Origin of the sequence: Vibrio atlanticus (genome assembly GCF_024347315.1) — a bacterium.
Classification (GTDB): Bacteria; Pseudomonadota; Gammaproteobacteria; order Enterobacterales; family Vibrionaceae; genus Vibrio; species Vibrio atlanticus.
The window spans coordinates 692059-1153431 of sequence record NZ_AP025460.1 but is presented as its reverse complement, the minus strand read 5'-3'; the positions used below and the strand labels follow the sequence as shown (position 1 = coordinate 1153431).

Here is a 461373-nt window from a genome sequence, read left to right as displayed (position 1 = left end):
TCACAAATAACAAACAAGTTTTTGTAGAACTCCATGGCTAAACGACGAGCTTCTGGGTTAGAGAAGTAGTAGCTGCCAACACGGTCGTACAACTTACGAACACCATTGAAGATCAGGCCATAAATTTGGTTACCTGAATGGAATGCTAAACGTTGGAAAAGCATGTAATCGTAGAAGTTAAAAGTTTTAGCAATTAAGATCGTTTGACGCTTCGCTTCATCTTTTTCTACGTCTTCTTTCACCGATTGTTTGATCTTGTCAGCATATGGCGACGATTCTAAGAATTCATCCCAAGTAGGTGCCGCAAGTAAAGATTCACAAGATTCAATCACGTTAGTAATCGTACGCTCTGAAGCCTCTTTATTTGCTTTGAATGCATAACGCATAAAGATAGGGCTGATGTTAGTACGAGCAGCAAGCAGGTCTTCTACCATTTTGCTTGCGTTATCAACGTCCAACGTCATTAATGTATCAAGGATATGAAGACCTGAGGTTTCCATAAACTGATTAACTTTAGTTGGCTTACCGTGTTGGATTGTCAACCAACCATCACGAGCAAGACGCTGAAGTACTTCACGAAGCGTAGTACGTGTAACACCAATCAGCTCAGAAAGCTCACGCTCTGCGGGCAAGATAGAACCTGGAGCGAAACGGCCATTCCAAATACTTTCAATGATATACTTTTCTGCAAATCCTGCCGGGCTCTTTGCCTTAATGACCATCTACACTTCAATCCAATTTAATTATTTTGTTCTAATTTACTCATCATACCACTAGTTAACACCCTGCGGAAATACCCCCAAAAAATTTTACGCACTCAAAACCCAAGTAGAGTTAAAACTCTAAAGTTCAGCACACGTTTGCACTCAAGGTTTGGATAGCAAGCGACTACAAATCATCATTTAAACAAACCATTAACACAACAAATTCTTTTTAAAATCAATGAGATTGGTCATATTTTTAAATCTATTAATTTGCAATATTAAGTTGTAATAATCATATATAAGCCGTCGTTATTCTGTAAATTTTAATCATTTCGCTGAAATATTGATTCTAGTCGGTTTTTATCACATTTTAAGTGGTATGCTTGCGCTACTTTGATCGCGTTTCTCAACAAAAAAGAGGTATTTTTAGTGCTACAGGGGTTTTCCTGTTGACTAAATGTTATCTAAGAGTAGAGTTGCGCTCAAAAATAAGCAGTGCTTGAGTTTCTAAGGGAGTGACTTGGCAAGACCACAGAACATTACATGGAATGTAGTTTTTCTAAGTCACTGTTAGTTATAGGTTTTAACTAAACCTACAGCTCGATTCTCAAAATGTTGTATTGCTTGTCTATTCATAATCAACATAAAAGAGTATTAACATGCCGATGTCTCTCGGAAACGCTTTTATCAAAAACTTCCTTGGTAAAGCTCCTGATTGGTATAAACTTGCCATCATTTCCTTTTTAATCATCAACCCGTTTGTTTTTTTCCTAGTTGACCCATTTGTTGCGGGCTGGCTATTAGTGGTTGAGTTTATTTTCACTCTAGCTATGGCTCTAAAGTGCTACCCTCTCCAACCCGGTGGCTTATTGGCAATTCAAGCCGTCGCCATTGGCATGACTAAACCAGAAATGGTTTATCATGAGCTACAAGCAAACCTACCAGTATTACTCTTACTAGTATTCATGGTTGCTGGCATCTACTTCATGAAAGAACTACTTCTGTTCATTTTTACGAAGATCCTGCTCGGTATCCAATCCAAAATTCTACTCTCTGTCGCTTTCTGTGTCGCCGCAGCATTCTTGTCTGCCTTCCTAGATGCGCTGACAGTAATCGCCGTAGTCATTAGCGTTGCAGTGGGCTTCTACTCTATCTACCACAAGGTTGCATCAGGCAAGGGCACAACGTCTGCGCACGATCATACTCATGATGAAGAGATCTCTGAGCTAACTCGTGATGACCTTGAAAACTACCGCGCATTCCTACGTTCACTACTTATGCACGCCGGTGTTGGTACTGCTCTGGGTGGTGTAATGACCATGGTAGGTGAACCACAAAACTTAGTAATTGCTAAGCAAGCGGGTTGGGAGTTCGGTGAATTTATTATCCGCATGCTGCCAGTTACACTGCCTGTTTTCTTCTGTGGTATTTTAACTTGTGCACTTGTCGAGAAATTCAAAGTGTTTGGCTACGGTGCAGAGCTGCCAAATAACGTTCGCCAAATCTTAGTTGAATTTGACAACAAAGAACGCGCAAACCGTACAAAACAAGATGTAGCTAAACTATGGGTTCAGAGTGCAATCGCAGTTTGGCTTATTGTTGGCCTTGCGCTTCACGTCGCTGAAGTCGGTTTGATTGGCCTTTCAGTGATCATCTTAGCTACAGCGTTTACAGGTGTAATTGAAGAGCACTCGATGGGTAAAGCTTTTGAAGAAGCACTGCCATTTACCGCACTTCTTGCCGTCTTTTTTGCTGTTGTTGCTGTAATCATCGACCAGGCTCTATTTAAGCCAGTAATCGATGCTGTACTTCACGTTGAAGATAAAGGCGCACAGCTCGCACTCTTCTACGTAGCCAACGGTATCTTGTCGATGGTTTCTGACAACGTATTCGTCGGTACGGTTTACATCAACGAAGTTAAAACAGCTCTGGTTGAAGGCGTCATCACTCGCGACCAATTTGATCTGCTTGCTGTTGCTATCAACACAGGTACCAACCTACCTTCTGTTGCTACGCCAAACGGCCAAGCTGCATTCCTATTCCTATTAACGTCAGCACTTGCTCCGTTAATTCGACTGTCTTACGGCCGCATGGTCATCATGGCTTTGCCATATACTCTCGTATTAGCACTTGTTGGCCTTGCCAGTATTGTGTTCTTCGTAGAACCGATGACAGCATGGTTCTATGATGCAGGTTGGATCATTCACCGTACGGGTGAAGTGGTAGCTCCAGTTATCTCCGGTGGCCACTAACCCGGATTTCTATCGCTAAACACAATAGGTGCATCTAACTAATCAAAAATATTAGTTGATTAGGAAACTTATCCAAGATAAAAAGCTCTGAGTAATCAGGGCTTTTTTATTTTATTGACAGGATTAAATTCGTGAACTTTTTTGCAATGCTCAAAGACTTCTCTAAGGGACGTTTATCTTGGCTTTTACTGCTGGCTTTTATTGTCTTTTTTGAAGCATGTGCTCTTTTCTTTCAGCACGTGATGATGCTTGGCCCTTGCGTAATGTGTATCTACGAGCGCGTTGCTATGCTCGCTATCGGCATCGCAGCAATGATTGGTGCTATTGCCCCGCATAATCCGATATCACGTTGGCTAGGTCTAGTTGGTTGGGGGTTAGGTGCGTATAAAGGGTTGATGCTTGCTTTAGAGCACGTTGACTACCAGTTTAACCCGTCTCCTTTCGCTACCTGTGACCTGTTCGTGACCTTCCCTAGCTGGGCACCTCTAAACCAATGGGCTCCGTGGATGTTTGAGGCCTACGGCGACTGCAGCAAGGTAGTATGGCAGTTCTTAGAACTTTCAATGCCTCAATGGCTAGTGATTATCTTCGCGGGTAACTTGGTTGCTTTCGGTTTTGTAGTGATTTCTCAATTCGTTAAATCGAAGAATGACTAACAATTAGCACATAATGTTCAGAAACGAAAAAGTCGACCACGAGGTCGACTTTTTATTATCTATAAACAATGCAATTAAGCTTTTTTACCACAGCACTGTTTAAACTTTTTACCACTTTCACACGGGCAAACATCATTTCGGCCGATGCCCTTAAACGGATTCACACTTTGAGATTTATTTCCGAGCATCGCTTCATCCGCTGCTAGCGCAACTTCTGTCACCATCAAATCGACTTGCCCGACTAGATCATTCAAAGTTGGCGGGGTTTCTAATCCAGCCGCTTTCATTTGCTCGATTGTCTGTTCTTCATCAATCGCCAGCATGAATGTTGTTAACATTGCTTGTAGCATGCGTAATGTGCCATCTGCGATTGACGTTTCCTGCCACTGTTCTTCAATCGTCGGCCAGACCATCATAAAACCTTCAGAAAAATCGGCTAGCTGTTCAGCAAAGTTATCTGCATCAAGCACTTCTGTAAGCAAATATTCACTTCGCTGAATGAGGTTATGTTGGCGATTAATTTGCTCGGTGACTTGAGGAACAAAGTCCTGACCAGTTTCAGGAGTAGCTATAGGTAACCAAGCCTCTGGGTCAAGAGGTTTAGTTGCAAGGTTAGATGCAAATATAGCACCTTCTACAAACTGGGCTGTTACGTCGTTAATTGAGTCAGGAAGACTCAATAATTGATACTTCATATTACTTCACTAGTCAGTCAATTCTGTTGTCTCCATTATACCCACAAGGCTAACAATTAGTAATTATTCGTATAGCTCTATGATTAATTACACCTACCAGTAGCCACACAAACATTATCTTTAGTTCCATTAAGCAAACTAAACTTATTTCATTTTGAAAATTTAAGTTTGAAGTGTAAAAGAGTCGTTGAAATATTTAGTTACATATAGAATGCATTATGAAACAACACCAAAATGGTTTTACTTTGATAGAGCTGGTCTCTGTCGTCGTTATTTTAGGCATACTTACCGTTACCGCAGCTCCTCGCTTTCTAAATTACCAACGCGATAGCCATGAAGCCATAGCTCAAGGTGCTTTTTCTTCTTTTCGAACTGCGGTTAACCTTTACCACTCACAGTGGCTTGTTGATGGAGAGCCTGATTTTAATCAAGATGTCGATTATGGTGAAGGCAGCGTTTATCCTTCATCGACTGGTTTTCCAATCGCTGTTGATCAACTACCGATTAATTCGGGGACTGCAATTAGAGGGAGTGACTGCGCAAGGCTTTGGCGGGCGCTCATGAATACTGACCTCACCGTTAGAGATCACGGTAGCTCAGTATTCCCTTCAGAAGAACCTATCGTTGCTTGGTATACATCAGATCCAAGCTGCTATTACTACTACACTGATGGTTACTCGCTAGGCGAAGATTTACCAAGGCTCAACTACTTCCCTCTAACCGGTGAAATAACTGTTACGTCAGATTCACCTAGCTCATAGTGACAAGCTTTTAACTTGCCCGTACAATCACGCGTCTTAATTTTCGATCCACTCAGTTTCGGTAAAGCAAATGCGAGTAATACTTGGCCCTATGGAGGGCGTTTTAGACCATCTAATGCGTGAAATTCTCACAGAGATCAATGATTACGATCTCTGTGTGACGGAATTTGTGCGCGTAGTTGATCAACTTCTTCCTCCGCATGTTTTTCACCGTATTTGCCCTGAATTACATCAAGGCTCTCAAACCATGGCTGGTGTTCCAATCCATCTCCAGCTTCTAGGACAACACCCAAATTGGATGGCCGAGAATGCTTTTCAAGCTGCTAGTTTAGGCGCTAAAGGCATTGATCTTAATTTTGGTTGCCCTGCAAAAGCGGTAAATAAAAGTAATGGTGGTGCGTCACTGCTAAAAGAACCTGAACTCATCTATCAAGTGGTGAAGTCTTGTCGAGATGCGGTGCCAGCACACATTCCCGTATCTGCGAAAATTCGATTGGGTTGGGAACGCCCGGAAGAGTGCTTTGAAATTGTCGACGCTATCGAACAAGCAAAGGCAGACGAACTCACTGTGCATGCAAGAACCAAAGTTGGCGGCTATAAAGCCAGCGAAATCAAATGGGATTACATCAACCAAATAAGAGAGAAGACCTCTCTGCCGTTGATTGCGAATGGGGAAATTTGGAACTATCAAGATGGCCAAGATTGTATTGAGGCAACGGGCGTCGATTCATTGATGGTCTGCCGCGGCGCTTTTAATATTCCAAACCTTGGTAATGTCGTTAAACACAACCATCAGAAAATGCCGTGGAATAAGGTCATCGAACTTTTGCTACGCTATTCAGAGTTTCAAATAAAAGGGGACAAAGGCATGTACTACCCCAATAGAGTGAAGCAGTGGTTTGTTTATCTAAGTAAAGGCTACCCTGAAGCAAACGAACTATTTAAAGAAATTCGTACTTTCAAGAAAGCGCCACCTATTGTAGAGCGCCTTCAGCGTTATCAAGAGGAACATCGCCAAACTGTGTGAGTTAGTTGCCCTTCTTCTCTAGCATAGAAGTTCAATAGCGTGGTTAAAATACGATGCGGTCTTTACCAGTCGTCTTAGCCACGTACAACTTTTCATCCGCGTGTTTGAATATCTCTTCAAAGCTTAGGTTGTTATGCTCAGCTTCAGTAATACAAACACCACCAGAGACAGTAAAACCATTAGGTACAATGTTAGCTGAGTTCGCACAGACAGCATTTTTAACACGCTCTAATGTCCTCATTAACGTTTCACGATCATCACCTTTTAGATAAACGACAAACTCTTCACCACCAAATCTTGCTGCGACATCACTACTTCGAATGCTATTACTTATCTGGCGGGACATGTAGCGAATAACATCATCCCCTTTGTCATGCCCAAAGGTATCATTAATCAACTTGAAATTATCAATGTCAAATACAGTCAAGGCGAATAACTGGTCATGCTCCACACTGCGCCAAAAAGCTTCCAGTCCCCTGCGATTTAACAGCCCGGTCATCGGGTCTTTTGCTGCCAGCTCTTTGAAGTAACCTCGTTCAATATTGGAGTTAACGAAGAAAAAGAGCGTAACAGAAAATAGATATACGATGATAGCGACAATCAGACTGTCTTTCTCGTAGACAAAAAAGTGTTCCACCTCTTTGGCAAAATCAAATTCGTAGTACATCGCGTGATGAGAAGTGACTCCTTCCAGTTGTATCGCGTGATAGAAAGTAGCGTTATCAACCGGATTAACCAAGGTGGTATCAATAATATCGATTCTACCGGCCAAGTGCTCATTCGAACTCGCAAGCAATTTACTTGCGTCAATCTCAACAGAAAGCATTCCTTGATGTATCCCCTTATGAAACACCGGAATCGTCATGCTTATCATACGGTCAAGAGAGTCAAATCGATACGCAGGACCCGTTAAAGTCAATTGTTCTGGATTGTTGGCGGTTCTTTGCCAATACGGGCGGCTTTTTATGGTCGAAAGTAGCTCTTTCCCTAGCTCTTTAGCAAAGTCTTCAGGCGAAGAGATCACATAACCACGAGTATCTATAAAGTGTACGCCGTTGTGATATTCATCAAGCTGGGACAAAAATGAAAGAATTGGCGCGAGAGCAATTTTCTCTGACGCACTTTTATAGCTATCACTGGTTTCATTACAAAGGGATTCTTGACCAACCAACATATAGTCGATATCGACAGAGGGGATATCTGCGGTTTTTCCGTCAGCAAGAAGTAATACGTCGATAGGCCAAATACGGCAGATACCGTCAACCACCTGCTTATTGTGATCAAGGAAAAGAGGGTTTCCTGATTTGTAGTAATTAGAGAAACTGTAGTCTAGAGCGGTAACAATTTTGGTCGTTCGTTTAAACACTTCTTCTATACGCTGAAACTCACTGCTGATGTCTTTTTCAACCGCATCAAAATGATTTTTTCCTATCAGCCCAAGTAACATGGTCGCGATCACAGCGGGAAAGCCGAAGACAAAGGTAAGGCTAAAGTGCCTATTTACTTTCATAGAATGTGCTCTTAGCGCTCAGTTATTTTCATTGGTTCCATTAATATTATGACATTAATCGACAGCCCTCTCGATGTAAAAAAATGTAAATTGATATTAACGATGTACCTGACGGGGAAATAACTACTTAAAGATGAATAAAGTAGATCGCAGCTAATGGTGAGAGTCGACTAATGTTGTTCATTGTGATGGTTTAAATTCCTGTTAACAAAATGACTTATTGAGCATTGGTTTTTTGATGTCAATACTAATCAACGGCTGACTATAGCGCGATCAACCACAGACTTAGGTAGCGTCAAACCAAGCTCACGAGCGGCATCTAGGTTAACTACCAACTGAGAGCTTTGAGCCGTTTTAACACTCAACTTCCCTGGTTTTTGTCCGTTCAAAATAGCGGCCACATAATCAGCGGTCTGCACCCCGACGTCATAGTAATCTAGACCTAATCCAGCGATTGCTCCCTTGCCAACATAAGACGTTGCTCCTGCAACCACGGGTGTGCCAGCTTGGTTTGCAGCATTTATAAGTCCTTCGATACCGCTTGCCACCGTGTTATCAGTTAGTGCGTAGATAACATCAGATTTCTTAGCCACGGATGCTGTTTTTTCTTCTACATCATCGATGGTCAACGCTTTTTCAGTATGCAAAGTAAAGCCAAAGTCTCGTGTTGCCTGCTTTAACAGCCCTACTAAAGCAACAGCATTTGCCTCTGCTGGGTTATAAACCACACCGACTGAAACTGCATTGGGGAGTAGCTCTTTAATAAGAGATACATGTTGGGAAATAGGTGATAAGTCTGAAAGGCCTGTGACATTTCGTCCCGGCTGTTCCAATTGCTTAACAAGCCTTGCGCCAATAGGGTCTGTTACCGCAGTAAACACAATCGGGATCGTTCGAGTCGCTGAAACCAACGCTTGCGAGGTCGGTGTCGCGATGCCAACTAATACATGAGGGTTCTCACTAACTAACTCTCTGGCTATTTTTGCTGCCTGAACGGGATTGCCACCAGCCATTTCATAAGAAAACTCTAAATTTTTACCCGGTTCGTAACCTTTTGCTCTCAATCCTTCAAGAAGTCCTAGACGTGTTGCATTCAGATCTGGATGGTCAACAACTTGTGAAACCGAAACTTTGGCAACGTTCGCCATGACATTGCTTGTCCATAGCAACAACAGACAACTTACGACCGCTGCCAATACCTTTTTTACAGAACTCATTATCGCTCCCTGAATCAAGCTCTACTCATTATTGCTCGCTCAAAGAGAACAACATCACTATTGATACTATTACCAGTAACCATTGATGACTTGAAGTTATATTTAACAAAAACACAACAAGGCTCGAAAAATGCGTGAAATAGTGAAAGGCAGAATTTGAAAAGTAAGAAACTACATGAGTAGTAAGAGAAAAAAGGAATGAGGGGGAGATAGGTGAATAAAAGCGAAGCGAAAATAATAAAAATCAAACCTGAGAACAAACCATCAATGATGAATAGTTGCTCTCAGACAAGAGGGAGAGTTGAAACTCACTAGAACCAACGTTCCATTGAGGATTTATCTAGCTGACGAAATGCGCGATTTAAAATGATCGCCAATTCTTTATAACGAGGACGCGATTTCATTGGCTCTAACGCGAAACCCGTTTCAGTGATCTTCTCGTGAAGTTCGCGATACCATGAGACTAGCGCAGGTGGAAGTTTTGTGTTTGAGCGATTACCTAACCACCACATGCCTTGAAGCGGTAAGCTGATTGCAAACAAAGCCATGACCACAGCTTGTGGCATCGCTTGATAATTATTAAAGACCATTTGTGTAAGAACACTAATAGCAGCTATCGCTGGCATCACTTTCACGCCAAAACGCGTCGCTTTGATAATGCGCTGCTCAGGGAAGATCGAGTTTAACTCTTTGCGGACGGGCCAGAGATCCATGTACTTTTGGCCATCTTTTAAACTACTCGCTAAACCAACTCTATTGCTCATATGAGTCTCCCATTAAAAAAAAGTTGAAACCATCAACTAAAAACACAAAAATTTGACGAAAAATAATATTCTTTCAAATTTTTTTGTTATATTTGCACAATATCGCTATTATTTGCAGACCTCAATCTCATTGTTGCCCTTATTTACAATTTAAGCAACTTTGAGAAGACTTCTGCAAGGAATGCACAAGCCTCTTTTTGATAAAGAGTGCTTTCACTTTATACGGAAATTAACGTTTTTTTGACCAAGGTTAGTACGCAAGCCCATGTGCTTCGACTATTCTTGAGATTAATTTTCATCCTTAACTGATTTCGATCAGAAAAATAAACAGGTAGTCATTAATGTCTAAGCTAGTTTTAGTTTTAAACTGTGGTAGTTCTTCTCTTAAATTCGCTGTTGTTGATGCAGAATCAGGTGCAGAGCACCTAACTGGTCTTGCTGAGTGTCTAGGTCTTCCAGAAGCACGTATGAAATGGAAACTTGATGGCAAGCATGAAGCACAACTAGGCGCGGGCGCAGCTCACGTAGAAGCACTATCTTTCATGGTAGAAACTATTCTTGCTTCTAAGCCTGAGCTTAAAGCTAACCTTGGCGCTATCGGTCACCGTATCGTACACGGCGGCGAGCAGTTCACTTCTTCTGCTCTTATCACTGATGAAGTTCTTAAGGGTATTCAAGACGCTGCGACTTTTGCACCTCTTCACAACCCTGCTCACCTTATCGGTATCGAAGCGGCTCAAAAGAACTTCCCTGGTCTACAAAACGTTGCTGTATTTGACACTGCGTTCCACCAAACAATGCCTTCTGAGTCTTACCTATACGCTCTACCGTACAACCTGTACAAAGAGCACGGCATCCGTCGTTACGGCATGCACGGTACTTCTCACCTATTCATCACTCGTGAAGTTGCAGGCCTACTAAACAAGCCAGTTGAAGAAGTTAACATCATCAACTGTCACCTAGGTAACGGCGCTTCTGTATGTGCAATCAAGAACGGTCAATCTGTAGATACTTCTATGGGTCTTACTCCTCTTGAAGGTCTTGTAATGGGTACACGTTGTGGTGACCTAGATCCTGCAATCATCTTCCACCTACACGACGCTCTTGGTTACTCTGTTGAAGAAATCAACAACATGCTAACTAAAGAATCTGGTCTTGCTGGTCTAACTGAAGTGACTTCTGACTGTCGTTTCGTTGAAGACAACTACGGCGAGAAAGAAGAAGCAACTCGTGCAATGGACGTGTTCTGTCACCGTCTAGCTAAGTACGTTGCTGGTTACACTGCAACTCTAGAAGGTCGTCTAGACGCAATCACTTTCACTGGCGGCATCGGCGAGAACTCTGGCCCAATCCGTGAAATGGTTCTTAACCGCCTAGGCATCTTCGGCATCGAAGTTGACGGTGAAGCTAACCTTAAAGCTCGTTTCGGCGGCGAAGGTACTATCACTACAGCTAACAGCCGTATCCCTGCAATGGTTATCTCGACTAACGAAGAGCTAGTAATTGCTGAAGACACTGCGAAACTAGCAGGTCTTTAATTGATTTTCCTGACTAGCTTCACTCGAAGCTAGTCAGTTTTTCATATCAAGAAAATGGGGCTCAACTTCTATTCCTACCCCAATATGTTTATCGGTGGGAATAGCGGTTGAGCTTTTTTATTTCCAATAGTCAAAGGTGTTCGTCAATGTCACGTACTATTATGCTTATCCCTACAAGCGCTGGTGTTGGTCTTACTAGTGTTAGCATGGGTGTTCTTCGCGCTATGGAGCGTAAGGGCGTAAGTGTTTCTTTCTACAAGCCAATCGCTCAACCTCGTAGCGGTGGTAACCAGCCAGATTTAACCTCTACTATCATCAGCGCGAACAGCGACATTAAGATTGGTGAGCCAATCGCAATGACAAAAGCTGAAGCTTTGATCGGTAGCGAGAAAACGGATGAGCTTCTTGAATCTGTTGTTGAGCAATACAACAAAATCAACAAAGACGCTGAAGTAACGCTAATCGAAGGCCTAGTCCCTACTCGTAAGCACCCGTTTGCAAACCAAGTGAACGCAGAAATCGCGAAAACGCTTGGCGCAGAGATCGTATTCGTTGCGACTCCTGGTACTGACAACCCTACGCAACTTAAAGAGCGTATCGAAGTAGCATGTTCTAACTTCGGCGGAACTAAGAACAAGAATATCAAAGGCGTAATCATTAACAAGCTTAACGCTCCTGTTGATGAAGCTGGTCGTACTCGCCCTGACCTATCTGAAATCTTTGATGATGCAGACAGCGCTCAGCAAGCGAACCTTGAAGTAATGCAAATCTTCAACTCTAGCCCTATCCGTGTTCTTGGCTGTGTGCCGTGGAGCATCGACCTAATCGCAACTCGTGCGGTTGATATGGCTAAGCACCTTAACGCTGAAATCGTTAACGAAGGTGAAATCTCAACTCGTCGTATTAAGAGCATCACTTTCTGTGCACGTTCTCTACCGCACATGATTGAGCACTTCAAGCCAGGTTCACTGCTAGTAACTTCCGCAGACCGCCCTGACGTTATCGTTGCTGCGGCTCTTGCTGCGAAAAACGGTGTTGAGATTGGCGCAATCCTGCTTACTGGCGGTTACGACATTCCAGAAAGCATTGCTAACCTTTGCGCACCAGCATTCGCTTCAGGTCTACCGATCTTCAAAGCTCAAGGTAACACTTGGCAGACGTCTCTAAACCTACAGAGCTTCAACCTAGAAGTTCCTGCAGACGATAAAGAGCGTATCGAGTTCGTTAACGATCACGTTGCAAGCCACATTGATGGCCCTTGGATTGATTCTCTATCTGAAGGTACTCAAGGCATCCGTCGTCTAAGCCCACCAGCATTCCGTTACCAGCTAACTGAATTTGCTCGTAAAGCGGCTAAGCGCATCGTTCTTCCTGAAGGTGACGAGCCACGTACAGTTAAAGCTGCGGCTATCTGTGCTGAGCGCGGTATCGCAACGTGTGTACTTCTAGGTAACCCTGAAGAAATCCGTCGTGTTGCTGCACAGCAAGGTGTGGAGCTTGGCGCTGGCGTTGAGATCATCGACTCTGCATCAGTTCGCGAAAACTACGTAGCTCGTCTAGTAGAACTTCGTGGCGCTAAAGGTATGACTGAAGTTGTTGCTCGTGAGAAGCTAGAAGACTCAGTATTCCTAGGTACTATGATGCTTGAAGCTGGTGAAGTTGACGGCCTAGTTTCTGGTGCTGTTCACACAACGGCGAACACTATCGTTCCTCCGTTCCAGATCATCAAGACTGCTCCTGATGCTTCTATCGTATCTTCAATCTTCTTCATGCTTCTGCCTGATCAAGTGCTTGTATACGGTGACTGTGCGATCAACCCAGATCCAACAGCTGAACAGCTTGCTGAAATCGCTATCCAATCTGCAGATTCTGCTGCGGCATTCGGTATCGACCCACGCGTTGCTATGATCTCTTACTCTACTGGTGAATCTGGTAAAGGTGCAGACGTAGATAAAGTGCGTGAAGCAACCAAACTTGCTCAAGCGAAACGTCCTGATCTAGTGATCGACGGTCCTCTTCAGTACGACGCAGCAATCATGGAAAACGTAGCCGCTTCTAAAGCTCCTAACTCTCCAGTTGCAGGTAAAGCGACAGTATTCGTATTCCCAGACCTAAACACGGGTAACACGACTTACAAAGCTGTACAGCGTTCAGCAGATCTAGTATCTATCGGTCCAATGCTTCAAGGTATGCGCAAGCCAGTAAATGACTTGTCTCGTGGCGCTCTAGTAGACGACATCGTTTACACAGTAGCTCTAACGGCTATCCAAGCAGACCAAGCAGCTCAAGCTGAAGAAAAAGTAATTAACTAATTTTTCTTTTGTAGAAAGCAAAAAACCCTAGATTCTTATCTAGGGTTTTTTTATATCTAACGCTTAAGGTTACTTGATGCTCTTAAGATTAATCTAACCTCGCCCATGGACTGATTCTAAGTCTAGCGCAGGTCCTTTCGGCACAACTTGGGTTGGGTTTATACCTGTATGGCTGTAATAGTAGTGACGCTTGATGTGATAAAAGTCGGTCGTCTCTTTGATGCCTTCGATCTGGTAGAGCTCTTTTAAGTAACCTTGAATATGGACGTAGTCTGAAATTCGCTGCTTATTACACTTAAAGTGCCCAACATAAACGGCATCAAATCGAACCAGAGTGGTAAACAAGCGCCAATCCGCTTCTGTAATCTCGTTACCCGCTAAATAGCGATGTTCGCTAAGGTGAGCGTCTACTTTGTCTAAGGCTTCAAATAACGCATCATACGCTTCTTCGTAGGCTTCTTGTGTCGTTGCAAAGCCCGTTCGGTACACACCGTTGTTAATGTTTGGGTAGATATAGTCATTCCACTCATCAATCTTCTTTGCCAGTTCCCACGGATAGTAATCATCGGTGTTGCCTGTCAGTTCATTAAACTCTGAGTTAAACATACGGATAATCTCAGACGACTCGTTACTCACAATGGTGTTAGTCTTTTTATCCCACAACACAGGCACCGTCACTCTACCCGAGTAGTCAGGTTTGGCTTGAGTGTAGATTTGATGCATGCGCGTATGGCCGAACAGAGGTTCAGGTAACCCCATTTGCCAACCATCACTCATCATGTCTGGGCAAACCACCGTCACGTCAATGTGATCGGTTAGGTCTTTAAGCTCTCGGAAGATAAGGGTGCGGTGCGCCCAAGGGCAAGCCAATGATACGTACAAGTGATAACGGCCGCTTTCAGGCTGAAACTGCGCGGACGCTTTATTCTCTACCCAGTGACGAAAGCCTGCATCTTCACGAACAAACTTGCCACCGCTTTCTTTGGTGTCGTACCAAACATCATGCCAAACACCTTCAACTAACTTGCCCATATCCAAACCTCTGTCATCCATACTTTTCTCTAGTATAAAAAAAGCCAACTTTTTCTAAACTAGAAGAAGTTGGCTTAGTTGTTCAAATTATTTGATGAAGCTTATTTAATATGGAACTTTAGACACAAAAAAAGCGCGACTCTAATAACTAGTCGCGCTTAAGCCTGTCACAGGCTGAACCGTTTTAAATAGGCTCTAGACTTGTACGTGCAAGCAAGATACTGCGTGTACGTCATCGCCTTGAATGGTTGGCTTGGTTTTCGCACAGGCCTCAGTTGCTTCAGGGCAACGAGTACGGAACACACAACCCGATGGTGGATTAATTGGCGATGGTAAATCACCTTCCAGCATCTGAATCGTTTTGCTGCGCTCTAAACGAGGGTCTGGAATCGGAACTGCAGACATCAATGCTTTGGTATATGGGTGTTTAGGATCTGAGAACAAGGCATCTGATTCACCTAGTTCAACAGCATTGCCTAAGTACATCACCAATACACGGTCAGAAATGTGTTTAACAACCGACAAATCGTGCGCGATGAATACCAAAGACAAACCTAACTCTTTCTGTAGTTCCATAAGAAGGTTTACTACTTGAGCTTGGATAGATACATCCAGAGCAGAAACAGGTTCATCACAGATGATCATCTTAGGCTTCAAGATAAGTGCACGTGCGATACCGATACGTTGACACTGACCACCAGAGAATTCATGTGGGTAACGGTTGATTACGTTTGGAAGTAGACCAACTTTTGCCATCATCTCTTTAACTCGATCTTTCACTTCCTGTTTAGAAAGCTCAGGATAAAAAGTCTCTAGAGGCTCAGCAATGATGTCGCCTACTGACATACGCGGGTTAAGCGATGCTAATGGGTCTTGGAAGATCATCTGAATCTCTTTACGAGTCTCACGACGTTTCACTTCTTGCATCTTGGTCAGGTCCTGACCTAGCCACATCACTTGACCTTCAGTCGCTTCAACCAAACCGATAATTGCGCGAGCAAAAGTCGACTTACCACAACCAGACTCACCTACCACACCTAGCGTTTCGCCTTCGTAAAGATGAACATCAACACCATCAACTGCTTTAAGGTTTGATGGTTTCGCCCAAGGCCAAGCAGACTTAGCCGCAATGCTAAAATGAACTTTTAGGTCTTTAATATCTAATAGTAATTCTTTACTCATTTTGTCCAAGTCTCCCAGTCTGAAAAACAAGCACGCTGACGGTCTTTAGCAAACGGCTGTAGAATCGGTGCTTCTTGCTTACAACGGTCCATTACACGGTGACAACGGTCTTGGTAAGGACAACCTGTTGGTAGGCGAAGTAAGTTAGGTGGGTTACCTGGAATCGTCGGTAGAATTTCACCTTCGGTATCCAAACGAGGAATTGCTTTAAGCAGGCCTTCCGCATAAGGGTGGCTTGGCTCGTAGAAGATTTCATCGACCGTGCCATATTCCATTGTACGACCTGCGTACATCACCAGTACTTTGTCACATGAGCCAGCAACAACACCCAAATCATGGGTGATCATGATGATTGCCGTATTGAACTCATCTTTAAGTTCGTTCAGCAATTCCATGATTTGCGCTTGAATGGTTACATCCAGTGCCGTTGTTGGTTCATCAGCGATAAGCAATTTAGGACGACACAGCAGTGCCATTGCGATCATCACACGCTGACGCATACCGCCCGAAAACTCGTGTGGGTACATAGTGATACGCTTGCGTGCTTCAGGGATTTTCACCGCTTCCAGCATACGTACTGATTCTTCAAATGCGTCTGCTTTACCCATGCCTTTATGCAGCATAAGTACTTCCATCAACTGATCACTTACTTTCATGTAAGGGTTCAGTGAGGTCATTGGATCTTGGAAGATCATCGCGATCTGTTCAGCGCGAACTTTGTTCAGCTCTTTTTCTGGCAGGTTAAGAATTTCATTGCCTTCAAACTTTGCGCTACCTGAGATGATGCCGTTCTTAGCCAGCAGCCCCATCAGTGCAAATACCGTTTGTGATTTACCTGAACCCGACTCACCAACAATACCCAGCGTTTCGCCTTGGTTAAGTGAGAAGTTCAAGTCGTTTACTGCGGTTACGATACCATCTTGCGTGGTAAATTCGACGCGCAGATCTTTGACATCTAATAAGCTCATCATTGCTTCCTTCAATCTTTTATAGCTTTTGTATTTTTATTTGCTATTTCTTTATCTGTCTTTTGGATCAAGCGCGTCGCGCAGACCATCACCTACGTAGTTAAAGCAGAACAGCGTAACTACCATGAATGCCGCTGGGAATGCCAGTTGCCAAATAGCAACTTCCATTGTTTGCGAGCCTTCTTGTAATAGCGCGCCCCAACTTGTCATAGGCTCTTGAACACCAAGACCAAGGAAAGATAAGAATGATTCAGTAAGGATCATGCTCGGAATAAGTAGCGTCGAGTAAACCGCAACAATACCCAATACGTTCGGTACGATATGACGTGTAATGATCTTCCATTTACTTACACCACATACGTGAGCAGCCTCGATGAATTCTTTGCTACGTAGACTCAACGTTTGACCACGTACGATTCGTGCCATATCGAGCCAAGCAATAGCACCGATAGCAACAAAGATAAGTACAATATTACGACCAAAGAATGTTACCAGTACGATCACAAGGAACATGAATGGCACCGCGTATAAGATCTCTAGGATACGCATCATCACTCGGTCAGTACGACCACCAATGAAGCCTGAAGCAGCACCGTAAAGCGTACCAATCAGTACCGCTACGAATGCACCCATCACACCCACCATAAGAGAGATACGGCCACCAATCATCGTACGAACGTATAGGTCACGACCTAAGCTGTCGGTACCAAACCAGTGATCAGCATTTGGACCTACGTGCATTGCGTACCAATCAGTGTCATCGTAAGCATGCTGTGCCAGCATCGGTAAAAAGATTACCGATAACACCATAATCGTTAGAATGAACAGACTGATCATTGCAGCTTTATTTCGCATAAAACGAATACGCGCATCCTGCCACAAACTACGACCTTCAATTTCCAAATTCTCAGAGAATTTTTCGATCGCTTCTAAGTTTTCTTTTTTCTTCAACATAACCATGCGTCCCTGTTAGTAGCGAATTTTCGGGTCAATAAGCGCTAGTAAAATATCAACGATAGCGTTGAACAAGATGAATAGGAAACCAATCAAAATGGTTACACCCATTACTAACGAGTAGTCACGGTTAAACGCGGCGTTAACAAACAGCTTACCGATACCCGGTAGGCCGAAGATGGTTTCAACAACAACTGAACCTGTGATGATACCTACGAAAGCAGGCCCCATATATGAAACAACAGGTAGCATTGCTGGCTTAAGCGCATGTTTAAGAACGATATAACGGTAACTTAGGCCTTTAGCACGAGCAGTACGGATAAAGTTACTGTTTAGAGTTTCAATCATGCTACCGCGAGTGATACGAGCAAAGGTCGCTACATATAGAAGAGACATCGCAATAACAGGTAGCACGATGTACACGAAGGTGCCGCCATGCCAACCACCTGCTGGGAATATATTCCAGTGCAGGGAGAAAAGGTAAATAAGCGCTGGTGCCAACACGAAGGATGGCATCACCACCCCGAGCATGGCAGTCGACATTATGGTGTAGTCGACCCAGGTATTGTGCTTCAATGCGGCTATAGTACCGACGGTGACCCCCATAATTAGCGTAAAGATAAAGGCAACGAAGCCTACCTTCGCAGATACTGGAAGTGCTACAGCAATCAGCTCATTTACTGTGTAATCTTGATATTTGAAAGATGGACCAAAATCACCCTGAAGGATGTTGGTTAAGTACGTGGTGTACTGTTCAAATACTGGTTTATCTAAGCCGTATTTAGCTTCGATGTTAGCCATAACTTCTGGCGGTAATGGACGCTCGCTTGAAAACGGGTTACCCGGTGCGAAACGCATGAGAAAGAAAGATATAGTGATCAACACCAACATCGTTGGAATCGCTTCAAATATCCTTTTCATAATGAATTTAAGCATAAACTCACTCTTTCAGTCTGTGACAATTAAAATTAGAAAGACGCTACATGCGCGTGTTACGCATGTAGTGTCTGTATCGTTATAGTTATATTAACTTTTTAGAATCGAAGCTTATTGAGCCTTGATGTATAAGTCTTTCGAGAAGATCTTATCTTCCGCGTTGTTCGTAGGGAAGCCACCAACGTGCGGATTTAGTAGACGTGATTTCACGTATTGATAGATAGGTGCGATAGGCATATCGTTAGCCATTAGCGCCTCAGCTTCAAGATAAAGTGCTTTACGCTCTTCTTCTGAAGTCGAGTTCAGTGCTTTATCAATGATTTGATCGTAAGCCGCGCTGTCGTAGTGAACACCACCGGTAGTGTTGTTACTCTTCATTAGCGTTAGGAATGACGATGCTTCATTGTAGTCACCACACCAAGCAGCACGAGCTACTTCGAAGTCACCAGAATCTTTAGAAGATAGGTAAGTTTTCCACTCTTGGTTTTCAAGTGTAACTTTAAGACCCAGTGTTTTCTTCCACATAGAACCTAGTGCTACAGCAATCTTCTTGTGGTTTTCAGAAGTGTTGTAAAGTAGGTTGAAGTTTAGTGGATTGTCTTTACCGTAACCCGCTTCTTCAAGAAGACGTGCCGCTTCTACGTTACGTTCTTTTTGAGACATTGTACCGTACTGAGGAAGCTCAGGATCGAAGCCCGCTGTGATTTCAGGCGTCAGGAAATATGCTGGTTTTTGACCTTGCGCTAAGATAGCGCCAGTCACGATGTCACGGTCAATTGCGTAAGAGATAGCCTTACGTACGCGAACATCATCAAATGGAGCTTTCTTCGTGTTGAAGATGTAGTAGTAAGTACACAAGTTACCTGCTACAGATACGTCTTCTGCGTGCTCTTTCTTCAGACGCTTGAAGTGCTCAGTTGGAAGTTCATTTGTGAAGTCGATTTCACCAGATAGGAAACGGTTCATTTCCGCAACTTGGTTTTCGATTGGTAGGAAGGTTACTTTGTTTAGAACAGTTTTGTCGTTGTTCCAGTATTGGTCGTTACGCTTTAGAACTAGACGTTCGTTAACAACCCACTTATCAACAGAGAATGCGCCGTTACCTACGAAGTTACCCGGCTTGGTCCATTGGTCACCGAATTTTTCAACAGTTGCTTTGTGTACTGGCTTCACTGTTGTATGGCCCATCATCATTACGAAGTATGGTACCGCTGTTTCTAATTCAACAACAAGCGTGTATTCATCTACAGCTTTAACGCCGAGTTCACTCTTGTCTTTCTTACCCGCTACGATGTCTTTCGCGTTCACCATCTTGGTATATTCCATGTACCAAGCATATGGAGAAGCAGTGGCAGGATCGACTGCACGTTGCCAGCTGTAAACGAAATCTTCAGCTGTTACAGGATCGCCGTTAGACCATTTTGCATCTTTACGTAGGTGGAAAGTGAATGTTTTGTTGTCCGTCGTTTCCCAGCTTTCGGCTACACCTGGGATTGTATTACCTTCGCCATCTTGGTTCACTAGACCTTCTAGAAGATCACGAATTACGTGAGATTCTGGTACACCTTGAGATTTGTGTGGGTCGATAGTCGCAACTTCAGTACCGTTACCGCGAACAAGTTCCTGAACTTTTGCTAGTTCTGTGCCTGCTGGAACTTCAGCAGCGATAGAAAGAGTAGAAGTGGCAGCCACTGCCAAACCAGCACCTAGAAGAAGGGCCTGAGTGATTTTATTCTTGTACATTTAATAAACTCCAAGTTTTACGTATTGCATCCATGACTTCTTTGCTAAGTTCACTGAACGGCAGTGATTTAGATTTATTTAGCTCAAAATTTAAGCATAAAAATCTAAAACCTTACAAAGATTGAGGCACACACTATCAACCATTGAACTAATTTGCCATAAACAAGTCGCAAAAAATCGGATAATTCTCCGAATTACTCAAGGTCACAGTGTAAATCTCTAATAAAAACCTAATGAATAGTTAATTACACATAGGAATTAATTAAAAAACAGCCTTTAGTGTTGATGTATCTGAATTGATACTTTTATTTAGCATCTTATGCTAGAACACTGTCGGCAAATTAACATTAATGCCACATGAAATCTAATTGCACATCACATATCCCCTAAATAGACTCCACTATTTGTGAGGATTATCACTTTATACAAAACAGCATAAAGCACTGCACCAAAACAGATTTGGAAATGCACCAAGACAGACTAAATCACGCGTTGAATTCATATGCAACTTGACTGCTTAACCATTTATTAAAGAACCTTTTATTTATAAATCACTTTGTAGCACGCACAAAAAAACCGACGTCAAACGTCGGCTTTCTTACTATCTACGTCCCAACCTGAAATACACTTTCACGTTAAGAGCGAAACACGCTAGGGAGTGGATTATTTCTCCCAACGCTCCGCTGCTTTGGTATCAGAGTCTCGAGAGTCAACCCAACGAGTCGCCTCAGTAGTACGTTCTTTTTTCCAAAACGGCGCTTTGGTTTTCAGAAAATCCATAACAAACTCACACGCTTCGAAGGCAGCGCCACGATGTGCACTGGATACACCAACGTAAACAATCTGGTCACCGATATCTAGGTCACCAACGCGGTGAATCACTCGCATCTTCTGAATAGGCCAGCGCGCTTCAGCTTGATCACAGATCTCGCTCAGCGACTTCTCTGTCATACCCGGATAGTGCTCTAGAGACAAACCAATCACGTTGTCGCCAAGGTTCATGTCGCGAACTTTACCAACAAACGTCACTACCGCTCCTGCAGCTGTGCCTTGAGCTAGATAATCGTATTCGTCACCCACAGAAAAATCTTCTGCAGTAACTAGTACTCTTGGATCAATAACTCGAGAGTCGTTCATGGCTAACCTCCAGTAACCGGTGGGAAGAAAGCCACTTCATCGCCGTCTTTCACTTCAGTTGTCAAAGGTACGATTGATTGGTTAAGTGCAGCCAGAAGTTTGCCCTCTTCCAATGCGATATCCCATTTGCCTTCTTGTGTTACAAGGTGGCTGCGAATCGCTTCAATAGTATTGAATTGTACATCGACTTCTAGGCTATCGACACCGACAAGTTCACGAGTTTGAGCAAAGAACAGTACAGTAATCATGATTCCACCTTGAAGTGACCAGATTTACCACCCGTCTTCTCTAACAGGCGTACATTTTCGATAACAATGTCTTTTTGAACAGCTTTACACATATCGTAAATCGTTAGCGCAGCAACGGAAGCAGCCGTAAGCGCTTCCATCTCAACGCCCGTCTTACCCGCAAGTTTACAAACAGATTCAATGCGAACCTTGTTTTCAGACTCGATAGCTTCTAGCTGCACTTCGACTTTAGTTAGTAGTAGAGGGTGACACAGTGGAATCAAGTCCCACGTTTTCTTAGCCGCTTGGATGCCAGCAATACGTGCCGTCGCAAAAACATCACCCTTATGGTGGCTACCAGAAACAATCAGTTCTAGCGTTTCTGCTGACATTTGAACGAAAGCTTCCGCTCTCGCTTCGCGTACAGTTTCCGCTTTAGCCGACACATCGACCATGTTCGCTTCACCAGACGCGTTAATGTGGGTAAATTGGCTCATGCTCAAACCACCTTATACAGAAAGATGTGGCATGAAGTTACAAGGACGGTGGCTAGCATCCATCTGTTGTTTGATGATCTTAGTCCAACCTGTACGGCACGCACCTGTAGAACCTGGCATCGCAAAGATAACCGTGTGGTTAGCAAAACCCGCGATTGCACGCGATTGAATCGTCGACGTACCGATCTCTTCGTAAGACACTTGGCGGAATAGCTCACCAAAGCCTTCTACTTCTTTGTCGAACAATGGCTTAAGTGCTTCTGGGGTGCTGTCACGAGAAGTGAAACCCGTACCACCAGTGATCATGATCGCTTGGACGCTGTCATCAGCAATCCACTGAGATACGATCGCACGGATCTTGTACATGTCGTCAATAACGATTTGCTTATCAACCACGTTGTGACCCGCTTCTTTAGCATGCTCTGCTAGGTAGCCGCCTGACGTATCGTTTTCTTCTGTACGAGTATCTGAAACCGTTAGTACTGCGATGTTTGCTGCTTGGAATTTGCTTTCTGCGTGACCCATTTGTTCACCTATATAAATTTTTCAATTATTAGACTTATTCGCCCAGCTTAAAGAAGTTGAGCGATAAAATGCTTTAGAGTATATAGCGGGTTAACCGCCGATTGACGCCAAATTTGGAGTCATGCCGCTGTTGCCATCATGTAAGAAGTGACTAACGGACTTGGTTTGAAGCTGAGCCTGAATTCGATCAATGAGCTCTTGCTCTTGTTGATCTTCTTGAATCAGATCTCTCAGTTCAACACCATGGTCGCCAAACAGACATAAGTGAAGTTTACCGGTCGCAGAAACACGCAGTCGGTTACAACTCTCACAAAAGTCTTTCTCGTAAGGCATGATCAAACCGATTTCACCCTGGTAGTCTGGGTGGACAAACACTTGCGCAGGGCCATCATTAACGGCTTTGACTTTTAACAGCCAACCATTAGCAATAAGCTGGTTGCGAATCGCAACGCCGGACACATGGTGTTTATCGAACAACTCGTCCATCTCGCCGGTTTTCATCAGCTCGATAAAACGTAATTGAATAGGTTTGTCTTTGATCCAATTAAGGAAGGCTGGTAATTCCTGACTGTTGAGGTCTTTCATTAATACAACGTTGACTTTGACTTGTTCAAAGCCAACCTCAAACGCTTTATCAATACCTCGCATAACCTCAGTAAACTTATTCTCACCAGTGATCTGATGGAACATGCGCGAATCTAAGCTATCCACGCTCACGTTTATATGGGTTAAACCAGCATCACGCCATTGCCCTACTTGTTTCTCCATGCGGTAGCCATTCGTTGTGGTGGCTACTTTTTCGATGCCTGGAGTAGAAGCAACGGTATGTATGATTTCAGGAAAGTCTTTACGCAGACTCGGCTCTCCGCCAGTAATGCGGATCTTTGAGGTACCACAATCAGCAAACGCTTTAACAACGCGTTTGATCTCAGGAACACTTAAAAAAGACGAGTTTTTTTGCCCTGACGGTTTATAACCATCTGGCAAGCAGTAAGTACATTTAAAGTTACAGACGTCTGTAACCGACAAGCGCAAGTAATAAAACTTGCGATGGAATCTATCTTCGAATTGTTGCGCCACGGAACACCTTTCCAAACACGGGAGGCATAATCATTTCCAATTAAGCCCTTGTGACAACATGTCACTGGCTCTTGATGCGTATCGGTACAGCAAATACCACTGTGCGACTTAGCATGCGAGAGCTCGGAGTTATGGCAACTGCGCTTTATATTCACACGCGCAGTAGCTGAGTAATAAAATACTTAATATTTGTACGTGAATCTAGCTTTGATGACAAAAAACGAGTCACATCGGCAAAAAAAACGTATCAAACCCTCAAAATAACTCTTGTTGAGTATCTGACGAGAAGCATTTAACCTAAATTATAGTTGGTAATAATCTAACAAGAACAAAAAATGAATATTTACTCTTCAAAGAAAGTGGTCGCAATTGGTGGTGGTCACGGCTTAGGCCGTATGCTTGCAGCATTAAAAGACTTTGGTAGCAACGCGACAGGCATTGTTGCAACCACAGATAACGGTGGATCAACCGGGCGTATTCGAGATTGCCAAGGTGGCATCGCTTGGGGAGATACTCGTAACTGTATCAACCAACTAATCACCGAGCCTTCGATCAGTTCGATGATGTTCGAATACCGCTTTCGCGGTCAAGGTGAACTCGATGGTCACAACCTCGGTAACCTAATGCTGACTGCACTAGACAACCTTTCTGTTCGCCCATTGGAAGCCATCAACCTGATCAGAAACATGTTAAAGGTCGATGTGAATATTGTACCAATGACGGAACATCCTTCCGATCTCACTGCTTTGTCAATGGACGGCCGTTGGGTTACGGGCGAAACCAACGTTGACGACATGACAGAAAAACTGCGCATGATGGACTTGTCTCCAGAAGTGCCTGCGACCAGAGAAGCCGTTGCAGCTGTCGAACAAGCAGACTGTATCGTGCTTGGTCCGGGAAGTTTTCTAACCAGTGTTATGCCCCCCCTTCTACTACCAGAGATTGGTAAAGCGATCGCAGATAATACTAAAGCCAAGGTTATCTTCGTTGAAAACCTGTCGCCAGAGCATGGACCTGCAGGGAAAATGACGCTACAAGAGCAATTGGAGTGGTGTGAACGTACCTGCAAGACAAGAAAGATCGACATTGTATTGGGTAACGCGCCCCATCCGGAACTTGAAGGGCTATGGAATTGCGTGACGACTGACCTTGCCTCTCCAAATAGAGATTGGAGACACGACCGCGTAAAACTCCAACAAGCAATTAGGGATCAGTTGATTTAACTCGGTTTTCTGAATCTATTTACCAAACAAAAAGGAGCACGATGCTCCTTTTTAAGTTCATTGATGACTTACCACTTAAGTGATAATTGACCGCGTTAAAGCTCTGTCATTAACTGCTGGTACTCTTGGTAGGTGGATAATAAAACATCCTGCATACCTTGAAAGTCGACCTCTGTCATTGGCAGCGCTTGTTTCACTTTTGCATCTAGGCTAATCGCGAAACTACACAAAGAGTCCGCACCAAAGCTCGCAGCACTACTCTTAAGTGCATGGCTAATATCCGCTAAATACTTAGATGTGTCTGACTCTTTATTTAGCTCTAAATGTTCGTAGTATCCCTTCAGTTCACCTAAAAATATTTCCAGTAACACTGGGACATTCTCTTGCCCTATTTCACCGGCAAGCTCATCAACTTTTTGCTGATTTAATATTATCATCATTGCTCTTTTCTTATTATTTGGTGATTACTGCTTCGCATTCCATGTTTGCAATTTTCGGTATATCGTCGATGGACTGACATCCAAGAAACCTGCCGCACGGGGAATGTTGCCGTCACACGCTTTGATGGCCTGTTCGATAGCCGTTTTCTCAGTGATCCACAATGGGAAAATATCTTTTACCGTGATGTCTTCGTTCTGCTTCTCTTTTAAACGGAGACTGTTTTCAATTGGTTGGTTCAATGGCGGTGGAAGCATATTGAGAGTAATCTCTTTACCATTATTCAGTACCACTACATTTCGCAACACATTTTGTAACTGACGAACGTTCCCCGGCCACTCATATTGATTAAAGCGATCGAGTACTTCTTCAGCAAAACGTACGAACGCCTTGCCTTCTTCGACAGACATATAACCCAGCAATGAATATGCAATTTCGATGACATCTTCACCACGCTCACGCAATGGCGGCAAATGCAGTGGAATCACATATAAACGGTAGTATAAATCTTCTCTAAAGCGACCTTCTTGAACTTCCTTCCAAGGGTCGCGGTTCGTTGCACATACGAAACGAACATCCACACTCTTCATCTTCGAAGAGCCGACTTTTTGAAAGGTACCAGTTTGAATGAAGCGGAGTAGCTTAGTTTGCAGCTCTAAGTCCATTTCGCACAATTCATCGAGGAACAGGGTTCCACCATCTGCAAGTTCAGCTGCGCCTTGTCGATCCGTTGCCGCTCCAGTAAAGGCCCCTTTAACGTGACCAAACAATTCACTCTCAATCAAATCTTTAGGAATCGCTGCACAGTTAATTGCGATAAATGGCTTATCGCCACGCTTACTCGCAGCGTGAATGGCTTCAGCACATACCTCTTTACCGGTACCACTTTCACCTGTGATGAAAATACTGGCTTTGCTCGATGCGGCAGAATCGATCGTTCGGTAAACCTGCTGCATGGTTTGACTACTGCCAATAAAGCCTTGATAGTTCTGATTTCCTGGATGTTCCGAGCTATTTTTAAGTTTAGTGGCTTTGCGGATCGCGTTGTTCACCGTAATACGAAGTCGGTCGGCTTCACACGGCTTGATAAGGAAATCTTGGGAGCCATGTCGCATGGCTTCTACTGCGGTATCAATAGAGCCGTGAGCAGTCATGAAAATAACGGGAACTTCCGGATATTTTTGTTTTACAGCAAACAGTACATCCATACCCGTCATATCGGGCAGGCGTAGATCTAATAAAATGAGGTCTGGGATTCGATGGTTCAAACTCTCGATTGCATCGCGGCCAGTACCAACAATGTTAATATCAATTTCGAGCGGTGTAAGATACGATCGATATAACGCTGCTACCGACGCGGTATCTTCTACCATTAACAAATACTTCGATTTGTTATCTAACGTTTTTGATTGCATATCCTAGCCATTTATAATTTGCATTTCTTATTATAATCGCATTCCGCTTTGCATTATGCAAATTAACCGCACTATTTATACTGTGTTCGTTTGCTTGCTTCAAACAATCAATGTGTTATCTATATGGCACGAACGATGCAGTTATCTAACTGACCTTCGGGTCACCTAGCCAACTGACGTTGTTAGTGGACAGAGTGTTCACAAACGTAAGCCAGTAGAACATTTACTACTGGCTGTTTTTTGCCTGAAACACTCTCAATTCTTGTATTGAGGGGAACAATTCTTCGAATGGAAAGTGAGATTAGCTGTTGGTAATAAACTGCTTTCTTAGCTGCTCAATTTCATCACGCTTTTGAGCGGCCAATTCAAATTCTAGATTCTGAGCATGCTGATACATCGCAGCTTCTAGCTTGCTGATCTCTTTCTCAAGCTGTTGTGGAGTCAGTACGGCATAACTTTCAGAAGGCTCTGCCACCTTAGATAGAGGAACTTGCTTCGATTGGCGCTGCTGCTTCGACTTGGTTAGATCACCCAACTCCATAATGTCTTTGATATTACGTTTAAGCGCTTGCGGCGTAATACCTTGCTCTTCGTTATAGGCCTGCTGTTTCTCACGACGACGATCGGTTTCATCAATCGCCTTTCTCATTGACTTAGTAATCGAGTCACCATATAGAATTGCTCGACCTTCCAAATTACGAGCTGCACGGCCAATGGTCTGTATCAAAGAACGCTCAGAACGTAAGAAGCCCTCTTTATCAGCATCAAGAATCGCCACCAGCGATACTTCCGGCATATCCAAACCTTCTCGAAGTAAGTTAATGCCCACTAACACGTCAAACTCGCCCAAACGTAGGTCTCTGATAATTTCTACGCGTTCAACGGTATCGATATCAGAGTGCAAGTAACGAACTTTAACGCCATGCTCACTCAGGTATTCAGTTAAGTCCTCTGCCATTCGCTTAGTTAGCGTCGTGACAAGTACACGCTCTTCTTTCACTGAACGTATTCTGATTTCAGACAATAGGTCATCAACCTGAGTCGCGACAGGCCTTACTTCGATAATTGGGTCTAACAAACCAGTAGGACGCACCACTTGATCAGCAATCTCACCATCTGATTTCTCGATTTCGTAATTGCCTGGCGTGGCCGACACAAAAATCGTTTGCGGGGCTATAGACTCAAATTCTTCAAACTTCATTGGACGGTTATCCAATGCCGAAGGCAGACGGAAACCAAACTCAACTAGAGTTTCCTTACGCGAACGGTCACCTTTATACATGGCGCCAATTTGCGGCACGGTCACGTGTGACTCATCGATAATCAACAGACCATCATCAGGCAAGTAATCAAATAACGTCGGAGGCGCTTCCCCTTCAGCACGGCCACTCAAGTATCGTGAATAGTTTTCGATACCAGAACAGAAGCCAAGCTCGGTCATCATCTCGATATCAAACTGAGTTCTTTGAGAGATACGCTGTTCTTCTAGAAGCTTATTATTGTCTTTTAAATATTGAGCTCTATCACGCAACTCATCCTTAATCTTCTCAATCGCTTCAAGGATTTTCTCTCGTGGAGTGACATAGTGCGTTTTTGGATAAACCGTAAAGCGAGGCAGGTCTCTTTGCTTAACCGCACCAGTTAGTGGGTCAAAGATACTGATGCAATCCACTTCATCATCGAACATTTCAATTCGCACGGCATCTTGGTCAGATTCAGCCGGGAAGATATCAATCACTTCACCACGCACGCGGAATTGACCTCGTTCAAATGCGACGTCGTTTCTTGAATATTGTAGCTCCGCCAAACGGCGCAAAATATCACGCTGATCCATGACCTCACCACGACTCAAGTGAAGCATCATTTTCAAATACGATTTAGGATCACCAAGACCATAGATAGCCGATACAGAAGCCACAATGATGGCGTCTTTTCGCTCTAATAAGGCCTTGGTCGCCGAAAGTCTCATCTGCTCGATATGAGCATTCACCGACGCATCTTTCTCAATGAACGTATCCGTGGTTGGTACATACGCTTCAGGCTGGTAGTAATCGTAGTAAGATACGAAGTACTCAACGGCATTATTTGGAAAGAAGGATTTCATCTCACCATAAAGTTGAGCAGCCAACGTCTTATTCGGTGCTAACAGAATGGCAGGTCTTTGTGATTGGGAAATGACATTGGCAAGCGTAAAGGTTTTACCTGAGCCCGTTACCCCTAATAGAGTTTGATGTGCTAAACCAGAATCTAGTCCATCTAATAATTTGGTAATTGCCGTCGGCTGGTCACCGGACGGACTGTAGTCCGATACCAAGTCAAAGAGTTTACTCATAGGTCGCCATTTCCATACTGTTTATTTAATCAGGTCATTGTCACTCTAGGAGGAGTGTCGTTGCAACTATTATCTAGAGAAATGCATCTTAAGATTAGATATCAGTTATAGCTTTTATTTTTGGAACTTGGTATTATCCGTGCCCCTGCAAGATCTCTTCAGCTAAATTACTCGATTTTTAATCCACTACTTTTCCCCAAAAAATCTAAAAATAGCACTTGTTTTACTGTTTATTTTATAATCTTAAAAAGTTATACAATCGTAATGTTTCGATATAAAACTTTTAAATACATCACGTTACCGCAGATTTTAACATTTTCAGATTTATCCCAATTATTGTTGTTAAAGTTTCACGCACATACTTATCCACAATTTTGGTGGATAACTAAAGCAAAGCTAAATCTGATAAGGCGTTCAAGAAAGTAAAGTTTTTTATCTTATTTTTTTCTGCTATTTTTTATTGACAGAAAATAGGAGTCTTATTAGAATTCGCGTCGCTAACAAGCAATTCCCCTTTAGTTCAGTTGGTAGAACGGCGGACTGTTAATCCGTATGTCGCAAGTTCAAGTCTTGCAAGGGGAGCCAAATTCAGAAAAAAGCTCAATCGAAAGATTGGGCTTTTTTCGTATATAACTGCGACTAACTTGTTCCAAGTTAATGTCACAAACCTAGCCGCCCGCGTTCAAGTCTCGACAAGGGGGCCAAATTTAAAGAAGCCGCATCACTCGATGCGGCTTTTTGCGTTTTAACGTACTCACTTTCCTAAAAGCCCTCTAAGCAACCGAGCAACAGCCTTGAGTTAGCAACAATCAATTGACTCAAAAGTTCGCTATTTACTTCAACCAATTTCGACCTTTTGGCCGAAGACAAAAGTGAAATCACTGAGTACTCAAATGATCAGACAAAGATCATTGTGATATACCGCTGCACGCTCACACCATCAAAATCTATGTCTATACTTACTGCAGCTTTGGTAATCAATCGATTACCTGATGTTTTTTTCACCAAGTGTCTAAATCCCTAGTGATCCTTGGTTGTTATTAGGTGAGCAAAACAGGATAATATCGGGATCGGAATCTCAAGAATTAATCCATTATGACCGAATACCTTTTGTTGTTGGTTGGCACAGTGCTGGTCAATAACTTTGTGCTAGTGAAGTTTTTAGGGCTATGTCCATTTATGGGCGTCTCCAAGAAGTTGGAGACTGCTATTGGCATGGGCCTCGCGACGACTTTCGTTCTAACGTTAGCGTCGGTATCTGCATACCTAGTAGAAACCTACATCCTTACCCCTCTGGGTATTGAATACCTGCGTACCATGAGTTTCATCTTGGTTATTGCGGTGGTTGTTCAATTTACGGAAATGGTCGTTCACAAAACCAGCCCGACTCTATATCGCCTGTTGGGTATCTTCTTGCCTCTTATCACCACCAACTGCGCGGTGTTAGGTGTGGCACTTTTGAACATCAATGAAAACCACAACTTCATTCAGTCGATCATCTATGGTTTCGGCGCGGCTGTTGGTTTCTCTCTTGTTCTGATCCTATTTGCTGCGATGCGTGAGCGTATTGCGGTTGCTGATGTTCCTATGCCATTCAAAGGCGCCTCGATTGCGATGATCACAGCAGGCCTAATGTCTCTGGCATTTATGGGCTTTACTGGGTTGGTGAAGTAAGAATGAGTACCATCTTAATTGCAATCTTTGCACTCGCCGTTTTAGCCGCTGTTTTTGGCGCTATCTTAGGCTTTGCTTCTATCCGCTTTAAAGTAGAAGCCGATCCGATCGTTGATCAAATCGACACCATTTTACCGCAAACCCAATGTGGCCAGTGTGGTTACCCTGGTTGTCGCCCATACGCAGAGGCGATCGCTAACGGAGACAAGATCAACAAATGCCCTCCTGGCGGCCAAGCAACCATTGAAAAGCTAGCAGATTTAATGGGCGTAGAAGTTGAAGACTCCGCTCATGACTTAGATAACAAAGTAAAAACCGTTGCCTTCATTCATGAAGATATGTGTATTGGCTGCACCAAATGCATTCAAGCCTGCCCTGTCGACGCTATTGTTGGTGGCACCAAGGCACTCCACACAGTAATCAAAGATGAATGTACAGGTTGTGATCTATGTGTCGCACCGTGCCCTACTGACTGTATCGAAATGATTCCAGTGGCAACAACGACTGAAAATTGGAAATGGCAGATGAACATCATTCCTGTTACGGATATCACTAACCAAGCAACTGATGTGACCGCGTCAGAGCCTAAGGCATAGGGTTAGTATGATCTCTTTAATTGAACAAATTCGCACGGGCTCTATTTGGAACTTCCCGGGCGGTGTGCACCCTGCTGAAAACAAGAAACAGTCGAATACTACTGATATCGTGCATGCAAGGCTCCCAGAAGAAATCGTTCTTCCAGTGAAACAGCACATCGGTAAGCCTGGTAACTTATTGGTTGCTGTCGGTGATGCCGTACTCAAAGGTCAACAACTGACGGCCTTAGAGACTGGTTTTACTTTGCCAGTACATGCACCAACATCGGGTGTGATTACCGCTATCGAACCACGAACCACCGCTCACCCTTCAGGCTTGAGCGACGTGTGCGTGGTTATTAAATCTGATGGCTTAGACGCTTGGATTGAAAAAAATCCAGTTGAAGATTTCTCGACAAAGACTTCTGACGAACTGCTTGATGTGATTCGCCAAGCTGGTATTTCAGGCATGGGTGGCGCAGGCTTCCCTACGGCTAAGAAGCTTCAATCAGGTCTAGGTCGCACCGACATTTTAATAGTCAACGCTGCTGAGTGTGAACCTTACATCACCTCAGATGACAAGTTACTTCAAGAACATGCCGACGAAGTATTAAAAGGCATCGAAGTGGTTGAACACATTCTTCAACCAAAGCTGACGGTTATCGGCATTGAAGACAACAAACCAGACGCGATAAAAGCACTTGAGATTGCAGCAAAAAACAAAGACATCGTCATTCGCGTTATCCCAACCAAATACCCTTCTGGTGGTGAGAAACAGCTGATAAAGATCCTCACCAATAAAGAGGTTCCAGCTGGCGGCATTCCTGCAGACATAGGTGTTTTGGTTCAAAACGTCGGCTCGCTTTATTCAATTAAGAGAGCGGTAATCGACGGTGAACCAGTAGTTAACCGCGTGGTGACTTTAACCGGTAAAACCTTTAAGCAACCTCGTAACGTGTGGGCACTATTAGGTACACCAGTACACGAGTTACTTGAAGAGTTTGGCTACAAAGCCGATAAAAAACTGCCGCGTTTAATTTTGGGCGGCCCGATGATGGGCTTTACCTTGCCGCATGCCAATGTGCCAATCACTAAAACGTCGAACTGTATTTTAGCGCCAACGCGTCGTGAGATCTCTCCAAGCACTTACGAGATGGAATGTATTCGTTGTAGCGCGTGTGCCGAGGCTTGCCCCGCATCACTTCTTCCTCAACAACTGCAATGGCATGCGAAAGCCAACGAGTTGGATAAGTGTGAAGAACTGAATATTAAAGACTGTATTGAATGCGGTGCTTGTGCATTTGTCTGCCCAAGTGAAATTCCTCTTGTTCAGTACTACCGCCAAGCAAAAGCTGAGATCAAAACTCGAAAAGATGAAGCCGCTGCAGCAGAGCGCGCCAAGATTCGTTTCGAAGAGAAAAACGCTCGTATGGAGCGTGACAAAGCAGAACGTGAAAACCGCTTTAAGAAAGCAGCTGACAACCGTCGTAAAGATATGAAATCTGCGGATGGTGATGATGCGATTGCAGCTGCGATTGCTCGCGTTAAAGCGCAAAAATCCGCGGCAGACCAAGCTCCTAATGCGGAACCAGCGGTGAAACCTGCGGTTGCTGCTGCGATTGCCAAGGCAAAAGCAAAACAAGCTGCGGCTCAGAAAGCGGATAGCGCTGAACCAGACAATTCTGAAATGTCGAAACTGCGTGAAGAACGTAAACGACAAGCTCGAGAGCGCAAGGCACAACAAGCAGCAACTGATGCTCCTGCAGAAAGCTCTGGTGATGGCAAAAAAGACGCTGTTGCTGCAGCTACCGCTCGTGCTAAAGCCAAGAAAGCTCAACAAGCGGAATCGGCTTCTGACGCTCCGGCTGAAAATACTGGCGATGCCAAGAAAGACGCTGTTGCTGCAGCTACCGCTCGTGCTAAAGCCAAGAAAGCTCAACAAGCGGAATCGGCTTCTGACGCTCCGGCTGAAAATACTGGCGATGCCAAGAAAGATGCTGTCGCTGCAGCTATAGCTCGCGCTAAAGCCAAGAAAGCACAGCAAGTGGAATCGGATTCTGAAGCTCCGATTGAAAAAGCAAGCGACGCTAAGAAAGACGCTGTCGCTGCAGCCATTGCCCGTGCTAAAGCGAAAAAAGCACAGCAAGCAGAGTCAGCTTCTGATGCACCAACTGAAAGTACTGGTGATGCCAAGAAAGATGCTGTTGCTGCGGCCATTGCTCGCGCTAAAGCCAAGAAAGCTCAACAAGCAGAATCGGCTTCTGACGCTCCGGCTGAAAGTACTGGCGATTCCAAGAAAGACGCTGTCGCTGCCGCTATCGCTCGTGCTAAAGCGAAGAAAGCTCAACAAGCGGAATCGGCTTCTGACGCTCCGGCTGAAAGTACTGGCGATGCCAAGAAAGATGCTGTCGCTGCGGCTATTGCTCGCGCTAAAGCCAAGAAGGCTCAACAAGCGGAATCTTCTACTCCAACAGCAAGCGAAGCTCCGGTTAAAAGTTCTGGCGATGCTAAGAAAGATGCTGTCGCTGCGGCCATTGCTCGCGCTAAAGCCAAGAAAGCACAACAAGCTGAATCTTCTACTCAAACAGAAAGCGAAGCTTCAGCTGAAAGCTCTGGTGATGCCAAAAAAGATGCAGTCGCTGCCGCTATTGCTCGCGCCAAAGCGAAGAAAGCACAGCAAGCTAAGCAAGACCAAACAGCAGAAACTCCTGAGCCAGTGATTGAAGTTGAAGCTGAAATTCAATCAGAGCCCGTCGATCCTAAAAAAGCGGCCGTTGCCGCTGCAATAGCTCGCGCTAAAGCAAGAAAGGCACAACAAGCGAAACAGGAAGAGTCAGCAGAAACACCTGAATCTGTGGTTGAACCTATAGTTGAATTAAAGACTGAGACTCAACAAGAACCAGTCGACCCTAAAAAAGCAGCGGTTGCTGCAGCGATTGCTCGTGCTAAAGCAAGAAAGGCGCAGCAAGAGCAAGACAAAAAGAATAATGAGGAGAAAGAGTAGTGGCCTTCTTTATCGCCAGCTCACCGCACGCGCACAATCGTAGAAGCACCCCAGATCTGATGAAATGGGTGACTATTTGTGCATTGCCAGGTCTACTAGCTCAAACCTACTTCTTTGGGTGGGGTACGCTCATCCAGTTAGTATTTGCTATCGCACTTGCTGTTACCTTTGAAGCAGCCGTAATGCTGCTAAGAAAACGCCCACCAGTGATGGCATTGCGTGATTACAGTGCGGTTGTGACCGCTTGGCTGTTAAGTGTCGCGATTCCCCCACACTCCCCGTGGTGGATTCTAGTCATAGGTATGTTCTTCGCTATTATTATTGCGAAACACCTATATGGCGGCCTTGGACAAAACCCATTTAACCCAGCGATGGTGGCTTACGTTGTTTTGCTGATCTCATTCCCAGTTCAAATGACCAGCTGGAATGCGCCGACCAGTTTAACTGCTGAAGCTACGAGCTTTGTTGACTCCTTCTTGATGATCTTTACTGGTTTCAATAATGAAGGCTTGTCTTTACAACAAGCACGCCTTGGTATTGATGGCACCACTATGGCGACGCCACTCGATGCCTTCAAAACCGCACTAACGGCAGGCAACACGGCTTCTGAAGCTCTGTCTCAACCTCAATTTAGCTGGTTAGCTGGTGTAGGCTGGGAATGGGTAAACCTTGCTTACCTTATTGGTGGCTTAGTGCTTATCAAGCAACGCGTGATTCAATGGCATATCCCAGTAGCGTTTCTGGGAAGCTTGACCCTATTTAGCCTAGTATTCTTGATGTTCACTCCCGGTGAAACCGCATCACCGACCATTCATCTACTGTCTGGCGCAACCATGCTTGGTGCGTTCTTCATTGCAACCGATCCGGTTTCAGCTTCGACGACAGTAAAGGGTCGCTTAGTATTTGGTGCTCTGATTGGCGGGTTGGTGTTTATTATCCGCAGTTGGGGTGGTTTCCCTGATGGCGTGGCGTTTGCTGTATTGTTAGCCAACATGTGTGTTCCACTGATTGACTACTACACCAAACCTCGTACATACGGTCACTAAGGAGCAGATGCCATGCTAAATGCAATTAAGAAAAACGGCCTTGTACTTGCGATCTTTGCGTGTGTTTCAACAGGTTTGGTCGCGGTAACTCACTACCTGACCAAAGATCAGATTAAGCAGCAAGAACAGGCTCAATTACTGTCCGTGCTTAACCAAGTGATCCCGCACGATCTGCACGAAAATGAACTGTTTTCAGCCTGTACTCTGGTTCAAGCAGAAGAGCTGGGGACTGAACAAGCGATGCCAGCTTACATTGCTAAACTCAATGGTGAGCCAAGTGCGATTGCGATCGAAGCGATTGCACCCGATGGCTACAACGGCGCAATTAAGGTCATTGTTGGAATGAAAATTGACGGTACGATTTTAGGTACTCGCGTGCTTTCTCACCAAGAAACTCCAGGTTTGGGTGATAAGATTGATTTGCGTGTGAGTGATTGGATTCTCTCATTTGCTGGTAAGCAAGTGACGAATTCTAATCTTGACCGTTGGAAGGTTCGTAAAGATGGTGGTGACTTTGACCAGTTCACTGGCGCAACCATTACGCCAAGAGCTGTCGTTAAGTCAGTGAAGCAAGCGGTGCAGTACGTTAACCAAAACAACCAAGCATTGCTTGCTCAACCTCTAAATTGTGGTGGTGAATAATGAGTGATCATAAAACACTAATTAAAAATGGCATGTGGTCCAACAACCCTGCCCTAGTGCAACTCCTTGGCTTATGTCCGCTGTTGGCTGTCTCTTCAACTGTGACTAATGCTCTTGGATTAGGTATCGCTACCTTGCTTGTATTAGTCGGGTCGAACGTGTCTGTTTCTCTGGTTCGAAACCATGTGCCAAAAGAAGTGCGTATTCCAGTATTCGTGATGATCATTGCTTCACTGGTAACCTGTGTTCAACTTCTGATGAACGCCTACGCGTATGGCCTTTACCTCTCTTTGGGTATCTTTATCCCGCTGATCGTAACCAACTGTATCATCATTGGCCGAGCGGAAGCCTTCGCGTCTAAAAACGAAGTTTTACCTGCTGCTCAAGATGGGTTTTGGATGGGTCTTGGCATGACATCAGTACTGGTTGTATTGGGTGCAATGCGTGAGGTTATTGGTAACGGGACCCTATTTGATGGCGCAGACCTACTCCTTGGTGATTGGGCTTCGGTGTTACGAATCCAGATATTCCAATTTGATAACAGCTTCTTGTTAGCCCTGCTACCACCCGGCGCCTTTATTGGTGTTGGTTTCTTGATTGCTTTGAAAAACATCATCGACAACCAAGCTAAATCTAGACAGCCAAAACAAGAAAAACCAGCTATTGAACGCGCTCGCGTTACCAATGCCTGATAAGTTACAGTAGCTTAAATCCTGCTGAGTAGCTCAACCGCTCAGCAGGTAAATAGATTGACCAAGTACACATAATAATGACGCTCATAAGAGCGCGTAACCGATGATAAAGCCTGAACCATTGCGAAACTTGTTATTTTAAAACGAGTAAGTTTGAAAGAACTTCGCCGGAACTCAAGCCCTAACTATTTGAAAGTAATGTCGCTATGAACAATGTAAAACGAGTAGAAATACTTGAGCGTTTAAGAGAAAACAATCCAAAGCCAGAAACCGAGCTTAATTGGAACAGCCCTTTCGAGTTGCTGATCGCAGTGCTCTTATCTGCGCAGGCAACCGATGTCAGCGTCAACAAAGCCACTGATAAGCTGTACCCTGTGGCTAATACTCCACAGGCTATTTTCGACCTAGGTGTCGACGGCCTAAAAGAGTACATCAAGACCATCGGCCTATTTAATTCGAAAGCAGAAAACACCATCAAAACGTGTCGTATGCTGCTTGACCTACATAATGGTGAAGTACCGGAAGATCGTGCTGCGTTAGAAGCCCTTCCAGGTGTAGGCCGCAAAACAGCAAACGTAGTGTTAAATACTGCATTCGGTTGGCCAACCATTGCCGTTGATACTCACATCTATCGTGTATCAAACCGCACTAAGTTAGCAATGGGTAAAACGGTCGATGATGTTGAAGCTAAGCTGCTTAAAGTCATTCCAAAAGAATTCAAACTGGATGTCCACCACTGGCTCATTCTTCATGGACGTTACACCTGTGTGGCGCGTAAACCACGCTGTGGCAGCTGTATCATTGAAGACTTGTGTGAGTTCAAGGAAAAAACCGACGTCTAGGCTAGCTCTAAGCGAATGAAGCTAAGAAGCTAAGAAGCTAAGAAGCTAAACAGTGCCGCATTTTTCTAGCGGCATAAAACAGAATTACAAAAACGTATACATAATTAAAGCTAGGAGCAAATCATGTCAAACGGTCGTATTTTACACACTATGCTACGCGTTGGTGATCTAGACAAGTCTATCGAGTTCTACACCAATGTAATGGGCATGCAGCTATTACGTAAGAACGAAAACAAAGAGTACGAATACACACTGGCTTTCGTTGGCTTTGGTGACGAATCTCAAGGCGCTGTGATTGAGCTGACTTACAACTGGGGCACGACTGAATATGACCTTGGCTCAGCTTTTGGTCACGTTGCTATCGGTGTTGATGACATCTACACAACATGCGACGCGATTAAAGCAGCAGGCGGTAATGTGACACGTGAAGCGGGCCCTGTAAAAGGCGGCTCTACTCACATCGCATTCGTTAAAGATCCTGACGGCTACATGATTGAGCTTATTCAGAACAAACAAGCAAGTGCTGGTCTAGAAGGTTAACCCTTCGTAGCCTCTGCAATATTTGGCTATGGAATAAACACTATAAGCGAGCATAAAGCTCGCTTTTTTTGTAGCTCTATTAATAATCGATATTCTTTACTAATTATTACAACATTCTCACTGATGAAACTTTACATGATAATAATTATCATTTAAATTAAGTCCCCTATTGATTAGTGAGGTAACACAATGATTAGCGAATGGGAAAAACACACGTTACTTGCCGATACGGCATTGCAGCTCGACGATCCTGTACAAAGTATTCTTCACTATCAGCAAGCATTGAGTTTAAGCGAAAAAATTACTGAACGTACCGATATCCAAGCGGACGAGCGCTTACTTATCTCTGTGATTTCTTGTCACAACCTCGCTCAGTTTTGGCGATGGGCCGGCGATACTGAATATGAACTCAAGTATCTCCAATTGGCTTCAGAAAAAGTACTGACACTGATCCCGCAATGTCCCAATACGCAATGTTCAAGCTTCATTGACTCAATTGGTTGCTGTAAGAAAGCCCTTATCGATTTCATGAAACGCCATCCCAACCCTAAAATTGCTTCTATGGTGGAAAAGATCGATACCGCGACCAACTGTGAAATGATCGCACGCTTCCGCTTGAACTAAACAAATTACGTTTAAACAACGACTCAAATTTAAAATATAAAAAAGCCCGTCATCAGTGAAAACGGGCTTTGTCATTTCAAAACGAGCTATTATTCAGCTTACACCTGTGTGCGACCTAAAGAGATAACAACACGTCGGTTTTTGTCTTTACCAATTGGCGAGTTGTTGTCAGCAATTGGACGACGCTTACCATAACCTTGTACTTGAATACGGTCTTCTGGCAAGCCTAGAGATTTAAAGTACTCTCTTAATGATTCCGCTCTGCGCTCTGAAAGATTCTGGCTAATACCTTTGCTATCGACGGAATCGGTGTATGTAGCCACCAGCACAAGGTCGATGTCTTGGTTATAGCGAACATAGTCGGCAATCTGGCTGAGTCTCTTACGTGAAGACTTATTCAACTGATCGCTGTTACGATCGTAGTGCAAGATAGTAAAAGAGATATCTTCGAAGCTGTAAGGCAATAAGTTGGCGATACAGTCACTGAACACATTATACTTTTCTTGGAATAATACCGATGATAGTGCAACTTCGATTCGCTGATCTCGGCTCTGCCACTCTTGATAGCTGAATGTCGGGTAACGCCCTTTCTCCAACTCACTCAAAATACCCCAAGCGGTTTGACCACCAACATAGCCATCAAATTGTTGGAAGAACTTAATGGTCGTCATGCGGTCAGCACTTTCGCCCGGACGCCAAGCTGGCGGCATAGAGATCAAGCTTACATTGCGTGTCGCACCCATTGGGCGACGCATTTTAAGCTCAAAATCCAAAATGATTTTTTTACTCGCGCGAGATGAAAACTCAGCATCACCGAAGTTGGGGATAGGGTGAACCAAGCGACATTCTAGTGGCGTGTTAGCCACCATCTCCCACGTCGACTGTAGAGGAGATGCTCCGTAACGCTTTGCTTGTGCCAATACCGATGACGACATAAGTAGCGAAAATAGCATTGAACCTGTTATGAGTTGTTTCTTCATAAAGTGGAGTATCTCTTAAGCAATTCGTTTAACAATGCAGCCAATTGCCGCATTTTTCCATCACGTTTGAATATGCAATTATCAAGCCGAAATAGGTCGGCTAATTTATGATTTATTGCCCTTCCCTAGTTTTTATCACTGCTATTATCTGCAATAATGCTGCCTTAATCACACATATTTGGGCTAACATGACTGTAGAAAACGAAGCTCTGACCCTTAAAAAACGCTTTCGTGGCTATTTCCCAGTGGTCATCGACGTGGAAACCGCAGGGTTTAACGCTGAAACCGATGCATTATTAGAAATCTGTGCCATTACACTAAGAATGGATGAGAACGGAGATCTGCACCCTGCATCAACGCTTCATTTTCACATTGAGCCTTTTGAAGGCGCAAATATAGAGCAGGCAGCATTAGACTTTAACGGAATTAAAGACCCATTTAGCCCATTACGTGGTGCTGTGTCGGAACAAGAAGCCCTTAAAGAAATCTACAAGCTGGTGAGAAAAGAACAAAAAGCTTCAGATTGCAGTCGCGCAATCATGGTCGCTCACAATGCTACGTTCGATTTAAACTTCGTTAATGCAGCAAGTGAGCGTTGTAAGCTTAAACGCGTCCCTTTCCATCCATTTGCAACTTTTGACACTGCAGCCCTTAGTGGTCTTGCCTACGGTCAAACCGTTTTGGCTAAAGCTTGCCGCACTGCGGGGATGGAATTTGACAACAAAGAAGCACACTCTGCTTTGTATGATACGCAAAAAACCACAGAGTTATTTTGCGGCATAGTAAACAAATGGAAAGCCCTTGGTGGTTGGCCTCTTGTTGACGAAGAATAACAAATAGAGTCGGTAAACGTTCACTCGTATTGCCTTCATAAAAAACACAACATCCCGAGAATAATATGAATCCTGTTGTAATTTCAGTTTGCATCATGCTTGTTTTAGCTTTGATGCGCGTAAACGTTGTCGTGGCTCTCACGTTCAGCGCAATTATCGGTGGCGTAACCTCTGGTATGAGTGTGAACGATGCTGTAGCAGCGTTCGAAAGTGGATTAGGTGGCGGTGCAACTATCGCACTTAGCTACGCAATGCTTGGTACCTTTGCTGTTGCTATCTCTCGTTCTGGTATCACAGATCTACTTGCTCAAAGCGTGATTAAGCGCATTCACGGCAAAGAGAACAGTGCGGCATCTAATGGTCTAAAATACGGCATCCTTGCGTCTTTGATCTTAGTGACCATGTCTTCGCAAAACGTGATTCCTGTGCATATCGCCTTCATCCCAATTTTAATCCCACCTCTATTAGGCGTATTCGCAAAAATGAACCTAGATCGTCGTCTGGTTGCGTGTGTACTTACTTTTGGCCTGATTACTCCGTATATGGTTCTACCTATCGGTTTTGGTGGCATCTTCCTAAACAACATCCTGCTTAAAAACCTTCACGACAACGGTCTTGAAAACGTAGTAGCAAGCCAAGTACCAATGGCGATGTTGTTACCGGCTGCAGGCATGATCTTCGGCCTTCTTACGGCTGTATTCTTTACTTACCGTAAGCCTCGCCAATACAAAGAAACGTCTCATACTGTTGTTTCAACCGAAGTGAAAGAGATCAACAAGAAGCACATCCTAGTGGCTGCTGCGGGTATTGTTGCTGCACTAACGGTTCAACTATCGACAGGTTCTATGATCATCGGTGCTTTGGCTGGTTTCATGGTATTCACCTTCGGTGGTGTAATCGCCTGGAAAGAGACACACGATGTCTTCACTAAGGGCGTTCACATGATGGCAATGATCGGTTTCATCATGATTGCAGCGGCAGGTTTTGCAGCGGTAATGAAGCAAACTGGTGGCGTTGAATCTTTGGTTGAAGCGCTTTCAACCAGCATCGGTGACAACAAGCCTCTAGCGGCACTGCTTATGCTAATTGTTGGTCTATTGGTAACTATGGGTATTGGTTCTTCATTCTCTACGATTCCAATCCTTGCAACTATCTACGTTCCACTAGCAGCAGCATTTGGCTTCTCTCCTATGGCAACGATCGCTCTAGTAGGTACAGCTGCAGCGCTTGGTGATGCTGGCTCTCCAGCTTCTGACTCAACCTTAGGTCCAACATCGGGTCTTAATGCTGATGGTCAACACGAGCACGTATGGGAAACCGTAGTACCGACGTTCCTACACTACAACATCCCACTGATCGTATTCGGTTGGATTGCAGCCATGGTTCTGTAATTAGGTTCTGTAGTTAAAGAGTCCTACGCTAACTTTTATAAAGACCGCCTCGTGCGGTCTTTTTTGTTCCTGGGATTCATTCCACTCTTCCTTCCTCTTCCTCTCACTCCCAATGAACCGGCGACGCCAAACAAAAAAGGCTTACTCTTATGAGTAAGCCTTAGAGGTTATTGCGTCAATACAGACAGCTCTCGCTGGATTATGCAGCGGGAGCGTTATTCACTAGAATTTCGCGAATAGACTTAAGTGTCGCTTCAGTTGAATGGTAATCCAATTCAACTTCACTAAAGATACCGTTTACCTCAAGCATTAAGGTTGGGTAAGAATGCACACCCATCGCTTCTTTAAAACCTAACTGGTCATCTAACTCGCTTTCCAATAGCTTACTAGAAAGGTCATTTTCAAACTGTTGTACATTCATCCCTAGCTCTTGGGCTAACTGCAAATGCGTTTCTTGGCTATGAGGCAGCATCGCACGAAGGTAGTAAGCGTGTTGGATCGCTTCAAGCATTGCTTCGTAGTGATCTTGAAAACCAGCAGCGATCACTGCACGACACGCAGGGTAAGTGCTGCGAACTGGTTGGCATTCCGTCCAAAACTCATGATTAAATTCCGTACCCAGCTTAGCTTCAATCTGCTTCCAAATCGCTTGAAGCTTGCCTTTCATCTCTTCTGACATCGGCTCTTCAGAATCCGGAGCCAAACCACCGACTACGTAGCTAAACTCAATGCTCGCTGGCAATTGTTGTTTTAATAACTCAAGCGTTGGCTTGTAGCCCCAACACCAGCTGCACATTGGATCATGCACATAATGAAGTTTTACGTTCATTGTTCATTCCTTATCGAGTCTTTGTTGAACCATTCAAACGAAAAAAGGAGCCTAATTAAGGCCCCTTCCATTCAATATTTAAGCACCAAGGCCTAAAGCTTACTCAGCGTCGTCGCCAGCTACTTTAGCAGCGGCTTCTTTAACGATTGGCTGAAGCTCACCCTTTTGGAACATCTCAAGAATGATATCACAACCACCGATTAGCTCACCTTCAACCCAAAGTTGTGGGAAGGTTGGCCATTGTGCGTAAGCTGGAAGCTCTGCACGGATATCAGGGTTTTGTAGGATATCTACGTAAGCAAATTTTTCACCACATGCCATTAGCGCTTGAGACGCTTGAGAAGAGAAACCACAGCTAGGTAGCTTAGGAGAACCTTTCATGTACAGTAGAATAGTGTTTTCTTCAATTTGCTGTTTGATTTTATCGATAGTTTCCATTGCTTCCTCGTTAATGGATTACGGCTTTCATTGCCTTTATTCTACCCCAAACCAAAAGAATAAAAACCATATAAAAAAAGAGGTTAACCAGTTAAGCTAACAATTCACACAAAAGTGATGAATTAAGCTTTTAATAAAGTAAAAACTTGCTAAACTATATCGCAAGTCAGCAAATTGACCGTGGTTGGCAATATAGCGAGCCATGAATAATAATATCACTGGAAGCAATCGAAAGAGTTAACTCTTTCATATCAATGGAGAATTGAGCAATGGCATTTGAACTACCGGCTCTTCCTTACGCGAAAGACGCGCTAGAACCACACATCTCAGCAGAAACACTAGATTTCCACCACGGTAAGCACCACAACACTTACGTTGTTAAGCTAAACGGTCTTATCCCAGGTACTGAGTTTGAAGGCAAAACACTAGAAGAAATCGTTAAGACTTCTACTGGTGGTGTTTTCAATAACGCAGCTCAAATCTGGAACCACACGTTCTACTGGCACTGTCTTGCTCCTAAAGCAGGCGGCGAACCAACAGGCGCGGTTGCAGAAGCGATCAACGCTGCATTCGGTTCTTTCGAAGAATTCAAAGCGAAATTCACTGATTCAGCAATCAACAACTTCGGTTCTTCTTGGACTTGGTTAGTTAAGAAAGCTGACGGTTCTCTAGACATCGTTAACACTTCTAACGCTGCGACTCCTCTAACAGAAGAAGGTGTTACTCCACTTCTAACTGTTGACCTATGGGAACACGCTTACTACATCGATTTCCGCAATGTTCGCCCTGACTACATGGCTGCATTCTGGAACCTAGTAAACTGGTCTTTCGTAGAAGAGAACCTAGCTAAGTAATTATTACTTACGCTGCGCTATTTATAGCGAGTTATCTATTGAAAGCTCATGCCTCGGCGTGAGCTTTTTTGTATCTGTCGTATTCTAATCAATGCGAACATTGCGAAACGAACTAGCAGATCAAGCCTACTTTTCAACCTATTCTTACCTTTCTCAATCGCCCTACATAAATTCGTTATTTGCCTGTAATTTAACTCTAAAGTTTGCCAACTCCATGCCGTTAAAGGTGTATCCAATGAGAGGCAGCATGCAAATACATACTTTAGACAAAGCAGGAATCATCAACGAACTGAAGTTCGGCATCGGGATCAGCCAAGCGGTTGAGCAAGGTCGCCGTGCAGATTTTGCGTTGCTGTTATCTATGTTTTCTAATGATGTTCGCGACTGTACTCCCATCGACACCATTGACGTCACTAAAACGACTGAAGATCGCCTACGTAAGCAATTTGGCGTAGCAGAACCGCAACAACTGCGTTCAAACCAATCGTCGTATGAAATTTCAGCGCAACAATCGAATCACTTTCATCAAGCTAGCCTTGCCAGCGCCAAGCTAAGCCACTACTTGAAGCCTGAAGCACTTGCTTTCATGCCAGAAGATACCGCCGACTTCCCTGAAGAGGTTTACCAAAACCTTTCTGGTCATGACCGGCGTAAACTGGCAAGTAAACAGTTACCTGATTTACCAAATGCGACGCTCTACAACGAGCTGTCGACAGCTCAACGTCAGTATCAGATTCAGGCGCAAGTATAGCCGCCGCCTAGCCTTCCTCTTTCTCGCTCAATATTCGCGACTACTCTTTGTTCGATCTCGCTTTTTTAATTATTGATGCAGGCAATATGAACCATCACCTTTGGTCATCATCAAAACCGGAGATGTCGGTTAACACTTGAAGTTACTGCAAAATGTGACCTGCCACAAAGTTCATAAAAAGTTATCAATGGGTACACCTTAGTTTGAGCCAATTCACACCCGCTGTATGAAATTTAACCCATCCTTATCCAACATGGACGATTTGCTTAGGTACTGGGATGGAAATAAAAAGCTCAATTATATTGGTAACATCTGCCGGCTCGCGATTGGGAGGAACGATTGCGAATCACTTTGTTAACCTTGGAGCCACTGTCATCCTTTGTGATAAAGACGCAAAAGCACTTCAGGCGACTTATTTACAATGCGCCCGCTTCTCCGACTCTGTTTACCATTACACGCTCGAGGGGAATGACAGCCAAGCTATTCTCAGCGTATTTGATTTTATTCAAGCCACCTTTAACACTACACCCGATGTTCTGGTCAATAATTGGATAAGTTCCCCAATGCCTAGTCTAATTGGCGATCAGCCTGTCAGTAGCTTTATCAATGATCTGTCTGCTATGGCATCGACCCTTTTCGCATTTGGGCAAATCAGTGCAGAGAGGTTACGAGAGCAAGACAAAGAAGGCGTGATTGTGAATGTGATATCTCACGATGACTTTCATGATGTGTCAGGCTTAGAGAGCGCAAACTCCATGATTACCGGCTTTACCCATAGCTGGGCGAAAGAACTGACGCCATTTGGTATTCGAGTCGGCGGTGTTGTCCCTGCCGTTCATAACTCCGAAGGCAAGCTCAATGGGTGTCACTGGGCACAACTGCAAGACGAACTGACCAGAACAACGGAATACATTGTCTCTAATGATTACTTTAGTGGACGGGTTGTAGCTGCAGAGGTGTAAGCGTCTGCGGAGGTGTAAATGGATAATAAAAAATAAGCCTATTTCAATTCACATAAAAAAAGCCCCAACCTTTCGGTTGGGGCTTTGAATTTCCCGATAGATAAGTATCGTGCTAGCGAAAACCTATCTCAAACTAATGCTTACTTATTATGCGTTAGCTTTTTCTTTTTTAGCTTTTGGTGCTGCTTTTTCTTCAGCTGGCTTTTGGTCAGCTTTCTTCAAAATTACAGTCGTACCTTCAAAAGTTTCACCTTCAACGTATGCTTTACCGAAGTAAGACGTTGTTAGAACTTCTTTAAGCTCAGTAATTAGAGGGTAACGTGGGTTAGCACCTGTACACTGGTCATCGAACGCTTCAACAGCTAGCTCGTCTAGTTTAGCGATGAAGTCAGACTCGTTAACACCCGCAGCTTGGATAGACAGTGGGATGTCTAGGTCAACTTTAAGCTCTTCTAACCAAGTCAGTAGACGTTCAATCTTCTGAGCAGTACGGTCACCAGCTTGGCTTAGGCCTAGGTGGTCAGCAACTTCAGCGTAACGACGACGTGCTTGTGGGCGGTCGTACTGAGAGAATGCAGTCTGCTTAGTTGGGTTATCGTTCGCGTTGTAACGTACAACGTTTGAGATAAGTAGTGCGTTTGCAAGACCGTGTGGTAGGTGGAACTCAGCACCAATTTTGTGAGCCATTGAGTGACATACACCTAGGAATGCGTTCGCAAAGGCAATACCAGCAATCGTTGCAGCGTTGTGTACTTTCTCACGAGCGATTGGGTCTGCTGAACCGTTTTTGTAGCTTGATGGTAGGTATTCTTTAAGCATCTTAAGAGCTTGTAGAGCTTGACCATCTGAGTATTCGTTCGCAAGAACTGATACGTAAGCTTCAAGAGCGTGAGTTACTGCATCGTAACCACCGAACGCTGTTAGAGACTTAGGCATGTTCATTACTAGGTTAGCATCAACAACAGCCATGTTTGGCGTGATTTCGTAATCTGCTAGTGGGTACTTAGCACCTGTTTTGTCGTCAGTAACAACCGCGAATGGCGTAACTTCTGAACCCGTACCTGAAGTAGTAGTGATACATACTAGCTCAGCTTTTTTACCCATTTTAGGGAACTTGTAGATACGTTTACGGATATCCATAAAGCGCATTGCTAGTTCTTCGAAGTGAGTTTCTGGATGCTCGTACATAACCCACATGATCTTAGCTGCATCCATTGGAGAACCGCCACCTAGAGCAAGGATTACGTCAGGTTGGAAGCTCTTCATTGCTTCAGCGCCTTTCTCAACAACAGACAGTGTTGGATCCGCTTCTACATCGAAGAATACTTGAACTTCAATACCTTGCGCTTTCAGAATTTGTACTACATCGTCTGCGTAACCGTTGTTGAATAGGAAACGGTCCGTTACTAGGAATGCGCGTTTCTTACCTTCTAGGTCGCTCATAGCGATTGGAAGGCTGCCACGACGGAAGTAGATAGACTTAGGTAGTTTGTGCCACAACATGTTTTCAGCTCGCTTCGCTACAGTTTTCTTGTTGATAAGGTGCTTAGGACCTACGTTCTCAGAGATAGAGTTACCACCCCATGAACCACAACCTAGAGTTAGAGAAGGTGCAACGTTGAAGTTGTAAAGGTCACCGATACCACCGTGAGTAGTCGGGATGTTGATTAGGATACGAGCCGTCTTCATCTTGTCACCGAAGTAACGGATGCGGTCTGCGTTTACGTCTTGGTTAGTGTAAAGGCCAGATGTGTGACCGATACCACCGATTTCAACCATAGTTACTGCTTGAGCAACAGCGTCTTCGAAATCGTCTGCGCGGAATAGACCTAAAGTTGGAGACAGTTTCTCGTGAGCAAATTCGTCATCGTAAGAAACTTTACCAAGGCCTTCACCTACAAGTACTTTTGTATCAGCAGGAACTTTAACACCTGCCATTTCAGCGATTGCTGGAGCAGGTTGACCTACGATTTTAGCGTTTAGGTTGCCGTCGATAAGAAGAACTTTACGTACTTTATCTGCGTCAGCTTTAGATAAAACGTGAGCTTTGTGAGAAGCAAAACGCTCTTTAACTTCGTCATATACTTCGCTAACTACGATTGCAGCTTGCTCAGAAGCACATACAACACCGTTATCGAATGTTTTAGACATAAGGATAGATGCTACTGCACGTTTGATGTCAGCTGTTTCATCGATAACTACAGGAACGTTACCAGCACCAACACCGATAGCAGGCTTACCAGAAGAGTATGCTGCTTTAACCATGCCTGGACCACCAGTAGCAAGGATAAGTGCGATACCGTCGTGCTTCATCAGCGCGTTAGAAAGCTCTACAGATGGTTGGTCGATCCAACCGATGATGTCTTTTGGTGCACCCGCTGCTACAGCTGCGTCTAGAACAAGCTTCGCTGCGTCGTTAGTTGAGTTCTTTGCACGTGGGTGTGGCGAGAAGATGATGCCGTTACGTGTTTTAAGAGAGATTAGAGATTTGAAGATTGCTGTAGAAGTTGGGTTCGTTGTTGGAACGATACCACAGATGATACCTACAGGCTCAGCGATAGTCATTGTGCCTAGGCTTTCATCTTCATCAAGAATGCCACATGTTTTTTCGTCTTTGTATTTGTTGTAGATAAATTCAGATGCAAAGTGGTTTTTGATAACCTTATCTTCAACAATACCCATTCCAGATTCAGCAACTGCTTGTTGTGCAAGTGGGATACGAGCGTGGTTAGCAGCAAGAGAAGCTGCGCGGAAGATTGCGTCTACTTTCTCTTGAGAGAATGTTGCAAACTCTTCTTGTGCTGCTTTAACGCGTGCTACTAGAGCATCAAGTTCCGCTAAGTTAGTTACAGGCATGGTGGATCTCCTAAAATAATAAATATTAAAAACTTTTTATTAATTTCGCTGCTTGCTTTTAACCTCAAACAACAACGTTCTTAGTAAATTGCTTTCAGGACTGAGTATATTATTTCACAGTGTGAAAAAAATTGACCCAGATCAGTTACCCAAAAAGAATTAACCAAAAAGTAGTAAGGCAATCGCAAAAACACACTTAAGATGATGATTTATATAGATTAAAATCACACTTTTCGTTAGTTCAAAAAACAAGCAAACAGACAAACTTTTTCTACATAGAGTCATAAACTGTAAAAAAGTTTCATTTTTAGTCAGTTAAATTACATGTATACAGCCATATTCGTGCTACTGAGAGTATATCCATACCGTTGCACGGGCTAGATTTTGACATAATTTTTATTAAATTCGTGCGGCAGTTAACAGTTACTCGATAATAAATTACAAAATGAAACACTAACAACCAACTCGCAACACCGCCAATACAAAAGTGATATTCAATTAGTTTTTCTAAAAATAATCCCCTATTTCAGGTTAGTTTTTTTCATTCGTGCAAATCCGATTTGTCCCTTACATTACGCGCTCAGACTATTCACCGAATCAAACCTTCAACCTTAAAATTCGCTAACTGGAGATCGCTCTCATGCAAGGCTTAGAACTCGCAATTTTTATGCAATTCTTCCTTGGGCTTGTTGCTGCCGTAAACCCAATCGGCATCATGCCTGTTTTTGTTTCCCTTACTGCACATATGCCGCCAGAAGAGAGGAACAGGACCGCATTACAAGCCAACATTGCTGTTGCCGTTATCCTGATTGTGTCGCTTGTCGCGGGGCAAATGCTGCTTGATATGTTTAGCATCTCGCTGGATTCATTTCGTGTTGCAGGTGGTTTGCTATTATTGAGCATCGCATTTTCGATGATGAGCGGTAAGCTCGGTGAAGATAAGCAGAATAAACAAGAGAAATCTGAATACATCAGCAAAGAGCAAATCGGTGTTGTTCCTCTTGCGATGCCATTAATGGCGGGCCCTGGGGCAATCAGCTCGACCATTGTTTACGGATCTCGTTACCCTGCTGCTATTGATACGGTCGGCATCGGTATTAGTATCATTGCGTTTGCAACCTGCTCTTGGCTTTTGTTCCGTTCAGCACCAGTTATCGTTCGCTTTTTAGGTCAAACGGGTATCAACGTGATCACGCGTATCATGGGCTTGATTCTTGGCGCATTGGGCATCGAGTTCATCGCCAATGGCCTACGTAATTTGTTCCCAGGTTTGGCATAACGTTTAACGGTAATCCGTTGCTCTATAAAGGGCAACAATATTGCAATATAGATGAGGCGAGTAAAGCAATTGGGCTTTCACTCGCCTCGTTATTATGAAGCTTGTATAATGACTGTTAATGCATTTAACAAAAGATGAATCTCTCCTTATGTCACGCAAGCCACTCAAGCATCATTTGTACGTCATTATCTTTGGTACTCACACGCCAGCCGGACGTGCATTTGATATTTCTCTGATCGTTGCAATCTTGGCTTCGCTATTGGTTCTGATCTTAGAGTCCATCCCTAATGTCATGACCGAATGGTCACAGCAGCTGCGTTATATTGAATACACTTTTACTGCTCTCTTCACTCTTGAGTATTTGTTAAGGCTCTATTGTTCTCCGAAACCAAAATCTTATGCCACCAGCTTTTATGGTGTCGTGGACCTATTGGCGATTCTTCCGACCTACCTAGCGATCATCTTCCCAGGCGCTTCATTTATGGGTGTGGTGAGACTGCTGCGAGTGATGCGTATCTTCCGAATCCTAAAACTGGTTCGCTACCTGCAAGATTCAAACATTCTGTTACGTTCACTGTTAATGGCAAGACGAAAGATACTGATCTTTTTCAGCACAGTTGGCATCTTAGTTGTTATCTTCGGCGCGCTTATCTTTGTTATTGAAGGGCCAGAAAATGGCTTTACAAGTATTCCCCACAGTATTTATTGGGCAATCGTAACCATTACGACGGTTGGCTACGGTGACATGATCCCTCAAACCGCATTAGGTAAAGCGATCGCTTCTCTGACCATGCTATTGGGTTACTCTATTTTAGCGGTACCTACAGGGATTATTACTGCAGAGCTGAGCAATGAGATGAACTCGCACAAAGAGTTGGTAAAGTGTCCGAACTGTAACCGCGCCGGCCATGATTCGGATGCTATGTATTGCAAACACTGTGCGAGTGAATTGGCAGACCCCGACAAGCGTGTCGTTACTGAAGAGAAATAAAAGCAGACACGAGATGCGAAGAGATTTAAGGGCCGTTTCGAGGGCCGAATAACGAGATATCAATAAACTAAAAAGGGTTGACGTTTATCGTCAACCCTTTCGGTTTATCAGCTAATAGAATTTAAGCAATCTTGCCGATTACGCTTTCTCAGCAAGGATAATGCGCAAAGTACGACGTAGTGGTTCTGCAGCACCCCAAAGTAATTGGTCACCGACAGTGAACGCGTTCAGGAAGTCGTTACCCATAGACATCTTACGCAGACGACCGACTGGTACAGACATAGTGCCTGTTACTTTCGCTGGTGTTAGCTCCTGCGCAGTGATGTCTCGGTCATTAGGAACCACTTTAACCCAATCATTGTGCGTCGCGATGATCTCTTCGATCTCGTCCATAGGCACGTCTTGCTTAAGCTTAATCGTTAGTGCTTGAGCATGACAACGCATTGCACCGATTCGTACACAAGTGCCATCAATTGGGATTGGCTGACCATCTAGGCCAAGAATCTTGTTCGCTTCAACGCCGGCTTTCCACTCTTCTTTGCTTTGACCGTTTTCACGCTTCACATCGATCCAAGGAATCAGTGAGCCCGCAAGCGGAGCACCGAACTGATCGGTTGGAAATGAAGATGAACGAATGGTATCAGCGACTTTCTTATCGATATCAAGAATTGAACTTGAAGGGTTCGCTAACTCAGAACTTACGCTGTCGTTGATCACACCCATTTGTGAGATCAGTTCACGCATGTTCTTAGCGCCCGCACCTGAAGCGGCTTGGTAAGTCATGGCACTCATCCACTCAACCATGCCTTTCTCGTATAGACCACCCAAAGCCATAAGCATTAAGCTCACAGTACAGTTACCGCCTACGAAAGTGTTAGTCCCGCCGTGGATGCCTTGTTGGATTTGAGCCAAATTAACAGGATCAAGAGTGATGATTGAATCCGCGTCCATACGTAAGGTAGAAGCCGCATCAATCCAGTAGCCTTTCCAACCTGCTTGACGCAGTGCTGGGTATACTTTTGAGGTGTAGTCTCCGCCTTGACAGGTAATCACCGCATCAAGCTGTTTTAGGCTATCAATATCAAAAGCGTCTTGAAGTAGACCCGCATCTTTACCACCCAAAACAGGGGCAGGAATACCAATCAGAGACGTACTGTAATAAACCGGTTCAATCAAGTCGAAATCTTTCTCTTCAACCATACGTTGCATCAATACAGAACCAACCATACCGCGCCAACCAACTAGACCTACTCTCATCGCTCACTCTCCATGTATAAATTAAAAATTACTCTCCCCCATCTATAAGTTTTTCAGAAACAGAACTCAAGTGCTTTTTGTCAAAAAGTGTAACTTTTTCGTTTCTTTTAAGTGAACGCAATGAATCGTGCAGTTATCCCTGTATCGACATTTAATATCCACCTCATTGATAAAACGCCCATTACCCTCAAATTCAAACATTTGCATCGCCAAAGCAGCTTAATCCCACTCGCGTCACAAACAGTAAATCCCTCTTTTTAATCAATACTATCCAGAATAATACTTCACAAAACGAAAACAACGTGCGACAAGTTTCAACATGTAACAACCATGAATTTAACAACATTTCAGATAATGAAACCATGATTAACTGCGTTAGCAGTCAAATATCACAACTTGGACGTATTTTTTCGATATAATAAACTAATTACTGTAGTGTCCGTTTTGCACCACACACCATAACGAAGCACTATAAATGCTCGAAATCACAAGAGGCTTTTATGAAGCAGAGTAAAACTCGCCTACCGAACCTATTGCAGGTATTCATCGCGTTAGGATTATTTCTATCCCTTGCTTTTTCCTTTACTGCAAAGCTTGACCTTCCAATTCAACTTGCCTTGTATATTGGCTGGTTCATTATCATGGTTCTCGGTATTCGCCTTGGCCACGAATACAAAGACTTAGAAAAAGCGGCACTCAAAGGAATATCCAATGGCTTAGGCGCGGTTTTAATACTTTTAGCCGTTGGCGCTCTTGTTGGTACTTGGATCTCAGGCGGGATCGTACCTACTATCATTTACTATGGTCTGAAAGCAATCCACCCTTCTATCTTCCTTTTAGCGACCATGATTATCTGTTCTCTAACCGCATTGGCAACTGGTACTTCTTGGGGCGCCGCGGGTACAGCAGGTATCGCGATGATGGGCATAGGCCAAGGTCTAGGTGTTCCAGCACCGATTACTGCAGGTGCAGTACTGTCAGGCTGTTACTTCGGTGACAAGATGTCTCCACTTTCGGATTCAGTGATTCTGGCTTCTTCAATGTCTGGTGTTGAAGTGGTTGAGCACATCAAGGGCATGCTGCCAGTTGCGTTAATCAGTTACGTGATTACTGGCATCATGTTTACTGCGTTTGGTTTCCACTACGCGGGCAACGTTGACATGAGCCAAGTAGATTCTGTAATCAAAGCAATGGAAGTTCAGTTCTACATCACGCCTTACTCATTTGTCCCAGTACTGATCGTGCTTGGTCTGTTGGCTTTCCGCATGCCTTCATTCCCGGTAATCAGCTTCGGTTCTCTGCTAGGTATTATCTGGGCAGTCATGATCCAAGATATCGATTTCCTAACGGCATTCAATACTGCTTGGGCACCGTTCTCTATCTCCTCTGGCGTAGAGTTTATTGACTCGATTCTTAACCGTGGCGGCATGTCTTCAATGCTTGGTTCGGTAGCGGTAATTGTGTTTGGTTTAGGTTTTGGTGGCTTACTGGATAAAGTGGGCGTATTAGAGACGATTGCTAAGGTGTTCGAGCGCCGAGTAAATAGCGCAGGCTCTCTAGCAACAAGCACGATCGGTACGGCCTTCATGGGTAACGTATTCGGTTCTGCAATGTACGTATCGTTAATCCTAACGCCAAAAATCTGTGCGAAAAACTACGACCGTTTAGGTTACCAACGTAAAAATCTATCTCGTAACGCTGAGTTCGGTGGCACGTTAACTTCAGGCATGGTTCCTTGGAGTGACAACGGCATCTACATGGCAAGTATTCTTGGTGTCGCAACGCTCTCTTACGCTCCGTTCATGTGGTTGAGCTTCATCTGTATCCTCGTGACTATCGTAACGTCTTACATGGGTTGGTTCGTTGATAAATGTGAACCAACAGCACCAGCGCTTGAAACTGAAGAAGCCGTTGAACTGAGCAAGCAACAAGCTTAAGCTAATGTTTTGATACTTTAATGCTTTAGTGCGTCAGCACAAAAATGTTGATGATATAAATGCCAAAAGAGCGCTCTAGAGCGCTCTTTTTTGATCTACTTAATTACTGAATTTATTTTTTGGCGGTTCGTTTACCCAACCAGTAACCGATGCCTAACGGTGCAAAGAACACCACTAAGATAAACAGGATGAAGTAAATAATCACACCTTTGATTAACTCCATCAGTTTATCAATCGCGAGTACCACCACCTCTTGAGAGACTCGATCAAGGTCTTGCGTAAACAATTCTCTTTCTGAAGTCACAATGCCGGCAATCTCAATGCGCTCTTTCGCAATCATATCTACCAGTGCTTCTCTCTCTCGTGTCACCATTTTTTCCAACGCCACACGCTCTTCAGTGAGCATCGCCAACTTTTGATCTGTCTTATCACTTAGGTCGTTGAGTAAAGGCTGCATTTCTGTCGACATAATAGAAGCCAATGTTTGCATGTACTCAGGGTTATTCTCAATGAAGTCCTGCATGCTTGCTGATGTTTGACGAAGGCTTTCCAGCGTCATCGATAGGTCCTCACCCGTTAGCGAGCTATTCATCGCCACCAACTCAGCTTTCCACGTCATCAATTTCGGCGTTTGGTCAGCCATTAGGCTTAAGCGGTCTGATGCATCGCCCATCGCCTCCGGCATGGTACCTAGGCTTTGAACGATTTGAGATTCGTCTTTACCAAGGTAACTTAGCCATTCACGGTAAGCGGGTGTGCTTCTGAAGGTAAGATCTTTAAAAGGATTGCTCGCGGCGAACTCTGCGACGAACGCTTTGCTGCTCTTGAAATCACTCGAGCTCAATACACCCTTTGCCAGTTTCTCTGCTTCTTGGTCAAGAGAACGAGCAGTCTCTACCGCATTATCCGTCACGAACAGATCCGCGCCATCGCCTTGGCTATAAAACTGATTCATTTGGGCTGTGAAAACCCATGAGTCAATTAATGCTGACATTGGGGAAGTTTGGTACGCCGCTTGTTGTAAGCCCTGCTCAGCATGGATCTTCCAAAGCAACACATAAGATTGATGTAAGGTGTCATCAGCAGGGTAAGATTGCGCAATGAGATCGGCCGAGTCTTCTACTCGTGTAAAAAACATCTTGGCGTATTCACGCGTCATGATCCGAGCCTGTAACTCTTGCTGAGTAAGAGGCGTCGTTTGACTATCTAGCTTAACTTCCAGGAGAGAACAACCACTTAGCACAATGCTAAGCACCAACACTATCCAATTTCGACTCGAAACTCGTGACATATAAACCTCTGACAAAGACTAAGGGCGCGGATTGTATGAGCGCTTCGTCAGAGTATTGTCAAAAAACCTGTAAAAGTTAACGTTGGGTATTTAAATAGTCATGAGCAGAATCTACAGAGGCTTTTATCGCCATCTCTAGTTCGGCTAAATCGTGCTCGCTGATGGCTCTGGACTGCTTCATTGTCATTTCAATAGTCGCTGCAATGATCGCTAGTCGAGACGCTTTGATGCTGCCAGCCACACCTTTTAAGCTGTGCACAATGCGAGCAGCAGAGGTTTCATCCTTGGTGAGCAGAGATTTGAATCTGGTATAGTCATCTGCGTGATCTTCGACAAAGACCCCTAGCAACAATTCAACAGACTCGGTATCGCCATCAAGAGTCTCTAGCATCTCTTCAATATCAATCGCTGGCTTTGAATCCGTCACACTGGCAATGTGCTTCTCTGGCTCTTGCACTTGTTCTGGTGTTCGCTGAGTTGGGGGTTGCTGAGTAGAGTTTTGCTGAACCGGAACTTGTGGAATAGGTTCTTGCAAAATCGGTTCTTGTGAAATAGCTTGCGGGCTTGTCGCACAAACACTCTGCTGAGATTGAGCATCAGAATGTTGACTCGCTGGCGTAATATCTAATACTGATGGGGGATTACTTGGTGGCGTCACCGCGGAAGAAGCAGTATCGCTGTGAGAAACAGTATCGTTACAAGAAGCCGTATCTTTGCTGGAAGTAGAGAGAGCATCTTCCTGACTTGAATCGATGACTGGTTCTGGTCTAAGTTCTATCCTTGCTTCTTTAATGAATTTGGAGGGTCTAACGCTCCACAACACTAACGCAATCATTGCCATTAAGCTTAAACCTAGCATGACCAATAATAGGGTGTACTGACGCCCATGGAACTCATCTTCAAGTTTAATGATCTGGTCGTTTACTGAATTCTTCTTGATTTTATCGACTAAATAATTGAGCTGAGCGTAATCACTCAGTAATGCTGAAGCATCAGCCAGTAATTGTTGGAGTGCATCTTGCTCTTCGGTCTTTAATGAATAAGACTTTTCAAGAATGGAATCAAAAGCGCGATAAGTCGCTGATGAACTTTGGTTATCGGAATACATCGCTTCTAAAACGACGACACCAAATTCGTTGAGTAGCGACTTTAACTTAGAGGAACGTTCAGTATCTATGCGCAACACTTTGATGTTATCGACGATATCTTGCACCTGGCTCTCTATCGAAATGAATTCATCAAATTTTTCTAAAAATTGATCGGCAACGTAAAGCAGTTGGTTCACATCAGGGCGAAACAAGGCGTGTTGGAAATCAGATTCAATCTGCAGTCGGATCGAATAAACCAACTGAGCATCGAGTGCTAGATCATTAATACGAGAGACTCGCAGCGGCTCAGAGAAATAAAGCGACTGCCTCAATTCATTAACGCGAATACCGAGTTCTTCAATTTGAGCGAGCGAGTGAGAGTAAGAACGGCTTAGATTAAGGAGAGCCAGTGAAGGAAGTAGCCACAGAGCCAAGAGTGCAACCAAAAAAGTGGCTGGTCTTTTAAAGCGATTGGGCTTTATTACTGATTGTTCCATCGATATTCCTTGTTCATGCGAACTCTAAACCACTATGTTGCTAAACATAAACAAGCGACAACAACCTGCTGTCGCTTACTACCTAATAACTTCGGACTATGACTTATTGCGAGTCAGTTGATCACGTAAGTTCGGTGGCGTCCCTTTAATGGTTAGCGTGTCTGTCTCTGGATCGTAGAAGATACGCTCACCTAAAAGCAGACTATCAAAACTAACATTCAAACCGCCACCAGCACCAACAAATTTTGTTAGTTTACGCATAGTTGCGCGGTCTGCTGGGAAGCTGTCTTCTAACTCATAGCCTTGTTCACTAGTATAGTCAAAGAAGCTTGTACCATCAGTGCTTGCTGGCAACTCTCCAGAAAGTTCACGAACTTGAACTTCATCACCCGCTTTAAGCTGTTCGTTACAGTAATCCGCAACTTGTTTTTTATAGCTGATCGCTTCTTCTTTCTCTAACTTAGAATCAGAAACAAAGTCTTCTACCGCTTGCATCAATACTTGGTTTTGCTGCTTAGCATCCAAGCCTACTTCTGCTTGAAGGAAGTCTAAGAAGAAGTCAGCGACTTTACGACCAACGCGCCCTTTAATATAAGTAAGGTAACGGTTTGACTCTTTGTCTGTGTCGTATGTTGAAAGATCAAGGCGCGCAACAATATCCATCTTCGAGATATCCAGGTAATCCGTCGCACTAATATCTAGCCCTTCGGTCACTTTCAAACTTTGGTTAGAAGGCAGTAGTCCGATGAAAAGGTAGTCTGTCGCCAGTGATTGATATTCAGCCAGTACCAAAGTGCCTTCATCAGCAAAAGGGTACTTTGAAAGCTCATCTTTTAGACGTAGCGCACTTTTTTGAGAGAAATCATAAAAACTTTGTTCTCCAGCTCGAAATTCATGCAACGACTGCTGGAATTCGCTGTCGGATTTGAAAGAACCAAATCCTTTACCTGCTTTTGAATTAAAAACTCGGTGAAGTTCAGCGACTAGGTTTTCAGATGCAGTATCGTTTTCTAGAGATTCAGCACGATAGTTAACAATCAGCTCTTCCTGATCGTTCTTGCTTAGCTGGTGTAAAATTACGTTGGAAAGGTGAAGGTTCATAGTGAAAATATTACCGTTCAGGTTTCAGTTGTTGTGCATAGTAGGTTATCATAAGCCGCTTTTACTATCATTATTAGAGTCCTTATGCCGATTATATCTAAATACACAGATGATCAAGTTGAAAAAATCCTAGCTGAAGTAGGTGCTGTACTGACTAAGCACAAAGCTTCACCTGAGCTTTCATTGATGATCGCTGGAAATATCGCAACCAATGTCTTAAATCAGAACGTTGCTGCTTCACAACGCAAAGGAATTGCTGAAAAATTTGCCGAAGCTTTAATTTCTTCTCTTGAAGATAAAAAGTCTCACTAAGTTTGATTGACGGAAAAAGAATTATAAATGGTAGACAGCGCAAACTCATATAGCGATCGTGTATCTCGACTGGTAGGTTGGGGCCACTGGTTTGCATTTTTCAACATCATTGCTGCGATGTTGATTGGTACTCGTTATATTACTCAATCTGCTTGGCCGGAAACCCTATTGGGTCAATTCTATTTGGCTGCATCATGGGTTGGTCATTTTGGATTTTTGGTGTTCGCGCTCTATCTATTAGTGCTGTTCCCACTCACTTTTATTCTTCCGTCGAGGAAGTTATTACGTTTGGTTGCCGTTATCTTCGCAACCATAGGTTTAACTGTCCTACTGATTGATACCCAAACGTATCAAAATATAAACCTCCACCTGACACCTGTCGTGTGGGAGGTTTTATTCAGTGGAGAGGAGTCTGCACTCACTTCTGATTTGCAGCACCTCTTCATTGTAATGCCACTAATTTTCTTATTGCAGTTAGGTCTGTCTGAGTGGGTTTGGCGTAAGCAACGTAAACTGTCTCATAAACACATTGGCCGTCCTATTACTGCCGTCTTCTTCTTGTGTTTCATCAGCAGCCACTTGACCTACATGTGGGCTGATGCGTATTTCTACAACCCAATTACAAGCCAGAAAGCGAATTTCCCACTGTCTTATCCTATGACAGCAAAAAGCTTTATGGAAAAGCATGGTCTATTAGACCGTGAAGAGTATTTACAGCGTTTAGAAGCGAACCAAGAGAACGTAAATTTAGTTAGCTACCCGTTAGAAAAAATTCAATACAACCGCCGCAGTGCTGATCTTAATATTCTGCTAGTGAGTGTGAATAATCTTCGCGCTGATGCACTCAATAGCACTGCGATGCCAAGCAGCTATGCCTATGCACAACAATCGATCAACTTCACCAATCACTACAGTTCAAGTAACGACATGTTTGGTATTTTCGGATTGTTCTATGGCCTTCCTAGCAGCTACGCAAGCAGCATCAAAGCGCAAGGCTCGAGCGCAGTACTGCTCGATGTGCTAGATCATCACAATTATACACTTGCCGCTTTTAGCGGTGATGACTTTGACGACGCCCTTTACCCGGAAGTCATCTTCCGAGGCCGTGATGCGCTCCCAGAGCAAGCAACAGATGATGACCAAAGCGCAATACAAGCTTGGTCTGAATGGGTTCAATCACCACAAGCAAAAAGCCCTTGGTTTAACTTTATTGAGCTAACAACGCTCGATAACTTCTCTAGTTACGAAACAGATGTAACGTTGACTACCGCTGAACGTTTTACTGCAGACTACCAAAAATCGACTCAAGCGGCTGATGTTCAGTTAGCGAAAATCTACGCAGAGTTGGAGCGCCTAGATCTTCAAGACAACACAGTGGTTATCATTACCTCTAACCATGGTACTGAATTTAACGAGACGAAAACCAACAGTTGGGGTGCAAACTCCAATTACAGTCGTTACCAACTACAAGTGCCTCTGTTCATCAAATGGCCAGGTAAGTCGGCATCTGAATATACTCACCGTTCTAGTCACCTAGATGTATCTGTCACGCTAATGCAAGAGCTATTAGGTGTATCTTCGAACCCGACAGACTTCAGTAGCGGTCGTAGCCTGTTTGATGAGCGTAGAAGAAAATGGATTCTCGCAGGAGACTCACGTGAACTTGCTCTTGTTACTGACCAACAAACAACGGTGTTAGATAAGTTTGGTAACTACAAATTGTACGATCAGAATTACAAACGTCTGAAAGACGTAAGCCCTCGCTTGCCAGTGTTGATGCAAGGCCTTACTGAGTTACAGCGGTTCTATACCAAAAATGACTAAATGATCATCAAAAAGAAAAGGGAAGCCAATGGCTTCCCTTTTTTATTGCCGTGAATGATTAGGGCGTGTTGATCTTTGCTGTACATTTTGTGTTCAACAATACATCGGTAGCCACATTAACATGAATGCCAGCGATAACATGCTGGCATAATTCCTTTCTAGCTTGTCATATCTACTTGAAATAGCTCGATAATGCTTAATTCTCCCAAAGGCATTTTCGACCAAGTGACGATACTTGTATAGACACCAATCCATACTGTCTTTGTCTATATCTTGTCCGTAATTGCGTTTAGCAATTACCGTTTCTCCGCCACGTTCCTTAACAAAAGTACGGAAAGGTTCGCTGTCATATCCTTTATCACAAACGATAGTATTAACTTCATCGAGTTGTTCAACTAAGCTTTCGGCATGCACTATATCGTGGCGTTGTCCTTCTGATAAATCAAAGCAAATCGGCAGACCACCACTATCTACGGCTAAGTGAATTTTGGTTGAGTTGCCCCCGCGACTTTTTCCTATTTGCTCTGAGCTTTCAGTAGCTGCACCTGTACTATGCTGATGCGCTCGAACTATAGAGCCATCAAGAAAGACCCATTCAAAATCAGCCATGCTAGATAAGCTTTTGAAAAGTTTATCTAAAATCCCTTTCTTTGACCAAAGATTAAATCGTCTGTAAACGGTACTCCACTCTCCGAACTCAGAGGGTAGATCTCGCCAAGGAATACCTGTTCTCATTCGATAAAGTATTCCTTCAAATGTCATTCGATGTTCAGTTTTATCGTAAATACGACCTGTACTTTTCATAACTTGGAGTAGCAGTTCCCAGCGAATATCAGTTAGCATTGTTCTTGGCATGGTATTGGTTATGGTTTTACTTTTGGCGAAGCAAATTATAACTCTTTACCATGCTGTTCAAAAAACACTCACGAAAGATCAACACGCCCTAGAAAACAAGCAACAAAACAAAATTATGAAAATTAAGGGTTTACAAGATCCTCTGCCCCTTATATTATTCACGCCACTGGAGGGATGGCTGAGTGGTCGAAAGCACCGGTCTTGAAAACCGGCAACCGTTAATAGCGGTTCTAGGGTTCAAATCCCTATCCCTCCACCACTTTAAAAATGAAAAAAGCCGTTGATTATCAACGGCTTTTTTCATATCTGAAGGGTACTAAGTTCAACCGCAAGGATTGACTGAGACAATGTACCTTTTAAAAACTGCTAGCCATAACTACTACACTCGTATTTGCCTACCTAAAAGTTGTCGTGATCGTGGGTTCCCTTTTGACCTAAAAGTATCACTGTTAACCAAAAATCGTCGAATTGCCTCACTACGTAACTTAAACGTTGCCATCGAGCTCAAACAGCTTATTGACAGCATTACAATTCAGACTCACCCCGCAGACTTCAATATTGCTGCAAATAAGCTTATCAATGAGCTTAGAAGCGACTTTGACGATAATGACAGTACTTTCGTTACTAAACCAATACCAGTACGCAATACTTCGATACAGATACAACCAGTGCCCTTAACACGACAAGCTACATCACTTGCTTCCTTGAAATGTACACTGGTAAAATTTATCGACTCTAAAAAGCTCCAATCAATCCGACCGCTTACAATCCATCAGCTAGAATCACGTATTAACGATTTCATTCAATTTGCGCCAGTAGATAGAGTTGCCAATATAACAACGGCTCATGCCTTACTGTACCGAGACCATTTGTTGAAAAAAGGTCGAAGCGCTAAAACGGATAAAGAATACCTTGCAGCTTGTTTTCAGTTCTTTAAATACTGCAAACTGATGAACCACACAGGGTTCAATGCTTTTGAGGACGTTAAAATCCAGAAGAAGGCAATTAAGCGCCAAGATGAACAACGGGAACGCTGGCTATTGAAGGATATGAAGAAGTTTTTCGGCACACGCCTATTTAAAGAAAAAGATGAAGAGTTTCAGTGGATTTCGAAAATCCTACCTCTATCTGGTATGCGTCCATCGGAAGCTTGCCAATTGCGAGTTGCTGATATCAAGCAAGAAAACGGTATTTACTACTTCTCAATTACAGAAAGTGAGGACGGTAAATATGTAAAAAACGCTAACAGTATCCGTGAGGTTCCCATTCACAATCACCTGATCAATATGGGCATTCTAGACTATGTTGCTAAGGTGAAGGCTGCGGGTAGAAGACAGTTATTTAGCTATAGCCCAGGAAATCAGTTTGATGATTGGTCTAAATCATATTGCATAAAGATCGGTAAATACCAAACGTTGATAGGTATGAAACCCCGCCAGAGACCTACCGCTTACGGGTTCCGACACACTTTCATAGACGAATTGAAGCAACAAGGTGTTCCTGAGCACATCACCGCTCAGCTCGTTGGGCATGGAAATAATAGTATGACTTACGGGCGGTATGGAAAGCGGTTGCCACTGAGCCAGTTAGCAGAAGTTGTTAATGGGATCAGCTATGAGCCAATAGGAGACTAAAGTTAAAACATTAATCCCGCAAGTCGCTGGCAACTAGTAACAAATCCTTACCAGTTGCCTGAATTGCTTTTGCCCCGAAATGAGTTACAAGCACTTAAGAACTTGCTTCCTGATTTGTAAAATGGCTAAGTTTTCCTAATGCTTGCAACCACAATTAAACGTACTCAATAGACTAACCCTTGTCTAACGGATCAAGAGTACTCAAAAGAAAAGGTATAGAGTCCTTTCTCATAGGTTGTACGTCTAGTGGGAAGCCGTACCTATCACACAGGTCTTCGATACTTTCATGCAATTTTTGTAAATCTATTTTTTCGACTTTTGCTTCCATGACTCCTTAGTATGCATGGAGAACTCGTCAAGAATACGGTTGAGATAAACTCGAACAATGGTTTCTTCTTGTACTGTTTTAAGGGTGGTCGATGGCAGATCTTTAATATATTTAGATAACCACACATCTTCAACGTCTTGTGCTGTATAGGCTGTGTTTTTGGGGAGTCTATCAAGGCATGTGTTCTGTTTAGAAGTGATACTGGCTTGCAGAACTTCTAGTTGCAATGCAGTTTGGGAATAAAGAACTTGTTGAAAAGTCCCAAATAACGCGGGACTGTAGCGGTTGAGCGCTTCATCAGATTGAGTTAAACGATCTAGCGTATGATATATGTCAGTAAGATTAACCAAGTGTTGAGTTGTGCTGTGCATTAAAAACCTCGTATTTTATTGAATGCACAATCCATTTTGCACATAAAAATATAGAATGCAAAAGTGCGTTTGATTCGCCACTCTATCTTCGTTTTGCACTTCTATTGCAATAAGTCACTCGGTATTAGCAAAGTTACTGATTCAGTATGCCCAACAATAATCTTAGCCAAAACAAATCTCAGCCAAAATAATCTGGGGTGCTTCTGTCGGGTGGACGACACTTGTTACCAAGTGCCGTCTCCCTAAGAACCGTACGTGCAACTTTCACTGCATACGGCTCAAGCCTCCACAAAGGCATCAAATGATACCCAGCAACTTATAAAGCAGTCGGAGCAGGTTCGTTCCAAGAGTTACGAGCTAGCCTTTTGGATTTTCTCTTCACCAAGTATTCTTGGTAAAGAGGGTCAAAGGGTGTCGCTGCACTTCAGATTTTCACATGTCTTTCTATAGGCACTTTAGCTATTTGGAAGAGATTGAACTGGCAATCCATATCCATGATCTTCTGCCAACCGTGAAACTGCCATTGGCCTTTTCGGTTGATGAAGTATTTTAGGGCGATCCAAGTTTTAGACTTTGTTGGATGACGCCTTTTAGCCCAGTGCCATAACGTATGGAATAGCTTGTGACCAACATATCCGAATACCTGCTTAGCTACGCAGTGCCGATAATAGTTCGACCATCCCCTGAGTTTCGGATTTATCAGTTTGATAAGATCATTCACTGGAAGGGTTACGTGCTTTTTGATGAGTTCACGCAGATTACCTAAGAACATCAACGTATTGGATTTGCTCGGCTTAATGAGCAGTTTCCCTTTGTACTTCCTATGGTTGAACCCAAGGAAGTCAAAGCCATCGTTAATGTGGGTGATATGCGTTTTCTCTTCGGATAATGTCAAGCCTCTTTCTGCTAAGAAGTCAGCAATCAACGGTTTGATATCGTTCTCTAGCACTTCTTTTGAAGCGCAAGTGACGACGAAATCGTCGGCGTAACCAATAAAGTTGGCTCTAGCGCCCTTTTTGAGTGCGGTGGACTTTATCTGCTGTTCAAGGCCTGCGAGAGTCATTAGCATCAAGGTCGGAGATATAATCCCACCTTGTGGTGTGCCTTCATCAGTGCGATAGAACAGCCCTTTGTCTACAAAGCCAGACTTTAGCCATTGTTCCAACATACGCTTATCAACGGCAACATTGTCCATCAGCCCTTGATGCCCGATCTTGTCGAAACAGGCCTTTATATCGCCTTCAAGAACCCATTTAGCTGACTTCTTTAGAGCCAAACATTTGAAGCACTGAGCGACTGCGTCAGCCGTGCTGCGGTTTGGTCTAAATCCATAGCTATTAGGATCGGCAAGCGTCTCCGATATAGGCTCTAGTGCCGTAAGGTAGAGTGCTTGCTGCGCTCTGTCTATCATGCACGGGATGCCCAGTGGTCGAAGTTTGCCATTCTTTTTGGGAATATAGATACGCTTGAGTGGTTTGGCTTGATATGCCTTTCTACTCAATTGATTGACTGCTTTCATGCGGCGTGTATCTGTATTCCAGATAACACCATCTATTCCAGGCGTTTTACTGCCTTTGTTTTGTGATACTCGCTTAACAGCAAGAAGTTTTGCTGAACGAGAATGAGTCAGTAACCACTGCAACGCTTTCACTTTGCCGTGTTTACCTTCTCGAGTTGCCTTTGCGATACGCATCTGAAGCTTGAATACATGCGACTCAACGGATTTCCAGTCGATCGACTGCCATTGAGCGCTGTCAGGAGAGGCACTAATCTCTTTTGAAATCATCATTTGCATTTCTCCTTGAATAAAGTTCTTCAAATTCTCTCGCAACGGGAGACCAGTTGGAAGTGGGCTCACTTTCGTGACCAGACACAAGTCTGTATCTGCATCGTTACAATGCAGCCTTCGCTTTTTCCAACCTCCTATACCTGCATCACTATCGGCCACATAGGCTTTCCCAGAGGGAGTGATACAGGCTTACCGTGTTCCGTATGTCACGCAATGTCAGTTTAGATGCCCGCTATGGTGCGGAGAGTTCAATGACCACGAAAGAGCATGGGGCAATCTCTTTCCGACTCTCTTGCCTTTTGGCTACAGCGTATTAACCACTTCCGCTGTTTGCAAACATAACGCACCTTCCGCGGATTCACTTATGTTCGTCATACTGACTACCTAGCACTCACCCGATTTGTGGTTATCAGGAGGATCGTCCTCTCACGATTCAAATCCCGAATGGTCATAACCATTCTTCATTACATTGTCAGGCTCGCTACTTTATTCAGAGCCCTAGGTTCATCTGGTGATACAGATGGTTCACACGTTAAGCGGTGAACAGCGCTTCATACGACCTCACGTCGCACGCCCCTTTCTTTGTTACGATTAGTTAATGTTTCACAATATTAGACAGTCATTTGAGCTAAATTTTGTAATGCCTGTATGATACTGAATGCATCCATCAGCTTTAGCGTAGGGAAGAAAAGCTTTGACTACTAAGTATCCGGCGTTTTTCAAGGTAGTTGTCATCATTCGCTTGTTTACTAAGCAGCTTCTCTTTCTGGATTTAGGTGAATGTCACCAACAGGTTCACAGTTTCTGATATCACCTGGCCAGCGTTCAGGGTTTAGCTCTTTTGCTGCGAGTAATACCTTTGCTCGGCGCTTCAAGATCTCTTTATCTTTTCCATTGTGACGCTCTGAAGGCGTGACGTAATTTAGCTTACTGTGCTTATGCTCGGTGTTGTACCAGCGTACGAAGGCTTCAACCCAACTTCGACTACTGTTGATACTTTCAAAGCCCTTTGTTGGCCAGCTTGGCATGTACTTTACCGTGCGGAACAATGATTCGACATACGGGTTATCATCGCTGACTCTTGGGCGGCTATACGATGAGGTAATACCTAACTCTTCCATTTTTGCTTTAAACGTCAGCGACTTCATCGGTGCACCATTATCTGAGTGAAGAACCAGCGCTTGATTGAAGCATTGCTCTCGCATCAACGTTCGTTGCAGAAGTTGTGACGCCAGCTCACCGCATTCACGCTCATACACTTCATAACCAACGATTTTTCGACTGTAGATGTCCTCGATGACATACAGGTAATAGTGTTGGCCTCGAACTTTTGAAGGTAAGTAAGTGATATCCCATGTATAGACTTGGTTCGAATCTGTCGCTGTGTAACTTGATGGCTTCGCTTGCTTCTGCCTACTTCTTTGACGACCTCGTCTGTGGAGTTGTCCCTGTGCACTCAGCACCCGATAGTAACTCGATTCAGAGGCGATATACTCACCTCGGTCAAGCAGTGTCGGGACGATTTGAGTCGGAGGTAAGCTTGCGAACTCAGAGCGGTTACACACCTCGATAATCGCATCACGCTCTTGCTGAGAGAGCTTGTTAGCAGGCTCTGGCCTGATGCATATCGGCCTTTTGTCAGCTTGAACTTCACCTTGCTGATACCAGCGACGATACGTTCTCAAGTCGATTTGAACTTCATGGCAAGCTGGCTCTAAACGGCATCCGCATTGCTTCGCTTCAAGGATAAGAGTCACTATGGTCTGCCTTTCATCGGTTGAGGTTAATCGTCCTCTGGCTCTTCCCCGTAAAAGGCTCTCAGCTTTTTTCTTAGTACCAAGAGGGCGGCCGTTTCAGCGAGTGCTTTTTCTTTGAGTCGTAAATCTTTCTTCAACTCTTTGATTTCAAGTTTGTCAGCTTTAGCCTGCTTCTTTGCTTCAGCTTCCTGCTCTTTACTCGACTTAAACCCTTGCATACATTCGCTGCGCCAACTTTGGATTTGTTCAGGGAAAAGACCTTTTTCACGACAATATTGGCTGAGTTCACTTTCGGTCATCGAGTAAGACTCGGCAACAATGGCGAGTTTAGTTTGAGCAGACCACTGCTCTGATGAAGTGTTGCTATTTGGCACGGCGGCTCCTGAACGTCTGAGTTGCTGGCGCCAATGATACAGGGTCGCAGTGCTAATTCCTTCCTCTTCCGACACTTCTTTAACTGACATCGAATAGGGAGGCAACAGCTTCTTCAATATAGCTTCTTTTCTTTCTACTGAGATACGAGACACAATTACTCTTTATCGCCCAAACTGGTTAAATTTTAACAGTGACAACTATCCTGCCAGAGGGGGTATCTGTATCAATATCGCACGTTCACATCTAACGAAAATAGGCATGTGAACAATCTGGTAAATAACGAGCTGTCATTTTCCATAGGTGAAACCTTTAATGACCCATTTGATGCGACACTTCTCTTCCCCTCAATCTTTGCTACAGACGTTACGTTGGCACGATACATTGATGAGAACTTTCAACATATTGTTAATATCAGATCGCAAACTGAGAGTAGACATCCTGAACAGATTAAGCAGGAACTCATGCAAAAGCTGGCTAAACCCAATGGACAGAAAATATTCCTAGAAACATATCGAGATCCGATACAAGAAAGGATGTGTAATTCATACATATCATGCCTCTCTACAAGCTCAAGAAATCCGCTTCTCTGGGCACATTATGGGGATAACCATCGTGGTTTCTGTTTAAGGTATAACATGGAAAAACTGGTAGCCTCTTTGCCGTTACGGTTTCACAAAGAAGTGAATTACACAGATGTCCCAATGAACTTTCTTGATATTGTTAGTAGTCATGATATCAAAGAACAAGTGGATAGACTTTTAATCCAAAAATCAAAACACTGGAATTACGAGAAGGAGTATCGTTTGATACTCGAAAATTGTCGGACAAAGTTACCTGAGAAGCATTCAATTCAATCGTTTAATCCTGAAGCTGTTGATATGGTGTTTTTCGGGCTAAAAGCTTCCTCTGAGCATAAGAGTTGCTTGTTCTCAAAGTTGGAAGGTAGAGGTATTTTATTTAAAGAAATGTTCGCTGATAGCAAGGGGTTTGAGTTATTTGCAGATACAGGAACATATTCGCCATCATGATGCTTATACCCATTGGTATGATATTGTGACCGAGGTTATCTTGGATATACCCCTAAACGCGTTAACCTACTTTGAGGTCACACTTAACTAATCCACCAATTGACCAGATTTTCCCAATGAATGTAAGCTGTTAGAAGTGTGATGTGGTTATCACACGGACTAACTCTCAACATTAGAAAAGGATTTGGCATGAAAAAATTAGGAGTTTTTATAGCCTTTCTTATCGCAGGTTGCTCAACCACGTCTGGTTTAGAGCCAAGCGTGTCACATAGCGGCTTTGATAATGCAACCATTATATCAATAGAGCCACACGGCAATGCATGTGATTCTATGGTTTGTACAGGGATTGGTGCTCAATGGAGTTCATCAAAGCCAGAGCAAGTAATACTCATAATGTCCATTTTTAACGAATACTCTGGTATTACTGACGTTCAACTGAACATTGACGGTAAAAAAATTCAGTTACAACCAACAAGAACAATTACAGACTTGAACAATAACTCGGCTATCAAAACATCCACAAAAGCTTTTGTAGCTGATCTTCAGTTAATAGATAGTATTCTATCGTCTCAAAGAACTTGGGTTAGGGTGCATACACCTACAGGCTACTTAGAAGATGCGGTCATAGATAATGGGAAAGATAGTAAATCATACCATGCATTGTCTAGATTTATGAGAGATGTACGTTCCAACTGAACCCCAGCTTATTTAATGCCAGAACGCAATTATGCTACGACTTCATAGTATAAGTAGCTAGGTTTGTCTGTAAATTAGTTAGATGCTTTAGACGTGGTAATTATGCGATTATTTCTAAGTGTTGTTATTGTCACAATTTTACTTGTTCTTAATGTACTTCTCCTCTTATTAGACAAACTAACTGGCACTGATTTTGTACTGTTCTTTACTGTAAGTGTTGTTGTGGGCTTTGTGGTGTGGTTCCAAGGAAAGATCACTGAATTATCTTTCAAAGGTTATGCTGTGAAGATGCAACAGGAAAATCAGAAAGCAGAACAACTAATTAGCGAGCTAGAGGTTCTGGCAAAAGACTCCTTCAAAGCACACATGAATCAATTTAGTATCAATCATGCACGATTCACCCGAAGAATTAGCATTGCGCCATGCTAAAAAGTTTGTTGAATACTGTGAGTTATACATAAAGTACCAAAATGTTCTCCACCTAGAAGCAGACCAAGATCTACCACTAATCATTGAGAGTGAGGTAAGGAAGTACTTGATAGGGGCATCAATTTACTCTGATGTACGGTATCTATACGGAACAGAACGTATATTAATACCGTCCCCTGAAGACCTCGTACGAAAATGGGGTAAAAACGACAATCGATTTGATAGCTCTCCTTATTACACGTTTTATAAGGAAGAGCTATATCCCTTGTACATTAAGCACCAAGATCATTCTGGCGCTGCATTATTACCTACTAATAAACCACCAGAGCTGGTTAATGATGACAAGTGACTATCCTTAAGTTGAAGGCGTTTAGGATACTGAACTAATTCGATTGGTTTCGATTTCACCAAGTTCCCTAAGAAGCTTTTGTCCAGGTTTGAGCTAGCTTAGAACTGCACAGAAAATCTTTTGCTAAAAATCGTTCCATTACACACTATACCAGTCAAATCTCATACTCACAGATGCGAAAAACGTCAGAGTAACTCACCCGTTTGGGAAAAACGTCAGAGTAACTCGCCCATTTGGGAAAAATATCAGATTAACCCATCATTGAGGAAACGAGGAAAGCCTCATGTCTGATAACTAACTTCAAATGTTAGAAATTATTCGATAAATCAAAAAATCCTCAAACATTTTTCGGATCTGCCATCTCCTAGATAGCTCTTATCAGTGATGCTGGGTGCAAATCCTATCTGTAGCTTTATCTGCCAACCACTTTGAAAAATTAAAAAACAACAACTCATTGATAAAAAAAGACAAGGTGAAGTTTTTTCCATAACCTGCTAAAAATATTAGCATTTTCATATTGAAATTCATTTTTTCTGCTTATAAGCTGCTCTCAAATAGAAGAGCAGCAGCTAGCTGTCTAAGTGCAATAAACGTGGAAAACAGCAATCCGACATTAGTTAATGTCGTCATAGATAAATTCATTGAAAGCCGTGTACATACTGTCGCGCCGTCTACACTCAGATCGGACAGAAGTAAGTCGGGAAAACTCAAAAATCACTTCAAGAAACGTTTGATAAAAGATGTTAATCATAGTGACATCCATGATCTTATCATTTCGTTTCATTACCGCTACAGCAACAAGTCGATCAATGAGTTCCTCACTATACTCAGGGCGGTATTCAAACGAGCCCAACGAGACGGTGCGATTGAGCGCAACCCCGTAGATGGTATTGAAAACCTAGCTGTTACGAACAAAGAACCAAAACCTCTCAGCAAAGCCGAAATCAAAAAACTGAATGACACTACTGCTGAATGCCTTAACGGAAAAAATGTTGTACTTCTGAACGTACTAACAGGACTTCGTATCAGTGAGTTACTGGCGCTCGCTTGGGAAGACATCAATTGGCAGCGTAAAGAATTATATGTTCGTCGTGCAAGAGTATTAAACGATTATAAAACGCCAAAAACCACTGGATCAGTTAGAACGGTAGAACTCAATGAATTGGCGATAACGCTTCTGAAAGAACAGTTTGAGCTTACTGGCTCAAAACGGATGCGCACTATCTCTGTTTTACAAGCGGACAGTAAAACATGGATTAAAGATACAGTGCGTTTTGTCTTTTATAACAGTAAAACGAATCTACCGTTCCTGAATGCCAAGCAATTCAACAAAACCTTCTTCACTCCTTTTCTGAAAAAAGCTGAAGTTCAGCACCGTGGTGTCGGTCAGTTACGCCATACTTATGCGAGTCAAAATCTTACTGCTGGAATTAGTAAAGACTGGATTTCACGTCAGATGGGGCACACTGGCACAAATATGATAGATAAACATTATGGTCGCTGGATGCGTTCAGATGCTCCTGACTTTGCCAATGTCGCAGCTAATCATCTTGCAGATGCACTCGGACATTCTGAGGCTATACCCGTTGAAGTATCTTCTGAAGTACCATCAGATGTATTAGCGTTGGTGAGTGCTCTGCAAGAGAGGCCTGAGCTTAAAGCGCTAATCCAAGGTGTTATCGGAGGTGCTTTATGAGTATTCTCCGCCCCGCCATGTGTGGCATTGTCAGTGCCACACATGGCAATACCGTTGCCAAATTTGGCACTAACCGTGCCAAAGTCGCTCACTTGAAAAGTGGGACGCGACAGCAACCCGCTGCGCTCCCGTCACACTTTTGCTTCGCAAAAGATGCACGTGAGCTGCGGGCAAGAGATATCTCTCTTGACTCTCTAAATACCTGGCCTCTGGAGAGGCCAGAATGAACAAGGACATTCGTTATTTTTATCGCAAGTTTAACTTCACATCTCAGTCGGTGAGTCGGCTTAAATGTGAGGCATCGCTGAAGCATTCGCTCAGGATAACCTCCACTCTCGCAGATTCAAAGGCGAGGACTAAATCGACTAAAAAGCTGGAATGGAATGACGCGTTGTCAGCTAACAATCTTATCTGGTGTAACGGTAGATTATCACAATTAGATACGTGGTCAGAAGAGACGCGTATGGAGCTGCTATATCGAATCGCGCCAGTTCCACGCATCCACAACCAGAAAAAACTCCAGACTCAACATCGGCAATACAAGAATAAAATGAAAACGGCGATTGCCAGTGAAACCAAAAAAGGAAATAGAGAGGCAGCGGAATTTCTTCAGGCTGTACTTGATACCGAAGGGCATGTTTCGTACTCCAAGATAGCGAAATTTGGAAAACTTAACATGCAGCGTAAAAGGCAGCGCATAAAAATGCTGGAGACCTATCTTAACGCGCACAATCAGGTTCATCGCCGTGCACCAACAAATTCTGTTTATTTACAGGAAGGTATCTTCAAAGTGCCCCATCAATGGCAAGTGGGCTCAGATACCGTCAGTCTGAAAGAGTACATTGAATTAACGCGCAAGTTCCTGACTTACCATTTCCCTCAGTACCCCATTGAAGCGATTATCGGTCACGATGATGAGCGTAGCGTGGAGCAAGATACAGGTTGTCACCCGCACTACTTTCTATCTGGACGCAATAGTGAAACAGGTGAGTTCGACTTGCACAAACGGCAAATACAAGTGGTGAATGAGTACATCCATCGAGTGTACTCAGTGAAAAACTTCTTCCCGAAAAACGGAAAGCTTACTCGTGAAGAATCACAAGACTTTGGGCGATTTTTCCAAAAGATGGTAAAGGACTTTGCCAATGAGCACCTGTTTCATGCCAAAGGTCTCAATGTAGTGTTTGCGCCTGAAACCGAACGGAGATCTAAGCGACGCAAGAAGATGAACAGAGAGGCTCGTATTCCTAAAACTGAGCGTAGTCATAACTATCACACGCATCAGTTAGAGCTGATTCAAGACAAGATTGAGCTGACAGTAAAGAAACACGAGAGTTTGTTAGGTGAACAAGCAAAAGTCGAGCAACAACTTGTTCAGCTAACAGAGGATACTGCTCAGGCACAGGTACAGCTAAGTCAGTTACAGGTTGAGCGAGATATCATGCAGGTAGAGGTGTCAGACCTGAAAGTGGAATCATCGCGACTGACCACGCTCACACAGAACTTAACGCAGGCGATAGTGCCAAAACTGGTTGATATATTTAGGAAAGTGCTGCTTTCTATTAATGCCAAAGATAAAGGTGTGATGAAGAAACAGAGTGAATATCTGGCCTCCGCTCTGAATTCCACGTTAGATCTGCCACCTGAGTTGGCAGACAAAATTACAGGTGAGATTACTTTGCTGCAAGAGTCCGATAACCAGTTAGCGAACCAGAGCATTGATAACCCCCCAAAATAAGTAAGTTAGTTAACTGGCTTACTTACTTTACTAACTAACCTTGATAATAATTACAATAAAGGTAAACAACATGGCTAGACCAAAATCCTATACAGATGAAGACATTATAGATATTGCTACTCAACTGTGCTCCAAAGGCAGAAAGCCTACGGGATGGTACATTAAAGAAATCCTCGGTCGAGGAAAAATCGCTTCAATTCAAGCTGACCTTGACCGATTAACTAAAAGCGGAAAAGTTCCCGAAATACCAGAGCCAAATAACGATAAAGATGATTTAGGTGGGCAGCCTTTACGGGCTTCTTTTGAACTGCCGATTGAGATTCAGGAAATGCTGTCCATCAGAGAGCAGGAAGTTTGCAAATCGCTTCGAAACATGACTATCGGATTGAATAATAAGGCACAACTTCATTATGAAGCGCTGATGGATGCTCGCGTTAGAGAGTTAGATATTAAATCCGATGCCGCAATAAAAGCCAAAGAGATAGCAGAGGAAGACGGCCTTGATTTAGAAGCGCGTCTACAAAAACAAGTCGAACACAATGAGTTGCTTGAAGAACAAATCGAAATACTGGAAGTGGAGCTTGCGCAGTCAAAGCAGGAAATATCCGAACTGGTTCAAAATAATGGTCAATTGACGCTCTCTCTCAGCAAGGCAGCGGAAAACATAGAGGCTCAACAAAACACCATCACGGGACTGACAGCTAAATTGTCGACAATGGAAACAACGCATGCATCAATAATGACAAGGTTTGATTGTGCTACGAATGAGCTAGAGGCACTTCGAATACACCATTCTGCATTGTCAGAACAGCATGAAGAAGCGAAAGAACGACTTATTGAAACATCGACTCAACTACAATCCACCCAAGACTTGTTGAATAAATATGATAATCAATTGGATACGCTCAGAAATGAGAAAAGTGAACTTTCAGTTAACCACCGTCTTCTAGAGAAGAATCTTAGCGATTCTGAAGGTAAGGTTGCTTTGCTCACTCAGGAAAATCAGCGGCTGGAAGCGCAGTTAGCAGCACCAGTGGACAGAGCAGCCCCGCTGCATACAGAGTAGTCAATTTCTCGGTTATTTCACCAGAATGGTGGAATTCTTAAAATTTCGTCCGTTTTTTAAGAATTCTTAAATCGGTTAAGAATTGCTAAGAATTCAAAAAAAGCATTCACTCTGTGAATTTAAATGTCGATATTGCACATGTTTAGAGCATCTAAATTAATACTTGACCTAAAACAACCTATTACACATATCGTTAGTTATTGTTCTTACCCTAAAAACGCGCATGTAAATTGGTTGGACAATAAATTGATAAATAAAAAAACAAATCAGCATTTGGCTATCTCTATGTTCATTATCTCACTTTTGGGCTGTGGTAGCGGTGGTGGCGATAGCGGCTCAGCAAATGCTGCGGATCTTTACCCGAATATCTCTGTAAGCTCTGCAAGCATTTCAATGAATAGCAATACTAACTGCTCAGGAACGAGTTCATCATTTCGTACAACTGACTTTATTGTGGGTTCACCGAATTCAATTAGTGATGCAAAACTAAAAGAAATCGCTCGCATCTCTCAAAATGCATTTAATACTGATGCTTCACGATTTAACTGGAACATGGTTTCTGAATTTGATGTTGATTCATCTTCTCCTTTAGAAGTTTGTGTCCTATCCAGTGAAGGCAGTAATGGTGCAGGTGATTACTATGGCTTCACTATCGGCCCTGATTCTTCTGGCACCGCTCTGGATGAGCTAATTAAGCACGAAATCAAGCACACTTATCAGTCCCGCTTCGTTGGCGAAATGGGATTAGGTCACTCTCATGTATGGTATAATGAGGGCGTTGCGGTGCGATTGACTACAAATGATTCATACAATGCGTCAATGCTAAATACGTTTAACTCACAGATTTCTTGGGCTCCAACTCAGATTACCGCTGATTCAGTTCAAGATGCTGTCCAAATCTTGCTGACCCCTGCTTATTACGAGTATCCAGCTTACAATGCGTCAGTTAGCTATCTACTAGACCAAGGCGTTAGCGTAGTCGATTTATGGGAAGTTTTTAAAACCATTAATGTAATTGAGCAAAGTTGTCGAGCAGATCATCAGACAGCAATTGATAACGGAGAAACAGTTGTTGCAATCAATGATTTGTACACATCATGTACTGGATACTCTGATGTTTACGCTTCTGGCGCAACAACATGGAATGGTCAGATTATTTCTGACACATTGCAAACGCCAGGGGTTTCATCTAGTCAGCCAGGTGTATCCAAATTCGTTGCTGCATTTAACTATGTAATGAATTCTTACGGCATATCTTATGAAAGCATCGATTCTATCTCAGAGTTCCAAGCCACTGTGATGTCAAACATGTAATTTAGAACCGTCACACTGTTTGATTCGTTCACCTTTGAGAAAGGTGAACGATGGCGACCTAGTGAACAAGGCATGTCACAGCTTTTCCTTGAACTATTCCAAGAAAAAGCGTAATGTCAATTGATGCACTAAATTGATAACCAACGCTTAGTCACCCCTTCGCAAGTTATTGATAATAAACGGTAAATTTTCATTTTTTTGTTGCGGGCGTTTGGTTCAAATCCCTATCCCTCCACCACATTAAAGAAAGCCGCTGAGAAATCAGCGGCTTTTTTGCATCTGAAGCTTTTTAAAATATAAAGCTCATCTAACAAGACTCTATCCACTCTCATTTTCAAACCCATTCACTTGATACCTACTCTTAAATTCCGGTCTCAGAGTTCTAAACTAAAAGTTCATGCGCCTAAGCCACTTCCCTCATAACTTTACCTGCAAGCCAAATACATACTTTCTTTTTAATGGCACGGAAACACTTCGCGTATAACGAAAGTTAAGAATTCTTGGCTTATTGAATATAAGGTTTGGTCTGCTTCTTAATAAACCGAGCGAAAAACAACCACCCAGAACAAAAACACACAAACTTGTTCATAAAAAAAGCAGTCAGTTAATAAGGGTATTTACAAGCGAATCACACCACTATATTATTCGCGGCACTGGAGGGATGGCTGAGTGGTCGAAAGCACCGGTCTTGAAAACCGGCAACCGTTAATAGCGGTTCTAGGGTTCAAATCCCTATCCCTCCACCACTCTTAAAGATTAAACCGCTGTTTTTACAGCGGTTTTTTCGTATCTAAAGCCTCGAAAATCATCTTGCACAGAAAGGTAGCACAGATGTACTTATTGAGACTTCCAAATAGCGTATACTACACACGCATCGCCACCCCACTTTCACTACGTAGCAGTGGTTATCCCAAAGAGTTTAAATTCTCTCTTCTAACTCGTGAACGTAAAGTCGCTTACCTGAGAAATATCGAACAGGTTCAATTACTCCATGCTCTTTTCGACAGAGCCAAAATCACGGCATTAAGTTTTACTGAATTCAAAGCAGAGCTTGCTCATAGTATTAATCAGTTACGTCAAAATTATCATTCTCAACCAGAAACAACGACGAATGCACCAATACTGCGACCTGCTGTAGAAGCAAAGGCAACATCGCCGAGAGTGAGTGTGGGAAAAGAGGCGCTGGCTCAGTTCATTGAATCTAAGCAGCTTGAGAGCGTGACTCAATTGACGATTAAACAGCTACAGCAGCGTTGTAGTGATTTTCTAAACTATCTATCAAGCCAAGGAAAAGAAAAGCCAAGTAACAGCCTTGCCATGGCTTACAGAGATGAACTGATCCAGCGTAAGCTTAGCCATAAGAGCTTAAAAGACTATCTGGCCGCAAATAGGCAGTTCTTTAATTGGTGTGTGGCAAAAGAATTGATAGCAACTAATCCATTTATGGTGGTGAAGCTACCAAAGAATACAAATAGCTCAACTCAGCGCAGGCGTTGGAAAGTGATAGAGCTGAAGAAACTATTCTCTAGTCATGCCTATAGTGAGCAAGGTGAGCAATTTGACTGGATAACCAAGTTACAGATGCATCAAGGCTGCCGCCCTTCAGAGGCTTGTCAACTTCGCATCAAGGACATCACGTTAGGTCATACCCCTTGTATCCACTTTTCCGATGATGCGGAAAACCAACACCTAAAAAATGCGGCTTCCAACAGAGTTGTGCCAATACACCAGAAGTTGCTTCAATCACGCTTTCTTGATTATGTAGAGCAACGAAAACAACAAGGTGCTATTCAGCTTTTTGACCTAGTTCCCCGTGGAGACGACTTGGATTGGTCAAAAGATTACCGTGACGTTTTTGGTGATGTTCTTGATGCCTGTCATTTCAAAGCGGGACAACGCCCAACCGCCTATTCATTCCGTCATACCGTTGTTGATGAACTGCAAAAGGCGGGCATCGAAGAGCATGTGGTCGCTCAGATAATTGGTCATAAACACAATACGATGACCTACGGACATTATGCGAAACCGCTATCCCCAGAAGAGTTGGTTGATGCTGTGAATAGCTTTCAGTTGAGCACATCTCAGTAAAATAAGCTTGGCGGTAAACCGCCAAAAACCGTCTCTAAAAAAGTGAGACGGTATAGCAACCCGTTGCGCTCCCGTCACACTTTTGCTTCGCAAAAGATGAACGTGAGCTGCGGGTAAGAGGCGAGCCTCTTAACTCCCTACCATGGCTAGCCATGAACACCAACATGAAATTAACCAACCCAACAGACAACCCTGACTCAGAAATGCCCCATTGTTCGGTAAATCCTTTACTTGTTCGCATGCTGTAAATTAAGCTGATATGAATCTCGTTGCGCCAAGAAAGATAATGAATAATACTTTGCCGTCTAATCAGCTTTAGCTGTTTTCTGAAGTTTAACGGTTTATCGTGCTCATAAACGAATATATTGAAATATAAGGGGTGTTCATGGAAGGTGTTGTAGTAGAAAAAAGTAAGATCGGTGAGATTACATATTTGCTCTATTGTAAAAAAGAGTCGGTAAATAATCCTTTAGTCATCGTCTGTCACGGTTGGAGCAATGATAAATATGAAGGCTCTAATCTAGCTTTAAATTTGGCTCTTCAGAGTTATTCGGTTATCTGCTTTGATGCAGATAAACACGGCGAAAGAGATGATGGTAATGCTCGAAACGTTAGTAGTCATTCGAGATTTATCAAAAGAATGTCGGGGGTGATCAAGCAGAATTCAGATGACATAAATACACTCATTGAGCATTATCAGAAAGACGTTAGGATTGATCCATCGAGGATTGCGGTTGTGGGTATCTCTATGGGCGCAATGTCCACATTTTATTCTTTGACCAAAAATAAACGGATTAAAGTTGCGGTATCAATTATCGGCTCTCCTGATTTTGTCGGCTTGGAGAAGTTCGCCTTAGAAGCCGATTCAGTTAATAAGACTCTTAGTGATGATGAGAAGTTAGCTATTAGGTATATGGCAGAGATTGATCCATGTTTGTACCTTATAGAAAATGAAAGTCGCCCTATGCTGATCATAAATGGTGAGAAAGATGATTGGGTTCCTGCCAATTTCGCGAAGGACTTTTATGAAAAAGTGAAGAGTAAATACGATAGAAACAATACTGAAATTGAGTTCAATTTAGTTGAGGAATCTCATTACTTTTCCAACGATATGCGAGATCACACGGTGAAATGGTTGAATAAAAATTTGTAAGCTAAAAAGTACATCTGTAGAAATAAACAGCCATACACAATTTAATGTTCCAAGGTACTTTTTCTTATCTGATCGAAACGGTTTGGAGCAACACACCTGAAATACATTTGTCCAAAGATTTCATTTGCTGAGATCTCACGCACAATGATGGGCACCAGAGTACGCCTCCATACCGATGAGGCAAGGCGGAAACTTAGCTAATGTATTTAAGATTTTGTTTCTTTAGATATTTTTGCGCAGGACACACTTGCCATATGCATCGACACAGTGAATACTGAACATATTCTTGGTGAGGTCACGCCAATAGTTTGAATGGTAGACATAGTAACCTCCAGTTCTTCAGCGTGTACTGAGTAAGTATGGCGCGCTGAGTATCAGGTAGAGGTAGTCCATATCATTTGTTATGCGTTACTCCAACTTGAGAAGGTAGTACAAGTGGAAAGTAGAGTTAAAAAATCAGTTCAGTACCTTGCCTTGGGTATTCTTATATATCCGTTTCTTTATATGCTACTCAATTTTATTATCCCGATACTAATGGCGACTTTGGGTGAAGGTGGTAGCTCATTGGTTGAAATTTTTGAGTATTTCACCTGGTTTATAATGCCTTTTTTTTCGGTGCTCTACTTGTTAGCTTTCCACCATTTTTCGCCAGTGTTAGGTAAATGGCATCAACGGATTGGGTATACTTTGGTTTTAGCCGCTGTGCTAATCGAAATAGCGACGCCTTGGATGGAAACTGGTCTGGTGTTTAAGGCGGCATCTTTTCTATGTCAGCTTTTTGAGTTAGGTATTTTAGTTAGTTGTATGTTCGTTTTTAGTAGTAAGTTGGGGCCAGATTCTGAGCTTGGAAGAAATGCATAACAAATTAGGATTAAGCGCTGCGTAGTCAGCGTTAAGTCCCGAGAGTTGACAGGCCGAGCCTCTCTATAAGTAAATTTTGTGTTTTGCTCTAGAAGGATGTATGCCTGAGTGTTTTTCTCCAAGTAAGGGCAACGTTAATAACGTTCCGCCCTAACTTACTAACATATCAATCTGATATATCTTGACGCTAAACGGTGAAGTAAGGTTTAATCTGTACAAGACAAACGATTAAAATGATTTTCGATAGATCAATTAAATAATTGTAAAATAAGCATTTAATTTTTTGGTGGTTGGGTTCAAATCCCTATCCCTCCACCACATTTAAGAAAGCCGCTGAGAAATCAGCGGCTTTTTTGTATCTGGAGATCACACAAGCTCACCACTCAACTGCTGACAGTAAATGCGGCCTTCAATAACTGCATGTGAATCGGCACCAGATCTTGATGTTCAGTTCGATATCCGCCACCGACTACACACGCCATTGGAATAGACTCTGATTTCGCTAATTCAATCATGAAACAGTCGCGTTCAAATATCCCTTTTGTCGAAACATTCAAATAACCCAGTTCATCGTCTTGATGGATGTCGATCCCCGCGTCATAAATAATGAGATCAGGTTGGTGATGCGCAATCGCCAACTTGGTGACTTGTTCAAAACAACGTAAGAACTCTTCATCTTCTGTTTCACGACTTAATGGCACATCTAAATCAGATAACGGTTTACGCGCAGGGAAGTTCTTATCGCAGTGGAATGACAAAGTAACAATCTCATCGCTCTCTTGGCAAAGTGTCGCTGTACCATCGCCATGGTGAACATCACTGTCGACGATCAGCACTTTATCTATATGCTCAAAGGTTAATGCGTGCTTGGCCGCCAAGACCAGATCATTCAACAAACAGAAGCCACTGCCAAAATCTCGGTGCGCATGATGATAGCCACCGCTGAGATGAATCGCTAAACCACTCTCGATGGCCATTTCAGCGGCCAAGCAGGTTCCACCACTTGAATAGAGTGTCCTTTCTATAAGCTGTTCACTCCACGGAAAGCCGATACGTCTCATTTTTGCTGCTGGCAAATTTCCAGAAACTAGCAAATCGACATATTCACCATCGTGTACCTGCTTTACTTGTTCTACCGAAACAGGCATTGGCTGGAACATTTCGAATGCATTACCCCATTTTGGATCGCTATCCATGTGGTGCGTCACAGCACTGTGCAACAGTTGATATTTATTGATTGGATAACGATGCCCTTCTGGTAAAGGCAACTGAGAATAAATTGGATGGTAAATTAAAGGAGTCATAGATCGGGCGTATTACGTATCAATCTCAAAATCATAACAGTCTCAGACTTGGCGACAACCTTAATTAATGGTAATAATTATCACTACACTTACTTTTTACAAGAGACAGCAATGAAAAACGTAATACTCATCTGTGGGGTGATCTGCGGCTCGACAGCAGCAGTAATGATTTTTATAGGAATGCTAATGGCCAGTTGGTGGAGCGTTGATTTTCTCGTGTTAAGCCATCAAACTTAACTAATTGAACGGAAAAGGAATCACCATGAGCGTTATTTTTATTACTGGAGCGAACCGCGGCATTGGCTTAAGCCTGACTCGACAATACTTGGAAGATAACCACAAGGTGTACGCGACTTATCGTGATACACATTCAGCAAAAGAACTGCTCTCACTCGCAGAACACAACACCAATCTGACCTGCATTCAATTAGAAATAACCGATTATCAAGCAGTAGAACAACTCCCCTCGCAAATAGAGTCGATTGATATCTTGATCAACAACGCTGGCTACTATGGCCCTAAAGGTTACGGTCTGGGTAATACCGATGTAGAAGAGTGGCGTCGTGTATTTGAAATCAACACAATTGCTCCATTGAAGCTTGTCGAGACTCTATTACCTCTTATAGAAAGTAGTGACGTCAAAAAGATCGCCTGTCTTTCATCTAGAGTGGGTAGCATGTCTGAAAACACATCAGGCGGAGGCTACATCTATCGTTCATCTAAAGCGGCTCTAAACTCCGTGGTGAAGAGCCTAAGCAACGACTTAACCGAGAATGGCTTTACGGTGTTAGCACTGCATCCAGGTTGGGTACAGACTGAAATGGGCGGGCCCAATGCTCTGATCGACACCGACACTTCAGCTTCCGGCCTTATTAAAGTCATCGAGTCAGCGAATACCGAAGTAAGTGGTCACTTCTTCAATTTCGATGGCAGCGAAATAGACTGGTAATCCACAGATGAATTTAGGCCCTCTCTCAAACCTAGTTAAGCACTCAACGCTGTTTTGTCTGACGGTGATGCTAGCTGGCTGTTTCAGTGATGGCCCCGGCGACTTGTTCGACGACTATCAAACCAAGATAGCCAGAGTACAAGATGCTGACGAGATAAAAGAGGAATGGGAATTTGAAAGCCTACCGAGAAAACGAGAACTGCTGCTTGACGTGCCCTCGCTTTCTATCGGTCTCATCGACAGTTACCAGCTTCGTCAGTGTGGATTGTTCAATCTGATTGCAGAAAGAAATTCGGTTCTTGGGAAAGTCGCGGATGAGTTTCGTAATTACGATTATCAAGTCGCCCTACTTGCAGGTGTCGGGAGATGCTTATCCGGTAGCGAATTAGACCCTGAGGTCGTAGAGCTACTGAAAGAAATCGAGCAGCAGAAGCTCGCACAGTTTCCGCGGCACCAGTGGAATCTAATCTATGCCAGCGATGCGATGCAGTCTCAGATGCGTGGTAGTCGGTGGTTACACGCTGATATCGGCGATCAGGTACGACAAACCAGTGGCGCCTTAGAACATCTCAACCAAGCGTTAAACGCGCCGCTCGTTTCCGGCAAAACCACTGAGGTACAAGAAGTATTAGAGAAGAGCTCTACGCTCGGGGATTTATACTACTCGCTGGCTCGTGCTTCGGCAGAACTGGATACCATCACCAAGCAGCTGACAAATTTTGATGACAACATCATCTGTGGTAAGCAGCGAGACACAACTAAGTTTCGTTATCTCAACAATGTGTTCGAACAACAATACATTGGTAAGGTGCAGCCCTACATGGCGCAGCTAGATGGCTACTATCAGCAGTTAGCCCCTCAACTAGGGATGTTTGACGCGCAACCTGAACTGCACAATTATTACTTTCCCATCCAAGATGCACATCAAGCTTTTCGATCATCAACTCGTCGCCATGTCGACTATTGGCAACAGTTGTTTAAGCGTTGTGGCCACAAGGTCGGACGTTGATCCTAATGTCAATAAGTCTTAGCTTTTCGCGCCCTTCTTAGCATAGGTACCTTTCTTGGCATAAGACTTCTTCGCGCCACCGCCCTTACGACGTTTAAACGCTGGTCTTTCGACTTTAGGAAGGTGGCGGAGTGATTCAGGAACTTCTCCCGTTTTTACCTTGCCCATCAAACCATCAATCTTACTTTCTAGCGCTTGCATGAAAGGTTGATACGCTTGATTTCGTTCTGCCATACCTTGCAACTGGTGCTCCCAGTGTGCCGTCATGTCGGGGAAGGTCGAGTCCTCAGGTAAAGCATGAATCAAGCCTCTGCCCGCAGGGCTACTATGAATACTCTTACCTTGACGCGTTAGCAACTGCCTTTTAAATAGAGTATCTAGAATGCCAGCACGAGTCGCCTCTGTTCCAAGGCCGTCGGTCTCTTTCAAAATGGCTTTGAGGTCTTTATTTGCCACAAAGCGCGCGATACCAGTCATCGCTTGTAGCAAGGTCGCTTCCGTGAAGTGCTTTGGTGGTTCGGTTTTCTTATCGCCAATAATGCCTTCACGACACGTCAACACCGTACCTTTATCCAATGGAGGTACCGTATCCGTGCCATCACCTTTTTCTTCAGTGTCCGTTTTCCCCATCAACACTTTCCAGCCCGGGTTGATAAGCTGACGCCCTTTTGCGATGAACACGCCACCAGCGATATCAAACACAAGCTTGGCATCAGCAAAAATGGCCGGCGGATAAAACTGCATCAGATACTGACGAGCAATTTGCTGATAGATTTTCATCTCGTTGGCAGACAGGCCATTCACCGATGATTTCTTCGGTGTTGGGATTATCGCGTGGTGAGCGTCGACCTTGCTGTCGTTCCATGCTTTTGATTTAAGAGAAAGATCCGCACCTTGAGCACCACTTTGCAGCTCTTTCGCATTGTTAGCGATAGCATCCACGACCGACTCTCTTTGTGAGTAGTGATCTTTAGGTAGATAGCGGCTATCAGAACGCGGGTAAGTGATGAGTTTGTGTTTCTCGTACAACGACTGACAAGTGTCTAACACCTGCTGAGCACTCATACCAAAACGCTTAGACGCATCAATCTGCAGTGCTGACAGCGAATAAGGCAGTGGCGCAGCTTGTTTACTTTGCTTTTGCTCTGATTCCGTCACCGTCGCGGGTTGATTCGCAATTCGCTGAGCCACGTTCTCAACCAGTTTTCGATTGAGCACCCGGCCTTCTTCATCTTGCCATGGCTTACATGCTTCGCTTGGTTTCCAACGCGCTCGAATATCAAAGCTCTGCCCGTTGTTTTGGTAAGGGATCAGCGCATGCAGAGTGAAGTAATCTTTCGGAATGAAATTTTCGATCTCTTCATCACGCCTTACGACCAAACCAAGTACAGGCGTTTGCACTCGCCCTACCGACAATACCCCTTGGTAACCTGCCTTTTGACCAAGCAAGGTATACGCGCGAGTCATATTCATGCCATACAGCCAATCGGCTCTAGAGCGCGCCAATGCAGAAATAGAAAGTGGAATAAAATCGCGGTTACTCCGCATCTGAGAGAGCGCACGCTTCACGGCTGGCAAGTTCAAGTCACTAATAAGTAGCCTGTCCATCGACTCTTTCTTAGCCTTGGATACTTTGCAGTAATCAATCACTTCATCAACCAGCAACTGCCCTTCTCTATCCGGGTCTCCCGCATGGACAATTTGGGTCGCGTCCTTCAATAGCTTTCGGATCACCGTGAGCTGTTTGCTTGACGTCTTACGCGGTCTTAGCTGCCATTGCTCCGGCACGATAGGAAGATCGGCTAAGTTCCATTTCTTATAACGGTCATCATAAGCGTCTGGCTCAACTTGCTCCAATAAGTGTCCAATACACCAAGTCACCACATCCCCATTGCCACATTTGATAAACCCTTGGTCTTTCTTTTGTGGATTAGGTAGTGCGGCGGCGATCGCGCGGCCTAGGCTTGGTTTTTCAGCAATAATAAGGCGAGACATGTTTTTCCAGATGCTACAAACAATTAGGGCCACATTATCTAATGTGGCCCTAATAAATCAAGGAAAACTGGTTGTTTATACAGTTAGCATTCAACAATTCGTTGTGTGGCTATTTTCCTGACGAGATCTACAAGAACTCAACGAACTTTGAGAAGTCACGCTCTGGCGCTTTCATTGGCGTACAGCCCGGAGTACCTAGGTATAGGAAGCCAACAATTTCATCGTCGCCTTCTAGGCCGAAAGCTTGGTGCACTTCAGGGTGGAACATCCATTTACCTGAACGCCAAAAACCTTGGAAGCCTTGTGCAACTGCGGCCATTTGCATTGCTTGCGCAGCACAACCCGCAGACAGGTGTTGTTCGAACGCAGGCACTTTCTCGTGCTCAGTTACCTTTGCGATGATAGTGATCACCATTGGAGCTCGGAACGGCGCTTTCTTTACTTTCTCGATAACCGCTTCTTCGCTTTCATCCGCTTCAGCGGCACGCACCAAGATGTCTGAAAGTTTCTGTAACCCTGAACCTTGTGCGATAACAAAGCGCCACGGTGTCAATGCGCCATGGTCTGGAGCTCGTAAACCCGCTTTGATGATGTTTTCTAACGCTACACCTTCAGGTGCCGGATCAGAGAGTTTTGCGATAGAGCGTCTGTTGAGCAATAGATCCAAAGCATCCATTTGAAGTCCTTACTAATTTTTATTGTTTGTATAGTTGAACTGTAGCACAGAATACAAACGATAATAAATCTCAACGGCTGTCCAATTGACACAATAGTTCAAACAACACTTGAAACAATAAAGGCTCCTAAATCTATGACTTAGGAGCCTTATTTATCTGTCTAGTCCAAGCTTAGTTACCCGTCTAGTTCAGCTTATTGAACTTTCTGATTCAAACTTATCAAACGAGAACATTCTGTTTGTTGTTAGAGCTTAATCGCCAGCTCAACACCTTGTCGAATCGCACGCACGGCATCCAGTTCACCTGCGTAATCGGCACCGCCTATCACGTGTAGTTTGCCACCAAACTCTTGCCACATGTCTTCGAATGGACGAACTGAAACCTGACCCGCACACACGATAACGGAATCGGCATCGAGTACCTGATCTTTCTTACCAACGCTGATATGTAGACCTTGGTCGTCAATCTTGTTGTAGCTCACGCCACCAAGTAAGTTCACACCACGTTTTTCTAATGTGCGTTTATGAATCCAACCTGTAGTCTTACCCGGGCCTTTACCGACACGACCCGCTTTACGCTGCATCACCCAAACCGTTTTGTCACTGAACGAATCAGGGTAAGGATAAAGTCCACCAGGGTGTTCCATATTTTTATCAATGCCCCACTCATGCAGCCAGTCATCCAAGCTGTGAGAAGTCGGCTCTGTCAGCATAGTTGCCACATCAATACCGATACCACCGGCACCAACAATCGCGACTTTTTCGCCTACTGGTGTCTTTTCACGAATCAAGGTTTGGTAGTCGACTACGTTTTCTTGATCTATCCCTTCAATATCAAGCTTTCTGGGTTCAACACCAGCAGCCATCACGACTTCATCGTACTTCAACAACATCTCAAACGTCGCTTCAGTATCCAGTTTTAAGTTCACGCCTGATGCATCTATTTGGTTAGCAAAGTAACGAATCGTTTCTCTGAACTCTTCTTTACCCGGAATCTGCATTGCCAATCTAAATTGTCCACCGATGCGGTCATTTTTCTCTATCAGATCAACCTTATGCCCACGCTGTGCCAACGTTGTTGCACAAGCTAAACCTGCTGGCCCAGCACCGACGACGGCAATGGTTTTGGTTGCTTGAGCGGGTTGCACAACAATTTCAGTTTCGTAACAAGCGCGAGGGTTCACCAAGCAGCTCGCTCGTTTGCCTTTGAATACGTTATCAAGACACGCTTGGTTACAACCGATACAGGTGTTAATGAACTGCGCTTGGTCTTGAGCGGCTTTATTAACAAAGTCAGGGTCAGCCAAGAATGGACGAGCCATTGATACCATGTCGGCCTGTCCTGAACTGAGGATACGTTCGGCCTCTTCTGGCGTGTTGATTCGGTTACACGTCACCACTGGGATCGACACGTATGGTTTTACTTTTTCCGTCACCCAAGAGAATGCCCCTCTTGGAACTTGTGTCGCAATAGTTGGGACACGAGCTTCATGCCAACCAATACCGGTATTAATAATGGTCACGCCCGCTTCTTCTAGCTTCTGAGCCAGAAGTACAACATCTTCGAATGTGCTGCCTTGCTCAACCAAATCCAGCATCGATAAACGGAAAATAATGATGAAATCTTTACCCACCGCTTCGCGAATCGATTTAACGATCTCTAGCGGGAAACGCATACGCTTCTCATAAGAACCGCCCCATTCGTCATAACGCATGTTGGTACGTTTACAGATAAATTGGTTAATCAAGTAACCTTCGGAGCCCATGATCTCTATGCCGTCATAGCCAGCAACCTGAGCTAGCTCTGCACTGTTGGCAAAAGCACCGATGGTCTTTTTAATTTGACGAGGGCTCATCTCACTCGGTGCAAACTTAGCGATTGGCGCTTTGATGCCCGAAGCACTTTGCGCGAATGGGTGCATGGCATAGCGGCCAGCATGTAGCAACTGAAGGGCAATTTTACCTCCATGCTTATGCACGGCCTCGGTAACAACTTGGTGAGCTTTAGCGTGCTTAACTTTACTGAACTCAGCACTAAATGGGGTCAATCTGCCACGTAAATTAGGAGAGAAACCACCGGTAACAATAAGGCCAACGCCTCCTTTTGCTCGCTCTTCATAAAACGCGGCAAGCTTGTGGAGGCCTTCTTTATTTTCTTCTAAACCCGTGTGCATTGATCCCATCAATACACGGTTACGTAACTGAGTAAATCCAAGATCGAGTGGTTCGAGTAAATGTGGGTACATGGCAGACATCACTTCTATTATTATATCCTTGTGGTCAGACCACAATATAACTCAATCACCAAAAGTTCAAACAACCGTTTACATTTTTGTAACACCGATCATAATGCAGGACGTATTAATCGTTCAGAAACCCCTAATATGACTACACTTAATGAGAATATATATCGATTAGCAATTCTTGGTGTAGTTTGAGCTAGGGAATTATCGTAGGATATCAAGCAGTTCATATTATTGAGATTAATGGTACTACAGCTTGTTAAAGCGACGTGATCTCACTGCGGAGACAGAATGAAAAAAATATTCAAATTTATAGGCATGATCTTTAAAGGGATTTGGAAGCTCATCACGTTTGTGCGTCTTGCGCTGGTTAACCTTTTCTTTTTACTCAGTATCGCCATCATCTACTTTGTATACTTCCACTCAGACACAACTCAACCCACTGTTCCACAGGAATCGGCTTTAGTACTTAACCTGTCTGGCCCTATCGTGGAGCAAAGTCGCTATATCAATCCGATGGATTCGGTCACGGGTTCACTGCTTGGCAAAGACCTTCCAAAAGAAAATGTCCTGTTTGATATTGTTGAAACGATTCGCTACGCCAAAGACGATGACAAGGTAACTGGTATCGTTTTAGCACTCAAAGAACTGCCAGAAACCAATCTGACCAAGCTTCGCTACATTGCTAAAGCGCTCAACGAGTTCAAAGCAACTGGCAAACCAATTTATGCGGTGGGTGACTTTTACAACCAAAGCCAATACTACCTAGCCAGCTACGCAACTAAAGTCTTCCTATCACCAGATGGTGGGGTTCTTCTTAAAGGCTACAGTGCTTACTCGCTATTCTACAAAACGTTATTAGAGAAGCTTGACGTAAATACACATGTATTCCGCGTCGGTACTTATAAGTCTGCAATCGAACCTTTCATTCGCGACGATATGTCAGACGCAGCGAAAGAGTCAGCTTCTCGTTGGTTAGGTCAACTGTGGGGAGCATACGTTGATGACGTAAGCAACAACCGCCAGATCGATGCTAAAACCTTGAACCCAAGCATGGACTCTTTCTTAAAAGACCTTGAGTCGGTTGATGGCGATATCGCAAAACTGGCAGAGAAGCTTGGTTTAGTTGACGAACTGGCAACTCGCCAACAAGTTCGTCTAGAGCTCGCAGACGTCTTCGGCAGTGACGGTCAAGACAGCTATAACGCGTTGGGGTACTACGAGTACCGTACAACCATGCTTCCTGACCTAACAAGTGAATCGCACGATGTCGCTGTAATTGTCGCTAGCGGCGCAATTATGGATGGCAAGCAGCCACGTGGCACCGTTGGTGGTGATACCACGGCCGCCCTACTTCGCCAAGCGCGCAACGACGACAAAGTAAAAGCGGTTGTACTTCGTGTAGACAGCCCAGGTGGTAGCGCATTTGCTTCAGAAGTTATCCGCAATGAAATAGAAGCGATCAAGCAAGCTGGTAAACCTGTTGTGGTTTCTATGTCTAGCCTGGCTGCTTCTGGTGGTTATTGGATCTCGATGGGCGCAGACAAGATTTTGGCTCAACCAACCACACTAACAGGCTCGATCGGTATCTTCAGTGTTATCACGACCTTTGAGAAAGGCTTGAACGATATCGGCGTTTACACCGATGGCGTTGGTACGTCGCCTTTCTCTGGTCTTGGTATTACAACTGGACTAAGCGAAGGTGCGAAAGACGCTTTCCAAATGGGCATTGAAAACGGTTACCGCCGATTCATCAGCCTAGTTGGAGAAAACCGTGGCATGGAAGTCGATGCTGTAGACAAGATTGCTCAAGGCCGAGTATGGACAGGCCAAGATGCAATCGAGAAAGGTCTAGTCGATGAAATTGGTGATTTTGATGATGCGATTACAGCTGCGGCTTCACTTGCAGAGCTTGAAACCTACAATATCTACTGGGTAGAAGAGCCTCTTTCAGCCACTGAACTATTTATTCAAGAATTTATGAACAAAGTTCAGATGTCGATAGGCCTTGATATTCAGTCAATGATTCCAAGCAGTTTACAGCCTGTTACTCAACAGTTAGCTCAAGATAGCCAACTGTTAGGTAACTTTAACGACCCACAAGGCCGATATGCTTTTTGCTTAAACTGCCAAGTTCAATAAGATAAGCTCAACGCTTTGTTATCAAGAGGCGCCTCTGTGTGAGGCGCCTCTTTTTATTGCATGATAATTCGCTATAATCGCCCCCCTGTTCCCTATATCACACTAAGTATTAATCGCCATGGAAAGAAAACACATCTATATCGCGTATACCGGCGGCACAATTGGCATGCAGAAGTCTTTGGACCACGGCTATGTCCCAGTCGCAGGTTTTATGGATAAGCAGCTAGCTGGCATGCCTGAATTCCATCGCCCAGAAATGCCTGAGTACACCATTCATGAATACTCTCCATTAATGGACTCTTCAGATATGACGCCACTTGATTGGCAGACTATCGCTGATGATATTCGCGCGAACTACGATAAGTACGATGGTTTCGTTATCCTGCACGGTACAGACACTATGGCTTACACCGCCTCAGCTCTGTCATTCATGTTAGAAAACCTCGGCAAACCTGTGATTGTTACGGGCTCTCAGATCCCATTAGCAGAATTACGTTCAGACGGACAAGCAAACCTGTTAAATGCTCTGCACATTGCAGCGAACTACCCGATCAACGAAGTGACACTGTTCTTCAACAACAAGTTGATGCGCGGTAACCGCAGTACAAAATCACACGCTGATGGCTTCAATGCGTTTACCTCTCCAAACCTAACTCCATTGCTAGAAGCGGGTATCAATATCCAGATCAGCAATAACGTTAAGGTAAACGAACAACCTGAAGGTGCTTTCAAGGTTCATAACATTACTCCGCAACCCATCGGTGTAATTACAATGTACCCAGGAATCTCGCATGAGGTGATTCGCAACACGCTACTACAGCCTGTAAATGCAATGATTCTGCTTACTTTTGGTGTTGGTAACGCACCGCAAAATCAAGAACTACTTCAACACTTAAAAGATGCCTCAGAACGAGGTGTGATTGTGGTGAACCTAACTCAGTGTTTGGCAGGTAAAGTCAACATGGGTGGTTACGCGACGGGTTGTGCACTAGCAGAATCGGGCGTTATCAGTGGTTACGATATGACACCAGAAGCAGCACTGGCGAAATTACATTATCTATTGAGCCAAGATTTAAGCTACGAAGAAGTGAAGGCTCAAATGCAACAAGTGTTACGCGGTGAGATGAGCTTATAAGCCTATCCTGCGATTCGTTTAGCCAAGGGCTTACCTTTAATCAAGCCCCCTCACGTAAACCTGAACTAAATCGTATTATTGTTTATAAATAAACAGCTTAACAGTAAAAAAGGGGTGGCACAGTGCCACCCCTTTGTTGTAATTTAAGCCTAATGATTAGGATTAACTCTAACAATATCTTCTTGGTCGGACTTAAACTGCTTCTTTAGTTCAGACTTTGATTTAAAGCTAATTTCTCCGCCGGCTGCAATTGTCATATGTTGAGCTTCAGAGTTATGTTTCGATTGATACAACATAACCGCCTGCATACACGAGTCGCGCTGTTCTTTAGAGAGCGCCGTTCCTTCTGGCCATTTCCCCGTTTCAACTGCATAGTTTAAACGTTCGTAGACCTCGGGGGTCATTGCGCTAAGAAGTTGTTCTGCATCCATGGTAAGGCCTTAGTTTTAACAATTTTCACCAGAAAATAACCCGTATCAGAATTGAGTCAAGAACCTGACTGAAAATAAGTGTATTTGATCACAAGTGAAGGAATATGAAAATTATGAAATGGTTGGTACTAAGCCTATTGCCTTTCACTCTGGTTGGGTGTTTTGACGGGAACAAAAATACCGCTCAATTGTGCGAAAGCAACCCGTGGCTTCAGTGTGAAAAGTTAAATATGAATGACGGACAGTGCCGTGTCGCACGTACCGACCTCGTCTGGCATCGATTTGAAGCAAAAGAAAAACCCAGCGATACCAATAAGATTAAAGAGTTCGAATTAGTCTCTGCCTACAAAAAGTGTTTAGAACTTGCAGCACAAATTGAAACGATTGATCAATCCAAACTTCAAGAACGTCGCTTCATCTCCTTAATGAATAGTATCGAAGAGTCTGAGCGTATTGTTGATGAACTCTCGCGATCAAATACCCCGGAAACGCTTTATTTTATGTGGTCACAAACTGGGGATACCAACGCAAGACGCAGTTTCCTGCAATTAGAAGGGACAGAAGCATTAAACACAGCAGAGATGCAATATGCGCTAGCCACTTTTTATACTACCCGTGACCATGAAAAAACGCTTAAGCTACTCAACAATGCGTTAACGCTTTCTAATGGTTCGAAGGTCAACACCGAGATCTTCAAATCGATGGCGAGTATCAACCACAGCCTTGGGCATATGGAAAAGGCGTACGTGTGGGCCATGGTAGCGAAAGAGTTTGATGTACCTATTGCTTCGGAAGCAGAACTTACCGTGTTGTACCGTTTCGATGAGTCAACATACGAACAACTGAATCAAGACGCGGACAATATAGTAGAAGCTATTGAAGATGAGGTTTACAGCTCTTCAATCGTCCCTCGTTACTGATCGCACTGTTCTCGTTTTCTAGTCCAAACGTTCTATTCACGAGCTTTCAAAAAAAACAGCTACCATCATGGTAGCTGTTTTTATTTGTGCTAGAAATAACTCTGAAATACTGAGCTATTGGGCAGTTCAGTACCACTCAACCAACAAATACGCCTGTAAGGATTAGACAATTGTGACAAGTTATTTGGTAGTTTCGTCATTTTTGTTGAAAATTAACGACACAGAATTAACACAGAACCGTTCACCGGTTGTCTTCGGACCATCAGGAAAAACGTGACCTAAATGGCTATCACAAACAGTACAACGGATCTCTACACGCTTCATTCCGTGACTTAGATCTTCTATATAGCGTACTGCTTCATCATTCACAGGGGCATCAAAGCTTGGCCAACCGCACCCTGAATCATATTTGTTATCCGACAGAAACAAAGGGCTTTCACAGCATGTGCAGCTGTAGACACCCGTCTTATGGTTGTGCAGTAACTTACCGCTATATGGGGCTTCGGTACCACGTTGACGACACACAGAAAATTCATCGTCCGTTAGGCGTTCACGCCAGTATTCATCAGGCTTTATCATATCTCCTCCCTTTTGAATCACGTTAATATCTCTCCACATTATCAGTTATTATATTTACTTTTTTCTATAAAGGCTTGCATATGAGTCGTTTTGTAGCACATACTTTCTCACCAGGAAACATTGTACATATACACTCATAAGTGAATCATCATTTAGAGGTATTTTACCCAACTGGAAGGGTACAGAGCCACTCGCAATGGTCAATTTTCAACCACTTACACCCAATTGTTAAGAAAAGCGTCGCTTTTTTTTGACATTAAACAAGTTAAGTCGGATTATCTATTGCAGATGTATACTGGATTCTGTAATTTTACTACCAGTTATCTTTAATCAGAAATTAAGTTGTGGAGCAACTACAATGACTATCAAAGTAGGTATTAACGGTTTTGGCCGTATCGGCCGTTTCGTATTCCGCGCAGCTCAAGAGCGTGCAGACATCGAAGTAGTAGGTATTAACGATCTAATCGACGTAGAGTACATGGCATACATGCTTAAGTACGACTCAACTCACGGCCGTTTCAACGGTACTGTTGAAGTTGAAGGCGGTAACCTAATCGTTAACGGTAAAACTGTACGTGTTACAGCTGAGCGTAACCCAGAAGACCTTAAGTGGGATGCTATCGAAGTAGACGTAGTTGCTGAAGCAACTGGTCTTTTCCTAACTGACGAGACTGCACGTAAGCACATCACTGCTGGCGCTAAGAAAGTAGTTCTTACTGGTCCTTCTAAAGATGCAACTCCAATGTTCGTAATGGGCGTTAACCAAGCATCTTACGCTGGTCAAGACATCGTTTCTAACGCTTCTTGTACTACTAACTGTCTTGCACCTATCGCTAAAGTACTTAACGATAAGTGGGGCATTGAGTCTGGTCTTATGACTACAGTTCACGCTACTACAGCAACTCAAAAAACTGTAGATGGCCCTTCTGCTAAAGACTGGCGCGGTGGCCGTGGTGCTTCTCAAAACATCATCCCATCTTCAACTGGTGCAGCTAAAGCTGTAGGCGTTGTTCTTCCAGAACTAAACGGCCTTCTAACTGGTATGGCTTTCCGTGTACCAACTGCTAACGTATCTGTAGTTGACCTAACTGTTAACCTAAAAGAAGCTGCATCTTACGAAGCAATTTGTGCTGCAATGAAAGAAGCTTCTGAAGGCGAAATGGCTGGCGTTCTTGGTTACACTGAAGACCAAGTAGTATCACAAGATTTCATCGGTGAAGTTCAAACTTCAGTATTCGATGCTAAAGCTGGTGTTGCTCTAACTGACAAATTCGTTAAAGTTGTATCTTGGTACGACAACGAAATCGGTTACTCAAACAAAGTTCTAGACCTAATCGCTCACATCTCTAAGTAATTTCTTTTTAGAAATAGCTTTAGATAAGCATTAACGAAGACTGCTTTGAGCAGACTTTGAAAAAGGCGACCTTAGTGTCGCCTTTTTAATACCTGCTATCTTTTAAACCGCGCCTGTCTAAGCTCATCAAGATAGCCCAAACGTAAAATTCAATTCTAATACTGATTCTGCTTGTTACTCATGAAAAATCAAGCATCACTCTAGTCAGCATTTGAATTCAATTTCCTTAGAAGGATTATGTAATGGATTTATCTACTCTACCTGCACTGTCGGTACTTTCTGACAACGTCACTATCGTTGAGCACGAAGGTGTAAAACTGGTTCGTGTTATCCACGATAAAGCAAACGCAGCGATTTCGTTGTTTGGCGGTCATGTCGTGTCATTCCAACCGCAAGGTCAAGAAGACCTAATTTGGATGAGCCAACAAGCTAAATTCGATGGCAAAACGGCTCTGCGTGGTGGTATTCCAGTATGTTGGCCTTGGTTTGGTCGCATTGCAGCACCAGCACATGGTTTTGCACGTTCAAGCGAATGGCAATTGGTTGAGCACCGTGAAAGCGAAGCTGGCGTGATTGTTAGCTTAGGTCTGAAGCCAAGCGAAGAGACGCTAGCAGTATGGCCTAATCAGTTTGATGCACGTTTGAATGTTGAGATCGGCGAGCAGCTAAAAGTAACGCTGGACGTGAAGAACACTGATTCTCAGCCATGGACTTTCTCTGGTGCACTGCACACTTACCTAAACGTTGGCGATATTCACAACACAACCACAACGGGTATGGGTGCTGAGTACATTGATAGCCTACAAGGTGGCAAGATCTGCCAAGGTGGTGCTGAACTGGTACTGACTGACACGATTGACCGCGTTTACACGCAACCAGAAGCGCAAATCTTTGTTGCTGACAAAAAGCTGGATCGCACGCTAACAGTTGAAAACCACGGTCATAACTCCGCAGTACTTTGGAACCCGTGGGCGGAAGGGGCTGCAGGTATGGGCGACATGCAAGACGATGGTTATCTAACCATGATGTGTGTAGAGTCAACACTGCACGCACCAAGCTTAGAAGCAGGCAAAACGTTACAGCCTGGTGAAAGCCACCAGCTGATTACGGTGATTGCTTCGAAATAAGCTTAAAGCTACGCCAATTAGATACGAAAATGCAGCCCATGAGCTGCATTTTTATTGCCCCTAACCCTCTCTATCTCCATCTCTATTCCCATGACCAGTTTGTAATTTAACGCAGACAAAGTTTACCTACTCAGATTCAAATACATTCCAAATTACATTTCATATCTCATACACCATAATTTATAAATATAACTATCAATTCATTAATTCTTATCAATTACTGCCTATAAATAAGTTCTTATGATAGGAGGCTCAATAACAAACTTATCTAAAACCACTTAACAACACCTCAATGAAGACAGGATAGTGAATTCATGTTCGAGAAATACAAAAATCAAAGTGTTGGCTTCCAACTTAAGTTGGTCATTTTGCTGTGCTTACTTATCGCCTTTGGCTCTATCGCAACGCTCGTGTATCGCAATGCCTCACAAGTATTATTAGACAACACGTTAAGGGAACACCAATCCAAAGTAGAAGCGATGGCCAAAACCATATCTGGCCAATTCGATGCCTACCTGCATACCGCCAAAGTTTTAGAATCCACCTTTCGTAACGGTTATCTAGCAGGTGTTTATGTTGAGAATTACGACGTTGAGTTCAACGGTCATTCCATTCCTAACCTGACTCAATATGGTGAGAGCCTAATCAACGACACTAAACTCGTTGATAGCTTTACTCGCGACACCGGCGCTGTAGCAACCCTATTTGCCCCATTTGGCGATGACTTTATTCGCGTGTCTACTTCTCTTAAAAAACCGTCAGGGGAACGTGTGGTTGCCACAACGTTAGGCAAGGATCATCCTGGCTATAACAAACTCAAAAATGGCGAAGCTTATTACGCGCAAGTGAAGCTCTTCGGCCAACGCTACATTACCTACTACGCACCTTTAACGAATGCGCAAGGCAAAGTTAACGGTGTCTCTTTCATTGGTCTACCCGTAGAAGAGGCGACACAAAACCTGTTCGAGTCATTGCGTTCTGTCTCATGGGGCGATACTGGCTATACCATCATCGTTGACAATGAAGAAGAGCATCAAGGCCAGTACTTACTGCACCCTACTAATGCTGGAGGTGATAAATCTATTGTGGATGTTGCCGACTACGACGGTAACAAACCTTTCTATCAGCTCTTTGAGCAGCCATCCGGCTTGATTCTCTACCCTTTTGAGTATCAAGGAACAGTGGGCGAAAAATACCTCGTCTATACCAAAGTCCCGGGGTGGAATTGGAAACTACTTGGCGGCACATTTATTAATGAAGTCACTAAAGGCAGTGACGAACTGCTGAAACTTATCGCGATAATCGCGACCTTGATTGCCGCCGCTACCATCGTCGTGTTAACGCTCGTATTGAACCGTACCTTGACGCCGTTAACGACTTTAAACGAATACATGATGCGCTTAGGAAAAGGCGAAGTCAGCTTACATATTCCAAACAACGGCAAACAGACTAAGAATGAAATCAGCAACCTAAATACCGGCGTTGCGAATATGGCTGCTCAATTGAATACACTCGTTGGAGAAATTCGTACGACCAGTGATCAAGTACAAAACAGCTCTAGCAGTGTGTCACAGGATGCTAGCCACAATCTGAGCCAATCTGACCGCCAACAAGCACAGGTTGAGCAAGTCGTTACCGCAATTGAAGAGATGGCTACCTCGGCAGAATCTGTAGCGCAGCAAGTGAATAGCATTGCTGAAAATGTTCGCCTTGCCAATGAAGACAGTCAGAAAGGTTTAGAAGTCGTTGAAGGTGTGTGTATTGATGTTGCCCAGCTAAATGATCAATTAGACAAATCAGCATCGGCCATCGAGCAAGTGAGTTCTGATAGCGAAAGCATTCAAACCGTCACCAAAATGATTGATGACATCGCAGAACAAACCAACTTACTTGCGTTGAACGCTGCAATAGAAGCAGCGCGAGCGGGTGATCAGGGTCGTGGTTTTGCCGTGGTCGCTGACGAAGTAAGAACATTGGCTCATCGTACACAAACGTCAGTACAAGACGTAGTGAGCATCATCGAGAAGTTGAAATCTTCAACTAACAATGCCGTGAACCTGATGACACAAAGCCAATCGAATGCCAACCAAGTACTTGATAAAGCGCAAGAAGCAGGCACAGCCTTAGAGTCGATTGCCTCTCAAGTTGAATCTATTGCTTCTCAAGCTGAAACCATTGCTGCGACATCAGAAGAGCAAGCTCAGGTTTCTCAAGAAATAGCAGCGAACGCGCATGCGATCAGCGATTTGAACCAGCAAAGCCGTGAAACCAGCGCTAAGACCTCTCACAGTGCTGATGAACTTCAAAAACAAGCTGAGTCGTTAAAGAACCAAGTTAACTTCTTTAGCTAAAAGCCGAGTTCACTGTTTCTATCAGTGACTTGCTCATAACCAATAGAGCCAACCATACGTTGGCTCTATCTCTTCACTGACAGCCTCTGTATCTTCACTAATTGCCGTAAACCAAGACAGCTGCGTTTATTCTAGCGCCCCACAATGCTTCCTGTTAAAATTTTGGACTTGAAATTTCTACCTCGAGTTCGCAATGACTTACCAATGCCCTTTGTGTCACCAACCTTTATCTCAAAACGATCGTACGTTTAAGTGTGAAAAGAACCATCAGTTCGACCTAGCGAAAGAAGGCTATGTTAATTTGATGCCAGCACACCACAAACGCTCAAAAGATCCAGGTGACAACAAAGAGATGATGCAGGCTCGCCGCCGCTTCCTTGAAGGCAACCACTACGATCCAATGCGTCAAGCCGTTGTTGGTTTATGCGCGAGCTATCTGCCAGCAACCGCCCCTAGCCTATTAGATATCGGTTGTGGTGAAGGTTATTACACCAATGAAATTGCGGTAAACCTTCAAGAAAAGAATGGTGCGACTTTTGGCCTAGACATTTCTAAGATTGCTATCAAATACGCAGCTAAACGCTACCCTGCTGTCGACTTCTCAGTCGCTTCGAGCCATCGCCTGCCCTTTGCGGAAAACAGCTTAGACGGCATTCTACGCATTTATGCGCCTTGCAAGGCTGAAGAGCTGCAGCGCACCATCAAAGACAATGGCGTGGTAATCACCGTGACACCTGCTAGCCGACACCTGTATCAGCTGCGTGATGCAATTTATGATGGTGTTCGCTTGCACGACGAAGATCCAGAAATGATTGAAGGTTTTACTCTTGATCACCAAGAGCAACTAAACTATATGATGGAACTATCGGGGTCAGACGCATTCGACCTGCTACAGATGACGCCGTTTGCTTGGAAAGCGAGTGAAGAGTTTAAACAACAACTCATTGATGCTGAGCAATTCAACTGTGAAGCGGACTTTATGCTGCGAGTGTACCGCAAACAGATTTAATTGATATTGATTATCGTTTGCATTGAAATATCATCTTGCCTCCTTTAGTATGCGTGTTCTTCAAGGAGGCATTTCATGCAACGTATTATTCTTATCGGATTAGCAACCCTGCTCACGGCTTGTACTAATCAACCTTCAAACAACACTTCTCAAAAAGTGGCTAACACGCAAACGGAAACCGTTTCCACATTCTATGATTACCAGTTTGCTTCTCCACAAGGCGAAACGCTGTCTCTCGATGCATTACCTAAACAGCTGATTGACGCTGATGTGGTTCTTATTGGCGAATGGCACACTCACTCGGCAATCCATCGCTTCCAAACCGATTTCTTAAAAGCACGTCGCAACGCCACATCAAACATCGCGCTTTCAATGGAACAATTCACTCGAGAACATCAGGACACATTAAACCAATATCTCAATGATGAAATTGGCGAACAAATTCTTATGTCTCAAGCGGCTGCTTGGCCAAACTACGAAAGTGATTATCGCGCTTTAGTTGAGTTCGCTAAAACCAATGACGTCGATATCATCGCGGCAAACGCACCAAAACCCTTCGTACAATGCATTGGCCGTAAGGGATTAGCCTACCTAGATCAGCTAACGACGGAACAACGTCAATGGATTGCTTCAGAAGTGGATACCGGCGATAGCCCTTACAAAGAAAAATTCATGGCTTCGATGCATCACGGTACGCCAGAGCAAACAGAAAAACAGTTTGCCGCTCAAGTAACATGGGATGAAACCATGGCGGAGTCGATTGTCGGTTACCTAACATCAAACCCAGATCAGCAAGTGATTCATGTTGCTGGCAAGTTCCACACAGAAGATGGTTTAGGCACAGCTGCATCGATTCTACGTCGTAATCCCGATCTGAAAATTGCGATTATCAGCCCAGTAAAGGAAATATCTTCAGATAGCAGTGACTACCAGCTAAAAGTGCTTTCTCCACCCGCTCGCTTTGTTAAAAAAGAGAACAGAATGAAGGCATACAAACACCTATCTAAGCGCGGCGCTAGCCTAGAGTGCGACTAAACCATTCTTATCCATTCTTATAAGAGAACGAAACGATGGGCTAATTCTAGATAACTAGCCCATCGACAGAGCTTCATTGGATCCTATCATCCACTCTAACTCTATATAACATTCAAATTCCTTATCGGCACAAGATTTGCTTAATAACTAGACGGTTTGACTAAGCAGACGAAAAAACAATGTGCGAATAAAAAAACATCACCACGGTGATTAAATGCACAAGTTTTTCACACCTCTGCCGATACTATATTTAAGGATAGGTAAGGAGAGCGATATGACACCAGTAGGAACGAATAATACTCAGCTGTATTCACCTGCGAAAATGAACGCACAGAATAAAAGCATCGAGGCTGAAAAGCCTGCTCCACTCAAGGTGGAACAAAATACCGTTAAGCTTTCCGATGAAGGAAAAGCGCTATTATCTGCTCTTAAACAAATCGATAAAGAATCCAAAAAATTCGAAGCGGAAAATGCAACCGTTACCGATAAAGTTGAATCGTTCGCTCATGGCGCTTTAGGTATGGATCACCCAGATAAGATTGAAGAAGAGGACGATGGTTCTTATTCAGCTGGGCAATACTTATCCGCAGCGGCAACCGTTGGTGGCATTCTACTTGCCTTAATCTAACTTTCCCCTCTGTTACTGCACTTTCCTCTCTGCATTAAAGCGATTTGTCGTCACGACAACAGACCCGATTTGGTCTAAAAAACGAGTTCATTCCATAATTCCGCTCTCATTTTAATGGAATAATACTCGTGAAAAACACTTTTGAGCTTATTGATAAGCCTACTTTCTTTGGTGCGATTGCACTCCTACTCACGATAGTTTTCCCGCTCATTTTGTTCCCTGCACAGGGCGCAGACTGGATTGCGGTTGCGAAAACATTCATGACGGATCAACTTGGATTTCTATATCTTGCTCTAGGCCTAGCTGCTTGTGCCTTCATGGTTTACGTTGTGTTCAGTGATATGGGACAAATTAAACTGGGTGAAGCTGATGAAGAACCTGAGTTCAAAACTGCATCATGGGCAGCAATGCTTTTCTGTGGTGGTATCGGCGCAAGTATCTTGTACTGGGGCTGTATTGAGTGGGCTTACTACTACCAATCACCGCCTTTCCAACTAGAACCCGGAAGTGAAGAAGCGGTTCGTTGGGCGGCAACTTATGGTTTGTTTCACTGGGGACCAATCGCTTGGTCTATCTACCTGATCCCAGCGATTCCTATCGCTTACTTCTTTTATGTGCGTAAACAGCCTGTTCTAAAGATCTCTAGTGCGTTAATGCCTGTTCTTGGTGAACACCGCAGTAAAGGCGTACCTGGAAAGATCGTCGATATCCTATTCATTTTCGGTCTACTGGGTGGCGCTGCGACAACACTAGGTTTAGCAGCACCTCTCATCACTGAAGGCCTGAACCACCTATTCGGCCTACCTAAAAATAACCTTACGCAAGCAATGGTACTTTTAGTTTGTACGGCAATTTTTGCTTACTCTTCTTATGCTGGCTTGGAAAAAGGCATCAAGATCCTGAGTAACATCAATTTCTGGGGTGCAATGGGTCTACTGACTTTCGTTCTGATTGCTGGCCCGACGATCTTTATGCTTGAAACAGGCCTAGACTCGATTGGTCGCCTATTGTCTAACTTCTTCGTGATGGCAACGTGGGCTGAACCATTTGGTGGTTACGGTACCTTTGAGAACACGCACTTCCCACAAGACTGGACCATTTTCTACTGGGCATGGTGGCTAGTATTTGCACCAAGTATGGGCCTGTTTGTTGCGCGTATCTCTCGCGGAAGAACCATCAAACAAATGGTGTCAGGTTCAATTTTCTTTGGCTCTCTAGGTTGTTTCTTGTTCTTCATGATCTTAGGTAACTATGGCCTATCACTGCAACTTTCTGGTGAACTGGATGTAGTAGCGATTTTGAATGCAGAAGGCGCTACCAAAGCTATCTTCTCGATGCTTGCGCAACTGCCAATGAGTACGCTGGTTATCGCGGTATTTACGCTGCTGTGTATCATTTTCACTGCAACTACATTTGACTCAATCTCATACATCCTAGCGTCTGTTGTGCAAAACAACGTAACCGAAGAGCCAATGCGTTGGAACCGTATGTTCTGGGCATTCACTCTGTCGTTCTTGCCAACGATTCTGATGTTCTTGGGTGGCCTAAGTACGCTACAAACGGCAGCAATAGTTGGTGGCTTACCGCTACTGGTGATCTCTGTGATGCTGATGATTTCAGCGGTTCGTGCAACGAGCCTCGACCTACGCCATCAAGACGCGTACATCGAGCCAACGATCAACATCGAAGAACTACCAGATATGGACCCTTGGTCTGCAGAAGGTATGGCGCTGGCTCAATTTGAGAAAGAAAAAGATGCTGCACAAGAGGCCGCAGAACTTGAGCGAGTTGCCTACACAGAACTTGCCGCAGTGAAAAAAGAAATTCGCGCTTATGTGTTAGAACAAGGTTCACAAATGGAAACTCACGAGTTACCAGAGAACCTACAACAAGCACTTGAGCAGGCCGAGAGTAATCTTAGTGCCGCACAAGCGAAAAAAATCGAGTTATCTGAGCAAGCTCAGAATGCTCGTATCACGTTCAACCAGGTGGTTGCAGACTTACCGCTTGCTTGACATTAGCCATGACGCAGTCCATTGATTTGGACCCTCCTAAATACGACAAAGGCTCACAGAAATGTGAGCCTTTTTTTATGCTTTTCAAAAAATTGGAGTTATTGCTCAATTTCACATTGATGAAATAAATATGAAACGACTTTGACACAAATCGATGTTCTAATCATCCCGCTTATATAAAAAGGGATAACCAATGAAGCACATTATAAAACCAATCATTGCCGCAGTGGCAACCTCAACACTTTCATTCAACGTACTTTCAGCAGAAATCAAAAACGTCATTCTGATGATTGGCGATGGAATGGGACCTCAACAAGTTGGCCTGTTAGAAACCTACGCAAACCAAGCACCAAACTCGATCTATAAAGGGAACAAAACCGCCCTTTATCAACTTGCTCAAGAAGGGGTTATTGGTTCATCCCTGACTCACCCAGAAGATGCAATTGTGGTCGATTCTGCTTGTTCAGCCACCATGCTTGCAACCGGTATCTACAGTGGTTCAGAAGTGATTGGCATTGATTCTCAGGGCAATCATGTTGAGACGGTTCTTGAGAAAGCTAAAAAGGCAGGTAAAGCAACGGGACTCGTGTCCGATACACGCTTAACTCACGCCACGCCTGCTGCATTTGCTGCTCACCAACCTCACCGTTCGCTAGAAAACCAAATTGCTAACGACATGCTAGAAACTGGTGTTGATGTAATGCTTTCGGGAGGGCTACGTCATTGGATCCCTAAATCGACCAACGACAAAGGTGAAACCTATAAGCAACTTGAAAAACTGACTCAAGGTGATGTTTACCTAAAATCAAAACGTAAAGACGACCGTAACCTTCTTGCAGAGGCAGAGAAAGACGGCTACCAACTGGCATTTAACCGCAGCATGTTAGAAGATGCTAAAAGCGATAAGCTACTTGGCCTGTTCGCCTACTCAGGCATGGATGACGGCATCGCTTACAGCAACAAGGAAAAAAGTGACGAACGAACTCAGCCAAGCCTGAAAGAGATGACACAAAAAGCGCTCAACATCCTATCCAAAGATGAAGACGGCTTTTTCCTAATGGTCGAAGGTGGCCAAATAGATTGGGCAGGCCACAGTAACGATGCCGGCACTATGCTGCATGAACTGCTCAAGTTTGATGAAGCGATCCAAACTGTGTATGAATGGGCAAAAGATCGTGAAGACACGATCGTGATTGTGACCGCAGACCACGAAACAGGATCTTTTGGATTCAGCTACTCTTCTAACGACCTACCAAAACCACAAAAACGTTCTGGTGAAGCCTTCGCCGACCGCGACTATGCACCTAACTTCAACTTTGGCGCATTCGATATTCTTGATGGTTTATATAATCAAAAGCAAAGCTACTACGGCATGATCAGCGAATTTCAGAAGCTGGATAAAGCGCAGCAAACACCTGAAAAACTGGCTGAGATCGTCAACAAGAATAGTGAGTTCCCTATTACAGCTGAACAAGCGAAAAACGTATTAGCGAGTAAGCCGAACCCATACCGATTGGCTCAACACAAATACTTATCGGCAGAAGAAGTGCCTGCTATCAACGATTTCGATGCATTCTTCCCTTATAACGACCGCGGTAACTTGCTTGCTCGTGAACAGGCAACAAGTCAAAACATCGTTTGGGGTACAGGTACACATACTCACACACCAGTGAACGTGTTTGCTTGGGGCCCAACAGAGAAAATACTGCCCGTTTCAAAAATCATGCACCACTCAGAACTGGGTGAGTACATTAAACAACAAGTAAACTAGCCTGAATCTTTTTTACTCGTTTTACTTAGCGCCCTACGGGGCGTTTTTTGTTTTAAGCCTTTAAGTTAAGTAATTAAGTAAATTTAGGCGACGCCAAATAGCAAAACAGCCGCTCAAGAGCGGCTGTTTTTAGAATAACTAGCGATTTGGGTGATTCAAGATGTGGTCTTCCCAATCGACAACATCGATTTCGTATACCACTTTGTTACGAACGCTTTCACCAGCAGCATGCATCTCTGATTTAGAGCCCGTGATCAATGGGTGCCACTCTGGAATCGGCTTAGATTCTGATAGAAGACGGTAAGCACAAGTATCTGGTAGCCAATGGAATTCATGAATCTTGTCACGAGTTAGCTTCAAACACTCTTCACCTGAAGTAAAGCGGTTCGGGTAGTCTTTACACGAACATGTTTTGTCGTTTAACCAGCTGCACGCCACGTTGGTGTAGTAAACTTCATCGCTATCTTCATCCATTAGTTTGTGTAGGCAACACTTACCACAACCGTCACACAGTGATTCCCACTCGTTCTCGGTCATTTGCTCTAGTGTCTTTTCTTGCCAAAATGGAATCGTCATAGGATTACTTCTTACTCTTTTACTGGGGTGCGTGTTATACCGCTAGCCCATAAAAAGTTCAAGGATAATAATTGTTCATTCTTTGATTCAATCAACAGCTGTCACTCTCATCATTTTTTGCTACTATCGCGCACCCTGTTATTTAGTGAGTTTAATTTGATGGAATGTCGCCTAGGTTGTGGAGCTTGTTGTATCGCTCCAAGTATTACATCTGCTATTCCTGGAATGCCTAATGGCAAGCCTGCTGGCGTACGCTGCATTCAATTAAATGAGCAAGATCTATGCAAATTATTTGGTCAACCTTCACGCCCGAAGGTATGTCACCAATTCAAAGCCTGCCCTGTCATCTGTGGCAAAACAGATCAAGAAGCCCTTGATAACCTGATCGAATTAGAAGCCATTACCTAAAAGATTATCTGACCTTTTCTTCCTCCTATATGCCCAAGATTTCACAAAGTTGCGAAATCTAAACTATCTTGTTGATACTGGTACAGATTAATAAGGATCGTTATGAATAGGTATATCGCAGAAATGTTTGGTACGTTTTGGTTGGTGTTGGGGGGGTGTGGTAGTGCCGTCTTAGCCGCTGCTTTCCCTGATGTGGGGATTGGATTGCTCGGAGTATCTCTTGCCTTTGGTTTAACCGTGCTCACCATGGCTTTCGCTATTGGTCACATATCCGGTTGCCACCTCAACCCAGCGGTCACTATCGGCCTTTGGAGTGGCGGACGCTTTGATGCCAAAGATGTCGCACCTTATATTATTGCCCAAGTGATTGGCGGTATTATCGCAGGTGGCGTGTTATTTGTGATTGCTTCAGGCCAAGCTGGCTTTGATGCAGCAGCCTCTGGCTTTGCTTCCAATGGTTACGGTGAACACTCTCCAGGCGGCTATTCACTTACCGCAGCACTCGTGTGTGAGGTCGTCATGACCATGGTGTTCCTGTTCGTGATTATGGGCGCGACAGATTCGAAAGCACCTGCTGGATTTGCACCTATCGCAATTGGTCTCTGTTTAACCCTAATTCACCTTATCAGCATTCCTGTAACCAACACCTCAGTGAACCCCGCTCGAAGTACTGGCGTAGCTGTGTTTGTCGGTGATTGGGCTGTTTCTCAGTTATGGCTATTCTGGATTGCACCGATTATTGGTGCCGTGATTGGCGCAATGATATACAAAGCGGTGAGAGGTTCAGATTAAGCTCAGAGAAGTGTTTTGGAATAGAAACCTTTAAGAACCATAAAAGAAAAAGCCGCTTGGTGATGGTTCACCAAGCGGCTTTTTTAGATTTTATGACGACCGAGTAACGAGTGTGAAAGCGTGGTGCCATCCACCAGCTCGAGCTCACCACCAACAGGAACACCATGGGCGATACGGCTAGCGTTCACTTCATGGGCATTACATAGCTCAGCAATGTAATGTGCTGTCGCCTCCCCTTCTACTGTCGGGTTAGTCGCTAAAATAACTTCAGTGATATCACCACGACGTAAGCGGTAATCCAAGACATCAAGACCGATGTCACTTGGACCAATACCATCAAGTGGTGAAAGATGTCCCATAAGCACAAAGTAACGACCGGAATATTGACCCGTTGCTTCAATGGCTGCAATGTCTGCAGGGCTCTCTACTACACAAATTTGACCGTTATCCTGACGTTTAGGATTGGTACAAATGTGGCAGGTCTCTTCTTCGGTAAAAGTACGGCACTCATTACAATGACCAATTTCTGTCATTGCTTGGCTAAGAGCTTCAGCCAACTGTAGGCCGCCTTTTCTATCGCGCTGTAACAAATGAAAGGCCATACGCTGCGCCGACTTGGGGCCAACCCCAGGTAGACAACGTAAGGCCTCCATCAAATGCTCCAGCATATGACTGGTACGCATATATAACCGTTCTGATTTTCAAGTAATGGCCAGTTCAACACAAGCTACTACGAGAATTAACCTTTAAGAATGAGTTACTTAGAAAGGCATCTTCATACCTGGTGGAAGTTGCATTCCGCCAGTTACGCCAGCCATTTTCTCTTTTTGAGTTTCTTCAACGCGACGAGCCGCATCGTTGAAAGCAGCAGCGATAAGATCTTCAAGCATCTCTTTATCGTCTTCCATTAGGCTTTCATCGATATCAACACGGCGAACGCTGTGGCTACCAGTGATCGTTACTTTTACAAGGCCAGCACCTGACTCACCTGTAACTTCCATATTTGCGATTTCTTCTTGAAGCTTTTGCATGCGCTCTTGCATTTGCTGGGCTTGCTTCATCATGTTGCCCATACCGCCTTTACCAAACATGTTAATACTCTCTGGTCTAATTGGTTTATTAAAATTAATTAAGCTATACGTGCTTAAATGGGGGTTAAAACAGTGTGATTCAACCCCTCGGTGTTCAGTTCTCAGATTTGCTTATCTGGGATGATACGCCGGTCACTAAACGTGAAAAAGTTCTAGATAGGACGAACGCTGTCTCTGTCGAGTTCTGCAGCAAAACGTCTTTCAATAAACTGTACGTTGGCATCGTTTTCCAAAGCGGTAAACGCGTCTTTCAACTTACCTTGATACAATCTTTCTCGTAGTTCTAGTGGCGTTTCTCCACCATCGCCGATTTCAACACTCAAATGACACTCTTCTCCCAACACGGTATTGAGCGACTGTAATAGTTCGCTCTGTGCGCGATCCGTATTCAAGTGAGCTTGGCTCGCTCTTAACGTTAAAGTGATTGATGTGTCGTTTTTAGCAAACACTGAGTTCAATGCTAACTGTTCAACAAGCTTGGCTGTCTCTAGCTTTTGAATCGTGGCAGACCATTCATCTTGAGCAATCGACTCTTGAAGCAATTTATCGACCATTTCTGGTGTCTTAATATGCTCTAACGCACGCTTGATCTGAGTAGGTGTAAGCTCTTTGCTCACCTCTTTCACTACAGGTTTAGACGGTTTCCAGCGATAAGGTTCATTATCATTGGTTACCTTTTCAGTAGAAGAGGCTGATAAAGAAGCTGGCGACACCCGCTCAGAACCACCGTGTTGCTGAGCAACTCGGTCAAGAACTGAAGTTTTAGCTGGTGTCGCTTTAGCCTTTTTTGGCGTTGAGCCTTTGTTATCTGTTGCCGCGCTGCCTCTGCGTTGAGAGCGCAATTGGTGGCGTAAACCACTCACCGGTGAAGTTGCACGCGCGGGTTGCTCTTGCGAAACAGGAGGAGTAGAAGGCGCAGCGCTTGGCTGTTGAACCGGACTCTGGCTCTGATAATTCGTTTGTTGCTGCTGAGGCTGATCTGCACCGTAACTTGGACGCTCATCATAAGCAGGTGGTACATCATACTGGCTGTGCGGGTAATCCTGTTCTGGATAACCTTGGTTGCCTGAATGATCAGCGTAACCTTGCGAATCTGAATATTGTGCCGGGTTCTGTTGTTGCTGTTGCACAGGCTGCTGAACAGGAGCTTGTTGCTGTACTTGAGGCTGTGAACCCACAGGAGCCTGAACTTGCTGTCTCGGCTCTGGCACAGGTTGACTCATTGACTGAGCAACACCCTGAACCTGGTTCTGAACCGGATTCTGAGCTGCAGGAGCTGGCGCTGGGCTTGTCGACTGAGTCGAGATTGCCGTAGCAACAGTTTGCTCAGCAGGCCTAAATGCCAACATACGCAGAACCACCATCTCAATACCAACACGAGCGGTTGGCGATAATGGTAAGTCTTGACGACCTTTTAGCACTATCTGGTAGTAGAGTTGGATGTCTTGAGGGCTTAACGTTTTGCTCAGCAGTTCCAGCCTTTCAGCATCAGGCTGGGCCTTGTCTAAAGTAGACGGCAGAGCTTGATACATCGCCAAACGGTGTAATTGAGTCGCAAGTTGACTCAGCAATCCATCCCACTCAACGCCATTTTCAGCAAGAGCTTGAATACAAGCCATCGCTTGCTGAGGCTGTTTACTGCTAATCGCTTCAAGTAGGTGAATCGCTTGGTCTGTATCCAGCGTTCCAAGCATATGAGCAACAGTGTCTGTTACGACATTACCGTTACCTAATGCGATAGCTTGGTCACTCAGGCTTAGCGCATCACGCATACTGCCATCAGCAGCATGAGCAATCATCCCAAGCGCACGAGGTTCAGATGTCACATTTTCTTGTTCAAGAATATGCTCGAGCTGCTCGTGGATATTATCGACACTGATCGGCTTAAGATGGAACTGCAAACAACGCGACAAGATAGTCACTGGAAGCTTCTGTGGATCGGTCGTTGCAAGCAAGAACTTCACATACTCAGGCGGCTCTTCTAAGGTCTTTAGAAGCGCGTTAAAACTGTGCCTAGACAGCATGTGTACTTCATCGATTAGGTAAACCTTGAAGCGACCACGTGCAGGCTTGTACTGAACATTGTCCAGAAGCTCGCGGGTATCTTCTACCTTTGTACGTGAGGCAGCATCGATCTCGAGCAGGTCAACAAAACGACCTTCATCGATCTCTTTACAGGTTGCACACTCACCACAAGGGGTTGAAGTAATGCCTGTTTCACAGTTGAGTCCCTTCGCAAACAAACGGCCGATGGTCGTTTTACCGACACCTCGTGTACCGCTGAATAGGTAAGCGTGATGCAACCTATTTTGGCTAAGGGCATTCTCTAATGCTGTTAAAACATGGGCTTGACCAACCACTTCTTTGAATTTGGTTGGTCGCCATTTTCGCGCTAACGCAAGATAGCTCATGAATAATTCCGAAAAGGATTAGTGACCGTCGAATTCGCAGATGCTAAACACTTCTAGACCTAAGCCTTGTAAGCGCTTATCACCACCGATTTCTGGAAGGTTAATAACAAATGCAGCGTGTTCTACCACACCACCAAGCTGACGAATCAGCTTCGTTGTCGCTTCAATCGTACCACCTGTTGCTAACAAGTCATCAACCATCAGCACTTTATCGCCTTCAACGATAGCATCGGTATGAATTTCTAGCGTATCAGTGCCGTACTCAAGCTCATAAGATTGTGCCACAGTTTGACGAGGCAACTTGCCCGGCTTACGAACAGGGATAAAGCCGACACCTAACTCAAGAGCAAGAGGCGCACCAAATAGGAAACCACGAGCTTCAGTACCAACGATCTTAGTAAAGCCCATGCCCTTGTATGTGTCCACCAACAGATCGATTGTCGCTTTATAAGCGGCAGGATCTTCCATCAAGCTTGTTACGTCACGGAACAAAATACCCGCTTTTGGGTAATCAGGAATGCTTTTGATGCTTGCTTTGATCAGAGAGATTTTTTCTGTGTTCATAATCTTATGCACTTCATTAGGCCGCTTTCCAAACTCTCGTTAACGAATCAAACATCAACGCTCGGAATTAAGGAAAGGTACGATTGGACTTCATTGCAACGAGAGTCATAACTCAAATTGCTGAAATAATAAACGCCCGCTATACAAGCAGGCACACTGGCTTAATGGTAGTGATTTTCTTTGCTGTCAGCAACCAACTCATGGGTTGGAAGTCGCATAAACCATGTGAGAAGAATAACAAGTACACAAATTAGGAAAGCCTTGACCCAAATGATCGGGGCAAAGTAGATCGATAACGCAAAACTTAACAAGATAAAGAACACGCCACGCGTTTTTACTTGCTTGGTAACGGCACCATGTTGATACCAATTGTTCAATAACGGGCCGAGCGTTTTATGCTCATGCATCCATTTGTGAACTTTGGGGTTGCTTCGCATGAAACATGCACTGGCAAGAAGGAGGAAAGGCGTGGTTGGCAGTACGGGTAAAGCTATCCCTAAAACTGCGAGAAATATGCAAAGGCCACCAGCAATATTGAGGCTTAAAACTCGAACGCTAATTGTGGCCTCCTTGAGTTAGCTATCACCAATCGGCGACGATAACTTAACTAGAATGTTGCGTAACCATTGAATACACGGATCAACGTAAGTGTTGCTGGTAATAATGGAATCACTAAAAATGCGGCTAAAAATCCTAAAAAGTAGAATACATTAAACGGGTCTTGAAAGTCTTTGTTATCTGCCATGATTGCTTCTTGTTTTTGTTAGTAAAGGTAAGTATCTGGCGAACCAAACCCGCTTTGCTAAATCGACATTTAACAAAAAAGGCATAGCCACACCATTTGCGCAACTATACCTTAATCAATTATTCACAAAAACCGAGGAAATATAGGGTTAATCGGTGGACCCTTGGTGTATGTCTAAACTAAAACTGGCCGATCCAAGCAGGCTTAATGATAACTGGCAGCCTTGTTCAATCGGAAGATCCCGTGTAATGAAGTTCTTCTTACAATTCTCACCCAAGCGCTCGCCCGCCGCAATATGTTGATTCAATTCGCCATTCGACCATTGTCCATCTAAACCCGCAGGTAAAATAGAGATAGTTCCCACAGCAAGGTCAGCAACACCAAACAAAGCATTCACAGGGGTTGAACATTTAGAGCAACGAATCCCCTTCTCCAAAATTTCCGCAATATCTTTGAGATCAACGTTAAAATCTTTTCTATTTCTGATGTAATCGTGGAATAACGCTCTCACCAACAATGTGGCCGCTGAGCCGCCGTTATCAGAAGACGACGAATCGACGAGGTAGAAAGCAAACTGCCCGTTCATCATCCACGCATAGTCGAACACAAGTGGCATCATCTCTGTTGATTGTAGTAGGCGGTAACTACAACGCCATGAGCCTTGTCGTGTGTCTTTGTCAGGAAGCAGCGCGTGCAATAAGTCTCTTGCCGCACTAGGGTTATCTTGCAAGTGATTTAGGTGCCAATGCAGCTCTTGGTCTTCAGGGATCTCTCCGCCGTCATCAACGCAAAACCATTGGCTTGAAAAATCTCGTTGGTCTGAAATGTTATCGAACGAATCTGTTAATGTATTCGCAATCGCACTGCCTAAATGACCGTGATCCTCCAGAGGTTTGACTAAAAAGTCTTTGATACCAAATCGTAATGCTTTCGCCACATCAGACATATCATCGGTGCCAGACACAACGATCATAGGCAGTGACGGATACTCTAAGCTGAGCTCTTCTACAAGCTCAATGCCATCCAGAATAGGCATTGATAAGTCACACACAATTAAATCTGGCGCTGAGTCTCTAAGCTTTTGCAGAGCGTCCAGCCCATTTTCAGCCTCAACCACTTTATAACCAATCTTGTCTAAATACGCGCTGGTTATCCGGCGAAAAATAGGATCATCATCAACCAACATAACGCATTTTTGATTGAGAACTTCCTGAGCCGAGGTCATAACTGGCTGACTGTGAGTTTTGTACATAATCTCTAACCTCACAAAACTAAGTCGAATTATTATTGTTATCTGTTCCAAGAACTAATATAAAACTTAGTAACAAATTGCTAAATACACAAATACGTACTCTTTACTGGAAATTCGTGACAAGGGTTGGAATACTGGTAAATAGTGCAACGAATTGACGTAACGCAAACATTGATCTCACTATTACGTATAAATTAGATGAGATTGTAAACAAATGTGTCTGGATTTATGAAATTAGATGATTTAAACCTCTTTCGACTTGTCGTTGAAAATGGGAGCTACACCGCAACATCACGCAAGACTATGATTCCGGTTGCGACCATTACACGACGCATCCAAGCCTTAGAAGATTCACTAAACCTAAGACTTCTCAATAGACACGCGCGTAAACTCTCTTTAACAGAGGCAGGCGAACGTTTCTTCAACGAATGCTCTCCATTACTGCAACGTCTATCTTCTACTGCAGAAGAACTGACTGACGTTTGTAAAGGAGCTTCCGGTAAGATTCGCATTACGGCACCCTCAAACCTGACCAAGCGCATGATGATGCCGATGTTCAGTGAATTCATGACTCAATATCCTGATATTAATATTGAGCTGATGATGAACAACCAAGCCGATCAGCTTGATCCAACCGAGTGGGACGTGATTTTCAGAGTAGGTCCACAACGTGATTCAAGTCTAATCGCTCGAAAAATCAGTGAAGTAAAAGATATTCTTATCGCAAGTCCTGACTACTTAGCGAAGAACCCGGCACCAAGTCATGCAGAAGAGCTCGCGAATCATTCGCTACTTAAAGGCTATCCGCTGATTAAGTGGCAGCTGAGTAATTCGAATGAAGAGACGGTGGTGAATAGCGAGAAAGGCCGTTTCAACGCGAATGCGCTCAATGTCGTGAGACAAGCATGTTCAGAAGGCCTAGGTATCACCCTAATGCCCGACGTTATGATCCGCGAATACATTGAAGATGGCAGCTTAGTGCAAGTCTTAGAGGACTGGAGCGCTAACCCTCGTGATATTTACATGCTTTACAACCACAAAGACCACCTGCCAGAGAAGGTTAGATTGTTTATCGATTTTGTGATCGCATACCACATTCACTAAGATTCAATCCCCTTCCCAGCAAACAAAAAAACCAGAGTCGATGCTCTGGTTTTTTATTACTCATTTTTATGAGTACGCTAAGCGCCTTCGTTATGTAGCTCTAAGTTAGCCAAATCTTGTTGGATCTCACGCTCAACCTTTGAATCGTCATTACGTAAAGAGTCTAGGAAATCTAGGTACGCTTGGTCGATATCGCCCGTTACATACTCACCGTTGAATACGGAGGTATCAAAACGAGAGATGTCTTGATTACCCATACCTACTGCAGAGATTAAGTCTGGTAGTGTTTGGAAAATCAATGCGTCTGCGCCAATCTGCTTACAAATCGTTTCGTTATCACGACCATGAGCAATCAGCTCTGTCGCGCTCGGCATATCAATACCGTAGACGTTAGGGAAGCGAACCTCCGGAGCGGCAGAAACCATGAAGACTTTGTTTGCGCCAGAATCACGAGCCATCTCAATGATCTGCTCTGATGTTGTACCACGAACAATCGAGTCATCAACCAGTAGAACGTTCTTACCTTTAAACTCAGAACGAATCGCGTTGAGTTTACGGCGAACCGACTTCTTACGTTGTTGCTGACCAGGCATGATAAACGTGCGGCCAACGTAACGGTTTTTCACGAAACCTTGACGATATGGCTTATCAATCGCTTGAGCAATTCGTAGAGCAATATCATTTGATGTTTCAGGAATTGGAATAACCACGTCAATGTCTAGGTCTGCGTACTCTTCTTTAATACGCTTACCTAACATCTCACCCATCTCAACGCGTGCGCTGTAAACCGAAATTTTATCGATGAATGAATCGGGACGAGCAAAGTAAACAAACTCAAAAATACATGGGTTTAGTTGTGGGTTGTCTGCACATTGTTTAGTGAAAAGCTCACCATCGAATGTTGCGTAGATAGCTTCACCAGGAGCAACATCGCGCATAAAATCAAAACCAACAGCGTCTAACGCTACTGACTCAGACGCAACCATGTACTCTGTTTTACCGTTAATTTCACGCTTACCAAGACACAGTGGACGAATACCATGCGGGTCACGGAATGCGATCATGCCGTGGCCGATGATCATCGCTGTCACTGCGTAAGCACCACGAATAGTGCGGTGCACGTTTGCAACTGCGCGGAAAACGTCGTCTGAAGTCACGTTCCCTTTTACGGTATCGATCTCATGAGCCAATACGTTTAGTAGAACTTCAGAGTCAGAGGTTGTGTTGACATGACGGCGGTCTTTTTCGAACAACTTCTCACGAACTTCACTTGCATTCGTTAGGTTACCGTTGTGCGCCAGCGTGATGCCAAATGGAGAGTTTACGTAGAAAGGTTGAGCTTCAGAAGCACTAGAACTTCCCGCTGTAGGATAACGAACATGACCAATACCCACGTTGCCTTGGAGGCGTTGCATGTGTTTTGCTTCAAAAACATCTTTAACTAAACCGTTCGCCTTACGCAGACGGAAACGATTGCTTTCTATGGTACAAATACCAGCGGCATCTTGGCCACGATGCTGCAATACCGTTAAAGCGTCATAAATAGACTGGTTTACAGGTGTTGAACCCACGATTCCAACAATACCACACATGTCCTAATCCTCGATTTTCGACATTAACTGGCGCTAAAGCGCGCCAGATAAGAAACTAGATGTTGCTTGTAAATGCTCGAAGAACGGCGCAATGATTCGGCTAAACTCCGGAACCAATTGCGAATTCTTCCACCACTCAGAACTTGGGAATGCAGTAAACGCATCCATGAAAAACAACACTGCAGAAACAATCAAAACACCACGTAAGCCACCAAAGACGACACCGAGGATTCTGTCTGTACCCGACAGGCCTGTTTTCTGAACTAGCTGCCCGATGACATAGTTAACTAAGGCACCAACAACTAACGTTGCAACAAACAATGCTGCTATCGCAGTTCCGTTTCGAAACATCTCATCTTCAATATTGGTGAAGTACATTGCTAATTTAGCGTAGTACTGGCTAGCAATAAAAAATGCTCCAAACCAAATAACAAGTGACAACGCTTCTTTAGCGAAACCGCGAACTAAACTGATCACGGCAGAGAAGCCGATCACGCCTAAAATGACAAAATCTAACCAATTCATGAATTCTTCATCTTAAGTTGGCGCGCATTTTAACAGAAAAAATGCTGACGCAAACGTTTTCTTATGGATTTAACGGTTTAAATTTGAGCAATTGGCCTTTTGAACCCGTAATTTTTTCTAATTCCTTAATTTGTCGCTCAAGTTTGGATTTAGAAACATCCGGGCCAATAATTACTCGCGTAAATGTTTTTTCTTGCTTGGTATGAGCCTGATAACCACGCTTCTGTAAATCCTTAACAACGTTTTTTGCGTTGTCAGCATTCTTCAAAGCCATCAATTGAATAATCCAAGCACTGTCTTGGTATTCATTTTTTTCAGGTACCGGCTTAACCACCACCGCCACTTTATCCGCTTCTTTGTTACTGGAAGCCGACGCAGTTTGCGTATTTGAATTATCAGTACGACCACTTTCAACCACTTGCTCAACCGGAGAGTCCGGCAGTGCAATCTGATCTTCAACAGGATCGAGTACTTCAAACACTTCAACATTACTATCAAGCTCAGGCTTAATCGGAATGCTTGCAAACTCTTCTTTATAGTGGAGCTTCTTACCATCCAGCACATCGGGCAATACAATCACGCCAATGGCCACTAAAATGATGGTGCCGACTAATCGGCTTTGGAATTTACTTGCCATTTAGTTTCCTTTTTTCTGCCAATGCTCCAACACTTCACCCACGGTATGAAAAGAACCGACAACCAACACAACATCGTCATCTATAACAGAAGCTAAAGCCGCTTCAAACGCTACAACAGGGTTTGAATACTGCTCTACACCTTCAGGTAAGCTTTGACACAATTCAGCGGCTGTTGCGGCTCGTGGGCCTTTCAGCGAAGCTGGGTACCAATGTGTTGTTATTGGAGCTAATACTTCCAATGTCGCGGGGATATCTTTGTCATGAAGCATGGCGACTACAACGTGTAAATTTTTGCCTGCATACTTCTTCGCGACTTGCTGCGCAAAGTACTCAGCAGAATGCGGGTTGTGTGCTACATCAAGCACAATCACCGGTTGTTCGCTAATTTGCTGCATACGCCCAGGAAGCTGCGCATTCTTCATACCGTTAACAACGTTCACATCACTAATGCTTAGTTCTGAAGTACCTAATGCCATCAGTGCGGTGGCTGCGTTCGGCAGCGGTAAGCTTGGGATAGGTAGCGATTCTAACTGGAATGCGCCACTGCGCCAGTTCCAAGTATCACCATCTACATCATAGGTGTATTGAATCCCTACTTGGTAGAACTCAGCGTTAATATCATCAGCGTGTGCCGCAACCGTAGCTGGTGGCTTGGGTTGACCACAGATAGCGGGTTTACCGCTACGATAAATGCCCGCTTTCTCAAAACCGATCACATTAATGTCATCACCTAGCCAGTCAACATGGTCGACAGCCAAACTAGTAATCACAGAAACGTCATGTTCAACGATATTGGTCGCGTCTAAACGTCCGCCTAGACCCACTTCTAACAATACAACGTCAACCGCTTCGGTTTGAAAAGCACGTAACGCTGCTAAAGTGCCATATTCAAAAAAGCTAAGGCTGATTTCACCACGTTCTTTCTCAATGAAATCGAAAGACTGAACCATCTTTTGATCAGACAGATCTTTGCCATTGATACGAACACGTTCGTTATAGCGAATTAAGTGAGGGGAGCTGTAGACACCAACAGAGTAACCAGCATCCAATAGAATAGCTTCCATGAGTGCACATGTTGAGCCCTTGCCGTTGGTTCCAGCAACAGTAATAACATGTTGAGCAGGTTTGGTGAGGTTTGCCTTAGAGGCGACAGCTTGAACTCGGTCTAAACCAAGATCAATAGCGCTTGCGTGGATGTTTGATAAATAATCAAGCCACATCTCCAAAGAGGATGTGGCTTGAGGAATAGGTTGTTGACTCATCTAACTCATAACCATAATTAAGTAGGTTTGTTAGAAGGTACTTTACCCTTTTTCTGGCGCTTCTGGTACTTCATAAGCAGCTTCATTCGGTGAATCGTTCACAGAAACTACTAATGGTGAAGGCTGATTGGTCATTTTAGCAACAAGGCTTGCAACGCGCTGACGCATCTCACGACGGTCAACGATCATGTCGATAGCACCGTGGTCTAGTAGGAACTCACTGCGTTGGAAACCTTCAGGAAGATCTTCACGTACAGTTTGCTCGATTACACGACGTCCAGCAAAACCGATAAGCGCTTTTGGTTCACCGATATTGATATCGCCAAGCATTGCTAAACTTGCAGAAACGCCACCCATTGTTGGATCAGTCATTACTGAAACAAACGGTAGGCCTTTCGCAGATAGACGCTCTAGAGCAGCACTGGTTTTTGCCATTTGCATGAGAGACATCAATGCCTCTTGCATACGAGCACCACCACTTGCAGAGAAACAAACTAAACCACAGTTGTTCTCAATAGCTGCATCTACCGCTTTCACAAAACGAGCACCAACAACAGAACCCATTGAGCCGCCCATAAATGAGAACTCAAACGCACACGCAACGATAGGTAAACCAAGCAGTTCGCCTTTCATTGCAACTAATGCGTCTGTTTCACCACTGTTCTTTTGAGCAACAGAGATACGTTCTTTGTAACGCTTAGAGTCTTTAAACTTCAGTTTGTCTTGTGGCTCAAGATCAGTACCTAGTTCAACACGCTCACCTTTGTCTAGGAATGTATCCAGACGGCGACGTGCTTTCATACGCATGTGATGGTCACATTTTGGACATACTTCTAGGTTACGCTCTAGTTCAGCATGGTAAAGAACCTGCTCACAAGAAGTACATTTAGTCCAAACACCCTCAGGGATTGACGCTTTACGAGATGTTACGATGTTGCTTTTTTCTAAAATCTTTTCAAGCCAACTCATGGAAGACCTTTTTGTTTCGATTCCTCCGCTTGATTGCGAAAGAAATAAATTTGGGAATTATGCCGGGAATTAAAGCACATAAAACAGCGACTGTAGATAAAAAACTGGTTGTACCTATTTTCCGTGACTATTTTACGCACGAAACCGTAATATTTTTTGAACCTAAGTCTCACATTTAGTTCAAATTATCCGGCAAAAATAGAGGGCCAATAGGCTCTCTTGGTAGTCCAAAATGTTCAGGATAATCAACATCGACTAAGTATAAGCCTTCCGCTTTCGCTGTCGCGCCTGCCACTTTTCGATCTTTAGCCTCTAAAAGCCACTGAATCCACTCTGGTTTTTGATCACCTTTACCTACCGCAATTAGGCTACCAGTAATATTCCTCACCATATGGTGAACAAACGCATTCGCTTTAATATCGATCACTATGTAATGCCCATGACGAGTCACGTTTAAGTGAATCATGTTTCTCCATGGGCTACGAGATTGACAATGTGTTGCCCTGAACGAAGTAAAGTCATTCTCACCAAGTAAGTACTGACCCGCTTCATGCATCTTTTTCTCATCAAGGTGACCATGATAATGGCTCACACCTGAATTCAAAATGCCAGGACGTAGAGCATGGTTAAAGATAATGTAGCGATAACGGCGTGCTGTTGCAGAAAAACGAGCATGGAAATCCTCATTCACTTCTGTTGCCCAACGAACGGCAATATCTTTTGGCATGTTGGCATTTGCGCCCATTGTCCATGCAACCATTTTACGATCGACATTAGTTTCAAAGTGAACGACTTGTCCCGTACCGTGAACACCGGCATCTGTGCGACCAGCACACATAACTTCTACAGGGTGATTCGCGACAACTGAAAGAGCCTTTTCCAATTCTTCTTGGACACTTTTCACGTCTCGTTGGCGCTGCCAACCAAAGTAGTGGGTACCGTTATATTCAATACCTAAAGCAATTTTCATGTTCTTGTTCTCTTTGAAAATGGGCGAGAAGTATATACGGAAATGAGTGCTAGCCCAAATAGGATGGGGCTAAAACTTCAATAAACAATCACTACCGCCTAGACGGTGGTTTTAGCAAGCTAAATAAAATAGACGCTAACTGTATCGCCCTAAAATAAAGGGTAGCCAACGCTACCCTTTATAATTTTTTGAATTTATCGACCGTTTAACGTATCGATAAGATTCTTTGCCTCTCGACGAATATCATCACTGCCGTCAACGATAGCCTCTTCTAGAAGCTTAATTGCACCTTGTGAGTCACTCATCTCGATGTAGATTTTAGCCAAATCGAGCTTACCAGCGGCTTCTGCGTTGCTGTCGACATCGTAATTACCAATGTCACCGATAACGTCTGGGAATTCATTTAGGCCAACATCTAGCTTCAACTCTTCGTCATCTGGATTAATCGCGTCTTCGCCTTCTTGCTCAACTTGAGCCATCAGCTCATCAATCGTCATGTATTGCTTATCACGACCTTTGTCTGACTCGGTTAGGTTGTCTTGTTGAGCCCAATTCTCTTGTTTGATTTTTGGTTCAGCTTGTTGATCTGCCGACGCCCAAATCTCCTGTTGATCATCAGGCACATCATTACGCGTGCTAGATTGCTGCTCAGGAGCTAGGTTGAAGCCTTTCCAGTCTTCGCCGCCAACTTCAAGCATAGCGTCAATATCGAGCCCTGCACTATCAATCGATGTAGCATCCAGTGGCTTGTCGAACATGCTGTCGACAGAGTCTTGAACATCTTCAGAAAGTAATTCAGCTAATGCTGTCTCATCAAAATCCTCAAAACCTTCTAACAAATCGTCTTGAACTGTTGTAGGCACTGAGCTTAACTCAGAAGGTACTGGGCTTAATTCTGACGGAGAATCGAGTGATTCATCAGGTTGTGTAAAACTAGCCAAATCAGGCTCTTCTGCACCTGGGAAGCCTTCTGCGTCTGAGAAATCTTCTGTATCCGAGAAGTCATCACCATGACTAAAACTCTGCGAGTTTGAAAATAAATCATGCAGCGCATCTTGTTCTTCACCCTGTGGGCTGAAAGAAGTCAGTGGCGTTGGTTTCTCAGCAAACGCATCAGAGATAGCTTCGTCTTCACCGTATTCCGGCAAATCAAACTCATCGAGCTCTACGCCTTGCTCTTCTGCTACAGGCTCAGCACTGCTTTGTTCGATGTCATCTAAGACTGAATCCGCTTTTGCGCTCTCTTCATCGTATTCAGGCAGGTCAAGGTCATCGAACTCAAACTTTTCGGACTCTGGAGCAAGATCTTGCTCTAACTGCGCTTCATCCGGTTCGCTAACCACTTCCGCCAACGCATCTTCTTCGCCAAACTCTGGAAGCTCTAAATCATCAAACGAGAACTCATCTTCGCCTTCTTGCCCTAGAAATTCAGCTTGTCCCTTAGCTTCAACTTGCGGTGCCGATTCTGCTTGAGGTTCAGCATCTAGTTGAGAATCAACAGTAGGAGCAACTGGTTCTGGTATTACTTCAGCTTCCGCCAATGCATCTTCTTCACCAAACTCTGGAAGATCAAAATCATCAATCGAGAACTCGTCTTCGCCTTCTTGCTCTACCGCTTCAGCTTGTTCCGTTGCTTCTACTTGAGGTTCGGTTTCAACTTGTTGTGCAGCTTCAACTTGCGGCTCATGGTCTAACTGAGGTTCAGTATCTAACTGAGACTCAACAGCAGGAACCACCGGCTCTTCCGCTACTTCATCAACTTGTGCCAATGTTTCTTGTTGAGCCGTGTCATCTTCAATCAGCCAATCATCGTCTTCTGGCACACCGAATTCATTTGGAACGATCTCTGGCATATGTGCAGCACGAACTGGCTCTGGCTCTGGCTCTGGCTCTGGCTCTGGCTCTGGCTCTGGCTCTGGCTCTGGCTCTGGCTCTGGCAAGGATTCAACGACATCTTCAAACTGATCGCTACCTTGGATTTTCGGTTCAAAGTCAAAATCAGAGGCAACATTCGCAGGCGACTCTACATCGTCTATAGCTTCGGCTAACCAGTCTTCAACCGTCTCTTCATCATCTTCAGAGATATCATTTAAAGACGATGGCGATACTTGCTCTTCATAACTAGCAGCGATGTCTTCACGCTGTTCTTGGGCGTCGGCTTCTTTCGGCTCTGGTTCAATCGTATTTTCAATTAATGACTCAACAGGCTCTTCTGCCGCTGGCAATAAATCATTGTCATCAGAAGTCATTAACTCATCAATCAATGCTTCGTCTGTTGTTTCTAGCGAGTCATCAAGTAACGCATCTGTTGCCGGCGCGACACCGAATAAATCATCGATAAAGTCATCACGATTAAAGGCTTCATCATTTTCTGGCTTAACGTCAGCACTGTCTTGAATCATTTCCGAATCTAACGATCCATCACTAACGACTTCAGCTTGTGGTGTTGCATTAATGTCCGATGCTTGCTCAGACTCAACTTCAGGTGTTTCTGAGGTTAACGGAGTAAGCTCGACGTCTGAATCCTTTTCGGACTCATCGCTGGCGTTGTCAAAACCAAAGGCTTCGTCTAACTCTTTATCAAACGCCTTCCCTTCAGGTTCAAGCTCGTCTTCAATGCCACTTGTCAGTAGATCATCAAATGGGTCTAAAGAGTCTGAATCTTGTTCATCGGTTTCACCGACTGATAGATCATTACCTAGCAGTTCATCTAACGTCTCGTCACCTTCGACGGTAAGTTGAGCATCATTGGCGTCATCGTCTAGAAAATCATCTAGTAAGTCTGTGCTCTCGGCATCGAGTTCAAAGTCATCATCAGAATCATCAATCAACTCATCCAAGGTTTCAGTACTGTCTTCCGAAATATCTAGCTCATCATCGGTCGACAAGCCTGAGAGTTCTTCGAGTTCAGATAATGAGTCAAAACCTAGAGGATCACTCTCAGACTCATCATCCGATTCATCTTCCAACATATCATCTAGGAGATCTGTTGAATTACTGAGATCAACATCATCCCCTGTCAATTGCTCATCGAGCAGGTCGACACTGCCTTGATTTTCTTCACTTTCGGTTGGCAGATCAAACTGAGAAAGGATGTTATCGATATCATCATCAGACGCCAAAGCGCTGTTTAGATTCTCAGCAACCTCGTCATCATTATCGAGATTCATTGGCTCATTGACTTGATCGTTCTGAGCCGCAACCTGAGCGAAGATGTCATCAATATCATCTTCTACACTAGGAGATGAAGGTTGTGACGTCTGCTGCTCTGAGATCAACGAATCGATATCAAATTCATCGTTGCTCACACCCGCAGGTGCAGTATCGCTCTGTTGCTCAGAGATAAGCGCATCAATGTCAAAATCATCGGTTGCTGATGTTTCGGTATTAGAAATTGAATCACTTTGCTCTTCTGAGATTAAAGCATCAATATCGAAGCTATCATCATCTTCATCATCAAGCGCAAATAGATCGTCTAATAGAGATTGGTCTAGTTCGTTAGAGCCTAGATCTTCAGTCTCAGAATCCTGTGATAGTAGCGATTCAATATCTTCATTCGACATTGAGTTATCATCCGAAAGATCAAAGTCGGCCTCATCAGAACCGAGTTCGCTTTCTGATGTTTTATCAAGTGCGCGCTCCATCTCTTCAAGACCAAGCGCCTTGTCATCGCCATTGACACTAATGCCGTTACTGCTGTCTAACTCCAGATCATCGAAGTTAGTGTCTAAGTCACCATTTTCGCCAATACTCGCAAATGGATCATCATCGTCATCATCGAGATTAAAATCGAGATCAGAATCATCTAAACCTGCAAATACATCTTCTTCAGGCGATGCTTGGTCATCAAATAACTTATCAGCATCATCTTCATTGCCAAATTGTTCATCGTCTAAAGACAATTCATTATCAAAGTCGTCCATCTCGTCGCCTAAAGCGATAGGCGCGACGCTACTTGCATCTGATTGAATTGGTTGGTCTTGTGTCGGCTGCTGCTCATCATTTTTAGACCGGCGCCCCAACAAAATCACTATGATAAGACCAAGTAGAAGGCCTGGAATAACCGCAAGAGCAGTAACTAGCCAACCATTTGATAACAATTGATCCATGGCACTTGGAGCCATTTTTGCAATCTCAGCGTTCTTTCTACGCTCTTCATCAAGCAGCTTTTCCACTTCGCTACGAATGCGATCTTCATCACTAAGTTCTGTTTTTAGCTCATCTACTTCCAATTGAACATTCGACAACATCAGACGAAGTTGATGGTTTTTCTCTTCAAGTGACAATAGCTCAGTTTCTGAAAGCTCTAGCTGTTTCTCTAGCTTGTTCATCTCTCGGGTTGGAGCCGATTGAGCTAGAGATGATTGAGTTGGAGACAATGGTTTTTTAGCGGCTTCAGCAGTGCTTACTTGCTTTGCAGGAACAACATTGTTTGAGCTTGCATCAGGACGGCTTGACCCTTGCGCTGGTTTTGGCTTTGACACTGCGGGTTTAGTCACAGGAGCATCGAGCTTAGCAAGGTGCGCATTCATGATGTTAACGGCTTGCTGTGTAGAACTTGCACGAGCTTGCTCTAAAGAAGGCACTCGTAAATTACTGGCAGGCAGCAAGCTGTGGATATTCTGGTTTTCAAACGCTTGTGGATTTAGACGATAAATAGCCAACAAGGTTTGCTGAACTGAAACGGAATTATCAGGGCGTAACTTTGAGGCAATTGACCACAATGTTTCCGACCCCAAAGTTGGGCCGTAAAAACGAGAAGGCCCAGCACGATTCAACTGTGCTCTTTGAAGAGGTTCGGAAAACGTAGGCGCTGATTGTATCTGGCCATTAGGCCCTACAACTCGAATGGAATCTGCACGAACAACGGAAATCTGAGTCGCCATGAGAATGGCAAAAGGCATTAACCACGGCTTGAAAAATTGAAACATAAAAGGCTCAGCTAGGTGCTTAAATTCGAATAAATTGATGAACTGTTAAATATATCGGATAAACGACGTAAAGCTATAGAGATGAAAACAAAAAATGTGTTGCAGCGACAATATTCGCAGCAATTTCACACAATTTGACTAACAATATTTTCAATCGATTAAAAAAGCCCCACTAAAAGAGTGAGGCTTGTTTATCAAAGCAGTGAAGCTTAGAAGTAATCGCGAATCAGAACTTCAGCGATTTGAACTGCGTTTGTTGCTGCGCCTTTACGAACGTTATCAGCGACAACCCACATGTTCACACCGCTGTGATGGCTGATGTCGTTACGAATACGACCAACCATTACGTGGTCTTTACCACCAGCATCACGAACCTGAGTTGGGAAGTCTAGAGCTTGGAAAACTTCAACGCCTTCCGTGTTCTCTAGAAGCTGAATAACTTGCTCAGCACCGATTGGCGCGCGAGTTTCAATGTGTAGAGATTCAGCGTGACCATAGAACACAGGAACACGAACACAAGTCGGGTTCACCGTGATTGATGAATCAGCAAAGATCTTTTGAGTTTCCCAAACCATCTTCATTTCTTCACGTGTGTAGCCGTTCTCTGTAAATTCATCGATTTGAGGAATACAGTTGAACGCGATCTGCTGTGAGAACGCTGACTTGTCAGCTGGCATACCGTTAAGAAGCTTAGCCGTTTGACCTGCTAGCTCATCGATACCCGGCTTACCTGCACCAGACACAGATTGGTAAGTTGAAACGTTAATACGCTCAAGGCCCACTTCATCGTGAATCGGTTTAAGTGCTACTACCATCTGAATAGTAGAACAGTTCGGGTTCGCAATGATATTGCGGTTACGGAACTCAGCAATCGCTTCAGGATTCACTTCAGGCACAACCAGAGGAACATCGTATTCGTAACGGAAACGTGAGGTGTTATCGATAACAACCACACCTTCGTCAGCGGCGATTGGAGCCCAACGTTCTGAAAGCTCGCTACCTGCAGAGAAAAACGCAATATGTACTTGAGACCAGTCGAAGTCTTCTACATTTTGTACTTGTATTGTTTTGCCGTTAAAACGGGAAGTTTTGCCTTCACTACGTTCACTTGCTAGTAAGTGCATTTCACCGACAGGGAATTTACGCTCTTTAAGTACTTCAAGAATGGTTTCACCAACCGCACCAGTCGCACCTAAAATAGCAATATTAAATTCTTGGCTCATTGTTTCTCTCTTTTATAAAGTTGGCTTTACCATAAAACCGAGTTTAGATAACGGCGTTAAATTACAAGATTCGTCGCCCGTTAACTCGACTGCACTGTACTCTCTGCGGTCCCAATATTCTTTACGCATCTTGTCAAAAGAACCCGGCGTAGAGATATTGCGACGGAATAAGGCGTCGTCTTTGCGCACATCATAGATCAACTGAGTCAAATTGTGCAGTGTTGCTTCATCCCAAGCTCTATCTAATTTCATTTGAGGCACTGGTGCTGTCGGCAGAAGGTCGCTTGCATAAGCACGCTGTTCAGTACCTAAAAACTCACAATAACTGTTGAAGATCATCGTGGTACCACGTGCTTTACCCTCTAAACCGTAGCCCGCTACGTGAGGAGTTGCAAAAGCAAGCAGTGGAAGTAGCTCAAAATCGACTTCAGGTTCAAACTCAAACACATCAAGAACGGCAGTGAAACCATCGGCTTTTTGCAAGCGAGCTTTTAACGCTTGGTTATCAACAACTGGGCCACGAGCCGCATTAATCAGAATTTGGTCAGCACGTAAATTGTTCAGTACTTGCTCATTGATCAAATGATGCGTTGGGAACTCACCTGTCTTAGTGATTGGCGTATGCAGAGTGATGACGTCTGACTGCTCAAGCAGAGTATCTAATTCAGTAAACTCGCGAGCATCACCCTCTTGTTGTTTTAGAGGATCGTTCAGCAATACTTTAATGCCAATGCCTTCAAGGCATTTCGCTAAATAACTACCCACTTGTCCACAGCCGATAATACCGACCGTTTTTTCGAATACAGAGAAACCTTGTTGCTGAGCCAACACCATCATCGCGCTGAACGCATACTCAGCCACACCCACCTTGTTACAGCCTGGGGCTGCGGTGAAGAAAATGCCACGCTCTTTCATCAATTCTTGGTCAACGTGATCCATACCAGCTGTTGCGGTTCCAACAAACTTAAGCTTGTTGGCTTTACTGATCAATGACTCGTTCACCTTGGTGACAGAGCGAATCATCAAAGCGTCTACGTCAACTAGGTCGTCAGCAGTTAATGTGCGACCGGACTTCATTGTCACTTCACCTAGCTGGCTAAAAAGCGCTTCAGCATAAGGCATATTTTCATCGATTAAGATTTTCATTGGGAAGGTACTTTCGTTGGGGTCTGTCGACCTTAAATGTGAATTGAAATGATTGTGCAAAATTCCACACACGGTGTCGAGTCGCAATTGGAATACATTATAAATAAAGGGCTGAATCGCCTAGTCTGCACAAACAAGAACAGAAATAATAACCAAGACCTAAAATCAAAAAGCAAAAGTCAGAAGACTAAAACGAAAAATGCCCGATTGAATAAACAATCGGGCAAACATCCAGAACAAAAGGATCCTATCTCGCTCTCCAGGAGACAGAGTCTTGCGTCTGTTCAACCAGTACTAACCAAAGCCAGTACTGATCAAGCTCTGGAAACCTTTCAATTTCTAAACTCAAATTTAAAAAACTATTTTCTAAAGCGAAGCTTATAAAGCTAGGGTTAAAAAACACGTTTGAAAATCTATGTTTAAAAAGCTTTGTTCTGTTGGTCAGGATTAATGAGCGACCTGTGCGTGTTGAATCAGCACTCACATCACCCACTAACGATTAACCTTTTATTAATTGAACCTCAGCTTCAATTAGCCTTGGTATTTTTTGATTACTAGCGTTGCGTTCGTACCGCCGAAACCAAAGCTGTTAGACATAACCGTTGTTAGCTCTTGTTCACGAGCTTCGGTTACGATGTCTAGGCCTTCGCCCGCTTCGTCTAGGTTTGCAACGTTAATGCTTGGTGCGATGAAGCCGTTATCAAGCATTAGCGTTGAGTAAATTGCTTCGTGTACACCAGCCGCACCTAGAGCGTGACCTGTCATCGCTTTAGTTGCTGAGATTGCAGGGCTGTTGCCGCCAAAGACTTCTTGGATTGCGCCAAGTTCTTTAACGTCACCTACAGGAGTTGAAGTACCGTGAGTGTTCACGTAGTCAACGCCATCAACGTTTTGCATTGCCATCTTCATACAACGAACCGCGCCTTCACCAGAAGGAGCAACCATGTCGTAGCCATCTGAAGTTGCGCCGTAACCCACGATCTCACCGTAAATTTTTGCGCCACGAGCAACAGCGTGCTCAAGTTCTTCGATAACTAGCATACCGCCGCCACCAGAGATAACGAAACCGTCACGGTCAGCATCGTAAGTACGAGAAGCCAATTCTGGCGTGTCGTTGTACTTAGTAGAAAGTGCGCCCATTGCGTCGAACATCATAGTCAGAGACCAATCTAGTTCTTCACCGCCACCAGCGAATACTACGTCTTGCTTACCAAGTTGGATAAGCTCCATTGCGTGACCGATACAGTGTGCAGATGTTGCACATGCAGAACTCATAGAGTAGTTCACACCACGGATTTTGAAAGGTGTTGCTAGACAAGCAGAAACCGTAGAAGCCATTGTACGTGGAACCATGTATGGGCCAACGCGCTTCACGCCTTTTTCACGGATGATGTCTACTGCGTTTACTTGGTTTAGAGATGAAGCACCACCTGAACCCGCTACGATACCCGTGCGGTCATTAGATACTTGATCTTCAGTTAAACCAGAGTCAGCAATTGCTTGCTCCATTGAAAGATAAGCGAATGCCGCTGCATCACCCATAAAGCGCATTTTTTTGCGATCGATATGGTCAGCAGGGTTCATTTTTAGGTTACCCCATACTTGAGAGCGCAAGCCATTTTCCTTGAACTGCTCTGAAGCGGTAATACCTGATTTACCCTCTTTCAGTGATGCTAAAACTTCTTCGACGTTGTTACCGATACTTGAAACAATACCCATACCGGTGATTACGACTCGTTTCATGTGACATTCCTATAATTCTAAATTCAGCTAGATGATAACTAAGAAGCCTAACAAAAGTGGTCAGCTTTCCTAGAAATTCGTACAATCCCTACCAACATATCGCTTCAAATCACAAAATGATAGATTTTATGACTTCAATTACTAATGCAGAACTGGAATGGAATGAGTCTGGCACGCCAGTTTCAGACCAATTTGACGACGTTTACTTCTCTAATGTTAACGGTTTAGAAGAAACTCGCTACGTCTTTTTAAAACAAAACCACCTTCCAGAGCGTTGGGTTGAACATCAACAACGCCGTTTTGTGATTGCTGAAACCGGTTTTGGTACAGGTTTAAACTTTCTCGCAGTCTGGCAATGGTTCGATGCTTTTCTTAAAGATAACCCACAAGCTATGACCAAAGAGTTACATTTCATCAGTTTTGAAAAATATCCTTTAAATAAAGATGATCTGATCAAAGCGCACCAATCGTGGCCAGATTTAGCGGAGTATGCGACACAACTCCAAGAACACTACCCGATTGCCCTGCCCGAATGTCACCGCATTGTGTTGGGCGATGGTGCTATCACGCTTGATTTGTGGTTTGGTGATATTAAAGATTGTATGCCAAACGTGCCTACTCCACAGGAAGGTTTGGTTGACGCTTGGTTCTTAGATGGCTTTGCGCCAAGCAAAAACCCTGAAATGTGGAATCAAAACCTATTCAACGGCATGGCCAAACTGGCAAAACAAGATTGCAGTTGTGCAACGTTTACCGCTGCCGGTTTTGTTCGCCGCGGTTTAATCGAAGCTGGCTTTGCGATGAAAAAAGTTAAAGGCTTTGGTACTAAGCGGGAAATGATTGCCGGCCGACTTGACGAAAAGCACGCTCATACCAACATCAAACCTTGGTATGGCCTAGCTCAATACAGTGGTTCACAAGATATCGCCATTATCGGTGGTGGTGTTGCCAGCGCTGCGCTAGCAAAAACGTTAAGCCGACGTGGTAAAAACATCACCCTTTATTGTGAACACCCACAAGCTGCAGGCAATGCCTCAGGTAACAACCAAGGTGCCATTTATCCGCTACTCAGCGAAGCGACATCTAATGTTTCAAGAATATTTGGTCCGGGCTTATTGTTTGCCCGCCAATTTATTAATCAAGCAGCACAATCAGTAAACTTCGATCACAATTGGTGTGGCGTGAACATTTTGATGTGGGATGAAGGCTCCACTAAAAAGCTCAATCGCATGTTAGAAGGCAATTTCCACACAGATCTGATTCAGCGTTTGACGCCAGAGCAAGCCAATGAAAAGATTGGCTTACCAGTCGATAAAGAGAGTGTCTACTTTCCACTGGGAGGTTGGTTAAGCCCTCTCCAACTGACTCAAAGTTTGATTGGTAAGTTAGAAGAAACCAACCAAGTGAGCGCGCACTATCAACACCAAGTAACTAAACTTGAGTGGCTCGAAGCTGAACAACAATGGCTGCTGACACTTGAGACACCTCAAGGTGAGATTCAAACCAAACACGACCAAGTAGTTGTCGCGAACGGACACAAATTCACTCAGTTTGAACAAACTCGCCCTGTACCTCTGACGCCAGTTAAAGGGCAAGTGAGTCATATTCCGACTACAGAAAACCTCAGTCAACTAAAAACGGTGTTGTGTTTTGATGGTTACTTGACGCCACAGAATCCAAATAATGGTCACCACTGTATTGGCGCGAACTACGACAAGACCAATATCGACCAAGAGTTTGATATTGAGGTTCAGCAACATAATGGTGAGCGCCTACATGGGTCGCTACCAGATCAAGCATGGACAAAAGATGTCGACACCAGTGACAATTTAGCGCGCCAAGGTATCCGAAGCGTAAGCCGTGACCACCTTCCGTTTGTCGGAAACGTTGGCGATTTTGAATCAATCAAAGAACAGTACCAAGACCTGCATAACTTCAACCCGCAACGTCACTCTGTTGATGATATTCAAACGGTAGCAAGCTTCCCTAACCTATACTGCTTTATCGGGCTAGGCTCACGTGGCTTGAGCTCTGCGCCATTATTAGCTGAAGTGTTAGCATCGCAAATTTGTGGCGATCCGCTTCCCTTACCTGTCGATGTGCTTGAGGCAATTCACCCAAGCAGAATGTGGGTGCGCAGACTGCGTAAAGGCAAAGCATTAACGGCTGGATGGGTTGCAGACAAGCACTCTAAATCAAATTCATAGTTTCTAGTTCAGCTATTCTGAACATCTGAAGTTTCTGAATATCAGAAATATCTAAAACTAAAGGCTAAAAGCTAGAAAGCCCGAGCGACATTATGTCACTCGGGCTTCTTGTTGTTCGTGTTGATCTAAACTGATGTTCTAAACGGAGCAGTATTTACAGCTTAGCAACCGCGTCTTTAATCTGTTGGGCGATCTCTTCGTTGCTGATAGCACCAGACTCAAAATCAAAGTTATCGTAGAAGCTAGGCACTGAAAGCGATGCTTTAACGTTACCACCAAAGTACGGAGCCGAACCAGTTGCTGCGCCAAGTACTGTTTGTGCGCCACCAGGGCCTGGTGATGTCGCTAAGTAAACCGCAGGTTTCTCGCCAAATACTGAACGCTCAATGCGTGTCGCCCAGTCAAATAGGTTTTTGTACGCCGCTGAGTAGTGGCCGTTGTGCTCAGCGAAAGAGATAACAAATGCGTCAGCTTCTGCTAGGTCACGTAAGAATGCTTGAGCACCTTCCGCTTGGCCAATCTCTTTTTCAGTGTCTTCACTGAACATAGGAACGTTGTAATCGTTGATGTTTAGAACTTTGACTTCAGCACCTTCAATCAAGTTAGCTGCGTAAGTTGCTAGAGTTTTGTTGATAGAGGTAGAGCTGGTGCTTGCGCCGAATGCGATAACTTTCATGATGTGACCTTTTCTGTGATTCCGTTAAGTGGGATTAGAATAACGTAGTCAGAAAATGGAACCATCACAAGGATTGAACGGACTCATTCAAAAAATTCGAATGAGTCTCAAATTATTGGTTCGCTCAAAAATGAGGAGGGAGAATTGTGAGCGAATAGCGCTAGACGAATAATGCTAAACGACTAAAATTAAGCTTGGTTTTGCAGCTCAACCCAAAGGTCATTAACGATCGTACGATCGGCTGGCGTCAATTCAGAACGTGCGTCTTCTAGGCTCTTCTCAATACGCAATTTAACTTCTGCTACGTCTTCAATGCCGTCTTCTTCACATGAAGCTACTGAAAGAGAAATATGACCACGTAAGTAACCACCAGCAAACAGTTCATCATCTGATGCGTTTTCAATGCGAGCATCAATTAATTCAAGTAGTTTTTCTTCAAATTCGATAATCATAATATTCTCTTATTTCACAATAAATTGGCTAGTACATAAAGGTTCTACATCGTAGAAGCTGCGTAATGCTTCAGAGAGCATTTTCACGCGAGGCGGCAGACCAGCTTCAAAGATACCCATGACTTCGCTGTGTACTTTGTTCATAAAAGCCAAACGATCTGGCTCAAAATCGCCGTGTAGATTGTCACAGCTAACATTAAAAGGAAAGCCTGCGCTGGTCGCAATGATCCATTCATACGCTTGTGGGCGAATTTCCACTTTTTCAAACTCAGCTTGAACCGACTCAGTTCGGCCATCAGGCTCATACCAGTAACCAAAATCTTCCAATAAGCGACGCTCAGGACCAGCCACACACCAGTGCGCTATCTCGTGAAGTGCTGAAGCATAAAAGCCACGAGCAAAAACGATACGGTGATGAGGAATCTCCTCATCGGCTGGCAGGTAAATGGGCTCGTCCGCTCCCAGTTCTAGCTTAGTATTGAAGCTCTCGAAAAAGGTTTGATTGAAAATGTCGATGATGTCTGGGTATTGGTGTGTCATAAGATCAAATTTAAGTAAAAAGAACTGGGGCATTTTGCGTTTTTTTAAGCACTCGGTAAAGCCCTATCACTGGCAATGACATTAGGTTCATCATAATACTTTACGATGACAATCGATTGCTGATCCCAGATTACACCACTTTGAGGTGAATGATTAGTTTAGCTAATCTGAAATGCCTATTCACGGTACAAATATTCATTCGTCAATCTGCGTTTTTACTACTACACTCGCGCTTCATTTTTATATCCCTATGGCCTATAAGACTCCAATTTATAGACCTAAATTATAGAGCTACAGCAATGCTACTAAGTGTTTTGTATATCATTGGCATCACGGCAGAAGCCATGACCGGTGCTCTCAGTGCTGGCAAACAAAAAATGGATTGGTTTGGTGTAATGCTGGTTGCGAGTGCAACGGCAATTGGCGGAGGTACAGTAAGAGATATTTTACTCGGCCATTACCCTTTAGGCTGGGTTGAAAACCCCCAGTATCTGGCGATCACTTGTATTGCTGGTGTTATCACAACGGGATTAGCCAAATGGGTAATCAAGCTAAAAGGCTTGTTCATTCGTTTGGATGCGTTGGGGCTTATCGTATTTAGTATCATTGGTACTAAGGTAGCGATGACCATGGGTCTGCACCCAATGATTTGTATGGTGTCTGCATTAGTGACTGGCGTGTTTGGTGGCCTGCTGCGCGATCTTATCTGTCGTCAAACGCCACTAGTCTTGCATGAAGAGTTGTACGCATCTGTCGCCCTTGTCGCTTCAGGCTTGTACTTAGGTCTTCTTGAACTAGGCATAAACGATGTGACCGCGACGATCGTGACATTGGTTGTAGGCTATTTACTGCGCATGGCAGCAGTGAGATTCAAATGGCGCTTGCCTTCGTTCCAGCTTGATCCGGAAAGCTCTGTGCATTAGGTAATACCAATCGTAGTAAATAACTGGTCACCCTAGCTTGCTAAAACGTTCGATAACTGCGTTAGAATTTTTGATTGTAGAATAACTACTTATCGAAAAATTCTGCCTTGTTCTCAAGCCTTTTCCCTGCGCTATTTTTGATCACTTACTTACTGTGATTGGTATAATATATTCTCAATGACGCAGAATATAAAAAGGGTTGCTTCATTACGAAGCAACCCTTTTTGATTTCTCTCAAATCAGTTTCAAATCTGTTCTGAATAAAACGAAGCAGAACTAGATTTTTGGCGTTTCTGTTGTCACACCAAAGTTTTGACCACGGTGACGTAGTAAGTGATCAAGCAACACGATAGCCAGCATCGCTTCAGCAATAGGCACCGCACGGATACCAACACATGGATCGTGACGACCTTTAGTAATTAGCTGCGTTGCTTCACCGTCTTTGGTGATAGTGTCACCAGGAACGGTAATACTTGATGTTGGCTTAAGTGCAATACTTGCCACAATATCTTGGCCAGTAGAAATACCACCTAAGATACCGCCAGCATGGTTGCTGCTGAAGCCTTCTGGAGTTAATGGATCACGGTGTTCACTGCCGCGTTGATTAACCACATCGAAGCCATCACCAATCTCAACACCTTTCACCGCATTGATGCTCATTAGAGCGTGCGCGATGTCTGCATCTAGACGATCAAAGATTGGCTCACCAAGGCCTACAGGCACTTTAGTCGCAACTACTTGAATCTTCGCACCGATCGAGTTGCCTTCTTTTAGCAAATCACGAATCAGTTGGTCAAATTCAGGTACTTTGTCGGCATCAGGACAGAAGAAAGCGTTGTTTTCGATCTCGTTCCAATCCACTTTATCAATTGAGATACCACCCATTTGAGAAAGATAAGCTTGGATTTCAACACCAAATTCTTGCTTAAGGTATTTCTTCGCAATCGCACCTGCCGCAACACGCATTGCCGTTTCACGAGCAGAAGAGCGACCACCACCTCGGTAATCACGCACACCGTACTTTTGATGGTAGGTATAATCAGCGTGGCCAGGGCGGAACTTGTCTTTAATTTCGGAATAGTCTTTAGAGCGTTGGTCTGTATTTTCAATCAATAGACCAATAGAAGTACCCGTAGTTTGGCCTTCAAATACACCTGATAAGATTTTTACTTCATCCGCTTCACGGCGAGCCGTTGTATAACGAGAAGTACCTGGGCGACGACGATCCAAATCTCTTTGAAGGTCTGCTTCGGTAATTTCTAATCCTGGTGGGCACCCATCTACGATACATCCTAGTGCGATACCGTGACTTTCTCCGAACGTAGTCACGCGGAAATGTTGTCCGATACTGTTTCCTGCCATTACTTCCTCTAAATCAGCCATTGAGCAGAAGGTTTGATTCCTAAACCTACGGGTTAACAGCTTTACTTGTCTATTCTTCGTGAATTCATATTGGCTTTATTACCAAATGATGTAAACCCCAAAAAACCAACAATTTTAACTTTCTATTACATGAGCCGAATGAAATGAATAACGAGGGGAAATGAGTGGTGCTTTAAAGTGGTGATTTTGAATAGTTTCATGGCCAGTTAACAAAGGTTAATGAACTCGGTTTGAATACTATCTATGTTGTAGCCCAAAATAATAAGGAGAAAAGTGATGATCGAGTGGAGAGTTAAAAAGTTTTCGGAGCTGTCAGTTCAAGAGCTCTATGATTTCTTACAGCAAAGAGTCGATATTTTTATCGTCGATATGAACACACCCTATAGTGATCTAGACGGCAAAGATAGCCATCCAGAAACCTATCACGTCATGGGTTATGAGAACGGGCAACTAGTAGCTTACAGTCGAATTATGGCTCAGAAGCTTGGATACCCCGTAGATGTTCTCCCTCTGCTCGATTCTGATGCAGATGATGTTTGTATCGGGCGAGTGATCGTAGCAAAGGATTATCGAGGTAAACAGATTGGTAATCAGCTGATGCAAGTAAGCTTTGATGCAACCCGCGAGGCGTACCCTGACTGTTCAATTTTTATTTCGGCACAAGCACATCTCAAAGACTACTATGGTAAATTCGGATTCAACGTTGTCACCGACGGTTATTTGGAAGATGGGTGCAGTATGTTAGGTCTTAGATATACCCCACAGCTAGTGGCCGTTTAGCAAAAGACAAAAGACAGAGGCATCGAAATACAAAACATGGTTTTGATCGATTAAGTCGTTCTGAAATGCAAAAAACCCGACAACTCAGAGAGTTATCGGGTTTCTTTAAATAGTGGTACGCCCTGAAGGATTCGAACCTTCGACCACCTCCTTAGAAGGGAGGTGCTCTATCCAGCTGAGCTAAGGGCGCGCTACAGGGAAGGATTATACGAATTCGAATCAGTAAAGCAACGGCTTTATGTAACATTCTGATCCAAGTGAGTAAAAAAAGTGCAATAGAATTATAAGTGTTGGAAAATAGAACAAAGCAAACGTTTGCTTGATGGTAATCAAAAAGATTTTCTGGAATAATGCGCCAAAAACATCAGCCACTAACTTGAATATCAATACTAAGGAAATTCATGACTGCTCAAAATATTGATGGAAAGCTAATTTCTCAAACGGTTCGCTCTGAAGTTGCGGCTCGTGTAAAAGCTCGCACTCAAGCTGGATTACGCGCTCCGGGCCTAGCGGTTGTTTTAGTGGGTGAAGACCCTGCTTCTCAGGTTTACGTAGGAAGTAAACGTAAAGCATGTGAAGAAGTTGGCTTCGTATCTAAATCTTACGACTTGCCAGCCACTGCTACAGAAGACGAATTATTAACACTGGTAGACCAACTGAACGAAGACCCGGAGATTGACGGTATTCTTGTTCAACTTCCCCTACCAGCTGGTATTGATAGCACTCAAGTTCTTGAGCGCATCACGCCGGAAAAAGACGTTGATGGCTTCCACCCATACAACGTAGGTCGTTTGGCTCAGCGTATGCCTAAGCTTCGCTCTTGTACGCCTAAAGGCATCATTACGCTGCTTGACCGTTATAACATCGACTTACGTGGCAAACACGCGGTTGTGGTTGGCGCATCAAACATCGTAGGTCGCCCAATGACGTTAGAGCTTCTTCTAGCCGGTTGTACAACGACAACATGTCACCGCTTCACCAAAGACCTTGAGGGTCATGTACGTCAAGCAGATGTTGTTGTTGTAGCAGTTGGTAAGCCTAACTTCATTCCTGGTGCTTGGATTAAGAAAGGTGCTGTTGTGGTCGATGTAGGCATCAACCGTTTGGAATCTGGCAAACTCGTTGGCGACGTTGAATACGATGTCGCGAAAGAGAGCGCAAGCTTCATCACACCAGTTCCGGGTGGTGTTGGTCCAATGACTGTAGCAAGCCTAATTGAGAACACAATGATCGCTTGTGAGCAGTTTCACTCGAAATAGTCCGCAATGACAGCTTCGATAGTAATACCGTTGGCATGAATTGCCTCGCCCTAGAGTAAAACAAGCTAGAGCAGAATTAGAAAGCCGCAACGTGATGAACGTTGCGGCTTTTTTGATACTTAGCTATTCGTTTTTGAATCAGGCAATTCGCTTCTGATGCAGTGCTCGTTGCTACTTATCTGGTATCTCGACTTTTTCCGTCTGTTCAGAAGGCGGCAATAAACTAATGATCGCACACTCCGTTGATATGAGTTTTTCCAAATCAGAACCTTGTGTTACTAAACGGAAATCACCACCAGTCATCACACCGAGTGGAATCGCTTTAGGATACAGCGCGTTAAACTCATTAAGGTCAAACGCATCGGTCAATCCCGTGCTCTTAATTTGGCTGCCTTGAGCCATCAAGGAATTAAGCTTGGAATAGGTAATTCCTTCCGAAAACAGGCTTCTGTTACCATCTCGACTCACTGAATGCCTTTCGTGTTTAGTTTCTGTCGATTCAAGCTCAAACACCTTGTTTTCACCAAACTCATCTTGATAATGCATACTGACTAATGGGTTGGTTTGACGATAAGGCGAGACGATCATCGCGCGCCCTATCCCATCCAATTCCAGATTATTTTCTGCGTGATTTGAGGCTGGGTTACCAAAATAAACATTCAGATTATCCATACGCGCTAAGCGAATGCTCTCCCAGTTTGTATCAGCAAGCACACTGTTGATGTTGTGTGTCGCCAGCACTTTGGCAAACTGGCGTGAAAAATGAGTCGCACCAAAGAAGATAACCCCTTGCGCTTTCTCTTGAGTCACACCCAACCTTCTCGCCCACCAACTTGCGGTAAGGCTTTGAATCACAACCGTACCGATGATGACCAAGAACACCATTGGCACCAGTAGATCAGCCCCTTCAATCAATTGCTTCTCTTGAAGTTTGATAGCAAACAGAGAAGAAACTGCGGCAGCAACGATCCCGCGAGGTGCCATCCAGCTCAAAAACCATTTATCTGCTGAAGTAAGATCCGTGCCGATCCCGCTGATCCACACGCTCAAAGGACGAGCCACCAGCATGACGACCGCTAATAAGCCAATACCGCCCCAACCTATCGAAAGGAAAGTCCCAGAATCAAGTCTACTCGCCAGTAAGATAAACAAGGCAGAAATGAGTAACACGGTTAAGGTCTCTTTGAACTCAATAATATCTTCAAGATCCAAGCCTTTCACGTTGGCGAGCCAGATACCCATGATGGTCACGGTTAATAGGCCAGACTCTTCACTCAGATCATTAGAAAAAGAGAACGCCGCCAACATCAACGTTAGGACTGCCACGTTACGCAAATAATGCGGAACCCAATGCCCTTTCAGCATCTTGGCAATCAAATAGCCACCGATGAACCCTAAGCCTAAACCGATGGCTAGAGTCAGCCCCAAAGCCGACAGTACATGGCTTGTAGGATCGGCTGAAGAAACAATGTATTCGTAAACGAGAACGGCAAACAGAGCGCCAATCGGATCAATCACTATCCCTTCCCAGCGCAAGATGCTGCCTAACGAAGATTTGGGCTGAATGCTGCGCAGCATGGGAACAATAACGGTTGGACCCGTCACCACCACTAAGGCAGCAAACAGAGCGGCTAATGGCCAACTGAAGTCCACAAAGTAATAAGCACCCACCACGATACACGCCCAAGTAATCAGCATGCCGAAACTCACGAGGTGTGTCACCATGCGACCATGGCCTCTGATTTCTTTGAAATTCAGGGTCAATGCACCTTCAAACAGAATAATAGCGACACCTAATGAAATCAGCGGAAATAGCACGTCACCAAAAATGGCATCGGGATTAAGGATGTTAAGACCGGGACCTAAAAGTAGGCCGACAATAAGAAGAGGAAGAATAGCAGGAAGACGTAAGCGCCAGCCTAACAATTGACACGTTAAAGACAGCAGTCCAATTAATGCCAAAGAAGAAGTAATCGACAAATCCATTTGTGCCCCTAAAAAATTCGTACCACACCTTGTGATACAAACCTATTTGCTGAAACAAGAAAGCCTATGTCATTAAACTATAGGCTCTCTTTTTCATGCTAACCGAATATTAGTGTGATTAATCAGTCACTTTACTATAGGGGAAATAAAGTGACTGACTCATCCACTCTGTACTTATCATCTATCTACAGAGAAAGCACCACGCCAGCGATCGCAGCGCTCATTAAGTTGGCAAGCACACCCGCACAAATCGCTTTGAAGCCATATTGTGAGATGAAAGAACGACGCTCTGGAACTAAGCTACCCAAACCACCAATCAGAATGGCCATCGTAGAGATGTTGGCAAAACCACATAGTGCAAAAGTAACGATCGCTTTTGAGTGCTCACTCAGTGCGTCTTTCACGTCCATTAACTGGATGAAAGCCACAAACTCGTTCACAACGATTTTGTTACCGATCAGCGAGCCTGCAACAACAGCCTCAGACCACGGTACACCGATCAGCCATGCAACGGGTGCGAACACATAACCTAGGATAAGTTCGAAGCTTAGGTTTACGCCAAACCAGCCACCAACAATACCTAACAAACCATTCAGCATCGCAATCACACTGATAAAGGCTAGAAGTGTCGCACCCACCGCAACGGCAATACGAAGTCCAGACATAGCCCCATCTGCCATTGCCTCAACTACGTTTGTTGCTCGTGGAATCTCTACACCAGACTCAATATTTTCTTGAACATCCTCTGGGCTGCCTGGTACTAAGATTTTAGCCATCAATAGACCAGCTGGTGCCGACATGAATGCCGCAGCGATCAGATAGTTTAGGTCAACACCCAGCGATGCATAACCCACTAGCGTGCCGCCAGCAACAGAAGCCAAACCACATACCATCACAGCAAACAGTTGTGAGTCCGTCATATGTTTTAGGTAAGGCTTAACCACCAATGGCGCTTCGATCATGCCAACAAAAATGTTTGCCGTTGCAGACAGTGACTCCGCACGACCTGTGCCTAGAAACTTCTGCAAAGCACCGCCGATTATGTTGATCACCTTTGGCATAAAGCCGATGTGATACAAACCTGAAATCAATGCAGAGAAAAAGATAATGATGCCGAGAACGTTAATAGCGAAAACAAATCCGTTATTCGTTAGGCCACCGAATAGGAAGTTAATCCCCTCTTGACCGTAGTTGATCAAGCTAGACACCGCACCAGTAGCTGCATTCAGCGCTTCTTTACCCATTGGCACATAAAGAACCAATAGCGCGAATGAGATTTGCAGTAAGAAAGCCAAAGAGACAGTTCTTAGCGGGATATTTTTTCTGTCCGTAGATAGTAACCAAGCGGCTACTAAAATAGTGATAATTCCAAGTAGGGAAGCCATATGCGTCAACCTAAAAGTTGTAGGTAGGAAAGGCGACGCATTGTATAGAGGAAATCGTTTGCGGCAAGGTGCGGTTGTTAATGTGATGTTGGGATTATCAGCAACTTGCCCAAGATTAGATTAAAGCATTGAATTTTAATGGATTAACTTGTTCAAAAAGCATACTTTTTCCATATGGAAATTATATTTATGAATTAGGAAACAATTAACGATGCAGCTCAACGCAAGTTTTGAGGTTTTTGTCCCAATACGTCGGCGAACCAACATGCTGTTTGATGAACTCAATCACTGCTGAAAGCTTCTTTGGCATGTTCTTTCTACTCGGATACACAGCGTAAAATGGCATCAACTGACTGGCTCTCCATTCTGGTAATACTTGGATTAACTTGCCTGTTCTAAACTCCTCTTTGACTAAATAAGTCGCCAAATAAGCAACACCCCACCCAGATACAGCTGCGTCTCGTACCGCCTCAGCCAAATCCACCGAGTAATCGCCCGCCACTTTGACACTGAGGTTTTCTTGCCCGTTATCAAACGCCCATGACGTGTAGTCTCGTTCACGGCTGCGATAGATAAGACAGTTATGGTCAATCAGATCAGATGGCACATGAGGAGTACCAGCTTTAATCAGATAATCCGGTGATGCGGCTACCACAAATTGGCTGTCGGCTAAACGCTGCGCAATATAACCTTCTGGCAGGTCTTCATTATTGGTGATCCAAAGATCCAAGCGCTCCTCAATCATATCCACTTTGTAATCGAACAAATGCACTTCAATTCTCAGCTGCGGATAGAGCTGTCTGAGCTGATCAATCGCTGGAATGATATGCAGTGTGCCAAATGACTGAGACAAGCCTATGCGGAATATTCCAGAAATGTCGTCACGCTGGCTATCCATATCCATTTGAGCCGCTTTCACCGTATTGAACAGCTGCTCACAATGCTGATAGAACACTTCCCCTGCTTCAGTTAGTGTCAGGCTGCGTGTGGTTCTTTGCACCAGCTTGATACCTATCGAATCCTCGAGCAAAGCAACTTGCTTACTGATGTGAGACACTGAAACATTCAAACTTTTTGCTGCACTGGTAAAGCCTTCATGCTTGATTAACGCATGGAATATCACCATCTGTGCGGCTCTATCTGTTAGCACAAGGCCACCTTTAAAAATCTCTGAAATATAAAAGAAAAAGGACTCCGAAGAGTCCTTTAGTTCGTTCTGCCTATGGTAGGCCAAATGCTATTCAAAGCGACCTAAATCTGTTAACCAAATTAGTTCTAATAACCAAATTAAGGCCATTAATCAAATTAGGTCGATTAATCAAACTTAATTCTGTCTGCTAGGTGGCTAACTGCCAACGCAAAGTAGTAAGAACGATTCCACTTCATTAACACATTGTAGTTGTTGTAAATGAGGTAAGAACGGCCAGTTTCATCGTCTGGCATAATTAGCCAAGCTTTAATATCTTCATCAAGCGTTGGTAGTGGGCGATCGTCAAAGCGCTTAATACCGAGTTCAGACCACTCTTTTAAGTATTTCGCTTTGTCTTCGCCTCGGCCTTGCATTTCAATAGACACAGTCGACGGTACGTGAACCTGACGGCCCCAAGTATATTTGTCATCCCAACCCGATTGGCTGAGATAATTCGCCGCTGAAGCAAATACATCTTCTTCAGTACCCCAAATATCTTTCTTGCCATCGCCGTTACCGTCAGCGGCATAAGCTAAGAATGAGCTTGGCATAAACTGAGGTTGTCCCATCGCACCAGCCCAAGAGCCTTTCATCTCTTGTGGTGCAATATGGCCTTGATCAAGAATCTTCAACGCCGCCATCGCTTCGCTACGGAAGAAGGCTTCTCTACGTCCTTCATAGGCCATAGTCGTGAGAGCATCAATAACACTGTAGTTACCCGTGAACTTACCAAAGTTACTCTCAACACCCCATAGCGCGACAATGAATCTTGGTTGAACACCATATTCATCACCAATGCGCTTCAACGCTGAATAATGCTTCTTATAAAGCGATCTCGCCTGCTTCACTTTCCAATCTGGAACCGCGCGTGGAATGTATTCATCCAGAGTCAGTTTTTTCTCAGGTTGATTCTTATCGGCTTTCACCGCTCTTGGCTTAAACGTCACACCATCAAAGGCCTGATCAATGATCGTTTCAGAGATGCCTTCTGCACGGCCTTGTTGCTTTAGTTTCTCTACATATTGCTCAAAGCTCAGCTCTTCAGCCTGAACGGAACCAATCGTCAGGCTATTACCTAATAGTAATGCCGACACAGCCAATATGGTTTTCGAAAATTTACTCAACGATCACTCCTCCCTGAATTAAGGTAGCTATCACTCTTCGTCTTGAACGTTTTGCTGAGCTTTACGCTCTTTATGAAGTTCAAGTTCATTAACCGGTGGTGGCGGAACCTGCAAAAAGAAACCATCGGTGTTCAGTGATTCTCTCACTTTATCGATGTTCACTTGCGCCAGTTTACGGCCATCCATTTTAATTACCATTACAAAACTAGGTTTACCAAACATTTGCATCAATGCGTCAGGAACTTGTGAGAAATCATCCTTCTTAGGGATATAAAGGTATGTTCCTTCTTTCTTTGAACTTTTATATATAGAACACAGCATGACAAACCTTTTTATTGTTTATGACTACAAAACTCTCACTTACGAGATCAATAGTTTATGTTAAGGGAAATATTGGGAACAAAACGTTCATTTGACAACAAGATTACTTGCTGTGCTTGGTTTGGGAATATAACATGATAAACCAAGTTTCAGGCAACGCCCTTTATTTTATTGATAAAGAAATTGTACCAATCCGCTATTGAGGTCCTGTAGTTTTCGATGTCTAGTAATCCAGATCTAAAAGGTAGCAGTTTTACGCTATCTGTTTTGCACTTATCCGATGATCAAGTCGAAAATGCGGTGTCTTTTCTTCAAGAAAAAGTAAACCAAGCTCCCACTTTTTTCGCTGCTGCGCCTGTTGTTATCAATATTAGCAAAGTCGCGGGTGATATCGATTTTGTGCATCTGAAAGAAGGTATATCTCAAGCGGGCATGATCCCAGTAGGTGTGGCTGGTTGTTCGGATAAACGTATGCAGAATCTAGCGAAAGGAGCTGGTTTTGCAGTGATGACAGCCAGTAAATCTCCTTCTCAAGCTCCAGCGAAGATGGCTCCGATAAAAGTGGTGAGAACGCCTATTCGTTCTGGTCAGCAAGTGTATGCAAAAGATGGCGATCTATTGATCCTCAGCCATGTGAGTGCCGGCGCAGAAGTCATAGCCGATGGCAGCATCCATATCCATGGTACTTTACGCGGTCGTGCAATTGCAGGCGCGAGTGGTCAAACTGAAGCAAAAATAATTTGTAATGATTTACAAGCCGAGCTGGTTTCCATTGCTGGAAATTACTGGCTCAGCGATCAAATTGAAAGCGAGTACTGGCAGAAGAAAACCATGTTCAGTATGGCAAACGATGTATTACACGTTGATGTCCTCGCAATATAAGAGAAATAAAAAGGAAAACAAAATGGCACGCATTATCGTTGTAACGTCAGGTAAAGGCGGGGTAGGCAAAACGACCTCCAGTGCAGCTATTGCCTCAGGCTTAGCTTTAAAAGGGAAGAAAACCGCAGTTATCGACTTTGATATCGGTCTGCGTAACCTAGATTTAATCATGGGTTGTGAGCGTCGTGTTGTGTACGACTTCGTTAATGTTATCAATGGCGAAGCGACACTGAACCAAGCGATGATCAAAGACAAGCGCACAGAGAATCTATTCATTCTTCCGGCTTCTCAAACTCGTGATAAAGATGCACTAACAAAAGATGGTGTTCGTCGTGTATTTGATGAACTAGATGAAATGGGCTTTGATTTCATCATCTGTGATTCTCCTGCAGGTATCGAGCAAGGCGCTCTGATGGCGCTTTACTTTGCTGATGAAGCGATTGTTACAACTAACCCAGAAGTTTCTTCTGTACGCGATTCAGACCGTATTCTCGGTATTCTCGATTCTAAGTCTCGTCGTTCAGAAGATGGCTTAGAACCAGTGAAAACGCACCTTTTACTGACTCGCTACAACCCAGCACGTGTAACTCAAGGTGAGATGCTAAGTGTTGAAGACGTTGAAGAGATTCTTCACATCTCTCTACTGGGTGTCATCCCAGAGAGCCAAGCAGTACTGAACGCGTCGAACAAGGGTGTTCCAGTTATTTTTGACGAAGCAACCGATGCCGGTATGGCTTACAATGATACTGTAGAACGACTACTGGGTAGCCAAGTGGACTTCCGTTTCTTAACGGAACAGAAGAAAGGCATCTTCAAAAGACTGTTCGGGGGCTAATTCGCAATGTCATTACTAGAGTTTTTTAGACCACAAAAAAAGACAACCGCAAACCTAGCTAAAGAGCGTTTGCAGATCATTGTTGCCGAGCGACGCAGCCATGACGACCCAGCGCCGTCTTATCTGCCGCAACTAAAAGAAGACATCTTGAAGTGTATTGCGAAGTACGTTGACGTCGATCCATCAATGGTTGATCTGACTTTCGAACACAAAGATGACGACATCTCAGTATTAGAGCTGAACGTCAAACTTCCAGAAGAAGACCGCTAAGCAGAGCTCGAGCGGCGCTTATCACGATTCAATAAAAAAGAGAGCCTAGGCTCTCTTTTTTGGTATTTTAACTTGTGTCTAAACGCTATAAAAGATTAAGAATTCTGCATACGCTTTTTCAGTCGAGCTAAGTCAATTTCACTAGAGCGAACGGTCAACTTAATGCACTCGTAATCGTACTCTTCTTTAACCACACTCATGTTTGAGCGAATCTCACCGATGATGCCTTGGCCAGAATAAGGGATAGTGATCTCTTCTTCGATCATGCCTTCTTCAGCAACACCAACGATGTACTTGTGTAGCTTCGTGATATCTAGAGGATCACGAGTCGACGTTAGCATCGCATCTGGGAATTCTTCGATCAGCTCTAATTGCTGTTCTTCAGTCAATCTATCGCACTTATTCAGCACTAATAGTTTTTCGCTGCCTTCTACACCCACTTGAGCTAATACGTCGTGTACCACATCAAGTTGTGCGCGGAATGAAACGTCAGAAGCATCAACGACATAAAGCAGCAATGAAGCATCATGCGCTTCTGCTAGCGTTGAGTGGAATGATGCAACCAGATCGTGTGGCAATTTCTTGATGAAACCCACCGTATCTGAAACAAGAATACGCGGTTGAGTGATTGGCTGAAGCGCACGAACCGTAGTGTCTAGCGTTGCGAACAGTTTATCTTCACCCACCACTTCGGTTGCGGTCATTGCACGCATCATCGAAGATTTACCGGCATTGGTGTAGCCAACTAAAGCAACAGTGAAAAGCTCCGCACGCCTTGTGCGTCGGGTCTTCATTTCATCTTGTACGCTTACTAGCTCACGCTTAAGCGCAGCAATTTGGTCACGTACGTTACGACGGTCTAGCTCAAGTGAAGTTTCACCGGCGCCCTGACCCATTTGGCGTTCTTTATCGCCTTCAGCCGTTTCACGTAGTCGTGGCACTAAGTAGTTTAGACGAGCGATATCAACTTGCAGACGAGCAGTACGAGTACGAGCGTGACGGCTAAAGATTTCTATGATGATGCCAGTGCGGTCAAATACTTCCACACCCAAACTCGCCTCAACAGTACGCATTTGAGATGGACTTAAATCACAGTCAAATACCACAACATCAGCGGCACCGTATTGGAAGTTGCCCGTTGGAAGATCATCAAAATCTAGCTCATCGATTTCAGCATTAAAATCAAACGACTCATCAATAAAGTCTTCATCTTCTGCCTCTTCAATAGAGCCTTGGTAACCAGTTAGGTGTGCAATTTCAGCAAGCTTACCTGCACCCAACACATTCTGTCTTTGAGATGAACTGTGGTGTTGCGATTGCGTACCGACGACTTTAAACCCTAGGGTTGTCACTAAGCGAGCAAGTTCGGCAAGAGACTCTTTTGCTTCGTCACCTTTAAAATCCGGTGTCGTAATAGAAATAAGTAAAGCGTTATTCGCCGCTGGTTTTGCTGTTAGTTTCATGTATTCTTCTGTTTATGCACCAAGGTGCAGCCTAGTTTCTGGTCTAAAGTAGTGTGATCCTACGCGTTTCTACGTCAGCTTTATAGAGCTAAGGGATACTAAATCACGATATTATTGCAGTAGAAGCATATATATCGTTTATCCCTCTGTTTTTATAAGGGATAAAAAGCAAGTATAGACAACGAAAAAGGCAGCATCACGTTACTTATTAGTAGTTGGTGATACTGCCTTTGATTTAGACATGAACTTTGATTGTTAAACTAACTCAGCAACTAGAAGTTAGAATTCGATTCTCGCTTCAGTCCGAGCATCAAAAAATACGGCTTTCGATAAGTCAAAATGAAGCGGTGCCATTTGCCCAACCGACACTTCAAACTCTGGTGACAAACGACACGCGACTTCTTGGTCGTTCACTTTAACCATTGCGATGGTATCTGGCCCTGTTGGTTCTAATACTTCCAATTGCAGGTCTAGCTTTGTGGTTGCCGACACATCATCACCTTCTTGCTCAGTAATGTGTTCAGGACGTAACCCTATTACCAACTCCTTGCCATCTTGGTCACGCATACTCTGAGGCAAACGAATGTGGTGCTCTTGCTCAGCCGTGCCAGTTACTTTGATGATCGGGTTTTGTTCCTCATCCAAATCCACCATGGTTTTAATGAAGTTCATTGACGGTGAGCCCATAAAGCCCGCTACGAACATATTGTTGGGTTTGGTATAGATCTCTTGTGGTGTGCCTAACTGCTGCAGTTCACCGTCTTTCATTACTGCGATGCGATCCGCAAGAGTCATAGCTTCGATCTGATCATGGGTCACATAAACAATCGTGGTATTCAGCTTCTGATGCAGACGTTTAATCTGATGGCGCATTTCAACACGCAGCTTGGCATCCAAGTTAGAAAGCGGCTCATCAAATAGATAAAGCTTAGGACGGCGAGCCAAAGCACGGCCCATCGCGACACGTTGACGCTGGCCACCAGAAAGTTGCGACGGTTTTCGATCAAGCAATTGTTCAATTTGCAGCATTTCTGCCACTCGATTGACTTCAGCATCGATCTCTTGCTGCGGCATCTTACGAATCTTCAAACCGAAAGCGATATTGCCACGCACCGTCATGTTTGGATACAAGGCGTACGACTGGAATACCATCGCAATGTCGCGGTCTTTCGGCTCAACCTGCGCCACATCGACACCATCAATCACGATTTCACCCGAGCTAATATTTTCGAGCCCAGCAATGGTGTTCATTAGGGTGGATTTTCCACACCCCGAAGGGCCGACAAGTATCAAAAATTCCCCCGAATCGATACTAATGTCGATGCCCTTTAACGTTTCGTTGTCCGCGTTACGATAGGTTTTACGGATCTGTTTTAAATCTAATGTTGCCATGGGTATTATCCTTTTACTGATCCTGCCGTTAGGCCACGAACAAAATATTTTCCTGCGAAGACATACACCAACAGCGTTGGCAGTGCGGCGATGATCGCGGCAGCCATATCGACGTTATATTCTTTAACGCCTGTGCTAGTGTTGACTAGGTTGTTTAATGCCACGGTAATTGGCTGAGTTTCTGAGCCCGAATACACCACCCCGAACAAGAAATCATTCCAGATTGCAGTGAACTGCCAGATCACCGTCACCATGATGATAGGTGTAGAGATCGGTAATAAGATCTTAAAGAAAATGGTAAAGAAGCCTGCGCCATCCAGTTTTGCCGCTTTGATCAATTCATCAGGAATCGAGATGTAGAAGTTACGGAAAAACAGAGTAGTAAACGCCATGCCGTAGATAACGTGCACAATCACCAAGCCGATAGTTGTGTTCGCCAAACCCATTTTTCCTAACATGGTTGCCATTGGAAGCAACACCACTTGGAATGGAATAAAGCAGCCAAACAACAACAAGCTAAAGAACAGGTTTGAACCTCTGAATTGCCATTTCGTCACCACATAACCATTGAATGCACCGAGTAATGTTGAAATCGCAACCGCAGGAATCACCATTTGGAAAGAGTTCCAGAAGTAACCTTTGATGCCTTCACATTTCACGCCCGTACAAGCGGTGTCCCACGCTTTATACCAAGCGTCAAACACCCACTCTTTCGGTAAGCTCATCAAGTTACCTGCCTTTATGTCTGGCAAGGTTTTGAATGACGTCAGCGCCATGACGAACAATGGCATCAAATACACCAAGCAGAAGAAAAGCAGTGCTGAATAAATAAAGATTCGAGCAAAATTGATGTTATTCATCATGACTTTTTCTCCCTAAGTTCAGAGTAAAGATAAGGCACGAGAATCGCTAAGATACCGGCAAGCATCATCATGGCACTGGCAGCACCAAGGCCGATTTGTCCACGGGTAAAAGAGTGTGCGTACATGAATAGCGCTGGAAGATCCGATGAATAACCCGGACCGCCTGCCGTCATTGCCGTCACAAGGTCAAAGCTCTTAATTGCAATGTGTGAGGTGATGATCACCGCACTGAAAACCACAGGGCGCAAGCAAGGTAGAATGATTTTGAGATAGATGGTAGGCAAGCTTGCACCATCGATTTGAGCCGCTTTGATGATTGAAGAATCGATGCCACGCAGACCTGCTAAGAACATCGCCATCACGAATCCAGAAGACTGCCAAAGTGCTGCAATCACTAAGGTGTAAACCGACATTTCAGAATTGACGAGCCAGTCAAATTTGAAGTCAGTAAATCCCCAGTCTTGCATCAGCTTTTCAATGCCAAGACCCGGGTTAAGAATCCATTTCCACGCCGTACCCGTCACGATGAATGACAACGCCATTGGGTAGAGATAGATAGTACGAATCGCGCCTTCTTGACGGATGTTCTGGTCAAGCAATACCGCTAAACCAACACCAAGCAAGATGGCAATCGCCATAAATAGAAAACCAAACACACCGAGGTTGGTGATTGAGGTAATCCAGCGATCGTTATCCATCAGCTTTTCATATTGGGTTAAACCAACGAAATTAAAGCTCGGCAGAAATCGAGAGTTGGTGAACGACAACGCTGCCGTCCAAAATATGTAGCCGTAGATACACACCACGGTCACTAACGCAGTCGGCGCCAGTACAATTTTAGGTAACCAATGTTGCAACCTGTCAGCAAAACTCGGTTTCGGTGCAGGCTGGCTCCTTGTGGGTTTTGGAGTCGACTCAGTCAAAACATGCTCCATAACTTATCCTTGTTGCACAATCGAGCCAATGGCTTACCTTTCGGCACCACATCAGCATCACGCATATCAGAATTGGGAGTGAAGAGCAGATAGGCTCCCTACGAGCCTACCCACCCTGGGGGTTCGATAAAGCAACACAGCCCGTCACTCACGTGCGTTGTGTGTCACTTATCAAGTTAGATTAGATAGCCGCTTTCACTGCTTTTGCTAACTTAGCTGCCGCTTGTTTAGGATCGGCATCTTTCTCGTTGAAGAAGTTGGTCACTACGTCATAGATAGCGCCTTGAGCATAGCTTGTTGTCGCTAGGCCATGAGCCATACTCGGAACAAGATCGCCCGATTCAGCACTCGCTTTGAAGGTAGCCATTGAATCCAACGCACATTGGTCGAATTTAGACATGTCCATATCTAGACGTACAGGGATAGAACCTTTGTTAAGGTTGAAGACTTCTTGGAAATCTTTGGTAAGAATGGTTTTCGCTAGGTCTTGCTGCGCTTTTTGGTTCTCTTGGTCGCTTAACTCAAAGAACGCAAAGCTATCGATATTGAAAGTAAATTGGCCGGCAGTACCTGGAGCTGGTGCACAGATGTAATCTTTACCCGGCACTTTGCCTGCCGCAGTAAATTCACCTTTCGCCCAGTCACCCATGATCTGCATCGCTGCTTCACCATTGATAACCATTGAGGTTGCTACATTCCAATCACGACCAGGAGAGTTGCTGTCGATGTAATCACGCATCTTTTTGAACTTGGTGAACACTTCCACCATTTTGTCGCCAGATAATACGTCCATATCAAGATCAACGAACGCTTTGTTGTAGTCTTCACTGCCTAGTACATCAAGTGCCACGGCTTCGAATACGGTCGCGTCTTGCCAAGGCTGACCACCGTGAGCTAATGGAATGAAGCCAGCCGCTTTAATCTTGTCTGCAGCAACAAAGAACTCATCTAATGTCGTTGGAACTGTCACACCCGATTTTTCTAAAACAACAGGGTTTGCCCAAAGCCAGTTAACACGGTGAACGTTGACAGGAACTGCCACATATTCACCATCCCACTTCATCACTTTAGTCACTACTTCTGGAAGTAGTTCATCCCATTGTTCTTGTTTAGCAGTCGCATCGAGAGACGTTAGAAAACCTAAACCACCCCACTCCTGAATATCATGACCTTTAATCTGCGCTGCAGAAGGTGGATTGCCCGATACTGCTCGCGTTTTCAAAACAGTCATCGCACTTTCACCGCCGCCACCAGCAACTGCAAAGTCTTTCCAAGTATGGCCTTGTTGTTCAATCATCTCTTTCAGTACGGCAGCGGATTTCGCTTCGCCACCGGCAGTCCACCAGTGGAGCACTTCCACTTCACCAGCTTGAGAAAATGTTGAGGCAGCAAGAAGAGATAGAGTAAGTAGGGTTTTATTGATTTTCATTATTATCTTCCATGTTTAGCGGACTCGACGTCCGGTTCATTAAAGAGTCTACTTATTCTGATTGATAAGATTGAAACAAAAGGTAAGCCCTATGTAACACAATTGTTACATTACACTTCTAAGCCTCTTGGTATATAGACTTTGGCTTCTAAGCCACCTTGAGAGGAGTTGCGAATAATGAGATCTCCGCCGTGTCCATGCAGGATGTTTCGGCAGATCCCGAGCCCTAAACCGTGTCCTTGGTCGTCGGTTGCCAGCCTAAAGTAGGGTTCAAAAACCAACTCTAACTTGTCTTCAGGTATACCTTTGCCATGATCCTGAATCGTCACAATGACCCACACTGAATCACTGCTGATATCGACTTCGGCGGATTGTCCATATTTCACAGCATTGTCGATAAGATTGGTGAGCACACGTTTAATCGCTAAAGGTTTAGCTACCAAAGGCTCAATCACAGCAGGTTCAAACTCGACCTGAGTTTGGTATTGATTGTGTAATTCAATCACGGAGAGCATCATCTCGTTGAGATCGATAATGGCATTATTCTCGTGTAGATCGGTGTCTCTTACCGCTTGCAAAGCACCTTTAACCATCATCTCAAGCTCATCGAGATCTTTATTAAATTTGTCTTTCTTTACTTCACTCTCCAACAACTCTGCACGTAATCTAAGACGTGTGATTGGTGTCTTTAAGTCATGGGAGATCGCAGAGAAAAGGTGCTCTCGGTCTGCCACATAGCGACGAATCCGTTGCTGCATTCGATTAAATGCTCGGGTGGCAGTGACCAGTTCCGTTGCCCCTTCTTCGTTAAGCGGAGGCTGCTGAATATCCATGCTCATCTCATTAGCCGCTCTTGCTAACTTTTTAAGAGGACGCACTTGGCGACGAATCATCAAATAAGTCAAAACCAATAGAATGAGTGTCGAGGAAACTAAGAAAATTACTTGCTCACGACCGAGAATCGTATCGTCGAGTTTTACATATGGCGCTGGCAACAACGCAGCGATATATACCCATTCGTGGCTGGTTAATTCTATTTGAACAACCAGAATTGGCGGATTAAGAGGCTCTAACGTTAAAGTATGATGTGCCCACGATCGCGGGAGATCGCTCAAATAGATGTCATTTTTGAGCAAGCGAAGGTGTTCAGGTCGAGAAAAATCTACCCGAACTGATTCGACTTTATTGAGCTTGCTACTTAAAACACTTTCTATCGCTTCTATCGATGCGGTTTTTAAGCGGGTGTCAGGGATAGGCTCAACGATCAAAGCCTCTTTATTGAAAGAAACAAAGAAGCGCGTACCGCCCATATTCCGTATTTGATCCAGCACGATATGACGATATTTAACGGGTAGAGATTGGAAAAAAGTCACCGTTGAAGCAAACATGTTCGCCATGCTCGACGAGGCAGAACGAATTCCTTCCAGCTCTTTGTGTTTTGATTCGCTATACCATATAGACGTTGCGATGCCTTGAGCAATCACAACGGCTAACAACGTCAGCAACAATGTTCTTGCGACCAAAGAGTTTGGTTTTAATCGACTCAACCAGTTCATAGGAAATACTTCATTGGCAAGGTGTTCATTAACAGCACTTGATTATCAATGTTCATACTGAACCGGCACAGCAAGAATGTAGCCATTACCGCGCATGGTTTTGATGTAGTGAGGATATTTACCACTGTCGCCCAATCGGCTTCTCAGGCGGCTAAGCTGTACGTCAATGCCACGTTCAAAAGGCAGCGCTTCACGGCCTCTGGTAGCGAAAGATATTGTGTCACGGTCGAGAACTTCGTTAGGACGAGTTAAGAACAACATCAACAAAGAAAAGTCACTGCCCGACAAGTCCATCTCTTCTGAGTTTTCGTTGTGATAGATTCGGTGCGCGAGCGTATCGAGCGTCCAATCACCAAAAATAATCTGCTTTGGCAATGCATCACTTGGCTTGTCGTCCACCACTTGTACACGGCGTAATAGCGCTTTGATTCGAGCCATTAACTGACGAGGGCTAAACGGCTTCGCGATGTAATCATCTGCACCAATTTCTAAGCCGATAATCTGATCGGTTTCATCCGATACCGCTGTCAGCATAATGATAGGCACATTGGATTGTTTTCGGACTCGCTGACACAAGGTAAAACCGTCGTCACCGGGTAGCATCACATCAAGCAGAATCAGGTCTGGATAACCATTGTTTTGCAGATGAGTTTCGAGTTCAACACCATCTCCCACCGAAGAAACATCGAAACCCGATTTTGTGAGGTACTCTTCCAGCAGCTCGCAGATTTCTTGATCATCATCCACCACGAGAATTCGAGTATTTGTAGGCATCGCCCAAACCTATTAAATTTACAACTTATTCACATAGTGTATAGGCTGGCCGATTATTTGATTATTGACATGTTTGTAAAGTTAGACGAACAAACAGATAAAGATCACATCTTAGTGACCTCTACCTGTACTTAGCGACTCAAAGAATCATAGGAGGTTAAGAGGAGCAGCTGATTTCCATGGCTTTGCCCCACTCAGGCGGCAAGGCAGCAAGATGTTCGTAGTCAGGATGTTCCGCATAAGGGTCTGCCAGCACTACTATAAGTGCATCAATATCGCTGCTATCACCGCGCTCAGCTTTATCTATCGCAAGTTGGGCTAGGTAGTTTCTGAGGATGTATTTCGGGTTTACTTGTCGCATCTTTTCACAGCGATCGGCCACTGAGCTCTCTTCCAATTCACAGCGTTGCAAGTAGTTATCCACCCATAGCTTTGCGGCCTCGCGGTCGATAACCAAATCAATCACGTCTTGCGGCAGCAATGTATCTAGGTTCGATAGCGTTCTAAAGAATCTTGGGTAATCGACTTTGTTTTGCGACATCAGCTCGAACATAGATTCAAACAAGCGACTGTCGCCTTCGTGTTTCGAAAGCAATCCTAACTTACGGCGCATCAGCTGACTGAAATAACCGTTCATTTGTGGTTCGTACTGTTCTAACGCGACCTCTAAATCGGCTTTATCCACCAGCGGCGAAAGCGAGTGAGCCAGTGCCGACAAATTCCATAATCCAATTCTAGGCTGCTGATTAAAGGCATAACGACCTTGATAGTCGGAGTGATTACAGATCAAGCGAGGGTCATATTCATCTAAGAAGGCGAACGGGCCATAATCGAAGGTTTGCCCTATGACCGACATGTTATCGGTGTTCATCACCCCATGAGCAAAACCATTCGCTTGCCACAGCGCGACCATTTCCGCAGTGCGATCAACAATCTGATTAAACATAGCAGCGTAGGGTTTGTCGTCATCCAGGCATTCCGGGAAGTGCCATTCGATGACTTTATCGGCCAATAATTTATGTTCTGCCAACTGATTGGTATAAAACAGATGTTCAAAGTGACCGAAACGGATGTGTGACTCAGCAGCACGCACCAGCAATGCGCCCCACTCTTGCTTCTCTCGATATACGGGTGTGTCGCTGGTCATCATCGCCAACGCACGTGTGGTTGGGATATTAAGCCCTGCCATCGCTTCGCTACATAGATACTCACGAACCGTTGAGCGAATAACCGCACGACCATCGCCCATACGAGAATAGGGAGTTTTACCCGCACCTTTAAGGTGTAAGTCGAACGTTTCACCACTTTTCGCGACAACTTGAGCTAATAACAGCCCTCTTCCATCACCTAAATCGGGGTTATAAGAGCCAAACTGATGACCTGCGTATTTCATTGCTACTGGCGAGAATTGCTCAGGTTCAACATTGCCCGACAACGTCTCAAGCAATTCCTCTGAGGCATCTTCAAATAGCGGAAATCCGAGTTCATCCGCAAGGTTATGGTTCCATGCGAGCCATTGAACATTGTTTAGCGGTGTAGGTTGAATTGGGGTATAGAACAATCGAGGTAATGCAGTAAATCGATTGTTAAATGAAATAGAATCCCAGACAGACATGAGAGATACACTGTAGATAAATGATAACTTAAGATTATCACAGTTTGATAACAACTTCAGATCAGGTTATGCAGTGAGTCTATTGAGATAAAGAGTTAATCAGACAAAGAGATTCGTCAGAGAAAAAGGTTCCTGAGAGGAAGGTACAGCTAAGAAAAGGTTAAGTGGCTAGCCTGATGAGAAGAGCCACATTTAAGAGAAGAAGAGTTCTGACTTTGAAGACTTTTTAACAAGTGTGTTCATAATAAAACTGAAAATATAGAGCCATAAAGCTGACTACATTAGAGCAAGAATACCCAGAAGAGAAAGGGTAGAGAAAATCCAAGTACGACTGATTACGCCAAAATTACTGTGTTGAATCATTTCTTGATGCTGCATATATCTCTCCTGAGAATGTGATGGTGTAACACCAATATATCGACTTTATGCCGACATCAGCAAGCACATTAATATTAACCTTTTATTACAGCCTGAATAATTTTCTGTAACTATTCAGGCCTGTGATAAATTGGAAATTACGCTCTGCTTGTCGTAGAAAGCAGCGCCCCAGCACCGATAAAGACACCACCAGTCACACGATTAAAAACCTTAGCTCTACCTTTAGCAAACAACCAATTTGATGATTTCGCACCTAGGTAGGCATAAACCAGTAACCAAGACAATTCCATCACAACGAAGGTCAAAGCGAACACCACAAATTGAGGAAATAGCGCTATCGATGGGTCAATAAACTGAGGAAAAAGTGCGGTAAAGAACAGGATAGCTTTTGGGTTACTCGCACCAACAATAAAGCCACTGACATAATACTGTGCAGCGCTTTCTTTAACAGGTTGAGAGCCTGCTTGTTGATTCGATAGCTTGTCATAATCTTGCTGACTCGATCGTAACGACTTCCAACCGAGATAAATAAGGTAAGCAGCCCCCGTCCACTTAATGATATTAAACACCACTTCTGACGAAGCAATGATCACCCCTAAACCGGTAAAAGATAACGTAAGGATTCCGGTAATGGCAGTCACGCTACCCAAGGCGGTAAATATCGATAACTTAAAGCCTGATTGCACACCCTTAGTCATGCACAACAAAGAGCTTGGCCCTGGTGATGCCGTTAAGATCAACACCGCTAGAAAATAATAAATCCATGTATCAAAGGTCATCGCGAATTCTCCTTAACTCACTAAAACGACTAAATATTGAGCACCAATATGTGGTAGCTATTCATATTAAGCAACTAAATATTGAGCACGTTCACTCTGTGTTGCTTACTTATCCATTAAATTTCGGCAATAAAAAACGCCATGCATTACTGCATGGCGTTTGAATTCAAACGTTTTAAATAGAACGTCTTACCAAGTACTAAGCTAAAAACTAGCCGTTATTACCTAGTCTTTGTAGATAGAGAATTCGTCAGCGCAAGCAACAAGCTGCTCACGAGTGATCATGAATACGCCATGACCACCGTTAGAGAATTCAATCCAAGTGAATGGAATCTCTGGGTACTGATCCATCATGTGAACCATTGAGTTGCCCACTTCACAGATAAGAATACCGTCGTCAGTTAGGTAGTCTGGTGCGTTAGCTAAGATGCGACGAACCAATTTCAGACCGTCAGTACCCGCTGCTAGGCCAAGTTCTGGCTCGTGAGTAAACTCATCTGGCAGGCTGTTCATATCTTCTTCGTCCACGTAAGGTGGGTTAGATACGATCAGGTTGTATTTCTCTTTTGGCAAGTCACGGAAAAGATCTGAACGGATTGGGAACACTTGCTGCTCCATGCCGTGATCTTGAACGTTCTGCTCTGCAACTTGCAGTGCGTCTGTAGAGATATCAATCGCATCTACTTCTGCGTCAGGGAATGCATGAGCACAAGCAATAGCAATACAACCACTACCCGTACACATATCCATGATGCGAGTTGGCTCTTCAATTAACCAAGGTTGGAATTGAGCTTCGATCAGCTCACCAATTGGAGAGCGAGGCACAAGAACGCGCTCATCAACGAAGAACTCAAGGCCACAGAACCAAGCTTTATTGGTTAAGTAAGCCGTTGGTGTACGCTCATTGATACGCTTGATTACGCGCTCAACAATACGCAGACGTTCGCTACTCGTTAGACGAGAGTTCATCACATGCGAAGGAACATCAATCGGCAGATAAAGAGTAGGTAAAATTAGTTGTACCGCCTCATCCCACGCGTTATCAGTGCCGTGACCATAAAATAGGCCCGCTGCGTTAAAGCGACTAACAGTCCAACGAATCACATCTTGAAGCGTGTGTAGTTCTGATACCGCTTCTTCTACAAAAATCTTATCCAAAATTGTCTCCGAAAAGCGCTACAATACTGCTAATTACGTTTCTAATTAGAATTCATAACCTGATGAGCAAAAAAGACACCGACTTCGATGACGATTTCGCCCTATTCAACGATGCAGTAAAGGGCGTTAAAAAGTTGCAACAGGATACCATAGTCCAGCAACCAAAAAGAAATGCCAAGCAAAAAGAAATTACTCGCACGGCAAGACAAGCCAGTGATAGCGAGTTTTATTTCTCGGATGAGTTCATTCCGCATCTTAGCGAAGAGGGGCCTACACGTTATGCACGCGATGATGTCTCTAAATATGAGGTGAAGCGCTTACGTCGTGGGGTCTATGTGCCCGACGTGTATCTCGATATGCATGGTATGACTCAGCAAGAAGCCAAACGTGAGCTTGGGGCTATGATTGCACACTGTATTAAAGAAAGTGTGGCATGTGCCTGTGTACAGCATGGCATCGGTAAACACATCCTTAAACAGAAAGTGCCTTTATGGTTAGCACAGCACCCAGACGTAATGGCCTTTCACCAAGCGCCTTTAGAGTTTGGTGGCCATGGGGCGCTACTGGTTTTACTTGCTATCCCAGATAAATAGCCATCGACTTGCTCTTTATTCTAAAAAGTACGTCCAGCACCTTGTCGTTTGGTCGAGATAATCCGTTAGAAACAACAAAGGGCATCTCAATAATCATGAGGTGCCCTTAAATTTATCTTGAGAAAACGGTCTCAGCTATGGATTAATGTTCCAAAGCAACTCGCCTTTTTGTTTTTCAAGGTCGAATTCAATACACGCGAGCCCTGAGGTTGGGAACATAGGTGGCGCCATGCCCGTCGCAAATTCAGCCGTTAAATAGCCCACTAGAGGTAAATGAGAAACAAATAAAATGGTCTCTAGCTTTTCTACTTCAGCCATTGCTATGGTCAAATCAAACACATCGTCAGACATTCCGTAAGGCGTAATGTCATCACAGGTTTCTACTTTCTTTCCAGAAAACGCTTGAGAGATTTCTAACCACGTTTCTTGTGCCCTCAAGTATGGGCTCACAAGCACTTTATCGAACTGGCTAAACCCTTGCTCATTTGCAGCTTGTGCTACCGCAAGAGACGCCATTTTACCGCGCTTCGTTAACGCACGTTCTGCATCCGAGTTAGCAAAATGTTCTGCTTCACCGTGGCGCATTATGAATATTTTCATGTTCAGTCCTGTCTACGTAACATTTCGAAAGTCGATATATCCCATATCAGCGATACGCTACTTAGCGTTTGGCTCTCAAACTAGAGAAACCGCAGTCTATATAAATAATTATATCAAGTCACTTGCTAAAGACTTCGACTTTCTTAACAATCTTATTAAAAGAAAATAAATCACTGATAAAAATCGATAAAAGTGATTTAGAAGTCGCCAAAAAGCACTTCATATCCCAAAATATGATCGCGAGGTTTGCACCTTAAATCATCGCGTACATAATTTAAAAACCACCTTCTCTGGAGATGCATCTGTGCATTTAAGCCCTAATGATGAACATCAATACCGTTACATAACATTGGATAACGGGTTGAGAGTACTGTTAGTTCACGATCAGAACGCTCAAAAAGCTGCAGCCGCACTCGCCGTTAATGTCGGGCATTTTGATGACCCTACAGACCGAGAGGGTTTAGCTCACTACTTAGAGCATATGCTATTTTTGGGAACTGAAAAGTATCCAAAGGTCGGAGAGTTCCAAAGTTTTATCAGCCAGCATGGCGGTAGCAACAACGCTTGGACAGGAACCGAACACACCTGCTTCTTTTTTGATGTTGAATTGAATGCCTTTGAAAATGCACTCGATCGCTTCAGCCAATTTTTTACTGCCCCCCTGTTCAACGAAGAAGCCTTAGACAAAGAACGCCAAGCCGTTGATTCAGAGTATAAAATGAAACTCAACGACGACTCGCGACGCTTGTACCAAGTGACCAAAGAGCTAGTGAATAACAATCACCCATTCTCGAAGTTTTCTGTCGGTAATATCGATACGTTGGGTGACCGAAACGGCGAGACGATTCGACAAGAGATCTTGGCTTTCCACCAGCAGCAGTACTCTTCAGACTTAATGACATTGACACTGTCTGGCAATCAATCACTGGACGAGATGCAAAGTTGGGTTGAGGAGCGTTTTAGCTCAATTACCAACCACCAACTACAAGGCAAAAAGGTTGAAGTGCCGATTGTTGGCGAATTAAGCACGGGCGTACAAGTACACGTTAAACCGATCAAAGAAGTGCGCAAACTTATCTTAACCTTCCCAATGCCAAGCATGGATGAACACTACGGTCTTAAACCATTATCGTTCTTTGCACACCTTATCGGTTACGAAGGCGAAGGCAGTTTGATGATGCAACTCAAAGAGAAAGGCTGGATTACTTCCCTCTCAGCAGGTGGCGGCGCAAGTGGCAGTAACTATCGTGATTTCACGGTCAGTTGCTCATTAACCATCGAAGGTTTAACCAAAACCGATAACATCATCCAAGCGGTGTTCCAGTACATTAAGTTGATTGAACAACAAGGTATTGAAGAGTGGCGTTACCTCGAAAAACGGGCTGTTTTGGAATCAGCCTTCCGCTTTCAAGAGCCCTCAAGACCACTTGATGTCGTCAGCCATCTCGTTATCAACATGCAGCATTACCAAGAGCAAGATGTGGTGTATGGCGATTACAAAATGTCGCACTTCGACGAAGAGTTACAACGTTCTCTGCTTCCTTACTTAACCGTCGACAACATGCGGGTCACCGTTGTTGCTCAAGGATTCGAATATGACAGAGAAGCGAAATGGTACTTTACGCCCTATTCGCTCACACCATTTAGCGCTGAGCAAATTCAATGCTTTACATGCATCAACCCCGGCTGGCAGTTTGAGCTCCCAAGCAAAAACCCGTTTATTTGCTACGACTTAGACCCTGCTGAACTCGAAGGTAACGCTAAGCACCCACAACTGTTAGAAGAGCTGGACGGCTTTAAGTTATGGCACCTCCAAGACCATCAATTTCGAGTTCCTAAAGGTGTGGTGTATATCGCTATAGATAGCCCACACTCAGTTGCCACCCCGAGAAACATCGTTAAAACACGCTTGTGTGTAGAGATGTTCTTAGACTCGCTTGAAAAAGATACGTATCAAGCTGAGATTGCTGGCATGGGCTACAACATGTATACCCATCAAGGTGGTGTCACACTTACTCTGTCTGGATTTAGCGAAAAACAGCCACAGCTGCTCAATATGATTCTTGAACGTTTCCAAGCACGCGACTTTAGTTCAACACGATTCGAAACGATTAAGCATCAATTGCTCAGAAACTGGAATAACGCATCGCAAGACCGTCCTATTTCTCAGCTATTCAATGCGATGACGGGAATCTTACAGCCAAATAACCCGCCCTATTCCGTTTTAATTGAAGCGCTGGAAACAATAGAAGTCGACGAGCTTTCTTCTTTTGTTCAAGCTATTTTGGCTGAACTGCATGTCGAAATGTTTGTGTATGGTGACTGGAAAAAAGCCGATGCGAACAAGATGGCTGAAACGCTAAAAGATGCATTGCGTGTTCAAGATCAGTCTTACGAAGAGTCACTACGCCCTTTAATCATGCTGGGTGATAACGGTAGTTTCCAACGCGAAGTGGTCTGTAATCAAGATGATTCAGCCATCGTGGTTTACTACCAATGTTCAGATATATCACCTACAAATATTGCACTGTATTCATTGGCCAACCACTTGATGTCAGCCACATTCTTCCACGAGATTCGTACTAAGCAGCAGCTAGGCTATATGGTTGGCACTGGTAATATGCCATTGAACCGACACCCAGGTATTGTGTTGTATGTGCAATCGCCTAATGCAGCCCCAGCAGATCTGTTGGCTTCCATAGACGAGTTCCTCAATGCCTTTTACATGGTATTGCTAGAGCTTAACGACTATCAATGGCACAGCAGTAAACGCGGTCTTTGGAATCAAATTTCAACGCCAGATACCACCTTGCGTGGTCGTGCTCAACGCTTATGGGTTGCGATAGGCAATAAGGATTTGGAATTCAATCAGAGGGATCGTGTATTAGAAGAGCTCAAAGGTCTAACTCGCTCAGACATGATGCGCTTTGTGGTTAGCCAACTTAAACCTCGTACAGCGAATCGTCTGATTATGCATGCGCACGGCAACGCTCATAATGAAGAAGAGAAGTTGTCGGTAGGTGTTGAGATAGGCTCAATTGATGAGTTCCAGTTGCGTCCTAAAGACTGTGAGCTTGGTTAGTCGTTCTTAGTAAAAAGATCAGAAGGTTGATGTGAAAGCATCAACCTTTTTTATTGAATGCAGCACAAGAGCAAATCTCCTATTACGCTCCTTCGTCGCTTTAGGAGATGACGGTAGTTTTGATTGAGGTGTGTTGACCACCTTCCGAATCAACACAATAGCTTACTTGTTACATCTCAATCGTCATTCCAAAAAAGGAGGAACGACTGAATCGGGAATCTCCTTCTTTTGCATACTCCCATAAAAATGAAGCCCGCATCAATTGCTTGATACGGGCTTTATAATCAAAGTGCTAGAAAGTAACTAATAGAAAGAGTTACTTGTAGAAAGACTCATCCAACCCTGCACGTGTCAGTAGGCCATCACATGGCGCGAAACGATCACCGTACTTTTTAGCGAAATCATTCATCATCTCTACCAGTGACTTAATACCAATTTGATCCATATAGCGGAACGGACCACCTAGGAATGGCGGGAAGCCGATACCGAAAATAGCACCAATATCGCCATCTCGCGGGCTACGGATAATGCCATCATCCAAACAACGAACCGCTTCGTTGAGCATCGGTAACACACAACGCATTGCGATGTCGTTATCGCTTAACTTAGGTTCAGGTTGCAGCTTAAGCAGTTTGTATACTGACTTATCGACTTCCTTCTTTTTACCTTTGTAAGTGTAGAAACCTTTGCCACTCTTACGGCCTTTACGGTTGTCATTCAAAAGAATGTCGAACACATCAGGACCTTGGAAACGCTCGCCTAATTCATTAACCAGAATCGGGATGATCTTCGCACCGATATCAACACCCACCTCGTCTAACAAAGTAATTGGGCCTACCGGGAAACCGAAATCCAACAATGTGCTGTCGAGCTTTTCAATCGGCTCATTTGCCAATAACAGATGCGCCGCTTCATTCATGTACGGAGCAAGGATACGGTTCACGTAGAAACCTGCCGTGTCTTTAACAACAATCGGCGTTTTACCTTGCTTCTTCGCTAATGCAACCACCGTCGAAATCGTCTCTTCTGACGTTGTTTCATGAGGGATGACTTCTACTAGTGGCATTTTTTCTGCCGGGCTGAAGTAGTGAAGACCGACCACGTTTTCTGGTCGCTGCGCCTTCTCTGCAATTTTGTGGATTGGCAATGAAGATGTGTTGGTCGCAAAGATAGTCTCTGACTTGGCATTGGCTTCAATGTCTGCAACCATTGATTGCTTAAGGTCGAGATCTTCAAATACCGCTTCAATCACAACATCAGTATGGTTAAAGCTTGTAAAGTCGATGCCACCAGAAAGCTGAAGCATCTTACTTTCAAGGCCAGCTCGGCTCAGAATACGACGTTTACGCTGCTTATCGAACAACTTGTAGTTGTAGTTAAGCGCATTGAGCACACCTTCATTAGACACATCTTTAATACGAACCGGGACTTTCGCTTTAGCAACACTGACGTGGCTGATACCAGCGCCCATAAGACCACCGCCCAATACACCAACACGCTTAACCGCTTTTGGTTCTGCGTCCGCACCGTGCTCTTTTTTCATTTCAGTCGTTGCAAAGAAAATCGAACGAAGGGCTTTGGATTCTGCGGTCATCACCAATTCAGAGAAACGCTTCGCTTCGTACTGAAGACCTTTATCAAAGCCGTTCTCTAAGCCATAACGAATCACATCAAGAATCGCATCAGCGGCTGGGTAATTGCCGCGTGTTTTCTGATTGGTCTTCTTTGAAGCCTGTTCAAAAATAACCTTGCGACCAAGACCCGTACGTGAAATTAGTTTTTCTTTGGCCGAAGCTTGGCTTTTAGACGCCAAGCGCTTACCTTTTTTCCCGCCTGAGTTCTTTTCAACAAAGCTCTTAGCAACTTCCAGCAAGATAGTTTCTGGCACACAAGCATCCACGACACCTAGCGATTTCGCTTTTTTAGCGCGCAGTTGCTTACCCGTAAGAATAAGGTCAAGAGAAGGCAGTAAACCGATAAGACGAGGAAGACGTTGCGTACCACCAGAGCCGGGTAACAGACCAAGCTGAACTTCTGGCAGACCTAAGCGAGTCTTATCTGAATCAGTACATACGCGGTAATCACACGATAGTGCCAGCTCTAAGCCACCACCTAAACATGGGCCGTGAATCGCTGCGACTACAGGATAAGGCAAATCAGAAAGCGCTTGGAACATCTCTTGCCCCTGACGAGCGAGAGATTGTGCTTCATCAGCCGTTTTGCAGGCATCAAGCATTCGAACATCAGCGCCAGCAATAAAATTATCTGGCTTCAATGAATGAACGATTAAGCCTTTAACTCGGCTTTGCTTTTCCTTCAACTGCTCGAAGATTGCTTTCATTTCTTCGGCAAACGCCGCTTGTAGCGTGTTCATTTTTTCGTTTGGTACATCGATCGCAAGCCATGCAATATCTTGGTCATCGATAGTTAAAGAAAACGCGGTCGCCAGTTTTACGGCTTCATCGTTTGAAACCGTCTTGTCACTTTTAGATACAGTCACTGGCTTTGAATCCGTTTTTTTGACTGCTTTCTTTTCTTTTTTCACATCAAGAGTCGTAGACATTATTCCACCTCCAAGATCATTGCTGCACCTAAGCCACCAGCCGCACAAGCAGTATTCAATGCTAGGCCACCACCACGACGTTTAAGTTCACGCAGTGTTTGAGTCATCATGCGTGCACCAGTCGCAGCAAACGGGTGTCCGTAAGCAATTGAGCTACCCAACACGTTGAATTTCTCCATATCAATCTCACCGATCGCTTTGTCACGGCCAAGATTCTTCTGAGCAAATTCATCGCTTGCGAACATTTTGACGTTAGCCAGAACTTGAGCTGCAAACGCTTCGTGCATCTCGATAAGTGTTAGATCTGATAATTCTAGTCCTGTGTTCTTCAATACTTGAGAGGTCGCGTACGTCGGCCCCATCAGCATATCCGTTTCAACACCAATCGCTGAGAACGCGTAACCACGAATGTAACCAAGCACTTCTAAGCCTAGCTCTTTCGCTTTTCCTTCGCGCATCAACATCACTGCGGCACCGCCATCGGTGAGAGGCGTGGCATTGGCTGCCGTTACACTGCCGTATTGTCTGTCGAATGCAGGGCGCAATTTAGCGTAACCTTCAACCGTCGAGTCGTGGCGAATGTTGTTGTCTTCTGCTAGGTACTTTTTATAAGGCGCGGGGAATGCCGTCATCACTTCGTCTTTAATCTTGCCTTCTTTCCATGCTTGAGAAGCCAAAGAGTGAGAACGGTGAGCAAGTGCATCTTGAGCTTCGCGAGTAATACCATGTGTCTTAGCCATCTGCTCAGCAGTTTGTCCCATAGACAAACCTGTCGAGTATTCTGCGACTGCTGGTGGTACTGGCATCAAATCTTTGACTGAAAATGTTTTAAGAATCTTCAGTTTTTGACCTATGGTTTTCGTTTTACTCAGTGCTAATAAGTTCGCCGCTAACTTTTTCGAAACACCGATTGGCAATACAGAAGAAGAATCCGCGCCGCCCGCAATACCAACATCAATCGTGCCAGCCATAATGCTCTCGGTCACGTTGACTGCAGCTTGGAAGCTAGTCGCACATGCTCGCGTCACACTGTAGGCATCAGTATTAATGTCCATACCTGTACCCAGCACGATTTCACGTGCAATGTTCGGTGCTTCTGGCATTTGCACTACTTGGCCGAACACGACTTGTTCGATAAGCGCAGGATCGACATCAGTTCTTGCAAGCATTTCGTTCACCACCATTTTGCCTAGGTCAACCGCAGGCACTTGGCTAAATTCTGTGCTCTGACGAGCGAATGGGGTTCGTAGTCCAGCGACAACGGCAACACGTTCTCCAGAACGCGTTTTGACTTCCTGTTTGCCCATGGTTTCTCCTTAAGGTTAAGAGGTCTGACCTGAAGCATTGTAAACAAGTTGTTAATTAAATCAAACGGGCGTTTAAATAAACGTGATACGAGTATCCCACTGCTTGAAAATCTAACTGAACATTCAGGCGAACCTTTTTGAGGGAAAGGTTGTCGTAAGATACTAAACTATTGCAAGCAAAGCTGTTATCGCTATGTAAGGAATGGTTTTATTGAGGCAAAAAAAAACCACACAAAACTGTGTGGTCGGAATGTATATAAAGCAATTAACTTAACGCCAATTGAAATAATCAGTTTCCTGATTAGGAGAAAGTAAAGTCAGCCTTCAAAAGGAAGTGTCGTCTTGCTCAACATGCTAGCCACGAATGACTAACTAGACGACAAGGTGTACTATAGCGTTTTCGAGGGCTTAAATTTTGAAGTAGATCAATTTTAATGTGATTTTACGACTTCCTGCCGACGTTAGCCCTAAAAACGAAACAGCATATATAACGAAGCACAACGTATAGAAGACAGCTATACGCAGAGCAATTATGGAGGCTCGTGTGTCAATAATAAAAATGTTTGGAAAGAAAACAGCCAAGCGTCCGGTCAACTCTGATATGGACAAACAAAGAAAATACGAAGCACTCGTGCGCGCCTATCATCGTGACCTCTTTCGCTATGCCTATTGGCTATGCAAAGACAAAAGCATTGCCGAAGATTTAGTTCAAGAAACTTGCCTTCGTGCATGGAAGTCACTCGATAGCCTACAAGATGAAAAAGCCGCAAAGTCATGGCTGATTACTATCTTGCGCCGCGAGAATGCTCGACGTTTTGAACGCAAACAATTTGATCTAGTTGATATCGACGATCATGGTAACGATGCTAGCATCAGTGATGACCCACATCATCAACACCAATGGTTGCAAGCGCAGATCATGAAACTTGAAATCGAATACCGTGAACCCCTCTTCTTACAAGTGATTGGTGGTTTTAGTGGTGATGAGATCGCCGATATTCTCGATCTTAACAAAAATACGGTGATGACACGTTTATTCAGAGCTCGAAATCAGTTGAAAGAGATGCTGGATACAGAAGAGGCAGAGAGGGGGCAACATAATGGATGATTTGGAATTTCGTCGTCGTGTATTGTCGGAACCTAAGCAACGTACACAAGACATTATTGATGCAGCAGCGAATAGTGAAGCCAATAGTAATTTCTTAGACGATGTACTATCGCTTGATAAACAGATCCATTCAGCATTGAATGTGGATGTACCAGACGATCTGGCAGATCGTATCCTGTTCAATCAGACCTCAAGCGAAGAGAGCAAAGTAGTAAGGCCTACGTTTGCTCGACGAGCGATGGCAATGGCTGCTTCTGTGGCATTTGTTGCAGGTTTATTGGTTGGTCAAGTCAACTGGGGCAACGCGTTGGTATCTCCAGCTCAAGCAAGCTTGGCGGATACTGCAATGAAACATGTTGTTGATGAAAAGAGCTTCGTTAGTGCACTTGATGAAAATGTATCATCTCAACAAATCAACGCAAAAATGAACCCGTTTGCTTTTCAGTTTGATGAAGCCTTCCCTTACCACGTCTATTACCTGAACCACTGTGGTTTTGGCAAATCCAACGCAATGCACATGGTTTTCCAAGGCGAAAAAGGCAAAGTCACGCTGTTTTTAACTGGCATTCCGACTGACAAGTCTATCGACTTTGATGAAAAAGGCATGTCAGGCTCGGTAACACCGATCGATGGCAGCAGTTTGATCCTCGTTGGGGAAGATGGTGAGGATGTCTCTAACATCGCCGAAAAGCTGACAAAAATGATCAAACCAATGAGCTAATTTGCTCTCAAAGCCCCGTAACAAAAGGCCCAGCAAGTATACTACTGATATTGCTGGGCTTTGTTTATCAAAAATCCATAAAACCATTCACCACGCCAATACCTCTAGAGTTAAAACTCTAAAAAACAGCATTTCTCTCCATTTTCGTGCCAGATAGGCGTCATTTCCATAATTTTACCCTCAAAATTTCCAATGGTCGGATTTGTATATCGTATACTTCCGAATAGGATCAGCCACCATTGAGCAATTGCTCAAATTAATCGCCCTGTAGAGGCGGATATATAAAGGAATAAATGAATGACTACCAACAACACGCGTCTGTTTAAAAAGTCTCTTTTAGCAGTAACAATTACACTGGCGTCTTCGCAAGCGATGGCAGCAGGTTTCCAACTTAACGCACAATCAGCAACCGGCATCGGCCGTGCTTTTGCTGGTGATGCAGTAATCGCAGATAACGCGTCAGTAATGGCACGTAACCCTGCAGCAATGGCACTATTTGATAAAACTGAGCTATCTCTTGGTTTTGAAAGCATCACTTCCATGATTGAAGTCAGCGACGTTAACTACGTTGGTGGTGCAGTTCCAGTAGGCGATACTGACGATGTAGGTGATACGTCAATCGCGCCTAACATCCACCTTATCGTTCCGGTAAATGATAAATTTGCTTGGGGTATCAATGCCTACTCAAACTTCGGTACTAAAACAGAGTTTGACGACAACTACCCGGCAGCTGAATACGGCGGCTTAACAGACGTTAAGAGCATCAACTTTGGTCTTGCTGGTTCTTACCGACTAAACGACCAATGGAGCTTCGGTGCAGGTTTAGACCTCATTTATGGTCAAGGCACGATGAAACGCAGCTCTGGTGTAGGCATGCAAGCTGGCAAGGTTCCTCTAGGCACCTCTTTATTAAATGTAGACAAAGCTGATGGCTGGGCTGTTGGTTTTAATGTTGGTACCGTTTACGAATTAGATGAAAACAACCGTTTTGGTCTAGCGTACCGTTATAGCCCTGAAATCACCGCTAAAGATGACAAAGGCCAAGAGATCACGCTACCACTACCAGACATCGCTGAATTCTCTGGTTTCCATAAAATTGAAGATACTAAATTCGCAGTTCACTACTCTGTACAGTGGATCGGTTGGGGTGACTTCGACCAGATCGAATTCCAAAACCTATCTCAAGGTGCGATCAAAGGTGCTTACAATAAAGAATACAAATGGCAAGATGGCTGGCACTACGCAATTGGTGGTACCTACTACCTAAACGATACATGGACACTACGTACCGGTTACATGTATGACACCAGTGCACAAGACGAACTGACGTCTATTTCTGTACCAGATTCTGACCGTCAGTGGTTCTCTGCTGGTTTCACTTACCACATTGACACCGCTTCAAATGTAGACTTCGGCTTTACATACTTGTTAGGTGACGATGTGAAAGTTTCAGAAAATTCTTCAAAGACACCATTAACAGCGACGACACATGCTGATGCAATCCTACTAGGCCTTCAGTACAGCCGTAGCTTCTAGTAGCTTCTAATATAATCGAAGTTAACTATCCCAAAGGGTCGCATTACGCGACCCTTTTTTGTTGCCTAAACCACTGACTGACATCGATTTAGGCTTACACCTGTAGCCTGCAAAGGCAAAATACGCCTACAGGTGTACGCTCAACTTTCGCAACACAGCCGAAACATTCAGACTATTTACCTAGTAATTAGTCACATTTTGTCATTAAATCCCTAAAACACTGTTTTATTCGAATTTCATTTTTAAAGTAATAACTCTAAACGTAGAATCACGCCACTAAATACTTATGATTCAGCGAACATAATAATGAAAATGAATAAGACTCTTCTATCTGCTGCAGTGGCAGTTGGACTACTTTCGACTTCTACCGTAACTCAAGCGGCCGGTTTTCAACTAGCAGAATACTCAGCAACAGGCTTAGGCCGTGCATACGCTGGTGAAGCTGCAATGGCTGACGGTGCAGACGCGCAATGGCGTAACCCTGCTATGCTGACTTACCTAGAAGGCACACAGGTTTCTGTGGGTGGTATCTACGTTAACCCTAACATTGATGTTAAAGGTGAAGTAAACCACGCTCACCCTGCTATAGGTACAAGCCAAGCATCTTCAAACGATTTCGCAGATGACGCTATTATCCCGAATCTTTACATTTCTCACCGTTATAATGAAAAGTTCGCTGTCGGTTTTGCATTTGGCACAAACTACGGCATGGAAACTAATCTAGGAGATGATTTCAATGCTTCTCATTTCGGTAACGAAGCAAGCGTAATCACTAAAGAAGCTAACCTAAACTTTGCTTACCAAATTGTTGAGCAAGTTAGCATTGGTGGTGGCATTCGTTACGTTATGGGTGAAGGTAGCTTTGGCGCAACAGCACCAGCAAAAAACGCAGTCGCACTAGACTCAAATAAAATGCCAATCTCCGTTCCTGCTGGTACTACATTGAAATATATGGAAGGCGATGATACAGCTTGGGGTTGGCAAGTAGGTACAGCGTGGCAGATCAACGAAGACCACCGCATCGGTTTTGCTTACAAGTCTGAGGTTGAACTAAAATTAGAAGGTCACGCAGAAGGCATTGGTTTTGGCATGACACCAGGTCAACGTGACAACGGCCATATGATGTTAGCACTTCCTGCAACAGCAGAACTTGCAAGTTTCCATCAACTAACAAAAGCATTGGCAGTTCACGCTAGTTTCAACTGGACTGATTGGAGCTCTTTCGAGAAGCTTCAAGCAGAACTGAACACATATGGCAGCCATACAGTTAAAGTTGAAAACTGGGAAGATAACTACCGCCTTGCTTTAGGTGCAACTTACCAAGTTGACCCAAAACTAGCACTACGTACTGGTGTAGCTTACGATACTTCTGCAGTTAGCGACAAAAACCGTACTATCACTATTCCAGAAACTGATCGCACATGGTTAAGTGTTGGTGCTGGTTACCAATGGTCTGAACAGCTTTCATTGGATGCTGGCTTTACTTACATCATTGCTAAAGATGCTCCAATCACAGAATCTCGTGGTTACGCATCTGACGATGCAGCCGAAGCTGTTGGCGGTCAATTTATCGGCACAACGACTGGTAATGTTTGGCTAGTAGGTATCCAAGCTAACTACCGTTTCTAATCTGGTTACATAATCTAAAGTAGCAAATATAAAAAAGGCTCGATGTTATTTTCAACATCGAGCCTTTCTTTTATCAGTTGTTCAAAATCTTATATCTAGTAATCTTCTAGGTATCCGTCAATGAAATCTTCTTCTTCCAGATCGACTTCTTCCGGTTCGATTTCGGCTTTAAAGTCACGACGCTGAATGTAAACTTCACGAGTCAGAGCATATGGATCTGGCGAGTCATCCAACAGAGCTTCTTGAGAAACTAACTGAGCACGAGTTTCCATGCCTTCGAACGCCCACTTTCCGAGGCTCGCCCAGAAGCTAATTAATGATAAAGGTACATACAGACTATCCACTTGCTCCGTCACTTCACGAGTCGTAATAGGACCATAACCCGGCACCATAAAGTACGGCCCATTCCCTACTCCATAATGACCAATCGCATCAGAAAACGACTTTTCGTCATATTTGGTGATCCCCGCTTCGCTAGCAATATCAATCAGACCAAGAAGACCAAAGGTAGAGTTAATCCAAAAACGATTGAAATGATCAAGCGCTTTCCCACCATTCCCCATAATGAGATTGTTGAGCATACTTGATGGCTCATCTAAGTTGGCTAAAAAATTGGAAATACCAGAGCGAATTGGTACAGGGGTATAGTCAACATAGGCAAGAGAAACAGGTCGAACCAAATAAGGGTCGAGATACTCGTAGTTGATATCCCACATCGCTCGGTTGAAACCTTCGAAAGGGTCGTTCGGATGGGACTCTTCGACATATTCAGAGGTTTCGAGGTTATCACCGCCATTGCTTTCATCTGGTACGCTCGAACAACCTACCGTTAAGCTTGCGATGAAGAGTAAACTCGAAAGTCTTAAAACACTGATAGACATATCACCTTTTCCATAAGGAATAATAAAAAAGGCCAGCAATCGCTGGCCTCAATTGGTTGCGTAAGTCTATACCGTTTTTTAATAAATCGGAATAGCTAACACCTATGCAAAGTAATGATTAATATTGCTTATTGATATCAATGGTAACTGGGGCACCCAGTTCAACCACTTCACTTTCACCGTACCAATCACCGTCTCGAGTTGAAACGTTACCATCTGTATCAAGCCTAGCTCTAACCATTAGAGTTTCAAGGCTGGACAGTTTCTGTCCTTCCAACATGCTGTTGCCATCATCAAGAACGACAGTACGAGGAAAAGTTCCTAGCGGATAACGAGCCGCAGCAATCGGCATTGGTGAGCCGTCTGCTCTATGCACTGATACAACTAACACTGAACTAGGGGCAGCATTTACATCACTAGATAACTCAAGCGTTACAGCAACAGTTTTACCTTGGTCAACGCCCATAGCCTTGCCCATTTTCTTCTGTGCACTTTCGATACTGCGCGATAACATTTCATAGCGACTGTCTTGTGGACCAATCATCTGTTGCATGATGCTCCAGTACTTAACAGCACCTGGGTAGTCTTGACGCTCAAACGCATCAAACGCTAGCAACGAGAACACACGAAGATCAACATAGTCGTTTTGAATCAAACGGCTCAAAATTAAACGAGCTTGGTTTTGATCCGCATCATCAGGTGAAAGCATCAATGCTTGTGCATAACCTAGCTGAACATCTTCATTCTTTGGCTCAAGCTTGTAAGCTCTTTGCATCGAATCTTTCGCAGTTTCCGCGTCGCGGTTAGCCAATGCAATACGACCTAATAGTAACCAACCTGTCGAATCTTTTGGTTGATAGTGCAGACGAGTACGAAGTGCCAGAGTCAAATCTTCTAGTTCATCATCCGTTAATGCACCACCTTCCGATGACATTAGCTTTTTAGACAACTCAGGAAGGTTTGAACTCACTTCTTGCCAGTGTTGGACTTTATCCAGAGCACCAAACTGAAAGTACATACCATATGTAACAACCACGACTAGGACAATAGATGGTACTACGACGCCCAATGTTGAGATTTGGGTCTTCTTCATCTCTTTCTGCGCAGGTACATCATCAAGTAGAGACTGTTTCAAATCAGCGATCAGCTCTTGTTGGTTATCAACAAGGCCTTCTTCTGCTTCTACTTCGAGCTCAACGAGACGATCTTTATAGAATGCTTTGTTCAACTCGTCGCGAAGCATTTCATCATTGTTCGCCTTCTTATTTATGAAGGGCAGAACAATTAAGAAAATTGCTGCTAGCGAAAGGATAATGGTAGAAATCCAAAATAGAGTCATTACTTCTTATCTCCGTCGTTCTCTTCATCGAGTAACGCTTTTAAACGAGCTTCTTTGTCTGCATCCCAGTCTTTATCTGACTCTACTGCTTTCGACTTTGACTTTCGGCTTCGTAAAATGATCAAACCGAAACCAAACACGACTACCGCAAACGGACCAACCCAAAGGATTGATGTAGCTAATGTGAGTGGTGGGTTGTAAGTAACAAAGTTACCGTAGCGAGCAATCATATAATCAATGATGTCTTGCTTCGACTTGCCATCTTTTGTCATTTCATACACTTTTTGGCGTAAATCAACCGCAAGCTCTGCGTTCGAATCACCAATGGTGTTGTTCTGACATTTAGGACAACGCAGCGTGTTGCTTAGCTCTTTGAACTGCTGCTCTTGATCAACGGTATCAAATTCATGAAATTCGATAGGCGCAGCAGAAACAGTCGCCGAAATAGCAAATGTAGCGAATAGAGCAATCAGTGTCTTCTTAATCATTTCGCTTCCTCCAACAACTCTTGGTACATCGGCTCAAGCGTCGATGCCCAGTTAGTTGGGTTCACGTCACCCACATGGCGGTAACGAACTACGCCGTTAGCATCAATGAGGAAAGTCTCTGGAGCGCCATACACACCAAGGTCAAGACCTAGCATGCCGTTACCATCGAATAAGCTGATCAAGTATGGATTGCCCAGCTCTTTTAACCAACCTACCGCTTTATTGCGATCATCTTTGTAGTTAAGGCCAATAATCTTAACGCCTTGACCCGCTAACTTATTCAAGTAAGAGTGCTCTGCATAACAAGTAGGACACCAAGTCGCCCACACATTAAGAAGCAGTGGCTCTCCTTTAAAGATAGCTTGATCATGAAACTTACCCGGTTGCTCTAAGTCTTCTAAACCGAACTCAGGTACTGGCTTACCAATCAATACAGATTCAAGTTTAGTCGGGTCATCACCCGACTGGTTACGCATCAATTGAGTCGCAAAGATTCCAGCTAGAACCATGAACGCAATCAATGGAATGAATAAAATCTTCTTGTTCATTCGAATTAAGCCTCCTGCTCTTTAGTAGACTTTTTCGTTGGCTTACGGAAGCGGTAACGACGGTCACTGATAGCAATAACACCACCAATCGACATAATCAGAGAACCAGCCCAGATCCAACGTACAAATGGTTTGAAGTAGATACGCACAGCCCAAGATTTATTGTCGTCTAAACGCTCGCCCATTGCGATATAAAGGTCGCGCGTTACGCCACGATCAATCGCCGCTTCTGTCATCATCGACTTAGCGGTTGTGTAGAAACGTTTTTCAGCGTGAAGCGTGTTGATGTATTTGCCTTCTTTGGTAATTTCAAAGTCAGCAATGTAACCATCGTAGTTAGGGCCATCTTTGTCACGAACTCCTGTAAACAAGAAGCTGTACTCTTCAAGTTGGTAGCTTTCACCTGGTGCTAAGCGTACGTCACGTTCGATGCTGTAGTTTTGCACCATCGCAATACCAATCACTGTCACGGCCAAACCAATGTGACCACACATCATCGCCCAGTGGCTACGAGGTAGCTTAGTCAGGCCTTTCAGGAATGTATGACGGTGTGTCGCACGTTCATGAAGCTCAAAGCCATGCATGAAGATAATCCAGAATGCCATTACCCAACCGGCAAAAGCGGTACCGCTGAAACGGTCAGCCAAAATCGTAACCATTAGCGCACTTAAGCCCAGTGAGAATGCACCTGAGATCAGCATAGGTTTAACGAGCTTAGATAGGTTGTCACGTTTCCAACGGATCAGTGGACCGATACCTAATAGGAACGAGAACGGGATCATTAACCAGAAGAACAACATATCAAAGAATGGTGCACCGATAGATACCGAGCCCAAGCCTAACTGTTTATGAACTAATGGCAGCAAGGTACCGACTAACACAACCACAAGTGCAGCAATCAATAGGATGTTGTTGCCGAGTAGCGCGTTTTCACGAGAAACCAAATCGAAGTTACCACGTACACGAACCGATGCGCCTTTAACAGCAAACAACAACAGTGAACCACCGATAACGAACACTAAGAAACCTAGAATAAACATACCACGGGCAGGATCCGACGCGAATGCGTGAACCGATACCAATATGCCCGAACGAACTAAGAATGTACCTAGTAAGCTTAGTGAGAATGCAGAGATAGCCAGCAAGACTGTCCAAGCTTTAAATGTGCCACGCTTTTCGGTTACCGCTAGTGAGTGCATTAGAGCAGTACCAGCTAACCAAGGCATGAATGAAGCGTTTTCTACTGGATCCCAGAACCACCAGCCACCCCAGCCAAGTTCGTAGTAAGCCCACCATGAACCTAGAGCGATACCTACTGTTAGGAATAACCAAGCAGCGATTGTCCAAGGACGAGACCAACGAGCCCATGCCGTATCTAAACGACCGCTCATTAGGGAAGCGATTGCAAAAGAGAACGCTACCGAGAAACCGACATAACCCATGTAAAGCATTGGCGGGTGAATAATCAAACCCGGATCTTGCAGTAGTGGGTTCAAGTCACGGCCATCAACGGGGAAGAAAGGCAGTGTACGTAGGAACGGGTTAGACGTTACGATAATGAACAGCAAGAAGCCGACAGTAATCAAACCCATAATCGCCAGTACGCGAGCCACAGACTCTTGAGGCATACCACGACTAAACGTAGCAACTGCTACCGTCCAACCCGCTTGGATTAGAACCCAAAGCAGTAGTGAGCCTTCATGAGCCCCCCAAACCGCGGTAATTCGGTAGTACCAAGGCAGTTGGCTATTCGAGTTACTTGCTACGTATTGAATCGTAAAATCATTAGTGTAGAACGCGTAACACAAGATAAAGAACGAAATCGCAAGGAATCCGAACATACCCCACGACAGCGGTCGTGCACTGTTCATCAATAATGTGTTATTTCGAGCGGCTCCATACAGTGGGAGCACGCTTAGCAGCAGTGCAAGTCCCAAAGACAGGATCATCGCAAAATGGCCGATCTCGGCTATCATTGAGCATTTCCTTCTTTTTGTTCAGTCGTGTATTGCAAAGGCTCATGAGTTTTCTTCATTGCTTCAGCAACTTCAGAAGGCATATATTCTTCATCGTGCTTTGCCAACACCTCAAACGCTTCAATTGTCGTTGCATCCTTAAGGACACCTTGAGCAACAATACCTTGGCCTTCACGGAAAAGATCAGGAAGGATGCCATCATATAGAATCGTCACTTTAGGGCCTACATCTGCTAAATCGAAACTTACACGCAATGATTCATTGTCACGGCTTACAGAGCCGACTACAACCATGCCACCAATACGTAAGCGTTGACCCACTTCAGGTTTTTTACCATCTTTGCCGTTGACGAGCTCAGTTGGCGTGTAGAACAGATCCATGTTCTGGTTAAGTGCATAAACCATCAATCCAACAGTTGCACTGACACCAACAAAGATCGCTAAGATAATGCCTAGCCTCTTTTTGCGTCTTGGGTTCATAGAGTGTTCTCCATATTTTTTGCTGCATCAATACGAGCTTGACGGTCAATCTTAGCTTGTACTTCATTTAATAATTGCTTACCACGACGAACGCTTACGACAAGTAAAATGATCATCGCGAGGAATGTGATTCCAAATGCACTCCATACATATGAGGCGTAGCCACCCATGGCAAAGAAATCACTCAGAGATTCAAAATACATAATTACCTACCCTACTACGCTTTATTAGCCGCTAGCTTGCGAACCCATGGACGGTGACTCTCTTTACTGATGATTTCGTTTCTAAAACGAACCATAGTCACAGCACCAAAGAAAAAGGCAAAACCGAAGATGTTAAGAAGAAGCGGCCATAGCATGTCACTTGAAATAGAAGGCTTATCAAACTTAGTAATTGTTGCGCCTTGGTGGAGTGTGTTCCACCACTCTACTGAAAAGTGAATGATAGGTAGGTTGATGACACCAACGATGGCCAAAATACCGGCTGCTTTTGCTGCGGTTTTTTGGTCGTCAAACGCATGGTGCAGTGCAATAACACCTAAATATAGGAATAGAAGAATCAGCTCTGAGGTTAAACGTGCATCCCAAACCCACCAAGCACCCCACATTGGTTTACCCCAAACAGCGCCAGTTAGTAACGCAATAAAGGTAAATACAGCACCGATAGGCGCCATAGCCAACGCAGCCATGTCTGACAGCCTTACCTGCCATACCAAACCGATAAAGGCGGCAATTGCCATCGACATGTATACACCCATAGACCAAATTGCAGACGGAACATGGATATAGATAATTCGGAAGCTATCGCCTTGCTGGTAATCAGAAGGGGCAAATGCAAGCCCCCATACAGTACCGGCGGATAGACACAATAGCGCTAGGATCGAAAACCATGGCAGAAGTTTACCAGCAAGCTGATAAGAGGTTTCTGCTTTGGCGTAGGGATGGAGCCATTTCCACATGTTGTAATCTCACTCTTACTTCATATTGCTTACAGCTATCACAGCTATAATTATTATAATTTATTTGGCTTACAGCTTCTTTCAGTGACTCTAGGAGTTTGAAGGCTTTAAATAGTTCACTTTGAACATGCAAAGTGCTAGTGAGTGCGTAGTTAATCTTAACCAGGTAATTAACTAGTTAACACTCACTCTCAGTGCTGCACTGATGGCAAATGGGGTGAGCGTCATCGCGCCCATTAACATTGCCCCTAACACCGCTAATTGTCCGTTATACGCAACGCCTAACGCTGCGGCATCAATCGCTGATGTAGCAAATATAAGAATTGGGATATACAACGGCAAAATAAGCAGACTTAACAGCACACCACCTTTTTGTAACCCAACCGTTAAAGCCACACCAATCGCACCAATAAAGCTTAATGCAGGCGTACCGACCGATAACGTTAAGACTACCGATAACCAAGTATCGAAATCCAAGGACAGCAGTACCGCCAACAACGGACTGATCAATATTAATGGTAACCCTGTCAATAACCAGTGCGCTATGACCTTGGACAAGACTACCAACTGCAACGGGATGGGCATCAACATCATCTGCTCAAGCGCGCCATCTTGAAAATCATCACGAAACAAACGCTCTAAAGAGAGCAATGCAGAAAGCAAAGCCGCTACCCAAACAATACCTGCAGCAATACGTGCAAGTAGGTTTGGCTCAGGGCCGATACTCAATGGGAAAAGGGTGATGACAATAATAAAAAACCACAGAGGGTTAAAGATATCGGCTTGGCGACGAAATGCGATCAATAGCTCACGTCGGATGATCGTTGTCATTGAAGAGATCATATTACTCACCCAACTTTATTTTTCTTAGTTTCGGGCTATCAGCAAACATATCTTGGTGTGTGGTTAATAACACAATGCCACCGTTATCTGCATGCTGAGAAAAAAGAGACTCCAAAACCTTAACACCCTGCTTGTCTATTGCAGTCAGCGGTTCGTCTAGAATCCATAACATTTGCTTACTCAACCAAAGACGAGCCAATGCCACACGGCGCTGTTGCCCCGCTGAAAGTTGCCCTGCTGGTACGTCTTCTCTACCAGCAAGCCCCACTTGAGCCAATGCATTGTAAAGTTCTTCCTTACTCGTTCCACTGCTGTGAATCGATTGATAGAAGCTCAGATTTTCATAGGCACTGAGCTCGCGTTTCACGCCAGTTTGGTGACCAAGAAAAAGCAAATTTTGGTGATACATATCTCGGTTCGACTCAATAGATTCGCCATCCCAAGAAATAGTGCCGTCATCGCGGTCGCCTAGCCCGGTGATAATCCTAAGGAGTGTCGTTTTCCCAGTACCGTTACGACCTTCAACTTGAACCAGTTCACCGGGTTTCAATTGAAAAGACAACGATTCAAACAGAACCCTGTCGTCACGAATAGCAGTTAAATTTGAGACTTCTAGCATAGGTAAATTTAGTCGAGTAATGAGAGGGCTATAGTAGCACACCAATAAGGTGACAAAACAGGACTAGGCGTTTTCGAAAGAACAAACTCCGTAAGAAACTGTTACCACCGCATCACAATTTACACATTTTCATCAACAAACAATATATTGCATTAGATACAAACACTTATAAACATCGTTCTATATAGGTATACCAGACACAAAAAAAGAAGCCGAAGCTTCTTTTTAAGAGGTATGCGTGATGAACATCAATTGCTCATTACGCAGTAAGCGCTAAATTTAACGACGTCGAGTCGGGTCTCTGCGATCACGAGAGGATGCAGGTTGTTCATCATACGATGAAGGATTACTTCTTAACGAAGGGATTTTTTCCTTACCTGCGAGCTTATTCTGCAGAGACATCATCAGCTCAGCTTCTGCCTTAGGTAATTCACACTCTTCGATCAGTTCGTTTATCCCAGCACCGAGCTGAACCATTTTAGTTGCGCGTGTATACAAACGCCCATCGGTGTCCGCATGTTCCAACTCAACAATACGTTCATTCAAGTGTTTTATCAGATCTTGCTGTTCCGTCACTTTCTGACCAAGGCCAACCACAACAGAGCGAACTTCAAGTAATTGCTTACTCGATTTTTGAAGCTCTTTATCCAAGTTACGAACTTGCAGGCGTGACGTATCGATCTGCTTTTGAATTGCACTTTTTACTTTGCTAATCAAAATCACGATGAATAACGTAAAAACCCCAACTCCGACTATCAGAGCAATAGGGTTTAAAGGAAGCGCTTCAAACATTACAGGTGAGCCATCTCATCCCATTCGTCTTCACTTAACAGCTTGTTCAGATCGACTAAGATAAGAAGCTTGCCATCACGGTTACTAACACCTTGGATGAACTTAGCACTTTCATCAGTACCAACACTTGGTGTCGTGTCGATTTCAGAAGAACGCAGGTAAACAACTTCAGCAACGCTATCTACTAAAATGCCAATAACTTGACGCTCAGACTCAATAACGATAATACGTGTGTTATCAGTGATTTCACCTTGCATCAAACCAAAACGAGAACGAGTGTCAATAACAGTAACAACGTTACCACGCAGGTTAATAATACCTAAAACGTAGTCTGGAGCACCCGGTACTGGAGCAATCTCGCTGTAACGCAATACTTCACGTACTTGCATTACATTGATGCCGTAAGTTTCTTCTTCTAGTTGAAATGTCACCCATTGAAGTACTTCATCATTTGTTTGATCTTTTCTTACTTCAACTTCACTCATATGAGACATAGATAATCCTCTTGCCGTCGTTACCGACCACTGTTGTTAACTTGATGCTTATATTGTACCAATCGTAGTACTAGCCCAATGCTTTTACGTCTAGCCCTGCATTTAGCATGGCGGTTAATGCTTCAACATGGATCAAAGCACACATTTTTTCTTTTACCATACCAGCGAGCCATGGCCGTTTCCCTGCCGTTTCTCGCCAGCGTACTTTATCTGTATTAAGCAGCTCGGTACCTTTAAGCTCTGTGCTCGCAAGCCCCCACAAGCTTTCGCCAAGCATGACTATATATTGATAATTTTCTTTATAATCATCACATAATAGCTTTTCAGGCATCACCCATTTGGCGGTATCAACCACGTCTAGCTTACTATCTCGATTAGTTTGCAACCCCAAATACCAAGCAGGTTTGCCAATAATATGACTTAACTCTTCAAGGCGATGAATACCCCCGAGCTCATCAAGTGGCACAGCAAACGTCACACCGTTCACATCAAAATACAGCACTTGAAAATCTTCAGTTCTAGCCGTCGTTTCCCATGATGTAAACTGATCTGCTCCACCGGCTTGAGTTTCAAGTTCGGTAACTGGCTCAATTTGAGGAGATTCAAGATCGGGTTCAGTAGCCTTAACTTCAATGTGCTCAGTTACGAGCGCTTCCGTTTCGACCACTTCAGTTTCGACCGCTTCGGCGAGTAGTTCACTTTCAACGGCTAATTCTGGTTCTGGAAGATCCCAATCTTGAATTTCAGGATCTACAGACACTTGAACAGACTCGACTGCAGCGTCAAACATTTGTATGTCTGCCTGCTGAGCAATTTGCTGCGTGTTCTGATCCATCAACTCATCTAGATTCAGCTCATCGACAACATTAGTTGCTTCTAAACGACTCAGAAGTTTCTGAACATCCTCAAGATTCGGCACTTCAAATTCTGCAGCGCGTATTTCGGCGTAGCTTGAATAATGACTTGTCGTTAATTGTGGCTCTGGCTCTGGCTCTGGCTCTGGCTCTGGCTCTGGCTCTGGCTCTGGCTCTGGCTCTGGCTTTTTAGTTTGTGATTCGTCGCTAGTCTCGTCAACAAGAAAAGCATCAGATTCAAAGTTTTCATCGCCTAACAGCGCAGTAAAGTAATCATCGATTGCTTGTTCACTCGATAAACTTGGTTGCGTCAATGTCGATTCGTTATTCGCGCTCATTTATCGCTAACCTCTCGAGATAAATAAGCAGCTGTTTATAAGCAAATACACCACGGCTACCCGATGCGAAATGAGATGCTGGCAAACGTTTTAGACTGGCATCGCGAAACTTGGTATCAATCGGCACAGCAGAGGTCCAAACTTGGTTTGGATAGTCATCTTTAAGCTGAGTCAATGTTTGCAATGATGCTTTCGTTCGCTTGTCGTACATCGTCGGGACAATCGTCACCTTAAACGGTGTTTTGCGAGACTTCTGCATAATGGTTAGAGTGCGAATCATGCGCTCTAAACCCTTCATCGCCAAAAATTCAGTCTGTACCGGAATCAAGATACGATCACTGGCAGCCAACGCATTCACCATCATCACACCAAGAATAGGCGGACAATCGATAAGCACGTAGTCATAGTCATCTTTCAAAGCGGCTAAAGCACGCTTTAAGATCAAGCCCATACCACTTCGATTTCCCATTACACGGTCTAATGTCGCCAATGACATGTGTGCGGGAATAATATCGATACCTTCAATTTCGGTCTGTATAGTCAACGCTCTCACAGCTTGCGTAGAAAACTCACGCAGCTGGAACAGATCAAACAGGCTCGATTCCACCGTATCTGAGTCGTAACCCAGATAGGTGGTTAGTGATGCATGTGGGTCAGTATCAACCAACAACACACGATGACCCTTTAAGGCAAGTAAGCCAGCTAGGGTCACTGTCGTCGTCGTTTTCCCAACTCCACCTTTTTGGTTTGCAACACTCCAAACAATCATGTCGATTTACCTAAGCTAACCCAACTTCGACCAAAATCCGTTCCGCAACGCGGTCTAGAGGTAGGTCTTCAGTAGAAATGCCAGCTTTTGCTACAGCTTGAGGCATACCATATACAACACAACTATCTTCGTCTTGCGCCCAAATGGTCGAACCCGCTGTTTTTAACATGCGAGAACCTTCTCGACCATCAGCCCCCATACCGGTCAGTATCATAGACAACACTTTATCGCCGTAGATCTTAGCTGCAGAACCAAAAGTGACATCCACACAAGGCTTGTAGTTCATTCGGTCACCACCATCGATAATCTTCAGACGCGCCGAACCCGGGCGACCATCAATCATCATTTGCTTTCCGCCTGGAGCAAGATAAGCCACCCCAGGTTTCAACAGGTCTCCGTCTTGAGCTTCACGAACTTCAATCTTACACAAGGTATTCAAGCGGCTAGCAAAAGCAGCGGTGAACGTTGCTGGCATATGCTGCACTAACACAATCGGATGCGGGTAGCTGGCAGGGATGCGTGTCAAAATTTTCTGTAGTGCAACTGGCCCACCAGTAGAAGTACCAATTGCAGTTAATTGATACTTTTTACCAGAAGCTCTGAATTTCGCGGTTGAAGCAACCGCTGGTTTAGCAGCAGGGGCTGTTGCTGAAATAGATTGGCGCAATGGCGCTGATGTTGACGCCGTAGCTGTTGCGGTAGCTCTTGGCGCAACAGGAGTGCGTCGCATAAACGCGCGTTTTGCAGCAATCTGAATCACGCGCTGTTGAAGCAATGCGACAGCGTCGTCACGGTTACGAGCGATGTCTTCAAATTTCTTAGGTAAGAAATCTAGAGCACCCGCGTCTAACGCATCTAACGTTGCTCTTGCACCATCATGCGTTAACGATGAAAACATCAAAATAGGCGTTGGAGACGCAGCCATAATTTCACGAACGGCAGTAATACCGTCCATGACAGGCATCTCGATGTCCATGGTAATTACGTCAGGTCTTAGCTTTTTCGCTTTCTCAACCGCTTCTTTACCGTTTACTGCTACATCGATGACTTCTAGGCGAGCCTCCGAGTTGATGATCTCGCTTACTCTACGACGAAAGAAGCTCGAATCATCAACGACTAATACTTTAATCGCCATATTTATCCTTAAGTTAAATTCTTGATGCAGCTGCGTACTGCTTCAACAAGTCCGGCACATCTAAAATCAATGCTATGTGACCGTCACTTGTAATTGTCGCACCTGCCATTCCTGGCGTGCCTTGAAGAAGCTTATCAAGTGGCTTAATAACCACTTCTTCTTGGCCGATAAGCGCATCGACAACAAAACCAACACGTTGACTACCAAGTTGCACAATAACAACATGACCATGACCTTGACGCCCTTCAACAAGACCTTCTTTAGGTGTAAGCCAATTTTGTAGGTAGAACAGTGGAATAGACTTATCGCGAACGATAATAGTCAGCTGACCATCAACCACGTTTGTGCGGCTTAGGTCTAAGTGGAAGATTTCATTTACAGAAGCCAGTGGCAATGCGAACGGGTGACCCGCAACACCGACCATTAAGGTTGGTAGGATCGCAAGTGTCAACGGAACCTTAATGGTAATCTTGGTGCCTTGGCCCATCTCTGAGTCGATATCAATTGAACCATTCAGTGTGTTGATCGCTGTTTTCACAACGTCCATACCTACACCACGGCCAGAGATATCTGAGATCTTTTCTTTACTTGAAAAGCCAGGAGCAAAGATTAGATTGAAACACTCTTTATTTGTTAGGCGAGACGCTGCATCATCATCCATCAGACCGCGCTTAACCGCGATAGCACGAAGCTTATCAGGGTCCATACCGCCGCCATCATCAACGATAGCCAGTTCAATGTGGTCGCCTTCTTGAGAGGCAGACAGAATCACTTTACCGGTTTTAGATTTACCCGCAGCAACACGGTCGTCCGGCATTTCGATACCATGATCGACAGAGTTTCTCACCAAGTGAATCAGGGGATCAGCAAGTGCTTCTACTAAGTTTTTATCAAGATCCGTTTCTTCGCCACGCATTTCAAGAACAATGTCTTTCTTCAAGGTACGAGCAAGGTCACGGACAACGCGAGGGAAGCGACCAAATACTTTCTTAATCGGCTGCATACGCGTCTTCATTACTGCACCTTGTAGGTCAGCAGTAACAACGTCTAAGTTAGAGACAGCTTTCGACATTTCTTCGTCGTTGCTGTTTAAACCTAAGCTAACAAGGCGGTTACGAACCAATACTAGCTCACCCACCATGTTCATGATGGTATCCAGTGTTGAGGTATCAACACGAACTGTGGCTTCAGCTTGCTGCTTCTTCGCAGGCGCTTTAACTTCAGCTTTTGCTGGTACGCTAGGCTTAGGCTCAGTTTTTACAGCAACAGGAGCAGGCTGTGGTTTAGGAGCGACTTTCGGCGCAACAGGCTCGGGCTTCGCTTGTACAGGCTTAGTCGCAGCATCCAACTCTTCAATTGAAGGGCCATTACCTGAGCCGTGTAACTGATCAAGTAAACTCTCAAACTCAGCATCAGTCATTAGGTCATCGCCTTCAGACGTTACTGGTGCTTTGGCTACCGGAGCAACTGGCGGAGGAGGAGGCGTTGAGTTTGCAGCTGTCGGGCTTTGACCCGCACCATGCAACTCATCTAACAACTTTTCAAATTCGTCGTCAGTAATGTCACCACTCGCAGCAACTGGCTGAGGTGCCACGGGTGCCGGCACTGGTGTGTCTACAGATGATGTCGTTGGTGAACCACCCTTACCGTGAAGTTCATCCAGTAAACGCTCAAATTCATCTTCAGAAATATCATCCACGGAAGATGCACTGATGTTTGTAGTTTCAGCAGTAGATTCCGGAGCAATAACAGGTTCAGGAGCTGCAACGATAGGTTCAGGGATAACCGGTGCTGGAGCTTCTACTGGTGCCACTTCATCTTCAGACTCTGGCTTACAGAGGCGATGAAGTTCATCCAGTAAAGATTGGTCTGCTGGTACTAAAGCTTCCTCATCTTGCACGGCTTTAAACTGTACATTGACTGTATCTAAAGCCTGTAGCATCGTATCCATTAGACCTGATGTTACACTGCGTTGGCCATTTCTTAGAATGTCGAACACATTCTCAGCACCATGACAAGTATCCACCAGCTCGGTCAATGCTAGGAAACCAGCACCACCTTTTACTGTATGGAAACCACGGAAAATAGCGTTTAGTAGTTCTTTGTCGTCAGGGTTATTCTCTAGCTCTACCAGTTGTTCTGATAGGAGTTCAAGGATCTCCCCGGCTTCGACTAAAAAGTCCTGAAGAATATCTTCGTCTAAATCGTAGCTCATACGTTACCTTTAAAATCCAAGACTGGATAACAAATCGTCGACTTCATCTTGAGATGCAACAGCATCTTCACGAGCTTCTGGGTTCATGATCGGCCCCTCAGGAGCAATAGATGCTTTCTTATCTGTCTCTGGTGTGGGTTCTATTTGATTCGCACCGAATACGGTGAGAATCTCTACCAGACGTCCTTCAACCTCATTCACCAAGGTAATAACTTTGCTAATAATCTGCCCAGTTAAATCTTGGAAATCCTGAGCCATCAAGATTTCAGTCAGTTGTCCACGTAGTTCAGTACTATCGCCTTCTACTTGGACAAGTAATCCATCAATGCGGTGGCATAAAGCTTTGAATGTTACTAGCTCAATGCGGCCATGCATCAGTTCATTCCATTGAGGCCTTACTTGAAGTAAACACTCGTGTAAATTAGTTGCAATTGGCATACAGCGATCGACAGCGTCCATCGTTTTGTTCGCCGCAACTTCCGTTTTATCAATGACATATTGAAGGCGATCCCTGGCGTCAGGGATTTCATCCTTTGCGATAACGTTAATACGCTCGTCAAAGTTGAATTGTGTCAAAGAATCATGGAGGTCACGAGTCAGACTGCCTATTTCTTGAAGCATTGGGTTATCTTGAAGATTAAAATTATCTTCATAAATGCTTCTAACAAGAGAATCAGCACCTTGCTGCTCATCGTTTTCAAGCAGCTCTACTAATTTTTTTGCTTGTTCTAATGAAATCATCCTGAGTCCGGCCTTACTCCGCATAGTTTGTGACGCTTCAGCTTTAGAGATAAACGGGAAACAAAAAAGTTAATGTCTCTCTATGAAGCGCCTGAAACAGGTTCTTATGAGTGCTTATAAACGCTCAAAAATCTTGTCGAGTTTCTCTTTTAGAGTTGCGGCAGTGAACGGCTTCACAATGTAACCATTAACACCCGCTTGCGCTGCTTCAATGATCTGCTCACGCTTAGCTTCTGCTGTGATCATAAGCACTGGAAGGTGCTTAAGTTCTGCATCTGCACGAACATGTTTTAGAAGATCAATACCTTGCATACCCGGCATGTTCCAGTCAGTTACCACGAAATCAAATTCGCCTTTTTTCAGCATAGGTAACGCGGTCAAGCCATCGTCTGCTTCTTGAGTGTTGTTGAAACCTAAATCGCGAAGTAGGTTTTTAACAATTCGGCGCATCGTTGAAAAATCATCAACAATGAGAATTTTCATGTTTTTGTTCAAATTAGCCTCCACTGAATAAAATCAGTGTTGTTAGTCGTTCTGTGTCCAAGCACTTAACTTAGTGCGTAAACGCTGCATAGATTGGCTTAGTATTTGGCTGACACGAGATTCGCTGACACCTAATACTTCCCCAATCTCTTTTAAATTGAGTTCTTCGTCGTAATAAAGCGAAAGCACGAGGCCTTCCCTTTCCGGAAGTTGTTTTATCGAGTCGATCAAAGCTTGGCGGAATGATTCATCTGCAACCCCTTGAAAAGGCGTATTATCTTGAGAATCTTCATTCGGAGATATTACATCATCAGAGACACCTAAGTCTTCTATCCCTACCAATTTTGAGCAATTAATATCAGTTAAAGCACTGTGATACTGGTCTAAACTCAGCCCCATGTGCTTTGCCACCTCAGCATCACTGGGATCGCGATTGAGAGTGCCCTCTAATTCCGCGATTGCACTACTGATTTCTCGATTGTTTTTATGAACCGATCTCGGGACCCAATCCCCGCGGCGAATGTCATCCAACATTGCCCCACGAATTCGAATACCTGCGTACGTCTCAAAGCTTGCGCCTTTAGTACCATCATAGTTCTGCTGTGCTTCAATCAGGCCAATCATGCCGGCTTGAATCAAGTCATCAACTAATACATTAGGCGGTAATCGCCCCAACAAATGATGAGCGATACGCTTAACCAACACAGAGTACTTCTCAAAAAAAGCCTGCTGGCTATTGTGATTAGCATGTTGATCGTAAGTAAGCGCTTTATTCACCAAATGGTTCCTCTATAAATTCAGTACGGTTCAGCAGCCTTTCAACAAAAAACTCCAAGTGTCCGCTTGGTGTTTTTGGTATTGGCCAGGTCAATGCCTTATTAGCCAAAGAGCTGATTGCCAATGCAGCTGGAGAGCGAGGAAACGCATCGACTACGATTTTCTGTCTCTTAACTGATTGACGTACTTTATCATCTAAAGGAATACATGCTACGAGTTCGAGGCTCACATTCAAGAAGCGCTCTGTGACCAAAGTCAACTTTGCAAATAATTCTCGGCCTTCGCGATAGCTTCTGACCATATTTGCAACAATTTTGAATCGCTGTACTTGGTGCTCTCGACTCAACAGCTTAATCAATGCATATGCATCAGTAATCGACGTTGGTTCATCACAAACCACCACAACCACATCCTGCGCAGCTCTTGAAAAGCTGATGACCATATCGGATATACCCGCTGCGGTATCAACCAATAAGATATCCATCTCGTCTTCAAGCGAACCAAAAGCACGAATCAACCCGGCGTGTTGAGCGTGTGAAAGTTCAGTCATGCTTTGTGTGCCTGATGTCGCTGGAATAATTTTAATTCCGTGCGGCCCTTCGACAATCGCATCCTTAAGTTCACACTCGCCAGCCAACACATGCCCAAGATTTCGTTTAGAACGAATGCCGAGCATGATGTCTACGTTAGCTAATCCTAAATCGGCATCCAGCACCATGACTTTCTTGCCTTGGCGAGCCATACAAATAGCCATACCTAACGTTACATTCGATTTACCCACGCCTCCCTTGCCACCCGTTACAGCGATAACTTTTGTGAGTGAAGGCTGGGTTAAGCGACGGAGGCCGCTAGCTTGATCGTGTATCATATTCTCATTCATATTTATCCGCCGCCTAGAGCCCTTCAGAATCGCTATTCCAGTAATGAGGTTCATTCTCTGTCGATTTTTCTAATAACTCATTGGCCTTAGCAATCATGTACTTTGGCTGAGCAATAACGATATCTTCAGGAACTCGTTGACCATTTGCTATATAAGCAACTGGCAATGCATTTTGTATTACCACACTGATGAACTCACCCAAACTAAGCGATTCGTCCAGCTTCGTCAGGATACATCCCGACAGCGGGATTCTTCTAAAGTGTTCAATGGTTTCTTGTAGTACTTTGCGTTGCGCGGTTGCGGGTAACACAAGGTAACTATTGATAACGGAACCACTCTCTTGCATCAATGTGTCTAACTGCTCAGATAGGCGAACATCTCGCTGCCCCATACCTGCAGTATCGACTAGAATCAGGCGACGATTACGTAACTGATATATTACATCGGCCAATTCACTAGAATCTTTAGCAACTCTTACAGGACAACCCATAATTCGACCATAAATCGATAACTGCTCATGTGCACCTATGCGATATGTGTCCGTTGTCACAAGCGCTACGTTGTCTGCACCGTACTCCATTGCTGCGCGGGCTGCGAGCTTAGCAACGGTTGTTGTTTTACCTACGCCAGTCGGGCCAAGTAAGGCCACAATACCGCCGCGTTTTAAAATATCTTTTTGTGTTACTGAGATTTGATCAGCGACCAGAGCAAGCAAGGCTTTCCATGCTCGTGCTGGTTTTGTGTCTTCTGGAATGTAACAGGCCATTTGATCGGCGAGTTCTGCCGAAACACCCATACGTTCTAGGCGCTTGATAAGCATCGCTCGCAAAGGTTCGCGACGTTCGACTTCTTGCCACATGAGTCCAGAGACTTGATGCTCTAACAAACGACGAATTGAAGTCATCTCGTCGCGCATCGTTTCCATTTCAGTATCTGAACCTTTGGATTGAGCATTCTCACGACCACGATCATAACGGGTAGGATCTAAGCGAGGTGCTGGACGCTCTACTCTGCGATCTTCGGCAATCAATTTAGATAAACCCGTTTCACGAGCAAAGGCCGAGTCAAGGGTGCCGCTAGAATGCTGGCTACTCTGAGGTTGATGACCGTTACTTGACTGGCGATTGAGCAATGCTGATAACGAGTCTTCATTTTCAGCGCGATGTTGTTGCTCATCGTCGGCGCCATGACTGTATTGCTTTAGCATATTCGCAAAGCGCTTGGTCATTGAGCGTCCACCTTCTGCATTCGGCTGGATGCTAACCTTGTCATCATCTAATTGACGACGCCCAGTTGGCAATTTGGGCTCAGACATTTGAGTGTACTGGCTTTGCGTAGGCTGCTGAGGTTTATTGAGTCTGGGACTTGCTGTCGACGGGCTGGAATCGCCATCAATAGCGGCAACAATTTCCACACCACCTGCGACCTTTTTGTTAGACATGATCACCGCTTCTGAGCCAAGTTCTTCTTTAACTTGGAGCAGAGCTGTTCGCATATCTTTTGCAAAAAATCGTTTAATTTTCAATTCGATCGTCCGTTCTAATTAGGCGGCTTAATTACCAACAGCTTGTACTATACGTATCTGCTTTTCGTCTGGTATCTCTTGGTAAGATAATACTCTCAAGCTTGGGATCGTGTTTTTCACGAACTTAGCCAAAGTCGAACGTAAAACACCAGAGGTCAATAACACCGCTGGCTCACCTTTCAGTTCTTGCTCTTGTGTCGCGTTACTGAGTGAGGTCTGTAAACGTTCGGCTAAACCTGGTTCAATACCAGCAGATTCTCCGCCGGATGCCTGCATGGTTTGATGCAAGATTTGTTCCAACTCAGGAATCAAGGTTATAACTGGTAATTCTGGTTCTATACCATTGATTTCTTGAACAATTAGTCGTTTTAGTGAGATGCGAACAGCTGCAGTTAATATGTCAGGTTCTTGACTCTTAGAAGAGTACTCCGACAAAGTTTGGACAATGGTTCGAATATCACGAATTGGAATCGCTTCATTCAGTAGGTTTTGCAGAACTTTCACAACCACACCAAGCTGTAATTGATCCGGAACAAAACCTTCTACCAGCTTAGGTGTTGATCGGCTAAGCATCTCAAGTAAGTTTTGAACTTCTTCGTGGCCAATCAACTGTGAAGCGTTATTCGTTAACTGCTGGCTAAGGTGTGTGGCAAGTACGGTTGAAGAGTCTACAACCGTATAACCTAAGGCTTGTGCGTGTTCACGCTGCTCTTCACGAATCCAGACCGCTTCAAGGCCAAAGGCAGGGTCAATCGTCGGCTCTCCATCTATCATCCCATAGACTTGGCCAGGGTTAATCGCGAGCTCCATGTCCGGTTTGATCTCAGCCTCACCAACCGCTACCCCCATCAGGGTAATTCGATAGCTGTTTGGTGTCAGTTCCAGATTATCGCGAATGTGTACTGCTGGAATCAAGAAACCAAAATCTTGAGACAGCTTTTTCCGTACACCTTTCACGCGCTCAAGCAATTCACCACCTTGGTCTCTATCGACCAAAGGAATCAAGCGGTACCCCACTTCGAGACCAATAATATCTACCGGTTGAACATCATCCCAAGACAGTTCTTTTTGCGATGCGGGCTTATCACCATTGGCATTAGCGGTTGCAGGTAGATTTTTCTCTTCTACCTTTGCCTTATTCTTTTTATCGATAAAGTAAGCCCCAGCCCCAGCAACCACAGCAAGGCTCAAGAAAGAGAAATGTGGCATACCAGGAACAATACCCATGATGCCGAGGATAGCGGCGGTGATCATTAGGGCTTTAGGATTATCGAACATTTGGAAGACAAGTTGTTCGCCCATGTCTTCATCAGTATTTTGACGCGTTACCATCATCGCCGCAGCAATAGAAAGTAACAGCGATGGAATTTGTGCAACCAGACCATCACCGATAGTCAGTAGCGTATAGATTTCGATGGCTTCACCAAAACCAAGGTCAAACTGAGCCATACCGATACTCAAGCCGCCAATGATGTTGATAAACAATATCAAGATACCGGCTATTGCATCGCCTTTAACAAACTTAGACGCACCGTCCATCGAGCCGTAAAAGTCAGCCTCTTTGGTCACTTCAAAACGTCGAGTACGAGCCTGATCTTGGTCGATCAAACCCGCATTCAAGTCGGCATCGATTGCCATCTGTTTACCCGGTAGGGCATCTAGGGTGAAACGCGCACTTACTTCCGAAATACGACCCGCACCTTTGGTTACAACCATGAAGTTGATGATCATCAAAATCAAGAACACCACTAGACCTACCGCGTAGTTGCCGCCGATAACCACGTTACCGAAGGCTTCGATAACGTTACCGGCCGCGTCACCACCTTCGTGACCATGAAGCAATACCACACGTGTCGAAGCAACGTTCAAAGCTAATCGAAGTAGAGTCGCAATCAAAAGTACGGTCGGGAATGCAGCGAAGTCCAAAGGCCTGCGGGTATAAACCGAAACCAGTAACACAACCATGGACAGTGCAATGTTGAAAGTGAAGAACATGTCCAACAAGAAGGCTGGTATTGGCAACACCACCATAGCGAGCGTCGCAAGTACCATAACGGGCGCGCCAATTGCAGGCATCGCACGATTAGGGATTTTAGGCAGCTTGTCCGCAAAAGGCAGGGAGAATTTCATAAGTCTAGACAGTTTCGCTATGTTGTAGCCATCTCACTAAGCTATTTGAGGCTCAGGTCTAAGCTATGTTGCTATGGTTTATAGTGCATAGGTTCAAATGCACAGGTTTAATAATACTAAGATTTATACTGATCGGGTTTATAACACTCGGATTTACAATGCTAAGGTTATTAATGATCGGCTAATAATATTCGGGGTTGATATAGCAAACACTGTACCAACACTTTTCGTCAAATTATTGCCATCGCCTCTTTAAAAAGAGGATTAGCTAGCCCGCTATTATCAGGGTTCATCAAGCAGAGCTCAAGCAATTGATCTAATGTCGTAAATCAGGTGGGATCGGCATATTAGAATCTTGGAGTTTTGGCCTCTCTCCGCCTCGTTTTCGGTACTGTTTCAGCTGAAACACATATGCAAGCACTTGAGCAACCGCTGTAAACAGACCGTCAGGAATTTGTTGTTCTAGTTCGGTAGTGTGATAAAGCGCCCTAGCCAATGGTGGAGCAGGAACAATATAGATGTCATTTTCACGGGCAATTTCACGGATCTTCATTGCCATATGATCAACACCTTTAGCCACTACAACGGGGGCTTTGTCTTGATTCTGTTTATAGCGTAGAGCCACCGAGAAGTGCTCCGGGTTGGTCACAATCACATCCGCTTGAGGTACGTCAGCCATCATACGGCGCTGGGCAGCTTCTCTTTGTAACATACGAATGCGGCCCTTAACTTCAGGCTTACCTTCAGTATCTTTGTGTTCATCTTTAATTTCTTGTTTGGTCATCTTCAGCTGATCGGCGTGTTGCCAAATCTGGAACGGGATATCAATCGCCACCACGATAAGTAAAGAGCAGCTGATCAGCAGAATAAAATTAAGCAAGATATCTAAAGCGTGGAAGATATTCTGTGGGTATACCTCCATGCTCAGTTGCATTAAATCGTGTTGAGAAGCTTGAATAAGATAGATGGCCATTCCCGAAACAAGTGCCACTTTCAAGATAGATTTCAACAGTTCAACCCAACTCTGCAGGCCAAACATACGCTTAATACCACTAAGTGGGTTTAGCTTAGACGCCTTAGGCATCGCCGCCTGCATAGAGAAATTAATCCCCCCGACACCCGCCGCACCAATGACGGCAGCAACAAATAAGGTTATCAGGATTAAGAACAGCGGGAACAACAGGTTCACTAATGCGCCACCCGCAATTTCGAGGAGTTTTGTGGTATCAAAAACTTCTTCCCGACTCAGAGAAAACAGACGTTGCATTGTTTCGAACAAAGCTTTCGCCATCGATTCACCAAACCACATTAAAGCAATCGCACCAACAATAAGTACCGACGCCGACGCTAATTCTTTTGACCTTGCAACCTGCCCTTTCTCTTTGGCCTGTTGCAAGCGTTTGGGCGTGGCGTCTTCCGTGCGTTCTTGACCGTCTGACTCTGCCATTTTAGTCTCCTAGCACTCTAACCTGATTAGACGACATATCTGTTGTTCGGTTTGTATCCAGAATAACTCATAGTGACTAAACAAGCCGCCAAGGATATACCAACAAAGCAATAGGCCCACGAGTAGCGCAAATGAGAAACCCAAAGAAAAGATATTTAGTTGAGGCGCCGCACGCGTCATTACACCAAACGAAAGGTTAATCGTCAGCAGCGCAATAATACCAGACAATGACATTGCTAATGCTGTTTTGAACATGATACCCAACCACAGAGCAAGCTCTCTATAATCAACAGAGGTCAAACTTCCACTGCCAATGGGTAAAGTCTTAAAGCTGAACACCACCAGCTGCAGCATTTTCAAGTGACCGTCTGTCTCCAAAAAAAACATGGTCGCTAGCAACATAAATAACTGGCCCAGTACTGGCGTGTTTTGCCCGTTAGCCGGATCCACCATAGAAGCGAAACCCAAGCTTGATTGCATACCCAAGATCTGGCCGAGCATTACGAAAGTTTGAATCATGAATTGGGTGACAAACCCCATGGCAACACCAATCACGATTTGTTCAAATACCGTCAAGAACCCTTGGAAAGAGAGCAGTTCAATCTCTTTAGGAACAGCGGGAATCGCTGGCATCACCGCAAAGGTGATCGCTAAACCTAAATACAGACGAATACGCGGCGACACAAAGCGTGCACCGGTTACCGTCATCACCATCAGCATGGCTGAGATGCGAGTGTAGGGCCAAAAATAATTGGCTAACCACTCTAGTACAAGGCTCGTTGGGTATTCCATATCGGTTTAATACAGGACTTGTGGCAAGCGTTCGATGAGTTCGAAAAAGAACTCCATCATCATTTGAGTCATCCAATGTGCAAACATCATCAACGCTAATAACGTCACGATCAAACGCGGTAGGAAACTTAAAGTCTGTTCATTGATCGAAGTAGCCGCTTGGAAAACAGCCACAACCAAACCAATCAGCAGGCTAGGAATAATTATGGCGCAAACCATAATTAGTACCATCCAAAGGGCATCTTGGAATAAATCTACGAATATTTCAGGATTCATGCTTCCCCCAGCTACAAGGCAAAACTGCCGGCGAGAGTGGAGAGTATCAAATTCCAACCATCAACAAGGACGAACAACATCAACTTAAACGGCAACGATACAATCATTGGTGACAACATCATCATACCCATGGCCATCAAAACTGATGCCACCACCAAGTCGATAATTAGGAACGGCAAGAACAACATAAAGCCTATCTGGAAAGCTGTTTTCAATTCAGACGTGATAAACGCAGGAATCAGAACCGCCATTGAAACATCTTCTGGGTTGGTTACTTGCGCACCGGATATCTCAACAAAAGTTTCAAGATCTTTGATTCGAGTCTGTTTAAGCATAAAAGACTTAATCGGCCCTTGGGCAACATCAAACGCCTGTCGCGCTGATATCTGTTCATTCAAATAAGGCTGAACAGCTTGTTCATTGACCTGACTGATTACTGGCGACATGATGAAGAAGGTCAGAAATATCGCAATGCCAATAATCACTTGGTTCGAAGGTGTTTGTTGAAGACCCATTGCCTGACGCAAAATAGACATCACAACCACAATGCGGGTGAACGATGTCATCAAAATAACCATCGCCGGCAAGAAGCCAAGCATGGTCATTAACGCAAGAATTTGCAGGTTAATCGAGTAGTCTTCACCGCCATTGGCATTGGTGGTCATGGTAAAGGCAGGTATGCCGCCACCATTACCGGTTAAGCTACCAGTGGTCATAGTCTTCGATTTGGCTTGATCTTGCTGCATCGTACTGATGGTGACCGACTCAGATCCAGCGGTATTCGCAGGAATGACAGTGCCATCTTCAACCTGTGCAAATACTGACACGCTAAATACGAGAGAGCAGAATATAATGAGCTGAACCAACCACACTTTCACCGTACGGAAAAATCCGGCATGGCAAAAGTAAAATGGATTCAAAAATCCGTTACTTGTTTGCATCTTTTTTTATTAGCTGGGAAAGCTGACTTGAAAATGTACTTTTTTCCAGCATCTCCTGAGTAAGAGGTTTATCGAGCTTAGAGATCAGCTGAATCGATTGTGTGGTAATGCCTACCAAGAACTGTTCATCACCCGCTTGTACAATAGCGATACGTTCTTTTGTGCCTACCGGAATTTGCCTAATAATAGCCAAACCTTGTTGATTCGACATCGCAGGCACTTGCATTCGCTTCAGTAGCCAAGCAATAAATAAAATGAAGGCTATAACGAAAATTAGCGACCCAAAGGTGGTCGCCAAATCGAGAGAAGGAGGCGTTGCCGCAAAGGCAATAGAAGGAGTAGCAAGTAGCCCTACTCCCAAGACTCTGCGAGAAAAACCTGTCATTCCGAGAGAAGAGCCCGCCAGTCTTTGAGACAAAAAGCTCATTAACGCAACTTCTTAATTCGTTCTGTTTGACTAATAACGTCTGTCAAACGAATACCAAATTTGTCATTCACCACAACCACTTCTCCATGAGCAATCAGAGTGCCGTTAACCATCACGTCAAGTGACTCACCAGCAATTCTATCTAGCTCAACAACCGAACCTTGGTTCAATTGAAGTAAGTTACGGATACTAATTTGAGAGCGGCCGACTTCCATTGAGATAGTCACTGGGATATCCATAATGGTATCCAGCTTACGACGCTCATCTTCTGAAATTGGAGACGATGAGTCGGTTAACTCATCAAGTGGTGCCGCGAGAACATCATCAACATCGATTGACGGTGCTGAAGGGTCTTCACCAAGTGCTGCAGCCCATTCGTCTGCTAGCTTTTGATCTTCACTAGGTTCCATTACCAATTCCTATACTTTTATCTACTTTGCTATTCTTCATCTTCGCTATTTTCCAACTCAGACATTAAGTCTTTGCCAAGAAAGGCGAGATCGGTTTTGACCACATGAGGTCTTTCAATTTTTTCAGAAATCTGTACCGCGAGCTTCTCTCCAGAACGACCCATTTTCACACGATAGGTCGGCAGTTCTTCAACAAACATGGTTGCATGCTCAGGCATATTCATCGGGATAACATCCCCAGGACGAAGTTCCATCAAATCACGCAAAGAGATATCTTGCTCGAGCAAATTGACACGGAAGTTGACTGGCACATCCATGATTTCATCACGCAATGCTGAACTCCAACGAACGTCGGTTTCCATTTTATCTGATTGGACACCAGCATCCAGCAGTTCACGAATCGGCTCAACCATTGAGTAAGGCATAACCACATGGAAATCACCTCCGCCGCCATCGACTTCAATGTGAAATGAACTCACAACAATCACTTCGGTTGGACTCACAATGTTAGCCATACTTGGGTTTACTTCAGAGTCCAAGTATTCAAACTCAACGCCCATCACGGGAGACCAAGCTTCTTTGTAATCTTCAAAAACAATTTTCAGTAGTAACTGAATAATTCGTCTTTCTGTTGGTGTAAATTCGCGACCTTCAATCTTGGCATGAAAACGACCATCACCACCAAAAAAGTTCTCTACGAGAATGAAAACTAGCCGAGCTTCCATCGTAATTAGCGCAGTACCTTTTAACGGGCGGAAGCGAACCATGTTTAAACTTGTGGGTACATAGAGTGTGTTCTGGTACTCACCAAATTTCATCATCTGTACGCCGTTGATCGACACTTCAGCCGTCTTACGCAACATATTAAACAAGCTAATACGCATATGGCGTGCGAAACGCTCGTTAATAAGTTCAAGGGTCGGCATTCGACCACGAACGATTCGATCTTGTGATGAGAAATCAAAATTGACCGTATTGTCACTTTCGGTTTCTAAGACATCTTCAACGTCTTCAACATCATCAACGCCATGTAATAGCGCATCAATTTCGTCTTGGCTTAATAAATCGGTCACATATTACCTATTGAATTACAAAGTCAGTGAATAACACTTTTTCAATTACCGGCTGGCCAACAGCTTGAGTTAAGCTTGCTTTAATATCTTCAGTCGCCTTGTTCCGCAGTTCAACTCTGCCGGCAGGAGATCGTAATTGATCGACCGTCGCCGAAGCAAATGTAGCAAGTAGTGCGCTTTCAACAAGTGGAGAGTGGTATCGAGCGAGAACTTCATTCTTCATACCACGTACCATCAGCTGTACCTTTATCTGAACTAAGCGATCTTTCTTATCGCCCGTAACGTTAAATAAGAAAGCTTGAGGCACATTAACATAGACCACTGGATCTGCACCCATGAGTTGAACCTCAGCTGACGACCCAGCACCCTCAGCCTTATCATCGGAACCCATTAAGAAAAATGCGGCACCACCACCTCCAAGTAACAGCACAACAACCGCGATAGCGATAATGAGGAGCTTACTCTTTCCTTTCGGTGTTTCTTGTTCTTCTGCCATATTCAGCTCTAACTTCCTGTTCTTTCTATTAACTAACTGTTCTTTCTATTAGCTAAGTGTTCTTTCTATTAGCTAAGTGTTTTAGCCTGATACTAGGCATAATAACTAATTCCATCACGCTTTGACGTGACATTCAATTCAAGATTGCTGTTGCTATCAAGGTTTTCATCACCTTGACCATCATTTATACGGTTAGAGCCTGATTGTTGCTCGCCATTATTGTACCTGTCTTGCCCCTGACCAGTATTCTGTTGCTGAACTGAAGACTCAGCAAGCTGCATCCCTTGTTGAGCGAGCATCTCCCTCAAACGAGGTAAGGTTTGTTCAATAACCTCTCTCGCTTGTTGGCTACCGACAGTAAAGTGCACGTTCGCCACATCATTATTCATGGTCATGCGAATTTTCATCTGCCCCAACTCTGGTGGGTCAAGACGGATATCCAAGCTCTTGAGGTTCTTAGACATCATCATTTGGACTTTTTCCGCCACCTGGTCGTTCGCTAACTCTTTAGTGAGTTGCAAAGGTGCCTGTTGAGCCGCTTGAATTTCAGCTCGCGTAGGTGCTGAACCCACCGTAGCTGTACCTTGCGCGCCAGCCGCAGAGGCTATCTGCTGAGCAAAGGTCGAATCTTTAGAATCTTCTTTAGCACCGGCTTTGCCCAAACCAGACAATGCCGCGGCACCTGCGCCCGCTTTAAGAAGCGCATCAGTAGAGCCTGCTTTTGTAGTGACTGGCGCTGCATTCATCGCGATCCCTTGCGCGGTTAAAGCTGGATCCAACGTTGCTTGCTGCTGAGGTGAAGCAACATTAGCTTGTTGAGCGGCTGCATGTGCATTGTTGGCGTGCAGCATTGCTGCCTTATCCGTAAGAGCATTGTTTGTTGATTGAGAAGCGGCCTGCGCTGACACTTGTTGTGCAGCCGTCGCTACAGCTGCTGTTGATGCCGCCGCAGCTAAAGCTTTAGTTTCGCTTGAATCCGTATTATCCCAATCAATAGCAGCGGGTTCACCGGACACACTGTTCGCAGCCGGAGCTTGATTTAGCAAAGCCGTTGCTTGTTGTTGAACGTTAGCAAGCTGTTGATTCAACAGGTCTAAGTTAGAGGTCGCTTTAGCCAAAGCGGCTTGCTCATCAACCGTCAACTTAGCACCACTTTGTTGCTTCTTAAGCAAGCTATCGACAACAGACTGTTCTGATTCGATTTGTCCATTCAATTGTTTTAGTGCTTTGGTATGGGCATCAACCTGCTTGGCGAGTTCAATATCCGCAGCTGAGATCGCTTGGCTCTGTTCGGCCACCGCGGCGCTAGCCGCATTCTTTTGACTCAGCTCTCGGTTCATACTGGCTTCAATTTGTTCTGGAGTGACGCCTTTATCCATCAACTGTCGGATTTCATCATCAGTCAGCTGAGACACAGCCTTACCTCCGGTAAGAACAGCGATTTCAGAATCCACCTCAAGACTATTCTCTTTGATTGCTGCATTCGTGTGTTGTGTCGCCTCATCCGTAACGGAGGCTACTGCAACTGAAGCACCGGAGATATTACCTTGGGCGTTATCTACCTTACCTTGCTGAGGCAAGCCTTTGCCGTTTGGCGCTTGATTTAGAGTTTTGTTTGCCTCATCCAATTGACCAAGCAATTTATTGCCTTCATTCATCGCTGCATTAGCTTGCGATGCTTGCGTAGAGCCATCTACAGCTGATGTACCCTGAGTTTGGGATTGAGCAACCTGTTCTTTAGAATCATTCGTCGTAACCTGCGCATCTTTACCATCCGCCTTATCTGCGACAGTTTTATCAGCGACAGTGCTATCAGTACCCGAATTGGCGTTGAGCTTAGCCTCAGATCCAGACGCAGCCTCTGCAGATGTTTCCTCCGCAGCTTTCTCGCCTTCTACTTCTGAAGCTGCTTGCTTGCTTTGCGCTTCGCTTACTTCGTCAGTAGCCTTTGATTCAGCTGAATCACCTTTGTTCGCTTCGGCTGACGCTTCACCTTCGGTAGAGGCCTGTTTAGCATCAGGTTTCGCGGTGCTTTCTGTGTCTTTTGCTGCGACTTTACTGTCACTTTCTTCAAAGCCTAGTGCTTCTTTGAAAGACTCAAAGAAGCCTTTAGAGTCTCCAGTATCTTCTACCTTTGAAGAGGCAGAACCGGAGTCCAACAACGATGACGTTTTGTTGGTCGCTGAATTTGAGGAAAGACTAACATTCATATATACAAGCTCTATCTACTAGCTTTGCTGCCATGAATCAGACAACAAAAAGAAAGTCGGGTGCTTTTTATGCCTTTGGTGAGCATAACTCGCAATTTGATATAAAACAGAGCAAGAAACATGCCTATAAGTTTTAAGTCTGCCATCTGCAGAGCAACACTTGCGTCATTCGTGAATTAGGTTCAAATCTTCTTTCGGCTATATAACAGAGTCGAGAACTCATCCATTTGCTTTTGCTCTCTTTGATCTTGCAGCTTTGCTTTTTCTTTCTGCTTTTTCTCCATCAACCATTCGTAGGATTTACGCTTTTTTCGTAACTCCATCCAATAGTTTTGGCAGTTATCGACCTGGTTTTTAAAGTGATGCTCCGCTTCTCTCTGCTTAGAGAGCGTTTCATCTAATTGCGTTAAGAAACGGTTTAAGTGACCATATTGGCTAGCCGTTAATCCGGCCTTACCTCGGTCAACAAGTTGCTGGCAGTAATCAAGTCGATATTTTTCAATCTGTTCGACCTGTTCGTAGTAACCCTGCAGCTCGACATTCGCTTGATTCAGCGCCAATACAGCTTGGTTCTCTTGGTCTTTCGCTTGATCGAGAAGAAATTCTAACGCGTTATCCATGATTGACCTTATTCAACACGACCTAACCGCCTAACACATGCTTTAACATGTTGACGCACATGTCATAGGGAACCGTTTCTTTCATTTTCTGTTGTAAGTACTCGTCCAATCTCGGTTTCAAAGTAAAAGCACTGTCGATTGCAGGGTCTGTTCCCGGCTTGTAAGCACCAATCGAGACCAAATCTTGATTTTTCCGGCATATAGACAGCACTTGTCTAACGGCTTTCGACATCAAGACATGTTCTTCGGTGGTGATTTGAGGCATAACACGACTGACGGATTTCTCAACATCAATCGCGGGATAGTGACCAGCATCAGCCATCTCACGAGATAAAACAATGTGACCATCAAGAATCGCTCGCGATGCATCGGCAATAGGGTCTTGTAAATCATCACCTTCTGTTAACACGGTAAAGAAAGCAGTGATAGAACCTTGTTCATCGTTACCATTACCTGCTCTCTCCACCAGCGCAGGAAGCTTGGCAAACACAGACGGCGGATAGCCTTTGGTTGCTGGCGGCTCACCCACAGACAGAGCGATTTCACGCTGCGCCTGAGCGAAACGAGTCAATGAGTCCATCAGTAGTAAAACATCTAGACCTTGGTCTCGGAAATACTCGGCTACAGCCAGTGCGGTTTGACAGCCTTTTAAACGCATCAATGGAGACGAATCCGCAGGAGCGGCGACCACAACAGAACGCTTACGACCATCTTCGCCAAGGATCTCTTCAATAAATTCTTTTACTTCTCGTCCACGCTCACCAATCAACCCCACCACGACCACTTGCGCGGTTGTACCACGAGTCATCATCCCAAGCGTAACCGACTTACCCACACCGGAACCAGCAAACAGACCAATACGCTGACCTTTACCTACCGTCAGCAAGCCGTTTATGGCCTTCAAGCCGACATCGAGCGGTTCAGAAATCGGTTTTCGAGCTAAAGGGTTGATTGGCTCAGCATTAAAGGAAGCGCGTTGTTCGGTATAGATTGGGCCTAGCCCATCAAGTGGATTACCCACCCCGTCGATCACTCGGCCAAGCAATTCCATTCCGACAGGGATACCGCTTTCAGTGGTCACGGGGGTCACACGAGCGCCAGGTAGTATCCCGGTGATTTGTTCACTCGGCATCAAAAACAGGTTATCGCCAGAGAAGCCGACGACTTCGGCTTCCATCTGACCAGACATGGTCTCTACTAAACACAGGCTGCCGATGGGTGCTTTACAGCCGGTCGCTTCAAGCGTTAAGCCAATAACGCGTACTAACTTACCAGAGGCAATTGGTCGCGATTTTAGCCCCTCGACTTTGTATTGGCTAAGACGGTTCGCTAACTCAAGCATTACTCATGACCTTGATGACGGTTTACACCACAGAAGCTTTGAATGACGTTCTTCACGCGCTCTTCCATACGGTAGTTAACACTCGATTCACCCGCTTCAATTTGTACGTCGCCGCGATTGAGTGCAGGCTCTGATACCAACGTCCAATTACGAGAGTCCAATTCCGTTTCGCCATACGCTGAGCGTATTATTGCAACGTCTTCAGGGTTTAGCTTCAATGTGATCGCGTGACCTGAAATTGGCAATGACTCTACCGATTCTTTCACGGTATCTAGTATGATTTGTGGGTTGGTTTGCACTTCAACATGAACCACTTCTTTGACCATAGTCAGCACCATGTCCACCAGTTGCTTCTCTACCTGAGCATTCATCAGCTCTAATGGCTGAGCGAACTGGTTGGCTAGCCCCATAAAGATGGCGACTTGCTGCTGAATGTACTCTTGACCAGCAGTAACGCCTTCAAGTTTGCCGGCTTCGTTACCCTCTTCGTGACCTGCGGCAAACCCTTCTTCTTTACCTTTTTCATAGCCTTGTTTGAAGCCGGCTTCTTGACCTTGGTGCAACCCTTCTTGATAAGCGCCCTGCTTGATCAGGTCGATTTGCTCTTCCGTTAGAACCAGCTCTTCGTCTTCAATGGCTTCTTCAACCGTTGGCATCCAGCCAGGATCGTAGTTAAAAGCCGTTTCTTTAGCTTGTTTGTTCACATCAGAGGTATAGTCAGGCAGCCCCCATTTCTGAGGTTGGGCAACCGTATTATCTTCTTCAGGGCGAAGGAAACCGCGTTTTCTATCACCTGACATATCAGTACCTATCTATGAGTTCGTCCAACTGCGTTGTAGATTCAAGCAATTACACGGTAGTTAATCTGTGGTTTGAGGTTGGATAAAGAAAAGCCCCAACAATGTGGGACTCTTGAGGTTTCTGTATTAAAGGAACTCGTCGGCGCCACCAGACAGCATAATCTCGCCACTGTCTGCCATCTTCCTCGCAATACCCAAGATCTCTTTCTGAGCCGCTTCTACATCAGAGACTTTAACTGGCGGCATCGCCTCAATATCGTCTCTCATCATATCAGCTGCACGCGTAGACATATTCTTGAAGATCTTCTCACGTAGGCTTTCATCAGCACCTTTAAGCGCTTTCTGTAGAACGTCTTGTGGAACATCACGCAGCAATCGCTGAACACCTTGGTCATCAACTTCAATAAGGTTTTCAAAGACAAACATAAGATCTTGGATCTGTGTTGCCATGTCTTCGTCTTGATCTCGAATTTGCCCCATCAAGATGCCTTCTACATTATTGTCCATGTAGTTCATAATCTCAGCAGCGGCTTTCAGGCCACCAATTTTGGCAGCTTGAGCACCCGCTTGACCCGCAAACTGTTTCTCCATGATTTCATTCAATTCAGCGAGAGCTGAAGGCTGAACTTCTTCAAGGTTAGCAATACGCATCATCAAATCAAGACGAACACGCTCAGGGAATTGAGACAAGATCTCCGCAGACTGATCCGATTCCAAGTAAGAAAGTACGATCGTTTGAATCTGTGGGTGCTCGTTAATGATGATGCTTGCCACCTGACGAGGGTCCATCCACTTAAGAGAATCCAAACCTTTGGAACCGGTACCCAGAAGGATTTGATCAACAAGGTTATTCGCCTTATCTTCACCTAGAGCAGCCACCAACGCATTACGCATGAAGTCTTCACTGCCCATACCGATGTTGGTGTACTTCTGAATATCATCTAAGAAAGCGCGGTGCACAGCACCTACTTTTTCTTGAGACCAATCCGTTGAACGTGCCATTGCACTACCAACACGCTGAACCTGTTTAGGTTCTAGATGGCGAATGATACCCGCAGCATCTTCTTCACTTAAACTTAGCAACAAGATCGCAGCGCGCTCTTCGCCTGAGATAGACTCGATATCGACACTTGCGACATCAAGCTCACCACCTTCTGCTTGTTGTGGAACAATTTCGTTAGCCATCTGCCACCCAATTCTTAACTACTTGAGCTGCTAGCTCTGGTTCATTCGCTACAAGTGCACGTACTGCTTTCAGTACGTCCTCATCTTTGTGAAGGTTAGGTAGGTCGATACTTGAACCAAATTCAAATAACTCACCACCTTCAATATCACCACCAATTAAACTGGTTTCGCCGTCAGCACCAATTGGCATGCCGTCGGGTCCGTACATTTGATCGTCATCGTCTGCTGCTGGGTTAAGCAGTTTTTTCATTGCAGGGCGAACCAGCACCAATACGACAACAATAATAACCAACGCACTCGCAAACCAGCGAACCCAATCATTAAAGTGTTGATGCTCCCAAATTGGTACGTCAGCAACAATATCCGTTACTTGAGGTGCAAATTGCATGCTTAAAACATTGAGTAAATCACCGCGGTTTTCATCAAAACCCACAGTTCCAATCAATACCTGACGTATCGCGTTAATTTCGCTTGCTGGAATTGGGGTGTGAACCACTTCTCCCGTATCAGGGTTCAATGATTGGCGATCTTTGATTGCAACAGATACGGTCTGACGATTAACCGTGCCGCTCTGTTTTCGCTCATGACTAATGGTAGTATCCAGCTCAAAGTTGCGCGTCGCTTCTTTGTGAACCGAACCTTGCCCCATCATCGTACCATCTTTCATCTGAGCCACATCCTGAGGAATCGAAGCATCAGCAGGAGGCTGGTTACTCAAAGCCCCTGGAATACCAGCCACAACGTTGCCGTTATTATAATCTTCTAATGTGTATTCACTTCGGGTTGCTGGAGTATTCGGATCAAAACGCTTTCTTGTTTGTTCCACAGCACTAAAGTCGAGTTGAATATCAACCTGAGCCGTGTAGTTACCAAAGCCAAGAATCGGAATCAAAATAGAGTCAATTTTTTCACGTAGCGCTTGCTCTTGATTACGCTCTAACTCGTGCTCTTTTCGGCGTGCCGCTGACATCGGATCCTGAGATCCAGAGCTCAAAAGTCGGCCATGCTGGTCGGTCACCGTAATTCGCGAAGTTTTCATCCCCGGAACGGCACTGGCCACCATGTCCACAACAGAATCAACTTCTTGCTGCTTGAGGTTCGTCCCCGTTTTAAGTGTCAGGAATACTGAGGCAGAGGCTTCTTGATTGTGACGAACAAAGACACTTTGCTTAGGTAAGGCAAGTAAAACTTGAGCTTTACGTACCTGCTTCATCTGTTCAATAGCTTTAGCAAGCTGTCTTTCACGGCTTAGTTTCAGGCGCTCTTTCTCTAAACGTTGTGATACACCGAAACCCATGTCTTGCATGAGGATATCATCACCGGTGTTTCGCTCTTGGTTCAAACCCGCTCGAACCATATTTAGCTTTAATGAGTTATATTCACTCGCTGGTACCGAGATGGTATTCCCTTCAAGAGAGTACTCAATCTTCTGCGTATCCAAATAATCAAGAACCGGGATCAACTCTTCTGTTTCGTAAGCCCCTAATGGACGCATTTCTGGCTCTTTCACCCAGAAAAACAGCATTACAATAAGCGCTACACAGATCGAGATAGAAAGAACTAAGACGACTTGACGAAGCAAATCGAGATCACCGACGGCCATATCAAACTTAGATGAACTGCGCTCACCTAAATCGGTATTTTGCCCTTCGCCATCTAGATCAGAACTTGCAATAAGTGCGTGGTCGTTGCTATCGCTTACGGTTAAATCTGTTGTTTGACTGTTATCTGCCACTATCTACTACCCAACTTATACCGGCATGTTCATCAGCTCTTTGTACGATTCGACCAATTTATTTCTAATTTGGATCGTCGCTTCAAAAGCCACACTAGATTTATTACGAGCAATCATCACGTCAGATAAAGACACGCTTTGATCGCCACTGTCAAAACGAGTTTGAAGATTACCAGAGGTCTTTTGTAATGAGTTCACATTATTGATGGCATTAGTCAGCATGTTGCCAAAATCTGCACCAACCGCTTGGCCCGTTGCAGCAGGACGCGTGCTGGCAGCTTCAACCATCATTGCCTGCATTTCGCCTTGTAAACCATCTATTCTCATTTACTACCTCAGGAGTCAAAATTATGACTATCTATTTAGCTTTATTATTGACAGAGCAATTAACGTGCCATGCATCAATTTGACTAGCTATCGTAATACACTAGTCAGAAAGCTGACACTACTAATTTATGTTCAATTTGGAATATCTATTCCAGCATCACGCATTTTCGCTAATTTGTAACGCAATGTACGAGGGCTAATGCCTAGCTTTTCAGCCATATCTTTACGTCGACCATGACAAGCAATCAATGTTTCGAGAATGATCGCATACTCTTGATCTCTAAGTTCATTTCCAAGCCCTTCGCTACCTGCCACGACTTTATTGATAGGATTCGCTTCAGCAATCGGCTTAATTTCTGGCGCTGCAACACTGTTCCCTTCAACGATCTGTTGTAGTCCAGTTGCGTCTTGCCAGTCAACACCTTCAAGTAAAATATGTTCGCCTGAAATATTTTCTTGCTCACTCAAAATTAGAGCGCGCTGCACGACATTATCCAGTTCACGTACATTTCCCGGCCACGGATAATTGACGAGTTTACTAATGGCTTGCTCAGACAGAACAGGAACAGGCATTCCTAGTTTGGTGCAATGACGTTCCACCAAATGTTTCGCAAGCGGCGCAATATCGCCTTTACGTTCACACAGCGCTGGCCAAGTAATTGGAAATACATTCAGTCGGTAGTATAAATCTTCACGGAAATTCCCTTCAGAAACATACTGTTTTAGGTCGCGGTTACTGGTTGCTAGAACACGGACATCCAATTTGATGCTCTTACGGCTACCAAGACGTTCAACTTCGCGCTCTTGCAACACTCGCAGCAGTTTCGCTTGTAGGCTGAGATCCATTTCGCTGATCTCATCCAACAAAATAGTACCGCCTTGAGCTTGCTCAAATTTACCCGGACAAGCTTGAATCGCACCGGTGAACGCACCTTTATCGTAGCCAAACAGTGTTGCTTCCAACATATTGTCTGGAATCGCGGCACAGTTAATCGCAACAAACGGACCGTCTTTACGGCTCGAAGCGTTATGAATATAGCGAGACATGACCTCTTTACCAGAGCCACTTGGCCCTAGCACCATCACGTTGGCATCGGTTTTAGCCACCTTGTCAGCCAGCATCATTAGTTTGATACTTTTCTCATCGGCAACAATAGCATCGCCATTGTCATCCGACTTTACGGGAGCGTAACGGCTCACCATGTTTAACAGCACTTCTGGCGCAAATGGCTTTGCCATGTAGTCGATAGCGCCTTCTTTCATTGCCGCGACCGCATCTTCAATGTTGGCATAGGCCGTCATCAATAGAACCGGAAGATTTGGCCAATGCTGCTTGATGTTTCTTAGCAATGCTAAACCGCCCATACCGGCCATCTGAACATCAGAGACAACGATATCAACAGAGTTTGATTTCAATTTTACCAGAGCATCTTCCGCACAATCCGCTTCCAGCCATTCGTAACCAGCAAGCGCGAGTGTATCGACAAGGGCTTCGCGTAGACCTTCATCATCTTCGACGATTAACACTTTGCTTTGAGCCATAGGATTCTCCAGTGTAAATTCAGTTAAAACTTATTAGCCTTCAGAAGAAGAGCTTCTTTCCAACGGTAGACACATGGTAAAGCATGCGCCATCACCCTCTTCTGATATCAATTCCAGTCGACCTTCATGTGCCCGGCATACCATTTGTACAACCGCTAAACCTAGACCTGTGCCTTGAGAACGAGTGGTAAAGAAGGGTTCCATAATTTTACCTTGAAGTTCTTTAGGCACACCGGGGCCACTGTCTTGTACTGATATCTTAAGTTCACCGTTTACGGGTCTAAAAAACACATCAATCTGCGATTTCTTACCAGCAATTTGAACCGCGTTCAAAACTAGGTTACTTAAAGCAGAAGCGATAGCATTGGCGTTACCAAACATTTGAGTCTTTTCATCTTCAACTTCCTGACAATAGTCAATCTGGTTGCTTTTTAACGCCGCCTCCACCATAGGATGAAACTCAATGATGAGTTCCGCGATAGTGAATGGCTTAACCACCTTATTGTCGCCACCTTTGGCAAACAACAGCATGTCATTCACTTGTTTCTCTAGATCATGCAACCTATCCATCAGCTTAGATTGAAAACGCGTTTTTGTTGCCGGCGGCAAATTTGGCGCGGCAAGGTTTGATGCATACAGCATCGCACTAGAAAGCGGCGTGCGAACCTGATGGGCAAGCGAAGCGACCATTCTACCAAGTGAAGATAAGCGCTGAAGATCGCTCACACGAGACTGCAGCAGGCGAGTTTCTGTCAGGTCTGTAATCAAAATAAGCTGACCTGTAGTCGAGGCTGAAATCGCTAAGCGCACTTTTCGCCCATTCTTCAATGAGATCTCATGCCCATCATCGTCCCTTGGTTCAAAGGCATTTTGTATTACCGAAAACCATTTCTCGCCAACCAGCTCAACCCCGAGAATACGGTGTGCTTCAGGATTCGCTTCTCTCACTTCACCATGCGTATCTAACAAGATAACCCCCGCAGGCATAACATCGAGCACTTGCTTATAGCGCTCAACCTGTTGCTCAACAGAATCTAGATGTGATTGATTTTCTGGTTCGTTAGATAGATGCATGTCAAAAATTTGCCTCAAATACTAAAACAGCCTGACATGTACAACACAAGTCAGGCTATTTGCTATATTTATCACATAGTTAAGCAAGCAACAACTCGACTATGGTTTATCTGTTCGTTTAGCTAAAGTTGCTAAAAAGCTAAAAAGCTAAAAAGCTAAAGTGTGTGCTAGTTTTCGTTTTCATCGAAATAGGCACTAACGCTGCAAGTTATATTTACGCATTTTTTCGACCAGAGTGGTTCTGCGCATTCCAAGCATATCAGCAGCGCGAGCAACAATACCGCCCTGAGCCTCCAACGCTTGATTGATCATATTCACTTCCATATCAGCGAGTAGTTCTTTCAAGTTAACCCCTTCAGCGGGTAAATCTTGAGGTGCGTTCGCATTGTCAGCAAGCTCATCGTGCTGCTCAAAACTGAAGTCTTCCGAGAACAAGTCAGAAAGAGCATCTCGCTCTTGCTCTTCCTCTGATGCAAAATTATTAAACTCTGGCTGAAACTCTGGGATATCACTGTATCTATATTTAGTTGGTAGATGATTCACATCAACCAAGCTATTTGGATATAAAATAACCATTCGCTCAACTAAATTAGCTAACTCACGTACGTTGCCCGGCCAGCAATGCTCCATCAAAGAGTTGATTGCACGGGGAGTAAAACAGATTGGCATGCCACCTTCAGCTTCCATTCTGGTCATCAACTCCTGAAGCAATAGGGGAACATCTTCTTTTCGCTCCTGAAGCGATGGCATTTCAATTGGGAAAACGTTCAAGCGATAGTAAAGATCTTCACGGAACAAATCATCTTCGATCATATTTTCAAGATTGCGGTGTGTTGCCGCAATCACTCGAACATCAGCTTGAATGGTACTATTGCCACCTACACGTTCAAAACTGCGTTCTTGTAAAACGCGAAGCAACTTAACTTGCATCGCCATTGGCATATCACCAATTTCATCCAGAAACAGTGTACCACCTTCAGCCAACTCAAAACGGCCTTTACGTGCGGTAATTGCACCAGTAAACGCGCCCTTCTCATGACCAAACAGTTCACTTTCGAGCAAGTCTGGCGGTATAGCGCCACAGTTTACGGGAACGAAAGGTCCTGAACGACGTTTAGAATGATAGTGAACATTACGTGCTACAACTTCTTTGCCCGTGCCTGACTCACCAAGAATCAATACGTTTGCTTCAGTAGAAGAGACTTGTTCAATCAAGTGACGAACTTCTTGGATACCAACACTCTGCCCAACTAGACTACGAAAAAGCGTGTTCTTACGCGCTGAAGGTAAAATTTGAACGCCTTTACGGCCTAAGAAGTCTTTACAGTGTCTCAGTGCATCACTTAATTGCGGGTAGTTAAGAGGAAGTTCGAGTTCACCAACAAAGTTAGTAAGTTCCTCAACCGGGTAATCGTTTTTGCCAATCACCAGTAAAGGGATGTGATTAACATGAACAAGCTTTTCATTCAGTAATGCGAAGCCTTTGGCTTTAATTGAACCAATGATGCAACCGGCCCACTGTAGGGACCAGTCAACTTTGTGTGCTTGTTCAGAGCTGATTACTTCGCAGCTCTCTCCTACAAACTCTAATATTGTGCTTAAATTGTGACGATTTTGAGCGTTATCATCGACGACAAGCAGTTTTGCCAAACCTTGCATAAGTAGGAATTATTGCCTTTATTTTGGTGCGATGCGGAAATTGGTAAGCGACGTAAGAGACAAAACAGAGAAAATATCAATGATTATGATCTACGTGGACAAATCTAGGAAACCAGCAACGAAAAAAGCCATTAGGCTATCTAATGGCTTCTATTTTATTTGATTATAAAAATAAGGCAACCAAGCAATTCAGAGATATGCGATTGGTTTAAACTGGGATGTTTCTTTAAATACCAACATCCGCAGACGTTAAATTGTGATATTCATTCGGAATTTGGTCCCAAGCGCTCTTAATTTCGCGGATAATATCGATAACATCATCAATTGGCTGAGGATCATTTTTGTGATTTGCAGCAGAAATTTGCGTGATCATAAACTCATAAAGTTGATCTAGATTTTTCGCAATGTCGCCACCATCGGACATTGATAGGCAACTACGCAGGCTAATAATGATATCTAGAGCCTTACTCAGTCGCTCACCTTTCACCGGGATGTTGCCCGCTTGCATTGCCGCTTTACCTTGAATTAAGCGCTCGATAGCACCAGCCATTAGCATCTGAACAATTTTATGCGGTGAGGCAGCTGTTAGCTGGCTATCCACTGATACCTTTTTATATGCCTGTAAAGAACCGCGCATAGTAAACCTCTTCTATAAAAACTTTTTGTATTGTTGAACTGATTTGGCACCATGTCGGTATTTATGTAAGCTTTTACCTACTAGACCAGTCTCAGACTGCATCAGTTCGACCAATTGTCTTGTTCTCGAAATGGCTTCAAACCACTCGGAGCTTTGCTTAACGTCGGGATATGAATCGATTAATTGAAGCACGTTTTGCAATAACTGTTCTCTGTTATCGACAAGATGCACGATTTCTTCAGCATTAATTTCACTAAATTCGAGCTTAGACATAATTAATTGATCGAGCTCACAAAGCTCTTGAAGCAGTTTGCTCATCTATTAGCCCATTGCACTCATCATGCTGCCTAACTGAGATTGCATCTTGCTGGTCGCATCCTGCATAGCAGTGAACTTGGAGTGCGTGCGATTCTGCAGGCTATCCATACGGCGATCGAGTGCGACTTGGTCATCAACCAACCGATAGTTTTGTTCGACCAAGCTCTTCTCTCTCGTACGGATAGAACCGGTAACACCAGTAATCCCTTGAATCGCATCTTCGACTTTTTTAGCGAAGCCATTGTTACCACCAAAGAACTCACCCAACTTATCAAAGTGATTGTTGAGTTGACGGTCAAGCATATCGTAATTGATTTCTAACGAGCCTTGTCTTGTGGTGGTGATGCCAAATTCAGTCAAAGACTTTAGATTGTCTGGCGCGTCTTCAATACTTGATGAGAACACACCTTTCAATCGTGAATCTGCACTACGTACTGTACTGTCGCCAGAGAGAGGGCCTTTTTGACCAGTCAGTGGATCTACGCCCGCTAAATCTTTAGATACTTGGTAAAACTGATTATAAGAGTTAACAAAAGCTTCAATATCTTCACGAACACGATTACGGTCGTACTCAACACCAATCTCTGCTGGCGGCTTATCTTGAGGGGTTTTACCTTTAACCGTAATATCAATACCTTCAACGGCATCTTCAATCACATTGTTATTGCTAGAGAGCTGAGCAATGCCGTCTAGAACAACCATAGAATTTTGTCCTGCTTGCACTTCAGTCATACCGCTGTATTGGTCAAAAGACTGTTGAGCTAGCGCAAGGTCAGCTTGAGCTTTATCAACCTTCTCTAAGTGTGCTCGTTCTGCTGGAGATAATTTAGCTCTCTCTAATTGCTGAGCCTGCAGTGGGGTTAGTTCACCTCTTTCAACTCTCTTCGCTAACTCAGAACGTTCATCAACCAATTTACTTTCTATTCTGGCTTTCTCGGCATCGAGTTTCTGCTGTGCCTCTTTGGGAGTAACATAAGAATCCGTCAACGTACCAGCGGCAGTATTTGACCACCCTGGAATATCAGCTGCTTTCTCTATGGCTTTTTCGTCAAGCTCAAGTTCAGGCCTAAAAAAAGAATCGAGTAATGTACCTGAAGCGGTATTGTTCCACCCAGGGATTGTATCTTCTGGCATCCCTGAAGCCGCTAAAGCTGCCGCATCTAGCGCCTTCTGACCAGCCATTGCCGCAGCTTGACCATAAGTTAAATTGTCACGGTCAAATTCAGCGAAAGGATCTTCGGGTTCAACGACGGGTTCCGATTTTCTTTCATAAATAGGATTACCGTTTACATCAAATATAGTGTTTCCGTTAGCGTCTCGCAGAGGAACAGCGAAGCCGTCTGGAATAGGGTTACCGTCGGCATCCAATTTGGGAGGGGCATCAGCCAAGACGCCTTGCGCTACTGAGCGAGCATCTTCTAAGGCTTTCAGTCTTTCCGATAGGGTTTTATATTCTAATTTTTTTAGAGGGTTGTTATCTTCAGAGTCAACGTGGAGTTTTATTTGATTGTCTTCACCAGACATATTTGAAGCGAGGACTAACCGTGGTCCTTCTTTATCATTAATAATAGAAGCTCGAACACCCGGATTATCCCCGGCACTGTTAATTGCTCTAACAACATCACGCAGTTTTGAGTTAGCACTAACTTGTGTCTCGAAGCTCTCTTTACCAAGCGAAACCTGCAGCTTACCTGGGCCAAATTTCATGTCCTCTGATAGTACATCAGAAGCCACTTTATGGCTCTGGGCAAGCTGCAACACATCGATGGCATATTTGCCAGCGATCGCTTCGGTAGTCGCGGTTGCAGAGACAAGACCTTCATCAGAGCTTTCTACTGTTCGCACAGCGAAAGCTTTGTCCTGGCGAAAGCTTGTCATCAGATTTTTCATCGAATCAAGGGACTCTCTGAGTCTTCCATAGGCACTAATGCTGGTGTCGATTCGCGTTCGTTCATTGTTGATTTGTTGCTGTTTAGGCACACGCTCCGAATCAACAATTTTGCTGACCATGGAATTGATATCCATGCCAGACGAAATCCCCATTGGGCCAAAACTCATTAAACCACCTCAATAATACGACTTAAACCTTAGCCTCCAATATTCCACTATTCGAGGTTTGGGCTGCTAGGCGCCTTAGAATTTCGAGCATTTCTTCATCGGGAATTTGGCGAATAATATCGCCCGTTGTGGTCTCATAAATGGTAACCACATCTCTCCCAGTCTCTTCATCAACCTTAAAAGCAACACCCTTGTTGAGAGAAGATATAAATTCGTTTACCTTCTCCACCATTTTGACTCGCTCCGCATCATTTAACTCTTGTCTATGTTGAGCTAATTTAATCGCCGCTTCGGTAGCCATCTCTTTCGATTTTTCTACCTTGTCATAAGATGTTGTTTCTTTCGGTTGTAAAGTACTCGACGCACTACTACCTTTATCGCTTGCAAATTTAATGCCATTAGGTGAGCCATAAGGCTGGATGTTCGATGCGTTAGATAATATTTCCATAACACTCTCCCTCCCAACTTTATGAGCCTAACAGTAAAACTCTACCTACAGTAGAGTTTACCGTTACTTACTGAAGTAAGTTTAGCCCAATAAGCTTAAAGCTGCTGATGGTGATTGTTTTGCTTGAGCTAAAATAGAAGTACTCGCTTGTTGTAAGATTTGAGACTTCGTCATTGCCGTTGTTTCTTTTGCGTAATCAGTATCTTTGATTCGGCTCTTAGACGCATTAACGTTTTCGTTAATATTTTCTAAGTTGCTGATTGCGTGGTCAAAACGGTTTTGGAATGCACCAAGAGAGGCACGATTACTGTCTACTGCCTTTAAGGCACCGTCAATAATAGATACAGCGTTGTTTGAACCTGCAACAGAAGTTACATCAATGTCGTTAACAGTAACATCCGTTACAATAGCCTTGCTGCTGCCAGGAATCTCTTTACCTTCTGCATCTTTACCAGAGCCAAGACCTAGCTCTTCAGCAAGAGAGCCGCCAAACTCAACATTACCATCAACTTTTTGGCTTGAAGCGAAGAGTTGCAATTTACCGCCTTCACCTACCGAAGCTTGAACATCCGGGCTTTGACCGTTTAGGTAAGTGGCAAGTTCTTCCATGTCATTACCTTTTTTCGCAGTAATCGACAGATCTTGAACGTCACCAAACTGATCTTGGTACTTCATCGTTAGGACAGAATCTTCACCTACGCGCCAAGACGTATCTTTCCCCTCAGCAACGCTATAACTCTTACCGCCCATCGCTTCAGTATCTGTACGCATATTATTCATTGTCAGCATTACTGCTTCACCAGAATCTGCACCAATTTGGAAAGATTGACTACCGAAAGTTCCGTTCAAAAGCTTATTACCACCAAAAGAGGTCGTTTCAGCAATACGGTTAAGCTCAGTGTTTAGAGCAGAGACTTCTTCTTGAATTGCAACACGTTCAGATTTCGTGTTTGAACCATTTGAAGATTGAAGAGAAAGGTCACGCATTCGTTGCAGGATATTGGTTGACTCATTCATTGCACCTTCAGCTGTCTGTGCAATAGAGATACCATCGTTCGCGTTTTTTACAGCCATATCTAGGCCACGACTTTGCGACGTTAAGCGGTTAGAGATTTGTAGGCCTGCAGCATCATCTTTTGCGCTATTGATTTTATAGCCAGAAGACAAACGCTCCATTGATTTTTGAGTACCTTCAGCCGCACTATTTAGGTAGCGCTGAGCCGTCATTGCAGACACATTTGTGCTTACATTAATCGCCATAGTTGATCTCCTTTAGGCATTTTTTCATGCACTTATGTGACTCTCACCTCACAAAAACACATGTTATTTTGTTTTATATACCAGTGTCTCTCTCACCTTACATTGGTACATATCATTTCTCTCAATCCCTTTAACGGCCCCTTAACTAGAAGCTTTAATAAAAAATGCATTTTTTTTCGTATTATTTTCAATGTTAAAAAAAACGTGAAGTAGATCAATTAATCTCACGACATCTTTTAAAGCCGAATTTATACCAATCACAGTAAGTAAGTGAGTAGAAATAGCGCAGAAAAAAGGCTGAGAAAAGGTAGGTTTTTTCGATAAGTAGTTATTCTACAATCAAAAATTCTAACGTCGTTATCGAGTTTTTTAGCAAGCTAGGGTGATAAGTTATTTACTACGATCGGTATTAACACTATGTGTATCAATATCCATCAGAACATTGATATAAGAAAAGATTCCTGATACCTCGCTCTGCTCGGTTCTGGAATGACGAAAGGCTACTTCGCTACAATAAGCGATAAGCGCTTAAATCAGCATTTCCCGACTCGGTCATTCCCTACAGTGAGGAACGAACGTGATAGAGGGTCTCGCGTTTTTGCTCTTTTAAGCATTACGGCACTTTTTCCAAATTCACCCTAGCCAAATAGCAGGCAATAAAAAACCCAGCCGAAGCTGGGTTTATTTAGCGCTCATCTCTCACCACGAGCTAATTTGTGGAAGCCTAACATTGACGATTATAAACAATAATGCACATGGTCAATGTGGCCTTTCAACCGATTAACCTAGTAGGCTAAGTGCCGAGTTCGGAGCTTGCTTCGCTTGAGCAAGAATCGAGCTTGAAGCTTGAGAAAGGATCTGAGATTTAGTCATCTGAGTCGTTTCTTTAGCGAAATCGGTATCTTTGATACGGCTCTTAGATGCATTAACGTTTTCGTTGATGTTGTCTAAGTTGTTAATTGCGTGGTCGAAACGGTTTTGGAAAGCACCAAGCTCAGAACGGTGGCTATCTACATATTTAAGTGCAGCATCGATAACAGCGACAGATTCTTGAGCGCCACCAACAGACGTTACGTCGATACTATCAACCGTAACTTGCTTAGCCTCTAGCGTTTTTGGGTCTTCAGGTTTAGCACCTGCTGTCATACCTAGTTCATCTGATAAAGCACCAGAAAATGCAATTTCCCCATCAACTTTGTTGTTACCAGCGAAGATTTGCAGTTTACCTTCTTCATCAATTGACGCTTTTACTAGGTCTTGTTGACCGTTAATGTAAGTCGCTAGCTCTTCGATATCATCGCCTGCTTTAGCAGAGATGTTGATTTCTCGTTGGTCACCGAAGCTATCTTTTAATGACATGGTTAAGTCATTAGCACCAGCTGTTACACCCCAATCTTTACCTTTAGCTTCTGTAAATTGGTAGCTGTTGCCGCCCATTTGGTCGTTATCAGAACGCATGTCTTTCAGCTGAAGCATTACTGCCTCACCATTGTCTGCACCAATTTGGAATGACTTAGTACCGTGAGTACCGTTAAGCAGCTTGTTGCCACCAAAAGAGGTAGTTTCAGCGATACGATTCAATTCATCGTTAAGCGCCGTTACTTCTTCTTGGATTGCTACACGGTCAGCTTTTGTATTTGAACCGTTTGTTGATTGCAGAGACAAATCACGCATACGTTGTAGAATGTTTGATGTTTCATTCATCGCACCTTCTGCCGTTTGAGCGATAGAGATACCATCGTTCGCGTTACGTACAGCAACATCAAGACCACGACTCTGAACGTTCAAACGGTTCGAAATTTGTAGGCCAGCAGCGTCATCTTTTGCGCTGTTGATTTTAGAGCCTGAAGATAGGCGTTCCATTGATGTTTGTTGAGCGCTGTTTGCACTGTTTAGGTAACGTTGTGCTGTCATTGCTGAAACGTTAGTATTTACATTCACTGCCATGGTGATTTCTCCAATTGATTTTCCGGTATAGCGGTTTCCGACGTCTCGGAAAACCAAGTAGTTATCTCTAAGTTACTTTTAATAACGGCTCAAAATTCAGAAGCTTTAGAAAAACTTTCAAAAAACCACAAATTAAATATTAAAATCATATTTATCATACACTTAAAATATAACACTTTCTATAACAGTGGCAGTCTTCAATTGAGAATGCATTTAAAAAGTGTTTAAAAAACACACTAATCACTATTTGAGTTACCCAATGTCGAGAAATGAATAGTCGCCAAAGAGTTCAGATTGGTATGCTTCTTATACAAAGAGTTGAGTTGTTTGTCGTGAAACAGGTAAGTGAGATCGAGGTTTTACGGATTTGAAAGGTAAACTAGACGATCTAAAAGAAAAAAGTGTAGAAATAGAAAGGAAAAAGCCCCTTTTCCTGTGAAGGAACCGGGGCTAGTTGGCGTGTCAGAGCCTGTGCGGAGATCATCGAGAAATGAACACATTTCCGACGCGCCGTTGCATTCTTACCGTAAAAATGGATAGCAGGTGAGAGATGAGAGAGCTAAACACCCAATAGTAAGTATGCTTGCCAGTATCCCTCGCTAAGCGGTTCACGTCTGAACACGAATAGCGAGTTCAACCAATAACTATTGCAATAGTGATATTGCAGAGTTAGGCAACTGTTTTGCTTGAGCAAGTATTGATGTACCAGCTTGTTGCAGAATTTGAGCTTTGGTCATTTGCGTTGTCTCTTTCGCAAAGTCCGTATCTTTGATTCGGCTGTTTGAAGCGTCTACGTTCTCTTGAACGTTTGCCAAGTTATTAATACTGTGGCTTAGACGGTTTTGTTTCGCACCCAAATCAGCACGCTGTGAATCAACGTACTGCATTGCAGAGTCGATGACACTGATTGCGTTTTGTGAACCTGCTACAGTATTCAAATCGATATCTTGAACTAATGTCGTTCGACCTACAGCAGGAGCAGGTACAACTTTGCCATCCGCCGTAGTTGTGGTTTCCTGGCCTTCAGGAGCATCAATTTTGAAACCAAGTTCGGAAGCTAAACCACCCGAGATTCTCATCTCACCATCTAAATCTGGCTCAGCAACAAATACCTGCAGGCGTCCTTCATCGGTAACCGACGCATTAATCAAATCAGATTGACCATTTATGTAGGTGGCTAGTTCTTCGATATCGTCGCCTGCTTTAGCGCTTATATCTATAGCAACCTCTTCACCCGCTTTGGTTTTGAATTCAAACTTAAGATCTTTGGCTTCTAGTGGTACTTCCCAGCTTTTATCTTTAGCGTTTTCAGTGTCGAATGTTGTTCCACCCATACGGAAATCATCCGCTCGGATACTCGTCAGCGCCATGATCATCGCTTCACCAGAATTTGAACCAATCTGGAATGAAGCTTCACCAAATGAGCCATTCAACAAACGGCGGCCACCGAAAGCCGTGGTCTCTGCGATACGGTTAAGCTCATCTTGAAGAGCCATAGTCTCTTCGTTTAGTGCTTGACGCTCTGCCGGAGAGTTGGTGCCGTTTGATGACTGAATCGCTAGATCACGCATACGTTGTAGTATGTTCGTTGATTCGTTCATCGCGCCTTCTGCTGTTTGAGCAATAGAAATGCCATCATTTGCATTACGCATTGCTACATCAAGACCACGAGATTGGGCTGTCAAACGGTTTGAAATTTGCAGACCAGCCGCATCATCTTTTGCACTATTGATCTTGTGACCTGATGACAAGCGCTCCATAGAAGTCGCTAGTTCATTAGATGATTTATTCAAGTATCGTTGTGCTGTCATAGCAGATACGTTAGTGCTTACATTAATAGCCATATTGCTCTCCTTATGAGTTCGCAAACTTTCTGCGAAGCGGCCAGCTTTACTCTCATATGGATAAGCACTGACCGTGTATTACGCGATAAACCCTAGATAAGGTTTAAGATCTGTATTAATCATTTATGACAAATACAAAAGCATGTTATGTGCCAACTTTTTAAACCAATCACAATAATTTAAAAAATCACAATAAAACAGAGACTTAATTACAAGCCACCATAAGTAACAATTGAATTAAGTCGAGAATATAAGAGATTAATATCTCTCGTTGCCGTTTTTTGCCGCTATTTTTAAAACATGCCACTTTGAATAAAAAAGCGGCAATCCATAGGATTATTCGCACGTATGGCATAGCACATACGGCAGAGAACTAACCCCAGATTAACGACTGTTCACAGCTAAATATAATTAAACAAGGTCAGGTCTTTGGTCTTGCCAAACGCTTGTTGTGAAGCTTGTAACGCTCGAGAGTTTTCATTGAATTCAATGATGGCTTTCGAATAATCCAAGTCTTCAAAGTTGCTTTTTGCTTTCGCTAAAGACAACTTAAAATCTTCATGTTGCTGCTCTTGAATATCCAACGTACTCAAACGTGCACCGACATCCGTTCTCGCCTTAGTCAAATGAATAAACGCGGCATGAAATTCTTCTGTCATTTGGTGCAGTTTTGCCGTTGCCGATGCATCCGATACTGGATTTTCAGCCTGTTCGGCGGTCTCTTTGAATGTATCAAAAATAGAAAATGTCTTTCTCGGCTCTAAAGTGATCGAGTCACCCTTCGTGATCTGCCCCTTGAATTGGATATTCAGACCTTCATAGACAACACCTTTCGAAGGATCAAAATCTTCCGAGGCAACCACTTCGCCATCTTTTTCAAGCTGGTAAGCGAACTTGCCTGTTTGCATATCAACAAAAGTTACTTTATAAGTAGAACCATCTTCAGATTTATTGGTTGCGCGCCCTAGTAATAACTCAGAGGCCGGTTCAAGATCATACTGAGGCTCGTAGTCACCAAACGGGTTATCTATTTCCATAAACAACTTACTGCCCGGATCGTTCATTGCCATTTCAAAGCTAGTTGCTACTCGCATCTTTCTTTGATAGTCATCACCTTGATAAGAAACATTTCCTTCATTATCTTGAAAAAATGGCTGGCTCTTGGGCTTGGTTCCTGAAAATGTGTAGTTACCTGACTCATCTTGAGTATTAGCTAAATGTAGAAGATTATTCGATAACTCTTGAATTTCACGCTTCTTCGCTAAGCGGTCTTCCGGTGAAAGTGCACCGTTAATCATTTCCATCACGGTTCGTTTTGCTTCATCCGCGAACCCTTCCGAGTTGGCGACCATGACTTCATGATGTTCAAGCCGGTTTCTAATTAGAGTGATCGCATCGACATACTGTTTAAGTTGCTCAGATTGCTGGCCTATGTTTTGTAAATAATGCGTCGCCAAAGGATCATCACTCGCCGACTGTAATTTCTTACCGGAAGCCAGTTGTGCTTGATTATGATGCACCTTGTTTTCTTGGCGGCGAAAGTCATTTTGTACTGACTGATAATTATGAAAGCTAGAAATACGAGTCAACATTTATATCTCCTACCTCAAAGCCAAAATAGTATTAAACGTATCATTGGCGGCTTGCATGATGCGTGAAGAAGCCATGTACGCTTGCTGAAATTTCATCATATTTGCCGCTTCTTCATCTAGGTTCACCCCAGAGACTGAAGCAATACGTTCTTGAGCTGACTCTTTTTCTAGCCTAGCAATATCACTCAAGCGATTTGCCGTTGAAGATTTCAAGCCCGTATTGGTATTCAAGTTGTGGTAAAGATCTAAAATCGTAGACTCATCATCATCCAGGACTTTGCCTGTTTGGAGATCTTGCAATTTACGCAAGTTGCCATTGTCACCTTCTGATGGGACAAGGTTTGCCGTAAATTTATCGTTTGCCACCGCGCCCGGTGTAAGTTCAAACGTTGTGCCATTAATTGTCACTGGGCCTTGTGGTGGATACGGTTGAGGCTGCATAAGTATGTTGCCCTTAGGATCGGTAACCGCAAACTGTTCGCCCTTTGGTGACACGATCACTTCAAACTCTCGTAATTGACCTGCCGCCAAAATTTTGAAACCTGCAGTGCCTTTGGCAAAGGTAGTTGATGCCTCATAGCTTTGTGCCGCAATATCTTTAGGGTCTTTGGTTTCCATCTGAATCTGCGCGGCAAAGTTGCGGGTTGGGCGTAGTAATAGCTTCTCACCCAGTTCAGGTGGATTGCGAACTTCCACTCGCATGCCATCTAAATAAAAGGCATTGCCGGTTGAATTGGTGCTAACTTTTACCGTTTCACCATCTGGCTTAATCACCACATAATCGCTGCCATCGTATTTCAGACCATACTCGCCGCCTTTCAGAGCAGAAGTATCATCAATATAAACCGCGACATCCGCTTTTGACTGTCCGTGAGCAGTAACACGAGACTTAGCCACTAACTCAGAGTTCACATCGGTAAACAGGTTTTTACCTACATTGCCATTGAGATCCAAACCTTGCGATTGCAGTGCATTGACCTCGTACGAAAACGCGGTAGCCAAACGACCAAGCTCATCCATAACTGCAGGAATATGTTCATCACGCATGTCTAACATCGCGCCGATTTGTCCATCAATATCGCGGTTAGTAATCGCCTTTAATGACTTTCCTTCTACGATAGCAAGACGACGCTGATGTGCATCTGGTACGCCATCGATCATTTTCAGTTGGCTCGCTTCTGTACCAGAAACTAAGGTATGACCATTACCGATATGGACATTAAACCCTTCATTATTAGCTCGTGGTGTCACCGTCACTTTAGTGTAACCAGAAAGCTCATTAACTAGCTGTTCGTGCTGATCTTGTAGATCATTATGAGGTCCGGGAGTTCGTACCATTAATCGCTGAAGATCACGGATCTCGTATGCAATTTGGTTAACTCGCTCGATACCCATGTCTAATTTCTTATTCGCAGAATCAGACTGTTGACGAACGGTTTCATGAAATTCATTTAACGTTTTACTTAATAACCCAGCTTTTTCTATGACGACTTTTCGTGTACCCACATCATTCGGGGTATCAGCGAGCGTCTTAACAGAATCAAACCACTCATTAAGGTTCTCTGGGATCTTCTTCGAAACAACCGATGACAACATGCTTGACAGCATATCCAGGTTAGCTTCGGTATCCGCTTTGTTAGCGGCATTGGTTGTTGATAAGTTAAGTTCCTTGACGGCAAATTGGTCCCACGAGCGGCGAACATTTTCCACATGCACACCCATGCCGTAGGTTTGACCACCGTACTGGCGCGGGTCATTCACACCTTGAACCACAGACTGGCGGCTATAGCCTTCTGTGTTGGCGTTAGAAATGTTATGACCTGTGGTGTTTAGCTGTCTCTGAGCAGTAAGAACACTTTGTGCTCCTACATTCAGAAGATCCGACGCCATAATGCCCCCAAAAAACTTAACAAAATCAGCATGAACTGATTAACTACTACAGCTTATTATTAAGATAATTAGCAATATATGTGCCAATAGAAATAACGAAGAGTTAAAAGACAATAATTTGTTGAAGTGTAAGGAGAAAACTATGGATGGCGGGTAAGACTGAAGGAGCGGATAAGAAAAGAGCCTGCCGGTGGCAAGCTCTCGAGTGCATTCAATAACGCTATTTCATCTCATCAATCTTAGCTTTAACTCGTAAAACCTTGTCGGCATAGTTAGGGTCGGTTGCGTAACCCGCCTGGTGAATGCCTTTGATGAAACTCTCAGAGTTACCTTGATGCTGCAATGCCGTTTCGTATCTTGGATTTTCGTTCAAGAACTTCACGTAATCATCAAAGCTATCTTCGAAATTAGAGTAAGAACGGAAAGAAGCAGACTCTTTAACGGCTGTTTTACCATGGAACTCTAGAGTTTGAGTAGCAACCTTATCGCCCTTCCAACTTCTATCGGCTTTGATATTGAATAGGTTGTTGCTGTTGCCCAAAGAGTTCTTAATCATCTTAGAACCCCAACCTGTTTCAAGTGCCGCTTGTGCCAATAGCAGTGATGAATCGACACCGAGCGCACTCGCTGCTTTTTCAGCGTAAGGCTTCATTGAGGCAACAAACGATTCTGGAGAATCGAAGGAAGCTCGTTGTTTGGCTGCTGACACGTCTGTTGCTGACATAGCTTGCGCAGATTGAACTTCAGGTGATTTATCTTCTGAACGACCAGAGTACTGCGGTCTTTGCAGAGAGGTATCAAAGCCTTCATTGCGAACCTTATCTTCAGTTGCATCATTTGCTTGGCCAGCGCTTAACTGAGCTACGATCATGTCCGCAAGACCGAGCGAACCTGACGCACTGAGTTCACTCGCCATTTGGTCATCTTGCATCTGACGATAAAACTGTTCATTCTGGCTGTTCAACATATCTGACTTAAAGCTCGAGTTTGCATCACGCATCGACTTAAACAACATCGAGGTAAAAATAGATTCAAACTGTTTTGCTGCAGCGGTTAGCGCTTCTTTTTCACTGCCTTCTTCACCGCTTACCGCTTGTTGACGAAGACGGTCTAGGCTACCAATATCGTGAATAAAGCCGATGTCATTGTTATTTTTAATCATGCTTTATCCCTTAAATAATGATCAACTGACCTTCAATTGCACCCGCTTGTTTCAGTGCTTGAAGGATTGCCATTAAATCAGAAGGTGCGGCGCCGACTTCATTGACAGCGCGTACCAAATCATCGAGCGTTAAACCGGGTTCGAACTTGAACATTTTACCATCGGCTTCGGTTACTTCGATGTCCGAATCAGGAACGACTACCGTTTGACCACCAGAGAATGCGTTAGGTTGACTTACGTTTAGATTTTCTTTGATTGCGACTGTCATGCCGCCGTGGGTTACTGCTGCTGCTTTTAAGCGCACATGCTTACCAACAACAATAGTACCGGTACGAGAGTTAACAATGATTTTTGCAGAGCCCTCTGCAGGGTCAAATTCGATGTTTTCGATGGCAGACAAGAAAGCCACACGTTGGCTGATTTCACGTGGAGCACGAACTTTTACAGAAGTCGCATCTACCGCAGACGCCATTTGAGGGCCTAGGAAATTATTAACCGCATCAGCTAAACGCTGAGCCGTAGTAAAATCAGATTGGATTAAGTTGAAAGTGATGTAGTCACCACGACCAAATGGGGTTGGGATTTCTTGCTCTACCGTCGCACCGCTAGAGATGATACCGACGTTAGGGTTGTTACCAACGAGCTTAGAACCATCGTTGCCTTGAGCACTAAAACCACTCACCACCAAATTACCTTGTGCCACAGCGTACACTTGACCGTCTAGACCTTTAAGAAAAGTCTGCAGCAAAGTACCACCACGAAGGCTTTTTGCTGAACCAATAGACGACACCGTTACGTCTACTTCCTGACCTTGCTTAGAGAATGCCGGAAGTTCAGCGGTAACGATTACCGCCGCTACGTTTTTGGTTTTTGGCTTAGTGCCAGGCGGCAATTGAATGCCAAAATTTTGCAGCATTGCGTTAAACGTTTGATCAGTAAAGGGAGTTGTCTCACCGGTACCCGGCAAACCCGTCACCAAACCATAACCGACAAGTTGGTTACTACGAACACCCGCTACTTTTGCCACGTCTTTTATACGCGCGGCATGAGCACTGGAGGCAAGAAATAGCATGCCGAAAAGTACGAGTGTTAGTTTTTTCATTGAGTAACCTGTCTGTATTGCTTTAATTTATAATGAGTTAGCTTGAAATTAGATAGTTCTTAAAATGTCAGTATGTCGACACAGTCTCAAGCTCTACAAAGATACATTAAAGAATCGTGCCAAGAACCCAGGTTCTTGCATATCTTTCTGCACACCCGTACCTGAGTACTGAATTCGTGCATTCGAGACACGGTTCGAAGCAATGGTATTCTCAAAGTCGATATCATCAGGGCGGATGGTGCCACTTAAGCGAATGTACTCATCACCCGTATTCAACGTCATCCATTTTTCACCGCGAACCACTAGGTTGCCATTAGCTAATACTTCAATAACTTCAACGGTAATGTAACCGCTAATGCTGTTACTTTGGTTAGCTGATGCATCTCCAGCAAAGGTGTTGGTGTTACTCAGATCGTAAGAAAAGTTGTATTTACCAAGTTCTAGATTTTCACCACCTACAGCTAACGGTTCCATCGATGCATCGTTCGATTTAGACATATCTGCATTAGCTTTTTTAGTCGCTCGCGTATTCTCATCTAACGCAACTGTAATAATGTCACCAATACCGCGAGGTTTTGAGTCGTCATACATGCTACCAATGTGGTTAGCATTGAACAGTGAGCCTGTTGCTGCCGCATAATGCTCTTGTTTTTTCTTCGGGTTAATTGGCGCCCATGCAGGATCACCAGCAATAGGGTCAGTTCTATCTCGAAGTGTGTCGATAATGCCAGAGCTTTCCTGGGCAGCCTTGTCGCCTTCTACAGCATCAACCACAGTCGTTGCGTTCTCTTGCGCCGGAGTTTCAATTGGCTCCAGTGTGGTACAGCCCGTCATAGATAAAAACAGAGCTAAACAAACAATACGTTTCATGGCGATGTACTCTCAGCAGACAATAGTAAACAGAACGATTAAAAGAAATAAGTAAACAGCTTCGTTAACCAGCTACAGTTGTTGGTTAACGAAGCTCATCATCTTATCTACCGCCGAGATAACTTTTGAGTTCATTTCGTATACACGTTGAGCTTCAATCATGTTAACCAACTCTTCAGTTACGTTTACATTGGATGCTTCAAGCATAGACTGACGAACATTACCTAAGCCGTTCAACCCTGGAACCCCCTCTTGCGGGTCACCACTTGCACCTGTAGGCAAGTAAAGGTTTTGGCCAATGGGCTCTAAACCACCTGGGTTTACGAAATCAGTAATGGTGATTTGACCTACCACAACGTTGTCTTGCTGACCACGTAGACGAACCGACACCTCACCATCGTTACCAACCGTTACCGAGATCGCGTCTTCAGGAATAACGATTTCGGGTTGTAGGGCATAACCTTGACCCGATGTTACGATCGCGCCATCACCGTTCAGTGTGAATTGACCATTTCGGCTGTAGCCTGTTTCACCATCTGGCATTTCAACTTGGAAGAAACCGTCACCTTCGATCATCATATCTAAGCTGTTCGAGGTTGTTTGTGCATTACCGTGTGTGTGCACCTTTTGAGTTGCTACTACCTTAGAACCAGCACCCAACATCAAACCACTTGGCAACTCAGTGTTCTGAGACGATTGGCCACCCGGTTGGTTGATATTCTGATAGAACAGATCTTCAAACACCGCGCGGCTCTTTTTAAAACCAATGGTTGAGGCGTTGGCAAGGTTGTTTGAAATTGTTGAAATATTGGTTTGTTGGGCGTCTAAACCGGTTTTACTTACCCATAATGCTGGATGCATAGCAATTTCCTTAAAATTCTATTAGCTCATACGAAGCAGTGAATCAGACGACTTGTCCATTTCCTCTGCTGTGCTCATCATCTTGACCTGCATTTCAAACTGACGTTGTAAGTCAATTAAGCTGGTCATTTCACCTACGGCATTTACGTTACTGCCTTCGATAGCACCTTTAAGCAACGTTACCGCTGCATCTGCTTCGTATGCCTGATCTGGGTTTTTCGAACGGAATAGGCCATTCGTATCTTTAAACAAGCTTTGGTTATCTGGACGCACAAGCTTAATACGATCAACTACGGCTAATTCTTCAGCTGGAGCGCCTTGAGGAATCACCGAAATCGTACCATCAGTACCAATTTCTACTTTACTTATTGGGATTGGGAGCGTGATTGGTGCGTCGTTTTCACCAAGCACTAAATGGCCACTTGCGTTGGTAAGTAAACCGTTTTGGTCAACCCTCAGGTTACCGTTACGGGTTAAACCTTCACGGCCAGTATTGTCCATTACTGAAATCCAACCATCACCTTGAATGGTGACGTCTAGATCTCGGCCAGTAGTAACCACACTACCCTGAGCAAAATTATGACCCGGACGCTCTGTCATGCTGAAAACACGAGTAGGCATGCCTTCACCATACGCTTGCATTGAACGTGCCTGTGCTAAATCAGCACGGAAACCCGTTGTACTTACATTGGCAAGGTTGTTTGAACGCAGCTGCAAAGCCTGCATATTTTGCTTAGCGCCGCTCATGGCAAGAAACAGTGCGCGATCCATAATTTTGCTCCAAAAATCATTTTCTGGAACTAACAAAGCAAACACTATGCCAATATTTTTAACTGTTACTTATCAAAAACTTAAATGAAAAAACAACAAAAAAGGCTGATCGTAAAGGATCATTGAGGAAGAATTGTTGCCAGAGGCATTACCGGGCGGCAATAGGGGCGGCAAATAGAAAAGCAAACAGCCATACGTAATTCATCAACAATACCCAATTCAATAACATTGAATTGGGTATTCGCAGATGATTCAAACGCTCGAAACGATTAACGAATCTGAAGAATATTCTGTTGTAGTTGGTTGTGTACTTCTAGAGAACGAGAGTTCGCTTGGAAGTTACGTTGAGCAGAAATCAAATCAACCAATTCTTGAGTCATGTCGATATTCGACTGCTCTAGTGAGCCATTGTTGATACTACCAAATGAACCTTTATTTGATTCACCCCAGATTTTATCACCTGAAGCGTTAGTAGAATCCCATTGAGTGCCGCCTTTCTTATCTAGACCATGCTCATTAGGTACACGAACTAAACCTACGCGGCCTAGTATCACATTTTCACCGTTTGAGTAACTGCCTAGAACACTGCCGTACTCATCGAAATCGATTTTCGTTAAGAAACCAGTTGTCGCGCCATCTTCATCAAACCTAGACAGTTCGAATGGAGCGGCAAACTGAGTTGAAGAATCCAGACCAAAGTTAAGTACCTGTGTCGGATCTGCACCGTTCAAATCAATTGCGTTCTCACCAGCGCCGATAGGATCAGATAGAATTGGCTGACCACTGTTAAGGCTTGCTAAGGTACCGTCATTGTTGAATTTCATGGTGTGACCAACATGACCTGCTGAATTCGTCGCGTCGCCACCAGTAATATTTACCGGCTTCTCGCCCGTTTCATCTGACATGGTGTAGTACGTTTGCCAAGTATTCGGTTGAGTCTGATCTTTTAGGTAGTAAGTCGTTAACTTGTAAGACTGTCCCATAGAATCGTAGACCGTCGAAGACGTTGCACGGTTATAGGTATCTGGATCTTTGAAGTCAAATGTTGCCGGGTCTTTAAGATCACCGTTCGCAGGAAGGTTAACCCCTACTTCAATGTTTTCTGTCTGTTTAGGCTTACCAAACTCAGCTGGAATGTCGAGAGGCTTTGGTGCGTAAGAAAGAACTTCACCGGTATTTGGATCAACATCATAGCCTAAAAGAAACTCATCATTGGCCGTAACCATGTAGTTGTCTTTGTTTAGGTGAAATGCACCATTACGCGTTAGTTCATTGATCTCTGGCACCATACGGTCTTTCGATACTGCAAAGAAACCTGTACCACTTACACGCAAGTCCATTGGGTTATTCGTATAGATACTTGAACCTTCATGGAACTGTTGTGCCACTTGGCTAGCTTGCGCACCGCCTCCTGGCGTCGTTTTTGCGTTAGTGAACAACGAGCTTGAGTAAACATCCCCGAACTCCGCACGAGACTCTTTAAAGCCAAATGTGTTTGCGTTCGCAATGTTGTTACTGGTTGTATTCAGGTCTAATTGTGCAGCGGATAGACCGCTTAAAGATACATATGACATTCCAATATTCTCCTAATCTAGCTAGCATAATCACTCTAAAAAGAGCTACGCTTTACCAACTTCTAGTACTTCAGCAAGTCGTACTGGCGATGTAAAACCAGCCAGATTGAGTAGTACGTTGCCATCACCTTTACCAAGAAGCACACTGTTCACGTTCGCATAACTCGACACTTGGAACTCTGTGTTCTCACCTTCCAATAAACCCGACGCTTTCACGTTGTATTTACCGGCCGGCAATGGATTACCGTCTTCGTCTTTTCCGTCCCACTCAACACGCGTGTCACCAGATGGTTTTGACCCGATATCAAAAGTGCGAACCAATTGGCCAACTTCATTCTCAACACGGACCATTACATTGTCCATTGCCTGAGGAAGCTTAACCATTGACGCCATACCGCCATCACCTTGTTTCACACCTGCCGCTCCAGGAACCAATACATCGCGGCCAACCAAAGAAGATGCCTGCAGTGCTTGGTTAGAGGTCATTGATGAATTCAAGCTTTCAAACTGTGTATTCATTTTGCCAATGCCATCTACGGTCGCAAATGAAGCCATTTGCGCAATCATCTGGTCATTGCTAACCGGCTTAAAAGGGTCTTGTTGTGCAAGTTGCTTAGTCAACAACGATAAGAAGTCATCTTGTTTAAGATCTTGCTTACCTGTTGTTTCATCGGGCTTCTTAGCACCATCTTGAAGACTCTTCAGCTGGTCAACATAGGACAAGCCGCTTTGACCAACATTGTTGATTCCAGCCATTTGCTACCTCCTTATCCTTATTGACCCATCTGCAGCGTACGCAGCAGCATTTGTTTACTCGAGTCAGCAACCTGTACGTTTGTTTGATACGCACGTGATGCTGAAATCATGTTTGCCATTTCTTCCATAACGTTCACGTTAGGCTTATAGATGTAGCCTTCGTTGTTCGCTAACGGGTGATCTGGGTTGTACTCCGCATTCAGCGGTTTATCGCTTTCTACGATACCTAATACTTTTACTGGCACAGTGTGACCACTATTACGTGCCTGATTTAACTCAGCGCCAAACACTGCGTGACGAGCCTTGTAAGTGTCTTTAGCAGAGCTACTTACACTGTCTGCGTTAGCAAGGTTACTTGAGGTAGTATTTAGACGAACAGATTCAGCACTCATCGCAGAACCAGTCACATTGAATACATTAAATAAGCTCATCTAGTTATTCCCCTTTTATCGCTTTAGTTAAATTCTTGAACTTACTTCCTAAGAAGTCGAGAGAGGCTTGATGCCTAATTTGGTTTTGCATGAAAAGATTTCGTTCCAAATCCAAATCAACCGTATTGCCATCTCCAGTATCAGGTTGCGTAGGAATTCGATACTTCGTTTCCCCATTCACCGTTGTTGAGGCAGAAATATGCCGACCGTCTGTTCGGCTAAGACCAATGCTTGCCCCAGAACTTGCCGCCTGCAGTGATTTATTAAAGTCTAATCCCTTTGCTTTATACCCAGGCGTGTTAGCTTGCGCGATATTGGTGGAAAGCACCTCAGCGTTACGCTCACGTACACCAACTGTGTGCTGGTGAATGCCTAAAGCATTGTCAAAAGAAATAGCCATGTAAACCTCAACTCAAGAACTGACTGTTATGAAATAACCTAAGCAATATATATACCAACTTTAAAAACAAAGTGGCCAACCATTACTTTTACAGGTTACTCGTGGGTAAACTTGCAATATACAAGCCAACAAATAGAGTAAATTGGAATGTCACTCTGACTTAAAGATATAGATTAAATGAGAAAAAGAAAACCCAGCACTTGGCTGGGTTTTAAATTTAGACAGTAATATTGCACCTTAAAGTGGTGACACTAATTACTTTAATTTGTAGATGATGCCTGGATTACAGCGAACCATTTCAAAACGATCCGTTAAGCCAGTTAACGATTCAGACGCACCCAATAACAGGTAACCACCAGGATTCAGGCTATTTGCCATCTGGTTAAGTACTTTTGACTTCATATCCGGAGAGAAATAAATCAACACGTTACGACAAAAGATAATGTCGAATTTGCCTAACAGTGCATAACTCTCCATCAAGTTCTGAGGGCGGAAGTTTACCATTCGCTTAACGTTGTCTTTCACTTTCATACGACCATCGCCAGCATCTTCAAAGAAAGTGCGACGGCGCTCAGGAGAGAGTCCTCGGCCCAAGGCAAGGTTGTCATAAGCGCCGGTGCGGCACATATCCAACATACTTGCTGAAATATCAGTAGCAGTAATCGATACATTTGGCAACATACCCGGCTTACGTGCTTGGGTCTCAAGTATCGTCATAGCCATTGAGTATGGTTCTTGGCCTGAAGAGCTTGCCGCAGACCAAATCTTGATAGGACGTTTATTTGCCGCTATTTCCGGTAGAAGTTTATCCGCTAGTACAGCAAACGGATAAGTATCTCGGAACCAAAGTGTCTCGTTAGTCGTCATAGCATCCACTGCCGCCACTCTCAACTCACGGTTTCGACCTGTCACTACATCTCTTAGCAAATCAGACAATGAAGCTACATTAAACTTCGTTACTAATGGGCTTAGACGACTGCGCACTAAATACTGCTTACTGTCACCTAATACAATGCCACATTGAGATTCTAAGAAACGGCTGAAATCGCGATACTCTTGATCACTTATTGTTATAGCAGTCATTAATGTCTCTTTTAGTTAGTTAACGCAGCTTTAACCGCGCCACCAAGCTCATCAGGATTGAATTTCGCAATGAAGGAGTTAGCCCCTACACGCTCAACCATGGCTTGGTTAAATACACCACTCAATGATGAGTGCAAAATTACGTATAAATCTTTTAGTTCAGCGTGACGACGAATCTCAGCCGTCAGCGTGTATCCGTCCATTTCTGGCATTTCGATGTCTGAAATCACCAATGAAATTTGATCGTAAATACTGCCTTCCGATGCCATTTTCATCAGAGTCTCATAGGCTTCTTTACCATCTTTGACAGCAATGACCTCAAAACCAATAGATTCTATAGCACGTTGAACCTGCTTACGAGCAACCGTCGAGTCATCAGCAATCAAGATTCGGCGAACCAATTCTTTCTCTTGTTCAACTTCTGCAATTTCCTCTGCGATTCTGCTATCCATGGTCTCATCAACAGGTGAGATCTCAGCAAGGATCTTTTCAACATCCAGAATTTCAACCAATTCATTATCGATGTTGGTTACCGCTGTTAGGTAATTATCTTTACCTGAACCATCTGGTGGTGGAAGAATAGCTTCCCAGTGCATATTAACAATTCTATCTACAGAGCTTACGAGGAATGCTTGGATAGTACGGTTAAATTCAGCAATCACCACAAAGCACTTATCGATATCAGATGTAGGACGTCCGCCTACCGCTAGGCTCAAATCAATGACAGAAACTGTCTGACCACGAATATGAGCCACACCTTTTACGAGATGATGTAAATTTGGCATTAAAGTCAGACGAGGGCATTGTAAAACCTCTTTCACTTTAAATACATTAATACCGTAACGCTGACGCCCCATTAGGCGAAAGGTTAGTAATTCTAATCGGTTTTGACCGACGAGTTGCGTACGCTGATTCACTGAATCAAGAATACCCGTCATGAGCTCATCTCCATATCAAACTTTTTGGATAGAAAGTGTTAGTCTACTGCAGGCTACGAACCACTAGAGAAATAAAATGACATATCATAAAGCAAACATATATCTTTTTTCCATAGCTATGTGTAGAACTATTTTTAAAACTGTCGCTAAGTTTATCGGCATTCTAACAATATTGTTTAGTTTTTTTACACACGCGGCAACGCCGGAACAAATTGACATGATCCAATCAGCGGCTGAGCAACACATCCTTGACTCGGTGGAGCAACCGCGAGGCGGTGAACTTTTTGTTAATTCCGCTAATGTAGACTCTAGAATCAAAGCCACAAATTGTCCTATCCCCCTCGAGACTAGTGCCTCAACAACAACCAACACCCGTAGCAGCATTACTGTTTTAGTTCGTTGTGTTCCTGATGAATGGCGTGTTTACGTGCCAGTGCGCCTTTCAATGTCAGTACCACTTGTCACAACGACTCGCTCACTGGCGAGAGGCGAAATTGTCGGTCAATACGACGTCACGACTGCGATGATTTCTCTCAACAAATTTCGTCGCCAAGGCTTTACCACTCCACAACAAGTCATCGGAGCTAAGGTAAAAAAGAACCTTAGACCCGGTGATGTTGTCGAAAGAGGCGATATTTGTGTCGTATGCCGAAATGAGAAGGTTATCATACAGGCAGTAAAAGGTGGCATGACCATCACCACCAAAGGTACTGCACTTACCGATGGCTCAATGGGTGATCAAGTTAGAGTGAAAAATGACAAATCACAGCGTATAATCGAAGGTATTGTTACCAGCATGTCTGAAGTCACGGTTTACTTTTAACACTTCACTTTAAAGTGTCGGTATCGTTAGCGCTTTTATTCTCAACTCTAACATCCAATTATAACGGTTGAGGTGTTTGGTTCGTTTTCGACTATTGAGCTAAAAATTGCTAAAGTATTCTCACCCATGGTCGATATTGACTGTACAGGTTCCCATTTTGAAGAAAAAGGCTTAACTATGGCAGGTATTGATAATATTCGTTCAGGGCAAACCCTAGCGAGCACTAACCGATCAGCAGTGCGCTCTGATTCTAAGTCTGAGGCATCAAGATCTGATGCATCACCTAAATCACCCGCAAGCAAAGATGCGGTTTCACTAAGCCAACAAGGCAAGGCGATTGGTCAACTCCATCAAGAGATGGCAGCACAACCAAGTTTCGATTCAGTGAAAGTCGCGGCAATAAAAGAAGCGATCGCAAATGGTTCATACACTGTTGATCCAGAAAAATTGGCCGACAACATGATGAAATTTGAAAACGAATTAAAAGGTCTTTAAGCAAACATTAGCTTTTAAATAAAGTTATTATCTTAAAGTACACGAGGTTATTAGTAGGTTACATTATGGCGGCACTAGCAGATTTAGTTAATTTCCAACTTCAAAATGCCAAAGCCTTATCTGAATTGTTGAGTTCAGAGAAAATCGCTATTACAAGCCGACAATCAAGCGATATTGAGCGAATAGCCAAAGAGAAAGTGGTTCTTGTTGAACAACTAAGATCAACCGATCAACGAATCGCTGCCCATACTAATATATCTGAACTGACCGAGAACCCTGAACTTGCTCAGTTAGTCGCAACCATCAAATCCATAGTGCACGACTGCCATCAAGCGAACCTAGTAAATGGCGAAGCCTTGAATCGAGCACACCTTAGCTTCAAAAAACTCAGCAATATGATGCAGCAAAGTCACGGTAAAATTGGCATGACCTACAATGCCGGAGGCCAAACGCATACAATTTCTACGCTAGGAACCAACGTTAAAGCCTAGTAGGTAAACCACCTCCCTCTCATATCTGTATCTGTATCTGTATCTGTATCTGTATCTGTATCTCAGCCAACCCTTCTCGTTACACTAGTCAAATCTCCCACTAAACCTGTGAATGTACTCCCCAAGCCGATAAACAAAAAAGCGGCAAGTACTTTAATACTTGCCGCTTTCTTATTCATAGCCGTTACTGGTTGTCGTTACGCCATCTGGAAAGCGAATAGCAGCCAATATAACAGGAGAAACCTATGACTAGACGATCCTTAAACTAGAACAACGTTTGTTGTCTCTTCTCAGGCACTGGTTGAACTTCGCCATAATTACGCAGTTGTTCCATTTTTTGGATATCTAACCGCAGTTCAGTCACATAGCTGTCGCCAACAGGGTAACTGCGCACCACTTCGGCACCACGGATAACACCATCAACCGCGCCTGAAGTTCTCTCAGTACCAAGACGCTGATCTTCAAGCTCAGCTCGACCACTCACGCGCATACCATACACTTGCTCGGCAAGTTCACGATACGCATCAATTTTAGAGGCTCTCATTGCTCGAATACGTTTCTCTTCGTCATTACGACCTTTCTGCTCGCTGACACTCGCGTAGCCAACCGCAACCAAAAAGTCATTAGGTCTCATGCTTTGTAATGGTTGACAGCCGACAAGCAATAAAGCGGCAACAACAAATATTAACTTCTTCATCACGAACTCCTAAGGGCGAAGAATAACAGTATGAGGCTGACTGATCGTTGGATCAGAACGAATAATAACCCCGTCTTGAGTTCGAATACTGTTCAGAGTATCTAAGTCACGACCAATACGGTCTGCAGGTAAAAAGCCTTGTGCGGAAGCAACAACGATGCGAGTTTGCATTCCGACCACACGAGCATTTACTAGAACACCGCCTTCTTGACGAAGCATAGTTCCAGTCAAAACATACTGGACGTCTTGCTCTTGGGCTAAGTCTTTCCAATCGCGGCTAATAGCAAAATCCCCCTGGTGGGTCACTTGGATAGAGCCTGTGGTTTTAAAATCAACCACTTTAAAACCTCGACGCTGAAACTGATGAATGAAACCTTCTGATACCGAGTTTCCTAACCAACTGGTTGTGTCCATGTGTTGCAGATCGACAAACGAGGTAATGGCAATGGGTGTTCTGGCTGAAATACTCGTATTCGACAAGATCAAATCTTCGGTCATGCTTTCCACGAAAAAATCCATGGTATGACGCGGGCTGTCCATCAACATAAACGGACTGCCTGAATACTCAGATTTACCGTTATAGATTGGCGAATAAGCGCATGATGTCATTAACATGACACTCATTACTACGAGCCATTTTTTCATTCTCTTATCTCCAGATATATTTAGTGCTTGCTGTTCCAATATGTTCTCGCCATGACTCTTTTCAATGGATTACAATGTTGGAACAATCTTTGCTTTTCATTAATGGTTCAGATTATGAAAAACGCACTTGAGTCAGCTTTAAGCTTATAGATATTTGTTAAGCAATATTTATACCCAACTGGTAACGAATAGATGAAAAAAATAATTTATTACTTATTTTCAATAAGTTTACTGACAACCATCAGCTTCAGTACTCATGCCTCTTGGTATGAAGTTACCGGTACTGCAACCATCGTATCGTCAGAGGATGCGGCAAGGATTCATGCCCTAGAGGATGCCGTTTACAAAGCCATACAGTTCTCTGGCGCTGACATCGGCAGTATTGCAAACCTCACCCCCTACTTAGATGCAAAAAAGAAAGAATTTCAATTTACCAATCATGAAGTGCGCTACATCTTAGTAGAAAAAGAGAAGAAACGCGGTGGCAATATAATGGTCACTGCAAGGATAGACATCTACCCTTCGGCAAGTGCTTGCCATGAAAGCCAATATAAGAAGACGTTTTTGGTCGGTAATATTGATGTGAGCTCTCCACAACAAGCTGTGATGGGCCGAATCTATAACATTGGTGATGATTTTGGCCATGTCGTTAACCGACAACTGGCGCAAGAATCTCGCAGTTTTGTCTCGGTTGGCACAACAAATTACGACATAGACAAGCGTCGACCGGAAGTGATCAAAATGATCGCACAAGATACGGGGGCACAGTACATCATAGGTGGTGATATCACCGACTTAACCGCCACCATCGAATCGAAGCTTTTGAAAGACGACATTATCAATCGCCAATTTGCGTTAGAAATGCAGGTGTTCGATGGTAAAACAGGTCATCAGGTTTACAACCGAAGCTATCGTGAAGTAGCAAAATGGCCATTTGCGAAGACCAGTGAAATCGACACCCGCAGTGCTCGTTTCTGGGCATCAACCTATGGCAGCATGATGCTTCGTGTCAGTCGTAATATTATGTTGGATTTAGAATCGGAAGTATCTTGTAAAATCACGCTTCCTGAAGTTGCTGCTGTGTTTGGGAATATGGTGACCATTGATTTAGGCCGAATACACGGTGTACAACAAGGTGACAAGCTTCAGCTTTGGCACACAGGTTCATTTATCGACCAAAGAGGCTTGCCACGCAATAAGGTCTCTCAAAGCGATATCACCCTGACTGTTTCTCGCGTTTATGAAAACGAAGCTGAACTCACCATTGATCAACCAAGCCTTGCGGGAAGCATTCAAATTGGTGATGTAATGCAGAAAATCATGTAGTTAGCAGCACCATCAACTCATATTTCCTAATAAAGCCTTAGCACTTTTGTTAAGGCTTTATTTTTTTCATGAGGATTAGTTTCGGTTTCGCGGTATTTGTCGTAATCTTATTAATAACATAATCATCATTTAGCGAACTATGAGCCAGAATAATCTAATTGGTGCTACCGGTTACCGCTTTATCTCGAAAGGTAAGACCGCTTTTAAGATCCACATTCATACACCCGACGATACGGTATTACATCGTTCAGTTGGCTTTGTTCGTATGGGGGAAGACAAAGCACTCAAGAAAACCATCAAATTAAGAGATGAGCTAGGTAGACAGCTTTGGGGCAAGTTTTGGCCAAAGGTCCTCAAAGAACCCTATCTCATGACACGTCTGCCTCATAGTTTAGAGCCTAAAATTGTATTTAAGCCCAATCCAACGCAGAGTGACCCTGAACATCGCGACGAGTGCTACATAGCGAAATGGCGTGTTTTCTCTGAGAATGGTGATTACAAATACAGAACGAAAGTATGTTCTATACGGAAACACGGTCGACTCGCAGCCTACAGCCAAACCAAACGAGCACTGCTTGAAGCTCACAAAGATGTGATTGAGCTGCTTATCTTTATGGGACGATTGAACAGCATTGATCTGAAGTAGTATCAACCTCGATAACTTCGTTAGAAATTTGGGATTCTGACTTACTGGCGTTGGTATTCGCTCTGAGAGGCTGATTATCAGATACAAAAACAGCCGCGCATTGCGGCTGTTTTGATTTATGGCTAACCATAGTGACCATTTAGCGTGCTATTACATATTAAATAGACCATCTAGCTTCGGCATATCTCTGCCAGCGTCTTCAATCGACGTTTTGACTCGTTTACATAGGGGTTGCTTTGATCCCATGCGTAGCCCGCCAAAATCGAACATACCATTTGCTTTATCTTCGGGTTTGGTTCTTGATAGAAAATCACATCCTGAAGAGCCCCCGAGTACCACCCTTCAACATACGTTCTAAAAGTATTTACCCCAATCATCAATGGTTCAGCGTATTCACGATCCCAGTCGACTTTCTCGCCATTGAGTTGTTTTTCCACACACTCAACCACAAACTGAGCCGACTTCATCGCAATAGTCACTCCCGATGAAAATACAGGGTCAAGAAATTCCCCCGCATTACCCAGTAATGCATACTTATCGGTTGCAAGATGTTTAACGTTGACAGAATAACCACCAATTTCGCCTGCGGGATTTGGATACTCCGCATTTGCCAAAATCTCGGCCAAGCCCGACTCTTCTGTTGCCAGTTGCTTAATCGCCGAAATTTTGTCTTCTGGGTATGATTCAAAGAATTCAGGCTCCCCTACCACACCGAATGAAGAGACTCCGTTACTGAAGGGAATCAACCAATACCAAACATCAGGATTGGTTGGATGTACCGAGACCAAAATTTTACTACGATCGTATTCAAGATCAGTATCCGTTGCTGAGATATGATCATTAATATGTGTGAAGATAGCTTTGCGCGGAGGAAGTCGTGATGGCTCTTCTAAATCGAGCATCTTGGGTAACACTCGACCAAAACCACTACCATCAAGGACGTATTGAGCCTCTAGCTGATAACGCTCTCCACCCTGTATTTGTACATCTAGTACAGTACGGTCTTCAGTGAAGTTAATGCCGATCAGTTCATGTTGGTAATCAATGGTAACACCCTGCGCTTCAGCACAGTCTGCCATTACCTTATCAAAAGTACCTCGTTGAACCTGAAACGTCGTTCCCGGCCCAGAAGAGAACTTATCTTCAAAATTAAACGCCGTATAAACACCATTTTTACGAAAAGCCGCGCCATCTTTAAATTGGAAGTTAGCATTAGTCACAGCTTCGCTCATGCCCGCTTGTTCGATCACTTCCATGCACGCTGGTAACAGACTTTCACCAATAGAAAAACGGGGGAAAAGGCTTTTTTCAATCACTCGAACATCGATGCCTTTTTTATGAAGCAAAGACGCAGCAATAGCCCCTGATGGGCCAGCTCCGATGATCACTACTTGAGTTGACAGTTTTTTCATTAATTTAAGCCATGTTTACCATGATTATTTCGCGCTAGCTTTCAGCTCCAGAAGCGTATGCCCAAGACCGATATCGTCGGTACGAGTCACCACATCAAAGCCAGCCTCTTCCACTATCTCTAGGAAATCTTCACTGCGGTAAAAGCGGCTGTTGCCGTTGGCCAAGCAAGTGAAGTAGAGAGACGTCGCATTTAAGCTATAAGAAGCCGCATCGTATTTCTGTGCATCCCAAAACAGTTCAAGGATATAAACAGTCGCGTCTTCTGACATATGAGAGCGAACACGCTTTAATATGCTAAGAATTTCCATTGGCGAGAAACAATCAAGGAACTGACTCATCCACCACACATCCGTACCTGTCGGCAGCGCTTGCTGTTTATCAAGCATGTTAGCGGGGAATGGAGTCACTCGGTCTTGATGACCGTGCTGTGTTGCGTTTGCCATTGCCATTTCTAATTGTTGCGGCAAATCGACAATCGTCACCTCGACATCAGAGTCGTAGTTACAACATTGCATTGCCCACTTACCTGTATTACCGCCAATATCCACCAACGATTTAGGCTTCTTACTGAAAACTTTCTCAAGCAACACGGGGAACGAACGATCTGAGTAGAAATGATCAAACTTAAACCAGCTCTCTTTTGCTTTTTCTGGTAATTGAGACAAACCTTGGTAAATCGTTTCCCAATCACCCAGCTCTTTCAGGCCTGCAGGTGTACCTTCTTCTATTGCTTCGGTTAAATGCATCATCGCGGCATAACAAACATCAGCCGTGAAATCCATATTTGCGTTGGTCATGCCATCGTGCAATAGATAAAAACCTAGGTTAGCCATTTTATAATGAGGCTTATCCCAAGTAACGATGTGAGCACTCAACGCCATATCAAGCAGAACTTTGACACCGTATTCGGATACACCCGTTGCTTGAGAAATAGTTTCAGCGGGTAAACCATCATTGCCCGCGTCATCTAACGCTTTCAAGATACCTAAATCACGAAGTGTACGAGCTGTATGAAAAACAATAGGAGCAAAAGACAATTTTTGCGCTTCTGTTTTTGCTTCCAATGCGTTAAATGGATCTAATTTATATTCCGACACGAAAAACCTAACTTTAAAATAATAGAGAGCTACATAGCAGCCATTTGTGCAAGCTTGCGTTTAATATCAACGTTCAAGTTATTAACCCAACGGTTGTAATTACGGTGTATTTCACCATCGTCGTACTTCAAATTCTCTGATTCGACGTAAAGAATAGAGTAAAACTTATCATTATATAGAATATCAACCACAGCATGATGTGAACGGACATACAGTTCAGCACGGATTAGGCCTGGCTTAATTTCTGAAACCAACCAACCTCGGTTCTCAGCAGACTCATAAATCGCTGATTTCACCTGTTTACTTTGAAGATTCAAAGCAACTGGAGTATCCTCAACATTCATTACAGGTTGGACACGTCCACAGCCTGCAAGAACGAGTATAAATAACATTGAAACGGCTATTTTTAGTAATTTCATTTAAACTCCTTACCCGTGTTTATTTATAAGCATGCATAGTATTAGTTAGACCCAAAGTAAATCAATACTCTATGTCAAATCAATCCCAATTAATGTCGTTTAATATTGAAAAATGGTCAGCAAATTCGCCAGGCCTCTATTCCGTTGCCGAGTGGCAAACGTGGAGCACTCATTTAGATTGGCCACAAAATGGCTCAACCGAATTTAAAGCCATCCCTCCTATGATGCGCCGCCGAATGAGCCTGCAAAGCAAACTGGCCGTCCAAACCGCATTAACCCTATTAAAAGATACCTCGATTGATTATCTGGTTTTTGCCAGTCGGCATGGTGAGCTCCACCGAACAGCCACTTTAATTCAATCAATATTAGAAGGTGACGACGCCTCTCCAATGGCGTTTTCCCAATCGGTACACAACACCGCTGCAGGTCTAACAACGATTGCTGCAAAAGCACCGATTCCACTGACCTCTATCGCTGCTGGGCAAGATACCTTTCACAACGCCCTGATTGAAGCTTATCTTTACCTACATCAGTATCCGTCACATCGTGTACTCGTCATTGACTTCGACCAACCTCTGCCTGATGTATATCGAGAATACGAAAATCAGCACTATGCTGACTACGCTCTAGGTTTAGTACTCACGGCAGGCAGTGACTACTCAGTTTCGAGAGCAGTAACAAGTAAACCAATCGCTAGCGCCCCCAAAGTTAGAGACAGCTCAGCCGCTGATTTACCACAAGGCCTACAAACGCTACAACATATCCTATTGGGAACACAGCATTGGACTATTGCTGGTAAGCACCAAAACTGGTCCTGGGTCAATAACGCCCAAGCAGGTGCACAGAAATGAGCAAAGTAGGCCAATGTTGGCGAGTATTCGCGACGGGGCTCTGCTTTACCATCTTTGGTTTGGGAGGCTTAGTCTTAAGCTTCTTAATCTTACCTTCGATCGCCCTAACGACTCGCAACGTCATAGAAAGAGAGCTCAAAGCACAACGATTAATCCGTTTCTCATTCAATGCATTCTGCCAAATAATGAAGTTCACAGGCGCGATTGATTACCAAATTGATGGCGCCGAACTGCTCCGCGAAGATCGCAACTGCATCATTGTCGCCAATCACCCTAGCTTGATTGACTATGTACTGATCGCCTCTCAACTTCCTCAATGTGATTGTCTTGTTAAAGCGGCAATATGGGAAAACCCGTTTATGAAGAGGATTGTCAAAGCAGCGGGATACATACCCAACCAAACCCCTGACGATCTTTTAGAACGCTGTGAAGAACGCTTTTCGCGTGGAAATGTATTGTTAGTTTTCCCTGAAGGAACTCGCACAACGCCAGGAATTGAACCATCCTTACAACGTGGTGCGGCACAAATTGCCACTCGAACACAAACCGACTTACGCGTGATTCATATTACAGTTTCTCCGACATTCTTAACAAAAGAGAAAAAATGGTATCAAGTTCCTGCCACTAAACCCTTTTTTCATATCGCAGTGAAAGGTAAAATAGACGTCGCACCCTTTATTGAGAATTCAAACAACTTAACTTCGGCAGCAAGGCGCCTCAATCAACACCTTGCACAGACTATTTTTCCTTCCGAAGAGAATATTTAGCTCATCAATAAAACAACTGGTGATATCAGCGTTTCGAAAATACATCACATAATGTAGAATCGCCCCCCTTGAAGTAGCATTTAGATAAAGTACTAAGTAGGCCTAAGTGGAAACATTACACAACGAACTAAAACAACTGATTATCGACGCACTGAATCTTGAAGATATGAGCATTGATGAAATTGAAACGGAAGCACCACTGTTTGGTGATGGACTTGGATTAGATTCTATCGATGCCCTTGAGCTCGGCCTTGCTATCAAGAAAAAGTACAACATTGTTATCGATGCCGACGATTCAAACACTCGCCAGCATTTTGCATCGGTTGAAAACCTAGCTAACTACATTTCATCTAAAACAAACAACTAGACAGATCTTTATGACACAAGCTAACCAACAAGAAGTATTCAACCAGGTTAAAGATGCGCTTATCGAGCTGTTTGAGCTTGATGCTGAAGATATCACTCCAGAAGCACACCTTTATCTCGACCTCGATCTCGACAGCATTGATGCCGTTGATTTGGTCGTTCACTTACAGAACGTTACAGGTAAGAAGATCAAGCCTGAAGAGTTCAAAGCAGTACGCACCGTTAATGACGTTGTCGAGTCTGTGGTTGAACTATTGAAGGACGCATAATGCGTCCTCTGCTGACTTTACTGTCGGCAATCATACTTTTCACTTATCCAATAGCGGTTTACTTTGGACTCAACAAGTTTGGCCTACAAACCGTTGGTATCGTCTTAGCCGCTATTTTTGCTGTCCGCATTTTCACCGGTGGTCAGGCTAAAATCAAAGAGCTAAAACACCTAGCTTGGATCAGCGGAAGTGCCGGAATTGTTCTGCTGGTATTAGGGTTAACCTTCAAACAGCACGGCTGGCTAACTTATTACCCCGTCATCGTTAATGTTTGTATGCTGGTTGTGTTCGCCTTGAGCCTATGGCAACCGCAAACGATTATCGAGCGGCTTGCTCGCCTCCAAGAGCCAGAACTTCCACAAAGTGGCGTTGATTACACACGAACAGTCACCAAAGTTTGGTGTCTGTTCTTTGTTATCAATGGCTCTATCGCCCTTTACACCTGCTTCCAACCTCTTGAAATATGGACCCTATACAATGGCTTACTCAGCTATGTATTTGCAGGGTTGCTCTTTGCAGGAGAGTGGGTAGTAAGACAGCGCATTCGTCAGAGTTAAATTGTTATGACCCAAACCGTCTCTTACACTTCCTTGTCTGAACTTCTCAATCAGAACAGATCGCCTGATTGTATTGTCTGCTTTGACAACAATAGCGAGATTACGTGGCAAACATTTAACGACGACTTATCTCAACTCGTACAGCTTTTATCTGCATCCCCTTTTCAACGAGTTGCGATTTGCACCCAAGACAGCTACCTATTTTCGGTGGCCTTTTTAGCGTGCGCAGTCAGCAACAAACACATCATCTTGCCAGGTAACTATCAACCGTGTGCGCTTGCCGAGCTGAGTGAGCATTTTGACTGTCTGTTAGTCGATGATGCGATTGGCAAAGTAGAAGTAAACGAGGTTTGCAACGTCCAAGCAGTGTTGGACTCAAACATAGAAGTACCCACTCTTCTAGCAAATGACCAAACGACAATTGATTTAGCCGCTACCCCATTGACCCTGTTTACTTCAGGTTCAAGCGGTACGCCGAAGGCAATCAATAAAACACTAGAACACCTAGATATTGAAATCGCTCAGCTAGATAAAAACTGGGGCGCCTTGCTTAAAGACAACCAAATCCACAGCACCGTATCACACCAACATATCTATGGTCTGTTGTTTCGAATCTTATGGCCACTTTGTTCTGGAGTTCCATTTTCTCGAAACAATCTCGAATACCCGGAACAGATCCTGTCTCACGCTAACAAGCAGAGCGTGTTGATCAGCAGCCCTGCGCTACTCAAACGATTAAAACACGAGACAAAGTCTACGCATCTAGCGGGGGTGTTCTCTTCTGGTGGCCCTTTACCTACCGAGTCGGCTCATCAATCACGAGATCTGCTTGGGCATTTACCTATCGAGGTGTTTGGCAGCACAGAAACCGGCGGCATCGCGTTTCGTCAGCAACAGAGCGTTCAAACACCTTGGCAGCTTTTTGACTGTATTAAGGCTAGTCTTAATAGTGAGAATTGCATTAAGTTATTGTCGCCGTACATCGACAAAAACAACTGGTATCAAACCGCAGATGAGTGCGAAATGGTCTCAGAGAATCAATTTATATTGAAAGGCCGAACCGACCGAGTGATCAAGATAGAAGAAAAACGAGTATCACTGGTTGAAGTTGAAAAGCGACTGGAGCAACTACCTTGGATAAGCGAGTGTGTGGTCATTCCCTTTGAAGAGCCTGAACGCTTAATTTTAGCATCGGTTTTGGTATTATCAGAGGAAGGCCAAGTGACTCTCGCAACCATGAGTAAAGGTAAATTCTGGTTAATGTTACGTTCAGAACTCAGAAAATGGTTAGAGCCAATCGCTATTCCAAGAAAGTATCGTGTTGTTGATGAGATCCCCCTCAACAGCCAAGGCAAGCGACTAACCTCTCACATAGAGCAGCTCGTCAAATCATAAAAATCACTGGTCGCATTTTATACTGAGATTATCTTTTATATTTTTGTCAGAAGACCCATTTTAGCCCAAGGATTCTAAGCACACGCTATGGATAAGAGAAAACCAAACGTCATTGCTGTTGACACTGTAGAGAAAGAATCGACCCTGACACTCCATGTTACCGGAGACATCACCGATTTTAAGGGGCACTTTAAGAGCTTCCCTATTCTTCCCGGTGTGACACAAATTGACTGGGCACTTCACTATGCTGTCCAAGAGTTAAATGTCCCTGGTTACTTTAAAGGTATGGAGGTCATCAAATTCCAAGAGCCTATCCTTCCTGACGCCACAATCCAGCTATCACTCAAATGGGATGCTGACAAAGACAAGCTGAGCTTCAGCTACACCTCAAACAACGGTGAACAGACCCACTCTTCAGGAAAAATGAAGCTGGGAGAGAAAAGTGAATAGCGCTCCTGCTGAGGCTGCTTCTCAACACGTAACAAAAGAAAGCAACTACAAAGCTTGCTTCCTAATCCCGTGCTTTAACCACGGCGAAACCATGCCTGTAGTGGTGTCGTCACTCCATCATTTTGAGTTGCCGATCATCATCGTTGACGATGGCAGTGAACTCACCACGAAACAGTTTCTGGCTCCCTTAGTAGAGAATTCAAACGTAACCTTGGTGACGCTTGAGCAGAACCAAGGCAAAGGCGGTGCCGTAAAGGCTGGCATCAAGCGAGCACAGGAGCTCGGCTTTAGTCATGCCATTCAGATTGATGCTGACGGTCAACATGACCTAGACGCCCTACCCGCATTAATCGAAGCGTCACAAGCTAAGCCCCAGCGCCTGATCTCAGGTCAGCCTGTCTATGACGATAGCGTACCGAAGGCAAGGCTCTACGGGCGCTACGCGACACATATTTGGGTGTGGATAGAAACTCTATCTCTCTCGATTAAAGACAGTATGTGTGGCTTTAGAGCGTATCCAATCGATAAGACACAAACTGTACTGAATAAATACGATGTCGGTTCGAGAATGGATTTCGATATCGAGATTCTGGTTCGCTTATACTGGGAAGGTTGCGACATTGACTTCATTGAGACGCGAGTCATCTACCCTGAAAATGGTGTCTCTCATTTCGATGCGCTGTGGGACAACGTAAAAATCAGTTGGATGCATACTCGACTGTTCTTCGGCATGCTGCCAAGAGCCCCTAAGCTGATTGCTCGTCACTTCAAATCAGATTCTGAAGATCACCTAACAAGTTCGACACAATTTTCAGAAAGCAATCAGGCGCAGCAGATACCAAATAGCACTGAACAGCCTCATTGGTCCAGAACTCAAGAGCGCGGCACAGTTCTCGGTATCAAACTGTTGTTAGCTGTGTACTCACTATTAGGCCGAGGTGTATTCAACCTAATTTTGCGCGGTGTGATGCGTTACTACCATTTGACAGGCAAGCGCGCGCGAAACGCTTCAGAGCAATACCTATTCCAGCTTAAGACATACGCAGAGCAACAGAATATTGAGTTACCCGCTGAATTAACCAGTTATAACCACCTGCTTTCGTTTGGCCACACCATGCTAGACAAATTAGCCGCATGGAAAGGTGATTTTTCAGTCGATAACCTGACTATTCATGGTCAAGAGCAATTCGAAAGTATGGTGGAAAACCAGCAAGGTGTGCTAATCCTAGGTTCTCACCTTGGTAATATCGAATTGTGCCGCGCTTTGGGACGTCGACACTCACACATCAAAATCAATGCGCTGGTCTTCACAGAGCACGCCGAACGCTTTAATTCGGTGATGAAAGCGGTAAACCCACAGTCTGATTTAAACCTGATTCAGGTGACATCGATGGGCCCTGATACCGCCATCTTGTTGCAACAAAAATTGGAGCAAGGTGAATGGATTGTGATCGTTGGCGATAGAACCTCCACCAGCAAAGAGAGTCGCTCAGTATGGGCAGAGTTCTTGGGTAAAGAAGCTCCCTTCCCTCAAGGGCCATTTATGTTAGCCTCTGTTCTCAAAGCGCCAGTATTCTTACTGTTTGGCCTACGAGATGACTCTCAAACCAAACCGCATTTTAATGTCTATTTTGAGCATTTCAGCGACAAGATAGAGCTACCTAGGAAGACTCGCGAACAATCTTTACAGCAAGTCGTGCAGAAATACGCAGACCGACTTCAGCACTACACACTGAAAGCACCGCTTCAGTGGTACAACTTTTTTAACTTTTGGACATTGAGCAAGCACCATGACGAAAAAAAATCCAAATAGCATCACCTTTGGTGCCGAACGCCTCACGATTGAGGATGTTGTCGCTATTTCACAAGGCGCAAAAGCCTCGATGAACTCAAGTAATGAGTTCACATCAAAGATCGACCGCGGTGTCGCTTTTTTAGAACGCCTATTGAAAGAAGAAGGCGTGATCTATGGTGTGACAACGGGCTACGGTGACTCATGTACCGTTGCGATTCCGCCAAACCTTGTTGATGAATTACCACTGCATCTAACGCGCTTTCATGGCTGTGGTTTAGGCGAAATACTGTCTCACGAACAATCTCGTGCAGTATTAGCGACACGTCTTTGTTCATTGTCACAAGGTGTCTCTGGTGTGACTCACGATTTGCTCAACCAGATCGTCACTCTGATCAACCAAGATATCTCGCCGCGCATTCCTCAAGAAGGATCGGTTGGTGCCAGTGGTGATTTAACGCCGCTGTCTTATCTGGCAGCTGCACTGATTGGTGAGCGCGATGTCATCTACAAAGGTGAAGTTCGCCCTACTAGTGACGTTTACAAAGAGCTAGGGATTAACCCTATCAAGCTTAAGCCAAAAGAAGGCTTGGCATTGATGAATGGCACGTCAGTAATGACGGCTTTGGCTTGTATCGCCTACAAACGTGCAGAATACCTAGCTCAGCTATCGACTAAGATCACCGCAATGGTGTCTGTAGGTATGCAAGGCAACGATTTCCATTTCGATGAAGCGCTGTTTGCAGTTAAGCCTCATCCGGGTCAACAGCAAGTTGCTGCATGGCTACGTGATGACTTACAAGCGGATCGTCCGCCACGCAACAGTGATCGCCTACAAGATCGTTACTCACTGCGTTGTGCTCCACATGTGATTGGTGTGGTTCAAGACTCTCTGCCTTGGCTACGCCAAATGATTGAGAACGAGCTCAACAGTGCTAACGATAACCCAATTATCGATGGCGACAATGAGCGCGTACTGCACGGTGGACACTTCTACGGTGGCCACATCGCAATGGCAATGGATACGCTAAAAACAGCAGTAGCCAACCTTGCAGATCTACTTGATCGCCAAATGGCGCAGTTGATGGATTACAAGTTCAACAACGGCTTACCATTTAACCTAACGGGTGCTGAAGGCGAACGTAAACCAATCAACCACGGTTTCAAAGCGGTACAGATTGGCGTTTCAGCTTGGACAGCAGAAGCATTGAAACACACCATGCCAGCAAGCGTGTTCTCTCGTTCAACCGAGTGTCACAACCAAGACAAAGTCAGCATGGGCACCATTGCGGCTCGTGACTGCTTACGCGTTCTTGAACTGACTGAACAAGTAGCGGCAGCATCACTTCTGGCGGGGACACAAGCGCTTGAGCTTCGTAAACGCCATAATGAGCTTGATGAGCACCACATGAGTGAAAACCTAAAGCACATTCGCGACGAAGTGCTTAAAGAGTTTGAATTTATCGTAGAAGATCGACCACTTGAAGGCGATCTACGCCACTTCATTGCTCGTATTCAAAGTCAACACTGGTCACTTTACTCCTAGAGTAGCTAACCCTTTACGCAATATTGTTGAGAGCGATTTATGTCTGAAATCCTTCATCCATTAAAATCAGAGGTTACTTTAGTAACCTCATTCCAAGATGCCGACCCAATGGGCGTGATCTACCATGGCAACTACTTCCGATTTTTTGAAGAAGTTAGGCGCATCATGATGGATAAGATTGAGTACAACTACCATGAGATGAAGGATTCGGGCTACATGTGGCCGATCATCGACACGCGCGTAAAGTACATCAAAGCAATACCGTTTAATCATCAGATCACGGTATCCGCTAAGTTAACTGAATGGGAAAACCGCTTGCGTGTTGACTACGAAATTCACGATGCCAACACCGGTGCTCGCATGACACGCGCTCACACCATGCAGGTTGCAGTAACCATTGAAGAGCAAGAGATGTGTTTTGCTTCGCCGAAGGTGTTTACCGATAAAGTCGAACGCTGGCATCAATTTGGCTGCTTACCCCAATCAGCTGAGCAGCAACCAAACGACCAACAATCAGACCCATCTCAAGTATCTAACACACAGCAGCAGGTGAAACATGAGTCTGTTTAAACACGGCCGTAAGCAAATCAGTATCGCACTGCTAGGGCTTGCTTCAATGATGGCTAGTCACTTTGCTGGCGCTAGCGAGAACACAAATGCTGTCGGTTCTATTACAGAACTACAAACCGTGTTAAGCGAAAATAGTATCGTTCGTGGTCAGTTCACTCAAACACGCAACATGGAAATGTTCGCCCAACCTCTAACATCACAAGGTACTTTCCTGTTAGACAAGTCGAATGGTTTACTTTGGACACAAGCGACCCCCTTCCCTGTGAGCTTAGTGCTAACCGATAACAAACTGAGCCAAAGGTTTGCAGATCAACCCGCTAAAATCATCACCGACAAAGAAAACCCGATGGCGTTTTATTTCAGCCATATCTTCTTGTCAGTGTTTCATGGGGATACGCAAAAGCTTCAAGAGCAATTCTCACTTTCATTTGAACCAGCAACTGCGAAAAATTCTGATGAAAGTGCAAACTCAAGTTCAGAAGACACACGATGGACACTCACTCTAAAGCCAAAGAATGCACCAATGAACGCGGTGTTTGAAGCCATCACGCTGCAAGGACAAGATGACATTGAACGTATCGAACTTAGAGAAGTTCGTGGAGACAGCACAGTGATCGAATTTAGCCAGTTAAGCCATCTACCGGAAGTATTATCAGATGCTGAAGCGCAACAATTCCAATTCTAGTCTAGCCCTTGCTTGGCTTGTTGTCGTAGTGCTATTTAGCGGATTGTTGATCAAACAATTCGCTTTTTCTTCGTCAGTACCCATTGAAAGCAACATCATGAAATTGCTGCCAGAAAACCAGCAAGACCCCATAGTAGAGCAAGCCTTTCAGCAGATATCCAGCTCGATGAGCGAGCAAGTGGTCTTTATCATAAGTGCCTCCGACGTCGAACAAGCCATGACAGCGACTGACGCTTTTGAAAAAAAACTTAACCAAAGAGCTTTCTCAAGCCAGCCAACTCTGTTTAAGCAAGTTCAAGGAAAAATCAACGCCAGTACTCAAAGCCAGTGGAGCGACTTCTATTTTCGTCACCGAGCTCAACTGCTGACCCAACAACAAAAAGAGACGCTGACACACTCGCCGGATTCGCGAGCTCAATATGTCATTCAGTCTCTGTACAATCCGTTTTCAGGCGTCACTGCAGCAGAGCTATCTCTCGACCCATTTCTGCTATTTCGCGACTACATCAGTGCTGTTGGCGTTCAATCAAGTAACTTTGTTGTGAAAGAAGGCTACCTCACCGCTCAATCTAATGAGCAAACTCATATTTTGGTGACGGCGACTCTGGCAGGTTCGCCTTATAGTTTAGCGATTCAAGAGCAACTTCCCGATCTTGATTCAATTGAGCGCGAGATCGAAAAGCAGTTTGGTGTCAAAGTGCAGCATACCGGTGTGGTGTTCTACGCCAATTACGGTACCGAAAGCGCGAAATCAGAAATCAGTACCATTGGTTTGGGCTCATTGGCCGGTGTAATTTTATTGGTGTGGCTAACATTTCGTAGCGCCCTCCCACTTGCCTTGTCTTTGCTTTCAATCAGTACCGGATTATTGGTCGCTCTGGCAAGCACCGTCGCTATCTTCGGTAAAGTTCACCTGTTTAGCTTGGTGTTTGGCGCTAGCTTGATTGGCGTATCCATCGACTACTCCTTTCACTACCTGACTGATCGCTTGGCGGCTGGTAATCAATGGCAAAGCGACAAAGGCTTGAAACATATTATCGTTGCGATCACCTTGGGTCTGATCACCAGCTTGATTGGCTACCTAGGTCTGTTAGTGGCACCTTTCCCGGGGTTACAGCAACTTGCTCTTTTTTCGTCGATTGGACTGATCGCAGCTTACGCCAGTGTGGTGTGTTGGTATCCGGTTTTAGCGGCAACACCAAGCCAAGGACGACCTCTTCCCTTATCGAAGCTTTGGCATACTTGGTTAAGCCTCTGGAGCAACCAAAAATTTAGAATTGGCTTACCATTAATAGTGACTGTCGTTAGTTTGATATCACTCAGCCAAATTCGCTACGACGACGATATTCGTCAACTTCAAGCGATGCCTGATCAACTCAAACAGCAAGAACAAGCCATTACTGAGATATCAGGATTAGGCAGCGGTCAAAATATGCTTTTGGTGACTGCCAACAGCGACCAAAAGCTACTTAAAAAACTGGCAGAAATCACCACAAGCTTAGATTCTCTAGTCGATAGCCAGGGTATCTCCGGATATCGCAGCATCAATCAACAGTTGTTAAGCAAACAACAACAGCATGATAACTATCAATTGGTTGAACAACTCTATAGCCAGCAAAGCCATATCTTACAAAACACTCTTGGTTGGCCTAGCTTTCCAGAGCTACCTAAGTTCGAGGCAATCACGGTATCTGGATTTTTAGAATCACCTGTGTCAGAACCTGTTCGACCACTTTGGTTGAAGCCGATCGATGGACAAGCGGCGTCGGTCATTTTGATCAAAGACGTCACAAATTCAGAACAGTTCTCTCAATGGCTCGATTCAAGCTTTGCTCAGCAACAAGGTGTTAAGTACCTTAATAAAGCCGATGAAATCTCTGCTCTCTTTGCGGAATACAGAGTCAAGATCACCGAGCTATTATTGATAGCTTTGGCCGCTATTGGGATGGTGTTAGGTTGGCGTTACGGTGTGAAGCAAAGCCTGTTAATGCTGTTGCCTTCATTAATTGCCGGAGTCGCTGGTTTAGCGATAACGGGCATTTTAGGCTCAACGTTAAACCTGTTTAATCTGCTAGGCTTGATTCTGATTTTAGGGATTGGTATCGACTACACCCTGTTCTTTGCTGAACAGAAGAAGTCACTGAGCACCTTATTAGCGATCACCTTATCTGGCCTTACAACATTGCTTTCATTCGGCTTGCTGTCGTTGAGCCAGACTCACGCTATTCATAGCTTCGGTATTACCGTGCTAACTGGTATTTTTGTAGCGTGGCTGCTTTCGCCACTTGCAATCAACAACCAACAAGCAGCGGAAAAATCAAACTCTCGAGAGGCTTTTAGATGAACAAAATAATCAAGATAGCGCTCGCCGTTGGATTAGGCTTATTACTCAGCGCTTGTTCGATGGTATCTCAACAGCCTACAGGCGCAAGTGTCGCAATCGATAAAGACACCGAGCTAGCCTTGCCGCTGCCTGCTGAACTGGGATACTCATTTACAGCAAGCCAGCTGATTAGCGCAACATGGCAAGATGATACGCAGCAACTTCCTGTTCAAGTCGAAGTCACATCAGACAAAGTCGTGTTGGCGGGTTTCTCCTCTTGGGGTACTCGCATTCTATCGCTGCAATACCAAAACCAAACGATTGATACTCAAGTTCTATCTGGTCTTGGCGCTACCCTGCCGCTACCCGAGCAAGTACTATTTAATTTGATGCTAACTCTATGGCCAGTTGAAGCATGGGCTCAACCTTTACAAGACATCGGTTGGTATTTGGTCGATACCGAAAACAGCCGCACCGTATTTGATGAAAACCAACAGCCAATCATTAAAATTGATTACCAAGCAGAGCCCGGAACACACAAAACCGCAGGCAACATTGTTTTCAAGCATTTGATTCAAGGCTACACCATCACGATACAAACGTTGAACTCAACGATTGTCGATAACCCAAGTAAGAGCTAAACATCATGCCTATTTATATCCAAGACTGTGGTTTCCACTCAGCGCTAGGCTCAAGCGTTGCTGACATTCATGGCTGCCTCAGCAATGAGTCCGACTCCAATATGGTTGAAGTGAGCGATATGCTCAACGATGGTCAGCCGACGGTCGTTGGTAAAGTCGCTGGTGATTTACCGGAAATCCCATCAAGTCAGGCTCAATACGCCACTCGTAACAATCAACTGGCGTTATCAGCTCTTAATCAAATCAAAGACTCTATCGCACAAGCAAAATCACAGTTTGGTGCGGATAGAATTGCAGTGGTCATCGGCACCAGCACTTCAGGAATTTCTGATGGTGAAGTGGCTTTTAAACACAAACTTGACCATGGTTCTTTCCCCGAAGATTACCACTATTCAAAGCAAGAGCTTGGCAACACCTCTGAGTTTGTTAGCCAACATTGTGCATTAACCGGGCCAAGCTATGCGATATCGACCGCTTGCTCATCAAGTGGCCGTGTATTTATTACTGCCCAACGTTTGTTAGATTCAGGAATGGCTGATGCTGTGTTGGTTGGAGGTGTCGATACACTATGTAAGCTGACGCTCAATGGCTTTCATGGTCTTGAAGCGCTATCAACCACACATTGTAAGCCCTTTAGCGCCTCTCGTGATGGCATCAACATCGGAGAAGCAGCGGCATTTATGTTGCTTAGCAAGACAAAACCAACCGCTACCAATACAACTCAAAGCACTTCGAATATAGCCCTATTAGGCTATGGCGACAGCTCCGACGCTCACCATATTTCCGCGCCCCACCCAGAAGGGAACGGCGCTGAGCAAGCGATGATAAAAGCGTTAGATTCTGCACAGTTACGAGCAGAAGACATCGGTTATATTAATGCCCATGGCACCGCAACCCCACTCAATGACTCAATGGAAAGCAAAGCCATCCATCGTATTTTTGCAAACAAGGTTCCCGTCAGTTCAACCAAACCTCTAACAGGACATACTCTTGGAGCGGCAAGTGCGATAGAGGCTGCAATTGCGTGGCATATTCTAAAATATGACTTACCACTCCCCTTACAAAAATGTCAGTATAAAGCTGAAGATATTGAGATTGATTTGGTAAACTGTTCCCAGAAACTTAAAGTAAAGAACATCTTAAGCAACTCGTTCGCTTTTGGTGGCAACAACATTAGCCTGATTTTTGGTGTAATAAATGACTGATATCCCTTCTGTAGACCAACTTCTCCCACACGATGATCCGATGATATTAATCGATCGAGCTATCAACGTTGAGGCATTGTCGATTCACTGCCAGGTCGATATTGGCGCGCACAACCTATTCTTTGACGCCGAATCTCAAACGGTCCCAGCTTATGTTGGCATCGAGTTTATGGCGCAGTCTGTTGCAGCTTGGTCTGGATACCATGCGCTGAAAAACGGCACTACTCCTCCAATCGGCTTCTTACTCGGTTCTCGTCGCTACAAGTCACTGTGTGATGAATTTACTCAAGGTCAAACCCTTGATATCTATGCTGAACAACTCATGGAAGACAGTGGCATGGCCGTGTTTACCGCCCGAGTCGAAGACCAAGGCGAGTTAGTGGCTCAATGCCAACTCAACGTCTACGTGCCGACCGAACAAAAATTACAAGAAATGAAAACTAGGAGCCCATCATGAGCCGTCAGGTTTTAGTCACTGGTGCCAGTAAAGGCATTGGTAAAGCGATCGCTATTCAACTCGCGAAAGACGGTTTTGAAATCGCCGTTCATTACATGGGTGACAAGCAAGGTGCTGAAGACACATTAAAGTCGATCACTGAGCTCGGTGCTGCAGGACGTCTGATCCAATTTGATATCAGCAATCGCAGCGAATGTCGCGAAACGCTTGAGTCAGATATTGCCGAACACGGCGCTTACTATGGTGTGGTGAATAATGCCGGTATTACTCGTGACACGGCATTCCCAGCTATGACTGAAGAAGAGTGGGATGGTGTTATCCATACCAACCTCGACAGCTTCTACAACGTACTTCACCCGTGCGTGATGCCAATGGTTCAAAAACGCAAAGGCGGTCGAATCGTTACTCTGGCTTCTGTATCCGGCATCATGGGTAACCGCGGTCAAACCAACTATGCCGCAGCAAAAGCAGGTGTGATTGGCGCAACTAAGTCTCTGGCTCTAGAGCTCGCAAAACGCAAGATAACGGTAAACTGTGTCGCTCCTGGTCTAATCGATACCGGGATGGTTGATGAGCATGTAAAAGAGCATGCGCTGCCTCAAGTTCCATTACGCCGCATGGGTGAACCAGAAGAAGTAGCAGGCCTAGTCAGCTACCTAATGTCGGATATTGCCGGCTACGTAACTCGCCAAGTGATTTCAGTTAATGGAGGCTTAGTATGACCCGCCGCGTTGTTGTAACTGGCATGTCAGGCGTTACCGCTTTTGGCAACGATTGGCAGCACATCGAGCCAAAACTAAAAGCATGTGAAAATGCGACCCAGTACATGCCTAGCTTTGAGCAGTACGATGGCCTCAACACAAAGCTTGCCGCACCTATTGATGACTTCCAACTACCTAAGCACTATAAGCGCAAACAGGTTCGTGGCATGGGCCGCGTGTCTCGCCTAGCAACAGTGGCGACCGAAAATGCACTAGAGCAAGCAGGACTGATTGGCCACGACGTTTTGACTAATGGCGAAACAGGCATTGCCTATGGTTCTTCAACCGGTAGTACTGACGCTGTTGGTGCATTTGGCGTGATGCTTAACGAGAAATCGACACGAGCGATCACAGCAACCACTTACGTTCAAATGATGCCACACACCGCTGCGGTAAACGTAGGATTGTTCTTCGGCTTACGTGGACGCGTGATTCCCACCAGCAGTGCCTGTACTTCAGGTAGCCAAGCCATTGGTTACGCCTATGAAGCGATCAAACACGGCTACCAAACTGTGATGGTGGCCGGAGGTGGTGAAGAACTATGCCCAACCGAATCTGCCGTTTTTGATACCCTTTTTGCTACCAGTTTAAAAAACGACACGCCAGAAAAATCCCCTAGCCCTTACGACAGTGAGCGCGATGGCCTAGTTATCGGTGAAGGTGCTGGTACGCTTGTTCTTGAAGAGTATGAACATGCGGTTGCTCGCGGTGCAAAGATCTACGCGGAAATCATCGGTTTTGCCAGCAACTGCGATGCCGCCCATGTGACCCAACCTCAAATGGAAACCATGCAAATCTGTATGGAGAAAGCGCTGAAAGATGCACAGCTTCCTGCTGAAAAAATTGGTTACGTTTCGGCGCACGGAACGGCAACAGATAAAGGCGATATTGCAGAAAGTAATGCGACCGCGAACATTTTTGGTGAAGTGCCAATCAGCTCATTAAAAAGCTACTTTGGTCATACGCTTGGAGCGTGTGGTGCCATTGAGGCTTGGTTGAGCCTAGAAATGATGCATTCCGGTTGGTTCAGCCCAACATTGAACCTTGAAAACATCGACGAACGCTGCGGCAAACTCGATTACATTACAGGTTCTGGTCGCGAATTGAATGTTGAGTATGTAATGAGTAATAACTTTGCCTTTGGCGGAATCAACACCTCCATCATATTCAAAAAAATCTGAGCTTAGCTAGATAAAACTCAAGACAAATAAAAAGGGTCAGTAACCAAGTTACTGACCCTTTTTTCAATCTAGCTAATACTCAATTAAGCGTTAGCTTCACGCTCAGCGATGAACTCAAGAGCCATCTTGATGCGAGCGATTACGCGCTCTTTACCAACAAGCTCCATCACTGCATCAACAGAAGGAGACTGGCCGCCACCTGTTACTGCTACGCGAAGTGGCATACCGATTTTACCCATGCCGACCTCTAGCTCTTCACATACTGCTGCAATCACACCATCTTTGATGTTTGCAGTAGTGAAATCTTCAAGCGCTTCAACCTTAGCAAGAGCAAGCTCTAGTGGGCCTTTAGCAACACCACGTAGGTGCTTCTTCGCTGCGCCAACTTCAAACTCAGAGAAATCTTCGTAGAAGTAACGAGACTGTTCAGCAAGTTCGATAAGCGTATTACAACGCTCGCCAACTAGCTTGATCACTTCAGTGATAGCCGGGCCATTTGTTGTATCGATCTTTTGTGCGTCTAGGTGCCATTGCAGGTATTTAGCAACGTACTCAGGCTCAGAAGTCTTGATGTAGTGGTTGTTCAACCAAAGTAGCTTATCAGTATTGAATGCAGAAGCAGACTTGCTGATAGCGTTCAGGCTGAAGTATTCAATCATCTCTTCTTGAGAGAAGATCTCTTGGTCACCGTGAGACCAACCTAAACGAACTAGGTAGTTGTTTAGTGCATTTGGTAGGTAACCTTCGTCGCGGTATTGCATTACAGAAACAGCACCGTGACGCTTAGAAAGTTTCGCACCGTCATCACCAAGAATCATTGCACAGTGAGCGAAAGTTGGAACTGGCGCGCCTAGTGCTTCATAGATGTTGATTTGTCGAGGTGTGTTGTTGATGTGGTCTTCACCACGTACAACGTGTGTAATACCCATGTCCCAGTCATCCACTACAACAACGAAGTTGTATGTTGGTGCACCGTCTGTACGACGAATGATTAGGTCATCAAGTTGGCTGTTAGAGATTTCGATGCGACCACGGATTTGGTCATCAAAGACTACACTGCCTTCTTTAGGGTTACGGAAACGGATAACGCATGCATCACCTTCTTTTGCTGCTTCGTTTGCTGCAACAATTTTAGGGTGGTTCGCATCGTAACGAGCCATTTCTTTGTTTTCTTCTTGCTCTGCACGAATTTCGTCAAGCAGCTCTTTAGACGCATAGCATTTGAAAGCTTTGTCTTCAGCAAGTAGCTTATCAACCATTTCGTTGTAACGGTCAAAACGCTTAGATTGGTAGTAAGGACCTTCATCCCATTCCATACCCATCCATTGCATGCCTTCTAGAATTGCATCAACCGCTTCTTGAGAGTTACGCTCAAGGTCCGTGTCTTCGATACGTAGAACGAATTCACCACCTTGGTTCTTAGCGAATAGCCAAGAGTAAAGTGCAGTACGTGCACCACCAACGTGAAGATAGCCAGTTGGGCTAGGAGCAAAACGAGTTTTAACCGTCATTTAAATACCTTGATTATGTAGGTGATTCTTTTAGTGATTGCCATTACAAAGCCTGCAACAGAAAAATATCACTAAATTTTGGGCGCTATTTTATCACCACCGCTTAAATCTACAATCAGTAGTGAATGATTAATGTGCTGATCTTATACGAAAGCCATCGAAGAAGGAGAAAACCAATAGCTTAAGCACATACCAAATACTCTAAAAAGGCAAATTCTCGCCACGCGCACGATAAACCTCATCTATTCCATCACTCAATATTCCAGCAAATATCAAATTCTTGAATTTATGTTTGACCTTACCCTTACGGGAAGGTTTATGTTAGGGCTAGATGAAAATTGGAGTATCGATATGAACCATTACACAGCTGTGCTCAACGGCCTAAATTGCATGGGGTGTGCTGAGAAGGTCCGCACATTGTTTGACGATCTCGATAATACGAAGATCAACGACATATCGCCGACCTACATCGATATTTCTACTCCTTTTAGTTACGTTCAACTCAACCAACAGTTAGCGACCCTTGGTTATTCCATGGGTAACTCGCTGCATCTTTCATTATCAGGGCTCAGCTGTGGTAAGTGCGTGAGTAAATTGACTCAAGCGCTTGAGCAGACCGAGCTAATCTCAGACCTAGAAGTCAGCAAACATGAATTGTCGTTGGTTACTCTGCTTTCAGAATCCGAGCTTATTGAGCTAATCGAAAGTGTGGGTTATCACGCGACTCCTTACTCTGAAATTAATGAGCCTTTATCTAATTCAGATTCAGAAGACGATAAAAAAACAGTGCCCGTGGAACCGAAACAAGCTAAACCTGCTGCTAGCCAATATACCTATCACCTTGTTCTTGAGGGAATGACGTGTGCGAGTTGTGTTTCTTCGGTAGAGAAAGCACTGAAAAAGAATGAGTTCGTCGACCAAGCTCAGATCAACCTCGCTGAACAGACAGCCTTGGTCTTCACATCTGAAACACGTGACGTCATCGAGAGCGCGCTAATAGAATCGGTAAAAAACGCAGGTTACGGTGCCGAGTTCGTTGATGACGCGGCAACTCAACAACAAAAACAGCAAGAGCAACAACTTCGTACCCAAAAAGCTTTCCTAAAGAATTCAGTAAGCGCGCTACTTATCGGTGCTCCGCTGATGGCGTGGGGTCTGTTTGGTGGCAGCATGACTATTGCTACATTTAACGACCAATTGGCTTGGGGCTTAATAGGTGTTGTCTGTTTGGTACTGCTTGCGACCTCAGGACGCAGCTTCTTTACTAACGCTTGGCAATCACTGATGCACAAGCGTGCAACCATGGATACCTTGGTCGCTCTAGGTACAGGCGCGGCATGGTTCTATTCAATGCTGGTTGTGCTGATTCCATCATGGTTCCCAGAACCATCACGCCATGTCTATTTTGAAGCGAGCGCAATGATTGTCGGCCTTATCTCTTTGGGTCACTACATCGAAGCCAAAGCCAAGGCACGCACCACCAAATCTTTGCAAGCACTGATTAATTTACAGCCTCAAAAAGCGGTGGTTATCGTCGATGGCAAAGAACAAACCATCGCCATAGAAGCGATTCAGGTCGGCATGCAAGTTCGAGTGAAGCCAGGAGAAAAAGTCCCTGTCGATGGTGTCGTGGTATCTGGCGAATCTTATATCAATGAATCGATGTTGACCGGTGAACCACTTCCCAACGTTAAATCAATTAATGATGGCGTTTCTGCTGGTACCATTAATGGCGATGGTAGCTTAATTATTGAGGCGACAGGGATTGGCTCAAGCACCATGCTGGCTCGAATCATTCAAATGGTACGCCAAGCACAAAGCAGTAAACCAGCAATCGCCAAGCTTGCAGACTCTATCTCTGCCGTTTTCGTCCCTGTTGTGGTCGCGATCGCAGCAACTGCTGCCTTAGTTTGGTTTTTTGTTGGCCCACAACCGAGTGCCAGTTACATGCTCGTGGTATCAACCACAGTGCTGATCATCGCTTGTCCATGTGCATTAGGCCTAGCCACACCACTCTCAATTACTGTCGGCGTAGGTAAAGCGGCTGAGTTTGGCGTTCTTATTAAAGATGCGGATGTATTGCAGTCTGCCAGCAAGATCGATGCTGTTGTGTTTGATAAAACCGGCACCCTAACTCAAGGTAAGCCAACCGTTCAGCAAGCCTTTTATGACGACTTATCAGAACAAGAACTGTTGGCTTATGCCTATTCGGTAGAGGTAGGGTCAGAACACCCGCTAGCGAAAGCCGTTTGCCAATATGCTGAGAGCTTACAAGTTTCAGCACTACCCCACAGCGAATTCGAAAACCAACGAGGGCTTGGAGTACAGGCAATAATTAACGGCAAAAACGTTCAAGTAGGCTCACTTAAGTACCTCACCCAACTCGGCATCAATACAGACATTGGCGCAGACTTTATCGAGCTTTGTCGTACACAAGCATGGACACCCATCTTCGTTGTAATCGACCAAAAACTGGAAGGCATCTTCGGTATTTCAGACGCGTTAAAAATAGATAGCAAACAGGCGATAGCTCAACTAAAATCCGCCGGAATTCACACTGTGCTATTAACGGGCGACAACGACTCTGTGGCTCAAGCGATAGGTAAAAGCGTCTGTATCGATGAAGTGATTTCAGAAGTACTGCCAGAGCAGAAAGCGCAACAGATTGTTCAGCTACAACAGCAATATAAGAGTGTTGCCATGGTCGGAGACGGCATTAACGACGCGCCAGCTCTGGCTCAAGCGGATATAGGAATAGCAATGGGCAGTGGCAGTGACGTCGCGATCGAAAGTGCGCAAATGACGCTGCTCAACTCGTCGCCACTCTCGGTGAGCAATGCGATCGAGCTATCCCAAGCGACCGTGAGAAACATGAAACAAAATTTATTTGGCGCCTTCATCTATAACTCGCTAGGCATCCCTATTGCGGCAGGTGTGCTCTACCCATTTTTCGGGTTTCTGCTTAGCCCGGTGGTTGCAGGCGCTGCGATGGCGATGTCTTCGATTACGGTTGTAAGCAATGCCAACAGGCTAAGACTGTTCAAGCCCACTCATTCCAATATCAACAAAAACCATATTCATGAGGTTCACCATGATTCGTAAAATTATGACTCTTACAGCACTCGCTGCAATTTCAGGGCAAGCTCTCGCTACTGATGTTTTAAATCATAAATCCCCATACTGCGGCTGCTGCTCAGAATGGACAGAGCATATGCAAGACGCCGGATTCAATGTGACAGAGAAACTCCACGATGACATGAACCCGATCAAGCAGAAATTAGGAATAACGCAAAAGCTAGCCTCTTGCCATACAGCAGAGATCGACGGGTACGTATTCGAAGGACACATTCCAGCAGAGGACGTGAAAGCCTTTCTAGCAAACCCACCACGCAATGCGATTGGCTTGGCGGTACCAGGCATGCCAATGGGCTCTCCAGGCATGGAATATGGCGATAAGAAAGACGAATATTCTGTGTATGCGTTTAACAAGGAAGGTCAGGTATTTGAATACCGTCATTACAGCGGAAAATAGAACGTAAAAGACCGACGCCAAGCAATAAAAATCACTCATAAAAATAGAGCCTAGCATTAAGAAAACCCAAGACTGTGGTTTACTTGCTAGGCTCTTTGCTTTTGGACAGTAAAGCAAATCTTATCGCGGCACCAACCGGGCTGTTAGTACCGCTATGTTTTCGTCGCTAGTTAGCAAACACTCTATTTAACAAAAAAGCTAATTAGCGAAGAAACTCACTTGGCTAATAATCTAATCGATTAAGCAGCCAAGTGAATCAGCTTAGAAGCCGTAAGATGCACCGAATACGAATGCGTTGTTTGTTTTAGACGCGCCGTTCGCGAAATCAACTCCGTTAGCTTGGCTACGGAATTCGAAGTAAGGTTGAACACCTTGACGAGTCCATGTTGCACGAAGCTCGTGATCCATAGCTTCAGCATCAATCATGTATACGTTGTTGTAGCTAAGCGCTAGGTCTTCGTTTACAGAGTAAGCAATGCGGTTATCCATGCGGTAATCAGTGTCAGCATCTGCAGAAGTGTCATCGATGTGTGCACGAGTACGGTTACTAATAGAGATACCGTTGTCGAAGTTGTAACCAATTTTAACCAGTGGACGGAACTGAATGCTCTCGCCAGCAGAGAAGACATGTTGGTAACCCGCTGCAACCCATAGGTTGTCAGTGATATTGAAAGCTTGCTCACCACCAACAGTGATGAATGCATTTGCTTGACCAGTTGTTGCGTCGCCACCAGTTTCAGCAGCAGTTAAACCTTCAAGGTCGCCAAGTTGGATGCCATCAAACTCAGTGTAAACAGTTAAACCGCCTAGAGAGTTGTCAAACGTGTGGCCAGCTTCTAGAGTCGAAGTCATATCAGAACCGTGGATACGGCCATCGTCGTGAAATTGGATATTACCTGTAACGTAAGAAGAACCAGCGAAAGCACTAGAAGCGAAAGCAAGAGAAAGTGCACTTAGAGCGATAATTTTTTTCATAGTAAACTGCCTTAGTTTAAATTTTTCAGCGACATATCTTCGGTATATCATTCACCTTCGCCGCTTGAGTAATTGGTAGCCTCCCTGGCATGAAATCTATCTTGCTCGATTTAATTTACGTTTCAAAATAAAAGGACAAACAGAGTGATCTCTCTCACCATCAAAAAAAGGAAAGTTATTTAACTCAAACAAATCAACAACTTAAAAACATAAAAATAGATAAAAAAAGAAACCCAATAATCAAAACGGATCAAGATCACGTTATTTCACGGCATAAAATTAGATTCAGTTGTTTCAATCACACCTGATTTATAGTTTTTTATGGCGGACTTATTTTTTGAAGAGAAGAATGAGAAGTGCGTCACTTTTGCGATGAAGCTCACCTTATGTGCATTGTTGACGTTATAAACAAAGGCTATTTCTATATGTTTCAGTTTAAGGAATGTACTGAACTTAGTTTGGACGAAAAAAAAGCTCCCACTTTTATCTGAGTAAGATAATAGCTAGGGAGCTCATCTATTAATGTTGCTTATCGATTATTTCACCGAAGTCACTCGACTTACTTTCTCGCCACTTTCAGAGATAGAGCGGATGTAAGTTTCGCCAGAAACCGATGGACGTTGCTGCTCATCATACGTTAACCAGTTTTCACCATCCGCTGAGTATTGAAGCTCTACGCCAGGGAATTGAACGTTCATCGCTAGCTTGCCATCAACAACTTTTGCCCCCGGAACTGGTAGTCGGTAATCAATACCCGCTTTCTCAAGCTTAGCCAGTTCACGTTGACCAACAATATTCGCGAAGCGATTAAAGTCGTTGTTTAAAGACTGCTTATTTACTAAGTCAGTATCTTGAGAGTACTCAACGCCCACTTTGTAGTCGTTTTCCCAATCCGCTCTGTGCCATGCGCGCTCTGCTGCTGCAAGAACTCGTGGGAATACCATGTATTCATACTGCTCGTCAGTACGTACGGTTTCAGACCAAAGTTGCGCCGACAAACCGTAGAAAGGTTTTGCTTCAATCTCGCCTTTACCAGAAAAGCCATTGCCGTCACGGTCCAATGATGTTTCCGCGTTTTGTGGCATGTTTTCTGGTGCGAAGCCAAACATCTTACGAGTATCCGTTGCACGCGTTGCCCAGTAGTAACCACGCTCTGCGGCATCTACTTCATATGGCATATCCATGTATACGTAATCTGGGTTAGAGACAATCACGTCATAACCTTTCGCTGACCAATCGTACACTGATGAAGTGCCGCCCCAGTAAAGAACGTCCCAGAAGTTAACGCGAGTCGTTTCAGTAGCGAAGCCAGATTCCCCCTCTTCCACATACTTCAAGCCATCTTGCCAAGCTTGGAAGTGAGGAATGCCTTTGTCTGCAACAATTTTTGATACTTCTTTTGCAAAGTAGCCAGGCAGGTGACCAAAATCACTCACTGAACCATCAGCAATCAAAGACTGACATTGTGGAGACTGTTGGAATGGCTTGTCTTGCTTGTCTAGCTCAATGTTACCTTTCCATGCCACTTTGTCTTGAGCATCAACATCTTGAAATCCTGCGCCTAGCTTGATGTTTTTCGCTTCATCACCACCAAAGTGCCAAGTCGTTAGCGGCATACCCGCTTCATTGTGCATTGCTGCAATTTCAGTAATCACTTTATCAACAAAGCGAGTCGATGATTCCATACATGGGTTGATGAAGCTGTGCTTATCGTAGAACTGAATAGTCGTCACGTTTGAAGTATCTTGTGGATCCATCAAGCGATATTCACTTGCTTCAACTTCTTTGCCTTCCGCCATTAGGCGAGTGTAACGCGCTTCCATTGATACCACAGCAGAACGAGCGTGTGCTGGCATATCAATTTCTGGAATTACTTCGATGCTGCGCGCTTTTGCGTAGCTTAAGATCTCGACGTAATCCGCTTTACTAAAGAAACCAGAGCCAAAGTTGTCTGTTGTTGGACCTGAACCTAGCTGAGGCAGTAAACAGCTTTGCTCTTCCAAATCAAAACAACGATTAGACCCTACATCCGTTAGCTCTGGTAAACCTGGGATTTCTAAACGCCAACCTTCATCATCAGTTAAGTGAAGGTGAAGTTTATTCATCTTGTATGCAGCCATTTGATCTAGCGTCGCTAGGATGGCACCTTTTGAGTGGAAGTTTCGAGCAACATCCACCATCACACCACGGTAATCAAAGCGTGGTGCATCTTTGATCGACAGTTGTGGTAGTGATTCAGCGTTCTGACTGTCTATTAGGCCAAAAATAGACTGAACTGCGTAGAAAGCACCTGTTTTATCAAACGCTTTAATCGCAATCCCCTCTTCCGAGATGCTTAGTTCATAAGCGCCAGATTTTGCTAAATCACCCGTAAACTGAGTAGGAACAACGGCAACACTAACAGGTAGGTCGCCACTCACATCTACGTTTACCACATCTGCACGTTCTTCAATTGCAGCGAACTGCTCAGCATCGAATGCCTCTTTAGGTAGGGCAATACCACCAGCAATACTCACTGAACCTTCCCCCGCTTCTACCGACATTGGGGTTGGTAAAAGCGTTGTTGAAACGTCTTGCGTTGCTAGATCCGCATTCTTTTCGAAACGCGTAACCGCAGTCGCCATGACATTGTTGTCATCAGGTGTACGCTTAAGGTTGTTTCCTTCCAAACCTGTTACGAACGACGCGACATCTTCAGTATTCAATGAAGCAATCATCTTAGGTTCTGCGTTTGGCGCAGTTACGAATGCACCCGGCATAAAGTCAGTTTCAAACAGTTGCCAGTACTCACTCGTTAACGGAAGAATCACTTCTTCACCAGCGGCAAAACCATCGAACTTATCTGTAGGTTCTAGTTTGTGTAGGTCACCCGTTACACGAGTGATTTTAAATTGTTCGTTATCAACATCTAAAATAAGGCGAATACTATGGAAGTAGATAGTCCAATCTTTCGAATCAATCGCTTCACCGTCATTGGTCAGGGTCATGTTCACTTTATTACATGACGCCCACTCAGCACCTAGGTCCTGACAAGCCATGCCTTCATTCGCACCGTGATTGGTTAGAATTTCATATTGCACATCAAGGTTATCAGCCAGTGCATTAACCACCTGTTGCTCAGGTGCTTGCGTTACAGCACAACCCGTCAAACCAGCCAGTACCGCTACAGATAGTAAGTTTCTCTTCAACATCGTATTCACCCATAAATTTAAAATTGAGTCAGAAGCAAAGTGGAGCGCTTCGAAAGTTAGATAAACTATATGGGCTTATTTTTTGCCGTGAATTAAATCAGGTTAATAAAGTGATCGGCTTCAAATCTCAAAAACACTGATAAAATTAACTATATTAAAATCATAAAGTTACAACCTACGGCACTTCCGTCATTTTTATTTTGACGTAAAAACTGAGAATTGAATCACAATCTTTTTAAAGGATTTCATAAAATCGTGTTGTTGGTAGGGAGAAAGGTTTAAGAGTTTGTTCGTGTTGTTATACTTTTCGTACAAACAACGTGACATCGTTCTCAAAAAAAACCGTTAAAAAACGCCGTCAAAATCAATTTTAACGAGTTCATATCTTTTAATAGGAGCTTTCCTTGCGCACATTTTGGTACGTAACTTTATTCGTTCTCGCATTTTCAGCCAAACATGCTGTGGCCGAACCTCTTTATTGGCAAGCCAAAAAGGATGATCTGACGCTTACTATCTTAGGTTCTGTGCACGTTGGGGATAAAAGTATGTACCCACTTCCTTCGGCAATCACCGACGCGCTAAAAAACAGTGATGGCTTAGTTATCGAAACGGATATAAGAAAGACAGAGGGCGTGGTGTATCCCACGACCACAGTGACCACGGGTGATGTATTAAACAAACAACAAAAACAATTATTAACGAGCATCTCAAACTCTCTAGATATGCCAACTCCGCAGCTACTTAGCTCACCGCCTTGGGCAACCTCTCTATCGATACAGATGCAGCAGTTGAAGAAACTTGGTTATGGTTCCGCCGGCGGCGTTGATGCGACGCTAGCTTACAAAGCGACTATCCAAGATGTTCCAGTTGTCAGCTTAGAACCGCTTCAATTCCAAATAGACCTGATGACAAAACAAAAGGACGACGGTAAGGAGTGGTTAGTCAGTAGCCTTGAAGAGTTTGACCAAACTGATCGTGTGGTTCATTGCCTAATTGAGAGCTGGAAAGCGGGTGATGTAGCGAAGCTTGAAGAGTTTGCGAAGCTATCTGAGATGTCACCTGAACTAGAGAAAGCATTTTTAACCGATCGCAATATAGACTGGGCAAACAAACTATCCGCCAATGATTGGAAACTTGACTCGAAAGAGAGCTACTTAATTGTGGTTGGCGCCTTGCACCTAATAGGAGAAGGTAACTTATTGCAGTTGTTAGAAGAGAAAGGTTTCAATGTCACTCAACAATCACAAAGCCAACAGACCCGGTGTCAATTTGAGACTAGTGACGACAACTAACTAAATTCGATACCACGACCTTCTCATAATATAACCATTACCTAATAACTGAATCATTACACTTAATCGCACCATAACGGTGTTATTATCTTTCGCTCTTTTTATATACGGTGTTGTTCTCATGAAACTAGTACTCTTTGCTTTACCTTTAGCCCTAGCGATCCTCACGCCTACGGTAGTGACGGCTAAAGAAACTTGTACCATCGAACAGTTTCAGGCGATAGACATTCAACCGGATACAAAAGGCGGTGTGTTAGATAAAGAAAGCGGCCAGTTTCTGATCACTGAGAAGCCACCGATGCGCTGCGCCAATATTACGTTCATTACATCGACGACACGCAACCGTATCGCGAGCCAAATGAATAGAAAATTTGAAGCGAGCTTTTACGATGGCCAAACGAGTAACTCTCACTCGGTGACGTTTAACGAAGATGAAATACAGGCGGGTTACATTCGAATTGGTCGAAATAACCCTGTTGAAGCGTATGTTTGCTTTGTTACTTCAGAGACGCCAATCAAGAACATCACGTGTGATGTGAAGTAAACAGATTTTCGGCTGGCTTATTGAGTCAATCCTTTCTCTATACGGGATGTTTAGAACAACAAGAGATTCCCGACTCGCTCCTTCGTCACTCTAGGGAATGACGCATATACCAAAATGCAAAAAAGCCGTAGCCCCCTCTATTACGAGAGTGCTACGGCTTTCTTCAATGTGGCAGTGAAGATCTTATTTTGAACATCAGGCGAACCCCACTTAGGTTCTAATCCTATTTTCTACGCTCTAAAACGACGAAAGCCTGCTCATTGAGCAGGCTTTCTTAATGTGGTCGGTGAAGAGGGATTCGAACCCCCGACCCTCTGGTCCCAAACCAGATGCGCTACCAAGCTGCGCTATTCACCGAGATATCTAACTGGCTGATTGCCTGTCGATGAAGCGTATAATACGGATTCTGAGTTTATCCGCAAGGGCTTTTTTCACTCTTTTTTACAATATCGAATCGTTCGAACAAAAGACGTACAAGTGAAATGCCAATGTGACGAAAAACACACAGTTACCAACAAGTATTTAACTTATGAAACAGGATTGATCCAGATCAGTGACTTGATAACACCAGTTAATACACTAACTCGTGTCATATAACTTTGAGGTATACACATGGACTTTTGGCTAGAACTCCTATTTGGTAATGCGGTGGGGCTATCTTCAATGATAGTAATATTCGGGGCTCTGGGTCTCATGATGTTCTATGGAGGCTTCTTCATCTACAAAGTTATGACTGAAAAATCTCCTCACTAGAATCGCTCAGCCTAAATCATCTACTTTTAAGTATCATTTTCTTTAGGTAGATGTAAAAACGCTTTGCACCGGAGCCGACTTATTGTCTTCTCCGGTTTTTTCATTTTTAAACCCGGCCTCAACTTAGGTATACTTACCCTATCCTTATCCAACTTGAGATACACACTATGTCTCATGATGACGACTTAGATCTATTCCAAGAAATGATGGGCGATGTTAAACGTATCGACCATGACACCGCCGAACACCAGAAAGTACACCGAGTCACAGAATCTCACCTTGCTAAGCGTGAAGCCGCTATGTGGCTGTCTGACGACGAGAAAGACTACTTATCATTAGACTACTCTCCAATGATCAAACCTGACGATGTCATTGCTTATAAGAAAGATGGTGTACAAGAAGGCGTATACAAAAAGCTGCGCTTGGGCAAGTATCCAATTCAAGCCAAACTCGACCTTCACAGGAAAACACTGAAAGACGCTCGTAACGAAGTACTCTCATTTTTGCGTCAGTGTTTAAGAATGGATGTTCGCACCGTTATCATTGTCCACGGTAAAGGTGAGCGTTCGAATCCACCAGCAATGATGAAAAGCTACGTGGCAAATTGGCTAACACAAATTAACGATGTTCAATGTGTACATTCTGCTCAGCAATTTCACGGTGGTACAGGTGCGGTCTATGTCATGCTCAGAAAGAGTAATGACAAAAAGCTAGAGAACAGAGAGCGCCATCAAAAGCGCAGCAGTTGATAAGTTGAGATAGATAAGTAAGCTGATAGCGGCCTTGCATCAAGAGCGATATTTCGTGCCTAGACTCACACCAAGTGCTAAAATTGTCCTCAGTTAACGAATCCCAACTCAAAGCAACTATCCAAAGGTTGCTTTTTGTTTATCTATATTTCCGTTGTGAAACGCTAAGAGAATATCATGTCACAAGAATCCCAAGCTAAACGCCTTAATAAATACATCAGTGAAACTGGTTTTTGCTCACGCCGCGAAGCCGATAAGCTCATTGATGCTGGCCGAGTTACTATTAACGGTAAGATCCCTGAAATGGGTACTAAAGTCTTGCCTGGTGATGATGTTGAGATCGACAATAAACCTGTTCGTTCAAGAGAAAAGCCGATCTACATTGCTCTTAATAAACCAACAGGTATCACCTGTACTACTGAGCGTGATATTCCAGGCAACATCGTCGACTTTATAGGTCACCACAAGCGTATATTCCCTATTGGTCGTCTAGATAAGCCTTCTGATGGTCTTATCTTCTTGACCAACGACGGCGATATCGTAAACAAAATCCTACGTGCAGGTAACAACCACGAAAAAGAATACGTGGTTCGTGTAGATAAACCGATTACGACTGAGTTCTTGAAGCAAATGGGCGCTGGCGTTCATATTCTCGATACTGTTACCTTGCCATGTAAGGTAGAGAAAGAGACCAAGTTCTCGTTTCGCATCACATTAACGCAAGGCCTTAACCGTCAGATTCGCCGTATGTGTGAAGCTCTCGGATATGAAGTATTTAAGCTTCGCCGTGTTCGTATTATGAACATCTCATTAGACGGCATTCCTAACGGAAAATGGCGCTACCTGAGCGACGAAGAGATTACTGAAATCTTGGCGATGTGTGAAGGCTCAGTAAGTACTGAAGATGCGTCAAAAATGAACGCGAAAGGTCAACGCATTCGTAAAGCGACTGACGCGAAACTTTTTGATAGCCGTGAAGAGAACCAAACTTCAACAGCGCGCCGTAATCAAAACGAGAACCGTACTCGCACTTATCGCGGTAACAATGCGGATGAATTCCGTCATGCGCCTAACTCAAAGCGTGGCCGTAACTCATCGAACGGTGAAAGCGGTGGCGGTGGCAATACCGAGAACTGGAAATCAAACTCTCGTTCAGAGCGTTCTAATTCAGATAAAAACCGTTCGGATCGCAATCGCACAGATCGCGACAATAACGAACGTAGAAGCGGAAAGCCGACAAACCGCAGTCAAGATTCAAACAGACCGAACAAGCCTGCACCGAAACGTGTTGGTGGTACTTTAGGTTTGAAAAAGTAGTCAGAATCCTTTCAAACGGGACTGTCGATAAAGAAACGCCCGCTAGATTAGTCTAGCGGGCGTTTTATTTATGATCATGTACGTGTATCGTTATGGAAAGCACAAGCTACAGGCATAGTTCAGCAAACTGACCACGCGTAAGTAGTACTAAGTCTTTCGGGTCTAGCTCGATCTCTAACCCTCTCTTCCCTGCACTCACACATATCGTTTCAAAATCGGTAGCGCTGGAATGAACAAAGGTAGGCAATGCTTTTTTCTGACCAAGAGGACTGATTCCTCCCACCACATAACCTGTCGTTTTCTGAGCAATATCTGGATCAGCCATCTCTGCTTTTTTACCTTTCGCTGCTTTTGCTGCAAACTTTAGATTTAGCTTCTGATCGACGGGAATAACGGCAACCGCCAAATCTTTCGCCACCCCATTCAAGCTGAACAAAAGCGTTTTGAATACACGTTTGGGATCTTGACCAAGCGCTTCGACAGCCTCTAATCCATAATTCGTGTTATTCGCATCATGATGATACTGATGCACACTGTGAGCGATTTTCTTTTTCTTGGCGAGATTGATTGCAGGGGTCATAACAAATCCAAACGATAGATAAACAAAAAGCGACGCCGAGGCGTCGCTTTAGTTAAATTTATCATGGTGCTAGAGTCAATCTAATTTAGCACCTAGTGATTCAATTAACTAGGTTCAATTACTTGTAAACCATTTGACCTGAAGGCGCGTACTTGTTCACATCAACAGGGCTGTTTGCTTCTAGGTACTCTTTTAGTACTTCAGCGTCAACAAAACCTGTGTTCACAAAGCCAGGATGATCAGACAGTTTAGGGTAACCGTCACCGCCAGCAGCGTTAAAGCTTGGTACCGTAAAGCGGTATGTTTCGTCTAAACGAAGCTGCTTGCCACCGATGAAGACATTCGATACTTCACCGTTAGCGACAGTCATAGAAATACCTGCAAACTGTGCATAAGCACCTGAATCAACAGGTTTAGTCGCCACTACGTTTAGGTAATCTAGAACTTCTTTACCAGTCATATCAGTGTAAGTCAGGATGTTTGCAAAAGGCTGTACTGTCAGTACATCTTTGTACGTCACATCACCGGCTTCAATTGAGTCACGAACGCCACCAGAGTTCATCACAGCGAAGTCTGCTTTTGCACGCTCCATGTGAGAAGTCGCAATCAAACGACCTAGGTTAGTTTGTTGGAAGCGAACTACGTTACGGTCACCTTCAAGCTTGCCATTTGTCTCAGCGATTTGAACTTCTAACTGAGCTTGGCCCTGTTCTTGGAAAGGACGTAGGAATTCAAGCAGCTCTGGATCTTGTGCGATTTCATCTTGAATAAGAACGCGTTGCTTCTTGCCGTCAATCTTAACTTTCTTCTTAAGGTTAACGGGAACCAAGTCGTAGCTCACCATCTCTAGTTCGCCATTACGGAATTCGTAATCAGCACGGCCTACGTACTTGCCCCACTCGTGAGCTTGAACGATGTAAGTACCGTTTTGAACGTCTGGTTTACACTCATCACCCGGCTTGAAGTTTTGCTTCGCAACGTTAGGGCCTTCCATACATACAGGCTCTTGAGAGTGACCACCAACGATCATATCTAGATCGCCTTCATTTAGGTAACGAGCTAGTGCTACATCACCCGGAGCATTAACACCACGCTGACCATTTTCGTAGTGACCCATATGAGTCACAGCGAAGATTAGATCTGGTTTTTCTGTTTCTTTAAGTTCAGCGATCAGTTTCTTCGCTTCTTCTTTAGGGTCACGGAAATCGATACCAGCAATAAATTCTGGGTTACCAATTTTCGCAGTATCTTCAGTCGTTAGACCGATAACAGCAATCTTGATACCTTGCTTTTCAAACATCTCGTAAGCTTGGAATTTACGCTCGCCTGTCGCTTTGTCGTAGATGTTTGCAGATAGCATTGGGAAGTTTGCCCAGTCGATCTGTTTTTGCAGTACGTCTAGTGAGTTATCGAACTCGTGGTTACCTAATGCCATTGCATCGTAACCAATTTTATTCATACCTTTAAAATCAGGTTCTGCATCCTGAAGGTCTGACTCTGGTACACCAGTGTTGATGTCACCGCCAGATAGAAGCAACACGCTACCGCCTTCTGCTTCAACTTCTGCACGAAGTTGGTCAACAAGCGTTTTACGTGCAGACATGCCGTATTCGCCGTATTTGTTCTGCCAAAAACGACCATGGTTGTCGTTCGTATGCAGGATAGTTAGCTTATAAGTTTCGTCTTGGTTCCAATCATGAGCTGATTGAGACGCACATCCAGCTAAAGTAGCTAGGATTGCAGCACTTAGTGCTGTCTTTAGAATAAGGCGTTGCTTCATTGTCATACCTTTGAACTTTTTAGGGGAATCCACTGCTTTTATAATCCATTGCGACTCCTTGTCTGGAGTTCGAACAATAAGACTTCAACATGACTAATCTTAAATTAACATTCTAAATGTAACACGACGATTTCATATTTATGTCGAATTGGTCACGCATAGATCAACAGTTAAGTGTAACAAAATTATGAGATTACACTCAAACTTCCCCTGCATCACAGGCAATCGTTTACTTATAAAGTGTGATGAACATCAGTAATTCACTACAAACAGGACAGACCTCACACACCTATAGCGCTTTCTTAGGGAATCAGAGGCTCTGTTAACAAGGATTTAATCGCCTATCGTAGATTGACGCACTGCAAAACAAGTTCGTGAACAGCCAGACAGACAGCTTAGTCATAGACCAAATAGGCCGAGGCTTCGGTGAACTAAACGGATGTTCCATTAAAAAACGCCCAACTCTAAGAGTTGGGCGTTTGTCTATTACAATCAAATAACGAGTTAACATTCTCTAGTTAATACTAGTGACTTAACATCAGATAAAACTATTTGATTTCGATGTGCTCGAAGCCTTTGATAAGGTCATCAAGTGCTTTCATCTGCTTCAAGAACGGTTCTAGCTTATCTAGCGGTAACGCCGATGGGCCATCACAGCGTGCTTGATCTGGGTTAGGGTGAGCCTCAAGAAATAGACCAGCAATACCCGTCGCAATACCCGCTTTAGCTAGTTCAACCGTTTGCTCACGACGACCGCCAGATGCAGCACCTGATGGATCACGCATTTGAAGCGCGTGAGTCACATCAAAGATGATTGGGCTACCGTTTGATGATTTCTTCATCACACCAAAACCAAGCATATCAACTACTAGGTTGTCATAACCCATGCAAGAACCGCGTTCACAAAGAATGATGTTCTCGTTGCCACACTCAGCAAACTTATCAACGATATTACCCACTTGATCTGGGCTCATGAACTGAGGCTTCTTCACATTGATAACCGCGCCAGTCTTAGCCATTGCTTCAACAAGATCAGTTTGACGAGCAAGGAACGCTGGAAGCTGGATTACATCAACCACATCAGCAACAGGCTGAGCTTGCGCTTCAGTGTGAATATCAGTGATGATCTTCACGCCAAAGGTATCTTTCAGCTCTTGGAAAATTTTAAGACCTTCTTCCATGCCAGGACCACGGTATGAGTGAACTGAGCTACGGTTTGCTTTGTCGAAAGACGCCTTAAATACATAAGGGATACCCAGCTTCTCTGTTACTTTCACGTAGTGCTCACAGATCTGCATAGCTAGATCGCGAGATTCAAGAACGTTCATACCTGCAAATAGCGTAAATGCCTTGTCATTAGCAATTGGCATATTGCCAATGTGAACTGTTTTCTGTTCCATCATATTCTCTCTAAATAATTATTAATTAGTGAACAACCACTGTCTTTTCGTTCATGACGTTCACTTGAGATTTTAGTAGCTCAGATGCAGGGTCATCTGGGCATTGGTCGATAAAATATTGATAATCCGTAGCAGCGACCTGATGACAGTCTAGCTGCTGATAAATAAAGCCGCGGTCGCGGATTTCATACGGGTCATCCGGCACAAACGTTAACGCAAGATCAGTACACTTCAATGCAAGCGTATAACGCTCTTCTCGCAATAATGCACTCTTAAGCAACGCTAGCCACTTACCAATGATCGTTGGGTGGTCAGCAACCTCTAAATGTTCAGCCTTCACCTTAGCTAGTGGGCCATCATGCCCGATAAGCCATGCTCGTAAAGTTTGTACGCCAACGTACTCGCCGTTGTACGGGTTAATGTATACAGCAGCTTGCCCGAACCAACTCACTTTAAGTAAGAATTGAGTTGGGAAAGATACGCCTTCAACAGGGAAGCCTAACTTGCGACCTAGATAAAGAAAGATCGCACCAAGACTCACTGGAATGCCTTTTTTTCTCTCAAGTACTTTATCGATAAATGCGTTTTCCGAAGAAAAATACGCATCTTTATCCCCAGCAAAACCCCACTCATAAAAGAATAGTCGAATAAAGGATTCAAACTTCTGCTGTTCATCCGTTTCGTTAACCAAAGCAAACTCGGCGTCTTTTAACAATCTCGCCAACTCTTGTTCTGCCCAACTGTCTTGAGTTTCTGGGTTAATCGCTTTATTTAAGATCAATGCACCTTCAGCTAACTCTAGCTGGTCAAAGTCTTCATCAAAAAATTCGTACATAGGTAGTTAACCGAAATAAGGAGATAATTAACCGAAAAATGTTGGTGTCTTCGTCATTGCAATTTTACCTGCCATCGCTAACCAGCCAAGCGCGCCAAAGAAAGAGAACACTCTCAGTAGCTTGTTTTTACCTAGCTTAAGCGCAAAGAAGCCCAATGCGATATAAGCCATAACACAGGTTAGTTTTTCGGTTAACCATGGTGCTGCTGGTGTAAATGGAATAAAGCCAGTGATAAAAATCAAACCAATACCCGAAAGCAACAGCAATGAGTCATTGATATGAGGGAAACGCTGTAAGAAAGGATGCTTAAGCTTCGGTGAGTTAGCCATCATAAGAGCGAAACGAATCGAAAGAAGCAGTGCGCTTATAGCAATCGTTAATAGGTGAAAATGTTTTAGACCTTCGTACATGGTATTCCTTTATATTTTTATATGTCTTTCGTTAACACGAGCCACACAATACCCGTTAATGCTCTGTAGTTCTGCGTAAAATCTCTGTATTTCTGCGTTAAATGCATTATCGAGTTAAGTGTATTTTCGAGTTAAAGGTATCAATTTAGCAAGTTAATCATCTATTGCTCACAAGATGATTAACAGCAGCCTATGAACAGTAACGACCCAATGTCACTCGGTCATTACCACCGTAATCTTTCTCTGTCACAACATCGAGATATCCGAGCGCCTGCATAATCTCACGTACAGCTAAACCTTGGTCGTAACCGTGTTCAAACGCTAACCAACCTTCGTTTTCTAAAAAGCTTCGTGCATTTTCAGAGATGTATCGAATATCCGCGAGCCCTTTCTCTTCAGCCACTAACGCCGTAATAGGCTCAAAGCGTACATCACCTTGAGACAAGTGAGGATCATTCTTCTCAATATATGGCGGGTTAGAGACAATCAACGAAAACTTGATCGCTTCTTTTTCAGAGTTAGCTAGGTTCAAAGGCTCAAACCAACTGCCGTGTAAAAAGGTAGCGTTGGTGATATTCAAGCGTCGCGCATTTTCTGTCGCAAGTTGTTGCGCTTCCGGACGAAGATCAATACCCGTCACTGGTCGGTTCGGCATCTCAGACGCCAATGCCAAAGCGATCGCACCAGTACCCGTTCCTAAATCGAGAATCGCACCTTGCTTGCCATACGTTTTGTCTAACGCCACTTCAACCAAGCGTTCCGTATCTGGACGTGGGATTAAAGTAGAAGGAGAGACTTTTAACGGCAGCGACCAAAACTCACGTTCACCAACAATATAAGCCACGGGCTCACCGGTTAAGCGACGTTTTAGAAGGGTATGAAATTCGGATTCTTGTTCTGAAGTGAGATGCTTCTCAGGCCAAGTCAGTAGGTAAGATCTTGGTTTATCTAAGGCGTGGCAAAGCAGTACCGCAGCATCAATCGAGGGCGATGTGTTATCGCCCTCTTGAAGCTGTACGATTGCTGACTTTAAAGCACTTTCAACCGTATATGCTGACTGCATAGTAATTAGTTGTGCTCAGCAAGTGCTGCTAGTTGATCGGCTTGGTGCTCTTGCAGAACAGGATCAAGCAGGCTTTGCATATCACCTTCCAGAACTTCGTTCAGGCGGTAGATAGTTAAGTTGATGCGGTGATCAGAAACGCGGCCTTGAGGGTAGTTGTACGTACGAATACGGTCACTACGGTCACCAGAACCTAATAGGTTACGACGTGTATCTGAAATCGCGGCTGCACGACGCTCTTCTTCAGCTTGAACGATACGAGCCGCAAGAACAGCCATCGCTTTCGCTTTGTTTTTATGCTGAGAACGCTCGTCTTGACACTCTACTACTGTACCTGTTGGTAAGTGAGTAATACGGATTGCTGAATCCGTGGTGTTAACGTGCTGACCACCCGCGCCAGATGCACGGAAAGTATCAATCTTAAGGTCGCCAGCTTTGATCTCTGGCAGATCCGCTTCTGGAATCTCAGGCATAACCGCAACAGTACATGCTGATGTATGAACACGACCTTGAGATTCAGTCTCCGGTACACGTTGTACACGGTGACCGCCAGACTCGAACTTCATTGTGCCGTAAACAGCGTCGCCACTGATTTTAGCGATCATCTCTTTAAAGCCGCCCTGCTCTGAAACATTGCTGCTCATCACTTCGACGCGCCAGCCTTTTTTCTCGGCAAACTTAGAGTACATACGGAAAAGGTTACCTGCAAAGATACCCGCTTCATCACCACCTGCGCCGGCACGAATCTCTAAGAAGCAGTTACGCTCATCGTTTGGATCTTTTGGAATCAGAAGAATTTGCAGCTCATCAGTCAGACGTTCAATGTTCGCTTTCGCATCTTTGATTTCTTCTTGAGCCATTTCACGCATTTCTGCGTCGTCTTCATTTGCCATCTCTTCAGCAGCTTCTAAATCTTCTTGAGCTTGCTGGTATGATTTAAAGCACCCCGTCACCTCTTCTAATTGAGAATACTCTTTTGACAAGGCACGGAATTTATCTTGATTCCCAAGTACATCGGGATCACCAAGTAGATGTTGAACTTCTTCATAGCGTTCAACAAGTGTTTCAAGCTTTATTAGAATCGAGGCTTTCATAATGTCTTATTCTGTTGGAGGTCGAATATTATTGAGGGTTTTCTAAGCCCAAACTCTGTCTAATGACCGTTAATTTTGCAGGTTCTCCTTGCTCTGCTGCACTTTGGAGTGCACGCGTTGGAGCATGGATCAATTTGTTTGTGAGCTTGTTACTTAGCTCAAGTAAAACTTTTTCAGGGTCACCGCCAGCGGCAAGTGATTGTAAACTCTTACTTAATAATTCTTCTCGGATTTCATTGGCCGATTTGCGATAGTCACGAATACTGTCTACCGCTTGCAGTGAGCGCATCCAACTCATGAATGCTGCACTTTCTTCACTAACGATCGCTTCCGCTTGGATAGCTTCCACTTTACGTTGTTCAATGTTGCCATCAACAATCGACTGCAGATCATCAACGGAATACAGGTAAGCATCATTCAGATCGCCTACCTGAGACTCAACGTCTCGGGGAACAGCAATATCAACCAACAACATCGGTTGATGTTTTCTTGTCTTAAGTGCGGTCTCAACCATTCCCTTCCCAATAATAGGCAGTGGACTAGCGGTTGAGCTGATCACGATATCCGCTCGATGCAGGTGATCGGGGATTTCATTGAGGCTAATCACTTCAGCACCAAACTCTTCAGCTAGCCCTAAAGCACGCTCACGAGTTCGGTTGGCCACAATCATCTTGGTGCAACCATTCGCTGAAAGGTGTTTTGCCACCAATTCAATCGTCTCACCCGCACCTACCAATAACACCGTTGATTCAGCAATCGACTCAAAGATGTGTTTGGCTAATGTGCAAGCTGCGTAAGCAACTGAAACCGCGCTTCCGCCAATTTCAGTTTCAGTTCGAACACGCTTAGCGACAGAAAATGATTTCTGAAACAGTTTTTCCATTGAAGCATCAACAGATTTGTTATCTCGGGAATCTGTATAAGCTTGCTTCACCTGACCTAAAATCTGTGGTTCACCCAACACCAGAGAGTCCAAACCACAGGCAACGCGCATTAAGTGCTTAATCGCGGCTTGTTCTTCATGGATGTAGATACTCGGTTTTAATTCTTCAGGGCTAACTTGATGAAATACAGACAGCCAATCGATCAACTTGTTTTTTGCCACGCCTTTGACGTCACAATACACTTCAGTTCGATTACAGGTAGAAAGTATGACACTTCCATTTACGTGTGCATTTGCGTTAAGTTGCTTAAGTGCCTCAGATAATTTATCTGGACCAAAAGCGACTTTTTCTCGCAATTCAACCGACGCTGTATTGTGATTGATACCTACGGCAAGCAAAGACATGTATCAGAAGTTCTCGATCAGGGAATGGAAACAAGGGGCGAATTTTACTTGATGCATGGCTCTATTTAAAGAGCAAGCGGGATTTGTTTTCCTGAGTTCGTGAATTCAATGCTATAGTTGAGACGTTTTTTAGATAAATTTGAACAAGTTGTGAGCAAATATGAGCAAGCTTCGAAAAATCACGTCTCTTATTTTTTTGACCATCATTATGGTGGGTTGCTCGTCTATCCCAGAACAACCGACCAGCGTTGAGTGGCAAAGTCACCAAAACAGGCTTTTACAGATAGAAAACTATCAAGCTTCAGGCAAGCTCGCTTACATTTCTCCAGAGCAACGCCAAAGCCTAAACTTCATATGGAAGCACTCCCCAAATCAAAGCCAATTAAGACTGACCACTTTCCTTGGTCAAACCGCTTTGAACCTTACAATCGACAGTTTGGGTGCAAAAGTCGTGACTTACGATGATCAAGTATTCAACCATGCAAGTGCATCTGTATTGGTAGAGCAACTTACTGGATTACAGATCCCCATTGATCACCTACCACAATGGTTCCTTGGCATTCCCGACCAAGCAGACAGCTACCAACTCAACAGCACCAACACGCTTGAATCTCTGTCTAAACAAGTCAGCAGTCAATTGTGGACCCTGAATTTTGCTAACTATCGCAATACAGAGATGCCGAGTAAGCAACTATCAGATGAAGACAACGCAAAGGTAGAGACAATTCCCCTCCCTACTCGATTGTCATTCAAGCAAGACGAGAACAAAATCAACATTGTAGTTTCGAAGTGGACACTGAAAAAATGATAACAACGCCAACGCACTGGCCTTCGCCAGCTAAGCTGAATTTATTTCTCTATATCACTGGCCAACGCGACAATGGCTATCACGAACTTCAGACCCTATTTCAGTTTGTCGACTTTGGCGATGAACTTACGGTTACCGCAAACCGAGAAACAAGCTCGATAGCAATCACACCTGAAATTCCAGGTGTTGCGACAGAAGATAACCTGATTTGGAAAGCCGCAACTGCCCTTCAACAATACACATCGACGACTTTCGGCGCGGATATTGAGTTAAAGAAAGTGCTTCCTATGGGAGGTGGCATTGGTGGAGGCTCTTCAAATGCTGCGACCGTGTTAGTCGCTCTCAACCATTTATGGCAACTCAACCTTTCTGATAATCAGCTAGCAGAGATCGGTTTGAAGCTTGGTGCAGACGTTCCGGTCTTCGTTAAAGGCCATGCCGCCTTTGCTGAAGGGGTTGGGGAACAGCTGCAGCCCGCCAATCCGGATGAAAAATGGTATCTCGTTGTTAAACCTCAAGTGAGCATAGCAACTGTAGACATATTTAAACATTCAGAATTAACTCGAAATACGCCGAAGCGAGCACTATCAACGCTTCTAGAGCAAGAATACGTAAACGATTGCGAAAAAATTGTGCGAATGCTGTACCCAGAGGTTGATAAGCAACTTTCATGGCTGCTACAATACGCGCCGTCGAGATTGACTGGTACAGGTTCGTGCGTTTTTGCTGAATTTAGCAGCAAAAAAGAAGCCGAACTGGTGCTAGAGCAACTACCTGACACAGTTTCCGCGTTTGTCGCGAAAGGACGAAACATTTCGCCTTTGAAAGAAACTTTGGCTGAATACCAATCAGCCCACCCACAATCTATTTAAAACTGGACGCAACCCGAGGTTTCCACCGTGCCTGATATGAAGCTATTTGCTGGTAACGCAACACCTGAACTAGCCCAACGTATTGCTGATCGTCTATACATCTCTCTTGGCGATGCTACTGTAGACCGTTTTTCTGATGGCGAAGTCGCTGTTCAAATCAATGAAAACGTTCGTGGTAGCGATGTATTCCTGATTCAATCAACTTGTGCACCAACCAATGACAACCTTATGGAATTGGTGGTAATGATTGACGCAATGCGCCGTGCTTCTGCTGGCCGTATTACTGCTGTAATCCCTTACTTCGGTTATGCCCGTCAAGATCGTCGTGTACGTTCTGCTCGTGTGCCTATTACTGCAAAAGTTGTTGCAGATTTCCTTTCTAACGTTGGCGTTGACCGCGTTCTTACTATCGACCTACACGCGGAGCAAATCCAAGGCTTCTTCGATGTACCTGTTGATAACATTTTCGGCACTCCAGTTCTTCTAGAAGACATGGCTAACCGTGGCCTAGAAAACCCAGTTGTGGTTTCTCCAGACCTTGGTGGTGTTGTACGTGCTCGTGCTACAGCTAAAGCGCTAGGTGATGTTGACATCGCTATCGTTGATAAGCGTCGTCCACGTGCTAACGTTTCTGAAGTAATGAACCTAATCGGTGATGTTGAAGGTCGTGACTGTGTTATCGTTGATGACATGATCGATACTGGTGGCACACTGTGTAAAGCAGCTGAAGCGCTTAAAGAGCGCGGTGCTAAGCGTGTATTCGCTTACGCAACTCACGCTGTATTCTCTGGTACTGCTGCAGAAAACATCCGCAATTCAGTTCTAGACCAAGTTATTGTTACCGATTCAATCAAGCTTTCTCCAGAAATGGCCGCGACAGGTAAAGTGACTGAGCTAAGCCTTTCTCGCATGCTTGCTGAAGCGATTCGTCGTATCAGCAACGAAGAGTCTATCTCTGCGATGTTCAACTAATCAAAGCTCTATAGCTTTGCTTTAGCAGAACAATCTGAAAAAGATATTAAGCACTTCATTCGATGAAGTGCTTTTTTTATATCTAATACCAATCACAGTAAGTAAGTGTTCAGAAATAGCGCAGGAAAAAAGCTTGAGAACAAGGCGTAATTTTTTGATAAGTAGTTATTCTACAATCAAAAATTATAACGCAGTTATCGAGCATTTTAACCAGCTAGGGTGACCAGTTATTTACTACGATTGGTATAACGACCACAAAGTGAATTTGACCACAGTTTTGAATCATTGAGTTGCTATCAGCTAGCTCGCACCTTTTTAATAAACTGTGATATCATACGGCGCTTTTTGAAATCCCAAGAGAGATCCATACCTTGAGCCAACAAATAAAACTTCTCGTTGGACTGGCTAATCCAGGTCCAGAATACGCCAAAACTCGCCACAATGCGGGTGCTTGGGTAGTTGAAGAATTAGCACGTGTACACAACGTGACACTGAAGAACGAACCAAAGTTCTTTGGCCTAACGGGTCGTATCATGGTTCATGGTGAAGATCTTCGTTTGCTGATCCCAACGACTTTTATGAACTTGTCAGGCAAAGCTGTTGCTGCCTTAGCAAAGTTCTACCAAATTAAACCAGAAGAGATCATGGTCGCTCACGATGAGTTAGATCTTCCTCCAGGTATTGGAAAGTTTAAAAAAGGTGGTGGTCATGGTGGACATAATGGTCTGAAAGACATCATCAGCAAACAGGGTAACAATAAAGAATTCTATCGTCTTAGATTAGGCATTGGCCATCCAGGACACAAAGATAAAGTTGCAGGTTATGTATTAGGCAAAGCTCCTGCGAAAGAGCAAGAGTGTATCGAGGCTGTCGTTGACGAATCGGTTCGTAGCCTAGACATCTTATTGAAAGATGGCCTACCAAAAGCACAAAATCGCTTACATACGTTCAAAGCAGAATAAGGTTTATATCATGGGTTTTAAATGTGGCATCGTTGGTCTACCAAACGTTGGTAAGTCAACTCTGTTTAACGCACTGACTAAAGCAGGCATCGAAGCAGCAAACTTTCCATTTTGTACGATCGAACCAAACACAGGTATCGTTCCGGTTCCAGATCTACGCTTAGATGCATTAGCAAAAATTGTTAATCCACAGAAGATCCTTCCAACGACAATGGAATTCGTAGATATCGCAGGCCTAGTTGCTGGCGCATCTAAAGGCGAAGGTCTAGGTAACAAGTTCCTAGCTAACATCCGCGAAACTGATGCTATCGGTCACGTTGTACGCTGCTTTGAGAACGAAAACATCGTTCACGTTTCAGGCAAAGTATCACCTATCGAAGATATCGAAGTGATCAACCTTGAGCTTGCTCTTGCCGATCTAGATAGCTGTGAACGTGCAATATTCCGCAATGCTAAAAAAGCAAAAGGCGGCGATAAAGACGCTAAATTCGAAACTACGGTTCTTGAAAAGCTACTACCTATCCTGACAGAAGGTGGTATGGCTCGTACTGTTGAACTTGCTAAAGAAGAAGTAGCGGCGATCGACTACCTTAACTTCCTAACGCTTAAGCCAACAATGTACATCGCAAACGTTGCTGAAGATGGTTTTGAAAACAACCCTTACCTAGACGCAGTTCGTGAGTACGCAGAAAAAGAGAACAACGTTGTTGTTGCTGTTTGTGCTGCAATCGAATCTGAGCTTTCTGAACTTGACGATGAAGATCGTGAAGAGTTCCTTGCAGACATGGGTATCGAAGAACCAGGCCTTAACCGAGTGATCCGCTCTGGTTACGAACTACTTACTCTTCAGACTTACTTCACTGCAGGTGTTAAAGAAGTTCGCGCTTGGACGATCCCTGTCGGTGCGACTGCGCCACAAGCTGCAGGCAAGATCCACACCGACTTCGAAAAAGGGTTCATCCGTGCAGAAGTAGTTGGTTACGAACATTTCATCGAATTTGGCGGTGAAAGCGGAGCAAAAGATGCAGGTAAATGGCGTCTTGAAGGCAAAGAATACATCGTTAAAGACGGTGATGTTGTTCACTTCCGTTTCAACGTTTAATTACCGATAAACATCTAATAAAAGGCCAGTGAATTCACTGGCCTTTTTCGTTTTCGCTCTTTCTAAAGAGCTTCTTATCCAAAACTTAACTTCCTATATATATCGGTATTTGAACCTATTTCTTGCTGACAAATACGCCTCTTTGACTAAAAAGAAACCGAACAGATGTTTATTCGTGATTTATTCAAAAAAAAAGTTGACGGGTTTCACTCAACTCCGCATAATGCGCCCCGTTCACAACGAAGCGGCAACGTCTCGAAATGAGCAACAATTTGGAAATGGCTACTTAGCTCAGTTGGTTAGAGCACATCACTCATAATGATGGGGTCGCAGGTTCGAATCCCGCAGTAGCCACCATTTCCTAAGCACTCTGTTTGTTATTAAACATATGTTTCTTTACAGTAAAGAGTTTTTAGGAAAGTAAAGCGGTCGTGGCGGAATTGGTAGACGCACCAGATTTAGGTTCTGGCGCCGAGAGGTGTGAGAGTTCAAGTCTCTCCGACCGCACCATATTGAGATATCTTAATTGATATCATTGTTGGGCTATCGCCAAGCGGTAAGGCACTGGCTTTTGATGCCAGCATTCCCTGGTTCGAATCCAGGTAGCCCAGCCACTATTTAAAGTGTAATTATCTTTAAAAAGATAATGGCATTGGAAGCGAGATTATATTATATTACTTCGCTCTCAGATGGCTACTTAGCTCAGTTGGTTAGAGCACATCACTCATAATGATGGGGTCGCAGGTTCGAATCCCGCAGTAGCCACCATTCTTTCTTTATGAAAGAAAAAGTACAAACAACGTTATATTGAATCACCAATGTCGATATAACTATACTCTTCGCTAGAGTAAAAGCTTTGCTGCGGTCGTGGCGGAATTGGTAGACGCACCAGATTTAGGTTCTGGCGCCGAGAGGTGTGAGAGTTCAAGTCTCTCCGACCGCACCATTATTTAGATATCTTAAATGATATCCTGTTGGGCTATCGCCAAGCGGTAAGGCACTGGCTTTTGATGCCAGCATTCCCTGGTTCGAATCCAGGTAGCCCAGCCACTATTAAAACTCTTTGTTTTTTACTTAGCTTATTTTTAAGCTAGACAGCAAACCAAGAGCACAACGTTACATCGAATCACCAATGTCGATATAACTATAAAGATTTGCTGCGGTCGTGGCGGAATTGGTAGACGCACCAGATTTAGGTTCTGGCGCCGAGAGGTGTGAGAGTTCAAGTCTCTCCGACCGCACCATTATTTAGATATCTTAATTGATATCATTGTTGGGCTATCGCCAAGCGGTAAGGCACTGGCTTTTGATGCCAGCATTCCCTGGTTCGAATCCAGGTAGCCCAGCCACTATTAAAACTCTTTGTTTTTACTTAGCTTATTTTTTTAAGCTAGATAGCAAACCAAAGAGCACAACGTTACATCGAATCACCAATGTCGATATAACTATAAAGATTTGCTGCGGTCGTGGCGGAATTGGTAGACGCACCAGATTTAGGTTCTGGCGCCGAGAGGTGTGAGAGTTCAAGTCTCTCCGACCGCACCATTATTTCTCTTTAATTAGAGATAAAATAGTGAATACATAAAAATTCATTATTGGCTACTTAGCTCAGTTGGTTAGAGCACATCACTCATAATGATGGGGTCGCAGGTTCGAATCCCGCAGTAGCCACCATTCTTTCTTTATGAAAGAAAAAATACAAACAACGTTATATTGAATCACCAATATCGATATAACTATAAAGATTTGCTGCGGTCGTGGCGGAATTGGTAGACGCACCAGATTTAGGTTCTGGCGCCGAGAGGTGTGAGAGTTCAAGTCTCTCCGACCGCACCATTATTTAGATATCTTAAATGATATCCTGTTGGGCTATCGCCAAGCGGTAAGGCACTGGCTTTTGATGCCAGCATTCCCTGGTTCGAATCCAGGTAGCCCAGCCATTACAACGTTACTTAGACAAACCATAAGTCTTCTTAACTATATACTCTTCGCTAAGCTCTTTGCTTAGTTGAGAGGAAAGCTTTGCTGCGGTCGTGGCGGAATTGGTAGACGCACCAGATTTAGGTTCTGGCGCCGAGAGGTGTGAGAGTTCAAGTCTCTCCGACCGCACCATTATTTAGATATCTTAATTGATATCATTGTTGGGCTATCGCCAAGCGGTAAGGCACTGGCTTTTGATGCCAGCATTCCCTGGTTCGAATCCAGGTAGCCCAGCCACTATTAAAACTCTTTGTTTTTTACTTAGCTTATTTTTAAGCTAGATAGCAAACCAAGAGCACAACGTTACATCGAACCACCAATGTCGATATAACTATAAAGATTTGCTGCGGTCGTGGCGGAATTGGTAGACGCACCAGATTTAGGTTCTGGCGCCGAGAGGTGTGAGAGTTCAAGTCTCTCCGACCGCACCATTATTTAGATATCTTAATTGATATCATTGTTGGGCTATCGCCAAGCGGTAAGGCACTGGCTTTTGATGCCAGCATTCCCTGGTTCGAATCCAGGTAGCCCAGCCACTATTTAAACTCTTTGTTTTTTACTTAGCTTATTTTTAAGCTAGATAGCAAACCAAGAGCACAACGTTACATCGAACCACCAATGTCGATATAACTATAAAGATTTGCTGCGGTCGTGGCGGAATTGGTAGACGCACCAGATTTAGGTTCTGGCGCCGAGAGGTGTGAGAGTTCAAGTCTCTCCGACCGCACCATTATTTCTCTTTAATTAGAGATAAAATAGTGAATACATAAAAATTCATTATTGGCTACTTAGCTCAGTTGGTTAGAGCACATCACTCATAATGATGGGGTCGCAGGTTCGAATCCCGCAGTAGCCACCATTCTTTCTTTATGAAAGAAAAAGTACAAACAACGTTATATTGAATCACCAATATCGATATAACTATAAAGATTTGCTGCGGTCGTGGCGGAATTGGTAGACGCACCAGATTTAGGTTCTGGCGCCGAGAGGTGTGAGAGTTCAAGTCTCTCCGACCGCACCATCATTGAATAGAACCCAGCTTTTTAGCTGGGTTTTGTTTTATCTGGAATATGTAAATCTGCAAGCCAAGTCACCAAGTATTCTCTCCTATAACCTCACTTTTACTACGATTTTATTAGACAATGTCTGCTCCATTTCCTAACTGAGTATGACTGCCTATGAAAACCCTCCCTTTAACGATCGGTTGCTACACAGATTCTCCAAGTAATAGCCAAGGTTTATATCAAACTCAGTTAGATCTAGAAACGGGAACGCTGTTGCCTTTAGAGCTTATAGCGGCCTGCACTAACCCCTCGTTTGTCACCACGACAAAGCTAGGGATCTACACAGCTTCTGAAGTTGACCAAAAGATGCAACCCCAACTGATTCATATACCGAATTCTAATTCAACAATAGCGTCAAATACTGGGCCAATCTCAGGAGATCACCCTTGTCATATCACGATAGATCCCCACAATAAGTTTGCTATTACATCGCAATATTCATCAGGGACATTCGATATCTTTAGTTTAAGTATCAATGGCAATATCGATAAACGGCTCAAAACACTCAATATGGTTGGTTCTGGACCTAATGCAGAAAGACAATCGGGCCCACATGCTCATCAAAGCCTTTTCCTGAAGAACTCTCCGCAGTTTGTCACAGTCGATCTCGGAGTCGATCGAATCAACTTCTATTGCTTTGACGAAGAGCAAGAAGAGTTCCTTGATGAACCAATGCAATCTATCAAAGTACGTGCAGGGAATGGACCTCGTCACTTAATCTTTAATCAAGCTGAAGATAGAGCCTATGTGGTGTGTGAGCTCTCTGAAACAATATTGATTTTAGAAAAGTCTTTGGGCATTTGGAATCTAGTGGAAGAGATTGATGCATTGCCTAATATGGAGAAAGGAGAAGCCGCAGCTGCGATTAAGCTATCGCCAGATGAGCAATTCCTTTATGTGTCTTGCCGACATCAATCCAGAATCAGTTGTTTTAGAATAGACTCCGTCACTCAAAAGCTCATTTTTATGGATAGTTACGATGTTGAAGGTAAGTTCCCTCGCGACTTTCATATCACTAAAGACGGGCAATGGCTTATCGCCGCAAACCAGCATTCCAACAACCTCACATCATTCAAACGAGATATTGAAGATGGCTCCCTCACCTATACTGGATGCTCTTTAGCCATCGATGCACCTGTGTGTGTAACGCAATAGTATTAAGAACTAAGCACTAAGCACTAAGCACTAAGCACTAAGCACTAAGCACTATCACGAAATCAAAAAAGGAGAGCCTCAGCTCTCCTTCTTTTTATAACTCAATAATTTGGACTAACCAATCACAACCCTAAAGCGTATTTAAGTACCTGTGATTTAATCGGCCCTGAGTTTTCTGCTAGCTTTAGTGCAGCATTACGCACAAACTTAAGTGGGCCAATGTCATTGCTAAACGTTTTGTAGAAAAAGTCCATGCCACTTTGCATCATTAGATTGTCACCTCTTCTGATCACTTCATAGCGTCTCGCCACAGATTGATTCAATTCACCTTTACCTTGGGTGATATCCAATAGTGCTGCCACATCTTTAAAACCCAAGTTAACACCCTGCCCTGCTAGAGGGTTAATCGTATGTGCAGAGTCCCCGACTAAAATACAGTTATTCTTTGAGTATGATTGAGCATGACGTCGTGTCAGAGGAAAAGAACCCGAGTTCAAAACTTTGATATCACCTAACTCTTTAGGAAAGTGAGTAAGTACTTCATTACGTAGTTTTTCAGGGGGCATTGCTGACAGTTGCTTAATACGCAGTGGAGAATCATACCAAACTAACGAGCCCTGCCCGACTTCTTGATCGTCAGAGATTAGAGAACACAAAGGCAAAAATGAACGAGGACCACTTGGTAAAAATTGCTGCCAAGTAATATCTTGCTGAGGCTGTTCTGTTTCTACGTTGATAAGCATGCAGTGCTGTCGGTAATCCCAAGCCGTAATACCAATCCCTGCTTGCTGACGGACGGCTGAATTTGCGCCATCAGCGCCAACCACCCACTTCGCTGACAACTGAGTACCCGACTGAAGCTTGACTATATTGGTTTCACCAAACTCAATCTCATCGAGCTTTTCTGGACATAACAGTTCGAGATTGTTGTAGGCATCAAACTGAGCCCATAAACCCAATTGGATTAATCGATTCTCAACGATGTAACCTAAACGAGGTAAATCAAGAGATGCAGCATCAAACCGAGTACGACACTCTGGGTGTTCCCAAGTTTCCAATCGCTTGTAAGAACAGACGCGCATCGCTGCAATACTTTGCCATGCACCAAGATCTTCAAGCAAATCGACCGATGCTTGAGAAATCGCTGACACACGAATGTCCATCGCTTGCGACTCATCAAAAGCTTGTGGGGCAAAACCTTCGATCACCGCAACACTCAGACCTTGCTTTGCAAAACCGATTGCTGTTGCTGCACCAACCATGCCGCCACCGACGACTACAATATCGTGACTGTTCATATTTTGTACTTATCAGTTTGATTCTTTGACTGTTTTTGATTGTACTTTTTCATAACGAACTTGTAACCAAAAACCTTATTCGAAAAAAGGGTTATCCCTTATGGTATATGGCGTTAACAATAATAAAAACCACTACATAAGAGATTTGTTCAGACTACTAGTCAGTCGGTTTTGAAACCAGTACAATACGCCGCTTGCCGCTAGAGCCTGTCATAAAATTGAATACCGAATTATGACGAACGGAGCTAGCGGATGAATAATGGGCGATTTGCTCCCTTAAATTAAACTAACGATCGAGCGAACATATAATGAGTAAGAAACTGCTAATTAAAACTTGGGGCTGTCAGATGAATGAATATGATTCATCAAAAATGGCCGACCTGCTTAACGCTGCAAATGGCTATGAGCTAACTGAAGTACCTGAGGAAGCAGACGTACTACTATTGAATACTTGTTCTATCCGCGAAAAAGCGCAAGAAAAAGTATTCCACCAGCTTGGTCGTTGGAAAACGCTTAAAGATAAAAAAGAAGGTGTGGTGATCGGTGTGGGTGGCTGTGTAGCGACTCAAGAAGGTGATCACATTCGTCAACGTGCACCTTACGTAGACGTTATCTTTGGCCCACAAACATTACACCGTTTGCCAGAGATGATTAAGTCATCACTGTCTAACGAAAAGCCAGTAATGGACATCTCTTTCCCAGAGATTGAAAAGTTCGATAACCTGCCAGAGCCAAAAGCAGACGGCGCAACAGCCTACGTTTCTATCATGGAAGGTTGTTCTAAGTACTGTACTTACTGCGTTGTTCCATATACTCGTGGTGAAGAAGTTAGTCGTCCAATGGATGATGTGCTGTTCGAAGTTGCACAACTTGCCGAGCAAGGCGTACGTGAAGTAAACCTGCTAGGCCAAAACGTAAACGCATTCCGAGGCCCTACTCACGAAGGTGACATCTGCACATTTGCAGAGCTCCTTCGCCTAGTTGCGTCTATCGACGGTATCGACCGTATTCGTTTCACAACAAGCCACCCGCTTGAGTTTGGTGACGACATCATTGAAGTTTACAAAGATACCCCTGAACTAGTGAGCTTCCTTCACCTACCAGTACAAAGTGGTAGTGACCGTATTCTTACGATGATGAAGCGTCCACATACGGCTATCGAGTACAAATCTATTATCCGTAAACTGCGTAAAGCTCGTCCTGACATTCAAATCAGCTCTGACTTTATTGTTGGTTTCCCTGGTGAGTCGAAGCAAGACTTCCAAGATACAATGAAGCTAATTAAAGAAGTTGATTTCGATATGAGCTTCAGCTTTGTTTTCTCTCCACGTCCAGGTACGCCAGCGGCAGATTACCCATGTGATGTACCAGCACAAGAGAAAAAAGATCGTCTGTACGAACTGCAACAAACAGTAAACACACAAGCTATGCGTTTCTCTCGTCTAATGCTAGGCACAGAGCAGCGTATTCTTGTTGAAGGTCCATCAAGAAAGAATCTCATGGAACTGCGTGGCCGTACTGAAAACAGCCGTGTTGTGAACTTCGAAGGTTCTGCAGACCTAATCGGTCAGTTTGTAGATGTGAAGATCACTGAGGTTTACACTAACTCACTACGTGGTGAGCTAGTTCGCACAGAAAAAGACATGGGTCTACGCGTTGTTATGACTCCAGCAGAAATGATGGAAAAAACAAAACGTGAAGACGAGCTAGGTGTAGCGACATTTACACCATAGGCAATACAACTGTTTGAGCACAAAGCGCAAACACAAAGCTTGAAATTACCTAACTAAGTGACCATCTTAGAAATAGGGATATCACCATCAGAAGCCCGGTCTAAATCGGGCTTTTTGCTCTTTGTTTTATTTAAGAGTGAGTGGCACAAAATGAGAGGCTAATTTGAGCAATAAAATCGTTACCTTAGAGATAAATCTAGAGCCAGCAGACAACAAGCGCTTGGCAAGTTTATGCGGACCATTTGACGACAACATCAAGCATCTTGAGCGTCGTCTGGGCGTTGAGATTAATTACCGTAGCAACTTTTTCACCATTGTCGGTAAGCCTCACACTACAGCCGCAGCTTTAGACATCATCAAACACCTCTATGTTGAAACGGCTCCAGTTAAAGGCAACATAATCGATATCGAACCAGAGCAAATACATCTGGCGATCACCGAGTCAGGTATTTTGGAGCAACAGGTCGAGTCTGAAATTGACTACGGCAAAGAAGTGACCATTAAAACTAAAAAAGGCGTTATCAAACCTCGAACGCCAAACCAAGCACAGTACCTAATGAACATGGTGACTCATGACATCACCTTTGGTATTGGGCCAGCAGGTACAGGTAAAACCTACTTAGCCGTTGCTGCAGCAGTTGATGCACTTGAACGCCAAGAGGTTCGCCGAATCCTACTGACTCGTCCTGCTGTTGAAGCCGGTGAGAAGCTTGGTTTCCTACCGGGTGATTTAAGCCAAAAAGTAGACCCATATTTACGTCCACTTTACGATGCGCTGTTTGAGATGCTTGGCTTTGAGCGAGTTGAGAAGCTGATTGAACGTAACGTAATTGAAGTTGCGCCACTGGCTTACATGCGTGGTCGTACATTGAATGATGCGTTTATCATTCTTGATGAGAGCCAAAACACCACGGTAGAACAGATGAAGATGTTCTTAACCCGTATCGGTTTTAACTCACGCGCTGTGATCACAGGTGATATAACGCAAATCGATTTACCTCGTGGAGCGAAGTCTGGTCTACGTCATGCAACTGAAGTGCTCAATGAAGTCGACGACATTAGCTTTAACTTCTTCATGTCTGAAGACGTCGTTCGTCACCCTGTAGTTGCTCGTATCGTCAACGCATACGAGAAGTGGGAAGCAAAAGACCAGAAAGAGCGCAAAGAGTTTGAAAAGCGTAAACGTGAAGAACGTGAAGCCAAACTTCTTGAGGCTCAGCAGGTAGTTACGACACAATTAGCAACACAAAATAGCTCTGTAATTGCAGAACAAGGTGATAAATAGATGTCTATTGAACTAGACCTGCAATTAGCGGTCGAAAATGAGCAAGGTCTTCCAACTGAGCAAGATATTCAGCTTTGGTTGGACAAGACAATTCCTCAGTTTCAAGAGAACGCTGAGTTGACGGTTCGTATCGTTGATACACAAGAAAGCCACCAGCTCAATCATGAATATCGTGGCAAAGATAAGCCAACTAACGTGTTGTCTTTTCCATTCGAGGCTCCTCCAGGGATCGAGTTAGATCTGCTGGGCGACCTCATTATCTGCCGCCAAGTTGTCGAAAAAGAAGCAGAAGAGCAAAGTAAGCCTCTGCTAGCACACTGGGCTCATATGGTTGTACATGGCAGTCTGCATCTGCTAGGTTATGATCATATCGAAGATGATGAAGCTGAAGAGATGGAGTCACTCGAAACAGAAATCATGCAAACTATGGGGTTTGAAGACCCGTATATTCTAGAAAAGTAAATCTATTCTAGTAAAGTAGGTTGCAGAGAAACAATAACTCATCGAACCTGTGATTTTCGCAGGAATCTGAGTTGTAACGTGTGCTATCACACTTCTGATAGCGTTATTTTTTGAGAAATCATGAACGAAGGTAACCCCCCCACTTCTGAGGGAAGTAAAAAATCTGAAGGTCCGAGTAGAAAGTCCTTCTTTGAACGCCTAGGCCAACTATTTCAAGGTGAAGTTAAAGATCGCCAAGAGCTCGTAGATGTAATCCGCGACTCAGAAATTAATGACCTAATTGACCACGACACGCGCGACATGCTCGAGGGTGTAATGGAAATTTCAGAGATGCGAGTACGCGATATCATGCTGCCTCGCTCTCAAATGGTTACAGTTGAACGCACCGATGATTTAGATACATTGATTGCGCTTATTACTGATGCTCAACACTCTCGCTACCCAGTGATCAGTGAAGATAAAGACCATGTTGAAGGCATTCTATTAGCGAAGGACCTACTTAAGTATTTGGGTTCAGAAAGTGCCCCATTTGATATCGAACAAGTGATTCGCCCTGTCGTGGTTGTTCCTGAAAGTAAGCGTGTTGATCGCCTACTCAAAGAGTTCCAAGAAGAGCGCTACCACATGTCTATCGTTGTCGATGAGTTTGGCGGAGTTTCTGGCCTGGTAACCATTGAAGATATCCTCGAAGAAATCGTTGGTGAAATTGAAGACGAGTTCGACGATGAAGAAGAGCTAGATATTCGTAAGCTGAGCAAGCATACTTTCTCTGTTAAAGCTTTAACCACTATTGAAGAGTTCAACGATACGTTTAACACTGCCTTTAGTGACGATGAAGTGGATACCGTAGGCGGTATGGTTATGACAGCACTCGGTCACCTGCCAGTTCGTGGCGAAATTGTAGAAATCGAAAACTACCATTTCAAAATTACGTCTGCAGATAACCGTCGTGTGATTCAGCTACAGGTAACGATACCTGACGAACAACCTCTTCCTACTATCGAAGAATAACAACTTCTCTCTAAAGAGATGACAGAAATTAGATGACTAAGACCTTTATTCATCGCCTATTACGGCCGCTTGCGGCCGTTTTTGTTGGCGCTATAACCACCCTTTCATTCGCTCCATACTCTATATGGCCTCTTGCTATTCTCAGCCCAGCTTTGTTGCTGTTACTGATCCACAACCGCTCTCCTAAGAGTGCGCTTTGGATTGGCTACGCATGGGGTTTAGGTCAATTCACGACAGGTATCAGCTGGGTATACGTCAGCATTGATGGTTTTGGCGGCATGCCACTGGCTGCCAACCTATTTTTGATGGCATTGCTTGTTGGCTACCTAGCCGTTTATTCGGGTCTATTTACCTGGAGTTTGAACAAGTTCTTCCCTGTTAATAACCTAAGCCGCTTTTTCCTTGCAGCTCCTGCATTGTGGTTAATCAGTGATTGGCTACGTGGCTGGGTAATGACGGGCTTCCCTTGGCTTTGGTTAGGCTACAGCCAAATCGATTCGCCACTAGGTTCATTTGCACCGATTGGCGGCGTCGAGTTAGTAACTCTAGCGATCATTGTTTCAGCCTCTGCATTCGCTTATGCGATTGTTAACAGGGCCTGGAGTATCGCTATCATTCCTGCCGTCGTATTTAGCACCGGTTTTGGTATTCGCAACATCGATTGGGTCACTCCGAACCCTGAAAAAACTACGTCAGTCGTCTTAATACAAGGCAACGTCGATCAAGACAGCAAATGGCTGCCGAGTCATCGCTGGCCAACCATGATGAAGTACACCGACCTAAGCAGAGAAAACTGGGACGCCGATATCATCATCTGGCCTGAAGCGGCTATTCCAGCATTCGAAGTTGAGATTCCATCTTTCCTACGCAACATAGATAGCGCAGCGAAGATGAACAACAGCTCAATCATTACTGGCGTGCTGAATCAATCTGAAGATAAGAAGTACTACAACAGTGTTCTTTCACTTGGTGTGAATCCATACGGTGAGTACAGCTACGATCCAGACGAACGCTACCATAAACACCACCTGTTACCATTTGGTGAGTTTGTGCCGTTTGAAGATATCTTGCGTCCATTAGCACCTTTCTTTAACTTGCCAATGTCATCATTTAGCCGTGGCGACTTTGTTCAACCAAACATAGTGGCAAATGGTCGTCATCTAGCACCTGCGTTGTGTTATGAGATCATATTTAATGATCAAGTTAGACAAAACGTAACAGATGAAACTGACTTTATTCTAACGCTCTCTAACGATGCGTGGTTTGGTCGTTCGATTGGGCCATTGCAACATATGGAAATTGCACAGATGCGCGCTCTAGAGCTTGGTAAGCCGCTTATTCGCTCTACCAACAATGGTGTGACGGCTGTTACCGATTATAAAGGCAACATCATCAAACAAGTGCCTCAGTTTGAAACGGCCGTATTAAAAGCTGAACTCATTTCAACGGATGGTCAAACGCCTTATCACACAGTTGGTACTTGGCCACTGTACATCTGGGCGTTGCTCAGTTTGGTGATGGGTTGGGTAATTAGAAAGCCAAAGAGCTAGATTCGAAGAAAAGTGATTAGAGGGTTGACTGATTGAGTCAACCCTTTTTTATTGCCGCAGTTTGAAGTTAATTACATGTTTACGGTTTAAGGGCTTTACGACTAAACCCTTTAGAACCACATTTAATGCATGGAATGATATTGGTTGGATGGTTATATTCGGTTTGATGACCACACTCGTCACATACCAAAGTACCTAACCCAATGACTTCACCCGCTTGATATAGGCCCTGATGCTCTAAATCTTGGAACAGTTCAACCCATTCCACCTTAGTTCGATCAGTGATGTCCAACAGCCCTTGCCAAATAGAGTCTGCAATCATCAAATAAAACGGACCACTTTTGCTCTCTTCATAGCTTTCGGAAAACTCTTTTAAATCCGATTTTACGTAAGCGGAAATCAACGACAGCTCGTCTTTGGTCATGTCATTGGCTGCTTTCGCAAACTTACCTGACGTTTCGATTTTGTTGTTGAGCTCTTCAGGACTATGCTTCAGCGTTTCTATTACCTCTTCGACGACTTCTTCATAGAGTGCTTTTTTCTTCGGCATAACAACCTCCTTAAGATAACCAACTTTTACGCGGGCAAACGGGTGCGTCACAATGCACTCCCGCTCACAAACAAATGCAATTCATACTCTTAAGTATAGTTGCCCTGCGAAATTCAGTGAAAATTACGCCATCCACTAGGCAGCAACTGCAAGTATGAAGGGTATAACTATTGTTGTACTCAGCTCCTTTAGGTATTCTATGACGATCTGTAAGATTCTGTTCTAACCGAACTCACAAATTCCAAGATAACCGGATACCATCGATGCAAGAACAATATAACCCGCAAGAGATTGAACAAAAGGTTCAACAACACTGGGATAACAGCGAAACTTTCGTTGTAAGTGAAGACCCAAACAAAGAAAAATTCTACTGTCTTTCTATGTTCCCTTACCCAAGTGGCCGACTGCACATGGGTCACGTGCGTAACTACACCATCGGTGATGTGGTATCTCGTTTCCAACGTCTACAAGGCAAAAACGTAATGCAGCCAATCGGTTGGGATGCATTCGGTCTACCTGCAGAAAACGCAGCTGTAAAAAACAACACAGCGCCTGCACCATGGACTTACGAAAACATTGAGTACATGAAAAACCAGCTTAAACTTCTAGGCTTTGGTTACGACTGGAACCGTGAATTCGCAACATGTACTCCAGAGTACTACCGTTGGGAACAAGAGTTCTTCACTAAGCTTTACGAACAAGGCCTAGTTTACAAGAAGACTTCTTCTGTTAACTGGTGTCCAAACGACCAAACTGTACTGGCAAACGAGCAAGTAGAAGACGGTTGCTGCTGGCGTTGTGATACTCCGGTAGAACAAAAGAAAATCCCACAGTGGTTCATTAAAATCACTGAGTACGCTCAAGAGCTACTAGACGATCTAGACAACCTTGAAGGTTGGCCTGAAATGGTTAAGACCATGCAGCGCAACTGGATCGGTCGCTCTGAAGGTGTTGAGCTATCTTTCGCTGTTAACGGTGAAGAAGCGCCGCTAGAAGTGTACACAACACGTCCAGACACACTAATGGGTGTTTCTTACGTTGGTATCGCTGCAGGTCACCCACTTGCAGAGAAAGCATCAAAGAACAACCCAGAGCTTGCAGCATTCGTTGAAGAGTGTCGTAACACCAAAGTGGCTGAAGCTGAACTAGCAACGATGGAAAAGAAAGGTATGGATACTGGCCTAACGGCTATCCACCCTCTTAACGGTCGTGTTGTTCCTGTTTACGTAGCTAACTTCGTTCTTATGGATTACGGTACAGGTGCTGTAATGGCGGTTCCTGCTCACGATCAGCGTGACTACGAATTCGCAACTAAGTACGGCATCGATATCATCCCAGTAATCAAACCTGAAGACGGTTCTGAGCTAGATGTGTCTGAAGCGGCTTACACTGAGAAAGGTGTACTGTTCGATTCTGGAGAATTCGACGGTCTTGCGTTCCAAGAAGCATTCGATGCAATCGCTGCGAAACTGGAAGCTGAAGGCAAAGGTAAGAAAACAGTAAACTTCCGTCTACGTGACTGGGGTGTATCTCGTCAGCGTTACTGGGGTGCTCCAATCCCAATGGTAACCACTGAAGACGGTGAAGTTCACCCAGTACCTGCAGACCAACTACCAGTAATTCTTCCTGAAGATGTGGTAATGGATGGCGTAACTAGCCCAATCAAGGCAGATAAGTCTTGGGCTGAAACAACATTCAATGGCGAACCAGCTCTACGTGAGACTGACACGTTCGATACGTTCATGGAATCATCATGGTACTACGCACGTTACTGTTCACCACAAGCTGACGACATTTTAGATCCAGAGAAAGCAAACTACTGGTTACCAGTTGACCAATACGTTGGTGGTATCGAGCACGCTTGTATGCACCTGCTTTACTCTCGTTTCTTCCACAAGCTTCTTCGCGATGCGGGTTACGTAACATCTGATGAACCGTTCAAGCAGCTTCTATGTCAAGGCATGGTTCTGGCTGACGCGTTCTATCACACGAACGAGAAAGGCACGAAAGAGTGGATTGCTCCAACTGACGTGACTATCGACCGTGACGCAAAAGGTCGCATTGAAAAAGCTGTCGACAACCAAGGCCGCGACGTTGAACACTCAGGCATGATCAAAATGTCTAAGTCTAAAAACAACGGTATCGACCCACAAGAGATGGTAGACAAGTACGGCGCTGATACAGTACGTCTATTCATGATGTTTGCATCGCCTGCAGACATGACGCTTGAGTGGCAAGAGTCTGGCGTTGAAGGCGCAAACCGCTTCCTTAAGCGTGTTTGGAAACTGGTTCACGCTCACTCTTCTAAAGGTGCAGCTGAAACTGTGGATGCTTCTGCTCTATCTGGTGACCAGAAAGCACTTCGTCGTGATATCCACAAGACTATCGCGAAAGTAACGGACGATATCGGCCGTCGCCAAACATTCAACACTGCCATCGCTGCGATCATGGAACTGATGAACAAGCTAGCGAAAGCACCTCAAGAATCTGTACAAGATCGTGCAATCCTTGATGAAGCTTTAAAAGCCGTGGTTCGCATGCTTTACCCAATGACTCCACACATCTCTTACGAAATGTGGATTGCTCTTGGTGAATCAAACGTAGACTCAGCAACATGGCCAACGTTTGACGAGAAAGCGCTAGTTGAAGACGAGAAGACTATCGTGGTAATGATCAACGGTAAGCTACGAGCAAAACTAACGGTTGCTGCTGACGCGACAGAAGAGCAAGTTCGTGAACTTGGTCTAAACGATGAGAACACTAAGAAGTTCCTAGATGGCTTAACTATCCGTAAAGTTATCTTCGTACCTGGTAAGCTTCTAAACATCGTTGCTAACTAATTTCGTTAGCACAGTGCAATTACTGAAGAATTAACGAACTTAATTCATCAAAAGCAGTCTGTAGACAGGGTAGCTAATAGCCCTGTCTACTTATTTAAGCGCTTTAGGCTTGAGCCTAACAACTCAAACGAACTAAAGCCTTTAAATAAGTATTCTACCTTCATGAGAGCCATCAAATAATGCGCCTGAATTCACTATCTTCATTGAAAGTTACTATTGTTGTTCTAACCGTTAGCCTGCTGAGCGCCTGTGGTTTCCATTTACGTGGTGACTACTCCGTGCCACAAGAGCTCAACAAGATCTCAGTAACCAGTTACGACCAATACAGTACGTTTACACGTATGATGAAAAGCCAGCTGCGTATGAATGATGTAGAAATAGTGCCACCAGCTGAAAATATCCCTAACCTACATATTCTTGGTGAAGGAGTTGGGGAACGTACTTTGTCGCTATACCAAAATACTCGTGCCGCTGAGAAAGAGCTGACGCTTAACGCTTCATACCGCGTAACAATCCCAGAGTTAGGAGCCAATACCTTCTCAACTAGCGTAACCCGAAGCTATTTAGACAACCCACTAACGGCACTCGCAAAATCGGTTGAACGAGACATGATCGAAGATGAAATGCGTAAGCTTGCAACAAGCCAAATCCTTCGTCAAATGGCCCGTTTGAAAGCGACTATTGCCGCTGATAATATGAACCTAGAAGAGCTTGAACAGGTTCAAGTAAAAGAGCTTGAAAAACAGTACAACATCAAGAACATCGAAATTGACGACGTTGAGATAGACGCAAGTGCAGTACCTGATACTGAGCCTAGCGTGACTGTCGAACAATAGGTTTATTTGATGCGTATTTTTGCTGACCGCTTATCCGAGCAACTAGCTAAACAGTTAAGTAATGTTTACCTCATTTTTGGTAATGAGCCTCTGCTGCTACAAGAGAGTCGAGAAGCGATTCAAAAAACAGCCAAAGAGCAAGGCTTCGAAGAACGCCACCGCTTTACTATTGATAGCAGTCTCGACTGGAATCAAGTCTACGACTGCACTCAAGCATTGAGCCTATTCTCTAGTCGTCAGGTCATCGAACTTGAATTGCCAGAGTCCGGGGTCAATGCCGCAATAGCAAAAGAGCTGCTCGCACTTTCAGAGCATATTCATAGCGACATCTTGTTGATCTTGGTGGGCACCAAGCTCACTAAGGCTCAAGAAAGCGCTAAGTGGTTTAAAGCACTCTCGAATCAAGGCCACTGGATCAGCTGCCTAACCCCAGACGTTAGCCGCTTACCTCAGTTTGTCCAAACACGCTGTCGTCAGATCGGCTTATCTCCGGATCCTGAAGCGATACAAATGTTGGCGCAATGGCATGAGGGTAATCTATTTGCGCTCACCCAAAGCCTAGAAAAACTGGCTCTCCAATACCCAGATGGAAAGCTCGCATTAGTACGTTTAGAAGAATCGCTGAGTCGACACAACCACTTTACGCCATTCCATTGGAGTGATGCGTTATTAGCAGGCAAAGGCAATCGTGCACAGCGAATCCTGCGTCAGTTAGAAGCCGAAGGTGTCGAACCCGTCATCTTGCTGCGTAGCATACAACGTGAGCTTGCTCTGCTATTACAAATGCAGCAACAAATGAAGCAGATGCCAATCGCGCAGGTATTTGAAAAGCACCGTATCTGGCAATCAAAAAAACCTCTTTATAACGCCGCGCTAACAAGAGTTTCGATTTCTCGATTACACTCCCTGTTTGCGTTGCTCACTCAAGCTGAATTGATGACAAAAACCCAATATGAACAGTCGCCTTGGCCACTAATTCATCAGTTAAGCGTAGAGTTTTGTATCCCTTCAGCTTCAATCCCATCTCACGCATAAAAGCGTGGTATATTCTAGGGTCAACAGACCCTAAAAAGCTAAACTCAGATTAAAGGAACACCCCGTGTTACGTGAAGAACTAAAAGATTTTCTTGCAGACAAAGCCGACGACATGAAAGCAGAATCGATTGTGACTATCGATGTAGAAGGCAAATCAAGTGTTACTGACTACATGATTGTTTGTACTGGTACATCTAAGCGCCATGTTGCCTCTATTGCACAGCACGTTGCTGATGAAGTGCGCAAGGCTGGCATGAATCCCCTTGGCATGGACGGCCAAAAAGAAGGTGAATGGGTTGTTCTAGATATGGGTACAAGCATGCTTCACGTTATGCAAGAAGAGCATCGTGAACTGTACCAACTAGAAAAACTTTGGGGCTAAGCTTTGAAGATCCAGTTAATCGCAGTTGGTACAAAAATGCCAAAGTGGGTTGAAGAAGGCTTTAAAGAATATAAACGCCGCTTCCCTCATGATATGCCATTAGAACTCATTGAAATCACTGCGGGAAAACGCGGTAAAAATGCCGATATTGTACGTATTCTTCAAAAAGAAGGCGAAGCAATGTTAGCTGCGGTTCCAAAAGGCAACCGCATTGTCACACTCGATATCCCAGGAAGAAAGTGGGATACGCCTCAACTCGCAGAGCAATTGGAAAGTTGGAAGCTGGATGGCCGTGACGTTTCTATCCTTATTGGCGGGCCTGAAGGATTAGCACCAGCATGTAAAGCGGCAGCAGACCAAAGCTGGTCTCTGTCAGCACTTACTCTCCCTCACCCATTAGTACGCGTTATCATGGCTGAAAGCTTGTATCGAGCTTGGAGCGTCACTGCTAACCACCCTTATCATCGAGAATAAGCGTTAATGTTACGTAAACGTAGCCAAATTCGTGATTACAAAGCAGAAGCACGACTATTTACTAGTCGTGCTTTTGTTGCGTTTGCAGGGATTATAGTGATGATGAGCTTACTGGTTGTGAACCTTTACAACATCCAAGTTAATCAATATCAGGACTATAAAACCCGCTCCAACGACAACCGCATCAAGGTTGTTCCAATCGCACCCAACCGTGGTTTAATTTACGACCGCAACGGTGTACTTCTTGCAGAAAACCGGCCCGTTTTTAATCTGGAGATCACCCCAGAAAAAGTCAAAAACATGGAAGATACGCTTGTTCGTTTACAAGCGTTAATCGACATACCACCGGAGCGTATCGAACGTTTTAATCGTGATCGTCGTAATTCACGTCGCTTCAAATCAGTACCTATTCTTAATCAGCTTACCGAAGAACAAGTGGCGGTCTTTTCTGTAAATCAACATAAGTTCCCAGGCGTTGAAGTGACAGGGACGCTAAAACGTTTCTACCCTTATGGTGATGTGTTAACTCACGTAATTGGCTACGTATCGCGCATCAATGACCGTGATATGCAGCGCTTGGTTCGTGAAGAGAAAGACGCCAATTACCAAGCCACCCGCGATATCGGTAAACTCGGCATTGAGCGCTATTACGAAGACATGCTACACGGCACCGCTGGCTATCAAGAAGTCGAAGTAAACAGCCGTGGACGAGTGATCCGCACTCTCAAATTTGTACCTTCGGCTCCGGGGAAAGATATCGTGCTCAACTTGGATATCAAACTTCAGCTATACGTGCATAAACTGCTTGATGGACGTCGTGGTTCAGCCGTGGTTCTCGACCCGAAAGACAATGGCGTATTAGCCATGGTTTCCAGCCCAAGCTACGACCCAAATGCCTTTGTGCATGGTATTTCCTCGAAAGGTTATAATGCCCTGCTTCAAGACAAAGACCGACCTTTAGTTAACCGCGCAACGCTAGGAATTTATCCGCCAGCATCGACGATCAAACCCTTCATTGCCGTCGCAGCTCTGCAAGAAGGTGTAATTACTCCGAACACGACGCGTAATGATCCGGGCTATTGGAAGATTCCAAACTCGAAAACGAAGCCGTTCCGCGACTGGTTACGTTGGGGACACGGTGTAGTTGACATAGAGAAAGCCATTGAAGAATCGGTTGATACCTTCTTCTACCAAATTTCATTTGATTTAGGCATCGACCGCTTATCTAAATGGATGATGTTGTTCGGTTTTGGTGATTACACTGGCATCGACATTTACGAAGAAAGCAAAGCGAATATGCCCACTCGCGAATGGAAAATGGCCAGACACCGTGTACCTTGGTATCAAGGTGACACCATCCCTGTCGGTATTGGCCAGGGCTACTGGACTGCAACACCAATGCAGATTGCAAAAGCGACTTCAGTATTGGTCAATGAAGGAGAGGTAACCGCTCCCCATTTACTACGCGCGACAATTGAGAACGGTCAACCGTTCGATGAACAAACGATATCTGAAATCGAAACGTACCCTCCGGTAACTGGTGTTAAGCAGAGATACTGGGATATCGCGCAAGAAGGCATGAGATTGGTAAACCACGGAAAGAAAGGCACAGCAAGACGCTCATTCCAAAAAATGTCTTATCAAACAGCTGGTAAATCAGGTACTGCACAAGTATTCGGTCTAAAAGAAGATGAAGAATACAACGCAGATGAAATCGCAGAACATTTACGCGATCATGCCCTCTTCACCGGTTATGCGCCTTTTGAAGATCCTGAAGCGGTCGTAACTATCGTTTTGGAGAATGCTGGTGGTGGTTCATCAAATGGTGGCCCAGTTGTAAGAAGAATTTTAGACCATATTATTCTTGCAGAAGATTATGAAAGTGAGCCAATAAAATAATGAAACTTGATCCTTCAACTGGACGAAATAGAGCCCTATTTGAACGGCTGCATATCGACCTGCCGCTATTGCTTGGCATTCTGGTTTTAATGGGCTTTGCCCTATTGATCATGTACAGCGCAAGCGGACAGAGCCTTGCGATGATGGATCGCCAAGCGATGCGTATGGTGCTGTCTTTGGGTGTGATGATCTTTTTAGCGCAAATCTCACCTCGTACTTATGAGACCTTGGCTCCACTACTGTTTGCGGGCGGCGTTATTCTACTACTCGGGGTGTTGTTCTTTGGCGAGGCCTCTAAAGGTGCGCAGCGCTGGTTAAACTTCGGCTTTATTCGATTCCAACCCTCTGAACTATTGAAGCTTGCAGTACCCTTGATGCTGGCTCGATTTATTGGTAAGCGCTCACTGCCACCCACTTTCCAAACCTTAGCTATCTCATTAGTGATGGTGTTTGTACCTACAATCCTTATCGCTAAACAGCCAGATTTAGGCACATCGATACTCATCGCAGCATCCGGTATCTTCGTGATATTCCTGGCAGGTATTAGTTGGAAGATCATTGCTAGTGCCGCGATTGCACTGGGTGGGTTTATTCCAATCTTATGGTTCTTCTTGATGCGTGAATATCAAAAAGTTCGTGTAAGAACCCTTTTTGACCCTGAATCAGATCCATTAGGTGCAGGCTATCACATCATCCAAAGTAAGATTGCAATTGGCTCTGGTGGTATATCAGGAAAAGGTTGGCTGCAAGGTACCCAATCTCAACTAGAGTTCATTCCAGAGCGCCATACCGACTTTATTTTTGCGGTCATCGCCGAAGAGTGGGGCATGATTGGTATTTTGTTTTTGCTCGCTATCTACCTGTTCATTATTGGCCGTGGCTTAGTGCTTGCAAGCCAAGCTCAAACAGCATTTGGGCGAATGATGGGCGGCAGTATCGTACTGAGTTTCTTCGTCTATATTTTCGTAAACATTGGTATGGTAAGCGGCATTCTACCTGTGGTGGGTGTTCCTCTACCTCTGGTCAGCTATGGCGGTACCTCTATGGTTACCCTTATGGCCGGTTTCGGTATTTTAATGTCAATCCATACACACAGAAAAGCATTCTCAAAGGCGACCTAATTGATGTCTGTTAAAGTAACTTCTATAAAAACATCTTTGGTTAATGAGCTGCCAATAAAAAAACTAGTGTCTATAGTGAGCCTAGCCGTTGTTATAAACGGTTGTTCTTCGACAGAACCAACAGGCCGCTACGATATAGATTCAGATATTGCACCAGACGCACCGATCTCAGTAGAGCATCTCGAGGATGCTCACCCTCAGTATGAACCTTATAGTTTAGGTGGTAACACGGATTACACTTTGCGTGGCGAAGACTACAAGATCGTAAAGAAGACAGAAGGGTTTACAGAGAAAGGTAAAGCCTCTTGGTACGGTAAGAAATTTCATGGCCATTTAACGTCGAATGGCGAGATCTACGACATGTATTCGATGTCTGCGGCACACAAAACATTGCCGATTCCGAGCTATGTAAAAGTGACGAATACCGATAATGACAAAACGACGATTGTGCGCATCAATGACCGAGGTCCATTTCATGAAGGGCGAATCATTGACCTTAGTTATGCCGCGGCATACAAACTCGATGTATTGAGAACAGGCACGGCAAATGTTGAGATAGAAGTCATCACTGTGGCTATGCCAACCGACGCAAATAAAAAGGCGGCTTTACCTCAATTTATTATTCAAGTAGCCACTTCCCCACATGAAGATAGAACCGAGAAGTTAGCCAAAGATCTAGGCGAAAAGTTAGCTGTAGCAACGTTCTTGCAGCCAAATGATGATAACTACCGCCTGATGCTTGGCCCATTTCATGACTATGCTCTGACTCAAGAAAAATTAGAACAAGTTAAGCTAATGGGTTACCCGTCAGCTTATATAAAAAAACACACGCTAACTCGCTAATTTATCTAACAGTTACTTCTGGTAATCAACGCTCTGGTGTGACAGAGTGATTCTGTTAATATATGAATAGTTCACCTAATAATTGCATTCAAAATGATTAAATCTAATAAACTTGTTAAATCGATTTTTGCTACTTCTGTTGCTCTTTCTGCAACGATAGCAACATCGTCATTCGCCGCTCCTATTATTGTTCCTGACGCTCCTCAAATCGCTGCAAAGGGATTTGTTCTGATGGATTACCATTCAGGCAAAGTACTCGCAGAGAAAGAGATGAACACTCAACTTTCTCCAGCAAGTTTAACCAAGATGATGACGAGCTACGTAGTCGGCCAAGAGCTAGAGCGTGGCAACATCAACCTAAACGACGATGTTGTTATCAGTGAAAATGCTTGGGCTAAAAACTTCCCTGATTCATCTAAGATGTTCATTGAAGTTGGTACAACCGTTAAAGTTGAAGAGCTGAACCGCGGTATCATTATTCAATCAGGTAACGATGCTTGTGTTGCGATGGCTGAACATATTGCCGGCTCTGAAGATGCATTTGTTGACTTAATGAACGCATGGGCGAGCTCTATCGGAATGAAAGACACGCACTTTGCTAACGTGCACGGTCTAGACAACCCTAACCTTTACTCAACGCCTTACGATATGGCGCTACTAGGTCAGGCGCTGATTCGCGATGTTCCTGATGAGTACCGTATCTACTCACAGAAGAAATTCACTTACAACGGCATCACCCAGTACAACCGCAACGGTCTGTTATGGGATAAGAGCATGAACGTTGATGGCATTAAAACGGGCCACACAAGCAATGCAGGTTACAGCCTAGTAAGCTCAGCAACCGAAGGTAAAATGCGCCTAGTTGCTGTTGTTATGGGTACCAAGAATGCTAACGCTCGTAAAACAGAAAGCAAAAAACTGCTTAGCTACGGTTTCCGCTTCTTCGAAACAGTGGCACCACACACCGCTGGTGAAACCTTCGTTGAAGAGAAGATCTGGATGGGTAGCAAGGACACGGTTGCACTAGGTGTCGACGAAGATACGTTCGTTACTCTGCCTCGTGGCCAAGCTAAGAACCTGAAGGCAAGCTTCGTTCTTGAGAAAGAGCTAGAAGCACCAATCAGCAAAGGCGACGTTGTGGGTAAACTATTCTACCAAGTCGACGGTGAAGACGTTGCTGAATACCCACTACTTGCACTTGAAGATGTAGACCAAGGCAGCCTATTTAGCCGTCTATGGGACTACCTAGTACTGCTATTCAAAGGTTTATTCTAAACGAGTCAAACGTTTGTTCTAGCAATACATAAAGTTCTTGTATAGCTAACCTAATGAGTAAATTACTTATTTACGCATTAACGAACCAAAAGCCGCCATGTGCGGCTTTTGTTGATCTTGAGTTCGGTGATATTTACACGTAATATTCCGCATTATTACTCGTGTCTGTTGACCGAACACGCTTTTTATCGACATTTCGCCAATTTGCGAGAGTCTAGCCTTTTGGAGCTAATCATGAACATCAATTCTGATGCAAAACTAAAAGACCTCTTAGAGTTCCCTTGTTCATTCACTTACAAAGTTATGGGCTACGCTAAGCCAGAACTTACTGAACTAGTGCTAGAAGTGATCCAGCGTCATGCTCCTGGTGACTACAGCCCAACTCTAAAACCGAGTGCGAAAGGTAACTACCACTCTGTTTCTATCAATATTACTGCGACTTCAATTGAGCAAGTAGAAACGCTATATAAAGAACTGGGCGAAATCGAAATCGTTCGTATGGTTCTGTAACTTTCGATTACGCATGAAAAACAGCGGCTTATTGCCGCTGTTTCTGTTTGAAACCCTCGCTCCCCTTCTAAAGCATTCAACTTAATTTTCAATAAATACAAAGAAAGTTGAAAAACCTTGCTGTCCGTCTGTAGTTAGAAACCTGTTTCGCGTTTATAATGCGCTCACTTTATTAATCCTTGAGGAAGTGCCGCTTTGCAAAATAAGCTAATCGTAAAAAAATTAGGTCGTCAGGATTACGAACCTGTATGGAAAGCCATGCATAAGTTCACAGACGAACGCACGGATGAAGACGTAGACCAAATTTGGTTGGTTGAACACAACCCAGTTTTCACTCAAGGACAAGCAGGTAAAGCTGAGCATGTATTAAATGCTGGTGATATCCCTGTGATACAAAGCGATCGCGGTGGCCAAGTGACGTACCACGGGCCCGGTCAGTTAGTCGCTTACTTCCTGATAAACATCCGCCGCAAGAAATTCGGAGTGCGTGATTTGGTTACTCATATTGAGAACCTCGTAATCAATACTCTGAAAGCTTACAATATAGATTCAACTGCCCGACCTGACGCTCCTGGTGTTTATGTCGATGGCAAGAAAATCTGTTCACTCGGATTACGAATTCGACGCGGCTGCTCGTTCCACGGGCTAGCACTCAACGTCGATATGGACTTGTCTCCATTCCAACGTATTAACCCATGTGGTTACCAAGGGATGGAAATGGCGCAAGTAAGCCAACTCGGCGGTCCAAGTGAACTAGAAAACGTTGAGCAACAGTTAATACAAGAGCTCGTAGAACTACTCGGCTATGACCAAGTAGACATTCAAGCCACCAGTAACATTACAGCAGAAGCATAAAATCATGAGCAAACCAATCCAAATGGAAAAAGGCGTTAAATATCGTGACGCTGACAAAATGGCATTAATTCCCGTAAAGAATATGCCTGCTGAACAGAAAGAAGTTTTACGTAAGCCTGCATGGATGAAGATTAAACTTCCTTCAGACAGCCATCGTATTCAAGAAATCAAATCTGCAATGCGCAAAAACAACCTGCACTCAGTTTGTGAAGAAGCGTCTTGCCCTAACCTAGCTGAGTGTTTTAACCACGGCACGGCAACGTTTATGATTCTTGGCGCTATCTGTACTCGTCGCTGCCCGTTCTGTGATGTTGCCCATGGTCGACCGAATGCTCCAGAAGCCGAAGAGCCGAAGAAACTGGCTAAGACGATTAAAGACATGAAACTGAAGTACGTTGTAATCACTTCAGTAGACCGTGATGACTTACGTGATGGCGGTGCTCAGCACTTTGCTGATTGTAACCGTGAAATTCGCGAGCAAAACCCAAACATTCGTATCGAAACACTGGTTCCGGACTTCCGTGGTCGTATGGACGTTGCGCTTGAACTAATGAAAGACAACCCACCAGATGTTTTCAACCACAACCTAGAGACAGCGCCGCGTCTATACCGTAAAGCGCGTCCAGGTGCGAACTACAAGTGGTCTCTTGATCTGTTAAGAAAATTCAAAGAGCAGCATCCAAGCATCCCAACCAAATCAGGTGTGATGATGGGCCTTGGTGAGACGAAAGAAGAGATCGTTCAAGTATTGAAAGATCTTCGTGAACATGGTGTAACGATGCTGACTCTAGGCCAATACCTAGCACCAAGCCGTCACCACTTGCCAGTTGAACGCTACGTGCCGCCTTCTGAGTTTGATGAGTTGAAAGAGATTGCTCTAGAGCTAGGCTTCACTCACGCAGCATGTGGTCCGTTTGTACGTTCTTCTTACCATGCAGACTTGCAAGCACAAGGTATGGAAATTAAGTAATCACGATTGCTTAACGAACAATACAAAGGCGCTGAATTTTATGTTCAGCGCCTTTTTTCTATCGAACAAGCTTGTTCCATACAAAAACAACAAAGCCACTCATTAAGAGTGGCCTTGAACTGCAAGTCTAATCATCTAGATGTTAAATGGTCTACTAGCCAAAAGATGCCCAGATAACCGTTGCGACTAAAATTGGGCACACGAACTTCACATACATTGGCCAAACTTTACCAAACCAACCCAGCTGAAAATCAGGGCAACCTTGTTCAAGCTCTTTCACTTTTGAAGCTCGGCTCCATACCCAACCACCAAACAGACAGAACATCAATGCGGCGATCGGTTGAAGGTATTGAGTGGCTATCATCGCCACCATGCCAAACATCGCAGCAAAGTTGTAAACAATCACCACACTAAACAGCGCGATAGCACCACCAATTACCCAACTTGTTGGCGTTCGTCTGGTCTTAAAACGCTCACTAACAAGAGCGACAGGGGCTTCCAACATTGAAATCGATGAAGTCAGTGCTGCAATCGTTAGCAATAAGAAGAACACAATTGCGAAGACCTGACCCAGCATACCTAAGCTATCAAACATCAAAGGCAGAACCGTAAATACTAGGGTATCAGAGCTCAGTAATGAGCCATCTTCGGCATAGATTTGAACACCTTTTTGCATCGCAACAAACATCGCTGGCATCACGACTAAGCCCGCAATAAAAGCAACCGCGGTATCAACTAAGGTAACGTTCATTGCCATTTTGGGCAGGTTCTCTTTCTTACTTAAGTAAGAGCCATAAACCAACATCGAGCAACCGCCAATAGTGAGCGAGAAGAAGCCCTGTCCCATTGCCGCCAGAATCAGTTTTCTATCCCACACTTTCTCAAAGTCTGGAACGAGGTAATGCTTTAGGCCTTCCATCGCGCCAGATTGCGTCATGATGTAAACAAACAATAAGGCAAATAACACAAATAGCGCAGGCATCAAACGGGTCGACCATTTCTCGATCCCCTGCTTAACACCGCCCTGAACAATCAAGATAGTCAGCACATAGAATGCGACGGTACCAAAAACATTGCGCTCAACACTGAAGCCTTTAAACCAATCAGCAGCAGCCTCTAGACCAATCAGGTCAGCGACAGCACCAATTAGGAAGCAGATCAACCAACCACCGACAATGCTATAAAACGCTAGCACGGCACTTGGAACACTCAACCCAATCCAACCGACAAATTCACCGACTTTCTTGCCTAACGGGTTTGTAGTCAAAGAACGCATGCTATCAACAGGATTTGCTTGACCATGTCGACCAATAGCCATCTCAACCACCAGCATAGGGAAAGCAACCACGAAAATCATAATTAGGTAAACAAGCAGAAAAGCACCACCGCCGTTACTGGCGACTTGGGTTGGGAAACCCCAAATATTACCTAAGCCAACAGCTGCACCCGCCGCTGCTAAAATAAAACCCAAACGAGAGCTAAAGTGCTCTCTTGAAGAGGAAGATTGTTGGTCCATATTGCCCGCATTAAAAATCAGTGAACTAGTTGAGAAGTACAGTAATCAAAAGCAATGATAGGCACAACTAATAAATGAGCAATCTTCTGATTTTTACAACAAACACGCTATTTAGAACCATTAAATTAACAAATAACTGGTCTTATCGTTTACCAAAAAGCAGTAAAGCAAGGTTCAGGACTAGACAAATCATGGATTTAATTGAGATGAATACTCGTCGTATTGTTCAATTTATACGAACAAAAAGAGCACCAAATGGTGCTCTTGTTACTTATAGTTAGATTCAGATTAGATCGTGAAGACTTGATAGTCTTTTAGGTTCGGAATGATTTCATGCAGCTGTTGCTCTTGTTCTGCCATCTCATCAAGAGAATCACAGAACTCATTCGCTTCCTCTTGCACTTGTTGAGAGTGTTCTTTCATGCGCTCTTCAACTTTAAGCTTTAATGCAGTCATGCTGTCAGCCAATTCAGTAAGATTTAAACCACCATCTTGTTTCATTTTTTCTGACATCGCATTAAAAGCGCTAGAGATAAATTCTTGGTTAAAGATCTCCTTAGCCTTCTCGAAATCTTCAGACCAACCATTGGCCATCGAATCAAAACTGTCTGCTGGTAACACTAACTCGCCATCTTTGTAGTAACGAGCTTCCAGTTCAGCAAAGTAGGTTTTCATTGACTCTTTTACATTATCAAATGATTCCGGTGAATCTAGGCTAGCAGCAATGTCATCAATAACGTCATTCGCTAACGCTAAGCCATCGTTAGCCATTTTTTTCGCTCGTGGTAAGTACTCGCTCATGTTTTCGCGGTATTTCTCAATCGCCGCTTGTTGGTCGGCATCAAGCTCAACCTTCTCACCATGGATATAGAGATCGTTGTTACCATCAAAAACGGCAGCATCACCATTAACTTGATGGATTTCGACTTTCTGGTCATCTATTCGTAATTCATTCTTCAAATCAACTCGACACTGAGCAGCAAAAGTTGGCAGGCTCACAACAGAGATTACCGCTGTTAACGATGCGATTAATACACTGTTCTTCATAAACATTTTGTTTTTCATAAATACATTGTTTTTCATAACATCCTCTCATCAATCTGACAGATTACTATACCCTTGGTATATGCTTCTTTGTCAGAGAAACGTTTTATATATATCCATTACTCAGTTAGTCGATAGATATTACTTCATAGAAAAACTGTTTATCTGCGACCTTAAACTCAATGTCATCACCGACTTCTTTCCCCATTAGAGCCTGACCAAAAGGTGCATTTTCCGTCACGATAGCAACTTCATTGTTATTCCACGTAACAGAAAGCCCACCGACTCTCGGCCCCATAAAAAAATGTTTGTATTGATCATGCTCGTCTATGACCACAACATAGCTGCTCACTGTAATCTTCCCACTATCACGCAGTACTAAGTTACGATAACACTGAATGTCATCTTCACACTCTTGCACTCTTACTGCTTGACCGTGAGCAAGATACGAAGCTTCTAGAGCCAGAGTGTCGTACTTATGCTCAGGCACAGTCTCTTCATCGGTCGCAGCATCAATAGCGCGTTGAGTAGCAGATTGTGCAATACGTAATCGGGATTCGAGTTGCTCTATGATTATTTGGCGAAGCTCAGACTTATTCATACTATTGGGGTGCTTTTCTATAGGAGCTACAGAATAGAATTAGGTACAATCAGGTGCAAGACATTTGATTCATCAAGCGACGCAATCATCAATAGGCGCCCGCTTTAACATCAATACGACACTTAATAACTCAGGTAGAACATAAATGATTGAGCAGAAGCTAAAACAAGTATTCGGATTCGACTCACTGCGTAATGGGCAAAAGCAAGTCATTGATAATGTTCTATCTGGTCACTCGACTGCCGCTATATTCCCAACAGGCTCAGGCAAGTCGCTTTGCTATCAATTGCCAGCATTAGAGTTGCCGCACTTAACCTTAGTGATATCACCATTGTTAGCCTTAATGAAAGACCAGCTCAGCTTCTTACACAGTAAGGGAATAAGCGCGGCTGCAATCGAATCAAGCCAAGACAGACAAACCACACAACAAGTGATGCAATCCGTGCGTAACGGGGACACCAAAATCCTAATGATCTCTGTTGAGCGCTTGAAGAACGAACGCTTTCGTCAGTTTATCTCCCAAGTTCCCATCTCTATGCTCGTAGTTGATGAAGCACACTGTATATCAGAATGGGGACACAACTTCAGACCAGACTACCTGAAGCTTCCCCAATACCAAAAGCAGCTCAATATTCCACAAGTACTGCTACTGACAGCTACTGCGACGACATCGGTTATCCAAGATATGAAGTCGAAGTTTGAAATTGATGAGGAACGCGTTGTGGTTACGGGTTTCTATCGTCAAAACCTCGACCTGTCGATTCAACCTTGCGAACAAACCAGCAAACTAGAAACCTTGTGCAATGTCGTTAACCAAGCATCTCTCGCTCCGACTATTGTTTATGTCACCCTTCAACAGACAGCAGAGATGGTGGCTCAGCAACTCCGTAATGCTGGCGTTAATGCCGTTGCTTACCATGCCGGTCTTAAGCCTGAAAACAGAGATGCCATTCAACATCAATTCATGAACGATGACGTGAACTGCATCGTGGCAACCATTGCTTTTGGTATGGGTGTCGATAAGTCCAACATTCGCCGAGTGATTCACTTTGACTTACCGAAATCGATCGAAAACTACTCGCAAGAGATAGGCAGAGCAGGCAGAGATGGTCAGCCTTCAGAATGTATTCTTCTCGCCAACAAATATGGTCTAAGTACACTAGAGAACTTCGTCTTTGGCGACACGCCAGACAACATATCAATTCAAACGGTCTTAAAAGAAATATACGAAAACCAAAACATTGCGGCTTCTGGCACAAACCAATGGGAAATCATGCTCAACCAACTATCGCGTGAGTCCAACATTCGTCAGTTACCACTTAAAACGCTACTGGTGTATCTCGAAATTGAAGGCGTGATTGAGCCTAAATACAGCTACTTTGCTGACTACAAATTTAAATTCATACGTACTAAGCAGCAGATCACCGAGCAATTCCAAGGCGAACGTCGCCATTTTGTGGAAGCGATTTTCCAATGTTCTCCTCAAGCAAGAGTATGGTGCCAAGTCGACTTCGACGCACTGTGGACACACTTCCAGACTGATCGTCAGCGTGTGATTGCGGCTATCGATTACTTCAATGAACAAGGCTGGATTGAATTGGAAAGTAAGCAGATCACGGATGTTTACGCGATCCACAATACGTCTGAAGATATGATGCAATTATCAGAACGTTTAACTGAGTTGTTTAAGGCAAAAGAGAACAGTGAAATAAACCGCCTTAACCAAATGCTGAGCTTCTTTGAGGCTGATACCTGCCTAAGCTCACGCCTAGCGAGTTACTTCGCCGATGATAAGGCACCAACAAACTGCGGTCATTGCTCTGTATGCCGTGGTGAAGTAGCAATATTACCAACCGTTGATGTTGAGCCTATTGATGATGAAACGGTAATGACATGGACCCATGAGTTCATTTCCGCAAGCCAACAATTGATCACCGACGAAGCCATTACTCGTTTTCTATGCGGAATCGCGACTCCACTTTCAACCAAGCTTAAAGCCAGCAAAATGGTTGGATACGGAAAGCTAGAGCAACAACCATTCAGTGATACCTTAGCGCGAGTTAAACAACTTCCTAGATAAGGCATATCACGTATTGATATAGAACTGGCTAGGCTGTGGAGTCTAGTCGGTATTCAAACTCTAGCACTTCCAACAACACCTCTAAATCTAAACTCTCAGCGCCTTCCCTAGAAGAAACTCAACTGACGCATTTGGTCTTTAGGTTGTAGCATTACGCTTAAACCAAGCAAGCGAATTTCTCGCCCTTGCTGCCTTTTGAGTATCTCACTCAACAGTTCTTTAAAGTGCTCTCGATCGAGAGAGGCGTGTATGTGCTCAATAGTGGTTTGCTGGAAGTCGGCAAACTTGAGCTTAATGCCCTGCTTGATGATAGCTTTACTTGGGCTAGCTTTCTCTAGACGTGCTTCAAGCTCAGGAAAAAGCTTGTCTTCTATTACTTGCCAACATTCTGCGTAAGTAGAAATATTCTGAGTAAAAGTTCGCTCTACGCCTACTGATTTTCGTTCACGCTCAATAATAACTTCTCTGTCATCAATACCATGGCTGCGCTTCCAGAGTGATGCGCCTTGACGGCCAAACCTGAGCAATAGATCTCGATAGTCAGATTCCTTAATGTCCTTACAAGTAAAGAAGCCAGCTTGATGGAGCTTTTCAATACTGACCTTGCCAACGCCTGGGATTTTTTCGAGTGGCAATTCATCTATCACTGATTGTACGTCTTGTGGAGGTATTACAAACTGACCATTGGGCTTATTCAGATCCGAGGCCACCTTCGCCAAAAATTTAATCGGCGCAATACCAGCAGAAGCGGTCAGGTTAAGTTCGTTCCAGATATCGCGACGAATTGCTTCGGCAATCAGTGTTGCCGAGCCACGACACAGCGTCGAATCCGTGACATCAAGAAAAGCTTCATCTAAAGACAGAGGTTCAATGATGGATGTATATCGAGAAAAAATCTCGCGAATCTTTTTCGATATCTCGACGTAGACCGACATCCTCCCAGGAACAACCAACAGATTGGGACAAAGCTGCAGCGCCTTTCCCGTCGGCATTGCAGAACGAATACCAAACTTGCGAGCTTCGTAATTACAGGTACTCAAAACGCCACGCTGCTTTTCATGCCCCCCTACTGCAAGTGGTCGATTTCGGTAAGCAGGATTATCTCTCATTTCAACAGCTGCGTAAAAACAGTCCATATCAACGTGGATTATCTTTCTTACTTTCTCTTCACCCGCACTACACATCTAGGAATAACCCAACCTTACAACTGTATTTATAAACAGTATAATCAATTATTCTCAGATTTAAAATGATCTGGAGCCCAGCTAAATAGCTTTAACTTCATTAGCCACTTACTATTCTGATAGTATTATTAGAGAGTATTTAACCTATAAGTAGGGATAACTTTTGAGTGATAAAATACTAGTAGTCGAAGACAGTCGTGCATTCAGAAACTACCTGTACCAGCAATTGAAAAATGATGGCTATGAGGTTGCGCTGGCTGAATCAGTGGCTGAAGCTAAAGCTATCTTAGAACAAGATACGGATTTCTTGTGCGCGGTGCTCGATTACTGCTTACCCGATGGTCAAGATGGCGAGATCATTGATTTGGTACTCGGCTATCAACAAAAAATTATAGTCCTAACCGGCATGTTCAACAACACACTTCGAGAACAAGTACTCGCGAAGGGTGTGATTGATTACATCCTCAAAGACAGCATGTCATCAGTCAGTTATTTGCTTCCTTTGGTTAATCGAATCTCAAATAACCGATATCATAAAGCCTTGGTTGTTGATGATTCTGCGGTTGTTCGTCGATATGTAGTGCAACTTCTTGAGCACCAATATATTCAAACGATTCAAGCGGAAGATGGCGAACAAGCACTAGAGCTTCTCCAAAACGACCCCGACATCACTTTCGTCGTTACCGATCATGACATGCCAAACAAAGATGGCATTTCGATGACCCGTGACATTCGAGTACACCATGATCGTAATCAACTCGCTATTCTTGGGCTATCTGGCAGTGACGACCGAACCATGACAGCTCGTTTCCTTAAGGCTGGTGCCAACGACTTCCTTTACAAGCCATTTAACCAAGAAGAGTTTTTCTGCCGTATTCATCAGCTACTCGATATGAAAGAGGCCACCAATGAACTATTTCGTCATGCAAATGAAGATGCTCTGACCGGGCTTTGGAATCGTCGTTATCTATTCAATCAAACATGTAAAGGCTGCGAACATCGCAGCATCGCCATGATGGATATAGACTTCTTTAAAAAGGTGAATGATACCTACGGTCATGATGGTGGCGATGCGGTACTCATTGAAGTCGGAAAGATCATCAAAAATCATTTTAAAGATGATGTCGCCGTTCGTTTCGGCGGTGAAGAGTTCTGCATTCAATCATGCCGACCATTTGAAGAATTTGTCGACACGCTAGAGTCAATGAGGATTGCGATACAAAACCAAGAAGTTATTCATGACTCACAACGGATTAAAGTCAGCATGAGTATCGGGTTAAGCGACTTAGTTGGCAGTTTGGATGAGCAAATAAAAGCCGCGGACGAACTACTTTATACTGCAAAAGAACAAGGTAGGAACCAACTGGTCTTTGCGCGCAATAACATGCAAATCGACCACTAGAAATTCTTTTTTGTTTCCGTTTCAGCATTCCAAAATAGACAGTTCACTCAAACAAAAAAAGCTCAAGACGATAATCTTGAGCTTCTTATTCTAGGACATAGATAACTCTATTCCCCTATGACTGTCACCAATTAAGCGATACGATCTTTACTCCAAGCCGCTTCTTTTTGTTGACGTTCTGCCAGTTTCTCTTCACGGTATGCTTCACGTGCTTCACGTTTTTTACGCGCATCACAAGGTTCAGGGCAGTTACATACTTTATCAATACCAACAGCACCTAAGCCACCACAGCTACCTTTCACAACTTTCTTTTGGATAATATAGCCAATTGACATCGCTGCGATTACTGCAAGAAAAACACCAAATGTAATCAGAAATGTATTCATAATTATCTCGCTTACCTTATTTACCTAAGTATGGCTTAAATGCTTCTGAAGCAATTTCTTTAAAGCCATCAGCTGTTTTTACCACCATGAACACTGGGATGTTATGTTGGTTTGCGACTTCCAGTCCTTTTTCTTCACCTAAGACCATAAGGCCAGTAGATAAACCGTCTGCAGTCATTGAAGACGGGTTTAAAACAGTCACTGAAACCACTTTGTGATGAAGCGGCTTACCTGTTTCTGGGTTGATGATGTGTGAATAACGAACACCATCACGCTCAAAATAGTTTCGGTAGTCGCCGGACGTTGCGATCGCCATATCACCAGGCTCGATGATCTCTTGAATGTTGCGCTCGTCAACACTTGGCTTCTCGATGGCGATACGCCAACCCACACTTTCACGGTTTAAGCCCTTCAAACGGATTTCACCGCCCACTTCTACCATGTAGTTATGAATGCCAATTGAATCGAGGTAGTCAGCAACCACATCCACGCCCCAACCTTTTGCGATAGTCGAAAGGTCAACATACAAGTTAGGCAAATCTTTGCTTAGCTTATTACCTTCAACGCTTAAGTGGTGAATACCAACCTTAGCCTTACGAGCCGCAAGCTCTTCGTCTGATGGAACCACTTCAGGTCGCGCTTCTGGGCCAAAACCCCACAAGTTAACTAATGGACCAACCGTCACATCCAACGCACCTTCAGTAAGACCGTTCAAACGAATCGCTTCTTTCACAACGATAGCGGTTTGTTCAGATACTTCGAATGCGTCCGCACCTTTATGTTGGTTGAAACGGCTCAGCTCTGAATCTTCACGGTAAGTCGACATTTGATCATTCACTTCTTCAAGTAGACGATCGATCTCGGTATGAACTTCTTTAGACTCAGGAAATTCATCGCCATTGATGTACTTAATGTTGTAACTGGTCCCCATTGTCGGACCACTTAAATGTACTTGCTCTCTTGCCTGCTCACAGCCCGCAAGAAAAATCAAAGAAGTTAATGCAACAAGCCAAATTCTCACTTGCTTACTCCTGTCTAATGTTGAGGATTTATATAAGGAAAAATAAGAGTGAAAAATAGGGATTTTAAATACCTTACTCTTTCTTATATAAGCCAGTTTGTTGTCACGAGTAGTCTTAGAAAAACAAATGGCTGACTCGTAAGAGTCAGCCATAATATCAATCACTTAAATGGATTAACCACCGAAGTCATCTAGTAGGATGTTTTCATCTTCTACACCAAGATCTTTCAGCATGCCGATCACAGCCGCGTTCATCATTGGTGGACCACACATGTAGTACTCACAGTCTTCAGGAGCTTCGTGATCCTTCAGGTAGTTTTCGTATAATACGTTGTGGATGAAACCAGTGTAACCGTCCCAGTTGTCCTCAGGTTGAGGATCAGACAGAGCACAATGCCACACGAAGTTTTCGTTTGCAGCCGCTAGGCCGTCGAAGTCTTCAATGTAGAACATCTCACGCTTAGAACGTGCACCGTACCAGTAAGACATCTTACGAGTAGAGTTAAGACGCTTAAGTTGGTCGAAGATATGTGAACGCATTGGCGCCATACCTGCACCACCACCGATGAATACCATTTCATTGTCTGTGTCTTTAGCAAAGAACTCACCAAATGGACCAGAAATAGTACATTTGTCGCCTTCTTTAAGAGACCAGATGTATGAAGACATCACACCAGGAGCTACGTCAGGGTTGTTTGGCGGCGGAGTTGCGATACGCACGTTAAGCTTGATGATGCCTTTCTCTTCTGGGTATGAAGCCATAGAGTAAGCACGGATCGAATGCTCTTTAACGATAGACTCGTAACGGAACAAGTTGAACTTATCCCAGTCACCACGGTATTCCTCAGGAATATCGTAATCTGCGTATTTCACGTGATGTGGTTCAGCTTCAATCTGAATGTAACCACCCGCGCGGAACGGAACTTCTTCACCTTCAGGGATAGCAAGTGCTAGCTCTTTGATGAAAGTAGCTTCGTTATCATTAGAGATAACTGTACATTCCCACTTCTTAACACCAAAGATGTCTTCGTCTAGCTCAATCTCCATGTCAGTTTTCATAGCAACTTGACATGCTAGACGTTCGCCTTCGCGAGCTTCGCCTTTGGTGATGTGATCAAGTTCAGTTGGTAGGATGTCGCCACCACCAGACTTAACTTTTACACGACACTGACCACAAGAGCCACCGCCACCACAAGCAGACGATACGAAGATACCAGCGCCAGCTAGGGCACCAAGTAGCTTGCTACCAGGTTGAGTAACGATCGCCTTTTCAGGGTCGCCGTTTACAGCAATAGTGATGTCACCTGATGGTACTAGCTTAGACTTAGCGAAAAGAATCACTAGTACTAGAGCCAATACAATAATGGTAAACATCGCTACGCCAAGAATAATGCTTTGCATTTGTTATTCCTTATTACTGGGTGCTTACCCTACAGTTGAACACCAGAGAAAGACATAAAGCCTAACGCCATCAGACCAACAGTAATGAACGTGATACCAAGGCCACGAAGACCTGGAGGTACGTCAGAGTACTTCATCTTCTCACGGATACCCGCAAGAGCAACGATAGCTAACATCCAACCCACACCAGAACCGAAGCCGTAAACAACAGATTCAGCAAAGTTGTAATCACGAGTTACCATGAAAGATACACCACCAAAGATTGCACAGTTAACTGTGATCAATGGAAGGAAGATACCTAATGCGTTGTACAAAGGTGGGAAGAAACGGTCTAGAACCATCTCTAGGATTTGTACAAGTGCAGCGATAACACCGATGAATGCGATGAAGTTAAGGAAACTTAAATCGACACCGGCAACAAGTGCATTTTCTTTTAGGATGTGTGTGTAAACAAGGTTGTTTACAGGAACAGCGATTGTAAGTACTACAACTACCGCAACACCAAGACCAAAAGAAGTTTTAACTTTCTTAGAAACCGCTAGGAATGTACACATACCTAGGAAGAAAGAAAGCGCCATGTTTTCGATGAAAATCGATTTAACTAGCAGACTAATATAATGTTCCATGACGACCTTACCCCTTCGCTTCTACTTGTTCTGGTTTGAACACACGAATTGCCCAAATCAAGAAACCAATTAGGAAGAATGCAGAAGGTGCTAGAAGCATCAAGCCGTTTGGCTGATACCAACCACCGTTGCTCACTAGAGGTAGTACTTCCATACCAAATAGTTTGCCAGAGCCTAGAAGCTCACGGAAGAAACCAACAGTGATAAGAACGAAACCGTAACCAAGACCGTTACCAAGACCATCGATGAAAGATGGGATTGGCGCAGACTTCATTGCGAATGCTTCAGCACGACCCATTACAATACAGTTAGTAATGATTAGGCCAACGAATACAGATAGCTGCTTAGAGATATCGTATAAGTATGCTTTAAGCACTTGGTCTACCACGATTACTAATGATGCGATAATTGCCATCTGAACGATGATACGCACACTGTTAGGAATGTGGTTACGGATCAAAGAAACGAAGAAGTTAGACAGAGCAGTAACGAACATTACCGCGATAGTCATAACAAATGCAGTTTCTAGCTTAGTGGTTACCGCAAGAGCAGAACACACACCAAGAACCTGTAGCGCGATTGGGTTGTTATCCAACACAGGCGCTAAGATGCTCTTTTTAATTTCTTTTGCACTAGACATTAGTTCAGACCTCCGTCACGAACTTTTGCTAGGAACGGACCAAAGCCCATATCACCTAACCAGAAGTCAAATGTATGTTGAACACCAACGCTGGTCAGTGTTGCACCAGAAAGGCCATCTACACCGTGCTCAGAACCTTGAGGAGCGCCACCTTTAACAACCTGAATAGCAGGTTTGTGGTTTTCGTCGAATAATTTCTTACCAACGAATTGAGCGCGCCAAGTTGGGTTCTCAACTTCACCACCAAGTCCAGGAGTTTCACCTTGCTCGTAGTAAGTGATACCAGAAACTGTGTTGCCATCAGTTTCTACCGCAACGAATGCGTACATCATTGACCATAGACCGTTACCGTGAACAGGGATGATAACTTTAGAAGTTTCAGCGCCATCTTTCACTAGGTATACCGTACCCGTGTTAGCACGACGAATGATCTTAGCGATGTCATCTTCAGCTGAAAGCTTGATTGACTGAGCCGGATCTTTTGCCGCTTTACGTTGGTCGTATGCAGCAGCGTCGCCGTCAACGAAATCGCCAGTAGCGAAATCAACTAGACGAGGTTCGATGTTCTCTGCGTACAGTGCTGGGATATTACCCGCAAGTTCAATGCCCGCAACTTCAAGGATCTTAGTTTGCTGATCCAGAACTGCGTTAGCTTGTTGCTTAGGTTTAAGAACAACTGCAGCTGTTGAAACGATGATTGAGCACACTAGGCTCAATGCGATAACAACAAACAGCGTCTTTTTAATGCTATCGTTATTACTTGCCATAGCGCGCTAGTCTCCGCTTAATGTTCTTCTCGATTACAACGTGGTCAAACAGAGGAGCAAATAGGTTTGCGAATAGAATCGCAAGCATCATGCCTTCTGGGTATGCAGGGTTAACTACACGAATCATTACACACATTGCGCCGATTAGGATGCCGTACCACCACTTACCTTTATTGGTAAATGAAGCTGATACTGGGTCAGTCGCCATGAAGAACATACCGAATGCGAAACCACCTAGAACTAGGTGCCAATGCCAAGGCATGCTGAACATTGCATTAGTGTCAGAACCAATCACGTTAAATAGTGTTGATACTGCAACCATACCGATCATTACACCCGCAATGATGCGCCATGAAGCAATGCCCATGTAAACAATCATTGCTGCACCAATCATAAGTGCAAGCGTTGAAACTTCACCGATAGAACCTGGAATGTTACCAATGAATGCGTCCATCCAAGTGATTGCTTCACCTGATGTTACGTTCATTAGTGCACTACCGCCGCCTTGAGCCCATTGGCTAAGAGCAGTTGCACCAGAGAAGCCATCTGCAGCAGTCCAAACTACGTCACCTGAAATCTGTGCAGGGTATGCAAAGAACAGGAACGCACGACCAGCAAGAGCAGGGTTCAAGAAGTTACGACCCGTACCACCGAAGATCTCTTTCGCAACAACAACACCAAAGGTAATACCTAGTGCTGCTTGCCATAGAGGAAGCGTTGGCGGAACGATAAGCGCAAATAAGATAGAAGTAACAAAGAAACCTTCGTTGACTTCGTGCTTACGCACCATACAGAACAGTACTTCCCAGAAACCACCAACGATAAATACCGTTGCGTAGATAGGTAAGAAGTAAGTCGCACCCAAGAGCATCTTACTGCCCCAACCTGCATCGGCCCCTAAGGAGGCTCCAAGCATTTCGGTTAGCCAGTAGTGCCAGTTACCATCAATGATAGAAACTAGTTCTGCACCTGAATACATGTGGTTTAGTGCTGCGATAGCCTGACCACCTGCGTTGTACATACCCCAGAACATTGCTGGGAATACCGCAAGCCAAACCATGATCATGATACGTTTTAAATCAACGCTATCACGGACATGCGAGCTTTTCTTTGTAACAGTACCTGGTGTGTAGAAAAGTGTTGCTGCTGCTTCGTAAAGCGCAAACCACGTTTCGTGTTTACCACCTGGTTCAAAATGATGCTCGATGTCTTCAATAAACTTTTTAAGGCCCATGAAAATTACCCTTCCTTCACAATTGTATCTAGGCATTCACGAAGTAACTGACCGTACTCGTACTTACCAGGACATACAAAGGTACACAGTGCTAAATCTTCTTCATCTAGCTCTAGCGCACCAAGTGCTTGTGCACTATCAACGTCACCAGCGCATAGATCGCGAAGCAGCAAAGTAGGCTCCATATCTAATGGCATTACTTTCTCGTAGTTACCAATTGGAACCATAGAGCGATCACTACCGTTCGTTGTCGTTGTCATATTGAACAACTGACCTTTAAACACGTGACCAAGGAATGAACGAGTAACAGAGAACTTGTTCTTACCAGGCATAGCCCAGCCGAATAGCTCTTTATCACGACCTTCACGAAGAACCGAAACTTGTTGATGGTAACGGCCAAGGTAAGCATGTGGACCTGAAGCGTGAACACCAGATAGCACTGAACCTGAGATCAGGCGAACTTCACCTGGCATCAACTCGCTGTCCGTCAACTCTTCAAGGCTAGCACCAATTTGAGTACGAACTAGACGAGGGTTGTTAACTACTGGACCAGCCAGAGAAACAACGCGCTCAGAGTAAATCTCACCAGTAAGGAAAAGCTTACCGAATGCGATCACGTCTTGGTAGTTAATGCTCCACGCTACATTTTGTGCATTTACCGGATACAGGTAATGCATATGCGTGCCTGCAAGACCTGCAGGGTGTGGGCCATCAAAAACATGTTCTTCAACGTTAGACTGAGCTGAACGAGGTAAGCTAGTACCTTTTTTACAAACGTACACTTTACCGTTAGTCAGAGTTGAAAGAAGATCTAAACCAGCAACGAAAGCATCAGACTGCTCGTTAATGATTAATTCTGGCTCAGCTGCTAGCGGATTAGTATCCATAGCAGTAACAAAAATAGCCTGAGTTTCAGAATCAACTGCTGGAACCTTGCTGAACGGACGAGTTCGCAAAGCGGTCCATGCGCCAGACTCAACTAACTGAGCTTTAACCATTTCACGGTCAAGGCCTACTAGTTGGTTAGCTTCATAGTTATTGAACGTGATTTGCTCATTGCCTGCTACTTCAATCACTACTGATTGAAGAACACGCTTAGCACCACGGTTCACTTCAATAACTTTACCGCTTGCTGGAGAAGTAAATACAACACCTGGGTTCTTTTTATCTGCAAAAAGAACTTGGCCTTTCTTCACTTCATCACCAACGCGGGCATGCATCGTAGGACGCATACCAACGTACTCTTCGCCAAGCAAGGCGACTTTAGTGATGGACTTACCATCATTAATCACCTGGGATGGAGTTCCTGCGATAGGAAGATCCAAACCCTTCTTTATTGTAATCATACGCACTTGCACTACTTTATCGGGAAAAAGATTCTTTTAATTGCGTAAATTCGGGACGTTTTAAAATCGCCCTTAGACACGACATTACAGTGTCCGGTTTTGGTAAATTAGAGATACCAAAATCGCAACATTACATTAATAAACTCATCACAAAGATTATGTGAGATTTATCAGGTGCCGTATTCTAGCATTTTTTGACAACTTGATGCCATGACCAATAACTTGAATACGGCCTTAATTTGGTGAGATTTGAAGCATATGGACTCTCAAATATGTATAAATTTGACGAGCCGCACAGATAAAATGGCTTTTGAATCGTGTTTTAAACAAGAGATTAATACTCTGTCACAAACTAATATTTTACGAGTTATGTTGAAACACTGTTAATAAAAACATTACTCATTGTGGGTATTTAAAGACGCCTAATTTGACATCAATTTGAGTGATATAAACCCTAAAAACACATCAGCCTGGCGATAAAAAAGGCAGCATCGCCACCTCTTCTATCAGTTAGTTTTATTACTTACCACCGCCCATACACATAGGGCTGTCTGGCACGTTATCGAGTTGCTTCATCCATTCATCTTTTGTATAAGTGTGAATAGATAGTGCGTGAATATTATTCGCTAGCTCTTCTGAAAGTGCTTTATTTACCGCTCGATGACGACCAATAAGGCGCAAGCCTTCAAACGCATCGCTGACAACAATCACTTTAAAATGACTCTCAGAACCAGCCGGAACATTGTGCATGTAGCTCTCATTGACCACGTTTAAATGACTTGGTGAAAACTCATTGTGCAATTTTGTTTCGATAACTTCTTGGATCATTATGATTCCTTAATAACGTATTGGCATTATCTGTGGGGGAAGTATAAACCCTAACTGGTCGACTGTCTGAGTATTTCATAACGAACGACTTAGGTTTGGTTGAGTTTTTTCTATCTTGTTCAGGCTGCATTTGAGACAATATCTTTGTTATTTCTTACATAAGTATCTCAAGCTATGAAAACCGAACTTACTCTTCTCGATAGAACTTTGACCTTACATCGTTTCCCCAACCGTTCAAATGAAACCCTTCAAGCTTGGGATGCGGGCGACGAATACATTATTAGTCACGTTGAAGAGATGAATCTTGAACCTGGCAAACACATCCTGATCATGAACGATAGCTTTGGTGCCCTGTCGGCATGGTTCTCTAAAGATCATGATGTCACCATGATGAGCGACTCGTTTATCTCTCATCGCGGTGCGCTAAAAAACTTGCAGCGCAATCAAAGTAACCGTGTGAACTTCCTGAATACGATGGATGATATCCCACACGGTATCGACCTTGTGATCATGCAACTACCGAAAACAAACCGTCACCTAATATGGCAATTGAGCCAACTACGCCAAGCGTTGCCAGAAGGCTGCCAAGTCATCGGTGTAAACAAAGTAAAAGATATCCACACATCTACACTTAATATTTTCGAAAAATACCTAGGCGAAACCAAAACTTCTCTAGCGAAGAAGAAACATCGCTTGGTTATCTCTTCACCAAGTTGTCAGCCGATTCAAACGGTCGAGCCTTTTGTTGAATGGGATGTAGACGGTGAAGATATTCGCCTGAAAAATTTACCGAACGTTTACTCAGGCGAGGCACTCGATCAAGGCGCTCGCTATATGCTAGAGCACATCCCTCAAGATCCTGAACTGCGTCATATTATCGACCTAGGTTGTGGCAACGGTGTATTGAGTGTAAAAGCTGGGCAATTAAACCCACAAGCGCGTATCACCTGTGTTGATGAAAGCTTTATGGCAGTGGAATCAGCGCGCCAAAATATTAAGGATAACCTTGGCGAAGAAGGTAATTTCCAGTTCATCGCCAATAACTGTTTAGATGGTTTTAAGAAAAACAGCACTTACTTAGTTATGTGTAACCCTCCGTTCCACCAACAACAAGCGATTACAGATCACATTGCATGGCAAATGTTCTGTGATGCAAAGCATGTTCTTAGCAACGGAGGCAAATTAATTGTTATTGGTAACCGACACCTCGGATACGATGTCAAACTAGCAAGACTATTTGGTGAAGCAAACGTTGAAACGCTTGAACTAAACCAGAAATTTGAGATATTACAAGCAACAAGAGAACCTGCGAATTTTAATAAATAAGCAGAAACGACGTCACAAGAATTTAAGATACCGAGCTCCTGGTGTGAATTTAGAAAGGATAAAGGAATGAAAAAACTGATTTTGGCTGCTTCTATTTTGGCTTTGACAGCATGTTCAGCCCCTCAGCAAGAACAGATCAACGTAATGCCAGAAGCTTCACTAAGCTCAAGCAACCTTGTACAAGGCAAAACATACACACTAACCAGTAAAGATGTTCGTGCCGCTCAATATGTTGCATTGGTTGATAGTGGCCGTTCAAACATTCAGCCAATTCACGCTAAGCAAAACATGCGTATTTCTCTAGAAAACGCTATTGCTCAACAATTGGAGTCTCAAGGTTTTCGTGCAAGCGTTAACAGTGAAAACTCAATTGTTTTAGAGATTCAAGAAGCGCTTGTTACCGTCAAGCACACCATCATGGAAAACCAAATGGATGGTAAAGTAACTCTTGAAGTAACCGCTGAAACGCCTGAAGGCAAGCTAGTTAAGACATTCAATGGTACAGCAACTCGCACAGGTGCATTAAGTGCATCAAATGACGATATCGCAATGGTACTAAACGATGTTATCGACTTAGTTCTTAAAGAGATTGCCAATGACCAAGAGCTGCAAACTTACATGAAGGAACGTTTCTAATGGGGCGCATTCTATCTTCTATCGCATTGATGCTGGTGAGCGTGAGCGTTTGGGCTGGTCCTAAAGTGAACGTAGAAACAACATTAGGCGGCTTCACTATCGATCTAAACCAAGAGCAAGCACCGGTTAGTGTTGATAACTTTCTGAAATATGTTGCTGACGGTAGCTACGAAGGCACTCAGTTTCACCGTGTGATCCCGGGCTTTATGGCTCAGGGTGGTGGCTTCGATCAAGATATGAAGCAATTAGCAACTTATGCGCCTATCAAAAATGAAGGCAGCAATGGCCTGAAGAATGATACTGCAACGATCGCAATGGCTCGCACCAATGCACCAGATTCTGCAACTCGCCAGTTCTTCATTAACTTTGCAGACAACGATTTCTTAAACGCGAAAGGCGGTAATCCTGGTTACGCTGTGTTTGGTAAAGTAACCGATGGTTTTGACGTTGTTCAGAAGATGGCAACAATTCCAACCAAGCGAATGGGCCGCATGTCAGACATTCCTGTCGACCCAATCGTCATCACTAAAGTGACCCTTCTTAAGTAATCCAATGTAACGCCCTTATTCTTAAGGGCGTTTTCTATACAAGGACGCCCCATGTCATCAGGCACCCCCTCTCTTTCTTGGATGCAAACTTTCCGCAGCTACTTAGACAAACGTCTACTTTGGGTGTTTATGCTCGGTTGTTCGAGTGGCTTCCCATGGGTTCTGATTGGATCCAACATGTCTGGTTGGCTAAAAGATGCCGGTTTAACTCGTGCTGCGATCGGTTATTTCGGCAGTGTGTTTGCTGTCTATGCTATTAACTTTTTATGGGCACCGTTGGTAGACCGAGTCAAACTACCAGTTTTACACGCGATATTAGGCCAACGACGCAGTTGGATATTCTTGTGCCAAAGCTTGGTATTGATCTGTACCCTGTTCATTGCTGGAGTAAACCCAGCCAATGACTTGATGTTCACCTCTATGCTTGCTCTCGGAATAGCTATCGCCTCAGCAACTCAAGATGTCGCAATAGATGCCTTCCGTATTGATTCATTTCCAAAATCGGAAGCATCAAAGTTGCCACAAGCATCCGCAATGGCCGTGATGGGATGGTGGACTGGCTATTCTCTTCCAGGTTATCTTGCTTTTATCAATGCTGACTCAATCGGTTGGAATGGTGTGTATTACGGCATGGCTGGTGTAGTTGTCGTGTTAATGCTGTTTACTCTTTTTGTCGGAGAACCCAATACACAACGTGAAGCATTACAAGAGCAAGCACAACAACGTCACAACAGAGTTGTGGGTTCAAAAGTCGTCGCTTGGTTCAGCGTTACAGTGCTAGAACCGTTTTATGATTTCTTCAAACGAAACGGAGTTCAAGTTGCCATCACCCTTCTACTGTTTGTGTTCCTATTTAAGATAGGTGAAGCCTTCTTGGGTAGAATGTCTATCACCTTCTATAAAGAGATAGGCTTTAGCAATGAACAGATTGGCCACTATTCTAAGTTAATCGGTTGGGGCGCGACGATATTCTTCACCTTGCTCGGCAGTATCTTCAATGTGAAATTCGGTATTGTACGCGGACTAATGATTGGTGGCATCGCAATGGCAGCCAGCAACCTAATGTTTGCGTGGATCGCTCAGGCAGGCCCTAGTGAAACTCTGTTCTTGGCAACTATCATTGTCGACAACTTCACAACCGCCTTTTCGACGGTAGCATTTGTCTCTTTCTTAACCTTACTGACTGGTCAAGCTTTCTCAGCGACGCAATATGCCTTATTAGCATCCTTAGGCAATTTCGGTAGAACAACACTGGCTTCATTCAGTGGCGAGCTCGTCGATTACCTAAATGATTGGTCAACCTTCTTTATACTGACATCATTAATGGTGATTCCGAGTTTGATCATGCTCTATTCGCTACGCCACTTTTTCACTGATTTATTAGAAAAAGCGAAAAACAACCACGAATAAAAGAAAAAGAAAGCAAAAGAGAAGAGGGGAGCATTGAGCTACCCTCTTCTATTTTCTATTTTCTATTTTCTATTTTCTATTTGCAGACGCTTAACGGATTAATCTGTAGTTTCACTTACTATTAAGTTAAATCCCGTTCCCATCGAATCATCAATCGCCACTACTTGATACACAACACCGTTAACTAAGATCGCAGGCGCGGAGTCAATAGCAACAGTAGATGGATCGCCAGCCACCGTAATCGTCACATAGTAAGTTCCCGCAGCTACATAAATACCATTCGCGAAATCTTTGAATTTCACATTACTCAACGCAGGCGTACTTCCAGAAATTCCCACGTTCTCGGTTAAATAAATATCAACCGAAGCTGCAATTGGATTAGCTGCAGCATGAGTAATGTTCAATACTGCACTGGTTGCAACAGAGCGTCGATTTTCTGGAACAACTAGCGCTTCCAAATTGAGAGGACTTACCGTCCCCACGGCATAGATGCTGTAATCCATTCCGGCAAACACCGCTAAACCGTCAACATCAATGAATGTTGGAGAGGTGGTTGCTGTTTCATAAATATCGATATCGTAACTGCCTGCAGCCAAGTCTAAGAAGCCACGAACTTCTTTAAACATTAGAGCATCAAGAGGAGCAAACTTAACCGAGTTTACAAACACATCCACAGAGGGTGCACCATCAACTAAATGCCCTACTCGTACTTCTGCAGTTTCTGCCATATCGTAGATTAAAGATGAACCTTTACCATCCATTACCATCAATTTGACAGGTGAAGCACTATTAGAATCCGCTCTTGGCACGGCTGCAATGGTCAGCTCGCTACCAGCAGGGAGAGTGATCTCTCCTGAATCAAACGCGATAGCACTTCCACTCACGGTTTCTAATCTCACTCGATATTGTCCTGCAGGTATGTTTAGCACATCAGTGAACCCTTTGTATCCCAAAGTTCCAATCGGTGCGCCTAGAGGATCATTCGGTGCGGTAACGTATAAATTCACATCACCAACTCCAGTTGCCGCGTGAACAACTTGCACATCCAAACTCGAACTCGTCGCCGTGCCAGCTGCAGGTCGTGTCACAACGAGAGCCTCAACTGGGTTGTTGGAACCGTCAGCATCACCGACCACCATCACCGTGTAATCTAAATCACCGCTTAAATTGAACTGGCTTGGCGGAATCACCGTCGCCACACCATCTCCAGGAAGTTGAACATCGACCTGTAGAGTTGTCTGGCCTTGATTGACCGAGGTATATCCAGATGCCTGAGCATAATCAACCCCAGTCCAACGAGCCTGACTATTAACTAACACATTAGCTAGTGGAGCATCTGGCGATGCGTGAACAGCTTGCAGCTGGGTTGTTGGTTGATCGTCATCATTACACCCTACAATGAATAGGGCTGACATCGCTACAGCGAGTATAGGTGAATATTTCATTGGTCTTCTCTCCAAAAAGTTCGACCAGTTCGTCACACAGCAGATAAGCTCAGGAGCAGATCTTTAAATGTTGCCTCAAAATTGGTGCAATGAACGGTCTCAATATTATCAGCGATGAAAAAACAAACAGTTTTAAAAGTCAGGCTAGTCATCACATGAATTGTTCATCAATTGATTCCAACACCATTACGAAGTTGGTCGAAAATAGATCAAAGACAGGATGGAGGGCGATTTGATTTAGTCACTTTTCAGCACGAAAAGCCTTGGAAAGGAATACTGTTGATTTTGATATGCATGTCACGATTTTTGGTAGAATCGTTTGCTTAGAGCGGTATTTCACCAATTTATACACAAAATAATCGAATTTCACAAAATCAATAGAAGTGGGGATTCATCAAGATGCATAGCAACATTAAAGTTCCATCATTTAGCTCGTTAGTGTGATCACGCTCACCATAATAATCATAGTTTTCACTCTGTCTCACTTTTATTTGAGAACAAAATCGCTATTATGCTCGGCATTCGGACATATAAACACGCACGGATTAGCGGGTTACTTATTTCAAACATAGAGAGTTCCATTATGCGTAAATCACTTTTAACTCTTGGCCTACTTGCAGCAGCTTCTGCTCCAGTAATGGCGGCTGATTATTCTGACGGCGATACTCACAAGAATGATTACAACTGGATGCAGTTTAATATCATGCACACTATCGATGAGAAGCCTCAAGACAAAGATCATACTTATCTTGAAATGGAGTTTGGTGGACGCTCTGGTATCTTCGATCTTTACGGTTACATTGATGTATTCAACCTAACGAACGATAGCGGCAGCGACAAAGCAAAAGACGATCAACTGTTTGTTAAATTTGCGCCTCGTATGTCTATTGACGGCCTGACTGGTAAAGACCTTTCTTTTGGTCCAGTACAAGAACTATACGTTGCAAACTACACAACTATCGATGGCAAAGCTGACGGTGGTTACGCAACTAAAACAGGTATCGGTTCAGACGTAATGGTACCTTGGTTTGGTAAAATGCAATTCAACCTTTACGCTACGTACGATCTAAATGCGAAAGACTGGAACGGTTACCAATTTTCTACAAACTGGTTTAAACCATTCATGAACTTCGATAACGGTTCATTCATTGCTTACCAAGGTTACATCGATTACGAGTTTGGTCGTGATAGTTCATACAACCAGTCGAGCAACGGCGGATCTATGTTCAATGGTATTTACTGGCACAATGACCAATTCGCTGTAGGTTACGGTCTTAAATTGTACCAAGATGTATACGGTCTAAGAGATGGTGCTCTACTGGATCCGAATAAACCACAAATTGGTGAATTCTCTACTTCAGGCGTAGGTCACTACTTCGCAGTAACTTACAAGTTCTAATCGAACTTCTAAGAAAGTTTCCAAAATGGCACCCTCGGGTGCCATTTTTTATTGCTTTCATTTAATGCCTCGCTATCCTTGCAGCATCACTTTCTTATCTCGGTATTGCTGTGAACATCACTATTGTTGGCCCAGGGGCTATAGGCTCTTTATGGGCAATAAAACTACTTGAAGCTGGTCATAATGTGTCTTTGTGGAGTCGCTCCACGGATCACTCAATTGATTTATCGCTTGATAGACAAACTTCACTTGCCTTCAGTAACAACAATATCGAAAAGCTATCAGCGAGCGATTTAGTGATCTTCACAGTCAAAGCTTGGCAAGTAGAAGAAGCAACCACCCCACTGCTTCAATATCTCGACCCTGACACCATTCTCATGTTCATGCACAACGGTATGGGGGCGGTCGCTCAGATAGCAACTCAAATTGACGCCCACCCAGTAGTATTGGCGACCACGACTCAAGCAGCATTCAAACCCAATAGCAACAATGTATCCCACACCGGAATCGGCCAAACTCAATTGGGTGCTTTTAACCTAAAGGGGCAACAGTGCACTTTTTTAGTTGATGTGTTGGAACATGCCTTCCCTGCCGTGAGTTGGAATCCAGAAATAACAACGGCGCTGTGGGCTAAACTCGCCATAAATTGTGCAATCAACCCACTGACTGGGCTGGAACAAATCAAAAACGGAGAGCTTGCTGACAAAAGATTTAGCGAAGCTCTGAGTTCTATAATTAAAGAACTCACGCAAGTGATGCAGGCGGAAGGCATTACTTGTTCATTCGACGAATTAGAAACAAGCGTAAAACACGTTATTCAAGCCACGGCTCAAAACAACTCTTCCATGCAGCAAGATATGTTTTATGAGCGCAAGACAGAGATCGACTTCATTACCGGACACCTAATAAAGACAGCACTCAAACATCAGATAGAAGTTCCTGTTAACCAAAAGCTGTTTACGCAGGTTAAAGAACGAGAAAATAGCTGGAATCATCAAGATTAGTCAGCAACGATTAACAAGTCGCGATAAAATAACGATACCGCTCAGCATAACGCTAGCAACAATTTCCAAGATTTTAGGTAAGAATAGATGCTTGATATCAATCACATCCGAGAGCAGTTTCCTGCGCTATCACAAACCATCAATCAACAACCGTTGATTTATTTAGACAGCGCAGCAACGACACAAAAACCTCAGGTGGTTATTGATGCCATTAGCCAATATTACTCCAAACAAAATGCCAATGTTCACCGTGGCAGTCATAGCTTAACAGCGAACGCGACCAGTCAATTTGAAGCCGCAAGAGATAAGGTCGCTCAGTTTATCGGCGCAAGCTCTTCAAAAGAGATCATTTGGACTCGCGGTGCCACTGAAGCACTCAACCTGATCGCTCAAACCTACGCAAGAAGCACCCTCCAGCCTGGCGATGAGATATTAGTCAGCGAAATGGAGCATCACGCCAACATCGTACCTTGGCAAATTGTGGCAGAACAAACCGGAGCGAAAGTCGTAAAAGTACCGATGACGTCAGATTGTGAATTTGATCTTACTGCCTTTGGCGCTCTATTAAATGATCGAACCAAGATTGTTGCTCTGGCTCAGATAACTAATGTGACTGGTTCTCGTCAGCCCATTGAAGAAGTGATCGAGAAAGCGCACAAGATGAATGCGATTGTTGTGGTAGATGGAGCGCAAGGTATCGTTCATGAACCCGTTGATGTTGCGGCTTTAGGTGCGGATTTCTACGTGTTCTCTGGGCATAAGCTCTATGCTCCAGCTGGTATTGGGGTGCTTTATGGCAAGCTTGAATTGCTCGAAGCGATGCCCCCTTGGCATGGTGGTGGCAAGATGGTTGAGCGCGTGTCTTTCTCTGGCACTACATTTTCTGAACTGCCGGGGAAGTTTGAAGCGGGCACGCCAAATGTAGCAGGAGCGATAGCATTAAGTACCGCAATAGAATGGTTAAGTGATTTTGCTCAACGAGATGTCGAAAATCATATCCACCAGCTACAGCACGAGACTTATCTTGCACTCAGTAAACTGGATGATATTCAGGTATTGGGTTATCAACCCAACGCAAGTGTGATTACTTTTGTGATGGATGGTGTTCACCATCAAGATATTGCTACTCTGCTGGATCAGCAAGGTATCGCAGTACGTGCTGGACACCACTGTGCTCACCCATTAATGGATGCACTTAATGTGAAAGGAACGGTTCGTATTTCATTTGGTATTTATAACAATCTAGATGATGTTGAAAAGCTCGTAGCGGCGATAGAAAAAGCCGTTGATATGCTTTAGGGAATAATGAAGCACAGTTAGAAGCAATAACGCTATCCAAACGAGATTCCCTATTGCGCTCCTTCGTCGCTTTAGGGAATGACAAAACACAGTTAGAAATCGTCATTCCAGAACTGAGGAACGAAGTATCTGGAATCTCTCTAAAGCACTACGATAAAAATGTGTGGAGACAATTACGATTTAGCGAGGTTCTTGATTTGCTCAACAATCGCTTTTAATCCATTACCGCGAGATGGGCTTAGATGAGTGATTAGACCTATTTTTTCGAAGTAGCCATCGATATCGAACGCTTGAATCTGCTCTGATGTTTTTCCATCATACGCAGCCATCACTAATGCAATCAGACCGCGAACGATACGAGCATCAGAATCAGCGCAAAAATACCAAACACCATCGATATTCTGAGAAACCAACCACACTTGGCTTTCACAACCAGAGACAACCACCTGCTCACTTTTCAGTTCATCAGGCATATTAGGCAGTTTCTTCCCCCATTGAATCACTTGGCGATAACGGTCTTCCCAGCCGCTGAATGTCTGCATTTTCGCGACAATATCATCACTAGTAATTTCAGTGCCGAATGGAGAGATTGGGAATGCGGTCATTTTTATATCCGGTCGATTATGAATTGAATAGAAGACGTTACTTAGCGTGCTTTTGAATCAGCTTTTCTACGATACGCGAAACAGCCACAAAACCAAAAGTCGCGGTTACCACTGTCGCGGCACCAAAACCCGTCGCACAATCCATGCGCTTTGGACCTTCGGCTGTCGCTTTCGCAGCACAAACACTGCCGTCAGCTTGAGGATATTTCAGTTGCTCAGTAGAGAACACACAATCGATACCAAACTTACGCGCAGGGTTCTTAGGGAAATTATGATGACGACGAAGAGTATCTTTTAGTTTCTTCGCTAACGGATCTTGAATCGTCTTAGTCAGATCGGCCACTTTAATTTGAGTCGGATCGATTTGTCCACCAGCACCACCGGTAGTGATCACCTTAATTTTGTTGCTACGGCAATACGCCAACAGCGAGGCCTTCGCTTTCATGCTATCAATCGCATCTAACACAAAGTCGAATTCTTTCGATAGGTATTCAGCCTGATTGTCTGGGCCGATAAAGTCATCAATCAGGTTCACTTTACACTCAGGGTTAATCAGCTTAACGCGCTCAGCCATCACTTCGATTTTGCTCTTACCGACGGTACCCGACATAGCATGAATCTGACGATTAATGTTCGTCACGCACACATCATCCATATCGAGCAATGTCAGCTCACCTAAACCTGTACGAGCAAGCGCTTCAACCGCCCATGAACCGACACCGCCAATACCGATCACACACACGTGTGCTGCTCTAAGTATATCGACTTCACTATTGCCATACAGGCGACGAGTGCCACCAAATCGTTGGTCATAGTTTTCTGAAGCTGGAGTGGTCAATTCACGCATTGTTGCCGCCAATTTATTTCTGAGAAAAAGAAAAGAGTGCGTTTTATACGCACTCTTGAATTAAAAGTCTAGGGGATTAGCGATTCGCTTTCAATGCCCCATTTTATTGTTGTTTACTCGACCTTTTCAGGAGGCAAAGCCCAAGGCGCTTCGGTTGCGCTGCCATCTAGACCCAGCTTCCACACCCGACCAAAATGCTTGTAATGACCCGCTTCAGTTCCTGCTCGTGGGCCCATACCATGGTAGAGGTCCAAATGGTTTTGCTTAACCGCACCACCGGTATCTAAAACCAATAGTAGTCTTAGTTGGTGCGCGCCGCTCCAAGTACCATCAGCATTCAGTAACGGAACCTCAGCCAGGATAGGTGTTCCCATTGGTAAGATAGAGCGATCGCCCGCTACCGCCGCCATCGGTAATAGAGGAATGCCAGCGCTACCCATTACGGATAGATCATCTCTCGCGCTAAAGAAGACGAAAGATGGGTTTTGCTCAAGCAGCTCTTTTACCACTTCAGGATCGTTCGCCAATACCCACTCTTTGATTGCTTTCAGTGACATTTTTTCGCGTGGCACTAAACCTCTTTCGATCAAAACACGACCAATACTCACGTAAGCTTTATTGTTCTTACCCGCGTATGCAAAATACTGCAGCGTGTCATCATCTCCGAAATGCACAAAGCCGCTGCCCTGTACTTCCATCATAAATGGGTCGATACGGTTTGCTGAATAACCTAACTCAAGACCTTGGCCTTCTAATGCACCGTTGTAGATCTCTTCGCGTGTTGGACACTCTTTATCACACTCTGGAAGCCCATAAACAGGGAATCGGTATTCTTCGTTTGCTTCATGTCGCAGTTCCATTACAGGAGAAAAGTAACCCGTGAATAAAACATTTCCTTGTTTATCACCACCACCTAATTGAGCAGTTTGAACGCCAAAATTCGCTAGCTCGCTTGGCTCTCCACTCAGCACCGCCCATTCATTGAGTTGCTGATAAAGCGGCTCATAGATTTTAGCCATCGAAGGGGATTTAGAAACCACCATCTCAGCTTGCTCTGCAAATGCGGTGAAGTCTCTTGGTTTATTAGATTCAACCAAATCGACCTTATTTAAGGTTCGGGGAAATTCACCATCAAGGTGTTGTTGGGCAAGATCAGTGGGTTGAGCACAGCCAAATAAGAAAGAGGCAGCAACAAGGGGAAGCCATTTTTTAATCACAAGAGTCATCCTAAATATTCTATGCATCGAGGATGACAAAAACGATCAGATAACACAATCTTAGATTGTAAGAGTTTACAATAAGATAACCTATCGAACTGAGTTATCGATATAACCTTTAAGGCGAAAGACTGGATTATAGTGATTATCCGATACAAGCATCATTTCTGTCTTATCAGAATTCGTTAGGCGAAAGCGATACGTTTTATTGCCTGCCTTATATTCGAAGTACTTACCATCAAAGTCAAAATGAGTCGATACAACCGAGCCACGTACTGACACACCATTTTCACTCAGCACAAACTCGTCCGCAGCATAACGAGCGACATCTTGCTCTACCCAAGTGCCATATAGCAGTGTCTCTGGTGTCACCGCATCTTGTACTCGAGAAAACACATCGGCGAACAAGGAAGCGACGGCAAACGAACCCACCAAAGCTAAAACCATTAAACTGCGTTCAATGAGCTTACGTCTCAATTTAGCTTTGTTGCGCTGCTCTGCTCCACTGTAGAGACCTTTTGCGATCTCATCAATCTTACTCTTTCTTACTGGATTTTTTTGCATTCGTTTACGACTCATAAGGATGCTGTACGCATTGTACACTGAGACAGTTTATAAAACGAAGCCTAGATGAGAATAGTTTGCGCTTGATTCCAAAAAGTTGTTGTTTAGATTTGAATTTAAATGCTAAATTATCGAATAAATAAACAAGAAAGGCTTATTCTGTGAAATTAAGAAGTACGGCGCTAGTCAAAGGCTTTAGGCAATCGACCCCTTATGTAAATGCTCACCGTGGTAAAACCATGGTGATTATGTTGGGAGGTGAAGCCGTTGCCGATAGAAACTTTGGTAACATTATTAGTGATATAGCCCTGCTTCATAGCCTTGGGGTTAAGATTGTTCTCGTTCATGGGGCAAGACCACAAATCAACCAACTGTTAGAGAAGCAAGACTGCCATACGCCTTACCATAAAAATATTAGAGTCACAGATGAATATTCTTTAGGTGTTGCAATGCAGGCGGCTGGACAACTGCAACTTGCGATCACCGCTCGCCTTTCAATGAGTTTGAACAACACCCCAATGGCAGGAACTCAACTGAATGTTATGAGTGGTAACTTTATTACCGCTCAACCCTTAGGCGTCGATGATGGTACAGATTACTGCCACAGCGGACGCATTCGTCGAATAGACATCGAAGGGATCAATCGCACCCTTGACCAAGGTTCCATCGTCCTTCTTGGGCCTATTGCCAGTTCAGTCACTGGCGAAAGCTTTAACCTGCTTTCGGAAGAGGTCGCGACACAAGTTGCTATCCGTTTGAAAGCCGACAAACTGATTGGCTTTTGTTCTGAGCAAGGGGTGACTGACGAAAGCGGTAATGTACTCGCCGAACTCTTCCCTAAAGACGCCAAGCAAATTCTTGAACGCTTAACGGAATCCCAGAACCCCGCCGAAGACATGAGTACCGGAACACTGCGCTTCTTGAAAGGAGCGATCTCCGCTTGCCGAGCGGGCGTTCCACGTTGTCACTTAATCAGCTACAAAGTGGATGGCGCATTAATTCAAGAACTGTTCTCGTTCGACGGTATTGGAACCCAAGTGGTGATGGCGAGTGCAGAACAAGTACGGCAAGCTCAAATTGACGATATTGGTGGTATCTTTGACCTCATTCGACCTTTGGAAGAACAAGGCATCTTAGTTCGTCGCTCAAGAGAACAACTAGAGCAAGAGATACATCGCTTTACCATTATCGAAAAAGACGGCCTGATCATTGGTTGCGCTGCTCTATATGGTTATCCCGAAGATCACATGGCTGAGATGGCCTGCGTGGCAATTCACCCTGACTACCGAGATGGAAACCGTGGGCAGTTACTGCTTGATTACATGCGTCATCAGTCCAAATCTCGTGATATCGACCAAATCTTTGTTCTTACCACACACAGCCTTCATTGGTTCCGTGAGCAGGGTTTTTACGAGATTACTGTTGATGAATTACCAATGGAAAAACAAGGTCTGTACAACTATCAAAGGAATTCCAAGATCTTAGCGTTAAATGTGTAAATAAAGTTTTGGAGCATAATCTCAATTTGATAGAAAAATAATTGCAAATGTAATCGATTACTATATGAGATTTATTAAGTATGCGCTTTCATTCACATTAATAATTGTATAGAATTTGCACGTTTTATGAATGCCAACAAACGTTTTTATTGGAATACCACCCAATGTTTAATCTAGGACATTCAGGTGGTCACTGCACGGATTGCTATACCCGTTAACGCTCAGCACACCATCAATGTGTTAGACGTTGATATAAACAGCAAAAAGAGCAACATTGATATGAGAACCATTGTTTGTAACTCGCTGCAAAGTTTTTGGGATATGGCTGATAACCAATTCTTAGAAGGGTTAGACGTACACTGCGTGTTCCCTGTGAGCGAGAATCTAAAAGAGTTTATTTTGAATTGCCAAGCAAAATACAAGATAAACCACATATCGTTTACTCGAGCGTTTTTAAGCAAAGAGTCTTAATAACGTTCAAAGCAACCAGGGATGGTTGCTTTGTGTTTATCTAGCTCTAAGTTCAAGCCCTATCCCAACTGCCATTAACGACTAATTCGTTAATCGGCTGCCCAAACCACTCACTCGCTCTGTTTTCACCTTAATACCACGCTTCAACACGTTTGTATCGCTGAACATCATCAATCGCTTCTTCGCACGCGTTATCCCGGTATAGATAAGCTCTCGCGTTAAAATAGGGCTGAAATCTGGCGGTAAGATCATCAAAGTCAGATCAAATTCACTGCCTTGAGATTTGTGTATCGTCATCGCATAAGCGGTTTCATGATCGGGGACTCGGCTTGGTAGTACGGCTTTCACACTGCCATCAGGCAACTCAAAATACACCTTCAGTCGAGGTGCGGAGTTCGCACTATTTGACTCTAAAGTCGTTGAATCGGCTTCGAGCATACAGATACCAATATCACCATTGTATAAACCTAAGCCATGATCATTGCGGGTTACCATTACTGGTCGCCCGTGATACCACAATTCATCGTTGTGCGGATTCACCAAGCGTCTTGCGGCAAGTGCCCTTTCGATTCTGTGGTTGAGGCCTTTAACACCAAAGTCACCTTCGCGAATGGAACACAGCAACCGACACTGGCTGAACAAATCGAGAACCGATTTCGCTCTCGCTTCTTGAGTTTCTAGCTCTTCCAATGGCACATTCATTCGGTTCAGATACGCACCATATTCATTAACTAAAGTACGTAGCATCAAGTTATAGCTGTCACTCGACAAGGGATGGTTTTCAATATCGCCAAACCCTTTGGCAAACACTTGGTCGACTTGATTCGCAGAGCCGTTATTGATTGCTTTTGCTAACTGCCCGATACCAGAGCGCGCATCGAAACGATAACTCTTCTGCAGCATACACAAACTATCAGCAATTGCCGGAGGATTAACGGCTCCCGCTTTTGCCTGCTGTGTATTCGCTATCGCATCAAAACCTGTCATCTCCGCAATCAAGTTACCTTGCGCCGTGCTGTAGCCTGTTGAATTAAACGAGCAGATATCACCTAACACCGCGCCCGCTTCAACAGAAGCGAGTTGGTCTTTATCACCCAACAAGATAAGCCTTGCGTGTTCAGGGAGAGCATCCACCAGCTTATACATCATGGATAAGTCGACCATCGATGCTTCATCCACCACCAAGATATCAAGATGAAGTGGATTACGTCGGTTGTGTCTAAACTCCGCTCGATTAGGAATCGCGCCGAGTAATCGATGTAAAGTGCTGGATTCAGTCGGTATGTTGGCCTTTACTTCAGGTGCTAATGGCAGTTGCTCAATCGCTTTACCGATTGATTCAGTTAAACGCGCCGCCGCTTTACCCGTTGGAGCCACCAACTTGATCGTCGGTATTTTACCTTGGCTGAGTGATTGCTCGACCATCGCCGACAGCAACTTAGTTACCGTGGTTGTTTTACCGGTACCCGGCCCACCAGAAATCACCGCGAAGCGACGACTTAACGCCACCGCTGCCGCGACTTTTTGCCAATTTAAACAGACAGATAACGGCACCAGACCGTCCAACACATCTAAGTCTGTCACTTGCTTAGCTTGCACAATCGCTTGATCGATAGAACCCCAATCCAAAGCCTGTTCGTCGACAATATCTAGATGGTCACACACTAGCTGCTGACGTAATACCTGAGAGGTTTGTTGGTTTGCTTCAGCCTTCGCTAAGGCGTTAAACAGAAAATGATAACTGCGTGCAAAGAGCTGATTGAGTGTTTCAGTCAGTGCCTTCTTCTGTTCAATATTGAACTCTACTGGCTTACTTAAACGGTTTAGAGTTTCAGCCAACACAACTTCATAATTCCAATAGCGTTGTAAGTAGACACGCTGTCCATCAAACATCAGCGGCTTAACGCAGTCATTCGTTGTTCCAACTAGGTTAGATGATTGAAGTACCGTCACCCAATCAATACCCAACAGTTTTTGGTTCAATTGCAGTGCCGTTTCACCGTACAAACCGAGTAACTGAGCTAGATCTGCCGTTTGCTCAAGGTCTGCCGTATGTAGCTGTATAAGCTGAGTACAAATATGCCCCTTGCCTAGTTCATGGCTCACCACCCCAGCGAGAAAACCGACCTCTTGAGAATGACTCGTCGCTTGCTGAGCAATAAAACGGGCAAACTGATAATCCAGCTGACGAATTGAGCCCTTATCAGCGAGGAACTTTAATACATCCATGAGTTGCTCAGGGAGCAGGGAAACAGGCTTAACTGAGTTCACTGTCTCTGTGCTGGTATTAGTGGTCGTTGTCATTATAGAAGCCCCATCTGTCCAGTTTCATTGTCATTCAATTGTGCTGAACGTCTGTCTATCACTTTACCGTCAATCAATTGATCCATTTCATCGAGCAAAGCCAATGTAGGTTTAGCCGAGAAAATACCTTGTTGAGATTGGCCGTCCATTCCTCTTAAAAACAAGTAATAAACCCCACCAAAATGCTGCTCATAGCTGTAATCCGCGACTCGACTGCGTAAGAAGCGGTGCAATGCCAATGCATAGATTTGATATTGCAGATCGTAGCGGTGGTCTGCCATCGCCGATTTCAATGCTTCACCATGGTAAACGGCAACGTCATCACCTAAATGGTTCGATTTCCAGTCGAGCACATAGTATTTACCTTGGTGCTCGAACACCAAATCGATGAAGCCTTTCAACATGCCTTGCACGGTTTGGAAACCTAGGTCGCCCGCTTTAGCCGACAACGGGTCATGATACTGAATGGTTTGATTCAATTCCGATGCGGCAAGCACTTCGATCGGTAGTAAGAATTCCATCTCAACTAAGCGTTGCGTTGAGTCTTTCTCGCTTAGCTTTAAGTTCTTACCATCCAGCGCGGTGTTCAGCACTGTATCGACCAGTTGTTGAAGCACAGGTAACCACTCTAGTTCGTATTGCTCCGACTCTAATAAGTGAGTGATTACTTGCGTGTTATGTTCGCTGGTTGCAGGCTCGGTAAATTCAACATCCTCAAACAAGGTGTGTAAGAAAGTACCCGGACGAGCACCACGAGGGAACGTAAAGATAGAACGTTCAGGTTCAATCAACTCAGACTCATCCTGTTCATCAGCCGAGTCAATATCAAAGCCAGAGACCTCAATGGTCGCGTCATGGCTCGCGCCGTGACTGCCTTGTTTTACAAGCCCCGAGTAACTGGTGATACGCCAAGCTCGGTCGATTGAAGCCTTCAGTTCACTAGCATGTAAGTCGTCACTCACTTGCTCTGTTTGCACAAAAACTTGTTCGTGAGCGGTAGGCGTTTCAGACAGCAATACGCTTGAATTCTTACCCTCAATCGCTGACAGAGCTTGACGTAACTCAGCGATGCCTTGCTCTTGTCCGTTTTGAACCAAGTAGCCCATGGCACTTAAGTGAACGCCGGTCGGCTCTTTGGTTGAGCGCCCTTTACGTAGCGGTGCCATACCAATGAAACAACCGTAAACGGCACGAGTAAGCGCCACGTAAATCAAACGTAAGTCTTCCGCCAATCGCTCTTTATCCGCTTGCGCTAAGGCACTGTCGCTACCCGTAATATCAAGCACTGTGGTATCTGAATCGTGATCGTAGAACTTACCTTCACTCGCTTCTCGGTAACTCGCGACAAACGGCAAAAACACTAAGTCATATTCCAAGCCTTTCGATTTATGAATAGTAACGATTTGAACCAAGTTTCTCTCTGATTCAAGGCGTTGAATGTCGTCTTCACTGCCACCTAAACCATTTTGCGCATCTGAGATTGCTTCAGCTAGCCAACGTAACAAGCCATAGTCGCTGTCGAGCTCCTGCCTAGCTTGTTGCAACAGTTCGCCAATGTGCATCAAATCAGTGAGTGAGCGCTCACCATTTTCTTCTTCTAGTAAGCGTTCCGCGAGGTGGCGTTTACTGATCACACTACGCAGCATGGGTAATACGCCACGTTGCAGCCACAACTTACGATATTCTCGGAATTCGTTAACGACGTTTTCCCAAACCACTTCATCGTTATTGAGTTCATCCAATGATGCGGCATCCAAAGCAAACAACTCTGAGGCTAAACTGGCGCGTAATGCACGATCATTTTCAGGAGTCAGCACCGCCTGCAACAAACGTTGAATATCTTGTGCGACCAAGCTGGTGAACACACTGTCTCGGTTCGACAAATACACGCTCGCAATGCCTTGTTCCGACAACGCGTTCTTAATCAAGCGACCTTCACTACCGGTTCGAACCAAAACAGCAATATCACCCGCATTCACGGCATGTTGTTTTTTGCCGTTATCAAAATAGGCTTGCTGGTTTTGAGAAGCGGTCAGAATGGTTTGAATTTGACTCGCCGTCGCCTCAGCCATTGCCTTGTGATATTCGTCTTTCGGTAATGGCTTGTCTTCAGCAGCTTGTAGCCAAAAAGTCAGTGCGTGTTGAGTTTCTCCCTTCATCACCCATTGGCGCTTATCAGCCGATGGACTGGCAGCAACAGGCAGGAATGGAATATCTTGATCGTAGATAAACGGACTGTCCGAATTCATAAACACTTGGTTTACTGCACTGACCATATCGGCACTTGAACGCCAGTTAGTACCCAAAGTGTAGTGAGCACTAACTTGGTTTCTCGCCTTGATATAGGTAAAGATATCTGCGCCACGGAAGCCATAAATAGCCTGCTTAGGGTCACCGATCATAAACAAGCCACATTGCGGGTTATCGAGATAGATTCGGCTAAAAATACTGTATTGCAGCGGATCGGTATCTTGGAATTCATCGATCATCGCAACCGGGTAGAGTGTGCGAATTCTTTCCACCAGCAATGATTGCTCATCCACATCAATCGACGCAGATAACTGAGTCAGCAAGTCATCAAATGATAACCACTGCTTCTGCTGCTTGGCTTTGGCTAGCATGGTTCGACAGTGGGTGATCGCATGTGCCAATAACGGAGCTTTCAGATCTGCAGGAGAGTCTAAGAACTCCTCAATCGCTTCGAAAACGGCGTGCTGAGGTGCAGTGCCTTTCGGTGTTTTTTCAATTAACGTGGCTTGTGAGAACTTCTCTAGTTTATCTGGAAACTGGTAATCATGAGTGTCGCTCTGCGCCCATGCCGTGACCGCTTCTAACCAAGTCGGTAAAGACTTCTTGGTGTAGCTACGCTTGTTCACATCTGAACCTGAAATCAAAGCCAAAAAGTCCGCTTCGGATTCGCACCACAACGCCTTAAGTTGCTTCACTTTATCTAGGTTTTGATTGTGCAGAGTTTGCAGGTCGCCCGACATTGCTTCGACGGTTAGCTTTAGTGGAGAACCCGTCAGATAACGATTTACGTCAGCCAATAGAGAAGCGGGAGAACCCCAGATATTACGAACCTCACCTGCTAATTGAATTGGCAATGGGTAGAACTGTTTACGCCAATAGTCGGCAACCACTTGTGCTTTTAGGTGGCTTTCATCGGTCACAAATTCATTATCAAAGCGGCTTCCAGACTCGAAGGCATTTTGAGTCAACATTCGCTGACAGAAACCGTGAATGGTGTAGACCGCTGCTTCATCCATTTGTCTTTCAGCGTTAAGCAGAGTTTTAGCTGCGCCAGCATGATCATCGATGGCTTGTAACAAAGGCGCAATCACTGGGTCGTCACTTTGCCCACGTGCAAACGCAATCCGTGCATCATGGATTCGAGCACGGATACGATCTCGCAGCTCAGCGGTAGCCGCTTCGGTAAAGGTCACCACTAGAATTTGGTCTACAGTTAGTGGCTCATGGTGTCGAGTGGCTTCCGTCAGATCACCTTGCGGCGCAGCAGTGCCGTGCCCCAGCAGTAAGCGCAAATACAAGCCAGCAATAGTAAATGTTTTACCCGTACCCGCCGATGCTTCAATTAAACGCGCGCCATGAAGTGGAAACGTCATGGTATCGAGTGTTTTTGGAGCGATTACCTGAACACTGCTTGTGGTCGTCATGCCTTACTGCCTTTTGATAGATGAGTCTGTTAAAAATGTGACTATTGCTATAAATGTGACCTAGCGTGGAAAACGTCATTCAATTTACGTCCTACGCTAATTTGTTAATAGTTAGTGCGATCTCTCTCACGGATCAATTCAGATCGCCTCGCTACTATGCGCCCACGAGTTCAGGAGCGCGATTCGAGTTTTATACTCATTGCCTACTTTGAACCACAGAATAATGGTCCCTCTGACCTGTGGCCGTACAGCGAACGCCCTACACTAATAATGATTTACTGGCGGCCACTTTATTTCCTGTACCTTGCTTCCCTTCACTTCGATTCCCTTCACCTTGAAAGCAAGCATCCCAAATGCTGACCAGCGACTCTCGTTCGTTTTTCATTAATTTCGCGCGCACGCTATTGATCTTGCCGATCACAGCCACTTACTCCTGATCTTCCAGATCGGCAGCTGCCAACCTTGCCGCCTGTAACACAAGCGTTGAATACATCCGTGACTCAGCAGCCAACTCATCGTCCCATTTAGACCAAATACGTGAGATGTAAGTATCTCTCCCCTCACCCGTAAAGGCGAAGCTGTCATTAAAGGTATCGGCCATTTTCTTGAGCGACTTTTCTTCGTCATCGACCCACTTACCACGACTAAAGCCCGCTTCAACACCAGCCAATGCGGTTTTCGGGAAATAAGGCAATGGTGCAGTCATGCCTTGATAAAACAGTCGGACTAATTCAGCCAGCAAACTCTTCGCCTGCTGCGCATCGCCGATAGGTTGTAGCGTTTGATGAACCACGCCCTCTTTTCTGTCGTAGCCAATAATATGGGTCGTCTTTCCGTGTCCCATCACTGCACAACATAGATGATCAACCCACGCTGCCAAATAATCTTGAGAGCGTATTTTGCCGCTACGGAAACGAACTAGACCTGATTGATAGTTTTGAGTTAACCAACCCATCAAGCGAACAGGCTTACCTTCGCCTAACACATCAAATTCGATATTCACTTCGAGATCTTGTTGCGGTGATCCGCTCACAAATCGAATCTCTTTGGCTAAGTCTTCTGCTTGAACGCGGTTGGTTTCAAATTCGATATCACCAAAAGCGCCAACAGGTAATCGACCTTGTGCTTTTTGCTCAGAGACAAACAGTCGCACCGCTTCATCCGCCCCTTCAGGGTGATCCAGCAACACTTGTAGCAACGCATCTTTGAGCTGGAAGCTCTCTAAACCATTAAGTACAAATGGCTCATCGTCTTCCATCACAGGAAGTGGCGGCTCAAATACCACTTTTAGGCGGCGATTAAAGAAGTACTGCACTGGCAAACGCCAAAAACGCTGTAACTCAACCAAGTCGAGTTCTAACGGGTACGTCGCCCCCAACAAATAATCATCCAATGCACGATTGAATTCACCACTGCGTTCACCGGAACGGTTAGCCGCAGGAAGCCACTCTTTGGCGTAACTCAGCACATGGCTCGCATCACCTTGAGTAAACGCAGCAGGGCTAAACGGTGTCATGGTGTGTTCAAAACTGATCGCTTGAGTCAGGTTGATACCAGAATCATCGCTTGGCAACGCTTGGTCTTCACTTAGGCAGTAGTTCTGCTGGCAGTATTCAATCAACTCTGAAACCAATACTGACGGCACTCGCTCAGTATTATCTTGAATCGAGCGGCCAACATAACTGATGTACAAACACTCTTGCGCCGACAGCATCGCCTCTAAGAATAGATAGCGGTCATCATCACGACGAGAACGATCGCCAGGTCGTGTGCGTCCGTTCATTAGATCAAAACCTTCTGGCGGCATTGAGCGAGGGTAAACACCATCATTCATGCCTAACAAACAGACGGTTTTGAACGGAATAGAACGCATCGGCATCAAGGTACAAAAGTTAACTTGGCCAGCTAAGAAACGCTGGCTAATGCGCGCGCCAGATAACTTATTATTGAGGTACTGGTAGATAATGCTTGGCGACAGTTCTTGTTCGTACAAGGCATCATCAAGCTGTTCATTCAGTTGAGAAAGCGCATCACGAATCGATTTGAGCACCACCTCGCCTTCCAGTTCAACCGCAAAGAAATCATCAATCATTTGCAGCAAGATTTCACGCCACATATCGATAGATTGAGTCTCAGTTAAGCGTTGACGGTATTGGGCAATACGATCGATAAAGTGAGCTAACTTACCTGCAAGTTCGGCGTTAATGCCTTGAACTTCGTTATAAGCGGCAATCGGAGAGTGTTCAGTTTCAAATAAACCCGCAGAATCCGACATCGCATAGCCCAACAACATACGCTGGATACCAAAGAGCCAAGTATTTTGCTCGGTCGCAGGTAGATCAAATTCTGTCGCCGTTGAAGCATCAACACCCCAACGGATACCCGCTTCTTCAACCCATTGCTTAGCTTGCTCGAATTGAAACTCGTCAATACCAAAACGTGCCATCATCGCAGGAATTTCTAACAGCTCTAGCAACTCAGAGGCTAAACAGCGCGTGTTCGGTAGCGCGACCAACTGCATGAAGGCGGTCAGAATTGGGCTTTCTTGGTCTGCGGTTCTATCAGAGATCGAGTAAGGGATATAACGCTCACCCGGAGCATTACCAAATACCGCCTGAATCGCTGGGCTATAAGCATTAATGTCAGACACCATCACGATGATATCGCGTGGTTTCAGTGTCGGGTCCGCATCAAACATCGCCAATAGCTGGTCATGAAGAACTTCAACCTCACGCATTGGGCTATGACAAGCATGTACAGTCAACGAGCGATCACCCAGTTCAACCACCTGCTTATGGTTACTGGAATCTAAGATGTGGTCGTCTTGATGTTCTTCTAACTGGAGAATATCGGCTTGCAGTTGATGCAATAGGTTATCTCTCTCAACATCAATAAAGAACTCATGCTCTTCGCAGTCTGATTGAGATAGTAAAAACAGGTTATCTCTGCCCAGTTTCCCCATAGACGCAAGTAAACTATTACCCACGGCTTGGCTGGTATGCAGTTCGTCTTCAATATTAGCTTCAATGCCATCTTTCAATGGTGAGGCTTCGCCTTCAAGCTGAGGTAAACCATCAATCAAAGCAAACTGCTTGCGGCGCTGTGCTTCGACTCTTGCCAAGTATTTACGATCGCGAATATCGCCCCAGTAATGTTGGCACGGATTGGTAAACATCAAGTGCACATCAATCTGCTCGCCAAGCGCTTTCAATGCATCCATGTAGCGAGGAGGCAACGAAGAAATACCAAACACAAATAAGCGTTTAGGCAGATGTTGCAGTTGACCTTGTTGCTTGGCTAGCGCTTCAATGAAGTCGTGATACAAGTTGCCACGGTGATATTTAGATTGGCCTTGAGACAAGGTTTTCTCATAGAGTGCTTGCCACAAAATCGGTTGCCAAGGGTGCTCTTGTTGTCCCTCATCATCGATAAGTTCTGCAACGGGCTCTCCCGCTTCCCACATCGCCATCCATTCAGGTCGATACACCAAGTAACCATCGAAGATATCGGCAATTTTTTCTGCCAATTGATACAACTTCGAATCATCTTCGTCGTTTTCAAGGTAGCGTTGTAGAGGTAAAAAATCAGGGTGGTCAAGCTTAGCGGGTAACAAACTCATCAGCTTCCATGTCATCGCTTCCTTGTTAAAAGCACTGCGTTTAGGTACATCAGGAAGCACTTGGGTAAACATATCCCAAATGAAGGTTGCTGGAAGTGGGAAATCGATATTTGCTGCTACGCCAAACTCTTTGGCGAGTTCCATCTTAAGCCATTGAGACATACCTGGGCTCTGAACCAAGATCTGCTCTTTTTCGAAAGGATTGGCTAAAGGGTCACTTTTGATTAAGTGAACGAGAAGGATTTTTAAAGTATCGACTTTATTGGAATGGTAAACAGTAAACAAAGTGCACTCACGCTAATCTTGCCACAATATAAAGCCAGATTAGCATAAGTGCAGAGTTTGGATTAGGAATATAAGCTTATGAAATACTGAAAACTTAAGGTCCGTTTATCTTTTGAACTATTGCTTCTTACAATCTACTGCCTACCGCACTTAGAACACGGTGAGGTTTGTAATTCATGTAATAACGAACCGCCACATAACCCACTACAAACGTTGCCACAATCAATTCTAGATACGCTAGGTTGAAGACTTGATCCACATAGTGAGTTTCCACACCAACAGTTTGCATCCAAGCCGCCAATTTGAATAACGCCGTTGCACCAATCACGATTGGGAAAGTGAACGCCGCATAGCCCGGGCTGAATGGCAGACGAAGTAGTTTGAAAAACGCGATGTAGATAATAAACGTCATCAACACCGCGATACCAAATAGCAAACCAATGATCACTGGCGAAGGATTTGCCGTCACCGTTAGGTAGCCAGCTAAAGATAGACTTGCTGGTGCCGCCATAATCGCAATGGTTGGTTTTGCTGCGTCAGGCACTTCATGAGAGAAGATCAAACGGTAAATCATGAGAGGTAGCATTACCGCATAAACCAATAAGCCAAAAACTAAAGTCGCGTGAGCAACGGGCTCTAAGATCGGGTTACCTGAAAAAGAAACGTCTGCCACGATAATACCGATTGGTGGCACAAACCAGCTTGGCACCATGTGGTGAATCTCAAAGTTTTTAGCTCTGTGGTATAAGAAGCTCACCAAGAACACGACATGTAACGCTACCGAAGCGAGCCACACAGCTTCTTGTAAGAATTGAGAGATTGGCGCCAACGAAGCAGACACCACCATACAACCCATTGCGAATGTGGGTACCACACTGCCGACAACAGGGTGAGCAAGGTCTTCACGTAATAAGTGGCCGTGAATCAAAAATTTCACAGCTAAAACAAGAAGCAATACAGCCGCAATACCAGCACTGACCCACTGCACCAAACCCGGTGTGTGCAAAATACCTTGTGCGACTAAAACGCCATCCCAGCACCAGCCTAAGCTTGCGATTGCCAGTGCTAACCCAGCCATGGGGGTTGGAGCTCCTGTTAATCTATATTTAATACGTTGAATCATGTCAGCCTCTCTTAAACTTAATTCACTAAACTTGTGAACTCATCAGCTTGTTGAAGCCATAATACGCTTGCGCTTAGTTCAGTAATATCCAATTATATATAACAAGCGTTCATCAATACTGAACAGCCTATTCCACCTGCAGCGTAAACTAGGAACCTGATGGCTAATATCTCAATCAAACAACTTAAAGTGTTTGTCACTATTACTCAGCATTCGACGCTTACCGCCGCATCGGAAGCACTGTTTTTGTCTAAGGCTGCTGTCAGCATGGCGCTGGGCGAAATGGAGAAACAATTGGGCCACTCTCTATTTGACCGGGTCAACAACCGATTAATTCTCAATCAAGAAGGACAAAAACTACTTCCTTTGGCTGACGAGATTCTTCATAGAGCTGCAGGCATCGATGTTTTATTCCGTGACGACCAGCCTTTGAGTGGCAATTTAAAGGTCGGCGCGAGTGACACGATTGGTAATCAAGTCGCACCGTTTATTTTATCGGGCTTTCGTCAACGAACTCAGCATCAGGATCAAAGCTTGTTCATTTCAAACAGTGCACTGATCTGCCAAAAGCTGGTGGATTATGAACTGGATATCGCGTTAATTGAAGGAAAAACACTCCATCCGGAGTTGATCTCTAGCCAGTTCAGTAGCGATGAAATGTGTATTATTGTTAGTAATCAACACCCTCTCAATTCAAAAGAAAAAGTGATTTTAAGCGATTTAGAAGATAGTCATTGGATTTTACGTGAGTCTGGTTCAGGCACTCGCGAGTTTTTCCTGCGTGCCGTCGCACCGCGTATCGAACATTGGTATGAATCCTTTGAGCTCAACACGACTGAGGCGATCATCAATTCTGTTTCTGCCAATCTTGGATTCGCGTGTTTATCACGGCTGGCTGCGCAACGAGCAATTGACTCAGGCCGAGTGAAAGCACTCGATGTCCCACTCGACATGAAACGTCGATTCTGGATGCTGGTCCATAAAGACAAATATCAAAGCCCGCTACTGAAATCTTTCATGAGTTATTGTGAAGACTGGGCTACACATCAAGATTGAGGCCGCATTGTTAGGGCTCCAACTGGACTTTTAACATCAGAAACTGTATAAAAAGCCAGTAAAATTTATCAAACTTAGAGGATTAACCATGGCTGTTATCGTCAAGTACGTGGTCGAACGCAACGGAGAAGAGAAAATGACTTTTACCTCTAAAGCCGAAGCTGACGCATACGACAAAATGCTGGATATGGCTGATGAGCTTTTTGAACTATTAAGCAAAAGCGATTTAGTTGAAGATGAAGGCAAGCAAGAAGAGCTTGCAATGTACCTAGCGAAGAACAAAGAAGAAGTTCTTTACGCATTAGGTGCTAAGCGTAAACCAGCTCCGAAAAAAGAAAAGAAACTTGAAGCTGTTGAAGACGCAGAAGAAGATGCAGCGTAACTAGCTGATACTTCTGTTGAAAACGTCAATGACACCTCTAATTAGAGCTCGTTATTGGCGTTTTTTTATACTTATCGAAATATAATGAACTCTGTTTATAGTCGAAATCGCTCTAAACATTCGCTTGCATGAAAGTGTGATAAAGATCTAATCTATAGCCATCAGGTGATGGGGTTCCACCTAAGCTTTTGCTTCAACCGCCCGTTCTTTCGAACAGTGCTAATGACTCCTACAGAATCGAAAACAGGTAATACTGTTGGATGTATCGCTATTCCTCCATTTTGAAATGGGCTTAGTCTCTTAAGACCGAGCTTCATGACACCTTTGGATTATCGATACTCAAGATCTGTAGTGAATTAGCCGCACCTCTTCCAACACGTCCTGTTTTCTCAACACTCTAGGTCTTCAATGACTCTAACTGTGAGAAAACATTATGCACTACTCTTCAGAAATTCAATCAATGTGCCCTATTCAAAGGGGTGATCTGCACACTTCAGCGCCAATTCCAGTTGAAGGCGCTATGGTTAGCCCAAAAGACGTTATCGCTATTTCTGGCTTAAGCCATGGCGTCGGCACTTGTGCACCACAACAAGGTGCAGCAAAACTAACGCTGAACGTAAAAAACGGCATCATCGAAGAAGCACTAATCGAAACGATTGGTTGTTCAGGCATGACTCAATCAGCCGCGATGGCAGCCGAAATCCTCACAGGAAGAACCATTCTTGAAGCTCTGAATACTGACTTGGTGTGTGATGCGATCAACGTAGCGATGCGTGAAATCTTTCTGCAGTTTGTTTACGGTCGAACTCAATCTGCATTCTCTGAAGGCGGCCTAGAAATTGGCGCTGCATTGGAAGACCTAGGTCAAACACAACGTAGCCAAGTAGGTACCAGCTATTCAACTGCTGCAAAAGGCGTACGTTACCTAGAGCTTGCAGAGGGCTACGTGACCAAGCTTGCACTTGATGACCATAGCGAAGTGATTGGCTACGAATATCTCAACCTCGGCAAAATGATGAAGGCGATTAATCAAGGTATGTCAGCCAATGAAGCTGCAGACCTTGCTATGGGAACTTACGGTCGCTTCGATGAAGCCGTAACCACCATTAACCCACGCCAACAATAATTTTGCCAATTTAGAGGAAAGATATGATGAACACTCAATTGAATGAATCAGTAACTCGCGTATTGGCAGAAATGAACTTCGACTCTTTAGAGCAAGCGAACCAATACTGTAAATCACACAATGTCGACCCAAAAGCCATGGTGATGGACACCCAACCTATTGCTTTTGAAAGCGCTGCCGATGCTTATATTCTTGGCTCAGCACTGGCGTTATTTCGCAAAGCAACCAGCGCAGAACAAGCTGCAAATATCATTGGTGAAGGCCTTCAAGCATTCACTAAACCCGGCAGTGTTGCTGAGCAACGCCAAGTCGGTATCGGACATGGTGCGCTAGCCGCTCGTCTTCTCAATGAAGAGAGCCACTGCTTCGCCTTTCTTGCGGGTCACGAGTCTTTTGCTGCAGCTGAAGGTGCGATTAAAATTGCGCTAAACGTCAACAAATCGCGTCAAAACCCATTGAAAGTGATCTTAAATGGTCTAGGTAAAGATGCAGCTTACTTAATTTCTCGCATCAATGGTTTTACCTATGTACGCACTCAATACGATTACCAAACAGGCGAGCTTGTTGAAACAGAACGTCGCCGCTTCTCACAAGGCCCTCGCGGAGAGATCTTGTGTTACGGCGCTGATGATGTACGTGAAGGTGTGGCAATCATGCACAGAGAAGAAGTTGATGTAAGTATTACGGGTAACTCAACCAACCCAACGCGCTTCCAACACCCTGTTGCGGGTATCTACAAAGCAGAACGTACTCGCCAAGGTTTACCTTACTTCTCAGTTGCTTCAGGCGGCGGTACAGGTCGAACATTGCACCCAGATAACGTAGCAGCAGGCCCAGCGTCTTACGGCATGACAGATACCATGGGCAGAATGCACGCTGATGCTCAGTTCGCAGGTAGCTCTTCTGTTCCGGCTCACGTGGCAATGATGGGCTTCATAGGTATGGGTAACAACCCAATGGTCGGTGCGACAGTTGCATTGGCTGTGGCGGTGAGCGAATCTTTGAACGCATAACGACAAAATTGAGCGCCGCAATCTATCCATAGCGTAGAGTCCGTTAATTGAGAAACAAGCAATAACAGACGACCAAAACTCTACCCCTATCACTAAAACCAAACAGCCAGCCTTATGCTGGCTGTTTTTTATTCACACTTGCTCTACCATCTATTTCTAATAATTATTTGTATCTAAGATTAAATACACAAACCATTGGTATTTAACTGCATCTTTTCAAAGGAATAATATGAAAGAGCTCATCATTCATACCATTACCGTGTTCATGGGCTTTTTTGCCATCATGAACCCTATCGCTAATACGCCAATATTTCTTGGATTAACCGGTGACAATGACAGGGAAACGGTTAAATCTATCGCATTCCGATCGGTACTCATTGCCTTCGTTATCGTCAGTACTTTTGCACTCTCTGGCAAACTGATCTTTGACCTCTTTGGTATCACGCTGTACGCGCTGCGTATCACAGGTGGTATTCTGGTCTTTTTGATTGGCTTCCACATGCTGCAAGGTGATTCAACACATTCAAAAGCAAAAGAGAAAGTGAACTCAGACGCCCAGAGAGACGCGGCGCTAAGCATCGCAGTATCACCTTTAGCCATGCCCATACTGGCAGGCCCCGGCACCATTGCCACCGCGATGAACTTTGCCAGTACCGAGGGGATTTACGAGACCATCATTACCATCGTGGCATTTGGCCTCCTCTGCACCCTAACCTACGTCTTATTTGTATTCGGCGAACGCTTCGTTAAAGCGGTCGGACCAAGTGCACTGAACGTGATTACTCGAATGATGGGCTTAATACTCGCAGTTATCGGTATGCAGATGCTGATTGAAGGGATTGAGCAGGCTTACAAAGCGCTATTTATCTAAAGAGTGTTGTTCATTTAAAGAACGTTGGTTATCTAACTTTGATATCAAATTTTGTTGAATTGCATCACTTTCTCATTGCAGAAAACTATCTCCAGAAAGACAAGCAATATCATTTTACAGACTTTATCCCGATGCGCCCTTTCATAACGAGGGCGCTCTCTTTATGATGAACGCAATTAAATTAACTTTGCTAACGGCAGCGCTTGTTATTCGAGCCGCTGTTATGAAATAGCAAAATCAAGACTCAACACATGGAGATTCAACATGGCTTACTTTTCACTAGCCTTCGGTACGGCAACCAAAAACCGCGACAATAAAATCATTGAAGCGTTCTTCCCTAACCCACTTCTAAACCCAAGCGACGCTCTTGTTGCGGCTGTTGGTGAAGTTGCAGGTTACACTGAAGGCAACCAAGCTATCGAAATCTCTGCTGCACAAAGCGCAGAACTAGCGAAAGCATTCGCAGCAAACGACGATGCAGCAAACGCATCTTTCGCAGAAAAAGCAGCAACATCTGAGCAACCTCTTGTTCTTGTTGTTCTTGCGACTGACGAGAAGCCAGCATCAGTTGCTGAAGGCTTCCTTAAGCTGCAACTGATCTCTAACCGCCTAGTTCAACCACACGGTACGGTACTAGACGGTATCTTCGGTCTACTGCACAACATCGCATGGACTAACGAAGGCCCTATCGATCTTCCTGAGTTGGCTGATCGTCAAATCGAAGCTCGCCTAGCGGGTCGCGCTCTGTCTGTAGATTGCGTAGACAAGTTCCCTAAAATGGTAGATTACGTGGTACCAACAGGTATTCGTATTGCTGACACTTCTCGTGTTCGTCTTGGTGCACACGTAGGCGAAGGCACAACAGTAATGCACGAAGGTTTCATCAACTTCAATGCGGGTACTACTGGCGTAAGCATGGTTGAAGGTCGTATCTCTGCGGGTGTTGTTGTGGGTAACGGTTCAGACATCGGCGGCGGCGCTTCTATCATGGGTACTCTGTCGGGTGGCGGTACTATGGTTATCTCTATCGGCGAAAACTGCTTACTAGGCGCAAATGCGGGTCTTGGTTTCCCAATGGGCGACCGTTGTACGGTTGAGTCTGGCCTTTACGTGACTGCGGGTACTAAGGTTCGCATGCTAGATAAAGAAGGCAACGAAGTAGAAATCATTAAAGCTCGTGACCTTGCTGGCGTTTCTGACCTTCTGTTCCGTCGTAACTCGATTACTGGCCAAATTGAATGTCTAGCGAACAAGTCTGCTGTTGAGCTAAACAGCGAGCTACACAGCAACAACTAATCGTTAGATTCTAGAGTTCTATATAAATAGAAAGCCAAAAGCCGCAGGAGTTAAGTCCAGCGGCTTTTTTTGATTATAAATTCCTACTGGCATCTAATCTCAACTTTTCTTTTCAAGTGATCCATGTAAATCACCTTATCAGAGTATTTATTTTTAACTAACTTCAACTCACTATTGATATTAATTTTATATTTATTGAGTACTTCTGTCTGCAGAGTCAAACAAATCACTTCATCTTTATGTATACCTGTAATTTTAGTATATAGATTCTTCTGCTCTTGCATTGAGAGGATATCAAAAAAGTTATCGTCAGTTGTCTTCACGCTATCATTCGACAAGCATAAGTGCTTTGGCCAAGGCTTACCTAATGAATCAAAAAAAACTCTACCATTGTATCTTGAACGATAGAAATATACAGACTTACCACACTGGTTACATTCCATTAGAATCAATAGTGGTGAAAATACCTCTGCTTTATCTTTTTCAGGTTTACTCTCTATTGAGGATGGTTGATAACCCCGAGAACTAAAAGAGCTATTACGCCCTCTACCATAACCACAATTACAACTAGGTAAATGATTGTGAGCATTACACATTTACAACACGCCTTAAAGTAACTAAAAAAACTAGTAATAACTTATAATATAATCACTCATATAAAATTGAAATATAACACCTAAAAACTAACAAAAAAGCGCAGGCCAATTGGTCTGCGCTTTTTTGTTAGGGTCAATCTTAGTTCAGATTAACCCTGTTTTTGATTAACTCAATTAACCCACGTTCTTACGTGCGTTTTGGAACATACGCATCCAAGCGCCATTCTCACCCCAGCCTTCTGGAGACCAAGAGTTAGCAACCGTACGGAATACACGCTCTGGGTGAGGCATCATGATAGTCACGCGGCCATCTGTAGTCGTTAAACCAGTGATAGCGTTTGGCGAACCGTTCGGGTTATTCGGGTATTGCTGCGTTTGGTTACCGTTGTTATCAACGTAACGTAGAGCAACTGTACCTGAATTTTCAATCGCGTTTAGGTGGTCGTTATCACGTACTTCTACGCGGCCTTCACCATGAGAAACAGCGATTGGCATACGAGAGCCTTCCATGCCATTGAAGAATACAGAATCTGACTTCTGAACTTCAACGAGGCTGAAACGTGCTTCAAAACGCTCAGATTCGTTGCGAACGAAACGTGGCCAGTACTCAGCACCAGGGATTAGCTCGCGCAGGTTAGACAGCATCTGACAACCGTTACACACACCTAGAGAGAAGGTATCTTCACGCTTGAAGAAGTTTTCAAACTGGTCACGCGTAGAGTCGTTAAACAGAACCGACTTAGCCCAACCTTCACCAGCGCCTAGTACATCACCGTAAGAGAAACCACCACAAGCCACAAGGCCGTTGTACTCTTCTAGTACCGCTTGACCCGTTAGGATGTCGCTCATGTGAATATCAGTCGCTTCGAAGCCTGCGCGGTCAAATGCTGCTGCCATTTCAACGTGAGAGTTAACACCCTGCTCACGTAGAATCGCCATCTTAGGCTTAGCGCCCGTGTTGATGTAAGGAGCAGCAATGTCTTCGTTTACGTCAAAGCTTAGTTTCACGTTCAGACCTGGGTCTGAATTGTCTTTCTTCGCTTCGTGCTCTTGGTCTGCACAGATTGGGTTATCACGTAAACCTTGCATCTTGTGCGTAGTTTCAGCCCAGATAGTACGTAGTTCAGTACGGTTACGTTGGATTACAACGTCTGCGCCTGACTTAATCACTACTTCGTCTGATGCTTCAACAGAACCAATTACGTGTGAACACGCTTCTAGGCCGTTTGCAGCAAGTGTAGAAAGTACTGCGTCTAGGTCATCGTTACGAACTTGGATTACCGCACCTAGCTCTTCGTTAAATAGTGCAGCTAGTGTGTCTTCACCTAAAGCTTCAATGTTTGCATTAACACCACAGTGACCTGCGAATGCCATTTCTGCTAGCGTTACAAATAGACCGCCATCGCCTTTATCGTGGTAAGCCACAACTTGGTCATTAGCAACCAGTGCTTGAACGCCTTCATAGAAGCCTTTTAGTTGTGCTGCGTTGTCTACGTCAGCTGGCTTATCACCAAGCTGCTTGTAAACTTGTGCCAGTGCCGTAGCACCTAGACGGTTTTTACCGTTACCTAGGTCGATAAGTACTAAGCTTGAACCACCTTTGTCAGTGCGAAGTTGAGGCGTAATGGTTTTACGAACATCTTCAACACGAGCAAACGCAGTAATAACAAGAGATAGCGGAGACGTTACTTCTTTCTGCTCGCCGTTCTCTTCCCACTTAGTCTTCATCGACATTGAGTCTTTACCCACAGGGATAGTTAGACCCAGAGCCGGACATAGCTCTTCACCCACGGCTTTAACCGCTTCGTAAAGACCTGCATCTTCACCCGGGTGACCCGCTGGAGACATCCAGTTAGCCGACAGTTTAATGTGTTTGATATCGCCGATGTTGGTCGCTGCGATGTTAGTGATTGCTTCACCAACTGCTAGACGAGCTGACGCGCCAAAGTCTAGAAGTGCTACTGGCGTACGCTCACCAAGAGACATCGCCTCACCATGGTAAGAGTCGTAGCTTGCTGCTGTTACTGCGCAGTTTGCTACAGGAACCTGCCATGGGCCAACCATTTGGTCACGAGCTACAAGGCCTGTTACCGAGCGGTCACCGATGGTGATAAGGAATGTTTTCTCTGCCACTGTTGGTAGGCGAAGAATACGGTCAACCGCTTCGTTTAGTTCGATACCAGAACGGTCAATCGCAGGATTGTTTGCTTTTAGCGTCTTCGCGTCACGGTGCATCTTAGGCGTTTTACCTAATAGGATGTCCATCGGCATGTCGATTGGCGTATTGTCGAAGTGTGAATCTTCTAATTTAAGATCACGTTCTTCTGTTGCTTTACCAACAATCGCGAATGGAGCGCGTTCACGCTTACAAATCGCTTCAAATGTCGCTAAGTCTTTATCAGCAACCGCCATTACGTAACGCTCTTGAGATTCGTTACACCAGATCTCAAGTGGGCTCATGCCCGGCTCATCGTTTGGCACGTCACGTAAGTTAAAGATACCGCCACGCTCGCCATCGTCTACTAACTCAGGAAGAGCATTGGAGATGCCGCCCGCGCCCACATCGTGGATAAATGCGATTGGGTTCGCATCACCAAGCTGCCAACAACGGTCGATAACTTCCTGACAACGACGTTCCATTTCTGGGTTTTCACGTTGTACAGAAGCAAAATCTAAGTCTTCAGAAGAAGAACCAGAATCCATTGAAGATGCAGCACCGCCACCAAGGCCGATATTCATTGCTGGACCGCCAAGAACGATTAGGCTTGCGCCTACTGGGATCTCTTTCTTCTGAACATGATCATCACGAATGTTACCTAGACCACCAGCCAGCATGATTGGTTTGTGGTAACCACGTACTTCTTCACCTGCGTGAGAGTTTACTTTCTCTTCGTAAGTACGGAAGTAACCCAATAGGTTTGGACGACCAAATTCGTTGTTGAATGCTGCGCCACCAAGAGGACCTTCAAGCATGATATCCAAAGCAGTAACGATACGGCTTGGCTTACCAAAGTCTGTTTCCCAAGGTTGAACGAAGTTCGGAATTTTCAGGTTAGATACAGAGAAAGCAACCAGACCCGCTTTTGGCTTACCGCCAATACCTGTCGCGCCTTCATCGCGGATTTCACCGCCTGAACCTGTCGATGCGCCCGGCCATGGAGAGATTGCCGTTGGGTGGTTGTGCGTTTCAACTTTCATCAAGATGTGTGTTTTTTCTTGGTGGTAGTTGTACTGGCGAGTTTCTGGATCTGGGAAGAAACGACCCACTTCAGAACCTGTCATTACCGCTGCGTTATCTTTATAAGCAGACAGAACGTGCTCTGGTGTCGTTTCAAAGGTGTTCTTAATCATCTTGAACAATGATTTTTCTTGCTTAACGCCATCGATAGTCCAATCAGCGTTAAAGATCTTGTGACGACAGTGCTCTGAGTTCGCTTGTGCAAACATCATTAGCTCGATGTCAGTCGGGTTACGACCTAGCTTCTCAGTGAAGCTTTCAAGAAGGTAATCAATTTCGTCTTCTGCAAGTGCTAGACCTAGGGTAACGTTTGCTTTTTCAAGCGCTTTACGTCCACCAGTTAGTAGGTCAACTTCCGCATAAGGAGCAGGCTCAGCAACAGTGAACAGTGCCGCCGCTGATTCGAAGTCAGTGAAAACCACTTCCATCATACGGTCGTGCAGAATGGCTTTCAGCTCAACAAGTTGAAGCTCAGAAAGTTCAGAAGAGGTTTCAATGTAGAAAGCAGTACCGCGCTCTAGACGTGACACTTTAGCCAGTCCACAGTTGTGTGCGATATCTGTTGATTTTGAAGACCAAGGCGAGATAGTGCCCGGGCGTGGCGTTGCAAGCAGCAGTAAACCTTCAGGTTCATGCTCTTCAATCGTTGGACCGTAAGTCAGTAGCTTTTCTAGCTTCTCAACTTCAGACTCATCTAGGTCTGCCGTTAGATCAGCAAAGTGGGCAAACTCAGCGTAAATACCTGTTACAGGTAAGCTTAATTCACGACAAAGCTCTAAAAGCTTGTTAACACGAAACTCAGATAGAGCTGGGGAGCCACGCAAAATTCTCATGTGCTTAGGTCTCTTATGCAGTTGATTAAGGTAGTATTGGAATAAATTCAGTGGGTTATAGGAACAACCTAACTGTTTTCTTCGAAGCTATTCCCGAAGGTTGCCAAACCTATGCCGATTCCACCTCTTCAATGCGAGCGCATTATAAAGCATTTCTTTTTGTGACGTAACACCAAAAGCAACCGTTTGCGTGATTTTTTTTATCTTTATGCGTAAATGGTACTTTTGCTGCATTTATCAGCACTTTTACAACTGTTTAAATAAACCTGCTTTGCCAGCCTTGCGGGGTTTGGTATAAAGGGGCTTCCACTTTTCGAGATTTCATTTTGATGCCTAAATTTACGCTCATCTTTTCGTCTAAGTTCCTTCTGCTTGCCATTGCCCTAGTTGGGTTGGCTGGATGCCAGATTGAGTCAGAACCTAAAAGTGTCCTTGAGCAGATACGAGAGCGAGGCGTTCTTCGCGTCGGCACCCTAAATAACCAACTCTCTTATTACATTGGTCCCGATGGCCCTGCTGGTTTGGATTACGAATTAGCGCGTGAATTTGCGCAGGAGCTTGGTGTAAAGCTTGAGGTTAAACCCGCTTACCGTTTGTCTGGCCTCTTTCCAGCCTTAAAGAAAGGCGAAATCGATCTTATCGCAACCGGCTTAACGCAAAACAATAAACTGACACGCGCTTATCGTGCCGCACCTGCTTATTACTATGTAAGCCAACAGGTCGTATACAAAAAAGGCCAGTGGCGACCAAGAAATCTTCAACAACTGATCAAGTTCGAGAATAAGCGTCAAGCTGATTTCGTAAAAGCACAAACTGAATCAGAAGAAACGGCATCTACCGAAACATTGACGCCATCTTTGGTGGTAGTGAAGGACTCACATTTTGAGCCAACACTAAAACAGATCCAGAACAAGCACGATGACTTTATCTACGATGCAATAGGTAATGCTGACATCAATGACCTGCTAAAAGAAGTGTCGACTGGTGAACGCTTGTTTACTGTTGCGGACTCGATTGAGCTGTCACTCGCACAACGTTTATACCCAGACGTAGCCTTAGCTTTTGAACTGACAGAAGATCAACCTATCTCTTGGTATTTACAGAAATCTGAAGATGAAAGCCTTTATGCATTACTGATTGAGTTCTTTGGTAACCTAAAACAGTCTGGTGAACTGGCTTCACTGGAAGAAAAATACATCGGCCATATCGGCACTTTTGATTACGTTGATACTCGTGCATTTATCCGTGCATTGGATAGCAAGCTGCCAAAATGGTCGCCACTATTTCAGAAATATTCTCAAGAATTTGACTGGCGCTTGATTGCCGCTTTAGCATACCAAGAGTCACACTGGAATCCGGTTGCACGCTCTCCAACCGGTGTTCGAGGCATGATGATGCTGACACTGCCTACCGCGAAGAGCGTTGGTGTAACCAATCGTCTCGACCCGAAACAGTCGGTACAAGGCGGTGTTGAATATTTACGTCGTATCGTGAATCGAGTGCCCGACTCAATCACTCAGCATGAAAAGATCTGGTTTGCGCTTGCCTCATATAACGTAGGTTATGGGCACATGATGGATGCTCGTCGCTTAACCAAAGCACAAGGCGGTGATCCTGATGCTTGGGGTGATGTGAAAGACAGGCTTCCTCTGCTAAGACAGAAGAAGTACTACAGCAAAACTCGTTACGGGTATGCGCGTGGTGATGAAGCAAGGAATTACGTTGAGAACATTCGCCGTTATTATCAGAGCATTATTGGCCATGTAAATAAGCGTAATAAAGAGGAAGAAGCGAGCCTTGAAGGTTTGGTCGTTATCCCACCTCTAGAGGTATCAGATGCTGAATCAACAATCAGTGAAACTGAATCCGCAGTGAACGACGCTGAGTCTTCCAAATAAAAGAAAAAGAGCAATGCCATTTAGCATTGCTCTTTTTTATTGCATCACGATAAATGACCAAAACAAACAAAACGCCTGCGATATCCAGTGTGTCATATTGCAGTAACAATCGAACTTTATAACGTCACACCATAAGCGACATAATGCTCTGTTGCATTCAGCTCTTAGCCATCACGATAGTGGTTCAGAAAGCCAACGCTAAGTTCGTGGCAGAGCTTATAAACAAATAACCACTATAATTAAAACTGAAGTCATACTTACAAAGCCAGACGACAAATAGGAAATCGTTGAAATGATGAAGAACAAACTGAAATCGAAACGCCTTGATAAGACCGTTGCTGCCAACCGTCGTAAGCGTATGCTTTCAAATAATAAGAAGAAGATCATTTGGCGCAACCGTGCTTTCATGCAGATGATTGCTGAGTAAAAGTAATGACCAACTAAGTTTGCTTGGCACTCTTATGATTGAGAGTGCCGAAAGCTCGCTGCTATTTTTTGTTACAGACCTTGTTCTTGTTACTGACCTTATTATTGTTACTTGCCTTATCGGATTCTAAACGCTGCTCTTCCTGCAAACGCTCAAGCTTTCGCTTCTCTTTGATCTCTTTTCTACGGCGCTTAAAAAACGCCTGTAATTGTTCACGACACTCTTCCTCTAACAAACCATGCTCAACATCGGCATAGTGGTATGAGGCTTGGCTTTCAAAGAGATTCAATACCGTACCCGCTGCACCCGCTTTTAAGTCTGGAGCACCAAACACAATGCGCTTTACTCGGCTGTGTAATAAGGCACCAGCGCACATTGGGCACGGTTCTAAGGTGACATACAAGGTGGTATCAAGTAAGCGATAGTTTTCCAAGGCTTGACCTGCTTTACGCAAGGTTTCGATTTCTGCATGTGCGGTTGCATCGTGGCAGCCAATCGAGCGGTTCCATCCTTCAGAGATAACCTCCCCATCTTTCACTAGAACAGCACCAACGGGAACCTCTCCCTCTTTTTCTGCTTGCTTAGCTACCTCGATGGCGCGTCGCATGAAGATTTCATCTTGAGGGCTGAATTGATGGTCTGACAAAGGGAGCTCCAGAAAACAAAGGATAAAAACGAAAATAGGTATGCGGTGAAGCATACCTAATCTTCGTGATAATGAACAATAAAGAGATAAGAGGCAATGAACAATCGCCGCTTACTGATTAGGCGGATCGCTAGCTATTGGCGCCTTCTATGTCATCGGCTATTTGCGTCGCTTTGATACTCACAATGCGATTGTTCTCAACAGAGATAACTTCAAACTGCCACTGCTGGTATTGAACAACTTCACCTGCATCAGGTAAGCGCCCTATTAACCAAGTCACTAGGCCATTCAACGTTTGGAAGCTCTCGCTTTCCCCCTCAAAATCCGACAGCTCTAAGCGGTTTTTCAGTTCACTGATAGGAATCAATCCATCCACCAGCAATCCATCTTCCACTTGCTCTGTCCACAGGTCTTTCGGGTTATTTGATAGTTCGCCCGCAATCGCCTCTAGGATATCGTAATGAGTCACAAGGCCTTGAACATCGCCATATTCATCAACAATGAATGCCATCTCTGTACCCGACTCTTTAAAATAGCCAAGCAGACGTAAAGCCTTCATCGATTCTGGAACATAGATCGGAGAGCGAGATAGCCCCATGATCACTTGAATATTTAAATTGCCCGCCTGATTCAATAAGGCTTTGGCTGACACCGTACCGACCACTTTATTTAGGTGGTCTTGGCACAATGGAAACACACTATGCTTTGAACTGCGCAGCTTTTTAAATATCTGCTCAACCGGTTGGCTAATATCCAGAAAGTCGACGTCTCGACGTGGCGTCATCAACGAGCTCACCAAACGGTCATCAAGCTGTAAGATATTGCGAATCATCTCTTGCTCGCCACGTTCAATCACACCAGATTCCGAGCCTTCTTTCACGAGTGCATGAATATCATCTTCCGTCACACTGTCTTCTTCGCCACCACGTCCCATTAACTTGAGAATACCTTCCGTAGAAGCAGACAACGCAAACACAAACGGCGTCGCAATTTTAGATAACCAGAAGATAGGCAGCGCGACTAGCACAGCAATGTTTTCAGCTTGAGATTGAGATTGAGCAAAACGTTTTGGTACTAGCTCACCTACAACAATCGCGAAGTAAGTAATACCCACAACGACTACCGTGGTAGACAGGATATTCGCTTGTGTTGGATCGAGTCCCCACAGTTCAAGTTGAACGGCCAGTGGAGCAGAAAGCGTCGCCTCACCCACAATACCGCTGAGTAGGCCGATTACCGTAATACCGATTTGAATGGTTGAAAGGAAGCGGGTTGGATTTTCTTTGAGCTCAAGAGCAACCTGAGCGGAGCGATGTTTTTCGGCTAAGCGTTTCAGCCGACTATTCTTTGCTGCTACCAGTGCAATCTCTGACATGGCAAACAGACCATTTAAAACAATTAACCCTACTAAAAGCAGAATCTTCATGTGGCTTGGATTTCCTAAATTTACCGGCCAACAATTAGCCGTAATCCGGAGTATAAGCTGAGTGCCTTTATTTTGAATATAAAAAGTTTGGGATATAGAAAGTTTGGGATATAAAAAGTCTTGGCTATAAAAATCTTGGATAAAAAAAACAGAAAAAAATAGCAAAAAAAAACCCGCACATTTCGGTGCGGGCTTCGATGATTTTATCTTACTAACTTTTGCTTCTATTACTTATCTTACATTGTGTAAGTGTAAGGAGCTTGGATACCTAGCGGGATACCAAGAGCCCAGTAACCTAGCAAGAAGATAGACCAACCGATTAGCATAGCAATCGAGAATGGCATCATTAGAGAAGCTAGAGTACCGATACCTGTCGACTTAACGTAACGTTGACAGTAAACAACAACCAGTGGGAAGAACACCATCAGTGGAGAGATGATGTTAGACACTGAATCGCCTACACGGTAAGCCGCTTGAGATAGCTCAGGAGAGATACCCACAACCATTAACATAGGAACTAAGATAGGACCAATAAGAGCCCACTTAGCTGAAGCTGAACCTACAAGAAGGTTAACTGAAGCCGTTAGTAGAATCATACCAACAACCGTTGCTTCACCAGGAAGATCCATTGCTTTCAAGCCTTCAGCACCGTAAAGCGCCAGCATAGTACCGATGTTTGATTGAGCAAATGCTGATAGGAACTGAGCACAGAAGAACGACATTACAATGTATGCGCCCATCGTTGCCATCGTCTCAGACATTGCTTTGATAACATCATTACTATTCTTGAAGGTACCCGCTACACGGCCGTAGACGATACCCGGAATAATAAACAGGATGAAGATCAGAGGAACGATAGACTTCATTACTGGTGCTGAGAACGCCGTTAGTTCGCCTTCTGGTGAACGAAGTGCTGAGTTTTCAGGCATTAGAGCCGCGATAAGCAGACCAATACCAGCAACCATTGCCCAACCAGCGAATTTGAATGCTTTAGATTCAATGGCTGTAAACGTACCTAGATCAGGTGCTTGTTCTGCATCTTCATCGACAGGCGTATTAGCAAGACGAGGCTCGATGATTTTCTCTGTAACGTACCAACCAATTGCCACAATTAGAATTGAAGACAAACCAGTGAAGAAGATGTTCGCTAGAGGGTTGATCACGTATGCAGGGTCAAGAACGTTTGCCGCTGTTTGAGTGAAACCTGCGAGTAGCGGATCAATACCTGAAGGAATGAAGTTCGCTGAGAAACCACCGGATACACCAGCAAACGCTGCTGCAATACCCGCTAGAGGGTGACGACCCGCTGCGTGGAAGATGATACCGCCAAGAGGGATTACTAGAACGTAACCTGCATCTGCTGCTGTGTGAGACACGATAGCAACAAGAATTAGCATTGGCGTTAGCAACTTAGCTGGCGTGAAGTTAAGCATCTTCTTAAGGCCAGTCGTAATGAAGCCTGAAGAGTCAGCAACGCCAACACCTAGCATAGCAACAAGTACGATGCCTAGCGGTGCGAAGCCTGTGAACGTGGTAACCATATTCGCTAGGAAGCTAGCAAGCGCTTCACCAGTAAGTAGGTTGTTTACTTCAAGAGCAGCACCCGTTTGAGGGTTGATTAAGTCGAATGAAAGATTCGATAAAAGTGCAGATGCTACCCATACAATAACTAGAGCCCAGAAGAACAGAATTGCTGGGTCTGGAATTTTGTTGCCGGCGCGTTCAATGAAGTTTAGAAAGCGGTCCATACCACTGATCTTCTCAGTCGATGGTGCTTTTTTTACGGCTTGGTTACTCATTGTAACTCCATATGTGATGTTGTTTGTTTAGGCCTAATATAAGTTTTGACCATGGCCTATTGGTACAGCACATATTCTATTAAAGTCGCTGTTAAAAAGCACAAGGTTCCACATCATTTTCCATAAATGGAGACATATTTTGCAAAAATACTGTACAACAGCAACAATATAAAAACACAAAAAACACCATTCCATATACAGAGTTTTAACTGGCACGTAAACAATGTCCGAGGAGTGAAAACTACCAGTAAAGGAGAAGCGTAGGGCTTGGCATGCAGTAAACGTTTGCTTAATAGATCAATCAAACTCACTGTATTTGGAGAGCATAGTTTCGAGGTGAATACTTTGCGCACGGTTCATGCGATCTCGCCATGCAACAGTCACCGTAATGTTTTTCAAAGCGTGAGACAAGGCACCACTGGCATTTGTCACCTCACAGCTCATCGTATACCCAGAGCCCGACAAACCAGATAAAGGATCCGAACTTGTCGCATTGCGACAGTAGTCCGCTTGATTGAGATCCGTAAAAAGGATTAACCCTACAGCTCCCCCCACATCCGATACACGAGTTCGATAATACTCCATCTGCCTTTCAGCAAAGTGAAGCGCTTCTACACTGTGCAGCGCGTAATCCGATTTTTGTTCTGCATAGACCTGTAGCTTAACCAACCCTAACGAAGCAACACCGATGAGCAGAAAAGAGATAAGTACCTCTATCAAGCTGAAACCTCGTTGTTTATAAGTCATTCCATGATCCCTTTTTCCATTTGGCTTTCAAAGGAACACTATGGGGGTTGTATTCGCCTGTGTAATCTAAGTTAATCGAACCTTGAATTGTCGATAGCCCGCCAACTGAATCAAAGAACATCCCTCCCTTGGGGAAAAAAGAAGCAAATCCAATATAAACCGAATTGCTCTGCACTAAGCCGGCGATAGGTATCGTATTTGGAACTTTGGCCCATAAGCCGCTCAATAGGTCCGTATCAACATCAGGAGAGGCTGGTTCGTCGTATATGCTCATATCATTTAGGTGATAAAAGGAACCATCAAACACACTTGCATTACCGTTCGCAACGATGCCATCTTGAATCACCAATGAACGTGGCGTAATAACACCGGGGATAGGTTCTACCACATTAATTGCAGGATGATAGACCACACAGTCACCTATCACCCATACCTTATCTTTACCACTTGCAAAGGCATTATTAATCGCTTGACTACATTTATTGCCTTGATACTTTCCATTGACCAAATCAGTATGCTTGGGCGGAGATACCGTTCGGTCCATAAGGTCAATCACATGGTAATCACGCTTAAGCTGATCAATATTTTCTGGCGTTTTAGGTACCCCAAAATAATTGGAGAACGTATCGATGGCTGGGTCAAATTTGAAATCTGATTGAAAAGCATTTGAAGGCAATGACCCAACTGAATCAATGGTTGCATTGCGGTTAATATCGGTTGTCGGTTGGCAAGACTCAAAGGTAGGAAAAGGAGGGAGACCGCCCGTAGGTGTGATTGTCTTTAAACGCCCGCCGCCTTGGTTTTTATAGATCACACTATCTAAGAACCGAACAGACACACATTCGTTAATACCACCGACCGCAGTAAGACTAATATCTGGGGTAATATCGATATTGTGATCAGAAATAAACTCCAAACTCGAATTGGTTTGCATCGCCCCTAGCCCCGACGAATTGTTAAAACTTATCTCTTTGTTTAAAGACAAATAGTGAGTACTCGACGCTAGTATATTCGACGTTAGATTGTCTGATTTCAACGTAAGGACTTTCGACTGCTGACAATAGTTCATTAAGTCATTAGGGATAGCCGTAAGGTCATTTTCTGCAATGTGAGTAAAACCACACTCTAACCCAGCCTCAGCGAGCCAATGAGCTTTACGTACTTGTACTTCATTCTGCGCCACCTTAATTTGATGAAAAACACTGCGATAAGTACCCAAAGTAACAATTAGAGCACTCAATACTAAAACTGAGGTCATTAGTAACGTAGCCACTCCAACTTGCGGCTTTACTGAGGTCATTGCCAATTCCTTTGCTTAACGGTTATAGCGACGCTCTTGGAAATCCCAGCACTTGGGATTGACGCAATAATATTCACATCAGTGAGCGTGGTGCTCACCCCATTTTTGCTCAACACGTGCGAGGATATTGATAAATCATCGACGGAAATAATACTATCGTCGAAAAGTGAGTAGCATAAAGAAACTTGATCGTGAGATAGAATTCCTACAGGAGTAAGGACGCCCTTTTCACAAATTTTCAATCGAGTCCCCTCCTTTTTGTACACGATATTCCTATAATTTTTGCCGTCAGTTGATCCCTCTTTGAAATAGACGAACCCCACCTCAACACCAGCGCTAACATTAATCGTGTTAACGGCACCTGATAACTTAAGGGATTCACCATTTGAGCCATCGTAGCCTGCTCGTTGAATATCTTCTTTCATTATCTGAATGGTGCTGGTTAGGTTTTGCAGCAGTAATAATTCAATGCCTTTATCTTGAGCAATTCTGTGCCCCGTTATAAAAACGCTGCCGATAATCGAAATCGCGAACACACCAATAACTGAAGCAACCATCAATTCAATGAGTGATGCGCCCTTTTGCTTCCGCAAGCTTCTGGTTCGAGGCTTAACAAGCATAATAGCCATACTGAGCACTCAACTCGCCGCAAACCTTAATTCGTCCCGGTGGGCTGGATAATTTAATCAAAAGCCGGTCGCTTGAAGCTCTTTTAGGAGACAAGTAAATCGTACCTCTAGCAGGTCTTCCTCTGACACTTTCAAAGCTGACTTTTGCACCGGTGTAGTTATGAGAAAGCGATAAATCTCGAAACGCTTCTCCCGACAACATCAGCAATGTATCGCCAGACAGGTCTTCCGTAGGTTTCAACCATATGGTCCACTCCCCTGTCGATTGCTCTTCATTTTTAGCCATCGAGAAATGTACCCAGAGTTTTTGATTTCTTTTCACAGACTCAGACTTTGCCTGTACTAAGAAACCATTCAACTCCCCAGCAAGGCGCTGGATCTTGACTGTTTGGGTGACTGAACTAAAACTCGGAGCAGCCGTCGCTACCAATATCGACAGTATCGACACCGTTATTAACAGCTCTAATAAAGTAAACCCGCGAGTCATTTCCCAAATTCCTATGTAATCAGGTGCGTAATAATATTTAATCTTGCACCGATGCTACCACCCGAGAAAAATGGACAGGGTTATGAAAGGAAACTACTCGTGAAGATTCGAATAAAAAGATGTAACAACAACAATTTAAGTATGAAAGGAATGACACTGATCGAATTATTGATCGCTGTTGCCATTGTAGGAGTACTCAGTGCAATAGCTTATCCAAGCTACACAAGCCATGTTTTAAAATCGCATCGAATGACAGCGATAGGAGATATGGCAAAAATTCAACTTGAACTTGAGAGTGCTTACGCCGGAAATTATGCCACGGCTGCTGGAAACATAGTTTCTGGAGGGACGTGCTCGTTTTGCGATACCGATACAAGCAGGTACACACTAACAATTTCGGCTAGCAGTACCTCATACTCCATTCAAGCAGAACCACGCGCACCACAGACAAATGATGACTGCTTAGACTCACCGACTGATATTCTGGAGTTACATCACTCAGGTGTTTCAGAGCCTCAAGCGTGTTGGAAGTAATGTAGAAATCAGGAGCCGCGTAAAATCTGAAGCCAAAGGTATAACATCACTTTGAAAACACTATCTTCAGACACAAAAAAACCTGCTACATGAGCAGGTTTTATTTTTTATTAGTAACTTAAGCTACCAAATCACTGAACTGATTACTTAGTTAGGTCATCAAAGAAGTTTTTCACGCCGCTGAAGAAACCTTCAGATTTTGGCTTGTGCTTGCTTGCAGCTTCACCACAACATGTTTCTTCAAATTCGCGCAGTAGTTCTTTTTGACGAGAGCTTAGCTTAACCGGTGTTTCAACCACTAGTTTAACGATTAGGTCACCCACACCGCCGCCACGAACGCCTTTCACGCCTTTGCCACGCATACGGAACATACGGCCCGTTTGTGTCTCTTCTGGCACTTTAAGGTTTACACGGCCATCGAGTGTTGGAACTTCAACTTCACCACCTAAAGCAGCCATAGAGAAGCTTACTGGCACTTCGCAGTAAAGGTTGTTGCCGTCACGCTCAAAGATATTGTGCTCTTTTACGTGTACTTGTACGTACAAGTCGCCAGCTGGAGCGCCGTGCTCCCCTGCTTCGCCTTCGCCAGATAGACGAATGCGATCACCTGTATCAACACCTGCTGGGATCTTAACGTTAAGCGTTTTCGTCTTCTGTTTGCGACCTTGACCATGACATGAGTTACATGGATCTTTGATGATCTTGCCTTTACCATTACAAGTAGGACAAGTCTGTTGAACCGCAAAGAAACCTTGGCGCATTTGTACCTGACCGTGGCCATGACAAGTACCACACGTTTGTGCAGAAGAACCCGCTTTCGCGCCGCTACCATCACAAATGTCACATTCAACAAGTGTTGGTACTTCAATCTCTTTAGATACACCACGAACGGCTTCTTCTAGAGAAAGCTCCATGTTGTAACGCAAATCAGAACCACGTTGTGCACGCGCTTGACCACCACCACGACGACCGCCGCCGAAGATATCGCCAAATACGTCACCGAAGATATCGCCGAAGTCACCTTGGCCACCGCCGCCGTAACCGCCGCCACCCATGCCACCTTGTTCAAAAGCTGCGTGGCCGTATTGGTCGTAAGCTGCTTTCTTTTGAGCATCGGTTAGGATCTCGTACGCTACTTTTACTTCTTTAAATTTGTCTGCTGCGCTGTCATCACCCTGGTTACGGTCTGGGTGGAATTTCATCGCTAAGCGTTTGTACGCTTTTTTAATATCGCGCTCTGATGCATCGCGGCTTACGCCTAATACTTCGTAAAAATCACGTTTTGACATGTTCTAGGTCACCAAAATAATTGCTACTGCCGAATGATCACTTCAGCAGTCTGTGTATCAATCTAGATAAAAGTTCTGTCGGCTGAAACGCCGAATAAAGCTATTATCTAGATCGACAAGTCTAAATACAAATTTACGGGCGTGAGAGTTACCTCTGACGCCCGCAATAATAAGTCTTTGAGACAAATTTCTAAGCAGATAGCTTGAGCTCTAGGAGGAAGCGCGGAGCCTACGTTAGTAGGTAAGCACTTCCGACAACGAAATCAGGCTACTCTGCAACGAAATTATTTCTTGTCTTCTTTAACTTCTTCGAACTCAGCGTCTACCACATCGTCGTCTTGCTTAGGTTGTTCACCAGCGTCAGCACCAGCTTGTTCAGCTTGAGCTTTCTGTTGAGCAATTTCCATTAGCTTTTGAGCTGCTTGCATAAGTTCTTGAACTTTAGCGTCGATAGCTTCTTTGTCGTCACCAGACTTAACTGATTCTAGAGCTTCGATAGCTGCTTCGATTTTAGCTTTCTCGTCTGCAGGTAGAGCTTCACCAGCTTCTTCTACTTGCTTCTTAGTGCCGTGAATCATTTGGTCAGCTTGGTTACGTGCAGTTACTAGCTCTTCGAACTTCTTGTCAGCTTCTTTGTTAGCTTCTGCTTCTTGAACCATTGCTTCGATCTCTTCCTCAGACAAACCGCCTGATGCTTGGATAGTGATCTTCTGCTCTTTACCTGTCGCTTTATCTTTAGCAGATACGTTCAGGATACCATCAGCATCTAGGTCGAATGTTACTTCAACTTGTGGCATGCCACGTGGTGCTGGTTGGATACCTTCTAGGTTGAACTGACCAAGAGACTTGTTGTAAGTCGCTTGCTTACGCTCACCTTGAAGAACGTGGATAGTTACTGCGCTTTGGTTGTCTTCAGCTGTAGAGAACACTTGATCCGCTTTAGTAGGGATAGTTGTGTTTTTCTCGATAAGCTTAGTCATTACGCCGCCCATCGTTTCGATACCGAAAGATAGAGGAGTAACGTCTAGAAGAAGAACGTCTTTAACTTCACCAGCTAGTACACCACCTTGAACAGCAGCACCCATTGCAACAGCTTCGTCAGGGTTCACGTCTTTACGTGGCTCTTTACCGAAGAATTCAGTTACTTTAGCTTGAACCATAGGCATACGAGTCTGACCACCTACTAGGATAACGTCAGTGATTTCGCCTACAGATAGGTCAGCATCTGCTAGAGCAACTTTTAGTGGCTCAAGAGAACGTTGAACTAGGTCTTCAACTAGAGACTCAAGCTTCGCGCGAGTCACTTTGATGTTCATGTGCTTAGGACCAGTCGCATCTGCAGTAACGTAAGGTAGGTTTACGTCAGTTTGAGTAGTAGAAGAAAGCTCGATTTTCGCTTTTTCTGCTGCTTCTTTAACACGCTGCATTGCTAGTGGATCAGCTTTAAGGTCGATACCTTGCTCTTTCTTGAACTCATCTACTAGGTAGTTGATCATGCGGTTATCGAAATCTTCACCACCAAGGTGAGTATCACCGTTAGTTGAAAGAACTTCGAAAGTCTTCTCGCCTTCTACTTCATCGATTTCGATGATAGAGATATCGAATGTACCACCACCAAGGTCGTATACAGCGATAGTGCGATCACCACCTTGCTTGTCTAGACCGTAAGCCAGAGCAGCAGCAGTAGGTTCGTTGATGATACGTTTAACATCTAGACCAGCGATACGGCCAGCATCTTTCGTTGCTTGACGTTGAGCATCGTTGAAGTAAGCAGGAACAGTTACTACTGCGCCAGTTACTTCTTCGCCTAGGAAGTCTTCAGCTGTTTTCTTCATTTTCTTAAGAACTTCAGCAGATACTTGAGGAGCAGCCATCTTTTGGCCTTGCGCTTCAACCCATGCATCACCGTTATCAGCTTTAACAATGTTAAAAGGCATGATTTCGATATCGCGTTGAACTTCTTCATCTTCAAAACGACGACCGATTAGACGCTTAATCGCGTATAGCGTGTTTTGAGGATTAGTAACAGCTTGACGTTTCGCAGGTTGACCAACTAGCGTCTCGCCTTCAGTGTATGCGATTACCGATGCTGTTGTGCGTTCGCCTTCAGCATTTTCTAATACGCGTGGTTTGTCACCGTCAAGAACAGCAACACAAGAGTTAGTAGTACCTAAATCAATACCAATGATTCGACCCATCAGGCTTTCTCCGAATAAATTCTATTTAGTTTTTTGCTATACCCACTATGTGGGGGGTAGTAATCAGGGATTCAACCCTAATACACAAATTTAAGTGCAAATGTAATTTGCTTTCGTATGCACCATAGATAAGGGCTCACGAATCCTTTTCAAGGGGGATACTGGATTTTTTCACATTTATTTTGATAAAAGGAATGGTTAGACACGAATACATATCATTACCTTCACATAAGCCCAGTAACTAGGGTTATCACCCAATAAAAAACGGAGCCACTTAGGCTCCGTTTGTCTATTCAGGCTTTCCACTTAGATTTCATCTATAGAGGAAAATCTCTGATTACGCTTCTGCTTTCTTTAGCTCAGCTTCTTCGTGTGTTTCAACGCCGATTTCGCCTTCAGACTTAGCAACAATAGTGTTAACCGCTGTATCACCCACTACGTTAGAAGAAGTACAGAACATATCGTTGATACGGTCTACCGCAGCAATGATAGCTAGACCTTCTGGTGGTAAACCTAGTTGGTGCAATAGAACACCGACCATTACAACACCACCACCTGGAACACCACCAGCACCGATAGACAGAAGCAAGATAGTTAGACCCAGAGTAAAGATGTCAGCCGTGTTGATTGGTTGACCGAATGCGTTTGCTACGAACATTGTCGCGAGTGCGATGTAGATAGAAACACCAGACATGTTCATTGTCGCACCCAGTGGAACACCGAAACCTGCCACAGATCTTGATACACCAAGCTTTTCAGTTAGAGTGCGCATTGTTACTGGGATAGTCGCGTTCGAACTTGCCGTCGATAGTGAGAAAAGGATTTGCTCACGAGTTGCGCGTAGGAATTGCTTAGGCGTAATACCTGTCGCGATACCAACCATCATTGGGTAGAAGAAGAAAATCCAGAACACTAGCATCGCAACAACAAGCGCTACATAGCCAGCTACAGACATAAGTGTCTCGGCGTTCAGTGTCGCACCTAGTTGAATCATCAGAGCGAATACACCAAATGGCGCCAAGCTCATTACTAGGCCGATAAGCTTCATCATGATTTCGTTAGCCATCTTGAACGTTTTGATCGCTGGACCGCCACGTGAATCAAGAGCCTGAATAGCAAGACCAGTCAAAATTGCCATGAAGATGATCTGTAGCATGTCGCCGCTTGCAAACGCCTGAACTGGGTTGCTAGGAACGATGTTCACAACAAGAGAGAAGATATCTGGAGTTTCAGTTGTTGTTAGTTGAACTGTCTCAGAGATCGTTCCGGCTAAATCTGCACCAGCACCCGGTTGGAAAATAAGGCCAACAGTTAGGGCTGCAGAAATCGCGATGATGGTGTTGATAATGTAAAGAGCAAAAGTTTTACCACCTAGGCGACCGAAAGAACGGATGTCTTTCAATTCAACAATTCCGCAAACGATAGATACGTATACCAGTGGAACAACCAATAGTTTGATCAAAGAGACAAACATACCACCGACACCTTCTGCTAGACCTAGCAGGTAAGTATCAAATACTGCAATACCGTTGAATAGGTACTGAATAGCAGTACCAATAAGTAGGCCGGCAAACAAGCCTACAAAAATCTTACTTGAGAGCGATTTGTCCATCGTTCTTCTCCAGTTTGTTGTGTTTGAAATTTGTACTTTTATAGTTATATATGCGACTGAAATCGCTATATCGCAGTGGATTTTACATACAAAGATAACAATTAAAAGCATTTATTTACAAAAACATTACAAGTGTGACATCAAAACATTTCCTCATTAACAACCAGTTTCATAATATAAAACTCTAAATCATTGTTCTGGGTAATATAAAAAGAACAACATTCTTAATGCGGTTTTGATGACTATTTACGTGGGGTCTCAAGTTATAGGCACAAAAAAAGAGAGGCATATGCCTCTCTTTTCATTTAACGTAAACCAGTGATTTATTTTGTCGCCGCGACTTACTCAGTCAATGCGCTACTCAATCACTTGGCAGCGTAACACGTCATTACTTAGCAACCATAACCATCGCAGGGCGAACCACACGACCGTTTAACTCGTAACCTTTTTGCATTACGAACATAACCGTGTTTGATTCGTGATCTGGGCTTTCTTGAATAGACATCGCTTGGTGGAATTCAGGGTTGAACACTTCACCTTCAGGGTTGATCTCTTTAAGACCAAACTTAGCAACTGTGTCTACGAACGTTTTGTGCGTTAGCTCAACACCTTCAAACAGTGGCTTAACCACTTCGTTTTCAGCATCTGCCGCTTGCATTGCACGCTCTAGGTTGTCGATGACAGGAAGTAGACCTTCAGCAAACTTGTTCAAAGCGAATTTACGCGCTTTATCAATTTCTTGCTCGCTACGGCGACGCATGTTTTCAACTTCAGCTTTTGCGCGAAGAACAGAATCTTGCTGCTCTTTCACTTTAGATTCGCTAGAAAGTAGTGCAGCTTCTAGTTGAGCGATTTTTGCTTCTTGCTCATCAACAGACTCTTCATTTAGCTCAGCTTCTTCAACTTTCTCAGCTTCAGCAATGATTTGATCTAGCTCTTCTTCCGTTACTTTGTTTTCTTCGTTGCTCATGATCTCTCCAGAATTCGTTTTCAATGCAAGTGACAGGTGTGTTTGCACCCCAAATTGATATAAAACACTCGCATAGACGTTCAACTTGCCTTTATTATGGGGATGAAGAATTTTGATTCAAGCCTAATTCGTTTGGAAACGTTATGAAAAAGCCATTTGAAGTCATCGCCATTATTGGTAAACCTCGAGATCAGCAAGCAATTCAGACTCATAGAGAGCTCTATCAGTGGTTAAGTACTGAGGGTTATCAAGTGTTTGTGGATGACAGACTCGCTACAATTTTAGACGATATCCCACAAGAACATTTTTCTAGCCTAATTGAATTAGGTAAACGCGCCGATCTCGCCATTGTGGTGGGTGGTGACGGAAATATGCTCGGTGCCGCTAGAATCTTGTCACGTTTCGATATTTCAGTGATTGGCGTAAACCGAGGTAACCTAGGTTTCCTTACCGATCTCAACCCTGAAAACTTCCAGAGCGCGCTGACTGATGTACTCAAGGGTGAATTCATGGAAGAAGAGCGCTTCTTACTTGAAACTGAAATTCATCGTCATGGCCAAATAAAAAGCCACAACGCCGCACTCAACGAAGCAGTACTTCACCCCGGTCAAGTCGCACATATGATCGAGTTCGAAGTGTATATCGATGACAGCTTCGCCTTCTCACAGCGCTCTGATGGCTTGATCGTCTCAACCCCGACAGGTTCTACCGCCTACTCGCTTTCTGGCGGCGGCCCTATCCTGTCATCTAGCCTGAATGCAATTTCATTAGTGCCAATGTTCCCGCACACCCTTTCAAGCCGCCCACTGGTGGTGGATGGCAAGCGTCGTATCAAGCTTATCGTATCGCCTGATAACCGCGGTACACAGGAAGTCAGCTGCGATGGCCAAATCTCGCTACCGGTTTCTCCTAGTGATGAGATCCACATTTACCAAAGCCCTAATGTGCTCAAGCTGATCCACCCTAAAGACTACAATTACTACCATGTTCTACGTAACAAACTAGGCTGGTCGAGTAAGCTGTTCTAAAAGAAAAGCGACTTTAGTAATAACCAAAATTTGAAAGGCTGACGACATTCGTCAGCCTTTTTTATTGCCTGAGAGACTCCCTTTCACGCTCTTTCGTCGCCGTAGGGAATGACGATTCCTAGCAACCCTCAAAACATCGTTATTTCCAAGAAGGAGGAACGACTGAGTTTGGAATCTCATAATAGTTCGTAGTAGAGATCACTTCGACTAGGGTTCAACTCACTAATCAACGCTTCCTTCCATGAACGATTCCATTTCTTTAGCTGTTTTTCTCTATCAATCGCAGCTCTAAAGTCTTCGAAAACTTCAAAATAGACTAACTTGTGAACATTGTACTTCTTAGTAAAACCCTCTATCTCTCCCGCTTTATGTAGCCAAACCCCTTGCTTAAGGTTCCCAGTAACGCCTATGTATAAAACTGAATTCGAACGATTAGCTAGAATGTAAATTGCAGGTTGCTTCATCCTTCCCCCTTGATATCAAGCTCTTAAAATTAACAAAGGCTGAAAAACCAAGAGCATTAAATAAGCACTAACAAAAACAGATTCCCTACCACACTCCTTCGTCGCTGTAAGGAGTGACGACAACGAACAACAAAACCAAAAATAAAACGTCATTCCAGAACCGAGGAACGAGATATCTGGAATCTCTTCATCTTACAAATACCAACGCAAAAAACAGATTCCCTACCACGCTCCTTCGTCGCTATAGGGAATGACAGCAACGAATAACAAAACTCAAAAATAATCGTCATTCCAGAATCGAGGAACGAGATATCTGGAACCTCTTAATCTTACAAATACCAACGCAAAAAACAGATTCCCTACCACGCTCCTACGTCGCTGTAGGGAATGACAGCAACGAATAACAAAACTCAAAAATAATCGTCATTCCAGAAGCGAGGAACGAGGTATCTGGAATCTCTTCATCTTACAAATACCAACGCACAAAACAGATTCCCTACCACGCTCCTTCGTCGCTATAGGGAATGACAGCAACGAATAACAAAACTCAAAATTAAACGTCATTCCAGAACCGAGGAACGAGGTATCTGGAATCTCTTCATCTTACAAATACCAACGCACAAAACAGATTCCCTACCACGCTCCTTCGTCATTTAAGGGAGTGTCGGTGACTCATCCCAAGCACATACTAAACCGTCATTCCCAAGAAGGAGGAACAACTAAGTTGGGAATCTACTGCGGTTTCAGTGATCTACGAACAACCTCAATTCTGAGATCTGTCGCAAAAAATTTTCACCTGCTGACTTTACTGTATAAAGAAACAGTATATACTGAGCTTATATACAGTATTGTTCAGTTATACAGGTAAATAAAAATGCTGGCTCATCTAAGTGTTAATAATTTCGCTATTGTTAAGTCTTTACAGCTAGAACTCTCTAAAGGCATGACAACAATCACCGGAGAAACTGGTGCGGGTAAATCTATCGCTATCGACGCTTTAGGCTTGTGTCTTGGAGGAAGATCTGATGCAGGAATGGTTCGACAAGGTGAAGAAAAAACCGAAGTCAGTGCCGCTTTTTTACTTGAGAACAATCTGCATGCTACCCGCTGGTTAGAAGACAATGAACTGCTTGATGGCGGTGAATGCATCCTACGCAGAACCATCTCTAAAGAAGGTCGTTCTCGCGCATTCATCAACGGCAGTCCCGTGCCTCTTTCACAATTAAAATCGCTTGGACAGCTGTTGATCAACATTCATGGTCAACACGCGCACCATCAGCTGATGAAAAGCGATTACCAAATGGCCATGCTTGATCAATACGCAGGTCACTTGAACCTATTGAAATCGACACGTAATGCTTACCAAGCCTGGCGACAAGCCGATAACCACTTAAAAGAGTTACGTGAAAATAGCCAGCAAAACCAAGCTCAAAAACAACTTCTTGAATACCAAATCAAAGAGTTAAATGAGCTGTCTATTGGGGAGGAAGAATATGAAGACCTCGAACAAGAGCATAAGCGCCTCTCCAATAGCGGAGAACTGGCCACAACCTGCCAACAAGCTATCGAGCTTATTTATGAAGGCGAAGAAGTTAATGCGCTTGGTATTCTGCAATCGGCCAATAACTCCTTAATTCAGTTAGCGGAGCTAGATGAAAGATTGGCTGAGTTACCAAACTTGTTGTCTGAAGCCATTATTCAGATAGAAGAGACCAATAACGAGTTAAGAACATACCTAGATGGCATTGATGTCGATCCCGGTCGTATGGCTTACGTTGAAGAGCGCTTCTCAAAAGTAATGTCGATGTCTCGTAAACATCACGTATTACCTGAAGAACTGTATAAGCATCATCAAGACTTATTACAACAAGTTGAAGCGCTTGATTGCTCTGATGAAAAGTTGGAAGAATTGGCAAACGAGGTAGAAAACCAATACCAGTCGTTCGTGGCTAAATCAGAGAAGCTTCATAAATCTCGAATTCGTTACGCAAAAGAGCTCAACAAGCTGATCACGCAAAGCATGCACGAACTGAGCATGGAAAAAGCACAATTTGCCATTGAAGTGAACAACACCAACACACACCCTTCCCCATTGGGTATGGATAACGTGACCTTCATTGTTTCAACCAACCCTGGTCAACCAATGCAGCCCATTGCTAAAGTGGCTTCTGGGGGCGAGTTATCACGAATCTCACTAGCGATTCAGGTGATCACAGCGCAAAAAGTGGATACACCAAGCCTGATTTTCGATGAAGTCGATGTAGGTATCAGTGGACCAACCGCTGCGGTTGTCGGAAAAATGCTACGTAAGCTGGGCGAATCTACGCAGGTGATGTGTGTGACGCACTTACCTCAAGTTGCCGGTTGCGGTCACCAACAGCTGTTTGTAGCGAAGAACACGAAATCAGGTAAAACCGAGACTCAAATGCACACGCTTGATGAACAACAACGCGTTTCAGAGCTTGCTCGACTGCTTGGTGGCAGCCAGATTACCGAATCGACACTAGCCAACGCAAAAGAGTTATTAATCGCAGCATAGGTTACATATTCGGCAACTTTCTGATAATTTACCGAAAATTCTTGGCAATTTTGCAACTTAATTCAAAATTGCTAGTCATAACAAGCTCAAAGCGCAAGGAGCTTTTTACTTCTTGCTGGAGCTTGTTTATTATCAGGCAGTATTTTAGCGAAGAAAGATCTCAAACTATGCGAATTAAAAAGTGGTTAGTTGCAGTTCCACTTGCACTAACAATGTTGACCGGTTGCTCTCTACTAGAGAAGTTGGTTTATCGAATTGACATCAATCAGGGTAACTATGTTGAACAAGAAGCTGTCGACCAGCTCAAGTTTGGCATGACAAAAACACAAGTTCGTTACGTTATGGGCTCACCTATGCTTATCGAAAATGGCTACCCAGATACGTGGTACTACATTTACCACCACCAAAAAGGCCATAACGACCCTATCCAGAAAAACCTTGTCGTGAACTTTGATGCCACTGGCACTCTAGTAACGATCAATGGTGATTTTGAAGCCAGTGATGAGTTCTTCGAAAGCCTTCGCTAGCTTTCCAGTCGACAAGGTATGAATCGCAAAAGCCTGCTCACTTCACACGAGCAGGCTTTTTAATATCTGCTAACAAATTAGCTGCGTGTCTAACCAACAGGCACAAAAAAGCTCGCCAACATTGCGAGCTCTCTTCTTAGTCGAATTTTTTTAGCATTACGATTTAGCTGCGGCTGCTTTCGCTTGCTCAGCACGCTTACGGCGGATCTCTTTTGGATCGGCTAACAGTGCTCGGTAGATTTCGATACGATCTTTATCGCGAACCGTCGCATCTAGCTTAACGTTGCGGCTGAATACGCCAACCTTGTTTTTTGCTAAGTCGATCTCTGGGTACAATTCCAAAACGCCAGACTGCGCAATGATCTCTTCAACGGTCGCGTGCTTGTTTACTACTAAAGTAAACACACGCTGTTCATGCGGAAGTGCAAACACAACCTCTACGTGGATCATATCCGATTCAATAGTCATGGCTTAGTAGACCTGTTTCGCGCGTTGAGTAAAAGCACTGACCATATTACTCGTCAGCTCATTGAAAACCTTACCAAATGCCATTTCAATCATTCGGCTAGAGAATTCAAACTCTAACTTAAGCTCAACCTTACACGCTTGCTCATCGAGCGGAGTAAAATACCAACCGCCCTGTAGCTTTTTAAACGGGCCGTCCACCAGCTCCATCAAGATCTCAGCGCCATCCGCTAAGCGGTTCGATGTGGTAAATGTTTTGCTGATACCCGCTTTAGAGACATCAACTGAAGCTACCATAGTTGAATCTGAAGATTCGATCACACGTGAACCAGAACACCCTGGCAAAAACTCGTGATAACGAGCAACATCATTGACCAAGCTGAACATCTGGTCGGCACTAAACGACACTAATGCTGAACGAGTAACCTTTGGCATATAGACTCCTGTTAAAGACAGCGTTACATTAACACAAACTGCAATTTTAATTGTATTGGGCCAGAGCGCAAATAAAAAGGATTCCCCAACTAGGGTGCAATCCGTATAATGAGGCCATTATGGCAAAGAATAAATCAAAAGCCGGTAGTAATACCATTGCGCTTAATAAGAAAGCTCGCCACGAATATTTCATCGATGATGAGATAGAAGCGGGGCTTGAGCTACAAGGCTGGGAAGTAAAATCCCTACGTGAAGGCAAAACCAATATCGCAGAAAGCTACGTCTACATCCGAGATGGCGAAGCATTCATCAGTGGTATGACGATCACTCCGCTAACTCAAGCGAGTACTCATATCGTGGCGAACCCAACACGCATCCGTAAACTACTAATGTCGAGAAAAGAACTCGATAACCTTATCGGTCGTATTAACCGTGAAGGCATGACACTTGTCGCAACCGCGCTTTACTGGTCTCGCTCTTGGGCGAAGATTAAAGTTGGTGTCGCGAAAGGTAAAAAGCTGCACGATAAACGTACTGATATGAAAGAAAAAGATTGGGCGAGAGATAAAGCACGAATTATGAAGAGTAATTTGCGTTAATTTTAAGCACTTAAACGCACAGTGCTAGACAGGCAATGCTTTTCTGGTACTATGCAAATAACACTTGGGGCTGATTTAGGATTCGACAGGAATTTTGAAGTCTGAGGTGCATGCCGTGGGGCGGTTGGCCACGTTAAAAGCCGCAAAAAAATAGTCGCAAACGACGAAAACTACGCACTAGCAGCTTAATAACCTGCTCAGAGCTCTCTTACCCTAGCTTCCGCTCGTAAGACGGGGACCAATAAGAGATCAAACCCAAACTAGCTAGCGCGGATTCTCCCACCTGAGAGGAAAAGCGCGAATAACAATTCAGGTTAGCCTTTAACTAGCGTGTCGGTTCGCAGGTTGCTGGTGAAATTAAAGATCGACTAAGCATGTAGTACCAATGATGAATGATTTTTGGACGCGGGTTCAACTCCCGCCAGCTCCACCAAACACGTGTATCGGGACGCCTCAGGGCGTCCCGTTTTTGGTTCTAATGCCTTATGATGGCTAGCTTTGTTAGGATCATAGTGTCTCATTGCATTTCACTATTTCTCACGGCTTGTGTAACATCAAATGTAACACCCTTTTCTGTGTTACTTTATTTGTGTTACATAAATTTGGATAGATGATGGCTAGAGCTACCTCCCCCCTTTCTGATACAAAAATCAAAAATACCAAACCTACTGATAAGCAATTCGCTTTGTATGACGGTAACGGGTTGCAACTAAGAATAATGCCAAATGGCACAAAGTCTTGGCTGTTTAATTATATCCACCCAATAACCAAAAAGCGGAAAAATCTAGGTCTAGGAAAATACCCAGATATCACGCTATCTTCTGCACGCAACAAAGTAAGAGAAATGAGGCAACTAGTTGCTGAAAGTATTGATCCTAAAACACACAGAGACAATGAGCTGGCAAATAAGTTACTTGAACGAGAAACTACACTTTTTAGTGTCGCGGCAGAATGGTTCGAGCTAAAAAGAGATACCGTCAGTGAAGACTACGCAAATGATATATGGCGTTCGTTAGAACTTCATATATTTCCAAACCTAGGTCAGTTAGCAATCTATGACTTAAAAGCCCCAACAGTGATAAATCAACTGCGTCCGCTAGAAAGTGCAGGATCTTTAGAAACTGTTCGTAGGGTTTGCCAGCGTTTAAACGAGATAATGACCTACGCCGTAAACAGTGGAAAAATCCAAGCAAATACTTTTGCAGGGATAAAGCAAGTATTCAAACAGCCAAAAGTTCAGCATCAAAAAACGATATCGCCACACGAATTACCAGTAGTTATGAAGGCGATGTCCGAGGTTAACATCAAAGTAATAACACGCTGTGCCTTTGAGTTTCAACTTCATACTCTCACTCGCCCTAACGAGACAGCAAAGGCAAGATGGAATGAAATAGACTTCGAGAATGAAGTGTGGACGATCCCTGCTAACAAAATGAAAATGAAACGAGATCATAAAATCCCACTATCCCAATCAGTGATAAGACTATTGGATTTCATGAAGTCTATCTCAGCCCACAGAGAATACATCTTTCCAAGCAATACTAAACCAACCTCACACTTAAATACTCAATCAGTAAATAGCGCTTTAAAACGTGCAGGACTATCGGGAAAACTTGTTAGTCATGGTATGCGTTCGATTGGTAGTACAGCTTTGAACGAGCAATGTTTCAATCCAGATGCGATAGAAGTTGCTTTAGCTCATGTAGATCATAATTCCATTCGTGCAATCTACAACAACGCTGAATACCTAACGGAAAGACGACAGATCATGTCTTGGTGGAGTGACTTTATTGACACTGCCGCTGGGCAGAATTTTACCTTATCAAAAAAATCCATATAAATGTTGACAGTCTAACCTTACTTTTGTATTAATAAGGGGAGTTCACAAGATCTTCCTTTTCAATAGTTTAGATCAGTAATCAATACGCAATAGGAGTCTACTAAGATTTTGCATCTTTAGATGCAGTGTAAATATTTTCAAAACCCAATCTTCAGTATTTTGAAGATATAGTTGCTATAGATTTTTTAATTACAGAAACAAAAATTTACCACTTTTGCTCATTTATCGTACATAAACTTATGTTTCTAAGTTTTATCAGAAGTCGTGCGTGTATTTAGCAAAATTGCAGCAACTGGGCTGAATCTATTTCATTTTGATCTAAAGGTAGACCCATATGACATCTAAAAACATCCAAATTCTTCGTAAAACTGACGTTCTTCAAAAAGTCTCAATTTCAAAAGCGACCCTTCACCGAAAAATCAACAACGGCACTTTTCCTCCTTCTATAGATCTAGGAGCAAATTCTGTTGGATTTCTAGCTCACGAGATAGATCTCATCATTGTAGCGATGGCTACCAATCAAGATTTAAAAGCTACTGTTGAAAGAATTATCGAAAAGAGAAATACACTTTTAAGTGAAGCACTTATACAACTAGCCGCTTAATCAATAGTTCTAGCATGCGTGTAAACGCATGTGTTCTTTTTCTCTTCGAAAAAGTGGAATTTTTTGATTATGTATATATAAATGAAAGATCTCCACTTTTCATCAACTCGGTAGTATGTGATGAAATCTTGTGATGTAAATACTCTTGCCCCCTTCCAGCACCAAATTATCAACAACTTTCAGAGTAACGAAATTTGCGTGCTCTCGCACCCAAACATATCTATTCCTGATCTATTAGCTAATAAAAAAGTAGTCGCTCCTAAAACTGTAAATCACCGAAATACAACTCAAATATGTACCTATTACAAAGAAGCAAAACAAAAATTATCAACGATAGTGATCGACTCAAAATCATATCGTGAGCATGCTATCAATACCGTAATCGATAACTATTTTTCTTACCAGCTTCCTATATTTGATGTATATACAGGCAGATTTTTTGACTGTAAAGATAAGCTTGGTCACTTACTAGAGCTAGCAAAACTATTAATGTCAGATCAAATATTATCTATAGCAGTTAAACAAACAATAAAGATAGTTCCGCTCAGTTACCCAGATGCAAATTCATTACTAATAAAATACAACCTGACTGGAAATTTTTCTGAAAAATTTGTAGACCTATTCAATCAAGCAACCAGTCACAAAGAGCAAGCTGTATCTTCGTACTATAAAATTGCAACTGAATTCAAAGCAGAAAATATCGATGATATCCACAGCCTAAATCACAAAAAGCTTTTCACTCATACCACAACAGTAGCTTTAAAAGCCAAGACAGGAGTAGGAAAGACAAAATACGTCTTCTCACCTCTATCGCAAACTTCAAGTTGCACTCAGAAAGTGGTTTACATATCTCACTTAGTTGCTTTGAGTGAACAATTCTGCCAACAGAACCAGGCAACATCATATTCATCCTCCGTGCTTAATGAAATTGAGAACAGCACTAGACTTTCATTAGTAATCAACAGTCTCTATAAACCTCATCTTCTACTTAAAGCTATGGATGCGGACCTACTAATCATAGATGAATTTGAAAAGGTACTCAGCGCAATTGTGGGATCGAAAAACAATCGAGAAATGAAATCACCACAAGTATATGACGCGCTTTGTTTAGCATTAAAACAAGCCAAACAGGTGATTGTTGGTGATGCAGACCTAAGTAATTTCAGCCTTAACTTTTTAAAGAAGATCAGACCTGACTTGATTTTTATGAACTGCACGCAGAATCCATATACTTCCATAACTGCTATCGTCAAAGCTCAGGAACCCATATTATGTTCAACAACTCTAAAACAGACATTATTTGAAAGTAAAGTTTTCTTATTTGATACTCGAAGTACTCTCCAAGCAACTGCTGTCAGCTTAGGATTCAAAAATATAGCTGGTTTAGAGTGTGAAGCTGAAGCTCTTAAATCTGGAGTACTCATCCTTCACGGAAAAAACAAAGAGATGAAGGCACAAAAAGCATTCCTCTCTAATCCAGAGAACGAGATACAAAAGTATAAAGCAATACTTGCATCTCCATGCCTAAGTGCTGGTTTTTCTATTACAACTAGCTATACAAATTCTGTTCATATTTTTTGCAACGGTACTCTAACACCAGACGAATTGATCAATTTCTCACGTAGATTTCGCAGTGCTAGACAATTAATATTCTGTCCAAGATCAGTCTGTAGACTACATCAGGATTTCTCAGAATTAGAAAGAAAAGATGAATTTCACGCTCTATCACTTCAGTACAATGAAAAGAAATCTTACTTGAATGAAAATATTGCGTTCTCATTAGTACAACTGTTACATGCGGATGGTTTTAATGTAGATGTTCAAGAGTGTGAGACAGGAATGCTGAACTCAAGTCGAAGAGCCATAAGCAATACAACGAAAACTTTTCGAATTAGCCAAGACTCAGCGATAATTGAAGCTAATGACATTAGCACTAAAAAATATCAGCAGTTGACAGCTTGTCATAATTTAACATCTTTAGAAATAGCAGAATGTAAGAGGTACAACCTAAAAAAAACTTATCAGCTAAATAATATCTCACGCGAAGACATTAAGTTTGATAAGGTTTTCAACAGGAAACTTTTTAAAGTCGTATGCTCTATACCTGATGAATCTAACGACTTAATGAGTGATGACCCTAACTTACTCAGAGCCGCTAATTTACTAGTTAGCATAGTTTTTCGCTCAGATACTGTTGATGTTAGAGAGAAAAGCAATCATTTCATTCATGAAGGTAAAACTCTAAATATAGTAGCTTGCCTTGCAAAACACTGGAAAATACTCGGACACGAATTTCCTAATGTAACTGCGCCCTATCAGATAAATACAAAAAATAAAGCAACTCGATTTTTAAAGTCTGCACTACATGTGATTGGAGCTGATCTAACAAAGTTTAGCGGAAATACAGGTAAAGCAAGGATAGTATTCAAAGACAACGCTCTATCCTATTTTAATAGGTTATAGTGAATATTTATGTGTATTGTTATCATTTTAATAAGCATACACTCAACAATGGTCGCTATACCCCTAAGCAAACATGAAAATAAGAAAATATGTGTCACTATAGCTAAAGTGCGTAATAACGCAGTAGAAATGCTGAATAGCGCACTGAAAGTGCCGAATGACGCAGTAGAAGTGCTGTTTGACGCACTGCTTTTTGAGAGAAAAATGAAGATTTAGGAGTGTGCTAAAGCAAAATAACGCTTGAGCCTTATATTAAATTTATAACTTTAAAATAGTTATAACAGTTATCATAGTTATAACACATTTTCTTGAGGGAATAAATGATAATAAATCTCAAGTAGATCTGGTTTTCATAATACAACAAGCCAAGGTACTGAAATATCTTCGCCTAACCTCGCTGCTCCAAAGCAGTTAAGTAAGTTATCGCTAGCCAAATAATAGAAAAAATCAAAGCCATACTTGGCTTTGATACTTCTACTATAACCCCATTCCTGAATGCTCTACTTCTGCATGCAACTCTTTCCAGTTCGGACAGTGCTTAGTCACTAATTGCCAGAATACTTTATTGTGGCTTTTCTCCACGGTATGGCAGAGTTCATGGATGATGATGTAATCCATAACGCTGTTTGAAAACTCCATGCAGCGAGGATGAAACTCTAATACATCATTATCAGTGCAGTTAGCCCAGCGAGCCTCAAATTTTTTAATTTTGTATGTCGTGGCATCTAAACCAGTTTCACGCAGCCAATGACGTAGGCGTGAGCCTATCTTATCTTGAGCTTTCTGCTTATAAAAACGTTCTAGAGCGGCTTTAAATAGCTCTCGGCTAACAAAGTGACCTTCAGGCGATAACACCTTAAAACGGCTTTGATTAAAGCTAACCTCGACCATTGAAAGCTCAGGAGCAGGGATAACTTCACAATAGAACGTTCGTCCTCTATAGGGTGCTCTACTGCCGCTTACAATCTCATCTTTTAGCGGCTGGTTTACCTCTGCTAAACGCTGCTTGATCCAACGAGCACGATAACGAATCAATTCAAGTTGCTCTTCTTCTGACACATCTGGACCACGAAGAAGAACTGTCTTACCTCTCTCTACGGTGACGTAGTGATGTGACAGCTTCTTATCAACTTTAAACATCCACTCGATTTCAGTGGTTCCATATTGGAAAACTGGCATAACGTTCTAAACCCAATCAGTTGTTCAGCATGATGTTAAAGATCTCGTTTGAGTGCTGGCGAGCGACTGTCATATCCCAACCACCGAGACCTCGCAGGATCGTGCGTACTGTTTTCTTGATCTCGTTATGAATATCTTTCTGTTTTTTCCAGATAGGAGAAAGCATCACTTCCGCAATATCGGGGTGACTAAAAATGCTCTTTGTCCAAGCGAGTGCTTCAGCCTCATCAACTTGTTTTTCTAGATAGTGGTACACAGACTTCTCTGTAGCCGTATCTAAGCCCATCTCTGATGGCTTAGCATCTTTGTCTCGAACTCGCTGAGCAAACAGCTCTAATTGTTCAAGGAAGATGGCTTGCTCTATACGCCCTTCACGCTCATCATTGATAAGCTTTTCTAGCTCTTCTTCCAAGTCACCGAAGAAAGCGGGATCTTTGCCTTTGCCTGTTTTGATAGTGTGCTTTAACTTATTCTTCATCACGAGAGCAGCACTACCAGCAGATTTTTGCTTTCTTAGTAAGTCCATGTCTGCTGCATCAAGGATAGACACCTCACGTCCAAGAAGGCTCTTTACTTCACTGGCTTCAATGTGCTCATCTAACATAGCTTTAATAAGCTCAGACTCAGAAGCCGTTATACGAACGGCATCTGCACTGTCTGGCATTTTATTACGCAGTTGCAGTTTGATTTCGTTGAACACCTTAAAGTAAGGTTTAAAAGGTGCTCCCCGCTCATCGGGGAGCACTACATCTAATCGACTATTGAACTCTGCCACTGCGACTAAGAAATCTTCTACGATATCGAGTTTAGTATCAGGGTCTAAGAATAGATCAGCATCTTCCTTATACAATTCAGGCTGTTTAACCAAGTTGTGTTTCTTAGGCAAAATATCCTGAACTTTAGCTAAAGCAGTTTTTAACTTAGGTAATTCAGACTCAACATCCGTCCATACTTGATCTGGCTGCACATCGTTTCCGTACATTTTTAATGCTTCATCGAGGTACTCAACTACACCATAATAATCAACAATGTAGCCTGCTTTCTTTCCTTTACGAGTACGGTTCACTCGGGCAATGGCTTGTAGCAACGTGTGTTCTTTTAGCGGCTTATCTAAATAGAGGGTATTGACGATAGGAGCGTCCCATCCAGTTAATAGCATGTCAGAAACAATCACTAAGCCGATATTGTTTACCTTAACGTCTTCACCTGCTTTATTCTCAGACTCGTCACCGTATGGCAATTTAAACTCATCATTGACCAGTTTAGGAATCTCATCTGAAGGCACGGCAATTGGCTTAATACCTTCCGAAAGCTCACGCTTAACTCGCTCTTCTATTGTTTCTAGCTTTGTTTTTGAACCAGTCTCATAATGAGCTTGTTGCTCGCTAATGCCTGTACGTTTTTCAGTCATGCTCCCCAAAGAGATTACAACACGACTTTCAAAGGTTGGAAGACCTTTGCTTTGGCGCTCAGCCATGATTTCATCAATCATATCTTTGTAGCGCACTGCCATATCACGACCGTCACAAACAAGCATGCCTTTAAAGCCTCTAGGCTTAACACTTGTTAGGAAGTGCTCCACTAGATGTTTTGCATTCTCTTCAATACGCCCAAGCGCACCACGTCTTTTTTTCAGTAACTCTTGTTTAAGCTTCTTCTTCCGAGCCAATGGTTCATTGGCAAACTCATCTTCAAAGGCTTGTTTTAACAGCCCGTCACTACCCCATTGAGAGATCCCTTCTAGGTACTTGATCGGTAATGTTGCACCATCAGCAACTGCTTCATCCAGTCGGTAAGTATCTATGTATTCTGTACCACCAAATTCGCCTAAGGTATTTTTGTCATCTTTGATGAGTGGCGTGCCTGTGAAAGCGATAAATTTAGCACGAGGTAAAGAAGCTCGCATAAAGGCTGCTAGGAAGCCGTATTGACTACGGTGAGCTTCATCGACCATTACATAGAAATTAGGCTTAGTACTCAGAACTCTAAAATCAACTTTCTCCTCACTGACTTTTTTCCAGTTAGGCTTTAGTGAATTACCTGATGAATCAGATAACCCATAGTTTTGGTTGTTTTCTTTAACAATCCAGCACTGCTCTTTACCGTTATCATCTTTCCTTAGAACACGCTTCACTCGGCTTTTAGAGCTAGCTCCATCATCAGTTTCATCACTGTCTTCTGACTCTTGTGCTGCATTGATTTGTTTGCCATCACTTTCTTGGAATTTCTGTACTGTCGAGGTAAAGATTGTTCCGTAGTCATTACTGAGCATGCTTTCAAGCCCCGCTACAGAATCCGCTTTTGCAGCTTCAAGCCCTACATTAATAAAGGTATTGTGAATTTGCTGATCGAGGCTGGTACGGTCGGTAAGCACCAAAATACTTGGATTACCTAAGCTTGAGACTTCTGTTCTCATTAAACGAGCAAGCAGTGCCATCGTCAGTGATTTACCACTTCCCTGGGTATGCCAAACCACCCCACCAAGCTCTTCGCCCATTAACGCAGGGTCTTTGCCTTGCAGACGAAGTAATGTTTTCTCTACTGCACGCCATTGTTGGTAACGAGGAAGCTTTTTAATCATGCGCCCATCTTCAACTTCAAACATCGGATAGAAGCAGACTAAACGGACGAAACGTGAAGGCTCAAACAGCGCCCAAATAAGCTTGTCTTGCTCTGATGGGGCTTTACCTAACTTCTGTTCCAACACTTCAAGAATGGCTTGTTCATCAGGCTTTTTTGCATCAAATTTGTAGGTGAGGTAGAACTGTTCTGGCGCACAAATAGCACCGTATTTTGCTTGGCTACGATTAATGGCTGCACAAACCATATTAAAAGCGAAATGCTGGCTAAAAGCCCCTTGATAGCCATCAATTTGTGCAATGCCTTTGCTTAGCTTAATTGAGCTGGCTTTGCATTCGATTATAGCTAAAGGCAAGCCGTTGATGAACAAGAGTAGGTCAGGTTTAAATTGTTCGTCATTGGCATTCCTCCCTACGTATTGGTCAACTACGTGGAAGTGGTTTCCTTCTGCGCCTGTTTGATTGATAAATCGAATACTACGAGGCTGTCCGTTCTTGTCTTTTTGTTGCAGGTTAGAATGGAAAAGGACGTCTTTCCAGAAGGTGTGGTTAGCAAGCATCAGGTCATTGTTTTGAGCAAACCAGATATCACGTAATTGCTTTATCGCTTTAGTAGCACCGCTTGGCACTTCCGCTAGCCAAGGGTTTAAAGCGTGGAGCCTATCAATCAGAACCTCTTCCAATATCACAGGTTCTGCTTTATTGGTTTGTTTGACTTGGCTACCTTTGATATGGATATAACCCAGCTTTTTAAGCCACTCGATTGCAGGGCGTTCTACCCCTGCTAATTCTGGTTTCGATGCATCAGCCTGACCTGACATTGCCATTCCTTCTCTTATCGCTTTTATTATTGCTAGTTAATGATGCCTTCTTATGAAGGCATCTTTTCTACTGGTGTACATTACTTAATGATTATCTAGCGGTACTCGCCATTCACCAGTCAGAAGCTTCTGCATTAGACCTTTTTTCAACTGCTCTGTTTCTAATTTTTGCAGCTTTAACGAATTCAATTTTTGATCTACTGTTCCTAATATCTCTGCAATCTGATTTTGTTCACTGATTGGAGGTATTACCATTAATTGTTCCTCCATTCCTTTCTTAGTGAAATGCAGCATAGTTGACCCATTAGTTTGTTTTTTCATTTTTTCAGTCATATATAACAAACTATAAAACATATAACTTTTACCTAACAAAGACTCATTGCATGCTACTTTCCAAATATGGTAATGATATATCGCTTTATCCCCACCCCAAACTTTAGGACCAAAAGTGGCTGACCACATGAATAGCAACTCTCCTTTATTCACATATTGGTGTTCTGGTAGTTGCATGTTTGAGTAATAATACTTATCCCCAGATCCTGTTAGATTTTGAAGTCGAATTACAGGCGTGCCAGATTCTTCCCACTCTGTTCGCTTGTACGCTCTACCGTTGTAAAATGTGGCAACCTTCTGTTGTTGTTTAACTTTCCATATACTTGGTATTGTTGTGCCTAACGGAGAATCCTTAAAACTAGCGTGTGGCTGCCACTCACCATTTTCATCCTGAACACCAACACCTTCAGTAAAGAGCTTCTGCATTAACCCTGTTTTTAGCTTTTTTGTTTCTGCTATTTTTTGATCAATGAGATCGATTTTCTGGTCAGCCGTAGAGAGTACTTCTGCGATTTTTTGTTGTTCTTTTAATGGAGGTAATAAAATCTCATTATCTTCCATGCCTTTCTTCGTCAAATGAAGCATGGTCGAACCATTAGTTTTGCTCTTCATAGACTCCGTCACATAGTCCAAATGGAAAAACATAAACATTTTATCAAGAAGATCTTTATGACAATCAACTTTCCAAATATGGTAGTGATAAATCGCCTTTTCTCCCCGCCAAATACTTGGACCAAAGGTTGCTGACCACATATACAGCAATTCACCATTATTAACATTTTGGTGCTCAGGAAGCTCTAGAGTTGAATAATAATAACTATCACCACTTCCTGTTAAGTTTTGCAAGCGAATTACAGGTGTCCCAGATTCTTCCCATTCTGTTTTCTTATATGCTCGCCCATTATGAAAAGTAGAAACTTGGGACTGCTTACAAACTCTCCACCCATTCGGGATATTTTTACTGCTCATTACAGGTAGCCTCAATATTTAGCACACTAATCTGAGTTACAAGTTTTTCTGTAACCTGTTTTAGTTCACCTTCTAATTTGGCTAAACGCTCTAACGAACCAAAAACATCCACAATTTCTTCTGGTTCTGAGTTATCAATGTAACGACTTAAATTTAGGTTAAATTCATTTTCCTCAATCTCACGAATATCAACAACACGCAGATATTTATCTACCGCTACAGATTCTAACAATTTTGGTAAAGACTCTGAGGTTTGCTCACCAGCCTCAATCAATGCTTGCTTAGCCTTGCTGTATTCTTGAGTGATTTTGTGGATATCTTCTTCACGAAGGCGACTCATCTTATCGCTGTCATCACACTCTTGTGAGGCATCAATAAAAATCACTTTGTTTTTAAGTTCAGCAGTTTTTTTCTTATTGATGATCACAACCGATGCCGAAATACCTGTATTAAAGAACAAGGCAGGCGGTAAACCGATCACTGCTTCAATCAAATCACCAGTAAAATCGTCTTTTCCAACTAATAAACCTTTGCGGATCTTACCTTCATCACCTTCACGGAATAGCACTCCATGAGGGACTACTACACCAATACGACCATCTTCTTTTGTTGAAGAAATCATATGCTGAAGAAATCCCCCTCTGGCAGGATAGTTGTCACTGTTAAAATTTAACCAGTTTGGGCGATAAAGAGTAATTGTGTCTCGTATCTCAGTAGAAAGAAAAGAAGCTATATTGAAGAAGCTGTTGCCTCCCTATTCGATGTCAGTTAAAGAAGTGTCGGAAGAGGAAGGAATTAGCACTGCGACCCTGTATCATTGGCGCCAGCAACTCAGACGTTCAGGAGCCGCCGTGCCAAATAGCAACACTTCATCAGAGCAGTGGTCTGCTCAAACTAAACTCGCCATTGTTGCCGAGTCTTACTCGATGACCGAAAGTGAACTCAGCCAATATTGTCGTGAAAAAGGTCTTTTCCCTGAACAAATCCAAAGTTGGCGCAGCGAATGTATGCAAGGGTTTAAGTCGAGTAAAGAGCAGGAAGCTGAAGCAAAGAAGCAGGCTAAAGCTGACAAACTTGAAATCAAAGAGTTGAAGAAAGATTTACGACTCAAAGAAAAAGCACTCGCTGAAACGGCCGCCCTCTTGGTACTAAGAAAAAAGCTGAGAGCCTTTTACGGGGAAGAGCCAGAGGACGATTAACCTCAACCGATGAAAGGCAGACCATAGTGACTCTTATCCTTGAAGCGAAGCAATGCGGATGCCGTTTAGAGCCAGCTTGCCATGAAGTTCAAATCGACTTGAGAACGTATCGTCGCTGGTATCAGCAAGGTGAAGTTCAAGCTGACAAAAGGCCGATATGCATCAGGCCAGAGCCTGCTAACAAGCTCTCTCAGCAAGAGCGTGATGCGATTATCGAGGTGTGTAACCGCTCTGAGTTCGCAAGCTTACCTCCGACTCAAATCGTCCCGACACTGCTTGACCGAGGTGAGTATATCGCCTCTGAATCGAGTTACTATCGGGTGCTGAGTGCACAGGGACAACTCCACAGACGAGGTCGTCAAAGAAGTAGGCAGAAGCAAGCGAAGCCATCAAGTTACACAGCGACAGATTCGAACCAAGTCTATACATGGGATATCACTTACTTACCTTCAAAAGTTCGAGGCCAACACTATTACCTGTATGTCATCGAGGACATCTACAGTCGAAAAATCGTTGGTTATGAAGTGTATGAGCGTGAATGCGGTGAGCTGGCGTCACAACTTCTGCAACGAACGTTGATGCGAGAGCAATGCTTCAATCAAGCGCTGGTTCTTCACTCAGATAATGGTGCACCGATGAAGTCGCTGACGTTTAAAGCAAAAATGGAAGAGTTAGGTATTACCTCATCGTATAGCCGCCCAAGAGTCAGCGATGATAACCCGTATGTCGAATCATTGTTCCGCACGGTAAAGTACATGCCAAGCTGGCCAACAAAGGGCTTTGAAAGTATCAACAGTAGTCGAAGTTGGGTTGAAGCCTTCGTACGCTGGTACAACACCGAGCATAAGCACAGTAAGCTAAATTACGTCACGCCTTCAGAGCGTCACAATGGAAAAGATAAAGAGATCTTGAAGCGCCGAGCAAAGGTATTACTCGCAGCAAAAGAGCTAAACCCTGAACGCTGGCCAGGTGATATCAGAAACTGTGAACCTGTTGGTGACATTCACCTAAATCCAGAAAGAGAAGCTGCTTAGTAAACAAGCGAATGATGACAACTACCTTGAAAAACGCCGAAATGCTAGGTCTGCATATTTTCGGGGAGCTGTGCCTAAACCGAAACGACCATAAGGATCTTTTAGATCAGTACTGTATTTAGGGTTAACTTCAACTTCTTTGCCTTTTTTATCGGTCTTAGTCTTTTTATTGATCTCTAGAGGCTCCCACCAATCTTTTATTGAGAAAGGCGGATTCGCAATTACTCGGTCAAAGGTTTGTAACCCGTGACCATCTTTATGCTGTGGGTTAACCAGCGTATCACCACGCTTAATATCACCATCTAGGTTATGTAAAAACATATTCAATTTTGCAATTGCCCATGTACTTAAGTTCTTTTCTTGACCATATAACTTACAGTTAGGCTTGCCCATCACCATGCCATTCTCTGGATAATTTTCTTTGATATGACGAGCTGCTTCAACCAACATACCGCCAGAGCCGTTGGTTGGATCGTAAATTTCATGAGTCGGTTGAGGGTCAATCAGTTTAACAATCAACTCTACAACTTCATGTGGGGTGTAGAACTCGCCCCCTCTCTTACCTGCATCATCAGCAAACATGGCGATAAGGTATTCGTAAGCATCACCTAGAAGGTCGGGTTTGTATAAGTTCTTATTACCAAGCTTGTGTTGGTTGAAATGACGCAACAAACGCATCAACAATTCGTTACTTAGCTTCTCTTTATCACCAAACTGGATAGCAGTAAGCACTTTCTCTAATGATGGGTTCTGACGCTCGATTTCTGCAAACGCTTCATCAATGCGTTCACCAACGTTTTCAGTCTTTTCAACTAAGTTAGCCCAACGAGCATCGACAGGAACGAACTGCTCTGGATTATCCTCAAGAATAAGTTCCATTGCTTCATCACTAGAACGCTGTTCTTCTGCCATTATCGCTTCAACACGCTCATCAAACACATCAGATAGACGTTTGATAAAAATAAGCCCGAAGATGTAGTTTTTGAAATCTGAGCTATCTACGGTGCCACGCATAATGTTAGCGCTGCCCCAAAGCCATTTTTTAAGATCACTAAGTTCAATAATTTCTGGTGCTGATTCTGTTGTCATAATTCTCTCGATAGAAGTGCATTCGCTCTTGCGAATGCTTTTTACTAATTGAGGTGATTATACCTGACAGAATGCCGACTTAAGTAAACTCTAGTCATAATCTTGGTGATATTGGATAGCTAAGAACACTGTTCAAGCGCTTTTTTGTTTTTCATCGTGTGATTTCAGAAAAGTAAAATGTGAAAACCACATTAGAACAGTGTTCTCTTCTAACTTTGACCAATAAAAACACCAACAGAAGAAATATCAGCAACTTAACAGTCACCACATTGGTCATGTTGACTTTTATCGTCACGGATATCTAATCAAAAGCAAAAAAGAAAAAGAAAAAGAAAAAGAAAAAGAAAAAGAAAAAGAAAAAGAAAAAGAAAAAGAAAAAGAAAAAGAAAAAGAAAAAAGGCTAAGTTGACTTCGATGACCTGTCATATCTAATACCATAAATTCAAACAACATATATCAGCTTCATACAGCTTGGTTACAGCAATCAAGCCATAGACAAGACTTAAGCTAGTAAAACTACAGAGCAGCTATTTCACATTGAAGCCTGCACACATTAAATACCTCTATGAACACTGTTCCTAGTCAGTATGAGTTCAGAGAAAACATCCCTCATACAGAGCTGGTAACGGGTAAGTAGTAATGCTAAAGAGCAGGCTCTTTAGCTTATTCCATATAAGCGTTGATGTTCATATTCAAGTTCCTTGGAACACTGTTCAACAGCCTACGAACCAAAATTCCACAAATGGCATTAGGGGACGAGTATTTCATCACCAATAAATATGGATGCTTATGTTCAGTGCCTTTCAAATTGAGATTTAGGTTACGTTGCCGATGCCAGAGTTCCACACGTGGAATTTTGGGAGTTAGCGTTTCATTACCAATGAAAATTTAAGCTAATGTTCGACACCTACCAAATTGAGATGAGGGTTACGTTGCCGCATGCCAGAGTCCCACACGTGGGATTTTGGGAATTGGTGTTTCACTACAATGAATATTGAAGCTAATGTTCAACACCTACCAAATTGAGATTAAGGTTACGTTGCCTATGCCAGAGTCCCACTGGTGGGATTTTGGGAATTGGTGTTGCATTATCAATGAATATTGAAGTTAATGTTCACACCTACCAAATTGAGATTAAGGTTACGTTGTCGATGCCAAAATTCCACAAGTGGAATTTTCATATACTCCCACCCTGGAACACAGCTCTTACCCTAACCACTGGCTTTGGTATTTCGCACCACAACTACTTATCTTAAAATAAAGAAACAATTAGTTCATATGGGTATACCCATCACACCTATATGAACTTACGCATCATTTAGATTGAACTATAGCTTAAATGAACTATAGTTCAATAAGGTATCTAAATGAACTAGTAGGCATTGCAGTATATGATTTATGGGTATTTAAGAGCTTCAACTACCGAACAAGATGCAAATCGAGCAAGAACGTATCTTGAAAGGTTTGCTGATGAGCAAAAAGTGACTGTTGATGAGTATTTCGTTGAAAATGCTTCTGGTCGAGATTTTGAACGACCAATCTTGAATCAGATGATCGACATTGCCAAGAGTGGCGACACCATTCTCGTTGAGCAGTTAGATCGATTAACTCGCCTATCAACTGATGATTGGGAAAAGCTGAAAATCAAGCTAGTTAAGTCTGGTGTTTCCATTGTTGCTGTCGATATCCCAACAAGCTATCAACTTCTAAAAAAGAGCGACTCAGTATCTGATGAGCTTACCAGCATTATCTTCAAGAAAATTAATGAGCTTCTTTTTGACGTACTTGCCGTAATTGCCTCAAAAGACTACGAAGACCGAAGAAGACGACAAGCTGAAGGAATTGAGAAAGCGCAAAAGGAAGGAAAGTATAAGGGTAAGCAGCAAACCCAAGAGACTGTTGATAAATGCCTTAAAGCTAATGAATACATAACTATCAACGGTCTATCCCAGCTCAAGGCTTGCCAGTTAGCGGGAGTTTCTATTTCGACTTGGAGGAGGTTTCACAAACGCAACTAAAACTAACTCTTGATACGTACCTAATCATTAAGGGGGCGTGTATTCTATCGTTGCGCATGTAACGAGTTGAGGTGATCTAGGGATCGCTTCAATTAATACTAAACTTTCAGTAGTTTTGCACCAGCACGGTGCAGGTATGACGAAATTGATCAGAAGTTCCGTTAATTTAGATGAATTATACTGAACTTTCGATCTTTCAGCACAAAACTTGAGTAACTATAGCGATCCTTGGAGCACCTCGCGTTACCATGTTTTGCTTCTTGACCGTTCAAATGTCCAGAAAAAATAGCCTAGGCGAGGATGTGTGCATTCCATTATTGCGCACGTTAATAATTGAGTGAGGTGATCTAAGGATCGCTTCAATTGATACTAAACTTTCAGTAGTTTTGCACCTGTACGGTGCGAGTATGAAGAAATTGATCAGAAGTTCCGTTTATTTAGATGAATTTTACTGAACTTTCGATCTTTCAACATCAAACTTGAGTAATTACAGCGATCCTTGGATCACCTCGCGTTAACATGTTTTGCTTCTTGACCGTTCAAATATCCACTTTGATGAAGAAAAAATAGCCTAGGCGAGGGTGTGTGCATTCCATTATTACGCACGTTAATAATTGAGTGAGGTGATCTAAGGATCGCTTCAATTAATACTAAACTTTCAGTAGTTTTGCACCTGTACGGTGCAAGTATGAAGAAATTGATCAGAAGTTCCGTTTATTTGAGTTGGAGATACTGAACTTTCGATCTTTCAGGATAAAATTTGAGTAATTACAGCGATCCTTAGATCACCTTGCGTTACCATGTTTTGCTTCTTGACCGTCCGAACTTTCACTCACCGAGTGACGCGTAGTGTAAAGTGCTTTTGATTGCCATGACTTTAGTCGCGGATCATTCCGTTGCGCTTCAAAATCAGTATTTCTCATTAACTCTTGTATGTCATATTTTAGCTGCTTACGTGTCATCATCGAAATCCTTTAAACAATAATACTGAATAGTCTAGTTTCACTTTTACTGTAATCACAATGTTTGATCTCATAAGCAAACAATGAACAGAATCAACCCATATGTCATTTCAGTCTCACTCAACTACTCGGATGCAGTATCTACAGGCAAGTCTAATGAAGGCTGATGCCCACGTCCTTGAACTTCCTCTTCAAAACCAAGGGCTTTATAACCTTTCTCTCGCTTCTTAAACATTCGTTGTAACATTGGCAATTTAGTATCTACGTAGTCAATCACCTTCACTTCTATTTTACCTTGATATTGCCTTTGAATTCGCCCTACATACTGTATTAGCGAGCCTTTCCACGACACAGGTAACGCTAAGATCAATGTATCCAGTCTCGGTAAATCAAACCCTTCACCGATAAACTTTCCTGTGGCAACAAGTACCTGAGCTGAGTCGAGCTGATCCATCACTTGTTTCAGAGACTTCTTTTTCATAGCTCCAACAAGTAACTGAACTTGAACCCCCTCTTCAACCAAAGCATTATAAATAGTGGCTGCATGCTCTCTTCTCTCAGTCAAAATGATAGGCACTCGACCTTTCAATATTTCAGATTTAGTATCAGATAAGATTTGCTTGTTTCTCTCAGGATGCTCCATAAGCCAACGATAGACTTCTGATATATGTGGCTTTGATTCATCATTAGTCAGAACAAGCGGTGGTACATACGCGAGTTTTCTGCAATGCAGAATCTGTTGGAATTGAGATGTTTTATCAATCTTGATCGTGTGTCTCACCCTACCTAATTGCATAAAAATAATGGGTTGATGCCCATCTCTACGCTCTAAAGTCGCACTTACCCCATAGACATATTTCGCATAAGCCTCTGACAACACACGTTCATATTGCGGTGCAGATAAATGGTGGCATTCATCAACAATGATCTGACCATACTCCTGAATCATTGGGTTTACAGTATTATCACCTCGGTTTATCAGGCTTTGATAGGTAGCAATATCGACTTGAGCTGTTGGTTTTTTCCTTGCCCCAGTATAAATACCGATATCAATGCCGTCAGAGAAGGCTGTTAGACGTTCCTTCCATTGGTCTGCGAGTTGCTTGCTATGCACTAAAATCAGCGTATTAACTTTGCGTTGAGCTATCAGACCGATAGCCGTCACAGTCTTACCGAAAGCAGTTGGAGCATGTAGCACACCACAATCAAACTTAAGCAAGGAGTCCACTGCTTTTTGCTGTGATTGTCGCAACTCACCCTGAAAGTTAACTAACTCCAACTTCTGCCCAAGCGTTCTTTTATCAACAAGATCTACCTTGATATGCAGATCCGCCAAGATTTCCTGTACATCATCAAGGCAGCCTCTAGGTAAGCTTAAATAGCCATTATCTAACTCCGCTAAGCATATAAAGCGAGCTATACCATTAGTTGAAAGACGCATGCCCTGCGCTTTAAAAAACTTGGGGTTAGAAAATGATGCTAACTTTTTGAGTCTAGCGACTAATGGATTAGGAAACTCTGAGAGAGGTAAATAAATGCGGTTTGCCAATACTACGGTTACGTTTGACGGACACCCATCAATGCCCGATGTAGGCAATACGTTACGTTCCCATGGTTTCAAGTCACTAACGTCTGGTTGTTTAGCTTTTTTCTCTATAGCCGATATCAGCTTTTCAAGTTTAGATACTGGTACTTTCTGAACTGATTTTAGTGCCAACCATTGATCGGCATAGGGTTGACCAAAACGATCCAAAAACACTGAGTTTTGAGTAGCCCTTGCTTGTTTTTGTAAGGGTAAGGCGATTAGATTGCCGATACCGCCAGTGGGTAAAACATCCTGATTAGGGAAGAGGCGGTCATAAGAATCAAAAGCTAATGCACTATGGATTTGCATCGCTTTGTCTAAGAGAAGAAAGCCTAATTCTCTTGCGTCCTTTGCTGTTGTTGCGGATTCAAAGAAAATCCAGACATGCGCTCCTTTACCTGAACGAGAGCGCTCCCACAAACAATCCAGATCATAAAACTCACACGCTTCAACATAAGCTTGAGATGCCTGAAGCCAGTCGCTTTTATCAAAATCTATGGCTAATAAGAAACACGAATGGTCAGGCTGTATAGGGTATAAGCCAATGACTTCAGCGCCAGTTAAGTGACGATAGATCGCATCTCTATCCAGAGGTTTAAAAGCTTGATTCAAGCACTCTAAACACTTTACCTTTGGCTTTTCACATACCCCTTGCTGCCACTCATTGGAGCAAGCTATTGAGTAACCATTTCGACCTGCCGAGTTTTGCCAACGATTAGCGTAGCAGTGGTGATTTCCTCGGAAGTAACTTTGAAATAGCTCGATTTTCTGTCCTGGAGTTAACAGAGTTTGCTCTAGATTCACTGGACTAGACAGTAGTTCATTTCGTCTTTTCTCAAGCTGAGATAGCTCGGATTTTAACTCAGCAATCCTATGATTGACGGATTCCAGTTCATCCATGATCTTCGCATCCTATGCATTTAGAAATCAAAGCCAATAGGCTTTGATAGGTCTATTTATCTGCAAGTATCAATGTCTTCTTTGTCTGACTCGCTTCGGAATCTAGTACGGGAAATAACATTGAATACGGTACTGTCCAAGCGGTATTACCAACCAATACAACCACTTTCTTAGGGTTTAGCTTAGAGACTTGTCCAATATACTCTTGATTATCCCTATTACTAACAAAACCAACAGTTTGCCCAATCGACAGCTCCGCTTTCGACAGTCCTACAGCTTTATTTGATACTAACTCAGTATCAATGTGATCGAGGTTTAAAAAATAAAAGGGTAATGACCAACCTTTTCCTGTTTCTTTTTCACTAATGTCCACCCGAGTTCTACCAACTTTCAATATGGTACAAAGCACAGAATGATTTCGTTCTGTACAAAAGTATTCAACTTCCATACCTACCGTAATTTTCGCTTTTAAAGCTCTTGCTCTATCGGGATCTTCTAAGACTTTCTCTATAGCTGATTTGAGCCGAAACAACTCAAAGTCACTCGCAGTTTCTAACTCTTCAAAAACTTTCTGGGTATTCATACTATGCCTAAGGATGTGTAAATCGAGATCTCACCAATTCTGTCATAAGATGATGCAGTTTTTTACTTTCTTGTTTTGATTCACCAATTTCACCAAAACTATCAAATGTAGCGATAACATACATTTCTCTCTCACCATCAAAGTAGACGCAATGAAACCCCATAACACCAAGAACCCAAGAATACTCTTCTGACATTTCACATTGATGTTCCCATACCTGCGGAGTAGCGAGCTTTATCAAACGCCAGGAACTCTTATCTAGCCCTTCCAAGATCATTTCTTCATAGCATATAAGCTCTATTAGCTTTTCGTCACTGAACACTGTACATCCATCATTATCTCTATGAATTATATTTGATAATACCGTTACGAGGCATTTTCATCAATCACCAACCAACACTTTTATGCGCATAAAAAAGATCAAGCACAACACTTTAATGCGCATAAAAGCGTTTAATTAAAACATAAACTGGCGCAATAATATGATAATGTACTAATGCATATCAGAGGTGAGCAATACGCATGAAGAGAGAAATCTTAAACAAACTACTCAAATGGAAAGAGAAGTCATCAAGAAAGCCACTCTTGATCGATGGTGCCAGACAGACGGGTAAAACTTATCTGTTACAGGAACTACTAGGTCAAAATTTTAACAAAGTTATAAGAATTGATTTCTTAGAAGAGCCGCAGTTCAGAGAAGCATTTTCTAACTCTCTAAATCCTGACGATATCATTACCAATATTGAACTATTAACGGGAGAGGTATTTGACCTCGCCACTGATCTACTGATCCTCGATGAGATAGGTGAGTGTCCAAAAGCGGTCACTGCCTTGAAGTATTTTGCCGAAAAAGCACCACAAGCTTATATTGCAGCAAGTGGCTCTAACATTGGTTTACTTACATCCTTTCCTGTCGGTAAGGTTGAACAACACAACTTAAGACCATTAACATTTAAAGAGTTTCTTTGGGCAAGTGAAGAAAAGCCACTCATTAAAGCATTTGAGCAGCAAGTGAACTCTGAAGTTGCACATACAAAGCTATTCGGCATGCTTACTGATTATTACTTTGTGGGCGGAATGCCTGAAGCTGTTGATGCTTGGTTTACTCATTCAGACAGAAGTATCATTGAACGAACGGAGCTTGTTTCAGATGTTCAAAGCAACTTAATTCAAGGTTACTTACGAGACTTTGGCAAGTACTCGGATAAAGTCGATGCCACACTTATAGAGTCCGTATTCAGAAACATTCCTTCACAGTTATCGTCAGTATTTGATGATTCAGTAAAACGTTTCAAGTTTAAAGGCGTCCATCAGCGTAAATCTCGATATGCTGAATACGAAAGTGCCATTACATGGCTACATAAATGCAGACTAACCTTGAAGAATTACCCTATCGATGGGCAACCTAGATCGCCCTTATCAGCCTATCAAAAAGAAAATGCTATAAAGCTGTTTCTATTTGATGTAGGACTACTTAATCACATGCTCGCAACAAGTTACCGTGAAATAAAGCAACAGGGGTACGAATACAAAGGCTACGTTGCTGAAAACTTTGTTCAACAAGAACTTGCAGCACTAGGCTACGAACCGACTTTTTCATGGGGGGATGCTAGAGCTGAGATTGAGTTTGTCATTGCCGATGAGGTTGGTCGTATAATTCCTATAGAAGTAAAGAGTGGCAAAAGGACTCGTGCTAGGTCACTGCAATCCTATATATCGAAGTGTAAGCCACACAAGACAATCAAGCTAACAGGAACACAAGGCTCCAATGCACTAGAGCAAGACAATGTTGTAATGCCTTTGTATTACACACAATACTTGAACGACCACCTTAAGGTTCCGATAGATAGTTAGCCATACTTTAGGTATCTCAAAGCCCCATGGCTTTGAGTTCTCTATTATTCTTTCATTATATAAAGTAAATCACACTAGACTTTAAATAAGATCGCCAAGTTTATAAGCATAAAAGTTCACTACTGTAGACTTTTATGCAGTAGCTCAATACACTTACCATAAAAGTTAACTTTAATAGACTTTTACTTAAAATCTACGTATTAATAATTTAAAAGTCTATCAAGGCATACTTTATTGCATCATGCTATATGGAGGTTCCATGGTTAAGAAAGTAAAAGCAACTGAGTCACCAGATCTAAGCCAGGTGTTCACACCATCACTACTTGGTGAGGCGATCAAAGCAAAAAGAACTCAAAGTAAAATCACCCAGCAAGATGCAGCATTGCTTTCTGGTGTTTCAAAACAAACCTACATAAAAATTGAACAAGGCAGCTCCGATATTAAACTAACCTCTTTAATGAAAGTTGTGTCTGCTCTAGGGATAAAGATATCGATACAACCATGGCAAGACTTAGATACTTCAGTCCCATCACAGGAGAAAGGTAATGACGTCTGGGTCTAATCAATACATCCTCGATATAGTTTATAGCCAGCAAGTCATAGGCAAGCTATCACTGAGTAAAGAAAGTGATGCTCTATCTGTAATCTACAAGCAAGATTGGATTGATAATGGGTTTCCCATATCGCCACACCTTCCATTTAACTCTGATATACCATCAGTCAATATCAGAAGGTTTTTACAGAATTTGCTCCCTGAAAATAAAGGGTTAGATTATTTGATCGACTTTCTTGGCGTATCACGTTCAAACGTATTTGCACAAGTTGGTGGTATTGGAACAGATACATCAGGTGCAATGATGTTCTTATCTGAAGGTGTTTCTCCAGTTCAAACTGAAACCTCTTTCAACCCAATCAACGATAGTGAATTAATTAAGAAACTATCTGACCCTGAGCTTTGGTATTTAGAAATATGGGAAGGAAAACCAAGACTATCAGTAGCGGGGGTTCAATCTAAGCTAAACGTTTTATCTATCGATGGAAACTTAGGGTTTGGAGAGGGTGAACTATGCTCAACTCATATTGTGAAGTTCGAAAAAAATGACCAACAACACCTTGTCATAAATGAATTTGTGACGATGAAGTTAGCGAAGCTAGTTGAACTAGATGTTGCTGATGTTGAGTTGCGGTATTTTGACCAATTTCCAGCCTTAATTGTAGAGAGATTTGATCGAAAGCTATTTAGCTCAACAAGTGTGAAACGAAGGCATATGATCGATGCCTGTCAAGCTTGTAACCTAGGTGTCGATAGAAAGTATGAACGAAACTTAGGTAAACAAAGAGATGTCAGTCATATTCGTGATGGTGTCAGCTTCACCCGACTTTTTTCGGTAACAGAGCAATGTGAAAACCCATTAGCGGCAAAACTAGCGATCCTAAAGTGGGCAATGTTCAATCTCTGCATTTATAACGCAGATGCACATGGCAAAAACTTCAGTTTCTTTGTCCAAAAATCGGGCTTAACACCAACGCCACTTTACGATCTAGTCAATGTAAGGATGTACCCTGAATTTGAGCAGGATCTTGCGATGGCAATTGGGGATGAATTTGACTCAGATTCTATTAATGCCTACCAACTTGTAGAGTTTGCTGACGATTGTGGTATTTCACCAAAATTGCTTCAACAGAGCCTAGTAAAGATCGCAAATGACATTATAAACAACATTGATGATGCTATATCTCTCGTCACTCCTACTTCTGATTCACTATTACCTTATTTAAACCGATACCGTGAAATCGTTGTGGCTAGATGTAAGCACTTCCTTAAACAATCACCACTCATCACTGAAATTGAGCTTTAACTTATAGATAAGCTATCTAATCAGAATATAGAAAGCACAAAGAGCAAAAGCTCTTTGTGTTACCTACTTGATAATTAACGCAGCCAGTTCAGTTACTGATGAAGAAGTTGAACCGATAGAAATTAGATAAATTTAGGTGTTACTCCATATCGCCCAGTAAGTAATCTTCATCGCTACTGACTACTGCGCCGTGCTTCAAGAAGTTCTTACCTAGGATCATGCTGTATTCAAAGCGAGAGCGATCTTGAAGGTTTACCCTCACCTCTTTCTCTAAATCGCCTAGCTTCACTTTCATTTCTACCACTGGGCGAATGTTCACCTTCTCGCCTTTCTTAGCTTTAATGCGCATTACATCAATCACTGGCTTGGTGAAATCTTGCTTATCGCCTTGGTTGTTTTGATAGGTAAAGCTCACCATGTCTTGGCCGTCTTTCTTAAATCGTTTGATGTTGACTGCGTTCATGGAACTCACATCCGCCCCAGTATCCAACTTGGCCGGGAACTTCATGCCGTTGACTTCAACAACTTCTATATGCCCAACTTTAAACAAAGGTTCCGATTTCAAAAGATAATCAGATCGAGTATTCACATATACCCCATCTTTCGCCATCTTCTTACCTAGAATGAAGTACGCTTCTTTTTCATTGCTATCCAGCACATCGATAGCAAACTCTTGTTGGCGAACTTTACCAGCTCCCAAAAACTCACCACTTACAACCGGGCGAGTATCATCACCGACCTTAAGCTTCTTAATAATTGGCTTTGTTATCTTCTGCTTCTCACCATTTACATCTGTAAGATAAAATTCAACGGAAGCCTCTTTGCCTTTACCTGTCATTTCAAAACTGTCGACCTTCAACAAAGGCGTGTTGACAGTAAATGAAGCAACAGCCTTCATAGGGAAACCATCTAATGTGATATCTTCTTCCGGTGAGATAATCAGTGGCTCAGTCTTTTTCGTGACCTCACTGAAATTCTCAGATCCTTCTGAAAGAATATTCTCAGCACTGGTGTCAATCATAAAAAGCTCGCTTGCGGTGCTTGTACCAAATCTCAACTGTGACACGCTACTTGAGCGGTCACGTAGGTACACCAGAACGTCTTTGGTTGTGTTTTCATCGAGTTGGACTGGTACATATACCAGAGGTCTCTTTTTACCACCTACACTTAACATACGAACTAATGGCAGTGTCATCTCTTTCTGCTTACCATCGTTGTCGAACATATCAAACGTCACTTCACTGTTCTTCTTATCTACATCGATGTCTTTCGCATGAAGAATGCTGTAGCGATTTTTTAATGAGAAGGTCGCGTTCATCGCCATTCCCGAGATAGACATCACCTCTTTTCGGCCAACAACCGTCGCGTTTTCCTGCTCCTGCAAATAGTCGTAACCAGCAAACACCAGTGCGTTATCCGCAAGGAAGGTTTTGCCGATCAATACTGGCGCAGAAAAGTGGCTTCTGTCGGTCAGGTTAACGTCGGTTTTTAATTCTTGGTCCGCAATGGTGAGCGACATTTTGACAGTAGGGCGAAGCAAAGGCGTGCTGCTGGTGCGGCTACGTATCATGCTGACACGATCTAAAGGCGCTTCAATTAATACCATGTCTCCCGTGCGCGGGTTTTGAACCTTGAAAGAGACCACAGCTTCATATTTCGCAAAGGTGCTACCATCCCAATCATCGTAATCAACATCAGAATTGTTCAACAGGTCTTCGGTTAACGCCGCCATCAACTCTTTGTCTTTAAGATTTCTATAATCAGCATTCGTGCTCTTCACATGAATGTCCTCCGCATGCATAGAAGTGGTTTCTGCACCGGTATCGATTTTACCAATGAAAGGAACGTCTTTTAGCCCTTGAACGCTAGATAGGTACACATTCTCTGTACGCCCTAATACCGCCTTACCATCGAGTTCGTAGGTCGGATTTTGAGTGGTGTGTGAAGTGTCTGTAGCCAAAGAATATTGTGAAAAAAGTAGAGTGCTTAAAAGAGTTAGAGCCAAAGGTATCTTTTTCATTAGTTGGTCCGTTGTGATCAGTTCACTAATAATACTGGCGATTCGGCAAATAGTTCCCCCACCAGCAATGGTTCTCACATAACGTTAACGCTATGAGTTTTTCGATGACAAACCGATGACTTTGCGCTGCATTCGCTTATCGATTATTGACTAATGGATACCCAATAACCTTTTCAATGCTCAGTGTTCTATTGAAGAAATGAATACAAAAAAGGCCAACGACGAGCGCTGACCTTAGCGATTCAAAACACACCTGAAGCGAGTTTAACTTGCTAAAACACAAACGGTTCTAGATAAACATAGCACTAAAAAGTGCCAACTGTTTTCTTTGCACAGATAGCACGAGCTTTTTCTGCTCCCTCGCCTTGATTCTGTTCAAAACATTGACGATAAGATTCGACGTAACGCTCAAATAACACTTTGGCTTCAGGTTGTGGTTTAGAAAGCAGTTGGTTAACGAATTTTCTTGAGCCGACCTCAAAATGTTGGGTATCGACTGGGCTATTCCAATCCCCTCCCCAGATCATAAATCCGTGATGGGCGAAAAGCTCCACCACATCTTCTGCCATGCCACTACGTTCTATTTCATCACGCGCGCGAAAACGAGTACGGTTCACATAGCGAGTCGCAGATTGTGAAGGCTTTACCGTGATTCTTCCGTTGTTATCAAACTCTAAGAAAGGGTTTTGAACTGGGTTGATATCGATTGCCACACCATAAGCATGCTTCGACCAACCACCTCCGCCTGTAATAGGACGAGCGTTAAACGCACTGCTGTTGTTCGCGTCCATTGAGGCGTTGTCGTCCCCTCTGAATTCACGCATTAGGCGAGCGGAATGAAGAGGGAAATTGCGCTGTTTAAGATCTGAAAAGATTTGTTCAACGGCAGTCGCAATAACATCCAGCACGATCATATTGCCCTGTTGCGTTTCCCCTTTGAAATTAATGAAATCGAAATCCACTTTGGATAGTCGATCACAACCAACAGGCGCACCGCTACTCAAGACATTGTTCTTTTTCATCATGTCGCATTGCCATTGAGATATAGGGGCAACTTGGGCATAACTCGCAGCACTGAGCACAGTGGCCAGCCAGCCGACAATTAAACGTTTCATATCAAGGCTCAAAAACAGTAAGAGTAAAAAGACAGGAAGTGAAAAATAACACACTCAACATAACAGAGCGCATATTTTGCTAGTGCGTTTTATTCCAGTAAACGATTTCGCGAACTCTTCCGTTCTGATCCTTATCAGCCTTTCCACCGATTTCAGAAAGCTCAGGCAAGCACGACAATGTTGGAGCGTGATAAGCAATCAACATCAAAATGAATGCGTCATAAATATCGTCTATCGCGACGTCTTTACGCTTGGTATTTACAATGGCCAACGCCAAACCGTCACACCATTGTGGAGCGAGTTGTTGAATAATAGAAAGCCGTTCCTCTTTGCCCTCTTGAGTTCGCTTAGAAAAGGTTAACGGTTCCCCTTTCAAGGCAGCGAACACCACCTCAGGATGTGATTCCCTTATCGAAAGAGTGGGATGAGATTCAATGAGTTCATCAAGCTCACGAATCTTGGGCACAATTCCCCAAGTTTGCTTAGAAAACTTCTTATTAAGCTTCTCCACATTGACACTACACGCCGCAATGTAATCGGTCTGATAAATCGCCTCACGACACGGAACTGGAAACACGGAAGAGCCACGCTTGCTGGTGAGAAAGCGCCTTGCCGCTTTATCGCATAATCTATCAGGAGTGAGCGAATCGCTAAAGCCAATAGGCATATCGATTAACGTTGTTGATCCCGTAAGATCATCAACCAACTCATAGAGGGTGTTTACCACTCTATACGTTGGCATAGCATTATCAGAGACAATCCAAGCGATCCAACCGGCTTTACAGCCATCAATTCCGATGTATTTCATTATGCTCTCGGTGATTAGTTTGTTGAGGACTATTTGGGATAACTAGGGCGTGTTGATCTTTCGTGAGTGTTTTTTGAACAGCATGGTAAAGAGTTATAATTTGCTTCGCCAAAAGTAAAACCATAACCAATACCATGCCAAGAACAATGCTAACTGATATTCGCTGGGAACTGCTACTCCAAGTTATGAAAAGTACAGGTCGTATTTACGATAAAACTGAACATCGAATGACATTTGAAGGAATACTTTATCGAATGAGAACAGGTATTCCTTGGCGAGATCTACCCTCTGAGTTCGGAGAGTGGAGTACCGTTTACAGACGATTTAATCTTTGGTCAAAGAAAGGGATTTTAGATAAACTTTTCAAAAGCTTATCTAGCATGGCTGATTTTGAATGGGTCTTTCTTGATGGCTCTATAGTTCGAGCGCATCAGCATAGTACAGGTGCAGCTACTGAAAGCTCAGAGCAAATAGGAAAAAGTCGCGGGGGCAACTCAACCAAAATTCACTTAGCCGTAGATAGTGGTGGTCTGCCGATTTGCTTTGATTTATCAGAAGGACAACGCCACGATATAGTGCATGCCGAAAGCTTAGTTGAACAACTCGATGAAGTTAATACTATCGTTTGTGATAAAGGATATGACAGCGAACCTTTCCGTACTTTTGTTAAGGAACGTGGCGGAGAAACGGTAATTGCTAAACGCAATTACGGACAAGATATAGACAAAGACAGTATGGATTGGTGTCTATACAAGTATCGTCACTTGGTCGAAAATGCCTTTGGGAGAATTAAGCATTATCGAGCTATTTCAAGTAGATATGACAAGCTAGAAAGGAATTATGCCAGCATGTTATCGCTGGCATTCATGTTAATGTGGCTACCGATGTATTGTTGAACACAAAATGTACAGCAAAGATCAACACGCCCTAGCCACTTAATGATCAGTGCCACTCATTAATTAACAGTCGGCTTTTCACGCCACGTACCTGTAAACCCATTGCATCGAACACCTCTTCGAAGTCTCGACATTGTGGTGGAATATTGGGTAAAGAAAGTGCTGCTTCAGAAAAGAATTGTTGTTCAAAATGAGCCGAATCGCTCCACGCCAATTGCCACCATTCGAGAATACGAAACTTAGACGCTCGAAGTTTTTCAGCAGTAGGAACTTTGTCACTTTTGCTTAGGTTCTCTTTGCTTGTGGTCGGAAAGAGGTTCCACTTGTCGTTATTCGGCCAATAAGCAAAAGGCAAGCAGTGATCAACGTGATAGTCATGTTTCAATGATTTTCCACTCCAGACACTGACAATATCGGCACGTTCAGATCTAAGTTGTTCGACACGTTTACGCACATCGCGAGTATCGTGGTTTTGATCGATCCATACCAAGCAGTCGTGATACGTCTGTAGTGAGATACTTCGCTGTCGGTTCAACTCGAAACGCTGCATCTCCATGACCCATTGATTCACCACCAGCGGTTCAATCCAAGAGTGGTAGATTCTAAAGCACTCCCACAGGCTTTCATCGAGAGTGAAATAGCCAAAGCTTTCTAAGAACTCACTATCAATGACCAGTGACTCTCGACTCTTCCGTCGTTTCTGAGGTGGGTATATATCGAATAGTCGGTTGTCTTTCGAGCCTTGATAAATAAAAGTCACAGGCCCTGATTTAATGGTGCTGATCGTTTGTGAAAACAGCTTCTGTAGTGCCTTGGCTTCATCGCCGAGAAACATAGAGCCTATCGCTAGATCATCAGCACTGAGGTGTTTGAGTTTATTCCAACCATTCTCTTTTACAAATCCGAGGCCTTTACTCGTGTTGCTATTTTGCTGAATCCCAGCGCCTTCTATATCGATATCAATCAAACGCTTAAACTGCCTTACCCAATACAGAGCAACTAAGCCCACTGGTAGAGAAATTTTCCCATCCGTTCGATCAATCACAGCGCCTGAATGAGCATCCGCAATTCTCAGTAAGGTTCTTAATAAAGCCAACTTGTATGTGGCCGACTTGTTGTCATTCACAATAATGTGGCGCACCTTGTTCAAGTCGCCGGAGCCATCATCTGGTAATGTCATCACCACGGTTTGCCACCACACTTCACTGCGGTTCAATGTATCTTGGCTATCATCAACATGACGAACCAACAAGGCGCTGTTTTTTGATAAACGCTCGAGCTCTTCAACTGAGACTTCATAGCCTTGTCGACTGTCTTGAAAGTCCCCATGACGTAGAGTTATCACCAACTTGCCATTTGGAGCCAGCAAGTTAGACAACTTTCTAAATGCACGCTCTCGATGAGACGAGGCTAAATGCATCCATACTGCGCTCACCAATATCAAGTCAAAACGCATTCCGAGGTTTTCAGTGCGGCTAAGCGAGGGAAGTGAATCATCAATCCAGGTAACACTTGGGCTTGTATATTTCGAGCCTTGTTCGCGTAATGAAGCACTTGGTTCTATCGCAATAACATCAGCTCCGGCTTTGTGCATCCATAGCGCATCACGACCACTTCCCGCACCAACATCTAGTACTTTATCACCCTCTAAAGGCCAATAAGCTTGCCAGCTTTTATGTACCGTCTCGAACGTCACTGAGTTGTACTGTTCACAAAGTGTGTGAGCATTTTTATCGTAAAAAGGAATCGATGAGGACATATGCGCTATTGGGGTTAGGAGTCTATCTCAATAGTAATGGGGAGCTTAGGCGATTGCTAGCAAGTCATGTAAGTTCAGCCACACCAATCAATATTTATCGTTAGTGACTGTTTTATATCAATATCCACCTAATGAGCTCATCAGGCGAGTCACATCACGAATCAGTTTCGTCAGCAAAACAAAAACAAACAAGGTGCAAGCTGACGTGCGAACAGAGATAATTGTTTGAAGATGATTAACTCGCCTCAAGTACCTAGCTGATAAAGACTAATGACCACATACTCACACATAGATACCCCGTTCAACCTGCGCCACACCTGTTGGTTTTGTGGTGAACCTTCCAATGATGTTGTTGAATTCCCTAAGACTGCACAAGCTATTGCCAAGATAGACTATTCACCGATAGCACTGCCGGCTTGCAAGGAGTGTGCGAGAATTAACTATTCCAAGAGTCTGACTTCAATTTGGTCTGTGCGCGATCAGATAAAGCACACTCTCATAGACAAGTACGCAAAGCACCTTGGTATTGGTGAGAACTGGACGGAGCAAGAGCTGATCGATTCTGATTTCTCGGGCTCGACGCTTGGCGGGTTTGGGCGTAGTGCTTGGAAGATGTATCAAATAGCCAAACAACGAGTCGATTATAGAGGCTGGCCTTTGTCGGTTGATGACATCCCACTTGAGGTATACGACGAAACCAGTGGCTTTGAGTTTGACGGTACTCGTTATGCTTCAATCAATTCGTGTATCGATTATTTCACCAAGGCTGCGGGCGTAGACAAAGAGCTGCTATCGCAACTTGTCGACATCGTTTCAACAGACCGTTTTAGCTACGCACTGCGAATCGCCAAGCTGAACAAGAATGTCTCTAATACCAAACGCTCAGAGATCATCGAAGAGGTGTTACAGCAAGAGTCTGAACAAGAAGAGATACTGCTTGAACAAGCCAATTCACTGTTCAACCCAAATGTCGAAGAGGTCAGCATTTCAGGTTCGACGGCTCCGGTGTTCGCTATTCAATGGGCAATGATGAATAACGTTAAAGATTTGGCTCATCTTTGTTCACTCGAAGATGATTATTTTGACTATTTCGAACATCTTGGTGGCCCTGCTGCTTTCATGTCTTATAACGGCCTACAGCTCTATTTAGAATCACGCCAAGATCCTGAATGGGTAGAAAAGTCGGATCCAAATAAACAGTATTGGTGAACATGCCTATCTACTGGTGAACACGTGTAAGCTCGATAACCGCGTCAAACACCCATTGTTAGTCCTTGTTTTATATAAAGATCTAAAAACAGCCCCCTAAAACAGTTAATTGTTGCAATTCGGTTAAATAGAGTGAAAACTTCAAGCATCTAAAACTATTTAATCACTGCAATCTTGCGGTGAGTAAGGAGTGAATTGTGCTTGCTGTTCTTCGTATTATTTTGGCGACGGTGTTTATTATTTTCACCACTCTATGTGCTTTTGGTTACTGCTTGTTTAGCCCCAAAAACCCAAAGCATGTGTACGTTTTTTGCCGTTGGTTCAACCAATTACAAAAACTCGTTGGGGTAAAGATCCTACAGAGAGGCCTAGATAATGCGCCGACACCAGAAAAGAGTGTCTACATATCTAACCACCAAAGCGTGTTGGACTTTGTGACCGCCCCAGGGATGTTAAGGCCTCGCACGGTTTCTTTAGGCAAACGCGATTTGTTGTACGTGCCCTTCTTTGGCCTGCTGTATTGGATCACTGGTAATATTTTAATTAACCGCGAAGACAAGTCCAAAGCACGCGATACCATCAAGCAAGTGGCGGAAGCGATTCACCAGCGAGATCTGTCTGTTTGGGTTTACCCTGAAGGAACGCGCAGTAAAGGGCGTGGACTACTGCCATTCAAAACGGGCGCTTTCCGAATGGCGATTGAGGCGGGTGTGCCTATCACCCCGATGTGTACCAGTACCACGCACAATAAAATTAACCTCAACCGAGTTAATAATGGCATTGTGATCACCGAGATGCTGGAGCCTATAGATGTCTCCGGATACAAGCTCAGCGACGCAAGAGAGTTAGCGAATCGCTGCCATGCCTTGATGGCTGAAAAAATAGCAGAGCTTGATGCCGAAGTGGCTCGTTTAGAAGCACAGCAAACCCCGAAGCTAGATTCAGATCGTTCTTCTGCGCGTTAAATAAGGTAGCCACAAAGGGAACAGGAGCTAACTCGCAACGAAAGCACTGAGTCATCGCTCAGTTACTTAAAAAGACACTCAACGATCGCAACTCTCATTGTTCTTGTTTTACATGCCGACGCTTATCCGCAAAATAAAAACAGGCGTTAATAGCTTTATAGAGCAATGGGAGTAAACGATGGAAGTGATTCACCATGGCGGCAAACATACCGTCACAGGATCTTGTCACGAATTAAGAGATTCAGGCCAAGCGGTGCTCATCGATTGTGGCCTTTTTCAAGGTTTAGATCTTCAAGGTAAAAAGCTTCAAGGTGAAGACACTCGCCCTCTCGATATTGAATTTGAAACGTCCCACCTTAACGCTCTGCTGCTAACCCACACTCACATTGACCATATCGGGCGATTACCTTGGTTGCTCGCCAGTGGCTTTAACCAACCAATTTATTGTACTCAGGCGACAGCTGAACTCGCCCCTTTAATGATTGAAGACGGCCTAAAACTGCAAGGGCTCAGTCATAAACAATCCAAACTCATCCTTAAAAAAATTCATTCGTTGATTGCTCCTAAGCCTTATGGCGAATGGTTTCCAATTGTCTCTAAACAGCAAAACGATGGAAAAGATCATCATAGGCCAAATACTCTGTATGCTCGTTTTCAACCTGCAGGGCATATCTTAGGTTCGGCCTATATAGAGATTAAGTTACGCAACCAAGAGGTAGTGGTCTTTTCAGGCGACTTGGGCCCTAGTAACACGCCACTGCTGCCGGATCCTAAACCACCACAACAAGCCGACTATCTGTTTATTGAGTCGACTTACGGCACTAGCACGCACGACGATATTGCTTCACGCTCTGAACGCCTCAAATCAATCATTGATCGTTCGTTACTCGATGGCGGCGTTATTCTAATTCCGGCTTTTAGCATCGGTCGAACACAGGAACTACTATTTGATATCGAACACCTAATTTTTGAGCATCAACTCAGCAGCGATATTCCTATCATCCTCGATTCGCCTATGGCAGAAAAGGTGACGCGATCCTACCGACGCTTTAAAGAGTTATGGGGGCAAGAAGCAAAGCAGCGTCTTGAACTGAAACGTCACCCACTCGCTTTTGAGCAGTGCATTACGGTTGATGGACATAGAATGCACAAGAAAATCGTGAATCGCCTCAAGTCGACAGGTGAACCCGCGATTGTGGTCGCAGCTTCTGGAATGTGTCAGGGCGGCAGGATAATGAACTACTTATCCGCTTTGCTTCCCGATAAACGGACGGATGTGATTTTAGCGGGCTATCAAGCACACGGAACGCTCGGACGAGAGCTGCAACAAGGCGAAATGCAAGTTTCTATTGATAACAAAGACGTTGAGGTTAATGCTCAAATTCATGGCATGTCTGGCTATTCTGCTCATGCCGATAAAGAGGATCTCAATCGATTTATAGAGGGCATCGCGACTCCACCGAAAGAGGTGCATTTGATTCACGGTGAGCCAAATACTCAGTCTGAATTCGCTCAAGAACTAAAGGCGCGAGGGTTTGTGGTTGTTTGAAACACGCATCAAACTAGCCACTTTCCCTCAGTAAACATGAAGTCCTCAACTATCGAACCTTCAAAAAACACAGTCTCTTAGACCTGCGAGATCACTCGATGCAGGTGATATATTCCAATCAAATCCATCTCACCACTCATATATCAGCCGTTCATGCTAAGTGGCTTTAACCGCTGTTTTACGCAATTTCGTCTCTTGTGCACACCTACCCTTCTTCTGCGCACCTCCCCACCCTTTTGTATTAATCACTATTTATTCACTTTGCAAAACACCAGCCGCAACAATCTGTTGCATAACAAGTTAAATGGAACGATTATCGAATTAGCACTAAGCATTAACAAACACCCTCTATAACTTGCTTTATGTCACAGTAATCCCAATGCGCAGTTAAATAATTTAACACTCGGGTTACAAGTGAAGTATTGTGTTGTTCGAAAAACAATCATAAGCAAAACTAACAGGGAAAATACTCATGCAGTCGTTCGTTGATTTTTTGAATGGAATAATCTGGAGCCCAGTACTTATCTACCTATGTTTAGGTGCAGGTTTGTTCTACTCCATCATGACTCGATTTGTTCAAATCCGTCACTTCTTTGAAATGTGGCGCTTGCTACTTTCGGGTAAAAGCTCATCAAAAGGCATCTCGTCTTTCCAAGCTCTTGCCGTTTCGCTGTCTGGCCGTGTAGGTACAGGTAACATTGCAGGTGTTGCTGCCGCTATCGGTTTCGGTGGCCCAGGTGCAGTATTCTGGATGTGGGTGGTAGCTTTCTTTGGCGCGGCGACTGCTTACGCAGAATCTACGCTGGCGCAAATCTATAAAGAAGAAGATGAAGGCCAGTTCCGTGGTGGTCCGGCTTACTACATTGAAAAAGCAATGGGTCAGAAGTGGTACGCATGGATCTTCGCTATCGCGACTATTTTTGCATGTGGTATTTTGCTTCCAGGTGTTCAGTCAAACAGTATAGGTAATGCTGTAGAAGCTGCATTTGGCTCAGGTGATATGATTGAAACAGCTATCGGTACATTCAGTTTCGCTAAAATTTTCACTGGTACTGTTGTTGCTATCATCCTTGCTTTCATCATCTTTGGTGGTGTTAAACGTATCGCGAACTTCACACAAATTGTCGTTCCATTCATGGCGTTGGCTTACATCATCATCGCATTCGTTATCATCCTACTAAACATCAGCCAAGTTCCTGTTGTTTTCGGAATGATTCTGGGTGATGCATTCACTCCTATGGCAGGCTTTGGTGCTGCAATCGGTTGGGGTGTTAAACGTGGTGTTTACTCAAACGAAGCAGGTCAAGGTACTGGTCCTCACGCGGCAGCTGCGGCAAGTGTTGATCACCCAGCTCAGCAAGGTTTGGTTCAAGCGTTCTCTATCTACATTGATACTCTTCTAGTATGTTCTGCTACAGCGTTCATGATCATCATCACTGGTGCTTACAACGTTCACGGCGGCGCTGAAGGTGTATTCCTTGTTCAGAACCTAGCAGCAAACATCGGTGCGAATGGTCCTGTATTTACACAGCTTGCTATTGAAAGTGCACTACCAGGCATTGGTAAGCCGTTCATCGCATTTGCTCTGTTCTTCTTCGCATTTACAACTATTCTTGCTTACTACTACATCGCAGAAACGAATATTGCTTACCTACGTCGTACCATCAAGATCCCTGGCATGATGTTCGTACTTAAGCTTGTTCTTATTAGTGCCGTTTTCTATGGCACCGTTAAAACAGCAAACCTTGCATGGGCAATGGGTGATGTGGGTGTTGGCTTGATGGCATGGTTAAACATCGTTGGTATTCTGATCATATTCTTCATGTCTAAGCCTGCCCTTAAGGCTTTAGCAGACTACGAAGAACAGCAGAAACAAGGTGTGACTGAGTACACATTCAACCCTGTAAAACTAGGCATTAAAGGGGCAACTTACTGGGAAGAGAAGTACAAGCGTAAAACAGGTAAGTCTCCTGAATCTGAAGTTGCAGACAGTAAACCTGTAGAGCAACCTTCAGCTTAAGCTTACCTTAGCAAATAGATCGCTTTAACTCGCGCTATTAATAACGCATAAAAAAGGGGTTAGCCATTTCGGCTAACCCCTTTTGTTTTGTTCATAAAAATCGCAGTTTATAACGAGCTCATTACTTATAACGAACTGACTGCTTATAACAAACTAACTGTTCCCAAGCTAGAGCGTTAAGCTGCGATTTCTTGTGTTGCCATTTGAGGCGCTTTTTTCTCACCGATTGGCAGTACTGTGCGGCCATATTCGTTGTTGATTACTTGTGCCATTGCAAAGTAGATAGCTGACGCACCACAGAAGATACCTTCAAAACCAGCGATAGTACCGATCAGTTCGCTGCCTGTGAAATCACGAGCGGCAAGTAGGAAGAACAAAATAGTAAGTGAACCGAATACTACTTGTTTCGCTACTGGGTAGCATAGAGAACCAATGAACATGAAGCCAGTGAAGATGCCCCATAGTAGTAGGTACCAACCCATAAACGCTGCTGGACTTGCTGGTAGGCCCATGTAAGGCATTACAATTAAACCAACCAAAGATAACCAGAATAGACCGTAAGAAGTAAACGCAGTTGTACCGAACGTGTCACCACGTTTGAAACACATTGTGCCCACGATAACTTGGCTTAGACCACCGTAAAAAATACCCATAGCAAGAATCATTGAATCGATTGGAAAGAAACCTGCGTTATGGATATTAAGAAGTATAGTAGTCATACCGAAACCCATTAGGCCAAGTGGTGCCGGGTTCGCCAGTTTTGTTGACATTTTGCGCGCCTTTAAAAAAAGTTAATAAAATTTGTACGCAAATTTTAATCCGAACGGCATAAAAAGATAGATCGCTAAATCGCAATCTTAGATTGCATCGTTCGCCAGTTCGGCTTTCGTGATGATTTCAAGTATCTCGCCAACTCGTTTAGGGCTTAGTTCCATCAAGAACGCTTGAACCTCGGGCTTTACACACGCTAACCACTCTCCCGAAGGTTCTTGGTTAAACTTATCCATTGAGCCCATACTTTGGCTCCATGCACCACGGATATCAACCGTATCTTTGTGGCCATCGTTGGTCGTAAAATATGAAAATTCAAAGGTTGTCGCATCTACAGATGTGATTTGGCCAGATGCCCCCCACGGCGCAGAAAGTTCGATCATAGGACCGATAGGATAGCTTTCACCTTCAATTTCTACAGAAGTTGCTTCACCAATGTAAATTTGAGCGTTATTGGCTGACTCTGAGACAGTGAAAGGTAATGATGTTGATACAGAATTAGGGCCTTGAGGCGCAGCTTGCTTTAATAAGAATTGAACGATTGACGGGTATGCATTAACAGCAGCATCAACTTCCCCAACAGACTCCATACAGCCTTCGTAATTCATAATGCCTGTACTATCGACACCTTTAATTAAAGCGCCTTCAAGTGTTTGAATAACATGAATTTGGTTACCTTGTTCCTCTATAGACGTGATTTGGCCTACAGGACTTTTTAATACTTGATAACGCTGAGCAACAATACCTTCAGAGCTCGTTTCAAAACTCAAACTGCCATAATTACCCCAGCCTAAACTTTGCTCGAGACCTGACTGCGGCGTACTGTTACACCCAGTAACTCCAGTTACCAATAACGCAAGAATAGATAGCTTTAACTTCATTTTAATTGCCCTGTAATCGAATTATTCACGAACACAGTTTATCGATAAATGGAAAGCACGACTGTAATAGAAAGTAAGGGAAGTGTCGTATAACTGTCACTGAACAAGCAAGCCTCTTAAACAGAGGCTTGCTTAAGTCAATTATTTACAGCTAATTTCATCCCAGAACCAGTTCGATTGAACAGGGCTTTCCCAGACACCCGGACCGTTTTTGGCTACGAAGCACTTGCCATTATGTGTAACCTTGTCGCCATTGCTCACTTGGCTAACACCCGCTTGCCATGTGATAAACACCGATGGATCAACAACGACAGGCGGCTCAGTCACAGGTGGTTCAACCGGTGTTGGGTCTACCGGAGCAGGATCGACAGGTGTAGGGTCAACTGGCGATGGATCTGTCACTACGGGTGGTGTTGGCTCACCCGCTACTAATTTCCAAGGGCCGCCATTGGCAGGATCATCCCCTTGAGTCCACCACTTAGCTTGATAAGTCGCGCCGTTGTGAGTGACTTGATCGCCAGCATTGTACACTTTCGTTACACTCCAACCATTCCCTCCTGGACCCGGGTCTACAGGAGCGAGCTTATCGACCACTTTCACTTCAGGCCAGCTCGCATGTGATCCATAAAAATTGGTCACACACTTCTCGTAATCTCCGGCCACCAATGCTGAATAAGCGGTTTGGAAACCAACAAGCTCACACTCAAATGAATATCCTTCTGGGCGGTCTGCGTAGTATTTCCAGTTACCATCCCAGTTGGTGTACAACACATCAGTCGCACCATTCAAGTTCAAGCTTCCATAAGGCGTTTGCTGCCAGCATGTATTGGCTTCATCCGCTTCTACCGGAATTTGATAGTGCGCAGCTAATCCTTCCCAATAACGAATTCGGTTAACCGGCTGGCCTTTGTCTTTGTTCTGCTCACCACACTCGATACCACCATTAATTACGTTGATTGTGGTACCAAACCCATAGCCAATTCCCGCATCCAACTCACGCTGAGAGGGTGTCCAAGTGCGGTCAATAACGTGCAGCATTGCTGGTTTAGGAGCTTGAGGTGTAAGGAAGAACCAGATAGCAGAAGCCAAGTTCAACCATGAATCAGCAACCAAACCTGGGTTATTCAATAGAACCGTCGCATCACCATCGAACATAACTTCCGAGAACGCACCGTAGTTAAAATGGTAAGAAAGCTGTTTAGCACCACGTCCAAAGTAACCCTGCCCTGCCGCACAAGGCCAACGTGCATTCTGCCAATCGTTCTGACCACAACCGGTGGTGTAACCCTCTTGACCTTCTGACCAACCCATTTCACGAACATGCACCAGCGCTTGCTGCCACTCTTCTAGAGCTAATGGGTTATCAGAGGTGTTATCTATTGCGATGTGCCCGCCTGTTTCTTGAGCGAAATGAGCAAAGGCCGTGATGATGGATTTTTTACAGATGGCGTCTGAATCTCGACCATCAGTGTACTCTCCACAGAAGGCAGGGAATTTTCCAATCGCGCGTAAGAAGCGAGTATAAGTGTACTCTGGTGCTGCCATCTGAGTGAGGAAGTCCCACTCAGATTGAGGGAATACACGTTCGACTCGTTTCACGTTTTCAGGATTCGAGGCTAAACCCGGCTCAATCGCTTCAACGATACTATTGGGACGAGTTTGTAATGCTTGTGACCAGATCGCATACATAGGATCGGATGTTTTCGCTTGTTCAGCCGCTTGCAGTGCAGACTTTTCAACAAGGTAGCCATTCGGGTTTTGCGGATCAGGTTGAATGTTCAAAGACGCGTAACTGTGTGCAGCTAAAGTACAGCCAACTACTGTCGCCAAATATTTGATTTTTAACATGATGGATTCTCTTATCTGTCCTTAATAAGTCCATCAAAGAGTATGCGGCGCATAGGAAATGAGCCAGTCGTTACCATGTGAATTTATAAAAAGTGCGAGTGACACTTTTATGTATCCTTCAATACAACAAAGCGTCTCATTGTTTCTTGAGGTGATATCTAATTTCCAACGAGTTTGGTTGCTCGCTGGCAGCTGAAAATCTTTAATCTCCTGAAATAAAAAGAAAAAAGCCCCGAACTGAGTTCGAGGCTTTTAATAACTAAATCAACGAATAGCTAAATCAATGTAGACTCAATCTCTAAGAGATTATTCCCACTCGATAGTTGCTGGTGGCTTACCCGAAATATCGTAAACAACACGTGAAATGCCGTTAACTTCGTTGATAATACGGTTAGATACCTTACCTAGGAAGTCGTATGGTAGGTGTGCCCAGTGAGCAGTCATGAAGTCGATAGTTTCTACGGCACGTAGAGATACAACCCAATCGTACTTACGGCCATCGCCCATTACGCCAACTGAACGTACAGGTAGGAATACCGTGAATGCTTGAGATACTTTGTGGTAAAGGTCAGCAGCGTGAAGCTCTTCAATGAAGATAGCATCAGCACGACGCAGTAAATCACAGTACTCTTTCTTCACTTCGCCAAGTACACGAACACCTAGACCTGGACCTGGGAATGGGTGGCGATAAAGCATGTTGTATGGAAGACCAAGCTCTAGACCGATCTTACGTACTTCATCTTTAAACAGCTCACGTAGAGGCTCAACAAGGCCCATTTCCATATCATCAGGAAGGCCACCAACGTTGTGGTGAGATTTGATTACGTGTGCTTTACCTGTCTTAGATGCTGCAGACTCGATTACGTCTGGGTAGATAGTACCCTGAGCAAGCCATTTAGCATTCTTCAGTTTCTTAGACTCTTCGTCGAAGATATCTACGAATACGTGACCGATGATCTTACGTTTCGCTTCTGGCTCAGCTTCGCCTTCCAGAGCGTCAAGGAAACGATCTTCCGCATCAACTTTAATGATGTTTAGGCCGAATTGGTCACCAAACATCTCCATAACCTGCTCACCTTCGTTTAAACGAAGAAGGCCGTTATCTACAAATACACATGTTAGTTTGTCGCCGATAGCGCGGTGAGCAAGCATCGCAACTACAGATGAATCAACACCACCAGAAAGACCAAGGATAACTTCATCGTCACCTACTTGCTCTTTAATACGTGCAACTGCATCTTCAATGATAGATGCTGAAGTCCACAGACCTTCACAACCACACGCGTTAAGAACGAAGTTCTCAAGCATTTTTAGGCCGTTTTTAGTGTGCGTTACTTCTGGGTGGAATTGAACACCGTAGTATTTCTTCTCTTCGTTTGCCATTGCAGCGTATGGGCAAGTGTCTGTTTCAGCGATCTTCGTGAAATCAGCAGGGATTTCAACCACTTTGTCACCGTGGCTCATCCAAACATCTTGAGTTGTCTCAAGGCCAGCGAAAAGTGCAGATTCACCCGTCACTTGTACAGCAGCGTAGCCGAACTCACGCTCAGTAGATGTTGCTACTTTACCGCCAAGTTGCTCAGCCATCGTTTGCATGCCGTAGCAGATACCGAAGACAGGAACACCTGAATCAAATACGTACTGAGGTGCACGTGGAGAATTCTCTTCCGTTACACTTTCAGGGCCACCAGATAGGATGATACCGTCTGGATTGAATTCACGAATATCCGCTTCTTCTACGTCCCAGCTCCAAAGTTCACAGTAAACACCGATCTCACGAATACGACGAGCTACTAGCTGTGTGTATTGAGAACCGAAGTCCAGAATTAGAATACGTTGGTCATGAATATTTTTAGTCATTGTAAGCAGTCTTATTGGCTATGTGATAAAACGGAGGCGAGTTTACTCACCTCTGATTAACTCTTCAAGAAATAAAGCAAACGTTTTCGTTAGATGTCTTTAACCCCATGTTTTGAGAAAATCACTCTCTAAACAAAACAGGCGGTAGATATAATACCAATCACAGTAAGTAAGTGTTCAGTAGTAGCGCTGGAAAAAAGCTTGAGAACAAGGCTGTCTATTCAACAAAGAGTTCTGATAAGTAGTTATTCTACAATCAAAAATTCTAACGAAGTTATCGAGGTTTTTAACAAGCTAGGATGACCAGTTATTTACTACGATTGGTATATTAATGTGCCGACTAAATCAGCACATTATTCAAACGTTTGGACGTATTATTAACCTAAACGGTAGTTAGGTGCTTCTTTCGTGATTTGAACATCGTGTACGTGAGATTCTTTCATGCCCGCACCAGAGATACGAACAAACTCAGCTTTAGTACGCATGTCTTCAATAGTTGCAGAACCCGTTAGGCCCATGCTTGAGCGTAGACCGCCCATCTGTTGGTGAACGATCTCTTTTAGACGACCTTTGTATGCGATACGACCTTCAATACCTTCTGGAACAAGCTTGTCTGCAGCGTTGTCAGATTGGAAGTAACGGTCAGAAGAACCTTGAGACATAGCGCCAAGAGAACCCATACCACGGTAAGACTTGTAAGAACGACCGTTGTAAAGGATAACTTCACCCGGTGCTTCTTCAGTACCCGCGAACATTGAACCAACCATCACACAAGATGCGCCAGCAACGATAGCTTTACAGATATCGCCAGAGAAGCGGATGCCGCCATCTGCGATTACTGGAATACCGTATTCGTTTGCTACTTCAGCTGCGTCTGCGATTGCTGTTACTTGAGGAACACCAACACCAGTAACGATGCGAGTCGTACAGATTGAACCCGGGCCGATACCTACTTTAACCGCACTAACACCCGCTTCTATAAGAGCACGAGCGCCAGCGCCAGTTGCTACGTTACCACCGATGATTTGTAGATCAGGGTATGCAGCACGCGTATCACGGATGCGGTTAAGTACGCCTTCAGAGTGACCGTGTGAAGAGTCGATAAGTAGAACGTCTACGCCAGCTTCAACTAGAGCAGCTACGCGCTCTTCGTTACCAGCACCAGCACCAACAGCTGCACCTACACGTAGGCTGCCGCGCTCATCTTTACAAGCGTTTGGTTTACGTTCTGCTTTGTGGAAATCTTTTGCAGTGATCATTCCCGTTAGTTGGAAGTCATCATTTACAACAAGAACTTTTTCAACACGCGCTTCGTGCATTTTCTCTTGAACTTCTTCACGAGTTGCACCTTCTTTAACAGAAGCAAGGCGAGCTTTAGGCGTCATTACTACATCAACTTTCTTAGAAAGGTCAGTCACAAAGCGAACGTCACGGCCAGTAATAATACCAACAAGTTCGTTTGTTTCAGTAACAACAGGGAAACCGGCAAAGCCGTGTTTTTCAGTTAGGGCTACAACATCAGCGATTGTCGCGTCAGGGTTTACAGTAACAGGGTGAGAAACCACACCTGCTTCGTAAATTTTAACCTGGCGAACCATTTCAGCTTGTTGTTCAATAGACATGTTCTTATGAATGAAGCCTATTCCGCCTTCTTGTGCCAGTGCAATCGCTAGGCGAGCTTCTGTCACAGTATCCATCGATGCAGAGATCATTGGGATGTTTAGGGAAATATTCTTCGTCAACTGAGTGCGAAGATCAGCTGTATTAGGGAGAACGGTGGAGTGTGCTGGCACTAGCAGTACGTCGTCGAATGTCAGCGCTTCTTTGGCAATTCTTAGCATTTGCAATATCTCACAATAATAGGAGTAAAAAGAAACAATCCAATCTCATCGTTTCGCCTAATGAGGGCAGCCAATTAAGGAAAATCAAACTGCATTTGGATTAGATATTGCGGACGGATTATACGGCCAACGAAATCGCTTGGCTACACATTTTTATACTTTTAATTTGCATCTACCCCCTTGCTATGTATTATATTGCCGCTATCTTCCATACTCACGCCCAGTGAGATTCCAAGAGAAAGACCTTCCTTCAAGGATAGATAGCGCTTCTATGACCAATCCAAACATCTTTACTGTTTCTCGCCTCAATTCAGAGGTTCGTCTCCTATTAGAAAACGAAATGGGAATAGTCTGGCTCGTTGGTGAAATCTCAAATTTCTCTGCACCTGTCTCTGGTCACTGGTACCTCACGCTTAAAGACTCTCGCGCTCAAGTTAAGTGCGCTATGTTTCGTGGCAATAACCGTCGTGTGACTTTTAAGCCTCAGAACGGTAATCAAGTGCTAGTTAAAGCGCGTCTGTCTCTTTATGAGCCACGCGGTGACTATCAACTGATCATCGAAAGCATGCAGCCAGAAGGTGACGGCAAGCTTCAGCAAGAGTTTGAAAAACTTAAGATGAACTTGGCGGCGGAAGGTTTATTTGCTCAGTCCAGTAAACAAATTCTTCCAGAACATCCTAAATGCGTCGGTGTTATCACCTCTAAAACAGGCGCAGCCCTCTTCGATATTCTCGATGTACTGAAAAGACGAGATCCTTCATTGCCTGTTGTGGTTTACCCAACCATGGTTCAGGGCGAAGAAGCGGCGATTCAGATCGCTCAAGCGATTGGGCGTGCCAATGAACGCAATGAGTGTGATGTATTGATCGTTGGCCGAGGCGGCGGCTCATTAGAGGACTTATGGTGTTTCAATAACGAGATCGTTGCTCGCACCATTGCAGCAAGTCAGATCCCGATTATCAGCGCCGTTGGACACGAAGTTGATGTCACTATCGCCGATTTCGTCGCAGATATGCGAGCTCCAACGCCATCAGCAGCCGCTGAATTGGTTAGCCGTGACAACAGTCATAAAGAGCAAGCTTATACCTCTAAACGTGCTCGTTTAGTAAGTGCGATTCGTCATGTGTTAATCAAACAAGCGCAATCAACTCAAACGTTGAAATACCGCTTAGAGAAACAACACCCGAGCTACCAACTGCAAAAGCAGAGTCAGCAGCTTGATGACTTAGACATGCGTTTGCGTCGTGGTATGACTCAATACCTAAAGCAGCATGCGCAGCGTGTTGAACGTAAGCAGCACCAACTTCAGCTGAACTCGCCAGTGAAACGCCTTGGTGAACAGAAACTGCATCTACAACGTTCAGAGCAAAAGCTATTGGATGCAATGGACAAGACATTACTAACTACTCGCCACCAACTAGCCATGGCTGCCGAGAAGTTAGAAACAGTAAGTCCATTGGCAACCCTAAAACGTGGCTACAGCATTACCCATTCAGCATCGAGCAAGACCGTGTCATCGATTAACGACGTCGAAGTCGGCGAAGTAATCACCACTCAAGTTGAAGACGGTGTGATTGAGTCGCAAGTGACAAAAAGAGTCGCTAAGATCGAGCTCTAGGTTCATTAGATACAAAAAAGACCCAACACTTTAGTATTGAGTCTCTGGTATAACATCACCGATTGTCGTTCAAACCAAATAATTTAAGGCTATTCCGCTGGTTGGAATTCGAACTTTACTCTCGATTTAGATTTAAGCTCATTACACTCACCATTACAAAAATAGCTCGCTGCACCACAGGCTTGAAGCTTCTCAAGTTGGCTCCTGCACTCAGGACAAAACCCAACCTTAGTAAAGTGTGCCTGACAACTTTCACAGTGATACTTTCCATCCCAACCTAGCTCTGATTGGCACTTAGGGCAGATATTTTCACTCATTAGCATTTCCTAACTCACTACTTTTTTTACAATCTACTACTGCGAAGACTTAGCTTGCTTGATTTGGTACATGTTCTTATCAGCTTGTGCGATCAAGCCTTCCAATGACTCAGGATCTTTATCATAAGAAAGTCCAACGCTGACAGAAAACTGAGTGCCATCGATATAGAGCGCTTGTTCCAAGGTTCTTTCTAAGCTTCGATAAAAGTTCAGCACACTTTCTTGATCATCAAAGCAAGAGAACACGACAAACTCATCGCCCCCATAGCGCCCTATCTTGGCACAGGCAGTCGTTGCCTCATCAAGCACTTTTGCAACGGCTAACAACACATCATCACCAAAGCTGTGGCCAAACGTATCGTTTATTGACTTAAATTTATCGACATCAACAAACAGGCATGCCATCACTTTTTCAGTAAAACAGCGGTTAGTTAACACCTGCTCGGCTTCTCTCTGCAATGCTCGGCGATTCAAACTGTGTGTTAGGGAGTCCCGATTGGCAAAAAAGTTGAGTTGATTCTCTAACTCATACTTCTCAAGCGCGACTGAATACAGAGAAGCCAATAACTCTAAGATCTCAAGTTCAAACTCATGAGGTTCAGAGATGTACTGACTGTAAATTGCGAAGGTACCTAATACGTGACCATGTGAAGAGATGATTGGCACTGACCAACATGCATGAAGGTTAGCCTGATTGGTTAAGGCTAAGAAAGGAGTCCAATTCGGGTGTGCATTAATATTGGAGACCATGACAGCTTTCTTAAGTGCCGCCGCTTCGCCACAAGAACCAATTCCGGCACCAACCCCCACTCCTTCTATCTGCTGGTTATAAAAATCAGGCAAGTTTGGAGCATATTCTAAATGTAATGTATTCGATTCGGGGTTTAGCAATAAGATAGAGGCCATCCTTTGACCAAAAATCTGCTCGGTGAGTTGAATGATCTTGCGATTCAATTCTTTGCGATCCAACCCAAGGGCAAGCTTTCGAAGCAAACTGTTTACTGCTCGGTGACCTTCTAATAAAAATTGTTGTTTCATTTACTAAAGCTTTCAATTATATGGTGGGAACAGCTTGTTCTTATGCAAGCCTGTATACTGCTCAATATTAACACACTAAATTACCACAACACACCACTGAAGATCATAGGTTGATCTTTTGCTTTATCTACTTTGATCAGCGATCTACCCCAAAAAGAATATTTATATCACCACACACCGAAAGCATAAGTTACATATACTGCATTTCAATTTACAGTGGAACATATGACCAGAAATAAACAAATAAAACCAACAATGCAGAATAATCTATTTTCGATCTTTAATTGAGATCATCGAGATAAACACGTCTGCATTTCGATATGTTGGTCATCTAATTGGGTTAACTTAACCGACAATGCCTTAAGTTCTGAAGTATTGTCGATGTGAGTACCACCACACGGAATAGACACTAAAGTCTCGTCATCTAGCTGCCATTCCCAGTAGCGAGAGTCTGTTAACGCCTCACCTTCTAGTCTCATCGTTACAAGAGTCGATTCAGCAAGCCAGCCTGCAATCATCTGGTTGATATTGGCCTCAATACCATCAAGGTTCGTTAGCATGTCAGCAACGTTCAGACCGCGTTTCTTCAAGGTTTTACCTAAACGATACTTATCGGTGCACAACTCTGGAGTCACAAAGCTAGTCACCTGTGCATAGCTATTGAAGTCATAGCTGCCGAGTGGATCTTTTCTATCCGCATCTTTACGCCAGTAACTCTCAGCCAATACTTTATTCAAGGCTAAGAAGGCAATATGTCCGGCACTATGACCGCGGCTCAAACTGGCTTGGTGCTCTTTATCAACCGACAACTCAACTTCATCGCCAATTTTAATAATAGAAGCTGATACAGGTAGTTGGTGGACAACCACAAACGCCCACCCTTCCGTATCACGCTTAACAGGGATATCTGCTGCAATATATAGATTTCCAGTAGATTGCTCTATTGCACCAACAAGGCAATCTTCAACAATATACTGTTCACCACCTACGCTGACAAAACCTCGGTCTGCTGGGTGATCGGGCCAAATATGACTCACAGGGTGGAAAGGTGTCACGTCAGTGATCAAGTAAGTTTTGCTGTCGTCACTTTCAACGTACACTGCTTTTGCATTGAGCAGCCAAGTTTGATGACAAAATTGAGTAATGGTTGGTGTGATAACTATTATTGGTTTCATGGATGTCGCTGGTGTCATTGAATCGCTAGTGGTCATATCGTTCTTCTTTTGAAATTGAGTCTAATTCGTTAACCCATCACGATATGGAGATATGAGGTTATGGCTTAACGTGAATTTTGCTTAAAAAAATACCCGAGACAGGCTCGGGTATCAAATCTATTGGAAAGGTTTACTTACGACCTTTAACCATGCTCATCATACGCTTACGTTTACGTTCTTGAGAAATTGTCAGCTTGTTAGTCTTAGCTTCAAATGGGTTCTCGCTGTTCTGGAATTGAATGCGAATAGGTGTACCCATAATCTCTAGTGAACGACGGTAGTAGTTCATCAAGAATCGTTTGTATGAATCTGGCAAGTTACGTACTTGGTTACCGTGGATAACGATAATCGGTGGGTTGTAGCCACCAGCGTGCGCGTATTTCAATTTAACACGACGGCCACGAACCATAGGTGGTTGGTGATCATCAGTCGCCATCTTCATGATACGAGTAAGTACAGAAGTACCAACACGAGTCGTTGCTGACTTATAAGCTTCTTGAACAGACTCAAACAAGTGACCAACACCAGTACCGTGAAGTGCAGAGATAAAGTGAATACGTGCGAAATCAACGAAACCTAAACGACGGTCTAGTTCTTTCTTAACACGATCTTTAACGTCGTTATCTAGGCCATCCCACTTGTTTACGGCAATAACAATTGAACGACCAGCATTCAACGCAAAGCCTAACAAGCTTAGATCTTGATCTGAGATGTTCTCGCGAGCATCGATAAGCAGTAATACAACGTTAGCATCTTCAATCGCTTTCAGTGTTTTAACCACTGAGAACTTCTCAACTGTTTCGTTGATATTTTTACGGCGACGAACACCCGCAGTATCAATCAGAACGTATTCACGCTCATCACGCTGCATCGGAATGTAGATAGAGTCACGAGTTGTACCCGGCATATCGTAAACAACAACACGTTCTTCACCAAGAATACGGTTAGTTAGTGTTGATTTACCTACGTTAGGACGACCAATGATCGCTAGCTTAATCGGTTGTTCTTGAAGGCGCTTGAATTCTTCTTCCGCTTCTTCTTCAGTGAAATCAACTTGCTCTTCTTCTTCGTCTTCAAATTCAGTTAAATCGCTTACTTCGCCATTCTCAGCTTTTAACGCTTCAGCGAATGGGTTTAGAGCAAGATCAATCAACGCTGTTACACCACGACCGTGCGCTGCAGCGATTTGGTACATGTCTTCTACGCCTAGTTGCCAGAAATCAGCACTTGCAGCATCAGGGTCGATACCATCAACCTTGTTTACTACTAGCATTGAAGGCTTTTCTAGTTGACGAAGGTGCTTAGCAATAGCTACGTCTGAAGGTGTTAGACCCGCACGGCCATCTACCATAAATAGAACGACATCAGCTTCATCAATCGCCGCTAGCGACTGTTCAGCCATTTTAGTTTCAACACCTTCTTCGGTACCGTCGATACCACCAGTGTCGATAACAATAAAGTCATGCTCGCTAAAATGAGCATGACCGTATTTACGGTCACGCGTTAAGCCAGGGAAATCCGCAACCAATGCATCACGAGTTCGAGTCAATCGGTTAAATAACGTAGATTTACCTACGTTCGGACGCCCTACTAGAGCAACAACAGGTACCATAACAACCTCTACAATTTCTTCTCTAAATGTAGTTATAGGTAAGCACTTGATCGCAAGTTTAAACTCTTACCTATAACCACACGGTTTATTAATTTATAACAACAAAACGGCTCCTAGCTGTTACCAACCAGGAGCCGACTGTGAATTGTATCACGCTTTTATTGGCTAATCGTTAGTTTCTTTACATCGCCATTGCGAGTCGTCACTAAGTAGCCTTCAGGCATTTCAATTGGCGCAACCGCAAAGCCGCTACCATCGACGAGCTGTTGAGCAACAAACTCACCCGATGAACGATCTAACCAGTGCAGATAACCTTCTGTATCACCCACAACTACATAACCATTAATAATAGCAGGTGCTGTCAGTAAGCGGTTTTCTAACAATGGAGTGCTCCACAGTTCAGTGCCACTACGCGCATCAACTGCAACCACATGGTCTTTGTCAGTCACAACGAACAAACGGCTGCCATCACTTGCTAAATCAATCGCTGACGAGTAATTACGTTTCCAAACTGGCTTACCAGAACGAAGATCGATAGCAATCAGCTGACCATTGATACCTACGGTATACAGGGTGCCACCAAGAACAACCGGTGATGCATCAACATCAACCAAACGATCGATTTCCGTTGCACCTTTTGGCGTGCCTACTGGCTGTTGCCAAATAAGCTGACCACGATCAACGATCGCTGCAGCTAAACGACCATTTGCCGTACCCCAGAATACACCACCTGAAACAGTAACAGGCGAGCTATCGCCACGAAGTGTTAGGCTTGGTACTTCAGTACTGATGGTCCATTTTTGCTCACCGCTTTCTTGATCTAACGCGGTCAACATGCCACGACTGGTATGAACAATAACCATGTTGCTTTCAGTTGCTGGGGATGCAAGCACCTCACCATTCACTGATACACGCCACAGCTCTTCACCGGTTGATTCATCCAGCGCGATCACTTCGCCATTTTCAGAACCAACAAATACCTTGCCGTAAGCTGCCGTTAAGCCACCCGATAAACGAGCCAGTACTTCTTTCTCAAGATCGACTTTCCAAAGCTCTTTACCTGTTTCAGGGTCAAGCGCTTTAACCATACCTTCACGGCTTGCAACAAATACTTTGTCGTAAGCCAATTCCGGCGTTAGTTTTGAAAAGTAGTGACCAACACCATCACCAACCGACGTAGACCATTCCTGGCTAGGAGTAAACTCGCTGTTTACCGTTGGTACTGGTGCCATGATTACGGTGTCTTCTTCACTTGCACAGCCCGCTAGCAGGCCAAGAGCAATCGCACACAACGCCGCTTTTGGAAACATCTTCTTCATTCAAAGCGCCTTATTTAGCTAGGTCGTCAAGTTTGATTTGAAGCGTTTGGCTCGCATCAGCAGCTTGTTGAGCTTCAGAGTAAGCACTGTAAGCTGCATCTGTGTCGCCTTTACGAAGTGAGATATCACCACGTAGTTCAGCAACACGGCCTTTCCAAGATTCGTCAGTCATCGCTTCAAGATCAGTCAATGCAGCGTCAAATTCACCTTGCTCAGCTTTGATACGAGCAACACGGTAAGTCAGTAGTGGCGCTAATGCCGCGTCCTTAGTTGCCGATTTTGCCCACTCAAGTTGTTCTAGTGCAGCTGTAAGGTCACCCGCTTGAACTTGCGCTTTTGCTAATTGCATAGCAGCAAGTACTGAATATTCAGCGTCTTTGTTTGCGTCGATGAAAGCTTGAATATCAGATTGAGCATCAACGCCTTTAGCATCTAGAGCTGAGATTGCAGAGGTGTAGCTTTCTGAAGCGGCTTCACGCGCTTCAACGACTGAATCTTGGTAATAGCGCCAACCAAATAGGCCACCTAAACCAATAACCGCACCAAAGATTACGGCTTTGCCATTCTCTTTCCACCAATCTTTAATGGCTTCAACTTGTTGCTCTTCGCTATCGTAAAGTTCCACTTCCTGTCCTCTTTAATTCTTTAAACGCCAGCATAGTGCTGACGTTGATATTCATGATGAGCGTTTGCTCAATGGCTAATTAGATTAGCGCAGCAACTTTCTCTGCAACTTCCGTTTGAGACACGGTTTGTTGCTCGCCGCCAACCAAATCTTTTAGCACAACTGTATTGTCAGCAACTTCGTTCTCACCAAGTACCAACGCCACAACAGCACCTACTTTGTCAGCACGTTTGAATTGCTTCTTGAAGTTACCACCACCGAAGTGGTTCATTACACGTACGCCTTCAACGGTGTCGCGTAATTGATTCGCTAACTGCATGCCCGCGATCATAGTACCTTCGCCAGCAGCAACCACGTATACGTCAACGCTACGACGAACTTCTGTAAGCTCTAGCGTTTCCATCATAAGAACCAGACGCTCTAGACCCATTGCGAAGCCAACAGCATTGGTTGCTTTGCCGCCTAGTTGCTCAACAAGACCATCGTAACGACCGCCGCCACAAACAGTACCTTGAGCACCAAGACTGTCAGTGATCCACTCAAATACGGTGCGGTTGTAGTAATCTAGGCCACGTACTAGACGCTCATTAACTTGGTATTCGATACCAACAGCGTCAAGAAGTTCACACAAACCAGTAAAATGTTGCTTCGATTCTTCACCTAAATATTCAGATAGTCGAGGTGCGTCACCTAAGATCGCTTGAACATCCGGGTTCTTAGTATCAAGTACACGTAGAGGGTTAGTGTGCATGCGACGTTTGCAGTCTTCATCTAACACATCAATGTGTTGCTCAAGGAAAGCCACTAACGCTGTACGATAGCTTACGCGATCTTCTTGAGAACCGATTGAGTTCAATTCAAGACGAACGTGCTTATCGATACCTAGTTCACGCCATAGACGTGCTGTCATCATAATAAGTTCAGCATCAACGTCTGGACCGTCTAGGCCAAACACTTCAACACCACATTGGTGGAATTGACGGTAACGACCTTTTTGAGGACGCTCGTGACGGAACATCGGGCCCATGTACCATAGGCGCTGCTCATCACGGTTGATAAGGCTGTTTTGAATACATGAACGTACACAACCTGCTGTGCCTTCTGGACGCAGCGTTAGGCTGTCACCATTACGGTCATCAAAGGTGTACATCTCTTTAGAAACAACATCAGTCTCTTCACCAACCGCACGGCTAAACAGGTTTGTTTCTTCAACGATAGGCATACGTACTTCGTTGTAACCGTATGCACTCACCACACTTTTAACTGCGCTTTCTACTTTCTGCCACAGTGGTGATTGAGTTGGAAGGCAGTCGTTCATGCCTCGAATTGCTTGGATATTTTTAGCCACAGTATTTATTCCGTAATTTCTCACGACCAGGTATCAGTGCGAATAGACAATCACACCCCATCGCGTTGTATTAATCTTCTAAGTTTTCTACATCAATGCGATTTGCTTTATCAAGCACTGATGCTTTTGCACGAATCTTAGCTTCAAGTTTGTCGACAAGGTCATCGTTATCGAAGCGCTCTTTCTGACGCTTACCGTCTTCGTAGAAAGCACTCTTACGTGCACTACCAGCTAGACCTAAGTGAGACACTTCAGCTTCACCAGGGCCGTTAACCACACAACCGATGATAGATACATCCATTGGAGTAATCACGTCTTCTAGGCGCTCTTCAAGGGCATTAACGGTGTTAATAACATCGAACTCTTGACGAGAACAGCTCGGGCACGCAATGAAGTTGATGCCACGCGAGCGAATGCGCAAAGATTTAAGAATATCAAAGCCAACTTTGATCTCTTCAACAGGATCAGCCGCGAGCGAAATACGCAGCGTATCGCCGATACCTTCAGAGAGAAGCATGCCTAAACCTACCGCTGACTTCACAGAACCTGCACGTGCACCACCCGCTTCGGTAATACCAAGGTGCAAAGGTTGATCAATCTGCTTGGCAAGCAAACGGTAAGAACCGACGGCTAGGAATACATCAGAAGCCTTAACGCTGACTTTAAATTGATCAAAGTTCAAACGGTCTAGGATATCGACGTGACGCATTGCAGATTCAACAAGCGCTTCCGCTGTAGGCTCTGTGTATTTCTCTTGGATCTCTTTTTCAAGAGAACCACCGTTAACACCAATACGAATCGGGATATTCATATCACGAGCACAATCCACAACAGAGCGAATGCGGCTTTCGTTACCGATGTTACCTGGGTTGATACGCAGACAATCAACGCCGTACTCTGCCACTTTAAGAGCAATACGGTAGTCGAAGTGAATGTCAGCAACCAAAGGAACAGAAACCTGCTGCTTGATTAGCTTAAAGGCTTCAGCGGCATCCATAGTCGGTACAGATACGCGAACGATATCAGCGCCAACTTTTTCCAGAGCTCTAATTTGAGCAACGGTCGCGGCTACATCTGTTGTTCTTGTGTTGGTCATGGATTGCACAGCAATTGGTGCACCATCACCGATCGGCACATCACCCACATAAATACGGGTTGATTTGCGACGAATAATAGGAGATTCGTGTTGCATATTAACTCTAAGGTAAGGTTATTCTAGCTACTTTGCCTGAAGTATACCCAGAAAGGTCGACAGGTTCACTTGCAAATGTCATCGATACGCCCTCTGGCGCACCTAGAATCACTTTATATGGCGCAGTTCCTGATAGATTTAACGACTGGCCTGCTTTTTTGATGCCAGTCGACAAGGTTTTGCCCGAAGCATCTTTCACTTGGATCCAGCAATCAGCAGAGAACTGCATCACTAACTCGTTAATCACAGCTTCAGGCGCAGTGCTTGCTTCAACAGCTTCTGCATTAGCAGCAATTTCAGCAACTTCAGCAGTTGGTTCTGTCTCTGTTGCTTGCTGTGCAGTAGTTTCGTCAGTTGAAGTAACAGAATCTTCCGCATCGCTTATCGCAGCAAGGTCATCAGTACCTTCAACAACAGAAGTACCCTCTTCATTTTGTTCAGCTTCAATCACTTCTAAAGAGGTGAATTCAGGGGCAAGTGATTCTTCTACAGCTAGCTCTTCTGAGCTTTCAGTATTAGCTAAAGATTGAGATAGGGTGTCTTGTTGTTGATTCTGCCACCACCACAGTGAGGAGATACCCGCAATTACCGCAAAAATGCTCCAAGTAAGGATCATAATACGGCTGTTGTGCTTCTCGGTTTTAGTCTTACGAGAAAAGCTCAACATTTCTTGTTCTTGATGTTGAGCGTCACCAGCATGATGGAGTGCGCTCAATACGACCTTTTCGTCAAGATTGACGTATTTCGCGTATGAACGAATGTAGCCACGCATAAAGGTAGCAACTTGATCTGACTCGAATTGGTTTTCTTCAATTTGTTGGATCAGCGTAACGCGCAGCTTTAAACGATCAGAAATCTGCTTTTGTGTTAAACCAAGAGATTCTCGTTTATTTTTAAGCAGCGTTCCCGCTTCGATTTCTGGAGCGACAGTTTCTTTTGTTTGTGTTTCGTGTTCTGTGTTCATAGAGAGTGAACTTCTAAAGTATTATCGCAGGTTGATGAGAGCATTTTTATTGTCGTTTAAGCTCAATCTAACAACCCACTTTATGTGGAATTTTTCCTGTTATCTAAATCATCAACCCTTAAAGACGAACATCACCTATTGACTATGGATGACCTTCTCAGGAAGCTAGTTTATCAAGTAGCCAACCTAAATAGACACATTGACGATTATCGGGTAACAAGCGAGCACTTAAATTAATTTAAGATGAGTTAATCATAAGCTAATGCCATTGCAAGGCAAAAACACTTTAAACAAAATTTACCGTCAGCTCATGGTTTTGTCCAAAATTTGACGAAAAATGTAAGAAAGCATGGGGAAAAAATCCAATTATTGGAAATTCACCTTCCAGAAAAGCAACAAGCCAGAAGGAATCCTTCTGGCTTGTTTAGATCTAAATGGTATTTAAACCGCTTTTACTTGAATCACATCACCTGCGATCAAGTTAGCTTCAGAGGCGGCTTTCAGCATTTTAGTACGCTTGGTTCTATCAATAACATCACCAACCAGCTGACCACATGCGGCATCAATATCATCACCACGAGTTTTACGAACCGTAACTGTGTAGTTGTATTCCATCAGCGTTTTTTGGAAGCGATCAATACGAGAGTTGCTTGGCTTCTTATAAGGCGAACCCGGATAAGGGTTAAATGGAATCAAGTTGATCTTACAAGGCGTATCTTTCATTAGCTCAGCAAGTTCACGAGCGTGGTCCATATCATCATTCACATGATCCAACAGAACGTACTCAACCGTTACTTTGCCGCGGTTAGCATTTGAAGAAGCAATGTAGCGACGAACCGATGCTAGGAAGTCTTGGATATCCCAACGGTCGTTGATTGGCATGATTTGGCTACGTAGTGCATCGTTTGGTGCGTGTAGAGAAATCGCCAGAGCTACATCGATGTTGTCTGTCATCTGATCAAGACCAGAAACAACACCAGATGTTGATACTGTTACACGACGCTTAGACAGTGAGAAACCCAGATCATCAAGCATCAGCTCCAATGATGGAATTAGGTTCTTCATGTTCAATAGAGGTTCACCCATACCCATCATTACGACGTTAGTAATTGGACGACGACCCGTTTCTTTCTCTAAACCGATTTCACGTGCTGCACGCCAGATTTGACCAACAATCTCTGAAACTTTCAGGTTACGGTTGAAGCCTTGTTGAGCTGTAGAGCAGAATTTACATTCAAGCGCACAGCCTACTTGCGAAGATACACATAGCGTCGCACGGTCACCATCAGGGATGTATACCGTCTCAACGTCTTGGTCACCAACGCTCATCGCCCATTTAATGGTGCCATCCGCAGAGTGCTGAGCTTCAGAAACGATAGGTGCAACAATCTCACAGCGATGCAGCAGTTTCTCACGTAACTTTTTATTGATGTTGTTCATTTGTTCGAAGTCATCGACACCGAAGTGATAAATCCACTTCATCACTTGCTCTGCTCGAAACGCTTTCTCATTCAGTTCTTCTGTGAAAAATTTACGAAGACCTTTACGATCAAAATCGAGTAGATTGACTTTAGCTGTGGTCATGATGCCTCTCAATGACGGAACAATAATTAAGGGCGCGAATTGTACAGCCTTTACGCAACTTCAACAAGCACTGTAAAACCTTGTGTTTACTAAGACGTTCAAACTTAAGTGATTAAAATTTACACAACCAAACTTACCTACTTAAATTTGGCCAATTCAAAGAGAGATTCCCGATTACGCTCCTCCGTCGCTTTCGGGAATGACGGGCTTTAACCACCTAATACTCGCACCTTCTCCGACCGCCAGCTAACGCTACCCGTTACCTTTCCTGCCTTCCAACTAACACTACTTGTTCGTCATTCCAGAACCGAGAAACGAGGTATCTGAAATCTCCAATAACAAAAACAGATTCCCGACGGCACTCCTTCGTCGCTTTGGGAATGACGTAAATAATCACCAACAGCTCAACAATATTTACTAGGAGGTTGTGACTCCAAAACTCCCCGTCATTCCAGAACTGAGGGACGAAGTATCTGGAATCTCGCTTTCACTACACCTCTTTTTCCATAATCCATCAGAAACGAAAAAGGCTTCACCGAAGTGAAGCCTTTATTGATATTTGCTGTTGTCTGCTTATTCAGCTGGACGCGGGCAAATTTCAGATTCAGGGAAGAAGAATTCGATTTCGCGAGCCGCAGATTCAGGGCTATCGCTGCCGTGTACTGAGTTGTAACGCATGCTGATTGCGTAGTCAGCACGGATAGTGCCGCATGCTGCTTCTTCTGGGTTTGTTTTGCCCATCAATTCACGGTAACGAGCAATCGCGTTTTCGCCTTCAAGTACTTGAACCATGATAGGACCAGAAGTCATAAACTCTTTAAGAGCCGGAAAGAATTCTTTGCCTTCGTGTTCTGCGTAGAAGCCACTTGCTTGTTCTTCAGTAAGACGAACCATTTTAGCAGCAATAATTTCTAGGCCTGCCTTTTCGATGCGGTGGTAGATTTCACCGACAAGGTTACGCTTAACTGCATCCGGCTTAACAATTGAGAACGTTCTTTCTAGAGCCATAGGGATTCCTTCACTTCATTTTTTTGTTATTAAATACTGAAATTACTAAGATCATTCGATCTGAGTTTATGAATAAGCGGTATCGAAATACCGCTCACTCTTATTATTATTTTGCTTGGTCGATAAGAAGACGAGCCAGTGTACGAACACCCATACCAGTCGCGCCTGCAGCCCACTTATCACTTGATGACTTGCGGTAAGTACCCGCGCAATCCATGTGAATCCAACCTTTTTTGTAGTCATCTACAAAGTAAGAAAGGAACGCGGCAGCTGTACTTGCACCCGGAGTGTAATCACCAGAGCTGATGTTTGAAAGATCAGCAAAGTTTGAAGGCAACATACCACGGTGGAAATCAGCAAGCGGCAATGGCCATAGACCTTCTTTCTCTTGGTTCGCAGCCGTTAGTGCTTGATGAGACAACTCATCATCAAAGCTCAATAATGCGTGGTAGTCGTTACCTAATGCATTTTTAGCCGCGCCGGTTAGCGTTGCACAGTCGATGATCAACTCTGGATTCTGAGCGCTTGCGAACATCAGGCCATCAGCTAAAACTAAACGACCTTCCGCATCGGTATTCATGATCTCGACAGTCTTACCATTTTTGTAAGTAATGATGTCGCCAAGCTTCAATGCACGACCAGAGATCATATTCTCTGCACAACATAAGATAAGCTTAATGCGCTTGTTCAGGCCACGTTCAATCGCTAGACCTAAACCACCGGTAATAGTCGCTGCGCCACCCATGTCAGCCTTCATTGCTGTCATGAATTGACCTGGCTTAATGCTGTAACCGCCTGAGTCGAAAGTGATACCTTTACCCACAAGACAAGCAAACACGGGGGCGTTTTCATCGCCGGTTGGGTTGAAGTCCAGTTGAAGCATTGCAGAAGTACGCTCAGAGCCTCGGCCTACCGCATAGATGCCTTCCCAACCTTCAGTTAGGAGATCTTTGTCTTTAACGATTTTCGCTTTAACAGTGCCTGCTGGTGCCACTGACTTGATGTATTCAGCTGCCATTGTCGCTAATTGACGAGGGGCAACTTCTTCAGCCGTTTTGTTGATGATGTCACGAGTCCAATCTGTCGCGCGGATACGAGCTTCCAATTCAACCTGATCAGCTTCAGCTAGAGCATCCCATTCCAATGCATTCTTTTTCTTTGGTCCACGGTAGCCTTGGTAAAAAGCCCAAACACTTTCTAGATCCCAGCCTTTACCGCTAAGTGCAACCAATGCGATACCTTGTCCGTCAAGCGTACGACCCGCACGTTGAACCGCGCCTAGATCGTGGCCTTCACCAATGTGAATTGTCGCTCCCGCTTCTGAGAACGATAAAATAGCTCTTGCTCCCCACTGAGGCTGGGCAGCTTCTTGACTTAAAAATACTGACATCTGTGTAGACATGATTTCTCCTTGTCATGAACCACTTTGAGTATGTGATTCTGATTGTTTTTTATTAGCGCACTGATGTTAGCATTATGTAGGAGGAAAATGTCATTTTGATAAAAAAACGGACCATAAGGTCCGCTTTTTTTAGTAAGAATTGTTAACTTGGCTGCGTTTTACATTGGACTGATACCAACCCGCGACCAAGTGATTAGACAAGAGGATTAATCCATCTCATCCATCCAGCACAATATAATGGCCTCTAGAATTTTCTCATTCGAGTGATTCGGCTCATCATCAAAATCTTCAAGATCTAGCACCCATTGATGCAAGTCCGTGAAGCGTACTGTTTTAGGATCGGTATCTGGGTATAAATCACATAGTTCAATCGCAATATCTCGCGAATCAATCCATTTCAAACTCATAACATTTCCTTATCTTTATCAGCGACGATTTGTCATCTTAGTGACTTATATTCTATGCCAGCTTTACTAACAGTTTAGTCGAGCTTATTTCTTAATGCTCTTCAGAAGCTAAGTTCAACGTGTACTTTGGAATCTCTACAACAAGATCCGAATCAGCTACTTTAGCTTGGCAACCAAGGCGAGATTCCATCTCTAAACCCCATGCTTTATCTAGCATGTCGTCTTCTAGGTCATCACTCTCTTCTAAAGAGTCGAAACCTTCACGAATCACGACGTGACATGTAGTACATGCACACGACTTCTCACATGCGTGTTCAATACCAATACCGGCCTTCAATGCAACATCAAGAACCGTCTCACCAGTTTTTGCTTCTAAAACAGCGCCTTCTGGACATAGATCTTCGTGAGGTAAAACAATAATCTTTGGCATGTTTATCTATTCTCTAACTATTAAATATTATCGACTGACTGACCTGACAGTGCAGCTCGAATTGATTTATCCATACGACGAGAAGCAAAGTCTTGGCTCGCTTTGTCGGTATTCTTAATTTCTAGTTCGATGGCATCAGCGCTTTCGCCATTGCGCACTTCAATCAGTGCTTCAATAGCTTGTAGAAGATGCTGCTTTTCTTGCTCATCAAGCAGCTCATCGCCATCAGCTTGCATTGCTGCAATAAGGCCTTCGATAACACGATCTGCTTCTACACGTTGCTCAGCTAGAGCACGCGCTTGCATGTCTTCTTTAGCAAACGTCATCGAATCTTTCAGCATGCTCGCCACTTCATTATCGCTTAAGCCGTAAGACGGTTTAACCTGAATTTCAGCTTGAACACCTGTGCTCTTCTCCATAGCAGTAACCGATAGCAGGCCATCCGCATCTACTTGGTAAGTGACACGAATATGCGCCGCACCAGCCGCCATTGGTGGAATACCTTTTAGAGCAAAACGAGCCAATGAACGACAGTCATCAACCATCTCACGTTCGCCTTGCACGGTGTGCACTGTCATTGCAGTTTGACCGTCTTTGAACGTGGTAAATTCTTGTGCGCGAGCAACAGGGATCGTGGTATTGCGTGGAATGATCTTTTCGACCAAGCCACCCATGGTTTCGATACCTAGGGAAAGAGGAATAACATCAAGCAGCAGCATTTCAGAGTCAGGCTTGTTGCCGACTAAGATATCCGCTTGGATAGAAGCGCCAATCGCAACCACTTCATCTGGGTTAATGCTGGTTAATGGCGTACGACCAAAGAAGTCACCCACCATGTCACGTACAAGCAATGTACGAGTTGAACCGCCGACCATCACGACTTCTAAAACATCATCCGCGTCAACTTCGGCATCTTTCAATGCACGACGGCACGAAAGCAGTGTTTTCTTAACCAGTGGCTTGATGATGTCTTCAAACTCTTCACGAGTTAATGAACCAGCCCAACCCAACACTTCAACATTAACGCTTTCAGCTTCAGATAAGCCAATCTTCGCTTCTGTTGCTGCATCTAGAAGAATACGATTCTGTTCTGCAGTTAGCTCTGATAAGCCCATTTGCTCTTGGAAGTGCTCTGCGATCAAGTGGTCAAAGTCGTCTCCGCCTAATGCAGAGTCGCCACCCGTTGCTAATACTTCAAAAACACCTTTAGACAGGCGTAAGATAGAGATATCAAACGTGCCACCGCCAAGGTCATAAACCGCAATCACCCCTTCTTTACCTGAATCCAGACCGTAAGCAATCGCTGCCGCAGTAGGTTCATTAAGAAGACGTAACACGTGAAGACCAGCAAGTTGAGCCGCGTCTTTCGTACCAGCACGCTGTGCATCATCAAAATACGCAGGAACCGTAATTACGGCGCCAGATAACTCACCGCCTAGCGTAGACTCAGCACGTTGGCCAAGCGCTCGTAGAATATCAGCAGAAACCTGGATTGGGTTCTTGTTGCCTTGTTCTGTACGGATCACAGGTAAACCATTATCACTTTCTTCAAACTGATATGGCAGAGACGGGTATCGCTGTTGAATATCTGACAGTGAACGACCGATTAATCGCTTAACTGAGATAATGGTATTTTTAGGGTCAGTCTGCGCGTTAGCACGAGCTTCATCGCCAGTCGTATAAGATTCCGACTGGTAATGAACAACGGAAGGTAAAATGCTTCGACCTTGTTGATCAACGAGTGTACTTGCCTCGCCACTGCGTACTGCAGCAACCAACGAGTTTGTTGTACCTAAATCAATACCCACAGCAAGCTTGTGCTGGTGAGGAGCGGCGCTTTGCCCTGGTTCTGCAATCTGAAGTAGTGCCATGGATGTGTCCTTGTTATACAAACTAGCCGATCAAACGATCTTCAACTAATTCGATTTCATTCTTTAATTTTGCAATAAACTTAAGCTTTCTTACTCGGTCTGCAGCTTCTAGCCAAGCTTCGCTTTCAAGTTCTTGTTGGATAGCGCTTAATTGTTGTTTATACATTTTGCTAACCTTGCCTTCAAATGCAAATAGCGCATCTTCGGGATCTGAACTGTCTGCGATATCTTCCAGCTCTTCACGCAGTTCCATTTGCTCCATCAGGAACATCGGATCTTGCATGGTTTGTTGTTCGCCACGAATGTCTTCACCGTGTTGAACTAGCAGGTATTCTGCTCGGCTGATTGGATTCTTCAATACCTGGTACGCATCGTTGATTTGTGCCGCTTTTTGCACGGCTAATAAGCGGTCACGCTCAGAAGCTATCGCAAATTTATCAGGATGGAATTGGCGTTGCAGATCTCTAAACTGAGAAGAAAGAAGGCTACCATCCAGTTGAAACTGAAGTGGTAGCCCAAATAATTCGAAATGATTCATGTAAAGGTGGTCCTAAGTTTAGGCTCTTTGTTCAGAGCCTAATTTTATTCTTCGCTTACAACGCTTAACGATTCAAGCGTTTAAACATTGAAGCTCTCACCACAACCACATTCGCCTTTCGCGTTCGGGTTGTTGAATTCAAAACCTTCGTTTAGGCCTTCTTTTACATAATCAAGCTCAGTACCATCAAGGTATACTAGGCTCTTTGGATCAATGATGACCTTAACACCTGAATGCTCAAACACTTCGTCTTCTTCGTTAAGCTCGTCAACGAATTCCAGTACATACGCCATACCCGAACAGCCAGTAGTTTTTACTGCTAAGCGTAACCCGAGACCTTTACCACGGTTATCTAGGAAAGCTTGAACTCGGCTTGCTGCCGTATCTGTCATGGTGATGGCCATACTACAACCTTGTGTTTTATATAAATTGAGAACTCAGGGGGAGCACAAAGGATGCTCCCAAATATTACTTTTTTGTCGACGTAATTACGTTATTGAAGCGATTAGTGCTTCTTTTTGTAATCCGCAACAGCTGCTTTGATTGCATCTTCAGCAAGAATTGAACAGTGAACTTTCACTGGTGGCAACTCAAGCTCTTCTGCGATTTCAGAGTTTTTAATAGCAGCTGCTTCATCAATACTTTTACCTTTAACCCACTCTGTAACTAGTGAGCTAGAAGCGATTGCGCTACCGCAACCGTAAGTCTTGAATTTTGCGTCTTCAATAATACCTTCTGCAGATACTTTAATTTGCAGTTTCATTACGTCACCACAAGCCGGTGCGCCAACCATGCCGCTACCTACACTTGGGTCTTCTTTATCAAACGAACCTACATTACGTGGGTTTTCGTAGTGATCAATTACTTTTTCGCTATATGCCATGATAGTTACCTCGAATCCTCTATTTCCGTGAGATTAGTGATGAGCCCACTCAACAGTGTTCAAATCAATCCCTTCTTTATACATATCCCATAGAGGAGACATGTCGCGTAATTTGTTTACCGCTACACGGATTTGTGCAATCGCGTAGTCGATTTCTTCTTCCGTTGTGAAACGGCCGAATGAGAAACGTACTGAGCTGTGTGCCAGTTCATCGTTTAGACCAAGAGCACGTAGAACGTATGAAGGCTCTAGGCTTGCTGATGTACATGCAGAACCTGATGATACCGCTAGGTCTTTTAGAGACATAAGCAGAGACTCACCTTCAACGAAAGCGAAGCTCACGTTTAGGTTGTGTGGTACACGTTGGTCTAAGTCGCCGTTTACGGTTACTGCTTCTAGATCTTGAACACCTTTCAATAGGCGCTCACGAAGTGCTAGTGCGTGATCGTAATCTTTCTGCATGTCTTGCTTAGCGATAGCAAACGCTTCGCCCATACCCACGATTTGGTGAGTAGCAAGCGTACCAGAACGGAAACCACGTTCATGACCGCCACCGTGCATTTGCGCTTCAAGGCGAATACGTGGCTTACGACGGACGTACAAAGCGCCGATGCCTTTAGGGCCGTATGCTTTGTGTGCAGACATAGAGATAAGATCAACTTTCATCTCTTTTACGTCTAGTGGGATTTTACCCGCAGACTGCGCTGCATCAACGTGGAAGATGATCTTGCGTGCACGACATAATTCGCCGATTGCACCGATATCTTGGATTACACCAATCTCGTTGTTTACATGCATGATAGAAACTAGAACAGTATCTTCACGCATTGCAGCTTGTAGCTTGTCTAGATCAATGATGCCGTTTGCTTCTGGCTCAAGGTATGTCACCTCAAAACCTTCACGCTCTAATTGGCGACATGGATCAAGAACCGCTTTGTGTTCTGTTTTGCACGTGATTACGTGCTTACCTTTCTTCTCGTAAAAGTGCGCAGCACCTTTGATAGCAAGGTTATCTGACTCTGTAGCACCTGACGTGAAAACAATCTCACGTGGGTCTGCATTTAGTAGATCGGCAATTTGCTCACGAGCATTATCTACTGATTCTTCTGCCTGCCAGCCGTAACGGTGTGAACGAGATGCAGGGTTACCGAAGTTACCGTCCATCGTCATGCACTGAACCATTTTTTCAGCAACACGTGGATCGACTGGGCATGTAGCTGAATAGTCAAAGTAAATAGGCAGTTTCATTTTCTACTCCAATGTAAAAACTGACCGCTAAGAGCGGGCATTAACACCGTGAGGTGCTGCACTAATCGTTGTAGTGCTCGTATTTTTATGTGCAAAACCATTATTAACCGCAAGATCGATATCTTGACGATCAGAAATCTCTAAAACTTCATTATCTTTCATTAGCTCACCGAGCGTAATGTCGTTTAAGAAGCTGCTGATTCGGGAGCTTAAATCACGCCATAAAGTGTGAGTTAAACAACGAGTACCACCTTGGCAATCTGCTCGACCGTGACACTTAGTTGCATCGACTGATTCGTCAACTGCAGCAATTACAGTTCCGACAGCGATGTCGCTCGCTTCAGCACCTAAACGGTAACCACCGCCAGGACCACGAACACTAGCAACCAAGCCAGCTTTACGTAACTTAGAAAAAAGTTGTTCTAAGTAAGATAACGAGATGCCTTGTCGCTCTGAAATATCAGCCAGAGGAACTGGGCTTTTTTGCGAATGCAGTGCTACATCTAGCATAGCTGTTACCGCATATCTTCCTTTAGATGTAAGTTTCATATCACACCGTATCCACATTGTTTATGTGGTTGGAATCTTCCCATACCCGACTAAATTGGTCAAGTATTTAGTTGACTATTTTAGTCAGGTATTCACCCTTAGGGTTTGTATGGGCTTTATTTGTCGTTTTTGCTCTTCTCAATTGAAGTCAAAATGCCGCGTAGAGTGTTGATCTCTTGCAGCTCTGGACGAGCTCGACTGAACAAACGACGTAGCTTATTCATCACCTGACCCGGCTTATCCTTAGAGATAAATTGGGTATCAATGATCACTTTTTCAAGGTGCTCATAGAACATTTCTAGTTCTTCGTGACGAGGGTACTCATCTTGTTGCTGCGGCTGGTACTGGCTCGCCACCATATCAAGGTGTGCTACACGCACTTCATAGCTAAGAGTCTGTACTGCCATTGCTAGGTTTAGTGAGCTGTATTCTGGGTTTGCAGGAATACATACATGGAAATGACACTTCTGAAGCTCATCATTGGTTAAGCCAGTACGCTCACGGCCGAACACTAACGCTACAGGGTGCTTTTGACCTTCAACTGCAAATTTTTGTCCACATTCACGCGGCTCAAGCATTGGCCATTCAAGCGTACGAGAGCGTGCACTAGAACCAACCACCAAACCACAGTCTTTTACTGCTTCATCCAGTGTAGAAACGATGGTCGCGTTTTCCGCGATGTCACCTGCACCCGCAGCCAGTGCTAAGGTCTGCTCGTCAACTTCACATTGAGGGTCTACAAGAACTAACTGACTCAAACCCATCACTTTCATTGCGCGAGCTGCTGATCCGATATTTCCCGAATGAGACGTACCAACCAGAACGACTTTTACATTGTCTAACATGCTATATGACACCACTTTAAAAATAATCGCGAGATATTAACACATAGCTAAGTAAAATGGTCAGACCCTTCTCGGAATGTGAAATCAAGAGTTCAAAAAATAACCACTTCCCTTTTGGGGAAACTTTGGTATACTCGCCGCCGCTTTAAACTGTTCTTTAACATCTTGTGAGAAAAACCATATGCATCCAATGCTAAACATTGCGATACGCGCTGCGCGTAAAGCTGGCAACCATATTGCTAAATCTCTAGAAACAACTGATAAGATCGAATCGTCTCTAAAAGGTAACAACGATTACGTTACTAACATTGCTCAAGAAGCTGAGTACATGATCATTGAGACAATCAAATCATCTTACCCAGAGCACAGCATTATTTCTGAAGAGTCAGGCCTAACTGAAGGTAAAGATTCTGACGTACAATGGATCGTTGACCCACTAGATGGCACCAACAACTTTGTAAAAGGTTTCCCTCACTTCTCTGTATCTATCGCTGTTCGCATGAACGGTCGTACAGAAGTTGCTTGTGTTTATGACCCAATGCTAAACGAGCTATTCACAGCTCAACGTGGCGCTGGCGCTCAACTTAACAACGCTCGTATGCGTGTTACTCAACTAAAAGACCTTCAAGGTACTGTTCTAGCGACTGGTTTCCCATTCAAGCAAAAACAACACTCTGAATCTTTCATGAAGATCATCTCTGGTCTATTCGTTGATTGTGCTGATTTCCGTCGTACTGGTTCTCCAGCTCTTGACCTATGTTACCTAGCAGCTGGCCGTGTTGACGGTTACCTAGAACTAGGCCTTAAGCCATGGGATCTAGCAGCTGGCGATCTAATCGCTCGTGAAGCGGGTGCTATCATGACTGACTTTGCTGGCGGCACTGATTACATGACGTCTGGTAATGTTGTTGCTTCAAGCGCGCGTGGTGTTAAGTCTATTCTTAAGCACGTTCGTGAGAACTCTAACGAAGGTATGCTGAAGTAATTCAGACCTTGCGTTAATGCTCTTTAGTTAGAGCAGAAGATTTTCAAAGCCTCGCTATTGCGAGGCTTTTTTGTATCCGCGATACGAGATTCGACCAAAATGTCGGTTAGTTACAGTGAGCACAAATCACTGCTCTGTAAGCTGTATTTAGATCGCCACTAGATAGTGACTTAGCTACTTTGGCACTTGGTATTGGTATTGGTATTGGTATTGGTAAATACGGCAATGTTCAGTCGGATACAAAAGCTAACCCACAATATACAGACATAAAAAAACCGCTAGTTGCCCAGCGGTTTTTTTGGTTTAGCGAAAGTTGTTAAGCCGCGGCCTAAGGCATTTCGTCAAACTCTTCACCTTCTTTATCCACTTGTGGTGGCATTAGGTGTTCACGCGTAATACCCAACTTCATAGCTAGTGCAGATGCAACGTAGATAGAAGAGTAAGTACCAACGGTAATACCCAGTAGAAGTGCAGTCGCAAAGCCGTGAATCATAGCACCACCCTGAACGAACAGTGCGATAACTACGAATAACGTTGTACCAGAAGTAATCAATGTACGGCTCAATGTTTGTGTGATTGAGCTGTTCAGTACTTCAGGTGCTTCACCCTTACGCATCTTGCGGAAGTTCTCACGAATACGGTCAAATACGACTATGGTATCGTTGAGGGAGTAACCGACTACCGTTAGCAAGGCTGCCACGATAGTAAGGTCGACCTCAATTTGCATTAGAGAGAACACGCCTAGTGTGATGATAACGTCGTGCGCTAGAGCTAATACAGCACCTGCAGCTAATCGCCATTCAAATCGTACGGATACGTAGATCAAGATACAGATCAGAGAAACTAAGATCGCAAGACCACCAGCTTCTGTTAGTTCATCACCCACGTTTGGACCAACGAACTCGATACGACGCATCTCAACTTGCTCACCAGTACCATCTTTAATTGCAGACAGGATTTGGTTACCAAGCGTTTCGCCCGCAACACCATCACGTGGACGTAGACGAACCATTACCTCACGCGCAGAACCAAAGTTCTGAACCGTAGCATCACCAAAGCCTTCAGCTTCTAGTGCGCTTCGAATGTCAGGTAGGTTTGCTGGCTCCTCAAAGCCCACTTCAATCAGAGTACCGCCGGTAAAATCTAGACCCCAATTCAACGATTTCGTTGTTAGGGTGAAGATAGCAGTACCAATCATCAAGATTGAGAACAAAAAGGCAACCTTTGACCAACGCATGAAGTCGATCATTTTGTCTGCTTTTAGAATCTGAAACATATTAATTCCTAGCCTTAGATCGACAGTTTCTTAACGCGTTTGCCGCCATACATCAGGTTCACGATACAACGTGTTCCGATAATAGCTGTAAACATTGAAGTCAAGATACCAATTGATAACGTTACCGCGAAGCCTTTAATCGCACCTGTACCGACAGCAAATAGAATGATTGCTGTTAATAGTGTGGTGATGTTGGCATCGGCGATTGTACTAAATGCGTTTGCATAACCTTGGTGAATCGCTTGTTGTGGACTGCGTCCATCTCGAAGTTCTTCACGTATACGCTCAAAGATAAGAACGTTGGCATCGACTGCCATACCGACCGTCAATACGATACCGGCAATACCTGGTAGCGTCATTGTCGCGCCCGGGATCATCGACATCACACCAATAATCAACACTAAGTTAGCCATCAGAGCGACGTTCGCAATCAAACCGAAAGTACGGTAGTAAAGCAGTGTAAACAGCATTACTGCAGCCATACCCCAAACCATCGCCATGATACCCATATCGATGTTTTGTTGACCCATAGATGGACCAATCGTACGTTCTTCTACAATCGAGATAGGCGCAATCAATGCACCTGCACGTAGTAGAAGTGCCAAGTTATGAGCTTCAGCCGTTGAGTCGATACCTGTAATACGGAAGTTACGACCAAGCGCAGATTGAATCGTCGCTTGGTTAATCACTTCTTCGTGCTTACTTAGGATCACTCGGCCTTCAGGTGTTTTACGACCGCTGTCTTTATACTCTGCAAATACGGTTGCCATTAGCTTACCGATATTTTGACGAGAGAATGTAGACATCTTGCTACCACCTTCGCTGTCTAGCGAGATGTTAACTTGTGGGCGACCATATTCATCAACACTTGAGCTTGCATCTGTAATGCTAGAACCGCCTAAGATAACGCGTTTCTTAAGTACTACAGGACGACCATCACGGTCTTGCTTAATTTCACTACCAGCAGGAGCACGGCCAGAAGCTGCAGCGGCCAAATCGGCACTGCTGTCCACTTCACGGAATTCAAGAGTCGCGGTTGCGCCTAAAATTTCTTTAGCACGAGCCGTGTCTTGAACACCTGGCAATTCCACTACGATACGGCTAGCACCTTGACGTTGAACCAAAGGTTCAGCAACACCAAGTTCGTTAACACGGTTACGTAGAATAGTAATGTTTTGCTCTACCGCATAATTGCGGATTTCTTGAAGACGAGTTTCAGTGAAGCTAGCAATCAAAGAGAAACGACCGTTAGATTCTGAATCTACGAACGTCATATCTTGGTGCTTAGATTGCAGAAGCGATTTCGCTTCAGCAAGCTGCTCTTCGTTACGCAGAATCACTTCAACCGCATCTTTACCCGATGGGCGAATAGCACGGTAGCGGATTTTCTCTTCACGAAGTTCACTGCGGAACGCTTCTTCTTGTTGGCCAACCAGTTTTTGCATCGCAGCGTCCATATCCACTTCCATTAAGAAGTGAACACCACCACGTAGATCAAGACCCAGTTTCATTGGTGCAGCACCAATAGATTCAAGCCAATCAGGAGTTGAAGCCGCTAGGTTTAAAGCTACGATAACGTCATCACCTAGTGCTTCTGTGATGATATCACGGGCACTGATTTGCGTATCTGTATCGTTAAATCGAACAAGAATGGAACCGTTTTCGAGAGCAACGGATTTAGTAGAAAGGTTTTCTGCTTCAAGAACATTGGTGACAGCATCCAGCGTAGACAGATCTACAGAGGCGCCACGCGCCCCTGTAACTTGAACTGCCGGATCTTCACCGTATATATTTGGAAGTGCGTACAACGCAGCGATAGCGATGGCAAACATCACCATCAAATACTTCCATAACGGATAACGGTTTAGCACAGCGAGGATCCTCTAGCTGTTTATAGTGATTTCAGAGTACCTTTTGGTAGCACTGCTGTAACGAAGTCCTTCTTGATAACAACTTCGTTGTTTGCGTTCAGTTCGATAGCAACGTAGTCGCTGTCTTCAGCAATCTTAGTGATCTTGCCGATTAGGCCGCCGCTTGTAAGAACTTCATCGCCTTTGCCCATAGAAGACATAAGGCTCTTGTGCTCTTTAACACGCTTAGCTTGTGGACGGTAGATCATGAAGTAGAAGATCACAGCGAACATACCTAGCATGATAAGCATTTCGAAACCGCCGCCTGCTGGTGCACCTTCTGCTGCTGCGTGAGCTTGAGAAATAAACATTTAAAACATCCTCTATTATATTTTCGTAATTGTTTGTCTAATTGGGTCGCATCCCTTTATTTTCAAGCCCCATCCCTCGGAAGAGAGATAGGGCTCGCAAAAAAGAAATACTAAGATTCTTTACCTAGTGGTGGCACTTCACGCCCCATTCTTGCGTAGAACTCTGCAACGAACTCTTCAAAGCGATCTTCATCGATAGACTGACGAATGTCTGACATTACTCGTTGATAGAAACGCAGGTTGTGAATCGTGTTCAGTCGAGCACCTAGGATTTCGTTACAACGATCCAAATGGTGTAAGTACGACTTACTGTAGTTCTTACAAGTGTAACAGTCACACTCTGAATCTAGTGGTGTTGTATCGGTTTTATGCTTCGCATTACGGATCTTGATCACACCTTCAGTCACAAACAAGTGGCCGTTACGTGCATTTCGCGTTGGCATAACACAGTCAAACATGTCGATACCACGGCGAACACCTTCAACTAAGTCTTCAGGTTTGCCTACGCCCATCAGGTAACGTGGCTTGTCTTCAGGCAGTTGAGGACATGTGTGCTCAAGAATACGGTGCATGTCTTCTTTTGGTTCGCCTACTGCTAGGCCGCCAACAGCGTAACCATCAAAACCAATTTCTGTTAGGCCTTTAACGGATACATCACGAAGATCTTCGTATACACCACCTTGAACGATACCGAATAGAGAGTTCGGGTTTTCTTGCTTGTCAAAGTGATTGCGTGAACGCTGAGCCCAACGAAGAGACATCTCCATTGAGTCTTTAGCTTCTTTGTGCGTTGCTGGATAAGGCGTACATTCGTCAAAGATCATTACGATGTCTGAGCCTAGATCCTTTTGGATTTCCATCGACTTCTCAGCGTCCATGAAAATCTTGTCACCGTTTACAGGGTTACGGAAATGAACACCTTCTTCAGTGATTTTACGCGTTGCTCCTAGGCTGAATACTTGGAAGCCACCTGAATCAGTCAAGATAGGACCTTTCCAGTTCATGAAATCGTGCAAATCACCGTGCAGTTTCATGATTTCTTGACCAGGACGTAGCCATAGGTGGAATGTATTACCTAATAGGATTTCAGCACCTGTGTCTTTTACTTCTTCAGGTGTCATGCCTTTAACCGTACCGTAAGTACCTACAGGCATGAATGCTGGGGTTTCAACGGTACCGCGTTCAAACTGAAGTTGACCACGACGTGCGCCGCTATTAGTTTTTTTAAGTTCGTATTTTAATTTCACGAAGCCTCCAATATGCCAGAGAAACAATCTGACTGTTAATTCAGAACCTTAGGCCGAACAAAAGTTCAGTCTAGTGGGTTCTATGAGGAGCGGTCGCGTATTCCTTGCGAGAGATTAGACAGACACCCTGCCCGACTCCTAGCCTACTGCTAGCACCCGTAAATTCTGCTTATATCGTTTACAACCAGCTAAAATTAGCTCGTTTTCTTATTGATGAACATCGCATCACCGTAGCTGAAGAAACGGTATTCGCTCTTCACTGCGTGATCGTATGCGCCCATCACATTGTCATAACCAGCAAATGCACTCACCAACATAATCAGCGTTGATTCTGGTAAGTGGAAGTTGGTAATCAAGCAATCCACCAGCTGATATTCATAACCAGGGAAGATGAAGATTTCTGTGTCACCAAAGAAAGGAACTAACTCAGTGCCATTTTTCACTGCATCTTGAGCCGCACTTTCTAGTGAACGCACAGAGGTTGTACCAACGGCAATGATGCGTCCGCCACGTGCTTTTGCAGCAGCTACGGCATCCACCACTTCTTGCGGTACTTCAACGTACTCAGCATGCATGTGGTGGTCATTGATATTATCGACTTTTACTGGCTGGAACGTACCAGCACCAACGTGAAGTGTCACGTAAGCAAACTCAACACCTTTTTCTTTCATGTCAGCCATTAGCTTATCATCAAAGTGAAGGCCTGCTGTTGGCGCAGCAACCGCACCCGGCTTTTCATTATAGACAGTTTGGTAGCGCTCTTTATCGGCATCTTCATCTGGACGATCGATGTAAGGAGGCAGTGGCATGTGACCAACACTGTTAAGAATCTCTAAAACGCTTTGATCGGATGTGAAATGGATTTCAAATAGCGCATCGTGACGTGCCACCATTTCAGCTTCATACTCATCGTTCTCACCAAGGAACAATTTGGTACCCGGTTTCGGTGATTTAGAACAACGAACATGCGCAAGAATGCTTTTCTCATCAAGCATACGTTCAACCAAGACTTCAAGCTTACCGCCTGATGCCTTGCGACCGAATACACGAGCAGGAATCACGCGAGTGTTATTAAAAACAACAAGATCGCCTGGCTCAACCAAGTCTAAAACGTCCTTAAACGAACCATCAGCTAGGTTGCCATTGTTGCCATCTAATTTAAGTAGGCGGCTTGCTGTGCGCTCCTCTTGAGGGTAGCGAGCAATGAGTTCATCTGGTAGGTCAAAGTGAAAATCTGAAACTTGCATGTGTCGAGTCTTGTCTTAGTTGATGATATTTGTGCCGTTGACGAATAATAAGTCGAAGTTGCCGAACAATCGTTTCGGTAAGTAAATCGTTACCAGAAACACATCGTAAACATGACTAAAAATTTCGCAGTGGGCTAGTATAGGCACACGAGCCGCAATAGCAAGGTTTACAGCATTGGATTATTGTAAAGAGTCGTAAAATAATACGACCATTCCCCCTCATAAAAAAAACAAAATTAGTTGCATGAAACTCACCCAAAAATGCGTTAGATCTCAGTTATTTTTTGGATAAAAAACTATAGTAATAGCAACAAATAAAAAAGAAGGAGGTCCGTATGATCAAGGTTGAAGATATGATGACTCGCAACCCTCATACCCTATTGCGCTCACACTCACTGGCCGATGCAAAGCACATGATGGAAGCGCTTGATATCCGCCATATTCCGGTTGTTGATGCCGACAGACAACTACTTGGCGTCGTCACACAGCGAGACGTTCTTGCCGCTCAAGAATCTAGCCTACAAAACATCCCACAAGCTCAATCCTATACTCTTGCAACACCACTCAATGACATCATGCACAAGAGTGTTATGTCTGTAGAGCCGCGCGCAGGACTAAAAGAGTCTGCTGTTTATATGCAGAAACACAAAGTGGGCTGTTTACCTGTCGTAGAGAACCACGAACTCGTGGGCATCATTACAGACAGCGATTTCGTTACGATAGCCATTAACCTGCTAGAGCTACAAGAAGAAGCGGAACCGGAAGAGGTAAATTAACCACTCTTCACCAATAGACACGCTAAGGAAAGAGAGCGAATCCTTAGCGTTGCTGTACGTTATTACGAAGAATTTCAGGGCTACGTGAAATAGACGGAACTTTAGGTGTATGTCGGATAACGACTGTCGGTTCTAGCAACATAGCTTTTGGAAACGACTCTCCGATTTGAATCAACTCCATCATCATATCAAAACCTAACAGCGCAATTTGATGTATTGGTTGCTTAACACTTGAAAAGCCCAATGACTGGGCAATAAATGTGTCATCAAACCCTACAATATCAACCCTTTCAAGCAGTTGACTGTCTACTGATTTTAACCCATTAAATAGATGACTAGCCGATATATCATCGGAACAAAATACAGCTTCCAGTGGCGAAAAATTATCGACGATCAAGTGTTGGATATATTCTGTCAACGACTCCGTAGTATAGGGAGCTAACACATGTTTTTTATCCAACAGGATATCGCGAGACTTTAGTTCTGTTTGAAAACCAATAAAACGATCCGATTGAATATCACTGGCTCCAATAAAGCCAATACGACGATACCCTCGCCTAGCAAAATAACAGGCAACTTGCTCACCCCCGTGCTGGTGATGAGTTCCTATACTCGCAACAGTAGGGTCTGTCGCTGTCAACAATACGACAGGAAACGGTAGCTCACCTAATGGCTCTAGATGTTCTTTTTTCAACGAGCGAGGGATTAGAAAAACACCATCAACCTTATGGTTGATGCACTCCGAAAGAAACGTCTTCTCTAACTGTAAATTATTCCGGCTATTAAACAACAGTATACTTCGGCCATGCTTGTAGGCCTCTTCCTCAAGAACATCCACTAACTGAGTAAAGAAAGGATTCGACATATTTCGCACAATGACAGCAAACAGCTTAGTTGGCTTTTTACGCTTCGCAGGCGGTTTCTGATAGTTCAGAGCTTCCATCGCACTAATCACAGACAGCTTTGCTTGCTCTGAAACACGATCACTACCATTTAGCACCCTTGATACTGTCGCGATTGATACACCCGCACGTTTAGCAACATCCCTAATAGTCATGTTCACTCATTCTCTTTAACAATCTACCAACCCAATACATTAACCAAAAACATGTAACAAGACTTGGTGTTACATCACAAACGACTACAGATTTAGCCAACATTCACTCAGAACTGCAGGAGAATTCGTCCTCACTATTTTATCAAATCGTCACCCTACCTATGATTTAAACCAAGCAACATGATTAGGTAAGCCATCGTGCAAGAACAAAAATACAAAACAATCAATTTAGCAACGGCTAGTGAAATAACTAAGTTTACTGAAATAGAAAGATCATCAGAAATGAGACCTTTATTTCATATTACGCCTCCCCATGGTTTATTAAATGATCCAAATGGTTTTTGTTTTTTCAATAATCAATACCATTTATTTTACCAATGGTTTCCATTCGATACCTATCATGGAATGAAGCATTGGATGCATTTAACCTCTAATGACCTATTAAATTGGAAGAGGCATGGTTCTAAAATAACACCAAAAGAAAATTACGAATCTCACGGAGCATATTCCGGCAGTGCTTTTGTAGAAAACAATAACGCTTATTTATTTTATACAGGAAACATTAAAAAAGGCTCATCTCGAGATGCAAACCAATGTTTAGCATTACTCGATAACACTAATGCCGTCACCAAGTATAGTCTGAATCCAGTGATTAAGTCGGTTCCCAAAGGGTATACCGGGCATGTACGAGATCCCAAAATCGTTAAACACAATGAGCACTATTACATGTTGCTCGGTGCGCAGCGAGAAGCCGATCTATCAGGGGCAATCATCATATATCAATCGGATGATTTGCTCAGTTGGGAATTCAAAGGAGAATTAGATCTTCAGTTCTCAGGGGAATTCTTAACCGGTTACATGTTCGAATGTCCTGATCTATTAAACGTTGACGGCCATGACGTTTTAATTTTTTCACCGCAAGGTAGCAAGGCAAACGGAAGTCGATTCCATAACCGATTCAACGTTATCTATTGTTTAGGCAGCATCAACTTCGAAAAACTGACATTTGAAGTTGAACACTGGGATGAATTGGACCGTGGGTTTGATTTTTATGCCCCACAAACTATGGCGAACACCCCAGATGAGCAAACTCTTATTGCATGGGCAGGGACCGATGAAGAACTACCAAGTCGCCAATTTGGCTGGGTTAACTGTTTAACATTGCCGAGAACACTATCAATTCTTAATCGTCGCTTATACCAACAACCGAAGATTTTGCAATCTGACTCTTTTAATAAGCGTCCATTGGAAATAAATAAAACCAATATACCCATTGAGTTAGAGCAACTTTCATTTTCACTCGATGTAAATGAGTTCAATGGAAATATAAAAATATCCATCGAAACTAAAAATAAGAAATTGTTATTCTCTATTAAAGACAGAGATATTCACTTAGATCGAAGCCAATATAACCACCATCCAGAAGATTGGGAATTTGGAAGCGTCAGACATCACAGAACAAATTATGACATAACGGATATCAAATTTATATGTGACCAAAGCATCATTGAGATATACCTCAACAATGGACGAGATGTATTTACTTGTTTGTTTTTCCCTGAAAATGAAGAACACAGACTAAATATATTACAAAAAGAAGATACCGATATAGATATCAAACTTAACTACCTTACAATATAATAAAATGGTGAACAAAATGAATTATGACGCTACCGTAAATGAGATACTCGAGAGTATCGGGGGCATAGAGAACATCCGCAACGCAGAACACTGCGCCACCCGCTTGCGCCTCATCCTAAAAGACAACGAAAAAGTTGATTCTGAAAAAGCAAAAGAAATTAAACAGATCAGCGGCTACTTTTATCAATCAGGTCAACACCAATTTATTATTGGCACTGGTACAGTCTCTCACGTTTATGACTCATTAAAGCACGCATTAGGCGGAGAGCTTGATAACTCAGATTTTAAACAAGATGCCTTCGCAGATATGACCATAAGTCAAAAAGTGGTTCGCATTCTCGCCGATATTTTGATCCCACTGATCCCAGCTCTAGTGACCACCGGCTTGCTGATGGGTTTGCGTGGCATGATGCTGCATTCTGGCATGAGTTTCTCACCAGAAACGCTTGCCCTATTTAGTATGCTAACCGACACAGCCTTTGCCTTCTTACCCGTTTTAATCGCTTATTCTGCGGCAAAGAAATTCGGTGGCAATGCTATTATTGCCATCGTTGTTGGTTTGATGATGGTCGCCCCACAATTACCTAATGCTTGGGTGGTAGCCTCTGGCGGTGCCGAGCCGATGATGGTCAACTTATTGGGAATCAACTTCCCATTAGTAGGCTACCAAGGCACTGTACTCCCAGCAATATTCGCAGGTTGGTTTGTCTCTTACTTGGAGCGTAATCTACGCCGCTTCATTCCAGCAAGTATGGACCTAGTCTTCACTCCATTTTTAACCATTACGATTGCCGTATTTGTCATCTTGTTTGGCTTTGGTCCGATTCTACAAAGCATTGAACACGGCTGTACTTCTCTAGTACGTATGGCGCTCGACCTACCTCTTGGTATTGGTTACATCCTTTATGGCGCCGTTCAGCAAATGATCGTGATCACCGGTCTACACCATGCTCTTGGTGTCATTGAGATTGGCTTATTAAATGAAACTGGTGTTAACCCACTGCAACCTCTTGGTACTGCTTCAATGGCAGGTCAATTTGGCGCTGCGATAGCCGTCGCGACTCTACTGAAAGATAAACTGAAAAAAGGTAATGCCTACAGTGCTTCGATCTCCACATTATTTGGTATTACAGAGCCACTTCTGTTCGGTGTGAACTTACAATATGGAAAAGTCTTTGTCTTTGGCATGGTAGGCGGTGCTGTAGGTGGTCTTGTTACTTACTTACTCAACATCAGTGCAACCGGTATGGGCATTACCTTTATTCCAGGTATTCTTCTTTATTCGCAATCACTTTCGGCAGTCATTGGTTACCTAACCGTTATTGCTAGTGCATTTGCCACAGCATTTATGCTGACTCGCATCTATAACCCAGTTAAAAACGCTTAATCAACTTTGGGTGATTTGCTTCCCCCTAGGCAAGTCACCCATTTCCCACCTACTTATGCTCAGGTGGGCTTCTATATGAGGAAATAATGATGAATAAGGTATGGTTAACTGGCGATGCTGTGGTGGATTTAATTCCTGAGAGCGACTCTACCTACTTAAAATGTCCAGGCGGTGCCCCCGCAAACGTTGCGGTTGGTATTGCTCGTTTATCAGGCCAAGCTAGTTTTTTTGGCCGAGTTGGTAATGATCCACTTGGTCGTTTTATGTCAGAGGTTCTCCAAGAGCAAGGGGTTGATACTTCCCAACTCAAACTTGATGAAAAACACAAAACATCAACCGTGCTGGTCGATCTTGACCAAGATGGCGAACGAACTTTTACCTTCATGGTAAAACCCAGTGCAGATCAGTTCATTACAGAAGATGATATCCCCACTTTTAATCAAGGTGAGTGGCTACACTGCTGTTCAATCGCATTAGCAAATGAGCCAAGCAGAAGTACTACGCTGAAAGCGCTTAAAGCAATCAAATCAAAAGGAGGATTTGTTAGCTTTGACCCCAACCTAAGAGAAGAGGTTTGGCGAACCCCTGAAGAGATTCGTCCAATCGTTATGCAAGCCATCGCCTTAGCAGATGTGGTTAAGTTTTCAGAAGAAGAACTGCTTTTTCTTACAGAAAGCAACACTTTAGAATCAGGACTAACAGCACTAGACCAATTGAAAACCCCAGTCACTTTGGTCACCTTAGGTGCTACGGGTTCGTTGATGATAGTAGATGGACAACGAGAGCACATTGCTAGTCAAAAAGTTCAAGCTATTGATACTACTGGTGCGGGAGATGCCTTTGTCGCAGGTCTACTCGCCTATCTCTCACAATACGAGGAATGGCATCAACCTGAAATCATTCGACAAGCAGTAATGTGGGGCAATGGCTGCGGGGCATTAGCAACAACACAGAAAGGCGCAATGACCGCTTTACCAGAGAAAAGAAAGCTACTCACATCCCTAAATAAGCTTTAACCCAACAATATAAATAGCCTAATAATCAAAATATTAGGCTATACCAAACCGAACTATCCCACTCCAGGACTTTATAATAAAAATTAAAGATGCATTAATAATACGGAAGCGACCTAAGCAATAACTCTCAGTCGATGTGAAACCAGACGAATAATAAGTAAAATTCAATAATATCAACAACCTATTTACCCATCATTCTTAGACATAAAAATATAGTGGATACATACTATTTATTGATATATTTATCGTTAGAATCATGTAAGAATTTGTTAAGAATAAAAACAAGCTGCCTTACTAGGAATGATATTTATGAGTTTAAAGAAATTGCTGTCCTTAGGTTTTGGCGTGATTCTCGCGCTGATCTTGGTCATTTCAATCGTTGCTTCATTACGCTTTTATCAATCAAGTAATGGGTTCAATACTTACCGTTCTCTTGCTGTAACCAGTGTCTCGACAGGTCGAATCCAAGCCAACATACTGGAGGCTCGTTTATCTGCACTTAAATATATTAAGAACCCTACTCCATCACATGCTTCTGAATTGAATAGGCGTATCGCCGCATCAAATCAATTGATCGATGACATTTTAAGTTCTCATCTTGACGATCTACACAAGAATGAATTCCTAACAATCAAAAAACAGCTTGATCAATATAGCCAAGGCTTTAACAAGGTTGTTCAACTTGTTAATACTCGAAACAACCTAGTTCAAGAGGCCTTAGACCCATCAGGGGTCAATATGCGTGAGGCAGTGACTAACCTAATGACCCAGGCTTCAGCTGAAGAAGATTTAGAAGTTGCTGTCAGTTCAGGACAGCTTCAGCAGCATGTATTGCTATCAAGATTGTACGCTTCTAAATTTCTGACGAGCAATAAAACAGAAGATGCTCAGCGTGCTGAAAAGGAGTTTGACTCTGTAGTAATACTCGCAGAAACAATCGAATCTCAACTCATGTCGATGGAACAAATCAACTACTTAAACGATTTCACTAGTGCCTTCAAAATTTACCGCAACACATTTTCAAAGATCGTTGACACTATAAACACGCGAAATGGCATCATTTCAGGGACTCTTGATCTTGCTGGTGTTAATGCAGCAAAAACAATTGAAGAGATAAAGCTATCAACAAAGTCAGAGCAAGACTCTGTCGGGCCTAATATGGTCGAGCGATTCTCTAACGCGCAATTTGTGCTTGGCGTTCTTTCAATTCTCGTTGTCGCCGCTTCTCTTAGCATTGCCGTTTCGATTTACCGCAGTGTATGGAAAGTCGTTGGAGGAGAGCCAAGTGACATCCAAGCAATTGTTGCCGAAGTCGCCGCTGGTGATCTTTCAAAGCAGATTCCAATTACGGGTAAAGAAACCGGTATATACGCAAACATTTTAGAAATGCGCCAGGAACTACGTCGAATCATCGATGGTTTCCACCAAATTTCAGATAATGTTTCAGCAGCCTCCGTTGAGCTAACCGCAGTGATGAGCCAAACAGAAGGAAATGCTCAGCAAGAACTGAGTCAAATGGAGCAAATCGCAACTGCTATCAATGAACTTTCTAGTACCGCGAGTGAGGTTAGCCAGAATGCAGCTAGCGCAGAGAGCGCTGCAACTGGGGCAACGACAAATGTCAAAGATGGCAGTGTTTCACTCGATGCATCAGA

402 protein-coding genes, 24 tRNA genes, 1 other RNA gene, 2 pseudogenes and 2 riboswitches (2 of these 431 cut by a window edge) are annotated in these 461373 nt (G+C 44.0%); of the genes and pseudogenes, 187 read left to right on the top strand and 242 right to left on the bottom strand.

The features are described from left to right. Positions 1-722 carry the 5' portion of a fatty acid metabolism transcriptional regulator FadR gene (gene fadR, locus OCV30_RS05335; protein ID WP_009848622.1) on the bottom strand. Its footprint begins 118 nt before the window's first position, so 722 of the gene's 840 nt are visible here — the first part of the coding sequence; it begins with the start codon at positions 720-722; the stop codon falls past the left edge of the window. 641 nt (positions 723-1363) lie between these two features. Here fadR and nhaB point away from each other — a divergent pair. Further along, positions 1364-2956, top strand: coding sequence for a Na(+)/H(+) antiporter NhaB (gene nhaB, locus OCV30_RS05330; RefSeq protein WP_065677954.1), 1593 nt, complete (start codon positions 1364-1366; stop codon positions 2954-2956). Between the two features lie 131 nt (positions 2957-3087). Continuing rightward, entirely contained in the window at positions 3088-3612 is a 525-nt protein-coding gene (dsbB, locus tag OCV30_RS05325) for a disulfide bond formation protein DsbB (protein WP_065677953.1), read from the top strand. A 74-nt stretch (positions 3613-3686) separates the two neighbouring features. Here dsbB and OCV30_RS05320 read toward each other — a convergent pair whose 3' ends face one another. Further along, on the bottom strand, positions 3687-4307 hold the full coding sequence (locus tag OCV30_RS05320; protein WP_065677952.1) for a YecA/YgfB family protein: 621 nt from the start codon (positions 4305-4307) through the stop codon (positions 3687-3689). A gap of 218 nt (positions 4308-4525) precedes the next feature. Here OCV30_RS05320 and OCV30_RS05315 point away from each other — a divergent pair, with 218 nt between their 5' ends. Both OCV30_RS05315 and dusC read left to right on the top strand, forming a co-directional pair. Next, positions 4526-5068, top strand: a complete 543-nt coding sequence (locus tag OCV30_RS05315; RefSeq protein WP_065677951.1) for a prepilin-type N-terminal cleavage/methylation domain-containing protein — start codon at positions 4526-4528, stop codon at positions 5066-5068. Between the two features lie 70 nt (positions 5069-5138). Next, positions 5139-6095 carry a tRNA dihydrouridine(16) synthase DusC gene (dusC, locus tag OCV30_RS05310; protein WP_083994548.1) on the top strand — a complete coding sequence of 319 codons (957 nt, stop codon included), beginning with the start codon at positions 5139-5141 and terminating at the stop codon, positions 6093-6095. A 43-nt stretch (positions 6096-6138) separates the two neighbouring features. On the opposite strand, the gene OCV30_RS05305 is transcribed toward dusC, so the two are convergent. The 3 genes from OCV30_RS05305 to yfbV all read right to left on the bottom strand — a co-directional run bounded on the left by OCV30_RS05305 (position 6139) and on the right by yfbV (position 9586). Next, positions 6139-7605, bottom strand: coding sequence for a GGDEF domain-containing protein (locus tag OCV30_RS05305; RefSeq protein WP_065677949.1), 1467 nt, complete (start codon positions 7603-7605; stop codon positions 6139-6141). A 251-nt stretch (positions 7606-7856) separates the two neighbouring features. After that, complete coding sequence (locus OCV30_RS05300) at positions 7857-8822, bottom strand: ABC transporter substrate-binding protein (RefSeq protein WP_065677948.1); 966 nt, start codon at positions 8820-8822, stop codon at positions 7857-7859. Between the two features lie 311 nt (positions 8823-9133). Next, positions 9134-9586 (bottom strand): terminus macrodomain insulation protein YfbV, encoded by a 453-nt coding sequence (gene yfbV, locus OCV30_RS05295; RefSeq protein ID WP_012603549.1) that lies wholly within the window; start codon positions 9584-9586, stop codon positions 9134-9136. Between the two features lie 341 nt (positions 9587-9927). On the opposite strand from yfbV, the gene OCV30_RS05290 reads away from it, so the two are divergent. Both OCV30_RS05290 and pta read left to right on the top strand, forming a co-directional pair. Beyond that, complete coding sequence (locus OCV30_RS05290) at positions 9928-11124, top strand: acetate kinase (protein ID WP_009848631.1); 1197 nt, start codon at positions 9928-9930, stop codon at positions 11122-11124. Between the two features lie 146 nt (positions 11125-11270). Beyond that, positions 11271-13436 carry a phosphate acetyltransferase gene (pta, locus tag OCV30_RS05285; RefSeq protein WP_009848632.1) on the top strand — a complete coding sequence of 722 codons (2166 nt, stop codon included), beginning with the start codon at positions 11271-11273 and terminating at the stop codon, positions 13434-13436. A gap of 93 nt (positions 13437-13529) precedes the next feature. Here the strand turns inward: pta and OCV30_RS05280 are convergent, their stop codons facing one another. The 11 genes from OCV30_RS05280 to moaA all read right to left on the bottom strand — a co-directional run bounded on the left by OCV30_RS05280 (position 13530) and on the right by moaA (position 23717). Further along, on the bottom strand, positions 13530-14468 hold the full coding sequence (locus tag OCV30_RS05280) for a glutathione S-transferase family protein (RefSeq protein WP_065677974.1): 939 nt from the start codon (positions 14466-14468) through the stop codon (positions 13530-13532). A gap of 195 nt (positions 14469-14663) precedes the next feature. Beyond that, positions 14664-15650, bottom strand: coding sequence for a murein tripeptide/oligopeptide ABC transporter ATP binding protein OppF (oppF, locus tag OCV30_RS05275; RefSeq protein ID WP_065677947.1), 987 nt, complete (start codon positions 15648-15650; stop codon positions 14664-14666). Beyond that, positions 15647-16618, bottom strand: a complete 972-nt coding sequence (oppD, locus tag OCV30_RS05270) for an ABC transporter ATP-binding protein (RefSeq protein WP_065677946.1) — start codon at positions 16616-16618, stop codon at positions 15647-15649. The genes oppF and oppD overlap by 4 nt, the downstream gene beginning before the upstream one ends. Positions 16619-16669: 51 nt before the next feature. Continuing rightward, on the bottom strand, positions 16670-17572 hold the full coding sequence (gene oppC, locus OCV30_RS05265) for an oligopeptide ABC transporter permease OppC (RefSeq protein WP_065677945.1): 903 nt from the start codon (positions 17570-17572) through the stop codon (positions 16670-16672). Positions 17573-17587: 15 nt separating this feature from the next. After that, entirely contained in the window at positions 17588-18508 is a 921-nt protein-coding gene (gene oppB / locus OCV30_RS05260; RefSeq protein ID WP_009848637.1) for an oligopeptide ABC transporter permease OppB, read from the bottom strand. 111 nt (positions 18509-18619) lie between these two features. Continuing rightward, positions 18620-20251: an ABC transporter substrate-binding protein gene (locus tag OCV30_RS05255; protein WP_065677944.1), complete on the bottom strand. Its 1632-nt coding sequence runs from the start codon at positions 20249-20251 to the stop codon at positions 18620-18622. Positions 20252-20914: 663 nt separating this feature from the next. Further along, on the bottom strand, positions 20915-21388 hold the full coding sequence (moaE, locus tag OCV30_RS05250; protein ID WP_065677943.1) for a molybdopterin synthase catalytic subunit MoaE: 474 nt from the start codon (positions 21386-21388) through the stop codon (positions 20915-20917). Between the two features lie 2 nt (positions 21389-21390). Beyond that, positions 21391-21636: a molybdopterin synthase sulfur carrier subunit gene (gene moaD, locus OCV30_RS05245; protein WP_065677942.1), complete on the bottom strand. Its 246-nt coding sequence runs from the start codon at positions 21634-21636 to the stop codon at positions 21391-21393. Next, entirely contained in the window at positions 21633-22112 is a 480-nt protein-coding gene (gene moaC / locus OCV30_RS05240; RefSeq protein WP_004734026.1) for a cyclic pyranopterin monophosphate synthase MoaC, read from the bottom strand. Before moaC ends, moaD begins: the two co-directional genes overlap by 4 nt. Before the next feature lie 12 nt (positions 22113-22124). Then, entirely contained in the window at positions 22125-22637 is a 513-nt protein-coding gene (gene moaB, locus OCV30_RS05235) for a molybdenum cofactor biosynthesis protein B (RefSeq protein ID WP_010437177.1), read from the bottom strand. Positions 22638-22727: 90 nt separating this feature from the next. Next, entirely contained in the window at positions 22728-23717 is a 990-nt protein-coding gene (gene moaA, locus OCV30_RS05230) for a GTP 3',8-cyclase MoaA (protein WP_029223023.1), read from the bottom strand. Next, positions 23706-23858: riboswitch (molybdenum cofactor riboswitch) on the bottom strand. (Overlaps the previous gene by 12 nt.) Positions 23859-24052: 194 nt before the next feature. Here moaA and OCV30_RS05225 point away from each other — a divergent pair. Continuing rightward, positions 24053-24940 carry a YvcK family protein gene (locus OCV30_RS05225; RefSeq protein ID WP_065677941.1) on the top strand — a complete coding sequence of 296 codons (888 nt, stop codon included), beginning with the start codon at positions 24053-24055 and terminating at the stop codon, positions 24938-24940. Positions 24941-25035: 95 nt separating this feature from the next. On the opposite strand, the gene luxU is transcribed toward OCV30_RS05225, so the two are convergent. From luxU to uvrB, 3 genes are all read right to left on the bottom strand, one after another. Next, positions 25036-25380: a quorum-sensing phosphorelay protein LuxU gene (gene luxU, locus OCV30_RS05220; protein WP_065677940.1), complete on the bottom strand. Its 345-nt coding sequence runs from the start codon at positions 25378-25380 to the stop codon at positions 25036-25038. 24 nt (positions 25381-25404) lie between these two features. Further along, positions 25405-26793: a quorum-sensing sigma-54 dependent transcriptional regulator LuxO gene (luxO, locus tag OCV30_RS05215; RefSeq protein ID WP_065677939.1), complete on the bottom strand. Its 1389-nt coding sequence runs from the start codon at positions 26791-26793 to the stop codon at positions 25405-25407. Positions 26794-27094: 301 nt separating this feature from the next. Then, the gene (gene uvrB, locus OCV30_RS05210) at positions 27095-29125 is read right to left on the bottom strand and encodes an excinuclease ABC subunit UvrB (RefSeq protein WP_065677938.1); all 2031 of its coding nucleotides are present in this window, start codon (positions 29123-29125) and stop codon (positions 27095-27097) included. Between the two features lie 509 nt (positions 29126-29634). On the opposite strand from uvrB, the gene OCV30_RS05205 reads away from it, so the two are divergent. The 10 genes from OCV30_RS05205 (at position 29635) to OCV30_RS05160 (ending at position 38764) form a co-directional block, all read left to right on the top strand. Next, positions 29635-29710, top strand: a tRNA-Asn gene (locus tag OCV30_RS05205). A 510-nt stretch (positions 29711-30220) separates the two neighbouring features. Continuing rightward, on the top strand, positions 30221-30799 hold the full coding sequence (gene rsxA, locus OCV30_RS05200) for an electron transport complex subunit RsxA (protein ID WP_004734039.1): 579 nt from the start codon (positions 30221-30223) through the stop codon (positions 30797-30799). 2 nt (positions 30800-30801) lie between these two features. Then, the gene (gene rsxB / locus OCV30_RS05195) at positions 30802-31395 is read left to right on the top strand and encodes an electron transport complex subunit RsxB (protein WP_065677937.1); all 594 of its coding nucleotides are present in this window, start codon (positions 30802-30804) and stop codon (positions 31393-31395) included. Positions 31396-31402: 7 nt separating this feature from the next. Next, positions 31403-34378 carry an electron transport complex subunit RsxC gene (gene rsxC / locus OCV30_RS05190; protein WP_065677936.1) on the top strand — a complete coding sequence of 992 codons (2976 nt, stop codon included), beginning with the start codon at positions 31403-31405 and terminating at the stop codon, positions 34376-34378. Next, complete coding sequence (rsxD, locus tag OCV30_RS05185) at positions 34378-35424, top strand: electron transport complex subunit RsxD (RefSeq protein WP_065677935.1); 1047 nt, start codon at positions 34378-34380, stop codon at positions 35422-35424. The genes rsxC and rsxD overlap by 1 nt, the downstream gene beginning before the upstream one ends. A gap of 12 nt (positions 35425-35436) precedes the next feature. Next, positions 35437-36066 carry an electron transport complex subunit RsxG gene (gene rsxG, locus OCV30_RS05180; protein ID WP_065677934.1) on the top strand — a complete coding sequence of 210 codons (630 nt, stop codon included), beginning with the start codon at positions 35437-35439 and terminating at the stop codon, positions 36064-36066. After that, positions 36066-36758: an electron transport complex subunit E gene (locus OCV30_RS05175; protein ID WP_065677933.1), complete on the top strand. Its 693-nt coding sequence runs from the start codon at positions 36066-36068 to the stop codon at positions 36756-36758. The genes rsxG and OCV30_RS05175 overlap by 1 nt, the downstream gene beginning before the upstream one ends. A 206-nt stretch (positions 36759-36964) precedes the next feature. Continuing rightward, positions 36965-37600: an endonuclease III gene (gene nth, locus OCV30_RS05170; RefSeq protein WP_010437137.1), complete on the top strand. Its 636-nt coding sequence runs from the start codon at positions 36965-36967 to the stop codon at positions 37598-37600. A 123-nt stretch (positions 37601-37723) separates the two neighbouring features. After that, positions 37724-38140 carry a lactoylglutathione lyase gene (gloA, locus tag OCV30_RS05165; protein ID WP_004734046.1) on the top strand — a complete coding sequence of 139 codons (417 nt, stop codon included), beginning with the start codon at positions 37724-37726 and terminating at the stop codon, positions 38138-38140. A gap of 189 nt (positions 38141-38329) precedes the next feature. Further along, on the top strand, positions 38330-38764 hold the full coding sequence (locus OCV30_RS05160; RefSeq protein ID WP_012603530.1) for a DUF2753 domain-containing protein: 435 nt from the start codon (positions 38330-38332) through the stop codon (positions 38762-38764). 98 nt (positions 38765-38862) lie between these two features. Here the strand turns inward: OCV30_RS05160 and motY are convergent, their stop codons facing one another. Next, positions 38863-39744 (bottom strand): flagellar protein MotY, encoded by an 882-nt coding sequence (motY, locus tag OCV30_RS05155; protein ID WP_065677932.1) that lies wholly within the window; start codon positions 39742-39744, stop codon positions 38863-38865. A 188-nt stretch (positions 39745-39932) separates the two neighbouring features. On the opposite strand from motY, the gene rnt reads away from it, so the two are divergent. Together rnt and OCV30_RS05145 are read left to right on the top strand one after the other, a co-directional pair. Further along, on the top strand, positions 39933-40577 hold the full coding sequence (rnt, locus tag OCV30_RS05150) for a ribonuclease T (RefSeq protein ID WP_029222960.1): 645 nt from the start codon (positions 39933-39935) through the stop codon (positions 40575-40577). Between the two features lie 65 nt (positions 40578-40642). Continuing rightward, positions 40643-41968: a Na+/H+ antiporter family protein gene (locus OCV30_RS05145; RefSeq protein WP_065677931.1), complete on the top strand. Its 1326-nt coding sequence runs from the start codon at positions 40643-40645 to the stop codon at positions 41966-41968. A 199-nt stretch (positions 41969-42167) separates the two neighbouring features. Here the strand turns inward: OCV30_RS05145 and OCV30_RS05140 are convergent, their stop codons facing one another. Together OCV30_RS05140 and OCV30_RS05135 are read right to left on the bottom strand one after the other, a co-directional pair. Further along, entirely contained in the window at positions 42168-42797 is a 630-nt protein-coding gene (locus OCV30_RS05140; RefSeq protein WP_012603524.1) for a DsbA family protein, read from the bottom strand. 99 nt (positions 42798-42896) lie between these two features. Further along, the gene (locus tag OCV30_RS05135) at positions 42897-43235 is read right to left on the bottom strand and encodes a Grx4 family monothiol glutaredoxin (protein WP_009848715.1); all 339 of its coding nucleotides are present in this window, start codon (positions 43233-43235) and stop codon (positions 42897-42899) included. 269 nt (positions 43236-43504) lie between these two features. Here OCV30_RS05135 and sodB point away from each other — a divergent pair, with 269 nt between their 5' ends. The 3 genes from sodB to OCV30_RS05120 all read left to right on the top strand — a co-directional run bounded on the left by sodB (position 43505) and on the right by OCV30_RS05120 (position 45802). Further along, complete coding sequence (sodB, locus tag OCV30_RS05130; RefSeq protein WP_004734050.1) at positions 43505-44089, top strand: superoxide dismutase [Fe]; 585 nt, start codon at positions 43505-43507, stop codon at positions 44087-44089. 247 nt (positions 44090-44336) lie between these two features. Beyond that, entirely contained in the window at positions 44337-44840 is a 504-nt protein-coding gene (locus OCV30_RS05125; protein ID WP_009848716.1) for a VC2046/SO_2500 family protein, read from the top strand. Positions 44841-45118: 278 nt separating this feature from the next. Beyond that, a complete protein-coding gene (locus OCV30_RS05120) occupies positions 45119-45802 on the top strand; it encodes an SDR family oxidoreductase (protein ID WP_017099967.1) in 684 nt (227 codons plus the stop codon). 147 nt (positions 45803-45949) lie between these two features. On the opposite strand, the gene adhE is transcribed toward OCV30_RS05120, so the two are convergent. Further along, positions 45950-48658: a bifunctional acetaldehyde-CoA/alcohol dehydrogenase gene (adhE, locus tag OCV30_RS05115; protein ID WP_017098217.1), complete on the bottom strand. Its 2709-nt coding sequence runs from the start codon at positions 48656-48658 to the stop codon at positions 45950-45952. Positions 48659-49298: 640 nt separating this feature from the next. Here adhE and OCV30_RS05110 point away from each other — a divergent pair. Beyond that, on the top strand, positions 49299-49937 hold the full coding sequence (locus OCV30_RS05110) for a YchE family NAAT transporter (RefSeq protein ID WP_004734056.1): 639 nt from the start codon (positions 49299-49301) through the stop codon (positions 49935-49937). 148 nt (positions 49938-50085) lie between these two features. Further along, on the top strand, positions 50086-50928 hold the full coding sequence (locus OCV30_RS05105; protein WP_032500845.1) for an ion transporter: 843 nt from the start codon (positions 50086-50088) through the stop codon (positions 50926-50928). 138 nt (positions 50929-51066) lie between these two features. Here the strand turns inward: OCV30_RS05105 and asd are convergent, their stop codons facing one another. After that, positions 51067-52185: an aspartate-semialdehyde dehydrogenase gene (gene asd, locus OCV30_RS05100; protein WP_065677930.1), complete on the bottom strand. Its 1119-nt coding sequence runs from the start codon at positions 52183-52185 to the stop codon at positions 51067-51069. Positions 52186-52685: 500 nt separating this feature from the next. Here asd and nhaC point away from each other — a divergent pair, with 500 nt between their 5' ends. After that, positions 52686-54122: a Na+/H+ antiporter NhaC gene (gene nhaC / locus OCV30_RS05095; RefSeq protein WP_065677929.1), complete on the top strand. Its 1437-nt coding sequence runs from the start codon at positions 52686-52688 to the stop codon at positions 54120-54122. A gap of 112 nt (positions 54123-54234) precedes the next feature. On the opposite strand, the gene OCV30_RS05090 is transcribed toward nhaC, so the two are convergent. The 3 genes from OCV30_RS05090 to yejK form a co-directional block, all read right to left on the bottom strand. Continuing rightward, positions 54235-55413 carry a chemotaxis protein gene (locus OCV30_RS05090; protein ID WP_065677928.1) on the bottom strand — a complete coding sequence of 393 codons (1179 nt, stop codon included), beginning with the start codon at positions 55411-55413 and terminating at the stop codon, positions 54235-54237. Positions 55414-55489: 76 nt separating this feature from the next. Next, positions 55490-56998 carry an Hpt domain-containing protein gene (locus OCV30_RS05085; RefSeq protein ID WP_065677927.1) on the bottom strand — a complete coding sequence of 503 codons (1509 nt, stop codon included), beginning with the start codon at positions 56996-56998 and terminating at the stop codon, positions 55490-55492. Positions 56999-57094: 96 nt separating this feature from the next. Further along, positions 57095-58099, bottom strand: a complete 1005-nt coding sequence (gene yejK / locus OCV30_RS05080; RefSeq protein ID WP_065677926.1) for a nucleoid-associated protein YejK — start codon at positions 58097-58099, stop codon at positions 57095-57097. A gap of 84 nt (positions 58100-58183) precedes the next feature. On the opposite strand from yejK, the gene OCV30_RS05075 reads away from it, so the two are divergent. Continuing rightward, positions 58184-58411 (top strand): YejL family protein, encoded by a 228-nt coding sequence (locus OCV30_RS05075; protein WP_004734063.1) that lies wholly within the window; start codon positions 58184-58186, stop codon positions 58409-58411. 27 nt (positions 58412-58438) lie between these two features. Further along, complete coding sequence (locus OCV30_RS05070; protein WP_065677925.1) at positions 58439-60235, top strand: DUF3413 domain-containing protein; 1797 nt, start codon at positions 58439-58441, stop codon at positions 60233-60235. Between the two features lie 93 nt (positions 60236-60328). On the opposite strand, the gene OCV30_RS05065 is transcribed toward OCV30_RS05070, so the two are convergent. Then, complete coding sequence (locus OCV30_RS05065; protein WP_102552608.1) at positions 60329-61090, bottom strand: IS5 family transposase; 762 nt, start codon at positions 61088-61090, stop codon at positions 60329-60331. A gap of 168 nt (positions 61091-61258) precedes the next feature. On the opposite strand from OCV30_RS05065, the gene OCV30_RS05060 reads away from it, so the two are divergent. Both OCV30_RS05060 and OCV30_RS05055 read left to right on the top strand, forming a co-directional pair. Then, positions 61259-61349, top strand: a tRNA-Ser gene (locus OCV30_RS05060). A gap of 88 nt (positions 61350-61437) precedes the next feature. Next, entirely contained in the window at positions 61438-62724 is a 1287-nt protein-coding gene (locus OCV30_RS05055; RefSeq protein WP_065680241.1) for a tyrosine-type recombinase/integrase, read from the top strand. A gap of 303 nt (positions 62725-63027) precedes the next feature. Here OCV30_RS05055 and OCV30_RS05050 read toward each other — a convergent pair whose 3' ends face one another. From OCV30_RS05050 to OCV30_RS05040, 3 genes and pseudogenes are all read right to left on the bottom strand, one after another. Further along, entirely contained in the window at positions 63028-63423 is a 396-nt protein-coding gene (locus tag OCV30_RS05050) for a hypothetical protein (RefSeq protein WP_065680240.1), read from the bottom strand. Between the two features lie 316 nt (positions 63424-63739). Then, positions 63740-65212 (bottom strand): annotated as a pseudogene (gene ltrA, locus OCV30_RS05045) (group II intron reverse transcriptase/maturase). Between the two features lie 749 nt (positions 65213-65961). Further along, positions 65962-67496 (bottom strand): IS3 family transposase gene (locus OCV30_RS05040; protein ID WP_370736707.1). Its coding sequence is split into 2 segments (ribosomal slippage): positions 65962-67043 and positions 67043-67496, totalling 1536 coding nucleotides; the frame shifts between segments, so codons are not numbered across the junction. 483 nt (positions 67497-67979) lie between these two features. Between OCV30_RS05040 and OCV30_RS05035 the strand changes: the two genes are divergently transcribed. The 11 genes from OCV30_RS05035 to OCV30_RS04985 all read left to right on the top strand — a co-directional run bounded on the left by OCV30_RS05035 (position 67980) and on the right by OCV30_RS04985 (position 78901). Beyond that, positions 67980-68372, top strand: a complete 393-nt coding sequence (locus OCV30_RS05035; protein WP_244499026.1) for a hypothetical protein — start codon at positions 67980-67982, stop codon at positions 68370-68372. Positions 68373-68561: 189 nt separating this feature from the next. After that, complete coding sequence (locus OCV30_RS05030) at positions 68562-69068, top strand: hypothetical protein (RefSeq protein ID WP_065678647.1); 507 nt, start codon at positions 68562-68564, stop codon at positions 69066-69068. 102 nt (positions 69069-69170) lie between these two features. Further along, the gene (locus OCV30_RS05025; RefSeq protein WP_065678646.1) at positions 69171-69497 is read left to right on the top strand and encodes a hypothetical protein; all 327 of its coding nucleotides are present in this window, start codon (positions 69171-69173) and stop codon (positions 69495-69497) included. Further along, a complete protein-coding gene (locus OCV30_RS05020; RefSeq protein ID WP_167351944.1) occupies positions 69457-69846 on the top strand; it encodes a hypothetical protein in 390 nt (129 codons plus the stop codon). The genes OCV30_RS05025 and OCV30_RS05020 overlap by 41 nt, the downstream gene beginning before the upstream one ends. 592 nt (positions 69847-70438) lie before the next feature. Continuing rightward, positions 70439-71542 (top strand): tyrosine-type recombinase/integrase, encoded by a 1104-nt coding sequence (locus OCV30_RS05015; RefSeq protein WP_065678644.1) that lies wholly within the window; start codon positions 70439-70441, stop codon positions 71540-71542. Between the two features lie 391 nt (positions 71543-71933). Then, complete coding sequence (locus OCV30_RS05010) at positions 71934-73280, top strand: hypothetical protein (RefSeq protein ID WP_244499025.1); 1347 nt, start codon at positions 71934-71936, stop codon at positions 73278-73280. Positions 73281-73350: 70 nt separating this feature from the next. After that, positions 73351-74346: a DNA-binding protein gene (locus OCV30_RS05005; RefSeq protein ID WP_065678642.1), complete on the top strand. Its 996-nt coding sequence runs from the start codon at positions 73351-73353 to the stop codon at positions 74344-74346. Between the two features lie 246 nt (positions 74347-74592). Next, positions 74593-75660, top strand: a complete 1068-nt coding sequence (locus OCV30_RS05000; protein WP_261879037.1) for a hypothetical protein — start codon at positions 74593-74595, stop codon at positions 75658-75660. 655 nt (positions 75661-76315) lie between these two features. Continuing rightward, positions 76316-76406 (top strand) — tRNA-Ser (locus OCV30_RS04995). 85 nt (positions 76407-76491) lie between these two features. After that, positions 76492-77748, top strand: a complete 1257-nt coding sequence (locus tag OCV30_RS04990) for a tyrosine-type recombinase/integrase (RefSeq protein ID WP_065678640.1) — start codon at positions 76492-76494, stop codon at positions 77746-77748. A 385-nt stretch (positions 77749-78133) separates the two neighbouring features. Then, positions 78134-78901 (top strand): alpha/beta hydrolase family protein, encoded by a 768-nt coding sequence (locus tag OCV30_RS04985; protein WP_065678639.1) that lies wholly within the window; start codon positions 78134-78136, stop codon positions 78899-78901. Between the two features lie 138 nt (positions 78902-79039). Here OCV30_RS04985 and OCV30_RS04980 read toward each other — a convergent pair. After that, a pseudogene (locus OCV30_RS04980) lies at positions 79040-79183 on the bottom strand (IS110 family transposase); the annotation flags it as partial. Between the two features lie 153 nt (positions 79184-79336). On the opposite strand from OCV30_RS04980, the gene OCV30_RS04975 reads away from it, so the two are divergent. Next, the gene (locus tag OCV30_RS04975; protein WP_065678638.1) at positions 79337-79762 is read left to right on the top strand and encodes a hypothetical protein; all 426 of its coding nucleotides are present in this window, start codon (positions 79337-79339) and stop codon (positions 79760-79762) included. 383 nt (positions 79763-80145) lie between these two features. On the opposite strand, the gene OCV30_RS04970 is transcribed toward OCV30_RS04975, so the two are convergent. Then, positions 80146-81066: a histone deacetylase family protein gene (locus OCV30_RS04970; protein ID WP_065678637.1), complete on the bottom strand. Its 921-nt coding sequence runs from the start codon at positions 81064-81066 to the stop codon at positions 80146-80148. Between the two features lie 262 nt (positions 81067-81328). Between OCV30_RS04970 and OCV30_RS04965 the strand changes: the two genes are divergently transcribed. Both OCV30_RS04965 and OCV30_RS04960 read left to right on the top strand, forming a co-directional pair. Beyond that, positions 81329-82015, top strand: coding sequence for an SDR family oxidoreductase (locus tag OCV30_RS04965; RefSeq protein WP_065678636.1), 687 nt, complete (start codon positions 81329-81331; stop codon positions 82013-82015). Positions 82016-82022: 7 nt separating this feature from the next. Next, positions 82023-83024, top strand: coding sequence for a DUF3080 domain-containing protein (locus OCV30_RS04960; RefSeq protein ID WP_065678635.1), 1002 nt, complete (start codon positions 82023-82025; stop codon positions 83022-83024). Positions 83025-83042: 18 nt separating this feature from the next. Here the strand turns inward: OCV30_RS04960 and OCV30_RS04955 are convergent, their stop codons facing one another. From OCV30_RS04955 to OCV30_RS04945, 3 genes are all read right to left on the bottom strand, one after another. After that, positions 83043-85019: a DNA topoisomerase III gene (locus OCV30_RS04955; protein WP_065678634.1), complete on the bottom strand. Its 1977-nt coding sequence runs from the start codon at positions 85017-85019 to the stop codon at positions 83043-83045. Positions 85020-85146: 127 nt separating this feature from the next. After that, positions 85147-85695, bottom strand: coding sequence for an NAD(P)H nitroreductase (locus tag OCV30_RS04950; protein WP_017104045.1), 549 nt, complete (start codon positions 85693-85695; stop codon positions 85147-85149). A 245-nt stretch (positions 85696-85940) separates the two neighbouring features. Beyond that, the gene (locus OCV30_RS04945) at positions 85941-87950 is read right to left on the bottom strand and encodes an NADPH-dependent 2,4-dienoyl-CoA reductase (protein ID WP_029224084.1); all 2010 of its coding nucleotides are present in this window, start codon (positions 87948-87950) and stop codon (positions 85941-85943) included. 279 nt (positions 87951-88229) lie between these two features. On the opposite strand from OCV30_RS04945, the gene sppA reads away from it, so the two are divergent. Together sppA and ansA are read left to right on the top strand one after the other, a co-directional pair. Further along, positions 88230-90080: a signal peptide peptidase SppA gene (gene sppA, locus OCV30_RS04940; protein ID WP_065678633.1), complete on the top strand. Its 1851-nt coding sequence runs from the start codon at positions 88230-88232 to the stop codon at positions 90078-90080. Between the two features lie 118 nt (positions 90081-90198). Next, a complete protein-coding gene (gene ansA, locus OCV30_RS04935; protein WP_012603507.1) occupies positions 90199-91215 on the top strand; it encodes an asparaginase in 1017 nt (338 codons plus the stop codon). Positions 91216-91364: 149 nt separating this feature from the next. Here the strand turns inward: ansA and OCV30_RS04930 are convergent, their stop codons facing one another. After that, positions 91365-91646: a YeaC family protein gene (locus OCV30_RS04930; protein WP_009848655.1), complete on the bottom strand. Its 282-nt coding sequence runs from the start codon at positions 91644-91646 to the stop codon at positions 91365-91367. Positions 91647-91759: 113 nt separating this feature from the next. Between OCV30_RS04930 and OCV30_RS04925 the strand changes: the two genes are divergently transcribed. Further along, positions 91760-92566, top strand: a complete 807-nt coding sequence (locus OCV30_RS04925; RefSeq protein WP_065678632.1) for a DUF2989 domain-containing protein — start codon at positions 91760-91762, stop codon at positions 92564-92566. A 180-nt stretch (positions 92567-92746) separates the two neighbouring features. Here the strand turns inward: OCV30_RS04925 and msrB are convergent, their stop codons facing one another. Next, positions 92747-93145, bottom strand: a complete 399-nt coding sequence (msrB, locus tag OCV30_RS04920; protein WP_065678631.1) for a peptide-methionine (R)-S-oxide reductase MsrB — start codon at positions 93143-93145, stop codon at positions 92747-92749. A gap of 358 nt (positions 93146-93503) precedes the next feature. Here msrB and gap point away from each other — a divergent pair, with 358 nt between their 5' ends. From gap to OCV30_RS04880, 8 genes are all read left to right on the top strand, one after another. Then, positions 93504-94499, top strand: coding sequence for a type I glyceraldehyde-3-phosphate dehydrogenase (gap, locus tag OCV30_RS04915; protein WP_065678630.1), 996 nt, complete (start codon positions 93504-93506; stop codon positions 94497-94499). 242 nt (positions 94500-94741) lie between these two features. Continuing rightward, positions 94742-95626: a D-hexose-6-phosphate mutarotase gene (locus OCV30_RS04910; RefSeq protein ID WP_065678629.1), complete on the top strand. Its 885-nt coding sequence runs from the start codon at positions 94742-94744 to the stop codon at positions 95624-95626. Positions 95627-95940: 314 nt separating this feature from the next. Then, positions 95941-97977, top strand: coding sequence for a methyl-accepting chemotaxis protein (locus tag OCV30_RS04905; protein ID WP_065678628.1), 2037 nt, complete (start codon positions 95941-95943; stop codon positions 97975-97977). A gap of 193 nt (positions 97978-98170) precedes the next feature. Next, positions 98171-98986 (top strand): 23S rRNA (guanine(745)-N(1))-methyltransferase, encoded by an 816-nt coding sequence (gene rlmA / locus OCV30_RS04900; RefSeq protein WP_017099212.1) that lies wholly within the window; start codon positions 98171-98173, stop codon positions 98984-98986. 75 nt (positions 98987-99061) lie between these two features. Continuing rightward, the gene (locus OCV30_RS04895; protein ID WP_065678627.1) at positions 99062-100021 is read left to right on the top strand and encodes a ChaN family lipoprotein; all 960 of its coding nucleotides are present in this window, start codon (positions 99062-99064) and stop codon (positions 100019-100021) included. Between the two features lie 274 nt (positions 100022-100295). Continuing rightward, positions 100296-100649: a hypothetical protein gene (locus tag OCV30_RS04890; protein ID WP_065678626.1), complete on the top strand. Its 354-nt coding sequence runs from the start codon at positions 100296-100298 to the stop codon at positions 100647-100649. A 128-nt stretch (positions 100650-100777) separates the two neighbouring features. Continuing rightward, entirely contained in the window at positions 100778-102664 is a 1887-nt protein-coding gene (locus OCV30_RS04885) for a BCCT family transporter (RefSeq protein WP_065678625.1), read from the top strand. 193 nt (positions 102665-102857) lie between these two features. Continuing rightward, a complete protein-coding gene (locus tag OCV30_RS04880; protein WP_065678624.1) occupies positions 102858-104435 on the top strand; it encodes an alkaline phosphatase in 1578 nt (525 codons plus the stop codon). A 138-nt stretch (positions 104436-104573) separates the two neighbouring features. Here the strand turns inward: OCV30_RS04880 and OCV30_RS04875 are convergent, their stop codons facing one another. Further along, positions 104574-105011: a YcgN family cysteine cluster protein gene (locus OCV30_RS04875; RefSeq protein ID WP_065678623.1), complete on the bottom strand. Its 438-nt coding sequence runs from the start codon at positions 105009-105011 to the stop codon at positions 104574-104576. A gap of 159 nt (positions 105012-105170) precedes the next feature. Between OCV30_RS04875 and OCV30_RS04870 the strand changes: the two genes are divergently transcribed. Both OCV30_RS04870 and aqpZ read left to right on the top strand, forming a co-directional pair. Then, positions 105171-105419, top strand: coding sequence for a YkgJ family cysteine cluster protein (locus OCV30_RS04870; RefSeq protein ID WP_017059389.1), 249 nt, complete (start codon positions 105171-105173; stop codon positions 105417-105419). A 102-nt stretch (positions 105420-105521) separates the two neighbouring features. Further along, positions 105522-106211 (top strand): aquaporin Z, encoded by a 690-nt coding sequence (aqpZ, locus tag OCV30_RS04865; RefSeq protein ID WP_017099207.1) that lies wholly within the window; start codon positions 105522-105524, stop codon positions 106209-106211. 83 nt (positions 106212-106294) lie between these two features. Here the strand turns inward: aqpZ and recR are convergent, their stop codons facing one another. The 7 genes from recR to OCV30_RS04830 all read right to left on the bottom strand — a co-directional run bounded on the left by recR (position 106295) and on the right by OCV30_RS04830 (position 112274). After that, the gene (gene recR / locus OCV30_RS04860; protein ID WP_004734155.1) at positions 106295-106894 is read right to left on the bottom strand and encodes a recombination mediator RecR; all 600 of its coding nucleotides are present in this window, start codon (positions 106892-106894) and stop codon (positions 106295-106297) included. Positions 106895-106972: 78 nt separating this feature from the next. Then, positions 106973-107302: a YbaB/EbfC family nucleoid-associated protein gene (locus tag OCV30_RS04855; protein WP_009848672.1), complete on the bottom strand. Its 330-nt coding sequence runs from the start codon at positions 107300-107302 to the stop codon at positions 106973-106975. A 152-nt stretch (positions 107303-107454) separates the two neighbouring features. Then, positions 107455-109713 carry a DNA polymerase III subunit gamma/tau gene (dnaX, locus tag OCV30_RS04850; protein ID WP_065678622.1) on the bottom strand — a complete coding sequence of 753 codons (2259 nt, stop codon included), beginning with the start codon at positions 109711-109713 and terminating at the stop codon, positions 107455-107457. 18 nt (positions 109714-109731) lie between these two features. Beyond that, positions 109732-110277, bottom strand: a complete 546-nt coding sequence (gene apt / locus OCV30_RS04845; RefSeq protein WP_004734171.1) for an adenine phosphoribosyltransferase — start codon at positions 110275-110277, stop codon at positions 109732-109734. Positions 110278-110438: 161 nt separating this feature from the next. Next, positions 110439-110810, bottom strand: coding sequence for a YbaN family protein (locus OCV30_RS04840; protein ID WP_029223120.1), 372 nt, complete (start codon positions 110808-110810; stop codon positions 110439-110441). 74 nt (positions 110811-110884) lie between these two features. Then, positions 110885-111022 carry a hypothetical protein gene (locus OCV30_RS04835; protein WP_017099204.1) on the bottom strand — a complete coding sequence of 46 codons (138 nt, stop codon included), beginning with the start codon at positions 111020-111022 and terminating at the stop codon, positions 110885-110887. A gap of 148 nt (positions 111023-111170) precedes the next feature. Continuing rightward, on the bottom strand, positions 111171-112274 hold the full coding sequence (locus OCV30_RS04830) for a response regulator (protein ID WP_017099203.1): 1104 nt from the start codon (positions 112272-112274) through the stop codon (positions 111171-111173). A gap of 228 nt (positions 112275-112502) precedes the next feature. On the opposite strand from OCV30_RS04830, the gene OCV30_RS04825 reads away from it, so the two are divergent. After that, a complete protein-coding gene (locus OCV30_RS04825; RefSeq protein WP_004734167.1) occupies positions 112503-113378 on the top strand; it encodes a LysR family transcriptional regulator in 876 nt (291 codons plus the stop codon). A 77-nt stretch (positions 113379-113455) separates the two neighbouring features. Here the strand turns inward: OCV30_RS04825 and purF are convergent, their stop codons facing one another. The 9 genes from purF to OCV30_RS04780 all read right to left on the bottom strand — a co-directional run bounded on the left by purF (position 113456) and on the right by OCV30_RS04780 (position 126634). Then, a complete protein-coding gene (purF, locus tag OCV30_RS04820; protein ID WP_012603488.1) occupies positions 113456-114970 on the bottom strand; it encodes an amidophosphoribosyltransferase in 1515 nt (504 codons plus the stop codon). A gap of 33 nt (positions 114971-115003) precedes the next feature. After that, positions 115004-115495, bottom strand: a complete 492-nt coding sequence (locus OCV30_RS04815; RefSeq protein ID WP_009848678.1) for a CvpA family protein — start codon at positions 115493-115495, stop codon at positions 115004-115006. 61 nt (positions 115496-115556) lie between these two features. Next, positions 115557-116132, bottom strand: coding sequence for an SPOR domain-containing protein (locus OCV30_RS04810; RefSeq protein WP_012603487.1), 576 nt, complete (start codon positions 116130-116132; stop codon positions 115557-115559). Beyond that, the gene (gene folC / locus OCV30_RS04805) at positions 116133-117395 is read right to left on the bottom strand and encodes a bifunctional tetrahydrofolate synthase/dihydrofolate synthase (protein ID WP_017099202.1); all 1263 of its coding nucleotides are present in this window, start codon (positions 117393-117395) and stop codon (positions 116133-116135) included. A gap of 42 nt (positions 117396-117437) precedes the next feature. Further along, positions 117438-118364 carry an acetyl-CoA carboxylase, carboxyltransferase subunit beta gene (gene accD / locus OCV30_RS04800; RefSeq protein ID WP_009848681.1) on the bottom strand — a complete coding sequence of 309 codons (927 nt, stop codon included), beginning with the start codon at positions 118362-118364 and terminating at the stop codon, positions 117438-117440. A gap of 175 nt (positions 118365-118539) precedes the next feature. Next, entirely contained in the window at positions 118540-119334 is a 795-nt protein-coding gene (gene truA, locus OCV30_RS04795) for a tRNA pseudouridine(38-40) synthase TruA (protein ID WP_009848683.1), read from the bottom strand. Positions 119335-119528: 194 nt separating this feature from the next. Beyond that, positions 119529-124265, bottom strand: coding sequence for a FimV/HubP family polar landmark protein (locus tag OCV30_RS04790; RefSeq protein WP_261879036.1), 4737 nt, complete (start codon positions 124263-124265; stop codon positions 119529-119531). 209 nt (positions 124266-124474) lie between these two features. Next, positions 124475-125488 (bottom strand): aspartate-semialdehyde dehydrogenase, encoded by a 1014-nt coding sequence (locus OCV30_RS04785; RefSeq protein ID WP_012603484.1) that lies wholly within the window; start codon positions 125486-125488, stop codon positions 124475-124477. Positions 125489-125500: 12 nt separating this feature from the next. Further along, positions 125501-126634 (bottom strand): 4-phosphoerythronate dehydrogenase, encoded by a 1134-nt coding sequence (locus OCV30_RS04780; RefSeq protein WP_065678620.1) that lies wholly within the window; start codon positions 126632-126634, stop codon positions 125501-125503. Positions 126635-126682: 48 nt separating this feature from the next. On the opposite strand from OCV30_RS04780, the gene OCV30_RS04775 reads away from it, so the two are divergent. After that, the gene (locus OCV30_RS04775) at positions 126683-127018 is read left to right on the top strand and encodes a hypothetical protein (RefSeq protein ID WP_065678619.1); all 336 of its coding nucleotides are present in this window, start codon (positions 126683-126685) and stop codon (positions 127016-127018) included. A gap of 147 nt (positions 127019-127165) precedes the next feature. On the opposite strand, the gene fabB is transcribed toward OCV30_RS04775, so the two are convergent. Continuing rightward, positions 127166-128377 (bottom strand): beta-ketoacyl-ACP synthase I, encoded by a 1212-nt coding sequence (gene fabB, locus OCV30_RS04770; protein ID WP_009848735.1) that lies wholly within the window; start codon positions 128375-128377, stop codon positions 127166-127168. Between the two features lie 128 nt (positions 128378-128505). Here fabB and mnmC point away from each other — a divergent pair, with 128 nt between their 5' ends. After that, positions 128506-130584 carry a bifunctional tRNA (5-methylaminomethyl-2-thiouridine)(34)-methyltransferase MnmC2/FAD-dependent 5-carboxymethylaminomethyl-2-thiouridine(34) oxidoreductase MnmC1 gene (mnmC, locus tag OCV30_RS04765; protein WP_065678618.1) on the top strand — a complete coding sequence of 693 codons (2079 nt, stop codon included), beginning with the start codon at positions 128506-128508 and terminating at the stop codon, positions 130582-130584. Positions 130585-130738: 154 nt separating this feature from the next. Here the strand turns inward: mnmC and OCV30_RS04760 are convergent, their stop codons facing one another. The 3 genes from OCV30_RS04760 to OCV30_RS04750 form a co-directional block, all read right to left on the bottom strand. Next, the gene (locus OCV30_RS04760) at positions 130739-131260 is read right to left on the bottom strand and encodes an NADPH-dependent FMN reductase (RefSeq protein ID WP_065678617.1); all 522 of its coding nucleotides are present in this window, start codon (positions 131258-131260) and stop codon (positions 130739-130741) included. Positions 131261-131448: 188 nt separating this feature from the next. Next, positions 131449-131712: a YfcL family protein gene (locus OCV30_RS04755; protein WP_009848738.1), complete on the bottom strand. Its 264-nt coding sequence runs from the start codon at positions 131710-131712 to the stop codon at positions 131449-131451. A 9-nt stretch (positions 131713-131721) separates the two neighbouring features. After that, positions 131722-132252, bottom strand: coding sequence for an elongation factor P hydroxylase (locus OCV30_RS04750; RefSeq protein ID WP_029225616.1), 531 nt, complete (start codon positions 132250-132252; stop codon positions 131722-131724). 299 nt (positions 132253-132551) lie between these two features. Here OCV30_RS04750 and OCV30_RS04745 point away from each other — a divergent pair, with 299 nt between their 5' ends. Beyond that, the gene (locus OCV30_RS04745; RefSeq protein WP_004734183.1) at positions 132552-133175 is read left to right on the top strand and encodes a trimeric intracellular cation channel family protein; all 624 of its coding nucleotides are present in this window, start codon (positions 132552-132554) and stop codon (positions 133173-133175) included. A gap of 276 nt (positions 133176-133451) precedes the next feature. Here OCV30_RS04745 and aroC read toward each other — a convergent pair whose 3' ends face one another. Continuing rightward, positions 133452-134537, bottom strand: a complete 1086-nt coding sequence (gene aroC / locus OCV30_RS04740; protein WP_065678651.1) for a chorismate synthase — start codon at positions 134535-134537, stop codon at positions 133452-133454. Positions 134538-134834: 297 nt separating this feature from the next. On the opposite strand from aroC, the gene OCV30_RS04735 reads away from it, so the two are divergent. Continuing rightward, positions 134835-135338: a GNAT family N-acetyltransferase gene (locus OCV30_RS04735; protein WP_065678616.1), complete on the top strand. Its 504-nt coding sequence runs from the start codon at positions 134835-134837 to the stop codon at positions 135336-135338. A gap of 113 nt (positions 135339-135451) precedes the next feature. On the opposite strand, the gene OCV30_RS04730 is transcribed toward OCV30_RS04735, so the two are convergent. After that, a tRNA-Arg gene (locus OCV30_RS04730) sits at positions 135452-135528 on the bottom strand. A 211-nt stretch (positions 135529-135739) separates the two neighbouring features. On the opposite strand from OCV30_RS04730, the gene folD reads away from it, so the two are divergent. Beyond that, a complete protein-coding gene (folD, locus tag OCV30_RS04725) occupies positions 135740-136597 on the top strand; it encodes a bifunctional methylenetetrahydrofolate dehydrogenase/methenyltetrahydrofolate cyclohydrolase FolD (RefSeq protein ID WP_012603477.1) in 858 nt (285 codons plus the stop codon). Positions 136598-136768: 171 nt separating this feature from the next. Here folD and OCV30_RS04720 read toward each other — a convergent pair whose 3' ends face one another. The 5 genes from OCV30_RS04720 to OCV30_RS04700 all read right to left on the bottom strand — a co-directional run bounded on the left by OCV30_RS04720 (position 136769) and on the right by OCV30_RS04700 (position 142602). Beyond that, entirely contained in the window at positions 136769-138583 is a 1815-nt protein-coding gene (locus OCV30_RS04720; RefSeq protein ID WP_065678615.1) for a cation:proton antiporter, read from the bottom strand. 185 nt (positions 138584-138768) lie between these two features. After that, positions 138769-139968, bottom strand: coding sequence for a NupC/NupG family nucleoside CNT transporter (locus tag OCV30_RS04715; RefSeq protein ID WP_009848493.1), 1200 nt, complete (start codon positions 139966-139968; stop codon positions 138769-138771). A 205-nt stretch (positions 139969-140173) separates the two neighbouring features. Then, the gene (locus OCV30_RS04710) at positions 140174-141094 is read right to left on the bottom strand and encodes a LysR family transcriptional regulator (RefSeq protein WP_009848494.1); all 921 of its coding nucleotides are present in this window, start codon (positions 141092-141094) and stop codon (positions 140174-140176) included. A 188-nt stretch (positions 141095-141282) separates the two neighbouring features. Next, entirely contained in the window at positions 141283-142281 is a 999-nt protein-coding gene (locus OCV30_RS04705) for a lytic murein transglycosylase (protein ID WP_009848495.1), read from the bottom strand. A 30-nt stretch (positions 142282-142311) separates the two neighbouring features. Further along, positions 142312-142602, bottom strand: coding sequence for a YcgL domain-containing protein (locus OCV30_RS04700; protein ID WP_009848496.1), 291 nt, complete (start codon positions 142600-142602; stop codon positions 142312-142314). A 219-nt stretch (positions 142603-142821) separates the two neighbouring features. On the opposite strand from OCV30_RS04700, the gene minC reads away from it, so the two are divergent. Genes minC through minE form a run of 3 tightly spaced genes read left to right on the top strand, consistent with a single transcriptional unit; the run spans position 142822 to position 144589 of the window. After that, positions 142822-143484: a septum site-determining protein MinC gene (gene minC / locus OCV30_RS04695; RefSeq protein ID WP_065678614.1), complete on the top strand. Its 663-nt coding sequence runs from the start codon at positions 142822-142824 to the stop codon at positions 143482-143484. 22 nt (positions 143485-143506) lie between these two features. Then, on the top strand, positions 143507-144319 hold the full coding sequence (minD, locus tag OCV30_RS04690; RefSeq protein WP_009848498.1) for a septum site-determining protein MinD: 813 nt from the start codon (positions 143507-143509) through the stop codon (positions 144317-144319). A gap of 6 nt (positions 144320-144325) precedes the next feature. Further along, complete coding sequence (gene minE, locus OCV30_RS04685; RefSeq protein ID WP_009848499.1) at positions 144326-144589, top strand: cell division topological specificity factor MinE; 264 nt, start codon at positions 144326-144328, stop codon at positions 144587-144589. Positions 144590-144684: 95 nt separating this feature from the next. Here the strand turns inward: minE and hflX are convergent, their stop codons facing one another. The 10 genes from hflX to prmB all read right to left on the bottom strand — a co-directional run bounded on the left by hflX (position 144685) and on the right by prmB (position 156931). Next, positions 144685-146052, bottom strand: coding sequence for a GTPase HflX (hflX, locus tag OCV30_RS04680; protein WP_065678613.1), 1368 nt, complete (start codon positions 146050-146052; stop codon positions 144685-144687). Between the two features lie 279 nt (positions 146053-146331). Then, a complete protein-coding gene (locus OCV30_RS04675) occupies positions 146332-147444 on the bottom strand; it encodes an ABC transporter ATP-binding protein (protein ID WP_065678612.1) in 1113 nt (370 codons plus the stop codon). Between the two features lie 5 nt (positions 147445-147449). Next, complete coding sequence (locus OCV30_RS04670; protein WP_009848502.1) at positions 147450-148307, bottom strand: carbohydrate ABC transporter permease; 858 nt, start codon at positions 148305-148307, stop codon at positions 147450-147452. Further along, positions 148304-149242 (bottom strand): carbohydrate ABC transporter permease, encoded by a 939-nt coding sequence (locus OCV30_RS04665; protein ID WP_010439457.1) that lies wholly within the window; start codon positions 149240-149242, stop codon positions 148304-148306. Before OCV30_RS04665 ends, OCV30_RS04670 begins: the two co-directional genes overlap by 4 nt. Positions 149243-149423: 181 nt before the next feature. Next, positions 149424-150671, bottom strand: coding sequence for an ABC transporter substrate-binding protein (locus OCV30_RS04660; RefSeq protein ID WP_009848504.1), 1248 nt, complete (start codon positions 150669-150671; stop codon positions 149424-149426). 110 nt (positions 150672-150781) lie between these two features. Then, complete coding sequence (locus OCV30_RS04655; protein ID WP_065678611.1) at positions 150782-152227, bottom strand: ATP-binding protein; 1446 nt, start codon at positions 152225-152227, stop codon at positions 150782-150784. A gap of 45 nt (positions 152228-152272) precedes the next feature. Further along, positions 152273-153001, bottom strand: a complete 729-nt coding sequence (locus tag OCV30_RS04650; protein WP_017104017.1) for a response regulator — start codon at positions 152999-153001, stop codon at positions 152273-152275. Positions 153002-153158: 157 nt separating this feature from the next. After that, positions 153159-154616, bottom strand: coding sequence for a protein adenylyltransferase SelO (locus OCV30_RS04645; protein WP_065678610.1), 1458 nt, complete (start codon positions 154614-154616; stop codon positions 153159-153161). A 515-nt stretch (positions 154617-155131) separates the two neighbouring features. Then, complete coding sequence (locus OCV30_RS04640; RefSeq protein WP_065678609.1) at positions 155132-155773, bottom strand: LysE family translocator; 642 nt, start codon at positions 155771-155773, stop codon at positions 155132-155134. A 225-nt stretch (positions 155774-155998) separates the two neighbouring features. Further along, entirely contained in the window at positions 155999-156931 is a 933-nt protein-coding gene (gene prmB, locus OCV30_RS04635; RefSeq protein ID WP_009848509.1) for a 50S ribosomal protein L3 N(5)-glutamine methyltransferase, read from the bottom strand. Positions 156932-156993: 62 nt separating this feature from the next. Here prmB and smrB point away from each other — a divergent pair, with 62 nt between their 5' ends. Beyond that, a complete protein-coding gene (smrB, locus tag OCV30_RS04630) occupies positions 156994-157524 on the top strand; it encodes an endonuclease SmrB (protein WP_065678608.1) in 531 nt (176 codons plus the stop codon). A gap of 135 nt (positions 157525-157659) precedes the next feature. Here the strand turns inward: smrB and sixA are convergent, their stop codons facing one another. Continuing rightward, positions 157660-158124 (bottom strand): phosphohistidine phosphatase SixA, encoded by a 465-nt coding sequence (gene sixA / locus OCV30_RS04625; protein WP_012603460.1) that lies wholly within the window; start codon positions 158122-158124, stop codon positions 157660-157662. Positions 158125-158428: 304 nt separating this feature from the next. Here sixA and OCV30_RS04620 point away from each other — a divergent pair, with 304 nt between their 5' ends. Further along, positions 158429-161206: an insulinase family protein gene (locus OCV30_RS04620; protein ID WP_065678607.1), complete on the top strand. Its 2778-nt coding sequence runs from the start codon at positions 158429-158431 to the stop codon at positions 161204-161206. Between the two features lie 316 nt (positions 161207-161522). Here OCV30_RS04620 and fadJ read toward each other — a convergent pair whose 3' ends face one another. Both fadJ and fadI read right to left on the bottom strand, forming a co-directional pair. Then, positions 161523-163769 (bottom strand): fatty acid oxidation complex subunit alpha FadJ, encoded by a 2247-nt coding sequence (gene fadJ / locus OCV30_RS04615; RefSeq protein ID WP_065678606.1) that lies wholly within the window; start codon positions 163767-163769, stop codon positions 161523-161525. Continuing rightward, a complete protein-coding gene (fadI, locus tag OCV30_RS04610) occupies positions 163769-165076 on the bottom strand; it encodes an acetyl-CoA C-acyltransferase FadI (protein ID WP_065678605.1) in 1308 nt (435 codons plus the stop codon). The genes fadJ and fadI overlap by 1 nt, the downstream gene beginning before the upstream one ends. A gap of 559 nt (positions 165077-165635) precedes the next feature. Between fadI and OCV30_RS04605 the strand changes: the two genes are divergently transcribed. The 4 genes from OCV30_RS04605 (at position 165636) to OCV30_RS04590 (ending at position 170070) form a co-directional block, all read left to right on the top strand. Then, a complete protein-coding gene (locus tag OCV30_RS04605) occupies positions 165636-166184 on the top strand; it encodes a sigma-70 family RNA polymerase sigma factor (protein WP_009848515.1) in 549 nt (182 codons plus the stop codon). Next, positions 166177-166905, top strand: coding sequence for a DUF3379 domain-containing protein (locus OCV30_RS04600; RefSeq protein ID WP_065678604.1), 729 nt, complete (start codon positions 166177-166179; stop codon positions 166903-166905). Before OCV30_RS04605 ends, OCV30_RS04600 begins: the two co-directional genes overlap by 8 nt. A 297-nt stretch (positions 166906-167202) precedes the next feature. Continuing rightward, on the top strand, positions 167203-168441 hold the full coding sequence (locus OCV30_RS04595) for an outer membrane protein transport protein (protein WP_065678603.1): 1239 nt from the start codon (positions 167203-167205) through the stop codon (positions 168439-168441). A gap of 306 nt (positions 168442-168747) precedes the next feature. Beyond that, a complete protein-coding gene (locus OCV30_RS04590) occupies positions 168748-170070 on the top strand; it encodes an outer membrane protein transport protein (protein ID WP_017084529.1) in 1323 nt (440 codons plus the stop codon). A 95-nt stretch (positions 170071-170165) separates the two neighbouring features. Here OCV30_RS04590 and OCV30_RS04585 read toward each other — a convergent pair whose 3' ends face one another. The 60 genes from OCV30_RS04585 to OCV30_RS04290 form a co-directional block, all read right to left on the bottom strand. Further along, entirely contained in the window at positions 170166-170951 is a 786-nt protein-coding gene (locus OCV30_RS04585) for an MlaA family lipoprotein (RefSeq protein ID WP_065678602.1), read from the bottom strand. A 118-nt stretch (positions 170952-171069) separates the two neighbouring features. Then, positions 171070-172290 carry a c-type cytochrome biogenesis protein CcmI gene (gene ccmI / locus OCV30_RS04580; RefSeq protein ID WP_065678601.1) on the bottom strand — a complete coding sequence of 407 codons (1221 nt, stop codon included), beginning with the start codon at positions 172288-172290 and terminating at the stop codon, positions 171070-171072. After that, positions 172290-172778, bottom strand: coding sequence for a cytochrome c-type biogenesis protein (locus OCV30_RS04575; RefSeq protein WP_009848521.1), 489 nt, complete (start codon positions 172776-172778; stop codon positions 172290-172292). Before OCV30_RS04575 ends, ccmI begins: the two co-directional genes overlap by 1 nt. Beyond that, the gene (locus OCV30_RS04570) at positions 172775-173326 is read right to left on the bottom strand and encodes a DsbE family thiol:disulfide interchange protein (RefSeq protein WP_009848522.1); all 552 of its coding nucleotides are present in this window, start codon (positions 173324-173326) and stop codon (positions 172775-172777) included. Before OCV30_RS04570 ends, OCV30_RS04575 begins: the two co-directional genes overlap by 4 nt. Positions 173327-173331: 5 nt before the next feature. After that, the gene (locus tag OCV30_RS04565) at positions 173332-175302 is read right to left on the bottom strand and encodes a heme lyase CcmF/NrfE family subunit (RefSeq protein ID WP_065678600.1); all 1971 of its coding nucleotides are present in this window, start codon (positions 175300-175302) and stop codon (positions 173332-173334) included. Then, positions 175299-175781, bottom strand: coding sequence for a cytochrome c maturation protein CcmE (gene ccmE, locus OCV30_RS04560; RefSeq protein ID WP_065678599.1), 483 nt, complete (start codon positions 175779-175781; stop codon positions 175299-175301). The genes OCV30_RS04565 and ccmE overlap by 4 nt, the downstream gene beginning before the upstream one ends. After that, positions 175778-175984 (bottom strand): heme exporter protein CcmD, encoded by a 207-nt coding sequence (gene ccmD / locus OCV30_RS04555; protein WP_009848525.1) that lies wholly within the window; start codon positions 175982-175984, stop codon positions 175778-175780. The genes ccmE and ccmD overlap by 4 nt, the downstream gene beginning before the upstream one ends. A gap of 14 nt (positions 175985-175998) precedes the next feature. Then, positions 175999-176739 (bottom strand): heme ABC transporter permease, encoded by a 741-nt coding sequence (locus tag OCV30_RS04550; RefSeq protein WP_009848526.1) that lies wholly within the window; start codon positions 176737-176739, stop codon positions 175999-176001. A gap of 174 nt (positions 176740-176913) precedes the next feature. Then, on the bottom strand, positions 176914-177582 hold the full coding sequence (ccmB, locus tag OCV30_RS04545) for a heme exporter protein CcmB (RefSeq protein ID WP_009848527.1): 669 nt from the start codon (positions 177580-177582) through the stop codon (positions 176914-176916). A gap of 1 nt (position 177583) precedes the next feature. Then, positions 177584-178201, bottom strand: a complete 618-nt coding sequence (ccmA, locus tag OCV30_RS04540) for a cytochrome c biogenesis heme-transporting ATPase CcmA (protein WP_009848528.1) — start codon at positions 178199-178201, stop codon at positions 177584-177586. 279 nt (positions 178202-178480) lie between these two features. Continuing rightward, on the bottom strand, positions 178481-178993 hold the full coding sequence (locus tag OCV30_RS04535) for a DUF2802 domain-containing protein (protein ID WP_009848529.1): 513 nt from the start codon (positions 178991-178993) through the stop codon (positions 178481-178483). Beyond that, a complete protein-coding gene (locus tag OCV30_RS04530) occupies positions 178993-179487 on the bottom strand; it encodes a chemotaxis protein CheW (RefSeq protein ID WP_009848530.1) in 495 nt (164 codons plus the stop codon). Before OCV30_RS04530 ends, OCV30_RS04535 begins: the two co-directional genes overlap by 1 nt. 70 nt (positions 179488-179557) lie before the next feature. Further along, positions 179558-180679, bottom strand: coding sequence for a chemotaxis protein CheW (locus OCV30_RS04525; protein ID WP_261879035.1), 1122 nt, complete (start codon positions 180677-180679; stop codon positions 179558-179560). Then, positions 180666-181448 (bottom strand): ParA family protein, encoded by a 783-nt coding sequence (locus OCV30_RS04520; protein WP_009848532.1) that lies wholly within the window; start codon positions 181446-181448, stop codon positions 180666-180668. The genes OCV30_RS04525 and OCV30_RS04520 overlap by 14 nt, the downstream gene beginning before the upstream one ends. Positions 181449-181458: 10 nt before the next feature. Further along, entirely contained in the window at positions 181459-182583 is a 1125-nt protein-coding gene (locus tag OCV30_RS04515) for a protein-glutamate methylesterase/protein-glutamine glutaminase (protein WP_009848533.1), read from the bottom strand. A gap of 13 nt (positions 182584-182596) precedes the next feature. Beyond that, entirely contained in the window at positions 182597-184798 is a 2202-nt protein-coding gene (locus OCV30_RS04510; protein ID WP_065678597.1) for a chemotaxis protein CheA, read from the bottom strand. Between the two features lie 9 nt (positions 184799-184807). Continuing rightward, positions 184808-185539 (bottom strand): protein phosphatase CheZ, encoded by a 732-nt coding sequence (locus tag OCV30_RS04505; protein WP_065678596.1) that lies wholly within the window; start codon positions 185537-185539, stop codon positions 184808-184810. A 114-nt stretch (positions 185540-185653) separates the two neighbouring features. Continuing rightward, entirely contained in the window at positions 185654-186022 is a 369-nt protein-coding gene (gene cheY, locus OCV30_RS04500; protein ID WP_012603445.1) for a chemotaxis response regulator CheY, read from the bottom strand. A 42-nt stretch (positions 186023-186064) separates the two neighbouring features. Then, entirely contained in the window at positions 186065-186799 is a 735-nt protein-coding gene (locus OCV30_RS04495) for an RNA polymerase sigma factor FliA (RefSeq protein ID WP_009848537.1), read from the bottom strand. After that, on the bottom strand, positions 186792-187679 hold the full coding sequence (locus OCV30_RS04490; protein WP_009848538.1) for a MinD/ParA family protein: 888 nt from the start codon (positions 187677-187679) through the stop codon (positions 186792-186794). The genes OCV30_RS04495 and OCV30_RS04490 overlap by 8 nt, the downstream gene beginning before the upstream one ends. A 13-nt stretch (positions 187680-187692) precedes the next feature. Then, on the bottom strand, positions 187693-189204 hold the full coding sequence (flhF, locus tag OCV30_RS04485; protein WP_012603444.1) for a flagellar biosynthesis GTPase FlhF: 1512 nt from the start codon (positions 189202-189204) through the stop codon (positions 187693-187695). Between the two features lie 27 nt (positions 189205-189231). Then, positions 189232-191334, bottom strand: coding sequence for a flagellar biosynthesis protein FlhA (gene flhA, locus OCV30_RS04480; RefSeq protein ID WP_009848540.1), 2103 nt, complete (start codon positions 191332-191334; stop codon positions 189232-189234). A 316-nt stretch (positions 191335-191650) separates the two neighbouring features. Continuing rightward, complete coding sequence (gene flhB, locus OCV30_RS04475) at positions 191651-192781, bottom strand: flagellar biosynthesis protein FlhB (protein WP_009848541.1); 1131 nt, start codon at positions 192779-192781, stop codon at positions 191651-191653. 9 nt (positions 192782-192790) lie between these two features. Then, positions 192791-193573 carry a flagellar biosynthetic protein FliR gene (gene fliR, locus OCV30_RS04470; RefSeq protein WP_009848542.1) on the bottom strand — a complete coding sequence of 261 codons (783 nt, stop codon included), beginning with the start codon at positions 193571-193573 and terminating at the stop codon, positions 192791-192793. A gap of 6 nt (positions 193574-193579) precedes the next feature. Next, entirely contained in the window at positions 193580-193849 is a 270-nt protein-coding gene (gene fliQ, locus OCV30_RS04465) for a flagellar biosynthesis protein FliQ (RefSeq protein WP_009848543.1), read from the bottom strand. Positions 193850-193860: 11 nt separating this feature from the next. Further along, positions 193861-194790 carry a flagellar type III secretion system pore protein FliP gene (fliP, locus tag OCV30_RS04460; protein WP_009848544.1) on the bottom strand — a complete coding sequence of 310 codons (930 nt, stop codon included), beginning with the start codon at positions 194788-194790 and terminating at the stop codon, positions 193861-193863. Beyond that, positions 194777-195217, bottom strand: coding sequence for a flagellar biosynthetic protein FliO (gene fliO, locus OCV30_RS04455; protein ID WP_065678595.1), 441 nt, complete (start codon positions 195215-195217; stop codon positions 194777-194779). The genes fliP and fliO overlap by 14 nt, the downstream gene beginning before the upstream one ends. Continuing rightward, complete coding sequence (gene fliN, locus OCV30_RS04450) at positions 195217-195627, bottom strand: flagellar motor switch protein FliN (RefSeq protein WP_004739851.1); 411 nt, start codon at positions 195625-195627, stop codon at positions 195217-195219. The genes fliO and fliN overlap by 1 nt, the downstream gene beginning before the upstream one ends. A 29-nt stretch (positions 195628-195656) precedes the next feature. Further along, a complete protein-coding gene (fliM, locus tag OCV30_RS04445; RefSeq protein ID WP_009848546.1) occupies positions 195657-196700 on the bottom strand; it encodes a flagellar motor switch protein FliM in 1044 nt (347 codons plus the stop codon). A 7-nt stretch (positions 196701-196707) separates the two neighbouring features. Further along, positions 196708-197196, bottom strand: coding sequence for a flagellar basal body-associated protein FliL (gene fliL, locus OCV30_RS04440; RefSeq protein ID WP_009848547.1), 489 nt, complete (start codon positions 197194-197196; stop codon positions 196708-196710). Between the two features lie 92 nt (positions 197197-197288). Further along, on the bottom strand, positions 197289-199406 hold the full coding sequence (locus OCV30_RS04435; protein WP_065678594.1) for a flagellar hook-length control protein FliK: 2118 nt from the start codon (positions 199404-199406) through the stop codon (positions 197289-197291). Between the two features lie 182 nt (positions 199407-199588). After that, on the bottom strand, positions 199589-200026 hold the full coding sequence (gene fliJ, locus OCV30_RS04430; RefSeq protein ID WP_009848549.1) for a flagellar export protein FliJ: 438 nt from the start codon (positions 200024-200026) through the stop codon (positions 199589-199591). Positions 200027-200048: 22 nt separating this feature from the next. Next, positions 200049-201368: a flagellar protein export ATPase FliI gene (gene fliI, locus OCV30_RS04425; RefSeq protein WP_065678593.1), complete on the bottom strand. Its 1320-nt coding sequence runs from the start codon at positions 201366-201368 to the stop codon at positions 200049-200051. Then, entirely contained in the window at positions 201368-202168 is an 801-nt protein-coding gene (fliH, locus tag OCV30_RS04420; RefSeq protein WP_017101963.1) for a flagellar assembly protein FliH, read from the bottom strand. Before fliH ends, fliI begins: the two co-directional genes overlap by 1 nt. 126 nt (positions 202169-202294) lie before the next feature. Next, positions 202295-203353, bottom strand: a complete 1059-nt coding sequence (gene fliG / locus OCV30_RS04415; protein WP_012603439.1) for a flagellar motor switch protein FliG — start codon at positions 203351-203353, stop codon at positions 202295-202297. Next, positions 203346-205088 (bottom strand): flagellar basal-body MS-ring/collar protein FliF, encoded by a 1743-nt coding sequence (gene fliF, locus OCV30_RS04410; RefSeq protein WP_017099171.1) that lies wholly within the window; start codon positions 205086-205088, stop codon positions 203346-203348. Before fliF ends, fliG begins: the two co-directional genes overlap by 8 nt. Before the next feature lie 15 nt (positions 205089-205103). Then, on the bottom strand, positions 205104-205415 hold the full coding sequence (gene fliE / locus OCV30_RS04405; RefSeq protein ID WP_009848554.1) for a flagellar hook-basal body complex protein FliE: 312 nt from the start codon (positions 205413-205415) through the stop codon (positions 205104-205106). Between the two features lie 132 nt (positions 205416-205547). Next, positions 205548-206957, bottom strand: coding sequence for a sigma-54-dependent transcriptional regulator (locus tag OCV30_RS04400; RefSeq protein WP_009848555.1), 1410 nt, complete (start codon positions 206955-206957; stop codon positions 205548-205550). A 33-nt stretch (positions 206958-206990) separates the two neighbouring features. Next, the gene (locus tag OCV30_RS04395; protein WP_065678592.1) at positions 206991-208031 is read right to left on the bottom strand and encodes a sensor histidine kinase; all 1041 of its coding nucleotides are present in this window, start codon (positions 208029-208031) and stop codon (positions 206991-206993) included. Positions 208032-208226: 195 nt separating this feature from the next. Next, the gene (locus tag OCV30_RS04390) at positions 208227-209690 is read right to left on the bottom strand and encodes a sigma-54 dependent transcriptional regulator (RefSeq protein ID WP_012603437.1); all 1464 of its coding nucleotides are present in this window, start codon (positions 209688-209690) and stop codon (positions 208227-208229) included. 226 nt (positions 209691-209916) lie between these two features. Then, positions 209917-210327: a flagellar export chaperone FliS gene (fliS, locus tag OCV30_RS04385; protein ID WP_009848558.1), complete on the bottom strand. Its 411-nt coding sequence runs from the start codon at positions 210325-210327 to the stop codon at positions 209917-209919. 12 nt (positions 210328-210339) lie between these two features. After that, positions 210340-210645: a flagellar protein FliT gene (gene fliT, locus OCV30_RS04380; protein ID WP_012603436.1), complete on the bottom strand. Its 306-nt coding sequence runs from the start codon at positions 210643-210645 to the stop codon at positions 210340-210342. A gap of 3 nt (positions 210646-210648) precedes the next feature. After that, positions 210649-212655, bottom strand: coding sequence for a flagellar filament capping protein FliD (gene fliD, locus OCV30_RS04375; RefSeq protein ID WP_370736698.1), 2007 nt, complete (start codon positions 212653-212655; stop codon positions 210649-210651). 70 nt (positions 212656-212725) lie between these two features. Further along, a complete protein-coding gene (gene flaG / locus OCV30_RS04370) occupies positions 212726-213151 on the bottom strand; it encodes a flagellar protein FlaG (protein ID WP_017099166.1) in 426 nt (141 codons plus the stop codon). An 81-nt stretch (positions 213152-213232) separates the two neighbouring features. After that, on the bottom strand, positions 213233-214411 hold the full coding sequence (locus OCV30_RS04365) for a flagellin (protein WP_009848562.1): 1179 nt from the start codon (positions 214409-214411) through the stop codon (positions 213233-213235). A gap of 780 nt (positions 214412-215191) precedes the next feature. Next, complete coding sequence (locus tag OCV30_RS04360; protein ID WP_009848563.1) at positions 215192-216358, bottom strand: flagellin; 1167 nt, start codon at positions 216356-216358, stop codon at positions 215192-215194. Positions 216359-217002: 644 nt separating this feature from the next. Further along, positions 217003-218202 carry a flagellin gene (locus tag OCV30_RS04355; protein ID WP_065678590.1) on the bottom strand — a complete coding sequence of 400 codons (1200 nt, stop codon included), beginning with the start codon at positions 218200-218202 and terminating at the stop codon, positions 217003-217005. Positions 218203-218603: 401 nt separating this feature from the next. Next, entirely contained in the window at positions 218604-219794 is a 1191-nt protein-coding gene (gene flgL, locus OCV30_RS04350; RefSeq protein WP_012603430.1) for a flagellar hook-associated protein FlgL, read from the bottom strand. Positions 219795-219803: 9 nt separating this feature from the next. Continuing rightward, positions 219804-221684, bottom strand: coding sequence for a flagellar hook-associated protein FlgK (gene flgK, locus OCV30_RS04345; protein ID WP_065678589.1), 1881 nt, complete (start codon positions 221682-221684; stop codon positions 219804-219806). 220 nt (positions 221685-221904) lie between these two features. Then, positions 221905-222846, bottom strand: a complete 942-nt coding sequence (gene flgJ / locus OCV30_RS04340; protein WP_065678588.1) for a flagellar assembly peptidoglycan hydrolase FlgJ — start codon at positions 222844-222846, stop codon at positions 221905-221907. A 10-nt stretch (positions 222847-222856) separates the two neighbouring features. Then, positions 222857-223948 carry a flagellar basal body P-ring protein FlgI gene (locus OCV30_RS04335; protein ID WP_009848568.1) on the bottom strand — a complete coding sequence of 364 codons (1092 nt, stop codon included), beginning with the start codon at positions 223946-223948 and terminating at the stop codon, positions 222857-222859. A gap of 93 nt (positions 223949-224041) precedes the next feature. Beyond that, a complete protein-coding gene (gene flgH, locus OCV30_RS04330; protein WP_012603427.1) occupies positions 224042-224818 on the bottom strand; it encodes a flagellar basal body L-ring protein FlgH in 777 nt (258 codons plus the stop codon). A gap of 72 nt (positions 224819-224890) precedes the next feature. Next, complete coding sequence (gene flgG, locus OCV30_RS04325; protein ID WP_009848570.1) at positions 224891-225679, bottom strand: flagellar basal-body rod protein FlgG; 789 nt, start codon at positions 225677-225679, stop codon at positions 224891-224893. Positions 225680-225700: 21 nt separating this feature from the next. After that, positions 225701-226450, bottom strand: a complete 750-nt coding sequence (gene flgF / locus OCV30_RS04320; RefSeq protein WP_009848571.1) for a flagellar basal-body rod protein FlgF — start codon at positions 226448-226450, stop codon at positions 225701-225703. Positions 226451-226719: 269 nt separating this feature from the next. Next, positions 226720-228024 carry a flagellar hook protein FlgE gene (flgE, locus tag OCV30_RS04315; protein ID WP_065678587.1) on the bottom strand — a complete coding sequence of 435 codons (1305 nt, stop codon included), beginning with the start codon at positions 228022-228024 and terminating at the stop codon, positions 226720-226722. Between the two features lie 45 nt (positions 228025-228069). Continuing rightward, a complete protein-coding gene (flgD, locus tag OCV30_RS04310) occupies positions 228070-228780 on the bottom strand; it encodes a flagellar hook assembly protein FlgD (protein WP_009848573.1) in 711 nt (236 codons plus the stop codon). A 17-nt stretch (positions 228781-228797) separates the two neighbouring features. Beyond that, complete coding sequence (gene flgC, locus OCV30_RS04305; RefSeq protein WP_009848574.1) at positions 228798-229211, bottom strand: flagellar basal body rod protein FlgC; 414 nt, start codon at positions 229209-229211, stop codon at positions 228798-228800. 4 nt (positions 229212-229215) lie between these two features. Continuing rightward, the gene (flgB, locus tag OCV30_RS04300; RefSeq protein WP_009848575.1) at positions 229216-229611 is read right to left on the bottom strand and encodes a flagellar basal body rod protein FlgB; all 396 of its coding nucleotides are present in this window, start codon (positions 229609-229611) and stop codon (positions 229216-229218) included. A gap of 255 nt (positions 229612-229866) precedes the next feature. Next, positions 229867-230694 carry a protein-glutamate O-methyltransferase gene (locus OCV30_RS04295; protein WP_009848576.1) on the bottom strand — a complete coding sequence of 276 codons (828 nt, stop codon included), beginning with the start codon at positions 230692-230694 and terminating at the stop codon, positions 229867-229869. An 11-nt stretch (positions 230695-230705) separates the two neighbouring features. Then, the gene (locus OCV30_RS04290; RefSeq protein ID WP_009848577.1) at positions 230706-231632 is read right to left on the bottom strand and encodes a chemotaxis protein CheV; all 927 of its coding nucleotides are present in this window, start codon (positions 231630-231632) and stop codon (positions 230706-230708) included. A gap of 76 nt (positions 231633-231708) precedes the next feature. On the opposite strand from OCV30_RS04290, the gene flgA reads away from it, so the two are divergent. The 3 genes from flgA (at position 231709) to OCV30_RS04275 (ending at position 233441) form a co-directional block, all read left to right on the top strand. Continuing rightward, positions 231709-232455 (top strand): flagellar basal body P-ring formation chaperone FlgA, encoded by a 747-nt coding sequence (flgA, locus tag OCV30_RS04285; protein ID WP_012603426.1) that lies wholly within the window; start codon positions 231709-231711, stop codon positions 232453-232455. 177 nt (positions 232456-232632) lie between these two features. Continuing rightward, positions 232633-232950, top strand: coding sequence for a flagellar biosynthesis anti-sigma factor FlgM (flgM, locus tag OCV30_RS04280; RefSeq protein WP_065678650.1), 318 nt, complete (start codon positions 232633-232635; stop codon positions 232948-232950). A gap of 65 nt (positions 232951-233015) precedes the next feature. After that, entirely contained in the window at positions 233016-233441 is a 426-nt protein-coding gene (locus tag OCV30_RS04275; protein WP_009848580.1) for a flagella synthesis protein FlgN, read from the top strand. A gap of 265 nt (positions 233442-233706) precedes the next feature. Here OCV30_RS04275 and flgP read toward each other — a convergent pair whose 3' ends face one another. Next, positions 233707-234138 carry a flagellar assembly lipoprotein FlgP gene (gene flgP, locus OCV30_RS04270; RefSeq protein ID WP_012603423.1) on the bottom strand — a complete coding sequence of 144 codons (432 nt, stop codon included), beginning with the start codon at positions 234136-234138 and terminating at the stop codon, positions 233707-233709. Positions 234139-234147: 9 nt separating this feature from the next. After that, complete coding sequence (locus OCV30_RS04265) at positions 234148-234783, bottom strand: FlgO family outer membrane protein (RefSeq protein WP_012603422.1); 636 nt, start codon at positions 234781-234783, stop codon at positions 234148-234150. A gap of 192 nt (positions 234784-234975) precedes the next feature. Here OCV30_RS04265 and OCV30_RS04260 point away from each other — a divergent pair, with 192 nt between their 5' ends. Next, positions 234976-236109: a flagellar assembly protein FlgT gene (locus tag OCV30_RS04260; RefSeq protein ID WP_065678586.1), complete on the top strand. Its 1134-nt coding sequence runs from the start codon at positions 234976-234978 to the stop codon at positions 236107-236109. Between the two features lie 139 nt (positions 236110-236248). After that, on the top strand, positions 236249-236755 hold the full coding sequence (locus tag OCV30_RS04255; RefSeq protein ID WP_009848584.1) for a hypothetical protein: 507 nt from the start codon (positions 236249-236251) through the stop codon (positions 236753-236755). Positions 236756-236925: 170 nt separating this feature from the next. Here OCV30_RS04255 and OCV30_RS04250 read toward each other — a convergent pair whose 3' ends face one another. From OCV30_RS04250 to OCV30_RS04240, 3 genes are read right to left on the bottom strand one after another with little or no spacing between them, the layout of a single operon-like run. After that, on the bottom strand, positions 236926-238167 hold the full coding sequence (locus OCV30_RS04250) for an NAD(P)/FAD-dependent oxidoreductase (RefSeq protein WP_065678585.1): 1242 nt from the start codon (positions 238165-238167) through the stop codon (positions 236926-236928). Between the two features lie 24 nt (positions 238168-238191). Beyond that, entirely contained in the window at positions 238192-239265 is a 1074-nt protein-coding gene (locus OCV30_RS04245; RefSeq protein ID WP_009848586.1) for a methyltransferase, read from the bottom strand. Between the two features lie 29 nt (positions 239266-239294). After that, positions 239295-239684, bottom strand: a complete 390-nt coding sequence (locus OCV30_RS04240) for a hypothetical protein (protein ID WP_065678584.1) — start codon at positions 239682-239684, stop codon at positions 239295-239297. 71 nt (positions 239685-239755) lie between these two features. Between OCV30_RS04240 and OCV30_RS04235 the strand changes: the two genes are divergently transcribed. The 17 genes from OCV30_RS04235 to OCV30_RS04155 all read left to right on the top strand — a co-directional run bounded on the left by OCV30_RS04235 (position 239756) and on the right by OCV30_RS04155 (position 255500). Further along, entirely contained in the window at positions 239756-240535 is a 780-nt protein-coding gene (locus OCV30_RS04235) for a beta-ketoacyl synthase chain length factor (RefSeq protein WP_209439693.1), read from the top strand. After that, positions 240532-241302 (top strand): lysophospholipid acyltransferase family protein, encoded by a 771-nt coding sequence (locus tag OCV30_RS04230; protein WP_012603417.1) that lies wholly within the window; start codon positions 240532-240534, stop codon positions 241300-241302. The genes OCV30_RS04235 and OCV30_RS04230 overlap by 4 nt, the downstream gene beginning before the upstream one ends. A gap of 106 nt (positions 241303-241408) precedes the next feature. Then, positions 241409-241669 (top strand): phosphopantetheine-binding protein, encoded by a 261-nt coding sequence (locus OCV30_RS04225; RefSeq protein ID WP_009848590.1) that lies wholly within the window; start codon positions 241409-241411, stop codon positions 241667-241669. Between the two features lie 10 nt (positions 241670-241679). After that, a complete protein-coding gene (locus OCV30_RS04220; protein WP_009848591.1) occupies positions 241680-241937 on the top strand; it encodes an acyl carrier protein in 258 nt (85 codons plus the stop codon). Continuing rightward, positions 241937-242494: a COG4648 family protein gene (locus OCV30_RS04215; protein WP_065678582.1), complete on the top strand. Its 558-nt coding sequence runs from the start codon at positions 241937-241939 to the stop codon at positions 242492-242494. Before OCV30_RS04220 ends, OCV30_RS04215 begins: the two co-directional genes overlap by 1 nt. Positions 242495-242500: 6 nt before the next feature. Continuing rightward, positions 242501-243889 carry an AMP-binding protein gene (locus OCV30_RS04210; protein WP_065678581.1) on the top strand — a complete coding sequence of 463 codons (1389 nt, stop codon included), beginning with the start codon at positions 242501-242503 and terminating at the stop codon, positions 243887-243889. An 87-nt stretch (positions 243890-243976) separates the two neighbouring features. Beyond that, positions 243977-244339: an ApeI family dehydratase gene (locus tag OCV30_RS04205; RefSeq protein ID WP_065678580.1), complete on the top strand. Its 363-nt coding sequence runs from the start codon at positions 243977-243979 to the stop codon at positions 244337-244339. Further along, complete coding sequence (locus OCV30_RS04200) at positions 244332-246152, top strand: glycosyltransferase family 2 protein (protein WP_065678579.1); 1821 nt, start codon at positions 244332-244334, stop codon at positions 246150-246152. Before OCV30_RS04205 ends, OCV30_RS04200 begins: the two co-directional genes overlap by 8 nt. Further along, the gene (locus tag OCV30_RS04195; protein ID WP_065678578.1) at positions 246130-247677 is read left to right on the top strand and encodes an HAL/PAL/TAL family ammonia-lyase; all 1548 of its coding nucleotides are present in this window, start codon (positions 246130-246132) and stop codon (positions 247675-247677) included. Before OCV30_RS04200 ends, OCV30_RS04195 begins: the two co-directional genes overlap by 23 nt. Positions 247678-247716: 39 nt before the next feature. Next, positions 247717-248247, top strand: coding sequence for an acyl-CoA thioesterase (locus tag OCV30_RS04190; protein WP_009848597.1), 531 nt, complete (start codon positions 247717-247719; stop codon positions 248245-248247). Then, entirely contained in the window at positions 248234-248932 is a 699-nt protein-coding gene (locus OCV30_RS04185; RefSeq protein ID WP_065678577.1) for a LolA family protein, read from the top strand. The genes OCV30_RS04190 and OCV30_RS04185 overlap by 14 nt, the downstream gene beginning before the upstream one ends. Next, positions 248904-251276, top strand: a complete 2373-nt coding sequence (locus OCV30_RS04180) for an MMPL family transporter (RefSeq protein ID WP_065678576.1) — start codon at positions 248904-248906, stop codon at positions 251274-251276. The genes OCV30_RS04185 and OCV30_RS04180 overlap by 29 nt, the downstream gene beginning before the upstream one ends. Beyond that, complete coding sequence (locus OCV30_RS04175) at positions 251273-251896, top strand: DUF3261 domain-containing protein (protein ID WP_065678575.1); 624 nt, start codon at positions 251273-251275, stop codon at positions 251894-251896. Before OCV30_RS04180 ends, OCV30_RS04175 begins: the two co-directional genes overlap by 4 nt. 5 nt (positions 251897-251901) lie before the next feature. Further along, complete coding sequence (locus OCV30_RS04170; RefSeq protein ID WP_065678574.1) at positions 251902-253101, top strand: beta-ketoacyl-[acyl-carrier-protein] synthase family protein; 1200 nt, start codon at positions 251902-251904, stop codon at positions 253099-253101. Beyond that, positions 253094-253558, top strand: a complete 465-nt coding sequence (locus OCV30_RS04165; RefSeq protein ID WP_054548132.1) for a hotdog family protein — start codon at positions 253094-253096, stop codon at positions 253556-253558. The genes OCV30_RS04170 and OCV30_RS04165 overlap by 8 nt, the downstream gene beginning before the upstream one ends. Then, complete coding sequence (locus OCV30_RS04160; protein ID WP_017099148.1) at positions 253555-254280, top strand: 3-ketoacyl-ACP reductase FabG2; 726 nt, start codon at positions 253555-253557, stop codon at positions 254278-254280. The genes OCV30_RS04165 and OCV30_RS04160 overlap by 4 nt, the downstream gene beginning before the upstream one ends. Then, positions 254277-255500, top strand: a complete 1224-nt coding sequence (locus OCV30_RS04155; protein WP_009848604.1) for a beta-ketoacyl-ACP synthase — start codon at positions 254277-254279, stop codon at positions 255498-255500. Before OCV30_RS04160 ends, OCV30_RS04155 begins: the two co-directional genes overlap by 4 nt. A gap of 83 nt (positions 255501-255583) precedes the next feature. Here the strand turns inward: OCV30_RS04155 and gltX are convergent, their stop codons facing one another. Next, complete coding sequence (gene gltX / locus OCV30_RS04150; protein WP_065678573.1) at positions 255584-257011, bottom strand: glutamate--tRNA ligase; 1428 nt, start codon at positions 257009-257011, stop codon at positions 255584-255586. A gap of 318 nt (positions 257012-257329) precedes the next feature. Here gltX and OCV30_RS04145 point away from each other — a divergent pair, with 318 nt between their 5' ends. Both OCV30_RS04145 and OCV30_RS04140 read left to right on the top strand, forming a co-directional pair. Next, entirely contained in the window at positions 257330-260113 is a 2784-nt protein-coding gene (locus tag OCV30_RS04145; RefSeq protein ID WP_065678572.1) for a copper-translocating P-type ATPase, read from the top strand. Next, positions 260103-260543, top strand: coding sequence for a DUF411 domain-containing protein (locus OCV30_RS04140; protein WP_065678571.1), 441 nt, complete (start codon positions 260103-260105; stop codon positions 260541-260543). The genes OCV30_RS04145 and OCV30_RS04140 overlap by 11 nt, the downstream gene beginning before the upstream one ends. 261 nt (positions 260544-260804) lie before the next feature. On the opposite strand, the gene OCV30_RS04135 is transcribed toward OCV30_RS04140, so the two are convergent. After that, the gene (locus OCV30_RS04135) at positions 260805-261518 is read right to left on the bottom strand and encodes an oligogalacturonate-specific porin KdgM family protein (RefSeq protein ID WP_009848608.1); all 714 of its coding nucleotides are present in this window, start codon (positions 261516-261518) and stop codon (positions 260805-260807) included. A 536-nt stretch (positions 261519-262054) separates the two neighbouring features. Beyond that, positions 262055-264709, bottom strand: a complete 2655-nt coding sequence (locus tag OCV30_RS04130; RefSeq protein ID WP_065678570.1) for a beta-N-acetylhexosaminidase — start codon at positions 264707-264709, stop codon at positions 262055-262057. 404 nt (positions 264710-265113) lie between these two features. On the opposite strand from OCV30_RS04130, the gene OCV30_RS04125 reads away from it, so the two are divergent. Next, positions 265114-266001 (top strand): TraB/GumN family protein, encoded by an 888-nt coding sequence (locus OCV30_RS04125; protein ID WP_065678569.1) that lies wholly within the window; start codon positions 265114-265116, stop codon positions 265999-266001. A 121-nt stretch (positions 266002-266122) separates the two neighbouring features. Then, positions 266123-266545 carry a hypothetical protein gene (locus tag OCV30_RS04120; RefSeq protein ID WP_017099139.1) on the top strand — a complete coding sequence of 141 codons (423 nt, stop codon included), beginning with the start codon at positions 266123-266125 and terminating at the stop codon, positions 266543-266545. A gap of 280 nt (positions 266546-266825) precedes the next feature. Here the strand turns inward: OCV30_RS04120 and OCV30_RS04115 are convergent. Further along, a tRNA-Pro gene (locus OCV30_RS04115) sits at positions 266826-266902 on the bottom strand. Between the two features lie 255 nt (positions 266903-267157). Here OCV30_RS04115 and OCV30_RS04110 point away from each other — a divergent pair. From OCV30_RS04110 to rluF, 3 genes are all read left to right on the top strand, one after another. Continuing rightward, entirely contained in the window at positions 267158-267298 is a 141-nt protein-coding gene (locus OCV30_RS04110) for a DUF3149 domain-containing protein (protein WP_004736246.1), read from the top strand. A gap of 167 nt (positions 267299-267465) precedes the next feature. Next, the gene (gene smrA, locus OCV30_RS04105; protein WP_009848720.1) at positions 267466-268047 is read left to right on the top strand and encodes a DNA endonuclease SmrA; all 582 of its coding nucleotides are present in this window, start codon (positions 267466-267468) and stop codon (positions 268045-268047) included. Between the two features lie 177 nt (positions 268048-268224). Continuing rightward, positions 268225-269364, top strand: coding sequence for a 23S rRNA pseudouridine(2604) synthase RluF (gene rluF / locus OCV30_RS04100; RefSeq protein ID WP_065678568.1), 1140 nt, complete (start codon positions 268225-268227; stop codon positions 269362-269364). Positions 269365-269470: 106 nt separating this feature from the next. Here the strand turns inward: rluF and ybaK are convergent, their stop codons facing one another. From ybaK to hemA, 8 genes are all read right to left on the bottom strand, one after another. Next, on the bottom strand, positions 269471-269944 hold the full coding sequence (gene ybaK / locus OCV30_RS04095; RefSeq protein WP_009848722.1) for a Cys-tRNA(Pro) deacylase: 474 nt from the start codon (positions 269942-269944) through the stop codon (positions 269471-269473). 118 nt (positions 269945-270062) lie between these two features. Then, positions 270063-271724, bottom strand: coding sequence for a bifunctional UDP-sugar hydrolase/5'-nucleotidase UshA (gene ushA, locus OCV30_RS04090; RefSeq protein WP_041472750.1), 1662 nt, complete (start codon positions 271722-271724; stop codon positions 270063-270065). Positions 271725-272272: 548 nt separating this feature from the next. After that, entirely contained in the window at positions 272273-273127 is an 855-nt protein-coding gene (gene kdsA, locus OCV30_RS04085; protein ID WP_141678277.1) for a 3-deoxy-8-phosphooctulonate synthase, read from the bottom strand. A 22-nt stretch (positions 273128-273149) separates the two neighbouring features. Continuing rightward, positions 273150-273959, bottom strand: coding sequence for a SirB1 family protein (locus OCV30_RS04080; protein ID WP_009848725.1), 810 nt, complete (start codon positions 273957-273959; stop codon positions 273150-273152). Positions 273960-273986: 27 nt separating this feature from the next. Beyond that, on the bottom strand, positions 273987-274370 hold the full coding sequence (locus OCV30_RS04075) for a SirB2 family protein (RefSeq protein WP_009848726.1): 384 nt from the start codon (positions 274368-274370) through the stop codon (positions 273987-273989). Between the two features lie 190 nt (positions 274371-274560). Continuing rightward, positions 274561-275433 (bottom strand): peptide chain release factor N(5)-glutamine methyltransferase, encoded by an 873-nt coding sequence (gene prmC, locus OCV30_RS04070; protein ID WP_065678566.1) that lies wholly within the window; start codon positions 275431-275433, stop codon positions 274561-274563. Positions 275434-275438: 5 nt separating this feature from the next. Then, on the bottom strand, positions 275439-276527 hold the full coding sequence (prfA, locus tag OCV30_RS04065) for a peptide chain release factor 1 (RefSeq protein ID WP_009848728.1): 1089 nt from the start codon (positions 276525-276527) through the stop codon (positions 275439-275441). Between the two features lie 28 nt (positions 276528-276555). After that, positions 276556-277815 (bottom strand): glutamyl-tRNA reductase, encoded by a 1260-nt coding sequence (hemA, locus tag OCV30_RS04060; RefSeq protein ID WP_009848729.1) that lies wholly within the window; start codon positions 277813-277815, stop codon positions 276556-276558. Between the two features lie 160 nt (positions 277816-277975). On the opposite strand from hemA, the gene lolB reads away from it, so the two are divergent. The 25 genes from lolB (at position 277976) to OCV30_RS03935 (ending at position 286730) form a co-directional block, all read left to right on the top strand. Further along, the gene (lolB, locus tag OCV30_RS04055) at positions 277976-278623 is read left to right on the top strand and encodes a lipoprotein insertase outer membrane protein LolB (protein ID WP_065678565.1); all 648 of its coding nucleotides are present in this window, start codon (positions 277976-277978) and stop codon (positions 278621-278623) included. Further along, positions 278620-279495, top strand: a complete 876-nt coding sequence (gene ispE, locus OCV30_RS04050; protein ID WP_065678564.1) for a 4-(cytidine 5'-diphospho)-2-C-methyl-D-erythritol kinase — start codon at positions 278620-278622, stop codon at positions 279493-279495. The genes lolB and ispE overlap by 4 nt, the downstream gene beginning before the upstream one ends. Positions 279496-279522: 27 nt before the next feature. Further along, on the top strand, positions 279523-280467 hold the full coding sequence (locus OCV30_RS04045; protein ID WP_012603389.1) for a ribose-phosphate pyrophosphokinase: 945 nt from the start codon (positions 279523-279525) through the stop codon (positions 280465-280467). Between the two features lie 371 nt (positions 280468-280838). Further along, positions 280839-281429 (top strand): aminoacyl-tRNA hydrolase, encoded by a 591-nt coding sequence (gene pth, locus OCV30_RS04040; RefSeq protein WP_010439162.1) that lies wholly within the window; start codon positions 280839-280841, stop codon positions 281427-281429. A gap of 10 nt (positions 281430-281439) precedes the next feature. Beyond that, the gene (ychF, locus tag OCV30_RS04035; RefSeq protein ID WP_029223110.1) at positions 281440-282531 is read left to right on the top strand and encodes a redox-regulated ATPase YchF; all 1092 of its coding nucleotides are present in this window, start codon (positions 281440-281442) and stop codon (positions 282529-282531) included. Between the two features lie 280 nt (positions 282532-282811). Beyond that, positions 282812-282888: transfer RNA gene (locus OCV30_RS04030), tRNA-Met, on the top strand. Positions 282889-282956: 68 nt separating this feature from the next. Next, positions 282957-283041 (top strand) — tRNA-Leu (locus OCV30_RS04025). A 29-nt stretch (positions 283042-283070) separates the two neighbouring features. Continuing rightward, a tRNA-Gln gene (locus OCV30_RS04020) sits at positions 283071-283145 on the top strand. Between the two features lie 77 nt (positions 283146-283222). Next, positions 283223-283299, top strand: a tRNA-Met gene (locus OCV30_RS04015). Between the two features lie 93 nt (positions 283300-283392). Further along, positions 283393-283477 (top strand) — tRNA-Leu (locus tag OCV30_RS04010). 29 nt (positions 283478-283506) lie between these two features. Further along, a tRNA-Gln gene (locus OCV30_RS04005) sits at positions 283507-283581 on the top strand. 109 nt (positions 283582-283690) lie between these two features. Further along, a tRNA-Leu gene (locus tag OCV30_RS04000) sits at positions 283691-283775 on the top strand. A 30-nt stretch (positions 283776-283805) separates the two neighbouring features. Continuing rightward, a tRNA-Gln gene (locus OCV30_RS03995) sits at positions 283806-283880 on the top strand. A gap of 111 nt (positions 283881-283991) precedes the next feature. Next, positions 283992-284076 (top strand) — tRNA-Leu (locus OCV30_RS03990). A 52-nt stretch (positions 284077-284128) separates the two neighbouring features. Continuing rightward, a tRNA-Met gene (locus OCV30_RS03985) sits at positions 284129-284205 on the top strand. 77 nt (positions 284206-284282) lie between these two features. Then, a tRNA-Leu gene (locus OCV30_RS03980) sits at positions 284283-284367 on the top strand. A 29-nt stretch (positions 284368-284396) separates the two neighbouring features. Then, a tRNA-Gln gene (locus OCV30_RS03975) sits at positions 284397-284471 on the top strand. An 87-nt stretch (positions 284472-284558) separates the two neighbouring features. Further along, a tRNA-Leu gene (locus OCV30_RS03970) sits at positions 284559-284643 on the top strand. Positions 284644-284673: 30 nt separating this feature from the next. Further along, positions 284674-284748: transfer RNA gene (locus OCV30_RS03965), tRNA-Gln, on the top strand. A 109-nt stretch (positions 284749-284857) separates the two neighbouring features. Next, positions 284858-284942, top strand: a tRNA-Leu gene (locus OCV30_RS03960). 30 nt (positions 284943-284972) lie between these two features. Beyond that, a tRNA-Gln gene (locus OCV30_RS03955) sits at positions 284973-285047 on the top strand. 109 nt (positions 285048-285156) lie between these two features. Continuing rightward, positions 285157-285241, top strand: a tRNA-Leu gene (locus OCV30_RS03950). A 52-nt stretch (positions 285242-285293) separates the two neighbouring features. After that, positions 285294-285370, top strand: a tRNA-Met gene (locus tag OCV30_RS03945). A 77-nt stretch (positions 285371-285447) separates the two neighbouring features. After that, positions 285448-285532 (top strand) — tRNA-Leu (locus OCV30_RS03940). A 157-nt stretch (positions 285533-285689) separates the two neighbouring features. After that, on the top strand, positions 285690-286730 hold the full coding sequence (locus OCV30_RS03935; RefSeq protein ID WP_065678563.1) for a lactonase family protein: 1041 nt from the start codon (positions 285690-285692) through the stop codon (positions 286728-286730). Between the two features lie 122 nt (positions 286731-286852). Here OCV30_RS03935 and OCV30_RS03930 read toward each other — a convergent pair whose 3' ends face one another. Continuing rightward, positions 286853-288028 carry a 2-octaprenyl-3-methyl-6-methoxy-1,4-benzoquinol hydroxylase gene (locus OCV30_RS03930; RefSeq protein WP_065678562.1) on the bottom strand — a complete coding sequence of 392 codons (1176 nt, stop codon included), beginning with the start codon at positions 288026-288028 and terminating at the stop codon, positions 286853-286855. Between the two features lie 308 nt (positions 288029-288336). On the opposite strand from OCV30_RS03930, the gene miaB reads away from it, so the two are divergent. From miaB to lnt, 5 genes are all read left to right on the top strand, one after another. Next, on the top strand, positions 288337-289761 hold the full coding sequence (miaB, locus tag OCV30_RS03925; protein ID WP_009848484.1) for a tRNA (N6-isopentenyl adenosine(37)-C2)-methylthiotransferase MiaB: 1425 nt from the start codon (positions 288337-288339) through the stop codon (positions 289759-289761). Positions 289762-289924: 163 nt separating this feature from the next. Next, a complete protein-coding gene (locus OCV30_RS03920; RefSeq protein ID WP_065678561.1) occupies positions 289925-291046 on the top strand; it encodes a PhoH family protein in 1122 nt (373 codons plus the stop codon). Then, positions 291047-291508, top strand: coding sequence for an rRNA maturation RNase YbeY (gene ybeY, locus OCV30_RS03915; protein ID WP_060983371.1), 462 nt, complete (start codon positions 291047-291049; stop codon positions 291506-291508). A gap of 120 nt (positions 291509-291628) precedes the next feature. After that, positions 291629-292519, top strand: a complete 891-nt coding sequence (corC, locus tag OCV30_RS03910; protein ID WP_012603382.1) for a CNNM family magnesium/cobalt transport protein CorC — start codon at positions 291629-291631, stop codon at positions 292517-292519. A gap of 32 nt (positions 292520-292551) precedes the next feature. Further along, positions 292552-294069 carry an apolipoprotein N-acyltransferase gene (gene lnt / locus OCV30_RS03905; protein WP_065678560.1) on the top strand — a complete coding sequence of 506 codons (1518 nt, stop codon included), beginning with the start codon at positions 292552-292554 and terminating at the stop codon, positions 294067-294069. A gap of 79 nt (positions 294070-294148) precedes the next feature. Here lnt and OCV30_RS03900 read toward each other — a convergent pair whose 3' ends face one another. Next, positions 294149-294619, bottom strand: a complete 471-nt coding sequence (locus OCV30_RS03900) for a zinc ribbon-containing protein (RefSeq protein ID WP_017062329.1) — start codon at positions 294617-294619, stop codon at positions 294149-294151. Positions 294620-294882: 263 nt separating this feature from the next. Here OCV30_RS03900 and leuS point away from each other — a divergent pair, with 263 nt between their 5' ends. The 12 genes from leuS to lipA all read left to right on the top strand — a co-directional run bounded on the left by leuS (position 294883) and on the right by lipA (position 307659). Beyond that, on the top strand, positions 294883-297459 hold the full coding sequence (leuS, locus tag OCV30_RS03895; protein WP_065678559.1) for a leucine--tRNA ligase: 2577 nt from the start codon (positions 294883-294885) through the stop codon (positions 297457-297459). A gap of 179 nt (positions 297460-297638) precedes the next feature. Continuing rightward, positions 297639-298295 (top strand): LPS-assembly lipoprotein LptE, encoded by a 657-nt coding sequence (locus OCV30_RS03890; RefSeq protein ID WP_065678558.1) that lies wholly within the window; start codon positions 297639-297641, stop codon positions 298293-298295. A gap of 9 nt (positions 298296-298304) precedes the next feature. Next, a complete protein-coding gene (gene holA, locus OCV30_RS03885) occupies positions 298305-299330 on the top strand; it encodes a DNA polymerase III subunit delta (protein WP_065678557.1) in 1026 nt (341 codons plus the stop codon). A gap of 64 nt (positions 299331-299394) precedes the next feature. Further along, entirely contained in the window at positions 299395-299712 is a 318-nt protein-coding gene (gene rsfS / locus OCV30_RS03880) for a ribosome silencing factor (RefSeq protein ID WP_009848475.1), read from the top strand. 3 nt (positions 299713-299715) lie between these two features. After that, on the top strand, positions 299716-300186 hold the full coding sequence (gene rlmH / locus OCV30_RS03875) for a 23S rRNA (pseudouridine(1915)-N(3))-methyltransferase RlmH (protein ID WP_065678556.1): 471 nt from the start codon (positions 299716-299718) through the stop codon (positions 300184-300186). Positions 300187-300192: 6 nt separating this feature from the next. Next, positions 300193-302085 carry a penicillin-binding protein 2 gene (gene mrdA / locus OCV30_RS03870; protein ID WP_012603375.1) on the top strand — a complete coding sequence of 631 codons (1893 nt, stop codon included), beginning with the start codon at positions 300193-300195 and terminating at the stop codon, positions 302083-302085. Further along, positions 302085-303206 (top strand): rod shape-determining protein RodA, encoded by a 1122-nt coding sequence (rodA, locus tag OCV30_RS03865; RefSeq protein WP_009848472.1) that lies wholly within the window; start codon positions 302085-302087, stop codon positions 303204-303206. The genes mrdA and rodA overlap by 1 nt, the downstream gene beginning before the upstream one ends. Before the next feature lie 3 nt (positions 303207-303209). Continuing rightward, the gene (locus OCV30_RS03860) at positions 303210-304049 is read left to right on the top strand and encodes a septal ring lytic transglycosylase RlpA family protein (protein ID WP_065678555.1); all 840 of its coding nucleotides are present in this window, start codon (positions 303210-303212) and stop codon (positions 304047-304049) included. A 93-nt stretch (positions 304050-304142) separates the two neighbouring features. Continuing rightward, positions 304143-305324, top strand: coding sequence for a serine hydrolase (locus OCV30_RS03855; RefSeq protein WP_012603373.1), 1182 nt, complete (start codon positions 304143-304145; stop codon positions 305322-305324). Between the two features lie 231 nt (positions 305325-305555). Then, on the top strand, positions 305556-305834 hold the full coding sequence (ybeD, locus tag OCV30_RS03850; RefSeq protein ID WP_029223108.1) for a DUF493 family protein YbeD: 279 nt from the start codon (positions 305556-305558) through the stop codon (positions 305832-305834). A 195-nt stretch (positions 305835-306029) separates the two neighbouring features. Then, positions 306030-306689, top strand: a complete 660-nt coding sequence (gene lipB / locus OCV30_RS03845) for a lipoyl(octanoyl) transferase LipB (protein ID WP_012603371.1) — start codon at positions 306030-306032, stop codon at positions 306687-306689. 4 nt (positions 306690-306693) lie between these two features. Next, the gene (gene lipA, locus OCV30_RS03840) at positions 306694-307659 is read left to right on the top strand and encodes a lipoyl synthase (RefSeq protein WP_017096213.1); all 966 of its coding nucleotides are present in this window, start codon (positions 306694-306696) and stop codon (positions 307657-307659) included. A 154-nt stretch (positions 307660-307813) separates the two neighbouring features. Here lipA and OCV30_RS03835 read toward each other — a convergent pair whose 3' ends face one another. From OCV30_RS03835 to OCV30_RS03825, 3 genes are all read right to left on the bottom strand, one after another. Continuing rightward, entirely contained in the window at positions 307814-309175 is a 1362-nt protein-coding gene (locus tag OCV30_RS03835) for a sodium-dependent transporter (RefSeq protein ID WP_065678554.1), read from the bottom strand. A 288-nt stretch (positions 309176-309463) separates the two neighbouring features. Further along, positions 309464-310258, bottom strand: a complete 795-nt coding sequence (locus tag OCV30_RS03830) for a YggN family protein (RefSeq protein WP_083994583.1) — start codon at positions 310256-310258, stop codon at positions 309464-309466. A gap of 88 nt (positions 310259-310346) precedes the next feature. Continuing rightward, entirely contained in the window at positions 310347-310820 is a 474-nt protein-coding gene (locus tag OCV30_RS03825) for a GreA/GreB family elongation factor (RefSeq protein ID WP_065678553.1), read from the bottom strand. Between the two features lie 145 nt (positions 310821-310965). On the opposite strand from OCV30_RS03825, the gene OCV30_RS03820 reads away from it, so the two are divergent. Then, on the top strand, positions 310966-312900 hold the full coding sequence (locus tag OCV30_RS03820; RefSeq protein ID WP_065678552.1) for a RecQ family ATP-dependent DNA helicase: 1935 nt from the start codon (positions 310966-310968) through the stop codon (positions 312898-312900). A gap of 107 nt (positions 312901-313007) precedes the next feature. Here OCV30_RS03820 and dinB read toward each other — a convergent pair whose 3' ends face one another. Next, positions 313008-314084: a DNA polymerase IV gene (gene dinB, locus OCV30_RS03815; protein WP_065678551.1), complete on the bottom strand. Its 1077-nt coding sequence runs from the start codon at positions 314082-314084 to the stop codon at positions 313008-313010. A gap of 163 nt (positions 314085-314247) precedes the next feature. Between dinB and OCV30_RS03810 the strand changes: the two genes are divergently transcribed. After that, on the top strand, positions 314248-315486 hold the full coding sequence (locus OCV30_RS03810; RefSeq protein ID WP_065678550.1) for a response regulator: 1239 nt from the start codon (positions 314248-314250) through the stop codon (positions 315484-315486). Between the two features lie 131 nt (positions 315487-315617). On the opposite strand, the gene nqrM is transcribed toward OCV30_RS03810, so the two are convergent. The 9 genes from nqrM to bolA form a co-directional block, all read right to left on the bottom strand. After that, on the bottom strand, positions 315618-315872 hold the full coding sequence (gene nqrM, locus OCV30_RS03805; protein ID WP_009848378.1) for a (Na+)-NQR maturation NqrM: 255 nt from the start codon (positions 315870-315872) through the stop codon (positions 315618-315620). A 16-nt stretch (positions 315873-315888) separates the two neighbouring features. Then, positions 315889-316893, bottom strand: a complete 1005-nt coding sequence (locus OCV30_RS03800; protein WP_065678549.1) for an FAD:protein FMN transferase — start codon at positions 316891-316893, stop codon at positions 315889-315891. Between the two features lie 174 nt (positions 316894-317067). Continuing rightward, positions 317068-318294, bottom strand: a complete 1227-nt coding sequence (gene nqrF / locus OCV30_RS03795) for an NADH:ubiquinone reductase (Na(+)-transporting) subunit F (RefSeq protein ID WP_009848376.1) — start codon at positions 318292-318294, stop codon at positions 317068-317070. 29 nt (positions 318295-318323) lie between these two features. Continuing rightward, the gene (gene nqrE / locus OCV30_RS03790; protein ID WP_004735211.1) at positions 318324-318920 is read right to left on the bottom strand and encodes an NADH:ubiquinone reductase (Na(+)-transporting) subunit E; all 597 of its coding nucleotides are present in this window, start codon (positions 318918-318920) and stop codon (positions 318324-318326) included. Positions 318921-318927: 7 nt separating this feature from the next. Next, positions 318928-319560, bottom strand: coding sequence for an NADH:ubiquinone reductase (Na(+)-transporting) subunit D (locus OCV30_RS03785; RefSeq protein WP_004735210.1), 633 nt, complete (start codon positions 319558-319560; stop codon positions 318928-318930). Then, positions 319560-320327: a Na(+)-translocating NADH-quinone reductase subunit C gene (locus tag OCV30_RS03780; RefSeq protein ID WP_004735209.1), complete on the bottom strand. Its 768-nt coding sequence runs from the start codon at positions 320325-320327 to the stop codon at positions 319560-319562. The genes OCV30_RS03785 and OCV30_RS03780 overlap by 1 nt, the downstream gene beginning before the upstream one ends. Further along, positions 320317-321561, bottom strand: coding sequence for an NADH:ubiquinone reductase (Na(+)-transporting) subunit B (locus OCV30_RS03775; RefSeq protein ID WP_004735208.1), 1245 nt, complete (start codon positions 321559-321561; stop codon positions 320317-320319). The genes OCV30_RS03780 and OCV30_RS03775 overlap by 11 nt, the downstream gene beginning before the upstream one ends. A gap of 5 nt (positions 321562-321566) precedes the next feature. Next, positions 321567-322907 (bottom strand): Na(+)-translocating NADH-quinone reductase subunit A, encoded by a 1341-nt coding sequence (locus OCV30_RS03770; protein ID WP_065678548.1) that lies wholly within the window; start codon positions 322905-322907, stop codon positions 321567-321569. 519 nt (positions 322908-323426) lie between these two features. Next, positions 323427-323735, bottom strand: coding sequence for a transcriptional regulator BolA (gene bolA / locus OCV30_RS03765; RefSeq protein ID WP_009848370.1), 309 nt, complete (start codon positions 323733-323735; stop codon positions 323427-323429). A gap of 174 nt (positions 323736-323909) precedes the next feature. Here bolA and OCV30_RS03760 point away from each other — a divergent pair, with 174 nt between their 5' ends. From OCV30_RS03760 to OCV30_RS03745, 4 genes are all read left to right on the top strand, one after another. Next, positions 323910-325061 (top strand): methyltransferase, encoded by a 1152-nt coding sequence (locus OCV30_RS03760; protein ID WP_065678547.1) that lies wholly within the window; start codon positions 323910-323912, stop codon positions 325059-325061. 66 nt (positions 325062-325127) lie between these two features. Next, positions 325128-325697, top strand: coding sequence for a YajG family lipoprotein (locus OCV30_RS03755; RefSeq protein ID WP_009848368.1), 570 nt, complete (start codon positions 325128-325130; stop codon positions 325695-325697). Continuing rightward, complete coding sequence (locus OCV30_RS03750) at positions 325697-326245, top strand: peptidylprolyl isomerase (protein ID WP_065678546.1); 549 nt, start codon at positions 325697-325699, stop codon at positions 326243-326245. The genes OCV30_RS03755 and OCV30_RS03750 overlap by 1 nt, the downstream gene beginning before the upstream one ends. A gap of 51 nt (positions 326246-326296) precedes the next feature. Continuing rightward, positions 326297-327655, top strand: a complete 1359-nt coding sequence (locus OCV30_RS03745; protein WP_012603364.1) for an AmpG family muropeptide MFS transporter — start codon at positions 326297-326299, stop codon at positions 327653-327655. A 98-nt stretch (positions 327656-327753) separates the two neighbouring features. On the opposite strand, the gene OCV30_RS03740 is transcribed toward OCV30_RS03745, so the two are convergent. Then, the gene (locus OCV30_RS03740; RefSeq protein ID WP_065678545.1) at positions 327754-329100 is read right to left on the bottom strand and encodes a DUF4397 domain-containing protein; all 1347 of its coding nucleotides are present in this window, start codon (positions 329098-329100) and stop codon (positions 327754-327756) included. 511 nt (positions 329101-329611) lie between these two features. On the opposite strand from OCV30_RS03740, the gene OCV30_RS03735 reads away from it, so the two are divergent. The 3 genes from OCV30_RS03735 (at position 329612) to csdA (ending at position 332802) form a co-directional block, all read left to right on the top strand. Then, positions 329612-330499, top strand: coding sequence for a nucleoside-specific channel-forming Tsx family protein (locus OCV30_RS03735; RefSeq protein ID WP_083994582.1), 888 nt, complete (start codon positions 329612-329614; stop codon positions 330497-330499). Positions 330500-330609: 110 nt separating this feature from the next. Continuing rightward, entirely contained in the window at positions 330610-331503 is an 894-nt protein-coding gene (panE, locus tag OCV30_RS03730; RefSeq protein ID WP_065678543.1) for a 2-dehydropantoate 2-reductase, read from the top strand. Positions 331504-331590: 87 nt separating this feature from the next. Next, positions 331591-332802 (top strand): cysteine desulfurase CsdA, encoded by a 1212-nt coding sequence (gene csdA, locus OCV30_RS03725; RefSeq protein ID WP_065678542.1) that lies wholly within the window; start codon positions 331591-331593, stop codon positions 332800-332802. 173 nt (positions 332803-332975) lie between these two features. Here csdA and csdE read toward each other — a convergent pair whose 3' ends face one another. The 4 genes from csdE to OCV30_RS03705 all read right to left on the bottom strand — a co-directional run bounded on the left by csdE (position 332976) and on the right by OCV30_RS03705 (position 336035). Beyond that, the gene (gene csdE, locus OCV30_RS03720) at positions 332976-333407 is read right to left on the bottom strand and encodes a cysteine desulfurase sulfur acceptor subunit CsdE (protein WP_065678541.1); all 432 of its coding nucleotides are present in this window, start codon (positions 333405-333407) and stop codon (positions 332976-332978) included. Positions 333408-333444: 37 nt separating this feature from the next. Continuing rightward, positions 333445-334254: a tRNA cyclic N6-threonylcarbamoyladenosine(37) synthase TcdA gene (gene tcdA / locus OCV30_RS03715; RefSeq protein WP_065678540.1), complete on the bottom strand. Its 810-nt coding sequence runs from the start codon at positions 334252-334254 to the stop codon at positions 333445-333447. Positions 334255-334367: 113 nt separating this feature from the next. Further along, positions 334368-335480, bottom strand: a complete 1113-nt coding sequence (gene mltA, locus OCV30_RS03710) for a murein transglycosylase A (protein ID WP_009848359.1) — start codon at positions 335478-335480, stop codon at positions 334368-334370. A gap of 81 nt (positions 335481-335561) precedes the next feature. Continuing rightward, a complete protein-coding gene (locus OCV30_RS03705; protein WP_065678539.1) occupies positions 335562-336035 on the bottom strand; it encodes a DUF2850 domain-containing protein in 474 nt (157 codons plus the stop codon). A gap of 161 nt (positions 336036-336196) precedes the next feature. Between OCV30_RS03705 and argA the strand changes: the two genes are divergently transcribed. After that, on the top strand, positions 336197-337534 hold the full coding sequence (gene argA / locus OCV30_RS03700) for an amino-acid N-acetyltransferase (protein WP_065678538.1): 1338 nt from the start codon (positions 336197-336199) through the stop codon (positions 337532-337534). Between the two features lie 279 nt (positions 337535-337813). Continuing rightward, the gene (locus OCV30_RS03695) at positions 337814-338005 is read left to right on the top strand and encodes a hypothetical protein (RefSeq protein ID WP_004735192.1); all 192 of its coding nucleotides are present in this window, start codon (positions 337814-337816) and stop codon (positions 338003-338005) included. Between the two features lie 81 nt (positions 338006-338086). Here the strand turns inward: OCV30_RS03695 and recD are convergent, their stop codons facing one another. The 5 genes from recD to OCV30_RS03670 form a co-directional block, all read right to left on the bottom strand. After that, on the bottom strand, positions 338087-340309 hold the full coding sequence (recD, locus tag OCV30_RS03690) for an exodeoxyribonuclease V subunit alpha (protein ID WP_370736697.1): 2223 nt from the start codon (positions 340307-340309) through the stop codon (positions 338087-338089). Beyond that, positions 340309-343983 (bottom strand): exodeoxyribonuclease V subunit beta, encoded by a 3675-nt coding sequence (gene recB / locus OCV30_RS03685; RefSeq protein ID WP_065678536.1) that lies wholly within the window; start codon positions 343981-343983, stop codon positions 340309-340311. The genes recD and recB overlap by 1 nt, the downstream gene beginning before the upstream one ends. 259 nt (positions 343984-344242) lie before the next feature. Next, positions 344243-344404, bottom strand: a complete 162-nt coding sequence (locus tag OCV30_RS03680; protein ID WP_167351943.1) for a hypothetical protein — start codon at positions 344402-344404, stop codon at positions 344243-344245. 6 nt (positions 344405-344410) lie between these two features. Then, a complete protein-coding gene (gene recC / locus OCV30_RS03675; protein ID WP_065678535.1) occupies positions 344411-347887 on the bottom strand; it encodes an exodeoxyribonuclease V subunit gamma in 3477 nt (1158 codons plus the stop codon). A gap of 127 nt (positions 347888-348014) precedes the next feature. Next, complete coding sequence (locus tag OCV30_RS03670; RefSeq protein WP_017098030.1) at positions 348015-349010, bottom strand: TDT family transporter; 996 nt, start codon at positions 349008-349010, stop codon at positions 348015-348017. A 159-nt stretch (positions 349011-349169) separates the two neighbouring features. On the opposite strand from OCV30_RS03670, the gene OCV30_RS03665 reads away from it, so the two are divergent. The 6 genes from OCV30_RS03665 to dapD all read left to right on the top strand — a co-directional run bounded on the left by OCV30_RS03665 (position 349170) and on the right by dapD (position 354754). After that, positions 349170-350066 carry a LysR family transcriptional regulator gene (locus OCV30_RS03665; RefSeq protein ID WP_065678534.1) on the top strand — a complete coding sequence of 299 codons (897 nt, stop codon included), beginning with the start codon at positions 349170-349172 and terminating at the stop codon, positions 350064-350066. Positions 350067-350154: 88 nt separating this feature from the next. Then, positions 350155-350448 (top strand): YebG family protein, encoded by a 294-nt coding sequence (locus OCV30_RS03660; protein WP_004735185.1) that lies wholly within the window; start codon positions 350155-350157, stop codon positions 350446-350448. Between the two features lie 155 nt (positions 350449-350603). Next, positions 350604-350687: riboswitch (Fluoride riboswitch) on the top strand. A gap of 194 nt (positions 350688-350881) precedes the next feature. Beyond that, positions 350882-351574 carry an iron-sulfur cluster assembly scaffold protein gene (locus tag OCV30_RS03655; RefSeq protein ID WP_017084447.1) on the top strand — a complete coding sequence of 231 codons (693 nt, stop codon included), beginning with the start codon at positions 350882-350884 and terminating at the stop codon, positions 351572-351574. Positions 351575-351597: 23 nt separating this feature from the next. Then, positions 351598-352587, top strand: a complete 990-nt coding sequence (locus tag OCV30_RS03650) for a GGGtGRT protein (RefSeq protein ID WP_065678533.1) — start codon at positions 351598-351600, stop codon at positions 352585-352587. A 229-nt stretch (positions 352588-352816) separates the two neighbouring features. Further along, on the top strand, positions 352817-353458 hold the full coding sequence (locus OCV30_RS03645; RefSeq protein WP_065678532.1) for a MarC family protein: 642 nt from the start codon (positions 352817-352819) through the stop codon (positions 353456-353458). Between the two features lie 264 nt (positions 353459-353722). Next, complete coding sequence (gene dapD, locus OCV30_RS03640; RefSeq protein ID WP_065678531.1) at positions 353723-354754, top strand: 2,3,4,5-tetrahydropyridine-2,6-dicarboxylate N-succinyltransferase; 1032 nt, start codon at positions 353723-353725, stop codon at positions 354752-354754. Positions 354755-354837: 83 nt separating this feature from the next. Here dapD and OCV30_RS03635 read toward each other — a convergent pair whose 3' ends face one another. Together OCV30_RS03635 and purL are read right to left on the bottom strand one after the other, a co-directional pair. After that, the gene (locus OCV30_RS03635; RefSeq protein ID WP_065678530.1) at positions 354838-355350 is read right to left on the bottom strand and encodes a hypothetical protein; all 513 of its coding nucleotides are present in this window, start codon (positions 355348-355350) and stop codon (positions 354838-354840) included. A 174-nt stretch (positions 355351-355524) separates the two neighbouring features. Further along, entirely contained in the window at positions 355525-359421 is a 3897-nt protein-coding gene (purL, locus tag OCV30_RS03630) for a phosphoribosylformylglycinamidine synthase (RefSeq protein ID WP_065678529.1), read from the bottom strand. Between the two features lie 329 nt (positions 359422-359750). On the opposite strand from purL, the gene mltF reads away from it, so the two are divergent. Then, entirely contained in the window at positions 359751-361319 is a 1569-nt protein-coding gene (gene mltF / locus OCV30_RS03625; RefSeq protein WP_065678528.1) for a membrane-bound lytic murein transglycosylase MltF, read from the top strand. A 292-nt stretch (positions 361320-361611) separates the two neighbouring features. Beyond that, positions 361612-361746, top strand: coding sequence for a hypothetical protein (locus OCV30_RS03620; RefSeq protein ID WP_010438952.1), 135 nt, complete (start codon positions 361612-361614; stop codon positions 361744-361746). A gap of 61 nt (positions 361747-361807) precedes the next feature. On the opposite strand, the gene tadA is transcribed toward OCV30_RS03620, so the two are convergent. From tadA to OCV30_RS03585, 7 genes are all read right to left on the bottom strand, one after another. Beyond that, the gene (gene tadA, locus OCV30_RS03615; RefSeq protein WP_065678527.1) at positions 361808-362446 is read right to left on the bottom strand and encodes a tRNA adenosine(34) deaminase TadA; all 639 of its coding nucleotides are present in this window, start codon (positions 362444-362446) and stop codon (positions 361808-361810) included. A gap of 76 nt (positions 362447-362522) precedes the next feature. Further along, positions 362523-363818 carry a hemolysin family protein gene (locus tag OCV30_RS03610; protein WP_065678526.1) on the bottom strand — a complete coding sequence of 432 codons (1296 nt, stop codon included), beginning with the start codon at positions 363816-363818 and terminating at the stop codon, positions 362523-362525. Positions 363819-364054: 236 nt separating this feature from the next. Then, positions 364055-365617, bottom strand: a complete 1563-nt coding sequence (locus OCV30_RS03605; RefSeq protein ID WP_012603342.1) for an AbgT family transporter — start codon at positions 365615-365617, stop codon at positions 364055-364057. Positions 365618-365914: 297 nt separating this feature from the next. Beyond that, positions 365915-366364 carry a type IV pilus modification PilV family protein gene (locus OCV30_RS03600; RefSeq protein WP_065678525.1) on the bottom strand — a complete coding sequence of 150 codons (450 nt, stop codon included), beginning with the start codon at positions 366362-366364 and terminating at the stop codon, positions 365915-365917. Next, positions 366354-367664 (bottom strand): hypothetical protein, encoded by a 1311-nt coding sequence (locus OCV30_RS03595; protein ID WP_065678524.1) that lies wholly within the window; start codon positions 367662-367664, stop codon positions 366354-366356. The genes OCV30_RS03600 and OCV30_RS03595 overlap by 11 nt, the downstream gene beginning before the upstream one ends. Further along, positions 367661-368293 (bottom strand): PilW family protein, encoded by a 633-nt coding sequence (locus OCV30_RS03590; RefSeq protein WP_065678523.1) that lies wholly within the window; start codon positions 368291-368293, stop codon positions 367661-367663. Before OCV30_RS03590 ends, OCV30_RS03595 begins: the two co-directional genes overlap by 4 nt. Further along, the gene (locus tag OCV30_RS03585) at positions 368274-368780 is read right to left on the bottom strand and encodes a GspH/FimT family pseudopilin (RefSeq protein ID WP_065678522.1); all 507 of its coding nucleotides are present in this window, start codon (positions 368778-368780) and stop codon (positions 368274-368276) included. The genes OCV30_RS03590 and OCV30_RS03585 overlap by 20 nt, the downstream gene beginning before the upstream one ends. A 51-nt stretch (positions 368781-368831) precedes the next feature. On the opposite strand from OCV30_RS03585, the gene OCV30_RS03580 reads away from it, so the two are divergent. Next, positions 368832-369314: a type IV pilin protein gene (locus tag OCV30_RS03580; RefSeq protein ID WP_065678521.1), complete on the top strand. Its 483-nt coding sequence runs from the start codon at positions 368832-368834 to the stop codon at positions 369312-369314. 143 nt (positions 369315-369457) lie between these two features. Here OCV30_RS03580 and dnaJ read toward each other — a convergent pair whose 3' ends face one another. From dnaJ to grpE, 4 genes are all read right to left on the bottom strand, one after another. Next, positions 369458-370603, bottom strand: a complete 1146-nt coding sequence (gene dnaJ, locus OCV30_RS03575; RefSeq protein ID WP_009848332.1) for a molecular chaperone DnaJ — start codon at positions 370601-370603, stop codon at positions 369458-369460. Positions 370604-370887: 284 nt separating this feature from the next. Continuing rightward, on the bottom strand, positions 370888-372801 hold the full coding sequence (gene dnaK / locus OCV30_RS03570) for a molecular chaperone DnaK (RefSeq protein ID WP_009848331.1): 1914 nt from the start codon (positions 372799-372801) through the stop codon (positions 370888-370890). Between the two features lie 337 nt (positions 372802-373138). After that, entirely contained in the window at positions 373139-374413 is a 1275-nt protein-coding gene (locus tag OCV30_RS03565; protein WP_065678520.1) for a dicarboxylate/amino acid:cation symporter, read from the bottom strand. A 388-nt stretch (positions 374414-374801) separates the two neighbouring features. Next, positions 374802-375383, bottom strand: coding sequence for a nucleotide exchange factor GrpE (gene grpE, locus OCV30_RS03560; RefSeq protein ID WP_009848329.1), 582 nt, complete (start codon positions 375381-375383; stop codon positions 374802-374804). 143 nt (positions 375384-375526) lie between these two features. On the opposite strand from grpE, the gene nadK reads away from it, so the two are divergent. After that, complete coding sequence (nadK, locus tag OCV30_RS03555; protein ID WP_065678519.1) at positions 375527-376411, top strand: NAD(+) kinase; 885 nt, start codon at positions 375527-375529, stop codon at positions 376409-376411. 176 nt (positions 376412-376587) lie between these two features. Here the strand turns inward: nadK and OCV30_RS03550 are convergent, their stop codons facing one another. Further along, positions 376588-376875: a GIY-YIG nuclease family protein gene (locus tag OCV30_RS03550; RefSeq protein WP_065678518.1), complete on the bottom strand. Its 288-nt coding sequence runs from the start codon at positions 376873-376875 to the stop codon at positions 376588-376590. A gap of 874 nt (positions 376876-377749) precedes the next feature. Between OCV30_RS03550 and recN the strand changes: the two genes are divergently transcribed. Together recN and bamE are read left to right on the top strand one after the other, a co-directional pair. After that, on the top strand, positions 377750-379414 hold the full coding sequence (recN, locus tag OCV30_RS03545; protein WP_017100072.1) for a DNA repair protein RecN: 1665 nt from the start codon (positions 377750-377752) through the stop codon (positions 379412-379414). Between the two features lie 167 nt (positions 379415-379581). After that, the gene (bamE, locus tag OCV30_RS03540) at positions 379582-379941 is read left to right on the top strand and encodes an outer membrane protein assembly factor BamE (RefSeq protein ID WP_009848326.1); all 360 of its coding nucleotides are present in this window, start codon (positions 379582-379584) and stop codon (positions 379939-379941) included. 156 nt (positions 379942-380097) lie between these two features. Here bamE and OCV30_RS03535 read toward each other — a convergent pair whose 3' ends face one another. Both OCV30_RS03535 and OCV30_RS03530 read right to left on the bottom strand, forming a co-directional pair. After that, positions 380098-380409: an RnfH family protein gene (locus OCV30_RS03535; protein WP_009848325.1), complete on the bottom strand. Its 312-nt coding sequence runs from the start codon at positions 380407-380409 to the stop codon at positions 380098-380100. 3 nt (positions 380410-380412) lie between these two features. Continuing rightward, positions 380413-380841 carry an SRPBCC family protein gene (locus OCV30_RS03530; protein ID WP_004735157.1) on the bottom strand — a complete coding sequence of 143 codons (429 nt, stop codon included), beginning with the start codon at positions 380839-380841 and terminating at the stop codon, positions 380413-380415. 119 nt (positions 380842-380960) lie between these two features. Between OCV30_RS03530 and smpB the strand changes: the two genes are divergently transcribed. From smpB to OCV30_RS03505, 5 genes are all read left to right on the top strand, one after another. Continuing rightward, entirely contained in the window at positions 380961-381440 is a 480-nt protein-coding gene (gene smpB / locus OCV30_RS03525; protein ID WP_065678517.1) for an SsrA-binding protein SmpB, read from the top strand. A gap of 66 nt (positions 381441-381506) precedes the next feature. Then, positions 381507-381873, top strand: a transfer-messenger RNA (tmRNA) gene (ssrA, locus tag OCV30_RS03520). Positions 381874-382053: 180 nt separating this feature from the next. Further along, positions 382054-383280 (top strand): integrase domain-containing protein, encoded by a 1227-nt coding sequence (locus tag OCV30_RS03515; protein ID WP_065678516.1) that lies wholly within the window; start codon positions 382054-382056, stop codon positions 383278-383280. A gap of 334 nt (positions 383281-383614) precedes the next feature. After that, entirely contained in the window at positions 383615-383884 is a 270-nt protein-coding gene (locus tag OCV30_RS03510; RefSeq protein WP_065678515.1) for a helix-turn-helix transcriptional regulator, read from the top strand. 120 nt (positions 383885-384004) lie between these two features. Next, complete coding sequence (locus tag OCV30_RS03505; RefSeq protein WP_065678514.1) at positions 384005-386347, top strand: DEAD/DEAH box helicase family protein; 2343 nt, start codon at positions 384005-384007, stop codon at positions 386345-386347. A 477-nt stretch (positions 386348-386824) separates the two neighbouring features. Here the strand turns inward: OCV30_RS03505 and OCV30_RS03500 are convergent, their stop codons facing one another. The 4 genes from OCV30_RS03500 to OCV30_RS03485 all read right to left on the bottom strand — a co-directional run bounded on the left by OCV30_RS03500 (position 386825) and on the right by OCV30_RS03485 (position 392850). Then, complete coding sequence (locus tag OCV30_RS03500) at positions 386825-387526, bottom strand: M48 family metallopeptidase (RefSeq protein WP_065678512.1); 702 nt, start codon at positions 387524-387526, stop codon at positions 386825-386827. A gap of 16 nt (positions 387527-387542) precedes the next feature. Then, positions 387543-390926, bottom strand: a complete 3384-nt coding sequence (locus OCV30_RS03495) for a type I restriction endonuclease subunit R (protein ID WP_065678511.1) — start codon at positions 390924-390926, stop codon at positions 387543-387545. Positions 390927-391010: 84 nt separating this feature from the next. Beyond that, positions 391011-392228: a restriction endonuclease subunit S gene (locus OCV30_RS03490; RefSeq protein WP_065678510.1), complete on the bottom strand. Its 1218-nt coding sequence runs from the start codon at positions 392226-392228 to the stop codon at positions 391011-391013. Beyond that, a complete protein-coding gene (locus tag OCV30_RS03485) occupies positions 392218-392850 on the bottom strand; it encodes an N-6 DNA methylase (RefSeq protein ID WP_065678509.1) in 633 nt (210 codons plus the stop codon). The genes OCV30_RS03490 and OCV30_RS03485 overlap by 11 nt, the downstream gene beginning before the upstream one ends. A 76-nt stretch (positions 392851-392926) precedes the next feature. On the opposite strand from OCV30_RS03485, the gene OCV30_RS03480 reads away from it, so the two are divergent. Next, a protein-coding gene (locus OCV30_RS03480) for an IS3 family transposase (protein WP_370736707.1) occupies positions 392927-394461 on the top strand; the annotation gives its coding sequence in 2 pieces (ribosomal slippage) (positions 392927-393380 and positions 393380-394461; 1536 coding nt in all). A 21-nt stretch (positions 394462-394482) separates the two neighbouring features. On the opposite strand, the gene OCV30_RS03475 is transcribed toward OCV30_RS03480, so the two are convergent. Continuing rightward, positions 394483-395550 (bottom strand): class I SAM-dependent DNA methyltransferase, encoded by a 1068-nt coding sequence (locus OCV30_RS03475; protein WP_244499023.1) that lies wholly within the window; start codon positions 395548-395550, stop codon positions 394483-394485. 1391 nt (positions 395551-396941) lie between these two features. Here OCV30_RS03475 and OCV30_RS03470 point away from each other — a divergent pair. Then, entirely contained in the window at positions 396942-397568 is a 627-nt protein-coding gene (locus OCV30_RS03470) for a recombinase family protein (protein WP_065678404.1), read from the top strand. A 785-nt stretch (positions 397569-398353) separates the two neighbouring features. Here the strand turns inward: OCV30_RS03470 and OCV30_RS03465 are convergent. From OCV30_RS03465 to OCV30_RS03450, 4 genes are all read right to left on the bottom strand, one after another. After that, positions 398354-398533 carry a hypothetical protein gene (locus OCV30_RS03465; protein WP_065678403.1) on the bottom strand — a complete coding sequence of 60 codons (180 nt, stop codon included), beginning with the start codon at positions 398531-398533 and terminating at the stop codon, positions 398354-398356. A gap of 121 nt (positions 398534-398654) precedes the next feature. After that, on the bottom strand, positions 398655-401015 hold the full coding sequence (locus OCV30_RS03460) for a TOTE conflict system archaeo-eukaryotic primase domain-containing protein (protein ID WP_065678402.1): 2361 nt from the start codon (positions 401013-401015) through the stop codon (positions 398655-398657). A gap of 52 nt (positions 401016-401067) precedes the next feature. Beyond that, entirely contained in the window at positions 401068-401598 is a 531-nt protein-coding gene (locus tag OCV30_RS03455; protein ID WP_065678401.1) for a hypothetical protein, read from the bottom strand. 7 nt (positions 401599-401605) lie between these two features. After that, positions 401606-401920 carry a hypothetical protein gene (locus tag OCV30_RS03450; protein WP_065678400.1) on the bottom strand — a complete coding sequence of 105 codons (315 nt, stop codon included), beginning with the start codon at positions 401918-401920 and terminating at the stop codon, positions 401606-401608. A gap of 200 nt (positions 401921-402120) precedes the next feature. Between OCV30_RS03450 and OCV30_RS03445 the strand changes: the two genes are divergently transcribed. The 3 genes from OCV30_RS03445 to OCV30_RS03435 all read left to right on the top strand — a co-directional run bounded on the left by OCV30_RS03445 (position 402121) and on the right by OCV30_RS03435 (position 405311). Next, positions 402121-403452 (top strand): ATP-binding protein, encoded by a 1332-nt coding sequence (locus OCV30_RS03445; protein ID WP_065678399.1) that lies wholly within the window; start codon positions 402121-402123, stop codon positions 403450-403452. Positions 403453-403711: 259 nt separating this feature from the next. Continuing rightward, entirely contained in the window at positions 403712-404014 is a 303-nt protein-coding gene (locus tag OCV30_RS03440) for a helix-turn-helix transcriptional regulator (protein ID WP_065678398.1), read from the top strand. Beyond that, positions 403998-405311, top strand: a complete 1314-nt coding sequence (locus tag OCV30_RS03435; RefSeq protein ID WP_065678397.1) for a HipA domain-containing protein — start codon at positions 403998-404000, stop codon at positions 405309-405311. Before OCV30_RS03440 ends, OCV30_RS03435 begins: the two co-directional genes overlap by 17 nt. A gap of 139 nt (positions 405312-405450) precedes the next feature. On the opposite strand, the gene OCV30_RS03430 is transcribed toward OCV30_RS03435, so the two are convergent. The 3 genes from OCV30_RS03430 to OCV30_RS03420 all read right to left on the bottom strand — a co-directional run bounded on the left by OCV30_RS03430 (position 405451) and on the right by OCV30_RS03420 (position 409254). Further along, a complete protein-coding gene (locus OCV30_RS03430) occupies positions 405451-407331 on the bottom strand; it encodes an ATP-dependent zinc protease family protein (RefSeq protein WP_065678396.1) in 1881 nt (626 codons plus the stop codon). Positions 407332-407636: 305 nt separating this feature from the next. After that, positions 407637-408446: a M15 family metallopeptidase gene (locus tag OCV30_RS03425; protein ID WP_065678395.1), complete on the bottom strand. Its 810-nt coding sequence runs from the start codon at positions 408444-408446 to the stop codon at positions 407637-407639. A 79-nt stretch (positions 408447-408525) separates the two neighbouring features. Next, positions 408526-409254, bottom strand: coding sequence for a DUF429 domain-containing protein (locus OCV30_RS03420; protein ID WP_065678394.1), 729 nt, complete (start codon positions 409252-409254; stop codon positions 408526-408528). A gap of 134 nt (positions 409255-409388) precedes the next feature. Between OCV30_RS03420 and OCV30_RS03415 the strand changes: the two genes are divergently transcribed. Further along, positions 409389-410150, top strand: coding sequence for an IS5 family transposase (locus tag OCV30_RS03415; RefSeq protein WP_102552608.1), 762 nt, complete (start codon positions 409389-409391; stop codon positions 410148-410150). A 46-nt stretch (positions 410151-410196) separates the two neighbouring features. On the opposite strand, the gene OCV30_RS03410 is transcribed toward OCV30_RS03415, so the two are convergent. After that, positions 410197-411909 (bottom strand): class I SAM-dependent methyltransferase, encoded by a 1713-nt coding sequence (locus OCV30_RS03410; protein WP_065678467.1) that lies wholly within the window; start codon positions 411907-411909, stop codon positions 410197-410199. 270 nt (positions 411910-412179) lie between these two features. Between OCV30_RS03410 and OCV30_RS03405 the strand changes: the two genes are divergently transcribed. From OCV30_RS03405 to OCV30_RS03390, 4 genes are all read left to right on the top strand, one after another. Then, complete coding sequence (locus OCV30_RS03405; RefSeq protein WP_065678466.1) at positions 412180-413118, top strand: hypothetical protein; 939 nt, start codon at positions 412180-412182, stop codon at positions 413116-413118. A gap of 197 nt (positions 413119-413315) precedes the next feature. Next, the gene (locus OCV30_RS03400; RefSeq protein ID WP_065678465.1) at positions 413316-414083 is read left to right on the top strand and encodes a 1-acylglycerol-3-phosphate O-acyltransferase; all 768 of its coding nucleotides are present in this window, start codon (positions 413316-413318) and stop codon (positions 414081-414083) included. 178 nt (positions 414084-414261) lie between these two features. After that, positions 414262-415632 carry an MBL fold metallo-hydrolase gene (locus OCV30_RS03395; protein WP_065678464.1) on the top strand — a complete coding sequence of 457 codons (1371 nt, stop codon included), beginning with the start codon at positions 414262-414264 and terminating at the stop codon, positions 415630-415632. 472 nt (positions 415633-416104) lie between these two features. After that, on the top strand, positions 416105-417652 hold the full coding sequence (locus OCV30_RS03390) for an alanine/glycine:cation symporter family protein (RefSeq protein ID WP_009848307.1): 1548 nt from the start codon (positions 416105-416107) through the stop codon (positions 417650-417652). Positions 417653-417828: 176 nt separating this feature from the next. On the opposite strand, the gene OCV30_RS03385 is transcribed toward OCV30_RS03390, so the two are convergent. From OCV30_RS03385 to guaB, 5 genes are all read right to left on the bottom strand, one after another. Further along, positions 417829-418422: an acetate uptake transporter gene (locus OCV30_RS03385; protein ID WP_010440610.1), complete on the bottom strand. Its 594-nt coding sequence runs from the start codon at positions 418420-418422 to the stop codon at positions 417829-417831. Positions 418423-418509: 87 nt separating this feature from the next. After that, complete coding sequence (locus OCV30_RS03380) at positions 418510-419304, bottom strand: hypothetical protein (RefSeq protein WP_065678463.1); 795 nt, start codon at positions 419302-419304, stop codon at positions 418510-418512. A gap of 141 nt (positions 419305-419445) precedes the next feature. Further along, positions 419446-421152 (bottom strand): chitinase, encoded by a 1707-nt coding sequence (locus OCV30_RS03375; RefSeq protein WP_065678462.1) that lies wholly within the window; start codon positions 421150-421152, stop codon positions 419446-419448. 306 nt (positions 421153-421458) lie between these two features. Continuing rightward, positions 421459-423012 (bottom strand): glutamine-hydrolyzing GMP synthase, encoded by a 1554-nt coding sequence (gene guaA / locus OCV30_RS03370; protein ID WP_065678461.1) that lies wholly within the window; start codon positions 423010-423012, stop codon positions 421459-421461. 377 nt (positions 423013-423389) lie between these two features. Continuing rightward, entirely contained in the window at positions 423390-424853 is a 1464-nt protein-coding gene (guaB, locus tag OCV30_RS03365) for an IMP dehydrogenase (protein ID WP_065678460.1), read from the bottom strand. A gap of 271 nt (positions 424854-425124) precedes the next feature. Here guaB and xseA point away from each other — a divergent pair, with 271 nt between their 5' ends. After that, positions 425125-426471 (top strand): exodeoxyribonuclease VII large subunit, encoded by a 1347-nt coding sequence (xseA, locus tag OCV30_RS03360; protein WP_065678459.1) that lies wholly within the window; start codon positions 425125-425127, stop codon positions 426469-426471. An 89-nt stretch (positions 426472-426560) separates the two neighbouring features. Here the strand turns inward: xseA and OCV30_RS03355 are convergent, their stop codons facing one another. From OCV30_RS03355 to trmJ, 21 genes are all read right to left on the bottom strand, one after another. Further along, positions 426561-426788, bottom strand: a complete 228-nt coding sequence (locus OCV30_RS03355) for a zinc ribbon domain-containing protein (protein WP_065678458.1) — start codon at positions 426786-426788, stop codon at positions 426561-426563. A 36-nt stretch (positions 426789-426824) separates the two neighbouring features. Further along, a complete protein-coding gene (locus tag OCV30_RS03350; RefSeq protein WP_065678457.1) occupies positions 426825-427826 on the bottom strand; it encodes a sensor domain-containing diguanylate cyclase in 1002 nt (333 codons plus the stop codon). Between the two features lie 290 nt (positions 427827-428116). Continuing rightward, complete coding sequence (locus tag OCV30_RS03345) at positions 428117-429037, bottom strand: metal-dependent hydrolase (protein WP_065678456.1); 921 nt, start codon at positions 429035-429037, stop codon at positions 428117-428119. Between the two features lie 133 nt (positions 429038-429170). Further along, positions 429171-430652: a ribosome biogenesis GTPase Der gene (gene der, locus OCV30_RS03340; protein WP_065678455.1), complete on the bottom strand. Its 1482-nt coding sequence runs from the start codon at positions 430650-430652 to the stop codon at positions 429171-429173. Between the two features lie 158 nt (positions 430653-430810). Then, positions 430811-431971: an outer membrane protein assembly factor BamB gene (bamB, locus tag OCV30_RS03335; protein WP_012603316.1), complete on the bottom strand. Its 1161-nt coding sequence runs from the start codon at positions 431969-431971 to the stop codon at positions 430811-430813. Positions 431972-431981: 10 nt separating this feature from the next. Then, a complete protein-coding gene (locus OCV30_RS03330; RefSeq protein WP_065678454.1) occupies positions 431982-432596 on the bottom strand; it encodes a YfgM family protein in 615 nt (204 codons plus the stop codon). 79 nt (positions 432597-432675) lie between these two features. Continuing rightward, entirely contained in the window at positions 432676-433944 is a 1269-nt protein-coding gene (gene hisS, locus OCV30_RS03325) for a histidine--tRNA ligase (protein WP_065678453.1), read from the bottom strand. 70 nt (positions 433945-434014) lie between these two features. After that, positions 434015-435136 (bottom strand): flavodoxin-dependent (E)-4-hydroxy-3-methylbut-2-enyl-diphosphate synthase, encoded by a 1122-nt coding sequence (ispG, locus tag OCV30_RS03320; RefSeq protein ID WP_009848294.1) that lies wholly within the window; start codon positions 435134-435136, stop codon positions 434015-434017. A 7-nt stretch (positions 435137-435143) separates the two neighbouring features. Next, the gene (gene rodZ, locus OCV30_RS03315) at positions 435144-436100 is read right to left on the bottom strand and encodes a cytoskeleton protein RodZ (RefSeq protein ID WP_065678452.1); all 957 of its coding nucleotides are present in this window, start codon (positions 436098-436100) and stop codon (positions 435144-435146) included. Between the two features lie 441 nt (positions 436101-436541). After that, positions 436542-437684: a dual-specificity RNA methyltransferase RlmN gene (gene rlmN, locus OCV30_RS03310; RefSeq protein WP_009848292.1), complete on the bottom strand. Its 1143-nt coding sequence runs from the start codon at positions 437682-437684 to the stop codon at positions 436542-436544. Between the two features lie 573 nt (positions 437685-438257). Then, the gene (gene ndk / locus OCV30_RS03305; protein ID WP_010440533.1) at positions 438258-438692 is read right to left on the bottom strand and encodes a nucleoside-diphosphate kinase; all 435 of its coding nucleotides are present in this window, start codon (positions 438690-438692) and stop codon (positions 438258-438260) included. A gap of 106 nt (positions 438693-438798) precedes the next feature. Beyond that, positions 438799-440094, bottom strand: coding sequence for an aminopeptidase PepB (pepB, locus tag OCV30_RS03300; protein WP_009848290.1), 1296 nt, complete (start codon positions 440092-440094; stop codon positions 438799-438801). Positions 440095-440300: 206 nt separating this feature from the next. Continuing rightward, positions 440301-440501, bottom strand: coding sequence for a Fe-S cluster assembly protein IscX (gene iscX, locus OCV30_RS03295; protein ID WP_004735099.1), 201 nt, complete (start codon positions 440499-440501; stop codon positions 440301-440303). A 91-nt stretch (positions 440502-440592) separates the two neighbouring features. Then, entirely contained in the window at positions 440593-440931 is a 339-nt protein-coding gene (fdx, locus tag OCV30_RS03290) for an ISC system 2Fe-2S type ferredoxin (RefSeq protein WP_017098073.1), read from the bottom strand. A gap of 20 nt (positions 440932-440951) precedes the next feature. Then, positions 440952-442802, bottom strand: coding sequence for a Fe-S protein assembly chaperone HscA (gene hscA / locus OCV30_RS03285; RefSeq protein WP_065678451.1), 1851 nt, complete (start codon positions 442800-442802; stop codon positions 440952-440954). A gap of 22 nt (positions 442803-442824) precedes the next feature. Continuing rightward, positions 442825-443340, bottom strand: coding sequence for a co-chaperone HscB (gene hscB / locus OCV30_RS03280; protein ID WP_009848288.1), 516 nt, complete (start codon positions 443338-443340; stop codon positions 442825-442827). 80 nt (positions 443341-443420) lie between these two features. Next, a complete protein-coding gene (gene iscA, locus OCV30_RS03275; protein ID WP_004735095.1) occupies positions 443421-443744 on the bottom strand; it encodes an iron-sulfur cluster assembly protein IscA in 324 nt (107 codons plus the stop codon). A gap of 101 nt (positions 443745-443845) precedes the next feature. Beyond that, the gene (gene iscU, locus OCV30_RS03270; protein WP_004735094.1) at positions 443846-444223 is read right to left on the bottom strand and encodes a Fe-S cluster assembly scaffold IscU; all 378 of its coding nucleotides are present in this window, start codon (positions 444221-444223) and stop codon (positions 443846-443848) included. A gap of 33 nt (positions 444224-444256) precedes the next feature. Continuing rightward, a complete protein-coding gene (locus OCV30_RS03265; RefSeq protein ID WP_009848287.1) occupies positions 444257-445471 on the bottom strand; it encodes an IscS subfamily cysteine desulfurase in 1215 nt (404 codons plus the stop codon). A gap of 27 nt (positions 445472-445498) precedes the next feature. Beyond that, on the bottom strand, positions 445499-446020 hold the full coding sequence (gene iscR / locus OCV30_RS03260; RefSeq protein ID WP_012603310.1) for a Fe-S cluster assembly transcriptional regulator IscR: 522 nt from the start codon (positions 446018-446020) through the stop codon (positions 445499-445501). A gap of 116 nt (positions 446021-446136) precedes the next feature. Beyond that, positions 446137-446865 carry a tRNA (cytosine(32)/uridine(32)-2'-O)-methyltransferase TrmJ gene (gene trmJ, locus OCV30_RS03255; protein WP_004735091.1) on the bottom strand — a complete coding sequence of 243 codons (729 nt, stop codon included), beginning with the start codon at positions 446863-446865 and terminating at the stop codon, positions 446137-446139. 181 nt (positions 446866-447046) lie between these two features. Here trmJ and suhB point away from each other — a divergent pair, with 181 nt between their 5' ends. Further along, positions 447047-447850 (top strand): inositol-1-monophosphatase, encoded by an 804-nt coding sequence (gene suhB, locus OCV30_RS03250; protein WP_009848284.1) that lies wholly within the window; start codon positions 447047-447049, stop codon positions 447848-447850. A gap of 328 nt (positions 447851-448178) precedes the next feature. Here the strand turns inward: suhB and secF are convergent, their stop codons facing one another. The 5 genes from secF to queA all read right to left on the bottom strand — a co-directional run bounded on the left by secF (position 448179) and on the right by queA (position 453841). Then, a complete protein-coding gene (gene secF / locus OCV30_RS03245; protein WP_012603308.1) occupies positions 448179-449126 on the bottom strand; it encodes a protein translocase subunit SecF in 948 nt (315 codons plus the stop codon). Positions 449127-449140: 14 nt separating this feature from the next. Then, a complete protein-coding gene (gene secD, locus OCV30_RS03240; protein WP_083994578.1) occupies positions 449141-450997 on the bottom strand; it encodes a protein translocase subunit SecD in 1857 nt (618 codons plus the stop codon). Between the two features lie 20 nt (positions 450998-451017). Beyond that, positions 451018-451347, bottom strand: coding sequence for a preprotein translocase subunit YajC (yajC, locus tag OCV30_RS03235; RefSeq protein ID WP_009848281.1), 330 nt, complete (start codon positions 451345-451347; stop codon positions 451018-451020). Between the two features lie 110 nt (positions 451348-451457). Further along, on the bottom strand, positions 451458-452594 hold the full coding sequence (tgt, locus tag OCV30_RS03230; RefSeq protein WP_065678449.1) for a tRNA guanosine(34) transglycosylase Tgt: 1137 nt from the start codon (positions 452592-452594) through the stop codon (positions 451458-451460). Positions 452595-452788: 194 nt separating this feature from the next. After that, on the bottom strand, positions 452789-453841 hold the full coding sequence (gene queA / locus OCV30_RS03225) for a tRNA preQ1(34) S-adenosylmethionine ribosyltransferase-isomerase QueA (protein WP_012603307.1): 1053 nt from the start codon (positions 453839-453841) through the stop codon (positions 452789-452791). A 335-nt stretch (positions 453842-454176) separates the two neighbouring features. Here queA and OCV30_RS03220 point away from each other — a divergent pair, with 335 nt between their 5' ends. Then, positions 454177-454617 carry a CBS domain-containing protein gene (locus OCV30_RS03220; protein ID WP_017098076.1) on the top strand — a complete coding sequence of 147 codons (441 nt, stop codon included), beginning with the start codon at positions 454177-454179 and terminating at the stop codon, positions 454615-454617. A gap of 43 nt (positions 454618-454660) precedes the next feature. On the opposite strand, the gene OCV30_RS03215 is transcribed toward OCV30_RS03220, so the two are convergent. Then, positions 454661-455674, bottom strand: coding sequence for a LacI family DNA-binding transcriptional regulator (locus OCV30_RS03215; RefSeq protein WP_065678448.1), 1014 nt, complete (start codon positions 455672-455674; stop codon positions 454661-454663). Between the two features lie 198 nt (positions 455675-455872). Between OCV30_RS03215 and OCV30_RS03210 the strand changes: the two genes are divergently transcribed. From OCV30_RS03210 to OCV30_RS03195, 4 genes are all read left to right on the top strand, one after another. Continuing rightward, positions 455873-457315: a glycoside hydrolase family 32 protein gene (locus tag OCV30_RS03210; RefSeq protein ID WP_065678447.1), complete on the top strand. Its 1443-nt coding sequence runs from the start codon at positions 455873-455875 to the stop codon at positions 457313-457315. 16 nt (positions 457316-457331) lie between these two features. After that, positions 457332-458702 carry a PTS transporter subunit EIIC gene (locus tag OCV30_RS03205; RefSeq protein WP_065678446.1) on the top strand — a complete coding sequence of 457 codons (1371 nt, stop codon included), beginning with the start codon at positions 457332-457334 and terminating at the stop codon, positions 458700-458702. An 89-nt stretch (positions 458703-458791) separates the two neighbouring features. Beyond that, positions 458792-459718 (top strand): aminoimidazole riboside kinase, encoded by a 927-nt coding sequence (locus OCV30_RS03200; protein ID WP_065678468.1) that lies wholly within the window; start codon positions 458792-458794, stop codon positions 459716-459718. 309 nt (positions 459719-460027) lie between these two features. Continuing rightward, positions 460028-461373: the 5' portion of a HAMP domain-containing methyl-accepting chemotaxis protein gene (locus OCV30_RS03195; RefSeq protein WP_065678445.1), read on the top strand. Its footprint extends 595 nt past the window's final position; 1346 of the gene's 1941 nt are visible here — the first part of the coding sequence; the start codon lies at positions 460028-460030; the stop codon falls past the right edge of the window.

What these genes read in the sequence shown, in the direction of transcription:
- nhaB (WP_065677954.1), top strand. Translation starts at nt 1,364, where the DNA reads ATGCCGATGTCTCTCGGAAACGCTTTTATCAAAAACTTCCTTGGTAAA.
- OCV30_RS05320 (WP_065677952.1), bottom strand. Translation starts at nt 4,307, where the DNA reads ATGAAGTATCAATTATTGAGTCTTCCTGACTCAATTAACGACGTAACA.
- OCV30_RS05315 (WP_065677951.1), top strand. Translation starts at nt 4,526, where the DNA reads ATGAAACAACACCAAAATGGTTTTACTTTGATAGAGCTGGTCTCTGTC.
- dusC (WP_083994548.1), top strand. Translation starts at nt 5,139, where the DNA reads ATGCGAGTAATACTTGGCCCTATGGAGGGCGTTTTAGACCATCTAATG.
- OCV30_RS05305 (WP_065677949.1), bottom strand. Translation starts at nt 7,605, where the DNA reads ATGAAAGTAAATAGGCACTTTAGCCTTACCTTTGTCTTCGGCTTTCCC.
- OCV30_RS05300 (WP_065677948.1), bottom strand. Translation starts at nt 8,822, where the DNA reads ATGAGTTCTGTAAAAAAGGTATTGGCAGCGGTCGTAAGTTGTCTGTTG.
- yfbV (WP_012603549.1), bottom strand. Translation starts at nt 9,586, where the DNA reads ATGAGCAATAGAGTTGGTTTAGCGAGTAGTTTAAAAGATGGCCAAAAG.
- OCV30_RS05290 (WP_009848631.1), top strand. Translation starts at nt 9,928, where the DNA reads ATGTCTAAGCTAGTTTTAGTTTTAAACTGTGGTAGTTCTTCTCTTAAA.
- pta (WP_009848632.1), top strand. Translation starts at nt 11,271, where the DNA reads ATGTCACGTACTATTATGCTTATCCCTACAAGCGCTGGTGTTGGTCTT.
- OCV30_RS05280 (WP_065677974.1), bottom strand. Translation starts at nt 14,468, where the DNA reads ATGGGCAAGTTAGTTGAAGGTGTTTGGCATGATGTTTGGTACGACACC.
- oppF (WP_065677947.1), bottom strand. Translation starts at nt 15,650, where the DNA reads ATGAGTAAAGAATTACTATTAGATATTAAAGACCTAAAAGTTCATTTT.
- oppD (WP_065677946.1), bottom strand. Translation starts at nt 16,618, where the DNA reads ATGAGCTTATTAGATGTCAAAGATCTGCGCGTCGAATTTACCACGCAA.
- oppC (WP_065677945.1), bottom strand. Translation starts at nt 17,572, where the DNA reads ATGTTGAAGAAAAAAGAAAACTTAGAAGCGATCGAAAAATTCTCTGAG.
- oppB (WP_009848637.1), bottom strand. Translation starts at nt 18,508, where the DNA reads ATGCTTAAATTCATTATGAAAAGGATATTTGAAGCGATTCCAACGATG.
- OCV30_RS05255 (WP_065677944.1), bottom strand. Translation starts at nt 20,251, where the DNA reads ATGTACAAGAATAAAATCACTCAGGCCCTTCTTCTAGGTGCTGGTTTG.
- moaE (WP_065677943.1), bottom strand. Translation starts at nt 21,388, where the DNA reads ATGAACGACTCTCGAGTTATTGATCCAAGAGTACTAGTTACTGCAGAA.
- moaD (WP_065677942.1), bottom strand. Translation starts at nt 21,636, where the DNA reads ATGATTACTGTACTGTTCTTTGCTCAAACTCGTGAACTTGTCGGTGTC.
- moaC (WP_004734026.1), bottom strand. Translation starts at nt 22,112, where the DNA reads ATGAGCCAATTTACCCACATTAACGCGTCTGGTGAAGCGAACATGGTC.
- moaB (WP_010437177.1), bottom strand. Translation starts at nt 22,637, where the DNA reads ATGGGTCACGCAGAAAGCAAATTCCAAGCAGCAAACATCGCAGTACTA.
- OCV30_RS05225 (WP_065677941.1), top strand. Translation starts at nt 24,053, where the DNA reads ATGAATATTTACTCTTCAAAGAAAGTGGTCGCAATTGGTGGTGGTCAC.
- luxU (WP_065677940.1), bottom strand. Translation starts at nt 25,380, where the DNA reads ATGATGATAATATTAAATCAGCAAAAAGTTGATGAGCTTGCCGGTGAA.
- luxO (WP_065677939.1), bottom strand. Translation starts at nt 26,793, where the DNA reads ATGCAATCAAAAACGTTAGATAACAAATCGAAGTATTTGTTAATGGTA.
- uvrB (WP_065677938.1), bottom strand. Translation starts at nt 29,125, where the DNA reads ATGAGTAAACTCTTTGACTTGGTATCGGACTACAGTCCGTCCGGTGAC.
- rsxA (WP_004734039.1), top strand. Translation starts at nt 30,221, where the DNA reads ATGACCGAATACCTTTTGTTGTTGGTTGGCACAGTGCTGGTCAATAAC.
- rsxB (WP_065677937.1), top strand. Translation starts at nt 30,802, where the DNA reads ATGAGTACCATCTTAATTGCAATCTTTGCACTCGCCGTTTTAGCCGCT.
- rsxC (WP_065677936.1), top strand. Translation starts at nt 31,403, where the DNA reads ATGATCTCTTTAATTGAACAAATTCGCACGGGCTCTATTTGGAACTTC.
- rsxG (WP_065677934.1), top strand. Translation starts at nt 35,437, where the DNA reads ATGCTAAATGCAATTAAGAAAAACGGCCTTGTACTTGCGATCTTTGCG.
- OCV30_RS05175 (WP_065677933.1), top strand. Translation starts at nt 36,066, where the DNA reads ATGAGTGATCATAAAACACTAATTAAAAATGGCATGTGGTCCAACAAC.
- nth (WP_010437137.1), top strand. Translation starts at nt 36,965, where the DNA reads ATGAACAATGTAAAACGAGTAGAAATACTTGAGCGTTTAAGAGAAAAC.
- gloA (WP_004734046.1), top strand. Translation starts at nt 37,724, where the DNA reads ATGTCAAACGGTCGTATTTTACACACTATGCTACGCGTTGGTGATCTA.
- OCV30_RS05160 (WP_012603530.1), top strand. Translation starts at nt 38,330, where the DNA reads ATGATTAGCGAATGGGAAAAACACACGTTACTTGCCGATACGGCATTG.
- motY (WP_065677932.1), bottom strand. Translation starts at nt 39,744, where the DNA reads ATGAAGAAACAACTCATAACAGGTTCAATGCTATTTTCGCTACTTATG.
- rnt (WP_029222960.1), top strand. Translation starts at nt 39,933, where the DNA reads ATGACTGTAGAAAACGAAGCTCTGACCCTTAAAAAACGCTTTCGTGGC.
- OCV30_RS05145 (WP_065677931.1), top strand. Translation starts at nt 40,643, where the DNA reads ATGAATCCTGTTGTAATTTCAGTTTGCATCATGCTTGTTTTAGCTTTG.
- OCV30_RS05140 (WP_012603524.1), bottom strand. Translation starts at nt 42,797, where the DNA reads ATGAACGTAAAACTTCATTATGTGCATGATCCAATGTGCAGCTGGTGT.
- OCV30_RS05135 (WP_009848715.1), bottom strand. Translation starts at nt 43,235, where the DNA reads ATGGAAACTATCGATAAAATCAAACAGCAAATTGAAGAAAACACTATT.
- sodB (WP_004734050.1), top strand. Translation starts at nt 43,505, where the DNA reads ATGGCATTTGAACTACCGGCTCTTCCTTACGCGAAAGACGCGCTAGAA.
- OCV30_RS05125 (WP_009848716.1), top strand. Translation starts at nt 44,337, where the DNA reads ATGCAAATACATACTTTAGACAAAGCAGGAATCATCAACGAACTGAAG.
- OCV30_RS05120 (WP_017099967.1), top strand. Translation starts at nt 45,119, where the DNA reads ATGGAAATAAAAAGCTCAATTATATTGGTAACATCTGCCGGCTCGCGA.
- adhE (WP_017098217.1), bottom strand. Translation starts at nt 48,658, where the DNA reads ATGCCTGTAACTAACTTAGCGGAACTTGATGCTCTAGTAGCACGCGTT.
- OCV30_RS05110 (WP_004734056.1), top strand. Translation starts at nt 49,299, where the DNA reads ATGCAAGGCTTAGAACTCGCAATTTTTATGCAATTCTTCCTTGGGCTT.
- OCV30_RS05105 (WP_032500845.1), top strand. Translation starts at nt 50,086, where the DNA reads ATGTCACGCAAGCCACTCAAGCATCATTTGTACGTCATTATCTTTGGT.
- asd (WP_065677930.1), bottom strand. Translation starts at nt 52,185, where the DNA reads ATGAGAGTAGGTCTAGTTGGTTGGCGCGGTATGGTTGGTTCTGTATTG.
- nhaC (WP_065677929.1), top strand. Translation starts at nt 52,686, where the DNA reads ATGAAGCAGAGTAAAACTCGCCTACCGAACCTATTGCAGGTATTCATC.
- OCV30_RS05090 (WP_065677928.1), bottom strand. Translation starts at nt 55,413, where the DNA reads ATGTCACGAGTTTCGAGTCGAAATTGGATAGTGTTGGTGCTTAGCATT.
- OCV30_RS05085 (WP_065677927.1), bottom strand. Translation starts at nt 56,998, where the DNA reads ATGGAACAATCAGTAATAAAGCCCAATCGCTTTAAAAGACCAGCCACT.
- yejK (WP_065677926.1), bottom strand. Translation starts at nt 58,099, where the DNA reads ATGAACCTTCACCTTTCCAACGTAATTTTACACCAGCTAAGCAAGAAC.
- OCV30_RS05075 (WP_004734063.1), top strand. Translation starts at nt 58,184, where the DNA reads ATGCCGATTATATCTAAATACACAGATGATCAAGTTGAAAAAATCCTA.
- OCV30_RS05070 (WP_065677925.1), top strand. Translation starts at nt 58,439, where the DNA reads ATGGTAGACAGCGCAAACTCATATAGCGATCGTGTATCTCGACTGGTA.
- OCV30_RS05065 (WP_102552608.1), bottom strand. Translation starts at nt 61,090, where the DNA reads ATGCCAAGAACAATGCTAACTGATATTCGCTGGGAACTGCTACTCCAA.
- OCV30_RS05055 (WP_065680241.1), top strand. Translation starts at nt 61,438, where the DNA reads ATGTACCTTTTAAAAACTGCTAGCCATAACTACTACACTCGTATTTGC.
- OCV30_RS05050 (WP_065680240.1), bottom strand. Translation starts at nt 63,423, where the DNA reads ATGCACAGCACAACTCAACACTTGGTTAATCTTACTGACATATATCAT.
- OCV30_RS05035 (WP_244499026.1), top strand. Translation starts at nt 67,980, where the DNA reads ATGGAAAAACTGGTAGCCTCTTTGCCGTTACGGTTTCACAAAGAAGTG.
- OCV30_RS05030 (WP_065678647.1), top strand. Translation starts at nt 68,562, where the DNA reads ATGAAAAAATTAGGAGTTTTTATAGCCTTTCTTATCGCAGGTTGCTCA.
- OCV30_RS05025 (WP_065678646.1), top strand. Translation starts at nt 69,171, where the DNA reads ATGCGATTATTTCTAAGTGTTGTTATTGTCACAATTTTACTTGTTCTT.
- OCV30_RS05020 (WP_167351944.1), top strand. Translation starts at nt 69,457, where the DNA reads ATGCACGATTCACCCGAAGAATTAGCATTGCGCCATGCTAAAAAGTTT.
- OCV30_RS05005 (WP_065678642.1), top strand. Translation starts at nt 73,351, where the DNA reads ATGGCTAGACCAAAATCCTATACAGATGAAGACATTATAGATATTGCT.
- OCV30_RS04990 (WP_065678640.1), top strand. Translation starts at nt 76,492, where the DNA reads ATGTACTTATTGAGACTTCCAAATAGCGTATACTACACACGCATCGCC.
- OCV30_RS04985 (WP_065678639.1), top strand. Translation starts at nt 78,134, where the DNA reads ATGGAAGGTGTTGTAGTAGAAAAAAGTAAGATCGGTGAGATTACATAT.
- OCV30_RS04970 (WP_065678637.1), bottom strand. Translation starts at nt 81,066, where the DNA reads ATGACTCCTTTAATTTACCATCCAATTTATTCTCAGTTGCCTTTACCA.
- OCV30_RS04965 (WP_065678636.1), top strand. Translation starts at nt 81,329, where the DNA reads ATGAGCGTTATTTTTATTACTGGAGCGAACCGCGGCATTGGCTTAAGC.
- OCV30_RS04960 (WP_065678635.1), top strand. Translation starts at nt 82,023, where the DNA reads ATGAATTTAGGCCCTCTCTCAAACCTAGTTAAGCACTCAACGCTGTTT.
- OCV30_RS04955 (WP_065678634.1), bottom strand. Translation starts at nt 85,019, where the DNA reads ATGTCTCGCCTTATTATTGCTGAAAAACCAAGCCTAGGCCGCGCGATC.
- OCV30_RS04950 (WP_017104045.1), bottom strand. Translation starts at nt 85,695, where the DNA reads ATGGATGCTTTGGATCTATTGCTCAACAGACGCTCTATCGCAAAACTC.
- OCV30_RS04945 (WP_029224084.1), bottom strand. Translation starts at nt 87,950, where the DNA reads ATGTCTGCCATGTACCCACATTTACTCGAACCACTCGATCTTGGATTT.
- sppA (WP_065678633.1), top strand. Translation starts at nt 88,230, where the DNA reads ATGAAAAAAATATTCAAATTTATAGGCATGATCTTTAAAGGGATTTGG.
- ansA (WP_012603507.1), top strand. Translation starts at nt 90,199, where the DNA reads ATGGAAAGAAAACACATCTATATCGCGTATACCGGCGGCACAATTGGC.
- OCV30_RS04930 (WP_009848655.1), bottom strand. Translation starts at nt 91,646, where the DNA reads ATGGATGCAGAACAACTTCTTAGCGCAATGACCCCCGAGGTCTACGAA.
- OCV30_RS04925 (WP_065678632.1), top strand. Translation starts at nt 91,760, where the DNA reads ATGAAATGGTTGGTACTAAGCCTATTGCCTTTCACTCTGGTTGGGTGT.
- msrB (WP_065678631.1), bottom strand. Translation starts at nt 93,145, where the DNA reads ATGATAAAGCCTGATGAATACTGGCGTGAACGCCTAACGGACGATGAA.
- gap (WP_065678630.1), top strand. Translation starts at nt 93,504, where the DNA reads ATGACTATCAAAGTAGGTATTAACGGTTTTGGCCGTATCGGCCGTTTC.
- OCV30_RS04910 (WP_065678629.1), top strand. Translation starts at nt 94,742, where the DNA reads ATGGATTTATCTACTCTACCTGCACTGTCGGTACTTTCTGACAACGTC.
- OCV30_RS04905 (WP_065678628.1), top strand. Translation starts at nt 95,941, where the DNA reads ATGTTCGAGAAATACAAAAATCAAAGTGTTGGCTTCCAACTTAAGTTG.
- rlmA (WP_017099212.1), top strand. Translation starts at nt 98,171, where the DNA reads ATGACTTACCAATGCCCTTTGTGTCACCAACCTTTATCTCAAAACGAT.
- OCV30_RS04895 (WP_065678627.1), top strand. Translation starts at nt 99,062, where the DNA reads ATGCAACGTATTATTCTTATCGGATTAGCAACCCTGCTCACGGCTTGT.
- OCV30_RS04890 (WP_065678626.1), top strand. Translation starts at nt 100,296, where the DNA reads ATGACACCAGTAGGAACGAATAATACTCAGCTGTATTCACCTGCGAAA.
- OCV30_RS04880 (WP_065678624.1), top strand. Translation starts at nt 102,858, where the DNA reads ATGAAGCACATTATAAAACCAATCATTGCCGCAGTGGCAACCTCAACA.
- OCV30_RS04875 (WP_065678623.1), bottom strand. Translation starts at nt 105,011, where the DNA reads ATGACGATTCCATTTTGGCAAGAAAAGACACTAGAGCAAATGACCGAG.
- OCV30_RS04870 (WP_017059389.1), top strand. Translation starts at nt 105,171, where the DNA reads ATGGAATGTCGCCTAGGTTGTGGAGCTTGTTGTATCGCTCCAAGTATT.
- aqpZ (WP_017099207.1), top strand. Translation starts at nt 105,522, where the DNA reads ATGAATAGGTATATCGCAGAAATGTTTGGTACGTTTTGGTTGGTGTTG.
- recR (WP_004734155.1), bottom strand. Translation starts at nt 106,894, where the DNA reads ATGCGTACCAGTCATATGCTGGAGCATTTGATGGAGGCCTTACGTTGT.
- OCV30_RS04855 (WP_009848672.1), bottom strand. Translation starts at nt 107,302, where the DNA reads ATGTTTGGTAAAGGCGGTATGGGCAACATGATGAAGCAAGCCCAGCAA.
- dnaX (WP_065678622.1), bottom strand. Translation starts at nt 109,713, where the DNA reads ATGAGCTATCTTGCGTTAGCGCGAAAATGGCGACCAACCAAATTCAAA.
- apt (WP_004734171.1), bottom strand. Translation starts at nt 110,277, where the DNA reads ATGAACACAGAAAAAATCTCTCTGATCAAAGCAAGCATCAAAAGCATT.
- OCV30_RS04835 (WP_017099204.1), bottom strand. Translation starts at nt 111,022, where the DNA reads ATGGCAGATAACAAAGACTTTCAAGACCCGTTTAATGTATTCTACTTT.
- OCV30_RS04830 (WP_017099203.1), bottom strand. Translation starts at nt 112,274, where the DNA reads ATGTACAAAACTCACAGTCAGCCAGTTATGACCTCGGCTCAGGAAGTT.
- OCV30_RS04825 (WP_004734167.1), top strand. Translation starts at nt 112,503, where the DNA reads ATGAAATTAGATGATTTAAACCTCTTTCGACTTGTCGTTGAAAATGGG.
- purF (WP_012603488.1), bottom strand. Translation starts at nt 114,970, where the DNA reads ATGTGTGGTATTGTTGGAATCGTGGGTTCAACACCTGTAAACCAGTCT.
- OCV30_RS04815 (WP_009848678.1), bottom strand. Translation starts at nt 115,495, where the DNA reads ATGAATTGGTTAGATTTTGTCATTTTAGGCGTGATCGGCTTCTCTGCC.
- OCV30_RS04810 (WP_012603487.1), bottom strand. Translation starts at nt 116,132, where the DNA reads ATGGCAAGTAAATTCCAAAGCCGATTAGTCGGCACCATCATTTTAGTG.
- folC (WP_017099202.1), bottom strand. Translation starts at nt 117,395, where the DNA reads ATGAGTCAACAACCTATTCCTCAAGCCACATCCTCTTTGGAGATGTGG.
- accD (WP_009848681.1), bottom strand. Translation starts at nt 118,364, where the DNA reads ATGAGTTGGCTTGAAAAGATTTTAGAAAAAAGCAACATCGTAACATCT.
- truA (WP_009848683.1), bottom strand. Translation starts at nt 119,334, where the DNA reads ATGAAAATTGCTTTAGGTATTGAATATAACGGTACCCACTACTTTGGT.
- OCV30_RS04790 (WP_261879036.1), bottom strand. Translation starts at nt 124,265, where the DNA reads ATGTTTCAATTTTTCAAGCCGTGGTTAATGCCTTTTGCCATTCTCATG.
- OCV30_RS04785 (WP_012603484.1), bottom strand. Translation starts at nt 125,488, where the DNA reads ATGAGCCAAGAATTTAATATTGCTATTTTAGGTGCGACTGGTGCGGTT.
- OCV30_RS04780 (WP_065678620.1), bottom strand. Translation starts at nt 126,634, where the DNA reads ATGAAAATCTTAATCGATGAAAATATGCCTTATGCTGAAGCGCTTTTT.
- OCV30_RS04775 (WP_065678619.1), top strand. Translation starts at nt 126,683, where the DNA reads ATGATTGTGCAAAATTCCACACACGGTGTCGAGTCGCAATTGGAATAC.
- fabB (WP_009848735.1), bottom strand. Translation starts at nt 128,377, where the DNA reads ATGAAACGAGTCGTAATCACCGGTATGGGTATTGTTTCAAGTATCGGT.
- mnmC (WP_065678618.1), top strand. Translation starts at nt 128,506, where the DNA reads ATGACTTCAATTACTAATGCAGAACTGGAATGGAATGAGTCTGGCACG.
- OCV30_RS04760 (WP_065678617.1), bottom strand. Translation starts at nt 131,260, where the DNA reads ATGAAAGTTATCGCATTCGGCGCAAGCACCAGCTCTACCTCTATCAAC.
- OCV30_RS04755 (WP_009848738.1), bottom strand. Translation starts at nt 131,712, where the DNA reads ATGATTATCGAATTTGAAGAAAAACTACTTGAATTAATTGATGCTCGC.
- OCV30_RS04750 (WP_029225616.1), bottom strand. Translation starts at nt 132,252, where the DNA reads ATGACACACCAATACCCAGACATCATCGACATTTTCAATCAAACCTTT.
- OCV30_RS04745 (WP_004734183.1), top strand. Translation starts at nt 132,552, where the DNA reads ATGCTACTAAGTGTTTTGTATATCATTGGCATCACGGCAGAAGCCATG.
- aroC (WP_065678651.1), bottom strand. Translation starts at nt 134,537, where the DNA reads ATGGCAGGAAACAGTATCGGACAACATTTCCGCGTGACTACGTTCGGA.
- OCV30_RS04735 (WP_065678616.1), top strand. Translation starts at nt 134,835, where the DNA reads ATGATCGAGTGGAGAGTTAAAAAGTTTTCGGAGCTGTCAGTTCAAGAG.
- folD (WP_012603477.1), top strand. Translation starts at nt 135,740, where the DNA reads ATGACTGCTCAAAATATTGATGGAAAGCTAATTTCTCAAACGGTTCGC.
- OCV30_RS04720 (WP_065678615.1), bottom strand. Translation starts at nt 138,583, where the DNA reads ATGGATTTGTCGATTACTTCTTCTTTGGCATTAATTGGACTGCTGTCT.
- OCV30_RS04715 (WP_009848493.1), bottom strand. Translation starts at nt 139,968, where the DNA reads ATGGCTTCCCTACTTGGAATTATCACTATTTTAGTAGCCGCTTGGTTA.
- OCV30_RS04710 (WP_009848494.1), bottom strand. Translation starts at nt 141,094, where the DNA reads ATGGTGATATTCCATGCGTTAATCAAGCATGAAGGCTTTACCAGTGCA.
- OCV30_RS04700 (WP_009848496.1), bottom strand. Translation starts at nt 142,602, where the DNA reads ATGCTGTGTTCTATATATAAAAGTTCAAAGAAAGAAGGAACATACCTT.
- minC (WP_065678614.1), top strand. Translation starts at nt 142,822, where the DNA reads ATGTCTAGTAATCCAGATCTAAAAGGTAGCAGTTTTACGCTATCTGTT.
- minD (WP_009848498.1), top strand. Translation starts at nt 143,507, where the DNA reads ATGGCACGCATTATCGTTGTAACGTCAGGTAAAGGCGGGGTAGGCAAA.
- minE (WP_009848499.1), top strand. Translation starts at nt 144,326, where the DNA reads ATGTCATTACTAGAGTTTTTTAGACCACAAAAAAAGACAACCGCAAAC.
- hflX (WP_065678613.1), bottom strand. Translation starts at nt 146,052, where the DNA reads ATGAAACTAACAGCAAAACCAGCGGCGAATAACGCTTTACTTATTTCT.
- OCV30_RS04675 (WP_065678612.1), bottom strand. Translation starts at nt 147,444, where the DNA reads ATGGCAACATTAGATTTAAAACAGATCCGTAAAACCTATCGTAACGCG.
- OCV30_RS04670 (WP_009848502.1), bottom strand. Translation starts at nt 148,307, where the DNA reads ATGATGAATAACATCAATTTTGCTCGAATCTTTATTTATTCAGCACTG.
- OCV30_RS04665 (WP_010439457.1), bottom strand. Translation starts at nt 149,242, where the DNA reads ATGGAGCATGTTTTGACTGAGTCGACTCCAAAACCCACAAGGAGCCAG.
- OCV30_RS04660 (WP_009848504.1), bottom strand. Translation starts at nt 150,671, where the DNA reads ATGAAAATCAATAAAACCCTACTTACTCTATCTCTTCTTGCTGCCTCA.
- OCV30_RS04655 (WP_065678611.1), bottom strand. Translation starts at nt 152,227, where the DNA reads ATGAACTGGTTGAGTCGATTAAAACCAAACTCTTTGGTCGCAAGAACA.
- OCV30_RS04650 (WP_017104017.1), bottom strand. Translation starts at nt 153,001, where the DNA reads ATGCCTACAAATACTCGAATTCTCGTGGTGGATGATGATCAAGAAATC.
- OCV30_RS04645 (WP_065678610.1), bottom strand. Translation starts at nt 154,616, where the DNA reads ATGTCTGTCTGGGATTCTATTTCATTTAACAATCGATTTACTGCATTA.
- OCV30_RS04640 (WP_065678609.1), bottom strand. Translation starts at nt 155,773, where the DNA reads ATGACCTTTGATACATGGATTTATTATTTTCTAGCGGTGTTGATCTTA.
- smrB (WP_065678608.1), top strand. Translation starts at nt 156,994, where the DNA reads ATGAGCAAAAAAGACACCGACTTCGATGACGATTTCGCCCTATTCAAC.
- sixA (WP_012603460.1), bottom strand. Translation starts at nt 158,124, where the DNA reads ATGAAAATATTCATAATGCGCCACGGTGAAGCAGAACATTTTGCTAAC.
- fadJ (WP_065678606.1), bottom strand. Translation starts at nt 163,769, where the DNA reads ATGTCTACGACTCTTGATGTGAAAAAAGAAAAGAAAGCAGTCAAAAAA.
- fadI (WP_065678605.1), bottom strand. Translation starts at nt 165,076, where the DNA reads ATGGGCAAACAGGAAGTCAAAACGCGTTCTGGAGAACGTGTTGCCGTT.
- OCV30_RS04605 (WP_009848515.1), top strand. Translation starts at nt 165,636, where the DNA reads ATGTTTGGAAAGAAAACAGCCAAGCGTCCGGTCAACTCTGATATGGAC.
- OCV30_RS04600 (WP_065678604.1), top strand. Translation starts at nt 166,177, where the DNA reads ATGGATGATTTGGAATTTCGTCGTCGTGTATTGTCGGAACCTAAGCAA.
- OCV30_RS04595 (WP_065678603.1), top strand. Translation starts at nt 167,203, where the DNA reads ATGACTACCAACAACACGCGTCTGTTTAAAAAGTCTCTTTTAGCAGTA.
- OCV30_RS04590 (WP_017084529.1), top strand. Translation starts at nt 168,748, where the DNA reads ATGAAAATGAATAAGACTCTTCTATCTGCTGCAGTGGCAGTTGGACTA.
- OCV30_RS04585 (WP_065678602.1), bottom strand. Translation starts at nt 170,951, where the DNA reads ATGTCTATCAGTGTTTTAAGACTTTCGAGTTTACTCTTCATCGCAAGC.
- ccmI (WP_065678601.1), bottom strand. Translation starts at nt 172,290, where the DNA reads ATGACTCTATTTTGGATTTCTACCATTATCCTTTCGCTAGCAGCAATT.
- OCV30_RS04575 (WP_009848521.1), bottom strand. Translation starts at nt 172,778, where the DNA reads ATGATTAAGAAGACACTGATTGCTCTATTCGCTACATTTGCTATTTCG.
- OCV30_RS04570 (WP_009848522.1), bottom strand. Translation starts at nt 173,326, where the DNA reads ATGAACAAGAAGATTTTATTCATTCCATTGATTGCGTTCATGGTTCTA.
- OCV30_RS04565 (WP_065678600.1), bottom strand. Translation starts at nt 175,302, where the DNA reads ATGATAGCCGAGATCGGCCATTTTGCGATGATCCTGTCTTTGGGACTT.
- ccmE (WP_065678599.1), bottom strand. Translation starts at nt 175,781, where the DNA reads ATGAACCCAAGACGCAAAAAGAGGCTAGGCATTATCTTAGCGATCTTT.
- ccmD (WP_009848525.1), bottom strand. Translation starts at nt 175,984, where the DNA reads ATGTATTTTGAATCTCTGAGTGATTTCTTTGCCATGGGTGGCTACGCC.
- OCV30_RS04550 (WP_009848526.1), bottom strand. Translation starts at nt 176,739, where the DNA reads ATGTGGAAATGGCTCCATCCCTACGCCAAAGCAGAAACCTCTTATCAG.
- ccmB (WP_009848527.1), bottom strand. Translation starts at nt 177,582, where the DNA reads ATGATCTCTTCAATGACAACGATCATCCGACGTGAGCTATTGATCGCA.
- ccmA (WP_009848528.1), bottom strand. Translation starts at nt 178,201, where the DNA reads ATGCTAGAAGTCTCAAATTTAACTGCTATTCGTGACGACAGGGTTCTG.
- OCV30_RS04535 (WP_009848529.1), bottom strand. Translation starts at nt 178,993, where the DNA reads ATGTTTGAAGCGCTTCCTTTAAACCCTATTGCTCTGATAGTCGGAGTT.
- OCV30_RS04530 (WP_009848530.1), bottom strand. Translation starts at nt 179,487, where the DNA reads ATGTCTCATATGAGTGAAGTTGAAGTAAGAAAAGATCAAACAAATGAT.
- OCV30_RS04525 (WP_261879035.1), bottom strand. Translation starts at nt 180,679, where the DNA reads ATGAGCGCGAATAACGAATCGACATTGACGCAACCAAGTTTATCGAGT.
- OCV30_RS04520 (WP_009848532.1), bottom strand. Translation starts at nt 181,448, where the DNA reads ATGATTGTTTGGAGTGTTGCAAACCAAAAAGGTGGAGTTGGGAAAACG.
- OCV30_RS04515 (WP_009848533.1), bottom strand. Translation starts at nt 182,583, where the DNA reads ATGGCGATTAAAGTATTAGTCGTTGATGATTCGAGCTTCTTTCGTCGT.
- OCV30_RS04510 (WP_065678597.1), bottom strand. Translation starts at nt 184,798, where the DNA reads ATGAGCTACGATTTAGACGAAGATATTCTTCAGGACTTTTTAGTCGAA.
- OCV30_RS04505 (WP_065678596.1), bottom strand. Translation starts at nt 185,539, where the DNA reads ATGATTTCATTAGAACAAGCAAAAAAATTAGTAGAGCTGCTTGAAAAC.
- cheY (WP_012603445.1), bottom strand. Translation starts at nt 186,022, where the DNA reads ATGAAAATTCTCATTGTTGATGATTTTTCAACGATGCGCCGAATTGTT.
- OCV30_RS04490 (WP_009848538.1), bottom strand. Translation starts at nt 187,679, where the DNA reads ATGAATGAGAATATGATACACGATCAAGCTAGCGGCCTCCGTCGCTTA.
- flhA (WP_009848540.1), bottom strand. Translation starts at nt 191,334, where the DNA reads ATGAAATTCTCCCTGCCTTTTGCGGACAAGCTGCCTAAAATCCCTAAT.
- flhB (WP_009848541.1), bottom strand. Translation starts at nt 192,781, where the DNA reads ATGGCAGAGTCAGACGGTCAAGAACGCACGGAAGACGCCACGCCCAAA.
- fliR (WP_009848542.1), bottom strand. Translation starts at nt 193,573, where the DNA reads ATGGAATACCCAACGAGCCTTGTACTAGAGTGGTTAGCCAATTATTTT.
- fliQ (WP_009848543.1), bottom strand. Translation starts at nt 193,849, where the DNA reads ATGAATCCTGAAATATTCGTAGATTTATTCCAAGATGCCCTTTGGATG.
- fliP (WP_009848544.1), bottom strand. Translation starts at nt 194,790, where the DNA reads ATGCAAACAAGTAACGGATTTTTGAATCCATTTTACTTTTGCCATGCC.
- fliO (WP_065678595.1), bottom strand. Translation starts at nt 195,217, where the DNA reads ATGAGCTTTTTGTCTCAAAGACTGGCGGGCTCTTCTCTCGGAATGACA.
- fliN (WP_004739851.1), bottom strand. Translation starts at nt 195,627, where the DNA reads ATGGAACCTAGTGAAGATCAAAAGCTAGCAGACGAATGGGCTGCAGCA.
- fliL (WP_009848547.1), bottom strand. Translation starts at nt 197,196, where the DNA reads ATGGCAGAAGAACAAGAAACACCGAAAGGAAAGAGTAAGCTCCTCATT.
- OCV30_RS04435 (WP_065678594.1), bottom strand. Translation starts at nt 199,406, where the DNA reads ATGAATGTTAGTCTTTCCTCAAATTCAGCGACCAACAAAACGTCATCG.
- fliJ (WP_009848549.1), bottom strand. Translation starts at nt 200,026, where the DNA reads ATGGATAACGCGTTAGAATTTCTTCTCGATCAAGCGAAAGACCAAGAG.
- fliI (WP_065678593.1), bottom strand. Translation starts at nt 201,368, where the DNA reads ATGCTTGAGTTAGCGAACCGTCTTAGCCAATACAAAGTCGAGGGGCTA.
- fliH (WP_017101963.1), bottom strand. Translation starts at nt 202,168, where the DNA reads ATGTCAGGTGATAGAAAACGCGGTTTCCTTCGCCCTGAAGAAGATAAT.
- fliG (WP_012603439.1), bottom strand. Translation starts at nt 203,353, where the DNA reads ATGGCTAACGAAATTGTTCCACAACAAGCAGAAGGTGGTGAGCTTGAT.
- fliE (WP_009848554.1), bottom strand. Translation starts at nt 205,415, where the DNA reads ATGAGAATAGATGGTTTACAAGGCGAAATGCAGGCAATGATGGTTGAA.
- OCV30_RS04400 (WP_009848555.1), bottom strand. Translation starts at nt 206,957, where the DNA reads ATGGCTCAAAGCAAAGTGTTAATCGTCGAAGATGATGAAGGTCTACGC.
- OCV30_RS04395 (WP_065678592.1), bottom strand. Translation starts at nt 208,031, where the DNA reads ATGCATCTATCTAACGAACCAGAAAATCAATCACATCTAGATTCTGTT.
- OCV30_RS04390 (WP_012603437.1), bottom strand. Translation starts at nt 209,690, where the DNA reads ATGCAAGGTTTGGCAAAACTGCTTGTCGTCGATGATAACGCTCAAAAT.
- fliS (WP_009848558.1), bottom strand. Translation starts at nt 210,327, where the DNA reads ATGCGCGGTTCTTTACAGGCATATAAAAAGGTATCAGTGGATAGCCAG.
- fliT (WP_012603436.1), bottom strand. Translation starts at nt 210,645, where the DNA reads ATGAGCAAACTGCTTCAAGAGCTTTGTGAGCTCGATCAATTAATTATG.
- fliD (WP_370736698.1), bottom strand. Translation starts at nt 212,655, where the DNA reads ATGGTCAGCAAAATTGTTGATTCGGAGCGTGTGCCTAAACAGCAACAA.
- flaG (WP_017099166.1), bottom strand. Translation starts at nt 213,151, where the DNA reads ATGGAAATATTATCTAACGCATCGAACATCCAGCCTTATGGCTCACCT.
- OCV30_RS04365 (WP_009848562.1), bottom strand. Translation starts at nt 214,411, where the DNA reads ATGGCGATTAATGTAAGCACAAATGTGTCTGCAATGACGGCTCAGCGC.
- OCV30_RS04360 (WP_009848563.1), bottom strand. Translation starts at nt 216,358, where the DNA reads ATGGCAGTGAATGTAAATACTAACGTTTCAGCAATGACAGCACAACGT.
- OCV30_RS04355 (WP_065678590.1), bottom strand. Translation starts at nt 218,202, where the DNA reads ATGGCTATTAATGTAAGCACTAACGTATCTGCTATGACAGCACAACGA.
- flgL (WP_012603430.1), bottom strand. Translation starts at nt 219,794, where the DNA reads ATGTTGACTCGTATTTCTAGCTTTCATAATTATCAGTCAGTACAAAAT.
- flgK (WP_065678589.1), bottom strand. Translation starts at nt 221,684, where the DNA reads ATGGCGTCGGATCTTCTGAATGTAGGAGCACAAAGTGTTCTTACTGCT.
- flgJ (WP_065678588.1), bottom strand. Translation starts at nt 222,846, where the DNA reads ATGATTAAAAATAACAATGACATCGGCTTTATTCACGATATTGGTAGC.
- OCV30_RS04335 (WP_009848568.1), bottom strand. Translation starts at nt 223,948, where the DNA reads ATGAAAAAACTAACACTCGTACTTTTCGGCATGCTATTTCTTGCCTCC.
- flgH (WP_012603427.1), bottom strand. Translation starts at nt 224,818, where the DNA reads ATGAAACGTATTGTTTGTTTAGCTCTGTTTTTATCTATGACGGGCTGT.
- flgG (WP_009848570.1), bottom strand. Translation starts at nt 225,679, where the DNA reads ATGCATCCAGCATTATGGGTAAGTAAAACCGGTTTAGACGCCCAACAA.
- flgF (WP_009848571.1), bottom strand. Translation starts at nt 226,450, where the DNA reads ATGGATCGCGCACTGTTTCTTGCCATGAGCGGCGCTAAGCAAAATATG.
- flgE (WP_065678587.1), bottom strand. Translation starts at nt 228,024, where the DNA reads ATGTCATATGTATCTTTAAGCGGTCTATCCGCTGCACAATTAGACCTG.
- flgD (WP_009848573.1), bottom strand. Translation starts at nt 228,780, where the DNA reads ATGGCTGGAATCAACAATGTTGGTCAAAGCGGCTTGTCCTATGTTGAC.
- flgC (WP_009848574.1), bottom strand. Translation starts at nt 229,211, where the DNA reads ATGAGCTTATTTAATGTATTCAATGTGACTGGTTCTGCGATGAGTGCT.
- flgB (WP_009848575.1), bottom strand. Translation starts at nt 229,611, where the DNA reads ATGGCTATTTCTTTTGACAATGCTTTAGGCATTCACCAGCACACAGTT.
- OCV30_RS04295 (WP_009848576.1), bottom strand. Translation starts at nt 230,694, where the DNA reads ATGACTGCTATAACAATAAGTGATCAAGAGTATCGCGATTTCAGCCGT.
- OCV30_RS04290 (WP_009848577.1), bottom strand. Translation starts at nt 231,632, where the DNA reads ATGACGGGTATTCTTGATTCAGTGAATCAGCGTACGCAACTCGTCGGT.
- flgA (WP_012603426.1), top strand. Translation starts at nt 231,709, where the DNA reads ATGACATATCATAAAGCAAACATATATCTTTTTTCCATAGCTATGTGT.
- flgM (WP_065678650.1), top strand. Translation starts at nt 232,633, where the DNA reads ATGGCAGGTATTGATAATATTCGTTCAGGGCAAACCCTAGCGAGCACT.
- OCV30_RS04275 (WP_009848580.1), top strand. Translation starts at nt 233,016, where the DNA reads ATGGCGGCACTAGCAGATTTAGTTAATTTCCAACTTCAAAATGCCAAA.
- flgP (WP_012603423.1), bottom strand. Translation starts at nt 234,138, where the DNA reads ATGAAGAAGTTAATATTTGTTGTTGCCGCTTTATTGCTTGTCGGCTGT.
- OCV30_RS04265 (WP_012603422.1), bottom strand. Translation starts at nt 234,783, where the DNA reads ATGAAAAAATGGCTCGTAGTAATGAGTGTCATGTTAATGACATCATGC.
- OCV30_RS04260 (WP_065678586.1), top strand. Translation starts at nt 234,976, where the DNA reads ATGAAAAAAATAATTTATTACTTATTTTCAATAAGTTTACTGACAACC.
- OCV30_RS04255 (WP_009848584.1), top strand. Translation starts at nt 236,249, where the DNA reads ATGAGCCAGAATAATCTAATTGGTGCTACCGGTTACCGCTTTATCTCG.
- OCV30_RS04250 (WP_065678585.1), bottom strand. Translation starts at nt 238,167, where the DNA reads ATGAAAAAACTGTCAACTCAAGTAGTGATCATCGGAGCTGGCCCATCA.
- OCV30_RS04240 (WP_065678584.1), bottom strand. Translation starts at nt 239,684, where the DNA reads ATGAAATTACTAAAAATAGCCGTTTCAATGTTATTTATACTCGTTCTT.
- OCV30_RS04235 (WP_209439693.1), top strand. Translation starts at nt 239,756, where the DNA reads ATGTCAAATCAATCCCAATTAATGTCGTTTAATATTGAAAAATGGTCA.
- OCV30_RS04230 (WP_012603417.1), top strand. Translation starts at nt 240,532, where the DNA reads ATGAGCAAAGTAGGCCAATGTTGGCGAGTATTCGCGACGGGGCTCTGC.
- OCV30_RS04220 (WP_009848591.1), top strand. Translation starts at nt 241,680, where the DNA reads ATGACACAAGCTAACCAACAAGAAGTATTCAACCAGGTTAAAGATGCG.
- OCV30_RS04215 (WP_065678582.1), top strand. Translation starts at nt 241,937, where the DNA reads ATGCGTCCTCTGCTGACTTTACTGTCGGCAATCATACTTTTCACTTAT.
- OCV30_RS04210 (WP_065678581.1), top strand. Translation starts at nt 242,501, where the DNA reads ATGACCCAAACCGTCTCTTACACTTCCTTGTCTGAACTTCTCAATCAG.
- OCV30_RS04205 (WP_065678580.1), top strand. Translation starts at nt 243,977, where the DNA reads ATGGATAAGAGAAAACCAAACGTCATTGCTGTTGACACTGTAGAGAAA.
- OCV30_RS04195 (WP_065678578.1), top strand. Translation starts at nt 246,130, where the DNA reads ATGACGAAAAAAAATCCAAATAGCATCACCTTTGGTGCCGAACGCCTC.
- OCV30_RS04190 (WP_009848597.1), top strand. Translation starts at nt 247,717, where the DNA reads ATGTCTGAAATCCTTCATCCATTAAAATCAGAGGTTACTTTAGTAACC.
- OCV30_RS04185 (WP_065678577.1), top strand. Translation starts at nt 248,234, where the DNA reads ATGAGTCTGTTTAAACACGGCCGTAAGCAAATCAGTATCGCACTGCTA.
- OCV30_RS04180 (WP_065678576.1), top strand. Translation starts at nt 248,904, where the DNA reads ATGCTGAAGCGCAACAATTCCAATTCTAGTCTAGCCCTTGCTTGGCTT.
- OCV30_RS04175 (WP_065678575.1), top strand. Translation starts at nt 251,273, where the DNA reads ATGAACAAAATAATCAAGATAGCGCTCGCCGTTGGATTAGGCTTATTA.
- OCV30_RS04170 (WP_065678574.1), top strand. Translation starts at nt 251,902, where the DNA reads ATGCCTATTTATATCCAAGACTGTGGTTTCCACTCAGCGCTAGGCTCA.
- OCV30_RS04165 (WP_054548132.1), top strand. Translation starts at nt 253,094, where the DNA reads ATGACTGATATCCCTTCTGTAGACCAACTTCTCCCACACGATGATCCG.
- OCV30_RS04160 (WP_017099148.1), top strand. Translation starts at nt 253,555, where the DNA reads ATGAGCCGTCAGGTTTTAGTCACTGGTGCCAGTAAAGGCATTGGTAAA.
- OCV30_RS04155 (WP_009848604.1), top strand. Translation starts at nt 254,277, where the DNA reads ATGACCCGCCGCGTTGTTGTAACTGGCATGTCAGGCGTTACCGCTTTT.
- gltX (WP_065678573.1), bottom strand. Translation starts at nt 257,011, where the DNA reads ATGACGGTTAAAACTCGTTTTGCTCCTAGCCCAACTGGCTATCTTCAC.
- OCV30_RS04145 (WP_065678572.1), top strand. Translation starts at nt 257,330, where the DNA reads ATGTTAGGGCTAGATGAAAATTGGAGTATCGATATGAACCATTACACA.
- OCV30_RS04140 (WP_065678571.1), top strand. Translation starts at nt 260,103, where the DNA reads ATGATTCGTAAAATTATGACTCTTACAGCACTCGCTGCAATTTCAGGG.
- OCV30_RS04135 (WP_009848608.1), bottom strand. Translation starts at nt 261,518, where the DNA reads ATGAAAAAAATTATCGCTCTAAGTGCACTTTCTCTTGCTTTCGCTTCT.
- OCV30_RS04130 (WP_065678570.1), bottom strand. Translation starts at nt 264,709, where the DNA reads ATGTTGAAGAGAAACTTACTATCTGTAGCGGTACTGGCTGGTTTGACG.
- OCV30_RS04120 (WP_017099139.1), top strand. Translation starts at nt 266,123, where the DNA reads ATGAAACTAGTACTCTTTGCTTTACCTTTAGCCCTAGCGATCCTCACG.
- OCV30_RS04110 (WP_004736246.1), top strand. Translation starts at nt 267,158, where the DNA reads ATGGACTTTTGGCTAGAACTCCTATTTGGTAATGCGGTGGGGCTATCT.
- smrA (WP_009848720.1), top strand. Translation starts at nt 267,466, where the DNA reads ATGTCTCATGATGACGACTTAGATCTATTCCAAGAAATGATGGGCGAT.
- rluF (WP_065678568.1), top strand. Translation starts at nt 268,225, where the DNA reads ATGTCACAAGAATCCCAAGCTAAACGCCTTAATAAATACATCAGTGAA.
- ybaK (WP_009848722.1), bottom strand. Translation starts at nt 269,944, where the DNA reads ATGACCCCTGCAATCAATCTCGCCAAGAAAAAGAAAATCGCTCACAGT.
- ushA (WP_041472750.1), bottom strand. Translation starts at nt 271,724, where the DNA reads ATGAAGCAACGCCTTATTCTAAAGACAGCACTAAGTGCTGCAATCCTA.
- kdsA (WP_141678277.1), bottom strand. Translation starts at nt 273,127, where the DNA reads ATGATGGAACAGAAAACAGTTCACATTGGCAATATGCCAATTGCTAAT.
- OCV30_RS04080 (WP_009848725.1), bottom strand. Translation starts at nt 273,959, where the DNA reads ATGTACGAATTTTTTGATGAAGACTTTGACCAGCTAGAGTTAGCTGAA.
- OCV30_RS04075 (WP_009848726.1), bottom strand. Translation starts at nt 274,370, where the DNA reads ATGTACGAAGGTCTAAAACATTTTCACCTATTAACGATTGCTATAAGC.
- prmC (WP_065678566.1), bottom strand. Translation starts at nt 275,433, where the DNA reads ATGCAGTCAGCATATACGGTTGAAAGTGCTTTAAAGTCAGCAATCGTA.
- prfA (WP_009848728.1), bottom strand. Translation starts at nt 276,527, where the DNA reads ATGAAAGCCTCGATTCTAATAAAGCTTGAAACACTTGTTGAACGCTAT.
- hemA (WP_009848729.1), bottom strand. Translation starts at nt 277,815, where the DNA reads ATGTCTTTGCTTGCCGTAGGTATCAATCACAATACAGCGTCGGTTGAA.
- lolB (WP_065678565.1), top strand. Translation starts at nt 277,976, where the DNA reads ATGAGCAAGCTTCGAAAAATCACGTCTCTTATTTTTTTGACCATCATT.
- ispE (WP_065678564.1), top strand. Translation starts at nt 278,620, where the DNA reads ATGATAACAACGCCAACGCACTGGCCTTCGCCAGCTAAGCTGAATTTA.
- ychF (WP_029223110.1), top strand. Translation starts at nt 281,440, where the DNA reads ATGGGTTTTAAATGTGGCATCGTTGGTCTACCAAACGTTGGTAAGTCA.
- OCV30_RS03935 (WP_065678563.1), top strand. Translation starts at nt 285,690, where the DNA reads ATGAAAACCCTCCCTTTAACGATCGGTTGCTACACAGATTCTCCAAGT.
- OCV30_RS03930 (WP_065678562.1), bottom strand. Translation starts at nt 288,028, where the DNA reads ATGAACAGTCACGATATTGTAGTCGTCGGTGGCGGCATGGTTGGTGCA.
- miaB (WP_009848484.1), top strand. Translation starts at nt 288,337, where the DNA reads ATGAGTAAGAAACTGCTAATTAAAACTTGGGGCTGTCAGATGAATGAA.
- ybeY (WP_060983371.1), top strand. Translation starts at nt 291,047, where the DNA reads ATGTCTATTGAACTAGACCTGCAATTAGCGGTCGAAAATGAGCAAGGT.
- corC (WP_012603382.1), top strand. Translation starts at nt 291,629, where the DNA reads ATGAACGAAGGTAACCCCCCCACTTCTGAGGGAAGTAAAAAATCTGAA.
- lnt (WP_065678560.1), top strand. Translation starts at nt 292,552, where the DNA reads ATGACTAAGACCTTTATTCATCGCCTATTACGGCCGCTTGCGGCCGTT.
- OCV30_RS03900 (WP_017062329.1), bottom strand. Translation starts at nt 294,619, where the DNA reads ATGCCGAAGAAAAAAGCACTCTATGAAGAAGTCGTCGAAGAGGTAATA.
- leuS (WP_065678559.1), top strand. Translation starts at nt 294,883, where the DNA reads ATGCAAGAACAATATAACCCGCAAGAGATTGAACAAAAGGTTCAACAA.
- OCV30_RS03890 (WP_065678558.1), top strand. Translation starts at nt 297,639, where the DNA reads ATGCGCCTGAATTCACTATCTTCATTGAAAGTTACTATTGTTGTTCTA.
- holA (WP_065678557.1), top strand. Translation starts at nt 298,305, where the DNA reads ATGCGTATTTTTGCTGACCGCTTATCCGAGCAACTAGCTAAACAGTTA.
- mrdA (WP_012603375.1), top strand. Translation starts at nt 300,193, where the DNA reads ATGTTACGTAAACGTAGCCAAATTCGTGATTACAAAGCAGAAGCACGA.
- rodA (WP_009848472.1), top strand. Translation starts at nt 302,085, where the DNA reads ATGAAACTTGATCCTTCAACTGGACGAAATAGAGCCCTATTTGAACGG.
- OCV30_RS03860 (WP_065678555.1), top strand. Translation starts at nt 303,210, where the DNA reads ATGTCTGTTAAAGTAACTTCTATAAAAACATCTTTGGTTAATGAGCTG.
- OCV30_RS03855 (WP_012603373.1), top strand. Translation starts at nt 304,143, where the DNA reads ATGATTAAATCTAATAAACTTGTTAAATCGATTTTTGCTACTTCTGTT.
- lipA (WP_017096213.1), top strand. Translation starts at nt 306,694, where the DNA reads ATGAGCAAACCAATCCAAATGGAAAAAGGCGTTAAATATCGTGACGCT.
- OCV30_RS03835 (WP_065678554.1), bottom strand. Translation starts at nt 309,175, where the DNA reads ATGGACCAACAATCTTCCTCTTCAAGAGAGCACTTTAGCTCTCGTTTG.
- OCV30_RS03830 (WP_083994583.1), bottom strand. Translation starts at nt 310,258, where the DNA reads ATGAAAAACAATGTATTTATGAAAAACAAAATGTTTATGAAGAACAGT.
- OCV30_RS03825 (WP_065678553.1), bottom strand. Translation starts at nt 310,820, where the DNA reads ATGAATAAGTCTGAGCTTCGCCAAATAATCATAGAGCAACTCGAATCC.
- OCV30_RS03820 (WP_065678552.1), top strand. Translation starts at nt 310,966, where the DNA reads ATGATTGAGCAGAAGCTAAAACAAGTATTCGGATTCGACTCACTGCGT.
- dinB (WP_065678551.1), bottom strand. Translation starts at nt 314,084, where the DNA reads ATGTGTAGTGCGGGTGAAGAGAAAGTAAGAAAGATAATCCACGTTGAT.
- nqrM (WP_009848378.1), bottom strand. Translation starts at nt 315,872, where the DNA reads ATGAATACATTTCTGATTACATTTGGTGTTTTTCTTGCAGTAATCGCA.
- nqrF (WP_009848376.1), bottom strand. Translation starts at nt 318,294, where the DNA reads ATGCAAAGCATTATTCTTGGCGTAGCGATGTTTACCATTATTGTATTG.
- nqrE (WP_004735211.1), bottom strand. Translation starts at nt 318,920, where the DNA reads ATGGAACATTATATTAGTCTGCTAGTTAAATCGATTTTCATCGAAAAC.
- OCV30_RS03785 (WP_004735210.1), bottom strand. Translation starts at nt 319,560, where the DNA reads ATGTCTAGTGCAAAAGAAATTAAAAAGAGCATCTTAGCGCCTGTGTTG.
- OCV30_RS03780 (WP_004735209.1), bottom strand. Translation starts at nt 320,327, where the DNA reads ATGGCAAGTAATAACGATAGCATTAAAAAGACGCTGTTTGTTGTTATC.
- OCV30_RS03775 (WP_004735208.1), bottom strand. Translation starts at nt 321,561, where the DNA reads ATGGGCCTTAAAAAGTTTATTGAAGACATCGAGCATCATTTTGAACCA.
- OCV30_RS03770 (WP_065678548.1), bottom strand. Translation starts at nt 322,907, where the DNA reads ATGATTACAATAAAGAAGGGTTTGGATCTTCCTATCGCAGGAACTCCA.
- bolA (WP_009848370.1), bottom strand. Translation starts at nt 323,735, where the DNA reads ATGATCCAAGAAGTTATCGAAACAAAATTGCACAATGAGTTTTCACCA.
- OCV30_RS03760 (WP_065678547.1), top strand. Translation starts at nt 323,910, where the DNA reads ATGAAAACCGAACTTACTCTTCTCGATAGAACTTTGACCTTACATCGT.
- OCV30_RS03755 (WP_009848368.1), top strand. Translation starts at nt 325,128, where the DNA reads ATGAAAAAACTGATTTTGGCTGCTTCTATTTTGGCTTTGACAGCATGT.
- OCV30_RS03750 (WP_065678546.1), top strand. Translation starts at nt 325,697, where the DNA reads ATGGGGCGCATTCTATCTTCTATCGCATTGATGCTGGTGAGCGTGAGC.
- OCV30_RS03745 (WP_012603364.1), top strand. Translation starts at nt 326,297, where the DNA reads ATGTCATCAGGCACCCCCTCTCTTTCTTGGATGCAAACTTTCCGCAGC.
- OCV30_RS03740 (WP_065678545.1), bottom strand. Translation starts at nt 329,100, where the DNA reads ATGAAATATTCACCTATACTCGCTGTAGCGATGTCAGCCCTATTCATT.
- OCV30_RS03735 (WP_083994582.1), top strand. Translation starts at nt 329,612, where the DNA reads ATGCTCGGCATTCGGACATATAAACACGCACGGATTAGCGGGTTACTT.
- csdA (WP_065678542.1), top strand. Translation starts at nt 331,591, where the DNA reads ATGCTTGATATCAATCACATCCGAGAGCAGTTTCCTGCGCTATCACAA.
- csdE (WP_065678541.1), bottom strand. Translation starts at nt 333,407, where the DNA reads ATGACCGCATTCCCAATCTCTCCATTCGGCACTGAAATTACTAGTGAT.
- tcdA (WP_065678540.1), bottom strand. Translation starts at nt 334,254, where the DNA reads ATGCGTGAATTGACCACTCCAGCTTCAGAAAACTATGACCAACGATTT.
- mltA (WP_009848359.1), bottom strand. Translation starts at nt 335,480, where the DNA reads ATGACTCTTGTGATTAAAAAATGGCTTCCCCTTGTTGCTGCCTCTTTC.
- OCV30_RS03705 (WP_065678539.1), bottom strand. Translation starts at nt 336,035, where the DNA reads ATGCAAAAAAATCCAGTAAGAAAGAGTAAGATTGATGAGATCGCAAAA.
- OCV30_RS03695 (WP_004735192.1), top strand. Translation starts at nt 337,814, where the DNA reads ATGAGAACCATTGTTTGTAACTCGCTGCAAAGTTTTTGGGATATGGCT.
- recD (WP_370736697.1), bottom strand. Translation starts at nt 340,309, where the DNA reads ATGACAACGACCACTAATACCAGCACAGAGACAGTGAACTCAGTTAAG.
- recB (WP_065678536.1), bottom strand. Translation starts at nt 343,983, where the DNA reads ATGACGACCACAAGCAGTGTTCAGGTAATCGCTCCAAAAACACTCGAT.
- OCV30_RS03670 (WP_017098030.1), bottom strand. Translation starts at nt 349,010, where the DNA reads ATGATTCAACGTATTAAATATAGATTAACAGGAGCTCCAACCCCCATG.
- OCV30_RS03665 (WP_065678534.1), top strand. Translation starts at nt 349,170, where the DNA reads ATGGCTAATATCTCAATCAAACAACTTAAAGTGTTTGTCACTATTACT.
- OCV30_RS03660 (WP_004735185.1), top strand. Translation starts at nt 350,155, where the DNA reads ATGGCTGTTATCGTCAAGTACGTGGTCGAACGCAACGGAGAAGAGAAA.
- OCV30_RS03655 (WP_017084447.1), top strand. Translation starts at nt 350,882, where the DNA reads ATGCACTACTCTTCAGAAATTCAATCAATGTGCCCTATTCAAAGGGGT.
- OCV30_RS03650 (WP_065678533.1), top strand. Translation starts at nt 351,598, where the DNA reads ATGATGAACACTCAATTGAATGAATCAGTAACTCGCGTATTGGCAGAA.
- OCV30_RS03645 (WP_065678532.1), top strand. Translation starts at nt 352,817, where the DNA reads ATGAAAGAGCTCATCATTCATACCATTACCGTGTTCATGGGCTTTTTT.
- dapD (WP_065678531.1), top strand. Translation starts at nt 353,723, where the DNA reads ATGGCTTACTTTTCACTAGCCTTCGGTACGGCAACCAAAAACCGCGAC.
- OCV30_RS03635 (WP_065678530.1), bottom strand. Translation starts at nt 355,350, where the DNA reads ATGTGTAATGCTCACAATCATTTACCTAGTTGTAATTGTGGTTATGGT.
- purL (WP_065678529.1), bottom strand. Translation starts at nt 359,421, where the DNA reads ATGAGAATTTTGCGTGGCTCCCCAGCTCTATCTGAGTTTCGTGTTAAC.
- mltF (WP_065678528.1), top strand. Translation starts at nt 359,751, where the DNA reads ATGCCTAAATTTACGCTCATCTTTTCGTCTAAGTTCCTTCTGCTTGCC.
- OCV30_RS03620 (WP_010438952.1), top strand. Translation starts at nt 361,612, where the DNA reads ATGATGAAGAACAAACTGAAATCGAAACGCCTTGATAAGACCGTTGCT.
- tadA (WP_065678527.1), bottom strand. Translation starts at nt 362,446, where the DNA reads ATGCTTCACCGCATACCTATTTTCGTTTTTATCCTTTGTTTTCTGGAG.
- OCV30_RS03610 (WP_065678526.1), bottom strand. Translation starts at nt 363,818, where the DNA reads ATGAAGATTCTGCTTTTAGTAGGGTTAATTGTTTTAAATGGTCTGTTT.
- OCV30_RS03605 (WP_012603342.1), bottom strand. Translation starts at nt 365,617, where the DNA reads ATGAGTAACCAAGCCGTAAAAAAAGCACCATCGACTGAGAAGATCAGT.
- OCV30_RS03600 (WP_065678525.1), bottom strand. Translation starts at nt 366,364, where the DNA reads ATGACTTATAAACAACGAGGTTTCAGCTTGATAGAGGTACTTATCTCT.
- OCV30_RS03595 (WP_065678524.1), bottom strand. Translation starts at nt 367,664, where the DNA reads ATGACCTCAGTAAAGCCGCAAGTTGGAGTGGCTACGTTACTAATGACC.
- OCV30_RS03590 (WP_065678523.1), bottom strand. Translation starts at nt 368,293, where the DNA reads ATGGCTATTATGCTTGTTAAGCCTCGAACCAGAAGCTTGCGGAAGCAA.
- OCV30_RS03585 (WP_065678522.1), bottom strand. Translation starts at nt 368,780, where the DNA reads ATGACTCGCGGGTTTACTTTATTAGAGCTGTTAATAACGGTGTCGATA.
- OCV30_RS03580 (WP_065678521.1), top strand. Translation starts at nt 368,832, where the DNA reads ATGCTACCACCCGAGAAAAATGGACAGGGTTATGAAAGGAAACTACTC.
- dnaJ (WP_009848332.1), bottom strand. Translation starts at nt 370,603, where the DNA reads ATGTCAAAACGTGATTTTTACGAAGTATTAGGCGTAAGCCGCGATGCA.
- dnaK (WP_009848331.1), bottom strand. Translation starts at nt 372,801, where the DNA reads ATGGGTCGAATCATTGGTATTGATTTAGGTACTACTAACTCTTGTGTT.
- OCV30_RS03565 (WP_065678520.1), bottom strand. Translation starts at nt 374,413, where the DNA reads ATGGACAAATCGCTCTCAAGTAAGATTTTTGTAGGCTTGTTTGCCGGC.
- grpE (WP_009848329.1), bottom strand. Translation starts at nt 375,383, where the DNA reads ATGAGCAACGAAGAAAACAAAGTAACGGAAGAAGAGCTAGATCAAATC.
- nadK (WP_065678519.1), top strand. Translation starts at nt 375,527, where the DNA reads ATGAAAAAGCCATTTGAAGTCATCGCCATTATTGGTAAACCTCGAGAT.
- OCV30_RS03550 (WP_065678518.1), bottom strand. Translation starts at nt 376,875, where the DNA reads ATGAAGCAACCTGCAATTTACATTCTAGCTAATCGTTCGAATTCAGTT.
- recN (WP_017100072.1), top strand. Translation starts at nt 377,750, where the DNA reads ATGCTGGCTCATCTAAGTGTTAATAATTTCGCTATTGTTAAGTCTTTA.
- bamE (WP_009848326.1), top strand. Translation starts at nt 379,582, where the DNA reads ATGCGAATTAAAAAGTGGTTAGTTGCAGTTCCACTTGCACTAACAATG.
- OCV30_RS03535 (WP_009848325.1), bottom strand. Translation starts at nt 380,409, where the DNA reads ATGACTATTGAATCGGATATGATCCACGTAGAGGTTGTGTTTGCACTT.
- OCV30_RS03530 (WP_004735157.1), bottom strand. Translation starts at nt 380,841, where the DNA reads ATGCCAAAGGTTACTCGTTCAGCATTAGTGTCGTTTAGTGCCGACCAG.
- smpB (WP_065678517.1), top strand. Translation starts at nt 380,961, where the DNA reads ATGGCAAAGAATAAATCAAAAGCCGGTAGTAATACCATTGCGCTTAAT.
- OCV30_RS03515 (WP_065678516.1), top strand. Translation starts at nt 382,054, where the DNA reads ATGGCTAGAGCTACCTCCCCCCTTTCTGATACAAAAATCAAAAATACC.
- OCV30_RS03510 (WP_065678515.1), top strand. Translation starts at nt 383,615, where the DNA reads ATGACATCTAAAAACATCCAAATTCTTCGTAAAACTGACGTTCTTCAA.
- OCV30_RS03505 (WP_065678514.1), top strand. Translation starts at nt 384,005, where the DNA reads ATGAAATCTTGTGATGTAAATACTCTTGCCCCCTTCCAGCACCAAATT.
- OCV30_RS03500 (WP_065678512.1), bottom strand. Translation starts at nt 387,526, where the DNA reads ATGCCAGTTTTCCAATATGGAACCACTGAAATCGAGTGGATGTTTAAA.
- OCV30_RS03495 (WP_065678511.1), bottom strand. Translation starts at nt 390,926, where the DNA reads ATGTCAGGTCAGGCTGATGCATCGAAACCAGAATTAGCAGGGGTAGAA.
- OCV30_RS03490 (WP_065678510.1), bottom strand. Translation starts at nt 392,228, where the DNA reads ATGAGCAGTAAAAATATCCCGAATGGGTGGAGAGTTTGTAAGCAGTCC.
- OCV30_RS03485 (WP_065678509.1), bottom strand. Translation starts at nt 392,850, where the DNA reads ATGATTTCTTCAACAAAAGAAGATGGTCGTATTGGTGTAGTAGTCCCT.
- OCV30_RS03475 (WP_244499023.1), bottom strand. Translation starts at nt 395,550, where the DNA reads ATGACAACAGAATCAGCACCAGAAATTATTGAACTTAGTGATCTTAAA.
- OCV30_RS03470 (WP_065678404.1), top strand. Translation starts at nt 396,942, where the DNA reads ATGATTTATGGGTATTTAAGAGCTTCAACTACCGAACAAGATGCAAAT.
- OCV30_RS03465 (WP_065678403.1), bottom strand. Translation starts at nt 398,533, where the DNA reads ATGATGACACGTAAGCAGCTAAAATATGACATACAAGAGTTAATGAGA.
- OCV30_RS03460 (WP_065678402.1), bottom strand. Translation starts at nt 401,015, where the DNA reads ATGGATGAACTGGAATCCGTCAATCATAGGATTGCTGAGTTAAAATCC.
- OCV30_RS03455 (WP_065678401.1), bottom strand. Translation starts at nt 401,598, where the DNA reads ATGAATACCCAGAAAGTTTTTGAAGAGTTAGAAACTGCGAGTGACTTT.
- OCV30_RS03445 (WP_065678399.1), top strand. Translation starts at nt 402,121, where the DNA reads ATGAAGAGAGAAATCTTAAACAAACTACTCAAATGGAAAGAGAAGTCA.
- OCV30_RS03440 (WP_065678398.1), top strand. Translation starts at nt 403,712, where the DNA reads ATGGTTAAGAAAGTAAAAGCAACTGAGTCACCAGATCTAAGCCAGGTG.
- OCV30_RS03435 (WP_065678397.1), top strand. Translation starts at nt 403,998, where the DNA reads ATGACGTCTGGGTCTAATCAATACATCCTCGATATAGTTTATAGCCAG.
- OCV30_RS03430 (WP_065678396.1), bottom strand. Translation starts at nt 407,331, where the DNA reads ATGAAAAAGATACCTTTGGCTCTAACTCTTTTAAGCACTCTACTTTTT.
- OCV30_RS03425 (WP_065678395.1), bottom strand. Translation starts at nt 408,446, where the DNA reads ATGAAACGTTTAATTGTCGGCTGGCTGGCCACTGTGCTCAGTGCTGCG.
- OCV30_RS03420 (WP_065678394.1), bottom strand. Translation starts at nt 409,254, where the DNA reads ATGAAATACATCGGAATTGATGGCTGTAAAGCCGGTTGGATCGCTTGG.
- OCV30_RS03415 (WP_102552608.1), top strand. Translation starts at nt 409,389, where the DNA reads ATGCCAAGAACAATGCTAACTGATATTCGCTGGGAACTGCTACTCCAA.
- OCV30_RS03410 (WP_065678467.1), bottom strand. Translation starts at nt 411,909, where the DNA reads ATGTCCTCATCGATTCCTTTTTACGATAAAAATGCTCACACACTTTGT.
- OCV30_RS03405 (WP_065678466.1), top strand. Translation starts at nt 412,180, where the DNA reads ATGACCACATACTCACACATAGATACCCCGTTCAACCTGCGCCACACC.
- OCV30_RS03395 (WP_065678464.1), top strand. Translation starts at nt 414,262, where the DNA reads ATGGAAGTGATTCACCATGGCGGCAAACATACCGTCACAGGATCTTGT.
- OCV30_RS03390 (WP_009848307.1), top strand. Translation starts at nt 416,105, where the DNA reads ATGCAGTCGTTCGTTGATTTTTTGAATGGAATAATCTGGAGCCCAGTA.
- OCV30_RS03385 (WP_010440610.1), bottom strand. Translation starts at nt 418,422, where the DNA reads ATGTCAACAAAACTGGCGAACCCGGCACCACTTGGCCTAATGGGTTTC.
- OCV30_RS03380 (WP_065678463.1), bottom strand. Translation starts at nt 419,304, where the DNA reads ATGAAGTTAAAGCTATCTATTCTTGCGTTATTGGTAACTGGAGTTACT.
- OCV30_RS03375 (WP_065678462.1), bottom strand. Translation starts at nt 421,152, where the DNA reads ATGTTAAAAATCAAATATTTGGCGACAGTAGTTGGCTGTACTTTAGCT.
- guaA (WP_065678461.1), bottom strand. Translation starts at nt 423,012, where the DNA reads ATGACTAAAAATATTCATGACCAACGTATTCTAATTCTGGACTTCGGT.
- guaB (WP_065678460.1), bottom strand. Translation starts at nt 424,853, where the DNA reads ATGCTAAGAATTGCCAAAGAAGCGCTGACATTCGACGACGTACTGCTA.
- xseA (WP_065678459.1), top strand. Translation starts at nt 425,125, where the DNA reads ATGACCAATCCAAACATCTTTACTGTTTCTCGCCTCAATTCAGAGGTT.
- OCV30_RS03355 (WP_065678458.1), bottom strand. Translation starts at nt 426,788, where the DNA reads ATGAGTGAAAATATCTGCCCTAAGTGCCAATCAGAGCTAGGTTGGGAT.
- OCV30_RS03350 (WP_065678457.1), bottom strand. Translation starts at nt 427,826, where the DNA reads ATGAAACAACAATTTTTATTAGAAGGTCACCGAGCAGTAAACAGTTTG.
- OCV30_RS03345 (WP_065678456.1), bottom strand. Translation starts at nt 429,037, where the DNA reads ATGACCACTAGCGATTCAATGACACCAGCGACATCCATGAAACCAATA.
- der (WP_065678455.1), bottom strand. Translation starts at nt 430,652, where the DNA reads ATGGTACCTGTTGTTGCTCTAGTAGGGCGTCCGAACGTAGGTAAATCT.
- bamB (WP_012603316.1), bottom strand. Translation starts at nt 431,971, where the DNA reads ATGAAGAAGATGTTTCCAAAAGCGGCGTTGTGTGCGATTGCTCTTGGC.
- ispG (WP_009848294.1), bottom strand. Translation starts at nt 435,136, where the DNA reads ATGCAACACGAATCTCCTATTATTCGTCGCAAATCAACCCGTATTTAT.
- rodZ (WP_065678452.1), bottom strand. Translation starts at nt 436,100, where the DNA reads ATGAACACAGAACACGAAACACAAACAAAAGAAACTGTCGCTCCAGAA.
- rlmN (WP_009848292.1), bottom strand. Translation starts at nt 437,684, where the DNA reads ATGACCACAGCTAAAGTCAATCTACTCGATTTTGATCGTAAAGGTCTT.
- ndk (WP_010440533.1), bottom strand. Translation starts at nt 438,692, where the DNA reads ATGGCTCTAGAAAGAACGTTCTCAATTGTTAAGCCGGATGCAGTTAAG.
- pepB (WP_009848290.1), bottom strand. Translation starts at nt 440,094, where the DNA reads ATGTCTACACAGATGTCAGTATTTTTAAGTCAAGAAGCTGCCCAGCCT.
- iscX (WP_004735099.1), bottom strand. Translation starts at nt 440,501, where the DNA reads ATGAGTTTGAAATGGATTGATTCGCGAGATATTGCGATTGAACTATGT.
- fdx (WP_017098073.1), bottom strand. Translation starts at nt 440,931, where the DNA reads ATGCCAAAGATTATTGTTTTACCTCACGAAGATCTATGTCCAGAAGGC.
- hscA (WP_065678451.1), bottom strand. Translation starts at nt 442,802, where the DNA reads ATGGCACTACTTCAGATTGCAGAACCAGGGCAAAGCGCCGCTCCTCAC.
- hscB (WP_009848288.1), bottom strand. Translation starts at nt 443,340, where the DNA reads ATGAATCATTTCGAATTATTTGGGCTACCACTTCAGTTTCAACTGGAT.
- iscA (WP_004735095.1), bottom strand. Translation starts at nt 443,744, where the DNA reads ATGGCCATCACCATGACAGATACGGCAGCAAGCCGAGTTCAAGCTTTC.
- iscU (WP_004735094.1), bottom strand. Translation starts at nt 444,223, where the DNA reads ATGGCATATAGCGAAAAAGTAATTGATCACTACGAAAACCCACGTAAT.
- OCV30_RS03265 (WP_009848287.1), bottom strand. Translation starts at nt 445,471, where the DNA reads ATGAAACTGCCTATTTACTTTGACTATTCAGCTACATGCCCAGTCGAT.
- iscR (WP_012603310.1), bottom strand. Translation starts at nt 446,020, where the DNA reads ATGAAACTTACATCTAAAGGAAGATATGCGGTAACAGCTATGCTAGAT.
- trmJ (WP_004735091.1), bottom strand. Translation starts at nt 446,865, where the DNA reads ATGTTAGACAATGTAAAAGTCGTTCTGGTTGGTACGTCTCATTCGGGA.
- suhB (WP_009848284.1), top strand. Translation starts at nt 447,047, where the DNA reads ATGCATCCAATGCTAAACATTGCGATACGCGCTGCGCGTAAAGCTGGC.
- secF (WP_012603308.1), bottom strand. Translation starts at nt 449,126, where the DNA reads ATGTTTCAGATTCTAAAAGCAGACAAAATGATCGACTTCATGCGTTGG.
- yajC (WP_009848281.1), bottom strand. Translation starts at nt 451,347, where the DNA reads ATGTTTATTTCTCAAGCTCACGCAGCAGCAGAAGGTGCACCAGCAGGC.
- queA (WP_012603307.1), bottom strand. Translation starts at nt 453,841, where the DNA reads ATGCAAGTTTCAGATTTTCACTTTGACCTACCAGATGAACTCATTGCT.
- OCV30_RS03220 (WP_017098076.1), top strand. Translation starts at nt 454,177, where the DNA reads ATGATCAAGGTTGAAGATATGATGACTCGCAACCCTCATACCCTATTG.
- OCV30_RS03215 (WP_065678448.1), bottom strand. Translation starts at nt 455,674, where the DNA reads ATGACTATTAGGGATGTTGCTAAACGTGCGGGTGTATCAATCGCGACA.
- OCV30_RS03205 (WP_065678446.1), top strand. Translation starts at nt 457,332, where the DNA reads ATGAATTATGACGCTACCGTAAATGAGATACTCGAGAGTATCGGGGGC.
- OCV30_RS03200 (WP_065678468.1), top strand. Translation starts at nt 458,792, where the DNA reads ATGAATAAGGTATGGTTAACTGGCGATGCTGTGGTGGATTTAATTCCT.